The organism is Streptomyces brevispora, from assembly GCF_007829885.1.
In the GTDB taxonomy this organism is placed as follows: domain Bacteria; phylum Actinomycetota; class Actinomycetes; order Streptomycetales; family Streptomycetaceae; genus Streptomyces; species Streptomyces brevispora.
Genome location: NZ_VIWW01000001.1, coordinates 1,591,830 through 2,053,202 on the forward strand (window position 1 = coordinate 1,591,830; position 461,373 = coordinate 2,053,202).

Below are 461,373 nucleotides of genomic sequence, written 5' to 3' on the forward strand. Positions count from 1 at the left end.
AGCGGCCGAGGAGCTGCGGGATCTCCTTGGCGTCGAAGTTGACGAGCCCGCGGGCCACCGCCCGGCCGCGCGGATCGCGCAGTTCCACCGGGTCGCCCGCGGTGAACTCGCCCTCGACCGCGGCGATCCCGGCCGGCAGCAGCGAGCTGTGGCGCTCGACGACCGCCCGCACGGCACCGTCGTCCAGGGTCAGCGAGCCCTGCGGGGTGGAGGCGTGGGCGAGCCACAGCAGCCGGTCCGTGGTGCGTCGTCCGGTGCGGTGGAAGTAGGTACCGGTGTCGCGGCCCGCCAGCGCGTCCGCCGCGTGGCTCGCCGAGGTCAGCACGACCGGGACACCGGCGGCGGTGGCGATCCGGGCGGCCTCGACCTTGGTGACCATGCCCCCGGTCCCGACGCCCGCCTTGCCCGCGCTGCCGATGCTGACCCCGGCCAGATCGGCGGGGCCGGTGATCTCGGCGATGCGGGTGGTGCCGGGGATGCTCGGGTCGCCGTCGTAGAGGCCGTCCACGTCCGAGAGGAGGACCAGCAGATCGGCACGGACCAGATGGGCGACGAGCGCGGCGAGCCGGTCGTTGTCGCCGAACCGGATCTCGTCGGTGGCGACGGTGTCGTTCTCGTTGACGACCGGCAGCGCGCCCATGTCCAGGAGCTGGTCGAGGGTGCGGTAGGCGTTGCGGTAGTGGGCGCGGCGGCTGGTGTCGTTGCTGGTGAGCAGCACCTGGCCGACGCGTACGCCGTAGCGGGCGAAGGAGGCGGTGTAGCGGGCGACGAGCAGTCCCTGGCCGACGCTGGCGGCGGCCTGCTGCCTGGCCAGGTCCTTGGGCCTGCGGTGCAGTCCGAGCGGGGCCAGTCCGGCCGCGATGGCGCCGCTGGAGACCAGGACGACCTCCCGCTCGCCGCCGCTGCGGACCTTGGCGAGCACATCGACGAGCGCGTCGACGCGGTCCGCGTCGAGTCCGCCGGTGGCTGTGGTGAGGGAGGAGGAACCGACCTTGACGACGATCCTGCGGGCCTCCGTGACGCCCTGCCTTGCCCCTGACACGCGTATCCCCCGTGGTTCGGCCTCGATCCGGAATCCGCAATCTACGCGAGCGCCGGAATCGGCGCGTGTGCGTTCCGCCCCGTGGACCCCGGTTCATCCGGATCCGTGCCGCTCCGTGTCCGGAGCGCTCCGCGTCTCGTTGCAGCAGATGTCGGCAGCCCTGCCGACGGACTCCGGGAACTCCAGGAACAAGGACGTGATCGCATGCGCCAGCTCTCCATCCCAGGGGCCTGGGTGCACGAGCCCGAGGTCATCACGGACGGCCGCGGCAGCTTCCACGAGTGGTTCAGGGCCTCGGATCTCGATGCGGCGGCGGGGCACTCGCTGGGGCTCGCGCAGGCCAACTTCTCCCGTTCCGCCCGGGGCACGCTGCGCGGGATCCACTTCGCCGATGTGCCGCCGGGCCAGGCGAAGTACGTGAAGTGCGTGCGCGGCGCGGTGCTCGACGTGATCGTGGACATCCGGGCCGGTTCGCCCACGTACAAGCGGTGGGAGGGGGTCCGTCTCGACGACACCGGTCACCGGGCTGTCTATCTCGCCGAGGGGCTCGGCCACGCGTTCATGGCGCTGACGGACGACGCGTGCGTCCTGTATCTCTGCTCGGAGGGTTACGCGCCCGCGCGTGAGCACGGCATCGATCCGCTCGACGCGGAGCTGGGCATCGCCTGGCCGCGGGACATCGCGCCGCTGCTGTCGGGGAAGGACGCGGCGGCCCCTTCGCTGGCCGAGGCGCAGGAGCAGGGACTGCTTCCCTCGTACGCGCGGTGCGAGGCGTACTACGCGCGGCTGCGGGCGGGTGAGCCGGCGCCCGTCCGGGCCGGGGAACTGATCCCCTGAGCGGCGCCCGTCCGGGCCTGGGCTGAGATCAGGGGCACCGGTCAGGGGCGTTCCGCGGCTGACCGGCGCCCGTACGGCCGGGGCTCGGATCAGGGGAACCGGTCAGGGGCGTTCCGCGGCGAGCAGCGCCGGGAACGCCTCGCCCAGGGCTGTGCGCCAGTCCCGGATGGGTTCGATCCCGGCCGCGGCGAACCGGTCGTGCGCGAGCACGCTGAACGCCGGCCGGGGGGCGGGCCGTACCGAGGCCCCGCTGGTGGTCGGGCGGACCCGGGCCGGGTCGGCGCCGAGCAGCCGGAAGATCTCCCGGGAGAAGCCGAACCAGGTCGTCTCGCCGCCGCTGGTGCCGTGGTAGACCCCCGCCGGGGCGGTGCCGTCGAGCGCGGCCCGTCCGAGCCGGACCAGCCGGCCGGCCAGGTCGGCGGTCCAGGTGGGCTGGCCGCGCTGGTCGTCCACCACGTCGAGGGTGTCCTTGACGCCCTCCAGCCTGATCATCGTCCGGACGAAGTTGCCGCCGCCGGCCCCGTACAGCCAGGCGGTGCGCACCACGTAGCCGGTGTCGGGGAGGGTCTCCAGGACGGCGCGTTCGCCCGCGAGCTTGGTGCGTCCGTAGGCGCTGCGCGGGCCGGTGGGGGCGTCCTCGCCGTACGGCCGGACGCCGTCCCCGGCGAACACGTAGTCGGTGGAGACGTGGAGCAGGACGGTGCCGTGCTCGCGGCAGGCCTCGGCGAGGACCGCGGGGCCGGTGCCGTTGACCCGCAGCGCGGCGTCCTCCTGGCTCTCGGCGTCGTCGACGGCGGTCCAGGCGGCGCAGTTGACCACGACCGCGGGGCGGTGGGCGGCGAACGTCTCCCGGACGCGGGCCGGATCGGCGATGTCCAGGGCGGTGCGGTCCGCCGCGACGGCGGTGACGTCCTCGTGGGCGAGGGCGGCCAGCAGGTCCTGGCCCAGCATTCCGGCGGCCCCGGTGACCAGCCAGACGGGGCTCACAGTGCGGCCCTCTCCTTGAGCGGCTCCCACCAGGCGCTGTTCGCGCGGTACCACCGCACGGTCTCGGCGAGGCCGGTGCGGAAGTCCTTGCGGGGCTCGTAGCCGAGCTCCTCGCGGATCTTGGTGCAGTCCACGGAGTAGCGGCGGTCGTGGCCCTTGCGGTCCTCGACGTAGGTGACGTCGGTGTCCCAGTCGGCGCCGCAGGCCTCCAGCAGCAGACCGGTGAGTTCCTTGTTGGAGAGTTCGGTGCCGCCGCCGATGTTGTAGACCTCGCCCGCGCGTCCCCGGGTGCGGACGAGTTCGATGCCCTGGACGTGGTCGTCGATGTGCAGCCAGTCGCGGACATGGGCGCCGTCGCCGTACAGCGGGACCGGCCGGCCCTGGAGCAGGTGGGTGACGAACAGCGGGACGACCTTCTCGGGGAAGTGGTGGTGCCCGTAGTTGTTGGAGCAGCGGGTCACCCGTACGTCGAGTCCGTGGGTGCGGTGGTACGAGAGCGCGATCAGGTCGCTCGACGCCTTGGAGGCGGAGTACGGGGAGTTGGGTGCGAGGGGTTCGCTCTCGGTCCAGGAGCCTTCGTCGACCGATCCGTAGACCTCGTCGGTGGAGATGTGCACGAAGGTCTCCACGCCCGCCAGGTGCGCGGCGTGGACGAGGGTGTGGGTTCCCACGACGTTGGTGCGGACGAAGGTGGCGCCGCCGTCGATGGAGCGGTCCACGTGCGATTCGGCGGCGAAGTGCACCACCTGGTCGTGCCCGGCCATGAGACCGCCGACCAGTTCCGCGTCACAGATGTCGCCCTGGACGAACGAGAAACCCGGGTGGTCGCGGACCTCGTCGAGGTTGGCCGGGTTGCCCGCGTAGGTGAGCTTGTCGAGCACGGTGACGGCCACGTCACCGGGTCCGTCCGGGCCCAGCAGCGTACGGACGTAGTGCGAGCCGATGAAGCCGGCACCGCCGGTCACCAGGATGTGGGTCGTCATGAGGAGATCTGCACCTTGCTGTGGTCGCCGAGGACGAGGCGGTGGGCGGAGGGGCTCCTGGGCGCGGGGGTCACCTCGACCTCGTGGCCGATGAGGGAGGCCTCGACGCGGCGGACGCCGTCGATCGAGGCGCCCCGCAGGACGATGGAGTACTCGATCTCGCTGTCCTCGATCCGGCACTCCTGGGCGACCGAGGTGAACGGCCCGACGTAGGCGTCGCTGATCACGGAGCGGGCGCCGATGATGGCGGGGCCGACGATCCGGCTGCGGGTGACCCGGGCGCCCTGTTCGATCCGTACCCGGCCGATGATCTCGCTCTCGTCGTCGACGTGGGCGCCGTCGGTGCACGGTTCGATGGTCTCCAGGACGGTCCGGTTGACCTCCAGCATGTCGGTGACGTTGCCGGTGTCCTTCCAGTACCCGCGGATCATGGTGGAGCGGACGTCGCGCTCCTGGTCGATCAGCCACTGGATGGCGTGGGTGATCTCCAGCTCGCCGCGCCAGGACGGGCGGATGGAGCGGACCGCCTCGTGGATGACCCGGGTGAAGAGGTAGACACCGACGAGTGCCAGGTCGCTCTTGGGTTCCCTGGGCTTCTCCTCCAGGGCCACCACCCTGCCCTCGCCGTCGAGCTCCGCGACGCCGAACGAGGTCGGGTCGGGCACCTGGGTCAGCAGGATCTGGGCGTCGGGCCGGTCCGCCCGGAACCCCTCGACCAGGCCGGCGATCCCGCCGATGATGAAGTTGTCCCCGAGGTACATGACGAAATCCTCGTCGCCCAGGAAGCGCTGGGCGATCAGGACCGCGTGCGCGAGGCCGAGCGGCTCGGACTGCGGGATGTAGGTGACGTCGATGCCGAACCGGGAACCGTCGCCGACCGCCGCGCGGATCTCCTCCTCGGTGTCGCCCACGATGATGCCGACCTCGGTGATGCCCGCTTCCGCGATGGCCTCCAGGCCGTAGAACAGCACCGGTTTGTTCGCCACCGGGACCAGTTGTTTGGCCGAGGTGTGGGTGATCGGACGGAGCCGGGTGCCCGCCCCACCGGAAAGTACGAGAGCCTTCACTTTTGTATCTGCCCCCACGATGAGATGGCGGTCCTGTCGCGGCTGCGACCTGTCGGGCGACCATACTTAGATTCACCGTCCCATCTGTGGCGAAACAGCCCTCACGCCCCTTTACCGACACATCCGGACGAAAAGCGGCAGTGGCCCGTAACCACCTGTCGCTTTTCGCGCCCGCCCGACCCACCGGCGCGGAAACACGCTTTCGTCACGCCGAACTGGTTTACGGGCGCAGCCACCCCGGATGTGGAGCGACACCCCCGTGACCAGTGCGGCACATTTCGTATTTTTGTGGGCACATCGCGCGAATTCGCCAACCGGGAACTCGGTTGCTTCCATTCGCTAAACTCTCACAAACCTTTCACCTTCATCTCATGATCGGACTGGCTGCCGTTCATATGGTGGGGCCTCTGTACCCCCCATGCCCACCGGGCGGCCTGTCAGCTACCGGTCGCCCGGCCGGCCGTGCCGCCACGTCGGCCCCACCGCGCACGTGAGCGCTCGCGCTCTTTGGAGTCCCCCAGTGCAACTGCTCTCCCCGGTCCTGCGGTACGCCGCGAAGGTCCTCCCGATCGCCGTACTGACCGCGTCCTTCGCCGCTCAGGCCGCCGCAGCCGTTGTCCCGCACCTCGCACTGCTCATCGCGGCGACGGCCGCCAACCTCCTGGCCGAGGCCTCCCTGCACCGCTGGTGGCCCGGCCAGGTCTCCCTGCTCGCCAAGGTCCGGGCCGATGTCATGGTCCGGAGGCTGACCTGTGACTTCCTGCTGATCGTGGGGCTGCTCCGGCTGGGCGGGTACCACCGGGAAACGGAATATCTCCCCCTGGTCCTCGGCCTGCTCTTCTTCTACGCGCTCCACTTGGCCGGCCACGCGGCGGCGATCCGGGTGCGCGCCCTGCGGACCATGCCGCTGCTCACCCGCAACATCGACGCCTCCGCGCTGCGGATCGCCCCGGCGCCGCCCTCACTGCTGACGCGCCGCCACGGGCCGCGCCTGCTGCTGTTCGGGCTGCCCGCGACCGCGGGCCTGCTGGTGACGGCGGCGAGCGACGAGCCGGAGTTCGCCTCGGCGGGCATCGCGGTGTCGGCCGCTCTCGCCGCCGTCTCGCTCGGCAGGCTGGTGTGGTGTCTGGTGCGCCGCCGCCCGTCGTCGCCCGAGGAGGTGCTGGACTGGTTCGACGGCTGGCTCGCCGACTACCGGCCGACCGTCGGCATGTACTTCTCCGGCGGCGCCTCGTCCGCGTACCAGGCCAACATGTGGCTCGACGCGCTGGCCGGGCTCGACGGCCGCCCGCTGATCGTGCTGCGCGAGCGCTTCATGATGCAGCGGATCGGTGCGACGGACATCCCCATCGTGTGCATCCCGAAGGTCTCCCAGTTGCTCCGCCTGGAGCAGTCGACCCTGAAGCTGCTGATCCACCCCGCGAACTCCGGCAAGACCTCGCAGATCCTGCGGATACCGTCGATCAAACACGCCTTCGTCAACCACGGCGAGAGCGACAAGCTCTCCAGCTGCAATCCGTACGCGAAGGCCTACGACGAGGTGTGGGTCGCCGGACCGGCCGCGCGCGAACGCTACGCGCTGGCCGACGTCGGCATCGAGGACCGCGACGTGGTGGAGATCGGCCGCCCCCAGCTCGCCCCGATCACCCCGTACACGGGCCCGCCCACCGGTGCGTACACGACCGTGCTCTACGCCCCCACCTGGGAGGGCTGGGACGGCAATCCGGGGAACACCTCGGTCATCCTGGCCGGCGAGAACATCGTCCGGGCACTGCTCGCCGACCCCGGCGTCCGGCTGCTCTACAAGCCGCACCCGATGACGGGCTCGGTCGATCCCCTGGCCGGCGCCGCCAACGACCGTATCCAGGCCCTGATCCAGGAGGCCAACCGCGGCCGCACCGGCCCGCGCCCCGGTCCGCAGGCCGCTGCCGAACTGGCCCGGCGGACCTCGGAGCTGCACAGGCTGACCGACGCCTCGTTCCGGGACGACGCGGACGACGCGGAGCGCATGCTGGTACAGAGCACGCCGGAACCCGGCCGGGCCGAGGCCGTCACCGCGGCGACCGCGGCCTGGGAGGCGGCCCACTGGGCGTCGCTCCCCGCGGCGGAACACCAGATCATCACCACCCCGCAGCCCGCGCTGTACGCCTGCTTCAACGAGGCGGACCTGTTGATCAGCGATGTGTCGAGCGTGGTCACGGACTATCTGGCGGCCGAGAAGCCGTACGCCGTGGCGAACACCAGCGACATGCCCGAGGACCTCTTCCGCGACGCGTTCCCGACGGTCGGCGCGGCGACGATCCTGACCCCGGACGCGGCGGGTGTCGCCGCGCTTCTCGACGCGGTGCGCCACCCCGGCAACGACGGGCTGGGCGCGGCCCGCGCCGCTCTGAAGCTCCAGCTCCTCGGCCCCTCGGACCCGCCGTCCCAGGCACGCTTCGCCGAGGCGGCGATCGGGCTGTGCGAGGTGGCTGACGAACACCGCGCACGGATGTCGAACCGGCTGCTCGCGGCTATCCCGACACAGCGGGGAGCGCTGGAGGAGGCGGAGGCGGCCGACGAGGAACAGCTGGAGCCGACACCCGAGGGATAGGCCCCGGCCGACGCACGGCAGAGGCCCGGCGCCGCCCCCGAAAAGGGTGGTGCCGGGCCTCTGCCGTGCGTCCGCGCGCTCGCTACGGGTGACGGTGGCGCCAGCCCTGCCAGGCGGAGTCGATCATCTCGTCCACGCCGTACCGGGCCGACCAGCCCAGTTCCGCGCGGATCCGGTCGGCGCCGGCGACCACGCGTGCCGGGTCACCGGCCCGGCGGGCGGTCACCTCGGGGGCCATGTGCCCGTTGTCCGTCACCTTGAGGATCCGGTCCACCATCTCCCGTACGGAACTGCCCTCACCGCGGCCGATGTTGAGGGTGAGATCCGTACCCCGCTCGGCCGCGTCGAGCCGGATCGCGGCGGCGAGGTGGGCGGAGGCGATGTCCTTGACGTGGATGTAGTCGCGGACGCAGGTGCCGTCCGGCGTCGCGTAGTCGTCACCGAAGATCCGCGGGCCCTCGCCGGCCTCGAGGCGCTCGAAGACCATCGGGATGAGGTTGAACACCCCGGCGTCGGCGAGTTCGGGCGACGCCGCACCGGCGACGTTGAAGTAGCGGAGCGAGGCGCAGCGCAGTCCGTGGGCGCGGGCGGCGGCGTGGATCAGCCACTCGCCGACGAGCTTGGTCTCGCCGTACGGGCTCATCGGCGCGCAGGGGGTCTCCTCGGTGACGAGGTCGACATCGGGCATGCCGTAGACGGCGGCGGAGGAGGAGAACACCAGCCGGTCGACACCCGCGTCGACCATGCTCTCGAGCAGCACCTCCAGACCCGTCACGTTCTCCCGGTAGTAGTGGAGGGGACGCTCGACGGACTCGCCGACCTGCTTCTTGCCCGCGATGTGCACCACGCCGGTCACGCCGTGTTCACGGATCGCCGCGTCCAGTGCCTGACGGTCGAGAACACTGCCGGTCACCAGGGGCACCCCGGAGGGCACGCTCTCGGCGTTCCCGGTCGACAGGTCGTCGTACACGACGACCTGCTGACCGCCCGCGAGCATCGCGCGCACGACATGCGCACCGATGTATCCCGCCCCACCCGTAACCATCCAGGTCATGTCGTGCGTCTCCCTGTCCGAGGTCATACCCGTCCGCTTCACCCTACGTGCAGACCACGTCGGACCGGCGGACCGGACCTCGCCGTTCAAAGGCGGCTGACAGCAATCAATTACGCTGTCCGGGTGCCGGATGCCGTCTCACTGTCCAACGGTGTGCACCGCACTCCTCGCACAGACCCTCGGACAGCTCTCTGGACTGGTGGACGATGCCTCGACTGACACTCATCGTGCCTGCGTACAACGTGCAGGGGTACATCGGGGAGTGTCTCGACTCCGTGCTCCAGCAGGACTTCACCGACTTCGAGATCATCGGCATCGACGACTGCTCACCGGACGGCTCCGGCGCGATCCTCGACACGTACGCGGAACGCGACGCCCGCATCCGTGTGCTCCACCTCACCGAGAACGTGGGTCTGGGACGCGCGCGCAACGCGGGAATCGACGAGGCGACCGGTGACTATCTGCTCTTCCTCGACAGCGACGACACCCTGGCCCCGGGCTCGCTGGCGGCCATCGCGGCGCGCCTCGACGCGACGGACGACCCCGACGTCCTGATCTACGACTACACCCGCACCTACTGGGACGGACGGCTGCTGCGCAACAAGCGCGCGGAGCTGCTGGACGAGAGCGGTCCCGCCGTCTTCTCCCTGGCGGACCGGCCGCAGTTGCTGGACCTGCTGCAGATCGTGTGGAACAAGGCGTACCACCGCGACTTCGTCGCCCGGCACGGATTCCGCTTCCCGCCCGGGTATTACGAGGACGCGCCGTGGACGTACTCCTCGCTGATCTCGGCGCGGAGCATCGCCGTCCTCGACCGCTCCTGTGTGCTGTACCGGCAGCGGCGTGAGGGCGGGAACATCCTCCGCACGGTCAGCCGCAAGCATTTCGATGTCTTCGATCAGTACGACCGGGTTTTCGCCTATCTGGACTCGCGGCCGGATCTCGATGTCTGGCGTCCGGCGCTCTTCAGGAAAATGGTCGACCACTTCCTGACCGTCCTGGAGAAGCCCGGCCGGCTTCCGAAGAACACACGGGCCGAGTTCTTCCACCGCGCGGCCAAGGAGTACCGGAGCCGCCTTCCGGAGGGCTTCGAGCGGCCGCTGGGCGGCCGGGGCTACAAGTACGCGCTGCTGGGCCTCGACTCCTACCCGGCGCTGGTCGGCGTCACCCGGGTCAACAACGTGCGCAACCGGGCCCAGCTGGGCGGCCGGGCCCGTGCCGGCCGGGCCAAGCGCGCCGCTCTGGGAATGTTCTACAAGTCCCAGCTGCACATGCCGCTGGACGAGAACCTCGCGGTGTTCTCCGCGTACTGGGGCCGCGGCTACTCCTGCAACCCCGCGGCCATCGAGGCGGAGCTGGGCCGGCTGGCCCCGGACGTGCGCCGGGTCTGGGCGGTCAGGTCCGAGCACCGCGACCGGGTCCCCAAGGGCGTCGACACCGTGGTCGTCGGGTCCCGCGAGTACTGGTCGGTGATGGCCCGCGCGAAGTACCTGACGAACAACGTGAACTTCGGCGACACCGTGATCAAGCGCGAGGGCCAGATCCATCTGCAGACCCATCACGGCACCCCGCTGAAGACGATGGGGCTGGACCAGGCCCAGTTCCCCGCGTCCACCAGCATGGACATGGAGAAGCTGCTCAGCCGGTGCGACCGCTGGGACTACAGCCTGTCCGCCAACCGGTTCTCCACCACCGTGTGGGAGCGGGTCTACCCCTGTCGGTACACCTCGCTGGAGACCGGCTACCCGCGCAACGACGTACTGCTCAACTCCACCGCGGCGGACGTCTCACGGGCCCGGCACGAACTCGGCCTGGCGGACGGCTCGACGGCCTTCCTCTACGCGCCGACCCACCGCGAGTACCAGAAGTCCTTCACCCCGCGGCTCGACCTGCCGAGGCTGGCGGAGGAGCTGGGTCCGGACGTCACCCTGCTGGTGCGCGGTCACTACTTCTACAAGCCGACCGGGCGCCTCGCCGACCTCCAGGCCAGCGGCCGGATCATCGACGTCTCCGCGCACGGGAACGTCGAGCAGCTCTACCTCGCGGCGGACGCCCTCGTCACGGACTACTCATCGGCGATGTTCGACTACGCCAACCTGGACCGGCCGATCGTGATCTACGCCGACGACTGGGACACGTACCGGGTCGTGCGCGGCACCTACTTCGACCTGATGGCCGAGCCGCCGGGAGCCGTGGCGACCAGCCAGGAGGAGCTCACCTCGGTCCTCGGTTCGCAGGACTGGCGGAGCCAGCGGTCGGCCGGGCTGCGCAAGGCGTTCCGGGAGCGCTACTGCGACTTCGACGACGGCCGCGCCGCGGAGCGCGTCGTGCGCCGGGTGTTCCTGGGCGAGCAGACGCTGCTTCCGGTCGTCCCGCTCGCCGAGCGCACCCCGGCCCCCTCCCCCGCCGAGGCGCTCTCAGCGGCCGGCCGCTCCTGACCGATCCGGGGCATCCGGCGAACCGGGCGCCCCGGAAAACACGCCGGTCCCGGCTCCCCGAGGGGAACCGGGACCGGCGGAGTCTCCCGTGTCACGCGAACGGGTCGAACTCCTGGTACTCCTTGCTGACGTCGTCGCGCTCTTCCTCGCGGTCGCGACGGCGCTGCGCGGCCGGACGCGGCTCCTCCAGCCGGTGGTCCTCGCCACGGCGGCCGAGCATCTCCGCACCGGCCGTCACCGTCGGCTCCCAGTCGAAGACGACGGAGTTGTCCTCGGCCCCGATGGCCACCCCGTCGCCCGCACGGGCGCCCGCCTTGCGCAGCGCGTCCTCGACACCGAGCCGGTTCAGCCGGTCCGCCAGGTAGCCGACGGCCTCGTCGTTGTTGAAGTCGGTCTGGCGCACCCAGCGTTCCGGCTTCTCGCCACGTACCCGGTAGATGCCGTCGTCCTCCAGCACCACGGTGAAACCGGCGTCGTCCACGGCCTTGGGCCGGATGACGATGCGGGTCGCCTCCTCCACCGGCTTGGCGGCGCGTGCCTCGGCGATGACGCCCGCCAGCGCGAAGGAGAGCTCCTTGAGCCCGGTACGGGCCACGGCGGAGACCTCGAAGACGCGGTAGCCGCGGGCCTCCAGGTCCGGACGGATCATCTCCGCGAGGTCCTGGCCGTCCGGGATGTCGATCTTGTTGAGGACGACGACGCGGGGGCGGTCGTCCAGACCGCCGTACAGCTTCAGCTCCTCCTCGATCATGTCGAGGTCGGAGACCGGGTCGCGGTCCGACTCCAGCGTCGCGGTGTCCAGTACGTGCACGAGCACCGAGCAGCGCTCGACGTGCCGCAGGAACTCCAGGCCGAGGCCCTTGCCCTGGCTGGCGCCCGGGATCAGGCCCGGGACGTCGGCGATGGTGTAGACGGTGGAGCCCGCGGTGACGACGCCCAGGTTCGGGACCAGCGTCGTGAACGGGTAGTCGGCGATCTTCGGCTTGGCCGCCGACAGGACCGAGATCAGCGAGGACTTGCCGGCGCTCGGGTAGCCCACGAGGGCGACGTCGGCGACGGTCTTCAGCTCCAGGACGATGTCCCGGCTCTCACCGGGCTCGCCGAGCAGCGCGAAGCCCGGGGCCTTGCGCCGGGCGGAGGCCAGCGCGCCGTTGCCGAGGCCGCCGCGGCCGCCCTGGCCGGCGACGAACATGGTGCCCTGGCCGACCATGTCGGCGAGCACGTTGCCGTTCGTGTCGAGCACGACGGTGCCGTCCGGCACGGGCAGGATCAGGTCCTGGCCCTCCTTGCCGGTGCGGTTGTCACCGGCGCCGGGCTGGCCGTTGGTGGCCTTGCGGTGGGGGTGGTGGTGATAGTCGAGGAGCGTGGTGACGGCCTGGTCGACGATCAGGGTCACATCGCCGCCACGGCCGCCGTTGCCGCCGTCCGGGCCGCCGAGCGGCTTGAACTTCTCACGGTGAACGGAGGCGCAGCCGTGGCCCCCGTTACCCGCGGCGGCATGCAGCTCGACGCGGTCCACGAAGGTGGTCATGGTTGGAACCTCCAGTTACATACGTGCAGAAATATCTCGCTCGTGCCCCTGTAGGAGCAACACGCGAAAGGCGGACCCACTTCCCGTACAAGGAAGTGAGGTCCGCCTCCACGTCAAACCGCTCTACGAGCGCCGAGAATCAGCCGGCGATCGGAACGATGTTCACGACCTTACGGCCACGGTGCGTGCCGAACTCGACCGCACCGGCGGCGAGGGCGAACAGCGTGTCGTCGCCGCCACGGCCGACGCCCGTGCCCGGGTGGAAGTGGGTGCCGCGCTGGCGGACCAGGATCTCACCGGCGTTGACGGCCTGACCGCCGAAGCGCTTCACGCCGAGCCGCTGAGCATTGGAATCGCGCCCGTTCCGAGTGGACGATGCGCCCTTCTTATGTGCCATGTCTCCTCAGTCCCTTACTTCGCAGCCGCGGGGATACCGGTGACCTTGATCGCCGTGTACTGCTGGCGGTGACCCTGGCGACGGCGGTAGCCGGTCTTGTTCTTGTAGCGAAGGATGTCGATCTTCGCGCCCTTGTGGTGGTCCACAATCTCGGCCTGGACCTTGATGCCGTCAAGCACCCACGGGTCGCTGGTCACGGCGTCGCCGTCGACAACGAGCAGGGTAGAGAGCTCTACCGTGTCGCCAACATTGGCGGTGGGAATCTTGTCAACCTCAACGATGTCGCCGACAGCAACCTTGTGCTGGCGACCACCGCTGCGCACGATGGCGTACACGCGGATCTCACTCTCACTCGAAGCGGAAACCTCTGATGCCAGCCGCTCACACGGGTCCGGGGACCCGTGATGATCCGGATTGGACGAGCGGCCTCTCCCGTACGAGCGGGAGGTCAGTGCTCAGAGGTGTGGCGAAACAAACGCCGACGGTCAAGATTACGGGGCCTCGGACAGCCCGGTCAAACCGGGCCCCGGTTTCAGGCCCCGACCGCGCTGACGTAGTCGGCGTAGGCGTCCCTGATCCCGTCCGCGGACAGGTTCAGATGTTCCAGAACGGTGAACCGGCCCGGCCTGGTCCGGGGTGCGAACTCGACCACCGAGACGAACTCCTCCACGCTGAATCCGATGTCCTGCGCGGTGACCGGCAGACCGTGGCGCCGCAGCGTCCCGGCCATCCGTACGGACTCCTGGCGGGCGCCGCGCAGATGCATCGCGAACGCCGCACCCAGACCGCACTGCTCCCCGTGGCTGGCCGCCCGCTTGGGGAACAGCAGGTCGAACGCGTGGTTGATCTCGTGACAGGCGCCGGAGGCGGGCCGGCTGTCGCCCGCGACCGACATCGAGATACCGGTGAGCACCAGCCCCTCCGCCAGCACCTGGAGGAAACTGTCGTCGCCGATGGCCCCGGGATGGCGCAGCACGGCCTCGCCGGCCTGCCGGGCCATCGCCGCGGCCAGTCCGTCGATGTCCTCGCCGTTGACCCGGTGGGCCAGCTCCCAGTCCGCCACCGCGGAGATGTTCGAGAGCGCGTCCCCGATCCCGGACCGCACGAAGCGGACCGGGGCCTCACGGATGATGTCGAGGTCGATGACGACGGCGATCGGGTTCGGGACACCGTACGAGCCGCGGCCCGAGTCGTTGTCCAGGGTGGCCACCGGTGAGCACAGACCGTCGTGGGACAGGTTCGTCGCCACGGCGACCAGCGGCAGCCCGATGCGCGCGGCGGCGAACTTGGCACAGTCGATGATCTTGCCGCCGCCGAGGCCGACCACCGCGTCGTACCGCCCGGACTTCATGTCCTCGGCCAGCTTGACGGCGTCGTTCAGCGTGCCGCCGCCGACCTCGAACCAGGAGGCACCGGGCAGGCTGTCCGACAGCCGCTCCCGCAGCGCCCGGCCGGAGCCCCCGCTGATCGCGACCGCCAGCTTCCCGGAGCCGGAGATGCGCTGATCCGCGAGGACCCCCGCCAGGTCCGCCAGCGCACCCGCACGGATGTCGACGACGACCGGTGCGGGTATCAGCCGGGTCAGTACTGGCACGCGATCTTCCTGCCCTTGGCCAGGTCCTCGTGGTTGTCGATCTCGACCCACTTGATGTCGCCGATCGGCTCCACGTCGACCTTGAAGCCGCGGTTGACGAGCTCCTGGTAGCCGTCCTCGTAGTACAGGTCGGGGTCGCGCTCGAACGTGGTCTTCAGGGCGTCGGCAAGCTCCTCGGCCGCGTCGCCCTCGATGAGGGTGACCCCGATGTACTCGCCGGTGGCGTCGGCAGGGTCCATCAGCTTGGTGATGCGCTGAACGCCCTTCGCGGGGTCGGCAACGACCTTCATCTCCTCGTCGGCGAGCTGCTTCACCGTGTCGAGGGCGAGGATGATCTTCTTGCCGTCGCCGCGGGCGGCCAGCAGCGTCTTCTCGACGGAGACGGGGTGCACGGTGTCGCCGTTGGCGAGGATCACGCCGTCCTTGAGGGCGTCACGGCCGCACCAGAGGGAGTAGGCGTTGTTCCACTCCTCGGCCTTGTCGTTGTCGATCAGCGTGAGGGTGACGCCGTACTTCGCCTCAAGGGCCGCCTTGCGCTCGTACAGGGCCTCCTTGCGGTAGCCCACGATGATCGCGACCTCGGTCAGCCCGACCTCGGCGAAGTTGCCCAGGGTCAGGTCGACGACAGTCAGGCTCTCCTCGTTCCCCTCGGGGCCGACCGGCACCAGGGCCTTGGGAAGCGTGTCGGTGTAGGGGCGCAGACGGCGGCCGGCGCCGGCCGCCAGAATCATGCCGATCATGAGGGTTCTCCTTGGTCCTTGGTGCGTGTGTTTCGGGTGGGTCCGGGGGCCGTACGGGCGCTGCGGCTCAGAGCTCGGTCGCCACGTAGCCGCGCAGCCAGTCACGGAAGTCGGGGCCCAGGTCCTCGCGCTCGCAGGCGAGTCTGACGATGGCCCGCAGGTAGTCGCCGCGGTCACCGGTGTCGTAGCGGCGGCCGCGGAAGACGACACCGTGCACCGGGCCGCCGAGCTTCTCGTCGACGGCGAGCTGCTGGAGCGCGTCCGTCAGCTGGATCTCGCCGCCCAGGCCCGGTTCCGTCTCGCGCAGCACGGCGAAGACCGCGGGGTCCAGGACGTAGCGTCCGATGACGGCGAGACTGCTGGGCGCGTCGCCGGGCTCCGGCTTCTCGACCAGCCCGGTGACCCGGACGACATCGCTCTGGGAGGTGGCTTCCACCGCGGCGCATCCGTACTGGTGGATCAGCTCGGGCGCGACCTCCATCAGCGCGACGACGCTGCCGCCCTCGCGCTCCTGGATCTCGGTCATCCGCGCCAGCAGCGGGTCGCGCGGGTCGATCAGGTCGTCGCCGAGGAGCACCGCGAACGGCTCGTCGCCCACATGCGGTTCCGCGCACAGGACGGCATGACCGAGGCCTCGCGGGTCGCCCTGGCGGACGTAGTGCATGGTCGCCAGGTCGCTGGACTCCTGGACCCGCACCAAGCGCTCGTCGTCGCCCTTGCGGGTCAGCGCCGACTCCAGCTCGTAGTTCCGGTCGAAGTGGTCCTCAAGGGCGCGCTTGTTGCGCCCGGTGATCATCAGCACATCGTTCAGCCCCGCGGCGGCGGCCTCCTCCACGACGTACTGGATCGCCGGCTTGTCGACCACCGGCAGCATCTCCTTGGGAGTTGCCTTCGTCGCGGGCAGGAACCGGGTACCGAGCCCGGCGGCCGGTATGACTGCCTTCTGGATCTTGCGCATGTGCTCAGACTTCCGTGTCACGGGGAAGGATGCGGGTCGGCGGGGGCGGCAGTACGCAGCCGGCCCGGTCCCTGTGACGGAACCGGTCCGGCTGCGTACTGGCGCACGGTACGAGGTGGGTCAGACCTCGTCGGCCGATGCCTTGACGGAGGACGGCGCCTGCTGCTCCGCCGCCACCGTCTTCTTCGCTGCCGCCTTCTTGGCCGTCGTCTTCTTCGCGACGGTCTTCTTGGCGGCCGTCTTCGTGGTGGCCGCCTTCTTCGCGGTGGCCTTCTTGGCGGTCTTGCGGGCCGCCTTCTTGGCCGGTGCCGACGCGGCCTCGGGCTCGGGCTCGGCGTCGGACGCGGCCTCGGCCGGAGCCGTCACCACGACGACCTCGGCCTCTTCGGCGCCGGCCGGGGAACCCGCGGGCGCGGTGGCCTTGCGGGTCGCCCGGCGCCGGGCACGCGGCGGCGCGGCCGGCTCCTCGGCCGGGGCCTGAACGTGCGGAGCCTCGACGACCGGGTCCTCCGCGGCGACCGGGCCGGCAGTGGACACCGGCTCCTCGGCCGGCTCGGCGGCCGGTGCCGGTTCGGCCTGGGCCGGAGAACCGGCCGGGGCGGTCGCCTTGCGGGTCGCCCGACGGCGCGTACGGCCCTGGGGCGCCTCGGCGGCCGGGGCCTCGACGACTGCGGTCTCGGCAACCGGGGCCTCGACGACCGGCTCCGGCTCCACCACGGGCTCGGGCTCCACGACCGGCTCCGGCTCCACGACCGGCTCGGCCACCGGAGCCGGCGCGGACGCCGACTTCGGGGAACCGGCCGGAGCCGACGCCTTACGGGTCGCCCGGCGACGGCCACGGCCGCGCGAGGCGGCCGCCTCGGCCTCGGCCGGGCTGCTGTACAGCTCCTCGTCCGCGACGAACTCCGGCTCGGGCAGCGCCAGCGGGGCGGCTACCTCGGCCTCGACCTCGGCCTCGCTCTCGACCTCGTTGTCGTGGTCCAGCTCGTGCTCGTGACCGTGGTCGTGCTCCTGGTCCTGACCCGAACCGCCGCGGCCGCGCTTCTTGGCACGCTTGCTGCCGCCACCGCCACCGCCGATCGAGCTGGGCTGCTCCATGTGCACGATCACGCCGCGCCCGTTGCAGTGGACACAGGTCTCGGAGAAGGACTCCAGCAGACCCTGACCGACCCGCTTACGGGTCATCTGGACCAGGCCGAGCGAGGTGACCTCGGCGACCTGGTGCTTCGTACGGTCGCGTCCCAGGCACTCCAGCAGACGCCGCAGCACCAGGTCCCGGTTGGACTCCAGCACCATGTCGATGAAGTCGACGACGACGATGCCACCGAGGTCGCGCAGCCGCAGCTGGCGCACGATCTCCTCGGCCGCCTCCAGGTTGTTCTTGGTGACGGTCTCCTCGAGGTTGCCGCCCTGACCGGTGAACTTGCCGGTGTTGACGTCGACGACGACCATCGCCTCGGTCTTGTCGATCACCAGCGAGCCGCCGCTCGGCAGATAGACCTTGCGGTCCAGCGCCTTCATCAGCTGCTCGTCGATCCGGTAGGTCGCGAAGATGTCGACCTCGGAGGTCCACCGCGACAGCCGGTCCGTCAGGTCGGGCGCCACGTGCGAGACGTAACCGTGGATGGTGTCCCACGCGTCGTTGCCGCTGACGATGACCTTGGAGAAGTCCTCGTTGAAGATGTCGCGGACGACCCGGACGGTCATGTCCGGCTCGCCGTAGAGCAGCGTCGGCGCGTTGGAGCTGCCGCTGCTCTTCGACTTCTTCTGGATGTCCTCCCACTGCTGCTGGAGCCGCTCGACGTCGCGGCGCAGCTCGTCCTCGCTCGCGCCCTCCGCGGCGGTACGGACGATGACGCCCGCGTCCTCGGGGACGATCTTCTTGAGGATGGTCTTGAGCCGGGCGCGCTCGGTGTCGGGCAGCTTGCGGCTGATCCCGGTCATGGAGCCCTCGGGCACGTAGACCAGGTAGCGGCCGGGCAGCGAGACCTGGCTGGTCAGGCGGGCACCCTTGTGGCCGATCGGGTCCTTCGTCACCTGGACGAGGACGGACTGGCCGGACTTGAGCGCGGTCTCGATACGGCGCGGCCCGTGGGCCATGCCGAGCGCCTCGAAGTTGACCTCACCGGCGTACAGGACGGCGTTGCGGCCCTTGCCGATGTCGACGAAGGCGGCCTCCATGGACGGCAGGACGTTCTGGACCTTGCCCAGGTAGACGTTGCCGACGTAGCTGGTTGCCTGCTCCTTGTTGACGTAGTGCTCGACGAGCACGTTGTCCTCGAGGACGCCGATCTGGGTGCGCTCGCCGCTCTGGCGGACGACCATGACGCGCTCGACGGCCTCGCGGCGGGCCAGGAACTCCGCCTCGGTGATGATCGGAACCCGGCGGCGGCCCTGCTCGCGGCCCTCGCGGCGGCGCTGCTTCTTGGCCTCCATACGGGTCGAGCCCTTGATCGACTGGACCTCGTCGAAGCCGGTGCCGGGCTCGCGCTCGGCTTCCTTCTTACGGGGCTCGCGGACCTTGACGACCGTGCGCTCCGGGTCGTCCGTGCCGTTCTCGGCGTCGGACGCGGAGTCACCGCTGCGACGGCGACGGCGACGACGGCGCCGGCTGCTGCTCGATCCGGAGGCACCGGAGTCGTTGTCGTCGTGCTCGTCGTCGCCCTCGTCCTCGGACTCGTGGGCACGCTCGTGCTCGTCGTCGGAGGTGTCGTCGTCGGTGTGCTGCTCGGTGGTCTCGTCCTCGGCGGACTCACCACGGCGGCGGCGACGGCCACCGCGACGGCGGCGGCGCGAGGGCCGGTCACCGTACTCGTCGGTGTCCTCGCCCTCGTGCTCGGCGTCGCTCTCGTTCTCCGGCTCGTGCTCGTCCTCGGCCTGCTCCTCCACCGGGGCGGCGGCCGGAGCGGGTGCGGCGGCGGGCTCGGCCTCGGCGGCCTCACCGCGACGGCGGCGACGGCGACGCGAACCACCCTGCGGAGCGGCCTCGGCGGGCGCCTCGGCGACCGGGGTCGGCTCCTCGACCGTCCCGATCTCGTCCTCGGGCTCCTCGTCGAGCTCGGCGGGAACCTCGGCGGCGGCCGCGGCAGCGGCGGTCTCCGGGGTCTGGAACATCGGCTCGGCGAAGACCGGGGCCTGGAACACGGCGACGGCGGGGCGCGCCGCGCCACGGCTCCTGCGCGCGGGCTCCTCGACCTTGCCGGTGAACTCGGGGCGGCCCGCCGCGGCGGTGGCCCGGCGACGCCGGCTGCCGCGCGGAGTGGCCTCCTCGACCTCGGCGGCCTCGGCGGCCAGTTCCTCCACCGCCGCCTCGGGCAGGCTCTCGCCGATCTGGCCCTCGGTGCGCTCCTCGGCGACCGGCGGGGCACCTGCGGGGGCGGTCGCCTTGCGAACCGCACGACGGCGGCCGCGGGCGGGCGGGGCTGCCTCGGCCTCGGCCGGCTCTGCCGCCCGGGTGACCTCGGCGGGCTCGGCGGCCGGGGCGGACTCGGCCGGCTCGGTCCGGGTGGACTGCGGCGCACCGGCCGGGGCGGAGGCCCTGCGCCTGGTCCGACCGCGCGGCGCCTCGGCGACGACGGGCTCGGGGCTCTCCGTGGCTGCGGTCTCCTCGACGATCTCCACGGCCTCGGCGGCCTGCGGGGCACCCGCCGGGGCGGTGGCCTTGCGGGACGCCCGACGACGCGCACGCGGCGCCTCGACGACCGGCTCAACCGCGACAGCCTCTTCCTCGACCGGCTCAGCGGCCACAACGGGCTCCACGACCTCAGCCGCCTGCGGCGCACCCGCCGGGGCGGTGGCCTTGCGGGACGCCCGACGACGCGCACGCGGCGCCTCGACGACCGGCTCAACCGCGACAGCCTCTTCCTCGACCGGCTCAGCGGCCACAACGGGCTCCACGACCTCAGCCGCCTGCGGCGCACCCGCCGGAGCGGTCGCCTTGCGGACCGCGCGGCGACGCGCACGGACGGGCGGGGCTGCCTCGGGGGTGCTCTCGGTGCTGCTGTCCGACTCTCCGGCGTCAACGGCCGGTATGGCCGGCGCGTCGGCAGCGCCCGGTGCGCCGCCCGACGGCGGGCCGGCCGGGCGGGACGCCGCACGGCGCCTGCGGCGCGGCGGCAGCTTGTCCCCGGGGGTGTTGTTGTCTTCTGCGTTCCCGGTCGTGCCGGGTTCGGTGGGCTCGAGCATGCGGGCGGTTCTCCCGTCGCGCTCCCGGGCGCCGCGCCTGATTCCGGTCCGGCACGGTCCGCATGATGTACGCGGTACCGCTCGTCCGGGGCGCGGGCGCCGCACGGGGGCTGAATGTCTGGCTCGCCGGTTCCGTACGCGGTGTGCGCACGGCCTGGCGAAAGTCTTATGGGTCAGCGCGCGGCCCGGACCAGGTGGCTCCCGAGTCCGAGGGCTGCGCTACAACGACCGCCTTACGCGGTTCCCGCACCTTCCGGCGCCGTCGCGACGGCGGTCCCGGTGGCCGCGGGTAGAGCGGCCGGGGCTGCCTCGCGGTCAGGCGCGAGCGGGTCGGTCACCGTGCCGGACTCCTCGTCGAAGAGCCCCTGCGCCAGCCTGGTCACCGCTGCGGGGACCGGCGGCGCCAGGTCGGCCACAACGCGGAGACCGGACAGGACGTCGTCAGGTCGAACGGCAGGTGTCACGTGCCGAACAACCAGCCGCAGTATCGCACAGGCCTTGACCTCGGGCCTATCAGACTGTTGATCAAGGGCCTGCAGCTCCACCACGGCGGACCGGGCGTCGAAGCTGCGCATGCCGTTCTTCGTACGGCGCTGGACCTCGACGGTCTCGGCCGCGTTGAAGGCCGCCACGGCCTTCTCGGCGTCCTCCGCGGACACCCCGTCCAGCCGCATCTCCCAGATAGAGGCGGTCAGCCGGTCCGCGAGACCCGAGGTGCGGGCCTCCACGGCATCGGTGATGTCGAGGCCGTCCGGCAGCGAGTCGTTGAGCAGTTCCCGCAGGGTTTCGGGGTCCCGCGCCTCGGTGAGGGCGATCTCCAGGAACTCGGCCTCGCTGCCCGTACCGGTGGGGGCGGCATTGGCGTAGGACACCTTGGGGTGCGGGGTGAAGCCCGCCGAGTAGGCCATGGGCACCTGCGAGCGGCGCAGCGCCCGCTCGAAGGCACGCTGGAAGTCACGGTGGCTGGTGAACCGGAGGCGGCCGCGCTTGGTGTAGCGCAGACGAATGCGCTGCACTGCCGGTGCGGGCGGCGGGCCTTCGGGCTGTCGCTTGCCCAGTGGTTCTTCTCCTCGGTGCGGGGCGGACGCGGGTGGCACGCCGCCCTCGAAGTACAGGTGGGCCCGGGGTGTCCGCTCCGGCTCACCCCTGCTGGGCGGTTTTCTCGCCGTGCAGGGAGATCTCTGGTTCGGGCGCCGCGCTGGGCACAGTCGTTCCTTGTTGCGTATCACCCAGCCTACGCGCAAGGGGGCTCGCCGGTTCCCGGGGCTCGGTCACACGTGGCCCGCCGACCAGTGCCCGCCATGCGTCGTGGCGGGCCCGCCGGACGGTTTCGCGGGCCGTGCGCACGGTGTCCCGGGCCGTCCGGCCCGCGGCGACGGCCGCCCGCCGGGCCGGGGCCCATACGGCGTCGCGCACGAAATGTCCGACGGGGGTGCACATCGTGCGGTAGGCCCAGGCCAGCGGCGCCCCGACCAGATGCCACGCCAGCCGGGCAAGGGCCCGGCCGACGGCCCGTGAGACGAATCCGGCGACGCGCCAGGCGACGCCGAACGCGGCGGCGATCTCCCGGCCCACGGGGGTCAGCACCCGCCGGCAGAACCAGACCAGCGGAGTGACGAGAACCACCGCGACGAGCAGGTCGAGACCGGCCCACAGCCACCGGGAACCGGCGACGACGCCGCGGGCCAGCAGGTCGAGCAGCCGGGCGACGCCGTGGCCGAGCGGGGTGAGCAGTTGCCGGTACACCCATTCCAGCGGCAGCACGATCAGCTGCTCCACCACCCAGGCGGCGGCCGGCCCCAGCGGCACCAGGACGTACCGCCACACGCCCACGACCGGCAGGACGAGGACGACCGTGAGCAGCCGTCCGACGCCCGTGCGGATTCCGCGCCCGGCGGGGACGAGCAGTGCCCGGTACACCCACCGCAGCCCGTGTCCGAGCGGGGTGAGGACCGCCGTGGCCAGCCACCGCAGCCCGTGTCCCACCGGGGTCAGCACCCACTCCCACAGCAGGCGGGCCGGGACCACGACGAGGACCTGGAACAGCCAGGAGAGCGCCCGCCCGAGCGGTCGGAGCAGGGTGCGGTCGGCGGCACGGGCGCAGACGGCGAGGGCGTCCCACACCATCCGGACCGGCAGGACGAGTACGAGGACCACGATCCGCACCGGAATCCTGATGAGGACGGTCAGACAGCCGTCCCCGCTCTCGTACCGCGCGGGCGCCTGGCGCTTGTCGGGGTCCATGCCGTCAATGACGCGAAGGTCCGGCCCGGGGTTTCCTGGACCGGACCTTCGTCATCGAGATGTCACCCGGCCGGAACCGGGTGGTGTCACTTCACGACCGCGACTTCACGGCCGCGACTTCACAACCGTCACTTCACGACCGTCAGCGGGAGGAGCTTCTTGCCCGTCGGGCCGATCTGGATGTCGAGGTCGAGCTGCGGGCACACCCCACAGTCGAAGCACGGCGTCCAGCGGCAGTCCTCGACCTCGGTCTCGTCGAGCGAGTCCTGCCAGTCCTGCCAGAGCCATTCCTTGTCGAGGCCGGAGTCCAGGTGGTCCCAGGGCAGGACCTCCTCGTACGTCCGCTCCCGGGTGGTGTACCAGTCGACGTCCACGCCGAAGGCGGGCAGCGTCTTCTCGGCGCTCTTCATCCACAGGTCGTAGCTGAAGTACTCGCGCCAGCCGTCGAAGCGGCCGCCGGCCTCGTAGACGGCGCGGATGACGGAGCCGACCCGGCGGTCGCCGCGGGAGAGCAGGCCCTCGACGATGCCGGGCTTGCCGTCGTGGTAGCGGAAGCCGATCGAGCGGCCGTACTTCTTGTCGCCGCGGATCTTGTCCCGGAGCTTGGCCAGCCGGGCGTCCGTCTCCTCGACGCCGAGCTGCGGGGCCCACTGGAACGGGGTGTGCGGCTTGGGCACGAAGCCGCCGATGGAGACGGTGCAGCGGATGTCGTTCTGCCCGGAGACCTCGCGGCCCTTGGCGATGACGTTGACCGCCATGTCGCCGATCTGCAGGACGTCCTCGTCGGTCTCGGTGGGCAGACCGCACATGAAGTACAGCTTCACCTGCCGCCAGCCGTTGCCGTACGCGGTGGAGACGGTCCGGATCAGGTCCTCCTCCGAGACCATCTTGTTGATGACCTTGCGCATGCGCTCGGAGCCGCCCTCGGGGGCGAAGGTGAGACCGGAGCGACGGCCGTTGCGGGTCAGCTCGTTGGCCAGGTCCACGTTGAACGCGTCGACGCGGGTGGAGGGCAGCGAGAGCCCGACCTTGTCGTCGGTGTAGCGGTCGGCGAGGCCCTTGGCGATGTCGCCGATCTCGGAGTGGTCCGCGGAGGAGAGCGAGAGCAGGCCGACCTCCTCGAAGCCGGTCGCCTTGAGGCCCTTCTCCACCATTTCGCCGATGCCGGTGATGCTTCGCTCCCGCACGGGGCGCGTGATCATGCCGGCCTGGCAGAAGCGGCAGCCGCGGGTGCAGCCGCGGAAGATCTCCACGGACATCCGCTCGTGGACCGTCTCGGCGAGCGGGACGAGCGGCTGCTTCGGGTACGGCCACTCGTCGAGGTCCATGACGGTGTGCTTGGACACCCGCCACGGAACGCCGGACCTGTTCGGCACCATCCGGCCGATGCGGCCGTCCGGGAGGTACTCGACGTCGTAGAAGCCGGGGACGTACACGCCGCCGGTCCTGGCGAGCCGGAAGAGCACCTCCTCGCGGCCGCCGGGACGGCCCTCGGCCTTCCAGGCGCGGATGATCTCGGTGATCTCCAGAACGGCCTGCTCGCCGTCGCCGATGACCGCGCAGTCGATGAACTCCGCGATCGGCTCGGGATTGAACGCGGCGTGGCCGCCCGCGAGGACGATCGGGTCGTCGAGGCCGCGGTCCCTGGCGGCCAGCGGAATGCCGGCCAGGTCCAGGGCGGTGAGCATGTTGGTGTAGCCGAGCTCGGTGGAGAAGCTCAGCCCGAAGACGTCGAACGCCTTGACCGGGCGGTGTCCGTCCACCGTGAACTGCGGCACCTTGTGCTCACGCATCAGTGCTTCCAGGTCCGGCCAGACGCTGTAGGTGCGCTCGGCGAGGACGCCCCGGCGCTCGTTGAGCACCTCATAGAGGATCATGACGCCCTGGTTGGGGAGTCCGACCTCGTACGCGTCCGGGTACATGAGTGCCCAGCGGACGTCGCACTCGTCCCACGGCTTGACGGTGGAGTTCAGCTCACCGCCGACGTACTGGATGGGCTTCTGCACATGCGGGAGCAGAGCTTCGAGCTGTGGGAAGACCGAATCGACAGACATCGCGAACTTTCGAGAGCCGGCAAGGATGACCATCCAGCCTACCGCGACGCTCAGCCTTCCCGAGCCGCCCGGATCTCCGCCCGTGACGCCTTCGCCCACACCCCGGGCAGTTCCCGTTCGCGTGCCGCCGCCGTCTCCTTCTCCTGCCCGTACAGCACTCCCCAGGTGAACGACGGCTCGCCGGCCAGGTATGCCTGTACGGCGAGGGCGCGCAGGGCCTCGCGGGCCACCACGCTGTCGTGGTGGTCGCCCAGGGCGCCCTGTACGGCCTTCAGTCGCCTGACGGACTTCCGGGCCGGCTTCCCGAGTGCGGGGCGGGCGGCCTCCGCCGCGTACCGTGCGCGTTTCGCCGCCTTGCGCGCCGCGTGCAGGGCGAGGTCGCGTTCCGGTCCCGGTGGCAGTTCCAGGGCGTGGGCGAGTCGGTGTGCCAGCCGCCGGTGTTCCTTGCGCGCGGCGCGCGGCAGCGCCTTGCCGGGTGGCGAGGCGGCGGCGGGCAGCAGGGGCGGGGCGGCGAGGAGTGCGTCGAGGGTCCCGAGCAGCGTCAGGTAGCGGCTGCCGTCGAGCAGGGCGACGATGCGGCGGTGGGAGCCGCTGCGGCGGGCCACCGACCAGATCCGCAGCCGGCCGCGGACCGGGCCGAGGACCAGGGTGCGGGGCAGCCCGTCGAGCCGGGTGCGCAGCCGTTCGTCGAGGACCTCCTGGTCACGGTCGACACCGAGCTCCGCCGCGAGCCACCGCAGCTCCTCGGCCACGGGGCCGGTGACGGTCGGGGCGAGAATCCCGCGGTACGTCCTGAAGGCGCTGCGCAGTCTGCGAGTGGCGATCCGCATCCGGTGCACGGAGTCGGGGAGGCCGCGGCGCACGGCCGGGTCGAGGGCGACGATCGTCTCGATCTGGTCGCGCACGTAGGCCAGGAGGTGGTCGCCCGCGGTGTGCGGTGCGGTCCGTTTGCCGCCAGGTTTCCCGTTCGGGGCGGTCTCGGCCAGTGCCCGCGCCAGTTTGGACGGTGCCGCGGAGGGCCGGATCCCGGCCTTGCGCAGCCGCCGTTCGACGGCGTCGAGGAACGAGGGGTCGCCGTCGTCGGCGAGTTCGACCTCGATCTCGGTCCAGGCGGTGCTCCCGCTGCCGCCGTGCAGCAACTCGGCCCGGACCTCGTCCACGCTGAGTTCGGCGAGCAGCGCGCCGTCGGGGCCGTTCAGGTGGTGGACGTCGCGGGCGGAGCGGAGCCGGACCACGGGGACGACGGCGGCGTCCCGGACCCGGGAGCGGATCAGTCCGGCGAGCGCGGGCGGCAGGGTGTCGGAGAGGGGGGCCCTGATCTCGTCGCGGACGCCGGTGGCGACCGGGAGCTTGAGGTGCCAGCCGGCGTCGTCCCCGCCGGTGCGGCGGCGCAGGGTGAGGTGGCCGGCGGCGAGCCGGAGGTCCTGGGTGTCGTAGTAGACGGCGTCGAGTTCGCTGACGCCCCGGTGGTCGACGGCGGCGACCCCGGCCACCCGGCTCAGGTCGGGCAGCCGGGTGGCGTCGGTGGCTTCGTACTTCCGCTCGATCTCACGTTTCGAGTCCGCCATGAGTCGAATCTAGACGTGATGTGCGCGGATCGGCAGGGTATGCGCAACGGCTCAGGCCGTTATCGGCCGTTGCACCCTGATCGACTGGAGCAGTCCGATGGCCACCCAGACGGCGAACATCGAGGATCCTCCGTAGGAGACGAACGGCAGCGGCAGTCCGGCGACGGGCATGATGCCGAGCGTCATGCCGATGTTCTCGAAGGCCTGGAAGGCGAACCAGGCGATGATTCCGGCCGCGACGATCGTGCCGTACAGCTCGGTGGTCTCCCGTGCGATGCGGCAGGCGCGCCACAGGACGATGCCGAGCAGGACGAGGATCAGTCCGGCGCCGAGGAAGCCGAGCTCCTCGCCCGCGACGGTGAAGACGAAGTCGGTCTGCTGCTCGGGGACGAACTGGCCGGTGGTCTGGGTGCCCTGGAAGAGGCCGGTGCCGGAGAGGCCGCCGGAGCCGATCGCGATGCGGGCCTGGTTGGTGTTGTAGCCGACGCCGGCCGGGTCGAGCGCCGGGTTGGCGAAGGCCGCGAACCGGGCGATCTGGTAGTCGTCGAGCAGTCCGAGCTGCCAGATGGCGACGGCGCCGGCGGTGCCCGCGCCGAGGAGTCCGAAGATCCAGCGGTTCGAGGCCCCGGAGGCCAGCAGCACGCCGAGCACGATGACGGCCATGACCATCACCGAACCGAGGTCCGGCATCCCCATGACGACCGCCATCGGGATCGCCGCCACGCCCAGGGCCTTGGCGACGGACCGGTGGTCGGGGTACAGCTGGTCGCCCGCGTCGACGCGGGCGGCGAGCAGCATCGCCATGCCGAGAATGATCGTGATCTTGGTGAACTCGGAGGGCTGGAGGGAGAAGCCGCCGCCGATGATGATCCAGGCGTGGGCGCCGTTGACGGTGGCGCCGAGCGGGGTGAGGACCGCCAGGACGAGGATCACCGACAGGCCGTACAGGATCGGCACCGCGCCGCGCAGGGTGCGGTGGCCGAGCCAGATCGTGCCGATCATCAGGCCGAAGCCGATGCCGGTGTTGAGGGCGTGCCGGAAGAAGAAGTAGTACGGGTCGCCGTGGGTGAGCGAGTCCCGTCCCCGGGTCGCCGAGTAGACCAGCAGCGAGCCGATGAAGGAGAGCGCGATCGCGGAGCCGAGCAGCGGCCAGTCGAGTCGGCGCACCACGGAGTCCCGGGCGGTGAGCCTGCCCCAGGCCGAGCGCTCGGGGGCGTACCGCTGGACGGAGAATCCGGCCATCAGTCGCGCCTCCCCAGGATCGCGGCGAGCGTCTGCCCGTCCTGCGGCTTCTGCGAGTTCGGGTCGTACGGCTTGATCGTCGGGCTCTCGATGGATCCGTCCCGCTCGATCTTCGGCAGGGACTTCTGGGGCGTCGGCAGCAGGGCCTTCTTGAGGTCCTGCTTGCCCTCGGCGTCGAGGCCGTAGAGCGCGTTGTAGATGTTGCGCACGGCGGGCCCGGACGCGCCGGAGCCCGTACCGCCCTGGGAGATCGTCATGACGATCGAGTAGTCCTTGGTGTACGTGGCGAACCAGGAGGTCGTCTGCTTGCCGTAGACCTCGGCCGTGCCCGTCTTGGCGTGCATCGGGATCTTGTCCTGCGGCCAGCCGCCGAACCGCCAGGCGGCGGAGCCGCGGGTCGCGACGCCCGCGAGGGCCTGGTCGATTTCGTTGCGGGTCTTGGCGGTGAAGGGCAGCTTGCCGTGCGACTTGGGCTTGATCTGCTGGACGGTCTTGCCGTCGCCGCTGACGATCGCCTTGCCGACGGTGGGGTCGTAGAGCGTGCCGCCGTTGGAGATGGCCGCGTAGATGGTCGCCATCTGGATCGGGGTGACGAGGGTGTCGCCCTGGCCGATCGAGTAGTTGACGGAGTCACCGGCGCGCATCTTGTCGCCTTCGAGGCAGTTCTCGTAGGCGATCTTCTCGACGTACGTGCCGTTCTTCTTGCCCTGCTTGCACCAGGCGTCGTGGTTGGCCTTGGCGAAGTTCTTCTTCCACTCGCGGTCGGGGACGCGGCCGCTGACCTCGTTGGGGAGGTCGATGCCGGTCTCCTTGCCGAGGCCGAACTGGTGGGCGGTCTTGTAGAACCAGTCGTTGGGGTGCTTCTTGGGGTTGTTGCCGCCGTCCCTCTGCCACTCCTTGTGCGCGATGCCGTAGTACACGGTGTCGCAGGAGACTTCGAGGGCACGGCCGATGGTGATGTCGCCGTATCCCTGGGACTCGAAGTTCTTGAAGGTCTGGCCGCCGACGGAGTACGAGCTGGGGCAGGGGTAGTTGCCGTTGAAGGGGTATCCGGCGTTGACCGCGGCGGTCGAGGAGATGACCTTGAAGATGGAGCCGGGTGCGGCCTGGCCCTGGATGGCCCGGTTCAGCAGCGGGAAGTTGGAGTTCTTGCCGGTGAGCTTGGCGTAGTCCTTGCCGGAGATGCCGCCGACCCAGGCGTTGGGGTCGTAATTGGGCAGCGAGGCCATCGAGACGACCCGTCCGGTCTTCGCCTCCATGACGACGACGGCGCCGGAGTCGGCCTTGTAGTTCTCGCCCGTGTTGGTGTCGAACTCGGTGCGGGCCGTCTTCATGGCCTGGTTGAGCTCGTACTCGGCGACGGCCTGGACCCGGGCGTCGATGGAGGTGACGACGCTGGCACCGGGCTCCGCCTCGTCGTTCTTCGCCTCCCCTATGACCCGGCCGAGGTTGTCGACCTCGTAGCGGGTGACGCCCGCCTTGCCGCGCAGTTGCTTGTCGTACGTGCGCTCCAGGCCGGACCGGCCGACCTGGTCGGAGCGGAGGTAGGGCGAGTCGCTGTTCTGGGCCTTGGTGATCTCGTCGTCGGTGACGGGCGAGAGGTAGCCGAGGACCTGGGCGCTGTTGGCCTTGCCGGGTGCGGCGTAGCGGCGTACGGCGGTGGGTTCGGCGGTGATGCCGGGGAAGTCCTCGGTGCGTTCGCGGATCTGGAGGGCCTGTTGGGTGGTGGCCTCGTCGGTGACCGGGATCGGCTGGTAGGGCGAACCGTTCCAGCAGGGCTGCGGGGTCTTCGCGTCGCAGAGCCGGACCTTGTCGAGGACGTCCTTGGGCTTCATGCCGAGCACGTCGGCGAGCCGGGTCAGCACGCCCTTGCCGTCGTCGTCCATCTTCAGCAGCTCGGTGCGGCTGGCGGAGACGACGAGGCGGGTCTCGTTGTCGGCGAGGGGCACGCCGCGTGCGTCGAGGATGGAACCGCGGGCGGCCGGCTGGACGACCTGCTGGACGTGGTTGTTCTTCGCCTCGTCGGAGTACTCCTGGCCGTTGCGGATCTGGAGGTACCAGAGGCGGCCGCCGAGGGTGAGCAGCAGGGAGAAGACGAGGACCTGGATGACGACGAGGCGGATCTGGACCCGCTGGGTCCGGCCCGTCTCGGGGATGTTGGTCACGGGGTGCCCCCGGTGGTGGTCGGGCAGGGGGCGGGGTGGGCGGCCCCCGGGAAATGCAGCCTCACAGTCGCTTGACTCCCTTGATCCGTCCGGCGCGTGCTGCCCGGTTGCGGGCGGCCCTGACGCGCAGTCCGCCGCGCTGGTTGCCGATCCGCAGCCCGGTGCCGGCCGCGAGCCAGCCCGACGTGGCGTCGCTGCCGCCGGAGGAGGACTCGGTGAGCGGGTCGTTCACCGTGCGTCTGGCCATCGCCATGATCAGGGGCACGGTGAACGGGGCGAGGAGCAGGTCGTAGACGGCCGCGGTGAACAGCAGGCTGCCCAGGCCCACATGGCGGGCCGCCGTGTCGCCGACGAGGGCGCCGACTCCCGCGTAGAGCAGGGTCGATCCGATCGCCGCCGCGACGACCACGGCCATCGGCACGAAGGCCGATTTGAGCTGGCCGTTCTCCGGCTTGGCCAGCCCGGCGAGGTAGCCGATGATGCAGAGGACCAGGGCGTACCGTCCGGCCGCGTGGTCCGCCGGCGGTGCCAGGTCGGCGAGCAGCCCCGCGCCGAAGCCGATGAGGGCACCGCTGACGTGTCCGTAGACGAAGGCCAGCCCGACGACGACCATGAGGAGCAGATCGGGTACGGCGCCGGGCAGTTGGAGCCTGGCGAGTACGGAGACCTGGATCACGAGGGCGATCACGACCAGGGCGATGGAGAGCAGAGTCCGGTTGACGCGCATGGGGATCAGCTCTACCTCTGTTCGTTTACCGCGTTGTCGGCGTTCGGCGTGGCGTTCCCGCTGGGGTCGGGGCTCGGGCCGTCGCTGGGGTTCGCGCTCTCGTGGATGTTCCCGACGACGTTGCCACCGGTGTCCACGATGTCGCCGTTGGGCGAGATGGTGACGGTGACGGTCGGGGTGGGCTTCGGTTTGGCGGGCTTGGCCGGCTTCTTCGGCAGGACCATGTCGCGGGGGTCCTCGCGCGGGGCCTGGACAACGATGCCGACGATGTCGAGCTTGGTGAAGCCGACGTACGGGCGGACGTAGACGGTACGGGTCAGGTCGCCGCCGGACGGGTCGACGCGGACGACCTCGCCGACCGGGACGCCGGGTACGAACGGCTTGTTCTTGCTGGAGCCGAACGTGACGAGCCGGTCGCCCTTCTTGACCTTGGCCTTGCCGTTCAGGAACTGGACGGCCAGTGGGCGTGAGCCCTGGCCGGTGGCGAAGCCGAGTTCGTCGGTGGACTCCATCCGGGTGCCGACGGTGAAGTCGGGGTCGTTGGCGAGGAGCACCGTCGCGGTGTCCGGGCCGACGGTGGTGACCCTGCCGACGAGTCCGTCGCCGTTGAGGACGGTCATGTCGCGCTTGAGGCCGTCCTTGGAGCCCGCGTCGATGGTGACCGTCCAGGAGAAGCCCTGGGCCGCTCCTATGGCGATGACCTCGGCGGCCTTGATGCCGTACTGTCCGGCGGCCGACTTCTTCAGCATCTTGTCGAGCTCGCGGACCCGGTTGCGGTTCTGGTCGTCGCTGCCGAGCTTCGCCTTCAGCGCGGCGTTCTGCTGCTCCAGTGCGGCGATCTTGTCGTGCCGGTCGCCGGATGCGCGTACCGCCCCTATGGCGTTGCCCACCGGGTCGACGGCTGCCGCGACACCGTTCTCGACTGGTCCGAAGACCGTGGAGGCGGCCTGCCGGGCGCCGTCCACCGGCGACGCCTCACCACCGCGGATATCCACCGTGATCAGTGCGAATGCGATGGCGATCAGCAGCACCAGGAGCAGCCGGCTCTCTCGTGTGTCCCTCACGTGCGACGGCCGTGCCTTCCTCGTAGGAATGTTCGTGCCTGTATATCAACGTTCCTCCGCGCGGAGCGGCAGCGTCCGCGCGGAGGGCCGTGGAGTTCCTACCGTCGGGGCTGGGCGTCCAGCACCTGCTGGAGCGCCTCGAACTCCTCGACGCACTTGCCGGATCCGAGCGCGACGGAGTCCAGCGGGTCCTCGGCGATGTGGATCGGCATGCCCGTCTCGTGACGGAGCCGCTCGTCCAGTCCGCGCAGCAGCGCGCCGCCGCCGGTGAGGACGATGCCCCGGTCCATGACATCGCCGGAGAGCTCCGGCGGGCACTTGTCGAGCGTCGTCTTGACCGCGTCGACGATCGCGTTGACCGGCTCCTCGATCGCCTTGCGGACCTCGGTCGCGGAGATGACCACGGTCTTGGGCAGACCCGAGACGAGGTCGCGGCCCCGGATCTCGGTGTGCTCGTCCTTCTCCAGCTCGAACGCCGACCCGATGGTGATCTTGATCTGTTCGGCGCTGCGCTCACCGAGGAGCAGCGAGTACTCCTTCTTGATGTGCTGGATGATCGCGTTGTCCAGCTCGTCACCGGCGACCCGGATCGACTGGGCGGTGACGATTCCGCCGAGCGAGATGACCGCGACCTCGGTGGTGCCGCCACCGATGTCGACGACCATGTTGCCGGTGGCCTCGTGGACGGGCAGACCGGAGCCGATGGCCGCCGCCATGGGCTCCTCGATGATGTGCACCTGGCGCGCGCCCGCCTGCGTCGATGCCTCGATGACGGCGCGCCGCTCGACCCCTGTGATGCCGGAGGGCACACAGACGACGACCCTCGGGCGAGCCAGGTAGCGGCGCTTGTGGATCTTCAGGATGAAGTAGCGGAGCATCCGCTCCGTGATCTCGAAGTCGGCGATCACGCCGTCCTTCAGCGGCCGTACGGCAACGATGTTGCCCGGTGTACGGCCGATCATCTTCTTGGCCTCGGCGCCGACCGCCAGGATGCCACCGGTGTTGGTGTTGATGGCCACGACGGACGGCTCGTTCAGAACGATGCCGCGCCCCCTGACGTACACCAGCGTGTTGGCAGTCCCGAGGTCGATAGCCATGTCACGGCCGATGAACGACATTGAGTTCCCCTTGTTCCCCATGAGGATGCGTCGGGCCTTCCCAAGCGAAAGCGTTGATGGCTTGTTTTGGTAGGCGAGATGAGCGCTGCGGGCGTGGAAGCTTCCATCGTAGTGCCGGACACACCGACACAGCGCGAGGGTCCTTCGCCATGCTGAGCAGAACGGGTGGCCGTCCCACTCATGGTGACGTTGCGTCGGAGGAATGCGTTCCCGCGATCGGTGCCCCTATACCGAAGGGCGACCGAATTACTTCGGTCGCCCCAGGTCATGAGCGCTGTTTGGCGGAGCGGAAGTCAGGAAAGTCCCGGAAAGAACAGCTTCAGTTCTCGCTCTGCGGACTCCTCGGAGTCCGAGGCGTGGATGAGGTTCTCCCGGGTAATCGTGCCGAGGTCGCCACGGATCGATCCGGGCGCGGCGGCGATCGGGTCGGTGGGGCCGGCCAGGGCGCGGACACCCTCGATGACCCGCTCGCCCTCGGCCACCAGGGCGACGATCGGACCGGACTGCATGAACTCGACGAGCGGCTCGTAGAACGGGCGGCCGACGTGCTCGGCGTAGTGCTGCTCCAGCGTGCCCCGGTCGAGGGTACGCAGCTCCAGCGCGGTGATCTTCCAGCCGGCCTTGCGCTCGATGCGGCCGACGATCTCGCCGACCAGACCGCGACGGACGGCGTCGGGCTTCAGAAGAACGAGGGTGCGCTGGGTCATGTGCGGCTCCTTGCAGGCATACGGGTGCGGTGAAGCGAGATTACAGGGGCACGGTGACGGCCCGGCGGCCGGGTTTGACCGCCGGTCCGGGGGCGTGCGCCGGTCGCGCGCCGGGTCAGCCGCCGACCGGGGCCTGGGCCGCTTCCTGCGCGGCCCAGCGGGCCTTCACCTCGTCGATCTTGCGGCCGTAGTGCACCGAGGCCCACCACAGGCCGCCGAAGACCAGGCCGAGGATGAACATCATCGGCACCACGAAGCCGCTGACGACCAGGGCGACCTGGAGCGCCCAGCCGAGCTGTATGCCACCGGGGCGGGTGATCATCCCGCAGAGCAGTACGGAGAGCAGCATGCCGATGCCGCAGACCGTCCACACGGTGGCGGACGACAGGTCGTCGGACTTCATCGCGACGAGCCCGGCGAAACCGATGACGAAGAACTCGCCGATCAGTGTCGATGCACAGAGCGTACGCACGTGGGTCAGCGCCTTCCCAGAAGCAGCCGGGCCTCGCCGACCGTGATCACGGATCCGGTCACCAGCACCCCGGCGCCCGCGTACTCGTCCTCTTCCTCGGCGAGGGTGATCGCCGCCTCCAGCGCGTCGTCGAGACGGGGTTCGACCTGGACCCGTTCGTTGCCGAAGACCTCGACGGCGACGGCGGCCAGGGCGTCGGCGTCCATCGCGCGGCCGCTGGAGTTCTGCGTGACGACGACCTCGGCGAAGAGCGGCTCGAAGGCCTCCAGGAGCCCCCGGACGTCCTTGTCGCCGCTGGCACCGACCACGCCGATCAGCCGGGAGAAGCCGAACGCCTCGGAGATCCCCTCGGCCGCGGCGCGGGCGCCGGCCGGGTTGTGGGCGGCGTCCAGGACGACGGTCGGGCTGGAGCGGACGACTTCGAGGCGGCCGGGCGAGATCACCGCGGCAAACGCCTTGCGGACGATGTCGGCGTCGAGCGATCCGCTCTGTTCGGCGCCGATACCGAAGAACGCCTCGACGGCGCAGAGCGCCACCACGGCGTTGTGCGCCTGGTGGGCGCCGTACAGCGGAAGGAAGATGTTGTCGTACTCGCCGCCGAGACCGCGCAGCGTCAGCAGCTGCCCGCCGACCGCGACCTCCCGGGAGACGACACCGAACTCCATGCCCTCGCGGGCCACCGTCGCATCGGCCGCGACGGCCTTCTTCAGCATCACCTGTGCGGCGTCGACCGGCTGCTGGGCCAGGATGACCGTCGCACCCTGCTTGATGATCCCGGCCTTCTCCGCCGCGATCTCGCCCGGCGTGGAGCCCAGCCGGTCGGTGTGGTCCAGGGAGATCGGGGTGACGACCGCGACCGTGGCGTCGATGACGTTGGTCGCGTCCCAGCTGCCGCCCATGCCGACCTCGACGACGGCGACATCGACCGGCGCGTCGGCGAACGCCGCGTACGCCATGCCGGTGAGCACCTCGAAGAAGGAGAGCCGGTAGGGCTGCTGCGCGTCGACCATCTCGACGTACGGCTTGATGTCCTGGTACGTCTCGACGAACCGCTCCGGGTCCATCGGGGCGCCGTCCAGGCTGATCCGCTCGGTGATCGACTGGACGTGCGGCGAGGTGTAGCGGCCGGTACGCAGGTCGAAGGCGCCGAGCAGGCCCTCGATCATGCGGGCCGTGCTCGTCTTGCCGTTGGTACCGGTGATGTGGATGGAGGGGTACGCGCGCTGCGGGTCACCGAGCACGTCCATCAGCGCGGCGATGCGCGCCACGGACGGCTCCAGCTTCGTCTCGCCCCAGCGTCCGGCGAGCTCCTGCTCCACCGCGCGCAGCGCCTTGTCCACCTCCGGATCGGCGGGGCGGGCGGGGACCTCGTCACTCTGCGGCGGCCCGGAGGCGGCGCGCAGCGTCCGGCTCCCGGCCTCGATCACCGCCAGGTCGGGGTCGCGCTGGGTCGCTTCGTCGACGATCTCCGCGAAGGTCTCATCGGAGTCGGACGCGTCGTGCCGGTCGGAAGGGCGGGGCTCACTCACGGGGCCAGTCTACGGATGGGCACGGACATCGTGCGCAGCACCCGGACCGAAACACCCGCAATGCCCTGGTGTCGGCACAACACCCGCAGCGGGCGCATGGTGGGAGATGTGCGCCCCGTACCCCTGATCCTGATCGCCGCCCCGGACGGCCCGCACCCGGCCCTGGCCGGATCGCCCGGCACGCGCACTACCGGACACTGGTTGTCCACAGCGGTGAGAGCGTGCTGCGCGCCCTGAACGAATACCGCCCCGACAGCCTGATCCTCAGCCTGCGGCTGCCCGGTCTCGACCCGTGGGAAGTGCTCAGCCGGGTCCGCAACATAAGCGATCTGCCGATCGCGGTCAGGACGTGGAGCACCGGGTGCCGGAAGCGGTCCGCGCCCTGAACGCCGGGGCGGACGACTACCTGACGCCAGAGCTTCCGCAACGGCTGTACGAGCCGCTGATACGGGCGCGGCTGCGGCGCAGCACCACGGGAGCGGTGGAAGTGGTGTCGGTCATCGAGGACGGGCGGATCAGTCTGGACCTGGGCACCCATCTCGGCGCGGGCGTTCGTCCGTACCCTGCGCGGCCGCAACGGCTGGGCCAAGACCCGGCGCGACGCGGAGCCGCCGACCGCGGGTCCGGTGGCGCTGGAGAGGTGAGGCCCGCGTGCACGACGAAGCCCCCGTATCCCTCCTGAGAGGGGTACGGGGGCTTCCTGCGGTCTCAGCCCTGCGGCAGGCCGGCCAGTTGGTTGGTGATCCGCTCGATGTCGGCCTCGGCCTTGGCGAGCCGGCCACGGATCTTGTCGACCACGTTGTCCGGGGCCTTGGCCAGGAACGCCTCGTTGCCGAGCTTCCCGGTGGCCTGCGCCTTCTCCTTCTGCGCCGCCTCCAGGTCCTTCGTCAGGCGCTTGCGCTCGGCGGCGACGTCGATGGTGCCGGACAGGTCGAGCGCGACCGTGGCGCCCGCGACCGGCAGCGACGCGGTGGCGTGGAAGCCGTCCCCGGCGGGCTGGAGGCGCAGCAGCTGACGGATGGCCGCCTCGTGCGCGGCGAGCTGCGTACCGGTCAGGGTCAGCTCGGCCGGGACCTTCTGGCCGGGCTGGAGGCCCTGGTCGGAGCGGAAGCGGCGGACCTCGGTGACGACCTGCTGGACCAGCTCGATCTCCTTCTCGGCGGCGTCGTCACGGAAGCCGCTGTCCGTGGGCCAGTCTGCGATGACGACGGACTCGCGGCCGGTGAGCGCGGTCCACAGCGTCTCCGTGACGAACGGGACGACCGGGTGCAGGAGTCGCAGCATCACGTCGAGGACCTCGCCCAGGACCCGGCCCGAGACCTCGGCCGGCCTGCCGCCGCCGAAGAACGTGGTCTTGGACAGTTCGACGTACCAGTCGAAGACCTCGTCCCAGGCGAAGTGCCGCAGCGCCTCGCTGAGCTTGGAGAACTGGAAGTCGTCGTAGTACGCGTCGACTTCGGCGACGGTCTTGTTGAGCCGGGACAGGATCCAGCGGTCGGTCACCGACATCTCGTCGGCGGCCGGCAGCTCGCCCTCGATGGTGGCGCCGTTCATCAGGGCGAAGCGGGTGGCGTTCCAGATCTTGTTGGAGAACTTGGCGGAACCCTGGACCCACTCCTCGCCGATCGGGACGTCGACGCCGGGGTTGGCGCCGCGCGCCAGGGTGAAACGGAGCGCGTCGGAGCCGTACTTGTCCATCCAGTCCAGCGGGTTGACCACGTTGCCGAAGGACTTCGACATCTTCTTGCCGTGCTCGTCGCGGACCATCCCGTGCAGCACGATCGTCTCGAACGGCGGGACGCCGTCGTTGACGTACAGGCCGAACATCATCATCCGGGCGACCCAGAAGAAGAGGATGTCGTAGCCGGTGACCAGGACGGAGTTCGGGTAGAACTTCGCGAGGCTGTCGGTCTGTTCGGGCCAGCCGAGCGTGGAGAAGGGCCACAGGCCGGAGGAGAACCAGGTGTCCAGGACATCGCTGTCCTGCGTCCAGCCCTCGCCGGTGGGTGCCTCGTCGTCCGGTCCGACGCAGACGACCTCTCCGTTCGGGCCGTACCAGACGGGGATGCGGTGGCCCCACCAGAGCTGGCGCGAGATCGTCCAGTCGTGGAGGTTGTCGACCCAGTCGAAGTAGCGCTTCTCCATCTCCTGCGGATGGATCTTGACCTTGCCGTCGCGGACGGCGTCACCGGCCGCCTTGGCGAGCGGCTCGACCTTGACCCACCACTGGAGGGAGAGGCGCGGCTCGATGGTCGTCTTGCAGCGCGAGCAGTGCCCGACGGAGTGGACGTACGGACGCTTCTCGGCGACGATCCGGCCCTCGGCGCGCAGGGCGGCGACGATGGCGGAGCGGGCCTCCAGCCGGTCCAGTCCCTGGAAGGGGCCGGGGACGGTGATGACGGCGCGCTCGTCCAGGACGGTGAGGAACGGCAGGTCGTGGCGCTTGCCGATCTCGAAGTCGTTCGGGTCGTGCGCCGGGGTCACCTTGACGGCGCCGGTGCCGAACTCGGGGTCGACGTGGTGGTCGGCGACGACCGGGATCGTACGGTCGGTCAGCGGCAGTCTGATCTGCTTGCCGACCAGGTGCTTGTAGCGCTCGTCGTCGGGGTGGACGGCGACGGCGGTGTCTCCGAGCATCGTCTCGGCGCGGGTGGTGGCCACGACGATGGTCTCGTCGCCGTCGCCGTACTTCATGGAGACGAGCTCGCCGTCGTCCTCCTGGTACTCGACCTCGATGTCCGAGATCGCGGTGAGGCAGCGCGGGCACCAGTTGATGATGCGCTCGGCGCGGTAGACAAGCCCGTCGTCGTACATCCGCTTGAAGACGGTCTGGACGGCCTTGGACAGGCCCTCGTCCATGGTGAACCGCTCACGGGACCAGGCGACGCCCTCGCCGAGGCGGCGCATCTGGCCGGAGATCTGGCCGCCGGACTCGTCCTTCCACTGCCAGACGCGCTCGACGAAGGCCTCGCGGCCCAGGTCGTGGCGGGACTTGCCCTCCTTGCCGAGTTCGCGCTCGACGACGTTCTGGGTGGCGATGCCGGCGTGGTCCATACCGGGCTGGTAGAGCGCCTCGAAGCCCTGCATCCGCTTGCGGCGGACGAGCGCGTCGATCAGCGTGTGCTCGAAGGCGTGTCCCAGGTGCAGGGAGCCGGTGACGTTGGGCGGCGGGATGACGATGGAGTACGGCGGTTTGTCGCTGTGCTCGTCGGCCTCGAAGTAGCCGCGCTCCACCCAGCGCTCATACAGCTCCCCCTCTACCTCGGCCGGCGTGTACTGGGTCGGCAGTTCGGGGTTGCTGGCTGGCTGCTGCGCTGCGTTCTCGGTCACGCCCCACAGTTTAGGGCCGTCACAGTCGTGCACTGAAACCGGTTTGTTCAGTAACGGTGTCCCTCCCGGTGCCCCACCCCCGCGGGCCTTCCGTCAGGATGTTCGGAACGCAGAGAAACACATGAGCATGACGAACAGGGGAATCCGCAGATGAGCTTCAACCAGCCGGGCCCGTACGACGGTCAGCCGCCCCAGGGCCGGCCCGGACCGTACGGCCAGCAGCCGGGCCCGTACGGCGGCCCGCCGCCGCAGGGCCAGCCGCAGGGGCAGCCCGGTTACGGGTACCCGCAGCAGGCCCCCCAGGGTGTCCCGCCGCAGCAGCAGCCCCCGCAGCCGGGCTACGGCTACCCGCAGGCCCAGCAGCCCGGCCCGTACGGCCAGCAGCCCCCCACTCCCCCGTACGGCGGCCAGCCGGTCTACGGCCAGCAGCCCGGGTTCCCCCCGGCCCAGCCGCCGAAGAAGAAGACCGGCCTGATCATCGGCGGCGTGATCGTGGCGCTGGCGGTCATCGGCGGCGGCGTGTACCTCCTTACGTCGGGCGGGGGCGCGAGCAACAGCGATGTCGCGGACTCCACGAAGGGGTACAAGCTGACACCGGCGGCGACGCTGGACGGCTACAAGAAGGCCCCCTCCGCCGCGGCGGCTTCAGGGCCGGCCACCGGCGAGGCCAAGACCCGGTACGAGAACCTGGGGATCAAGGACCCCCAGCAGGCAGGCGCCACCTATCAGTCGGGCGCCGCGGACAATCCCGCCTCGGTCAAGTCCGTCACGCTCATGGGCATCTGGGGCGACGTCACCGATCCCGCGAAGGTCATCGACACCGCCTTCAACGGCGCGGAGGAGAACTTCAAGAAGGGCGCCGAAGGGATGGAAGTCCAGCGCATCGGCAGCCCCAAGGCCCTCACACCGGACGGTTTCAAGGGCGCCCTCATGAAGTGCCAGGACCTGAAGGTGCTGAACAAGGAGAGCGACGGCACCGTCGCCAAGGGACCGAAGGAATTCGTCATCCCCGTCTGCGTCTGGGCCGACTACAGCACGGTCGGCACCGTGCTCGGAGTCGACGTGGCCCTGTCCATGACCGGCAAGGGGATGCCGCAGGAGGAGGCGGCGGCCATCACCGCCAAGCTCTACAACACCTCCCGCACCAAGATCTGATCCGGGCAACGCGAAGGGGCGCCCAGCCGGTTCATCCGGGCGGGCGCCCCTTCGCGTACGTACCTACATCACCGCTACGCCGACTTCTCGTGCCGCCCGTCGTCGCCCTTGCCGATCGTCCGCGGCTCGCGCGGGACCAGGGTCGGGTTGACGTTGTTGCGGACCACGTCCGAGGTGATGACGACCCGGGCGACGTCCTTGCGGGACGGCACCTCGTACATCACGGACTGGAGGACTTCCTCCATGATGGCGCGCAGACCGCGCGCGCCGGTCTGGCGCAGGATCGCCTGGTCGGCGATGGCCTCCAGCGCCTCGCGCTCGAAGTCCAGCTCCACACCGTCGAGTTCGAACAGCCGCTGGTACTGCTTCACCAGGGCGTTGCGCGGCTCGATGAGGATCTGGAGCAGGGCCTCGCGGTCCAGGTTGTGGACCGAGGTCAGGACCGGGAGACGGCCGATGAACTCGGGGATCATCCCGAACTTCACCAGGTCCTCCGGCATGACCTCCTGGAACTGGTCGCTCGCCTGGATCTCCAGCTTGGAGCGGATCGTGGCGCCGAAGCCGATGCCCTTCGCGCCCGCCCGCGACTCGATGATCTTCTCGAGACCGGAGAACGCGCCGCCCACGATGAACAGCACGTTCGTCGTGTCGATCTGGATGAACTCCTGGTGCGGGTGCTTCCGGCCGCCCTGCGGCGGCACGGAGGCGGTGGTGCCCTCCAGGATCTTCAGCAGGGCCTGCTGGACGCCCTCGCCGGAGACATCGCGGGTGATCGACGGGTTCTCGCTCTTGCGGGCGACCTTGTCGATCTCGTCGATGTAGATGATCCCGGTCTCGGCCTTCTTGACGTCGTAGTCAGCGGCCTGGATCAGCTTCAGCAGGATGTTCTCGACGTCCTCGCCGACATAGCCGGCCTCCGTCAGCGCCGTCGCGTCGGCGATGGCGAACGGGACGTTGAGCATGCGGGCCAGTGTCTGCGCGAGGAGCGTCTTGCCGGAGCCCGTGGGGCCCAGCAGCAGGATGTTGGACTTGGCGAGCTCGATCGCGTCGTCGCGACCCGTCCCGCCGCCGTTCTCCCCGGCCTGGACCCGCTTGTAGTGGTTGTACACAGCGACCGAGAGGGCCTTCTTCGCGGGCTCCTGCCCTACGACGTACCCCTCGAGGAACTCGTAGATCTCGCGCGGCTTGGGAAGTTCCTCCCACCGCACCTCTGAGGTCTCCGCGAGCTCCTCCTCGATGATCTCGTTGCAGAGATCAATGCACTCGTCGCAGATGTACACACCGGGTCCCGCGATGAGCTTCTTCACCTGCTTCTGGCTCTTTCCGCAGAACGAGCACTTGAGCAGGTCGCCGCCATCACCGATGCGTGCCACGAGGTGCTTCCCCTTCGCCTGGGAGACGCCTGGTTCAGCGGCTCCTGGTGCCTCTATCCGACGGTACCTTGCCTGGCCCCCCGTTCGGGCCCCCCTTGGCACGGTTCACACGGCCGAGGCCGGGTGACCCTGCCGTACCAAGGGGTAAAGGCCGACGTCAGACGGCCGCTCCGGCCGCGGTCTTGCGCGTCGCGACGATCTGGTCGACCAGACCGTATGCCAGGGCGTCGTCGGCGGTCAGGATCTTGTCCCGCTCGATGTCGTCGCGGATCTTCTCGATCGGCGTGGTGGAGTGCTTCGCCAGCAGTTCCTCGAGCTGGCTCCGCATCCGCAGGATCTCGTTGGCCGCGATCTCCAGGTCGGAGAGCTGCTCGCGGCCGGTCTGCGACGACGGCTGGTGGATCAGGATACGCGCGTTCGGCAGCGCCAGACGCTTGCCCGGCGCGCCCGCGGCGAGCAGCACGGCCGCGGCGGAGGCCGCCTGGCCCATGCAGACCGTCTGGATGTCCGGCTTCACGAACTGCATCGTGTCGTAGATCGCGGTGAGCGCGGTGAACGAGCCGCCGGGGCTGTTGATGTAGATCGAGATGTCCCGGTCCGGGTCCATCGACTCCAGGCACAGCAGCTGCGCCATGACGTCGTTGGCGGAGGCGTCGTCGATCTGCACCCCGAGGAAGATCACGCGCTCCTCGAAGAGCTTCGCGTACGGGTCGTACTCACGCACGCCCTGCGAGGTGCGCTCCACGAAGCGCGGCACGATGTAGCGGTTGTCCACCTGCGGGCCGTTGTAGAGGCCGCTCGCGGAGGCGCCGGGGAAGTTGTTCATGTGGGTGTTCACCATCCTGGTGGCGTTCTGTGGCTGGGTGTCTCGGCGTACGAGAGATGCGCGGCGCGGGTGCGGCGCGGTCCGGTGCGAAGCCGGATCAGGCGCCGGTGCCGCCGCCGCCCGGAACGCCCGACGCGATCGTGATGATCTCGTCGATGAGGCCGTAGTCCTTGGCCTCCTCCGCGGTGTACCAGCGGTCGCGGTCGCCGTCGCGGATGATCGTCTCCACGGTCTGGCCGGAGTGGCGGGCGGTGATCTCCGCCATCCGCTGCTTGGTGCGCAGCAGGTACTGGGCCTGGATCTTGATGTCCGAGGCCGTACCGCCGATACCGGCCGAACCCTGGTGCATGAGGATGTCGGTGTTCGGGAGCGCGAAGCGCTTGCCCGCGGTGCCGCCGGTGAGCAGGAACTGGCCCATCGAGGCCGCCATGCCCATACCGATGGTGACCACGTCGTTCGGGATGTACTGCATGGTGTCGTAGACCGCCATGCCGGCCGTCACCGAACCGCCGGGGCTGTTGATGTAGAGGTAGATGTCCTTGTCCGGGTCGGCGGCAAGGAGAAGCAGCTGTGCGGTGATCTTGTTGGCGATGTCATCGTCGACCTGCTGGCCGAGGAAGATGATGCGCTCGCCGAGCAGTCGGCTGTAGACCTGGTCACCGAGGCCTCCACCGAGGGACGGCTCTCCGGCGGCGTAGGGCATCAGATTCGTCACGTATCCACCTGCTCGTCTCTGACGGCTCCGGCCGTCTCAGCGTCTTCGTACCGGGTGGGCCGGGACTCCCCGACCCTTCCTATTCATGGACCCTAACGCGCAGGTGGGACAACGCCATCCCGCTTCCGCAACTGTTCGCTGGGAGCGCAAGCTCCGCAGTCCGCACGCGGGTTGTGGGGATGTCCACCGATACGACGACGGGCCCCGGACGCATGTGCGTCCGGAGCCCGTCGTACGGGTTCAGCGCGAGGCTCAGGCCTCGGTCTTCTCCTCGGCCGGGGCGTCGGAGGCGCCCTCTGCGGCCTCGACCACCTCGGTGGCCTCCTCCGCCACGTCCTCGTCGTCCTCCAGCTCGACGACCTCACCGTTGGTGTCGACGACCTTGGCGGCCTCGACGACCACGGCCAGCGCCTTGCCGCGGGCGACCTCGCCGACGAGCATCGGCACCTGGCCACCCTCGACGACGGCCTGGGCGAACTGGTCGGGGCTCATGCCGGAGGACTGCGCGCGCCGCATGAGGTGCTCGGTGAGCTCCTCCTGGTTGACGTTCAGCTTCTCCTTGTTGACGAGCTCGTCAAGGATGAACTGGGTCTTGATGCCCTTGATGGCCTGCTCGGACGTCTCCGCCTCGAACTCCTCAAGGGTCTTGCCCTGGATCTCCAGGTACTTCTCCAGGTCGAGACCCATCTGGCCGAGCTGGTGGTGCTCCAGGTTGTGCTTGCGGGTCTGGACCTCGTCCGCGAGCAGCTTCTCGGGGATCGGGACCTCGGCGAGCTTCAGCAGCTCCTCCAGGACGCGCTCCTGGGCCTGCGTGGCCTGGTCGTACTGCTTGCTGTTCTCAAGGCGCTTGCGGCTGTCGGCCTTGAGCTCGTCGAGCGTGTCGAACTCGCTCGCCATCTGGGCGAACTCGTCGTCCAGCTCGGGAAGCTCACGGGCGGCGACGGCGGTGACCTTGACGGTGACCTCGGCCTCCTTGCCCTCGGCGGAGCCGCCCTTCAGCTCGGAGGTGAAGGTGGCCTCGCCACCCGCCTCCAGGCCGGTGACGGCGTCGTCGATGCCTTCGAGGAGCTCGCCGGAACCGATGGTGTACGAAACACCCTCGGCTACGCCGTCCTCCAGGACCTCGCCTTCGACCTTGGCGGTCAGGTCGATCGTGACGACGTCGCCGTCGGCGGCGGCGCGCTCGACCGGGTTGGTCGAGGCGAAGCGCTCACGGAGCTGCTCCACGGCCTTCTCGACGTCCTCGTCGCTGACCTCAAGGGCGTCGACGGTGACCTCGATGCCGGAGTAGTCCGGAATCTCGATCTCGGGGCGTACGTCAACCTCGGCGGTGAAGGCCAGCAGTTCGCCGTCCTTCAGTTCCGTGATGTCGACCTCCGGCTGGCCGAGGACGTTGAGCTCTCCCTCGTTGACGGCCTCGGTGTAGAACTTCGGGAGCGCGTCGTTGACGGCCTCCTCCAGCACAGCACCACGGCCGAACCGCTGGTCGATGACCCGGTTGGGGATCTTGCCCTTGCGGAACCCCTTCACCGTGACCTGCTGGTTGATCTTCTTGTACGCCGCGTCGAGGCTGTCCTTGAGCTCCTCGAAGGGCACCTCAATGCTGAGCCGAACCCGAGTCGGGTTCAGGGTCTCCACGGCGCTCTTCACGGTTCGGTCTCCTTGTGGCTGACTTCTAGGGGTTCTGCTCCACCGCACAGGTGGCGGCTTCGCGGACCGAGCCCGGTACATCAGACACACGGGCACGCATTTTGCATAGTAACGGCAAGGGGGAGAACTCCCACAATGCGATCTTGCCGATGGTCGGGGTGGCCGGATTCGAACCGACGACCTTCCGCTCCCAAAGCGGACGCGCTACCAAGCTGCGCCACACCCCGTCGGTGCGACACGTAGGGTACATGCAGACCGAGGGTGCGTCGGCCGCTTTTGCGCGGCGGCGCGCAACTCGGCACCTGGTGTCGCGATCGAGTGTGCGGGCAACGCCCGTGACCCGCTACGATGCTTCTCGTGCCGCGGTCCTCGTGACCTGCGGTGCGTTGCATGCGGGCGTAGCTCAATGGTAGAGCCCTAGTCTTCCAAACTAGCTACGCGGGTTCGATTCCCGTCGCCCGCTCCATGCCTCGGGCCCGGCCCGGCGACATCCTTCTCGGATGGTTGCCGGACCGGGCCTTTCGCGTTTCTGCGCACGGAGCGGCCGCGGATCAGCTTCTGATCCGCGGCCCCGGATCAGAAGCTGATCTGGTTGATGCTCTGCGCTATCGAGTCCATGAACTTCTGGATCGACGGCGCCATGCCGGTCGATGCCAGGAAGAAGCCGAAGAGCACCGCGACGACCGCGGGTCCGGCCTTGATGGAGCCACCTCGGATCAGGACCACCAGGATGATCGCCAAAAGAAGCACCACAGACAGTGAAATGGCCACGACTGATCACACCCTCGGTCGGTCCGCCTTGCCGGCCCGGAGGCGTGCGGCCGCGCACTCCTCCGTTGACGTCCATCGTGCCACCAACTCCCCTGTGGTCGCTGCCAGGTGACGAATGGACCGGTCGGTATCGCGCCATCTTGCGCAGCGTGCGCGCCGGCGCGCGACGTCCGGGCGCGGCCCGTCGGCCCGGTGGCCGCACGGCGGGTGCGGGAAGACGCCCGGGGCAATGCCCGATGAACGGGAATGATCCACAACGGTGATCGTTTCCTTATCCACACACTTTATTCACATGCAATTCCCAGGGTCGAATGCGACGTAACTCTCCTCCCTCAATCGCCTGGCGATATGCACCATTTAAGGAGGATCAACATGCCCATACCGGGCAAAAGTTGAGGGTTTGACTTTCGTTCAGCCGGGCACACGCGATATTCGATGGCGGTTTTACGAAATGCAATCGAGACGTCTAGGGTGCTTGAGATGTTCCACGCTCCGAACGTATTTCAGAGGGACCCGCTCCCACCGGCGACCCGGGAGTCGGAGCCCGAACGCCAGGCGCCCGCAGGGGTGGCGGTAGCGGAACGACCTGCGCAGAACGCGCCTGCGAACGCGCCTGCGAAGAACGAGCCTGCGAAGAACGAGCCTGCGAAGAAGCGTGACGCCTACTTCGACAACGCCAAGTACCTGGCCATCGTGCTGGTCGCGGTGGCGCACTCATGGGTACCGGTCATGGAGGGAAGCCGGGCGGCCCGCGCGCTGTACATGGTGACGTACACCTTCCACATGCCGGCCTTCATCATCATTTCCGGCTATTTCTCACGCTCGTTCAGCCCGACCCCCGCCAAGGTGAAGCGCCTGGTCACCGGGGTCGCTGTGCCGTATGTGGTGTTCGAGACGGCGTACTCGCTGTTCCGGCGGTACGCGAACGACTCGCCCGACGCGGCGATCAGCCTGCTGGAGCCCTGGTACCTGACCTGGTTCCTGGCCGCGCTGTTCATCTGGCGGATCACCACGCCGATCTGGCAGAACCTGCGTCACCCGCTGGCGGTCTCGCTCGTCATCGCCGTCCTCGCCTCGCTCACCCCCGGCATCGGCGACGATCTCGACCTGCCGCGCGTTCTGCAGTTCCTGCCGTTCTTCGTGCTCGGACTCCAGCTCAGGCCCGAGCACTTCCGGCTGGTCCAGCGGCGCGAGGTACGGCTGCTCGCCCTGCCGCTGTTCGCCGGCGCGGCGGTCTTCGCCTACTGGGCGGCGCCCCGGATGCAACTGGGCTGGTTCCTGCGCGACTCCAGCGCCCAGGACATGAACGCCCCATGGTGGTCCGGCGCGGTGATGACGCTCGCGCTGTTCGGCTGCGCGACGCTGCTGACCATCGGGTTCCTGGCGTGGGTGCCGCGCCGCCCCATGTGGTTCACGGTGCTGGGCGCCGGGACGATCTGCGGCTATCTGCTGCACGGCTTCCTGGTGAAGGGCGCCGACTACGCCGGGATCTTCGACCGGAACGAGTGGCTGGTCTCGCCGACCGGTCTGGTGCTCGTCACCCTGGTCGCCACGGCCGGCGTGACGCTGCTGTGCACGCCGCCGGTGCGGCGGGCCCTGCGGTGCGTGACCGAGCCGGACATGAACTGGGCGTTCCGGCGGGACTCCGCAAGGATCTGAGATGCGGCGAGGCCCCGTCCGGATGGGCGGGGCCTCGCCGTGTTGGCTCAATCCCGCTGTTCGGTGGGCGATTTCGGTGCGGTGAGCCCGAGCAGGCTCCGTACCTGCGCATACTTCTCGGCCAGCCGGGTACGGGTCGCCGGGTCCAGCGCCGCGAGGCGGGCCGGGTCGGCGTTGTGCGCGAGATCGGACTCCTTGATCAGCAGCGCGCCCGGGGTCGCAAGGATGCGGCGTGTGTACGTCGGCAGGTCCTCACCGTCCCGCTTGGTGACCGCGAGGACCATGTCCTTGACCTGCTGCGGCAGCGCGGCCCCGGCCAGCCATCGCGCCGACAGCGCGTCGTCCTCGACCGCGTCGTGCAGCCAGGCGGCGGCGATCTGCTCGTCGCTGCCGCCCCGGGCGCGCACGCCCTCGGCGACGGCCGCGAGATGTTCGGTGTACGGCCGGCCCGCCTTGTCCCGCTGACCGGCGTGGGCCTCGCGGGCGATGCGCTCGACTTCGGCCAGGGTCAGCTGTGCGCGGGGTGCTGTCATGGCCCGACTCTACGGACGGACCGGCACAGTTGGGGATCTCGGCGGTGGTGGCGAGGGCGCCCGGCGCAGGCGAAATGCTTGCAACGTCAATCATTCGGTAAACTAATTACTGACTAATTCTTGACGCGTTCTTGACCTAAAGAAGGACCGGGCTCATCGGACACGCAGACACGCTCATCGCCATGGGCGGCGCATTCCTCGCCGCCGCCGTTCTCGCCCGCGTCGGCAGCCGCATCGGACTGCCGACCATCCCCCTGTTCATCCTGGCCGGAATCCTGCTCGGCCCGCACACCCCCGGCATCGTCCTCGTCGCCGACCCGCACGACCTGGAGATGCTCTCCGCGCTCGGCCTGGTGCTGCTGCTCTTTTACCTCGGCCTGGAGTTCCACCTCGACGACCTCAAGGCGGGCGGGCGCAAGATGGCGCTCGCCGTGGGCGCCTATCTCGCTCTGAACGTCGGCGCCGGACTCGGCTTCGGTTTCGCGCTGGGCTGGGGCACGTCGGAGGCACTGGTGCTCGCCGGGGTGCTCGGCATCTCGTCGTCGGCCATCGTCACCAAGGTCCTGGTCGACCTGGGCCGGATCGGCAATCCGGAGACCAAGCCGATCCTCGGCATCATCGTCGTCGAGGACGTGTTCCTCGCGCTGTACCTGGCAGCCCTCCAGCCCATCCTCTCGGGCGCCGACAGCCTCGCCGCGGCGGCGGTCGACGGCGGCAAGGCCTTCGGATTCCTGCTGGTGCTCGCCCTGGTCGCCCGGTTCGGCACCAAACTCATCAGCAAGCTGATCAACACCCGGGACGACGAACTGCTCGTCATCTCCTTCCTCGGTGCCGCGGTCCTGGTGGCCGGCATCTCGGAGTGGTTCGGGGTCGCGGACGCCATCGGCGCCTTCATGGTGGGCCTGATGCTCGGCAGCACCACCTCGGGGACACGCATCCTGAAGCTGGTCCATCCGCTGCGCGACGCCTTCGGCGCGATCTTCTTCTTCGCCTTCGGCCTCTCCATCGACCCCGGCGATCTGCCGATCGTGCTGTGGGCGGTACTGGCCGCCGTCGCGCTGACCCTCGCCATGAACGTCCTCGCGGGAGTCGCCACGGCCAAGCTGTACGGGTTCGGCCCGCAGGCCACGGCGAACATCTCCACCACCCTGGTGGCACGCGGCGAGTTCGCGCTCATCCTCGCCACGATGGCGGCGGGCGCGGGACTGGACGAGCGGCTGGCACCGTTCATCGCCGGATACGTCCTCGTCCTCGCGGTCCTGGCACCGCTGGTGGCCGGACGCTCGCACTGGCTGGCCCAAATCCTTCCGGGCGGACGCGATGCCGCACTCACCCCGATCCGGTGACGGACCGAACCCCGTTGACGCACGCCCGATTCGAACCGGTTGCGTACGGTTCAGGATTTGCGTGACAACAGCAGCAGTGCCCGGTCGTCGTTGACGTCCTTGGCGCACGCCTCGATGAGGTGCCAGGCCGCGCCCTCGAAGCCCGTCGAGACATAGCGGTCGGCCTCGCCGGTCAGCCGGTCGATGCCCTCCGCCATGTCCCGGTCGGACGTCTCCACCAGTCCGTCGGTGAACAGCATCAGCACGTCCCCGGGGGCCAGCGAGCCCTTCACGGCGTCGAACTGCGCCCCGTCGTACACCCCGAGCAGGGGACCCCCCGCGGCCTTCTCCTCCCACCGGCCGCTGCCGGCGTGGAGCTGGAGGGCGGGGGGATGGCCTGCCGAGAGGATTTCGTAGTCGCCCGATTCGAGGTCCAGGACCAGATGGATCGAGGTGGCGAAGCCCTCGTCCCAGTCCTGCCGCAGCAGATAGCCGTTGGCGGCGGGCAGGAAGCCGTGCGGCGGCAGCGATCCGAGGAGCCCGCCGAAGGCGCCGGACAGCAGCAGGGCACGGGAGCCCGCGTCCATGCCCTTGCCCGACACATCGGTGAGCACGGCCTCCAGGGTGCGGCCGCCGTTGGTGCGGGCCGCGACGACGAAGTCGCCGGAGAAGGACTGCCCGCCCGCCGGGCGCAGCGACATCTCCCGGTGCCAGCCCTGCGGGAGCCGGGGCAGCGCACTCTGGACCCGGATGCGTTCGCGCAGGTCGAAGAGCATCGTGCCGCCGCGTCGCCACGGCACGCCGACCCTGGCCCGGAACTGGGCGAGCACCAGCCCGAAGAAGCCGCAGGCCGCGACCGTCAGCACGGTTCCGGGGGTGACCCCGACCGTGCCGTCCTTGAACGGGCCGAGCCAGATGGACTCGACGATCAGGGCCGTGGCGGCGGCCGCGTACAGGCCGAGCAGGCTGGCGGGCCGCAGCAGCAGGCCGCCCGCGACGATCGGCAGGACGAGTGCGGCCGGTGAGCACCACACGGGGTTGAGGAGAGTGCCGCAGGTGATGGCCGGGATGACCATCAGCAGGGCGGCCAGGGCGATCCAGTCGGAGCCGTCACCGCGGAAGTAGTCGACTCCGGATCTGCGCAGCGTGCTGCGTACCCGGTGTGCCGATTTCCTCAATCGGGCCGGGTATGTCTCTGCTCCTGCGCGTCGGGCCATTGCGGGGACCTTATCCACCCGACGGCCTTCGGTGCAGGGGGACCCCTGTGACAATGCGTTCGAAAACGGGTCGCTCGGCCGCCGTCGCCCCTGGTAGGAATGGCATATGACTACAGAGCTCCGCGTATTGCAGCCGTCCGAATGGAACGAATGGTTCGAGTGCCTGGAGCTCGCCTTCGGAGGGGTGGCCGAGGCTCCCGAGGAGCGCGAGCTGGTGGAGTCGCTGACCGAGCACGAGCGGTCGTTGGGGGTTTGGGACGGCACGGATGTGGTGGCCACGTCAGGGGCTTTCAGCTTCCGGCTGGCCGTGCCGGGCGGGGCCCTGGTGCCGGCCGCGGGTGTGACGATGGTGAGTGTCGCCGCCACGCACCGCAGGCGTGGGCTGCTGACCTCGATGATGCGCCGCCAGCTCGACGACGTTCGGGCGCTGGGTGAGCCGATCGCCGTGCTCACGGCGTCGGAGCCGGCGATCTACGGCCGCTACGGGTACGGGGCGGCGAGCCGCCAGATGTCCCTGACGATCGACACGGACCGGGTGCGGCTGAACGTTCCGGAGGGTACGGACGAGGTCCGGCTGCGGTACGCGAAGAAGGACGAGGCGGTCGCGGCGTGCGAGAGCGTGTACGCGCGTCTGGTGCCGGGCCGGCCCGGCACTCCGGCCCACGGTCCGGGCTGGGAGCGCAAGTCGCTCGTCGATCCGGTGAGTTCACGGCAGGGCGGTTCGGCGTTGCAGTGCCTGCTGGCCGAGCGGGACGGGGAGGTGGTGGGCTACACGACGTACCACATCAAACCGGAATGGGAGGCGTCGGGCCCCAAGGGCCGGATCGTGGTGGGCGATCTGGCGGCGCTGGATCCCGCGGGGTACGCGGCGCTGTGGCGGTTCCTCTTCGCGATCGACCTGACGTCGACGGTCGAGGCACGCAACCGGCCGGCGGACGACGCGGTGCTGCATCTGGTATCGGACGTACGGCGCTGCGAGATCCGGATCCGGGACTCGCTCCATGTGCGGCTGGTTGACGTGGGCGCGGCACTGGAGGCGCGGAGCTACCGGGCGCCGATGGATGTGGTGTTCGAGATCGAGGACGCGTTCTGCCCCTGGAACGAGGGGCGTTGGCGGCTGACGGCCGACGCGAAGGGCGGTGCGTCGTGCAAGCGCACCGAGGAGGCGGCAGATCTGGCGCTGTCGGTGCGGGAGCTGGGGTCCGCGTATCTGGGCGGCGAGTCGATGGGCGCGCTGGCCCTGGCCGGGCGGGTGCGGGAGCTTCGGGCGGGGGCGGTGGCGGAGGTGTCGTCGGCGTTCCTGTCGGACGTGGCGCCGTGGCTGCCGCGGGGGTTCTGAGGTTCCGGGGCTTCCCGCGGTCGGTTTCGTCCTCAGCGCCGGACTGGCTGGAAATCAAGCCCGTCCGGCGCCTTGAGGACGTCAGCGGCCCGTCCGGCGCTTGAGGACACAGAGAGCCCTGTCCGGCGCTCGAGGACACCGGGAGCCCGTCCGGCGCATGAGGACGCGGGTGCGGTCAGTGGGACTGGCATCCCGGGCACCAGAACAGGTTGCGGGAGGCCAGGTCCGCCGTGCGGATCTCCGTGCCGCAGATGTGGCACGCCTGCCGGGCGCGCCGGTAGACGTACACCTCGCCGCCGTGGTCGTCCACCCGCGGCGGGCGGCCCATCGCCTCGGGCAGGTGCGCGGGGCGGACCGTGTCGATGCGGTTGTTGCGTACGCCCTCGCGCATCAGCTCGCCCAGGTCCGCCCAGATCGCGTCCCACTCGCGGCGTGTGAGGTCCCTGCCGGGCCGGTACGGGTCGATGCCGTGCCGGAACAGCACCTCCGCGCGGTACACGTTGCCCACGCCCGCGACGACCCTCTGGTCCATCAGCAGGGCGGCGACGGTGATCCGGCTCCGGGAGATCCGCAGCCACGCGCGCTCGCCGTCCTCGTCGGAGCGCAGCGGGTCGGGGCCCAGCCGGTCGTGTATCGCCTGCTTCTCGGCGTCGGTGATCAGTGCGCAGGTGGTGGGGCCGCGCAGATCCGCGTGGTGCTCGTCGGTCAGCAGGCGCAGCCGGACCGTGTCGGTGGGCGGCGGGGCCGGGGCCGTACCGAATCCCAGCTTGCCGAACAGGCCGAGGTGGACATGGACCCAGCCGGTCCCCTCGAAGCCGAGGAAGAGGTGCTTGCCGTGCGCGTCCACCGCGTCGAGCACCCGGCCGTCGAGCAGGACGGCACTGTCGGAGAACTTGCCCTGCGGGCTGCTCACCCGCACCGGCCGGCCGGCGAACCTGTCCCGGTGGTCCGCCGCGAGGCGGTGGATCGTGTGTCCCTCGGGCACGGCGGCGGCTCTCCTGGGTAAGGCGGTGGCGCGGACATGGCTGTGCCGCCGGGGGCGCCGGCGGCACAGCGGGAAGTGAGGCGGTCAGCCCTGCTGCGGGTGGTGGGCCGGGACCGGGGGGAGCTCGCCGGTGTTCTCGTACGCCGTGAGCATCGCGATGCGGCGGGAGTGCCGCTCCTCGCCGGAGTACGGGGTGGTGAGGAAGATCTCGACGAACTTCGTGCACTCCTCCTCCGTGTGCATCCGGCCGCCGATGGAGATCACGTTGGCGTCGTTGTGCTCGCGGCCCAGCGCGGCGGTCTGCTCGCTCCAGGCGAGTGCGGCGCGGACGCCCTTGACCTTGTTCGCGGCCATCTGCTCGCCGTTGCCGGAGCCGCCGATGACGATGCCGAGGCTGTCCGGGTCGGCGGCCGTCTTCTCGGCGGCGCGCAGGCAGAACGGCGGATAGTCGTCCTGGGCGTCATAGATGTGGGGACCACAGTCGACGGCCTCGTGGCCTTGGGCCTTGAGCCACTCGACGAGGTGGTTCTTGAGTTCGTAACCGGCATGGTCGGAGCCGAGGTACACGCGCATGGGAGGAGTGTGGCACGAGCTTCGCCGGGTAGCCGACGACGGGGTGCGGTGTGGCCCTGGTGTGCGGAGTCTGTGTGCGCGAAGCCGCTGAGGCGATGATCTTGTCAACGATGCGGAGGTAGGGGTTCCGCTTTCAGGGCCGGCCGGGCTTCAATACAACGCTCGCCGCTCACCACCGTGCGGCGGCGGGACACGCAACCGAGTGACCGACAACGTGAGGATTCAGTCCATGACGTCGCAGACGACTCTGGCCGGACCGGGCCGGCCGCCCGAGGGACCGGACCGTTCGGACCGGACAGGGCCCGAGGAGGGGCTCCAGGCCGGTCTCAAGAACCGTCACCTCTCGATGATCGCGATCGGCGGCGTGATCGGAGCGGGCCTCTTCGTGGGTTCGAGCGCGGGCATCGCGGCCGCCGGACCCGCCATCCTGCTGTCGTACGCGCTGGTCGGCCTGATGGTCGTCTTCGTGATGCGGATGCTCGGTGAGATGGCGGCCGCGCGTCCGGCGTCGGGTTCCTTCTCCGCCTACGCCGACCAGGCGCTGGGCCGCTGGGCCGGATTCTCGATCGGCTGGCTCTACTGGTTCTTCTGGGTCGTGGTGCTCGCCGTCGAGGCCACGGCGGGTGCCAAGATCCTGGAGAACTGGGTGCCGGGCGTCCCGCAGTGGGCTTGGGCGCTGATCGTGATGCTGGTGCTGACCGCGACGAACCTGGTCTCTGTCGGCTCGTACGGCGAGTTCGAGTTCTGGTTCGCCGGGATCAAGGTGGTCGCGATCGGCGCCTTCGTGCTCATCGGTCTGCTCGCCGTCTTCGGCGTGCTGCCCGGTTCGGACAACGCCGGTTCGGGGCTGGCCCATCTCACCGACACCGGCGGCTTCTTCCCCAAGGGGCCGGGCGCCATCCTCACCGGGGTGCTGATGGTGGTCTTCTCCTTCATGGGCAGCGAGATCGTGACGCTGGCGGCCGGCGAGTCGGAGAATCCGCAGCGCGCCGTCCAGAAGGCCACCAACAGCGTGATCTGGCGGATCGCCGTCTTCTACCTGGGCTCGATCCTCGTCGTGCTGACCCTGCTCCCGTGGAACGACCCGTCGATCCTCGAAAAGGGCAGCTACGTCGCCGCGCTCGACTCGATCGGCATCCCGCACGCCGGTCAGGTGATGGACGTCATCGTGCTGACGGCCGTCCTGTCCTGCCTCAACTCCGGCCTCTACACGGCCTCCCGGATGGCCTTCTCGCTCGGCCACCGCGGTGACGCCCCGAAGGCGTTCGCCCGGACCAACAAGCGGGGCGTGCCGCAGGCGGCCATCCTCTCCTCGGTCGTCTTCGGCTTCGTCGCCGTCTTCTTCAACTACCAGTGGCCGGACACCGTCTTCGCGTTCCTGCTGAACTCCTCCGGCGCGGTCGCCCTGTTCGTCTGGCTGGTCATCTGCTTCACCCAGCTGCGGATGCGCGCCATCATCCTGCGCGAGTCGCCCGAGAAGCTGGTCGTTCGGATGTGGCTCTTCCCGTATCTGACCTGGGCGACCATCGCGATGATCTCGTTCGTACTGGTCTACATGCTGACCGACGACGCGGGACGCGAGCAGGTGCTGCTCTCGCTGCTGGTCGCGGTCCTGGTGGTGGCCGTCTCGCTGGTGCGCGAGGCGCGCCGGCGCCGCGGCGACGTCCCGGCCGGGACCGTCGACAGTTGATGTCCCCCGCCTGACCGGGGCCGTCGTACCGCTCGCGTGCGGATCGCTCGCCGTGCACCGTTCACCGGACTTCTCCTCAGGCGGCGGGACCGCACCGAGGGCTTCCCCGACGCGCGGACACACGAAGAGGCTCGCCGGTCTGGTGTCGCACTGCGACCCGGCGAGCCTCTTCGAAGGGCGTTACGGCATCAGCCGCGACGGCCGACGAGCCTCCAGGACGCGGGCAGCGCGCCCATGGCGAGCGCAGCCTTGAGCGCGTCGCCGAGCAGGAACGGCGTCAGGCCGGCCGCGATCGCGGCGCTCGCCGACATGCCGGTGGACAGCGCCAGGTAGGGCACGCCGACCGCGTAGATGATCGCCGAGCCGAGCACCATGGTGCCCGCCGTACGCAGCACGGAGCGGTCGCCGCCGCGGCGGGCGAGGCCGCCGACCACGGTGGCGGCGAGCAGCATGCCGAGCACATAGCCGAACGAGGCACCGCCCGCGCCGGAGCTGCCGGCCGAGAACCACGGCATGCCCGCCATGCCGACGAGCGCGTACACGGCGAGGGCGAGGAAGCCGCGGCGGGCGCCGAGCGCGGTGCCGACGAGGAGCGCGGCGAAGGTCTGGCCGGTGACCGGGACCGGGGAGCCGGGGACCGGCACGGCGATCTGGGCGGCTATGCCGGTGAGCGCGGCGCCGCCGAGCACCAGGGCGGTGTCCACCGCGTAGCGGTGCCGGGCGGCGGGCAGCAGGTCGGCGAGGACCGCTCCGGTACGGACGGGGGCGGCGGCAGCAGTGCTCATCGGGACTCCGCGAGGTGAGGGCAGGGTGGGGACAGGGCTGAGCCTGACGTTAGCCGACGGAGCAATGCTCGATCACCGTCAGCGGCCCACAAAGCGGCGGTTGAGGGATTGGTGGGATTCATACAAGGAACGGCACGCAATCATCCTCGGGCGTGACACTCGTCACTGAGGTGAGAGGGGATCAGCCACCCGCGGACCGAGTAGGGCGCCGGGATTCGACTGTCGATTCCCTCTAAAAGGCCGATCCGCGCGAGAGACCCGCTCCACGCGGTGGTGTGTGCGCCTCGTGTGAGCATGGTGACCGTATAACGGACATCCGTTCCGTCTGAGCGATGTGCGTGTTCAGACTGGTACACATCCCCCAGTCACCGAACGAACAGAGCTCGTCCATGCCTCGGACCTCCGTGCCTCCCCCCACCGGCACCCCGGCCGCCACCTCCGACAACGGGACCGATTCGGCCCTCACCCACGGACTCAAACAGCGCCATCTGTCGATGATCGCCCTCGGCGGTGTCATCGGCGCCGGACTGTTCGTCGGCTCCGGCGCGGGTATCGCCGCGGCCGGCCCCTCGGTCGTCATCGCGTACGCCGTCTCCGGGCTGCTGGTCATGCTCGTGATGCGGATGCTCGGCGAGATGTCGGCGGCCAATCCGGCATCCGGTTCCTTCTCCGTGCACGCCGAGCGGGCGATAGGCCCATGGGCGGGGTTCACGGCGGGCTGGGCGTTCTGGGTGCTGCTCTGCGTCGCCGTCGGCCTCGAGGGGATCGGTGCGGCGAAGATCGTCACCGGCTGGCTGCCCGGGACTCCGGAGTGGGCCTGGGTGGCGCTGTTCATGGTGGTGTTCCTGGGGACGAACCTGGCCTCGGTGACGAAGTTCGGCGAGTTCGAGTTCTGGTTCGCCGCGCTCAAGGTCGTCGCGATCACACTGTTCCTGGTGCTGGGCGTGCTGGCGATCCTGGGAGTGCTCCCGGACACGGACGCCCCCGGCACCGCCAACCTCGACGGCGGGGGCGGCTTCATGCCGAACGGCTCCGAGGGGCTGGTCATCGGACTGCTCGCCTCCGTCTTCGCGTACGGCGGCCTGGAGACCGTCACCATCGCCGCGGCCGAGTCCGAGGACCCGGTGCGGGGTGTCGCGAAGGCCGTGCGGACGGCGATGTGGCGGATCGCGCTCTTCTACGTGGGCTCGATGGCGGTCATCGTCACGCTCGTCCCGTGGGACGACCCGAAGGTCGTGGAGGTCGGTCCCTTCTACGCGGCCCTGGACCACCTAGGCATCAGCGGCGCCGCCGAGATCATGAACGTGGTCATCCTGGTGGCCCTGCTCTCGGCGATGAACGCCAACGTCTACGGCGCCTCGCGCATGGCCTGCTCCCTGGTCGCCCGCGGCCAGGGCCCGAAGCGGCTCGGCAGGGTCTCGTCCGGCGTGCCGCGCGGCGCGGTCCTGGCCTCGTCCGCGTTCGGCTTCCTGTGCGTGCTGCTGAGCTACTGGCGCCCGGACGACGTGTTCCCCTGGCTGCTCAACATGACCGGCGCGGTGATCCTGGTCGTCTGGATCTTCATCGCCGTCTCCCAGCTGATCCTGCGCGGCCGGCTGGAGCGCGAGGAGCCGCAGAAGCTGGTGGTCCGGATGTGGCTGTTCCCGGCCCTGACGGTGGCGGCCCTCCTCGCCATGGCCGCCATCTTCTTCCTGATGCTCCGCCAGCCCGACACCCGCGACCAGCTGCTGGCGACGGGCGCGCTCACGGCGGTCCTGATCGCCATCGGCGTCGTACGGCAGCGGCGCTCCGGAGAAACAGGGACGACGGACGCGGGGAGCGCCCGGGCGCCCTCCTAGCCACCCGCTCCCGGTACGCCGGGCGGGCCGGACCACTCCGGCCCGCCCGGCGTTCTCGTGCGCCCGGAAAGCCGGAAGGGCGGTCGCGAGGCTCCCCCGTGACCGCCTGCCCGGCCGGAGTCCTACGCCGAAGGGCTGATCCCCCCTCAGCGCTTACTGCTGTTAGCCTGCTCTTGCATATAGATTGCAATAACAACAGGACGGCAGTTGGAGGGTTCGAACCATGGCCACGTACACGCTCCCGGAACTCCCGTACGACTACGCGGCGCTCGAACCGGTCATCAATCCGCAGATCGTCGAGCTCCACCACGACAAGCACCACGCCGCGTACGTCAAGGGCGCGAACGACACCCTGGAGCAGTTGGAGGAGGCCCGCGACAAGGAGGCCTGGGGAGCGATCAACGGGCTCCAGAAGAACCTCGCGTTCCACCTCTCCGGCCACATCCTGCACTCGATCTACTGGCACAACATGACCGGCGACGGCGGCGGCGAGCCCCTCGCCGCGGACGGCGTCGGCGACCTCGCGGACGCGATCACCGACTCCTTCGGCTCCTTCGCGGGCTTCAAGTCCCAGCTGACGAAGGCCGCGGCCACCACACAGGGCTCCGGCTGGGGCGTCCTCGCGTACGAGCCGGTCAGCGGCAAGCTGATCGTCGAGCAGGTCTACGACCACCAGGGCAACGTGGGCCAGGGCTCGGTCCCGGTCCTCGTCTTCGACGCCTGGGAGCACGCCTTCTACCTGCAGTACAAGAACCAGAAGGTCGACTTCATCGAGGCGATGTGGCGCGTCGTCAACTGGCAGGACGTGGCGAAGCGGTACGCGGCCGCCAAGGAGCGCGCGGACGTACTGCTGCTCGCCCCCTGAGCGAGGGGCACCCTGATCGTCCTGCCTCGTGATCGTCTTCTCAACCTTCACCGGGCAGGCGGATGAACGAGGGGTCCTCGCCCGGACATGACGGGCGAGGACCCCTCTTCAGGTCCGGCGTGACATGGCCGGCGCGACAGGGCCGGTGTGCCGGGGCCAGTATGCCGGGGCCAGTGCGACAGGGCCGGCGCGACAGGGCCGGGCAGGTTTCGGCGACCGCCGCGGTTTTGGCGACCGCCGCGGCCTCGGCGGCTAGCCGGTGACGAGGATCGCCATCAGCCCGTCGTACCCCTTGCTGCCGACCGTCTGCAGAGCGGTCGCGGTCAAGGTCGGCTCGGCCGCGACGAGTTCGGTGAACCGGCGCACTCCCCGCACCTTCGGGTCCTCGCTCGTGGCGTCGACCACCTCTCCGTCGCGCACGACGTTGTCGGCGACGATCAGGCTCCCGGGCCGGGTCAGCTTCAGCGACCAGGCCAGGTAGTCGGGGTTGCTCGGCTTGTCGGCGTCGATGAACACGACGTCGAACGGCCCGTATCCCTGCTCCGCGAGCTCCGGCAGCGTGTCGAGGGCCAGGCCGACCCGGATCTCCACGACATCCGCCAGGCCGGCGCGTTCGATGTTCCGGCGCGCCACCTCGGCGCACTCCGGATCGGCTTCGAGCGTGACGAGCCTGCCGCCCTCGGGCAGCGCGCGGGCCAGCCAGATGGTGCTGTACCCGCCCAGGGTCCCGATCTCCAGGACGGTCCGCGCCCCCTGGAGCCGGGCCAGCAGGTTCAGCAGCTTCCCCTGGTTGGCTGCGACCTGGATCGCCGGCAGCCCGGCCTTCTCGCTGGCCTCCACGGCCGCGTCCAGGGCCTCGTCCGAGCCCACCAGCAGAGCGTTGAAGTAGTCGTCGACCTCGGCCCACCGCGCCTGCGTCATGGCATGATCCCCTCTCGGCACCGATTAAGTTCCTAAAAGGAACTTACCCCATGTGAGGCGAATGGGATGATGGCGGCATCAGCATTTCCCCCGGAGAGGACATCATGACGATCACCGTGCGAGAGCTGGTGTACTACCCGGTCAAGGGCTGCGCGGGAACTTCGGTCGGCTCGGCGCAGGTCATCGGTACCGGCCTTGAGCACGACCGGACGTTCATGGTGGTGGACGCGGCGGACGGCGCCTTCCGCAGTCAGCGCACGCACCCCGCGATGGCCGCGATCAGGGTCGACGTCCTGCGCTCAGGCGCGGTGCTGGCACTCTCCGCAGAGGGCGTGGAGCCCCTGCGTCTGGACGTCGACCGGGACGGCCCGCGCCGCGAAGTCAGCATGTTCGACCGCCCACTCGGCGCGGCCGTCGACCAGGGGGAAACGGTCGCGGAATGGTTCTCCGACGTACTCGGGGCCAAGTCCCGCCTGGTGCGGGCGGCCCCCGGCTTCGACCGGGACGGCTGGGGCGACACCCCCGGCAAGGTCAACTTCGCCGACGCGCACGCGGTGCTGGTCACCTCGACGGCCTCCCTGGACGACCTCAACGCCCGGATCGCGGCACGAGGCGACTCCGACGCCGTCCCGATGGACCGCTTCCGCCCCAACATCGTCCTGACCGGCAAGGACGAACCGCACTTCGAGGACCGGGTGCGGCGGATGACCATGGGCTCCGTCGAACTCGCCCACTCGGTACGGGCGACGCGGTGCAGCGTCCCGCTCGTCGACCAGAGCACCGGCCGCCGCAAGGGCCCGGAACCGGTCAGGACCCTGGCGACGTACCGGCGCGAGGCGGAGTACGGGAACCGGGTCAGCTTCGGCGTGAAGAACGCGGTGGTCTGCGACGGCGTGGTGAACGTCGGCGACCCGGTCACGGTCCACAGCCTGGTCGGCCCGTAGAAGCCCCTGCCGCTCCCCCGCCCCCGCCCCTCTCCGTCAACGCACCGAAACCCACCTGACCGCAGCGCGCAAGTCGCCTATCGTCGAAGCCATTTGCCGGTACGGGACCTCGGCCCCGGCCGGTCCGGTAACGATGACGTGGAGGATGGTTGTGCGCTATCGCGAGCTGGGACGCAGTGGGCTGTCGGTGTCCGAGATCGGTTACGGCGCGTGGGGCATCGGTGAGTCCAGCTGGGTGGGTGCGAGGGAGGACGAATCCGTTCGCGCGCTCAACCGGGCCGTCGACCTCGGCGTGAACTTCATCGACACGGCGCGCGGCTACGGCGAGAGCGAGCGCATCGTCGGGCAGGTCGTGCGGGAGCGGACCGGTGACGACGTACTGGTCGCGACCAAGGTGCCGCCGAAGAACGGGGTGTGGCCGCCGGCGGACGGCACCGACCCGGCGGAGGTGTTCCCGGGCGAGCACATCCGTACCAGCCTGGAGACCAGTCTGTCCGCGTCCGGGCTGGACCACTTCGACGTGTTGCAGTTCCACGTCTGGCACGACGAGTGGGTGGGGCGGGGGGACTGGCTGGAGACGGTCGCCGAGCTGAAGCGGGAGGGCAAGATCCGTCTGTTCGGGGTCTCCGTCAACGACCACCGGCCCGAGAGCGCGCTCGCACTGGTCCGCAGCGGTGCGGTGGACAGCGTCCAGGTCATCTACAACGTGTTCGACCAGTCACCGGCCGACGAACTGCTGCCGGCCTGCGAGGAGCACGGTGTCGGGGTCATCGTCCGGGTCGCCCTGGACGAGGGCGGGCTGACCGGCCGGATCACCGCCGGCACGACGTTCCCGGAGGGCGACTGGCGCAACCGCTACTTCCGCGACGACCGTCCGGCCCAGGTCGAACAGCGGGTGGCGGCGATCGTCGCGGACCTGGGCATCGAGCAGGACGCCGTCGCGGAGCACGCGCTGCGGTTCGTGCTGAGTTCGCCCGCGGTCTCCACCGTCATCCCCGGCATGCGCAGCGTGCGCAACGTGGAGCGCAACACCGCGCTGAGCGACGGGCGTCCGCTCACCGCGGACCAGCTCGGCGTGCTGGCCAAGCACCGGTGGCAGCGGGACTTCTACGCCTGAGCCGTACAGGAGCGAAGGTCCGGGAGCGAAGGTCCGGGAGCGAAGGTCCGGGACCGCGGGTCCGGGAGCGTGAGAAAGCTCCCGGACCGGCGGTCCGCGGCCCGTTGAACGGGTCCCGGCAGCCGGACAGAACAACTGCAGGACAGCCCAGCAGGGCGTCAGTCAGACCCTGAGCCACGACCACCGGAACCCGCTACGAGTATCAATGTCAGACCTTTGCTGCATGCTGCACCGTATGGACACCAAGGACTTCTGGAAGCTGATCGACGACGCCCGGGCCCTGGTCACGGACCCGGCGGACGTGGAGGACGTGGCCGACCGGATCTCGGACCTGCTCACCGAGCGGCCGGCCCACGACATCGTCGTGGCGCAGCAGTTGCTGTGGGACCTGATGGCGGCTTCCTACCGGGCGCCGCTCTGGGCCGCCGCGTACACGATAAACGGCGGCTGCTCGGACGACGGGTTCGACTACTTCCGGGGCTGGCTCATCGGACAGGGCCGTGACGTGTTCGAGCGGGTGATCGGGGACCCGGACACGCTGGCGGAGCTGCCGTCGGTCAAGGAGGTCGCGGCCGACTACGAGGAGCTGGAGTGCGAGCGGATGCTCGGGGTGGTGTGGGCCGCGTACCGCCGGGTGACGGGCGAGCAGTTGCCCCGAGGCTCGTTCACGGTCGACTTCCCCGCTCTGGACCCCGCGTGGGACTTCGACTTCGACGACGAGGAGGAAATGGCGCGGCGGCTGCCGAAGCTGGACGCGCTGTACGCGTGAGACAGCCGGGTGCGGGCCCCGTGACGCACGGGGCCCGCACCCTCGCGGTCAGGAGAAGTCGGGCCCGGCCGTCCGGGTCCGCTTGATCTCGTAGAAGCCGGGGACCGACGCGACCAGCAGCGTGCCGTCCCACAGCTTCGCCGCCTCCTCGCCCTTCGGGGCGGGGGTGACGACCGGGCCGAAGAAGGCGATCTGCTCGCCGTCCGCGCCGGGCACGGCGATGACCGGGGTACCGACGTCCTGGCCGACCTTGTCGATGCCGTCCTTGTGGGAGGCGCGCAGCTCGGTGTCGTACGCGTCGGAGTCCGCGTACTCCACGAGCTCGGCCGGCAGGCCGACGTCCTTCAGCGCGCCCACGATCGCCTCACGGGTGGGGCCCTCGCCCTCGTTGTGGAAGCGGGTGCCGAGCGCCGTGTAAAGGGGGCCGACGATGTCGTCGCCGTGCTTCTGCTGGGCGGCGATCACCACGCGGACCGGGCCCCAGGCCTGGTTCTCCAGCATGTCGCGGTACTCCTCGGGCAGCTCGTCCAGCCGGTCCTCGTTGAGTACGGCCAGGCTCATCACGTGCCAGCGGATCTCGACATCGCGGACCTTCTCGACCTCCAGCATCCAGCGGGAGGTCATCCAGGCCCAGGGACAGAGCGGGTCGAACCAGAAATCGGCGGGGATCTTGCGGGCTGCCGTGCTGTTGTCAGACATGTCTCTCCTCAACCGGACCGATCTCCATCTGTGCGCGAGATCTCTGCGCGAGAACACCGACGGACGCTCCGGCCATTCCCGCATGCCCGGCCGGGAGGCGGCATGGGAGGATCAAAGTATTCGAACGTGACACAAAGGAGTGTGCTCGTGCCCGGTGAAAACCTGTCCCGCGACGAGGCCCGCGAGCGGGCCGAGCTGCTGACCGTCGACGGTTACGACGTCGAGCTGGACGTCCGGTCCGCCATCGGCGAGCCCGACGGGGACGGCGAGCGGGGCTCCGGTCCGCGGACGTTCCGCTCGGTGACCACGATCCGGTTCCGCACGGCACGCGCCGGTGCGTCGACCTTCGCCGATCTGATCGCACCTGCCGTGAACGCGGTGACGCTGAACGGCACGGCGCTGGACCCGGCGGCCGTCTTCGACGGGACCCGGGTGGCGCTGTCGGACCTGCCGGAGGGCAGCCACGTCCTGGTGGTCGACGCGCAGTGCGCGTACAGCCGGACCGGCGAGGGAATGCACCGGTTCGTCGACCCCGAGGACGGCGAGGTCTACCTCTACACGCAGTACGAGCCGGCGGACTCCAGGCGCGTCTTCGCCAACTTCGAGCAGCCCGATCTGAAGGCCCCCTTCCGCTTCCGGGTGACGGCGCCCGAGGCGTGGACGGTCTGGAGCAACGGGGCCGAGGAGTCCCGTGACGGCGGGGTGTGGCGGTTCGCCGAGACGAAGCCGATCTCCACGTACATCACGGCGGTCGTGGCCGGTCCGTACCACTACGTGACCGACTCCTACACCCGTACCTTCGACGACGGCACGGAGCTGGAGATCCCGCTCGGCGCGCTGTGCCGCAAGGGGCTCGCCCGGCATTTCGACGCCGACGACGTCTTCCTGATCACCAAGCAGGGCCTGGACTTCTTCCACGACAACTTCGACTACCCGTACCCGTTCGGGAAGTACGACCAGGCGTTCGTGCCCGAGTACAACCTCGGCGCGATGGAGAACCCGGGCTGTGTCACGTTCCGTGAGGAGTACATCTTCCGCGGGAAGGTGACGCAGGCGGCGTACGAGAGCCGGGCCAACGTCATCCTGCACGAGATGGCGCACATGTGGTTCGGCGACCTCGTCACCATGCAGTGGTGGGACGACCTGTGGCTCAAGGAGTCGTTCGCCGACTTCATGGGCGTCTTCGCCATGGTGGAGTCGACCCGTTTCGAGGACGGCTGGATCACCTTCGCCAACAACCGCAAGTCCTGGGCCTACCGCGCCGACCAGCTGCCGTCCACGCACCCGATCACGGCCGACATCCGTGACCTGGAGGACGCCAAGCTCAACTTCGACGGCATCACCTACGCCAAGGGCGCCTCGGTGCTCAAGCAGCTGGTGGCGTACGTGGGACGGGACGCGTTCCTGGAGGGCGCCCGGCGCTACTTCAAGAAGCACGCGTACGGCAACACCCAGCTGGGCGATCTGCTGTCGGTGCTGGCCGAGACGTCCGGTCGGGACATGACCGGCTGGTCGCGCTCCTGGCTGCAGACCGCGGGCGTCAACTCGCTGACGCCGCTCGTGACATACGACGCCGCGGACCGGATCACCGAGCTGGCGGTCCTCCAGGAGGCCGCGCAGTCGCACCCGGAGCTGCGCCCGCACCGGGTCGCGGTCGGCCTGTACCGGCGCACCTCCGGCGGCGACCTGGTGCGTTACGCACGGGCCGAGGTCGACGTGGCGGGGCCGCGCACGGTGATCGGGGAGCTGGCCGGGGCCGAGCGGCCCGAGCTGATCCTCGTCAACGACGACGACCTGACGTACTGCAAGGTCCGGTTCGACGAGGTGTCGCTGACCACGCTGCGCGCGCACCTCGGTGACATCACGGATCCGCTCGCGCGGGCGCTGTGCTGGTCCGCGCTGTGGAACCTGACCCGGGACGGGCTGATGCCGACCCGCGACTTCGTCTCGCTGGTCCTGGACTTCTCCGGCCGGGAGACGGACATCGGCGTCCTGCAGATGCTGCACGCCTGGGCCCGGACCGCGCTGGTGCATTACGCGGCGCCCGCGTGGCGCGAGGAGGGCGGCCGGGCGCTGGCCGAGGGCGCGCTGCGTGAGCTGCGGCTCGCGGCGCCGGGCAGTGAGCACCAGCTGGCCTGGGCCCGGTTCTTCGCGGCGGTCGCCGCGTCGGACACGGACTTCCAGCTGCTGTCCGGGCTGCTCGGCGGAACGGCCCGGATCGACGGGCTCGACGTCGACCAGGAGCTCCGGTGGGCGTTCCTGTCCCCGCTGGCCTCGCACGGGCTCGCCGACGAGTCGGTGATCGATGCCGAGCTGGCCCGCGACGACACCGCGTCCGGCAAGCGCCACCAGGTGCGCTGCCTGGCCTCGCGGCCGTCGGCCGCCGTCAAGGCGCAGGCGTGGGCGGGTGTCGTGGAGTCGGACGCGCTGTCCAACGCGCTGGTGGAGGCCACCATCCTGGGCTTCGCGCAGTCGTCGCAGCGGGAGCTGCTCGCGCCGTACTCGGGCACGTACTTCGAGGTGATCGAGCGGGTGTGGGCAGAGCGGTCGATCCAGATCGGGATGGCCGTGGTGAAGGGCCTGTTCCCGGCCCTGCAGGACGACCCGTCGACGCTTGCGGCGACGGACGCGTGGCTGGCGGCGCACGCGGACTCGGCACCGGCGCTGCGGCGGCTGGTGCTGGAGGCCCGGGACGACCTCGCGCGCGGGCTGCGGGCGCAGGAGTGCGACGCGACGGCGGCAGCCGTCTGACGGCCCGGTCCGGGGTCGGCAGCGGTGCGGTGGGCCGGTCCCGGCCCGTCCGGCGAGGGGTTCGGTCCCTGAACGCCGGACGGGCCGGGGGTGTGGGCGGGAGGCGCGCGACGGGGGTGGGCGCGCCCCCTGCGGCCGGTTCGCAATCCCGGCGGGCCGGGCCTTTTCGGCTGTCGAACGTCTGTACTTTAGGACGGCGTTGTCCTGGAATGTCGACGGGCCTGTAACAGGGGTTACGCCCCCTGTCGCGAGCGGGATATCCCGGAGCATGACCCAGAACGCCCCGCTCCCTCCCTGCCACTTCCGCGTCACCTCCGATGTGCGGCAACGCGTACTGTCCGCAGCCCAGTTGAAGGCCCGCGGCATCTCCGCCGCGCAGGCCGCCGGGCAGTGCGGGACCGGTGGTCCGTGGCAGCGGCCGCTGCCCGGTGTCTACGTGCTGCATCCGGGGCCGCTCAGCGACCGGGAGCGGCTGCGGTCCGCCCTGCTGCACGCGGGACGGCCACCGGCCTCCGGACGGCGGGCCGGGCCCGCGCGGACCGGTGGCACCGACCCCGCGTACGGCGAGGCGATGGTCACCGGACTGGCCGCGCTCTCGCTGTACGGGTTCGCCGCCGCGCCGCCCGCGATCTCCCTGGACCGCATCGACGTGCTGGTGCCCCGGGTCCGCCGGCCGCGGTCGGCCGGGTACGTCCGGCTGGTGCGGACGCCCGAGCTGCCGGAGCCCGAGCTGCTGGACGGGCTGCCGGTGGCCCCGGTGGCCCGTGCGCTGGCGGATGCCGTCGCCGGACTCGCCGACGCCTTCGCCGTACGCCGGCTGCTCACCGAGGCGGTCCGCGCCGGTCACTGCGAACCGGCCGTCGTGGTCGGCGAACTGAACCGGGTCAAGGCCCTGGGCCGCCCCCAGGTGGCGAACGCGGTGGACTCGCTGCTCGCCGAGGGCCGGGCACTGGCGGAGGACCGGCTGTACGACCTGGTGCGGGGGCACGGCCTCCCGGAACCGCTGTGGAACGTGGACCTGCGGCTCCCGGGCGGCACGCCTCTGGGCGGGGCCGACGCCTACTGGCCCGGGGAGGCGGTCGCCCTGGAGCTGGACACCAGGGCGCCGCGGTACAGCCGGCTCGGCGACGACCGCCCGCAGAAGGAGCACGAGGCGGAGTGGTCCGCGTACGCCGCCCGGCGCGAGCACCTGGAACGGCTCGGGATCACCGTCGTCCACCTCTCCCCCAAGAAACTGCGCGTCTCACTGGAGGAGCAGGCGGCCGTGGTGCGGACGGCGCTGATGGCGGCTGCCGCCCGTGAACCGGCCGCGTACGTGATGATCCTGCCCCGGTGAGGCTCCCGGTGGCTGCTTATCGACCGTTTCATCCCGCGTGACGCTTCGGTACCGGTGGCGAAAGTCCGCCATGTTCACAACTCTCACACCACAACTCTCCACAAACCCCTGTCCTTTACGAAAGGGTGAGCGGTCATCCGGTACCGATTTCCGGACTCTCACTTTCACATACAGGGATGCTGATGACCTCCGAATCCCCCGGTTACATACCCGGAGCGAGACGCGTGGCCCGAGTCGCCGCCGCAGCCGGTCTGGTGGCCGCGCTGGCCGCCACGGGTGTCGCCCCCGTCTTCGCCGCCGACGACCCGGCCACCGCCCCGGTCAAGGCCGCCGCCGGCAACGCCACGGCGGACAAGCTCGGCACGGCCGACGCCGATCTGCTCGCCAAGGCGCGGGCCAAGGGCGAGAAGAACATCACGATGATGGTCGCCACCGCACCCGGTGCGACCGCGCAGGTCACCAAGCAACTGGACGCCGTCAAGGGCTCCGTGCTGGGGCGTGCGTACGACAAGCTCGGGTACGTACGGGCGACCGTGCCGACCGCGACCGCCGAGGCCACCATCAAGGCGGCGTCGAAGCTGACCTCCGTCCACGGCATCGATCTCAAGCAGGAGATCATGCTGGACGACCCGACTCCCGCGGCCGACCGGGCGACCGGCGCCAAGACCACGGCGAAGTCGACCGGCACCTACCCGGCACCGGACAAGAAGACTCCGGCGAAGAACCCGTACAACCCGTCGTTCGAGACGGGTGCGGTCGACTTCGTGAAGCAGCACCCGAAGGCCGACGGCCGGGGCGTGACCATCGGCATTCTGGACGCGGGCGTCGACATCGCTCACCCGGCCCTCCAGAAGACCACCACCGGCGAGCGCAAGATCACCGACTGGGTGACGGCCACCGACCCGGTCAGTGACGGCGACGGCACCTGGCTGCGGATGACGGACGCCGTGTCCGGTCCGACGTTCACCTACAAGGGCCGCACCTACTCCGCGCCCAAGGGCTCGTACAGGATCAGCCTGTTCGCCGAGGCCGCCACCAAGGGCGGCGACATGGCGGGCGACCTGAACCGCGACGGCGACACCACCGACGTGTGGGCCGTGCTGTACGACCCGGTCACCGGCACCACCCGGGTGGACCTGAACAACAACGCGGACTTCTCCGACGACGACGTCCTGAATCCGTACAAGGAGAAGCACCAGGTCTCCTACTTCGGCACGGACGACCCGCGCACCGATGTCGTCGAGCGCATCCCGTTCGTCGTCGAGACCCGCAAGAACGTGGTGTACAACGCGGCCGGGAACACCTCCGACTACGTCAGCATCGGTGTCATCGAGTCCGAGCACGGCACACACGTCGCGGGCATCACCGCCGCGAACGGCCTGTTCGGCGGCAAGATGAACGGTGCCGCGCCCGGCGCGAAGATCGTCTCCTCGCGCGCCTGCACCTGGTCCGGCGGCTGCACCAACATCGCGCTCACCGAGGGCATGATCGACCTCGTCGTGAACCGCGGTGTCGATGTCGTCAACATGTCGATCGGCGGCCTGCCGGCCCTCAACGACGGCAACAACGCGCGTGCCGAGCTCTACAAGCGCCTCATCGACATCTACGGCGTCCAGCTGATCATCTCGGCCGGCAACAACGGTCCGGGCGTCAACACCATCGGTGACCCCGGCCTGGCCGACCACGTCATCTCGGTCGGCGCGTCCGTCTCCAAGGAGACCTGGGCCGCCAACTACGGCTCCGGCGTCACCAAGAAGTACGACATGATGCCGTTCTCCTCGCGCGGTCCGCGTGAGGACGGCGGCTTCACGCCGACGCTGTCGGCGCCCGGTGCGTCGATCAACTCGACGCAGACCTGGTTGCCCGGTTCGCCGGTCAAGGAGGCGGGCTACTCGCTTCCGGCCGGTTACTCCATGCTCCAGGGCACGTCGATGGCCTCGCCGCAGGCCGCCGGTGCGACGGCGCTGCTGCTGTCCGCCGCGAAGCAGAAGCACATCGAGCTGCCCCCGGCCGATCTGCGCACCGCGCTGACCAGCACCGCCACCGAGATCAAGGGGGTGCCCGCGCACGCCCAGGGTGCCGGTCTGATCGACATCATCGGCGCCTGGAAGCAGATCCAGAAGCAGGGCGCCCCGGCGCACGAGTACACGGTCAAGGCCCCGGTCGACACCGCGATCGACTTCGCGCTGAAGACCCCGGGCTTCGGCACCGGTCTGTACGACCGTGAGGGCGGCCTCCGGGCCGGCCAGACGAAGTCGTACGACGTCACGGTCACCCGCACCACGGGCGCGGACAAGAACGTCACGCACAAGCTGTCGTGGAAGTACAACGACGGCACCTTCAAGCTGACCGGTCCGTCGACCGTCTCGCTGCCGCTCGGCAAGCCGGTGACGGTCAAGGTCCAGGCGAAGCCGGGCAGCGCGGGCGTGCACAGCGCGATCCTCCAGCTCGACGACGCGAAGACCTCCGGGGTGGACCAGCAGATCCTCGCCACGGTCGTCGTCGCCAAGGACCTGCTGAAGCCCACCTACGCCTTCACGGCGTCCGGTTCGGTGCAGCGCAACAGCACCACGTCGTACTTCGTGAACGTGCCGGAGGGCGCCAGGACCCTTGAGGTCGCGATGAGCGCCCTGCGCTCGGGCAGCCAGACCCGCTTCATCTCCATCCACCCGTACGGCGTGCAGGTGGAGAACGGCGGGACGCCGTACTGCTACCCGAACTACGAGAACCCGGCCAACACCTGCCGCCCCGACGCGCGCTCGTACGCCAAGCCGCAGGCCGGTGTCTGGGAGATCGAGGTCGAGGCCCGGCGTACGTCGCCGCTGCTGGACAACCCGTACAAGCTGGATGTCTCGTTGCTCGGAGCGACCTTCGACCCGGCGGTGCAGACCATCGCCGAGGCGAAGATCGGCACCCCGGCCGCGGTGAACTGGACCGTCACCAACAACGCGGGTGACCTGGCGGGCAAGCTCAAGGGCGGCTCGCTGGGCTCGGCCGAGGTCGAGCGTCCGTCGATCTCCACCGGTGGCCAGTACGCCAAGGAGGTCACCATCGGCGCGGGCGTCGAGAAGCTGGACATCGCCATCGGCGGTACTTCGGACACCAACGCCGACCTCGACCTGTACGTCTTCCGGGGAGCGACCCAGGTGGGCGCCTCCACCACGGCGGGCTCCGAGGAGGCCGTCAGTCTGCTGAAGCCGGCCGCCGGTACGTACACGATCGTCATCGACGGGTACGACGTACCGGCCGGGACGACCGAGTACGACTTCCGCGACGTGTACTACGCGCCGTCGCTCGGCACGATCGCCGTCGACGAGTCGAAGGCCGTCAACCTGGCCCCCGGCGCGTCGGCCCAGGTCGGCGCCCAGGTCGTGGTCGCCGGGGCGGCCCCCGAGGGCCGGCAGTTCTTCGGCGAGATCCAGCTGGTGAACGCACGCGGCACCGCGGCGGGCACCGGCAGCGTCGTGATCCAGAAGGTCGCGCCGTAGCGGCGTCGCACTGATCATGTGATCTGCACAACAGCGGGGCGGGAGCTCGATGAGCTCCCGCCCCGCCGTGCTGAGCGCACCCGGTCCGGTCCCTCTCGCGCGCCCTGTCCGCTCCCCGGACAATGGATTGGACAAGAAAGCCGTGGACATACGCATCATGGAGTGGCAACCGTGCCAGTTCGTACGTTGAAGGAGTCCCTGTGAAGGTCGGAATCGTCGGCGCCACCGGTCAGGTCGGCACAGTCATGCGCGGGATCCTGGCCGAGCGGAAGTTCCCCGTCGCCGAGCTGCGGCTCTTCGCCTCCGCACGCTCCGCGGGCTCCACCATCGCTTACGAGGGCACCGACATCACCGTCGAGGACGCCTCCACGGCCGACTACACCGGCCTTGACATCGTGCTCTTCTCGGCCGGCGGCTCGACGTCGAAGGCGCTCGCCGAGAAGGTCGCCGCCCAGGGCGCCGTCGTGATCGACAACTCCTCCGCCTGGCGCAAGGACCCCGAGGTCCCGCTGGTCGTCTCCGAGGTCAACGCGCACGCGATCGCGAACCGCCCCAAGGGCATCATCGCCAACCCGAACTGCACCACGATGGCCGCCATGCCGGTGCTGCGCCCGCTGCACGACGAGGCCGGCCTGGAGGCGCTGACCGTCGCCACGTACCAGGCGGTGTCCGGCTCCGGTCTGTCCGGCGTCGCCGAGCTGCACGGCCAGGTCTCCAAGGTCGTCGCCGAGGCCGACAAGCTCACCCACGACGGCGGGGCCGTCGACTTCCCCGAGCCCGGCGTCTACAGGCGTCCGATCGCGTTCAACGTGCTGCCGCTGGCCGGCGCCATCGTCGACGACGGCTCCTTCGAGACGGACGAAGAGCAGAAGCTCCGCAACGAGTCCCGCAAGATCCTGGAGATCCCGGAGCTGAAGGTGTCCGGTACCTGTGTCCGGGTCCCGGTCTTCTCCGGCCACTCGCTCCAGATCAACGCCCGGTTCGCCCGTCCGATCAGCGTGCAGCGCGCGTACGAGCTGCTGCGGGACGCCCCGGGCGTCGAGATCTCGGAGATCCCCACCCCGCTCCAGGCCGCCGGGCAGGACGCGTCGTTCGTCGGGCGGATCCGGGCCGACGAGACCGTGGAGCACGGTCTCGCGCTCTTCGTCTCCAACGACAACCTGCGCAAGGGCGCCGCGCTGAACGCGGTGCAGATCGCGGAGCTGGTGGCGGCCGAGCTCAAGGGCTGACGGGCTGACGCGACGGGAACAGGGGGAAGGGCGGCTGCCGCGCGGGACGCGGCAGCCGCCCTTCGCCTGTCCGCCGGAGAGCGAGGTGCCGTCGCGGAGCAGCGTCGATTTCGGCCATGCGCCGGCGCGGGACCATCGACGCTCCCGCCGGTGGCACGTCACAGCCACTTCACTTGGGTGTCCGGCATGGAAGGATGGCCGGAAACGTCACATAGCAAGGAGATGACCGCGTGCCTGGCACGAACCTGACCCGCGAAGAGGCACAAGAGCGGGCGCGCCTGCTGACCGTGGACGCGTACGAGATCGATCTCGACCTCTCCGGAGCGCAGGACGGTGGAACCTACCGGTCCGTCACCACCGTGCGCTTCGACTCCGCCGAAGCCGGTGCGGAGACCTTCATCGACCTCATCGCCCCGGCCGTGCACGAGGTCGAGCTGAACGGCAAGGCCCTGGACGTCGCGGCCGTGTTCCGCGACTCGAGGATCGCCCTGCCGCACCTGGTGGCCGGATCCAACGAGCTGAAGGTCGTCGCCGACTGCTCGTACACCAACACGGGCGAGGGCCTGCACCGCTTCGTCGACCCGGTCGACCAGCAGGCCTACCTCTACACCCAGTTCGAGGTCCCGGACGCGCGCCGGGTCTTCGCGAGCTTCGAGCAGCCCGACCTGAAGGCGACCTTCCGGTTCACCGTGAAGGCCCCGTCCGGCTGGACGGTGATCTCCAACTCGCCGACGCCGGAGCCCAGTGACGACGTCTGGTCGTTCGAGCCGACGCCGCGCATCTCCACCTACATCACCGCGCTGATCGTCGGCCCGTACCACTCGGTGCACAGCAGCTACGAGAAGGACGGCCAGTCCGTCCCGCTCGGCATCTACTGCCGTCCCTCGCTCGCCGAGTACCTCGACGCGGACGCGATCTTCGACGTGACCCGTCAGGGCTTCGACTGGTTCCAGGAGAAGTTCGACTACGCGTACCCGTTCGCCAAGTACGACCAGCTGTTCGTACCGGAGTTCAACGCGGGCGCGATGGAGAACGCGGGTGCGGTCACCATCCGTGACCAGTACGTCTTCCGCTCCAAGGTGACGGACGCGGCGTACGAGACGCGGGCCGAGACGATCCTGCACGAGCTGGCCCACATGTGGTTCGGCGACCTCGTCACCATGCAGTGGTGGAACGACCTGTGGCTGAACGAGTCGTTCGCCACCTACACCTCGATCGCCTGCCTGGCGTACGCCGACGGCTCGCGGTGGCCGCACTCCTGGACCACGTTCGCCAACTCCATGAAGACCTGGGCGTACCGGCAGGACCAGCTGCCGTCGACGCACCCGATCATGGCCGACATCCGTGACCTGGACGACGTCCTGGTCAACTTCGACGGCATCACGTACGCCAAGGGCGCCTCGGTCCTGAAGCAGTTGGTGGCGTATGTCGGCATGGACGAGTTCTTCAAGGGCGTCCAGGCCTACTTCAAGGCGCACGCCTTCGGCAACACCCAGCTGTCGGACCTGCTGGGCGCGCTGGAGGAGACCTCCGGGCGTGATCTGAAGACCTGGTCGAAGGCTTGGCTCGAAACGGCCGGCATCAACATCCTGCGCCCGGAGATCGAGACGGACGGCGACGGCCGTGTCACCTCGTTCACCGTGCTCCAGGAGGCGCCCGCGCTGCCCGCCGGGGCGAAGGGCGAGCCGACGCTGCGGCCGCACCGCATCGCCATCGGCTGCTACGACCTCGACGCGTCCGGGAAGCTGGTCCGTACGGACCGGATCGAGCTGGACGTCGACGGCGAGCGCACCACCGTGCCGTTCCCGGCCGGCACCGCGCGTCCCGCCGTCGTGCTGCTCAACGACGACGACCTGTCGTACGCGAAGGTCCGGCTCGACGAGGACTCGCTGCGGGTCGTCACCGAGCACCTGGGTGACTTCACGGAGTCCCTCCCGCGCGCCCTGTGCTGGGCCTCCGCCTGGGACATGACCCGGGACGGCGAACTGGCCACGCGGGACTACCTGTCGCTCGTCCTGTCCGGCATCGGCAAGGAGTCGGACATCGGCGTCGTCCAGTCGCTGCACCGTCAGGTGAAGATGGCGCTGGAACTGTACGCGGCGCCCCAGTGGCGCGAGGCGGGGCTGACCCAGTGGACCGAGGCGACGCTCGCGCACCTGCGCGCGGCGGAGCCGGGCAGCGACCACCAGCTGGCCTGGGCCCGTGCCTTCGCGGCGACGGCCCGCAACCCCCATCAGCTCGATCTGCTCCAGTCGCTGCTCGACGGCACCCAGGTGGTCGAGGGCCTGGCCGTCGACACCGAGCTGCGCTGGGCCTTCGTCCAGCGGCTGGCCGCGACGGGGCTGCTGGACGACGACGAGATCGCCGCCGAGTACGAGCGCGACCGGACGGCGGCGGGCGAGCGCCACGCGGCCTCCGCCCGTGCGGCACGTCCCTCCGAGGAGGCGAAGGCGGCGGCCTGGGCCTCGGTCGTCGAGTCCGACAAGCTGCCGAACTCCCTCCAGGAGGCGGTCATCGACGGGTTCGTCCAGACCGACCAGCGCGAGCTGCTGGCTCCGTACACGGAGAAGTTCTTCGCCTCGGTGAAGGACGTCTGGGACTCGCGCAGCCACGAGATGGCCCAGCAGGTCGCCGTCGGTCTCTACCCGGCGCTCCAGGTCTCGCAGGAGACCCTGGACGCCACGGACGCCTGGCTGGCCGCGGCCGAGCCGAGCGCCGGTCTGCGCCGGCTGATGTCGGAGTCCCGTTCGGGTGTGGAGCGGGCGCTGAGGGCCCGTGCGGCGGACGCGGCGGCGACCGCGTAACCCTGTTCGGAAGCCGCCCGGCGGGCAGGCGCGTTCGCGCAGCCGTCCGCCGGGCGGGAACAGGGGCGCCGAACGGTTCTACGCGCCCGACTCCTCGTAGCGGGCGGCCAGTTCGGCCGCTCCGGACTCGGTCAGCGAGCCGTGCAGGCGCATCCTGGCCACCCCGCCGTCGGGGAAGGCGTCCAGCCGGACGTGGGTGACCACGGCCTGGGCGCGGAGCGGGAAGCGGTGGGGGGTGTCGGGCCGGAGCCGGGTGCGGGGGATGATCTCGAACCATTCGCCCGTCTCGCCGTCGCGGCCCTGGAGGGCGATCCAGCCGGCCGCGTTCCCCAGGAGGTAGGCCGTGTCGATCTCGACCGCGCGGACCGCGCCCTGGGCGGGCAGCCGGAAGCGCACCCAGTCGTTGGTGTCGCGGACCCGGCGGCGGCGGTTCTCCCAGCCGTCGTCCATCTTGCGGGAGGTGCCGGGCAGGATGATCTGGGTCGGCGAGGAGTAGAAGCGGTCGGACGCGTCCTCGTAGCTGCCGCCGTTCAGGACCGAGATCAGGTCGAACGTGCCGAGCGCCGCGAGCCAGGACGGGTCGGGGACCACCTCGCCGTGCACCCGGAGGCGGGCGACGCCGCCGTCGGGGTGCTGGCAGAGGCGCAGATGGGTGTAGCGGCGGCCGCCGGTGATCTCGAAGCCGTTGGCGGCGTGGCCGCGTACGGGGGTCGGCGGGACGATCTCGTCCCACTTGACGTCGTCGGCGAGGAGCTCCTCGGGACCGGGCGAGCCCTGCACCGATGTCGCCAGGACCGAGACGCGCTGCGGGTAGTTGCCGCGGAAGTGGGCGGTGTCGACGACGATGCCGCGGATGATTCCGGGGGCGCCGAGGCGGATCAGGGCCCAGTCGTGCTCGTCGGGGGCCGGGAACGGACGGGCGGCGTCCGCGCCGCGGCGGCGGCGGGTCTCCCAGCCGTCCATGATCTTGCCCTTGTGGCCGAAGCGCTCGGGGTCGAAGACCGCGCGCTCCCTGACGAGGAGGTTCTCGCGCTGCGCGAAGAACTCGTCGTTGGCGGCGATCACGCCCGCCCCGAGGCGCCGGTCGGCGAGGTCCACCAGCTCGGTGAAGGTTCCGGTGAAGGTGCGGTAGTCGGCGTACGGGTCACCGCCGCCGTACGGGGCCGCGTCGTTGGCGTGGGGGTCGTCGTCCAGGGCGGGGGCATCGCTCGCGTCGAAGGTCATGTGCCCACTGTCGTACGGGCCCATCCATCAGGTCCATCGAAAGTTTTCGCACGTTTCATTCAGTTCAACTGAACGATTCTCCCAACCGGACGACCGGACGTCCCCCTCAAGTGGACGTCCTCCCTCAACTGGATGCCCGCTCCTGGCCGAACGCCCTCCCTCAGCTGAACGACGCCTCGCGTGCGGCGCCGACCTCCTTGAGCGCGGCGAGCACCCGGGCCACCGCCGGACCGGCCTCGGCCCCCTGCCGTACCGCCGCCACCACATGGCGCCGGGGCAGGTCGGCACCGAGAACGCGCAGGGCCACGCCCTTGCGGCGTTCCGCCGACGCCATCCTCGGGATCAGTGCGACGCCCATGCCGGCCTCCACCATGGCCAGGATCGCGGTCCATCCGGAGGCGCTGTGGGCCTGCTCGGGGACGAACCCGGCGGCCTCGCAGGCGGCGGTGGTGATCTCCGACCACGGGCCCGAGCCGCCGAAGATCCAGGGCTCGGCGGCGAGGTCGGCCAGCCGGAGCCCGGGGGCGGCGGCCAGCGGGTGCCCGACCGGGAGGGCGACGTCGAGGGGGTCGGCGAGCAGCGGCAGCAGGGCGAACCGGGTGTCGCGCGCCGTCGGCGCGTGCGCGGCGAGCGAGAGCGCGAGGTCGACGTCACCGCCGGAGAGGAGTTCGTACGCCTCAGCGGCCTCGGCCTCCCGCACCCGCACGTCGGGGCCCGGCCGTCCGTCGGCGCGCAGCAGTTGGACCGCCGGTACAACGAGGGCGGGCACGGCGGTCGAGAACGCCCCGACCCGCACCTCCCCCGCCTCGCCCCGCAGATACCCGGCCAACTCGGCTTCGGCGCGCTCCAGTTGGGCGAACACCGCTTCGGCGTGGCGGAGTACGAGGTGCGCGGCGTCGGTGAGCCGGACCCGTCTGCCCTGCGCCTCCAGCAGTGGCACACCGAGCTGTCTGCCCAGGTTCGACAGCTGCTGGGACACCGCGGAGGGGGTCATCAGCAGCGCATCGGCCGTCGCCGTGACGGTCCCGCGCTCGCTCAGCACCCGCAGGATCCGGAGCTTCTTGATGTCCCACTCGGTCATGTCCGCACACTAGACCGACCCGCGACCGGGGCGGGTCCTCGGGGCAACGCGAACAGGGCGTCCCGATGTGTGCTTGCGCACATCAAGACGCCCGGGGTGCGGAGCCGGTGGAGCCGCGCGGCGCCTGGTGCCGCGCGGCTCGGATCAGACCTGCTTCTTGGACTTGTCGAGGACCATGACCAGGCCGGCGATGACCCCGAACAGCACAATGGGGGCCACGACGAACAGGCCGATCGTGTCGATCGCGCTCAGGCCGGTGCCCGGGTCGTCGCCGTCGTCGCGGGTGAGCGCGAGCGCGGGGGACGTCATGAGCAGCATCATCAGCGTCGTTCCGGCAGCGACGGCGCCGGCGCGCATAGCGTTCTTCTTGTCCACGGTGCAAACGTAGCGAACGGCTACGAGGGCCGCGCGCCCGGGGGTGCCGTACGGGTCCTCGGAGGCTCCTGGCGAGGCCTGAAGACCTCCATCAGCCTGTGCAGCCGGGGGGAGGCGGCCAGCTCCTCCAGGGTGACCGGGTGGCCCTCGGCGTCGGCGATGGGCAGCCGCCAGTTGGGGTACTCGTCCCAGGTGCCCGGCAGGTTCTGCGGGCGGCGGTCGCCGATCGTGTCGGGCAGCCAGACCCCGGTCATCCGGGCGGGGGTGCGCAGCAGGAAGCGGTGGACGGCGCGGACGGCCGCCTCCTCGTCACCGCCGCCCTCCGGGAGCACGCCGAGCCGTAAGAGCACGCGGAGCCACTCCACGGTGTCGGCGCGGGCCTCCATGCGCTCCTGGTCCAGCGGGCGGGCGAGCAGGCCGAGGCGGTGGCGCAGCGTCACGTGGTCGCCGGTCAGCCGGGCCGCGGTGGAGGGCAGATCGTGGGTGGTGGCGGTGGCCAGGCAGCCCTCGCGCCAGTCCTCGGGGGCCAGCGGGCGGCCGGTGCCCGACCAGTCCCGCTCGAACCAGAGCACGGAGGTGCCGAGGACGCCGCGGCGGGCGAGCGCCTCGCGGACGCCGGGTTCGACGGTGCCGAGGTCCTCCCCCATGACGACGGCGCCCGCCCGGTGGGCCTCCAGGACGAGGACGGCGAGCATCGCCTCGGCGTCGTGGCTGACATAGGTGCCCTCGGCGGGCGGGCGCCCCTCGGGCACCCACCAGAGCCGGAACAGGCCCATGACGTGGTCGATGCGCAGGGCGCCGGCCCGGCCGAGGATCCCGCGCAGCAGTCCGCGGTACGGGGCGTAGCCGGACGCGGCGAGGACGTCGGGGCGCCAGGGCGGCAGCCCCCAGTCCTGGCCCCGTGCGTTGAAGGCGTCCGGGGGTGCGCCGACGGACATGCCGTGCGCGAAGGCGTCCTGCTGGGCCCAGCTGTCGGCGCCGCCGGGGTGCACGCCGACGGCGAGGTCGTGGACGATCCCGACGGCCATCCCGGCGTCCCGGGCGGCGCGCTGGGCGTCGGCGAGCTGAGTGTCGGTCAGCCAGGCGAGCCGGCAGTGGAAGTCGATCCGGTCGAGCAGTGCGGCACGGGCGCGGGCGGTCTCCCTGGAGCGGGGATCGCGCAGTGCGGGCGGCCAGTTGTGCCAGTCGGAGCCGTGCACCTCGGCAAGGGCGCACCACAGGGCGTGGTCCTCCAGGGCCTGTCCCTGTTCGGCGAGGAAGTCGCAGTAGGCGGCGCGGCGACCGGGTGTGAGCGGGACCTCGACGAGGATGGCGAGGGCCTGCCGCTTGAGCTCCCAGACGGCGTCGCGGTTGATCAGGGCGCCCTTGTCGAGGACGGCGTCGCTCAGCTCTCCGGCTCTGCGGCGCAGATCGTCCAGTGCGGCCCGGTCGGGCGCGTGCCCGTACTCCGGGACGGACTCGATGCGCAGGTGCACGGGGTCGGGGAAGCGCCGCGAGGACGGGCGGTAGGGCGACGGGTCGGTGGGGCTGCCCAGGACCGCGGCGTGCAGCGGATTGACCTGGACGAAGCCGGCGCCGAGGCTGCGCCCGGACCAGGAGGCGAGGTCGGCGAGGTCACCGAGGTCGCCCATGCCCCAGGAGCGGGCGGAGAGCAGCGAGTAGAGCTGCACGAGGAAGCCGTGGCTGCGGGAGGGCGGCTGCGGGACGCCGGCCGGGGCGACGACGAGCGTGCAGGACTCGACGGGCCGCTCCGGCGCCCGGACGGTCAGCCGGTGCACCCCAAGCGGTGGTTCGGCCCACCAGCCGGGCACGGGCGCACCGCCCACCGGGCCGTCCGCCGGACCTGGTGCACCGTTCGCCAAGCCGTTCGCCGGGCCGGGCGCGCCGTTCGCCAAGCCGTTCGCCGGGCCGGGCGCGCCGTTCGCCAAGCCGTTCGCCGGGCCGGGCGCGCCGTTCGCCAAGCCGTTCGCCGGGCCGGGCGCGCCGGAAACGGCCGGATCCGTATCCCCGGCCGGGGTCCGCATCCGGGCCGGCGGAGCCGATCCGGCCTCCTCGGGCCGGACGGTCAGCTCCGTGCCGGGCGGCAGCGCGGTCAGGGCCCGGGGCAGCGGCTCCCCCGTCCACACCACCAGGGTGGGCGGGAGCAGCCGGGAGCCGGCCGCGGACTCGGCGGCGGCGAGCGCCTTCCGTAGCGCCTCGGGTGTGGCGGCGTCGACACCGAGCGCGGCGAGCACCGCGACGACCGTGCCGTCGGGGACGGGCACCGTGACGTCGGCGGACGGGGAGTAGGAGGTGGCGACGCCGTGCAGCGCGGCAAGCCGGGACAAGCCCATTCAGACTCCTGGGGACTCCATGCCCCAAGCGCTGCCGGAAGAAGCCGGCTCGCTGGTCAGCGGGGCGGGAACGGCGAGCGGGGGCTCACTGGTCAGGGGTGTGGCGTCGGCGAGCGGGGGCTCACTGGTCAGAGGTATGCCGTCGGCCGACGGCGCTTCGCTGGTGAGCGGGCCGGGGACGGTGGCCGGGCATGCGCTGATCAGCGGGGCGGGAACCGGCACCTGTTCGGTCAGGGCGGAGAGCAGGAGCTGCGCGGCAGCGGGCATGGTGGCCTCCTGGCCGTGGAGAGCAGGACACAGCAGACCTACCCAGCGGACGCATCCGCAGACGTAGGCGTTACGACAACGAGTTCAACGTGCTCTGGGTCACAATCCGTTCCCTGGAGGCCGGTTCCCCGTAAGACATCCGTCAATTTCGGCCATTCGGCGTCATCTTTCGCGTGCCGCGACGACCACCGAGCGCGCCCGACCCCATCCGCCACATCGGGCATTTGCACCACAACGACCACCCGCATTGACACCCTCGCGCGCGGGTGGTGGGCTCTGGGCTCACTGGTGGGAGCGAAGGGAGAACGGGCATGCAGCTCAGGCGCAGGAAGCACGCGGCAGCGGTCGCCGTGGCCGTGCTGGGCGGACTGCTCTCCGCGGGAGCCCCGGCCGCCTTCGCCGCCCCTCCGGTGCCCGGTACGCCCGCCGCGAGCTCCCCCGACCGCACGGACGACGCCTCGCTGCCCTCCGTGTGGCCCCGGCCGCAGAGCATCAAGGCGTCCGGGTCCGCGGTCCACCTCTCCGGCGAGGTCACGCTCGTCGCCGACGCGCAGGCCGACCCGTACGCCGTCGCCGCGCTCCGTCAGGTCCTGCGCGACGCGGGCGTGCTGACCGTCCACGAAGCCCTGCCGGGCCGCGGCCCGGTCATCCGGCTCGGCGGCGACGGGGCCATGGACGCGCTGCGCACGCTGCGCACGCCCGACCGTGCCGATCTGCCCCTCGGCGGATACCGGATCGCGGCCGGCCCGGTCGCGGGCCGGGACACCGTCGCCGTGGACGGCCTCGGGGACGACGGGCTCTTCCACGCGGTGCAGACCCTGCGTCAGCTGATCCGGGGCGGCAGTGTCGCCGGGGTCACCGTCCGGGACTGGCCCTCCAGCGCCGTGCGCGGGATGACCGAGGGGTTCTACGGGCAGCCCTGGACCCAGGAGGAGCGGCTCTCCCAGCTCGGCTTCATGGGGCGCACGAAGCAGAACAGGTATCTGTACGCGGCGGGCGACGACCCCTACCGGCAGGCCCGCTGGCGCGAGCCGTACCCCGCCGAGCGGCGTGCCGACTTCCGCGCGCTGGCCGAGCGGGCCGCCGCCGAACACGTGACGCTCGGCTGGGCCGTGGCACCCGGTCAGTCGATGTGCCTGTCCTCGGACCGCGACGTGAAGGCGCTGACGAAGAAGATCGACGCGATGTGGGCCCTGGGGGTGCGCGTCTTCCAGGTGCAGTTCCAGGACGTCAGCTACAGCGAGTGGCACTGCTCGGCCGACGCCGAAGCCTTCGGCGACGGCCCGCAGGCGGCCGCCAGGGCGCAGGCCCGCGTCGTGAGCGCGGTGGCCCAGCACCTCGCGGACCGCCACCCGGGTTCGCAGCCGCTGTCGATGATGCCGACGGAGTTCTACCAGGACGGGGCGACCGACTACCGCACGGCGCTCGCCAAGGAGCTGGACGACCGGGTACAGGTCGCCTGGACCGGTGTCGGGGTCGTACCGAGGACCATCACCGGCGGCGAACTGGCCGGTGCGCGATCCGCGTTCCGCCATCCGCTGGTCACGATGGACAACTACCCGGTCAACGACTACGCGCAGGACCGGATCTTCCTCGGCCCGTACACCGGACGCGAACCGGCGGTCGCCATCGGTTCGGCGGCGCTGCTGGCCAATGCGATGGAGCAGCCGTCCGCCTCCCGGATCCCGCTGTTCACCGCCGCCGACTTCGCCTGGAACCCGCGGGGGTACCAGCCGCAGGAGTCCTGGCAGGCGGCCATCGACGACCTCGCGGGCGAGGACACCGGCAGCCGGGACGCGCTGCGCGCACTGGCCGGGAACAGCGCGGCCTCCGTGCTGGGCGGTGACGAGTCGGCGTATCTGCGACCGCTGCTCGTCGCCTTCTGGAAGTCCCGTGAGGGGACGGACACCGCCGCACGCGACGAGGCGGCGCGCCGGCTGCGGGCCGCCTTCACCGTGATGCGGGAGGCCCCGCAGCGGCTGGCCGGACTCGCCGACGGGCGCCTCGACGACGAAGTGCGGCCGTGGACCGAGCAGTTGTCCCGGTACGGCAGGGCGGGCGAACTGGCCGTCGACCTGCTCCAGTCCCAGGCGCGCGGCGACGGGGCGGCCGCCTGGCAGACGTCGCTGGCCCTGGAGCCGGTGCGCAAGGCCGTGAAGGCGAGCGGTGCGACGGTCGGCAAGGGGGTGCTCGGCCCGTTCCTGGACCGGGCGCGCGAGGAGGCCGACTCCTGGACCGGGACGGACCGCGACAACGGCACGGTGACCGAGGCCCAGGGCAGCTATACGGTGCGGCTGAGCCGGGCCCGTCCGCTGGAGGCCGTCACCGCGACGGCCGTGCCGGGCAGCGGCGCCGCGGAGGCGACGGTTCAGGCCCATGTGCCCGGTGAGGGCTGGCACAGCCTCGGCCCACTGTCGGCGAGCGGCTGGACCCAGACGCGGGGGCGGGGCCTGTGGGCCGACGCGGTCCGGATCAGCTGGCCGACCACCACCCCGTCGGTCACCGGTGCGCCGCCCCTGATCATCCCTCCGCTCGCGGGCGCGGCCCCGTCCGCCGGAACGGCGCCCCGGGTGCGCTCGCTCGTGCCGTGGTTCGGCGACGAGCCCGCCGCCCGGCTCGACCTCGTGCGCGGGGAGACGGACGCCGAGATCGGCGGCAAGCCGCAGCGGGTCGCGGCCCGGCTGTCGGCGGGCCGGCCGGCCGAGGTGCGCGGCGCACTCACCGCGAAGGCCCCCAAGGGCATCGAGGTGCGGGTCCCCAAGCAGACGACCGTCCCGCGCGGTTCCCGTACCGACGTGCCCGTGGAGATCACCGTCCCCGCGGACACCCCTGCGGGCGAGTACGAGGTGCCGTTCTCCTTCGGTGCCGAGGAGACCACCCTGACCGTCCGGGCCTACCCGCGCACCGCGGGCCCCGACCTGCTGCGCACGGCCACCGCCTCCTCGTCGGGCGACGAGACCGCGGACTTCCCGGCGGACGCCGCGTCGGACGGCGACCCGGGGACCCGCTGGTCCTCACCGGCCGAGGACGGCGCCTGGTGGCAGGCGGAACTGCCCGCCCCGGTCCGGGTGGGCCAGGTGGTGCTGGACTGGCAGGACGCGTACGCCTCCAGCTACCGCATACAGGTCTCCTCGGACGGCCGCAGCTGGCGCACGGCGGCCACCGTCCGGGACGGCCGGGGCGGGCACGAGTCGGTCCGGATGGACGCGAAGGACACCCGGTTCATCAGGGTTCAGGGCGACAGGCGGGCCACCGAGTACGGCTACTCGCTCTGGTCGGTACAGGCATACGCCGTGGCCGCGCAGGACGAGTAACCGCGCGCCGGCCCCGGGGACGGAAGAGGCCCGGGCGTTCAGGCGGAGATGCCATCGATCCGGGCCATCGCGTCGTCCGCTCCGAACGGTTGCAAGTAGGGCAGCCAGCGCGGGTCGCGGTGGCCCGTGCCGATGATCCGCCAGGCCAGTCCGGTCGGCGGTGCGGGCTGCTGGTGCAGCCGCCAGCCGAGCTCGGGCAGATGGCGGTCGGCCTTGACGTGGTTGCAGCGGCGGCAGGCCGCCACCACGTTCTCCCAGGCGTGCAGTCCGCCGCGGCTGCGCGGAATGACGTGGTCGACGCTGGTCGCGGCGGCGCCGCAGTACATGCAGCGCCCGCCGTCCCTGGCGAAGAGCGCCCGGCGGGTCAGCGGGACGGGCCCCCGGTAGGGGACGCGCACGAACCGCTTCAGGCGGACGACGCTGGGGGCCGGGACGGCACGGGTGGCACTGTGCATGAAGGCGCCGGACTCCTCGAGGCAAATGGCCTTGTTCTCGAGGACGAGGACGAGCGCGCGGCGGAGCGGTACGACGCCGAGCGGCTCGTACGACGCGTTGAGAACCAGGACATGCGGCACGGTTGATGCCTCCTTGTACGCCGGCGGCGCGTGGCTCGCGCCGGGACGATCCGATGTCAGTCTCCCCTCTGGCCTGGCAGAAGCGCCACCACGTGCGGGTAACGGGCTGGAAGGATTTTCCTCCGCCCGAGCCGTTCGTACGCCGGGAAACGCACCGGAACAGGCGCTTCAGGGGCCCTGCCGCGCACCGCCGCGCCCTGTGTGCGATCGGCCACACGCACTGCCGCCGGCCGGGTCCCTTACCTGCTCCATATCCCCGGGTGAGCCGTGTCTCTCCCCTCGATCACGGCAACGGAGGACGTCCGATGCCCCGTTAGTGTGGTTGTTCAGCGCTCGCCCAACTGGAGGTTTCACCGTGTCCCCGTCCGCCCTGTTGGCCGCAGTTCAGTCACCCGAGCCGGGTGGCTCGCTGGACGAAGCCGCGAAGCAGGCAGGCAACGCCGCGGGCTGGGTCGAGGAGAACTGGTCCATCTGGCTGAACACCGGTCTGCGGATCGTGCTCATCGCCGCCATCGCGATCGCGTTGCGCATCGCGGTCCGCCGTGCCCTGACCAAGCTCATCGACCGCATGAACCGCAGCGCCCAGGCGGTGGAGGGCACCGCGCTGGGCGGTCTGCTGGTCAACGCGGAGCGGCGCCGCCAGCGCTCGGAGGCGATCGGTTCGGTACTCCGCTCGGTGGCCTCGTTCCTGATCCTCGGTACCGCCGCCCTGATGATCCTGGGCGCGTTCCAGATCAACCTGGCGCCGCTGCTGGCCTCGGCCGGGGTCGCCGGGGTGGCGCTCGGTTTCGGCGCCCGCAACCTGGTCACCGACTTCCTCTCCGGTGTCTTCATGATCCTGGAGGACCAGTACGGCGTCGGCGACACCGTCGACGCGGGCGTCGCCTGCGGCGAGGTCATCGAGGTCGGCCTGCGGGTCACGAAGCTGCGCGGCGACCACGGCGAGATCTGGTATGTCCGCAACGGCGAGGTGAAGCGGATCGGCAACCTCAGCCAGGGCTGGTCCACCGCGGGCGTCGATGTGCAGGTACGCCCCACGGAAGACCTCGAACAGGTCGGTACGGTCATCACCGAGGCCGCCCAGCAGATGGCCAAGGAGGACCCGTGGACCGAGCGCCTGTGGGGTCCGGTGGAGATCCTGGGCCTGGACGCGGTGCTGCTGGACTCGATGACGGTCCGGGTGACCGCGAAGACGATGCCGGGCAAGGCCCTGGGCGTGGAGCGCGAGCTGCGCTGGCGCATCAAGCGCGCCTTCGACGAGGCGGGCATCCGCATGATCGGCGGTGTCCCGGCCCAGCCGGACGAACCCTCGACAGCCGACCCGACGGCCGCGATGTCCGCCCCCTCGGCCTACGCCTCGGCCACCTCGCCCCAGTCCATGGCGGCGACCCCGATAGCGCCGCCGAGCATCTCCAAGTAGCACCCGTCCGTACGTCCCACGAGTGAGGGGAGCCCCGCGAGATCCGCGGGGCGCCCCTCACTTGCGTGTCATCACTCCCCCGGAGCCGCTTGCCGCAGCAGCCGGTGGATGAATCAATGTCAGGCAACTCGGTTCGTCCGTGGCCACGTTGGGAACAGAAACCCACAGAGCGCCACCCCGAAGCAGGCCCGAGCCGCATGGGTCCGACCCCCGCCCAGGTAACGCTTTGGTTGCCACCGCGATGCAGACCATTGACGGCCAGGTGACGCGCGCCCTACGGTCCTCTCACCGAATAGGAAACTTTCCTAACAGAGGGCAGGTGCAGTGATCATGGCCGGAACCACGCCGGGCACCCCTCGCGTCCTGCGGGCCATGAACGACCGGGCCGCCCTCGACCTGCTGCTGGAACACGGACCCCTCTCGCGGACCAGGATCGGGAAGCTGACGGGCCTGTCGAAGCCCACCGCCTCCCAGCTGCTGGCCCGGCTGGAGGCGGCCGGTCTGGTCGTCGCCACCGGGACCGTGGCCGGGCGGCCGGGGCCCAATGCGCAGCTGTACGCCGTCAACGCCTCGGCCGCCCATGTGGCCGGGCTCGACGTGAACGCCCAGCGAATCGTCGCAGCCGTCGCCGATGTGACGGGTGAGACGGTCGGGGAGTTCGAGCTGCGGACCCCGGGGCGGCGCGCCGACAGCGTGGTGCGGCAGGTGGCGGACGCGCTCGACGGGGCGGTGAAGGACGCCGGGCTGACCCGTTCCGACGTGCACCGGCTCGTCATCGGCACGCCGGGCGCCTTCGACCCGGGCACGGGCCGGCTGCGGTACGCCTCGCACCTGCCCGGCTGGCACTCCTCGACCCTGCTGGACGAGCTGGCCGCCTTCCTTCCCATGCCGGTCGAGTACGAGAACGACGTGAACCTCGTCGCGGTGGCCGAACAACGGCTCGGCGCGGCCCGCGGGCACGACGACTTCGTACTGCTGTGGAACGAGGAGGGCCTCGGCGCCGCCCTCGTCATCAACGGCCGGCTGCACCGGGGCTTCACCGGTGGCGCCGGTGAGGTCGGGTTCCTGCCGGTGCCGGGCGCGCCGTTGGTCCGGCAGGTCACCAAGGCCAACTCGGGCGGCTTCCAGGAGCTGGCCGGCGCCCAGGTGCTCGCCCGGCTGGCCCGCGAACTCGGGATCGACGACGAAGCGGTACGCGGTCCGGGCACCCACCACGAGATCGCCGCCGGTCTGCTGGGCCGGGCCGCCGAGGCCGTGGAGCGGGGCGAGGGCGGACCGTACGGCCGGCTGCTCGATCTGTTCGCCACCGGTCTGGCGACCGGCCTTGCCTCGATGCTCGCCGTTCTCGACCCCGAGGTCGTCGTGCTGTCGGGAGAGCTGATCTCGTGCGGCGGGGAACCGCTGCGCAGCCGGGTTGCGGCCGAGCTCGCCGAGCTCGCCGCGTCCCGGCCCCGGCTGATCGCCGCAGAGGTGACCCACCGGCCCGTACTGCGCGGCGCGCTGGAGAGCGCGCTCGCCACCACCCGCGACGAAGTGTTCGACACCTCGCGCTGAACCCCTTCCACCACCCCCCGCACCTGCACCGCCTTCCCTTCCTGTCCCAACCCTTCATCGGGAGACACCACCATGTCCGGAAACCGCCGGAAGCCTGCCGTCGCACTCGCCGCGACCGCCGCGATAGCCCTGTTCGCCTCCGCCTGTACCGGGCAGAGCAGCTCCGGCGCCAAGGATGACGCGTCCAAGGAGACGACCATCAACTTCTGGCACGGCTGGAGTGCCCCGGGTGAGGTCAAGGGAATTCAGGACACCATCGACGCCTTCGAGAAGGCGCACCCCAACATCCATGTGAAGGTCGTCGGCAACATGACCGACGACAAGATCAACCAGGCGCTCCGCGCGGGCGGTTCCAAGGCCCCGGACGTCGTGTCGTCGTTCACCACGAACAACGTGGGCAAGTTCTGCAAGTCGAAGGCCTTCGTCGACCTCAACCCGTTCCTGAAGAAGGACGGGATCGACCCGGACACGACCTTCCCGAAGGCGATGAACGAGTACACCCAGTTCGAGGGCGTGCGCTGCACGGTCCCTCTGCTCGGTGACGCGTACGGCCTCTACTACAACAAGGACGCGTTCAAGGCGGCCGGCATCACCAGCCCGCCCAAGACGTGGTCCGAGCTGGCCGTCGACGCGAAGAAGCTGACGAAGTCCAAGGGCGACTCGTACGAGCAGCTCGGCTTCATGCCGAACTACCACGGCTACGAGTCGACCACCGAGCACTACCTCGGTGGCTGGGACCCGTCGTACTTCGACGCGGACGGCAAGTCCGACATCGCCAAGGACCCGTCCTTCGCCACCATGCTCACCAACCAGAAGAAGCTGGTCGACTCGCTGGGCGGCTATCAGAAGCTGGAGAAGTTCCGCACCGGCTTCGGTGACGAGTGGGGCGCCAAGCACCCGTTCCACACCGGCCAGGTGGCCATGCAGCTGGACGGCGAATGGCGTCTGGGCATGGCCGAGGAGACCAAGCCGAAGTTCGAGATCGGTGTGGCCCCGATGCCCGTCGCCGACGACCAGGCCGACACCTACGGCAAGGGCTATCTGACCGGCACCATCGCCGGTATCGCCGCCACCTCGTCCAAGCAGAACGCCGCTTGGGAGCTGGTCAAGTTCATGACGACCGACACCGACGCGGTGGTGAACTTCGCCAACGCCATTCACAACGTGCCGTCCACGCTGGCCGCGCTGAAGTCGCCGAAGCTGAAGTACGACCCGCGCTTCAAGACCTTCCTGGACATCGCCGCCAACCCGAAGAGCACCACCACCCCGCCCTCGGTGAACGGCGGCGCGTACCTGGTGTCCCTGCAGAACCTCGGCTTCGACGTCGAGAAGGGCAACCAGACGGACATCAAGGCGGGTCTGGAAAAGACCGCCAAGGAAATCGACGCCGCGATCGCACAGGCGAAGTAGCACCACGATGAGCACGTACACACTCCGCTCGAAGCGCCGCCGTTCGGCGCTTCGGACGGCGGCCTTCATGTCGCCGTGGCTGATCGGGTTCTGCGTCTTCTTCGCCTACCCGCTGATCTCCACGCTCTATTTCTCCTTCACCAGCTACGACGGCTTCTCGGCCCCGGAGTTCAGCGGGCTGAAGAACTGGTCGTTCGTCTTCAACGACTACCCGCTGTTCTGGCCCGCCCTGCGCAACACGCTGTGGCTGGTCCTGGTCATGGTGACCTGCCGGGTGGTGTTCGGACTCGGCATCGGCATGCTGATCACCAAGATCAAGACGGGCACCGGAGTCTTCCGGACGCTCTTCTACCTGCCGTACCTCGCGCCGCCGGTCGCCGCCACGCTGGGCTTCGTCTTCCTGCTCAACCCGGGTACCGGACCGGTCAACTCGATCCTCGGCGAGCTCGGACTGCCGACCCCGGGCTGGTTCACCGACGCCACCTGGTCCAAGCCCGCGCTGACCGCGCTCGCGGTCTGGGGGGTGGGCGACCTGATGGTGATCTTCATGGCCGCGCTCCTGGACGTACCGAAGGAGCAGTACGAGGCGGCGGAGCTGGACGGGGCGTCCTCGTACCAGCGGTTCCGCTTCGTCACACTGCCGAACATCTCGCCGATCATCATGTTCGCCGTGGTCACCGGCATCATCCAGACGATGCAGTACTACACCCAGCCACTCGTGGCGGGGAAAGTCGCCTCGGGTGTCATGGGCGGCTCCGGGCAGCAGTTCGAACCGGGGTATCCCGACAAGTCGACACTGACGCTTCCGCAGCTCGTCTACAACCTCGGTTTCCAGCGCTTCGACTACGGCTCCGCCTGCGTGGTCGCGCTCGTTCTCTTCGTCCTCGCCATGGCGTTCACCGCACTGCTGATGCGGCGCCGCAGCGGACTGATCCAGGCAGGTGAGTGACGTGGCGCAGGTTCTCGAAACCCCGAAGGCCGGCGGACCGGTGAGCGACCCCGTCACCCCGGCCCAGCGCGTCGCGCGCCGCAAGGCGCTGCTGCACTGGATCGGTGTGCACTCGCTCGGCGTCGCGGCCGCACTCTTCTTCGTGCTGCCGTTCGTCTTCCTCTTCCTCACCTCGCTGATGAGCGACCAGCAGGCACTGACCCGTGACCTGTGGCCGCACCCCTTCGAGTGGAGCAACTACAAAGAGGTGTTCAACACCCCGGGCTTTCTGACCTGGTGGAAGAACACCCTGCTGTACGCGGGCCTGGGCACCGTCCTCACGGTCGTTTCCTCGCTGCCCGTGGCGTACGCGCTCGCCAAGTTCCGCTTCCGCGGCCGGCATCTGTCGCTGATGCTCGTCATCTCGATGATGATGCTTCCGCCGCAGGTCGTCGTCATCCCGATGTACCTGTTCTGGGCCAAGCAGCTGGACATGTCCGGCACGCTCTGGCCGCTGATCATCCCGATGGCCTTCGGCGACGCGTTCTCCATCTTCCTGCTGCGGCAGTTCCTGCTGACCATTCCGAACGAGTACCTCGACGCGGCGAAGGTCGACGGCTGCGGTGAATTCCGCACCCTGCTGCGCGTCGTGATACCGATGGCCAAGCCGGGCATCGCCGCGGTCGCCCTCTTCCAGTTCTTCTACGCCTGGAACGACTACTTCGGACCGCAGATCTACGCCTCGGAGAACCCGGCGGCCTGGACCCTGAGTTATGGACTGGAGTCCTTCAAGGGCGCACACCACACCGACTGGAACCTGACCATGGCCGCGACCGTTCTGGTCATGGCCCCTGTGATCGTCGTCTTCTTCTTCGCACAGAAGGCCTTTGTCGAAGGCGTCACACTGACCGGAGTAAAGGGCTGATTCATGAAGCTCGCAGTAGTGGGTGGCGGGTCCACCTACACACCTGAACTGATCGACGGTTTCGCACGCCTGCGGGACACCCTGCCGATCGAGGAGCTGGTGCTCGTCGACCCGGCGGCCGACCGGCTCGAACTCGTCGGCGGCCTCGCGCGGCGGATCTTCGCCAAGCAGGGCCACCCGGGGCGGATCGTCACCACCACGGACATCGACGCGGGCGTGGCCGACGCCGACGCGGTGCTGCTCCAGCTCCGCGTGGGCGGCCAGGCCGCCCGCGGCAAGGACGAGACGTGGCCGCTGGAGTGCGGCTGCATCGGCCAGGAGACCACCGGCGCCGGCGGCCTCGCCAAGGCCCTGCGCACCGTCCCGGTCGTCCTGGACATCGCGGAGCGCGTCCGGCGCACCAACCCCAACGCCTGGATCATCGACTTCACCAACCCCGTCGGCATCGTGACCCGGGCGCTGCTCCAGGCCGGTCACAAGGCCGTCGGCCTGTGCAACGTGGCGATCGGCTTCCAGCGCAAGTTCGCCCGGCTGCTCGACGTGACCCCCGGCGAGGTGCATCTCGACCACGTCGGGCTGAACCACCTGACCTGGGAGCTCGGGGTGCGCCTCGGCGGTCCCGAGGGCGAGAACGTACTGCCGCGGCTGATCGCCGAGCACGGCGACGCGATCGCGGACGACCTGCACATGCCGCGGGCGATCGTGGACCGCCTCGGTGTCGTGCCCTCGTACTACCTGCGCTACTTCTACGCGCACGACGAGGTCGTGCGGGAGCTCGGCACCAAGCCCTCGCGGGCGGCCGAGGTCGCCGCGATGGAGAAGGAACTGCTCGCCATGTACGGCGACCCTGCGCTGGACGAGAAGCCCGCGCTGCTCGCCAAGCGCGGCGGGGCCTTCTACTCGGAGGCGGCCGTGGACCTGGCGGCCTCGCTGCTGGGCGGCGGCGGCTCCACGCACCAGGTGGTCAACACGTACAACAACGGCACGCTGCCGTTCCTGCCGGACGACGCGGTGATCGAGGTCCAGGCGAAGGTCGACGGGACCGGCGCTACGCCGCTCGCGGTGCCTGAGCTCGACCCGCTCTACGCCGGACTGATCGGCAACGTGACGGCGTACGAGGACCTCGCGCTGGAGGCCGCGCTGCGCGGTGGCCGCGACCGGGTGTTCAAGGCCCTGCTCGCGCACCCCCTGATCGGCCAGTTCGAGTACGCGGAGGCGCTCACCGACAAGCTGATCGCCCACAACCGGGAGCACCTGCCGTGGGCGTGAACGGTTCGGTCCTCGCGATCGATGCGGGGAACAGCAAGACCGATGTGGCGTTGATCGGTGCGGACGGCACCGTGCTGTCCACGGCCCGCGGCGGCGGCTTCCAGCCTCCGGTGGTCGGTATCGGCACGGCCGTCGACGCGCTGGGCGCGGCGGTGGAGCGGGCCCTGGCCACGGCCGGCGTGGGCGCGGAGACCGTCGCACATGTGTCGGCCTGTCTCGCCAACGCCGATCTGCCCGTCGAGGAGGCGCAGCTGGCCGAGGCGCTGGAAGCCCGTGGCTGGGGCCGCACGGTGGAGGTGCGCAACGACACCTTCGCGATCCTGCGGGCCGGGGTCGACGAGCCTCGCGGGGTGGCCGTGGTGTGCGGCGCGGGGATCAACTGCGTCGGTATGGTGCCGGACGGGCGCACCGCGCGCTTCCCTGCCATAGGCCGGATATCGGGTGACTGGGGCGGTGGCTCGGGGCTGGCCGAGGAGGCGATGTGGTTCGCCTCGCGGGCGGAGGACGGCCGCGGTGAGCCGACCGAACTGGCCCGAACGCTGCCCGGTCACTTCGGGCTCGACTCGATGTACGCGCTGATAGAGGCGCTGCACCTGGGCCGGATCGAGTTCGAGCGGCGGCACGAGCTGGCGCCGGTGCTCTTCGCGACCGGCGCGGCCGGCGACAAGGTGGCGCGCGGCCTCGTGGACCGGCTGGCGGAGGAGGTCGTGGCCATGGCCTCGGTCGCGCTGTCCCGCCTCGGTCTGCTCGGCGAGCAGGCTCCGGTGGTGCTGGGCGGCAGTGTGCTGGCGGCGCGGCATCCGCAGCTGGACGACCGGATCGCCGAACTCCTCGCGGCACGGGCCCCGAAGGCGGTGGTCCGGGTGGTGAAGGAGTCCCCGGTGCTGGGCGCCGGGCTGCTGGGCCTGGACCACACGGGTGCGGCGCCCGAGGTGCACGGCAGGCTGCGGGCGCAGTACGCCTGACATTCTGTGACATCGGTCGGTATCAGGGGCGTCCCGTAGCATGCGTGCTGCGGGACGCCCCTTGCGTAAGGGAACCGATCAGCCGCCCCGGACGTGTTCATGGATGGGGAGATCGGTTCGCTTCGGGGGAATTGTGCCTTCGATCGTCTTGATCGACGGCGTCGGCCTTGATCGAATGCTGTTGACTGCGGTTGATCGCAGTTGATCGCGTTCATGGACCGGTGCAGGATCCAGGCGTTCCTTGTGTGGATGCCGGTCCCTGCGGCCATACTTCTGGCCGGGTACCAGTCCCCCGATCGGCCGGGGGGCGGGCCATCGTCCGTGACCGAGGGGGAGGTCAAGTGACATACCCGCCGAATGTGCGCCCGGCGCCGCCGCAACGCGCGCCGGAGCAACCGTCCGCGCCGACGGCCGCATCCGTGCCGCCGCAGCGCAGTGGCCGCGCGGTGGTGACCGAACGGCTGCGTGCCGCGGCGACCACCGAACCGGGCCGGCTCCAGATCATCGGGGCCGTACTGGCGCTGCTCGTCGTCGCGTTCGGGGCCGTGACGGCGTATCAGATCTCCGACCGGGCGACGTCCGCCGACGACGTGGTGAAGCGCAGTCAGCCGCTGAGCGCGGACGCGGCGAACATCTACCGCTCACTGGCCGATGCCGACGCCGCGGCGGCGAGCGGCTTCCTGGCCGGGCCGCAGGAACCGCGCGCCGTGCACGACCAGTACCTGGCGGACATCGAGGAGGCCTCCCGGCTGCTGGTGAAGGCCGCGGCCAACACGGACTCGTCGACGAAGTCCGGCCACGAGATCACCACGCTCAACCAGGAACTCCCGCGCTACACCGGGCTGATCGAGCGCGCCCGCGCCAACAACCGGCAGGGGCTGCCGCTGGGCGGCGCCTATCTCCGGTACGCGAACCAGAAGATGGCCGGCGAACTGCTGCCCGCCGCCGAGCGGTTGTACGCGGCGGAGACCGGCCGGCTCGGCCAGGACTACGACTCCGCACGGACCTGGCCGTTCTTCTCGCTCGGCATCGGTGTGGTCGCGCTCGCCGTGCTGTTCTGGGCCCAGCGGCGCAACTTCCACCGGACGAACCGGGTCCTCAACCACGGCCTGCTGGCCGCGACCGCGGCGTCGGTCGTGGTCCTGCTGTGGCTGGCCGTGGGGCATTCGGTGGCCCGCTCCGATCTGGCGGACGCCAACACCCGCGGGCAGCAGTCCCTGGACGTGCTCAACCGGGCGCGCATCGATTCGCTGAAGGCGCGCGCCAACGAGAACCTCACGGTGGTCGCCCGGGGTGCGGTGCTCACCGCGGACGGCAAGAGTGACAAGTACGAGACCGACTACGGCACGGGCATGAAGGCACTCGTCGAAGAGCTGGACACGGCCGCGAAGCTCGCGAAGGACACCCACGACACCGCGGGAAGCGAGCCGGTGGCGAGAGCCGTCAAGGGCGTCACCGAGTGGCAGAGCCGCCACCGGACCGCCCGCAAGACCGACGACAGCGGCGACTACGACACCGCGCTGACGCAGATCATCGGGTCCGGTGACTCGACCAAGGGCTCGACCGGTGAGTCCTTCAACCGGGTGGACAAGGCGCTGCGACAGGCACTCGCCCACGAGCAGGACGAATTCACCCGGGCCGCCGAGAGCGGGCGCGGCGCGCTGGGCGGGCTGCCGATCGGCGCGGCGGCCCTCGCCGTACTGGGCGCGGTCGCCGCGATCGTCGGGGTCAACCGCAGGCTCTCGGAGTTCCGGTGACAGGGGGAGCGATGACAGGAAAGGACGAGCCCAGGACGGGCCCCACGGGCCCGTTCAGCAGGCTGCGCGGCTGGGGCGGTGTGACCGCCATGGCCGCGGCCTGCGCGGTGACGGCCTCGCTGACCCTGCTGCCGCTCTCGCACAGCGGCAAGGACGCCTTCGGCGGGGAGATCTCCGGGCCGGGCACGACACGGGGCGTACAGACACGGGCCGACAACTGCACCGATCCGGACGCCAGCCTGCGGCCCTCCACCGCGGACGGCAGGACCATCGACCGGATCAAGGCGCGCGGAAAGCTGATCGCGGGCGTCGACCAGAACAGTTTCCAGTGGGGTTACCGCAATCCGGAAACCCGGGATCTCGAAGGCTTCGACATCGATCTGGTGCGGGCCATCGCCGAGGACATCCTGGGCGACCGGAACGATGTGATCTTCCGGGCGATCCCCACCAACCAGCGCATCGCCGCTCTGGAGAACGACAAGGTCGACGTCGTCGTCCGGACGATGACGATCAACTGCGCCCGGCTCGACCAGGTCTCCTTCTCCACGGCCTACTTCCAGGCCGGGCAGCAGGTACTCGCGCCGAAGGAATCCACGATCACCGGGTACAACTCCTCGCTGGCCGGCAAACGGGTCTGCACCGCGGAGGGGTCCACGGCGTACGAGGCGCTGGAGAAGCAGTCGTTCGGCTCGGTGTTCAAGGACAAGCACGACGGCACCGACGCCGACGAGGACCTGCTCACCGTCCCCAACCAGCTGGACTGCCTGGTGCGGCTCCAGATGGGCGAGGTCGACGCGATCGTCACGGACAACGCCCTCGCGGCCGGCCAGGCCGCCCAGGACCCGGCCGTGGAGCTCAAGGGCGACAAGCCCTTCACCACCGAGTACTACGGCGTGGCCACGAAGAAGGGTGCCGACGACCTGGTGGCGCGGGTCAACCAGGTGCTGGTCGGCTACCGCGCCGGAGGCAAGGACAGCCCCTGGATGCGGTCGTACCGCAAGTGGCTGCAGGACGGTCTGCCCGGAATCACGGCGCCGCCGGTGCCCAAGTACCGCAGCAACTAGGGCCTGTCCTTCGGATCAGGCGGATCCTGCCGGGCCCCGCCCGGCAGGGAGAGCGGAGAGGTGATCGATGGGCGTCGCGGGCCCCTTCCCCAGCTACGCGGCCCGGCCCCCCGGTCCGGTCATGGACCGGGACGAGGCGGACCGTGCGCTGTCCCGGCTCGGTGCGGAGCACGAGGCGATCGAGACCTCGCTCCTCGCCCTCCAGGACCACGCCGGGCGCCGGCTCCTGGAGGGCGCCGACCTCACCGGTGTCACCAAGGAGCGCTGGAGCGCGACCGAGCAGTCGATCACGCTGCTGTGGGGCTACTTCGACGCGTACGCGGGGGTGCTGAACGAGGCCCGTGAGGTGCGGGCCCGGCGGCGCCACCCCAACCGGGACGACCTGGCGGCCCTCACCGAACTGCTGCGCGGCGAGGGGGTCACGGTGGCGCATGCCGCCGCCGGGCCCCATCCGTCGATCACCGGCCCGGCCAGGCTCTCCGAGCGGTTCACGCTGGCGGAGCTGGTCGGCCGGATGAACGAGCTGTACGCGCGCTCGCTGGACATGGTCGTCGCCTCCGACTCCGTGTGGTCGGCGATGCCCGCCCGGATAGACCTGCTCGCCGCGGAGCTGCGCCGCACCCGCTCACTCGCGCACTCGGTCGGGGTGCGGCCCGGGGAGCACCCGGCGGGGGACGATCTGGAGTCGATCACCCAGGAGCTGGCCACGCTGCGGGTGCAGGTGATCTCCGATCCGCTGGCGTTCTGGCTGCCGGGGCCCGGGAGTTCGGCGCCCGGCGGCGGACGTCCGGACACGACGCGCTACGACCGGGCGGCCCGCGCGCTGGACGAGGTGCGGCGCGAGATCGAGGCGGTGCTCGCGGTCCGGCAGGACGCCGAGCAGCGGCTGGTCCAGCTGCGCGACGTGCTGTCCCGGGCGGACCGCACGCTGGCCGAGGCCCGGTCGGCGCGCGGCGAGGTGCTGGCCAAGATCGCCGCCTCCGAGGTGCCGGCGGTCAACGGTCCGCCCACCGCGCTTCAGGAGCGGCTCGCCGCGGCCTCGGAGTACCGCAGGCAAGCGCAGTGGCACCGGCTCTCACCGCTCCTGGAGACCCTGGAGCGGCAGGCCGAGGAGGAGTTGCTGCGGGCCAGGGAGCAGCTGACGGCGGTCACCGCCCCGTTGGCCGTCCGGGCGGAGCTGCGCGGCCGGCTGGACGCGTACAAGGCGAAGGTGGCCCGGCACGGCCTGGCGGAGGACCCGGTCCTCATCGAGCGCTACGACGCGGCGCGCCGGATGCTGTGGAGCGCGCCCTGCGATCTGAGGGTCGCCGCGCAGGCGGTGCGGCGCTATCAGGACGCGGCGCTGGAACTGCTGGGGCAGCGGCGGACGTCCGGTCCGGAAGACGGGCGGGGACGGCCGTGAGGCGCCCGGTGCCATCGGGGCACCCGCCGTGCGGGACGGGCAGTGACGGACAGACGTGGCCGCTGCGGCGGCGGGGCGAACAGGGGGAATGACCATGAGTACGCAGTGCCAGCGCCCCGGGTGCGAGGGCAGTTACGAGGACATGGGCGGCGGTGAGCTGTACTGCGACACCTGCGGTCTGGCTCCGGTCGTGTCGCCGACGGGGATGGTGGGCTCGCCGCCCACCGGCATCGCGGGCGGCGGCAGGGGCAGCAACAGCTCCTCGGCGCGCAGCAGTTCACGGGCTTCGTCGAGGGCGTCCTCGCGGTCCTCGTCGCGCTCGTCGACCTCGCGGCGGTCGGTGTCGGGGCGGCTCTCCCGCGCGCTGTCCGGAAGTGCGACGTCGCGTTCGGTCTCGGTGCGCTCCTCCGGTTCGTCGACCGGCGTCTCCGGCCGGAACCGGCTCGGTGCCGGGCTGGTGCTGGTGCCGGATGTGCCGCGTCCCGATCCTCGCACCGCGGTGATGGAGAACCCGGAGGTGCCCGAGCGGAAGCGGTTCTGTTCGCGTTCGGACTGCGGGGCGCCGGTGGGCCGGGCCAGGGGCGAACGGCCGGGGCGCACGGAGGGGTTCTGCACCAAGTGCGGCCACCCGTACTCCTTCATGCCCAAGCTCCAGGGCGGTGACGTCGTGCACGGCCAGTACGAGGTCGCGGGCTGTCTGGCGCACGGCGGGCTCGGCTGGGTCTATCTCGCGGTGGACCGCGCGGTCTCGGACCGGTGGGTGGTGCTCAAGGGGCTGCTCGACACCGGTGACCAGGACGCCATGGCGGCCGCCATCTCCGAGCGCCGGTTCCTCGCCGAGATCGAGCACTCCAACATCGTCCGTATCTACAACTTCGTGGAGCACCTCGACCAGCGGACCGGTTCGCTGGACGGCTACATAGTCATGGAGTACGTCGGCGGCAAGGCGCTCAAGGAGATCGCCAACGAGCGTCGCACGGCGGCCGGGAAGCGGGACCCGCTGCCGGTCGAGCAGGCGTGCGCGTTCGGCATCGAGGCGCTGGAGGCGCTGGGCCATCTGCACAGCCGCAACCTGCTCTACTGCGACTTCAAGGTCGACAACGCGATCCAGACCGAGGACCAGCTGAAGCTGATCGACATGGGCGCGGTCCGCAGGATGGACGACGAGGAGTCGGCCATCTACGGCACGGTGGGGTACCAGGCGCCCGAGGTCGCCGAGGTGGGCCCGTCGGTGGCCTCCGACCTGTACACGGTCGCGCGGACGCTCGCGGTGCTCACCTTCGACTTCCAGGGCTACACGAACGTCTTCGTGGACTCGCTGCCGGACCCGGGGAACATCGAGGTGTTCCGGACGTACGAGTCGTTCTACCGGCTGCTGGTACGGGCCACCGACCCCGATCCGGCACGGCGGTTCTCCTCCGCCTCGGAGATGGCGGAGCAGCTGATGGGCGTGTTGCGGGAGGTGGTGTCGCTCCAGACGGGACGCCCGCGTCCGGCGTTGTCGACGCTGTTCGGCGCGGAGATGCGGGTCACCGACACGGAGCTGTTCAGCACTCCGACCGGCGAGGTGTCCCGCCTCGGGGCACGGAATCCGGCGCCCGGCGGGTCCGGGCTCTTCGGGCGGCGCAAGGGTGCCCGAGCGGTCGCGGTGGCACCGGCCGCACCGCCGCCCGCCGCGGTGGCCCCGCCGGGCGGGGTCCCGGGCGCGCTGCCCGCCGGCCCGCCTCCCGGGTACGCCGCCGGTGCCGGGCCGGTGGCCTCGCCCGCCACGCACGTCAGCAGATCGAACAGCGGCAACGGGAACGGCGCCGCGCCCGCGTACCCGCAGACGCAGACGCAAGCCCAGGCTCAAGCGCAGACGCAGGCGGTCGTTCCGGCCCCCCGGTCCCCTGCCGCGCCCACGGGCCCTGCGGGCGGGCCCCGGCTGGCCGGGCTCGACGTGCGGGGGACGTCGCTCGCGCTGCCGGTCCCCCGGGTCGACGCGAACGACCCCAACGCGGGTTTCCTGGCCGGGTTGATGGCGTCTGCACCCGCCGAACTGATCGCCGCGCTGCAGACCGTACCGGCCGCCTCGCTGGAGACCAGGCTGCGCGAGCTGCGGGCCTCCCTGGAGATGAACGACCTCCGTGCCGCGACGGAGACCCTGACGACCCTTGAACTGAAGCATCCGGACGACTGGCGGGTGGTCTGGTACCGCGGCATCACCTCCCTGGTGACCGGTGACAACGAGAACGCGGCGCTGTCCTTCGACGCGGTGTACGACGCGTTTCCCGGGGAGCCCGCGCCGAAGCTGGCGCTGGGTATCTGCGCGGAGGTGCTGGGCCAGCTGGACAACGCCGCCGAGTACTACCGGCTGGTGTGGGCGACCGACCCGAGTTTCGTGAGTGCCGCGTTCGGCCTGGCCCGGGTACAGATCGCGGCCGGGGACCGGGGCGGGGCCGTCAGCTCGCTGGAGTCGGTGCCGGAGGCGTCGATCCACTACACGGCGGCCCGGGTCGCCGCGGTGCGCGCACGGCTGCGCGAACGGGCCCCGGACGAGCCGCTGATCGTCGATCTGATGGCGGCCTCGGACCAGGTCTCGGGGCTGGCCGGACTCGGTCTGGACGCGGTGCGCCGGGAGCAGTTGTCGACCGAGGTACTGGGGACCGCGCTCGACTGGGTACTCTCCGGGAGTCCCACGGCTCGGCCCCCGGCCCCGCAGCCGCCCGCACCGGGCGGGGCGCAGGGGCCGAAGACGCTGCTCGGCAGTGAGTTGGACGAGCGTGGCCTGCGTTTCGGGCTCGAGCGCTCGTACCGGATGCTCGCCCGGCTTGCTGAGCCCGGCGACGAGAGGATCGAACTGGTGGAGCGGGCCAACCGTTTCCGCCCCCGAACGTGGGTGTGAAGATGTCGCAGAACAAACAGGAGACTGCCCTGTCGAGGTGTCCCGGCTGCGAGGAGCCGCTGGAGCCGGGGGATCTGTTCTGCGGTGCGTGCGGGTACGACCTGTCGGCCGTGCCCGAGCCGCCGCGGGACCGCCCGACGATCGCCATCGCCACCGGTGCGGGCGCCCCGGCCGGGGCCGGTCCCGAACGGCCCCGCGCGTCCGGTGACTTCGAGCTGGCCGCGCCGGCGACGACCGCCGCCGCCGACGGCACGACGCCCGATCCCCGTACCTCTCCGGACCCGGTCCCGGTCCCGCCGGCCGGCACCAAGGTGTGTGTGGCCTGCCGGGCCGGCCATGTCGACGACGACGGCTACTGCGAGAACTGCGGCCATGCCCAGCCGCGTGAGCGCGACCACATGGAGCAGGAGCTCGGCTCGGTCGCGGCGGTCAGCGACCGCGGTCTGCGCCACCACCGCAACGAGGACTCGTTCGCGATCTCGACGACCGCGCTGCCGGACGGCACCCCGGCCGTCCTGGCGATCGTCTGTGACGGGGTGTCGTCGGCCAGCCGTCCGGACGAGGCATCGGCCGCCGCCTCGACCGCCGCCAACGAGTACCTGCTGGAGTCGCTGCCGCGCGGCACGCATCCGCAGCAGGCGATGCACGAGGCGATCGTGGCAGCCGCCGACGCGGTCAACCGGCTTGTCCAGGAGCCCGGTCAGGCCGAGGATCACGATCCGAACCGCCATCAGAACGCCCCGGCGTGCACCCTGGTCGGCGCGATCATGGCCAACGGACTGCTGGTCGTCGGCTGGGTCGGTGACAGCCGCGTGTACTGGGTGCCCGAGGACCGGAGCGGCCCGCCCGCCCGGCTCACCGAGGACGACTCCTGGGCCGCGCAGATGGTCGCGGCGGGCCTGATGAACGAGGCGGAGGCGTACGCGGACGAGCGGGCCCACGCCATCACGGGCTGGCTGGGCGCCGACGCGTACGAACTGGAGCCGCACACCGCCTCGTTCAAACCGGACCGGCCCGGCCTCGTGGTGGTCTGCACGGACGGCCTGTGGAACTACGCGGAGTCCGCGGCCGAGATGTCCGCCGCGGTGCCGGCCGAGGCGTACGAACGGCCTTTGCGCGGCGCCCAGGTGCTGGTGGGTCACGCACTCGACGGCGGGGGCCACGACAACGTAACAGTGGCGCTGCTGCCGTTCGCCGTACCGCCGCAGGGGGCAGGATCCGCCTGCGGCAGCGGCTGACCTCCGTGCCGCCCGCCCTTTTCACTTCCGATGCCTTTGTCCGTAAATCTGTCTTCATCTGACACGTGGAGCCTCAAGGAGCCGATCAGATGGCCAACTTCTCCAAGTCGAACGTGCCGCAGTTCTCCGTCGAGGTGTACCAGAACGAATATCTGCCCGAGGGCGGCCGTGAGGTCAACGGCATCATCACCGTCACCTCGACCGGCGGGGGCACCACCGGTGGCGTTCCGCTGACGAGCGCCGTTCCTTCGCCCTCGCACGTACCCGGACGGGCACCGAGCGCCGCCGTAGTGATCATGGTGGACTGCTCGGGTTCGATGGACTACCCGCCCACGAAGATGCGCAACGCCCGCGATGCGACGGCGGCGGCCATCGACACCCTGCGCGACGGCACCTCCTTCGCCGTGGTCGGCGGTACGCATATCGCCAAGGAGGTCTACCCGGGCAACGGGCGGCTCGCCACCGCCGATCGGCAGACCAGGGCCCAGGCGAAAGAGGCCCTGCGCCGGCTCGGCGCGGGCGGCGGTACGGCGATCGGGACCTGGCTGCGGCTGGCCGACCGGCTGCTGGGCGCCGCCGAGGTGGGCATCCGGCACGGCATCCTGCTGACCGACGGGCGCAACGAGCACGAGGCGCCGGAGGATCTGCGGGCCGCGCTCGACGCCTGCGCGGGCCGGTTCACCTGTGACGCCCGCGGTGTCGGCACCGACTGGGAAGTGAAAGAGGTCACAGCGATCGCCTCCGCGCTGCTCGGCACCGCCGACATCGTCGCCGATCCGGCCGGGCTGGCCGCCGACTTCACGCAGATGATGGAGAACGCGATGGGCAAGGAGGTCGCGGACGTCGCGCTGCGGCTCTGGACCCCGGTCGGCGTGGAGATCAAGTTCGTGAAGCAGGTAGCGCCGACGGTCGCCGAGCTGACCGACCGCCGCACCGAGGCCGGCCCCCGCGCCGGGGACTACCCCACCGGCTCCTGGGGCGACGAGTCACGGGACTACCACGTGTGCGTGCAGGTGCCGGAGGCCGGGATCGGACAGGAGATGCTGGCGGCCCGGGTCTCGCTGATCCTCCCCGACCCGTCGGGCGGGGCGCCCCAGACCCTTTCGCAGGGCCTGGTCCGGGCGGTGTGGACGGACGACATGGTGGCGTCGACCTCGATCAATCCGCAGGTCGCGCACTACACAGGCCAGGCGGAACTGGCACAAGTCATCCAGCAGGGGCTCGATGCCCGCAAGTCGGGAGACTTCGACGGCGCGACGGCGAAACTCGGGCGTGCGGTGCAGTTGGCATCGGCGTCGGGGAACGAGGACACTGCGAAACTGCTTTCGAAGGTGGTAGACGTCGTCGACGCGGCGACCGGTACTGTGCGACTGAAGGCGAAGGTCGCGGAAGCGGACGAGATGACACTCGAAACGCGCTCCACGAAGACCGTCCGCGTGAAGAAGTAACCACATATCCGCACTGATGAGCCGCCCGACCGGACAGGTCCGCCGGGCGGCGAAGCAAGAAAAAAAACGACGGCCCCCGGGGCCGGACGAGGAGAGGGGGAAGCGCCGACATGCCGACCTGCCCGAACGGACACCAGTCGGGTTCCGAGGACTGGTGCGAGGTCTGCGGCCACCGCATGGCCGGGCCCGGCGCGCCTGCGGGCGCGGTTCCCCCGCCGCCTCCCCCGCCGCCCGCGCCCGGCTACGGGTACCCGCAGGGCCTCGGCCCGGACGCGACCGCCCACGCCGAGATCTGCCCGCAGTGCCGCACCCCGCGGGAGGCGATGGCGCCGTTCTGCGAGGAGTGCCGCTGGAACTTCCTCACGAACACCGCTACCTCGTACACACCGCTGGCCCCGCAGCACGGCATCCCGGGCGGCCCCGGCGGCCCCGGCCCCGTTCCCGGGCTCAATCTGCCGCCGGGCTTCCAGGCCCAGCAGCCGCCGGGACCGCCGCAGCCCCGCGATCCGTTCGAGTACCAGGGTTCGCGCCCCTCACAGGTGAACCGGCCCGCCGAGCCACTCTCCTCGGGCCCCGGCCAGCCCGGCCCGCCCGGACCTGGTCAGTCGCCGTTCCAGCAAGGCCGGCAGGGCCCGCCGCCTCCGCCGCCGTACCAGCAGGGCCAGGGCCCGCACGCACAGCCGGGGCCGCAGGGCTTCCCCGGGCAGCAGCACGCCCAGCAGCAGGGTTCGTCGCAGGGCTCGCCCCCGCCGCCGTCGTTCCAGCAGCAGAGTGCCGCGCCCCCGTTCCAGCAGACGGCGCCCCCGGTCTTCGAGCAGTCCGGTCCGCCGGCCCCGCCGCAGGCGGCGCAGCCCGGCGACGACTGGCTGCTGTCGCCGCCGTCGCAGGCCCAGGGCCCGCAGACGCCGATGCAGCAGCGGCCGTACCCGGGCCGGAACCAGGGCCCCGGCGCGGGGCAGGACCAGAGTCAGGGTCCGGACCAGGGACAGGGGCACGTTCCGGGGTCCGCAAGCTGGACGGCCGTGGTCGCCCCGGACCGTGAGTACTTTCTGGCGATGATGCAGCGCAGCGGCCCCGAGGCCACCGGGCTCAACCTGCCCGCGTACTCCCCGGAGCAGCACCTTCCGCTGACCGGCAACCAGATCACCGTCGGTCGCCGCCGCCACAGCACGGGCGAGTCCCCCGACATCGACCTGTCCGTGCCCCCGGAGGACCCGGGCGTCTCGCACCAGCACGCGGTGCTGGTGCAGCAGCCTGACGGCAGCTGGGCCGTGGTCGATCAGAACTCCACCAACGGCACCACGCTCAACGGCGCCGAGGACCCGATCCAGCCCTACGTCCCCGTTCCCCTCCAGGACGGCGATCAGGTGCATGTCGGGGCGTGGACGACGATCACGATCCGCCGGGGCTGACGGGTGGCGGGCCGGGACCGCATGATCAACGCACCCGGGCCCCCGGTCCCCGCCGGAGCGTCTGCGACGATGGACAGGTGACTGAGAACCCGCGCGACACAGTGCAGGAGCTGACCTTCTACGAGCTGGTCGGCGGCGAGGAGACCTTCCGGCGCCTGGTCCACCGCTTCTACGAGGGTGTGGCCGGGGACCCGTTGCTGCGGCCGATGTACCCGGAGGAGGATCTGGGCCCGGCCGAGGAGCGGTTCACGCTGTTCCTGATCCAGTACTGGGGCGGCCCGCGCACCTACGGCGAGCAGCGCGGACACCCCCGGCTGCGGATGCGGCACGTGCCGTTCCGGGTGGACCGGGCCGCGCACGACGCCTGGCTGAGCCATATGCGGGTGGCGCTCGACGAGCTCGCGCTGGCCCCGGAGCACGAGCGGCAGCTGTGGGACTACCTCACCTACGCGGCCGCCTCGATGGTGAACACCGAGGGCTGATTCCCGGCCCGGAGGTGTGCGGAATCCGGTACTCCGTCGCCGGATAACGGTCACGATCCCATCAAGGTGTGCCCCCAAGCGGTATCCCGCCACGGGTGCACTCTGAAAGCATCCATACAGCGTCGGGGGCGTGTGTGTGAGATGAAGGCGGGGGCAGGGTGACGGGGTTCGTATTCCTGCGGGTGAGGGCGCATCGGCTCCTCCTCGCGGCGGCCGTGCTGGCCGTGCTGCTCACCACCTCGGTCCTGGCGGCGCTCACCGCCTTCTCCGGCTCCATCGGCGACGCCGCACTGCGCCACAGCCTCACCCACCGGTCCGCCGCCGCCGCGACCCTCGTCATATCCGCGCAGGTCGCGCCGGCGCAGCGGGAGGCGGCCGACGCCTCGGCTCGCAGGGCCGCCCGCACCACGTTCGACGGACTTCCGGTGACCGTGCGGAAGCTGGAGGCGTCGGGGCCGTACGCGCTGCCGCGCAGTCTGCAGGCCCCCGCCGCCCGTCGCGGTGACCCCGACCTCACCCACTTCGCCTCGCTCGACCTCAGCCGCGTCCGGCTCACCGCGGGGCGGATGCCCGCCGCCGGGGCGGGAAAGAGTGGCGACCCGGTCCAGGTCGCGCTGCCGGGCACCGCCGCGGAGGCCCTCGCGCTGAAGCCCGGCGCCCGGCTGACGCTCACCGACCGGCTCGGCGGCAAGCCCCTGAAGATCCTGGTCACCGGTCTCTACGAGGCGGCGGACCAGGCCGATCCGTACTGGCAGCTGGACGCGGCCGGCGGGCGCGGCGTCCGCCGCGTCGTCTTCACGACGTACGGGCCGCTGCTCACCGACCCCGCGGTGCTCGGCTCCGGCCGGACCAGTTCCGGTGAGCTCTCCTATCTGGCGTCGGCCGACTTCCGCGGCCTCACCACGGACCGGATGGCCGCGCTGCGCCACGCGGCGACCGAGGGCCCGAAACAGCTGCTCGCCGCCCCCGAGTTCAAGAACGGGGCCAACGCGCAGACCCAGCTGCCCACCGTTCTCGACCAGATCGACCGGGGGCTGCTCGTCTCCCGCTCGACGATGATGATCGTGGCCGTCCAGCTGGTGCTGCTGGCCGGGTACACCCTGCTCCTGGTGGCCCGGCTGCTGAGCAGTGAGCGAGGCGGGGAGACCGAACTGCTGCGTGCGCGCGGCGGATCGCGCGGCCGGATCACCTCGTTCGCCGCGATCGAGGCGCTGCTGCTCGCGCTGCCCGCCGCCGTCCTCGCCCCGCTGCTGGCCGGACCGCTGACCCGGCTCCTGGCGGACCGCAGCGAGCTGTCCCGGATCGGGCTGCGGCTCGGCGGGACCGCCACCGGCACGGTGTGGCTGGTGGCCGCCGTCACCGCACTGGCCTGCGCCCTCGCCGTGGTCGCGCCCGCGCTCGCCGCGAGCGCCGGCGGGCGCCGCTCCACCCGCGCCGCCACGCTGCCCGCGCCGGTGCGCGCGGGGGCGGACATCGGGCTACTGGCGGTCGCCGGGGTGGCGTACTGGCAGCTCGACCGGCAGACCGGGGGCGCGGGCAGCGGTGCGCTCAGCGACGACCGCGCGGGCGGCCTCGGCATCGATCCGCTACTCGTCGTCGCGCCCGCCCTGGCCCTGCTCGCGGGCACCGTACTGACGCTGCGGCTGCTGCCGCCCGCGGCCAGGCTCGCGGAGCGCCGGGCGGCCGGCGGCCGGGGGCTGGCCACGGCGCTGGCAGGCTGGCAGTTCAGCCGCCGGCCGCTGCGCGGCGCGGGTCCGGTGCTGCTGCTGGTGCTGTCGGTCGCGATGGGCATGCTGGCCATCGGCCAGAGCGCGTCGTGGGACCGTTCGCAGAGGGACCAGGCGGACTTCAGGTCCGGCGCCCCGATCCGGATGCTGGGCGGCGTCAACGCCGATCCGGCCCGGTCGGGCACGTACGCGCGACTGCCGGGGGTACGGGAGGCGGCGCCCGCGTTCCGTACGACGCTGGAGCTCTCCGGCGGCCGCACCGCCGAGGTGCTGGCCCTGGACACCGCGCACGCCGACGAGCGGATGCTGATGCGCGGCGACCTCGCCGACGGGGCGCAGGGCCGGCTGTTCGACTCCCTCGCACCGCCCCACTCCGCACGGGCGGGACTGCTGCTGCCGCGCGACAGCACGGAACTCCGCCTCGATCTGCGCATATCGTCCGGGCCGAAGGCCGGGACGCCCTCGCGTTCCGGTATGAGCCCGCTGGTCACCGTGTTGCTGGAGGACCGTTCCGGCATTCCGTACCGGGTGGTCGCCGGTTCCGTACCGGTGGACGGGAAGGCGCATCCGCTCTCGCTGAAGGTCGCCGCGGCCGGTGAGCTGTCGGTGACCGGGTTCGAGCTGGACAGCAGCCAGCCGGTCGGGCGGGACGAGTCGCACCGCCTCACCGTGAGCAAACTGCGGACCATGACCGCCGGCGGCACCGAACGGCCGGTCCCGGTGCCCGGCGGATTCCGCTGGCAAGCGGCCCTGACCACCGACGAGTTCGGGCAGGTCCAGCCGGGCGACCCGCTGCACCCGGCCGGCTCGGCCGCGCAGCCGCTGACCCTCGACTACCGGACCGGATTCGTCACGGAGGAGGACGCGGCCGCCGTACCGGCCCTCAATGTGCGGGTCACCGCGGCGCGGACCACGGCGGCCGGCCTGAACGGCGTGGCCACGGACGCCTATCTGAAGGCGTCCGGTGCGCGGACCGGCCAGAGCGTGGACGTGACGCTGGCCGGTGGGACGGTCCGGGTGAAGATCGTGCGGTCCGTCCACGCCCTCCCGACGACCGGGCCCGGCTCCACCGCCTCCCTGTCCTCCGGGCAGACACGGGCGGCCCGGGACGGCGGCGCCCTGCTCCTCGACCTCAGGGCCGTCGGCGGGATCTTCGCGCAACGCCCGAACGCCGTGCTCACCGCGACCGAGTGGTGGCTGAGCACCGCTCCCGGCCGGACCGCGGAGGTCGCGGCCGCGCTCCGGGCCCGGCCCGACACCGATCCCGCGCAGGTACAGGTCCGGGACGAGGTCGCCGACGAACTGGTGAGCGATCCGCTGGGTGCGGGTCCGCAGTCCGCGCTGCTCGCGGTGGCGGTCGTGGCGGCGGCGCTGGCCGGGGTCGGCTTCGCCGTGGCGGCCGTCGGCTCGCGGCGTGAACGGTCCGCGGAATTCGCCGTACTGCGGGCGCTGGGGGCGCCGCGCCGCCGGCTGGCCCGCATGATCGCCGCCGAGCAGGGGGTGCTGATCGCCATCGGGCTGCTGGTGGGGGCGGTCCTCGGGGCCGTACTGACCCGGGCGGTGGTGCCGCTCATCGTGCTGACCGGACAGGCCGCCCGGCCCGTACCGGCCGTGCTGGTGGAACTGCCCGCCGGACAGGTCGCGGTGCTCCTCGCCTGCTTCGCCGCACTGCCGCTGGTGATCGTCGCGGTCCTCGCCCTGCGCCGCACCGACCCCGCGATCTCGCTGCGCCACCAGGGGGACAACTGACATGAGCCCGCGTCCGATGTTCTCCCGCGGAACGGCCGCCTGCGCGCCCTGGGTACGGACCCGGCTGCGCACCGCCCCGGGCGCGGCCTGCGCGCTCGGACTGCTGGTGCTGCTGACGGCGTTCCTGGCCGCCGCCTTCCCGCGGGCCGTCGACCGTTACGAGGACGAGGGTCTGCGCCACGATCTCGCTGCCGCCGCCCCCCGGCGCAGCATGCTGGAGGTCAGCAGCCCGGCGCCGGGTCTGGAGGTGCCGCAGGCAGCACGCGAGAAAGCGGTGCGGGAGCCGTCGGTGGCCTCCGTGCACCGGAGGCTGCTGGCCGGGCTGCCCGATCCGCTGCGGGCGGACACCGGCCAGTCCGCGTACGGACTCCGGACGACGAACCCGATCCCTGCCGGGGAGCCCTGGTTCCCCCGCCCCTACGGCATCGACCCCGAACTGACGTACACGACGCAGTCGGCGCTGCCGGATCACTCCACCCTGCGCGAGGGCAGGTGGCCGGCCGCCCGGGGCGAGGTCACCGCCGCCACCGAGGAGGTGGAGGCCGCGGTCACCGAGGAGACCGCGAAGGCGCTGCGGATCAAGACCGGTGCGACCGTCTCCGTCCCGGCCATCAGGGGCGGGCAGTTCACGGTACGGATCACCGGCATCGTCGCCCCGCTGCGCCCCGAGGCCGCCTACTGGTCGGCCGAACCGCTGCTGCGCACCCCCTCCCTGGTCGCCAAACCGACGAAGACCGAGCCGCGTTACTACTGGACCGCCGCTCTGCTGCTGCCCCCGGACGCCGCACCGGTGCTGCTCGCCACCACCGGCCAGCCCGAGGTGTACTGGCGGATCATGCCGGACGTCGCGCGGCTGACCGCGCCGGACGTGCCCCTGCTCCGCTCGTCCGTGGCCTCCCTGGAGGGCGGCCCCGGGCTGCTGAACGTACGCACGGCCGTCGGCGAGACCGCGACGGTGACGACCGACCTGGACGAGATCGTGAGCGCGTACGACGGGATGCGGCAGGCGATCCGCCCGGTCGTCACCGTCGCCGCCGTCGGCATCGGGGCCGTCGCCGTCATCGTCCTGCTGATGACGGGCGGGCTGATCGCCGGCCGGCGCCACACCGAACTCGCCCTGCTCCGGGCCCGCGGCGGGTCCCTGCGTTCCCTCGGGGGCAGGCTGCTCGCCGAGACCGCGGTGACCGCCGTGCCCGCCGCGGCGCTGGGCCTGCTGCTCGCGGTCCTGGTGATCGACGGGCCCCGGCTGTGGCCCTCGGCCGTCGGCGCCGCCGCCGTCGGTGCGCTGGTCTGTGCCGCACTCCCGGTCCGTACCGTGCTGCCGCACCGCAGACCGCGGCTCCACGGCGGCCGCGAGGACCTGGTGAGCGTCCGGCCGTCCCGGCGGCGCACCGTCGCCGAACTCACCGTGCTGGTGCTGGCCGTCGGCGCGGTCGTCGCCCTGCGCAGGCGCGGTACGGGCGGCGAAGGGGGCACCGACCTCCTGGTCAGCGCGGCCCCCGTGCTGGTCGCGCTGATCGCGTCCCTGGTCCTCGTGCGGCTCTACCCGCTGCCGCTGCGGCTCGCGCTGCGCTCCGTGGCGCGGCTGCGCGGCGCGGTCGGATTCCTGGCGCTGGCCCGTGCCGGACGCTCCTCGGCCTCCGGCACGCTGCCGCTGCTCGCGCTGCTGGTCGCGCTGACGACGGCGGCGTTCGGGGGCTCGGTGCTCGCGGGAGTCGCGGACGCCCGGGACACCGCGGCGGTGCTCGCGACCGGCGCGGATGCCCGGATCAGCGGCCAGGCCGACTCCGCACCCCTGCCGGACGGCCTGGTCCGGACGGTGTCCGGGACGGACGGCGTACAGGAGGTGGCGCGCGTCCAGATCGAGTACGGCGTCTCGCTGCCGTCGCCCGAGCACGGCTTCGAGGACGCCCGGGGCGCCACCCTGATCGGCGTCGACCCGGTCACCTATGCCCGGCTGGCGCGCTCCACCGGCATCGGCACCTTCACCGCCGACCGGCTGAAGTACAGCGGCCCGCCGACGCCGAAGGGCACGATGCCGTCGCAGGACCGGGTGCTGCCGGTCCTCGCCTCGCCGTCCGTCGCCGAGCGGCTCGGGGACCGGCCGCGCGATCTCCAGTCGATGGCCGGGGACTTCAAGGTCCGGGTGACGGGCACGGTGGCACACACGCCCGCCGTCAGCGACACCTCTTTCATGATCGTCGACGCCGCCTCCCTCACCCACCGGCAGACCACCGCTCTGCTGCTCACCGGCGACCGGCTGGACGCGAAGGCGCTGCGCGCGGCGGCCCACCACGCCGGCAAGGACTTCACCGTGCAGCTGCGCTCCGAAGCGCGCGCGGCCTACGTGGACACCCCCATGCAGGTGGGTGCCGAGCGGATCTACACGGCGGCGATCGCGGCCGGCGCGGGCTACGCCCTGCTCGCCGTCCTGCTCTCCCTGCTCCGGACCGCTCCGGAGCGCACCACTTTGCTGGCGCGGCTGCGCACCATGGGCATCGGCACCCGGCAGGGCGGACGCCTCCTCGGCTTCGAGGCCATGCCCCAGGCGCTGCTCGCCGCCGCGGGCGGGCTGCTCGTCGGCCGGGCGACCATCGCGCTGCTGGCACCGGGCGTCGATCTGGTGCACCTCGCGCTCTCGACCGGCCCCGGCGCCGGTCTGCTGTACAACGCACCGCTGCGGGCGGATCCGTGGTCGATGGTCCTGCCGGCGCTGGGCGTGATCGTCCTCACCGCCGCGGTGGCCGGCGTACAGGCCTGGTGGACCGGCCGCCGCGGATCGGTCACCGAACTCAGGGCAGGAGACTCCCGATGACGACGCCGTCGACCGATTCCACGCTGGCGGAGCTCGAACAGCGGGCCGCCGCACACCGCGACCGGCCCTCCTACGGGCACGACGCGCTGATCTCCTGCGACCGCCTGGTGCGCATCTTCACCACGGACGGAGTGGAGGTGCAGGCCCTCCAGGGTCTCGATCTACTGGTCACCGAGGGCGAGTTGCTGGCGCTGGTCGGCGCGTCCGGAAGCGGCAAGTCGACACTGATGAACATTCTGGCGGGCCTCGACGTGCCCACGGCGGGCGCGGCGAAGGTGGCGGGCTGCGATCTGCTGTCCATGGGGCAGAAGGAGCGGCTCCGTTACCGCCGGGACGTCGTCGGGTTCGTCTGGCAGCAGACGGCCCGCAACCTCCTGCCCTATCTGACCGCGATCCAGAACATCACGCTGCCGATGCAGCTGCGCGGCGGCGGACGCAACCGCGAACGGGCGGCGCGCGCCGAGTCGTTGCTCGCGATGCTGGACGTGGCGGACTGCCGCGACCGGCGCCCGCAGCAGATGTCGGGCGGTCAGCAGCAGCGGGTGGCGATCGCGGTCTCGCTGGCCAACTCCCCCTCGGTGCTGCTCGCCGACGAGCCGACCGGGGAGCTGGACTCGGCCACCGGCGAACAGGTCTTCGGCGCCTTCCGCCGCGCCAACGAGGAGCTCGGCACCACGATCGTGATCGTCACGCACGACCAGGCGGTCGCGAACGAGGTCCGCCGTACGGTCGCCATCCGCGACGGCCGCACCTCGTTCGAGGTGCTGCGCCGCACCGAGGTCGACGCGGCGACGGGCCAGGAGTCGCAGGTGGCACGCGAGTACGCGATGCTCGACCGGGCGGGGCGACTGCAACTGCCCGCGGACTACACGGAGTCGCTGGGCATGGAGCACCGCGTGATGCTGGAACTGGAACAGGATCACATCGGCGTGTGGCCGGACGCTCCGCGCACGGACAGGAACGCCGAGCCGGATTCAGGCCCGTCCGGTGACTGAGGACACAACCGGCACCCGGACACCCCGGACACCTGGCTCCCGGCTCCCCGGCTCCTCCGCAACGGCGGCCGGGCCTGACCCCGGACCCGTGACCGTCTAACCGCCCACCGAGACACCGAGCGCACCCAGCCCGGCACCGGCACCGGCCCGCCGCAGGGCGATCGCGCCGAACGGGGTGCGCAGCCGCAGCCACGCCCCCGCCGCGAGCAACGCGACGGGAAAGTCCGGTGCGGCCCGGAGGAAGCCCAGGGACTGCGCCGCGTGCACGGCCCGCAACGGCAGCTCCGTGCCACCGACGGTCCGCGACCAGATGTCGCGCCCGATGAGATCCCGCTCCGCCCGCGTACGCCGGTCCTCGGGCAGGCTCTCGTCGCGCGCCCGGAACTCCGCCACGGCAGCGGTCAAGGACGTGCGCAGGGCGACGGGGTCCGGCAGCCCCTGGCACTCCTGCCAGCCGCCGCGCGGGGGCAGCACACCCGTCCACGGCGGCCCGGTCACCGGCGAGGGCAGTGACCCCGCACCGGCGTCCGGTCCGTCGACGTCCAGCGACTCGAGGAGTTCACCGGCCGACACCGTGACATCGAGGTCATGCGTACCCGCGAGCCGCACCGCGCGGATCGCCAGGACCTCGAACGACGGTGGCCGGCCGAACACGGCGAGCGCCCCGCCGCCCGCCTGAAGCCGGACGGCGGCGGCCCGGTCGTAGTGCAGCAGCCGACCGAGGAAGCCCGCGAGATCCGCGGCCTCCCTCGCGTCGGCGAACCGCAGCGACTGCACGGGCACGGTCATACCGCCGCGGGCTCCTCGGCCAGGTACTCCTGGAGGAAGAGCTTCTCCTCGGCGGAGATCCGCCGAGGGCGTTCCGCCGCCAGGTCGTACGGGACGACGACGGTCGACGCCCGTACGTACACCTGCTCGGGATCCTTGATCTCGTAGGCGATCGTCAGCGACGCGGCGCCGATCTTCGTGACCCAGGACTCGACGGTCACCGGCGAGTGCCGGTGGACCAGCGGACGGACGTAGTCGATCTCGTGCCGGGCCACGACGGAGCCGCCCGCGAACGACGGCGAGCCGTCACCCGGCGCCAGCCGGAACATGAAGTCGATGCGCGCCTCCTCCAGATAGCGGAGGAAGACCACGTTGTTGACGTGGCCGAAGGCATCCATGTCCGACCAGCGCAGCGGGCAGCTGTAGATGTGACGAGCCAAGACGATCAGCCTCGCGTGAGCTTCTTGTACGTGGCACGGTGCGGACGGGCCGCGTCCGCACCGAGGCGCTCGACCTTGTTCTTCTCGTACGACTCGAAGTTGCCCTCGAACCAGTACCACTTGGAGTCGCCCTCGTACGCCAGGATGTGCGTGGCGACGCGGTCCAGGAACCAACGGTCGTGGGAGATGACCACGGCCGCACCCGGGAACTCGAGAAGAGCGTTCTCCAGCGAGGAGAGGGTCTCGACGTCGAGGTCGTTGGTGGGCTCGTCGAGGAGCAGCAGGTTGCCGCCCTCCTTGAGCGTCAGGGCCAGGTTGAGGCGGTTGCGCTCACCGCCGGAGAGCACACCGGCCGGCTTCTGCTGGTCCGGGCCCTTGAAGCCGAACGCGGAGACGTACGCCCGCGACGGCATCTCGACCTGGCCGACGTTGATGTAGTCCAGTTCGTCCGACACGACGGCCCAGAGGGTCTTCTTCGGGTCGATGTTGGAGCGGGACTGGTCGACGTAGGAGATCTTGACCGTGTCGCCGACCTTGATGGCGCCGGAGTCCGGCGTCTCCAGGCCCTGGATCATCTTGAACAGCGTGGTCTTGCCGGCGCCGTTCGGACCGATGATGCCGACGATGCCGTTGCGCGGCAGCGTGAACGACAGGTCGTCGATGAGGACCTTGTCACCGAAGGCCTTCGAGAGGTGCTCGACCTCGACGACGATGGAACCGAGTCGCGGGCCCGGCGGGATCTGGATCTCCTCGAAGTCCAGCTTCCGCATCTTGTCCGCCTCGGCCGCCATCTCCTCGTACCGGGCGAGACGCGCCTTGGACTTGGTCTGCCGGCCCTTGGCGTTGGAGCGGACCCACTCCAGCTCTTCCTTGAGCCGCTTCTGGCGCTTCTCGTCCTTGCGGCCCTCGACCTTGAGCCGGGTGGACTTCTTCTCCAGGTACGTGGAGTAGTTGCCCTCGTACGGGATGGCCCGGCCGCGGTCGAGCTCGAGGATCCACTCGGCGACGTTGTTCAGGAAGTACCGGTCGTGGGTGACGGCGACCACGGCGCCCGCGTACTTCGAGAGGTGCTGCTCCAGCCAGTTCACCGACTCGGCGTCGAGGTGGTTGGTGGGCTCGTCGAGCAGGAGCAGGTCCGGGGCCTCGATGAGCAGCTTGCAGAGCGCGACGCGGCGCTTCTCGCCACCGGAGAGGTTGACGACGGGCCAGTCGCCGGGCGGGCAGCCCAGCGCGTCCATGGCCTGCTCCAGCTGGGCGTCCAGGTCCCACGCGTTGGCGTGGTCCAGGTCCTCCTGGAGCTTGCCCATCTCGTCCATGAGCGCGTCGGAGTAGTCGGTCGCCATGAGCTCGGCGACCTCGTTGAAGCGCTGGAGCTTGCCCATGATCTCGGCGGCGCCGTCCTGCACGTTCTGCAGCACGGTCTTCGACTCGTCGAGCTTGGGCTCCTGCATGAGGATGCCGACACTGAACCCGGGCGACAGGAAGGCGTCACCGTTGGACGGCTGCTCCAGGCCCGCCATGATCTTCAGCACCGTGGACTTACCGGCACCGTTGGGACCCACCACACCGATCTTCGCGCCGGGCAGGAAGCTCAGCGTCACGTCGTCAAGGATGACCTTGTCGCCGTGCGCCTTGCGTGTCTTGCGCATCGTGTAGATGTACTCAGCCAAGAGAAACCGTCCGGCAATCGATGAGTGGGCAGATACACCCCATCTTGCCTGACCGCCACCCCTGGATGGAAACCCGTATCGCTGGGTGGGCCTGAGCTGCGGGTTCTGGGCTGGACCTCGGTAGGTGGGCTGTCACTGTCGGTCGCTGATTGTCGGCCTCGGGCGACGTCGCACGGCCCACAGACGGCCCAGGATTGCCGGAGGTGTCCCATCGGATCCAGCATGAGTCGCCTTACGAGGGCTCGCCCCGTGCGTGCACGACCGGTGCGCCTTCGAGCGGGAGACGGTCACGGTAGTACTCCGAGTCGAACCACTCCTCGATCATGAAGAGCGGTCGCGACAAGAGCACGTCGCCGACCCGCTGGGCCCGTAGAAGCAACCCGAGATCAGTCAAGGCAAGGGACTCGTCGGACGTGTAGAGCAAGCAGTTTCCATGCTCTTCAGCATGGTCCAGGAGGAACTGGTGCGCCTGCTCGGGATCACGGCCGGCCAGCGCCCAACCTGCGAGGAAGGCCTGAGGGCCCACGACCGCGTCCAAGGACACGCACGCCAGCCTGCCCTCGTCGTAAAAGACCTTCACCCCGTCGGCGAAGTTCTCCTGCCCGTACGGTCCGCCAACCTTTTCCTGCGGGGCGACGACCTGGAGCGCGACTGCGACGTCGGTCGGACTCATCCCGAACCGCAAGGGCCCCGCACCGACCTCGGGCATCCACTCCCAGCGCTCCCGCTCACTGCTCGCCGTCACGGTCTCCGCCCTCCCTCGAACAGCTCGCAGCCATCCCCCGTTCCGCTCGGACCTTGAAGCCCGCTCAGCGTTCGAACGTCAACTGAGGCACACAGCCAAGTTGGCACCCCTCCAAAAGCTAGTGCCGATCGACCGGGATCTCGTAAACGATCTCGCACAAGGCAGCAGGCACGACGATGTCAGCCGTCTCTACCGGCCGCCCCTGGTCGCTGTAGTACGTCCGCCTGATGTGGGTGACAAGAGCGGCCTTCTGAATACCGAGGAGGGACGCCTCCTCCGAAGTCGCCTGCCGCGGTTCAGGCTGTTCGACGGCATGGCTGACCGTGATGCCGATCGCAGCCATACGGTTCACGACGCCTGCCCCGGCGTGCGGCCCTCCCTCGGGAAGGACGACGAGCGTGCCGGCGGTGAGGTCGTACGGCTCCCAGCTCGTCGACAGTTGCACCGGCTTCCCGTCAGCCAGGAACTCGTACACGGTCCGGACGCACAGATCACCTTCGCCGAAACCGAGCCGCGCCGCGATCTCGGTCGGCGCCGGGACTTTGGCCTCGGTCCGGCTCTCCCAGTCTCCGCGTCTGCCCACAGCCTGCATGTCTGCCCGGAACGGGGAATCGTCACGCTGCTCGCGGGCTGAGGAACGAACCACCCGGACACGCCGACGGGGCTCCGCGACATAGGTGCCGGACCCCGCACGGCCTTCCAGGACTCCCTGCGAGATCAGCAGCTCCTGCGCGCGACGAACGACGTTCTCGCCGACGCCGCACTCCTGTCCGATCTGGGCACGCGAGGGCAGCCGGTCCCCCGGCGTCCACTCGCGCTCCGCGATCCGTCGTCGGAGAACGTCGGCGATGCGGAGGTAAGGCGGCTGCTCAGGCATATGGAAAATCTAGTCCACTAGCTCTAATCTAGTTAACTAGCTTTACGTAACGTGATCACACGGCGACGGAGATACCTGTGCCCGCTTCCGAACTGAGCGCCGAGGACATCACCGCCCGGTTGTCCGCCGCCGGACTGACCACGCACGTGGTGCAGCACGCGCACCGCACATCGATCAGAGCGGAGGTGCCGGACGACTTCCCCGCCGACTCATGGCGGGAGGTCCTGGACGCAGTGGCGACCGCCGATCGATTCGGCCTCGTCGCGAGCAACGTGGACGGCCTCGTCTTATGGGCCGCCGTACGCAAAGAGGTCCCCGCGACGGGAGATGTCCGGGGACCTGGCCGTCAGCGTTAGGAGCTGATCAGCGTGTTCAACCGTATCCGCGGTGCCGTCTCATGCACCAGTGAGCGGTGCGTCCCGAGGGGCCGGCACCGCCGGTCCTTAGCCCCGCTCTGCCCGCGGGCCGTCCCGCTCGACCTCGCCGACGCCCCCACGCTGCACATGGGGCAGCTTCGGCACGGAATGGACGTCCTCGCCGACGAGGTAACGCAGCTCGTCCGCCCGTACGTCCTAGCCCGCCGCGAAGGCACGACGCAGCACCCAACACCCGTAGCTCGGACACCGATCGCGCGGGCCCGGCTCGCACCGAGGGGGACGAACTGATGCCAACTCATAAGCGGCCAGGTGTGACGAACGCGAAAGCCACGCCCTACAGGTCGAGCTCGTGCCTCATTGGCACGCACCGCCAGTGCGCGCATTCCTCCCCCGCCGTGGCACCGATCGGCATCCCCGTGGTCTACGAAGCCTGCGACTGCCCCTGCCACCCTTCCACTTCAGGAGAGGTTCCCCAGTGAGCAGATGGACGCCCAGTGGCGCACTTGCCGCAACCGTCGAGATCACCTCGACCAGCGTGCAGCGAGGCGATGTGATCCAGATCGGAGGTCAGCCGTGCCGCGTGGCAGACCTCCTTCAGCTCGCCGGTGCGGCAAAACGGCTTCGCTTCGAGTCGGGAGAGCTGCTGACCATGCACGCCCAGAGTCGATTCGTGGCCCTTCGGATCCTGAGGCGGAGGTGATTCAACCCGTGGCCTCACGCCGCCATGTCATCGCCGACGACCTCCGGACGCAGATCTCATCCGGCCGCATCAAGGCCGGCGAGCGCCTACCGTCTGAGGCACAACTCGCCGCCCGCTACGCGGTCAGCACCCCGACGCTACGGAACGCCCTCGCCGTACTCCAGGGCGAAGGGCTCATCGAGAAGATTCACGGCAGAGGGAACTTCGTCCGCCATCCCGTCCGAAGGATCACGTACGTAGGCGGTGGCCGCAGGCCCGACGCTGATACCGCGACCGATGCGGCGCTACGCGTGAGCGTCCGCACCACGCACCTCCGGGCGCGAGGGGATCTGACCGCTCTTCTGAGGGTGTCCGCGAGCAGCCCACTGACCGAATTCCTCTGCATCAGCCACGCGGAGAAGTCACCGCACAGCCTGGCCAGGATCTACGTGCCCCGCGATTTGGCGCCGGCCGACGGTCCAAGCGAGTCAGCCCTGCGCAACGGGGTGTGGGCAAGGCTGTCGGAACAGCGCCCGCCGCTGGCCGAGGTACAGGAGCGGGTCAGTGCACGGTTCCCAACCCCGAGAGAAGCGACAACCCTGCGCATCAGCACAGCCCTGCCCGTACTGGCGATCACCCGCGTGGCGACCGACACCGCTGGACGTGTCGTCGAGGTAGCGCGCCTGGTGCTTCCCGGCGATCGAGCCGACGCGCTCTTCACGCACCACACGATGAGCGGAGACAGGAGGACAGAAGGATGACACCCCACAACGAACTGCGGCTCCTCCCATGGCCAGGCCCCGAGGGCAAGCCCTGTTTCCTGAGCACCGACGACAACAACGGCCATCTGTCCCGCCTGGCAGACAACATCGAAGCGACACAACTCGGCATGGCAACCGAGCTCTTGGAGGGCGCAGCCGAAGTGCTCGGACACGAAGACGCCGAGCCGGACGAGCTGCGCTACCTGGCTACGGCCCTGGCTGAAGCCCTCCACGAGGTGCTCCGCGTGGCAACAAGCCGCGGCCACCGCCTACCAATACCGGATCTCACCGCTCGCGGCGGGGGCAACGAGGGCCCGAGCCTGCAGGCAGCGGCCTTCGGGTAGCAGCAATTCAGTTCCAAACAGAGGAGCCCCAGATTCAGCCTGGGGCTCCTCTGCCAGGATCGCCTGGCGAGAGTTCCCCGGCCGTGAAACGATGCCGGCCAGAGAGTGGGGGGACATGATTCAGTCAGTGCTCACAAACATCGCGATCGGGCTGGTGACCAGCTTCCTCGGCGGTGGGTTCGTCTGGTCGTGGGAGCGAGCCAAGCGTGCTCGGACGGTAGCCAGAAGGGCTGCGTTCTTTGGCGTGCGGCCTGGGCAGACCTGTCTGTTCGTGCTGGGCAGTAAATATAACTCGCCTGGTACCGCCCATTACCGCGACGTAAGGGCGGTTGTGGAACTGGGCCTACTCGCAGGCGAGTTGCAATGCCACGTCTCTTTGGAATCGGGTGCATTCCGTGGGGGCAACGACGATCGCACCGAATTCTGTGTCGGTGGGCCCACTGGAGGAGCCAACCTCCGCACTGGCGGTCACCTCGCCGCCCACCTCCCAGGAGTTGTCATTCATCCATACGACGACACCCGACCAGACTCGGTGGCTATTGAAGTTGATGGAGAGAAATTCCTGTTCGATCGGGGAAACCAGGAATACGCGCTCGTTGCAAAGTTCACACCGGCGGAGTCCGTTCGTCCAGTCTTCCTGGTAGCCGGGCAATCATCGGTGGCCAACCTGGCCGCGATCCACTTCCTCCGGCGCGAGTACGCGCAAGTGAGCAGACATCTGTCGTCGGTGGAGCGCTTCTGCGTGCTTATAAAGGTCTCCGGAATCAGGACGTATGAGTTCCACCGCGCGGAAATGGAACGGGAAGTCACCGCGGCCGCGTTCGCACAGTGAGCGCGCTCACCGGTCCAAGATCTCACCGAGGACCACTGCGGCAGCACGGCTCCATGTCACCCGTTGGGTCATCTCGTCGCGAAGCTCGGCTGCCTGACGGAAGGCGCCCTCACAGTCCCGCAGCTTCCTGTCGATGGCCCGAGCCCACTTTTCAACGTCAACTTCGTCGTCTCTGGACAGTTCGACGACGAACCGGCTCGCTCGCTCGTGTCCCAAGGTCTCTCGGAGCAAATCAGCCAGTCCGCTCTCTGAGCTGATCAGGACCGGGATGCCCTGAGTGATTGCCTCAAGTCCAACCAGACCAAACCCCTCCCTACGCGAAGGCATGATCACCAGGCTGGCGGTCTTCAGATCTTCGTCAATGCGGGGCTGTGACGACGTGTAGGCACGGACTACGACATCCAGCCCGGGACTCGCCGCCCATGTCACGATCCTCCTCCGCTCCTCATCCACCGCAGATGCTGGGGCACCACGCACCACCAGTCGGACGCTTCTCAGGCCATCCTCGCGTAGCCAAATCGCGACTCGACCGCATGCTGCGGCGGCCAAGTCCACGCCTTTGAGTTCTGCATCCTCTACACGGCCCAAGAGCATGACTCGACACGGGGAACCCTGAGGCGGACCAAGATCCGCACCTTGACCAGCGCCGTCGAACCCTGGATCGAGCCGCAGTGGAGAAAGGCCCTCGGGCTTCCTGAACTCGTCGACGTATTGCTCGTGCAACCGAGGTCCGACCGTGACGACACGGTGCGCGGTCCCGCCGAGGGCCCGCTCAACACTGGTTCGTTCCTCGGCCCGCAGGCCAAGGTCATTGCCGCGATCAGGCTTATACCATTCAATCTCGTCCGGAGCCATGTGTACGAAATGCAGGCGACGGGCGGTGGGGAAGAAGTCGTCAGCTAGTTTCTGCGCTGCGGGCCCCGTGATCCGGCCGTGCCCCAAGACCAAGTGCGGCACAGTTCCACCGAGTTGCTTGGGACGGCTGGTGAGCCGCATGTCGTCGGAGGCCCCGGGCATGTCGGGAGCTGGAAGAAGCGTGACGCCTACCTTGTCCGCAGCGGCGAATTCCGCTGCAGTTGCCTCCAGTACCACACAGAACACCTGCGCGCCCGCGGCGGCCAGCGCCTGGCACAGATCCCGGTTGAACGTACTGAGACCGCCATGGGTGGAATTCCATTCGGTAGCCACGGACACAACTACCGGCCTCTGTGAGGAATATGCAGTGAAGGGGGTAGCTGTCTGCGCGTGCACATTGACCGCCCCTTCGTCCGGTGCTTCATCGGACGGCCCTGTCGGGACGTCGCCAGGAGGCATACCGAGGGCGGCGCGGGCGCGCTGTACCGCCTCCGCAATGTCTACTTGAGACTCCTGGTTCAAACGCGTGCTGTCGTCCGGGTCCGGGAGTAGCAGGAAGGCCATCTTATTGATCAGCGCCGTACCCCTTAGTTCTGCCGCGGCCCCCAAGAGGTGCTTGGCGGCGCCGTCCCGGTCTCCGGTCAGGAAATGAGCCATGGCCGCGTTGTAGCGGCTCAAGGCGCGCTGGGAGGCGTCGGAAGAAAGTTCGAGAGCGCGCTGAGACCAGGCGAGAGCGTCGCCCTTGAGCCCGTAGGCCAAGCTGAGATATGTCAGGCTGTTGGCCTGCTTCCAGCCCGGGTGCAATGCAAACGACGACTGAAAGTTACTACGGGCAGCGGACACGTTTCCAGTCCCGTATGCATTGAAAGCGGCGTTGTAATGATTGTCCGCCAACTCGGTGCGCAACTCCCCACTGGCCTTTCGGAACCAATCATGAGCCGGCCACGTCCGCAGTGGCACGCGAACCCGATCAGCGGTGAGGTGTCCGCCGAGTCCCGCGACCCGGTCAGCTACCACCTTGAAGGCGGCAGTGTCGGCCAGCGAGATATCGTCATTGTCGGCAGAGTACAACCAGCGTTCAACTGTGTGATTGCGGTAAGTGCAAGTAACGGTGGTGAGGTCGAGGGCCGATGGCTCACCCGTGCGCAAGATTGCGGAATGGAGGAAGGCGACCCGCGGGAAGATGTCCGGGCCTGCGTCAGGCATGCTCTCCAAGGCGCTGAGCATTTTCTGCACGTGCCGCGCGCCCATCTGGGAACAGCATGTCTCGAAGATATGCAGAGAGTCTTGGGCAAACTCATGCAGTACGGAGAAGAGCCGATTAATAAGCATGGCTCGAACGTCACCTCGGCTGGTGACCTGGGCGTGGGGCTGCAATCGGATGGTGCGGGCCGTCCAGAGCCGGGCGTAGACCTCGTCGAAGAGCTCCGTCTGCACTGCGAATCGGACGATGTCCTCGGCGGCGAGGATACCTTGCGCAGCTAGTTTCTCCCTAAATTCGTCGTACTGCTCGCGTGTGATTTCCGGCTGTCCAGCCAAGCAGTAGGCAAACCATGCCTCGTCCGGTGTCGCATGCCCCAAACCCGAGGTTAGAACGTTGAAGGCAACGAGCTCCTGTCGTTTCATCCCGCGCACGGCATGAACTAGTGGTCGTTCCAAGACATCACGGCCCGATTCCATTCGAGATCGGATGCCTTCGACTACCTCAGGAGTGAGCTTCATTCGATCAGTGACGCCACTCTGCCAGCGGGTGAACATCTCGTGACAATAGAGCTGCACTTCATAAGGGTTGCCATCAGTGAGCTGCCGCAAGGAGGAGGCCAAGCCTTGCGGGATCCCGCCATAAATTCCCGCACTGCGGAGTGGTCGCACTATACAGCTCGCGACATCCCCGTGTTCTACGAATGCCCGGACTTCAATTTCCTTGAATTGCCTCAAAATGGGCGAGTGCACGTCCATGATCCGGTCGATCAGTCCGGACGTACCCGATAGCACCAGGACCAGGCCGTCGACACGGGTGGTGAGAAAGCGCATAACCGACAGGGCCCTGGCGTCACCGGCGATCAGTTGGGCCTCGTCCACGAGGAGAACTACTGGATGCCCAAGAAGGCGCACAATATGGGACAGATCGGCACGCAACGCCGCCTCCGGCACCCTACCCTCGGGCCCAGCGAGGGCCGCCGCCTCTGGGAACTGGAGCGGGGCTACGGACGCCGCTTCATTGACCCCGGCCATCACCCGACGCACGGCTGAGACATCGAAGGGGACGCTCGCCCCGGCTTGTACGGCCTCGTCCGCAATCGTCGAGATCAACTCGTCGTACAACTTACGGAAGAAGGCAATGGGCTCGCCGTCACCCTCGACCAGCTCCACGCGCACGGTTGTAAGGCCGCGAGCCGCAGCTATCCGTTCTGTGGCGTAGAGCAAGCTCGTCTTCCCGACAGCCCGCGGGCCGTGCAGGACGATACAGACGGACGCTCGATCGACAGCTGTCTGATCGATCTCATATGCGATGGTGGCGACTTCCCAGTCTCGTCCAGCAAAGGCTGCGGCCTCACGCACCGGGTTCCGGTAGTCGTACGGATTACGAAATTTAGAGATGTTCATGAGCCCCCTCGTTCATGCAGATCGTACGATCCGAGGGCCATCGGCGTCAGTGTTCTGCCGCGAACCCAAAAGTGCTGAGCGTGAGGGCCGCTACCTACGGCGGCAGCGGGGTTACGCGAAGGCCGGCGGAGCGGCTTTGGGCTGGAGCTGCTTTGGGGCGAGTGATCATGGCCCCTTAAGCTTCCGGCGAGTCGGGCAGTCTGTGGACCTGCCCGTTAAGGCACGACGTTGGGGCCATGATCTTAGAGGCTCGCCCCAAAGTGGCTGCCTAAAGCCGTGGAGCCGGCCGCCCCAGCCACAGAGCGTGTCTCCCGCTTCATGCCCGCAGCTCGCTAGCGCGCCGCCGGGCGCGGCCAGCCGGGGCGGAGACAGAGGCAGGCCGCGCCGCTGAGGCGGCGCGCGCCCGCGCCGTGCGCGGGTCTTGATGAAGTAGAGAAACTCTTACCGCGCTGCCTGAGTCAGAGTGCGATCGGCTTGTAGGCCAAAGCCCGTTCGACAACCTTGTCCGCGCTCAGGTCGGGACCGGCATCCCAGTAGATGTAGTCGCTGATGTGGGGGCACCCGAGCCCGCGATACAAAGCGTCCAGGATCTCGGCGCCTTCAGCCTCGCTGGCAACGTCGCCGTCCAGGAGGCGCTGGACCAGTGGCAGAGCTTGGCCACGACTCATCCGCTGGTAGGGGCCTGGAGTCGTCACGGTGTCTTGTTCAGTCGCCGGCCGTCGTGGCTTCGCACGTGGGGGCCGGCTCCGTCGACGGCGTCCAGCAGGCGGATCGCGTAGACCTCGGACATGCGCTCGGTGATCTGCTCCTGGGTGAGCCACTCGACCGCCACGGACTCCGCGGACGTGCGCTCAGTGCCTCCAGAAGGCTTGCACCGGAAGACCAGGGCGACGATGCCCCGGGTCGTGTTCTTGTAGACCCCGGTGAGTTCGTCCACCTCGACGTGGATCCCCGTCTCCTCCAGGACCTCGCGCACGACGCCGGCCTCCGGGGTCTCGTCGAGTTCGAGGACGCCGCCGGGTAGCTCCCAAGTGCCGTTGTCGGCGCGTCGGATCGACAGAAGACGCCCGTCCTCGCGCACCACTACCCCGGCGACAGATACGGAGTGCAGCGGCGTCGAGGTCGCCCCCTGTGATTGACTCATATACAGGAGCATAGGAGGCAGAGAGGGACTATGGGAACCGCGGTAGGTGGAGAGCGGTCTGTGCCGCGGTACGTACAGATCGCCGATGAGATCGTGCAGCAGATCCGGGCCGGTGTCCTCGGTCCCGGGGACATGGTGCCCAGCGAGTCAGAGCTCGTCGAGCGGTACGGCGTCGCCGGCGGGACGATCCGCAAGGCCATGGTCGAGGTGCGTGCGAGCGGGCTGGTCGAGACCCGGCACGGCAAGGGTTCGATCGTCAAGGATCGTCCGCCCGTACGCCACCGGTCATCGGACCGCTTCCGGCGCTCGCTTCGCCAGGGTGGCAAGGCCGCCTATCTCGCCGAGTCCGCGCAGTCCGGCGCTGCCGCCAAGGTGAGCGTCCTCTACATCGGCCCCACGGAAGCTCCGGAGGATGCCGCTCAGCGATTGGGGATCGTCGCCGGCACTCAGGTGCTCGCCAGGCGGCGCCTGTACTTTCGCAACGGCACACCCGTCGAGACGGCGACGTCGTATCTCCCGTGGGACGTCGTGAAGGACATTCCCGAGCTGTTCGCCGAGAACCCCGGCGGTGGCGGTATCTACGCCCGACTCGAAGACCATGGGCACGAGTTCGCCGAGTTCGTCGAGACGCTCCAAGGGCGTCCAGCCACCAAGGCGGAGTCCTCGGAACTGGCTCTCAGCCCCGGCGCTCCGGTCATCCACCTGATTCGTGAGGCCCGTACGACGCAGGGCCGCGTGGTCGAGGTCTGCGACACCCTCATGGCCGCTGACCAGTTCGTATTCGAGTATCGGATCCCTGCCGCCGACTGACGCCACCTCAACTCCACTCAACCCGCCGCGAGTTCCTCTCCGCAGCGGGTTGACTCATGTACAGGAGTGAGGCACTCTTCTTCATGTCACTCATGTACATGAGTGACGAAGTCCAACCCCTATAGAGGAGTGATCGTTGTGCGTCAGATTCCCGTCGACACCACCAACGCCACCGTCATGGTCGCCAAGGCCCCCCAGCCCAAGGTCAAGGACCGTCGCACCGGTGAGATCGCCCTCGACAAGGACGGCGTCACACTGATGACGGTGGAGGTGATGTTCTCCACGCCGGACGAGGTGGAGATCCTCAAGCTCACGGTTCCGCAGCCGGGCGTCTCCGAGGACCTCGCCATGGGTGCCCCGGTCGCGCTGACGGGGCTGGTCGCCTCGGCGTGGGAGAACGAGTTCAACGGACAGAAGCGGCACGGGATTGCGTTCCGCGCGGTCGCCGTCACCTCGCTCGCCGGCGCCACTTCGAAGGCGGCCTGATCATGACCGGGTTAACGGTCGCCCTGGTGCTGGTCGTCGCTGCCGCAGTGATCCTGCGGTGGCGGCGCCCCGCCTGGTACTGGCTGGTCTTCGGCGCCGTGGTCGCCACCCTGCGAGTCCTGGTCCGCTACGCCTCCGTGATGGACGCCTGCGGGCTGACTGTCCCGCCCTCCCGCTGGCGCCTGGCCCTCGCCCGAATCGCCAACCGCCCCGTCCCTGAGTCCCGCGCTCCGCGCATCCTGCGCGTTCATCCCACCCGCACCGGTCTGCTGCTCCGTCTCAAACTCCGCCCCGGACAGGACGCCTTCGACGTCTCCGCCGCCTCAGACCGGCTGCGTCACTCCTTCGCGATGTACGGCGTCACTTCGCGGGAACTCCGCTCGGGAGTCGTCGAAGTCCGGATGACCGGATACGACGTGCTCAAGCGGGTCCACATGCCCGTCAAGACCGACCCTGCTCCCATGAGGGTTCCGGTCGCGCTGCGGGAAGACGGGGCGGTCCGCTACCGCGACTACCGTGCCGTGCCCCACGGCCTCACCCTCGGTGCCACGGAGTCAGGGAAGTCCGTCTATCAGCGCAACCTGGTCGCCGGCCTCGCGCCCATGGATGTTGCGCTGGTCGGCATCGACTGCAAGCAAGGGGTCGAGCTCTTCCCACTGGCCCGCCGGTTCTCCGCACTCGCCGACAACCCGGACTCCGCCCTCGACCTCCTCGAAGCCCTCGTCTCCTACATGGCGGACGTCTACCAACTGATCCGCACCGAGCAACAAATGTCGGTCAACGTGCCGGACGCGGAGATCGCTGCCGACATCTGGGACCTGCCTGAGCACCTGCGACCGGTGCCGATCGTCGTCCTGGTGGACGAGGTCGCCGAACTCGCCCTGTTCGCCTCCAAGGACGAGGAGAAGCGGCGCGACAGGATCATCACCGCCCTCGTACGACTGGCCCAGCTCGGCCGTGCCGCGGGCATCTATCTGGAGATCTGCGGGCAGCGCTTCGGCTCCGAACTCGGCAAGGGCATCACGATGCTCCGCGCCCAGCTCACCGGCCGCACCGCCCACCGCGTCAACGACGAGTCGTCCGCCAACATGGCCTTCGGGGACATCGCCCCGGACGCGGTCCTGGCTGCGATCCAGATTCCGACCGACACCCCCGGTATCGCCGTCACCGGCGACTCGTCCGGTGGTTGGGCCCGCATTCGCGCCCCGCACACCTCGCTGCGGCAGGCCGTGAATCTCTGCAACAAGTACGCGGACCGCACCCCGGAACTGCCGGCCCTCGCGCCCTTCCGGTCTGCCACCGCCGCGCTGCCTTCGGAACGTGTGCCGCTGTCCAAGACGGCCCCCGCGACCGTCTGACCCTTTCACTCCCCCGGTTGGCACGACCGTCCTCGTGCCAGGTCCCTACCCGTCCCATGCTTGCTGAAGGGAGAACACGTCATGTGCCCCGACTGCGAGGACGTCGCCCGCACCGTGCTCTTGCTGGGCCACCTCGCCCTCTACGCTGACGGACTCGGCGCAGACCAGAGCTTCGTCGAGGCCGTGGGCCCGTCCCTCGCCGCGTCCCTGCCTGAGCCGCCGTTCGGTACGTTCCCGCCCGGCCACGACCCCGTTGACGAACCCGACCACCCCGGCGGCTCGTGATGGCGCGCCCCGCGTTCCGCGTGGACGCCGTCCTCGTCCAGGCCGTCATCGCTGGGGCTCTGTCCTTCGCCCACCTGCACGACCTCGCTGACGCCGCCGGACAGGACGGCTGGAAAGCCTGGGCCTACCCGATCTCGGTGGACCTGCTTCTGGTCGCTGCCTGGCGACGGTTGCGCAGTGACGGGCCGTCCCGGTTGGCGTGGTGCTGGTTCCTGATCGCCCTGTTCGCCTCGCTCGGCGCCAACGTGGCCACCGCGGGATTCCTCGACCTCACCCATCCCCCGTCCTGGCTGCGCTTCGGCATCGCGGGATGGCCTGCCCTCGCCTTCCTTGGCGGCACGCTCCTCGCCCACTCGCACGTCTCCGAGAGCCAGGAACCGGTTCTGCCAGCGCCAGAAGCCGAGCCGGACATCGCTCCCGAGCCGCAGCCCGTACCGGCTCCGCTGCTCGTAGCCGAGGAGCCCCCGGCCACCGCATCCGCTGCCCCGGCGCCGACCGGTCCGCCGGTTCCCGCCGCGCTCGTCGACCACGCGCGAAAGCTCGCCGCCGACCACCAAGCCCGTACCGGCGCCCGGATTGACACCGACACCCTGCGCGCCCGCCTCGGCGTCCCGCCGCACCTCGCCGACGCCATCGCCGCCCAACTCGCCTGACCTGAAGGGAGGACCACCCTCATGCCTGCTCGCGACCACTTCCACTCCCTGATGCGGATCGGCCCTGTGCAGATCGGCACCCACCGCGACCGTCGCGGCCACACCGAGCACGCGGCCGTGTGCACCAAGGACGGCTGCGGCTGGTCCGCCGGCTACTCCAGCCAGACCGCCGCGCAGCTCGCCGCCCGCACCCACCGCTGCACCGCCCGATAGGAGAAGTCCGTGGACGTCCCGCTCTGGCTCGCCCTGATCATCGTCGGCTGGCTCGGCATCAAGCTCATCCGCCCGCCCCTGTGGCTCGTCGCCGTCCTCCTGCTCGGCGGCTACCTCCTCGCCGACAGCCTGCTCTCCCCCGTCATCGACACCGCCGTCAAGTAGCCACTGCCGAAGGGAGATCCACCATGTTCCGCCCGAAGGTCCCGACCATGCCCCAGCCCACCGGGCACCTCACCCGGCCTACTGCGGTAGTCGAGCCGACCGCAGTCATGCACCACACCCCGGAGCCCCTCGCCCCCGTGACCGCTCCGGCGCGGCCGACCGTGCAGCTCTCCGCAGGCGGTGTCGTCGCGCTCATCGGCGGTGGGACAGCCGTGGTCCTGGTCGTCGGTGCCGTCCTGGTGTCGATGCTGCTCGCGGTCGCCATCACCGGCGCATCCGTTGCCATCTGCGCCCTGGTCATCCGCTCGCTGGTCAACACCGAGCACAAACGCCGCTGACCGGCTCCCGGGCGGCCTCAACCGCCAAGTCTCCGCCGCCCGGGAGCCGTCCCCTGCCCGATCTCGCAACCGGAAGGAAACCCCAGCATGACCCACCGCACCCGCCCGCCGTCCCAGAGCTGCCCGAACTGCGACGGCTTCGCCTCCGCCGCCGTCACTCTTGGCGGTCGCGACCGGCATGGCCACCTCCGCACCATCAGCGCGCACTGCCCGGTCTGCCACGGCACAGGCACTGCTCGCCGCCTCGCTCGTCTGCGGGAGGACGCACGTGCCTGACGCGCTCCTCGACCCGACCACCCTCGGCGACCTGCTGAGGGTGGCTTCGGCCGACGACTTCGACCGCTGGCACGACCAGATCCGCCGCACCGGTGGCTGCGCCGATCCGATCCACCTGACCGGCTGGACCCTCGCCAAGGACAAGACAACCGGCGAGACCCTCCACCACTACTCGACCGCGAACGAGCCGGGTGGACGGCTCCGCGTCGCATGCGGCAACCGACGGGCGTCCCGCTGCCCTTCCTGCGCCTGGACCTACGCGGGCGACACCTACCACCTCATCCGCGCGGGCCTGGCCGGAGACGACCGCCGCGACATCCCTGCCACGGTCCGCCACCACCCCCGGGTCTTCGCCACCCTCACGGCCCCGTCCTTCGGCCCCGTCCATAACCGGCCCGACCGTGGCGTCTGCCGCTGCGGCACTCGCCATGCCTCCGCTGATCCGATCCTCGGAACGGCGCTCGACCCGGCCACCTACGACTACGCGGGCGCCGTCCTCTTCAACAACCATGCGGGCGACCTCTGGCAGCGCTTCACCAACCGGCTCCGTCGCGAGATCGCCGCCCGCGCCGGGCTCAGCCAGCGGGAGCTGAAGGAGACAGCCCGGCTTTCCTACGGCAAGGTCGCCGAGTTCCAGAAGCGCGGCGCTCTGCACTTCCATGCCGTGATCCGCCTCGACGGACCGAACGGGCCCGACACTCCCCCTCCGTCCTGGGCGACTGCCGGCCTGCTCACGGACGCGATCCGCGCCGCGGCCTCGCACTCGTACACCTCGGTCTCCGTACCGGCCGCCGCAGAGCAGCCCGCCCGCACCTTCCGCTGGGGGACACAGCTTGATGTCCGCCCCGTGAAAGCATTCGGGGACGGCTCCGACATCACGGAACAGGCAGTCGCCTCCTACGTCGCCAAATACGCCACCAAGGCCGCCGAGACCACCGGCACCATCGACCGACGTATCGGTGAACTCTCCGAACTCGACCGGCATCAGATCCCCGCGCACACCCGCCGCCTGATCGCGGCCTGCAAGCTGCTCGACCCGCACTACCCCGAACGTCGCCTCTGGGCCTGGGCGCACATGCTCGGCTTCCGCGGTCACTTCTCGTCCAAGTCGCGCCGGTACTCGACCACCCTCGGCGAACTCCGCCAGGCCCGCGCCGATTTCCGCGCCGCACAGGAACGGGACGCCCTCGGCCTGGAGGAGCGCGAGCCGGACACCGTCCTCGTCCTCGCCGACTGGCAATACGCGGGCCACGGCCACACACCGGGCGAGTCCGTGCTCGCCGCCACCATCGCCCGCGACCTCCAGCACAACCGAGAGACCTCGCGCGAGGAACTTCGGTCAGCATCCGACGAGAAGGAGTGGTGACCATGGCCACGCGGCTCCCGGCCCGCTATCTGACGCCTGACGACCTGGTGGAGATGTTCGACCTCCCCAGTGTCGAGACGGTTTACCAGTGGCGGCGCAAGCGGGTCGGTCCTCGCGGATTCCGTGTCGGGCGGCACCTGCGATACGACCCGGATGACGTGCGCGCCTGGGTCGAGTGCCTCCAGGAAGGGGCTGCCGCCTGATGGCCGGACATATCCAGGACCGCTGGTTCAAGGTCGAAATCGGCACGGACGGCAAGTCCCGCAAGGTGCAGAGCGACCGGTACGGCATCGGGCTCCGCTACCGCGCCCGGTACATCGGCCCGGACGGCACCGAGAAGGCCAAGAGCTTCCCGGACAAGCAGAAGCGCCTGGCCGACGTGTGGCTGACCAACATCGAAGCCGATATGGCACGCGGCCAGTACATCGACCCGCGAGCGGCACGGACCACTTTCCGTGCGTACACCGAGCGATGGATCGCGGCACTGACCACCGACCTGGCAAGCCGGGCCGCGGTGGAGGGGCGGCTACGCCTGCATGCCCTTCCCTACCTCGGAACGCGTCCCATCGGCTCGTTCCAGCCGGAGCACATCCGCGACTGGAACCGTCAGCTCGAAAGTGCGGTGACGTCAGCCTCCTACCGGCGCCTGATCTTCGATGCGGTCTCCTCCGTGCTCACCGCGGCCGTGGACGACCGTCTGCTGGCCTCGAATCCCTGCCGAGCCCGTTCGGTCAAGGCGCCCCGCCCTGCGCCCTCTCGCGTCCATCCGTGGACGGCCTCGCAAGTCTTCGCCGTGAAGGCCGGCCTCCCCGAGCGCTACCAGGCGATGGCCGACGTCGGGGGCGGCTGTGGTCTCCGTCAGGGCGAGATCTTCGGTCTCGCGGTCGACAACATCGGGGACCTCGGCTGGCTCTACGTCCGGCAGCAAGTGAAAAAGGTCCGCGGCTCTCTCGTCTTCGCACCGCCGAAGCGAGGCAAGCTCCGGGATGTTCCGCTGGACCTTGAGGTGTCCGTGGCCCTGACTGAGCATCTGAAGCGCTTCCCGCCGGTCGACGTGACCTTGCCCTGGGTGACGCCCACCGGCCCCAAGGTCACCCATCGGCTCGCCTTCACAAGCAGCGTCGGCACGGCTCTATGGAGCAACGGTTTCAACGACGAGCGGTGGAAGCCCGCCCTTGCCTCCGCGGGCATCATCCCGGTTCCGGAGAAGGGGCAGCGATACGCGGCAGCCCGTGAACACGGCATGCACGCCTTGAGGCACTTCTACGCCTCGGTCCTTCTGGACGCCGGCGAGAACGTCAAGGCGCTGAGTCTCTACCTCGGCCACAGCGACCCCGGGTTCACGCTCCGCGTGTACACGCACCTGATGCCGAGCAGCGAGACCCGCACCCGGAAGGCCATCAGCGAGATGTACCGGGCCGCCGGTCACGCTCACGACGGCCCACAGACGGCCCAAGCCGCCTGACACGGCCCCTCATCGGCGAGAAAACTCCTGGTGAGGGGCTGTTTCGTGCCCTCCCCCGGAAAGAAACACCCCATCTTGCCTGACGGCCGCACCCGGATGGAAACCAGTCCGGTACGCGGTACGCGTGATCCCGGTCCTCGGAACGTGCCGGACCGGCCCCGCTGAACGCGGCGGCCCCGGTACGCCGCTGCGTACCGGGGCCGCCATCAGCACATCGTGACCGTGTGCCTACGGCTCATCACTCGCCGGAGGCCTGGTCCTTGCGCCGGCGGAGGAGGAAGACCGCGCCGCCGCCGATGACGACCAGGGCGATCGCGACTCCCGCGATGATCGGGGTGGCGTTGGAGCTGCCGGTCTCGGCGAGGCCGCCCTGGACGCCCGTGGAGCTGCCGCCTGCGGTGGCGGTGGTCGTGCTGGGCTGGTCGGCGGTCTGGACCTGGAGACCGCCGGTGGTGGCGCTGCCGCTGGTCCTGCAGTCCAGCACGCCCTTGAACGTCTTCGCGTACCCGTTGGGCCCGGTGACCGTGACGTCGTACGCCTGGTCCTCGGCGACCGGCACGGTCACGGTCTCGGACCCGCCGGCCTCGACGGTGTGCTGCGCCCCGGCCAGCTCGAAGGTGAACGCCTCGTCGCCCATGTTGCTCGCGGTGACGTCGACGCCGCCCTTGGCGCAGTTCTTCTTCGCGGTGAGCGCCGGCATCGCGCCCTTCTCGGCCCAGGTCGCGGTGGCGCTCGCCGAGACGGTGGACTCGCTGGAGCCGGCCAGGATCTGGGTCTGGCTCCTGGTCGCCCCGGCGAAGGCCCGGCCGACGGGTACCGAGGTGGTGGCCTGGACGGTCAGCGCGGCGGAACCGTCGGCGGAAGCTGCCGGAACGTCGAAGTAGAGCTCGGAGCCGTTGACCGCCGTGGTGACGGCCTTGCCATTCTTGTCGGTGACCCTGACACCGCTGGCGGAGTCGGCGGGCGGGGCCACCGATACCTGACCGGCGTTGGTGCTGACAGTGACCGGCCCCACCCGCTCACCGGAGCGGCCGGACACCGCGGACGGGTTCAGGGCGAGGGACGCCTTGGGCTCCGCCGTGTCGGTGGCGGACTTCTCCAGCCAGTCGGCGAGCTTGTCCGCCTGGCCGTCCAACGCGTCGACGTCGGCGTTGTCCGAGAAGCGCCAGATGGCGACCTGGGTGCCGGCCGCCGCCGTGCTCTCGGTGAGCGGCCCGGTGCCCGCCGCCTCGGCGAGTGCCGCGAGGTCGTCGATCTGCGGGTAGGAGTGGTCCAGGATCCAGCGGATCCGGCCGGCGTTCTTGTTGCTGCCCAGCGAGGTCTGGTCCCAGGGGGTCTCCAGGTACTTCGCCTGGTCCTGGGTGGGGTTGTGAATGTCGATGCAGTACGTCTTGAGCTTGCCGCCGCCGTCGACGGTCATCTCGAAGAGCCCGGCGGGCAGCTTCTGCTTCGTGCCGTCCGCGTGGAGCACCGCGACGTCGTACGTCTTCAACCCGTCCAGGACCGCGCTCGCGCCGCCCTGGTGCTGGGGCGCCTCGTCGGCAGCCGCACCGCCCGCGCCGGCAAGGGTGCCGGCCATGAGCAGCCCGGATGCCACCACCGAGGCCGCCAGCCGGGATATGCCCCGGATCCGTCGGGAACCGACCGTCGTCCTGGATGACGAGGCGGTAGCTGAAGAAGCAAAAAACACAGAATTCCCCTCCGGGCGAGACCCTCGCGCCTGGTGCGCGTGTGGGGAATGTCCCGCCTTCCGACTCAAGTGCCCTGCGAGTACTGGGGAATCCTAAGTACGCAGCGAAGCACAGTCCCCCGTCATACCGTCGGACAACCATTCCGACTCGGAATCGTTATGCCCCGTAACGCATGGCCAGAGGTGCTCGGCGCGGGCGTTCATGGTGCGGACACAAGCTCGGGGCCGCCTTTCTGACGGACCGCCCGCCGCCTTACGACCTGACGCTCCGAGCGATCCGGCCGATCCGCCGGCTCCGCCGTTTCGCGCGTCTCCCCCCGCGTTTTTCCCCGTGCGACCGTTTGCACCTGCGCCGCCGTCCGGGCCCGGTCCTCGTGCTCCACCCGTGCCATCTGCTCCGCCTGCGCCACTGGTTGATCCCGCCCGGCCACCTCGCGCACGGCCCACTGGTCCGGTTCGGCCGCGCCCGGGCCGCCGGAACGGGACGTCAGTCCCGGATCGGCCCTGACCACCCGTCGGAACGCCGACGTCCCCCGGGTCAGATCGTGGCCCACCGCCGTCGCCTCGATGTCCACGAACGTCCTTCGCTGTCCTTCCCGTTCCTCCTCCCGCACCTTCAGCCTGCCGTGCACCACCAAGGGTTCCCCAACGGAAACGGAACCCGTCAGATTCGATGCCAGGGTGCGCCATGCCCACACGGTGTAGAAGCTGGTGTGCCCATCCGCCCAGAGCTGTTTCTCCCGGTCCCAGCGCCGGGGCGTCACCGCGAAACGGAATCGAGCCATTCCCCCGCTCGCGGTCTCCCGGAACTCCACACCGGTGGCCGCATTGCCCACCAGCGTCACCAAGGTCTCGTTCATGACTCCGCCTCCCCTTCGGTCCGGATTCAGTGACCGCGCCCTTGCGCTTGGTCACTGATCCCATGGTGAAGGGGAGGCGGAATTCCTGCTGGGACCTGTGGACTAACCGCGCGTTGTGGAGAACTCCGTCACCGCCACATAGCGCTCCCGCACCTCGCGATAGCGCACCAGTTCCGCCGCCACCGGATCGAGCACCCGGGCCCGTCCGCAGCCGGCGGCGGCCTCGCGCAGCCGGCGTTCGGCCTCCTGGCCGTACCGTCGTGCGGGCCCCCGGGCGGCCGCCGCGCACGACCACTCCACCAGCGGGCCTCCGATGATCCCTGCCAGCATCACCAGGGCGGGCGTCAGCAGTCCCGGTTCGAGCACGCCGATGATCTGGCCGATCAGCCACAGGCCCCCGAAGATCTGCAGCAACGTCATCGCCACCTGAGCCAGTACGGCCGCGGGCCACCAGGCCGGCCGCGGGGGCCTGCCGGCTGCACGTCCCCGGTGCGCCCCGGTCCGCCCACCCGGCTCCGCCGTTTCCGCCGCTTCCGCCGGCTCGCCGTTGTCGCTGTCGGTGTCGGTGTCCCGCCCAGGCTCCGCGCCGGCCCGCGCGGCCAGTTTGTCGAGGGCCTCGGGCAACCCCTGGGCCCCGCGCACCGCGGCCTCGCGCACCGCTTGCGCCCACGGCCCCGGCAGCCCGTCGGCGGCGTCGTCCGCGACCGTGCGTACCGCCTGTTCGACCCGCTGGCGTGCGGTGAGCTGCTCCTCGGGCGGTGCGGCGAAGACCGTCCGGTCCAGGCCTCGCGGCTGCCGGGTCGACTCGTACCAGCGCCACAGCCGCAGCCACGGCGTCCCGCATGCCCGGCCGGCGTTGCGGCGCCATGCGCGCTCCGCGGCCTGGCCTGCCGCGGCGGCGCCGACGGCCTCCGCGAGCCGGTCGGCGAACTCCTCCCGGGCCCGCTCCCCCAGTCCGGGCCACCCCTCGGCGACGTACACCGGGCGGAGCCTGGCCGCGGCGGCGTCCACATCGGCGGAGAGCCGGCGGGTCGCGGCCGTGCGCTCCTGGACGAACCGGCCGAGGAGTTCGCGCAGTTCGCCCACTCCGTCGCCGGTGAGCGCGGACAGGGACAGGACGGTGGCGCCCGGTTCGCCGTGTTCGCCGAGGGCCATGCCGTCCTCGTCGAGCAGCCTGCGCAGGTCGTCCAGGACCTGGTCGGCCGCCTCGCCGGGCAGCCGGTCGATCTGGTTGAGGACGACGAAGGTGACCTCCGCGTGTCCGGCGAGCGGCCGCAGATAGCGCTCGTGCAGTGCGGCGTCCGCGTACTTCTCCGGGTCCACGACCCAGACCACCGCGTCGACCAGCGCCAGTACCCGGTCCACCTGTTCGCGGTGCCCGGCCGCCGCCGAGTCGTGGTCGGGCAGATCGACCAGGACGAGCCCCTGGAGCGCCTCGTCGGCCCCCGTACCGCTCTGCTGCGGCCTGCGCCTGAGCCGCCCCGGGATCGCCAGCCGGTCCAGCAGGCCCGCGGCGCCGTCCGTCCACGAGCAGGCGATGGGCGCGGCGGTGGTCGGCCGGCGCAGCCCTGCTTCGGAGATCTGCGCGCCCGCGAGGGTGTTGAAGAGCGTCGACTTGCCGCTGCCGCTCGCTCCGGCGATGGCGACGACGGTGTGCCGGGAGGAGAGCCGCTGCCGGGCGGCGGCCTCGTCGAGCACCCGGCCCGCCTCGGCGAGATCGGTGCGGTCGAGCCGGGCCCTGGAGAGCCCGACGAGTTCGCGCAGTGCGTCCAGGCGGGGGCTGAGCGGGCTGCCGGAGGGGACGTACGCCTCGACCTGGGGGCGTACGTCGTCGTCCGGGACGGCCGCCGGCGCCTCCTGGGGCGCGGCCCCCGAGACGGCGCGGCGGGCGATGAGCCCGTCGTCCCAGTCCCTGCCCGGCCTGCCCCGGTCCTTCGGCAAACCCTCGCGGGGGGCGGAACCCTCGTCCGGGTTCCGCCCCCGCTCCGGTCCCGGTCCCTGTCCTGCGACCTGTCCTCGGACCTGTCCCGGACCTTCGTCAGTGACGGCAGTCATCGCTGCCACCTCTCCTTCTGCAGTACGGACAGCGCGGCGATCAGTTCGGCTTGCGGCTCGGAGGCCACGTCGAGCGCGTCCAGTGGGGCGAGGCGCCGGTCACGTTCGCCGCCCAGCACCTGGTCGAGATAGGTGGTGAGCAGCGCCCCGCCCTTGTCGCGCAGCCGCAGTGCGCCCTGGGCGCCGATGCGTTCGGCGAGCTGTTCCCCGGCGGTACGGGCCCGGCGGCCGCCGAGCAGGGCGGCCGCCAGCAGGGTGGCGACGGTCTCCGGGTCGGGCGCGGCGTTGCGTTCCATGAGGCGCACCTCTTCCTCGGTCAGCTCCTCCAGGACCCTGCGCCAGCGTCGTACGGTCATGGCGATCCGGCCCCGGATGTCCTCCGCGGGCCCCCATCCCCCCTCTTCGCGGCCCACCGCCTCGAAGCCGAACACCCCGGCCACGGGCTCCCGCTGCCAGGTCGTCCGGATCTGTTCGTCGGCGGCCGCCACCGCGCACTCCAGGAGGGCGGCGAGGCTCTCCACCAGGGCTTCGAGGACTTCCTCGGAGGTGCTGTACATCGGGTATCCGCGCCACCGGGTCCGGGCGTCGCCGGCGAGCACGCCGCCGTTCTGCAGCCGCCGCCGGATGCGGTCGCCCTCCTTCCGGTACGCGTCCTCGACCACACCGGTCAGCCGCACGGCGGCCGCGTACTGAGCCGCGACGGCCCCGGCCAGCGCCGGAATCCGGACGTCGAGCGAGTCGATGACCCCGGCTGCCGTGCGGCCGACGGCCTGCTGCCGGGCCGCCGGGTCCTGCGCGCGGTGGGTGAGCCAGGCGCGCAGCGGGGCGACCGCCGTGGTGGGCAGCAATCCGCTGCCGCCGCCCGCCGATTCGGGCAGTTCGGGGATGGTGAACCGGGGTACGTCGCCGAGACCGGCCTTGGTGAGCAGCGCTCCGTACTGCCGCGACACCTCGGCGATCACCTGGTGCGGCACCCGGTCGAGGACGGTGACGAGCGAGGCGTCGTACTCCTTCGCGGTACGCAGCAGGTGCCACGGCACGGCGTCGGCGTACCGGGCGGCGGTGGTGACCATCACCCAGACGTCCGCCGCGCAGACGAGTTCGGCGGCCAGGACGCGGTTGCGCACGACGAGCGAGTCGATGTCGGGGGCGTCCAGCAGTGCGAGTCCGCGCGGAAGCCCGGCGGCGGTCTCGACGCGCAGCGCGGTCCCTTCCTCGGCCGCGTTCCCGTCGAGTCCGTCGAGGTCGTCGCACTGGCCGGGGTTCGCGGACTCCTCGGGTGACAGCCAGACCCGGGTCAGCTGCGGGAGCACCCTGATGTCCGCGAACCAGTGGTGATCATCCGGATGGCAGACCAGCACCGGGGTGCGTGTGGTGGGCCGCAGCACCCCGGCCTCACTGACCCGGCGCCCCACAAGGGAGTTGACGAGCGTCGACTTGCCCGCCCCCGTGGACCCGCCGATGACGGCGAGCAGGGGTGCCTCGGGGTCCTTGAGACGGGGCAGCAGATAGTCGTCGAGCTGGGCGAGCAGCTCGGTCCTGGTCTGCCTGGCGCGTGGGGCGCCCGGCAGCGGAAGTGGAAGACGCACGGCAGCGACACGGTCGCGCAGGGCGGAAAGTGCGTCGATGAGCTGAGGCCGTACGTCCAAGGTCACCACATGCGAAGAATGCCCAATTTTGGCGCCTTTTTGAAGCGTATACCCCCCTCTGCGCGGCGGTTCCTCGCCCGGACAGAGGGGACGAGTGGGGCGCAGGCATAACGACTGCACAACACCCGAGGCGTGAGGCGCCAAAAGCTATGCATGAATCGCACCTACCTGCGATTATCGTTTCGCTTCACCGAACCTCCACATCGTGCCACGCAGGTGAAGCAACCGGGTCCAGGCGATCGGAGCCCTATCCTTGTCCCGGCAGGTCACGGACCGCCCGGGCCTCAGGGCTCCAGGTCACCGCGGCCACCACCCGGCCCCCGTAGCTCAGTGGATAGAGCAGGCGCCTTCTAAGCGCTTGGCCGCAGGTTCGAGTCCTGCCGGGGGCGCACATCGCACAGCACTCTGAGGCCCTCCTTCGGAGGGCCTTTTTGCTGGCCAGAGGGACGCTAGCGGGGGCGGCGTAGTAGCGGCGTAAAGCCGGACGAACCCCCCGCCGAGGAGAGCGACGGCCCGTCCGGGGGCGGTCTCCGGCCCGGATTTCGTACGCGGGCGTGCGACCGATCCCGTACACCGGCGTGCGTGCACGCCCATCCCGCACACCGGTGGGCCGTCGAGTCCACGCCCGAAGGGACATCTCGCGACATTAGCTCGCGTACAGAGCTAAAATGGACCGGTGATGGCGAGTGATCTACCTGATGAGCTCGCCGGACTTCTGCCCCGTATTCAGCGGCTCGCCCGGCGCAGGCTGTGGAGCGGCCTGTCCGCTCCCCGGCTGCGCGGGGCACAGGCCGAACTGCTGCGGCTGGTGGCCACCGAGCCCGGCGTCCGGGTCTCGACGGCCGCGCGCAGCCTCTGCCTCGCGGCCAACTCGGTCAGCACACTGGTGAACCACCTGGTCGCCGAGGGACTGCTGCGACGGGAGAAGGACCCCGTGGACGGGCGTGCCGCATTGCTGTATCCCACCCCCGCGGGTGCGGAGAAGCTGCGCGAGTGGCACGCCGGCCGTGAGGCGCTCTTCCGTGAGCACCTGGCCGGACTCGACGCCGACGACCGGGCGGCACTGACCGCCGCACTCCCGGCCCTGCACAGACTCGCCGCATCACTGCGCAATGGGGATGAGATCGCGTGACCACAGAAACCGCGCCCGCCGTCCGCTGCACCGCCCTGTCCTACAGCTTCGGCAACTCGAAGGCCGTCGACGGCCTGGACCTGCTGGTCCGCCCCGGGGAGGTGTTCGGGCTCCTCGGCCCCAACGGCGCGGGCAAGACCACCACCATGCGCGCCATCACCACCCTGCTGCCCGTGCCGACCGGGGTGATCGAGGTGTTCGGCCAGGACCCGGCCCGGCAGCAGATGGCGGTACGGCGCCTGATCGGTTACGTACCGCAGCAGTTGTCGGCCGACGCCGGACTCACCGGTCTGGAGAACGTGCAACTCTTCGCCCGCGTGTACGACGTGCCCCGCCGTGAGCGCGCGGCCCGGGTCTCACAGGCGCTGGACGCCGTCGGCCTCGGCGATGTCGCGCGCCGGCTCGCCGCCACGTACTCCGGCGGCATGGTGCGCCGGCTCGAACTGGCCCAGGCCCTGGTCAGCGCCCCCCGCCTGCTGATCCTGGACGAGCCGACGATCGGCCTGGACCCGATCGCCCGGGACAGCGTCTGGGACCGCATCAACGAGATCCGGTCCGGCACCGGGATGACCGTCCTGGTGACCACGCACTCCATGGACGAGGCCGACCGCCGCTGCGACCGGCTCGCCCTGATGCACCTGGGCAGGCTCCGCGCGCTCGGCACCCCCGCCGACCTCAAGGGCGAACTGGTCGCCCACCGCCGGGAATCCGGCGAACCTGCCTCCCCGCCGCCGTCCCTGGAGGACGTCTTCCGGCACCACTCCGGGAGCGGCCTGGACGACCCCGGGTCCGAGGAAGAGAAGGGAGCGTTCAACGATGTCCGCCGCACCCGCCGCACCGCAACCCGCCGCGGCTGAACCTGATCCGCGCTTCGCCCTGCTGCTCACCCCACCACCGCCGCGCACCGGCTGGCAGGTCGTACCGGCGCGGGTCGGCGCGATGTGCGCCGTCGAACTACAGAAGCTGCTGCACGACCGCACCGAGATCTACACCCGCGCCGTCCAGCCGGCCCTCTGGCTGCTGATCTTCGGCACGACGTTCTCCCGCATCCACGCCATTCCCACCGGCGGCGTCCCCTATCTCGACTTTCTCGCACCCGGGATCATCGCCCAGTCGGCCATGTTCATCGCGATCTTCTACGGCATCATGATCATCTGGGAGCGCGACTCCGGCGTCCTCACCAAACTCATGGTCACCCCGACCCCCCGGTCGGCGCTGGTGACGGGGAAGGCGTTCGCCGCCGGAGTGAAGGCCGTGATCCAGGCCGTCGTCGTCATCGTGATCGCCGCCCTGCTGGGCGTCGGCATGAGCTGGAACCCGCTGCACCTGCTCGGCGTGGTCGCGGTGGTCGTGCTCGCCTCGGCGTTCTTCTCGTGCCTGTCGATGTCGATCGCCGGGATCGTCCTGACCCGGGACCGGCTGATGGGCATCGGCCAGGCCATCACCATGCCGTTGTTCTTCGCCTCCAACGCGCTCTACCCGGTCGCCCTGATGCCCGGCTGGCTCCAGGCGGTCAGCAAGGTGAACCCACTGAGCTATCAGGTCGACGCCCTGCGCGGCCTGCTCATCGGCACACCGTCCCATCTCGGCCTGGACTTCGGGGTGCTGGCCTTCGCCGCGGCGGTCGGCATCGTGACGGCCGGATCCCTGCTCGGCCGGCTCGCCCGCTGACTCCGACACCCGGCGCCGTCCCGGCGCCACCCCCGCACAGAACCCCCGTGACGCGCCCCGTCGGAGCGCTTCGGGGGTTTCGTGCTGGGGCGGCAGCCATATATGTGAATCGATTCACCATGCCGAGTCGCAACTGCCCCCTCAAGACGCCGCCGAAGCCCCCCGCGCGCGCAAAACCTCAGCGTCCCTTTTCCCATTGCCCCTCCGTTCAACCGCAGGAGATTCCCGCCGCCCACCCATTGACTGCGCCCGCCACCCCCGTCTAGCTTCCGAGGAGCCCGATTGAAACCTTTCACGACGCGTGGGCCCCCTCGGTCTTCCGCCGGCCCGGTCCACCGCTCAGGAGCCCCTCATGAACAAGTCCGCCAAGGGCCCGGACGCGGCCCCGGAGCCGGCCCCGGTTCTGGCGCTGAAGGGGGTGAGCAAGTCCTTCGGCGCCGTACGGGCCCTGCAGGACGTGTCCCTCGAACTCTTCCCCGGTGAGGCGCACGCACTCGCCGGGGAGAACGGCGCGGGAAAGTCCACCCTCATCAAGGCGCTCGCCGGGGTGCACCGCCCTGACAACGGTGTCGTACTGCTCGACGGGAAGCCCGTCATCTTCCACGGCCCCGCCGCCGCCCGTGATGCCGGTATCGCCGTCATCTACCAGGAGCCGACGCTCTTTCCCGATCTGTCGATCGCCGAGAACATCTTCATGGGCCGCCAGCCCCGGCGTTCCCTCGGCCGGATCGACCGCGGAGCCGTGCACGACACGACCGCGGGGCTGATGCGCCGGCTCGGTGTCGATCTGGCCCCCGACCGGCCGGCCCGCGGGCTCTCCATCGCGGACCAGCAGATCGTCGAGATCGCCAAGGCGCTCTCCTTCGAGGCCCGCGTCCTGATCATGGACGAGCCGACCGCCGCGCTCACCGGCAGCGAGACGGCCCGGCTGTTCTCCGTCGTAAGGGCGTTGCGCGCCGAGGGTGCGGCCGTGCTGTTCATCTCGCACCGGCTCGACGAGATCTTCGAGCTGTGCCAGCGCGTCACCACCCTCCGCGACGGCAGGTGGATCTCCTCCGAGCCGCTGGACGGGCTCACCGAGGACGGTCTCGTGCGGCTCATGGTCGGCCGCGACCTCGACGACCTCTACCCGAAGCAGGACGCCACCGTCGGCGAAGTCGCCCTTTCCGTAAGGCGGCTGACGAGGGAGGGCGTCTTCCGCGATGTGTCGTTCGAGGTGCGCCGGGGCGAGATCGTCGCACTGGCCGGGCTCGTCGGGGCCGGCCGTACCGAGGTGGCCCAGGCCGTCTTCGGCGTCGACCGCGCCGACGCCGGTGAGGTGTACGTCAACGGCGTCGCGCTGCGCGCCGGTTCGCCCACCGCCGCGATGGCCGCCGGGCTCGCCCTCGTACCCGAGGACCGCAGGCAGCGCGGGCTCGTCATGAAGATGTCGATCGAGCGCAACATCGGCCTCACCGGGCTCGGCGAGGTCCGCCGCGGCGGACTGGTCAGCCGGGCTCTGGAGCACGACCGGGCCGCCGACTGGGCGCTGCGCCTCCAGCTCAAGTACAACCGGCTGGCCGACACCGTCGGGGTCCTCTCCGGCGGCAACCAGCAGAAGGTCGTGCTGGCCAAGTGGCTGGCCACCGAACCCTGCGTACTCATCGTCGACGAGCCGACCCGCGGCATCGACGTCGGCACCAAGGCCGAGGTCCACCGGCTGCTCTCCGCGCTGGCCGCGGAAGGGCTCGCCGTGCTGATGATCTCCTCCGACCTGCCCGAGGTGATCGGCATGGCCGACCGGGTGCTCGTCATGCACGAGGGCCGGCTCGTCGCCGAACTCGCGCGCACGGAAGCCACCGAGGAGACGGTCATGGCGGCGGCGACCGGACTCGGCGAAAGGACAGCGGCATGACCACCACCGTCGCAAGCCCGCCGGACAGCGGCCCCGGGGCGCCGGCCCGCAGCGCGGCCTCGCTCGTGGACACGGTCTTCCGGGCCCGCGAGATCTCCATCGCCGGGGCGCTGATCCTGCTGGTCCTCGGCACCTATCTGGCCAATCCGCGCTTCCTGTCCGACCAGGGCATCAAGGACCTGCTGCTCAACTCCTCGATCCTGGTGCTGCTCGCGGTCGGCCAGTCGGCCGTCGTGATCACCCGCAACATCGATCTGTCGGTCGGCTCCGTCGTCGGGCTCTCCGCCTTCGCCTGCGGCAAGTTCGTGGCCGGAACCGATCACGGCGTGCTCACCGTCATGCTGCTGGGCATCGCCATCGGGGTGGTCTGCGGGCTGGTCTCCGGCGCGCTCGTCAGCTTCGGCAAGGTGCCGGCGCTCGTCGTGACGCTCGGCATGCTCTACATCATTCAGGGCGTGGACTACTGGTGGGCGCAGGGCGACCAGATCGGCGCCGCCGAGGTCCCCGACCAGATACTCGGACTCGGCAGCGGGAGCCTCCTGGGGGTGCCGTACCTGCCGCTGATCGCCGTGGTGCTGCTCGCCGCGACCGCGTACTTCCTGCGCAGCTACCGCTCGGGGCGCGAGCTGTACGCGATCGGGTCGAGCCCGGAGGCGGCCGTGCTCGCCGGGGTGCCGATCCGGCGCCGGATCCTGGCCGCCTACGCCTTCTCGGGGGCCGTCGCCGGTTTCGCGGGCACCCTGTGGCTCGCCAGGTTCGGCACGGTCGTCGCGGACAACGCGCACGGCTGGGAGCTGACCGTCGTGAGCGCCGTCGTCGTCGGCGGTGTCGCCATCACCGGCGGCACGGGCACGGTCTGGGGCGCCGCACTCGGCGCCCTGCTGCTCACCACCATCGGCAGTGTGCTGGTGGTCCTGAAGGTCGACTCGTTCTGGCAGGGCGCCATCACCGGCGCCCTGCTGCTCCTGGCCATCAGCATCGACCGAATCGTGAACCTGCGGATGACCGCCGCACTGAGGAAGAGGAGCGCCCGGCATGGCAATGGCGCCTGAGACCGACAAGGCGGCGCCCGCCGCCCCGCGGGGGTCCGTCAGGACGAGGAGTTCGCTGCGCGGCCTGGCGCTGCGCTGGGACACCGCGGTCGGGGCCCTCCTGGTGGCGGTGGTCGTGGTCGGGCTCGGCACCACCGACGGCTTCGGCTCGGGCGACAACCTCGCGTTCGCCTTCAACGACATCGCCGAAGTCGCCCTCATCGCGCTGCCGATGACGCTTCTGGTGGTCGCCGGGCAGGTCGACCTGTCGGTCGCCTCGATGCTGGGCCTGGGCAGTGCGCTGACCGGTGCGCTGTGGGACGCGGGGTGGGCGTTCGAGACGATCGTGCCGGTGGTGCTGCTGGTGGGCGTCGCCGGAGGGCTGCTCAACGGCTGGCTGGTCACCAAGGTCGGGCTGCCGTCGCTGGCCGTGACCATCGGCACCCTCGCGCTCTACCGGGGCCTGGCCTCGGTGGCGCTCGGCAGCGACGCGGTGACCGACTTCCCCCGGACGTACGCGGACTGGGCCGTCGACACGACCACAGTGCCCGGCACCTTCCTCACGTACCCCGTCCTGCTGTTCGTCGTGCTCGCCGTGATCACCGCGATCGTGCTGCACGCGACCGGCCTGGGGCGTTCGCTGTTCGCGATCGGGGCGCAGGAGGAGGCCGCGTACTTCGCGGGCATCCGGGTCAAGCGGATCAAGCTGCTGCTGTTCGTCGCCACCGGGCTGTTCTCCGCCTTCGCGGGGATCGTCTTCACGCTCCGCTACGGAAGTGCCCGCGCCGACAACGGGCTCGGCTTCGAAATGCTCGTCATCGCCTCCGTACTGCTCGGCGGCATCGACTTCGACGGCGGAAAGGGCACGCTCTTCGGCGCGGTCGCCGGGGTGCTGCTCATCGGTGTCCTGAAGAACCTGCTGACCCTCAACGACATCGCCAACGAGGTGCAGGTCATCGTGACCGGTCTGCTGCTCGTGGCATCCGTCCTCACCCCACGCGTCATCGCGGCCGTGGTCGAACGACGGCACCGGCGCGCCGCCGGCGCCCGCCCCTGATCCCTCCTCCTTCGTCCTCGTACGCCCTCCTCGAAAGGCACACCGCCGCCATGATGCTCCGCAATGCCGCTGGGCGCCGCGCCGTCGCCACCGCCGCCACCGCGCTCTCGCTCGCCCTCGCGCTCAGTGCCTGTTCCGGCACCACGAAGGACAGTTCCGACAAGGAGTCGACGAAGGCCGGGGCCACGGCGAAGGCCGATCCGGGCGCGGCGCTGAAGAAGGGGCTGAAGCTCGCCTTCCTGCCCAAGCAGATCAACAACCCGTACGAGAAGATCGTCGACGACGCGGGGATCGAGGCGGCCAAGGAGTACGGCGGTACGGGCAAGGAGGTCGGCCCGTCCGACGCCAGCGCCTCCTCGCAGGTCAGCTACATCAACACGCTGATCCAGCAGCGCCAGGACGCGATCCTGATCGCCGCCAACGACCCGAACGCGGTGTGCGGCCCGCTGAAGCAGGCCATGAAGAAGAACATCAAGGTCGTGGCGTACGACTCCGACACCGCGAAGGAGTGCCGTCAGCTCTTCATCAACCAGGCGAGCTCCGAGGAGATCGGCCGCAGCCTGGTGCAGCACCTCGGTGAGCAGATCGGCTACAAGGGCAAGATCGCGATCCTCTCGGCCACCCAGAACGCGACGAACCAGAACACCTGGATCGAGTTCATGAAGGACGAGCTGAAGCTGCCCAAGTACAAGGACATGAAGCTGGTGAAGGTGGCGTACGGGGACGACGCGGACCAGAAGTCGTTCCAGCAGACCCAGGGCCTGATGCAGGCCTACCCCGATCTGAAGGGCATCATCTCGCCCACCACGGTCGGCATCGCGGCCGCCGCCCGCTACCTGAGCGACTCCTCGTACAAGGGCAAGGTCGTGCTGAACGGTCTGGGCACGCCGAACCAGATGCGCAAGTACGTCAAGGACGACACCGTCGAGCAGTTCTCGCTGTGGAACCCGCAGGAGCTCGGCTACCTCGGTTCGTACGCCGCCGCGTCGCTGGCGTCCGGTCGGATCACCGGCGCGGAGGGCGAGAAGTTCAAGGCGGGCAAGCTCGGCGAGTACACGATCGGCAAGGACGGCGAGGTCATCCTCGGCAAGCCGACCGTGTTCGACAAGAAGAACATCGACACGTTCGACTTCTGAGCGGCCACAGCCGTGGTCGCCGACCGCTCCACCCACCGGGAGACCCCGTCATGCAGCGTGTCTGCTTCCTGCTGAACGTACGCAAGGACCGGATCGACGCGTACCGCGAGCGTCACGCGGCGGTCTGGCCCGACATGCTCGCCGCGCTCTCCGCGGCGGGCTGGCACAACTACTCGCTCTTCCTGCGCGAGGACGGGCTGCTCGTCGGCTATCTGGAGACGGAGGACTTCGACGCGGCACGCGAGGCGATGGCCGCCACCGAGGTGAACGAGCGGTGGCAGCGTGACATGGCGGACTTCTTCGAGCAGCCGGAGGTGGCGGACGACGCGATGGTGCCGCTCGCCGAGGTGTTCCACCTGGCGTGAGGCAGCGCGGGCCGGCCCGGATCCTCCAGGGGACCCGGGCCGGCCGTCTGTCCGGGGCAGGGCAGGGGCAGGGCAGGGGCAGGGGCAAGGCCTTGCCTGGTTCGCGGCGGTGGTCAGTCAGCAGGACGAGGGCGGCGCCCTCGCCCTCGCCCGCGCCCGCTGTCCCCGCTGTCCCCGCTTCTGAATCTGTCGAGCGGGATGTTGCCCGCGATCGTGACCAGGTGGGAGCCGACGCCGCGGAGCAACGCGGCGACCCCGGCCGCACAGCCCGATTCCGTACGGTCGTGCGGCCGAAGGGGTCTCCGCCGGTTCCGCCCTCGGTGCGGACGGCCCGGGTCAGTCCATCTCGCCCTCGCCCGTGCCGGTTCCGGTGTCGTCCTGGCCGCCCCTGAGCCGGTCCGCCCGGCCGATCGCGATGGCCAGTTTCGCCACCGAGTCGTCCTCCGTGCTGGAGGCCAGCTCCTTCGCCCTGGAGGCGAGTTCACCGAGTCCGGGCTCTCCCGGGAGCCCGCCGCCGCGCAGGGCGTCGGCGAAGTACGCGGCAACCGCGGTCACTTGGAGCCGGGTGCTGGGGCCGCCCCAGAGCCTGCCCCTGATCGATCCGGTCTCCACCGAGCCCGTCTCCTCGTGCGCCGCACGGGACTTGGGGTCCAGCCAGCGCACCGTCGCGGTGGCCACGTGTCCCGAGGCGCCGTCCCGCAGCCGCACAGCGTAGAGCGCCGTCACCGTGTGTCCGGGACCGATCTCGCCGCCGTCCACACTGTCGTCGCGGAAGTCCTCGTCGGCGACCTTGCGGTCCTCGTAGCCGATCAGTTTGAACTTCTCGACGGTCTTCGGATCGAAGGCGACCTGCGCCTTGGCGTCGCGCGCCGTCAGTTCGAGGTGGGCGGGCAACTGGTCGATGAAGACCTTGCGGGCCTGTTCCTCGTCGGCGATGTACGTGGTGTGGCCGTCGCCCTTGTTGGTGAGCCGCTCCATCAGCGCGTCGCCGTAGTCGCTGCCGACCCCGACCCCGAAGAGGGTGATGCCGTACTCGCTGCGGGCGGAGTCGATCCGTTCGATGATCGTGTCGGCGTCGGTCTCACCGGTGTTGGCGAGTGCGTCGGAGAGCAGGACGACGCGGTTGTTGGCGCCCTTGCGGTGGCCTTCCACCGCCTCCTCGTAGCCGCGCCGGATGCCTGCCTCCACATTGGTGGAGTCGGCGGGTTCCATGGAGTCGACGGCGTCGTGGATCTTTCCGCGGTGGTCCCGCAGCCGGGTCATCGGCAGCACGGTCCTCGCCTCGTCGCTGAAGGTGACCAGGGAGACCGAGTCGTCGTCGCGGAGCTCGTCGGTGAGGATTCCGAGCGAGGTCTTCACCAGGCCGAGGCGGTCGGAGGAGGCCATCGAGCCGGAGATGTCGACGACGAAGGTGAGGGCGGCGGGCGGCCGTTCGGCGCTGCTCGGTGCGGCTCTGGTCGCCAGGCCGACCCGTACCAGCGACCAGTCGCCGCCCTCGGCTCCGGCCCGTGCCCCGTCGACGGAGACCGTGAAGCCGTTGCCCGCCGGGCGCCGGTAGCCCTGGCGGAAGCTGTTGACGAACTCCTCCGGCCGCACGGTCTCCGGCCCCGGGAGCCTGCCGTCGGCGAGCGTGCGGCGCGCGTATCCGTAGGACGCGGTGTCCACGTCCAGCGCGAAGGTGGACAGGTAGTCGGGCGTTGCGGACTCCCTCAGCCCGTCCGCCTTCTCCGCCCCGTCCGTCTCCTTCGCGCCGCCCTTCGCACCGTTTTCGGCGGCTCCGCCGGTGGCGGCCGGGGCGGGAGCGGGCGCACCCCGGCGGTCCGAAGCGGAACTCTTGGCTCCTGGTCCGTCCCCCGAGCAGCCCGTGAGCAGCACCCCGCCCGCCAGGAGCAGCCCCACCGCCCCTCGGTACGTCCGATTCCCCCGGTACATCCCTGTCCGGCTGCGTGTCCGTGTCCGGCGTTCCATCCCGGTACCCCCCTGCGTCGTCGTGTCCCCACGTGTGAATGTGACGTGCGAGCGGGGGCCCGGGAGCCGACGAAGACGTTGCGGATGGATCTCGATGCGGCAACGGCGGGCGGGAGTTCGGCGGAACATCAAGGTCAGGACACGATGTCCTTACGACTGAACCCGCGGAAGGCGAAAGCGAACAGGATCAGGGCATACGTCACCGAGATCGCCGCGCCCTTCACCATGCCGCCCCACTCCAGGTCGGGCTGGAGGGCGTCCGCCCAGGCGAACTGCCAGTGGGCGGGCAGGAAGTCGCGCCAGGAGCCGAGTGCGGTGACGGCGTCCAGCACGTTGCCGACGATGGTCAGTCCGACCGCGCCGCCGACCGCGCCCAGCGGGGCGTCCGTCCGGGTCGAGAGCCAGAACGCCAGCCCCGCGGTGACGAGTTGGGAGACGAAGATGAACGCGACGACGAGCGCGAGCCGCGGCACGGTGTCGCCCGTCGCGAGCGCCCCGCCGGTGGGCAGTTCGAGCGGCCCCCAGCCGTACGCGGCGGCTCCCGCGGCCAGCGCGACGAGCGGCAGCAGCACCATCGCGGCCAGGCTGAAGCCGAGCGCCACGACGAGCTTGCTCCACAGCAGCCGTGCCCGGGGCACGGGCGCCGCCAGCAGATAGCGCAGCGAGGACCAACTCGCCTCGGAGGCAACGGTGTCGCCGCAGAACAGCGCCACCGGGACCACGAGCAGGAATCCGGCCGAGACGAACAGGCAGGTCGCGGCGAAGTTCGCGGCGGAAGCGGTCGCGGTGTCCATCAGGGTGAGCCGGCCACTGCCGCCGGGCCCGCCGTCCGGGGTGCCGCCGATCGCGAACGCGATGATCAGGATGAACGGCAGCGCGCCGAGCACCCCGCCCATGAGCAGGGTGCGCCGCCTGCGCAGTTGCCGTACGGCCTCCACCCGTAGCGGAAGGGTGCGGCGGGCGCGGTATCCGGGGGCCTCTGGGGCCTCGGTGACTTCGGCTGCGGTACTCATGCGGAGGCTCCGGAGATCAGGGTGAGGAACGCGTCCTCCAGGCGGCGGTGCGGCCCGACACCGGTCAACGGCACGTCCAGACGGACCAGTTCGGCGATCAGCTGCGAGGATGTCGCCCCGTCGAGCCGGACCAGGAGCCCGTGTCCGTCGTCCGTGCGGACGGCGGAGCCGATGCCCGCGAGTGCGGCGACCTTCTCCACGAGGGGTTCGGTGAGCTCGTCCGCCGTGGTGACGAGCAGCATGTCGCCCGAGCCGGTGATCTCGGCGACCGGGCCCGCCTGGACGAGCCGGCCCCGGTCCATGACCACCAGGTGGGTGCAGGACTGTTCGACCTCGGACAGGAGGTGGCTGGAGACGATGACGGTCCGGCCGCCGGCCGCGTACCGGATCATCACGTCCCGCATCTCGCGGATCTGCGGCGGGTCGAGGCCGTTGGTCGGCTCGTCGAGGATGAGGAGGTCCGGCATTCCCAGCATGGCCTGGGCGATGGCGAGGCGTTGCCGCATGCCCTGGGAGTACGTGCGGACCGCTCGGGCCAGTGCGTCGCCGAGCCCGGCGATCTCCAGGGCCTCCTCGATGTACGAGTCCGCGGCGGGCCGCCCGGTGGCCTGCCAGTAGAGCTCCAGGTTGGCGCGGCCGGACAGGTGCGGCAGGAATCCGGCCCCCTCGACGAAGGACCCGACGCGTGACAGCACGGGCGCCCCGGGCCGGATGGCCCGCCCGAAGACCCGGATCTCTCCGTCGTCGGGGGTGATGAGCCCCATCAGCATGCGCAGCGTGGTGGTCTTGCCCGCACCGTTGGGTCCGAGCAGCCCGAGCACCTGGCCCTTCTCGACCCGGAAGGACAGTTCCCGGACCGCGTACCTGTCGGCGGACTTGGTGTACTTCTTCGACAGGCCGGTGATCTGGAGCGGTACGTCGGCGAGTGCGGGGTCAGGGGCGGGGGTGGCGGTCCGGCGCCGCATGGTGAGCAGCAGGGCGGCGGCGATCACCGCGGCGGCGGCCGGGAGCCCCCAGGTCCACCAGGGCAGTCCGGCCGACGCGGTGGTGAGGCCGGGTGCGGTGGGGATGGTCAGCGGGCCTTCGGGGGAGACGGTGTACGTGGTCGGCGCGGCCGGTGACGCGTAGCCGAGGTCGGTGGCGGCCAGTACGAGGCGGAGCCGGTGGCCCGGGTCGAGGGCGTGGTCGACGGCGGGCAGTGTCAGCTTCAGGGGCTTGCCCTGCTGGTCGGGGGTGATCCGGTAGGGGGCGACGAGTTGGGAGGGCAGCACCTGCTGCTTGCCGTCCGGCGACACGTCGTACACCTTGCCGAAGAGCACCGCGTCGCCCTGCCCCGCCTTCACGTTCACCTGCACGGTCGGCGATCCGGTGATGCGCAGCGAGGTCTTCAGCGGGGCGGATTCGAAGCGGGCGTTCTGTCCGGGGAAGTCGATGGCGATCCCGGCGCCGAGGGTGGACAGCTGGGCGAGCCCGCCGCCGATGCCGGGCACGGCGGAGATGGCGGGCGGACTGGCGCCGGCGGGGTTGCCGAACGTCTGGGTCCGCCCCCGCAGCTCGACCGGCTCTCCCCCGCTGCCGAGCCCCGGGTAGGTGTCGCTGCTCGCGCCGCGGGTGAGGACGGCCCCGTCGGTGGAGTCGATGCCGCCGGTCCGGGTGACGCGGAAGGCGGGTCCGGTGTCGGCGCCCGTGTCGTCCTTCAGGTACCGGTCGAACCATCCGCCGACCCGCTTGTGCACGCGGCCGGTCTCCATGTCGCCGCCGTCGTGCCCGCCGGCGATCCAGTCGACGGCGACGGGTGCGCCGTTCGCCCTGATGGACTTCGCCATGGCATCGGCCTGGCCGAGCGGGAACAGGGAGTCGGTCTGTCCCTGCACGATGAGCGCGGGCACCTTGATGTGGTCGGCGACGGCGCTCGGAGACCGTTCGGTGAGCAGGGTGCGCGCGGCGGCGTCCGGCTTCCCGCTGACCGCGACCCGCTCGTACATCTCGCAGAGCCGCTTCTCGAAGTGGTCGCAGCCGCCGCCGGAGTTGACGAAGATGCCGGCCCAGAGCTGCTTGAACACCCCGTCGGGAAACAGTGCGTCGGCGAGGTTCCAGTAGGTGATCTCCGGGGCGATGGCGTCGACGCGTCGGTCGTACCCGGCGGCGAGGAGCGAGACGGCGCCGCCGTAGGAGGCGCCGGTGATCCCGACCCGGGGGTCGCCCTTGGCGTCGAGCCGTACCTCGGGCCGGTCCGCAAGCCAGTCGATCAGCCGGGAGACGTCCCTGACCTCGCGGTCGGGTGCGTTGAGCGAGATCTTCCCGCCGGACCTGCCGAAGCCGCGGGCGGACCAGGTCAGCACGGCGTACCCGTCGCCCGCCAACTGTTCGGCCTGGGCCCGGGTGTCGGCCTTGCTGCCGCCGAACCCGTGGCCGATCAGGACGGCGGGCCGGCGCTTCGTGCCGCCGGTGGTGAAGTACGAGGTGTCGATCGACACCCCGTCGATGCGCATCATCCGGTCCTGGCGGTGCACGGCCGGCGCGCTGTCGTCGGCCACGGCGGTCCAGGTGCCCGCCCCGGCCAGCACGACGAGCGCGGCGATGCCCGCGGTCCACCGGCCGCGGGTGCGGGGCAGCAGGCGCCGCCACCGGGGTGTACGCGCGTTGGGGGTCTCCATACGTCGAGCCTATGCGGGAGGCCTCCGCGTCCACGCTGCCGCCAGGGGGAGGCGTGGGCCTCCTCAGGGCGTACGTCGCGCCGCGGGTGTACTGCGTCTGCGGTATGCCCGGCGCACCGGCCGGTCGGCCGACTTGCCGCTCCCGGTGCGGTCCTGTCAGGGGGCCGCTCGTGTCGGCGCGGGAACGGGCGGTGCCGCGGGAGCGGGGTACGGCGACTCCGCCGGCAGGAGCCGGGCCGCCGCGTCGCTCCGGCCCGCCCGGGCCAGTTCGTGGATCTCCCGGGCCCGCGGGGTGACGTCGCGGACGGACACCGTCCACTCGTCCGCGTACAGGCGCGCCGCCTCACCGGCGAGGCCGAGCTGGAGGGAGCGGTACGGGAGCCGGTTCAGGTGCAGGTCACGCTCGGGGTCCCACTGCACGCGCGCCGGGGCGCGGCGCAGGCTGCGCTGCCATGTCGCACGGTCGGGGTGCACGCCCCGTTCGTAGTGCGAGAGTTCGGCGTTGGAGAGCGCCCAGTCGAAGCCCTCGCGGGTGATCTCGACGGCCAGGACCGTCTCCTGGCCCTCTTTCGTGGCCCAGCCGCAGCGATACATCATCCACAGAAAGCTCGGCTTGATCCACGTCATGCGATCGCGCTTCCAGGCGGGCGGGAAGCGTCCGTCGCGGACGGCGGGGAGACCGCGGGCCGGGGAGTACGCCTGGTAGACGGTCACGGTCGTGTCGGTGTGGAGCGCTCGGATCTCAAGCGTGGGCGGCGGGGTCGGTGCGGTCATGGCCTCATCACAGCACCGCCGGTGTGCGTCCGGCGAGCGGGTTTCCGCCCGTACCGGCCTTCCGGACGGGGTTCCTGGCGCCGGGCCGGATCGGGCGATGCGCCCTCCTGCGGCGCATGTCACCTGCAGACACTGACATTCGTCATACGGAGGTCAGTACACCCGGCTCTGCCGCGCACCGGGGTCCGGCGGCCAGTCTGTACGTATCGGGAGCGGGAGCCGCGAGGGCGCCGCCGGTACGGGAGGAACTCCTCATGCGCAGTCCTGCCGTCGCTGTCTCCGAACCGGTAGTCGTGGCTCAGGTCGCCACCGTCGCGTTCTCGCCGCGCAAGGCGCTGCTGGAGAGCATGACGCCGCTGCTCGTGGATGTGGCGGTGCCGCTCGTCTCGTACTACCTGCTGAAGGCCGCGGGCCTGGGGACGTTCGGCGCGCTGGCCTGGAGCAGTGTGGTGCCGGCGGTGCGGACCGTGTGGGGTGTGGCTCGGGAGCGGCGGCTCAACGCTCTCGCGGCGCTGATGGTGTCGGTCAACGTGATCGGGCTGCTGCTGAGCCTGGTGGCGGGCGACCCGCGGCTGATGCTGCTCAAGGACAGTGGTGTGAGCAGCACCATCGGGCTGGTGATCCTGGTGTCCGCGCTGCGGGGGCGGCCGATGATGTCGGCCGGGCTACGGCCGTGGCTGACCCGGGGCGACGCCGCCAAGTCCGCTGCCTGGCTGCGGCTTTCGGCGGGGTCGGACGCCTTCCGGCGGGCCGAGGTGCGGTTCTCGGCGGTGTGGGGTGCGGCGCTGCTCGGTGAGTGCGTGGTGCGGGCCGTGGGGGCGTACACCGTGCCGGTCGAGACGATGGTGTGGGCCGGGCAAGTGATCCTGGTGGCCGCGATGGTGGCCGCGTTCGCCGTCTCCGGGCGGATCGGGGTCGCTCCGATGGAGCGGCTGATCGAGGACGCGGCCGGCACGCGGCACTGATCGCTCGAAAACCACTGCAGGGCCGCCCCGGGGGAGCGGCCCTGCAGTTCTTTTCCGGGTCCGGGTCAGTGGTTGCGGGGGAAGCCCAGGTCCACGCCGGCGGGGGCGTCGGCCGGGTCCGGCCAGCGGGTGGTGGTGACCTTGCCGCGGGTGTAGAAGTGCACTCCGTCGTTGCCGTAGATGTGGTGGTCGCCGAAGAGCGAGTCCTTCCAGCCACCGAACGAGTGGTAGCCCACCGGCACCGGGATCGGCACGTTGATGCCGACCATGCCGGCCTCGATCTCCATCTGGAAGCGGCGGGCCGCGCCGCCGTCGCGGGTGAAGATCGCGGTGCCGTTGCCGTACGGCGAGGCGTTCATCAGCGCGACGCCCTCCTCGTACGTGTCGACGCGCAGCACGCACAGGACCGGGCCGAAGATCTCGTCCTTGTACGCGTCCGAGTCGGTGGAGACGTTGTCGAGGAGGGAGAGGCCGATCCAGTGGCCGTCCTCGAAGCCCTCGACCGTGTAGCCGGTGCCGTCGAGGACGACGTCGGCGCCCTGGGCCGCGGCGCCGGTGACGTAGGAGGCGACCTTGTCGCGGTGGACGGCGGTGATCAGCGGGCCCATCTCGGACGTCGGGTCGTTGCCGGGGCCGATCTTGATCTTCTCGGCGCGGTCCTTGATCCGGGCGACGAGGTCGTCGGCGACGGAGCCGACGGCGACGACCGCGGAGATCGCCATGCAGCGCTCACCGGCGGAGCCGTACGCGGCCGAGACGGCGGCGTCGGCGGCGGCGTCGAGGTCCGCGTCGGGCAGCACCAGCATGTGGTTCTTCGCACCGCCGAGCGCCTGGACGCGCTTGCCGTTGGCGGAGGCCGTGGCGTGGATGTAGCGGGCGATCGGGGTGGACCCGACGAACGAGACGACGGCGACGTCCGGGTGGTTGAGCAGGCCGTCGACGGCGACCTTGTCACCGTGCAGGACGTTCAGGACGCCGTCCGGCAGACCGGCCTCGGAGGCCAGCTCGGCCAGCAGGTTGGCGGTCGACGGGTCCTTCTCGCTGGGCTTGAGCACGAACGTGTTGCCGCAGGCGATGGCGAGCGGGAACATCCACATCGGCACCATGGCGGGGAAGTTGAACGGCGTGATGCCGGCGACGACACCGATCGACTGGCGGATCGAGGAGACGTCGACCCGGGTGGACACCTGGGTCGACAGCTCGCCCTTGAGCTGGGTGGTGATGCCGCAGGCCAGCTCGACGATCTCCAGACCGCGGGCCACCTCACCGAGCGCGTCGGAGTGCACCTTGCCGTGCTCGGCGGTGATCAGCGCGGCGATCTCGTCCCGGTGGGCGTCCAGCAGCGCGCGGTAGCGGAACAGGATCGCGGTGCGGGCGGACAGCGACGACGTGCCCCACGTCGCGAACGCGTCCTTCGCGGCGGCCACCGCGGCGTCGACCTCGTCCGGGGAGGCCAGCGCGACCTGCGTGGTGACGGCGCCGGTGGCCGGGTCGGTGACCGGGCCGTAGTTGCCCGACGCGCCCTCGACGGTCTTGCCACCGATCCAGTGGTTGACGGTCTTCATGCTGTGACTCCTTCAGAGGTGGGGGCGTCGGTCGGTGACATGGCGTTCGTACTCTTCCCGGGCGCTTACCGCCGACGGGCGAGTGGCCGTTTCGGCCACGGGAACATCCCACCACGCCTGTGCCGGAGGGGGGCCCGACACTGTGTCTGCCGTTTCGGTCTCGACGTAGACACAAGTGGGACGGTCCTCGGCACGGGCCGCGGCAAGGGCTTCTCGCAGCTCACCGACGGTGTGGGCACGCAGGACCCGCATGCCGAGGGAGGCCGCGTTCGCCGCGAGATCGACCGGGAGCGGCGGGCCGGTGAAGCCGCCGTCCGCCGACCGGTGGCGGTAGGCCGTACCGAAGCGTTCGCCGCCGACGGACTCGGAGAGTCCGCCGATCGACGCGTACCCGTGGTTCTGCAGGACGACCAGTTTGACGGGCAGGTTCTCCTGGACCGCGGTGACGATCTCGGTGGGATTCATGAGGTACGTGCCGTCGCCGACGAGCGCCCAGACCGGGCGGCCGCGGGCAGCCAGCTGGACGCCGATCGCGGCGGGGATCTCGTATCCCATGCAGGAGTAGCCGTACTCGACGTGGTACTGCCCGGGTGAGCGGGTCCGCCAGAGTTTGTGCAGGTCACCGGGGAGCGAACCGGCCGCGTTGATCAGGATGTCGTCGTCGGTGACCAGTTCGTCGAGGAGACCGAGGACCTGGGTCTGGGTGGGGCGGGCGTCCGGGTCGGGGGTGGCGTAGGCGGCGTCGACGCGCTGCTCCCAGCGGGCCTTGGTGTCGGTGTACTCCTCCTCGTACGCGGTGTCGGTGTACTCGTCCTCATACGCGGTGTCGGTTCGGTGGTCGTCGCTTCCCGCCAGTGCGGCGGTGAGGGCTTCGAGGGATGCGCGGGCGTCGGCCACGAGCGGGAGCGCGCCGAGCTTGTGGGCGTCGAAGCCGGTGATGTTGAGGTTGAGGAAGCGGACGTCCGGGTTCGCGAAGAGGGTGGCGGACGCGGTGGTGAAGTCGGAGTAGCGGGTGCCGATCCCGATCACCAGGTCGGCGGTGCGCGCCAGGGCGTCGGCGGTCGCGGTACCCGTGTGGCCGATGCCGCCGACGTCGGCGGGGTGGTCGTGGCGCAGGGAGCCCTTGCCCGCCTGGGTGGAGGCGACGGGGATCCGGGTGGCGGTGGCGAACGCGGCCAGGGCCTCCTCGGCCGCGCTGTGACGGACCCCGCCGCCCGCCACGACCAGCGGCCGGCGGGCGGCCCGCACCGCCCGTACCGCCCGGTCGAGCTCGTGCGGATCGGGGGCCGGTCTGCGTACGTGCCAGACGCGTTCGGCGAAGAACCCGGCCGGCCAGTCGTAGGCCTCGGCCTGGACGTCCTGGGGCAGCGCGAGCGTGACCGCACCGGTCTCCGCCGGGTCGGTGAGGACCCGCATGGCGCGGAGCGCGGCCGGGATCAGCGCCTCTGGGCGGTTGATCCGGTCGAAGTAGCGGGAGACGGGACGCAGACAGTCGTTGACCGAGATGCCGCCGTCAAAGGGGACCTCCAACTGCTGGAGTACGGGGTCGGCGGGGCGGGTCGCGAAGGTGTCGCCGGGCAGCAGCAGGACCGGGAGGTGGTTGATCGTGGCGAGGGCGGCGCCGGTGACGAGATTGGTGGCGCCGGGGCCGATGGAGGTGGTGACGGCGTGCGCGGAGAGCCGGCCGGACTGGCGGGCGTAGCCGACGGCGGCGTGCACCATGGCCTGCTCGTTGCGGCCCTGGAAGTAGGGCATGGCGGCCCCGGTCTCCAGGAGCGCCTGGCCGATGCCCGCGACGTTGCCGTGGCCGAAGATCCCCCAGGTGGCGTCGATCAGCCGGTGCCGGCCGCCGTCGCGTTCGGTGTACTGCACGGCGAGGAAGTCCACCAGCGCCTGAGCGGTGGTGAGACGCCGGGTGAGCGGCGGGGTCATGGGGTCGCCTCCGTTCCACGGGGCGGGAGTTGACGGGTTCTCACGCGCGGTCCTCCCGCCCGTGGAACGGGAGCCTGGGGTCCATGGGCTGGGACGGCCAGGTGTCGCGGATCCAGCCGTGGTCGGGGTGGTCGCGGATCAGCCACTGCCGCTCCTCCCCCGGGCCCGCCATCACGTTCAGGTAGTACAGCGTGCGGCCGGGCGCGGCGATGGACGGGCCGTGCCAGCCGTCCGGGATGAGGACCGCGTCGCCGCTGCGGACCTCGGCCAGGACGTCCGTACCACCGGGACGGGACGGGGACACCCGGTGGTAGCCGAGACCGTCGTCCGCCACCTCGAAGTAGTAGATCTCCTCCAGGACCGACTCCTCGCCGGGGTGATGCTCGTCGTGCTTGTGCGGCGGGTAGGAGGACCAGTTGCCCCCGGGGGTGAGGACCTCGACAGCGATCAGCCGGTCGCAGTCGAAGGTGTCGGCTGCGGCGAAGTTGTGCACCTGCCGGGAGCAGTTGCCGGATCCGCGCAGCTCGACGGGTACCTCCGGCGCGGGGCCGTAGCGAGCGGGGAGTCGTCGCTCGCACTTCGCTCCTGCCAGGGCGAAGCGGCCCCCTGCGCCGGAGGCGATCTGTGCATGGGCGTCACGCGGTACGTACGCGAAGTCGGACACCCCGCTGAACACGCTTTCCCGGCCCAGCAGTTCAAAGATCTCATCTGAGGTGTGCACCGTACAGGCACCAGCCAACGGCAGCACGATCCATTCGCACTCTCCGGTGACAAGTGTGTGAACACCTCCCGGTTCGAGCTCGACCACACGCAGCCTCGACCGTTCCCAGCCGGCCTGTTCCGGACCGATGTCGAGGGCGTAGGGGCCGCGCGCCGCACCGCCGGCGGCGACGTGGTACCTCGGTTCCCTCGGTTCTCCGTGCATGGTCATTCTCCTTCCCTACCCATCGCGCCGGGTTCGAGCAGTGATACGGCCGTGTCGACCGCGGCGCCCACGTCCCCGTCGGGCGGGTAGAGCAGCGACCGCCCCACCACCAGCCCCCTGACGGTGGGCAGTCGCAGCGCGGTGCGCCATCTCTCGAACGCGCCGTCCTGGTCGCCGCCCACCTCGCCGCCCAGCAGCACGGCGGGCAGCGTGGAGCTCTCCATGACCTGCGCCATGTCCTCGGGCTTCTCGGTGACGGGGACCTTGAGCCAGGTGTACGCGGAGGTGCCGGCGAGTCCCGAGGCGATGGCGATGGAGGTGCTCACCGCCGCGGCGCTCAGGTCGTTGCGGATCTTGCCGCCGGTGCGGCGGCAGAGGAACGGTTCGACGAAGACCGGCAGCCGGTGCGCGGCCATGGCGTCGATCGCGCGGGCGGTGGTGTGCATCGTGTCGAGGGAACCGGGGTCGTGGTAGTCGATCCGCAGCAGGAGCTTGCCCGCGTCGAAGCCGAGCCGGGCGAGATCCTCGGGACGGTGGCCGGTGAACCGGTCGTCGAGCTCGAAGGCGGCACCGGCCAGTCCGCCACGGTTCATCGAGCCGATGACCACCTTGTCCTCCAGCGCGCCCAGGAGCAGCAGGTCGTCGAGGATGTCGGCGGTGGCGAGGACTCCGTCGACGCCGGGTCTGGAGAGCGCCAGACAGAGCCGGTTCAGCAGCTCGAACCGGTTGGCCATGGCGAGTTCACGCTCGCCGACGGCCAGTGAGCCGCGGGCGGGATGATCGGCGGCGATGATCATCAGCCGCCCGCTGCTGCCGACGAACGGCCGCCTGCGACGCCGGGCGGCGGCCTCGGCGACCGCTTCCGGGTGGTGCATGCGCAGGTGGACGAGGTCGGAGACGGAAGAGGCCGGGGCCGTCATGAGGCCGCTCCGGATTCGGTGGGGGTGGGAGGGGGGTTGGCCTTGGCGGGGGCGGGTGGGGGTTGGGGCGCCGCGGCGGGTGGGGGCTCGGCGGGGGCGGGTGGGGGCGATGCGGCGGGTGGGGCGTTGGTCGGGGCGGCTGGGGATGCTGCGGCGGGTGTGCCTTCGGCGGGGGCGTCGGGGCGGGGGGTCGTGGCGGTGACGGAGCCTGCGGTGAGGGCGGCCTCGACCTCGTGCGGGAACGGCATCGCGGAGGAGCAGGCGAGCCTGGAGGCGACGATGGCGCCCGCGGCGTTGGCGTACCGCATGATGCGGGCGGTGTCCCAGCCGGCGAGCAGGCCGTGACAGAGCGCGCCGCCGAACGCGTCGCCGGCGCCGAGTCCGTTGACCACCTCGACCGGAAGCGGCGGGACATCGGCGACCGTGCCGTCGCGGTGGACCGCGAGGACGCCTCCGGGGCCCTGTTTGACGACGGCGAGCTCGACCCCGGCGGCGAGGAGGGCGCGGGCCGCGGCGTACGGTTCGCGCTCGCCGGTCGCGATCTCGCACTCGTCGAGGTTGCCCACGGCGACGGTGGCGTGGGCGAGTGCCTCGCGGTAGCGCGCGGAGGCGGCGGGGTGGGGCGGGGCGTCCGCCGCGGGGCGGGGCCGATTGTTCGCCGCGGTGTCCGGTGGGCCGTCCGCCGCGGAGTTGGGCCGATTGTCCAGTGGGCCGTCCGCCGCGGCCCCCGGTGGCGATTCCCAGAACATCGGGCGCCAGTCGAGGTCGAAGACGGTGATCCCCGAACGGTTCCTGGCCCGCAGCGCGGCGAGCGTCGCCGAGCAACTGGGTTCGGCACAGAGTCCGGTGCCGGTCATCCAGAAGACCCGGGCGGATCGGACGGCCTCCAGGTCCAGCTCCGACGCGTGGATGTCCAGGTCCGGGGCCTTGGGCTGCCGGTAGAAGTAGAGCGGGAAGTCGTCGGGCGGGAAGATCTCGCAGAAGGTGACAGGGGTCGGGTACTCGCCGACGGCCGTCACCCATCGGTCGTCCACGCCGAACTCCCGGAGCTGCTGGTGGAGGTACTCCCCGAACGCGTCCTGCCCCGTCCGGGTCACCACCGCGACGCGTCGGCCCAGGCGGGCTGCCGCGACGGCGACATTGGTGGGCGAACCTCCGAGGAACTTCCCGAAGGCCTCCACCCGGGCGAGCGGCAGGCCCGTCTGCAGAGGGTAGAGATCCACTCCGATCCGGCCCATGGTGATCACGTCGTACGGCTCAGGCATCCGTGTCCCTTCGACGACCGGTACGGCGGTCGGCTGACGCAACCGCCGGCCCCCGGTCTAACTCCTCCCCCGAATACTGTCAATGATTAGTCCGGACATACGGACTAATGCTTGACACTCGTCTCCCCGGGCAGTGAGGCTTGATCCCATGACCACCTCCGCATCCGCTCCGGCCCGCATCCGCATCGGCTCCGCGCCCGACTCCTGGGGGGTGTGGTTCCCCGACGATCCAGGACAGGTGCCCTGGCGCCGCTTCCTCGACGAGGTCTCCACCGCGGGTTACGAGTGGATCGAACTCGGCCCGTACGGCTACCTCCCGACCGACCCGGCCCGCCTCGCCGACGAGACCCGCAGCCGCGGGCTCACCGTTTCGGCGGGCACCGTTTTCACCGGATTGCACCACGGTCCGGGCATCTGGGAACGGACCTGGGCGCATGTCGCCGACATCGCGGCGCTCACCACGGCAATGGGCGCCGACCATCTCGTGGTCATCCCGTCGTTCTGGCGCGATGACAAGACAGGTGAGGTGCTGGAGGACCGCACCCTCACGGTGGAGCAGTGGAGTGACCTCACCACGCAGACGGAGCGGCTGGGGCGCGAGGTGCAGGACCGCTACGGCCTGCGCATCGTCGTCCACCCGCACGCCGACACCCATATCGACAGCGAGGAGAACGTCAGCCGCTTCCTCGACGCCACCGATCCCGACCTGGTCTCGCTCTGCCTCGACACCGGGCACTACGCCTACTGCGGCGGCGACAGCGTCAAGCTGATCGAGACCTACGGCGAACGGATCGGCTATCTGCACCTCAAGCAGGTCGACCCGGAGATCCTGGCCGAAGTGGCCGCGAACGAGGTGCCGTTCGGGCCCGCCGTGGCACGCGGGGTGATGTGCGAACCTCCGGGCGGGGTCCCCGCCCTGGCGCCCGTGCTGGACGCCGCCCGCCGGCTGGACGTCGATCTGTTCGCGATCGTCGAGCAGGACATGTACCCGTGCCCGCCCGACAAGCCGTTCCCGATCGCCCGCCGTACCCGGGAGTTCCTGCGCTCCTGCGGCAGCCCGCAGCAGTCCTCCTGACACGCCGAACAACCCCCGGACGTGACGTGACGGCGGTGCGCGGTGTTGTCCTCGATGAGAAAGCCCGAGCGCGGCCATCACCGCGCCCCGGCGCCGCCCCCACACCCCCCACGAGGAGCAACTCACCGTGATCCGCAAAACGCCGCCGTTCCGCCGGACTGCCGGGGCCTCGGCCCTCGCCGCGCTCGCCCTGGCCACCGCCCTCGCCGCTGCCCCCGCCGTCGCGGCCGACGACAGCAACGCACCGCCGCCCGGCTCCAGCCCGGTCTGCGCCTTCTACGACGGTGACGGGCTGACCGCCTTCGGCGAACAGGGCGACCGGGTCTCCCAGGTGCAGTGCATCCTGGCCAACCGGCGCTACCTGCCGTGGGAGGCGGTGAACGGCACGTTCGATACGCAGACCCTCGCCGCCGTCCAGCGCTTCCAGGCCGATCACCCGCCGCTCGTACCGGACGGCCTCGTCGGCCCGAACACCTGGTCAGCGCTCTGGCACGCATAACAACTGAGGGCGGCGGCCGGGTGCCGGTCAGCCAGGCGGTCAGGCGGGCCGGCGGTCAGACGGGCCGGCGGTGAGAAGACCTGATCCAGGACTGGCCGCCGCCCTGCACCACCCGCATCGCCCCGCACCATCCCGCATCACATCTCATCGCACAAACGGCTGCGAGGCGGGGCGCCGAAACGGGCCAGGCAGTGCCAGACCCTCTTCAGCGACTGCGTCGCGTAACGGCCGGTGCGGGCGGCGTCCCCGATGATCCGGGGATCCAGCATGCCATCCCGGGAAATCTCCGCACCGAGGTCGACGAACTCCTGCCCGCGATAGTCCGCGTGCCGACGCAGCTCCGCCAGGGTCAGGCGGAATCCACTGTGCCATTCCGTGCGGCAGGGCAGTCTTCGTGCGGCCTCCTCCACCGCGGTGCCGCGGAAGCTCGGGTCGAGGACCAGCGCCTCCAGATGCCGGTCGAGCAGGACCGGGCCGTGCACCTGCGCCTCGATGTAGTCGTCGAGCGCGTCCCGGCTGTCGGACTCCGCCAGTTCGATGAGCGACATCCGGTCGGCGACACCGAAGTCCGCGGGCTCTGTCGCACTGTCCGGGTAGCAGAAGGTGGCGCGCTCCAGCGCCTGCGCGGTCAGCCTGAAGTGCGCCGAGCCGAAACGTGGTGCCGCCCCGGTCTCCTGACGCCGGAAGTTCAACGCCCCGTACACCGGTCGCTGCTCGCCGGGCACGCTGTCGTACGCACCACCGAAGATCCGGCTCTCCCAGCGCCACCGGTCACCGCCCGGGTGTGCCGTCAGCCCGCCGTTGCCGGTGCCGGTGACGAACTGCGAACGGTAGACACCGTCCTGGGCGAGCCCGACCAGGATCGGACGACCGCCCGCCATCCGGTCCGGATGGAAGTTGAGCGTCACCGGTACGGAACGGTCGAGCGGCTGCCCGCAGGAGCGGGAGGCCACGTGCCTCAGGGCGCGCGTCTGCGCCGAATCCGGCGCGTGCGAGTGACGGCGCGGTGGTGGTGGAGGCGGTGGTGGCGGTGGTGGAGGCGGCGGTGGCGGTGGCGGTAAGAGTGGTGGGGTGGGCAGGGGCTTGGGGGTCATTGGAGGCGGCGAGTCAGCGGTCACGGGCGCAGTCTGGCGCAGCGCGGCCGGCCGTTGCCTCCGGTTTACGGGGCGCTCGGCCCCGCTGCGGGGGCATCGGACCCCATAGCCCGGACGGCCTCCGCGTCCTTCGACAGGTTCACCGCCTGGAGCAGGCTCAGCCCCCGCTCGGCCGTGCGCAGCGCCTTGATCGCCGCCACGGTGCCGGGCGGCCCGTCGTACCCGGTCGACGCCATCCTTCGCAGGGCCCAGCGGCCGCGCAGTTCCGCGTCCGGAACCGCACCGGCCTCGGCGGTGAGAGCCACGGCCCTTTCCAGGCCGGGGCGTTCCTCCGCGGACGCGGTGTCCAGGGCCCGCCGGAGCACGGTGTCGATGTCGTCCGCCTCGCGCAGTACGAGGACAGCCATGTTCTGCTTCCCGAAACCAGTCATGAAGCGATCATGCCCGGAATCGGCGACGGCCTCACCGGAGTTGAGGCACATCTGAGGTGTGGAAGACGGAACACTTGTCCCGGCAGTACGCAGCCCCTTTACCCCAGTGCACCCCATCCGTCACAGAGATCACTCTCTCGTCACACATATCTCCGTTACGCGATATTTCCGTCACAGTCGCTCAACAGCCCCTCCCCGCCCCCCACCGTCCTCGTTCACCGGACACAGGCTGAGTGATCGTCAGCGTCCTTTCCGCAGCTCCCCCGACGGCCCCCAGGCTGCCGCTGCGGTGCAGAGAGGTGTCACTTATGACGGACAGAAGGCTTTGGTCCTACAAGGAAATTGCCGCGCACATCCGGGTACAGCCGGACACCGTCCGCTCCTACCGCAAACAAGGCCTCCTTCCGTCACCGGATCATGCGGAGGGCAGCAAGCCCTACTGGTACGCGGACACCATCCGTGCCTGGGTCGCCACCCGCCCCGGCAACCGGGGCCGCCAGGGCTGACCCGTCCCCTCTCCCCTCTCCCTGGCCCCGCACGGCGAGCCGCCCTCACCCGGTGCCGTGCGGAGCCTCCCGTTTCGGCAGCGCCCTGGAGTGGTCAGCGCGTGGGCTCGATGACCGTCACTCCGGCTCCCGGTACCGCGCCCATCGCTGCGAGCGCCGCCGGGGCCGCGTCCAGCCCGATGGTGGAGGTCACCAGCAGGTCGGGGCGCAGGCTGCCGGACCGGACCATGTCCATCATCGGCGGGTAGGCGTGCGCGGCCATGCCATGGCTGCCGAGGAGCTCCAACTCCAGACCGATCACCCTCGCCATGGGCACGACGGGGTCGCCGGCCGCCGACGGGAGCAGCCCGACCTGCACATGGCGCCCCTGGCGGCGCAGGCTCCTGACCGAGGCGGCGCAGGTGACCGGCGACCCCAGGGCGTCGAGAGACAACTGAGCCCCGCCGGAAGTGAGTTCACGCACCGCTTCATCAGCGCCTTCCGGGTAGGCGGAGGCGTCCACGCATTCCACCGCACCGAACATCCGGGCCAGCCGAAGGGCGTCGGGCGAGACGTCGACCGCGACCACCCGGGCGCCGCAGGCCACCGCGATCATCACGGCCGAGAGCCCGACCCCGCCACAGCCGTGCACTGCGACCCATTCGCCCGGCGCCACCCGGCCCCGGGCCACCACTGCACGGAACGCCGTGGCGAACCGGCATCCCAGGCCGGCGGCCGTACCGAACGACATCCCGTCGGGGATGGGGACCAGATTGACGTCGGCCTGTTCCAGCGCGACGTACTCGGCGAACGAGCCCCAGTGGGTGAATCCCGGCTGGGTCTGCCGCTCACAGACCTGCTGGGCTCCGGAGGCGCAGGCGGAGCAGCGGCCGCAGGCGACGACGAAGGGCACGGTGACCCGGTCGCCCGGACGCCGGTTGGCCACGTCCTTCCCCACTGCTTCGACCACACCGGCCAGTTCATGACCGGGCACGTGCGGAAGGGCGATGTCCGGATCGTGACCCATCCAGCCGTGCCAGTCGCTGCGGCACAGTCCGGTCGCCTCCACCCGGACCACCACCCCCTGACGGGAGGGGCTGGGGTCCGCCACGTCCTGGACCCTGGCTTCCTTCCCGAACTCCTCGAACACCACTGCCCTCATATGCCCCACCCTTCGCCCGAGCCCCGTCTTCCGGACGGCCGAATCTACGCTCTGCCTACCCGCGCCCCACCAAGCGTCTCCCCGCCGGCGCCCACACCGAGCCGGGGCCTACACCCCGCTGGTGATTCTGTCCCGCTCGTCGGCGGGCTCCGGTATCTCCGTGGCCGCAGGCTGCCCGGGCTCCCCTTCGCTCAGGCCGAATCGCCGGTGGAACGCCCGCAGCGGTGCCGGGGCCCACCATGTCGCCCGGCCCATCAGCTTCATCACGGACGGGACCAACAGGCTGCGCACCACCATGGCGTCCATCAGCACGGCCAGCGCGATGCCCAGGCCCAGCATTTTGGTGTTGGTCACCCGGGAGGTACCGATCGCGACCATCACCACGGCCAGGATCACGGCTGCGGCGGTGATCAGCCCACCGGTGTGACGCAACCCGAAGGTGACCGAATGCTCGTGATCGCCCGTCCGGTCGTACTCCTCCTTGATCCGGGAGAGCAGGAACACCCCGTAGTCCATGGAGAGCCCGAAGGCGACGCAGAACATCAGCACCGGCAGCGTCGTCTCTATGTCACCCGTGCTGGTGAAGGCGAGCAGTCCGGAAAGGTGCCCGTCCTGGAAGACCCAGACGACCGCTCCGAACATCGCCGTGAGGCTCAGTGCGTTGAGCACGACCGCTTGAAGGGGGATCAGCACGCTGCCGGTGAGGAGAAAGACCAAAAGTAGCGTCACCACGCCGATGATGCCGACCGCCCAGGGCAGCCTGTCCGCTATGGCGGTCTTCGAATCGACCAGTACGGCGGCGGTGCCGGTCACCGAGGTGTCGAAGGGGGCGGGCGCGGCCCGGAGATCCTTCACGAGTCTCTGTGAGCGCTCCCCCGCCGGTTCTCCCTCCGGCAGCACACTGAAGTAGGCCGAACTTCCCTCGACGACCGGGCCGTCGACCCGCAGGGCGCCGGGAAGCGCCGCGATCCGGCTGCGGTACTCGGCGTACTGGGCCGGTGTGGCCGCTCCTTCCGCGAGGACTTCGAGTGCGCCACCGGGGCTGCCGGGGAACCCGTCCCTGATGTGTTGCTGGACCACGCGCGACTCGGCGGAGGCCGGCAGCTGGCGGTCGTCCGCGGTGCCGAACTTCACTCCGAGGAAAGGCAGTCCGAGCAGCACGAGCCCCACACTCGTGACGACGGCGAAGAGCGGCGCCCTGCGCATCACCAGTGCGGCGAACCGGCTCCAGCCCTTGCCGGACTCGGTTGCGGCGGACGGCTCCGCACGCCCCCGACGCAGCAGCCTGCGCAGGTCCAGGGAGTTGACTCTCGGGCCGAGCAGCATCAGCGCGGCCGGCAGGAGGATGAGCGCGGCAGCGGCGGCGAGCAGCACCACGGCGATCCCGGCGTAGGCGAAAGAGCGCAGGAAATACTGCGGGAAGACCAGCATCGCGGCGAGCGACACCGCGACGGTCAGCGCGGAGAACAGCACCGTCCGCCCCGCGGTACGCAGGGTCGTGCCCACCGCCGCCCGGACCTCTGCTCCGGCCGCGAGCTCCTCGCGGAACCGGCGCACGATGAAGAGTGCGTAGTCGATGGCGAGTCCGAGGCCGAGTGCGGTGGTGAGGTTCTGGGCGAAGACCGAGACATCGGTGAATTCGGTGATCCCGCGCAGCACGGCGTTGGTGCCCAGGATCGCGACGATGCCGACACCCAGCGGCAGCAGAGCCGCGATCGCGCTGCCGAAGACCATGACGAGCAGCACGAGGGTGACCGGCAGGGCGATCATCTCGGCCCGCAGCAGGTCGTCCTGGATGATCGTCTGCATCTCGTGCCGTACGGCGACGGGGCCGCCGACGGTGACGTCCACCGGCCCGTGCGCACCGCGGTACGTCGGAGCTATCCGGTCCAGGACCTCCCCCACCGCCTTCTCGTCGCCCTCGATCCGGGCTGCGATCAGCGCCTCCCGCCCGTCCTCGGCGCGCAGCGCGGGTGCCTTGCTCTGCCAGTACGAGCCGACGCCCGTGATGTCCTTCTCGCCGGCCAGCCGCTCGGTGAGGCGGGCCGCCTCGGCGGCCACGGCGGGGTCGTCGACCGAGGCGTCACCGCTGTCGAGGAGCAGCAGCAGATTCGGCTGGGACGCCGGGAACTCGCGTTCCAGCACGTTGGTCGTATAGGTCGATTCGGCGTTCGGGGACTCCCAGCCACCGCTGCCCATCCGGTCGGCGACCCCGCTGCCCGCGAGGACCGCGAGCGCCGTGATCACCAAGGCCGCCAGCAGCGCGAGCCGCGGCCGCGCGGTGACGAAGCGGGTCCAGCCCCCGATGCGCTCCGGGCTGTTGACTTGAGGCATGGTGCGGTGTCCCCTTTTCCCCCGGATCCAGGCCCACTGGCGGCAGCGCGAGGCAGCCGCACAGGGCAGCATGGATCAGTCGTTGCCACATACACTGGCAAACACGAGTCATCGCTCGCGTTCCACTAGAATGCGAGCGGCCACTCGCGTTTGTCAACCGCGCACGAAAGCTGGGGATTCACCGTGTCGGAGGCCAGAACCGAGCACACCGGAGGCACAGAGGCCACGGGAGACGCAAGGACCACGGGAGCCGCGGGGGGCGCGAGAGCCACAGGGGTCACGGGAGACGCAAGGGCCACAGGGCCCACGGGGGCGGCAGAAGACACAGCGGCCACCACAGACTCGGCGGCCGCTCCTACCCGCCCGCGCCGCCGCCAGGCCCGCGGCGAGGCGCGCATCGCCCAGCTCCTCAAGGCCGCCTCCCGCGTCTTCTGCACGAGCGGCTACACCGCCGCGAGCACCAACGCCATCGCCAGGGAGGCCGGGGTCTCGCCAGGCACGCTCTACCAGTTCTTCCCCAACAAGGAAGCCATCGCGGTCGAGCTCGGCGACCAGCTCCTGAGCCGCTGGCGGGAGACGTACGGAGCCGCGTTCCTGCCGGGCCACCTCGAACTGCCGCTGGACCGGATGCTCGACGCCACACTCGACCCGCTCATCGAGTTCAACTGCGAGAACCCGGCCTTCACGGTCCTGATGCACGGCTCCGAGATCCCCGGCCTGATCACGCAGGAGCACGACGCCGTCCATACGACGATGCTCACCCGGGTCGAGACGATCCTCACCGACTACCTCCCGAGCACCCCTCCCGCGGAGATCACCCGCGTGGCCATGATGATCTTCATCCTCTTCAAGGCGGGGCTGGACGTGATCATGGCGCACGAGGGTGACGAGCGGGAGGCGTACATCAAGGAACTCAAGACGGTCCTTTTCCGCTATCTCGAACCGATGGTCTGCGACGCCACCGCCCTCGCCGCGCGGCCCGCTCCCCCGATCGGCCGATAGCGAATCGGATCACTCGCGTTCATACCCCCTGGGGGTATAGTGTGATGAGTGTGGAGGCGCACCGGCCTTCCCGGAACCCTCCTGGGTCTCTGCTTCCACACCCATGTGCGTTCGTCGAAGAGGAGAAAACAATGACCGCCGAGACCCAGCTCCCCCAGGCGACAGGCTCCTGCTGCTCGCCCAGCGGCTCCTGCCACGACAGTGCGAGCGCAGACGCCAAGCAGGGCGACGTGACCACGGTCTACCAGGTGACCGGCATGACCTGCGGTCACTGCGAGGGCAGCGTCTCCCAGGAGATCTCCGAGATCGAGGGCGTCACCTCGGTGAAGGCCGTGGCGTCCACCGGCCAGGTGACGGTGACCTCCAAGGCGCCGCTGGACGAGGAAGCCGTACGCGCCGCCGTCGACGAGGCCGGTTACGAGCTCGCCGGCCAGGCCTGAACGCCCCGGGATCCACTCCAACCGCGTCATCCCTTCGCCGCCGGGCCGGACCGACCAGCAGATACTGGTGGGGTACGGCCCGGTCGGCGTTTCAGGAGTACGGACATGCACAGCGCGACAGAGACCGAAGCCCCGGCAGCGGAGAGCTCGGCGGCAGAGCTCGCGATCGGCGGGATGACCTGCGCCTCCTGCGCGGCCCGCGTCGAGAAGAAGCTCAACCGGATGGACGGGGTCACCGCCACCGTCAACTTCGCCACCGAAAGGGCCCGGGTCGCCTTCGGCTCGGAGACCGGTGTCGCGGATCTGATCGCCACCGTCCAGAAGACCGGCTACACGGCAGAGCCGGTGCACCGCACCGCACCGACCCCCACTTCGGCACCGCCCGTAGCGACGCGGGCCACAGAGACCCCGGACGCCACCACCAGTCCCGACGTTCCCGATGACCCCGACATCGCCGACGACCCCGACAGCCCGGACGGCCCCACCGCCGCCCTCACCTCGCTGCGTCAGCGGCTCATCGTCTCGGCCGTCCTCGCCACCCCCGTCGTCCTGCTCGCGATGATCCCGGCCTTCCAGTTCGACAACTGGCAGTGGCTCTCCCTCACCCTGGCCGCCCCCGTCGTCGTCTGGGGCGGGCTGCCCTTCCACCGGGCCACCTGGACCAACCTCCGGCACGGCACGGCCACCATGGACACCCTGGTGTCGGTGGGCACCATCGCCGCCTTCGGCTGGTCGCTCTGGGCGTTGTTCCTCGGCAACGCCGGGATGCCCGGCATGCGGCACGGCTTCGACTTCACGGTCTCCCGCACGGAAGGCTCCTCCACGATCTATCTGGAGGTCGCCGCCGGAGTCATCGCGTTCATCCTGCTGGGCCGCTACCTGGAGGCGAAGTCCAAGCGGAAGGCCGGTTCCGCCCTGCGGGCACTGATGCATCTGGGCGCCAAGGACGTCGCGGTGCTGCGGAACGGTGCCGAAGTACGCATCCCGGTCGCCCGGCTCACCGTCGGCGACCGCTTCGTGGTCCGGCCCGGCGAGAAGGTCGCCACCGACGGCACCGTCGTCGAGGGCTCATCGGCTGTGGACGCGTCCATGCTCACCGGCGAGTCCGCCCCGGTCGACGTGGGTGTCGGCGACTCCGTCACCGGCGCCACCGTGAACGTCTCCGGCCGGCTCGTCGTCGAGGCCACCCGTGTCGGCGCCGACACCCAGCTGGCCCGGATGGCCCGGCTCGTCGAGGACGCGCAGAACGGCAAGGCCGAGGTACAGCGCCTCGCCGACCGGATCTCCGCGGTCTTCGTCCCCGTGGTCCTGCTGATCGCCGTGGTCACCCTCGTTTCCTGGCTGCTGGCCACGGACGACGTCACGGCCGCGTTCACCGCTGCCGTCGCCGTACTGATCATCGCCTGCCCGTGCGCCCTCGGCCTCGCCACGCCCACCGCCCTCATGGTCGGCACCGGACGCGGCGCCCAGCTCGGCATCCTCATCAAGGGCCCCGAAGTCCTGGAGACCACCCGCCGCGTCGACACGATCGTCCTCGACAAGACCGGCACCGTCACCACCGGCAAGATGACCCTCCGGACCGTCCACACCGCCCCCGGCACCACGGAAACCGACGTACTGCGCCTCGCCGGCGCCCTGGAACACGCCTCCGAACACCCCATCGCACAGGCCGTCGCCACCGGAGCCACCGAACGCATCGACACCCCCCTCCCCACCCCCGAGGACTTCGCCAACATCCCCGGCCTCGGCGTCCAGGGCGTCATCGAGGGCCACACGGTCCTCGTGGGCCGCCCCCGACTGCTCACCGACGCCGGAATCGACGTACCGGGGACGCTCTCCGCGGCCCTGACGGAAGCGGCCGCCCAGGGACGTACGGCGATCGCGGTCGCCTGGGACGGCGAGGCGCGGGGCGTCCTCGAAGTCGCCGACGCGGTCAAGGAGTCCAGCGCGGCGGCCGTCGCGGAACTCCGCGCACTCGGCCTGACGCCGATCCTGCTGACCGGCGACAACCGGGCGGTGGCGGAATCCGTGGCCCGCGAGGTCGGGATCGACGAGGTCCGGGCGGAGGTGCTCCCCGAGGAGAAAGCGCACGTCATCGAGCGGTTGCAGGCCGAAGGGCACGCGGTCGCGATGGTCGGCGACGGGGTCAATGACGCCGCCGCACTGGCCACCGCCGATCTTGGTCTGGCCATGGGCACGGGCACGGACGCGGCCATCGAGGCGAGCGATCTGACCCTCGTTCGTGGAGATCTCAAGGTGGCCGCCGATGCCATCCGACTCTCCCGGCGCACCCTGGCCATCATCAGGGGCAACCTTTTCTGGGCATTCGGTTACAACGTTGCTGCTCTACCCCTTGCGGCATTTGGCCTGCTCAACCCTATGATTGCGGGAGCGGCGATGGCCTTCTCCTCGGTCTTCGTCGTAACGAACAGCCTGCGCTTGAGGTCCTTCACGTAACTTCCACAAAGAGATCCAGATCACACCGGTTCAGGGGTAACCATTCGGTGGGTTCGCGAGTCTAAGAGTGCGATGCCAAGGGATGTCTTGGGGGACATCCGACGGAGGGTCTTGGGGGACGCTCCGGGCAAGCGTTGGCCGGGGCACGTGCACCGGGGAGCTTTGAGCGGCCCTCCCGTCGGTACGTACCCCGGCAGACCGCAGGCAGGCAGGCTGTACAAGAGGTAAGCGCAGGACAGCAGTACCCGAGGTACCCAGGAGCTTCGGCTCCCACTGAACGCCCGGCCGGATCCCGTGGGGGGAATCCGCTCCGGGATATGGGAAGCGCCTCGTTGTCGGCCCGTGGGGGGATCGATGACGAGGCGCTTCTCGCATGTCCGGACCCGTACCCGTCCGGACGGGACCGCGCGGGACGCGTCAGCGCGGACGCGTCCGGGCAAGCAAATCGCCCCGGACACCGCGCTCTGTGCGGAAGCGCGGCAGTCGGGGCGAAGGCAACCGGCCGAGAAGGCCGGGGTGATGCAGGGGTGATGCAGGGGTGACGCGGGGTGGTCCGGGGCTCAGCGACCCTCGACCGGGACGAAGTCGCGCAGGACCTCGCCGGTGTAGATCTGGCGCGGGCGGCCGATGCGGGAACCCGGCTCCTTGATCATCTCGTGCCACTGGGCGATCCAGCCCGGGAGCCGGCCGATGGCGAAGAGCACCGTGAACATCTCGCTCGGGAAGCCCATGGCCCGGTAGATCAGACCGGTGTAGAAGTCCACGTTGGGGTAGAGGTTGCGCGAGACGAAGTACTCGTCGGAGAGCGCGTGCTCCTCCAGCTTGAGCGCGATGTCGAGCAGCTCGTCGGACTTGCCGAGCGAGGACAGCACATCGTGGGCCGCTGCCTTGATGATCTTGGCACGCGGGTCGAAGGACTTGTACACCCGGTGGCCGAAGCCCATCAGGCGGACGCCGTCCTCCTTGTTCTTCACCTTGCGGATGAAGGAGTCGACGTCGCCACCGTTGGCCTGGATGCCCTCGAGCATCTCCAGCACCGACTGGTTGGCGCCACCGTGCAGGGGGCCCCACAGCGCCGAGATGCCGGCGGAGATCGAGGCGAACATGTTCGCCTGCGAGGAGCCGACCAGACGCACGGTGGAGGTCGAACAGTTCTGCTCGTGGTCCGCGTGCAGGATGAGCAGCTTCTCCAGCGCCGAAACGACGACCGGGTCCGGCACGTACTCCTGGGCGGGGACCGAGAACGTCATGCGCAGGAAGTTCTCGACGTAACCGAGATCGTTGCGCGGGTACACGAACGGGTGACCGATCGACTTCTTGTACGCGTACGCCGCGATGGTCGGCAGCTTGGCCAGCAGCCGGATCGTCGAGAGGTGACGCTGCTCCTCGTCGAACGGGTTGTGGCTGTCCTGGTAGAACGTGGACAGCGCGCTGACGACCGAGGACAGCATGGCCATCGGGTGGGCGTCGCGCGGGAAGCCGTCGAAGAACCGCTTGACGTCCTCGTGCAGCAGCGTGTGCTGAGTGATCTCATTCTTGAAGTCCGACAGTTCGTCGACCTTCGGAAGCTCACCGTTGATGAGCGTGTACGCGACTTCGAGGAACGTCGACTGCTCGGCGAGCTGCTCGATCGGGTAGCCGCGGTACCGCAGGATGCCCTGCTCACCGTCGAGGTAGGTGATGGCCGATTTATAGGCAGCGGTGTTGCCGTATCCGCTGTCCAGCGTCACCAGGCCGGTGTTCGCCCGGAGCTTCCCGATGTCGAAGCCCTTGTCGCCGACGGTGCTGTCGATCACCGGGTAGGTGTACTCGCCATCGCCGTACCGCAGTACTACAGAGTTGTCGCTCACGTCATCCCTCACCGACGTAGTGCCTCTTCTTCGAGGTTCCCTGACTGTTTCTACCCTCCCCCATTTGGCTCAGGAGAGTGCACTCGGGGTCGTCCATTGGACCTACTCGCGGCACTGAGTGCCGCGAACTTATTCATCCTGCCCCCTTGGCTGCGGTTCCGGAAGACCTCCGTGATGTTTCCCACCGATTTGATCGATCATTATTTCGGCGAATCCTCCTTCCGCACCTCCTCCCAGCCGATAATCCAGCGCCGTGCAGCGTCTGCCCGCGGAAACCGTGCGGACCGCCTGCCCGATCGCCTGCCGGGAGCCGACCAGCACGACAAGCTTCTTGGCCCTCGTCACCGCCGTGTACAGCAGGTTCCGCTGGAGCATCATCCAGGCGCTCTTGGTGACCGGGATGACGACGGCCGGGTACTCGCTGCCCTGGGAGCGATGGATCGTCATGGCGTACGCGTGGGACAGCTCGTCGAGCTCGTCGAAGTCGTAACTGATCTCCTCGTCCTCGTCCGTGAGCACGGTCAGCTGCTGCTCGTCCACGTCGAGGGCGGTGACCACGCCGACCGTGCCGTTGAAGACGCCGTTCTCGCCCTTGTCGTAGTTGTTGCGGATCTGGGTGACCTTGTCGCCGACCCGGAACACCCGGCCGCCGAAACGCTTCTCGGGCAGATCGGGGCGGGCGGGTGTGATGGCCTGCTGGAGCAGACCGTTGAGGTGCCCGGCGCCGGCCGGACCGCGGTGCATCGGAGCGAGTACCTGCACGTCACGGCGGGGGTTCAGGCCGAACTTCGCGGGGATACGGCGGGCCGCGACATCGACGGCGAGGACGCCCGCGTCCTCCGTCTCGTCCTCGACGAAGAGGAAGAAGTCGCTGAGCCCCTGGGTGAGCGGCGGTACGCCGGAGTTGATCCGGTGGGCGTTGGTGACGACGCCGGACTGCTGGGCCTGGCGGAAGATGGTGGTCAGCCGGACCGCCGGGACGGGTCCGCCGTCGGCGAGCAGATCCCTCAGCACCTCCCCCGCGCCGACCGACGGCAGCTGGTCCACATCCCCGACGAGCAGTAGGTGGGCACCGGGTGCCACGGCCTTGACCAACTTGTTGGCGAGCAGCAGATCGAGCATCGACGCCTCGTCGACGACGACCAGATCGGCGTCCAGCGGACGGTCCCGGTCGTACGCCGCGTCGCCGCCCGGCTTCAGTTCGAGCAGCCGGTGCACGGTGGAGGCCTCGGCCCCGGTCAGCTCCGAGAGCCGCTTCGCCGCCCGGCCGGTGGGCGCGGCCAGCACCACCTTGGCCTTCTTGGCGCGCGCCAGCTCCACGATGGACCGGACGGTGAACGACTTGCCGCAGCCGGGCCCACCGGTCAGCACGGCGACCTTCCGGCTGAGCGCCAGCCGCACGGCGGCCTCCTGTTCGGGCGCCAGCTTCGCGCCGGTACGGCCCGCGAGCCACTTCAGGGCCTTGTCCCAGTCCACGTCCGCGAAGGCCGGCATCCGCTCCTCCGGCGTCCGCAGCAGCCGCCGCACCTGGGCGGCGAGCGCGATCTCGGCGCGGTGGAAGGGCACCAGATAGACGGCGGTGACCGGCTCACCGCCCTCGGGCGACGGCACCTTCTCCCGTACGACACCCTCCGGGTCCTCGGCCAGTTCGGCGAGGCACTCGATGACCAGCCCGGTGTCCACCTGGAGCAGCTTGACCGCGTCGGCGATCAGCCGCTCCTCGGGGAGGAAGCAGTGGCCCTGGTCGGTGGACTGCGAAAGCGCGTACTGGAGCCCTGCCTTGACCCGCTCCGGGCTGTCGTGCGGGATACCGACCGCCTGGGCGATCTTGTCGGCGGTGAGGAAGCCGATGCCCCAGACGTCGGCGGCCAGCCGGTAGGGCTGGTTCTTCACTATGGAGATCGACGCGTCGTCGTACTTCTTGTAGATACGGACGGCGATGGAGGTCGAGACGCCGACGCCCTGGAGGAAGACCATGACCTCCTTGATCGCCTTCTGCTCCTCCCAGGCGGCGGCGATCATCTTCGTCCGCTTCGGGCCGAGCCCGGGGACCTCGACGAGGCGCTTCGGCTGCTGCTCGATGATGTCGAGGGTGTCGACGCCGAAGTGGGTGGTGATCCGGTCGGCCATCACCGGGCCGATGCCCTTGATCAGACCGGAGCCGAGGTAGCGGCGGATGCCCTGGATGGTGGCGGGCAGGATCGTCGTGTAGTTCTCGACGGTGAACTGCTTGCCGTACTGCGAGTGCGAGCCCCAACGCCCCTCCATGCGGAGCGACTCACCGGGCTGCGCGCCCAGCAGCGAGCCGACCACGGTGAGCAGATCATTGGCGCCGCGCCCGGTGTCGACGCGCGCGACGGTGTACCCGTTCTCCTCGTTGGCGTAGGTGATCCGCTCGAGGACCCCTTCGAGGACGGCCATGTTGGACATGTTCCGACGCTACCGGTTCCCTCCGACAAGCAGTCCGGGCCGGCGCCCCTCCCCCGTGAGGGCGCCGCCCCTTCCCAGCATTCCCGCCCCCTCCCCCTGTTCGCTACGCGGCGGCCGGGCGGGACCACCGGACATCCCCTCTGGGTGATTTCAAGACGAAGTCATACGGAATGACTTTTTATTTCCTTACATGCCTGTTCGCCACTGCGGGAATGCCTTGATCACGGGACACGTCGCATCGAGGCGACGGTCCGGGGAGGGGAAGCCCATGCGCGACTCACGTAAGTTCATTGCCGCCGCGCCGTCCGTACTTCTCGCCGGCGCCGGCACCGGCGCGGCGGCCCCACACGCCGCGTCGGTGCTGGCATCGAGTCGTTTCGACGACGGCAGTTTCGAGTACCCCGTCTCGACGCCGGCCGGGTTCATCGAAATCGTGGCGGGGCGGTCCATCGACCCGTGGCAGGTCACCGTAGGCTCCGTGGACCTGATGGGTGCGCGGGGTCCTGGCGAGCGGCCGAGGGCCACCAGTCCGTGGACCTCAGCGGTGTCGCCGCGGGGGCGGTATCCCATACCCTCACCACGGTTCCCGGAACGAAGTACACGATGACGTACGCCTTGGCTGATCTGCGGCGCACCTGCCGGAGTTGCTGGACGCACGCGATGCGCGCGATGCCGTCGGCTCACCGGCTGTCGGCGCCCGGGCCGTACCCCGCCGCGCCCAGCCGTGAGCCCCGGCTCTCCGCGACCCGTTTCACATCCCGTAGCGACTCGGTCAACCTGCTTGCGAGGAAGTGAAGTTCAGCACCGGTGACCTTCCGGTCCGCCAGGAGGTCGGCGGCATGGCCGAGCAGGTCGTCCGCCATGCCGAGCTGGACGCCCTCGATGCCGAGCTGGACGCCCTCGATGCCGAGCTGGACGCCCTCGATGCCGTCCGCCATCCGCGACACGTACCCGGTTCCGTCACCGAAGACGTAACACGGCTTGCCCTCCGACCCCGTCCAGGGCAGCAGCCTGACCCCGTCGGCCTCGTACCCGCCCCCGCTCACGCCGCGGCCTCCGCTCCGCGGACGAACCGAGGTCCGGCCGTCTCGCGCACGGCGATCCACAGCGTCCTGCGGCGCGCACGCTGCCGCCGCTCCTCGGCCATGCGCAGCTCGTGCGCGATGAGGTACGGGCGTACGAGCGGGCTGTCCTCGCCGCGCGGGGGGGCGCTCGCCGGTGCGGTACGCGGTCGGACCACTCACGTAGTAGCAGGAGTACGGGTACAGGTAGAGGTCCCTCTTGCGCTTCCGCCGGTATCGGCACCGCACCAGCGACTCACGGAGCCGGGCGACAGCGTGCTTCATGTCAGCCTGCTTTCTCAGGGTGGCCATGCCCCCGGACCGTTCGCATCGGTCGCGGGGGTCTTCGTCTCTCGATGGCTTCACTCGATGGCGAGTTCGCCGCGTTCTGTAGTCAACTCATCACAGAGTGGGGTCGGAAGTCGCTACGCTTCCAGGGGTTGGGGGATGACAGTGTGCAGGTCAGGTCCGGGAGTTGAGGCCGCATGGAGATGAGCCGAAAGCCGCGTACGCCGCGGGAGAAGTACGGGGAGGAGCTGAGGTTACGGCGGATTGCCGCCGGGCTGACCCAGGAGGCACTGAGCGAGCAGGTGGTCTGTTCTCCCACCCTGATCAGCCATTGGGAGGCGGGGCGGCGACTGCCGAAGCCGGATGACGCTCGACGCATCGACATCGCGCTCAACACCGACGGCTTCTTCGTCCGCTGGCTGGCCGACCTGGACTCGAAGTTCGCCCGGTACTTCGCAGCGGTGGCCGAGTTGGAGCGTGAGACCACGGAGATTCGTCAGTACGGCGCGTCGCTCATCCCCGGCATTCTCCAGACGGCTGCATACGCTCGTGCGGTGTTCCAGGCGTATCGCCCCAATTACCGCACGGAGGAGCTTGACGAATTCATCGTCAACCGCATGGAACGCGGCCGGTTGCTCCGGGCGTCGGCGACTCCCGTCACTTGGACTCTTCTCGACGAGGCCGCACTCCGGCGGTGTATCGGCGGCCCGCAGGCCATGGCGCAGCAGTTGCGCAAGGTAGCGGACATGGCGGAGTCGGGTCGTCTGCGTCTGCACGTGCTGACCTTCGCCTCGGGGGCACACGCACTCCTGGAGAGCTCGCTCTATCTGCTGAACTTCGCGGACGCCGCTCCGCTCGCGTACGTTGAGGCTCTCCGTACCGGAAATCTGATGGATGATCCGGCGCTGGTAGAGGCCTGTCACGCGTCCTACACTCTCGCCCTGAGCGAGGCGGCCTCCCAAGAGAGTTCTGTGGCCCTCGTCAGAGCCATCGCAGAGGAGCACGAACATGCACCGCATCAACCACACCGTCGCTGATGCCACGACGTTGGTCGGTTGGTTCAAGTCCAGTTACAGCGGTGGCGGCAACGGCGATTGCCTGGAGGTCGCGGGCGGTCACGCCGCCGTCCCCGTACGCGACAGCAAGGCACCGGACGGGCCGGCCGTCGTCTTCTCCGTAGCGGGCTGGATGTCCTTCGTCACCGCGGTCAAGGGTGACTGCTTCACGGTCTGACCCGTGTCTGCCTCGGGGCAGACCGACGGGCCCGCACCCGGAAGGCGAACGGGGCCCGGCCGCAAGGCCGGACCCCTCTCGCTTTCCCCCTCCGCCGGGTCTTCCCGTTCCCCCCGGAACCCCCCCGGAAGCAACCCGACACCGCATACGACAGAGGCGGGCATCGAATGGTTGCGCGTCTTTGTCCATCCTTTACCCAACGGCCGTTCCTGCCTTTCCGGACCAAACCGGCCGGAGGCCGGAACGCTCCGCTAGCATCCGGCTCATGGGAAGATCGGAGCACGTCATATCGGCGCTCACGACCACCGCGCTCGGAGCCGCACTTCTTACGGGATGCTCGTCCGACGACGCGGACGCGGACGCCAAGGAGCCTGCGGCGTCGTCCCCCTCCGCATCCGCCTCCTCCCCTGCGGCGGAGCCGAGTTCGGCCTCCGAGTACACCACTCCGGCCGAGTGCGCGGACGTACCGCTGGAGTCGGAAGCGACGATTCCCGGCAAGGATCTGGCAGCCTGTGTGACCGCCGCGATGAAGGCCTACGGCACCGGCACCGAGTACGTGCTCTCCGCCGGCCAGGAGAGCACCACACGGTTCAGGTTCGGGGACGATCCGGCGATGGCGGGGGACGTCGACGGGGAGGACGGGGAGAAGGCCAAGAACTCGTTCGTCTTCCTCGGCGACGAGGAGTGGGTCAAAAGCGACGGGAAATGGGTCAAGGGCGACCCGGCCGGAGACTCCCAGGAGATGTTGGTCGCCTCACTCGGGAAGGCCTACCGGGCGCTCGCGGATCCGCAGGTCACCGCGGATGTCATCGCCTCGTCCCCGGTCTGGAAGGTCGACACCGAGAAGGCCCTGATCTCCCTGGAGAACGGCAAGGACACCTACGCGTGGCGCATCACCAACGCGAAGCCGTTCAGCTGGCACGGCGCGGAGATGACCGAGTACATCGTGTGGCTTGAGGACGACGCGACCCCGGTGGGCGCACAGGGCACTTCCAACATGGGCGGGAAGCCCGGCACCACGGTCCAGCACTTCTACGGCCTCGGGAAGCCCGTCAGCATCGAACCGCCCGCTTAGGACGGCCGCCCGCTCAGCGGGGCCTCGGTCACGATCCGCCGGACACACCCGGGACCCGGCCCGTACAACCGGGCCCCGGGGTGCGGGTTCAGCAGGCGTGTTCCAGGTAGCGGGCGGCGACCTCGGCCAGGACCTCGGAGCCGTCGCGCGCCCAGAGGTCCTCGTTGAAGATCTCCACCTCGATCGGGCCGTCGAAGCCCGCGGCCTCGACCGCCGCACGGAAGGTGCGGAAGTCCACGCAGCCGGAGCCGAGTTGGCCCCGCCCGACCAGGACGCCCGCCGGGAGAGGGGTGATCCAGTCGGCGAGCTGGAACGAGTGGATGCGGCCGGCCGCGCCCGCGCGGGCGATCTGGGCGGGCGCCTGGTCGTCCCACCAGAGGTGGTACGTGTCGACGACGACCCCGACCTGGTCGGCGGGGAAGCGTTCCGCGAGGTCCAGGGCCTGGGACAGCGTGGAGACCACGCAGCGGTCGGAGGCGAACATCGGGTGCAGCGGTTCGATGGCCAGGCGTACGCCGCGCTCCGCCGCGTACGGGGCCAGTTCGCCCAGGGCGTCGGCGATGCGTTCGCGGGCGCCGTACAGGTCCTTGTCCCCGGCCGGGAGGCCGCCCGAGACCAGGACCAGGGTGTCCGTGGACAGGCCCGCCGCCTCGTCGAGCGCCGCGCGGTTGTCGTCCAGGGCACGGGACCGGCCGGCCGGGTCGAGGTCGGTGAGGAAGCCGCCCCGGCAGAGGCTGGTGACGGACAGGCCCGAATCGGCGAGGAGTTGGGCGGTGCGCTCGACGCCGTACTCCTGGACGGGGGCCCGCCACAGGCCGACCTTGTCGATGCCCGCCTTCACGCAGCCCTCGGCCAGCTCGGGCAGCGACCACTGCTTGATGGTCTCCTGGTTGATGGAGAGCCGGGAGAGGTCGTTGGTCATCGGGAGCCTCCGTGGACCGTGAGCAGGGCGCGCATCCGGGATTCGGCCAGCTCCGGGTCGGGGAACAGGCCGAGCCGGTCGGCGAGTTCGTAGGCCTTCGCCAGGTGTGGCAGCGAGCGGGCCGACTGGAGGCCGCCCACCATCGTGAAGTGGTCCTGGTGACCGGCCAGCCAGGCGAGGAAGACGACGCCCGTCTTGTAGTAGCGGGTCGGGGTCTGGAAGAGATGGCGGGACAACTCGACGGTGGGGTCGAGGAGTTCGCGGAATCCCTTGGTGTCGCCCGTGTCCAGGACCCGGACCGCGTGCGCGGCGAGGGGGCCCAGCGGGTCGAAGATGCCGAGCAGGGCGTGGCTGAAGCCGCGGTCGTCGCCGGCGATCAGCTCGGGGTAGTTGAAGTCGTCGCCGGTGTAGCAGCGCACCCCGCCGGGGAGACGGCGGCGGACGTCGATCTCGCGCTCCGCGTCGAGGAGGGAGATCTTGATGCCGTCGACCTTGTCGGGGTGTTCCGCGATGACCTGGAGGAAGGTGTCGGTCGCCGCGTCGAGGTCGGCGGAGCCCCAGTAGCCGTCCAGCGCCGGGTCGAACATCGGGCCGAGCCAGTGCAGCACGACCGGCTCGGTGGCCTGGCGCAGGAGATGGGCATACGTCTCCAGGTAGTCCTGGGGGCTCTTCGCCGCGGCGGCGAGTGCGCGGGAGGCCATCAGGATGGCCTGGGCGCCGCTGCCCTCGACGAGGGCCAGCTGTTCCTCGTACGCGGACCGCACCTCGGCGAGTGAGGCGGGGCCGGGCGGGAGCTGGTCGGTGCCGACGCCGCAGGCGATGGCACCGCCGACGGACGTGGCCTCGGCGGCCGAACGGCGGATCAGCTCGGCGGCGCCCGCCCAGTCCAGGCCCATGCCGCGCTGGGCGGTGTCCATGGCCTCGGCGACACCGAGGCCGTGCGACCAGAGGTGGCGGCGGAAGGCGAGGGTGGCGTCCCAGTCGACGGCGGCCGGGGAGTCGGGGCTGACGTCCGCGTACGGATCGGCGACGACGTGGGCGGCGGAGAAGACCGTACGGGAGGCCAGGGGCGCCCCACCGGGGGCGAGGTCGAGCGGGGTGGCGCGGGGCTCGTACGGTCCGTGCGGGAGGTGGATCGTCATGGTGTCTGCTCCTCCGGGACGGCGGGGGTCGGGCACGGCGTCACAGGGTCAGCTCCGGGACGTCGAAGCGGCGGCCCTCGGCGGAGGACTTGAGGCCGAGCTCGGCGAGCTGGACGCCGCGGGCGCCGGCCATCAGGTCCCAGGCGTAGGGCTCGTCGAGGACGATGTGGCGCAGGAAGAGCTCCCACTGGGCCTTGAAGCCGTTGTCGAAGACCGCGTTGTCGGGGACTTCCTGCCACTGGTCGCGGAAGGACTCGGTGACGGGGAGGTCGGGGTTCCAGACCGGCTTGGGGGTGGCCGAGCGGTGCTGGACGCGGCAGTTGCGCAGGCCCGCGACGGCGGAGCCGTGGGTGCCGTCGACCTGGAACTCGACGAGCTCGTCGCGGTTGACGCGGACCGTCCAGGAGGAGTTGATCTGCGCGACGGCGCCGCTCTCCAGCTGGAAGATGCCGTACGCGGAGTCGTCGGCGGTCGCGGCATACGGCTTGCCGTGCTCGTCCCAGCGCTGCGGGATGTGCGTCTGGACGTGCGCCTGGACGGTGGTGACCCGGCCGAACAGCTCGTGGAGCACATACTCCCAGTGCGGGAACATGTCGACGACGATGCCGCCGCCGTCCTCCGAGCGGTAGTTCCAGGAGGGGCGCTGGGCCTCCTGCCAGTCGCCCTCGAAGACCCAGTAGCCGAACTCGCCGCGCACGGACAGGATCTCGCCGAAGAAGCCGCCGTCGATGAGGCGCTTCAGCTTCAGCAGGCCCGGCAGGAAGATCTTGTCCTGGACGACGCCGTGCTTGATCCCGGCGCTCCGGGCGAGCCGGGCCAGCTCCAGGGCGCCCTCGACATCCGTGGCGGTGGGCTTCTCGGTGTAGATGTGCTTGCCCGCGGCGATGGCCTTCTTGATCGCGTCGACGCGCGCCGAGGTGACCTGGGCGTCGAAGTAGATGTCGATGGTCTCGTCCGCGAGCACCGCGTCGAGGTCGGTCGACCACTCGGTCAGGCCGTGCTGCTCGGCAAGCGCCTCCAGCGCATGGGCCCGGCGGCCGACGAGGACCGGCTCGGGCCAGAGCACGTCACCGTTGCCGAGGTCGAGGCCGCCCTGCTCCCGGATCGCGAGGACCGAGCGCACCAGGTGCTGCCGGTATCCCATGCGACCCGTGACGCCGTTCATGGCGATGCGCACTGTCCTGCGTGTCACGAAAGTTCCTCCATACAGCCGTAGCAAGCGCTTTCTATCCGGGATGACGCTAGCCTGCCGACAGCGGCCTGGACAAGAGGGGGCGCGCTGATCGAGTCCTCTCCCCTCATCACTCCTCGGAGGAATGCGATGACAGTCACCCTGGCGGACGTGGCGGCTCGCGCCCGGGTGTCCCCGGCCACCGTGTCCCGTGTGCTGAACGGCAATTACCCGGTGGCCACGTCGACCCGGGAGCGGGTGCTGCGTGCGGTGGACGACCTGGACTACGTGCTCAACGGGCCCGCCAGCTCGCTCGCGGCGGCCACGTCCGATCTGATCGGCATCCTGGTCAACGACATCGCCGACCCGTTCTTCGGGATCATGGCGGGCGCGGTGCAGACGGAGATCGGCGGTCCGGGCGACGGTTCGGGCCGGGCGGGCGGCGAGAAGCTCGCGGTCGTCTGCAACACCGGCGGCTCCCCGGCCCGTGAGCTCACCTACCTCACCCTGCTCCAGCGTCAGCGCGCCGCCGCCGTCGTCCTCACCGGAGGTGCGGTGGAGGACCCGGCGCACCGGGCCGCGATGTCCGCGAAGCTGGCGAAGCTCGCCGACGCGGGAACGCGCGTGGTGCTGTGCGGGCGGCCCCCGCTGCCGGACGGCGAATCGGTCCTGGCCGCGCTCGCCTTCGACAACCGGGGCGGCGGCCGGCGCCTGACCGAGCACCTGCTCTCGCTGGGCCACCGCCGCATCGGCTACGTCGCGGGACCGCTGGAGCGGACCACGACCCGCCACCGGCTGGAGGGCCACCGGGACGCGATGAGGGCGGCCGGCCTGTACGGGGATGCGGGCACGGCCGGGGGCGCGGGCACGGCCGGGGACACGGGCACGGTCGGGAAGAGGGGCACGGCTGGGGAAGGGAGCACGGCTGGGGGCGGGCGCCCCGCGCACGCCGATGACGAGGAGCGGCTCACCGTGCACGGCTCCTACGACCGCAGCTCCGGCTACGACGCCACCGTCGAACTCCTGCGCCGCGAACCGGAGATCACGGCGGTACTCGCCGCCAACGACACGGTGGCCCTGGGCGCCGCCGCGGCGATCCGCGACCGCGGCCTGCGCATCCCCGAGGACATCTCGGTGGCGGGCTTCGACGACCTGCCGTTCTCGGTGGACGTGGTGCCGGCCCTGACGACCGTGAGGCTGCCGCTCTTCGAGGCGGGGGCGCGGGCGGGCCGGCTGGCGATGGGCAAGGAGACCCCGCCGCCGGGCGGCATCGCGACGATCCCGGCGGAGCTGATGGTGCGGGGGTCAACGGCGGTGCCGCGCGTGGGGTGAGGGCCCGGGGCAGAGAGACGGGGCTCTGCCCCCATGTCCGCCGGGTGTCCCGCCGGGAGTACGGGTCGCAGCGGACCGGTGGTGCCGGCGCCGGACCGAGGCGGTGCGATGGCGGAGAACGATCCGGGGAGCCGCGAACGGGTGCGAGCCTCCTCCGCGACACGCCCGACCTTTGCCCGCCCCACCCCTACACGCCCGTCCACCGCGAGCCCGGCCGCGGCGCTACCGTCCACCGCGAGCCCGGCCGCGGCGCTACCGTCCACTGCGAGCCCGGCCGCGGCGCTACCGTCCGTGGCCGCCGACTCGCCCACGGGCGAGAAGCACATGGCGAACCTGCCGAACAGGACGGGCCGTCAGGACCGGGCGGGGTTGTACGAGTTCTCCGCCGAGTACGCGATGGAGCCCGGCTGACGCGGGTACGGGATACGGAGTACGGGTGCCCGGCATACGGCCGGGACCGCGGCAGCGGGCGGACGCGCCGGGACTGCTGGGTAGCCTGGAGCAGCTGCTCCGGGAGCCCTGCTGAACCCGGCTCCACGGGCCGCGGCCGGTGCAGACGACGGAAGGAACACGCACGTGAAGCTCGCTTTCTCCACCCTCGGGGTGCCGGGGCTGCCGCTATCCGAGGTCGTCCGGCTGGCGGTCGAGCACGGCTACCAGGGGGTGGAGCTGCGCGCCCACCCCGAGGAGCCGGTGCACCCGGGGCTCTCGATGCTCGAACGGGCCGAGGTGGTCGAGGAGTTCAAGCGGGGCGGGATCGAGATCCTGACCGTGGCGGGTTATGTCCGGGCCGCGTCCGAGGGGGACGACCAGCCGGTGCTGGACGAGCTCGCGGGCCTGGTGGAGCTGGCCCGGGACCTGGGTGCGCGGAACGTCCGGGTCTTCCCCGGCGGCGGCGACCAGGACCCCGCCACGGCCGACGTGACCGCCGCCCGCAGGCTGGCCGCCGCCGCCCCGTACGCCGCTGACATGGGCGTACGCATCCTGCTGGAGACCCACGACTCGCACCGCGAGGGGGCCGCCGTGGCCCGTGTGGTGGGCACGGTGGGGCACGGGAGCATCGGTGCGCTGTGGGACATCATGCACACCTGGCTGGCCGGTGAGGACCCTGCCGCGAGCCACGCCGTGCTGGCCCCGCACCTGGGATACGTACAGGTGAAGGACATCGCGTCGGCCGAGGTCACCGAGCCCCTCGCGCTGGGCGCCGGGGTGCTGCCGCTGAGGGCGTGCCTGGACACCCTGGACGCGGACAGCTGGGTCTGCTGGGAGTACGAGAAGCGCTGGCACCCGGGGGCGGCGGAGCTGCCGGGGCTGCTGAGCGCCGGGCGTGAGCACCTGCTGCGGCTGGGCGCGCCGAAGCAGTAGGGCGGTCAGCCGACCCCCGCGGCCTGCGGCTCCGGACGCTCCGGGGTGGCGGGGCGGGGGCGCCGCGTCCCGGCGAGCGAGGTCAGTGCCACCCCGCCGACCAGCAGCGCCGCCGCGCACCACCGCAGCGGGCTCACCGACTCGTCGAGCAGCAGGGCGGCCGACGACATCCCGAAGACGGGGACGAGCAGGGTGAACGGGGCCACCGACGACGCCGGGTACCGGCTCAGCAGGAAGCCCCACGCCCCGAAGCCGAACACCGTGGTGATCCAGGCGACATAGACGATGATTCCGGCGCCGCTCCAGTCGAGTGCGGCGAGCGCCCGCGCGTCGCGGTCCCAGCCCTCGAAGAGGAGGGAGAGCCCGAGCAGCGGCAGCACCGGGACGGTGGAGACCCAGACCATGAAGTTGAGGGCGTGGGCCGGGGCGGCCTTCCGGGTCAGCACGTTGGACACGCCCCAGCAGGCCGCCGCCGCGATCACCAGAACGAAGGCCAGTACGGGCCCGCCCGCCCCTTCGTCGACGGCGGCGACCCCGATCCCGGCGAGAGCCACCGCCATCCCCAAAACCCTTACCCTGCCCGGTCGTTCACCGAGCGCGAGCGCGGCGAAGAGCGCGGTGAAGACCGCCTGCACCTGAAGCACCAGGGAGGAGAGCCCGGCTCCCATCCCCCGGTCCATGCCGATGAACAGCAGGCCGAACTTCGCCATCCCCAGGACCAGCCCCACCCCCACGATCCACTTCCAGGCGACCGTCGGCCGGCCGACGAGGAAGACCGCGGGCAGGGCCGCGACGAGGAAGCGCAGGGCGGAGAAGAGCAGCGGCGGGAAGTGATCGAGCCCGAGCTCGATGACGACGAAGTTGACACCCCAGACGGCGGCCACCAGGGCGGCCAGGGCGATATGAAGGGGACGCATTCCCCGAGGATCACCCGCACCGACCATGTAGCACCAGCGCGGATTTCTTCATGGTGGAATTGAGCAACGCTAACGAATGCCCCAGGCCAGGGCCCGGACCCGAACCCGGACCAATCCCCGCCCAGCCAGGCCCAGGTCTGGCCTGACCAGCCCAGGTCCGGCCAGATCAGATCAGGTCAGACCGGATCGCCCAGCTGAATCACTCACCGCCCCCGGAGGCCCTGGTGCTCGACCTTTCCCGGCTGCGCGCCCTGCACGCCATCTCCGTCCACGGCTCCGTCGCGGGCGCCGCCGCCGCGCTCGGCTACACCCCGTCGGCGGTCTCGCAGCAGATCACCAAGCTGGAGCGGGAGACCCGTACGACGCTGCTGGAGCGTCGCGGCCGGGGCGTGGCCCTCACCGAGGAGGCGGTCCATCTGGCCGCCACCGCCCAGCAGTTGCTGGCGATCGTGGAGCGCGCCGAGACAGCGCTGGAGGAGCGCAGAGGGCTGCCGACGGGGCGGCTTTCGATCGGCGCGTTCGCCTCGGCGGCGCGCGGGCTGCTGCCGGGGGTCCTGGCCGGGCTGGACCGCGAACACCCGGCCCTGGACATCCGGATGACCGAGGTCGATCCGCACCTCTCGGTCGACCTGGTGGCCAAGGGCGTGATCGACCTGGCCGTCGCGCACGACTGGGACATCGCCCCGCTGCCCGCCCCGGAGGGCGTGGCGCAGGCGGTGATCGGGGACGACCGCTGCGATCTGCTGGTGCCCGCGGGCCACCGGCTGGCGGGCCGGGACGGGGTGCGGCGCGAGGAGCTGGCGCAGGAGCGGTGGATCTGCCAGCCGCCGGGGACGGTCTGCCACGACTGGCTCGTACGGACGCTGCGCGCGGCGGGCTACGAACCGGACATCCGGCACCAGGCCGAGGAGAACCACACCCAGCTGGCGCTGCTCGCCGCCGGTCTCGGCGTCGCGATGATCCCGCGGCTGGGCCGCGGGCCCCTGCCGGAGGGGGTGGTGGCGGTGCGGATCGAGCCCGTACCCGTACGCCGGCTGTACGCGCTGTGGCGTACCGAGGCGGCGCGGCGGCCCGCGATCACGGCGGCGGTCGCGGCACTCCAGGCGCACGGGGCGGGCGTGGGACTGCGTGAGCCGGGGCCGGGCGGGGCGGGCTGACGCGGGTGGGGCGAGGTGGGCTGAGGTGCGGCGAGGTGGGCTGAGGTGCGGCGAGGTGGGGGATTCGTCCCCCTCCGTCATCGGTGCGGGACGCGCTCAAACAGCCCGAGCCCTTGACTGGAAGTTATTTTCTGGATATCCGTGCTTCTTGGAAGTTTCTTTCACCACCCCTCTCCACAGAGCACGGCCGAAGGAGCTCACGTGCACCACCGCACCTCCAGACGCACCCTCCTCACCGCTACCGCCGCCACCGCAGTCATCGCCGCGACGGGCGCGGCAGTCGCCCCCGGCGCCGTCGCCGCCCAGAAGTCCTCGGGCGGCAGCCACAACTCCGCCGCCACCACCCGGCGGCTGAAACGGCTCATCTCCCGAATGAGCCTGGAGGAGAAGATCGGCCAGCTGTTCGTCATGCGGGTCTACGGGCACTCCGCCACCGACCCCGACCAGGCCGACATCGACGCCAACCTCGCCGAGATCGGCGTGCGCACCGCAGCGGAGATGATCGCCAAGTACCACGTCGGCGGCATCATCTACTTCACCTGGGCGCACAACACCCGTGACCCGCACCAGATCGCCGATCTCTCCAACGGCATCCAGCGGGCCGGTCTCGCGGGTCCCACTCCGCTGCCGCTCCTCGTCTCGACGGACCAGGAGCACGGCATCGTCTGCCGGGTCGGCGAGCCCGCCACGCTGATGCCGGGCGCGATGGCGCTGGGCGCGGGCCGTTCGCGCTCCGACGCCCGCAAGGCGGGGCAGATCGCGGGCGCCGAGCTGGCCGCGATCGGCATCTGCCAGAACTACGCCCCGGACGCGGACGTCAACGTCAACCCGGCCAACCCGGTGATCGGGGTGCGCTCCTTCGGCTCCGACCCACAGGCGGTGGCCGGGATGGTCGCCGCCCAGGTGAAGGGGTACCAGAGCGCCGGCATCGCGTCCACGGCCAAGCACTTCCCCGGCCACGGCGACACCAGCACCGACAGCCACACCGGCCTCCCCGTCATCGGCCACACCCGCGAGCAGTGGGCCGAGCTGGACGCGCCGCCGTTCCGGGCCGCGATCGCCGCGGGCATCGACTCGATCATGACGGCGCACATCGTGGTGCCCGCGCTCGACCCCTCCGAGGACCCGGCGACCCTGTCCCGGCCCATCCTCACCGGCATCCTGCGCGAGGAGCTCGGCTACGACGGCGTCGTGGTCACCGACTCGCTCGGCATGGAGGGCGTACGGACGAAGTACGGCGACAAGCGGGTGCCGGTGCTCGCCGTGCAGGCGGGCGTCGACCAGCTGCTCAACCCGCCCAGCCTCGACGTCTCCTGGAACGCCCTGCTGGCGGCCGTCAAGAGCGGCGAGATCAGCGAGGCCAGGATCGAGGAATCGATCCTGCGCATCCTGCGGCTGAAGACGAAGCTGGGGTTGTTCGACGACCCGTTCGTCAGTCACCGGGGCGTGGACCGTACCGTCGGCACCCGGTCGCACCTGGCCGCCGCCGACCGGATCGCGGAGCACACGACCACGTTGCTGGCCAACGAGGGTTCGCTGCTGCCGCTGTCGCGCCGCTCCCACCGGAACCTGCTGGTGGTGGGGGCCGACCCGGCCTCCCCGTCCGGCACGACGGGCCCGCCGACGACCACCATGGCCGAGGAGTTCAAGCAGCTGGGGTACGCGGCCACCGCCCTGTCCACCGGCACCGCGCCGACCCGGGCGGGCATCGACGCGGCGGTGGCTGCCGCGCAGGGCAAGGACGCGGTGATCGTGGGGACGTACAACGTCACGGCGACCAGTTCGCAGCGCACCCTGGTGAGCGCGCTGGCCGCGACCGGCGTCCCGGTGATCACGGTCGCGATCCGCAACCCGTACGACATCGCCCAGTTGACCGGGACGGGACAGGCGGCGAGCCTGGCCGCGTACTCCTGGACCGATGTCGAACTGCGGGCGGCGGCCCGGGTGATCGCGGGCCGCGCCGAGCCGGAGGGCGCACTGCCGGTGCCGGTCCAGCGCGCGGACGACCCGGCGAAGGTGCTGCACCCGGTGGGTTACGGCCTCTCGTACTAGGACCGACCGCGCAACCCCGCGGCGACGGCCTGACCGACATCACGGCCGCCGCCGCGGGGTTTCCGTCAAGGGCCCGTCACGGACACTCCGTCACGGGCCCTCCGATACGGGCCTTCTGCTACCGGCCTATCTGCTACCGGTCTTCCGTTACGGGCGCCGGACGCCGAGCCGGCGCTCGGTCGTCAGGTCCCGCTTGTCGAGGACCGCGTCGAACTTCGCGAGCGGCTTCGCCTTCGACGGGTCCGCCTGGACGACGGCCGGGGCGACGCCCGCCCAGCGCAGGATGGCCGCGGTGGCCGTGGCGTTCTCCGCCGGGGGCAGACCCGCGACGGAGGAGCCGTGGTTGCCACCCGGCACCGTGAAGACGTGGCTGTCACGGGCGCCGGCCCCGAGCCGGAAGCGCTCCGCGCCCCACGGGTCGTTCTGCCCGTACACGTACAGCATCCGACTGGCGTGGTGCCGCACCCAGTTGTCGATGTCACGCATCACCGAGGGCTGGGCCTTCATCGGGATGGAGCGCGGCACGTAGGTGCGCGGCGGCTGGTAGCCGTACCGGCTCAGATTGCCGAGCCAGGGCTGCTTGATGTCGGGCGCGCCGAGCTGGGTGCCCGCCTGGTAGTAGTACGGCGTGTACGTCTCCAGGCCCTGGTCGGCATAGGCGGAGAAGCCGGAGATCGAGTCGATCGAGTCCCAGATCGCCTGGTCGGTGGCGGTCTTGGCATCGGCCGGGATGGAGTCGCAGTCGGCCAGCAGGCTGTACTGCCAGAACGCCCAGACGTAGTCCAGGACGACGGCCTCGTACGCCTTGTCGAGGGAGCCGACGGTGGTGAAGGTGTAGCCCCTGTCGGCGGCGTACTGCTGGTACTTCTCCTCCAGCGGCTCCCGGCGGACGAGCGCCTCGCGCTGCACGCCGTTCAGCTTGTCGCGGCACTCCTTGGTACCGACGTTGGCCAGGAACCGGTCGTACGCCGAATCCTCCTTGTCGACCACGTCGTTGGGCGCGACATACGCGACGACGCCGTCCATGTCCTTCGGGTAGTAGCGCTCGAAGTACGTGGCCGTCATACCGCCCTTGGAGCCGCCGGTGGTCAGCCAGTTCTTCGAGTAGATCTTCTTCAGCGCGGTGAACACCCGGTGCTGGTCACTGGCGGCCTGCCAGATGTCGAGCTTGGACCAGTCGGCGGGCGACGGGCGGGACGGGGTGAAGAAACGGTACTCCAGCGAGACCTGGTTGCCGTCGACGATCCGGGTCGGCTCGGAGCGGCTGGGGTTGGTGGAGACGTTGTATCCGCTGGTGAAGAACACCGTCGGACGGGACGTGTCCTTGTGCAGCAGGGTGATCCGCTGCTGGAACGTTCCCTTGGACGGGTGCCGGTGGTCGACCGGCTGGGTGTAGTTGAGGACGAAGTAGCGGTAGCCCGTGTAGGGCTTCTCCTGGATGAGGCTCATTCCCGGGATGGCCAGGATGCGGTCCTCGATATCCGTGCTCGTACCGCTGTCACTGACGGCGGAACGGAAAGCGGCCGGTTCAGCGGCGGTGGCCGCCCCGGCGGAGGCACCCGTCGCACTCACTGTGCCGATGAGCACCGCCAGCGACAGGAACCCTCTGAGCGCCTTGCGCATACACCCTCCCCTTGGTTCACAACAGACGACGTGAACCTAGCGGGGCAACACCCGTGCCGCCAGACCCCATTGCCACCCGGACCGGCCGAATCACCCGGTCAGCACAGGATCCAGCCCGTGGATCCCCTCCGTCCGGCGATCATGCCCGAGACCCGGACGCACCGGTTCAGCGCATGGACCGTCACCGGTCCGGCCTGCCGCGAGAAGGTGCCGCTGTCGACGACGGGGCGGCCGCCGCGCGGCTGGATCTGTACGGACATCCGGCGGTACGCACCGGGCCTGGCCGCGACCGCGAGGACGCAGGCGTAGGAACGGGTCTTGTAGACGCGCAGCTCGCCCGTGCCGATCCTCAGCGTCTTCGCCGGCCGTCCGGCGCAGACCGACACGGCGGAGGCGCCGGTCGCCCCGACCCCGCCGAGGAGCAGTCCGAGGGCAACCGTCAGGGCCGGGACGAGCAGCCGGACGGAACGCCCGCACCCCGTGCGCCCACCCGCCGCTTCCGTCCCTCTGATCGTCGCTCTGTTCACCAGCAGCCCCATCGCCTCGTCGAACACTCGCGCCCCTACCCGACACGTGAGCGCACATACGTGTATCTGCGTACGACGCGATAGGCCATCCGGAGGTTGCGCCCGGCGTGCTCCGCGTCCCGTGCAACCAAAGCGGCGCACATCGGCTCCAACAGGACAAGCCATACGAAAGGCAGGCACTGTCATGACTCAACTCCGCACCGCCCAGCGCCCCCGCAGCCGTCGCGTCATCGGTCGTACGCTACTCGCGGCCGCTCTCCTGACCGCGGTCGCCGCCGTCCCGGCCGCCGCCGCTGCCGCCCCGCAGGGCGCACCGGCCACCGCACCGGCGCACCGCGATCGCGACGCCCCGCGGGACCAGTTGGTCGCCCACTTCTACGGCTCCTACCTCGACGCCATCGCAGCCGAGGGCGGTGGCCGCCTCGCCACCGCGCTCCGGAGCTTCTACCTGACGCCCGCCCTGCGCGCGGAGCTGAAGCGCTGGGAGGCGCGGAACCACGCCGACGGGGTGCTGCGCTCCCAGGACGTCCCGGCCGGCTTCCGGGTCACCGCGAGCGACAGCGGTGCCGGTCACACCTGGTCGACGGTCCGCCTCACCTGGGGCACGACCGCCCACCGGACGTACACGTATCTGAGCGTGCGGCAGGATCTGGGGACCGGGAAGATCTCCGCGATCCAGGACTGACGGTCCGCGCCCCGGGCGGTGTCCGTGCGGTGTGCGGTCGCACGTGCGTCGACACCGCCCGGGGCGTGTGCGTCGTTCACACCCCGGCCGGCTCGTCCTCCCCTATGAAGGTGCGCCACAGCACGGCGTACTTCCCGTCCAGGGCGAGGAGTTCCTCGTGTGTGCCGTCCTCGACGACCCTGCCGTGGTCCATCACCACGACCCGGTCGGCGCGGGCGGCGGTGGTCAGCCGGTGGGCGACGACCAGCGTGGTGCGCCGGCCGGCGAGGCGGTCGGTCGCCTGGTTGACCAGCGCCTCGCTGGCGAGGTCCAGGGACGCGGTGGCCTCGTCGAGCAGCAGGATGTCCGGGTCGACGAGTTCGGCGCGGGCGAGTGCGATCAACTGCCGCTGTCCGGCGGAGAGATTGCGGCCCCGCTCGGCGACCTCGTGCAGATAGCCGCCGTCCAGGGTGGCGATCATGTCGTGCGCGCCGACGGCCCTGGCCGCCGCCTCCACCTCCGCGTCACCGGCCTCCGGCCGCCCGTACGCGATGGCGTCGCGCACCGTACCCGCGAAGAGGTACGCCTCCTGCGGTACGACTCCGAGGCGGTGCCGGTAGGCGGTGAGACCGAGGCTGCGCAGATCGGTGCCGTCCGCCGTGACGCGGCCGGCCGTCGGGTCGTAGAACCGGGCGACGAGCTTGACGAGGGTGGACTTGCCCGCACCGGTCTCGCCGACGAACGCGACCGTCTGACCGGCCGGGATACGCAGATCGACATTGGTGAGCGCGGCCTCCTCGCCGCCGTACGCGAAGGACACGTCCTCGAACGCGATCTCGCCGCGCAGCGACGGCACGTCCAGCGGTTCGTCCCGGTCGGCGGTGGACGTCGGCTCCTGGAGGAGCTCCTGGATGCGGCCGAGCGAGACGGTGGCCTGCTGGTAGCCGTCGAAGACCTGGGAGAGCTGCTGCACGGGCGCGAAGAACAGGTCGATGTACAGGAGATAGGCGACGAGCGCGCCCGTGGTGAGCGTGCCGTTGTCGACCCGGCCCGCACCGATGATCAGCACGGCCGCCGCGGCCACCGACGACAGCAGCTGGACGAACGGGAAGTAGACCGAGATCAGCCACTGGCCGCGGACCCGGGCCTCGCGGTAGTAGTCGCTGCGTCCGGCGAACCGGTCTGCACCGTCCCGCTCGCGGCGGAAGGCCTGCACGATCCGGAGCCCGGAGACGGACTCCTGGAGGTCGGCGTTGACGGCGCTGATGCGCTCACGGGCCAGCTCGTACGCCTGGACGCTCTTGCGGCGGAAGAAGTACGTGCCGACGACCAGCACCGGCAGGGTCGCGAAGACCACCAGGGCCAGCTCGACGTCCAGGACCAGCAGCGCGATCATGATCCCGAAGAAGGTGACGACGGAGACGAAGGCCGTGACCAGTCCGGTCTGCAGGAACGTGGACAGCGCGTCCACGTCCGTCGTCATCCGGGTCATGATCCGGCCGGTCAGCTCGCGCTCGTAGTAGTCGAGGCCGAGGCGCTGGAGCTGCGCGAAGATCTTCAGCCGCAGCGAGTAGAGCACCCGCTCGCCGGTGCGTCCCGTCATCCGGGTCTCGCCGATCTGGGCGGCCCACTGCACCAGCACGACGACGAGGCCGAGGGCGGAGGCAGCCCAGACCGCGCCGAGCGCCAGCTGGGTGACGCCCTCGTCGATGCCGTTCCTGATCAGCACCGGGAGGAGCAGTCCCGCTCCGGCGTCCACGGCGACCAGCGCGAGGCTCACCAGCAGCGGCAGCCCGAAGCCGCGCAGCAGCCGGCGCAGTCCGTAGGACTCCTCGGCGTGCACGGCGCGGGCCTCGTCGATGTCCGGGGTGTCGGTGGCCGGGGGCAGTGCGTCGACCTGGGCGAGGAGCTCGGGGGTGGCGGGTGTGCCGGCCGCGTCGGTCTCGCGGGCCCCCTCCTTGCGGACCCACAGCTCGGGGGTGATCCCGCGCTCGGCGTCGAACTCGGCGTCCAGCTCCTCCTGGAGCGCACGGTCGTCCGCGGGGTCGGCGGCGGGGGCGGCCGGCAGGTGGCCGGGCGAGGTGCCGCCGAGCTCGTCCGGGTCGGTGAGCAGGCGCCGGTAGAGCGCGGAGCGGCGCTCCAGCTCCTCGTGCGTACCGACGTCGGCGAGCCGGCCGTTCTCCAGGACGGCGATCCGGTCGGCGAGGTTGAGGGTGGAGCGGCGGTGGGCGATCAGCAGCGTCGTCCGGCCCGCCATCACCTGCCGCAGCGCCTCGTGGATCTCGTGCTCGACACGGGCGTCGACGGCGGAGGTGGCGTCGTCGAGGAGGAGCAGCCGGGGGTCGGTGAGGATGGCGCGGGCGAGGGCGACGCGCTGGCGCTGGCCGCCGGAGAGGGTGAGCCCGTGCTCGCCGACCTCGGCGCCGTACCCCTTGGGCAGGTCGGCGATGAACCGGTGGGCCTGGGCGGCGCGGGCGGCCTGCTCGATCTGTTCGTCGGTGGCGTCCGGGAGCCCGTAGGCGATGTTGGCGCGGATGGAGTCGGAGAACAGGAAGCTGTCCTCCGGTACGAGGCCGATGGCGGCCCGCAGCGAGCCCAGGGTCAGCTCGCGGACGTCGTGGCCGCCGACCAGGACGGCACCGTGCGACACGTCGTAGAACCGCGGGAGCAGCATCGAGACGGTGGACTTGCCGCTGCCGGACGCGCCGACGACGGCGACGGTCTCGCCGGGCTCGATGGTCAGCGAGAACCCGTCGAGGACCGGGCGGTCCTCGTCGTACCCGAACCGCACGTCGTCGAATTCGACACTGGCGGGGGCGTCGGCGGGGAGGTCCTTGGTGCCGTCCCGCATCGTCGGCTCGGTGTCGATCAGTTCCAGTACGCGTTCCACACCGGCGCGGGCCTGCTGTCCCACGGTGAGGACCATGGCGAGCATCCGGACCGGGCCGACGAGCTGGGCGAGGTAGGTGGAGAACGCGACGAACGTGCCGAGGGTGATCTCGCCGCGGGTGGCGAGCCAGCCGCCGAGGGCCAGCATGGCGACCTGGCCGAGCGCGGGGACGGCCTGGAGGGCGGGGGTGTACCGGGAGTTCAGCCGGATGGTGCGCAGCCGCCCGGCGAAGAGCCTGCGTCCGACCTCGCGCAGCTTGCCGGTCTCCTGGTCCTCCTGCCCGAAACCCTTGACGACGCGGACGCCGGAGACGGCCCCGTCGACGACTCCGGCGACGGCGGCGGCCTGCGACTGGGCGTACCAGGTGGCGGGGAAGAGCCGGGTGCGGGAGCGGCGGGCGATGAACCAGAGGGCGGGGGCGACGGCGACGGCGACGAGCGTCAGCAGCGGCGAGAGCCACGCCATGATCACCAGGGAGAGCAGGAAGAGCAGGACGTTCCCGATGGTCATCGGGAGCATGAACAGCAGCCCCTGGATCAGCTGGAGGTCGCTGGTGGCACGCCCGACGACCTGTCCGGTGGACAGCTCGTCCTGCCGCTTCCCGTCGAGGCGGGTGATCGTGTCGTAGATCTCGGTCCGCAGATCGTGCTGTACGTCCAGGGCGAGCCGGCCGCCGTAGTAGCGGCGGATGTACGTCGAGACGTACACGAGGGCGGCGGCCCCTATCAGCAGCCCGGTCCAGACGGCCAGGGAGCGGGTGTGGCTGGTGACCACGTCGTCGATGATCACCTTGGTGATCAGCGGGACGAGGGCCATCACCGCCATTCCGGCGAGCGACGAGCCGAGCGCCAGCAGCACATTGCGCCGGTAGCGCCAGGCGTAACCGCTCAGCCTGCGTGCCCAGCCGCGCGGCTGTCGCCCGTCCTCTGCCCGCCCTGCGTCCGACACCCGGTGCCTCCCGTTCGACCTGCTCTGCCGCAAGGCACCAACGCGGCCGGTCGCGGATTTCATCCCTCCGTTACAAAGACGGGTCCTGCGGCGTAGGACCGTCGTACGACTTCGGGCGGAGCGGGAGTGCGTTCCGGACGGCGGGCGCGCCGTGACGGAGCCGCGCGGGGTGAGCATCAAAACCGTACGTCGCGGTCGGGCATCCGGCCGGCCGTGGATGCCCGGGTAGCGGCGGGACCGCCTCCTACGGGGCGGCGGGCCTCGCGTGGATGACGCGCGGGTTCAGGTCCTTGTGCACGGCCCGCGCGACGGCCTGGATGGTGTTGATGCCGTCGTTCATCGTCTTGTTGTCCTGGGTGAGCACCGTGAGCACGTAGTCGTGGCCGTTGCCCGTGAAGGCGCCGATGCTGTGCACCCGCCAGCCGTGGGTGGCCCGCTGCAGCCAGCCGTTCTTGAGCTGGACGGTGGCGGTGACCGGGGCCCCGGCGGGCGTTCCCCAGCGCTGCGAGGGGACGACCTTGCGCATCAGCCCGAGCTCGTAGGAGCGTGCGCTGTCGCTGAGCACGGAGTTCTTCGCGGTGAGCAGTGTCAGCAGCCGCTGCTCGTCCTGCGCGGTGATCTGGGTCAGCCCCCAGTAGCCGCCGGACCCGGGTGTGGTGTGCGTCATCCCGGCCGCCGTGAGGAACGCCTTGACCTTGGTGGCGCCGAGCTGCTTCCACAGGCTGGTGGTCGCGTTGTTGTCGGACTTGGTGATCATGGCGGTGCTGAGGCCGACCTCGCGCTGCGTGAGGTTGCGGTTGTGCTTGGCGTTGTCCCAGAGCAGCGTGGCCAGCACGGTCGCCTTCACGACACTGGCGGAGTCGTACGTCGACGTGGACCGCAGCGTGCACGTCGTCCTGGTGGTCCGGTCGTGGAGCGCCACCGCGGTGGTCGACTTGCGGCCCTTGAGCGCTGCGGTGATGTCGTTCGACAGCTGGGCCGCGAGCCCGGCCTTGCCGGAGGTGCAGCTCGTCGTCGGCGTCGCGGCGGCCGCGGGAGCCGCGCCGAGCACCACGGGTACGAACACACCGGCGGCCAGCACGGTGCAGAGCGCGCCGCGGGCGCGGCGGGATATGTGGGATGTAGTCATGAGGTGTTCCCGTCCCCCTGTGTGATTACTGCGGGTGCGCCCCCCGGCACACCTGTCAGAGATGACTCGCGGACAGCCGGAAAGTTGTATGCGGCAGAAGTCTGCCTCTCGACGGAAGTCCGGCTCGATGGAGGTCCGGCCCGGCGGAAGCCGTTCCGATCCGCCGCGACCGCCGCATGACGGGATCAACGTGAGGCCCCCGGAGCCGTTACGGCTCCGGGGGCGGCTCGACCCGTCGGTCTAAAGGTGCGTCGGCTCGAACATCCTGAGCAGCGCCGGGAGTACGACGACCGAGGGGCCCGGCCGCGCGAAGGACTCGGCCAGGTCGTCGGCGAGCGTCTCGGGGCTCGTACGGACCGCCGGGACGCCGAAGGACTCGGCGAGTGCGACGAAGTCCGGGCGGGACAGTTCCGTCCCGGTGGTCTCGCCGAAGGCGCCGGTCATGTACTCGCGCAGGATGCCGTAGCCGCCGTCGTCCACGATCAGCCAGGTGACCGGGAGGTCGTACTGGCGGGCGGTGGCGAGTTCCGCGATGGAGTACATCGCGCCGCCGTCGCCGGAGACCGCCAGGACCGGCTTCGTACGGTCGGCGGCCGCGGCGCCGATGGCCGCCGGGAATCCGTAGCCGAGGCCGCCCGATCCCTGGGCCGAGTGCATGGTGTTGGGGTGGCGTGCGTCGAAGGCGCACCAGGCCCAGTAGGCGAGGATCGTCATGTCCCAGAAGCTGGGGGACGTGTCGGGCAGGGCCGACCGGATCTCGGCGAGGAGGTGCTGTTCCAGGGCGAGTCCCTGGGCGTCGATCCTGTCCCGTACCCGGTCGAGCACCGCTGCGACGCGCTCGGCGGCGGCCGGGTCCGCGCGGGGGGTGACCGCTTCGAGGAGGTCGGACAGGGCGTCCCGGGCGTCGGCGTGGATGCCGAGCGCCGGGTGGTTGGCCTCCAGCTTCCCGGCGTCCGCCTCGATCTGGACGACCCTGCCGCGCGGGGCGAACGTGTGGTAGTTGGAGGAGAGCTCACCGAGTCCGGAGCCGACGACCAGCAGGACGTCGGCGTCCTCCAGGAAGTCCGTCGTGTGCCGGTCCTCCAGCCAGGACCGGAGCGAGAGCGGGTGCTCCCACGGGAAAGCGCCCTTCCCGCCGTACGTGGTGACGACGGGGGCGCCGATCTTCTCCGCGAGCGCCCGCAGCTTGCCGGCCGCGTCGGAGCGTACGACCCCGCCGCCCGCGATGATCGCGGGACGTGCGGCGTTCGACAGCAAGTGGGCTGCCACGGCGATGAGTTCGGGGCGTGCGTGCAGTTCGCGCGGGGTGGCGTCCATCGCGGTGACGACGGGCAGCGTCGTCTCGGCCGTGAGGACGTCCTGCGGGATCTCGATCCAGACCGGGCCGTGCGGGGCCGTCAGCGCGGACTCCCAGGCGGCGGCGATCGCGGACGGGATCTGGGACGCGGTACGGACCGGGTGGACGGACTTCACGATGTCGCGGAACGACGCCTGCTGGTCGCGCAGTTCGTGCAGGTAGCCGTGACGCCCGCCGCCGAGTCCCGCGGTCGGGACCTGGCTGGAGATGGCCAATACCGGGGCGGAGGCGGCGGCCGCCTCCTGGAGCGCGGCGAGCGAGGTGAGCGCGCCCGGACCGGTGGACAGCAGGAGCGGGGCGACCTCGCCGGTGATCCGCCCGTAGGCGTCGGCGGCGAAGCCCGCGTTGTTCTCGACGCGCAGGCCGACGTAGCCGAGGGACGAGCGGCGGAGCGCGTCGAACATGCCCAGCGCGTGCTGTCCGGGCAGCCCGAACACGGTGGTCGCGCCGAGGCCCTGGAGCGTCTCCACGACGAGGTCGCCGCCGTTGCGCCCGGGCGGGGGGTTCAGTGCGGCGGCGATCTGCCCGGGGGTGAGCTCGGGGCGCTCGTCGTGATGGTCGTGACTCACTTCTGCGCGGCCTCCGCGATTTGGCGGGTCATGATCGTCGTCAGCTCGTACGCGGTGTGCGAGGCGGCGACGGACGTGATCTCGGCGTGGTCGTACGCGGGGGCGACCTCGACCAGGTCGGCGGAGACCAGGTTGCAGGAGGACAGCCCGCGCACGATTTCGAGGAGCTCGCGGGAGGTGAGACCGCCGGCCTCCGGGGTGCCGGTGCCGGGGGCGTGCGCCGGGTCCAGCACGTCGATGTCGATGGAGATGTAGAGCGGCCGGCCGCCGATGCGCTGACGCAGCTGGTCGGCGATCTCGTCGACGCCGCGCCGCATGACGTCGGCGGAGGTCACGATCCCGAAGCCCATCTTGGCGTCGTCGGTGAGGTCCTGCTTGCCGTACAGCGGGCCGCGGGTGCCGACGTGGGAGAGCGCGGAGGTGTCGAGGATGCCCTCCTCGACGGCCCGGCGGAACGGGGTGCCGTGGGTGTACTCGGCGCCGAAGTAGGTGTCCCAGGTGTCGAGGTGCGCGTCGAAGTGGAGCAGCGCGACGGGGCCGTGCTTCTTGGCGACGGAGCGCAGCAGCGGCAGCGCGATGGTGTGGTCGCCACCGAGCGTCATCAGCCGGGCGCCGGTGCCGAGCAGATCGTCGGCCGCGGCCTCGATCGTCTCGACGGCCTCGTTGATGTTGAACGGGTTGGCCGCGATGTCGCCGGCGTCGGCGACCTGCGCGAGGGCGAACGGCGAGGCGTCCTGTGCCGGGTTGTACGGGCGCAGGAGCCGCGAGGCCTCCCGGATCGCGTTGCCGCCGAACCGGGCGCCGGGCCGGTAGGAGACCCCGCTGTCGAAGGGCACGCCGACCACGGCGACGTCGGCACTGCCGACCTCGTCGAGCCGGGGCAGCCGGGCGAACGTCGCCGGCCCCGCGTACCGCGGGACACGGGAGGAGTCGACGGGTCCGCGCGGCGTGTCGGTGCTGCTCATGGGGTGGTGGCCTTTCCTTCGATTACGCGCTGCTCCGAGTGTGCCGGATCGCCCGGGACGGCACGGAAACACTCGCACGGGTCCACTGACGACGCTAAGGGGCGGGGCAGCCGGTCTGAAGTGTATGTTTCATCCATTCTCGCCGCACTGAACGGATGAACCATCCATGCCGGACCTCCCCGCCGGTCCACCGGCCCCGCCCATCCCGCTGACCGAGCTGCTCGCCCGGGAGGAGCTCGGGCTGCGCAGCATCGCGGGGCCCGCCGAGGCGGAGCTGCTGTGGGTGCACACCTCGGAGATGGCCGACCCGTACCCGTATCTGCTCGGCGGCGAGCTGCTGCTGAGCGCCGGGGTGCTGCTCACGGACCCGGACACCTATGTGTCCCGGCTGGTCGAGGCGGGGGCGGCCGCGCTCGGTTTCGGGGTGCGGCCGGTGCACGAGACGGTTCCGGCGGAGCTGATCGCGGCGTGCGACCGGTACGGGCTGCCGCTGATCGAGGTGCCGCCCGAGACCCCGTTCACGGCGATCGCCCGCGCGGTGTGGCGGCTGATGGCGGAGGCCCGGATGCGCGAGCTGCGCCGGGTGACGCGCGCCCAGCAGGCCCTGGCGACGGCGGCGGCCAGGACCGATCCGGTGCCGGCGGTGCTGCACCAGCTGGCGGCCCAGCTGGACGGGCGGGCGGCCCTGCTCACGGCCGACGGCGAGGAGTTGCACGCGGCGGGCCGGGCACCGGCCCCCGATGTGCGGGCCGCGCTCACCCGGCTCGCCCGGGTGGTCGCGCCCGTCGTGCGCCCCGCGCCCGCCTCGGCGACCGACACCCTGGGTACCACCCATCTCGCCGCGTACGCGCTCGGCGGCGGACAGGGGCTCGTCCTGACGCTGGCGACGAAGCGGCGGGAGGCGGGCGACCACACGATCGCCGGGGTCGCGGTGGTCCTGCTCTCCCTGCTGGCCGCCCCGCACCAGGGCGTCGACGCCGCGGGCCGCTCGGCGGCGCTGGTCCGGCTGCTGCTGGGCGCGGACCCGGCGGGCGTCGCCCCGCTGCTGGGCGGCGCGGAGCTGTGGACGGTGGTGCACGCGCGCCGCGACGGCGGCCCGGTGGACCCGCTCACCGCCGGGGCCCTCGGAGCGGCCCTGGGCTCGGCGCTGGTCGACGCGGGCCGGGGCCGCGACGCGGTACGGGTGCTGGTGCCCGGCGGCGACCGGATCACCCCGCAGCCGGGGTGGACGCTCGGCGCGTCCGCCCCCGCCGCGATCACCGCGCTGGACGTGGCCGACGCCCAGGCCGGGCGCGCCCTCGGCCACGCGGAGGCGACCCGCACCCCGCTGGCCCACCACCGCACGGACACCGGTTGCGGCCTGGCCGCCCTGATCCCGCAGGAGGCCGCCGAGGCGCACGCCCGCGCCCTGCTGGCCCCGCTCACCGAGACGCTCGCCGAGACCCTGCGCTGCTGGCTGAGCCTGCACGGCAGCTGGGACCGCACGGCGACCGCCCTCCAGGTCCACCGCAATACGGTCCGCCAGCGCATCGGCCGGTGCTCGGTGTTGCTCGGGGCGGACCTGGACGACATGGACGTACGCACGGAGTTGTGGTTCGCGCTCCGGCAGGGGTGACCTCGCACGCGCCCTGACGATCCGATTCCGGCGACCTGATGTGCCCCGCTCATCCACCCATGGATTATGTTGCAGTGGCAAAGGGGGACCCACGGCACGGGATTACGACAGTCAGCTGCTGGAATCGGTGGGAGTGCGCCGGCGCAGGATGAGGGACGCTCTCCTGTTCGGCGCCCAGCGCACGCGGCGCACGGCGGACGAACGGCTCGGGAAGGTGTTCGCGGGAATCGCCATCACAGCCGTGCTGTGCGCGGGATGCGTGGGATGGTCCTTCCTCCAGCACACCCTGGACAAGCAGAAGGCCGAGCAGCAGAAACAGCAGCGTCAGGCCCAGCAGTACGAGAACCCCACGTCCTCGCCCTCGACTTCGCCCTCACCCGGCCCGGCGAAATAGACACAGCCGCGGGGCACCGGCACCGCCGCCCCGCAACACACCGGGAAGTTCGCGAAGTACCGGCGCGAGGGAAAGGCCACCGAAGGGGTCTCGCCAAAATTGGGGACCACGGAAGAACACACAGCGCACTTTGCCCAATTGGCCCGAAATTTCGGAAATTTGCGATGATAGGTTTGCGTAAGTGGTGAGCACAGCAATGACTTCCCGGGCGGAAATGAGCCGGGTGACCCTGGTCGGTGAGCGGCGCCGGGCCGACATCGTGCTGCCCTCCGACACCCCGGTCGGACAACTCCTCCCGGACATCCTTCAGTTGCTGGACGACCGGGCCGCATCGCGGCCGCTGACCCGGCAGTTGATCACCTCCGACGGATCGGCCCTTCCGCACGACAGCACCCTGGCGTCGGCGGGCATCGGCGACGGTGCCGTGCTCCGGCTCGTCCGGACCCATGCCGCGCCGCCCGCCCCGGTGGTCCACGACGTCACGGACCAGGTGGCCGACAGCCTCGACCTGCAGGCCTGGCGCTGGTAGTCCGCGCGCGCTGCGGGCCGGCGCGGGGGTGACGACCGTGGCCTTCGCGGTGATCGCCGCGCTGTTCGCCCGCCGCGAGTTCCCGCTCGCCGCCCTGGCCGGGGCCCTGGCGGCGGTCACCGCCGTACTCCTGGTGGCCGGTGCGCTCGTCGCACGGCTCGGACGGGGCCACCGCGGCCTGGCGACCGCGCTGCTGTCCGTGTCCGCCGGACTCGCCGTCCTCACCGCCTGGACCGCCGCCGACGCGTACGACTGGTCCGGGGCGCTCCGGCTGGCCGCCGTGGCGGGCGCGGTCGTCCTGTCGCTGGCGCTGCTCGGCTTCTTCTCGCCGTTGGGCCGAGGCGGCCTCATCGGTGCCATGGCCACGGCCGCCGTTTCCGAGCCAGTAGGTCTGGAGAGCATCGATCCAGGCGTACTCGGCCATGACGGCACCGAGCCGGGCCGGATCCGACTCGGCGGCGGCAACACACTCCCAGAGCACGGTGAAGGCGACGGCTTCGGCTCGAAGCTGGTGGCCGCCGTCGACGGCGCGAACTCGGACACAGTCGCCGACCAGGAGACGGTGGACAAGCTCCTTTACCCGCCGATGGAGATACTCCACCGGGTCGTCCGCACCGACCACACCGGCTTCAACCGCGCCCTCGCCGCCGCCCTCCAGTGGCACCGGGAATACTGGATCGATGAGACCCGGGCCGGCCTGATCTCGGTCCTCGTCGCCCTCGCGCCGCTCGCCATCGCCTGCTTCGCCCACGACGCGGGCTTCCCCATCGAAGTGGAGTCCGACTACCTCCCTGTCGCCCTTCTCGAGCGTTCCTGGGCGGGCGAATTCCCCACGTAGGACGAGACGGACCAATTCCCCACCTGACGGTTCCTGGCTCTTCGGACCGCTCGACTACCGCCATTCAGAAGTGCCGCTCAGCGATCAGCGGAAAGCGGCTTCTCGGAGTCCGAGGCCGCGTGGACCGGCCGAGTCGGTGCGGATCAGTGTGGACCGCCCGCGCCGGTGGCGCTTGGGGAGCCGACTCAGGGCGAGTTGGGTGGCGGTGATGTGGTCGGTCCTGAGCTCTTCGACGAGCCGGCGAACGTGTGCTGTGTCCTTCGCCGAGGCCCCTGCGCGCGTCGGCCGGCGCTTGTCCCGTCAGGTTCGCCGGTGTCCGGAACGCCAGCCGGCATCCACCCGTCATGGGCGCAGCTGAGGCTGCTTTCGGCCGCTGCGGCCATTCCGCCGCTTGTCGCGGTGGCTCGCCAGCAGGAAGAACCCGCCGACGTTGAGCACTCCGAAACACAGGGCGAGAATCAGGCCGAGCGGCTGGCGGCTCCCGGCCAGGATTCCGGCCGCACGAATGATCAGCCCCAGCCCGAGCGCCATGGCACCCCAACCCGCACGGGTGCCCGTGTTCCGGCGGCGCAGCCGCCCGATGAACCACACGCCGAAAGCAAGGCAGCCGAGACCGCCCGCGCCCAGAAGCACTACATCGAACACACTCGCCTCCCGTGGGGAGCGTACAGATCGGCGGCCGAGTCACGCGCGTGGATTGCGAGGCGCCTCCCGTGCGGCGGCCGGTGTCCGTTTCCGGTCGCCGCAGGGCCTGTCGCCTGTGCCCGAGCAGACCGCGGCGACAGCCCGCACGGCGTTCGGACGGCGTTCGGACGGCGGATGGACCAGAAGCGGGGTGCCGACGACGAGGGCGGTTCCCGTGGACCTCGCCCCCGCAGGCGTGCTCAGCATCACCCTGGACAGCTCCATGACTGACGGGTAACTTTTGACCATGGCTGAGCAAGCGCTTAGCCATGCTGTCGAAGTCGAGACACCCGAGGCAGCCGAGACAACCGACACCGCTGACAGCCGACCAGGGAGGCACCCCGTGCGCCGTACGGTATTCAACGAGGACCACGAGGCGTTCCGGGAGACCATCCGCGCCTTCATCGCGGCCGAGGTCGTGCCGGTGTACGACGAGTGGTTCGCCGCCGGCGTGGTGCCGCGCGAGTTCTACGGCAAGCTCGGCGAACTGGGTGTCTTCGGCATCAACGTGGACGAGGAGTACGACGGCGCGGGCATCGACTCGCACAAGTACGAGGCCGTCATCTACGAGGAGACCGCCCGCGCGGGCGTCTCCTTCGGCGGTTCCGGGGTGCACACGCTGCTCGGCCTTCCCTACATCAAGATGCTCGCCACCGACGAGCAGAAGAAGCGCTGGCTGCCGAAGTTCACCACCGGCGAGGAGATGTGGGCCCTGGCGATGACCGAGCCGGGCACCGGCTCCGACGTCGCGGGCATGAAGACCAGCGCCAAGCTCTCCGAGGACGGCACGCACTACGTCCTCAACGGCGCCAAGACCTTCATCACCGGTGGTGTGCACGCCGACCGGGTCATCGTCTGCGCCCGCACCTCCGCCCCGCGCGAGGACGACCGCCGCTTCGGTATCTCGCTCTTCGCCGTCGACACCAAGTCCGCGGGCTACTCCGTCGGCCGCAAGCTCGACAAGCTCGGTCTGCGCACCTCCGACACCGCCGAGCTGGCGTTCGTCGACGTCAAGGTCCCGGCCGAGGATCTGCTCGGCGAGGAGAACAAGGGCTTCGGCTACCTCGGCACCAACCTGGCCTCCGAGCGCTGGGGCATCGCCTTCGGGGCGTACGCACAGGCCGCCGCCGCCGTCCGGTTCGCCAAGGAGTACGTCCAGGACCGCACCGTCTTCGGCAAGACCGTCGCCTCGTTCCAGAACACCAAGTTCGAGCTGGCCGCCTGCCAGGCCGAGGTGGACGCGGCCCAGGCCGTCGCCGACCGCGCGCTGGAGGCGCTGGACCAGGGCGAGCTGACCGCCGCCGAGGCCGCCTCCGCGAAGCTGTTCTGCACCGAGGTCGCGCACCGCGTCATCGACCGCTGCCTCCAGCTGCACGGCGGCTACGGCTTCATGAACGAGTACCCGATCGCCCGCCTGTACGCGGACAACCGGGTCAACCGCATCTACGGCGGCACCAGCGAGGTCATGAAGTCGATCATCGCCAAGTCCATGGGCCTGTAGAGCGGCTACGTTCTCTCCATGAGCACAGCACCTGACTCCCTGCTCGATCTGCTCCAGCTGCTCGACCTGGAGCAGATCGAGCGGGACATCTTCCGGGGCACGAGCCGTTCGGCACTCGTGCCCCGTGTCTTCGGCGGACAGGTCGCGGCCCAGGCGCTCGTCGCCGCGGGGCGCACCGTCCCCGCCGACCGGACCGCCCACTCCCTGCACTCGTACTTCCTGCGGATGGGCGACCCGGGCGCGCCGATCGTCTACAGCGTCGACCGCATCCGGGACGGGCGTTCCTTCACCACCCGGCGGGTCGTCGCCGTCCAGCACGGGCAGCCGATCTTCCACCTCTCCGCGTCCTTCCAGACGTACGAGGAGGGCCTGGAGCACCAGGCGGACATGCCACCCGCTCCCGACCCGGAGACCCTTCCCACCGCCGCCGAGATGCTGCCTCGCTACGCGGACCGGTTCAGCGATCCGGGTGTCGTGGACCGGCTGATCGAGGCGCGGGCCGCGGTCGATCTGCGGTACGTGGACGCCCCGCCGTTCGGCACCGTCGGCGAACCGCGCGAGCCCCGCTCGCAGGTGTGGTTCCGTACCAACGGCAAGCTGGCGGACGACCCGCTGCTGCACGTCTGCATGGCGACGTACGTCTCCGACATGACGCTGCTCGACTCGGTGCTCCTCGCCCACGGGCGCGGCGGCTGGGCGGTCGGCGACGTCGTCGGCGCGAGCCTGGACCACGCGATGTGGTTCCACCGGCCGTTCCGGGCCGACGAGTGGCTGCTGTACGACCAGGAGTCGCCGTCCGCGTCCGGCGGGCGCGGGCTGGGCCAGGCCCGTATCTACACGCAGGACGGCCGGCTGGCGATCACCGTCATCCAGGAGGGCGTCATCCGGGTCCCCCGCGGCCACTGAACAGGACGCCGCGCATCAACTCCGACATACTCCCCAGCATGAGCGAGGCGCGTGCTGATGGCGGGGAGTCCGGTACGGGGAACGGCGCGGCGAGCGGTGGCGAGTCCACGTTCACCGTCCTCGTCGCCGCGGCCGCCAACCTCGGCATCGCCGTGGCGAAGGCCGTGGCGGGGGTGATCAGCGGATCGAGCGCGATGCTCTCCGAGGCGGCCCACTCGGTCGCCGACACCGTCACCGAGGTGCTGCTGCTCACCGCGCTCAAGCGCAGCGAGAAGCCCGCCGACGAGGAACACCCGCTGGGGTACGGCCCCGAGCGGTACATCTGGGCGATGCTCGCCTCCGTCGCCACCTTCGTCGGCGGCGCGGTCTTCTCGGTCTACGACGGAGTGCACACCCTGATCGCGGGCGAGGATCTCGGCGACCCGCTCGTCTCGTACATCGTGCTGGGCGTGGCGTTCCTGCTGGAGGGCTACTCGCTGCGCACCGGGCTGCGGCAGGTGCGCGGGGAAGCCGTCCGGCTGGGGACTCCCGCCACTCGCTACTTCCGGCTCACCCCGGACACCGCCGTCAAGGCCGTCGTGATGGAGGACTCGGCGGCTCTGGTGGGTCTGCTGCTGGCCGCGGGCGGGCTGCTCGGGGGTCAGGTGTCGGGCTCCGGGGTCTGGGACGGTGTCGCGTCGATCCTGATCGGCGCGCTGCTCGTGTACGTGGCCTGGGTGCTCGGCCGGTCCAACGCCCAGTTGCTGATCGGCCGGCCGGTGTCGCACTCGATGCGGGCGGGGGTGCGGGAGGAACTGCTGACGGTGCCGCACATCATCGACGTACTGGAGCTGACGACGCTCATCCAGGGCCCGGCCGAGATCCTGATCGCCGCGAAGATCGACTTCCGGGACGTTGCCAGCGCCGAGGAGGTCGAGTGGGCCTGCGAGGAGGCCGAGCAGCAGTTGCGGGAGCGGTATCCGTCGATCCGGCGGGTCTATCTGGACCCGACGCCGGGGCTCGAACAGCGGCGCCGGGCCCGCGCCGCCGGGGGAAACCCGATGGCCGGGCCCGGTGAGGGTGAAGGAGCGGGCTGAACCGGGGCCGGACCGGTCGGGTCACCAGGCCGGGGCGAGCACCGCGGCCGCTGCCGCCAGCACGACGAGCGCGGCGTTCAGACCGGTCTGCCTGGCCTCGCCCCGGGACAGGTGCAGGCCCGCCGCCATCACCTGGAGCACCACCAGGCCGATCGCGGCCGCGATCCCGAGGCCGGGCACGATGCCCGTGAGCGGCGGCAGTACGAGGCCGGCGGCACCAAGGATCTCGACGACGCCGATGGCCCGTACCGCTCAGAGCAGTCCGGCCGCCTCCAGCAGGTAGTCCGTCATCGGGTCGTAGAAGCGCGGGTCCAGCACGTGGTCGTCCAGCGGGACGGCCACCTGGAGGGTCCCCTCGGACTCCCCCAGGAACAGCGCCGGGTCGTTGCAGTCCGCGTATCCGATGGCGTCCAGCCCGCGCTGCGCCGCGCACCCGGCCCAGCCGTGGTCGGCGACGACCAGGTCGGGCATGGGGCGCCCCTCCCGCTCCATGCCGTCCAGGATCGCCGCCATCGGGGCCGGGGAGTGGGTGTGCCAGAGGGTCGCGCCGCGCTCCTGCACGGCGACGTCCGCGAACTGGAAGACCATGCCCTCGTCCGCCATCAGCCCGGACGGGATCCGGACGATCTCGCAGCCGGCGGTCCGCAGGGCGGCCGCCGTCTGCCGGTGGACGTCCAGCAGACCGCCCGGGTGGCCGGTGGCGAACAGCACCCGCTCGTTCCCGTCGGCCGCCTTGCGCAGCCGGGCCGCCGCGCGCTCCAGGGCGTCGACGGTCAGCTCGGGGTCGATGGTGTCCTGGCCGAACCGGTGCTCCGGGTCGTCGCTGACCCCGCACCGCTCGGCCATCACGGCCAGCACGTCCTGCTCGTCGCGCCACCGGTCGCCGAGTTCCAGGCCCAGCCAGAAGTGGCGGTCGCCGTTGGCGAGCTTGCGGTAGTGGGAGAGGTTGTTGTCACGCGGGGTCGCGACGTCTCCGGCTATACGCGTGCGGACGAGATGTTCGACGAGGGCGGCGCGGCTGGGTATCGGCATGCACCCATTGTGCCGTCAGGGATGCGCTGCGTGTCGTTCGTATGAGGTGGTTGGCGTTCGCGGGTCCGGAAACGAGGGAGGGAGGCGGTGGAGCCGGGCCGGTTGCGTCAGCGTGTCGGCCCGGGAGCCGGCCGGGTCGCGTAGGTGATCCGCTTCAGGTGGTAGTACTGGGCCGTGCAGGCGGCCGGCCACACGCTGCGGCCGTGGTTGCCGAACGGGTCGCGCATCTGCCCGACCGAGGCCGGTACGTACGGCAGGACCTCGGCGCCCCCGGCCACCTCCTCGCGCAGCAGCCGGTCCTGGCGGTCCCAGTGCCGGGCCCGGACGTCCATGTCGTGTGCCAGGCCGGCCAGTGGCACGGCCAGCCCCACACAGACCGCCGCACAGAGCACCGCCGCCGTTCCCGTCGCGGCGGCGGTTCCCCGCCCCCGGGCGCGCAGCGCGGCGCCGAGCAGGGCGCCGATCCCGGCGAGCAGCAGCACGTACCCGAAGAGGTAGTCGTTCCAGGTGCGGGTGCCGTACGACATCATGCTGTGCGGGAAGGCGGGAAGGGTGATGAGGGTGCAGAGGTACCCGGACACCAGGAACGCCGCCACACCGGCCAGCGCCGGGACCAGCGGCCGGGTGCGCGTCGGGCTCCCGTCCCCGGCCGGGTCGCTCTCGCGCATCAGCAGGCCCAGCAGGATGCCGACGGCCAGCGCGCCGAGGTAGGTCCAGGTGGTGAGCACGGCCCCCAGGATGTCGCCGAACGCCCGCAGCGCGCCGGCCAGCGACCCGGGGTCGAAGACGGACGTGGCGCCGGTGTCGAACCGGTCGCGGCGGGCACGGGACCCCGGCGACGTGTAGAGGATGATCATCCCCGTGACCACGGCGGCCAGCGCGACGCCGCACCAGAGCCGGGTGTACCCGCGGGCAGGGCCGGGCCGCGACCGGAGGCTGAGCAGCAGAGCGGTGCAGAGCAGGACGACCGCGACGATCGAGGTCCCCTCCGAGAGGGTCCCGACGAAGAGCCCGGCCACGACGGCGACACCCAGCGCGAAGATCCGCCCCCGGCGCGACCGGGCCCGGAGCAGCGGGATCACCGCCGCGGCGGCCAGTGCCGGGGCGACGGTGTGCGAGACGGAGGAGGCGGGCCAGTAGAACGTCTTGTACGTGTTGGGGGTGGCGAAGAGGAACACCACCGCGGTCATCGCCGCGACGAGCAGCGGCACCCCGCGCGGCGCGGTCCGCCCGGCGCTGCGCAGGGCGGACGCGGTCACGGCCCACACCACGGCCAGGATCAGCAGCCCGCTGGCCGTGGCGTACCACTGCTGGCCGGCCACGCCGCCCGCCCCGTAGAGCGCGACCATCAGCGCGTTGGCGATGCGCCCGTTGTCGTGCAGGTAGAACTTCCCGATCATGCCGGAGACGCCGTCGTCGCGCAGCACCGGCAGGAAGCACCAGTCGTCGCCGCCCGGCCGCACCAGCCTGCCGATCCAGAAGGACCCGGCCAGCAGGGCCAGCGGGAAGACGGTGAGTGCGGCGGCCAGGAGCGGCGTGCGGGGCTTCGGGGCCTGTTCGTCGTGCTGCCGGTGGGGCGCATCGTCCGTCGTCGGCGGGGTGTCCGATGTTCCCGATGCTTCCGCGGTCATGGATGTGCCGGTGCCCTTCGTGCGGTGCCGCTGCGTACGTGATCCGTGCCGGTGCCGTGGGGGGTCAGTCGCCGGAGCGGCCGGCCCGGGCGCCGGCCAGCGGTTCCGGTTGCCGGGACACGGCCGCGCCGGAGGTGATCGCCCAGCGGGCGAGCAGGAAGGAGAACGGGGTGGCGAGAATTCCGGCGATCAGGGCGGCGATGTTCTTTCCCATGCCCAGATGGCTCACTCCGACATAGAGCAGCACCCCGGACAGGACGAGATTGACGAGGCTCGACAGCGGAAAGCGGACGAAGGCCCGCCAGGTCGGACTGGTCCGGCAGGTGATGTAGGAGTTGAGTAGGAAAGAACCGATAATACTGACGCAATAGCCGATGACATGGGCGGTCAGATACGGAATCCAGCGGTTGAGCGTCGCGTACACGCCCAGATAGACCGCCGTATTGACGACGCCGATCATGGCGAAGGTGAGGAATTGGCGCACGGTCCGGCCCCGGCCCGATCCATAGGCACTCGAGCCGCCGCCCCTCACCCGTAACGGCCGGTCGGGTGCGGCGGGAGCCGGCTGTTCGCTGGATTCCCGGATCAGGTAGTGCGGACGGTTCTTCGTCTCGCCGTAGATCCGGCCGACGTACTCACCGACGATGCCGAGCGTGGCCAGCTGGATCCCGCCGAGCGCGACGACGGCGGTGAGCAGGGTGGTGTAGCCGGGCACCCCCACCCCGTTGCGCGCCACCTCCACGATGATCCACACGGCGTACCCCATGGCCGCCAGGGCCATCAGGAGGCCGGCGTAGATGGCCAGCCGCAGGGGGCGGTTGTTGAAGGAGATCAGCCCGTCGATGCCGTAGTTGAGCAGCCGTCTGCCGCCCCACTTCGAGCGCCCCGCCACCCGCTGGGCGTTGTGGTAGGTGAAGCTGGTGGTGTCGAAGCCGATCCAGGAGAAGATCCCCTTGGAGAACCGGTTGGACTCGGGGAGCGCGAGGACGCTGTCCACCGCGCGGCGGGACAGCAGCCGGAAGTCCCCCTCGCCGTCGACCACCGACACGTCCATGAAGTGCCCCATGGCGCGGTAGTAGGAACGGCTGACGAACGAACGCAGGGCCCCCTCGCCCTCGCGGTCGCGCCGGGCGATCACCTGGTCGTATCCGTGCCGGCTCAACTCCAGCATGCGGGGCAGCAGTTCGGGCGGGTGCTGAAGGTCGGCGTCCATGAGCACCACGGACTCCCCGCGGGCCATCCGGAGTCCGGCGAGCATGGCGGCCTCCTTGCCGAAATTGCGGCTGAAGGCGGTGTAGCGGACCCGTTCGTCGACGGCGGCCAGATGGATCAGCTGGGCCCGGGTGAGATCTTCGCTGCCGTCGTCGACATAGCAGACCTCGAAGCTCTTCCCGGTCGGTTCGAGGACGGCGACCAGCGCGCAGTGAAACGCCTTGACGGCCTCGTCCTCGTTATAGCAAGGGACGACGATCGATACCTGGCAGTTTTTCATTCAATTCCCCATGAGGCGCGGACGCGACCGTGCCGAAGCCTATGTCCGTATCCTCCCGAAACGACTCAGGCTAAAGGGGTTCGCGGGGAAATGTTGGCGCGGACATCCGCGACCGGTGGCCCGCGGCGCGTTTTCCGGCCGGCCTATTCCGGAACACCGTCCAGCGGCGGCCGCGCGCCGCCCGCCGCCGCGAACGCGCCCCGGGCCAGCCGGTGCAGCAGCGCCGCCGTGTCCGCGCGGTCGGGCAGGGCGCCGGGGCGGCCCAGGTGCGGGGTGGAGTTCAGCAGGCCGAAGACCGCGTGCACCGTGGCGCGCGCCTCGTGCTCGGGGAGGTCCGGGTAGAGGTCGCGGACCACGCCGACCCACACCTCGACGTACTGCCGCTGGAGCCGGCGCACCCGCTTGCGGTCGGTGTCCCGCAGGCGGTCCAGCTCACGGTCGTGCAGGGTGATCAGGGGGCGGTCGTCGAGGGCGAAGTCGATGTGGCCCTCGATGAGCGCGTCCAGGAGCGCCTCGCGCGACCCGTCGCGGGAGGCGGCGTCCTCGGACACCCGCAGCTCCCCGCCGGCCAGTAGCCGCTCGCTGATGCCGACCAGCAGCTCGGCGAGCATCGCGTCCTTGCCGGGGAAGTGACGGTAGAGGCCGGGGCCGCTGATGCCGACGGCGGCGCCTATCTCATCGACGCCGACGCCGTGGAAGCCGCGCTCGGCGAAGAGGCGCGCGGCCTCCTTGAGGATCTGCTCACGGCGGGTGGGAGCCGCGACGCGGGCGGCGGCATGAGTGCTCATGACCAGTCATTCTAGACAGGGGGGTTAGCGGTCGTTAACCTGAAGAGGCGTTAACGCTCATTAACGGCCGCGGGCAGGGCCGTCACCACAGCGGTACGGGCAAGGGGGCTCGACAGGATGCAGCAGGCACCGGTGCTGACGAGCGCGGCCGATCCCGCCTCCGAGGCCTGGCAGGCCAACGAGGCGGCGCATCACGCGCTCGCCGACGAGCTGCGCAAGCGGCTCGCCATGGCCAGACTCGGCGGGGGTGAGAAGGCCCGCGCCCGGCATGTGGCGCGCGGCAAGCTGCTGCCCCGGGAGCGGGTGGACACCCTGCTCGATCCGGGCTCACCCTTCCTGGAGCTGGCCCCGCTGGCGGCCGAGGGGCTGTACGGGGGCGCTGCCCCGGCGGCCGGGGTGATCGCCGGAATCGGGCGGGTCAGCGGCCGGGAGTGCGTGATCGTCGCCAATGACGCGACCGTCAAGGGCGGCACGTACTACCCGATGACCGTGAAGAAGCACCTGCGGGCCCAGGAGGTGGCGCTGGAGAACCGGCTGCCCTGTCTGTACCTGGTGGACTCGGGCGGCGCGTTCCTGCCGATGCAGGACGAGGTGTTCCCGGACCGGGAGCACTTCGGGCGGATCTTCTACAACCAGGCCCGGATGTCCGGGGCCGGCATCCCGCAGATCGCCGCTGTGCTGGGGTCCTGCACGGCCGGCGGGGCGTACGTCCCCGCGATGAGCGACGAGGCCGTGATCGTCCGGAACCAGGGGACGATCTTCCTGGGCGGGCCGCCGCTGGTGAAGGCCGCGACGGGCGAGGTCGTGACGGCCGAGGAGCTGGGCGGCGGCGAGGTCCACTCCCGTACGTCCGGCGTCACCGATCACCTCGCCGAGGACGACGCGCACGCCCTGCGGATCGTGCGGAACATCGTGGCGACCCTGCCGGACCGGGGCGCGCTGCCCTGGTCCGTGCAGCCGGCCGACGAGCCGGAGGTCGATCCCGCCGGTCTGTACGGGGCCGTGCCCGTCGATTCGCGCACCCCGTACGACGTACGGGAGGTGATCGCCCGGGTCGTCGACGGATCGCGCTTCGCCGAGTTCAAGGCCGAGTACGGGACGACGCTGATCACCGGCTTCGCGCACATCCACGGCCATCCGGTGGGGATCGTCGCCAACAACGGCATCCTGTTCTCCGAGTCCGCCCAGAAGGGTGCGCACTTCATCGAGCTGTGCGACCAGCGCGGCATCCCGCTGGTCTTCCTCCAGAACATCTCCGGGTTCATGGTGGGCCGTGACTACGAGGCGGGCGGCATCGCCAAGCACGGCGCGAAGATGGTCACCGCCGTCGCCTGCACCCGGGTGCCGAAGCTGACCGTGGTGGTCGGCGGGTCCTACGGCGCGGGCAACTACTCGATGTGCGGCCGGGCCTACAGCCCCCGCTTCCTGTGGATGTGGCCGAACGCGAAGATCTCGGTCATGGGCGGCGAGCAGGCCGCGTCCGTCCTCGCCACGGTCAAGCGCGACCAGCTGGGCGACGACTGGAGCACCGAGGACGAGGAGTCGTTCAAGGCCCCGATCCGCGAGCAGTACGAGACCCAGGGCAACGCGTACTACGCCACCGCCCGGCTCTGGGACGACGGCGTGATCGACCCGATGGAGACCCGGCAGGTGCTGGGGCTCGCCCTGACCGCCTGCGGCAACGCCCCGCTGGGCGACGCCGGTTTCGGCGTCTTCCGGATGTGAGGAAGAGATGACGATGTTCGACACTGTCCTCGTCGCCAACCGCGGCGAGATCGCGGTCCGGGTCATCCGGACGCTGCGCGAGCTGGGGGTGCGCTCGGTCGCCGTCTTCAGCGACGCGGACGCGGACGCCCGGCACGTGCGGGAGGCCGACACGGCGGTACGGATCGGCCCCGCACCCGCCGCCGAGAGCTATCTGAGCGTGGACCGGCTGCTGGAGGCCGCCCGCCGCACGGGCGCGCAGGCCGTCCACCCCGGCTACGGCTTCCTCGCGGAGAACGCGGGCTTCGCCCAGGCCTGCGCGGACGCGGGGCTGGTCTTCATCGGGCCGCCCGCCGCCGCCATCTCGCTGATGGGCGACAAGATCCGGGCCAAGGAGACGGTCGCCGCGGCCGGTGTCCCGGTCGTGCCCGGTTCCACCGGGAGCGATCTGACCGATGGTCAACTGGCCGACGCGGCCCATGAGATCGGCATGCCGGTGCTGCTGAAGCCCTCGGCGGGCGGCGGCGGCAAGGGCATGCGGCTGGTCCGCGACGCGGCGCTGCTCGCGGACGAGATCGCCGCGGCCCGGCGCGAGGCACGCGCCTCCTTCGGCGACGACACCCTGCTCGTGGAGCGGTGGATCGACCGGCCGCGCCACATCGAGATCCAGGTACTGGCGGACGGGCACGGCAACGTGGTGCACCTCGGCGAGCGCGAGTGCTCGCTCCAGCGCCGCCACCAGAAGATCATCGAGGAGGCGCCCTCGGTCCTGCTCGACAAGGAGACCCGGGCGGCGATGGGCGAGGCGGCCGTCCGGGCGGCCCGTTCCTGCGGCTACGCCGGCGCGGGCACGGTGGAGTTCATCGTCCCGGGCAACGACCCGGCCGCGTACTGCTTCATGGAGATGAACACCCGCCTCCAGGTGGAGCACCCGGTGACCGAGCTGATCACCGGCCTCGATCTGGTGGAGTGGCAGCTGCGGGTCGCGGCCGGTGAGCGGCTCCCGTACGGCCAGGGCGACATCACGCTCACCGGGCACGCCGTCGAGGCCCGGGTCTGCGCCGAGGACCCGGCCCGCGGCTTCCTGCCCTCCGGCGGCACCGTGCTGGCGCTGCGCGAGCCGCAGGGCGGCGGGGTGCGGACGGACTCGGGGCTCGGCGAGGGCGGCGAGGTCGGCAGCCTGTACGACCCGATGCTGTCGAAGGTGATCGCGTACGGCCCCGACCGGGCGACGGCCCTGCGCAGGCTGCGGGCTGCGCTCGCGGACACGGTGGTCCTGGGCGTCCCGACCAACGCGGGCTTTCTGCGCCGGCTGCTCGGCCACCCGGCCGTGGTGGCGGGCGATCTCGACACCGGTCTGGTGGAGCGCGAGGCGGACGCGCTGGTGCCGGACGGGGTGCCGGAGGAGGTGTACGCGGCGGCCGCGCTGCTGCGGCAGCACTCCCCCGCCGCCGCCGGCCCGCACACCTGGGCCGACCCGTTCTCGGCCGGTGACGGCTGGCGCCTCGGCGGCACCCCGGCCCGGACGGTGCGGCACTTCCGGATTCCCGGTCACGACCCGGTCCAGGTGGGTCTGCGGCCGTGCGGCGCGGGCACCGAGCTGACCTTCGGCCATGTCGGCGAGGGCGCGCAGCCGCCGGCCCCCGACTCGGGCACCTGCGGACCGCTGGGCCCGCTGCCCGGCGGCGCCGAGACGGCCCGGCTGCTCACTGCGGACGGGCAGCGCGTCACCCTCGAACTGGCCGGTGTCACGCACTCGTTCGCCCATGCCGCGTCCCCGCAGGGCCGCTGGCTCGGCCGGGACGGCGACACCTGGCACGTCCGGGACCACGACCCGGTGGAGGCGTCACTGACCGGCGCCGCCCGCTCCGGGGCGGACACCCTCGCCGCGCCCATGCCCGGCACCGTCACGGTGGTGAAGGTGGCCGTCGGCGACGAGGTCGTGGCCGGGCAGAGCCTGCTGGTGGTGGAGGCGATGAAGATGGAGCACGTCATCTCCGCCCCGCACGCCGGAACCGTCACCGAACTCGACGTCATGGCCGGGACCACGGTCGCCATGGATCAGGTACTGGCCGTGGTCACCCCGGCGACCGTCACCGGGGAGGAAGTATGAGCGCCGACCGCACCCTGCCGATGACGGTGGCCGCACCGGAGCTGCCCGCCCGGATCCGGATCCACGAGGTCGGCGCCCGCGACGGGCTCCAGAACGAGAAGACGGTCGTGCCGACCGCGATCAAGGCGGAGTTCATCCGCCGGCTCGCGGTCGCCGGGCTCTCCACGATCGAGGCGACGAGCTTCGTCCACCCCAAGTGGGTGCCCCAACTGGCCGACGCCGAGCAGCTGTTCCCGCTGCTCGGCGAGATCGCGGACGTGGGTGACGTGGCGCTCCCGGTCCTGGTGCCGAACGAGCGGGGGCTGGACCGGGCGCTGGTCCTCGGCGCCCGCCGGATCGCCGTCTTCGGGTCCGCGACGGAGACGTTCGCCGCCCGCAACCTCAACCGCACCGTCGATGAGTCGCTCGCCATGTTCGAGCCCGTCGTGGCCCGCGCCAAGGCGGACAGGGTGCATGTGCGCGGCTATCTGTCGATGTGTTTCGGCGACCCGTGGGAGGGGGCCGTCCCGGTCGCCCAGGTCGTCCGGGTGGCGAGGGCGCTGATGGACCTCGGGTGCGACGAGCTCTCGCTCGGCGACACCATCGGCGTCGCCACACCGGGCCACGTCCGGGCGCTGCTCTCCGCACTGAACGAGGCGGGGGTGCCCACCGGAACGATCGGGGTGCACTTCCACGACACGTACGGGCAGGCCCTGTCCAACACCCTGGCCGCCCTCCAGCACGGCGTCACCACCGTGGACGCCTCCGCGGGCGGCCTCGGCGGCTGTCCGTACGCGAAGAGCGCGACCGGAAATCTGGCCACCGAGGATCTCGTGTGGATGCTCCAAGGCCTCGGCATCGAAACCGGGGTCGATCTCGACGCGCTCACCGCCACCAGCGTGTGGCTCGCCGAACAACTGGGCCGACCCAGCCCGTCCCGAACCGTCCGAGCACTCTCGGCGCAGTGAACCCAGTCCCACAAGGAGTGACAGCCCCCATGTCCCTGGACCACCGGCTGACCGCCGAGCACGAGGAACTGCGACGCACCGTCGAGGAGTTCGCGCACGACGTGGTCGCACCGAAGATCGGCGACTTCTACGAGCGCCATGAGTTCCCGTACGAGATCGTGCGGGAGATGGGGCGGATGGGCCTGTTCGGGCTGCCGTTCCCGGAGGAGTACGGCGGGATGGGCGGCGACTACCTCGCCCTCGGCATCGCGCTGGAGGAGCTGGCCCGAGTCGACTCGTCGGTGGCGATCACCCTGGAGGCCGGGGTCTCGCTCGGCGCGATGCCGGTGTTCCGCTTCGGCACCGAGGAGCAGAAGCAGCAGTGGCTGCCGAGGCTCTGCTCGGGCGAGGCGCTCGGCGCGTTCGGCCTGACCGAGCCGGACGCCGGTTCGGACGCGGGCGGCACCCGGACGACGGCCGTGCGCGACGAGGCGGCGGGCGAGTGGGTGATCAACGGCTCCAAGTGCTTCATCACCAACTCCGGCACGGACATCACGGAGTTGGTGACGGTCACCGCGGTGACCGGCCGCAAGGAGAACGGCGCCCCGCGCATCTCCTCGATCATCGTCCCGTCCGGCACCCCCGGTTTCACGGTCGCCGCCCCGTACTCCAAGGTCGGCTGGAACGCCTCGGACACCCGCGAGCTGTCCTTCAGCGACGTACGGGTGCCGCTGGGGAACCTGCTGGGCGAGGAGGGCCGCGGCTACGCGCAGTTCCTGCGGATCCTGGACGAGGGCCGGATCGCCATCTCGGCGCTGTCGACGGGCCTCGCGCAGGGCTGTGTGGACGAGTCGGTGAAGTACGCGGCCGAGCGGCACGCCTTCGGGAAGCCGATCGGTGCCAACCAGGCGATCCAGTTCAAGATCGCCGACATGGAGATGCGGGCCCACATGGCCCGGATCGGCTGGCGGGACGCGGCCTCGCGGCTGCTGGCGGGCGAGCCGTTCAAGAAGGAGGCGGCGATCGCCAAGCTGTACTCCTCGACCGTGGCGGTGGACAACGCCCGGGACGCGACCCAGATCCACGGCGGCTACGGCTTCATGAACGAGTACCCGGTGGCCCGGATGTGGCGCGACTCCAAGATCCTGGAGATCGGCGAGGGCACCAGCGAGGTGCAGCGGATGCTGATCGCCCGGGAGCTCGGCCTGCCGGCCTGAGCCCGGGGACGGAGCGCCGGACGGGGCGGGCCCAGGCGCCGGGCCCGCCCCGTCCGCGCTTCCTTCCTCTCCAGACCGGTCAGCGGTTCAGACCCTTGTTCCGCTGCCTGTGCAGCGCGGCGATCGCCTGCGACTGTCGGCACTCGTACGCCGTGCCGGGTCGCACGGACGCCGAACGGCTCTGCCAGGTGAGACCGGTGGGGGGATCGACCACATGCGGAAGGAACTGTTCGCGCGCGCCTCGACTCCCGAGGAGACGAAACTGCTCATGCTGCCCAGCGGCGAACCGGTGGTCGAACTGCACAGGACCGCGTACACGGCCGACGGAACCGTCGTCGAGTTGGCGATAGGCGTGCACGCGGCCTCACGATTCAGATGGTCGTACGACTTCGACGTTCCGGACTCCGCGCACGGCGAAGGCGGCTCGCGATGATCTCCCACCGGTCCCGGTCCGACGCCCGGCTCCCGTGGGACCACCACCTGGATCAGCAAGCCGTACGAGTAACGGCGCGCCCACGCCACTGCGCGCAAGCTGTGGCCGGGGGTCTCGTTCGTGAGCGCGTCGGAACCGATCACGTTCGAGGAGTACCTGGCCTCCGTCCAGGACGACCGCATGGTCATCGACATGCTGGTCGGTACGTTGCAGCGGCTGCTGATCTACCCGGCCCAGGGCTTCATGGCCGCCGATCCGGTTCCCGGCGAGGTGACCGCCGCCTATGAGCGACTGCGCCGGGCGGGCTTCACGAGCCGGCTCGTCACGGGTGGAGCCGACACCGACCGTTGAGGCATCGCTACGCCCCCTCTCGACACCGGCAGGCCGATCGCAGGCCACGCGCCGAACGAACCGGCCCTCGATGACGCGCTCGGCACCACCGATGCCGTAAGGGCGCACCCCGTCCACGGCTCCGCCGGCCGGCTCGCGGTGGTCAATCCGGGCCCGGGGACGGAAAAGGCCACCCACGTACTGCTCCTCGGCGCGTGCGACCTCGCGCGGGCGCCTTACGTATGAGCGACGTACAGGGTGACGGCCAGGCTCTTTCACCCAATCGACGGCGGACATCCAGGAGCCTTGATGACAGTAGAGATCGTCTACGAGACCCACTCCACCACGACTGACAACGAGGCCGGTGTCGCTACCGGCTGGCTCCCGGGGGAGCTCTCCGACTTGGGCCGCCGCCAGGCCCGTGAACTGGGCGAGCGCCGGCCGGGCGACGGCTTCGCGGCCGTGTTCACCTCCGACCTGCGGCGGGCCGTCCAGACAGCCCGGACCGCTTACCCCGGCGGCCGGCTCCCGATCCATCAGGACATCCGGCTGCGTGAGTGCGATTACGGCGACCTCAACGGAACCCCTCGCCCCCACATCGCCGCCCGCCGCCTCCAGCACATCGACGTCCCGTTTCCCGGCGGCCAGAGCTACCGCCAAGTCGTCACGGCCACCCACGCCTTCCTCCACGACCTGGCCACCGGCTGGGACGGCGGCCGAATCCTGGTGATCGCCCACTCGGCCAACCAATGGGCACTGGAACACCTGCTCACGGGTACGCCCTTGGAGGCCCTGCTCCAAGCACCGCCGGCCTGGCGTCCGGGCCGGCGATACGAGCTGCCCGGAGACTGGCCGCCTACCGCAGCCGGGTGACCTCGCCCGCGCGTCCGCGGCGGGGGGCCCGCCGGGGGCGGACGGCGGAAGCGGATGCCCACCCGGCTCCCATCCCTCCGCCCGCCGCACCCGCTGCGCGGGCAATTCGTTCGACACCGGCCGCCTCGCCCCGGCAGTGTTCGTCCATGAAGCAGCGGCACTGGCCCCTGTACGGGCTCCGCATCCGCACCCCGCGTCTGGAGTTGCGCCTCCCGGACCTGGAGTTGCTGGACGAACTGGCCTCGGTCGCCGCCGACGGGGTGCACGCCCCGGACACCATGCCGTTCACCGTCCCCTGGACCGACGGCTCACCCGCCGATTCCGGCCGGGCGGTGTTCCAGCACGTGCTGGCCACCGTCGCCAACTGGTCACCCGAGAAATGGGCGTTGAGCCTCGCGGTGCTGCACGAGGGCCGGGTGGTCGGGCGGCAGGACGTGATGGCGAAGGACTTCGCGGTGACCGGCGAGGTGAGCACCGGGTCCTGGCTGGGGCTCAGGTACCAGGGGCGGGGCATCGGCACCGAGATGCGGGCCGCCGCGCTCCATCTCGCCTTCGCCGGTCTCGGGGCCCGTACGGCGGTCTCGTCCGCGATGACGGACAACCCGCGCTCGCTCGGCGTCTCGCGGCGGCTCGGCTACCTCCCGGACGGGCTGGAGGCCGCCGCGCTGCGGGGTGCGCCCGTCACGCTGCAACGGCTGCGGCTGGAGCGGGCACGCTGGGAGGAGCACCGCACGGTCGACGTCACGCTGGAGGGGCTCGACGCGTGCCGTGCGGAGTTCGGCGGGTGAGTGAGCCGGCCGGGCCCCGACCGGGGTGGGCGCCCGGCCGGGCCGGACGCACGTAAGGTTAGGCTAACCTTCCTCCGAACCGGCTCAAGGTCGGTCTCCGGCCCGTACGAAAGTGGACTCTGTCATGCGCACTGCCCGAGCGATCCGCCCCACCCGCCGTGGCCTGCTGGCCATGGGCGGCGCCGTAGGACTCGGTGCCGTCCTCGCCGCCTGCGGCGACAGCGACGGGAAGGACGCGGGTTCCGGCGGCTCCAAGAGCGCCGACGCCGGGCCGTGGAGCTTCAAGGACGACCGGGGGAAGACCGCCGAGGCCAAGTCCGTCCCGAAGAACATCGTCGCCTTCACCGGTGTCGCCGCCGCACTCCACGACTACGGCATCGAGGTCAAGGCCGTCTTCGGCCCGACGAAGACCAAGGACGGCAAAGCCGATGTGCAGGCCGGCGACCTGGACGTCAGCAAGGTCGAGATCCTCGGCAACGTCTGGGGCGAGTTCAACGTCGAGAAGTACGCGGCGCTCGGCCCGGAGCTGCTGGTCACGGCGATGTGGGAGAAGGACGCCCTCTGGTACGTGCCGGACCAGTCCAAGGACAAGATCCTGAAGCCGGCCCCGAGCGTCGCCCTGTGGGCGGCCCGGACCACGATCCCCAAGGCCATCCAGCGCCACGAGGACCTCGCCGAATCGCTCGGCGCCGACGTGAGGGCCAAGGCGGTCACGGACGCCAAGGCCCGCTTCGAGAAGGCCGCGGCCCGGCTGCGCGCCGCCGCGAAGTCCAAGCCGGACCTCAAGGTCCTGATCGGCTCGGCCAGCCAGGACCTCTTCTACGTCACCCTCGCGAAGACGGCCGCGGACACCCTGTACTTCCAGGAGCTGGGCGTGAAGTTCGTCGAGCCGAAGGTGAACTCGGCGGGCTTCTTCGAGGAGCTGAGCTGGGAGAACGTCGACAAGTACCAGGCCGACATCATCATGATGGACAACCGGTCATCGGCACTCCAGCCCGAGGCCCTGACCTCCAGGCCGACCTGGACGCGGCTGCCCGCCGTCAAGGCCGGCCAGGTCATCCCCCGTACCACCGAGCCGATCTTCAGCTACGACAAGTGCGCACCGATCCTCGAAGACCTCGCGAAGGCCATCGAGGACGCCAAGAAGGCCGCCTGACCAGGACGGCCGCCGCTGCCACGACCCGGGGGGCAGTCGGAACCAGTCGTTCCGGTCGATGACCAGGGCAACTGGTTCGCCGCCTGCGGACACTTCCGGCCGACGTACCGGCCGTGCTGCGCTCGTACACGGTCCGCGGCCGTGCTCCCACACACCGAGGACCGCCGAGCCCGGCCACCTCAAGCCCGTCCGGCGATCGAGGACAGCGCCCCGAGCCCGTCCGGCGATCGAGGACAGCGCCCCGAGCCCGTCCGGCGATCGAGGACAAGCCCCCGACCGCCGGACGGACCCGTCATCCGAACCTCAGCCCGCCGCAGCCGGCTCCGCCGGCCACGGCACCTGCGGCGACCGGTAGTAGTCGATCCCCATCGCCGTGAACCGCGGCCCGAGCGCCGCCAGCCGCAGCTTGTACGTGTCCCAGTCGTGCGTCGCCGCCGGGGACCAGCCCAGCTCCGCCGCCCCGGGCAGCCGCGGGAACGCCATCGCGTCGATGTCGTCGCTGTCCGTCAGCGTCTCCGCCCAGATCGGTGCCTCGACACCCAGGACCGCGTCCGCCGGGGCGCCGGAGAGATACGTCCCCGGGTCCCAGTCGTACGAGCGCTGGACCTCGACCAGACCGGCCCACTTCAGACCCAGTTCGGTCTTGGCCGTGTACTTCATGTCCAGGTACACCCGGTCGGCCGGCGACAGCACCAGCTTGGTGCCGTTCTTCGCGGCGTCCACCACCTGCTGCCGGTCCGCGGCGCTCGTCTTGTCGTAGCCCCAGTACTGGGCGACCGCGCCCTTGACCGGCTCGGCCCCGGTGAGCTGGTGCCAGCCCATCACGGTCTTGCCGTACTTGCCGACGACGGCCTGCGCCCGCTTCATGATCCTGGCGTAGTCGTCGTGGCTGGTGGAGTGCGCCTCGTCACCGCCGATGTGGATGTACTTTCCGGGGGTCAGCGCGGCCAGTTCGCGGATGACGTCGTCGATGAAGGTGTACGTGACGTCCTTGCCCGCGCACAGCGAGCTGAACCCGACCTCGATGCCGGTGTAGAGCGGCGGCGCGACGCCGTCGCAGTTCAGCTCGGCGTACGAGGCGAGGGCGGCGTTGGTGTGGCTGGGCATGTCGATCTCCGGCACCACCTCCAGGTAGCGGGAGGCCGCGTACTTCACGATCTCCTTGTACTGGCTCTTGGTGTAGTACCCGCCGGCCCCGCCGCCCACCTCCGTCGAGCCGCCGTACGTGGCCAGCTTCGGCCAGGAGTCGATGGCGATCCGCCAGCCCTGGTCGTCGGAGAGGTGCAGATGGAACGTGTTGATCTTGTAGAGCGCGATCTGATCGATGTAGCGCTTGACCTCGGCGACCGAGAAGAAGTGCCGCGAGACATCGAGCATCGCGCCCCGGTAGCCGTAGCGCGGCGCGTCGGTCAGGCTGCCGCCCGCGACCTTCCACGGCCCCTTCTGGCGGCTGTCCGCCTCGACCTGGGCCGGCAGCAGCTGACGCAGCGTCTGAACGCCGTGGAAGAGCCCTGCCGGCTTGCGGGCGGTGATGGTGACGGCACCGTGCCCGGACGTCAGGGTGTACCCCTCCGCGCCCAGCGCGCTGTCGCGGGAGCCGAGCCGGAGCCGGATGCCGTCGGCGCCGTCCTTGCCGGTGACCCGCAGGGAGTACCCGGTGGAGGGGCGCAGCACGCCCGCCAGGTACTCGCCGACCTTGCGGGCCTCGCCGGACGAGCCGTCGACCCGGATTCTGGTGGCACCGGTGATGGAGTACGGGGAGCCACCCGGTCTCACCGAGACGGGGGCCGGCACGACCTGGCCGAGCGGCCGGGTCGCCCGGACTGCGGAGGCGCTGCCCTCCGCGGAGGCCGTGGCCGCGCACGCGGTGGAGATGCCGGCCGCCGTGACGAGAAGCAGCGAGCCGAGAAGGCGGGGTAGAGCACGGGGAAGAGCACTGCGCTGCGCCGTATGCAGTCTCACAAGCCGGGTCCCTTTCTACGGGTTCACATCTGCGGATCTCCTGCACCAACCGGACCGTCGCCATGCGTACCGCTTACCCAATGGATGGTCAAGGTGTAGACCACTTCCCCGTATTGACCGTGCGGGAACGTGGCCGACGGTCCGGGGTCCTTGGCCGAATTCATCCCGGCGGCCCCGTCGGGCTCGCGGCCCGGCGGACGTCATGACGAACCGCCTCGGAGGAGCCTCGAAGCACCCGCGGACCACAGAGACAGGGCCACTCGGCGCTACTCCTGCCCGATATCGGGCAGAATTGTTGCGCTGGAGCCTCTTCCGCCGCAGTATCGACGAGTGCTCGAACGTCGCTCGTCGTACGACGACCTCATTGATCACCTGGTCCGCAGCACCGCGCTCCAGCGCGGCGAGGCCTCCCGGGTGATCCTCGATGTGCTGGCGTACTTCGACGAGACGGCCGAGGAGTTCGTCCGCCGCCGCCACCGCGAACTGCAGTCCGGCGGCCTGGTCAACGCGGAGATCTTCGAGCGGATCGCGGCGGAACTGCCGCACCGGGCGGTCGCACCGCCGGAGCTCTCGCTCCGGCAGCTGCGCCGCATCGTCTACGGCTGAGACCGGTCGACGGCCGGGCACCCACTTACTTGTACGTCGATGGATTGACGGAGGGGCAGAGACTCTATGTGCGGAATCGTCGGCTATATCGGCAAGCGTGACGTGGCTCCGCTGCTGCTGGAAGGGCTGCAGCGGCTGGAGTACCGGGGTTACGACTCCGCGGGCATCGTGATCACCGGAAAGCCGGCGGCCGGCAAGCCCGCCGCGCTGAAGATGGTCAAGGCCAAGGGCCGGGTCCGCGAGCTGGAGGCCCGGGTCCCCAAGCGGTTCACCGGCACCACCGGCATCGCCCACACCCGCTGGGCCACCCACGGTGCCCCGAGCGACGAGAACGCCCACCCGCACCTGGATGCCGGCAACAAGGTCGCCGTCGTCCACAACGGGATCATCGACAACGCCTCCGAGCTGCGCGCCAGGCTCGTCGCCGACGGCGTCGTCTTCCTCTCCGAGACCGACACCGAGGTGCTGGTCCACCTGATCGCCCGCTCGGATGCGGACACCCTGGAGGAGAAGGTCCGCGAGGCGCTGCGCTCGATCGAGGGCACGTACGGCATCGCCGTGATGCACGCCGACTTCAACGACCGCATCGTCGTGGCCCGCAACGGCTCCCCGGTCGTCCTCGGCATCGGCGAGAAGGAGATGTTCGTCGCCTCGGACGTCGCGGCCCTGGTCGCCCACACCCGTCAGGTCGTCACCCTCGACGACGGCGAGATGGCCACCCTCAAGGCCGACGACTTCCGTACGTACACGACGGAGGGCTCGACCACGACGGCCACGCCGACCACCGTGGAGTGGGAGGCCGAGTCGTACGACATGGGCGGCCACGACACGTACATGCACAAGGAGATCTCGGAGCAGGCCGAAGCCGTCGACCGGGTGCTGCGCGGCCGGATCGACGACCGGTTCGCCACCGTCCACCTGGGCGGCCTCAACCTGGACGCCCGCGAGGCGCGCGGGGTCCGCCGGATCAAGATCCTGGGCTGCGGCACCTCGTACCACGCGGGTCAGATCGGCGCCCAGCTGATCGAGGAGCTCGCCCGCATCCCCGCGGACGCCGAGCCCGCGTCCGAGTTCCGCTACCGCAACCCGGTGGTGGACCCCGACACGCTGTATGTCGCGGTCTCCCAGTCCGGTGAGACGTACGACGTGCTGGCCGCCGTCCAGGAGCTGAAGCGCAAGGGCGCGCGGGTGCTCGGTGTGGTCAACGTGGTCGGTTCCGCGATCGCCCGGGAGGCCGACGGCGGTACGTATGTGCACGCCGGGCCCGAGGTGTGTGTCGTCTCCACCAAGTGCTTCACCAACACCGTCGTCGCGTTCGCGCTGCTCGCCCTGCACCTGGGCCGGATCCGGGACCTGTCGGTCGCCGACGGCAAGCGGATCATCGCGGGGCTGCGCAGGCTGCCCGCCCAGATCAGCGAGATCCTCGACAACGAGGACGAGATCAAGAAGCTGGCCGCGGAGTACGCGGACGCCAAGTCGATGATGTTCATCGGCCGGGTGCGCGGCTACCCCGTCGCCCGGGAGGCCTCGCTGAAGCTCAAGGAGGTCTCGTACATCCACGCCGAGGCCTACCCGGCCTCCGAGCTGAAGCACGGGCCGCTCGCGCTGATCGAGCCCGCGATGCCGACCGTCGCGATCGTGCCGGACGACGACCTGCTGGAGAAGAACCGCGCCGCGATGGAGGAGATCAAGGCCCGCAGCGGCCGCATCCTCGCCGTCGCGCACCAGGTGCAGGAGAAGGCCGACCACACCATCGTCGTACCGAAGAACGAGAACGAGCTGGACCCGATCCTGCTGGGCATCCCGCTCCAGCTCTTCGCGTACCACACGGCGCTGGCGATGGGCCGGGACATCGACAAGCCGCGCAACCTGGCGAAGTCCGTCACCGTCGAGTAGCCACGCCCGTAACCGGCGGAAGGCGGCCCCGCACCCACGTGACGTGGGTGCGGGGCCGCCTTCCTGTGTGGCCACCTTCCCGTGCGGGCCGCCTTCCCGTGCGGGCCGGTGTCGCCGGGAGCGGCCCGTCCGCTGCTTCTGAGGCGGTCAGCCTCTCAGCCGGTGGCCGTCGCTCCTCGGCCGGCAGCGCGCCTCGGCACCGTTGTCGGCCAGTGGGCCAGCGCCGCCGTCGCGCCGTACCAGGCCGCCAGCCCGGCCAGGGCGGCCAGCCAGCCGCCCGCCTTGGTCAGGAAGCCGCTGTCCGCGAACTGCCCGATGCCCAGGAGCAGAAGCGCCACGAACAGCAGCCCGTACGTCCCCTGGCCCAGCAGACCGCGGCCGGCCGCGCCGAGTGTCAGCGTGAGTGCGAACAGGGCCCAGAGCAGCAGGAACAGCCCTGCCGCGTGGTCGGAGACCCTGGCGTCGGCTCCGGCGCCCCAGGTGAACCAGAAGGCGCCGAGTCCGGCGAAGGCCGTGCCGGTGAATCCGTTGCCCGCGCGGAACTCCAGAAGTCCGGCGACGAACAGGGCGATACCGCCGACATACAGCGCGAGCGAGACGGCGTCGGCCGCCGTCACCCCGCCCACGGCCCCGGTATGACCGATCCCGAATGCCAACAGCGTGAGCCCCAGGGCGAGATGGCCGAGGGTGGAGGTACTGGTGTTTCCCGCAGAGACGTCGTTGTCCACGGCGGGCTCCCTTCACATGCAGTCGTGCCGTTTCCGAGTGACTCTTATGTACCCTTCACAAGCGCACAATCCACCTCTACGGATCGGTAGCTTCTTTCATCCCGCTGTTTCTGTAGTCGAGTTGACGCCACCGGGATCCGGGCGGCCGAAACGAAACCGCCCGCCCCCGGAAGGTCCGGAAGACGGGCGGAAACGACTCGAACGAGTACGGAGGAACGGGCTACGGGATGACGACGACCGGACGTTGGGCGCGCCGGGCCAGCCGACCCGCAACCGAGCCGAAGATCCGGCCGACGATCCCCTGCGTGGAGCCCACCACGATCGCGTCGGCCGAGTACTCCCGGCCGACCTCCTCCAGCTCGTGGCAGATGTCCCCGCCGCGCTCGACGAGCACCCATGGCACCTCGGTGAGGTAGTCCGCGCAGGCGAGCTCCAGGCCGAGGACCTCGGTGCGGTGATCGGGCACATCGACGAAGACGGGCGGTTCGCAGCCTGCCCAGACGGTGGTCGGCAACCGATTGGCGACATGCACGATGATCAGGCCGGAACCCGATCTTCGGGCCATGCCGATGGCGTAGGCGAGGGCTCGCTCACTGGAGGTCGAGCCGTCGAAGCCGACGACGACCCCGTGCCGGAACGCGGGATCGCAGGAATGACGTGTTTCTTCGGCCGCCTGGGGGCCCGACTCGGGGTCGGCTACCTGCCTGCGGTCCGCGGGTTCGGGGATTTCGTGACCGGCCATCGGTGTCTCGGCGAAGAGAGTCCTCGTGAGGAGAGCGGCTTGGAGGAGCTGCGTCAGTGGGCGGTGTGGCGGTGTCCTGGAATCATCTTCCCAACCCCATACCCCCAAGGGTACGGCGCCACTCCTCCACGACCCAGACCCGCGCAAAGCGCGCGCGACGTTTCACGGAGCATGCCCGAGACCGCCCCCGTATGGCAATGCCGGTTGCCTTGTACACCGACGTCACGGAAGCCGGACCGCCGCGATCGGCGACCGCCCCGGAGGCCGCCCCCAGCCGGATGATCTCACCGCCGCACACCGTTCACGGGTCCCGTTCACCGGGTGCCGTTCACCGGCCGCGTCCGGGCCCCGTCCGCGGGTCCCCAGACCGTGCGGTACCGACCGCGGTGCCGCCGTTCGACTCCCGGGGCGGCTCCTCGCCCGCCCCCGTTCCACCCGCCCATCCGGAACCCGCCGCACGGCCGGCCGCCGACATGACCCGCGGCCGGTGGCCGGTCACCGGCCGGCCCCGGTCCCCCTCCTCGCCCACGGCGGCTCCGCCGGCGCAGTCGCGGCCGCCGCAACCGGCCCGCCCACGCCCGCCGTGACCTGCCGGATGCCGCCGCACCGGTCCGCGCGCACCGCCGCCCCAGCGGCCGAAGGGGCGCGTGGAAGCGGCGGATCCTTCCGAGGCGTGCGCCGGTTGAACGAATGATTTCCGCACACGCGACCGTATGTTTTCAGCCAACTTCACTCCTCGGTCAATTCCTTGTCGAATTGGCCGATCAACCCCCTTGCCAGCAGGCAGGAAGAGACCGAGCGGTACGCTTCCACCCAACAGGGACGGGCCATGAACGCGAGGCGCACTTCCCTGCGCGACTCACGAGTGAAACGCTTCGTGATCGAATGCTTCCCGCCAGGTTGCCTTGTCGACATAAAGCCGGTTGGTGAACTTGTCACGACGGCACCACGGGACGCAGTAGATTCGATCTTGGGTGTCGAAGGCTGGGGACTCGTGCACGACCGAGGGGACATGTGCAGGTGCGACAGGCCCGTAAGGACCAGGAAGACGCGAACACCGAGGGGGGCTTAGCGTCATGAGCCAGGACTCCGCCATCGCAACGGAGGCTGTACGGAAGCTGAGCGGGCGCCGGCGCCGGGAGGTCGTGGCCGTACTGCTGTTCAGCGGTGGCCCCATCTTCGAGAGCTCCATTCCGCTCTCCGTGTTCGGTATCGACCGCCAGGACGCGGGAGTTCCGCGCTACCGGCTTCTCGTGTGCAGCGGCGAAGAGGGACCGCTGCGCACCACCGGGGGGCTCGAACTCACCGCGCCCTACGGGCTGGAGGCGATCAGCAGGGCCGGCACCGTCGTGGTGCCCGCCTGGCGCTCGATCACCTCGCCACCGCCCGTGGAGGCACTGGACGCGCTGCGCCGCGCCCACGAGGAGGGGGCCAGAATCGTCGGGCTCTGCACGGGGGCCTTCGTCCTCGCCGCAGCCGGCCTGCTCGACGGCCGCCCGGCGACCACACACTGGATGTACGCGCCGACGCTGGCCAAGCGCTATCCGTCGGTCCACGTCGATCCGCGCGAGCTGTTCGTCGACGACGGTGACGTGCTCACCTCCGCGGGCACAGCGGCCGGCATCGACCTCTGTCTGCACATAGTGCGCTCGGACCACGGCACGGAGGCCGCCGGGGCACTCGCCCGCCGGCTCGTCGTGCCGCCGCGGCGCAGCGGCGGCCAGGAGCGCTACCTCGACAGGTCTTTACCTGAGGAGATCGGCTCCGACCCGCTCGCCGAGGTCGTGGCCTGGGCACTGGAGCATCTGCACGAGCAGTTCGACGTGGAGACGCTCGCCGCGCGCGCCTACATGAGCCGGCGGACCTTCGACCGGAGGTTCCGTTCGCTCACCGGCAGCGCACCGCTCCAGTGGCTGATCACTCAGCGGGTGCTGCAGGCGCAGCGGCTGCTGGAGACGTCCGACTACTCGGTCGACGAGGTCGCGGGCCGTTGCGGCTTCCGCTCGCCGGTCGCGCTGCGCGGACACTTCCGGCGTCAGCTGGGCTCCTCCCCCGCCGCGTACCGGGCCGCCTACCGGGCGCGTCGTCCGCAGGGCGGTCCTCCCGAGCCGGTCACCACGGTCACCGAGCCGGTGGTGCCCGCACAGGCCACCTCAGCGAGCCGTCGTCCCGCTCCGGCGGGGGCTCCCGCGGGTCCGTCCACCGCTGCCCCGGCAGCACCGGACGCGGCACGCGGCGAACACGGCAGAGCGGGCTCCGACGCGTACGCCGCGGGGCGCCCGGCCCTGCCGGGGCAGCGGAGCGCCCCGTAGGGTGGGGCGCATGAACGACCGCATGGTGTGGATCGACTGCGAGATGACCGGGCTCTCGTTGACGGAAGACGCACTCATCGAGGTGGCCGCACTGGTCACCGACTCGGAGTTGAACGTGCTCGGCGACGGGGTGGACATCGTGATCCGCCCGCCGGACGCGGCCCTGGAGACCATGCCCGAGGTGGTGCGGCAGATGCACACCGCCTCGGGCCTGCTCGACGAGCTGGCCGGGGGCACCACCCTGGCCGACGCCGAGGAGAGGGTCCTGGCCTATGTGCGCGAGCACGTGAAGGAGCCCGGCAAGGCCCCGCTCTGCGGGAACACGGTCGGTACCGACCGCGGGTTCCTGCTGCGGGACATGCCGTCGCTGGAGGGTTACCTCCACTACCGGATCGTCGATGTCTCCTCGGTGAAGGAGCTGGCCCGCCGCTGGTTCCCGAGGGCGTATTTCAACAGTCCCGAAAAGAATGGCAACCACCGGGCACTCGCGGACATCCGTGACTCCATCACGGAGCTGCGTTACTACCGCGAGGCGGTCTTCGTCCCCCAGCCGGGACCGGACTCGGAACGCGCGAAGTCGATCGCGGCGCGGCTGACCCCGCCCTCGGTCTAGTACTCCGGGAAGCCGCTGGTCACGGCCCTCCCGGGGGCCGGGACCCGCGGTTGAACAATGGAGGCGCGAGCACCCTCCAAGACCCTGTACACTTTTTCTCGGCCGGTCAGAAAAAAGACCGGGCGTGGTGGGTATAGCTCAGACGGTAGAGCACCTGGTTGTGGTCCAGGATGTCGCGGGTTCGAGTCCCGTTACTCACCCTCTTCTGGGAAGCCCCTGACCTGCGGAAACGCAGGTCAGGGGCTTCTTCGTTCTCGGGCTGGCCAAACCACGGCCAAACGCGGCCGGATTTTCGACCTAACGTGCGCCCATGGCAACGATCAGGAAGCGAGTCCGCAAGGACGAACGGCGAGTTACCAGGTCCGCTGGCTCCAGGGAGGGCGCGGCGGCACATGGGAAGCCGAAAGGTTTGAGGACGTGGAGCAGGCCGACGCGTTCAAGAAGCTCGTCGACGCCCACAAGCAGCAGTGGCCCTTTGGGTGGGTTCCAGGCCAGGGCTTCGTCGAGCCCGAACGGGATCCTGACGACGCGCCCCTGACCGACTGGGCTCGGCGCTACGTCGACCGCCTCACCGGTATCGACCCGCGGACCCGGGATGATTACCGGCGCGAGGTTGATCGCCACATCTCCCTCATGGTGCACACCACCCGATCGGGACAGGTGATGCCGGCCACCATCGCTAATATCACCGCCGACGATGTTCAGGACTGGGTTCGACTTCAGGAAGCGGGCGAGCACGACCCGAAAGTAGGGCGGTGGGTCCGTCGACCGGCCTCGCCGAAGTCCACAGCCAACCGACACGGGTTGCTGTGGTGCATCGTGCAGGCGGCGATCGACGCCGATCCCCCACTGCGCACCAAGAACTGCTGCGCGAACACCCGCCTTCCACGTGTCGATGACGGGACGTCCGAGGAGATGGTCTTCCTGGAACAGGAGGAGTACCAGCTCCTCCGCAGGCACATCCCCGACGCTGCAGCGCGAGACCTCGCCGACTAGTTGATCGGTACCGGCATGCGGTGGGGAGAGGCTACGGCCCTTCAATCTGCTCGGTGAGCTCGACGTCCCGACGACGCCGCTCACAGGGCTCCTTCCCGGCCCGGCGCCGGCGGTAGTAGGTGGAGGAGGCGATGGAGAGTTCCCGAAGTACGCACTCGACTCCCAGGTGCGGATGCTCGTCGAGGAGCGCGGTTACCTGGGCCGGGTCGGGTCGAGTTGCGCCGCGAAAAACGCCGAGGCCGTCCGCAGCACGTCGTTCGCCCGCTTGAGCTGGGCGTTCTCCTTGCGCAGGGCCACCAGCTCGGCGTGTTCGTCTCCGGTTCGTTGTGGCCGCCGTTAGGAACAGTTCGCATATCTCAGTCCTCCTCCTGTCCCACTGGAACCCAGGTGGAAGCGCCTGAACGATCTACTGCGGACCACGCGGCAACTGTCTCAGAAGAAGACACATGCGCACGGAGCTGCCGCTGGACGCGCTGGAGATGGCCCTGCGGCGGCAGAGGATCAAGAAGGACGCCGATCTTATTCACCACAGCGACCGCGGGTCGCAAGGTGGATTCAACCGGTCGTCGCAACACCTGATCATGGAGGTGTGGCCGAGCGGTCCTCGGGCCGCCCTACTCGGCCCCGAGGATGTCCTGGTTGATCGCACCCTTGCCGCCGTCGACCACGAGGTCGACGCCGTTGATGTAGCTGGCCTTGTCGGAGGCGAGGAAGACGACGGCCTCGGAGACCTCGCTCGAGTCCGCGAACCGCTTCGCCGGGATGTGCTTCGACACGGACGCGATCGCCTCTTCGGACAGCGACGCCCGGGTCAGGGGCGTCATGATGGCGCCCGGCATGACGGCGTTGACCCGGATGTCGTGCTTGCCGAACTCGAAGGCCGCCTGCTTGGTGAAGCCTCGGATGGCGAACTTGGACGCGGAGTACGCAGGGTTCACCGTCGTGTCGTAGCGCATGCCGGCCAGGGACGAGATGTTGACGATGGAGCCCTTGCCGTTCTCGACCATGGTGGGCAGCACCGCCTGCATGCCGAAGAAGGTCCCGGCCAGGTTGACGTCCATGATGCTGCGGTAGAGGTCCTCGCCGACCTCCAGGAGGCCGACGATCGGGCCGGCGATCCCGGCGTTGTTGACCAGGACGTCGACGGTGCCGAACGCCGCCTTCGTCTGCTGGACCGCCGCCTCCCAGCTGCTCGTGTCGGTGACGTCGAGCTCGACGAAGAGGGCGTCACCGCCCAGCTCGTCCGCGAGCTTGTTGCCGCTCGCGACGTCCAGGTCGGCGACGACGACCTTCGCGCCCTCCTCGACGAACTTCCTGACGTGGGCCTCGCCCATTCCCTTCGCACCGCCGGTGATGATGGCGACCTTGCCGTCCAGGATGCCCATGGCTCTCCTCCTTCTGTCTGCCGTGCGCCGTCGCACGGTCGTCGGGGCGTGCTGACGGGACGTGCTTGCCGGTCCCGCTCCGTACCGTCAGGGCGGGGGCGTCACGACGCCTGCTCGTGCGCGACGAGTTCGCGGAACCGCGCGCCGTGCCACACCAGGGGCTCGTTCTCGCCGACCCCGAGCTTGTTGACCTCGAGCAGCGCCATCCAGTGGTCACCGGCCTCGGTGACGTGGTGGATCGAGCACTCGAGCCACAGCGCCGCGTCCTCGAGGAAGACGGCACCTCCGGCCCCGACCTCGACCGGGACCTCGTCGAAGCGTGCCGCACGGTCCTTGCCGGCCAGCTTGCGGGTCAGGTCGCCCTGCCCCTTGCCGAAGACGGAGACGCCGAGCGTGCCCGCCTCCTTGATCCGGTCCCAGGTCTCGGACGACTTCTGCACCGCGACCGCGCCGAGGCACGGCTCCAGGGAGACGCCGACCATGAACGAGGACGCCACGAGCGCGTGCTTCTCGCCGTCGACGTCGGCCGCGAGCACGGCCACGCCCGACGGGAACTGTGCGAACGCGTCGCGCACGGCTCGAGGGTCCCCGACGATCTCGCGCACCTTGCTCACCGACCCGATCTCCTGCTCTATGACAGTCACCGGGCTCACACCCTTTCCACGTTCGCGGCGTCCTCGGGCAGTACCGAGTCCAGCTCGGGAGCGAGGTGCACCATCTGGTCGCGGAACGACTCGCTCGCGTTGTGGAACACGCGCATCTCGCCGTCCTTCGTCAGGGCCTCGGCCTGCTCGACCCACGCCTCGGGCGTGGCCGCCGCAGCATCGACGCGCTCCATGCCCGCGATGGCCACACGGCCCGCCGCGACACCCGCGATCTCGAACGTGTCGGCGTACGTCGTGGAGTCCTGGTGGGCGAGGTAGGTCACGAAGGCCGACACTGCCTCCGGCGGGACGTTCTCCTTCATGGCCTCCTGCACGACGGGGTTCGGGAACGCGTCCTGCGTCATCGGCGTCCAGGCCACGGGCATGAGCGTCGTGACCTGCACGCCGACCTCGCGCGCCTCGGCCGCGAGACCGATGCTCAGGCCCCACACCGCGGCCTTGGCGGCGGAGTAGGCCGAGTCGAGCGGCACACCCATGAGGCCGTTCGAGGAGATGTTGATCAGGCGACCCGTGCCCGAGGCGATGAGGTGCGGCATCGCGGCGCGTGACACCTCGACAACGCCCTTGACCGTGACGTCGAAGACGCGCCACCACGTGTCGCGGTCCATCTCCCAGAACGTGCCGAACGCGTTGATGCCGGCGTTGTTCACGACGACGTCGAGCTGGCCGTACGCGTCGATCGCGGTCTGCACGATGGCCTCCGCGCCGGTGACGACGTTGTTGATGTCGACCACGGCGGTACCGCCGTCAGCGATGATCTCGGCAACGACCGAGGCGGCGTTGTCCGCGTTGAGGTCATTCACGACGACGCGCGCGCCGCGCGAGGCGAGCATCTTGGCGTGCGCGCGACCCATGCCCTGGCCTGCGCCGGTGACGATCGCGACGCGGCCGCCGAAGTCGAGGTTCTGTGCAGTCATGTCCGTGCTTCTCCTGAGAAGTTCTGCTGTGTCTGTGCGGGGCCGCTCCGGCGGCCCCGGGGCGGGCCGTCTACTTGCCCGCGAGGTAGCCGCCGTCGACCGGCAGCGTCACGCCCGTGACCATCCGCGCATGGTCGGAGCAGAGCCACACGACGGCGTCCGCCTGGTCCTCCGGCTCGGCCAGCACTCCCATCGGGATGCCCGCCAGGATGCTGTTCCTGAACTCATCGCCGGGGTTCTGCTCGAAGGCGTTCATCATCATCGGGGTGGCCGTGGAGCCGGGGGCGAGTGCGTTGACCCGGATGCCCTTGGGCGCGTAGTCCATGGCGACGTTCCGGGTCATGCCGACCACGCCGAACTTGGCTGCGGTGTAGGGCGCGTTGTAGGCGATGCCGATCAACCCGGCGCCGGAGGCGGTGTTGACGATCGACCCGCCCCCGTTCTCCTCCATCGCGCGCACCTCGTGCTTCAGGCAGTAGAAGACGCTGTAGAGGCTGACCTTCATCACGCGGTCCCAGACCGCGCTGTCCATGTCGCCGATCGGCGCGAAGACCCCGTTGGTGCCCGCGTTGTTGAAGGCGAAGTCCAGCTTCCCGAAGGCGGACACCGTCGCGTCGACGAGCGCCTCGACCTGCGCCTCGTCGCTGACGTCGCAGCGCAGGAACGCCGCGGTGCCGCCCTCCTCCTCGATCTTCGCGACCGTCTCGGTACCGGCCGTCTCGTCGATGTCCGAGACCATCACAGAGGCTCCGGCCCGGGCCAGGGCGATCGCGGCCGCCTGCCCGATGCCAGACCCTGCGCCGGTCACCAGGCCGGCCTTGTCACTCATCGAGCTCGTCACGAATCAGACTCCCTTGTCAGATCGGCTGCGGCGACGCGAGGGCGCCGCCAGGGTCCGCCCGGCCGGGGGGTAGGGGTCCCGGCCGAGCGATCCGTGAGCTGCCGGAGCCGGTGCGGCCCCGGCAGCCCACGGGGTGGGTCGTCAGTACGTCTCTCCTGCGTGTGCGCTGCTCTCGTAGTCGCGCTGCGCGTCCTCCGGGAGGTACTTCTCCTCAATGCGACGCACCTCCTCGGAGGAGGGGCGGCCGAACATGGCGCCCCAGCCGATGTCGTACTTCGTCCCGGCGTCGCCGTTCACCTTCTGGAGGTACTCGGGGAAGCCCGTCGCCTCGCCGCTCTCGATGGCGTCGACCATGAAGTGGTAGACCTCGCGGACCCCGGGCAGGAAGACGGGCAGCGACTGCACCGCCTGCCTCATCGCCGTCATCTCGGCGACCGTCCTGGTCCCGATCATCGGGACGCCGACGACGTACGCGGGGCCAGGCGTCTCCTTGAGGGCGATCTCGGCCTGCTCCCACGTGTGGAAGCCCTCGTAGAAGATGACGTCCGCGCCGGTCTCGGCCTTGTAGAGCTGCGCGCGGCGGATCGCCTCCTCGAGGCCGCCGCCGGCCGCCCCGTACCCGTCGGTGCGCGCGACGATGACGAAGTCCTCGTCGAGCTTGTCACGCGCGTCGCACGCGGCGTTCAGTCGACCGATCGCCTCGACGTCGGAGACGAGCTCGACGCCAGCGACACCGCCCGACTTCTTCGGCTCGCGCTGGTCCTCGATGTGGATGCCCGCGACACCGGCGTCGATGAACTCGAGCACCGTGCGCTGCACGTTGAGGGGCGCACCGTAGCCGGTGTCGCCGTCGCAGTAGATCGGGATGTCGGCAGCGCGCGCCGTGCGGCGCGCGAGGTCGACGACCTCGGTCATGGTGAGCCAGCCGACGTCGGAGATGCCCTGCCACCAGGCCGACACCCCGCCGGAGAGCTGGAACGCGCCGAAGCCCGCGTGCTGCGCCATCTGGGCGTGGATCGGGACCGAGCCGAGCGGCAGCAGCTCGGTCTTCTCGCTCTCGAAGACCCCACGCAGCGCCTTGCCAGGAGAGCTCAGGCTCATGCTGCGGCCCCCTCGGCGGTGTTGAAGCCGACGGTGACGACGATGTAGACGCAGTCCTCGTCGTAGGGGTTCTTCCAGGCGTGGGGCACGCCGGCCATGACGAGCAGGTCGCCGGGCACGAGGGTGCGCTTCTTGCCGCCCGGGAGCACCAGGTCGACCTTGCCGGAGATGACGACCTCGTAGTCGATGGTGTCGCTGGCGTGCATCCCGGCGTCGCCGTCGTCCTCGGTCGCGGACATGCTCTCGTCGAGGGTCGAGGCGTCGACCTCGCCCGACGAGTGCGCCGGGAAGCTGCTGACGCCGAAGGTGGACCCGTTCGGCCCGGCCAGGGAGACCTTGGTGGGCGGCGCCCCGAAGGAGGTCTTGCTGTGGCCGCCCTCGACGGCCCAGTAGAAGGCGCCGGCGGACACGCCGGGGAAGTCGAACTCGGCGGCAGGGCCCGGGTCGAGGAAGTCTGCCTCGCCCGCCTCGTTCCGGCCGGCGACGACCAGGCGGAACCTCTTGGGGTCGGGGAACGTGCTCATGCCTCTGCGCTCCTTTGCGAAGGACGGGGAAGGGGGACCGGCCGGGCGCCTCGGCGCCCGGCCGGGGTGGGGTGTCAGGCGCGCAGGCCGATCTCCTGCATCAGGGGGAAGATCTGCTGGTCCATGCGGTCCAGGCCCTCGTCGTAATCGACCATCCCGGTGCAGATGCCCGTGATGCCGGCGTCGTAGAGCTTCTGCAGGCCCTCGGCGATCATCTCGGGGGTGCCGACCAGCGGGGTCAGGCCGGCGCGCAGGAAGATGCGGACGGACTCGTCCTGGCGGGGGTCGTTGCTCTGCTTGTAGACATCCCAGTCCATGCTGCGGGCGTCGCCCGTCATGCAGATCTGCTGGTAGCGCACGGCGCTCTCCCAGTCGCCCTTGTCCTCGACGTAACGGACGTAGTCCCAGGCTTCCTTCTCGGTGTCCTTGCACACGATGTGGACGCCCGCCCACAGGGCCAGGTCCTCGCGGCCGGCCGCGTCGGCGTTGGCGCGCAGCTTGCTCACGATCGGCTTCGCGGCGCCCACGTTCGGGATCTGCGCGAAGAGGATGTTGGCGTGGTTGAACGCGAACTGCTGGCCGGCCGGGCTGGCGCCCGCGCTCATCACCAGGGGGCCGGGGGTCTGGACCGGCTGGGGGTAGGACTGCGCGCCCTCCAGGTTGTAGTACTTGCCCTGGAAGTCGAACTCGTAGTCGTCGCCCTCGGTCTTCCACAGGCGCTCGACGACGGTCATCCACTCCTCGGCGACCTCGTAGCGCTCGTCGTGCGGGGGCAGGTCCACGCCGAACATCCGGAACTCCGGCTCGAAGTACCCGGCGGTCGCGTTCAGGCCGAAGCGGCCACCGCTGATGTGGTCGACCGTGGCGGCCATCTTGGCGGCCATCAGCGGGTGGAAGAACGGCACGTGACAGGTGGTGAAGATGCCGATGTTCTCCGTGGCCTCGGCCAGGCCGGCCGCCCAGGTGAACGTCTCGAACTGGCGGCCCCAGGGGCGGTCCGGGCCGGACAGGCCCTGCCAGCGGGCGATCGGGACGAACGCGTCGACGCCGTAGCGGTCGGCCTTCTGCGCGAGGCCCTTGATCTCATCCCAGTCGCCGAGCTTGATCATGTCGTCGGCGAAGCTCAGGCCGCCCTGACCGGTGGAGACGTTCGCGCCGAAGATCGCGACCTTGAACTTGTTCGGGCCGTCGAGGATCGGGCGCTTGTCGCGCTCGACGGTGTGGTCGAGCTTCGTCTCCGGGGGTGCGACAGCGGTCATCGTTCTCTCCACTTCGTCGTGGTGCGTCCTGGCAGGGAAGATGGGGCCGGCGGCCACGCCTGGCCCCTCTCAAAGCAGGAATGTAGGTGTTGTCCGGGGTCACAACGTCACGGTCAGGGACGCCATCAGGGCGGGAAAACGCGCCACTTGTCCGCGTACCCGTCTCTGAGTGGCTCTGGCAAGGGTTTGGTAGCTGAAGACCATCTCGGTGTCATGGTCGGCAGGTCCGCGCGGCAGGTCGCCAGGCCGTGCCACTGCGTCGTAGGGCGGTAACGACGTTCACAGGAAGAACAACCTCGCCGACTACTTGACGCCGACCGACTCCGCGTCGACGAGCTCCCGGAACTTCGCGCCGTGCCAAACGAGTGGCTCGTTCTCGCCGACGCCGAGCTGTTTCACCTCGAGCAGAGCCAACCAGTGGTCGCCCGCCTCGGAAACCTCGTGGATCGAGCACTCGAGCCACAGCGCTGCGTCGTCGATGTAGACGGCGCCCTCGTCGCGGACCTCGATCACAACCTGCTCAAAACGAGCGGCGCGGTCCTTGCTTGCGAGTTTACGGAGCAGATCGCCCTGGTCCTTACCGAATATCGATACGCCGAGTGAGTCGGCGTCCTTGATCGCCCCCCAGGTCTCGGACGACTTCTGCACCGCGACCGCGACGAGACACGGTTCGAGTGAAACGCCCACCATGAAAGACGACGCGACGAGCGCGTGCTTCTCGCCGCCGATGTCGACCGCGAGCACCGCCACACCGGACGGGAACTGCGCGAACGTGTGTCGCACGACCATCGGGTCGTCGCCGAATGCACACACCTTGGACTGGGTCATCAATTTTCCTCCTTTCGCGGGGCGCAAGCACGGATCCCACGGTCCGCCCCGTCGTCTGCCCGATCACGTCCATGTGACCGAGATGGGAACACTGCAAGGCTCTGGTCTGCCAGAGGTAAAAGAATTGCCGTTCCGGCTACCTGAATTCCGGACACGTTTGCCTTGTCTGCGGAATCTCGCTCTCCAACGCTGCCGCAAGAAAGACTATCTGTGCGCGGAGCGAATCACTTGCGCTGAATAGAGGGGCGAGGTCGCCAGCCTGCATGACGCTCGCAGCGTTGCCTGCGCACACTTCAGGCTGACTTCGGCGAGACCCGCTCCGGTGAAGACTGCAACCCGGCTACCAAAGCCGAGTTTTTCTGTCCAGCCATCGCGTGCACTTTTTCACGTTATGAACTATCGGTGTATTCGTTTATCGGTGAGATGTCCGCCATCAATTGACAGGGGCGCATCTCGCTTGCGCGGAAAACAGCCACATGACTGCATTCGCCCGATCTCCTGATTCAGGCAACACGCTAATTCCCGATCCCCGCCTGCTCGATCACGCCGCCGAACTCCTTCACCGTCACCCGCCTGTCGACCGTTCCCGGTCCTTGCACCCGACCCGAAAAACGTCGTCAGCTCGGCTTCGGCACGCCGACCGCACGATGCGGGGACGTCGGCGCGGAGCCCTCTGAATCTGCCGCGAAGAGGCAAGCGGACGTCATGCTTCGGCTGAGTCCGACTCGCCGTGCGAGCAGGCCGACGTCGATCCGTGCGCGCCCGGCGCGACGCTGCGCCTCCACAGCGGCCACAACGCGCAGAATCGCCCACCGAGGCGGCCGACGCCGGGTCATCGCGTGCCCGCTTCGAGCGAGATTGACGTCGCCCAGTTGCGGACATCCTCAACGTCTCTCGCCAACTGCCCCACAAGGTCCTCGACGTCACGAAACCGGCGTTGCGAGCGGAGCCGGTTCACGAGATGGACCGATATTTCCCGGTCGTACAGCTCGATCTCCACGTCGAGAAGATGGGCTTCGAGGAGTCGCTGGCCGTGGCGGCCGTAAAAGGTGGTTCTCCGTCCGATGGAGACCGCAGCAGGCCAGTGCCGGCCGTCATCCTCCGTGACAACTACGGCGGACCAGACACCGTCGAGGCGAGCGCTCATCGCCATGGTGAGGTTGGCGGTGGGAAAACCCAGCAGTCGTCCGCGGGCATCGCCATGTTGGACGACGCCGGTGACAACCTGGTCCTGTGACTGAACGCTTTCGATCGCGAACGGCCGGCTCGCTGTCAGGCGCCTGGTCGAGCTCTGCCGCGTTATCTGCCGCAATGGGATTCTCCTCGGTGCGGTCAAGGTCCACATCAGTTCACGAGCCGCGTCATCAGTAGTGCTCTTCGACGTGGGCGTGGTTGTCGTAGTCGCGCTGGGCGCTCTGCGGGAGGTACTTCTCCTCCGTCTCGCGCACGTAGTCGGTCGACGGGCGCCCGAACATGGCGCCCCAGCCGACGTCGTAATGCGTGCCGGCATCGGCACCCATGCGGTCGAGGTACGCGGCGAAAGGCGTGGCCTCGCCCGACTCCTTGACGTCGGCCAGCAGTCGCCACACCTCGTGGATGCCCGGCAGAACGAACGGAACAGGCTGGATCGCCTGCCCCAGCGCGGTCATCTCGGCGACGGTCCTACGGCCGATCATCCCCACGCTGACGGCGTATGCCGGTCCGGGCGTCTCCTTCAGCGCGAGCTCGGCCTGTTCCCACGTGTGCATGCCTTCGAAGAAGATGACGTCGGCGCCGGTCTCGGCCTTGTAGAGCTGCGCGCGGCGGATCGCCTCGTCGACGCCGCCGCCGGCGGCACCGTAGCCGTCGGTGCGGGCGACGATCACGAAATCCTCGTCGAGCTTGTCACGCGCGTCGCCCGCGGCGTTCAGCCGCCCGATCGCCTCGGCGTCGGACACGAGTTCGATGCCGGCGACACCACCCGACTTCTTCGGTTCGCGCTGGTCCTCGATGTGGATGCCGCCGACACCGGCGTTGATGAACTCGGCCACCGTGCGCTGCACATTGATCGGCGCGCCGAAACCGGTGTCGGCATCGCAGTAGATCGGGATGTCTGCAGCGCGCGCCGTGCGCTTCGCGTGATCGACCACCTCGGTCAGGGTGAGCCACCCCACATCCGAGATGCCCTGCCACCATGCCGACATCCCGCCCGAGAGCTGGAAGGCCCCGAAGCCCGCGTGCTGCGCCATCGCCGAGTGGATCGGCAGCGAACCGAACGGCACCAGCGCCGTCTCCTCGCTCTCGAAGACCGCGCGCAGCGCCTTGCCGGGGGCAGTGAGGGTCACGATGCCACCGCCGGGGAGTTGAAGCCGACGGTCACGACGATGTACACGCAGTCCTCGTCGTAAGGGTTCTTCCAGGCGTGGGGAACGCCCGCCATCACGAGCAGGTCACCCGGAACGAGCGTGCGCTTCTTGCCGCCGGGGAGCACGAGGTCGACCTTGCCCGAGATCACGACCTCGTAGTCGATGGTGTCGCTCGCATGCATTCCGGCGTCGCCGTCGTCATCGGTGACGGTCATGCTGTCGCCGAGATCGTTGGCCCCCACCTCACCCGACGAGTGCGCCGGGAAGCTGCTCACGCCGAAGGTGGATCCATTGGGTCCTGCCAGAGCGACCCTGGTCGGCGGGGCACCGAAGCTCTCCTTGCTGTGGCCGCCTTCGACGGCCCAGTAGAACGCACCTGCGGACACGCCGGGGAAGTCGAACTCGGCGGCAGGGCCCGCGTCGAGGAAGTCGGCGCCGCCGGACTCGGTCGGGCCCGCGACGACGAGCCGAAACTGCTTGGGGTCAGGGAATGTCATCTGCCTTCACTCCTCCGTGAATGGCCGGACGTCAGGCGCGCAGGCCCGCGTCGCGCATGAGCGGGAAGATCTGCTCGTTCATCCGGTCGAGGCCCTCGTCGTAGTCGACGAGTCCGGTGCAGATGCCCGTGATGCCCGAGTCCTGCAGCTTCTGGAGCCCGTCGACGATCATCTCGGGCGTGCCCACGAGCGGAACGAGACCAGCCCGGAAGAACGTCTTGATGGTCTCGTCCTGCTTCGGGTCCTCGGACTTCTTGTAGTGATCCCAGCTCCACCCGCGGGAGTCGCCGTTCTGGATGATGTGCTTGTAGCGGAGGGCGCTCTCGTAGTCGCCCTTCTCCTCGACGTACTCGAGGTACTCCCGCGCTTCCTTCTCCGTGTCCTTGCAGATGATGTGCACACCGGCCCACAGGCCGAGGTCCTCACGCCCGGCCGCGTCGGCGTTCTCGCGCAGCTTCGGCGTCACCGACTGACTGTGCTCGACGCTGCCGATCGCCGCGAACAAGATGTTTGCGTGCTTGAACGCGAACTGCTGACCGGCGGGGCTGGAGCCCGCGCTCATCACCATCGGCCCGGGCGTCTGAACGGGCTTGGGCCACGACTGCGCACCCTGGAGGTGGAAGAAGTCCCCGTCGAAGTCGAACTGGTAGTCGTCTTCGACTGCCCAGAGCCGCTCGACGATGGTCATCCACTCGTCGGCGAGCTCATAGCGCGTGTCGTGCTCGGGCACCTCGACGCCGAACATGCGGTATTCGGGCTTGAAGTAGCCGGCTGTGGCGTTCAGGCCCATGCGGCCGCCGCTGATGTGGTCGACGGTGGCCATCATCTTCGCCGCCATCACTGGGTGGATGAAAGGGACGAGGCAGGTGGCGAAGATCTGTATGTTCTGCGTCGCTGCTGCCAGACCTGCGGCCCACGTGAACGTCTCGAACTGCCGGCCCCACGGGCGGTCGGGGCCCGAGAGACCCTGCCAGCGGGCGATGGGGATGAACCCGTCGACACCGTAGCGGTCGGCCTTCTGCGCGAGACCTTGGATCTCGCCCCAGTTGCCGAGCTTGATCGTGTTCTCGGCGAGGTTGAGACCGCCCTGGCCGGTCGTCACATTCGCGCCGAAAATCGCGACTTTGAACTTGTTCGGGCCACCTATCATGGGCCGCTGAGAACGTTCGACTGTGTGATCAGCGACGAAATCACGCGGTGCGACATTCTGCGTCATTGGTTTTCTCCATATCGTTATGGCTCTGGGATGCCGAAGAGCACCTGGGGCAGATCGGGTCGCGCGAACAAGGGTTCGACTGTCGCGATCGCGGGCAGCGTGCCGACCGGACGCGCCCGATTGTGATTGCGCTCTCCACTGGGTGTATGGCGAGTCGCATTCTTGGCCTACTGGTTGCAGCCAATTGTGATGGCGGCGTATACGCGATCCGCGTCGTCGTGGTTTTTCCAGACGTGCGCGAGGTCGCCTATGACGAGCAACGATGATGACCCTGCCACTGAGGGCGATCTCGTAGGTTGGGGGTACTCCCCGGATCTCCTTTGATGTCGGTGCGTCGGCTTCTGCGCCGACCCCCGTTGCCGCATGACGCTAAGAGCGGGCAGCACCGGACCGTCATGGCAGGAGACGCCATCAACGCAGGAAAACGCGCCAAAGCGCCTCCTCTTGCCGGTTGGTGGCGCAAGATGTAAAGCTGCTGGCGTTACTTCAGGTGCCTGGCGGTGCTCCAGCCACCGCAGCGCTTCCGGAGCGGCACCCCATCGCCTCGACGAAGAGGAGAGAGATGCGTTCTGCAACCGTTCCTCCCGACACCCGGGCGAACATGCCTTGCGGTGGAACGACATCCGTGCTGGCTTCGCCGGGACCCCTTGGCCGGCCGGCTCCCCACCGTGGCAGGTGGGCGCGGCTTTCTCAGAGGGTTCCTGAGCACGCTGGACCGCTTCCATACGTCGGCGGGAAAAGAGCGCAGCGATGAATCTAAGCTCGTATCAGAACTTGCGCGTGCCGAACTTCAGTGTTCACAATCTGCGCCAGATACTCGAGGAAGCGGATCTCGACTGGCGAACTGCGCTCGCGAATGCGGAGATCGACCCCAACGCGCTGAACCGACCGGGAAGCACTATTCCTGCAAGGAAGGAGCTGGCCTTCCAGCTTCAGTTCGTCGCTCTCACCAGAGATCGCGTCGATCTTTGGGTGCGAGCCGCGCGCGCCTACACGACGAGCACCTACGGTGCTCGCGGAATGGCCCTCGCAACCGCGCCGACCGTTGCGGCATGGGCAGAAGTTACCAGCGCAACTGATAACGCCCCTGGGCTCCTCGAGATCACGCCTCTCCGGGCACCAGATGGGAGGGTGGCGGGAATCGAATTCACCTACCCAGACGCCCCGGAAGAGTTGATCCCGTTCAGCGTCTACCGCGATCTCTGTGTCACCACCCCATCTCTCGCGTGGCTGTACGGCGGCACTTTCCCCTTCACCCGCGTCGAAGTCCCTCTCGCGGAAGTCTCGCCCGAGGCCTTGACGTACGTCTCCTGCAACATCGACTGCTGTGCCGAGGCGTTGCGGCTGTGGTGGGACCCTGCGATATCAACAGACGAGCTCCCCTTCGGTAACGCCTTCCAGCACGAGGCATGGGTTAAAGCGGATGCCCAGATTATCGACTCATTCAGGGCGACTGGCGACTGGCCCCACACTGTCGCGAAAGCCATAAGGGCCGCACCCAATCTCAATCGCACATTGGCAAATGTGGCCGCGACGCTGCGAGTCTCCCCACGCACCCTGCAACGCAAGCTTGAACTCACGGGCAACGACTTCGCCCGGGTGCGAGACGAGACTTTGAGTGACCTGGCCTGCGATCTGCTCTCGCATACAGATCACTCTGTATCGGAAATATCCCGCAAGCTGGGCTACGCAGATCCGGCCAGCTTCACGATGGCCTTCAAGCGGTGGAGGGGGATGCCTCCGACGGCGTTCAGGGAGGCTTCTCGCTACGGAGACAAGAACCCTGGACATCAGCACTGAACCGCCCCGGGTCAGGTAGAGACTCGATTCCGTGAAATGATTGAGTCATGGCACGACCTTCCCGTTACCCGCTTGAGCTGCGCCGTCGCGCGGTGCGCATGTTCGCCGAGGTCCGCGGCGACTACCCGACCGAGACGGCAGCACTGCAGTCCGTTGCCGAAAAGTTGGACATCGGTTCCCGAGAGACGCTGCGGAACTGGGTGAAGCAGCACGAGATCGACGCCGGACAGCGGCCGGGGACGACGACGGAGGAGTCCGCCCAGCTCAAGGCACTGAAGAAGGAGAACGCCGAGCTGAAGCGGCCGAACGACATCTTGAAGGCGGCGGCGTCTTTCCTCACTGCGGCACTTCACGTCATACATCTGCACCCATTCGTCCGCTTTCCCAGCAAAGCCGCAGGTCACAATCGGAACACAGAACAGGTTCGTGTGCCGTTACTCACCCTGATTGATCAAGGGCTGGCCTGTGAAAACGGGTCAGCCCTTCTTCATGTCCCGCTTCTTGGGAAATCGCGGGAACACGGGAAAGGCCCCGGTCCGAGACCGGGGCCTTTCCCGTTCGTCGTGACCCCGCCGGCGGGGTCGCGGCGTGACGCTCGTCACGACGAGTCGCGGACGATCAGTTCCGTCGGGAGCACGATCTGCGACCGCTCGGCGTTCTCGCCCGCGATCAGGTCGAGGAGCACCCGGGTCATCGCGCGCCCCATCTCCTCGATCGGCTGCCGCACACTCGTCAGCGCGGGGTCCATGTGGCGGGCCACGGCCGAGTCGTCGAAGCCGATGAGGGCCACGTCGTCCGGGATGCGCCGGCCGGCCTCGCGCAGCACCTGGCGGGCGCCTGCGGCCATCAGGTCGGACGCGGCGAAGACCGCGTCCACGTCCGGGCGGCGGGCGAGCAGCTCGCGCATGGCCCGTACGCCGCCCTCCTCGGAGAAGTCGGCGGGGGCGATCAGCCGCTCGTCCGGTTCGAGTCCGGCCTCGGAGACCGCCTTGCGATACCCGTCCAGGCGCCGCTGGGAGGCGTAGACGTCCAGCCGGCCGGTAATGGTGGCGATGGAGCGGCGGCCCCGGGAGACCAGGTGCTCCACGGCGCCGCGGGCGCCCTCGAAGTTGTCGGAGTCGACCGAGGGCAGCGGCTCGGTGGCGGACCTGCGGCCGTTCATGACGGCGGGCATGCCCAGCTGCTCCAGCAGGTCCGGCAGCGGGTCGTCCGCGTGCACCGAGACCAGCAGGACGCCGTCCACGCGGTGCGCGGTCAGGTACTGGGCCAGCCTGCGCCGTTCGCGGTCGCTGCCGACGAGGGTGAGCAGCAGCTGCATCTCGGTGTCGGCCAGGGCCGCGCCGACCCCGCGGACGATGTCGGAGAAGTACGGCTCCGCGAAGAAGCGGCTCTCCGGCTCCGGCACCACGAGCGCGATGGCGTCCGTACGGTTCCCGGCCAGGGCGCGGGCCGCGCGGTTGGGTACGTAGCCGAGTTCGGCGACGGCCGCCTCCACCGCCTCCCGGGTGTGCGCGCTGACCCGCGGCGATCCGTTGATGACCCGTGAGGCCGTGCCGCGACCCACCCCCGCCCGCGCCGCGACCTCCTCCAGCGTGGGCCGGCCCCCGCTCCGTACTCGCGCTGCCGTCATGGCTGCCTCCCGTTCGCGGTCAATTTCTCACAGTCGGATAACCAAACCAAGTCCTGGCGTTGGATCCCTTGACACTCGACGGGACCGGTCGGCCGCTCCCCCGCCCCCATCATGGGAGCGCTCCCACTCTACGCGCGTGGTCAAGCGGCTCGCCCGGGCCGGGGTGCGGCCCCGCGCCACCGGCGTCCGGACATGCCTGAGACCCGGCGCGGGGCCGGGTCTCAGGAGGTGGTGCCGGGTCAGGTGCGTCCGGTCAACCCCAGCCGGTCCGGCTGGGGTTGACCGGCCTCACGTCAGGACGGGCCGGTCTCCGGCAGGCCGTGCCGGCGGATCACGTCCGCGTACCAGTGGGCGCTCGCCTTGGGAATGCGGCGCTGGGAGGCGTAGTCGACGTACACGGCACCGAAGCGCTTCGAATAGCCGTACCCCCACTCGAAGTTGTCCATCAGCGACCACAGGAAGTAGCCCCGGACGTCGGCGCCGTCGGCCATCGCTCGCTGTACGGCGTCGAGGTGCCCGTGCAGGTAGGCGATCCGCTCGGGGTCCTCCACCCGGCCCTCGGGCGAGACGTAGTCGTCGAAGGCCGCACCGTTCTCGGTGACCATCAGCGGCACCTGCGGGTGGTCCCGACTGGTGTCCATGAGCAGGTTGTACAGCCCGTCCGGGTCGATCGACCAGTTCATCGCGGTGCGCTGCTTGCCCTCCGCGAGGTGGAAGGCGACATGCTCGGAGCCGGGCCACGGGGAGTAGTCGCTGGCGCCGTGACCGTCGTCGCGGCTGCTGCCCGCGCCCTTCTCCGGGGTGGAGACCAGCGTCGGCGTGTAGTAGTTGACCCCGAGGACGTCGATCGGGCGGGAGATGGCGGCCAGGTCGCCGTCCTGTACCAGCTTCGACCAGTCCACCAGGTGCCCGGTGTCGGCGATCAGGTCCTCCGGGTACTCGCCGCGCAGCATCGGGCCGGTGAAGATCCGGTTGCCCACCCCGTCGATCCGGCGGGCGGCGTCGGCGTCGGCCGCGCTCGTGGTGAGCGGGCGGACCTGGTGGAGGTTGAGGGTGACCGAGGTCTGCGCGGTAGCGGGGAGTTGACCGCGCAGGACCTCGATCGCCCGGCCATGGGCGAGGTTGAGGTGATGGGCCGCCCGAAGGGCGGAGCCGGGCTCGGTACGGCCGGGGGCGTGCACTCCGGAGCCGTATCCGAGGAAGGCCGAGCACCACGGCTCGTTGAGGGTGGTCCACGTCCCGACGCGGTCGCCGAGGGCGCCTGCCATGATCGCGGCGTAGTCGGCGAACCGGTCCGCGGTCACCCGCTGCGGCCAGCCGCCGGCGTCCTCCAGTTCCTGGGGCAGGTCCCAGTGGTAGAGGGTGGCGACCGGGGTGATGCCGGCTTCGAGCAGCTCGTCGACGAGCTTGCGGTAGAAGTCCAGACCGCGTTCGACCGCGGGGCCGCGCCCGGTGGGCTGCACCCGGGACCAGGAGATGGAGAAACGGTACGCCTTCAGCCCCAGCCGCTTCATCAGCGCTACGTCGTCGCGGTACAGGTGGTAGTGATCGGCGGCGACGTCTCCGGTGTCACCGTTGCGGACCTTGCCCGGCGTGCGGCTGAAGGTGTCCCAGATGGAGGGTGTGCGGCCGTCCTCGGCTGCGGCACCCTCGACCTGGTAGGCGGCGGTCGCCGCCCCCCAGACGAAGCCTGTCGGAAATCTCGTTGCCTCGGGCGCCTGCTTCGGGGCGATGTCGGGTCGTACAGCAGTCATGCGGGAGCGCTCCCAGGAGTGGACGGACAGGGGCAGGGACGGATGGAACTCCGGAACCCGCACGGCCCGCGGTCAGGTACGGGCCGTACGGGGGTCCGGACAGCGGTGGTTGACGAGAGGTGTCAGCCCTTGACGGCGCCGGACATGATCCCGCCGACGATCCGCTTACCGAAGATCACGAACACCACGAGCAGCGGCAGCGTGCTGATCAGCGCGCCGGCCATCACGATGCTCTGGTCGGGGGTGTAGGAGGCGCTCAACTGGCCGAGGGCCACCTGGAGCGTGGGGTTCTGCTGGTTCAGTGCGAGGTAGGGCCAGAAGAAGTCGTTCCACGCCTGGACGAAGGTCAGCATGCCGAGCACCATCATCGCGGGGCGGGCCACCGGGAGCACGATGCTCAGCACGACGCGGAAGTTGTTCGCGCCGTCGATCTTGGCGGCCTCGATCAGCTCGTACGGGAGCGCCTCGCTCAGGTACTGCCGCATGAAGAACACGCCGAACGCGCTCACCAGGGTCGGGAAGATCACCGACTCCAGGCTTCCGCTCCAGCCGAGGTCGGACATCAGCATGAACAGCGGGACCACGCTGAGCTGCGGCGGAATGGTCAGGGTCGCGATGACTCCGGTCATCAGCGCACCGCGGCCGCGGAACCGCATCTTGGCGAAGGCGTAGCCGGCCAGGGTGCAGAAGAAGAGCGTCGCCACCGTGATGCAGGAGGACACGATGAAGCTGTTGACGATCGCCTTGCCCAGATGGGCCTGGGTCCAGGCGGCGTCGAGGTTGTGCATCAGCCGTCCGCCGGGCAGGAACGGCGGGGTGCTGGCCAGCACTTCGTCCTGGGTGTGGGACGCGGCCACCAGGGTCCAGTACAGCGGCAACAGTGAGCCGATGCCTACGACGGCCAGCGCGATGTAGGCGAACGGACCGCCCTGCAGCTGCTTGCCCGCACCGGGCTTGAAGCGGCTCGCGCGCTTCGGCGCGCGGTGTGGGGTACGTGCCGGGAGGGCGAGCTCCGGAACTTTGGCGGGACTGGTCATGGTCATGGAATTCGCTCCCGGTCAGACCGCGGATTTGCGTACGAAGCGGCCGAAGAGCCAGTTGACCGCGGCGATGATCAGCAGGAGGGCGAGCATCGCCCAGGCCACTGCGGCGGCCGGACCGAGATGCCCCAGGTTCCAGCCGTAGTTGTAGAGGTAGACGCTGAGGGTCTCGTACTGATGCTCGTTTCCGCCGATCGCTCCGAGGGTGCCGCCCTCCAGGAGCAGGGGTTCACCGAACAGCTGCATGGAGCCGATGGTCGAGATGACGATCGTGAAGAGGATCGTGGGCCGCAGCGAGGGGATGGTCACCTTGCGGAACTGCTGCCAGCGCGAGGCTCCGTCGAGCGAGGCGGCCTCGTACAGATCGGTCGGCACGGCCTGCATGGCCGCCAGGTAGATCAGGGTGTTGTAGCCGGTCCAGCGCCAGATCACGATGACCGAGATGGCGATCTTGGACGTCCAGTGCCCGTTGGCCCAGTTGGTGTCACCGAGGCCGACGAAGTGCAGCACCCAGTTCAGCAGACCGCCGTCGGCCCGGAAGACCAGGGCGAAGACGAGGGCCGCGGAGGCCACCGAGGTGGCGTACGGCGTGAGGATGATCGTCCGCCAGAAGGTGCTGGCACGCAGCTTGTAGTTCAGCAGATGGGCCAGGCCGAGCGCGACCAGCAGCTGCGGGACCGTCGACATGACACCGATCAGGAAGGTGTTGCTGACGGCGGTCCAGAACTCCGCGTCGTGCAGGATCCTGTCGAAGTTGGCCCAGCCGACCCACTCCATCCGGTCCAGGCCGGTCATCTCCACCCGGTGCAGGGCGATCCAGCCGGTGTAGATCAGCGGATAGAGCCCGAAGGCGCCGAAGACGAGGAAGAACGGGGCTATGTAGGCGTACGGCGACGCCTTGTCGTCGAAGCGCCAGATACGGCTCCGCCACATCTGCCGATGGGCGTTCACCGGTTTCCGCTGGGAGCCGCGGGGCGGCGGGGTGTGTGCATCCCGGGTGGGAGTCGAGGTGGCCACGGGCGGGAGTCCTTCCCTGGATTGCTTGGATACCCGGGTACGGGCGGCGCTGTCCGCGGTGGGCTTCCGCGGGGCGGCCGGGTAACTGCCCGGTCGCCCCGTGCAAGCCCGCCGGGAGACGGGCCGCGCCGACGCGGGATGGGGACAACGCAGGTGCGGGCGGCCCGGGGGCCGCCCGCTGCTGCGAACGTCAGCCGATCGCCTTGTCGATCGCCTCCGTCGCCGCCTTCCACGCCTTGTCGGGGCTGGTGCCGCGCTGCTCCATGTTGTTGATCTGGGTGGAGATGGTGTCCTTGATGACAGCGTCCTTCGGGCCGAGAACGGTCTCGGGGATGGACTTGGCCTCGTCGGCGTAGATCTGGCCGATCGGGGCGTCGTTGAAGTACGCGAGCTTCGCGTTCTTCACGTCGGGCAGCTCGTACGCGCCCTTGTTGGACGGGAAGCTGCCGATCGCCTTGAAGACGGCGGCCTGCTGCTCGGGGGCGGTCAGCCACTTGACGAGCTTGCTGGCCTCGGCGACGTGCTTGCCGGCCGTCGGCACACCGAGGAAGGAGCCGCCCCAGTTGGCCGCGGTCGCGCCGGGGGCGGTGGTGATGTCCCACTTGCCCTTGTTGGCGTCACCGGCGGCGATCGAGATCTGGCCGGCCATCCAGGCGGGGCAGGCCACGGTGGCCATGGTGCTCTTGCGCAGCGCGGCCTTCCACGGGTCGCCGAACTGGGCGAGGCCCTGGGTCAGCTTCTTGTCCGCGGCCTCGGCCGACAGGTCCCAGCCCTGCTTGACGCTGGGGCTGTCCTTGTAGATCGGCTGGCCGCTCTCGTCGTAGTACTGCTTCGCGTTCGAGCTGACCACGGCGTTGTACATGGCGCTCGCGGAGTCCATGAAGTACGTGCCCGCGGGCGCCTTCTTCTTGTACTCCTCACCGAGCTTGAGGTAGTCCTCCCAGCCCCCGGCGATCTTGGCGGCGACCTCCTTGCGGTCGGTCGGCAGGCCGGCCTTCTTGAACAGCTCGGTGTTGTAGCAGAGCGACATCGGGCCGATGTCGGTACCCGCGCCGATGACCTTGCCGTCCTTGGTGGTGGCCTGCTTCTCCTTCCAGGACACCCACTCGTTGACGTCGATCACCTTGCTGAGGTCGGCGAACTGGTCCGCCTTGGTGTCGGCGAGCTCCTTGATGCGGCCGACCTCGAGGCCCTGGACGTCCGCCAGTCCGCTGCCCGCGCTCAGCTGCTGGAGCAGCTTCGGGTAGTAGTTCTTCTCTTCGGCGGTGGTGTCTTCCTTGACCGTGATGTTGGGGTTCAGCTCGTGGTACTTGGCGAAGAGGCCGGCTTCCTTGTAGCCGAACTGCCCGAAGTCGGCGACGGTCAGCGTGATCTTCCCGTTCGCATCGGAGCTCGTGTCCGATGAGTCCGAGTCGCTGCTGCAGCCGGTCAGCAGCAGGGCCGAGGCTGTCAGGCCCGTGGTGACCAGAACCGCGGCTCTGCGGCTTCGGCCGGCGACGGTGCGGGTGATACGCATTCCACTACTCCTTGTTCCAGGGTGGGACTGGCGTTCTGACTGCGTGGCATTCGCGCTGGTGGGTGCGGGTGCCGGGTGGTTCAGGGGGGAGGACACGGGCAGTGCCGTTCGCACGAGAAATCCTCCTGCGATGTGGGAGCGCTCCCATGCGTCGATGTCGGAAGGTTCCTGCCTGGAAGGGGTGGGTGTCAAGAGTTGAAGACGCTTCCGTTGCGCGAGCGTGTCCTGCAAGTCACGAGACCGTGTCCGGCCAAAGGCTTGCCAAAGCGCGCGGGCAGGGGATGCGGAATCTTTCGTTCCCGAATATCCGCAGGTGAAAGGCTTGTTGGGTCGGGATTCCGGCGTCGGCGCACGCGTGCCACGATGATCTCGCCGGATTTCCGCCGACCCCCCGAAACACACCCTGTCAGGCCCGATTCGCTCGGGCCGGCCCGCCGGAAGGTGAACGGGAGATCGCGCTACAGGGGTGTCGGGGAGCGCTCCCGCGTTCTTTCCCCGAAGCCGAGGGTGTGGATCTTGCCGCCGGAAGGTGCGGGCAGCACTTGTAGCGCCGCTGGAACGTGCGGCGGGCACGTACCACCGTTGGAACATGCGGCGAGCACTCGTAGCACCGCCGGAACGTGCGGCGGCAGCACCTGCGTTGCCGCCAGGTCGCGCGCGGCCGGAGCCGGCCGGTACGCGGACGGGTCGGACCGCACGCCTCCCGGCCCCGCCCGACCCGTCCCGCCCGACCCGTCCCGCCCGGCCCGTCCGGCCATGCCCGGATGGGCTCAGGCCGCGCGCAGCCGGGTCAGCGTCTGTTCGAGCTCCGACTGGGCGGCCCGGCCCGCCGACTCCACGTCGCCCGCGACGACCGCCGTGACCAGTGCCCGGTGTGCCGCTTCGCCGTGGTGCGGGTCGTCGCGGCGCAGGCCGGTCAGCTCCACCAGGTCGATGAGCGCCTGCCGCAGCGCGGGGGCGAACTCGCCGAAGGTCAGCAAGGGCTTCGCGCACCACACGAGCAGCGGTTCCGACCGGTGGTCGGTGCCGTATCTGCCGATCGATCCGGCGGATGTGGGGGGGACGAGGTGCGCTGGGGGGCGGGCCAGGACGCGTCCGCCCTCGCGGCGTCGGTGGCGGCGGTGCTGTCCGCGGTGAACCGGGCGCGTGAGGGCTGCTGGACGAAGGGCCCGGCCACAGGGCTGCTGCCGGGGGTTCGGCCGCGCCCCTCGTCCTCGACCGTCGGAGAAAAAGGGGGGCGCATCCCGGCCGGTGGTGGGGGGGTGGGGACCGGCCGGGATGCGGCGGGGGTGGTGGCTACTTGTAGGCGCCGAACGCCTTGGTGAAGGCGAGCGGCTCCTGGGCGATCGAGCTGCACGACGCGTCCGCGCTCGGCTTCGCGCCGCCCGCGCACTCCTTGTCCCGCGTGCCCGACCACATCGCGAGCCACCCGAGACCCTTCGTCCGGGCGAACTCGACCAGTTGCGTGGCGTCCTCGACCTTGAAGATCTCGGTGCTGACGTCGTTCACGCCGATCATCGGAGTGACCGCGACGGCCTTCCACGCGGCCGCCTCGGAGAGCCCGAGCACGCCCTTGATCTGGGCCTGCGTGGCGGTGGCCGCCTGGATCGCGTACGTGCCCATGTCGCCGCCGTACGAGGCGCCGTAGTCCATCGCCATGATGTTGACCGCCCCGACGTCCACGCCGTTCTTCCTGGCGTCGGCGATCAGGTCGACGCCGGGCTGGGTCAGCCCCTCGGGCATCACCGGCAGGGTGAAGGAGACGTCCAGGCCGGGGTGGGACTTCTGAAGCTGGGCGATGGCCTGGGAGCGGCGGGAGTTGGCCGCGGTGTCGGGCAGCGCGCCGCCCTCGATGTCGAAGTCGACCTTGGTCAGCTTGTACGTGTCCACGACCTTGCCGTAGGCCGCGGCCAGGTCGGCGGCCGAGGCGCAGTTCAGTGCCAGTTCGGAGCCGGACGCGCCGCCGAAGGAGACCCGGACGTCGCCGCCCGCCGCGCGCAGTCCGCCGATCTGGGAGGCGACGTGGTCGTCACCGAGGCCGGTGACACCGCCCCAGAGCGGGGCGCAGCTGCCGCCGGAGGTGATGAAGGCGAGGTTGAACTGCTTGACGCCGGTCCTGGTGGCGGTGCCGGCCAGGTCGAAGGCGGGGTAGAGCGAGGTGTCGACGTACGGGGCGAAGCCCGCCCCGCTCGCGCTGCCGCCGCCGGTCTTGGTGGGGGCCGGCGTGGGGGTCGGTGTCGCGGTCCCGGACGGCGGGGCCGTGGGGGTGGCCGAGGCGGTGGGGGGCGCGGTCTCGGTGGGGCGGCCGCTGGGCTCCGGGGTGGCGCCCGTGTCGACGGAGCACTTGGCGTCGTCGATGAGGCAGCCGGTGGGGTCGGCGGCCTGGCCGTCCGAGGCGGTGACGAAGCCGATGGTGACGGACTTGCCGGGGGCCAGTTCCCTGTCCCAGCTCGCCGGCCTGACGGTGACGTGGCTGCCGCTGACCGTGTGCTCGCCGTTCCACAGGGAGCTCAGCCTCGTGCCCGCCGGCAGGTCGAACTCCAGTGTCCAGCCGGACTTCGCCCGGTCGGTGTCGTTGGTGACGACGTACTGCCCGGTGTAGCCGCTCGTCCAGCCGCTGGTCCTGGTGTAGGCGGCGCCGACCGCCGACGCCTGGGCCGTTCCGGTGAGGGCGAAGACCGTACCGCCGATCACGGCGGCGGCCACGACCGCGCCGATCGCCTTGGTCCTGGTGCTCGCCCTGCGCCGGTGCGTGCTGATGCCCATCGCGTTCCTGCCTCGTCATACGGAAGTGGGGATACGAGAGCACGCTAGCGACACCGAACCCGGCAAATACCGCAGTTGGGGCGTTCGTCGGTGTTCTTAGGGTGGGCTTAAGGAGCGCATCGGTCGGCCTAAAGGTTCGGGCCCGCTCCGGAGCGGAATCGGAGCCTCGCGCTTCGGCGGGCCACCCCGCGTCGCTGCCGCCCGACCCGGTGCCCGCGCCTCTGCGGCCGCTGCCCGTCGAGCCCGATCCAGATGCGCACCTCCGTGCCGCCGAGCACCGAGCGCCCGATCCGCACATCGCCGCCGGTGGACTCCGCGACCCGGCGGACGATGTCGAGGCCCAGTCCGGTCGAGCCCACCGCGCCCTTCGCGGCGCCGCGACCGCTGCCGCCGCGCGCCAGCGCGGCCCTGGGGTCCGCGATGCCGCCGCCCGCGTCCGAGACCAGCACGATCACCGCGTCGCCGCTGTGGTGCACGTCCACGGCGAAGGCGGTGCCCTCGGGGGTGTGCCGGAAGACGTTGCCGAGCAACGCGTCGAGTGCCGCGGCCAGTTCGGGGCGGGCCACCGGGATGCGTACCGTACGGTCCACTCCGGCGAGGCGCACCTCGCGGCCCTCGTCCTCGGCCAGCGCCGACCAGAAGTCCATGCGTTCGCGGATCACCTCGGAGGCGTCGCAGCCGGCTCCCGGCCCGCTGCCCTGCCCCTGGGTCTGCGGGCGCTGCTCCCGGGCGGTCCTGATGATCGTGTCGACCTCGCGCTCCAACTGCTCGACGGCTGCCCGGGTCTGCTCGGCCGCCGGGCCCTCGCCGAGCGAGGCGGCGTTCAGCCGGAGCACGGTGAGCGGGGTGCGCAGCCGGTGCGAGAGGTCGGCGGCCAGCTCCCGTTCGTTGGCGAGGAGTTGGACGACCTGGTCGGCCATGGAGTTGAACGCGACGGCCGCGGAGCGCAGTTCGGTCGGCCCCTCCTCCGGCACCCGGGTGCCGAGCCGCCCCTCCCCCAGGTCGTGCGCGGCCCCTGCGAGACGCCGGGCCGGCTCCACCATGCGTACGCCGAGCCGGTCGGCCACGGCGACCGAACCCACGATCAGCGCGATGCCGACTCCGGCCAGCACCAGCCAGGCGGTGGCGACGCCGTTGGAGACCTCGTCCTCGGGCACGAACACCTCGACGACGGCGATGCCCCCGGAGCCGAGCGCGGTGGGCTGGAGCAGCGCGGAGCCGCCGGTCACCTCGGTGATGGAGGCGCGCCCCGACTCCCGTACGGTCTCCAGGTCCTTGCGGGTGGCACGGCGGCTGCCGATCTCCACCGCCTGGCTGTCGGCCTCGCCGGAGGCGGGTACGTGGACGGCCATCCAGCCGGCGGCCCCGGGTTCGGTGGTGAGCACGGCCGTCTCGAGTTCGGCGCGGTCGGTGGTGATGGAGAGGGTGGGGCCGATCATCGCGGCCTGCCGTTCGGCGTCGGAGAAGGCCCGGTCGCGGGCCATCTCCTTGATGACGAGACCGAGGGGTACGGCGAAGGCGACCACGACCATCGCTGTGACGGCCAGGCAGACCTTGACCAGCGCCCATCTCACGCGGGCTGCTCCGGGGGCGCGGCGGGCGGCTGCAGTTTCACGCCGACGCCGCGCAGGGTGTGCAGATAGCGGGGCCGGGCGGCCGTTTCGCCGAGTTTCCGCCGGAGCCAGGAGAGATGGACGTCGATGGTCTGGTCGTCCCCGTACGACTGCTGCCAGACCTCGGCGAGGAGTTCCTTGCGCGGGACGACGACGCCCGGCCGGCCGGCCAGGAAGGTCAGCAGGTCGAACTCCCGCCGGGTCAGATCGAGTTCCGTGCCGTCGAGTTCGGCCTGGCGCCGCAGCGGGTCTATGGAGAGCCCGCCGACCTGGATGACGCTCGGGGACTTCGCCCGGCCCTCCGCGGCGCATGAGCGGCGCAGTACGGCGGCCATCCGCGCGGCGAGGTGTTCCACGGAGAACGGCTTGGTCAGGTAGTCGTCCGCGCCGTCGTTGAGCAGCCGGACGATCTCGCTCTCGTCGTCGCGGGCGGTCGCGATGATGACGGGCACGTCGGTGATGCCGCGCAGCATCTTCAGCGCCTCCGACCCGTCGAGATCGGGCAGTCCGAGATCGAGGATGACCACGTCGAACCGGAAGTGGGCGACCTCGCGCAGCGCTTCGAGGGCGGTGCCGACACTCCGTACCGTGTGGGAGGCCTCGGTCAGGTGCCGGATGAGGGCGGAACGTACGAACTGGTCGTCCTCGACCACGAGCACACTTGGCATGGGCGGCACCGTACGCCATCCGGCATGCCGCGGTCCGCCCGGTGGCGGTAGTGGGACGTGGTGGGGGCAGGTGGTGCAGGATGTGCCGGATGCAACGAGGGCTCGTACACGCGCTCGCGTGGTCGCTCGCCACCGGCGCCGCGGTCACGCTGTCGTGGTGGGGTGTGCGCGCCGTGATGGCGGGGACGGCGTACGACCCGCCGCGCGCGGTGCCGATCTCCGCGAGCGCCCGGGGCGACCGGGCGACCACGGAGGCGCTGTCGTCCTCGACGCACCGCCCCGAACCGTCCTCGTCCTCGTCGCCTCCCGGCAGCCCGCCGCGTACCGGTCCGAAGCCGTCCGTGAGCACGTCCCCCGCGCGGCCGCGCGGCGCGGCGAGTGCTCCGCGGCCCGTGCCCGTGGCCACTCCCGCGGGCACGGCGAAGAGCTACTCGACAGACGGCGGCCGGGTCGTCTTCGAACTGGGCGCGGACAGCGCGAAGCTGGTGTCGGCGACCCCGGAGCCGGGCTGGTCGATGCGGGTCTGGACGAACACGACCTGGATCCGGGTCAACTTCGCCCAGGACGACGGCACCACGGTCTCGGTGTTCTGCACCTGGAACGACCATCCGCCGCAGGTCGAGATCGTGAAGTGAGCGTGCGACGGGTGCCCTTCAGCCGAAGGCGGGGGGCGCTTCAGTCGAAGGCGGAGGCGGGCGGCGGTGGTGACGGCCGGGCGTCGGAGTCGTGCACCGCGGCCGCGCCGCCGGTGAAGTCGGCGAGCGCCCGCCCGTGTTCGACGCGCCCCGGGTGCGGATCGGTCGCCACCCGGCGGGTCAGCTCCGCGATCTTCGGCGTCACGTCCGAGGCGAGCAGCACGGCGTTGCCGAAGCGGCGGCCGCGGAACACGGTCGGGTCGGCGGCGAGCGCGAGTTCGGGGAAGACGGTGGCGGCGGTGGCGATCTGACCGCGCAGATGGGCCAGCGGGGGCCCGTCGGCCAGGTTGGCCACGTAACTCCCGCCGGGTTTCAGGACCCGGCGCACCTCGGCGAGGAACTCGGTGCTGGTGAGGTGGGCGGGGGTGCGGGCGCCGCTGAAGACGTCGGCGATGATCAGGTCCGCCCAGCCGTCCTGGATCTTCCCGAGTCCGGCGCGGGCGTCGGTGGCGCGCACCCTGATCCTGGCCTGCGGGTCCAGCGGCAGTTCCCGGCGCACCAGTTGGACGAGGGCCGCGTCCACCTCGACGATCTGCTGGGTGGAGCGGGGGCGGGTCGCGGCGATGTAGCGGGCGAGTGTGAAGGCCCCGCCGCCCAGGTGCACGACGTGCAGCGGCTGCCCGGCGGGCGCGGCCAGGTCCGCGATGTGGCCGATCCGACGCTGGTACTCGAAGGAGAGGTAGGCCGGGTCGTCGAGGTCCACATGGGACTGCGGTGCGCCGTCGATGGTCAGCGTCCAGGCGCGGCGGCGCTCCCGGTCGGGCACCAGCTCGGCCTGGCCGCCGTCCACCGGCTCGCAGACGTTGCCGCCGGGGCCCTCGGAGCCGCGTGCCGCCTTGCGGTCGGTCCTGCGGTCCGCGCGCTGCTTGCGGTCGCCCGCTCCGCCGGCCGCTCCTCGACGTGCCACTGCTGCTCGTACCTGCTCACTGCTCATCGGGGCCGGGACCGGTCGGGGACCGGCCGTGACGGGCGGGTCCGCTCGCCCGCCCTTTGGCCATTATGGGCTCAGCAGCAGTTGTCGGCCGCCTCGATCAGCCGGGCGGCCTGGTCGAGCGCGGCCCGCAGCACGGCCGGGTCGGTGACCGAGGTGTCGTCGCCGGGCGGCAGCAGCCAGCCGCTGCCGGAGACGGGCGGCTCGGCGGGGATGCGCAGTCCGCGGCCGTCGGTCCGCGTACAGGCGCTGCCCGGTACGTCCCAGGCCTCGGCGGTGCCGGGCGGCACCAGGAAGCCGAGGGTGGCGCAGGCGCCGTCGTGGAGGACCCGGCCGACGGCTTCCTGGTCGGCGCCGCGGCGCAGGATGTCCACCGCCTCCAGTCCCTGACGGGCGGGGACGGTCACCAGGTCGCAGGGCTCGGCGCCGGGGGGCGGGCCCGGCACCCGGGACCCCTCGGTGGTTGCCATGGGACCGGCCGTCGCCGCGGTCGTCGCCGCCGTCTTCGCGGTCGCCGTGGTCTTCGCGGTCGTCTTCGCGGTCGTCCGCGAGCCGGTCGCCATGTCGAGATGCAACAAGGGACCCCTCCTCTCATCGCCGGGCGGAGCCGGACTCCGTCTCCGCATGGACCAACGCGCCGACCGCGTCAAGGGCTACGGCCCCACACCGCCGCAAAGGGTGGCAGTTCATGGCGGATCGTGGGAGAGATATCCGATTTGTCAGTAATCGCAGCGTGTGCGACTTGTCACAGCGGGTACGTTCTTGCTCCGCCGGGACACGGGAAACAGGCGTCCGGCTCGCACCGGAGAGGGTCCCGCAATGGTGTCGACACGGACAGTTCCCAACCTTGCCTTCCGACGGCTGCGCGGACAGCGCTCCGCCGGGGAGTTCGCTGCCGCGGTACGCAGGTCCGCCCGCGAGATCGGCGAGCAGGTCGCGTGCGACGCCCGGTACATCGGACGCGTGGAGTCGGGCGAGATCCGCTGCCCGAACTACGCGTACGAGCGGGTCTTCCTGCACATGTTCCCCGGGGCGGGCCTGGCGGATCTGGGCTTCTCGCCGCGCGAATCGGTACGCGGCCGGGGGGCCCGGTCCGCGGCGGACTCCTCTTCACCCGTGACGACCTCTTCGACCGTTTCAGCCCCTTCAGCCCCTTCGGAATCTTCAGCCCCTTCGCCCCCGACTTCCCCGCTGCTCGGCAGCGACACCGACGAGGAGTGCGACGTGCTGCGTCGCGTATTCATGACGAGCGGCTCCACCACGATGGCGGCCGCGTCCCTTGGCCTGAGCCTCGGTGGCATGGCCGCCGCCGTCTCCCTGCCCGCGCAGCGCCGGGTCGGCGAGGCGGAGGTGAGCGCCGTCGAGAAGGCGGTGCGGCAGATCCGTCTGCTGGACGACCGGCACGGCGGCGACGGCCTGTACCGGCGGGCCTCGCAGCCGCTGCGGGCGGCGTACGCGCTGCTCGACTCCGGGACCTCCACCCGGCACGCCACGGCGGACCGGCTGCACGCCGGGGCCGGTGAGCTGGCCATCTCGGTGGGCTGGCTGGCCCACGACTCGGGCCGGCTGGAGGACGCCCGCTCGCACTACGCGGAGGCGCTGGCCACGGCGCGGGTGACCGGGGACCGGGCGCTGGAGGCGCACGCGTTCTGCAACGCGTCGTTCCTGGCCCGGGACACCGGACGCTCCCGCGAGTCCGTGCGCGCCGCGGAGGCGGGGCAGCGGGCCGCGCAGCCGCTGGGCTCACCGCGGCTGATGGCGCTGCTCGCCCTGCGGGAGGCGGGGGGCCGGGCGGGGCTCGGCGACCGTACCGGCTGTGAGCGGGCGCTCGGCCGGGCGCACACCGCGTTCGGGCGGGGGCCGTCCGCGGCGGACCCGGAGTGGATGAGCTTCTTCCGGGAGGCGGAGCTGGAAATACTGGAGGCGCAGTGCTGGTCGGCCCTGGGCGAGTGGTCGCGGGCGGCACGGCACGCACGGCACGCGACGCGGCTGCAGGACCCGCACTTCACCCGGAACCTGGCGCTGTACCGCGCCGAGCTGACCACGGACCTGGCATGGGCGGGCCTCGCGGAGGAGGCGGCGGCCACCGGCCACCAGGTGCTGGACCTGCTGGACCAGGTCCGGTCCTCGCGGATCAGGACGATGCTGGCGGGGGCGGTGGCGGTGCTGAGGCCGCTGGGCCGGGGGTCGGTCGAGATCACGGACTTCCTCGACCGGCACGCGTCGGCCGGTACGAAGGCGTAGGGGCCACGCCCGGGAGCCGGGCACGCTTACCGGTCCGTCCGGCCTGACGTGACCCGCACCGGGGCGCGGGGTTCCGTCCTCAAACGCCGGACGGCCTGAAGTGCCCGGGACCGGACCAGGGTGGGCGTCCCGGACGGTTGGGGGGCGCCCCGCCCCCCGGCGGCTACTGCTCCAGGTGCCCCGTGTCGTTCCAGCGTTCCAGGGCCGGCGCCCCGTACGCCCACCCCAGCACCGACAGCGACGTCGGGTCCAGCCGGATGCGCGCAGCGAACGACACGTCCTCGCCCAGCCACCGCGCCCCCAGTGCCCGCAGGATGTGGCCGTGGGCGAAGACCAGGACGTCGCGGTCGGCCGAGCGGGCCCACTCGACGATCTCGTCGGCGCGGGCCGACAGCTCGGCCGGGGTCTCCCCGTCCGGCACCCCGTCGCGCCAGATGAACCAGTCCGGGCGGATCGCCTTGATCTCGGCCGGAGTCATCCCCTCGTACGCCCCGTAGTCCCACTCCATCAGCGCGTCCCACCGCTCGGCCCGGTCGCCGAACCCCGCGAGCTCGCACGTCTCGGCGGCCCGTACGAGCGGGCTGGTGCGGACCTCCAGGCCGGGCAGGTCCGCCCACGGCCCCCGGTGCAGCCGCTCGCCCAGCAGCTTGGCCCCCGCGCGCCCGGTGTCGAGCAGCGGGATGTCCGTCCTGCCGGTGTGATTGCCGTTGACGGACCACTCCGTCTGGCCGTGCCGGGCAAGCAGGATTCGCGGTGCCATGTGACGGCTCTCCCTGAAACTGAGACCTCTGACCTTGGACCTGAGATCTTGGACATCGACGGGGACGGCACCGTCCGCCGCACCAGGGGGAACGGTGGGAACGGATCGTCCGGATTTCCATCATCGCGCACACAGCGGTGAGGCAACCTGGGGGGCCGCACGGGCGTCCCCTTCATCGCAGACAAATCAGAGCAGCTGAGGGGTGCCGAAAGGGCACCCCCGGGGGAATCGCGGCCGACCCGCACCGTACGGTTGAACGCCCGCCGTCGGCCGCATGAACACATGATGGAGAACTTCCGGATGCCGCATGCCACCACCGCGCCCGCGCCGCGCCCCCGGCCCCGCTGGTGGACCGAGCTGCCGCTGCTCGCCCTGGTATACGCGGCGTACTCGGGCGGCAGACTGCTGGTACGCGGCGACGTGTCGACGGCCGTCGACCACGGACTGAGCATCCTGCACCTGGAACAGGCTCTCTTCATCAACTTCGAGCACCCGCTCAACCGGCTGCTGACCGCGCACTCCTCCATAGGGATACCCGCCGACTTCGCGTACGCGTCGCTGCACTACCTGGTCACCCCGGCCGTCCTCATATGGATGTTCCGAAGGCACTCGGAGGCCTACCGCAGGGCCCGCACCTGGCTGATGACCTCCACGATGCTCGGCCTGATCGGCTTCACGCTGATGCCGACCTGCCCGCCGCGGCTGCTGGCCGCCGGACACGGTTTCGTCGACACGATGGCGCAGTACAGCTCGTACGGCTGGTGGGGCACCGAGGCGAGCGCCCCGCGCGGGATGGGCGGGATGACCAACCAGTACGCGGCGATGCCGAGTCTGCACGTCGGCTGGGCGCTGTGGTGCGGGATCCTCATATGGCGCCACGGGCGGCACCCCCTCATACGCGCGGCCGGTATCGCGTACCCGCTGATCACCCTCTTCGTGGTGATGGGCACGGCCAACCACTACTTCCTCGACGCGGTCGCCGGCGCCGCGGTCATGGGGGTCGGCGCCCTGCTGGCCCGGCCCGTGACGCGGCTCGCCAACCAGGTTTGGGCCGCGGTCCTGCCCCGCTTCGTACAGGTGACCGGGGCCATGGAGTCCCCGGATGTCAGTGCCGGATGCAAGACTTCCGCGGGTGAGCGAATCCCCGGCCAGCGGACCTCCTCCGCAGATCCCACCGATGCCGCAGCACCGGCCGGTCCACCTGCCCCGGCCGACGTCACCACCGCCTCCGCGGGAAGAGCCGTCGGCGGTGACGCTGCGGCAGCGGCTCGCTGAGCTGAGGGGCCCGGCCGTCACACCGCTCCCGCTGGACGCCCGCGCACTGGCCGCCCTCGCCGCCAACCCCGGCTGCAAGCGACGCGCCCTGCTCGACGGGGCCGGCGTCGACAAGGCCGCCCTCGCCACCGCACTCGGTTCACCGGCCGCTTTCGGCCAGTCCCAGTTCGCCTTCATGCGGGGCAACGCCTTCGAGGCCAAGGTCAAGGCCGACGGCGGTACGGAACTGATGCGCCTGCTGCACGAGCGGCTCGGCGGGCCCGGCGAGCCGCCCCGCGATGTCGCGGTGCCCGATCTGACGGCAGCAGGCCCCCAGGGCCGCGCCGCGCGCACCGCACTGGCCCTGCGGGAGGCGACCGGGGCGGGCGGCTGGGCGCTGCTGGACCACCCGATGCTGGCCCTGGAGGTGGCGGGCTCACCCGCCTATCTGGAGCCGGACGCGGTGGTGGTGCACCCCGACGGCACCTGGACCGTCGTCGAGATCAAGTCCTTCCCCATGATCGACGGTTCCGCCGACGCGGCGAAGGTCGGCGGGGCCGCCCGCCAGTCCGCGGTCTACGTACTGGCGCTGGAGCGGGTCGCCGAGGCCACCGACGGGGCGCAGGTCGGCCACCGGGTGCTGCTGGTCTGCCCCAAGGACTTCTCCAACCTGCCGACCGCGTCCGTCGTCGACGTACGCAAGCAGCGCGCGGTCACCCGGCGCCAGCTGACCAGACTGACCCGGATCGAGGACATCGCGGCGGCCCTGCCCGAGGGCACCACGTTCGACCCGGAGCGCTCCCCCGAGGAGCTGGACACAGCCGTCGAGTCGGTCGCCGCGGCGTACGCACCGGAGTGCCTGGCCGCCTGCGAGCTCGCGTTCCACTGCCGGGGCAGGGCACGTGCGGCCGGTGCGGTGGAGGCGCTGGGGCGCAGCGTGCGGGGCGAGCTCGGCGGGCTGACCACGGTCGGCGCGGTGCTGGCCGCGGCCGCGGGCAAGGAGGGCGACCCGGCGGATCCGACGGTCGCCGCGCTGCGCCGAGCGGCGGCCCTGCGCGCCGAGGCGCTGGACGGAGGCTCCGTATGTCGCTGATCAGCACCCTGGCCAGGCTGGAGGCCGTGGAGAGCGGCCGCGCGCAGCCGATGACCACGGTCCGCCACCGCCATCTCACCGACCGGCCGCTCGTCCTCGTGCCGCTCACCACCGCGGGCGAGGCGGGCGCCCCGCTCGGCGCCCTCGTCGGCACCGACCGGGACGCGCCCCGGCTGCTGGTCGTGGCGCAGCCGCGCGACCGGGATCTGCGGTTCGCGTTCCTCGCGGAGCTGGCCGAGGCGGTCCTGCCGCACATCGAGTCGTACGCGGATGTGATCGAGCCCGCCGAGCGCAGCGAGACCGACCCGGCGACCGGCAAGAAGATCAAGGTCGAGACCGAGCTGTGCACGGACGCCGCGCAGCTGATCGTGCCGAGCCGGGCGGGCATCGAGTTCGTCCGGCTGCTCGGCCGCTCCATGCGGTTCCGGCGCACCGCCGAGGACGACCCCGACACCCCGTATCCGGCGCCGGCCCGGGTGCCGCTGCTGGGCCGCTGGCTCACGCACTACGGCGAGCGCGCCCGGGTGCCGGGCTCCTCGCTGCTGCTGGCCGGCACCGATCTGCTCAACCGGCACTGGGCGACCGGCCAGTCCACCCTGGAGGACCAGCATCTGGGCGCCCTCCTCGCCTGGATCGACCCGCCGGCCGGGGAGTCCGGGGCCGAGGCCGCGCTCCGCGCCGAGCTGGCCCGGGACCGCGAGGGTCAGCTGCTGTGTCCGCCCGCCGGACCGGCCACCGACCCGGACTTCGACAACCGGCTGCTGGCCCCCGCGATCGAGAAGTTCGACCGTGCGCGCACCTCGTTCGCCGCCGCCGAGGACGGTCTGGCGGCCGATGCCCGGCTCGCCGAACTGTCCGCGGCCGAGCGGGAGATCAGGGCCCTGCTGGCGGGTGTGCTGCGGCCTACCTGGGACGCGGTGTGGCGGGGCCTGGACCTGCTGCGGGAGCTGCCCGAGGGGTCCAGGACCGAGGACCGCTGGACGCGCGACCGCTGGTCGTTCACCGGTCACCGCGACCGGGTACGGTCCGGCGAGCCGCCGCAGCCCCGCCGGGACGACGCGGTGACGGCGGCCCGCAAGCTCGCCTCGCGGGAGACCGCGCAGGCGCAGCTGGAGGCCCAGGAGGCGCTGGACGATCCGCTGGTGCTGGCGGGCCGCCGGCTGGCGGGCGAAGCGTTCCTCGGGGAGGTGACGGGGGTGGAGATGGCGTACAGCGAGTCGAAGCGCCCCTCGCCGCGCCCGCTGGTCTCCGTCCGCACCGACGAGCGGCCGCAGCTGGCCGACCGCGTCAAGGTGTACCGCTCGCTGGACGGCAAGCCGCAGACCGCCGAGTTCGCCGGATACGGGCCGGTGGAGGACGGTGCCGTGCCCGCTCTGGTGCTGCGGATCACCGACCGGATGGGCCGCGGCAGGGAACCGGCCCCGGGTTCGGTGCCGGAGCCCGGTGACCGGATCGCCTGGACCCTCTTCGAGCACGACCAGCGCGGCGGCCCGAAGCTGCCGGAACCGGAGGAGACGCCCTGGACGCACGGCGGTCCGCCGGGCTCCGGTGCGGCTGTCGAGAGCCCTGACCCCGTGACCCCGGAGGACCTGCTGTGACCGACGGATTCGACCCGGGGGCGGCGGCGGGCCGGGCCACCGCCCAGATCCTGGACGACACGCTGAACGGCACGGCCCGCGGCATCGTGGTGGACTCCCCGCCCGGTGCCGGAAAGTCGACGCTGGTGGTCCGCGCCGCGCTCGAACTGGCGGCGGCCGGGCGCCCGCTGATGGTCGTCGCGCAGACGAACGCCCAGGTCGACGACCTGGTGGTCCGGCTGGCCGAGAAGGACCCCGGGCTGCCGGTCGGCCGGTTGCACAGCAGTGACTCCGACCCGTACGACAAGGTGCTGGACGGGCTGGCCAACGTACGGAAGTCGGCGAAGGCGGCGGATCTGGCCGGGCTCGACATCGTCATCTCGACGGCGGCCAAGTGGGCCCATGTGAAGAACGTCGAGCCGTGGGGGCACGCGATCGTCGACGAGGCGTACCAGATGCGCTCGGACGCGCTGCTGGCCGTCGCCGGACTCTTCGAACGGGCCCTGTTCGTGGGCGATCCGGGCCAGCTGGACCCGTTCTCGATCGTGGGCGCGGACCAGTGGGCGGGGCTGAGCTACGACCCGTCGGCGAGCGCGGTCACCACCCTGCTGGCGCACAATCCGGAGCTGCCGCAGCGCCGGCTGCCGGTCTCCTGGCGGCTGCCCGCGTCGGCCGCGCGGCTGGTCTCGGACGCGTTCTACCCGTACACCCCGTTCCGCAGCGGTACGGACCACGGGGACCGGCTGCTGTCGTTCGGTGTCGGGTCCGACGGCTCGGCGGCGGACCGGGTGCTGGACGAGGCCGCGGAGTCCGGCTGGGGTCTGCTGGAGCTGCCCGCCCGGCACACCCCGCGCACGGACCCCGAGGCGGTCCGGGCGGTGGCCACGGTGGTGCGCCGGCTGCTGGACCGGGGCGGCGCGGCCACCAGTGAGCGTTCCCCGGATCCGGCTCCGGTGACGGCGGACCGGGTCGCGGTCGGCACGGCCCACCGCGACCAGGCGGCGGCGGTGCGGGCGGCGCTCGCGGAGCTGGGGGTGACGGGCGTGGCGGTGGACACCGCGAACCGGCTCCAGGGCCGCGAGTTCGATGTGACGGTGGTCCTGCACCCGCTGTCCGGGCGGCCCGACGCCACCGCGTTCCACCTGGAGACGGGCCGGCTGTGCGTGCTGGCTTCCCGCCACCGGCACGCCTGCATCGTGGTCTGCCGCGCGGGCGTCGCGGAGCTGCTGGACGAGCACCCGTCGACGGAGCCGGTCCAGCTGGGCGTCACGGTGAAGTTCCCGGACGGCTGGGAGGCGAACCACCGGGTGCTGGCGCACCTGGCGGAACACCGCGTGCGATGGGGGCGTTGAGGACGGGAGCGTGTCGGAGCGCTTCGGGGCGCTTCGGGGCGCTTCGGGGCGCGGCAGCCGGTCGGCGCACGCGGCCGTAGGCGCCCTTGCGGCGGGCTGGACAATGGAGGGTGGCCGTCGGGCCCACCGAAGGAGGAACAACCACATGGCACAACCCGAGCGGAACGAGCGGCAGCGGCTGCGCCCCGCGCCCCTGCTCTTCGAGCCGTCGGCGTCGGTCGCCGATCCTGAGCACTTCTTCGACCTGGAGTCGATGGACGATCCGAAGGAGTTGCTGAGCCGCTCCACCGAGCTGGCCCTGGCGTTCCGCGCGGCGGCCGACCGGGCCGTCGAGTTCCAGGCGGTCGCGGCCGCTCAGCTGGCCGATCCGCGCCGGTTCGACCGGCTCACCACCGCGGACATCGCCCAGCGGGCGGAGTGGACCGAGGACTACACGCAGAAGATGGTCGAGTTCGGCCGGAGCCTGCTGAACGACCCCAGGCCCTGACCGGTTCACCCGCTGCCCGGTTTACCGGCTGACCGCTCGGCCCACCCCGTGCCGGGTCTCTTGCGGTCTCCCCGCCGAGTCGGGCGCTGACTGTGGGTATAACCACTGGCATATGCCCGAGGGCAAGATACTCCTCGCCACCCCAACCTGTCCCGATTTCCGGCAACTCCCGGCATCGGAGCCATCACTCCCGGTAGACCTGTGTGCATGACCGCATGGCTGCCAGACGAAACGACCCTGCATCACGGCGACGGCCCCTACCGGGAGGCCGACGTCTTCGCCGTCCTGCGCGAGCACGCCGGGAGCCAGACGGCTCAGGTGACCGCCGCCGGCGCCGCCTGGCTGGCCAGCGCCACGGCGTATCCGCGCAGCGCCCTGTCCCAGTGGGAGTCGCACCCGTCCGCTCCCGGGGTCCTGCCGTGCGGTTCGGCCTTCGACGTGGTGAACGTGCCCACGCTCTTCGGGCGCCGGATGCTCGAACACCTCTGGGCGGACGGTCCGGGCTCGGGCCCGGTCGCCACGCACCGCGGCCGGATGCTGCTGTTCGCCTCCCCCGGGACCGCCCAGCGACTGCCCTCGCTGCTGGACTGGGAGGAGTGGGGCAGCGGTCCGGCGTCCCGGCCGGAACGGGACCCGTTGCGGCAGGACGGCAGCGGCCGGAAGGTGCCCCCGCTGCTCTGTCACGGCACCGGGGACGCGGTGACCGTGCCGCCCCTGACCTGCGGACCGAGCGCTTCCGGCCCCCGCTGGCTGGTCGCCCCCGACACCCGCAGCCCCTGGCTGCCGGGGCCCGACGTACTGCTGTGGGCATGTGTGCGAGTGGCCCGGTCGGTGCCCTCGTCGGGGCCCCGGATTTCGATTTTTCCTCCCGCCGATCAGGGTGCTAAGGTCTACGACGTCAGCAGGCGCCGCTAGCTCAGTTGGTTAGAGCAGCTGACTCTTAATCAGCGGGTCCGGGGTTCGAGTCCCTGGCGGCGCACAGACGGAAGAAGCCCCCTCGCGAGAGCGAGGGGGCTTCTTCGTCATGGTCGGCCGCCGCTACTTTCCGGTGGTGATCCGGACCGTCCAGGCGCCCGAGGGAGTCCGGTCGGCGACCTCGATCGCGGCGTGTCCGCCGGGCACGGTGAAGGTCTCGCCGACCCGCAGCGGGGCGTCCGCGAGCGGCGGGTAGACCGACCGGTCCCAGCAGGCGGCCGTGCTGGGGTGGGTGTCGATGACATCGACCGGTCCACCGCCCGACGGGGTCTCGTTACGAATCCGGTAGAGCAGCACGCCCTCGCCGCACGTCGTCCGGTCGTTGCCGGTGGCGCTGCGGGCCTCGATCGCCACGGCGCTGCCCTCGCCCGTCCTGATCACCGCGAGCCGGGTCCCGATGGACGCCCCGGGCACGGGGACGGCCGCCATCGGCTCCAGGGTGACGACCCGGCTGCTCTGGACGCAGGTCACCTGCCGGTCGTCCAGCCAGCCCAGCTTCCACTTGTGCCAGCCGAAGAGATCCGGCGCGAGTCCGAACTGACTGCCCATCACGTCCCAGTCACCCACAAAGGTGTCCCAGTCGCCCTTGCCGTCCGAGGGCCGGTGGTAGAGGTCGGGCAGGTCGAATACATGTCCGGTCTCATGGGCCAGCACGTTGTGGTCCGGCGGGTGCTGTTCGAAAACGGTGACGACGCGCCCGATGTCCGTACCGTCGGCGTGCAGCGGCCGGTCGAAGTTGACGACCTTGGTGGCGTCCGAGTCGATGCCGGGGGCGTCGGGGTCGGCGAGGAGGTAGACGATGTCGTACTTCGAGAAGTCCACCTCGGGGTCGGCCACTTTGATCGCGTCGCGCAGGTAGGCGCTGCGCCGTTCGTTGGACCAGTCACGCTTTATGCCGTACCAGACGGACGGCTTGGGCATCCGGATCCACCGCCGCAGCGGATGCGGGCGCAGGGTGAACTTTCCGTACGAGGCGCGCTGGAAGAACCGGGTGGTGGCGGGGAAATAGTCCGAGGTGAGCTCGGCGGGGGTGGTGACGGGCTTGGCGTCCGGGAACGAGAGGAAGATCATGACCGCGTCGAGCGGATGGTCGGGGCGCGGGTAGGCGCTGTTCCACTCGTCCAGGCCGAGCGAGTGGTGCACGTGGGTCCGGGGCAGCGCACAGGCGTCGGCCGCACCGGTGGCGGCCACGGCAGGTCCCGCGACGAGGGACGTGGCGACGACCGCCAGCAGGGAGACCAGGCCGGCCGTCACGGCGCGCGGACTCGGCTTCACCACCCCTCCGGGTCCGTGCTGACGCGGCACATCTACCTCCGGGTGCGGGGTACGGACGCCTGGGATCTTCAGCACCCTCCCGACCACCCTGTGGCGATTCAGGCGTTACGTCCTGTTCAGCTGCCCCAGTCGGGTCAGCGGACAATCCACACACTCTCCTTCACGGAAAGTCACAATCGATCACCGACACAAAGGGATGGAACAGAGCCGCGCAGAAACGATCAGTCGTGGGCAAACCGGATCTACGCGCGAATGGCCCATGCTGATCGGGCGCGAGGCGCGGAACAGTCGGGGCGCTGGAACGGCCGAGCTCCCAGCCTCTATGCTTCACCTCGCTTTCCTCCGCGGTTTCCGCCCCTGACAACGGCGCTCCACGCGGCGGGCCAGTCCGACCAGACCTGTCCGGGACAGAACTGCATGGCGGGAGCGAACGGTGAGCGCAACCTCCGAAGGGCCGAGGCCCCCGGCGGGCACAGCACCCTCTTCCCCACGACCATCGGTCACGGAGCGTCATGGACCATGGCTTGGGGAGGGCAACCCTGAGGACGTCACCGAGGGAGCGGCCGTCTCCGGGACGCACGACTACCGGGCGGCCTTCCGGGCCGCCACGCTCCCGATGGCCGTCGTCGATCACGAGGGCCTGATCGTCACCGCGAACGAGGCCCTGTCCGCCCTGGTCGGCATCGCCGCCGCGGCGCTCACCGCACAGTCCGCCTCCGATCTGGTCGACCTCGCGGCGGACGGCCGCACCTGGCACGCGTACCGCGAGGTGCTGCACGGCCGGCGCTCCCGCTTCCGCTGCACCCGCAGGCTCAAGCACCCCGACGGGCGCTCCATGTGGGCCGAGATCACCGTCGTACCGATGCCCGCGACGGAGGCGGACGGCGGCAGCGACGGCGACAGTCGTATCGGCGACGGTGACAGCGACGACGGCACGCGGGGCGCGGCCGACGGGAACCGCCCGCCCGGTCAGGTGCTGCTCTCCGTCGCGGACGTCAGTGACCGGCGCGAGCTGCAGAAACAGCTGCGGCATCTCCAGATGCACGACCCGGTGACCCGGCTGCCCAACCGGACGCTGTTCTTCGAGCGGCTTTCGGCCGTCCTGGAGACCCCTCCGTACCAGGACGACTCCTTTCCCGGACGCGGCCGGATCGGGCTCTGCTACCTCGACCTGGACGGCTTCAAGGCCGTCAACGACACCCTGGGCCACCGGATCGGCGACCGGCTGCTCGCCGCCGTCGCCGCCCGGCTCACCGACTGCGCCGAACAGGAGGGCCCGCACCCCACCGGCGCCCCGCTGGTGGCGCGCCTGGGCGGGGACGAGTTCGCGATCCTGGTGGAGGAGTCCACGGGTACGCAGCAGCTGACCGACCTCGCCCGCACCGTGCTCGCCGCACTCCAGAAGCCCTTCGACCTGGCCGGGCAGCGGCTCTCCGTCTCGGCCTCGATCGGCGTGGTGGAACGGCCCGTGGCGGGCACCTCCGCCACGGGTCTCATGCAGGCCGCCGATACGACGCTGTACTGGGCGAAGGCCGACGGCAAGGCCCGCTGGACCGTCTTCGACCCGGAGCGCAACGCCCACCGGATGACCCGCCAGGCCCTCTCGTCCAACCTCCGGCCGGCCGTCGAGCGCGGCGAGTTCACCATCGAGTACCAGCCGCTGGTCGGCATGGCCGACGGGGTCGTACGCGGGGTGGAGGCGCTGGTCCGCTGGAACCACCCGCAGTTCGGCATGCTCTCGCCGAATCGGTTCGTCGCGATCGCCGAGGAGGACGGCTCGATCGTGCAGCTGGGCCGCTGGGTGCTCCGGGCGGCCTGTCGTCAGGCCCGGCGCTGGCAGCTCGACCACCCGGCCGAGCCGCCGCTGTTCATCAGCGTCAACGTCGCGGTCCGCCAGGTCTGGGACTCCGACCTGGTCACCGATGTGGCGGAGATCCTCGCGGAGACCGGCCTGGACCCGGCGCTGTTGCAACTGGAGCTGACCGAGTCCGCGGTGATGGGTTCGGCGGGCCGCCCGCTCCAGGCCCTCCAGTCGCTCAGCGACATGGGCGTCCGGATCGCCATCGACGACTTCGGGACCGGCTACTCCAACCTCGCCTACCTGAGCCGCCTGCCGGTCTCCGTACTGAAGCTGGACGGCGCCTTCGTGCACGGCTTCCGCTACGAGGACGGCACGCATCCCAGCCCCGCCGACGAGACGATCGTCGAGGCCATGGTCCAGCTGGCGCACCGGCTGGGCCTGACCGTCACCGCGGAGTGCGTGGAGACGGCCGGCCAGGCGGAACGGCTGCGCCGGATCGGCTGCGACACCGGGCAGGGCTGGCTCTACTCCCGCGCGGTCGCCCCGGAGCGCATCGCCGAACTGCTCGGCGCCCGCGCGCTGGAGGCCTGAGGCGGCGGCTCCACCGCCACCGCGACCGCGAGCGGGTCAGGCCCCCGGCAGCCCGTACGCGTCCGCGATGAGTCCGTAGCTGTGCAGGCGGGCATCGCCGCCGTGGGCGTTGGCGGTGATCATCAGTTCGTCGGCGCCGGTGCGCTTGGCCAGGTCGTCGAGGCCGGTGCGGACCTCGTCCGCGGTGCCGTGGACGATGTTGACGAGCCAGTTGTCGATGAACTCGCGCTCCATCGAGGTGAAGGCGTACGTCTCCGCCTCCTCGGGCGTCGGGACCAGTCCGGGGCGCCCGGAGCGCAGGCGCAGCATGGACAGGGCGCCGGTCAGGACCTGGCGGCGGGCCTCGCGCTCGTCGTCGGCGGCCAGGGCCGCGACGCCGATCAGGGCGTACGGGGCGTCCAGGACCGCGGACGGCTTGAAGGACTCCCGGTACAGCTCCAGGGCCGGGATGGTGTTCTGGGCCGAGAAGTGGTGGGCGAAGGCGAAGGGCAGGCCGAGCATTCCGGCCAGCCGGGCGCTGAAGCCGGAGGAGCCGAGCAGCCACAGGGGCGGGCGGGCCGGGGACTGGACGCCGCCCTCGGAGGTGGCCTGGACGGGTCCCGGGACCGCGTGGATGCGGGCGTAGGGGTGGCCGTCGGGGAAGTCGTCGTCCAGGAACCGGGTCAGCTCGGCGAGCTGCTGCGGGAAGTCTTCGGCGCCCTCGTTCAGCCGGTCGGAGCGGCGCAGGGCTGCGGCGGTGGCGCCGTCGGTGCCGGGGGCGCGGCCGAGGCCGAGGTCGATGCGGCCGGGGGCCATGGCCTCCAGGGTGCCGAACTGTTCGGCGATGACGAGCGGGGCGTGGTTGGGCAGCATGACGCCACCGGAGCCGAGCCGGATGCGTTCGGTGTGGGCGGCGGTGTGGGCCAGGATCACGGCTGGTGAGGAGGAGGCGACACCGGGCATGGAGTGGTGCTCGGCGACCCAGTAGCGGTGGAAGCCGCGCCGCTCGGCGAGCTGTGCGATCTCGACCCCGGTCCGCAGCGCCTGGCTCGCGGTGCGGCCCTGGCCCACGGTCACCAGATCGAGCACGGAGAGCGGAACGGGTGCTGCTCCCTCCGCCTTGCCACGGATCTCGTCGCCTCGAATGTCGTCCACGTCCTGACCTCTCCGGTGGTGCTCGTATGTCCCTCGTGCGTCCGGAGGAAACAAACAGGAGGTTGACTCCGTTTATTCCCGGGGACGCTTGGGGACCGGCTGGGGGACCCGCCCGGGGACCGGCTGGGGGACCCGCCCGGGGACCGGCTGCCGGGAGCTACTTCTCGGGGGTTCCGCGGGTGTACGCGTTCCTGCCGTGCGCGTACTTCCGGCCGCGCCCCCAGAGTCCCCGGGCCGACGGCGCCGCCGGGGCCGGAGGCGCTTCGCGGGCCGCGAAGAGCGTGCCCAGCCTCGCGGCCCAGGCGTGGCGGTCGGCCAGCCGCAGGGCCTCCCGGACGGTCACCTGGTTCGCGGTGAGGACCGGCTTGCCGAGCAGCTCCTCCAGTTCCGTGAGGTGGCCGACCGTGTGCAGGGCCGTGTCGGGCAGCAGTACCGCCTCCGCGTCCGGGCGGTCGGCCGCGGTGGCCAGCTCCTCGATCCGGTCCGGGCCCCACGACGCGGCCTCGGCGGCCGTGGCGACACCGGCCGCGTGGGTGGCGAGCACCTCGATGCCCTCGTCCGCCAGGAACGCGGTGAAGCGCGCGGCGATCTCCTCGGGGTACGTCGCGGCGACCGCGACCCGGGTGGCGCCCAGCTTCCGTACCGCGTGGACGAAGCCGATGGAGGTGCTGGAGACGGGCACGCCCAGCTCGCGGGCCACGGCCGCGGCCTGGGCGCGGGCGCCCTGCGGGCCGTACAGGAAGCTGCCGCCGTCGCAGGCCCAGACGACGGACTCGACCCCGATCCGTCGCAGTTCCTCGGCGCCGGCCGCGAGCCGGCCGGGTGCGCCCAGGGCCCGCAGGGCGTCCTCGCGGTAGGCGTCGTCGGGGCACTCGGTGTGGTTGACGACGAGTCTGATGGTGCTGTCGAGCAGGATCTCCATCCGCGGATAGTCGTCCTCCGCGAAATGGCCCGGGTAGAGGAAACCGACGGTCGTCATGTCCACCCTTCCTGTGGTCCGGCTGTGGTCCGGCCGCGGCCCGGTCGCGATCCCGCCGCGATCCGGCCGTGGCCGAGAGTCCCCCGCTCCAGTTCAAGTATTCCCCCATCCGCCCCGGTCATCGCCCTGACCTGTTGACGGGGCCGGGAGCGGCTGCGAGCGTGGTGCCTGTGCCCACCTCGGCCGACGAGGGAGGAACCGTCCGCCATGCGGGAGCCCGTCCTGCTCGTCCTGGACGCCGATCCGTCGCCCCGGCTCGGCCGGCTGGCCGGCCGGGTCCTGGTGCGTCACGTGGACAGGGCCGGTCTGGCCGCGCAGCTCCCCCGTGCCGATGTCCTGCTCGTCTGGGACCTCGCCTCCGACGCGGTGCGGGAGGCCTGGCCCGGCGACGGGCCGCGCCCGGCCTGGGTACACACGGCGAGCGTGGGCGTGGACCGGCTGCTCTGCCCGGAGCTGGTGGGGTGCGACACGGTGGTGACCAATGCCCGGGGGGTCTTCGAGCAGCCGATCGCCGAGTACGTGGCGGGGCTGGTGCTGGCGTTCGCGAAGGATCTCCCCGGCACGCTGGAGCTCCAGCAGCGGCGGCGGTGGCGCCACCGCGAGAGCGTCCCGGTCGCGGGCTCCCGTGCCGTGGTCGTCGGCGCCGGGCCGGTCGGCCGTGCCATCACCCGGCTGCTGATGGGGCTGGGCGTCGAGGTGGCGCTGGTGGGACGCACGGCCCGGCGCACGATCCGCGGGGCGGGCGATCTGGACCGGCTGGCGGCGCGGGCCGACTGGGTGATCTGCGCGGCGCCGCTGACCCCGCGGACGCACGGGATGTTCGACACCAGGTTCTTCGGGCTGATGCAGCCGTCGGCCCGGTTCATCAACGTGGGACGCGGCCCGATGGTCGTCGAGGGCGACCTCGTCGACGCGCTGCGCAAGCGGTGGATCGCGGGTGCGGCGCTCGACGCGTTCGAGCGGGAACCGCTCGGCCCGCAGAGCCCGCTGTGGGACGTGCCCGGCCTGATCGTGTCGCCGCACATGAGCGGTGACGCGGTGGGGTGGCGGGACCGGCTGGGTGAGCAGTTCGTCGCGATGTACGAACTGTGGCTGACCGGGCGGCCGTTGCCGAACGTGGTGGACAAACGGCTCGGCTACATCCCGGGGACGGATCTGGACGAGTGACCCCAACCCGGTCCGTCCGATGCCGACTTCACCGCCCCATTGCGGACATCCGGCGATAACGCCCCGTCATCCACCGCATCCCGTACGGGAATACGCCCCGCGCACATCTCGTCACACTCCGCCCATCCCCGGACACGGGAAGGTCACCCTCCGGCCACCGTTCGGTTACATGCGGCCTCCTCCTGCATAGACGTACGGGATCGGGCAGGCGCTCACCCTGTCCGGACTGTTCGACCCCTCCAGGAGACCGCGAACCATGGCTGACTTCCCGAACCTGTCCCGCCGGGGCTTTCTCAACCGATCGGCGGCCGTGGGCGGTCTGCTCGTCGTCCCCGGCCTGCTCTCCGCCTGCAGCAAGACCGGCGCCGACTCCGCGGACGGCCAGGGAGCCCTCGCCAAGCTCCGCAAGCAGGGGTTCGTCCGGGTCGCGTACGCCGACGAGGCCCCGTACGGCTACATGGAGGGCAAGCAGCTCAAGGGCGAGGCGCCCACCCTGCACCGGGAGATCTTCAAGGCACTGGGTGTCGACGAGCTGAGGCCCACGCTCTCCGAGTGGGACGGGCTGATCCCGGGGCTGCAGGCCAGTAAGTACGACGTGGTCAGCGCCGGTATGGCGATCACCCCCGAGCGCTGTGCCAACGCCCTCTTCTCGGAGCCCGAGTTCATCTCGCCGACCGCGATGATGGTGAAGAAGGGCAACCCGGGGAACATCACCGATCTGGCGTCGGCGAAGGCGGCCGGGATCACCGTCGGTGTGATGGCGGGCGCGGTCGAGGGCTCGTACGCCGAGGGCGCGGGCATCCCCAAGGACAGGATCAAGACGCTGCAGAAGCCGCAGGACGGCGCGGACGCGGTCAAGGGCGGCCGGGTCGACGCGTTCCTGCTGACCGGCATCTCGCTGCGCTGGCTCGCCAGGACCAACGCGGGCACCGAGGTCACCGACGCCTTCCTGCCGGAGCTGGACGGGAAGAAGCAGTACAGCCCCGGCGGCGCCGTCTTCCGCAAGGGCAACGAGGAACTGCGGGACGCCTTCAACCGTGAGCTGAAGAAGATCGTCTCCGACAGGTCCCGCTATGTGAGCCTGCTCCAGGACTTCGGTTTCGGGGCCACCGAGCTCCCGCCGGCCACCCTGAAGACGGCCGATCTGTGCAAGGGCTGACAGGGACGGAACCCACCGCATGAGTGATTTCTTCTCCGCCTTCATGGACGATCTCCCACAGTTGCGCTCGGGCCTGTGGGTGACGCTGGAGGCCACGGTCCTGGGCGCCCTGCTGGCCCTGGCGCTGTCGTTCGTCCTCGGGCTGATGTCGATCAGCCGGCTGCTGCTGTCGCGCGGTGTCTCCCGGGTGGTCGTGGAGTTCTTCCGCGGCACTTCGCTGTACGTCCAGCTGTTCTGGTTCTACTACGCGATGCCGCCGCTGACGGGGTACGAGCTGTCGCCGCTGCTCTGCGGCGTCCTCGCCTTCGGCCTCAACTACGGGGCCTACGGCGCCGAGGTGGTGCGCGGGGCGATCAACTCCGTGCCGCGCGCCCAGTACGAGGCGGCGGTCGCGCTGAACATGACGCCGCTGCACCGGATGCGCAGGGTGATCCTTCCGCAGGCGTGGGTGCAGATGCTCCCCTCCCTCACCAACCTGCTGATCCAGCTGCTGAAGTGCACTCCGCTGCTGTGGCTCATCTCGGCGGCCGACCTGATGACCGCGGTCGAGAAGCTGCGCAGCCGCACCGGTGAGACGCTCACCGCGTATGTGACCCTGCTGGTCTGCTACTTCGTGCTGGCGTACGCGCTGACCCTGCTGATGAACCTGCTGGAGCGGTCCGCCAAACGGCGGCTCGGCCTGGAGACCGGCGGGCGCAGCCTGCTGAGGTCCCGCAGCGGTGTGACCGCCGCGGCCGCCGGAGGTGCCCGGTGAACGAGGGATTCGACTGGAACGCCGTCGGCGAGGCCCTGCCCCTGCTCCTTCAGGGGTTCAAGGTCACCTTGCTGGCCACCCTGCTGGGCACGGTGGTCGCCGCGGTGCTCGGACTGGCCATCGCGGTCGCCGGACGGGCCCCGAGCCGGTTCGTGACCGTGCCGGTGCGGGTCGTGATGGAGTTCATCCGCTCCACCCCGCTGCTGATCCAACTCGTCGGCGCGGCTGCCGTGTTCAGTTCGGTGGAGCCGCTGACCATCGGCGTCGTGGTGCTGGGCATCCACTACGCCACGTACACCTCCGAGGTGTACCGCGCCGGGATCGACGGTGTGCCGAAGGGGCAGTGGGAGGCCTGCCGGGCGCTGTCGATGTCGCCCCGGCGCACCTGGCAGGCCGTGATCCTGCCGCAGGCGGTGCGCAACGTACTGCCCGCCCTCGGGAACTACGCGATCCTGATGTTCAAGGAGACCCCGTTCCTCGCCGTGATCACGGTGCAGGAGATGGTCTTCGAAGCCCGCGCGTACGGGGCCGATCACTTCGTGTACACCGAGGTGTTCACGCTCGCCGGAGTGCTCTTCCTGGTCGCGAGCTACCCGACGTCGCTCTTGATGAGAAAGCTGGAGAAGCGCCTTGGCCACTGATTCTCTCCCTCCGCAGAAGAACGCGGCCACGGCGCCCGAGGACGTCGTGGCGGTCCCCGCCTCCAGGGACAGCGCCCATCCGCTGGTCCGCTTCGACAAGGTGGTCAAGCGGTACGGCGACCATGTCGTCCTCGACCAGCTGGACTTCTCGGTCGAGCGCGGCGAGCACGTCACGCTGATCGGGCCCAGCGGCTCGGGCAAGACCACGATCCTGCGGCTGCTGATGACGCTGGAGAAGGTCAGCGACGGCGTGATCCGGATCAACGGCGACCCGCTGACGCACATGCTGGCGACGGACGGCTCGCTGAAGCCGGCGTCCGAGAAGCATCTGCGCGAGGCACGCAAGAAGATCGGGATGGTCTTCCAGCAGTTCAACCTCTTCCCGAACATGAAGGTGCTCCAGAACATCACCGAGGCGCCGGTCAACGTCCTGGGCATGGACCGCGACAAGGCGGAGGCCCGGGCCCGGGAGCTCCTCGACCTGGTCGGGCTGTCCGCGAAGACCGACGCCCACCCCTCGCAGCTCTCCGGCGGCCAGCAGCAGCGGGTCGCGATCGCGCGGGCGCTGGCGATGGAGCCGGAGATCCTGCTCCTGGACGAGGTGACGTCCGCGCTCGACCCGGAGCTGGTGGCGGGCGTACTGGAGCTGCTGGGTGACATCGCCAGGAACACCGACATCACCATGCTCTGTGTGACCCACGAGATGAACTTCGCCCGGGACGTCTCGGAGAAGGTACTGATGTTCGACGCCGGGCGGGTCGTCGAGTCCGGTTCGCCGGAAAAAATCTTCTCCGATCCCGAACACGAACGTACACGCGAATTCCTCAACGCGGTGCTGTGACCTCGGTATCCGTCGATTGGTCATGCCTCTGGCATATGCCAGGGGAGTGCGCCCCTGCTCGTGGAGCCGGGGCGCACCGCCGGGTCGCCAACACCCGCCCCCGAAACGCCTCTTGGCGGCTATCGTGGTGGCAGAGCTTGCGGTCACAACCTGGTAGGGGGAAACCGTGGCGTTGAAGCCCGAACCGACCACGCCATTCCATTCGGTGCAGTACGCCCTTCGTGTTCTCGAAACGGTCTCCAAGCACGGCAACGGCGTGACGAACACCCAGATCGCCCGGGAGACGGGACTGCCCGTGGGGCATCTCGCCTCCCTCCTGCTGATGCTGCGCCGCGAGGGGTACGTCGAGCAGATCACCGACGGCGCGTATGTGATCGGCGCGTCGCTGCTGCTGCTCGGCTCCGGTGCGGCGCGCCGGCAGGCGGTGGAGGCCCGGCTCCAGCAGGCGCTGGTGCAGCTCCGGGACTCGGTCGGCGCGGCGATCTACATCAGCCGGTACGTGGACGGTGAGATCCGGGTCACCCAGTTCGCCGACGGTCCGAGCAACCCGGCGGTCAACGAGTGGGTGGACTTCCGGTCCTCGGCGCATGCGTCGGCGATCGGGAAGTGCCTGCTGACCCAGCTGGATCAGAACGGGCGGCGCGACCACATCTCGCGGCACAAGACCGCGCGGCTGACGTCGCGGACCATCACGAGCGAGCAGGTCCTCTTCTCCAAGCTGGACAGCCAGCCGGCGACGGTCCCGGTGCTCGACCTCCAGGAGTACGCGGTCGGCACGGTGTGCGCGGCGGTGCCGCTGACCGCGGGGGCCTCGGCGGGATGCCTGGCACTCTCGCTGCCGATCGAGGACGCGCATCGCTTGCGCGAGGCGGCGGACACCCTGAACCGGCGGGCGGCGCCGGTGCTGCTGTCCCTGACGCTCTAGGCCCCGCGGGGCTTCACCAGGGGGCGCCGGACGGGCCGGATCCCCCGGCCCCGGACACGTGTCATCAGCACCCCTGAGGACCAGGTATTATTTTCGAGTCAGCAGGCGCCGCTAGCTCAGTTGGTTAGAGCAGCTGACTCTTAATCAGCGGGTCCGGGGTTCGAGTCCCTGGCGGCGCACAGACAACACACGAGGTGGCCTCCGTTCAACGGAGACCACCTCGTGTGTTTTGTGCTGCCCTCGACGATGTACAAATGTTTTACACATACGTACTAGACACCCGTTTTATACGTCCGTATATTCCTTGGCATGACAACGTCTACGAGCACCGCCACCACACCCGGCGAGCGCGCCGGCCGCAGGGAGTGGACCGCGTTCGTGGTCCTGCTGCTCCCCCTCCTCCTCGTCTCGATGGACGTGTCCGTCCTCTTCTTCGCGATCCCGTCCATCGACCGGGACCTCGCCCCCAGCGCCACCCAGCAGCTCTGGATCTTCGATGTGTACGCCTTCGCGCTGGCCGGTCTGCTCATCACGATGGGCTCGCTCGGCGACCGGATCGGCCGCCGCAGGCTGCTGATGGCCGGCGCCTTCGCCTTCAGCGCGGCCTCGGTCGGTGCCGCCTACGCCTCCAGCCCCGAGATGCTCATCGCGGCCCGCGCCCTGCTGGGGATCGGCGGTGCGACGCTGATGCCGTCGACGATGGGACTCGTACGCAACATGTTCCGCGACGAGCGCCAGCGCAGCCAGGCCGTCGGCATCTGGTCCGGTGCCATGGCGGGCGGGATCGCGCTCGGCTCGGTGCTCAGCGGTTTCATGCTGGGGCACTTCTGGTGGGGTTCGGTCTTCCTGATCAATGTGCCGGCGATGGTGCTGCTGCTGGTCCTGGTGCCGGTGCTGGTCCCGGAGTTCAAGGACCCGGCCCCGGGGCGGTTCGACTTCCTCAGCGTTCCGCTGTCGATGGGTTCGGTGCTGCCGGTCGTCTACGGGGTCAAGGAGAGTGCCGCCCACGGCATGGACACGCGCAACGGGCTGATCATCCTCGCCGGGCTCGCCGTCGGCCTGGTCTTCGTCCGCCGTCAGCGCGGCCGCGACGACGCGATGATCAGCCGGGAGCTGTTCCGTGGCCGCGGCTTCGCCGCCGGGATCGGTCTGAACGCGCTGGCCTCCTTCGCTATGATGGGCTCCGCCTTCTTCACCACCCAGTACCTGCAGTCGGTGCTCGGCATGAGCACGATGGAGGCCGCGCTGTGGAGCCTGGCACCGTCGCTGGCGGTCGGTGCCGCCGCGCCCGCGGCCACGGCGATCGCCCAGCGGACCGAGCGCAGCCATGTCATCTGCGCCGGGTTCGTCATCGCGGCGGCCGGATTCGGGATCCTGGCCCTGTCCGGCACCGACTCCCTGTGGGTGCTGCTCGTCGGTTCGGCCGTGATGAGCAGCGGCATCGTGACCGTGATGGCGCTCGTCTCGGACCTGGCGCTTTCCACCAGCCCGCCGGAGAAGGCGAGTTCGGCCGCCTCGCTGCTGGAGACCGGGCAGGAGTTCGGCGGCGCGATGGGAATGGCGCTGCTGGGTGCGGTGGCGACCGCCGTCTACACCGCGGACATGCCGGACTCGGCACCGGAGGTGGCCCGCAAGACGCTGCCGGGGGCGCTGTCCACCGGCGACGGTTCGCTGATCTCGGTCGGGCGGGAGGCCTTCGTGCACAGCATGCAGTACGCGTCGGTGGCGGGGGCGCTGCTCCTGCTGGCGGGGGCGGTACTGGCCGTGACGCGTCTGCGGCGGGCGGTCCTCTCACGCCCGTCCGGCGTCTGAGGACAGCAGCTCGGTGCGCCCGTGCGCCTCGAACTCGCCCGCGAGCAAGGCCAGTCGCTCTTCCCCGAACGGGACGTACGCGCCCTCCGGGTCCCGCCACCACACAGTGGACCCGGACCAGAATCCCTCCCTCCGCAGCCCGACCCGATGCACCTTGTTCGTCGCCGTCACCGGCATCGAGTGCACGATCCGTACGAACCTGGGCGCCATCTTCGTACCCAGGTCGGTCTGGTCCCGGAGGAACGCGGCGAACGCGGCCGGGTCGAACCGGGTCCCGTCGCGCAGCGCCAGCGCCGCCATCACCTGGTCCCCGGCGACGGGGTCGGGCACCGCGTAGACGGCGACGGCCGCCGCGTCCGCCCAGCGGGCGAGGATGTTCTCGATCATCGCGGCGGCCAGGTTCTCGCTGTCGACCCGCAGCCGGTCCTCGGTACGGCCCGCGAAGTAGAGGAAGCCGTCGGGGTCGCGGAAGAAGAGGTCACCGGTCCAGTACCAGCCGCCGCGCACCCGGGCGGCGTCCGCCTCCTCGTTGCGCCAGTAGCCTTCGAACGGGGTCCGGCCACGGTTGACCAGCTCCCCTATCGCAGCGGCACCGTTGAGCAGCTTTCCGCCCTCGTCGAAGACCGCGGCGACGCGCTCGTGGCCCGTCTCCGGGTCGACGACGGCGAGGTCGTCGCGGTCCGAGGCCCGGCCGATCGCGCCCTGCGGGGTGTCCGGGGTCCGCTGGATCGCCGCGCCGCCCTCCGAGGAGCCGTAGCCCTCGACCAGCCGCACCCCGAACCGCTCCCGGAAGCGCGCCGCGTCCACGGCGCCCGCCTCGGTGCCGAAGCCGATGCGGAGCGGGTGCTCCCGGTCGTCGGGGCGCTCGGGGGTGGCCAGCAGGTACTGCACGGCACGGCCGACGTAGGTGAAGTAGGTGGCCCCGTGTGCGCGTACGTCGGCGAGGAAGCCGGATGCCGAGAAACGGCGGCGCAGGGCGACGGCGGCGCCGCCGGCCAGTGCGGGTGCCCAGTCGGCGATCACCGCGTTGCCGTGGAACATCGGCATGCAGATGTAGTGGACGTCCTCGCGCCCGATCCCGAAGTGGCCGACGAGCGACTGACCGGCCGCGGCGAGCCGCCCCTGGGTGCAGACGGCGGCCTTGGGCGCGCCGGTGGAGCCCGAGGTGAAGTAGAGCAGCATCCGGGTTCCGGGCCCGGGGCGGGCGAGGACCGTGTCCCCCGGCTCCGCCCCGGCGTACGGGGCGAGCAGTGCGGCGTACGCCTCGGTTTCGGTGACCAGTACCCGGACGCCCGGCAACTCCAGGCCGTCGAGCAGTGGCAGATGGGCGCGCTCGGTGATCAGCACCCGGCATTCGGTGTGCGTGATGTCGCGGGCCAGTTCGGCGCCGCGACGGGTCGGGTTGATGCCGGCGACGGCGGCCCCGGCCAGGGCCGCCGCGCTCAGCCACAGTGGAAACTCAGGGGTGTTGTCGAGCAACACCCCGACGTGCGGCTCGCTGCCCGTCGGCAGCAGATCCGCCAGGAGCGCGGCCCTTGCGGCAGCGCACGAGGCGACCTGGTGGTGGCTGAGGACGATGTCCTCGTGCCTCAATCCGGGCCGGTGGTCGCCCCATTGGCGCTGTACGAGCTCCGCGACGGTGCCTGCGCTCCTCATGGCGCCGCACGGTAACTGGCTACACGTCAGAACTGAACATCGGAGCACGAGTAGAACGCGTTGGCCGTGTCCGCGATGTTCCAGACGCTCAGGATGATGTGCTTCCCGGTCTTCTGGGTGGGGATGGCGCCCTGCTGGGTCAGCGTGGCCGGCGGCTGCATACCGCCGTACGGCACCGTCATGAAGGGCTGCGACTCCAGGTCGGACCGCTTGAGCGGCTTGGTGGGGTCCCAGCCGTTCTTGGTGATGTAGTAGCGGAAGTCCGTCGTGGCGTGGCGGGCGGTGAACTGCCAGCGGAAGCTGAAGCCCTGACCCGCGGTGACGTGGGTGGCGGGCCAGTTGCCGCCGCGCGGGTCGTCGAGCTGCGCGAACTCGCCGTGGCCGCCGGAACAGATCGCGCCGTCGGCCGGACCGGCCGCCGGGAAGCCCTTGGGGCCCTCGACGCTCTGCGGCTCCCACTGGATGTTGCCGCAGCCGGTCACCGTGCCGTTGGCACAGAGCTTCTGACGGCTGATGGGGTTGTCCGTGTAGCCATGGCTGCTGGCACTGCTGGTCGCGAACATCGAGACGCCCGCTACCGCGAGACCCACCAGGGCCGCACCTGTCTTCTTACGCATTGCTGTCGCTCCTCGGATTCGTGGGGGAGGCTCCATGAGCACTGCTGCGCGCGCCGTGCGGTCTAGACCAAGGCCTAGATTATTGACGGATCATGAACATGTCCAGACCAATGGGAGTTGGATTCCGGTTCGCCGCCGAAGGGACCTCCGCGAAGCCTCAGACACTGTCCCCACCACTGCGTCCGGTGTAGAAGGCGACGGTCAAGTCCTTCACCAGGGACTTCCGTTCGTAGTCGTCGAGCTCCACGAGGCCCCGGGCGGTCAGCCGGTTGACGGTGTCGTCCACGGCGTCCACCACCGAAGTCAGCACGCTGTCGCGGTGTTTGGCGTCGATGGCCGCGATCCGGCGCAGTTGCATGGCCGCGGCCACCTCCGGCGCGTACTCGATTCCGGTCGGCTGCGCGGAGTACACCTCGATGCCGACCGGCTCGCAGTCCGCCTTGAGCATCCGGGTCAGCGCGTCGCCGACGGCTTCCGCGTTGCGCAGGGTGTGAGCGTCCTCGTGGAAGGCGTCGGCGGGCAGCTGGGACAGGACCCGCGCCATCGCCGCCTCGACCTGTTCCCGCAGGTACTCCTCGTGGTCGGCGATTCCCAGCGTCGCCCGCACGGTGTCCGTGACCCGCCACACGACGAGGACGACGACCCGCAACGCCGTACCGTTCGCGTCCACCGCGGGCAGCGGTTCGCTGCGCCAGTGCCGCAGCCGTACGTCGACCCGGCGGCGCAGCAGCAGCGGGCTGACCCACATCAGCCCGGTCCGCCGCACGCTGCCGCGGTACCGGCCGAAGAGGGTGAGCACCCAGGCGTGCCCGACCTGGCCGCGGGTCAGGCCGCCGAACGCGAAGAACACCGTGGTCAGCAGTGCCGTGAGCGCCGCCCAGGCGCCGAGGCCGATGCCGTCGTACGGTCGCGGGCCGAGCCCGAGCCGGGACACCGCCCCGCCCGGCAGCGCGCCGATCCACCACAGGACCCCGCCCGAGGCGGCGAGCCCGACGAGACCGGCGAGCAGTACGGCCCAGCCGGGCAGCGAGGGGCCGGACCGTTCGCGGAGTTGCGGGTCGGCGACGGGTGCGGGCCGGGTGGAGGGCAGCACCTGCGGTGCCCGCGGCACCGGCGGCCGCCGGACACCGGCAGCGCACTCGCTCCCGGCCGTCCTCTGCACGACGGTGGCGGGCAGCGCGGCGGCGTCCGCGGCGGCCTCGGGACCTTCGCGGAAGAGCAGGTGTACGGGGATGGAGACGGCGCGCTCATCGTCGATGTCCGAGTGGCGCCGGCCGGTGTCCACCCGCACCGCGGTGTGGAGCTCGCCGGCCCCGGCGCCGCCGGAGGGCAGCGAGAGGGAGGGGCCGGCGTCCTGGCGGACCGGGGTGAGCCCCGGCCCGGGGACGAATCCGGCACCGGGCCCCGGTGCGTCGTCCGGGCCGGGAAGGAACGGGTCGTGCTCCAGGACCGGTTGCCCCGGAACGGTGCCCGACACCGCGCCACGCGCGCCGATCACGGATCCCGTACCGGGGAGCGCGCCGGACTCGGCGGCCGGCACCCGGCCGCCCTTCTCCGCCGCGGCGGCGGGCAGCAGATCCGAGGCGCCGGGCGGCCCGTCCCCGGAGCCGGAGCCCGAGACCGAGCCGGACCCGCCGCCATCCTCCGCGCCGGAGCCCTCACCCGAGCCCGAGCCCGAGCCGTCGCCCGGAACCGACACCGACGCCGAGGTCGCGCCGAAGGCGGAGCCCCCGCGTTCGCCCTCGCCCGGCATCAGGTCGAGGACCAGGTCGACCACGGAGTCCGTCGCGGACCGCGCCACGGAGTCCGGGCCGCCCCTCGTCACGGAGCCGCCCCCGTACACCGAACCGAAACCCGAACCGGACGCCGAACCCGAACTCGAACCCGGAGCCGACGCCGACGCCGACGCCGACCAGTCGTACGCCCCGGTCGTCGCACCCGAGCCCTTCGGCCCGTCCTGGCCCGGCACCCCGTCCGCACGGGCCGACGCGTCCGCGCCGCGTCCCGGCCTGTCCAGTACCGCCCACTCCCGTACCGGGAGCGCCCCGTACCTCTCCTCGCCGTACTCCGGGTTCTCCGGGTTCTCGGAGTTCTCGGGGTTGTCCCCGTTCTCCGGGTTCCCCGAGCTGTCCGACACTGTGGATCGCATTACCGCCTCCGTCATGTGCGTCGTGTCACGCGAAGAGTCGCCGCCAGGTCTCCGGACCCGGATAGCCGTCGGCCTCCGCGCCCCGCCAGCCCTGGGCCTTCTGGAAGGCCTCGACATTGCGCCGGTCCGCCTCGCCCCATCGGGGCCCGGGGCCCGACAGGTAGTACTTGCCGTATCCCTTCTTCACCAACTGTTTCCCGAGCCTGTCGACATGGCTGTTGGACTGACCCGTCCGGAAATTGCCCCGCCCGGGGTAAGCGGGCGTCGCGGTCGAGCCGCCCGTGCCGGTTCCGCCCGCGGCAGGGATGTCGTTGCCGGTGCCGGTGGTCAGCAGGCGCCAGGTGTCGGGCCCGGGGATGCCGTCGGCCTCCTTGCCCTTCCAGCCCTGGGCCTTCTGGAACGCCGCGGTCGCCTGCTGGTCGGCGCTGCCCCAGGCGGGGCCGGGGCCGACCTTGTAGAAGCGCTTGCCACCCCGCTCGACGAGCAGCTTGCCGAGTTCGGTGACGTGGGCGTTGTTCGCGCCCGGGCCGAACTGACCGGCCCCCGGGAACGCTCTCGTCGAGCTGCTGCCGCCGGTTTCGGTGGTCAGCCCCGTGTAGCGGTACGCGACGTAGCTGCTCGAGTGGGTCCAGTACGCCATGGGCGTCGTCTGCTTGCGGGTGTGCGGCATGGTCTGCTCGTACGCCGTGTAGTGGGTGTGCGTGTAGTCCGTCCAGCCCCCGAAGATCGTGACGTGCGAGCCCTTGGAGGGGTCGGCCGGGTTGTGGAAGAGCAGCATGTCGCCGGGCTGGAGATCCGCACGGGCGATCCGCGTGCCGTATGAGGCGAGGCTGCCGGTCCACTCGTTGCCCGGCAGGTCCCAGGCCATCGACAGATAACCGGAGCAGTCCTGGCGGTACCCGTCCAGCCAGTACTTGCTCATGCTGTACGGGACCTGCGCGGCGACCCACTTCTTCGCCCGGTTGATGATGTCGGCCCTGGTCGTCTTGCGCAGCGTGGGCGTACCCGCCGGCGGACCGGAGGCCCCCGCACCCTGCAACGGACCCGGCCCGCCCTGCGGGCTGTCCGGTCCCGGATCGGCCGGGTCGGCGGCGTCCTCCGGGTCGTCCGGCATGACCGGGTCCGCCGTCACCGCGTCGGGGGCCGACGCGGGATCGGCCGCCGGGTCGGCCCCCGGGGCGGGGTCGGTGACGCGACCGGGGCCGGCCGCCCCGGTCGCCGCCTCCGCCAGGCCGCCGCTCAGCACCACTCCGGCAGCGGTGACCAGCACCAGCGCGCGCCGCGCGCCGTGTGCGGCCGGATGTCCTCCCTGCCGCGTCGGCAGTACCGCGGCTGCGGTGCGCCGTTGTACGGCGCACCCCGCACAGGTGCAGTCGCTGGCGGGTACGTACTCCTCGAAGGCCGGCACAGTCATGCGATTCCCTCCGCAGTCGTCAAGATCTTTGGGCGCATCTGTACGGGCGTCAGTGTCTCAACTATCCGGACATATCTCATTTTGACGGATAGATGAGTAAAACGAACATCCGACAGGCCGCAGCGAAGGGTTAATGGTCAGGAGCACCGCCTGGGGTCGGGTAGAGTTCTCCAGGTCAGCAGGCGCCGCTAGCTCAGTTGGTTAGAGCAGCTGACTCTTAATCAGCGGGTCCGGGGTTCGAGTCCCTGGCGGCGCACGCGAAGACAAGGCCTCCTCACCACGCGTGAGGGGGCCTTGTCCGTTCCCCGGCGTCTCGCGCAGGTTCCGCACAGTGAATAGTTTGCTCACGCACAGCTCACCCACACCCGACAGACAGTCACCGATCGGTCGTCCGGAGGCGCGAGAGTCCTCCGCGAGCACCCCAGTTGCCCCCTCATACGCCTCCACACCCCTCCCCACAAGGGTTCCTCAAATCGTGCATATGATCGGCTAACGGTCCGTTTCACCCTTGCGATCACGGCTGGGTTCGGCCAACCTGTCTGGAGGTCATCGGCGTCAACCAGCCCGATGGCCTGAGCAGTTGGGGGCAGTTGAGGGGGATGTTCCGGTTGTGTGCGTTGTGGGGTGGGGGCCTCGTGCAGGAGCAAATGCCGAGCAGGCATCATGCAACCGGAAGGGCGCCGTTCCGTATCTGCGGAAGGGTGGCCTGCCACTGAGCCGTCGGTCGCGTTCCAGGGGGGCACGCGGCGGGCGAAAGGACCGACCGACCCACGCAGTCTGCCTGCGTGCAGGGGGATGACCCATGACGTCGACGCCGCCAGGCGCCCGGCAGAACAACGACCCTTCCGAGACCACGCAGCTTCGGATACCCCCGCAGCTTCGGGCCGGGGGCCAGCGGCGACGCCCGAAGAAGGCGCTGCCCCGTTACGACTACGAGCACTACAGCCGGCTCGCCGGGCCACTGACCCAGCCGGATCCGGCCAAGCCGTACACCGTGCGGTACCGTTCGCTCCTCTCCCAGGAGCCGCACCGGATACGCGCGGCACTCCTGCTGGGCGCCGCGCCGCTGGTCTCGCTCGGCCTGTTCGCCTGGCTGATGCAGCCCGAGCACTGGACGCAGCGCGACCCGAACCTCAAGAACGACACGCTGCTGATCCTCGACATCGTGATGCTGGTCTCGATCGGGCTGATCGAGCTCTTCCGCACCCTGAACGTCCTCTCCAACGCGCACGCCACACTGGTCGCCCGCGACCCGGTCCCGGTCGTGCCGGAGAACGGCACCCGGGTCGCGTTCCTCACCTCCTTCGTCCCGGGCAAGGAGCCCCTGGAGATGGTGACGAAGACCCTGGAGGCCGCCGTCCGCATCCGCCACCGCGGGCTGATGCACGTCTGGCTGCTCGACGAGGGCGACGACCCGGCGGTCAAGGAGGTCTGCCAACGGCTGGGGGTGCACCACTTCTCCCGCAAGGGCGTGGCGCACTGGAACCAGGCCAAGGGCCCGCACCGCGCGAAGACCAAGCACGGCAACTACAACGCCTGGCTCGACGCGCACGGCGACGCGTACGACTTCTTCGCCTCGGTCGACACCGACCACGTGCCGATGCCCAACTATCTGGAGCGGATGCTCGGCTACTTCCGTGACCCGGACGTCGGCTTCGTCATCGGCCCGCAGGTCTACGGCAACTACGACACCTTCGTCACCAAGGCCGCCGAGTCGCAGCAGTTCCTCTTCCACGCACTGATCCAGCGCGCGGGCAACCGCTACGGCGCCCCGATGTTCGTCGGCACCAGCAACGCGGTGCGGATCTCGGCCCTCAAGCAGATCGGCGGTCTGTACGACTCGATCACCGAGGACATGGCGACCGGCTTCGAGATGCACCGCGCCCGCAACCCGCACACCGGCCGCAAGTGGCGCTCGGTGTACACGCCGGACGTACTGGCCGTGGGCGAGGGCCCGACCGCCTGGACCGACTTCTTCACCCAGCAGCTGCGCTGGTCGCGCGGGACGTACGAGACGATCCTCAAGCAGTACTGGAAGGGCGTCTACTCACTGCCCGTGGGCAAGCTCTTCAACTACACCATGATGATCATCTTCTACCCGATGTCCGCCATGAACTGGATTCTCGCGGCGCTGAGTTGCGCGCTGTTCCTGGGAATGGGCGCCTCCGGTGTGCAGATCGACCCGGTCGTCTGGATGATGCTGTACGGCAACGCGTCCGCGCTCCAGATCGGCCTGTACATCTGGAACCGCCGCCACAACGTCTCGCCGCACGAGCCCGAGGGCTCCGGCGGTCTGGCCGGCATGATGATGTCCGCGCTCTCCGCGCCGATCTACGCGCGCTCGCTGATGGACGCCGTGCTGCGCCGCAAGAGCTCGTTCGTGGTCACGCCCAAGGGCGACTCCTCCAGCCCGGACACCCTCTTCGGGACCTTCCGCATCCACCTCTTCTTCATTCTGGTGTTCGGCGGCTCGATCGCGGCCTCGTTCGTCCTCGGCCACAGCCACCCGGCGATGCTCACCTGGGCCGCACTGGCGCTGCTGATCACCGCGGCACCGATCTTCGGCTGGCAGTACACCGTGCGGGCGGAGAAGAAGCGGAAGAAGAAGCACCACGCGGGACCACCGCCGACGAGCGGCCCGCCCGCCCGTGCCCAGCAGGAGAAGCCCCACTGGGACGGCAACGAACAGACCATGCAGATCGCCCTTGGGGGACGTAAACAATGAAGTACCGTCCGAGCCGCCGTACCCGCCGCATGGCGATCAGTACGGCGGTGGTTCTCGCGCTCGCGGGGGCGAACGGGCCGTGGCTGTACCGTTTCAGCACCGAGCGCTACCACGAGTACAAGATCAACAAGCCCGACTACAAGGCCGCCAACGGCCACTGGGACTTCCTCGACATCCCGTCCGAGTACAAGATCAACACGATTCACGCGGCGCTGCTGCACACCGGCAAGGTGCTGCTCGTCGCGGGCTCGGGCAACAACCAGAAGAACTTCGACGCGAAGAGCTTCCGGTCGGTGCTGTGGGACCCGAAGACCGGCGGGTTCACGAACATACCCACGCCCAAGGACATGTTCTGCGCCGGTCACACCCAGCTGCCCGACGGCAAACTCCTCATAGCCGGCGGCACGAAGCGGTACGAGAAGCTCAAGGGCGACGTCACCAGGGCGGGCGGCCTGATGATCGTCCACAACGAGGACCCGGACAAGCCGGTCACGCTTCCGGCGGGCACCAGGTTCACCGGTAAGACCAACGGCAGGACCTTCGTCACCAAGGACCCCGTGCTGGTGGAGAAGGCCACCAAGGTCTTCGACAAGAACACCGGCGCGTTCCTGCGCAACGACCCCGGACTCGGCCGGATCTACGTCGAGGCGCAGAAGTCCGGCACGAAGTACGAGACGGGCACCGAGGACAACTACCGCATAGCGGGCCTGTCCGGCTCCGACACCCGCAACGTGTACGGGATCGCCCAGAAGCTCGCCCTCGACAAGAAGGACTTCCAGGGCATCCGGGAGGCTTTCGAGTTCGATCCGGTGGCGGAGAAGTACATCACCGTCGACCCGATGAACGAGGCCCGCTGGTATCCGACGCTGACCACGCTCAAGGACGGCAAGGTCCTCGCCCTCTCCGGCCTGGACGAGATCGGGCAGATCGTGCCCGGCAAGGACGAGGTCTACGACCCGAAGACCAAGAAGTGGGAGTACACCGGCATCATCCGGAAGTTCCCCACCTACCCGGCGGTCTTCCTCCTCAACGACGGCAAGCTCTTCTACTCCGGCTCGAACGCGGGCTACGGCCCCGCCACCGTCGGCCGCGCGCCCGGCGTCTGGGACCTGGCGACGAACAAGTTCACCAAGATCCCCGGCCTGAGCGACCCGGACCGGATGGAGACGTCGGCGACGGTACGGCTGCCTCCGGCCCAGGACGAGAAGTTCATGGTGATCGGCGGGGGCGGCGTCGGCGAGTCCGACAAGTCCAGCAAGAAGTCCCGGCTGGTCGACCTGTTGGACGCCGACCCGAAGTTCAAGGACGGCGCCTCACTGGAGGAGGGCACCCGCTACCCGAGCGCGTCGCTGCTCCCCGACGACTCCCTGCTGGTCACCGGCGGCTCCGACGACTACCGGGGCCGCGGCGGCTCCGACATCCTCCAGGCCCGGCTGTACGACGCCGGGTCGGACACCTACAAGCGGGTCGCCGACCCGGCGGTGGGCCGCAACTACCACTCGGGGTCCGTGCTCCTCCCCGACGGCCGGGTCATGATCTTCGGCTCCGACTCGCTCTACTCCGACAAGGCGAACACCCGGCCGGGCGTCTTCGAGCAGCGGATCGAGATCTACACCCCGCCGTACCTGTACCGCGACTCGCGGCCCGAACTGACCGCCGGTCCGAAGAAGGTGAAGCGCGGCGCCACCGCGATGTTCACGACCAACAGCGCCGCGACGATCAAGTCGGCGAAGCTGATGCGGCCGAGCGCGGTCACCCATGTCACGGACACGGACCAGCGGTCGGTGGCGCTGGACCTGAAGAAGACCGACGGCGGGATCTCGGTGACGGTGCCGAAGAACCGGGCGCTGGTGCCGTCGGGCTGGTACATGCTCTTCGTCACCGACGACAAGGGCACCCCGTCCGAGGGAACGTGGGTGGAGGTGCCGTAGGCCCGGCGGACGGTGCGGCCCGCCTTACTGCCGCACCGTCCGCCCGCCGCCCGGCTACTTCGCCTTCGTGCCGCGGGCCAGGCCCAGGGCGTAATCGGGCCACCAGTCGCCGGCCTTCGGGCCGCCCCGGCAGTCGCCGTCGGACTCCCCCGGGCGCTTGATCCAGAGGTAGGCGTCGACCAGTTCGTCGCCCGTGGAGGCCGTCGGTGTCTCGCCGAGGGCCCGCCCCGGCGGATTGCACCAGGTCTGCCGGGGGTCGCCGCCGGTGTACGGGCCGTTGCCGTTGCGGCTGGTGTCGATGACGAACGGCTTGTCGCCGACCTTCGCCGACAGCCGCTTGCCGAAGTCCTCGCTGACCGCGGTGGTCTGGAAGTTGGAGACGTTCACCGCGAAGCCGTCGGCCGCGTCGATGCCCGCCTGCCGGAGCGGCTGGAACAGCGCGTCCGGGGTGTGCCAGCCCGCGTTGCCCGCGTCCAGGTAGACCCGGGTGCCCGGCAGTCGCTTCAGCCGCTCCACCGCCCCCTTGAGCAGGTCGTAGCGCTCCTCGTGGAACTCCTGCGGGGTGCATCCGTCGACCAGGTGCAGCACCGCGTCCGGCTCCAGGACCACCGTGGCGCCGCGGTCGCCGATGCCCTTGGCGACCCCGTCCAGCCAGGTGCGGTACGCGTCGCCGTCGGCGGCGCCGCCCTTGGAGAACTGTCCGCAGTCGCGGTGCGGGATGTTGTAGAGGACGAGCAGCGCCTCCCGGTCGGCCTTCGCGGCGGCCTCCGTGAAGCCCCTCGCCTCGGCCTCCGGATTGTCCGGGCCGATCCACTCGCCGACCGGCTGCTCCGCGATCCTGCGGATCAGGCCGGCGTTCTTCCCGTTGCCGTCCGCGGTGTACCGGGCGACCTGCCGGGCCGCGTTGCCGTCGGGGTTGACCCAGTACGGATCGGTGCCCTTGGGCTGCTGGCCGATGGACGCGGGATTCTTTCCCCCGCCGCCGTCGCCCTCACCGTCACCGGAGGAACATCCCGCGAGCAGCAGTACGGCGCCGATCACGGCCACGCCCGCTCCCCGTATGCCGAACCGGCCGTTGTGGCTGCCGTACATCCACTCCCCCTCGGGTGCGACGGCGGTGCACTGTCGCATCGCCGCCCATCCTGACACAGGGCCCGTGAGCGGCCCGGCCGCTCACGACTTCACCGAAGAGCCGTTACGGCGGGTTCACCACGCTCTGCCCGACTTGACCGCGTGCGGAGCGTGACTGGTTATCGACGTATCGTCAGAATAGTTTTGGGCGGGGGGAGTTCGGCGCCCTACAGTGGGCGAGCGGCGGACCCGGCCGCCCACCGACCTCCCGTGTCGGCGCCGGGCCACTCCCGCGGCCCGCGCCCCGCGGTCGAGGACCGGCCCGGCCGGCGCCCGGAGGACCGGGCGGCCGGCCGGGCCGTGTACCACCGGGCTCAGAGCCTGTCGGGTGACCTTCGATCGGATAGCGGACGCGGTCTGGTGCGTGCGATTCCAAGGCGGCGGGATGTCCTCGTAGCGGAGCTACTAGGACATTTCGGCAACGCGGGAAGCGTGCGTGCCAGGGCGTGGCCGCCCGATCAGAGGTCACCCGACAGGCTCTCAGGTGCCGCTCCCGGCGCCCGCCCTCCCGCTCGTCCTCTCCGCCACCTTCCGGGCCGTCTCCCGGGCCGCGTCCCGGGCCGCCTTCTGTGCCGTCTTCTCGCCGGTCAGGTAGGCCGAGACGACCACGTTCGCGGTGTACGCGTGCGAGGCACGGTCGTACGTACCGCCGCAGGTGATCAGCCGGAGCTCCGCACGGCCGTCCTTGCGGGGGCCGTACGCCTTCCGGGCGTTGAAGCGGGCGCGGGTGAAGACCTGGATGTCGTCGATGGTGAATTCGGCGACCGTGCCGTCGGTCCGGGTCACTTCGACCTTGGCGCCGGGGCGGGCCGCGCTGAGCCCGTAGAAGACGGCCGGTCTGGTCTCGGTGTCGACATGGCCGACGAACAGCGCCGGCCCGGTCGCACCGGGTTCGGTGCCGTCGCCGTACCAGCCGACCGTCTGGGGGGTGTCGAACGACGGCGGCTCGATCGCCCCGTCCGCGTCCAGGCCCCGGGGGACGACAGGGGCCTTGATACCGATCGACGGGATGTCGACGCTCCGCGGCTTCACGCCCTTGATCGGGTCGTGCGCCGGGGGCAGCGGTACGCCGAGCGGGCGCCCGACCGCGGCGACGTCCCCGGTGGTCGGGGCGGAGCCGATGCCGGAGCCGTCGGTGATGCCGCGGCCCCAGAGCCACAGGCTCAGCAGCAGTACGGCCCAGGCCACTCCGGTGAGCAGCCTGCCGTGTCCCGTCGAGTGGTCCGAGGAGGGCATGTCAGTCGCCGGCCGGGCGGCGCCGGCGCATGCCGCGGAAGACGACCGCGACGACGGAGACGGCGACCAGGACGAGGCCGATCACGGCGTGGACGGTGCCGGGGCCCTCCTGATGGGCGGCATGGCCGGCGAGTACGGCGGTTCCGCCGCCGCCCGCACTGACCGGGGCGACGGGCGCGGGCCCGTCGCGCTGGACGACGGTGACGACGGCGGACGCCCTGGTGCCCTTGCCGTCCTTGCCGTCCTTGCACACCACCTGGACCTCGTAGTCGCGGGCTTCGGCATCGGAACGGATCCGGGCCCCGGCGAAGAGCGCATCGCCGTCACCGGGCGAGAAACGCGCCTCGGAGACGAAGGCGTCGGAGTTCCCCCTGGCCTCCTTGCCCTTGCAGCCGTCGACCTTCAGATCGACCTTGCCGCCCGGGCCGACCGAGGACGGGGAGACCGAGAGGGTGGCCCGGGACGGCGAGACCCGCTGGTGGTCCGAACCGGAACTGGCCAGTGCGACGGAAGCCGGCGTCAGGGTCGCCGCTACCACTGCGGCGGCACAGAACGTCAGGGGTATTGAACGCATCGTGAACCTCCTTATGGAAGGTTCACGTGTATGACGGCTTTCCGCATCCGCAGGGGCTCGGGCACTGGGCCGGTGGAGTGCGCGGGAGACGGCCCCGGAGGACCGCCCCCACCACCCCCTCGCCTGTCGGGAGGCGGTACCGGCCGCGATCAGCCCAGGTCGACGAGGCCCACGAGGTCGGCGATGGAGTCGACGACCGTGGACGGCCGGAACGGGTAGCTGTCGATGTCCGCCACCGTGGTGAGCCCGGTGAGCACCAGGAACGTCTGCATGCCCGCCTCCAGGCCGGCCAGCACATCGGTGTCCATCCGGTCACCGATCATGGCGCTGGACTCGGAGTGGGCACCGATCGCGTTGAGCCCGGTGCGCATCATCAGCGGGTTGGGCTTGCCCGCGAAGTACGGGGCCTTGCCGGTGGCCTTCGTGATGAGGGCGGCGACGGACCCGGTCGCGGGCAGCGGGCCCTCGGCGGACGGGCCGGTCTCGTCCGGGTTGGTGCAGATGAAGCGGGCGCCGCCGTTGATCAGCCGGATCGCCTTGGTGAGCGCCTCGAAGGAGTACGTACGGGTCTCCCCGAGCACGACGTAGTCGGGATCGTGGTCGGTGAGGACGTAGCCGATGTCGTGCAGTGCGGTGGTCAGCCCGGCCTCGCCGATGACGTACGCCGTGCCGCCGGGCCGCTGGTCGTCCAGGAACTGTGCGGTGGCCAGCGCGGAGGTCCAGATGTTCTCGACGGGCACGTCGAGGCCCATCCGGCTGAGCCGGGCGTGCAGGTCGCGCGCGGTGTAGATCGAGTTGTTCGTGAGGACGAGGAAGGGCAGCCCGGAGTCCCGCAACCGCTTGATGAAGGCATCGGCACCGGGGATCGGGGTCCCCTCGTGGATGAGGACTCCGTCCATGTCGGTGAGCCAGGACGAGATCGGCTTGCGCTCTGCCATGCGGGACTCCTGATGTGCCGTACGCCGGTTTCGGGGACGCCGGCGGCACCGCGTTGTGCAGCGCCGACGTACTCGATTTTAGGCTGTTTGTTCGTCCGGTCGGTACTGCCCGATCTTGGGCACCGGGGACCACCTGCCGGTGGCCGGTTTCCAGGCATCGGCGGAGCCGGGCGTCCGGCGGTGCCACGGGTTCGGCCGGACGCCCCGGAACGGCTCCAACTCAGCGGCGGGCGCGACGCATCCGGCGGGACCGGAGCACCAGGGCCCCGCCACCGATCAGGAAGCCGGAGACGGTGAGAACGGGCTGCGGCACCGGTACGGAGATGCCGGTCCTGGCCAGCTCCGGGACCCCGGCGGGGTCGCGGCCCGGTGCGACGGGGCGCGGGGTGCCGGTGGCTGCGCCGCTGGGACGGGGACTGAGCCGGGCCCCGCCGGGGAGGAGGCCGTCGAGGGGGCGGCCGGGCTCCTTCCCCGTGCCGTCGCTCTCCCTGCCGGTGCCGTCGGTCTCGCGGCCCGCGCCGACCTCGCCGGTGCCGTCGGTCCTGCTGCCGGTGCCCTCGGTGTCGTTGCCGTTGCCGGTGCCGTCGTTTCCGGTGCCGGTGCCGGTGCCGTCGGTCCCCTTGCCGGTGCCGTCGCTTCCGGTGCCGGTGCCATCAGTCCTTTTGCCGGTGCCGTCCTCGCCAGTGCCGGTGCCGTCAGTCCTTTTGCCGGTGCCGTCGGTCTCGCGGCCCGCGCCGACCTCGCCCGTGCCGTCGGGCCTGTTGCGGGTCCCGTCGGTCTCGTTGCCGGTCTCGTCGGTCCTGTTGCGGGTTCCGTCGGTCTCGTTGCCGGTCCCGTCGCTGTCCCTGTCCTCTCCTGTGCCGTCCTCGACCACGGTGAACGGATAGCTGTCGGACTCGCCGACCCACTCACCGTCGCCGCCCTCCGGTGATGCGCCGCCGTCGCTCGTGCCGTTCGCCGGGAGCTTCCGCTGGACGATCGCGGCGTTGGCGGTGATCCGGCCGGGGCTGGTGTCGGAGGTGAACCCGAGCCGGACCTGGACGGTGACCGTCTGACCGGCGGGCACGGTGAAGCCCGCGAAGGAGTCGTCACCGACTCCGCCGAAGACACCGATGTGTTCGTCCCGGTCGGTCCTCTCCCAGGTGACGCGGTGCTCCACGTCCGGATGCGCGCGCTCGGAGAACTTCAGCTGGATCTGGTCCGAGGTCAGCTTGCGGTCGTCGTCCGTGAGGACCAGGACCGGGTGGATGGACCGGCAGGTCTGTGACGTGGTGTTGGTGAGGTCGAGGAACCAGGTGCCGTAGCCGCCGCCGGAGGCGTAGGTGTCGGGGCCGCCGTGGATCCGGGTGCCGATCGGGAATTCGGCCGCCTCCGGGTCACCGCAGGCGGGCTGCTGGTCGGCGGTGACGGCGAGCCGCGCGGACGCCGCCGACGCCGAGGTGGGCGGGGCGGCCGGTGCCGAGGCCGATGCGCCGGTCGGTTCGGCGGCCGGTGCGGCCGCCGGATTGCGCTGTGGCCCGGCGGACGCGCTCGCCGGGCCGCCGAGCACGACGGCGGGAACGACACTCGCCGCGGCCAGCCCGAGCACGAGTCCGTGCCGGGGCCGGCCGGTGACCGGGGCCGACGGCGCGGGGGCTTCCGGGGGTGCGGGAGGCACGGGGGGCGGTGTGGGGGGCACGGAGGGCTGTGCGGGGGGCATCGGGGCGGCCTTCGCTGCTCGCGGAATCGGTCGGCTCGCCCCGGACCCGGAGTTCACCGGTATGAAACCGCGACGCTGCCACGCACCCGGGGCGCCCCCGCGCAGACATGCCGCAGGGCCGCCCGGCCGGCCGCCGGTATCCCCTCGATCAGTCGAGCCGGGACGGGGGCGGGACGGCCGGGCCGGGCTCCCGGCCCGGGTCCGGGTCCGGGGCGCTCTCGCCGTCCCGTCCGGGGGCCACACCGTCAAGGCCGCCGACGCGGCCGAACAGCGGGGCGAGGACCAGTTGCGCAGCCCCTTCGGCGACCGGCCGGTCGCCTCCCCCGGCGGCGACGTCCGGTACCGGCACCCCGCCGATGCCCTCGCGCCTGGCCCGCTCGTCGAGCACGGCGCGTACCCCTCGGACGTACGCGTCGGGGTCGGCGGCGACGGTACGTCCGCCCAGCACCACCCGGTCGATGCCCAGCAGCCCGACCAGATTGGCGGCGCCGGTACCGAGCACCCGCGCGGCCTCGGCGACATCGCCGCGGGCGACGGCCGCCAGGCAGAGCGCCTCGATGCAGCCACGTCCGCCGCAGCCGCACCGCACCCCGTCCAACTGGACGGTCTGATGGCCGAACTCACCGGCTCCGGTACGGGCACCGCGGTGCAGCACCCCACCGAGCACCAGCCCCGCGCCGAGCCCGGTCCCGAGGTGGAGATACGCGAAGTCGCCCGGAACCGCCGCCTGGAGGGCGAACCCGAGGGCCGCGGCGTTGGTGTCCTTGTCGATGACGACGGGCAGCCCGGTCCGCGCGGCGAGGGCGTCCCCGAGCCGGTACCCGTCCCACTGCGGGAACCCGGTGACGCGGTGCAGCACCCCGCCCCGGTGGTCGAGCGGCCCCGGCACCGCGGCCCCCACGCCGAGCACCGGCCGCGAGCCGTCGCCGCGCACGGCGGCGACCGCCCCGGCCGCCGCCGTGACCACCTCGTCGGCCGGGGCGCCGAAGTCCAGCGGAGCCGTGCGGCTCGCGACCACGGCGCCCGCGAGGTCGACGAGCACCACGGTCAGCCCGTCGCGGTCCAGGTGCAGCCCCACCGCGTGCCCGGCGTCCGGCACCAGCCGGAGCACGGTCCGGGGCTTGCCGCCCGTGGAGGCGCGGTGACCGGCCTCGGCCGCCAGGCCCTCGGCCCGCAGCCGGGCGGTGATCTTGCTGACGGCCTGCGGGGTGAGCCCCGTCCGCTCGGCGAGTTCGAGCCGGCTGATCCCGCGCTGGCCCGCGACCCGCAGCAGATCCAGCACGAGCGCCGCGTTGTGGCTGCGCAGCGTCGGCAGGTTGGCTCCGCTGTTACTTCTGTTCACAGAACCATTGTCGCTGCCGCTTGCACTTTGGCAACAGCGTTGCCAAAGTGGAACGCATGACTGCCCACGCGACTCACGAGCCCTCCGGAACGTCCGGGACCCCGCTGCGCGTCGGACTCGTCGGCTACGGCCTGGCGGGTTCCGTCTTCCACGCCCCGCTGATCGCCGCGACCGACGGCCTCGTCCTGGACACGGTCGTCACGTCGAACGAGGAACGGCGGGAGCAGGCCCGTGCCGAATTCCCCGGCGTACGGTTCGCCGCCTCGCCGGAGGAGCTGTGGCAGCGCGCGGACGAACTCAACCTGATCGTGATCGCTTCGCCGAACAGGACCCATGTCCCGATCGCCGCCGCCGCGATCAAGGCCGGTCTGTCGGTGGTCGTGGACAAGCCGATCGCCGGTACGGCGGCCGAGGCGCGGGAGCTGGCGGCGCTGGCCGAGGAGCACGGGGTGCTGCTCTCGGTCTTCCAGAACCGCCGCTGGGACAACGACTTCCTCACTCTGCGCTCGCTGGTCGCGGACGGCGGGCTGGGCGAGGTGCAGCGCTTCGAGTCCCGCTTCGAGCGGTGGCGCCCGCTGCCGAAGGGCGGCTGGCGCGAGTCGGGCGATCCGCAGGAGATCGGCGGGCTGCTGTTCGACCTGGGCAGCCACGTCGTCGACCAGGCGCTGGTCCTGTTCGGTCCGGCGGTGCGGGTGTACGCGGAGTCGGACGTGCGCCGGCCGGGTGTGGCGGTCGACGACGACACGTTCCTGGCGATCACGCACGGAGGCGGGGTCCGCTCGCACCTGTACATGAGCGCGACGACGGCCCAGCTCGGCCCGCGTTTCCGGGTGCTCGGCTCGACCGCCGGCTATGTGAAGTACGGCCTCGATCCCCAGGAGGCCGCCCTGCGCGAGGGCGTACGCCCGTCGGCGGACGAGCCGTGGGGCGAGGAGGCCGAGGAGCTGTGGGGCCGGCTCGGCGCGGGCGAGTCCCCGCTGACGGGCGGCGGCACCCCGGTCCGTACGCTGCCGGGCGACTACCCCGCGTACTACGCGGCGGTCACCGACGCGCTGCGCGGAAAGGGTGAGAATCCGGTGACCGCTCTCCAGGCCGCCGCGACCCTGGACGTCCTGGAGGCCGCCCGCCGCTCGGCCCGCGAGGGCGTCACCGTAACCCTGCCCACGACCCCCGGACACCCCACCGAGGAGCAGCCCGAATGAACCCCACCGCTCCGACCATCTCCGAGCTGATCGCGCAGGAGCGCAGGCTGACGCTGCCGCATTTCAGTTACGACGACGCGTACGCGCTCGGCGGCCTGCTCGTCTCCCTGGCCCGGGAGCGACACGCACCGGTCGCGATCGACATCCGGCGCGGGGCGCAGCAGTTGTTCCATGCCGCGCTGCCGGGTTCGAGCGCGGACAACGACGCCTGGATCGACCGCAAGCGCAGAGTCGTCGAACGGTACGGCGAGAGCTCGTACCTCGTCGGAACCCGGTTCCGGGCCAAGGGGACGACGTTCGACGACGCCTCGCGGCTGAGCCCGGGCACGTATGCCGCGCACGGCGGCTCGTTCCCGATCTCGGTCGAGGGTGCGGGCGTCATCGGCTCGGTGACGGTCTCGGGCCTGCCCCAGGCGGAGGACCACGCGCTGGTGGTCGAGGCGCTGGAACAGTTCGCGACGACGATCAGCGCCTGACGTCCCGGAGGGGTGGGCCGACTGCCACGAACAGCACCCACCCCTCCGATCTTTTGCCTTAAGCCCGTCCGGCGCTTGAGGGCAAAGCGGCCCCGGGGCGCACCCGGTCCGACCGCCCGGCCCGCGCCGCTACGCCCCCTTCAGCTCCTGCCGCTGCCGCCCCAGCCCGGCGATCTCCAGCTCCACGACGTCCCCGGCCCGGAGGTACGGCTTGGGCTCGGGCTGTCCCAGCGCGACGCCCGCCGGCGTCCCGGTGTTGATCACGTCGCCCGGGTACAGCGTCATGAAGTGGCTCAGGTAGCGCACCACCTCACCGACCGGGAAGATCTGGTCGGCCGTCGTGCCGTCCTGCTTCAGCTCGCCGTTGACCCAGAGCTTCATCGGCAGTGCCTGCGGGTCGGCCACCTCGTCGGCCGTCACCAGCCACGGCCCCAGCGGGTTGAACGTCTCGCAGTTCTTGCCCTTGTCCCAGGTGCCGCCGCGCTCGATCTGGAACTCCCGCTCGGAGACGTCGTGCGCGACCGCGTATCCGGCGACGTGCGCGAGCCCCTCCTCTGCGGAGTCCAGGTACCGGGCGGTGCGCCCGATGACGACCGCGAGTTCGACCTCCCAGTCGGTCTTCTCGCTGCCGCGCGGCACGAGCACCGTGTCCTGGGGCCCGACGACGGTGTCCGGCGCCTTGAAGAACAGGATCGGCTCACCCGGGATCCGGGCGCCGGTCTCCGCGGCGTGGTCGTGGTAGTTCAGCCCGATGCACACGATCTTGCCGATCCGGGCGAGCGGCGGACCCACCCGCAGTCCCTCGGCGTCGAGCACCGGCAGTTCGCCGGGTGCGGCCGCGGCGGCCCGGACCCGGGCCAGCGCGTCCTCGTCGGCGAGCAGCGCGCTGTCGATGTCGGTGACGACTCCCGACAGGTCGCGCAGGGTTCCGTCCTCGTCCAGCAGCGCCGGTCGTTCCGCGCCTGCCGTACCCACACGAAGCAGCTTCAACGGTCTGTCTCCCCTTGGTCGAGATCGGGCCCGTCGGATGGGTTGCGGCCATCGCAGGCTTGTCCGATCCTCCAAGACATCCGATCACTCTGCAAGGCCCTGTTCACGCACTGGACCGGCGCACCCGTGTCCGCGGTCACGCCGCGGTGGCCACGGCAGCGCCCGCGGCCGGCAGGTCGCGGTACAGGTAGGCCCGCTCGACCGCGGTCCAGGTGGTGCTGGTGACGACGTACAGCGCGGCGGCCAGCGGCACGAAGGCGACGGTGAAGAGGGTGAAGAAGGACATCAGCGGCATCACCTTCGTCATGGCCCCCATGCCCGGGACCGGCTGTCCGTCGGGGCCGGTGGCCGGGGTGACGGGGTGGGCGGCCATCTGCCGCTTCGTCCGCCCGTAGTTGAACGTGGCGACCGCGGCGACGATCACGAACAGTCCCAGGTACACGATGCCCTGCGCCCCGAACATCCCGCCGTGCGCGATCGCGTCGTGCCAGCGCTCCCCGAGCGGGGCGCCGAAGAGCTGGTGGCCGAGGAGTTCGTTGGGGTCGTTGCCGATCTTCTGGCTGGAGAAGACGTGGTAGAGCAGGAAGAAGGCGGGCATCTGGAGCAGGCTGGGCAGGCAGCCGGAGAGCGGCGAGACCTTCTCCTCCTTGTGCAGCTCCATGAGCGCCTTCTGCATCCGCTCGGGGTTCTTGCCGTGCTTCCTGCGCAGTTCGGCGATCTGCGGCTGGAGTCGGCGCTGCGCCTTCTGCCCGCGTGCGGCGGCCCGCGACAGGGGGTGCACGGCGAGCCGTACGAGCGCGGTGAACAGCACGATCGCGGCGGCGGTGGACGCGGTCTGGAAGAACGGGTGGAGCAGGTCGGCCAAGGCGCCGACCAGGCTGGCGAAAGCGGACATGAAGGCGGACATGGATGAGCCCTCCGGGGTCTCGTCGTGCCGGGAAGTGGATCAGCTTCGGCATGACGATCCGCGCGGGGCGCCCGCGTACGCACACACGGTGTGCGCACCTGGACGAAGGAGGAAGAAGGGGAGCCCTACGCGGCCGTCAGGAGAGCACGGCCGGGGGCTCGGGGGCGGCTTCGCCCCTTGGCGTCGGGGTCGCGTTGCGGCAGGAACGCGGTGCGTTTCTCCCGGTCGCGCATGGCGGTACGGACCCGGGTGCGGGGCACCGGGGCGGCGCAGCGGGCGCTGATGACCGAGCAGGCGACGAGTGCGGTACCGGCTGCCGCGGTGGCGGCGAGCGCGACCGCGGCGGAGAGGCTGCCGCCCTCGGCGAGCAGGACCTCGGTGAGGAAGAAGAGCAGCAGCCCGGCGGGACGGAGCAGCCGGGTGAGGCAGCCGCGCAAGCGGTTCATGGCACCTGCGCCCATGGATCCTCCCCCTCTCACACTCCTGCGGCCGCTCACACTCCTGCGGCCGCGCCGCGAAGCGGCACTTCAACCTTTAACCGTTATACACGATCGGTCTCGGCCGGCCCCCGGCACGACCGAAGCCGATGGACCACCTACGCGACCGGCATCGACGGACCACGTACGCGATTCGTCCTCGTCGGACCGGCCTCACCCCGCCACCGCCGCACACGCTTCCTCGTCGTCGATCTCGTCCCGGGCGAGCACGTCCTCGTCCGGCCGCTCGTCGCGTTCGGGCGGCCCCGCGTACGTCACCGCCAGCGCGACGGCCAGGTTCGCGCCGAGCGCGACGATGCCCGCGTTCACGCCCCACACCGGATCGTTCTCCGTGAAGACGAACCCGCACACCACCCCCACCCCGACGACCAGCCCGCTCATCACCCCGCGCAGCGTCAACCGCCGCCACATCAGTCCGAGCAGCACCATGGGGAGCAGCTGCGCCATCCCCTCGTACGAGATCAGCGAGAGCCGTACGAGGGTGTTCGGCGCGGTGTACGTGAGCAGCAGGGCCACGCTCCCCGCGATCACGACGACCACCTGGGCCGCGCCCTTCTGCCGTTGCTCCCAGCGCGGCACGAGCGCGAGCACGCTGCGTCCCCACATCGTGCCGATGACCAGCATGAAGACGGCCATCGGCACGATCGACGAGAGGGCGGCGGCGACGCCGATGACCCCGACCGACCAGGCCGGCAGCGAGTCCACGACCAGTTTGAAGAGCGCCAGGTTCGACTCGGCCCCGACGAGCCCGGGCACGACGAACAGGGCCGCCATGCCGAGCAGCATCGGCACGAACAGCAGCACGTTGTAGGCGGGGAGCCACATCGCGTTGCGCCGCAGCACGTCGGCGCTCGATGCGCCGAGATAGCCGGCGACGGTCGTGGGGAAGATGACGACGGTGAGGGAGTTCAGGAACGAGGTGGTGATGAACCAGGCCTGTCCGAGCCCGCTGTCCCCGTGCCCGGGGAAGGTCAGCCACTCGCTCTTCTCCGTGACGAGCCGGTCGAGGAAGGGCCCGTAGCCGCCGAAGTAGTGCATCGGTACGTAGATGGCGAGGAAGCCCAGGGTGGCGATCACCATCACGTCCTTGAGCACGGACACCCACGCGCTGCCGCGCAGCCCGCTCACGACGACGAAGCCGGTGGTGACGGCGAAGGCGATGAAGTAGGCCCAGTTCAGGCTGATGGCGCCGTAGGAGATGGTCGAGACGACGACGCCCATGCCGGTGATCTGGAGCTGGATGTACGGGAGCAGGAAGACCGTCGCGAGGACGGCGACGAGCGCCCCGAGCCAGGGCCGCGCGAAGCGGTGCGCGACCATGTCGGTGATCCCGACGAGGCCGTGCCTGCGCGCGTACGCCCAGAGCATGGGCCCGACGACATAGCCGACGGCGTAACCGCAGGACATGTACGCCACCACGTAGAGCACCGGTGCCCCGTAGTTGTAGCCCCAGCCCGCGGCGCCGAGATAGCTGAAGCTCGTGTAGCCCTCGCCGGCCATCAGCACCCAGATGAAGACGGTCCCCAGGCTGCGCCCGCCCACCGACCACTCGGCGAGCCAGCCGCCCCGGCTCCCGCGCCGCCCGCGTACGGCGAACAGTCCGAGGGCCACGGTGGCGACCATGAAGACCGCGAAGACGGAGGTCGCGACGGCGGCGTTCACCGGCGGTCCCCCCGCCGGGTCAGCCAGACGGCGACGGGGGTCAGCACCGTCGCCCCGAGCAGCCAGAAGAAGAGGAACGGCAGCCCGAGAACCACAGGACGCACCCGGTTCACCAGCGGCAGCGCCCCCAGGTACAGCACGTAGGGAACCAGCAACCACAACAACTGCGGACGTCGTCTGAGCACGTCAGCGACCCTAGTGAAACCGCCCCCGCCGGACACCATCGCCCCGGCGGCACTCCCGTGTCCCTCTCACCTCCCCCGCACGTCCGTCAGCTTTCCCCACACCACCAGCCGGTACCGGGAGGTGAACTCGGGCGTGCACGTCGTCAACGTCACATAGGTCCCGGCCGCCCGGTACCCGACGTACGGCTTGACGTTGCTGCGCGGCACGGCGGCCACGACCCCACTGTCCCCCGCACCGGTCCGGGCGAGGGTCTTGTCGACGGTGTACGTGTAGACGGCGTCCCGGGTCTCGACGGTGATCCGGTCGCCGCGGCGCAGCCGGTTGATGTAGCGGAACGGTTCGCCGTGCGTGTTGCGGTGGGCGGCGAGCGCGAAGTTCCCGGAGCCGCCGGGCTGCGCGGTGCCGGGGTAGTGGCCGACGTACCCCTTGTCGAGTACGCCGCTCCTGCTGATGCCCTGGGCGACGGGTGCGGTGAGCCCGATGCGCGGAATCCGGATGACGGCGTACGTCTGGGACCGGCGGGGCGCGGCGGCGGCCGATGCCGCGCCCCGGCCCTTGTGGCCCTTGCCCTTCCCGTCCCCCGTTCCCACGGCGGGGCTGTCGTCCGCCGGCCGGTCCGGCTCCGCGACCGCCCCCGACGGCTCGGGTGCCCGCTCCCCCCAGTCCCGCTGGAGGGCCCGCACGGTGTGCGCGGCGCCGGCCCGGGCCTGCCGGTTGGTCCACCACAGCTGATGGACGACGAGCAGCAGCAGAACGACCCCGAGCGTCACCACCAGCTCGGCGCTCGTCCACAGCCCGCGAGCGGCCAGCCGCCTGCCGCGCGGGTTGTGCTGCACCACCACCGGTATCCGCTCACGCACGGCCCGCACGATAGGGCCAAGCCCCGTAACTCTCCAGAGCCGGAACAAGCCTCCGTCACGTGGACGTACAGCAGTACGGTGTGGTTCATGCGCCCCGACACGCCTGCCGCCCACACCACCGAAGCCGAGCGCCTGCTGCGCACCGCGGCGCGGTACCCCGAGGACCACGAGCCGCTGCTCCTCCAGGCCGCTGCCCACCTGGAACTCGCCGGCGACCGCGTCCGTGCCACCACGCTCTACGACGAACTGCTCAGTGCTCCCGGCACCGAACACCCGCACCTGGTCAAGGCCCTCAACGCCGCCAACCTGTGGGAGTACGGCCATGAGGCCGAGGCCCGCGCGATCATCGACGGCATCCGCGCGGCGGGCCCGCTGGAGGCGAGGCCCTGGGAGATCGCGGCGGAGACCCTGGAGGCCCACGACGAGCTGGAGTCGGCCCACGACTACTTCTCCACGGCCCTCACCCTGCTCATCGCACCCGGCGAGGAAGTCCCTTACGCCACACAGTCGTTGCTGACCGGCCGCCACCGGGTGCGCCGTCTGATGGGCGTCCGGCACGACGCCTGGGACGAGCTGGCCGACGCCCTGCACACGGCGGCCGTCCCGCTGGACGAGCTCCACGACCCGAAGCGGCTGTGGGCGCTGGGCTCCTCGGACCCGGGCGAGCTGCGCGCCGAGATCACCCGCCTCCGCGCCGAACTCGGCACCTACCGCACGGCCCTGTCCCGCCCCTTCCCGGTGGCGGTGCTGCACTGGCCGGAGGCCGAGCTGAACGAGCTCCTCACCGCGTACCCGGGCCTCGGCAGCGAGTACGACTCCCACCCGGACCACCTGGCCCGCCTGGAGACGGCCCTGCGCGACCTCCATGCGGCGGGCACCCCGAACCTCGGCATCGTGACGGGCACGGTCCCGTCGTACGAGGCGTTCGCCGCCTCCGAGGCCGCCTCCCCGGCCGACCCGAACCTGCTTCCCCAGTACGCCACCACCCTCGCGGCCCGGGGTCGCGCGGTCCCGTGGCCGCCGGCGAGGAGCGCGGCGTGCTGGTGCGGCACGGGGCGTTCGTACCGGGACTGCCACGGGGGCGCGCTGTAGGAGGGCGCCGGGGAGATCCGGCGGCCCCGATTACCGGATGCCGGGGCGGGAGCCGGTTGGATACGGTCCCACCATGCCCACCACGTCCGCCGTACCCTCCATGCCCGCCGTGCCCGAACTCCAGCGGCTGCGCGCCGACCACGCCCCGGCCATCCTCTGCTTCGAGCAGGAGAACCGCGCCTTCTTCGCGGCCTCGGTACCCGACCGCGGCGACGACTACTTCAACCGCTTCGCCGCCCGCCACGAGGCCCTGCTCACCGAACAGGCTTCAGGCGCCTGCCACTTCCACCTCCTGGTGGCCGGGGACGGCGAGGTGCTGGGCCGCTTCAACCTGGTCGACGCGGCGAACGGCACGGCCGAACTCGGCTTCCGCCTGGCCGAGAAGGCGACGGGCCGCGGCCTGGCCACGGTGGCGGTCCGCCAGATCTTCACCCTCTGTACGACGACGTACGCCCTGACGACGCTGCGTGCGTCGGCCACCCTCACCAACACCGCGTCACGATCAGTCCTGACCCGGACGGGGTTCGTCGCGACGGGCGAGGAGGTGCTGCTGGGCGGGGAGCGGGGGGTGGGGTACGTGCGGGAGCTGGGCGGCGGGGAGGGTGTCGGCGTCTGACCTGCGTACCTCGTCGAACGGCCGGACAGATGGCCGGCTCGTGCCCGGCCGAGCGCCCTGCTGGAGCGTCTGCGCCATCGATTTCGATGGGGGCGATTTCGCGATCATTGATCCGGAACCGGCCGGAGCGTAGGAAACTGGTCTGTGATGAGCACTACCAAGCCTTCGTCCCCCGGGGTATCCGCCCGGATGAGTCGCCAAGCGAGACGCGACACGGCGCCCGAGGTTGCCGTCCGGAAGCTGTTGCACGCGTCCGGGTACCGATACCGCCTCAACGAGCGAGTACCTCATATGTCCCGGCGGACAATCGACATCGCCTTCACGCGGGCCAAGGTCGCCGTGTTCCTGGACGGATGCTTCTGGCACGGATGCCCCGAACACGCTACGCAACCGAAATCGAACGCCGAGTGGTGGCGGCAGAAGCTCGATCGCAACATGGCTCGGGATGCGGAGACCACGGCGCATCTGGTCACCGAAGGATGGACGGTCTTGCGTTTCTGGGAGCATCAGCCCCCGGTGCAGGTCGCCGACCAGGTGGCGGAAGCCGTCGATCGCGAGAGGCCCGCGAAGCGGACGGGGCCGGAAGGTGGAGGCTTGTGAGCGGATTGCGGTTCGTGGACGTGTGCTCGGGGGCCGGCGGATTGGCCCTGGGACTTGAGCAGGCAGGGTTCGATCCGGTGCTGCTGTTGGACAACAAACCCGTGGCCTGCGAGACGTTGCACATGAACCGACCGCAGTGGAACGTCATGCAGATGGACCTTCTGGACTTCGTTCCGGATGAGCACCCTCACACGTACGACGTCGATCTTCTGTCGGCCGGGCTGCCCCGCGTGAAGTCGAGCGCGACGGCGGCAAGGGTCGAGACCGACGAGGAGGAACAGCTGCTGAGAGCGGCGGTCCTGCTCGCACACTCGATCCAGCCACGCGCCATGATCCTCGAGAACGTACCGGGCCTGGTCGACGCCGCGGCGTTCGAGCCCTTGCGCGAGTTCGTCCGCAAGGAACTGGAACACCTCGGATATCGGCTGCACTGGTTCGTACTGAACGCGGCGGATTTCGGTGTGCCGCAGGATCGGAAACAGGGCGTCGCCGTCGCCCTCAAGGAGCGCTACTCCGATTTCTTCCGACCGCCACTGCGAACGGTCGACGAGCACCTCTCCGTGGGCCGGGCCCTGCGGCACTCCATGGCGGCCCGCGGGTGGAGCGGCGCTGGGGCCTGGGCGGCGCAGGCGACCGCCGTGGCGCCGACATTGGTCGGCGGCTCCGACAATCGAGGGGGCGCCGACCTCGGTCCGACGGGCACGAAGAACGCCTGGGCACGCATGGGGGTCAACGGAGGAGCTCTGGCTGACGAAGCTCCGGGCCCCGAGGCCGACGGTTGCCCGGGTCTGATCAAGATCACGGACGCGCAGGCCGCGCTGCTGCAGAGCTTTCCGGCCGATTGGCTGTTCGCGGGCAGGAAGACGGCTCGGTACCGCCAGATCGGGCATGCGTCGCCGCCGCCGGTGGGAAAGGCTCTGGGCGCTGCTGTCGCGGAGGCGTTGCGCGTCTGACCGCACCGGAAGCGGTCCGGACATAGAGGAAAGCCGGCTACACTTCAAACCCATGACCCACAGGCCTCACCCACCTCTCCTACCTGCAAGTTTCCGCATCGTGGACTTGTTCGCGGGCCCTGGTGGCCTCGATATCGCGGCCACGGTCATGGGAGTGGAGAGCATTGGGGTCGAGTGGGACGACCCGACCCGCGCGACGCGCGACGCGGCCGGACTTCGGACCACGGTGGCAAAGGACGTCGCCACAGTGAGCGCGTGCGACCCCCAGGTGACGGACGCCAACGTCCTCACTGGCGGGCCGCCGTGCCAGTCGTTCTCCGTGGCCGGCAAGCGGGAGGGTCACAAAGCACTGGAGGACGTGAAACGCCTGGCCGGCTGCTTGGTCGGCCATGAGGACTTTGCATCCTTCAATGCCGCTTGGAAAGCGGTCAAGGCCGAGACCGACTCGATGTCCGACGCGCGCACGGGGTTCGTTCTCCAGCCGCTACGTTGGATCATGGAGGCGAAGCTCAGGCGCCGCAGGCCCTACGACGTGGTGGTTCTGGAGCAGGTGCCCACCGTACTGCCGGTATGGAAGCACTACGCCGAGCTCCTCAGGCGAACCGGCTATGCGGCCGACGCCCATGTGCTGCATGCCGAGGACTTCGGAGTTCCGCAGACGCGCCGGCGCGCCGTGTTGATCGCCCAGTGGGACCCGGAGAACGTGGAGAGGCCCGTCCAGTTTCCCGGCGCAACGCACCAGCGCTATCGCAAGGGAACCACTCGCCTCCCTGGGCAACCCGCTCCGGCACACGAACAAGCGGGTTTGCTGTTCCCCGCGCCCAGAAATGGTAAGGCGCCGCTCAAGCCCTGGGTCGCCATGCAGGACGTACTTACTGATCGCCCCCGCGACTTCGAAGTGGTTTCCAATTACGGATCCGGCGGCGACCCCAAGAACCGGGGCCGCCGCACTTCCGACCAACCCGCAGCAACAATCACCGGGAAGTTCCGGCGTAACAAGGTCTTCCTCCTCAAGGAGACCGAGTCCGGCAGTAAGGACGTCGGTGAGGAGCTGGAGCGGCTCACATTCGAGGAAGCTGGTCTGCTCCAGTCGTTCCCGAGGCAGTACCCCTGGCGATCCACCGATGTGGCCCAACAAATCGGGAACGCCATTCCACCGCTTCTCTCGCTGCACATCCTCAGCAGTGCGCTCCGACTTGACCCGCCGGAAGCGGAGTTGATCGAAAAGCTGGTGTCATGGGAGCCGAAGGGCCGCGATAGTCCAGCGGATGAGGTTCATCCCGCGGACGCGTGAGCCGGTCGGGCCTGCTGTGACGGGCCCCGACCGGATTCACTCGGCCTTCAGTCCTGCGCAGCCCCCGAGCGAGTCCTGTCACGCAACGGCGCCTCTGCGGCGAACTGCGCGAACATGCGCGACAGGAGATCGAGGGAGGAGCGCCGGGCGGTGCCGTCGTCCGGCCCTTCGGGGAACCTCTCCCACGGCACGACCGACCCCGCATCCGCGATCCACTCCGTGAGCGCGTCGTGACGAGGTGGATCGTCAGGTGCGATCACCTCGTACATGAGTGTGCTCCCGGCCACGTTGACCGCCGTGCACAGGGCATTGACCCGATCTCCGAGGCGCGTCGCTCCGTCGTCGGCGAGTCCCTTGAGAACCAATACCAGGGCCAGAGCGGTGGGCTTGTGATCGATGGCTGCGAGCCGGAGAGCCGTATTGATCATGTCCTGGTTGGCGCAAGCGATCTCCGCGGGCGCGTAATCGGGACCGTCACGGAACATCTCGGCCGACCACCAGAGTCGAGCGAAGGCCTGGCTGTAGTGCGGACCAACGAACCTGGCGCTATTGATCTTCCTGGGAGCACCCTCGTCCGCCGTGACGAGCGGTAGGTGTCGCCACAGAACGAAGTCGGGTGCCACGGCCAGGGCGAGAAAGTTCCAGAGCCCGGCATCCGCCGCCTCCGCGCGTGTCAGACGCAGGGTCGCGTGCAGCCGGGGCGCCAGCCAGGCGTCGGCGTCGGTCCTGGCCGCGTCGAACCTGTGCATCGCCTCCTCGACGATCTCACGCACCGGGTCGACACTCCACCGGACGGAATCGTCCTGGATCGGCTTGCTCGCACGGAGAACCGCCACATGGGGCAACACTTCCTGGCCGGCGCGCACCCCGTGGGTGAGGAAGCCTGTGGCACGATCCCCGGAAAGGTGAGCGAGACGGGCGGGGATCTCCGTGTGTGTGCGGTTCATCAGCGCGCACCTTCCTGGGAACGGGAAACGGCACGGATGGTCGCCAGGAGGTTCCTCGGCAGCTGACTGCGTTTTCCGGCCGCGAACTCGATCCGCGACTGGACCTCCGCCCATCCTCGACCGTCTGCCCGACGGTCGTGAGCCTCTCTCAACGCGTCGGGGAGCGGCAGTCGAGGAAACACCTCCGGCAACATGGAGCGCAGCACCGCGCCCCGCCAACCGGAAGGGAGATGAGGGGTACCGTCCTCGTCGAATTCGAGATTGCTCAGAGCGGACTGGAACATGGTCGCCCACGCCTCTCCCGCGACCTGGGCAGCGACGAGTCCTGCGGTCGCCTTCTCCAACGGGCTGCGCGCACCGGACAGCAGCGCGGAGAGCCCCTCGAAGGAGGTATTGAGCAGGATGGTCGGCAGGTCCCCCGACGTGTCGACCAGCCAGGGCGCGTCCACGAACGGGCGCAACCACTGCTGCGGACCGTCCCGGAAATCCTCCTCCGCGATCTCCAGGTCTCGTTGCCTGGCCGGTGTACGGGCCAGCAAGTCCACGACCCACGGGGCGTCAGTCTTGCCGAGGATGCGCCCATCGACGCCACCATGGCTACCGACGACGCTCACGTCGAGCAGTGCGCGCGTGGCGTGGGTGGAACGACGTACCCGGACCTCGCCCCGCCATCGCGTGTCGTCCCGGCGCCGTTCCAGACGAGTCACCACACGGGTGTTCGTTGCCCCCTCGGTCAAAACCGCGACGCAACTGACCCCGGACCACGGACCATCGGCCAACTCGTCCACAGGCAGCGAAACTTCGAGCTCAAGTACACCTTCGGTCCAGTCGTCCCGCTCTACCTGATGGAGGGCGACGACCTGATCACGTTGCGAGATCAGCGATAGCTGCAGAGGCTTCCCGTCTATGCTCGCACCTCGGACAGTGGCCTCGATCTTCCCCACCAGGGTCGGGTACGCGTACACAGCGCTCACGCCGAGGCCTCCCCCACCTGCTGGATGTCCACGATCACGCCGGCCATGGCCGCGGCCACCGGATGGCTGCCCACAGCGGTGACCCCGCCGAAGCGTGCGGACCGCACATCCGGATCGATGATCAGCCTGCCGTCGACGACCCGACAATTCTCCTTCGGGGACAACTCCGCCCACTCGAGCGAGGGTCGTCCGCCCGATCGCACGTCGAACTTGACCACCGGCAGCAGTTGCCAGCCGACATCTCGTTGTGGAACGTCCAGCGTCACATCCAAGGTCCAGGCCCCGGCCGCGTCCACCTTTCCGACCACCCGGTCCACGAGCGGGTGCCGCCGTCGACCGCTTGTCGTCACCGGCAGGTCGAGACGTAGCAATTTCCGGAGGACCTCGTGACCGACCGAACCCTGGCCGACGATCCGCCGACCGATCACGGCCCTCAGGGCCGTGTCCATGGCCGTGTTGAACTCGGACAGACGGCGTGGGGCGTTGGCATAGGCCGCCGTGAGTTCCTCGGTCACTCCCCACCTGTCGTGCTCCGGCGGCTCGGCGGCCCGCAGGAATTCTTCAGCGGCACGCGTCGCCGAACTGTCGTCCCCCGTGGCGAACCCGGCGAGCAGAACGGCTTGGAACGGATCCACACCGACCCCCAGGTTGCGAGGAGGGCGCGCCGTGACGGTCATCCGGTTACCTCGCATACACACGATGCGGCTGTGCTCTTCGTCCCGGTCGGCAGCTTGAGTAACCAGAAGTACGGCACGGTGGCTGCCCCCCACGCCCCTTCGTCCCGCCGTTCGCAACGGTGGGACGGCGAGTGCGACCTCCGTGGCAGCGACCTGCCCGGCGGCCGTGAGTTCATCAACCGTCTCGCCGTCGATGTACGCGCGCAGCGCGTGCACGAGCGCGGGATGCCGGTCGAGCGGATCGACCCGGCGCTCCGCGACCACCGCATCGCCGTTGCGAAAGGCACGTACCGACGCTTCGAGCAGGGGCGGCGCCGAGCGACCGGAGGTCATGGCAGCCCAGAAGCTGTCGGAGAGTGCCCGCCCGAGGGCCGTGTGCAAGTCCTCCAACGTGTCACTGCCACCGGCCGCGTCGTGGGCACCGACAACGAGGAAGGAAGTCCCCGGATCGTCACTGTCCCGGTCGAGTCGCAGGTCCGCGACCACGCGTTCGTCTGCCCACCATGAGCGGGAGACCCCCTCGTGCGCCTTCTCGGTGTCCGGCTCGCCGAGCCACGCGGGCCCGGCATAGGCGACACCCTCGACCTCACGCCAGGGAAGGTCGAGCCGCCCGACCACCCGACGTGCCGTGCGCCCTTCATGCGCTTGGGACAAGGTGCTGTTGATCAGGACCAGGCCGAGCCGACTGGCTGCCCACAGCGTGGCTTTACCCAACCCGTACGAGCCGCCCGCCCGATCGTTGCTCTTGTGACTGTCCAGCTGGCGGCGGACCACCGCCGCGTAGCGGCCGTCCCCGTACTCGGGCCCGGTCAGGCCCGACGCGTTGTAGTCGTCGATCCGGAGAAGCAGTAGAGACGCGTCCTCACGCAGCGCCCGAAGGCCCTCGGCCAGGACCCGGCCCGCCTTCTGCCCGGACCGCGCCGCCGCCGCGTAGTGGGGTTCCAGCTCGCCCCACTTCAGCGCGGAGAGGAAGGAGTGGAGGTGCTCACCGGTCAGCTCGTGCAGGGTGAAGCGCACGCGCACCGGGCGACGCGGGTCGAGCCGCTCGTCCAGCGCGTTCTGCGTGACTTCCCGAGCCAGCACGGACAGGTTGGCGTCGAAGGCGAAGGCAGCGGCATTGCCGTACTCTCGACCGCCGTCGTGGTGGGCGAGTCGGTGGTACCAAGTGATCGGCCGGTCCGATCCGGCGTCGGCGTCCCTGGTGATCAGAGTGGCGACATCCGTTTCCAGGATCTCGGCGATCCTGGTCATCACCTCGGGCCTCGGCCGGGCTCTGCCTGTCACCCACGCCGACACGGCCGCACGCGTCAGACCCAGCTGCTGGCCGAGTCCCTGCTGCGACAGACCCTTGCGACGGAGCTGCCGCCCGAGCCACACACCGAAGTCCTCACTGTCCTCCATTGACCCCACTCCCTCTTCATGTCGAGCGGGGACACACGGTAGCACCGCACTTGACGTTAGCGCTTCGTCAAATGTTGCTTGACATACACAGCCCGCCCGAGCGCCAGCAGAGGTTGTTTTTATTCTTCCTTCTTCTGATCGGCGGGCCGATCAGCGAGTGGTATGTTCACCCTGGCAACTCCCAGCAACTCCCAACCTGGTCAAGGCCGTTGAGGGACGTGCCTACTGAAGGCACAAGAGAGCTCTGCCCTCATGTTCGATCACAAAGCGGTCTTTACGTGCGCCAACCAGTCGAGAGCACTGGTTGGCGCCCCCATAGGGAGGAGAACCCAACATGATCGATGACGACGATGCCTGGATGTCCTGGTTCATTCGGGAGTACGACGACCTGGACGACCCGGAGCTCCAGGCCGAGCTCCTGACCTGTCACGGCATCCACCCCCAGGTCCTCGCGGCTGAGCGGCGGCGCCTCGCCCGCCTCACGCACACCACCGCGCGCACGGAACAGGTCGCCACCCCCTCCGACCCTCCCGTGCGTCGCGCCTCTCGAGCCACCCGGCGCCCCACCACCCCTCGGCGCGCCGGTCACCCTCTCACGTACCAGGTCACCCGCAGTACCCGTCGGGTCCGCACGAATGGGCGGACGGTGACCGTCGTGACGACGACCGTCACGGTCACGACCGTCACCACGGTCACGACCACCGACAGCTGAGCCCCCTCCAACCTCCGCTCAGCAGCGCAGCGTTGTTCCACGGGGTGCCGGCATGCACGCCGGCACCCCGCTCCCCCCGCGCGTCCTCGGTTCGTTCTCTCCTTCGAGACAGGTGCCTCATGACCGACCGGCAGCTCGCCGACTCCTCGCTCCCGCCCGTGATCGAGACCGTGATCCGGCAGTCCGCCACCGTCCTGAAGACCTACCAGGTCGATCCGGGGCTGATACAGGAGCACGCCAACGGCGAGCGTCGGATCACCCAAGGCGGCTACGGCGAGCGTCAGTTGTACGAGCTCGTACAGAACGCGGCGGACGAGATCGCGGCCTCGCCCGGCGGCAGGCTGCATGTGGTCCTCACCGATGACCACCTCTACTGCGCGAACGTGGGCAGTCCGGTCACGCCGGAGGGAGCGGAGACGATCCTGCGGATGGGCGTCTCCCGGAAGCGCGGCGGGCAGATCGGCCGGTTCGGCGTCGGCGTCAAGTCCGTGCTCTCGGTGAGCGACTCACCCCAGTTCTTCAGCGGGAACGGCGCCTTCGGCTTCGGCTTCGACAAGGAGTGGTCGGCTGCCGAGATCGCGCAGGCTCTCGGCCGGCAGGTTGATCCCTACATGGACACCCCGGTGCTCCGCATGGCTCGCCCCCTCGACGTCGAGCAGGAACGCGCCGATGACGACAACCTGGACAAGCTACTGAAATGGGCCACCACCGTCGTGCGCCTGCCCCTGGTAAAGGCCGCCGCTGGACGCCTCGCCCGCGACATCGTCGGCCATAAGAGTCGCAACGGACGCGAGACCGACGCCTTCCCTGCCCACTTCCAGTTGTTCTCCCCCCATGTCGGCGAACTGTTCCTGCACGACCTTCGCTCGATGCCGCAGGTCCGCCGGGAGATCTCGATCGAGCACAAGGGCAACTACCGGACGCTCAAGGAGGTGGCCAGCGGCACCAAACAGACAACGGAACAGTGGAAGGTTTTCTCGGCCTCCTACTCCCCTGCTGGCGAGGCCGAGAAGAGTGCGGGCGAACTTCACGGCCGACCCGTGCTGGAGGTCTCCTGGGCGATGCCCGAGTACACAGTGCGCAACGACCTGTACACCGTGCCCGGCGGCAAAGGCTCCTTCTGGGCGTTCTTCCCCACCAAGTACGAGGTGTCGTTGACCGGCATCCTCAACGCCCCGTGGAAGACGAACGAGGACCGTCAGCATCTTCTCGACGGAAGCCCCTTCAACCGTGAACTCCTGGGGGTCGCAGCGCAGTTGGTGATCGACACCCTGCCCGCGCTCGTGCCCGCCGAAGATCCCGCCGCCTACCTCCCGCTGCTGCCGGGACGTGTCAAGGAGAAGCTCAACTGGGCCGACGAGTACTTCCTGCGCCGCCTGTGGGAAATCGCCGCCGAAAGCCCCTCCCTGCCCGACCAGAACGGTGTGCTCCAGCGACCTCGCGAGCTCTTCATCACACCACCGAACCTCGACAGGGAATGGGTCCGTATCTGGGCCGAGTACAGCGGCCGCCCCGCAGGCTGGCTCCACCCGTCCGTCGACGCGTCCGACACCGCTCTCCGGCGCGGCAAGATGAACCACATCCTGGAGCAGGCGGGAAAGACTCCCGAGAGCGTCAAGGACTGGCTCGAGGCTCTCGTCTCCGACGGCTCCGCAGAGGCATCGACCCACGCCATCGAGATCCTCTCCCTGATGGTGCTCAAGGACCAGGCCGGACGGCTGCGCGACGATTCGCCGATCACTGCCGCGGCTCGCCGGGCGAAGATCGTCCTGACCGAGAACCATGGGATGGTCGCGCCCGTCGCCGGTGAGATCTTCCACCGCACCTCCGCCGACGCCCTCCGTGACGACATGGTCTACGTACACCCGTCGATCTCCGAGCGTCCCGAGATGTCCAGGCACCTGCACAACATCGGCATCAGGGTCGCCGACGCACAGGGACGGTTCGAGGGCGTCCTCGACCAGGGCTTCGCCAACTACGACACCGCCTCCTGGTCCAATTTCTGGGTCCTGCTCCGGAGCGCCGGGGGCAGCGCGCAGACCGAACGCATCCGCGCGAAAGTGCCGAAACCCCTGGAGACGCTGCGCGTCCGTACCCTGGACGGCCGTTACCGACCGATGCGCGACTGTCTCCTGCCTGGGCCGGTGGTACCCGCCGACGGAAGTCGGGACAAGAGCGTCACCGTCGACATGGGCTTCCACGACAGCGACCGTCCGGTGTTCCGCGACCTGGGTCTGTTCGACCGGCCCACCGGCGGCCACCGGCCACAGGGCGAGAACTGGTTCGAGGAGTATCGGCAGGCTGTACACGAGCAGTACCTCCGCAGTCTGCCGAGCACGTCACCGCGACCCAACATCTCCCGCCTGGCGGTGGAGGGTGCCGCGACCCTGGGCCCCCTGCACCTGCTGCCGGCTCTGTCCGACGAGGGCCGCGCCGCCTTCGTGTCGGCCCTGCCGCCGTCCGACATCTCGCAGCACTGGCAGATGCGGTACGGAACCAACGGCAACACGCACAAGTCCGTGGTTTCTCCGCTGCGCTGGATGATCTCCAAGCACGGCCTCGTACGCACTTCCATGGGTCTGACCCGCGTGTTCGAGGCAGTCGGTCCCCAGCTCAAGACCTTCCACTCCGTGCTGCCCGTCGCCGAGGTCTCGGACGAGGCGGCGCGTCGGCTGGGCATGCCCACGACCACCGATGAAGTTCCCGCCCATCGCTGGGGCAAGCTGCTGGCCCTCCTCCTGGAGAGCGAGGACGACGCGTTCATCGGACATGCCTATGCCCTCCTCCACCGCGTCGAGTTCGAGTTCCCCGAGGATGTACTCACCCGGTGCCGCGTGGGGAACGCCTGGGAAGGACGCCCGGACAACGAGATCGCCGTGGCGACGAGCGCCCCCGAGTTCAACGAACTCGTCCGCGAGAGGCTCCCCGCGATCCTGGTCGCCGACAAGGCCGACGCCGCCTCCGCCAAGGCGATGATCGAGGACTGGGGCATGCTCAAGGTCTCCGACGTCATCAGCCGGGAGATCGACGCGGTCAAGATCGGGCGGGCCTCCTCCCTCCTCGAGGAATTCCCCACAGTCAAGGCCCGTCTCGGCCAGGCGGGAAGCAACTACAAGATCCAGCGTTGCTCCGAGCTCGCGCATGTCATGCGTACACCCATGGGAAGCAGGAGGAAAGCCCTCACGTTCGCCAGGAAGGGGCAGACCCTCTACGTGCTGGACTCTCTCGACCGCCTCCAGGTGCTCCGGGCCGCCGACGAGGAGTTCAAATGGGGCTTCGGCCTGGCGGGTTGCAGCCAGGCACTCGCTCTCCAGGACAGGCAGGAGCACGACCAGGCTCTCCTGAAGCGGCTGCGCGCGGTCCGGGAGGCCGAGAGCGTCATCGACAAGATCGCTCTACTCATCGGCGAGGAATCGCTGCGCGGCGGGCTTCCGCCCGGGCTGATGGAGAGCGAGATCCACGAGCACGGCAGCGAACCCAGCCCTCGGCGCGTCGCCGAGATGGCGTTCAACGCCCACGGCGAGGCGATCCTGCGGGTCCACTCCCACGATCTCACGCTGAACTTCCCCACCCGGGCGCCCGCGTCCTTCAGCGGTGGCCAGAAGGCCTTGCTCTTCGTCACCGACCTCGGCTTCCCGGACTCCTTCGCCGGCGCCCAGGTGCCCTCCCTGGATGCACGCCTGGAGGTCGAAGGCCCGACCGAATTCCCCGCCCTCCACCCGTATCAGGAGGATCTCGCCCAGGCATTGCTGGGTCTGCTGGAGAACCCCACGCCCCAGCGCGGCATGCTCAGCCTGCCGACGGGGGCCGGGAAGACGCGTGTCACTGCGGAAGGCGTGATCCGCTGGATCCGCGACCGCAAGGATCTTCCTGGCCCGGTCCTGTGGATCGCCCAGACGGAAGAGCTGTGCGAGCAGGCCGTGCAGAGTTGGAGTTTCGTCTGGTCGAAGGTGGGCCCCGAGCACCCCCTCGTCATCAGCCGCCTGTGGGCGTCGAACGAGGCCACCCCTGTCGACGGGCGACCGCATCTGGTCGTCGCGACCGACGCCAAGCTGGACCGCTGCCTGACGGACGAGAAGTACACCTGGCTGCGGGAGTCCGCCTCGCTCATCATCGTCGATGAAGCACACACCGCGATGTCCAGCCGCTACACACGTCTTCTCGAACAGCTCGGCCTCACACATCACCGGACCGGCCGTCACCTGGTCGGCCTGACCGCGACCCCGTACAAGAACAACACGGAGCTGACCCGACTCCTGGTCCAGCGGTTCGGCAACCGCCTGGACACCGGGGTCTTCGACGGCGACCTGTCAGTCGCCATCAAGTCCTTGCAGCACATCGGTGTCCTGGCCCAGGTGAAGCACCGCGAGTTGCAGGGCGCCGCGATCTCCCTGACAGCTGATGAGCGCGCCCAGTCCGAGACGTTCGCCACCTTGCCCAAGGGGGTGGAGCAACGGCTTGCCGAGGACCACGACCGTAGTCAGCGCATCGTCGACGAGATCGCCGCCATGCCCTCCGAATGGCCGGTACTGGTGTTCGCCACCTCCGTGGCCCACGCCAAGCTGCTCGCGGCCAAGCTGGGTGACAAAGACATCAAGGCCGCGGCCATCGACTCGAGCACCCCCACCAACGAACGCCGCCAGCGGATCAACGACTTCCGCAAGGGCAGGACCCAAGTGCTCACGAACTACGGTGTGCTGACCCAGGGCTTCGACGCGCCGGCCACTCGAGCGGTGGTCGTCGCCCGTCCGACCTACAGCCCCAACGTCTACCAACAGATGATCGGACGCGGCCTGCGTGGCCCGAAGAACGGCGGCAAGGAGAGCTGCCTGATCCTGAACGTACGGGACAACATCACCAACTACGGTGAAGAGCTCGCGTTCACCGAGTTCGAGTACCTGTGGGACGAGGCCCAGTGAGTTACGTGCCCCCCGCCGACCACCGGCTCACAGCCCCGCAGCAGGCCGTGGTGGACCAGCCCTGGGACGCTCGAGTCCTGGTCACGGCCGGCGCCGGCGCCGGGAAAACGTACACCCTGGTGCGACGGCTCGACGTGTTGGTCGAACGCGAAGAGCTGGAGGCCGGGGAGATCCTGGTGCTCAGTTTCTCCCGCGCTGCCGTGCGTGAGCTCACCGATCGGATCGAGCGGCACGCCGCCGCCGCACAGCGCATCCGTGTCCAGACCTTCGACGGCTGGGCCTCTGCCCTGCTCCACCGCGCCTACCCGGATGTGGACTGGGGGACGTACACCTTCGACGGACGCATCGAAGCCGCCACCGAGGCGATCGACAAAGGGGCGGTCGAAGGCGGTGAGTACGTGCTGGCACATGTGGTGATCGATGAGGTCCAGGACCTCGTGGGCGTTCGTCGGGAGATGGTAGAGGCACTGCTCGACCGCTTCCAGGAGAACAGCGGGTTCACCGTGGTGGGTGACTCGGCTCAGGCCGTGTACGGGTTCCAGGTGTCCGATCCGGAACAGCGGGCCGAGGAGACCGACCGTTTCCTGGAGTGGGTGCGTGCCACGTTCGGCGAGGACCTCGTGGAGCTCCACCTCGGCGACAACTTCCGGGCCCGTAGTGAGGTGGCGCGGATGGCTCTGCCCTACGGCGCTCAGTTGCAGGGGCTGCCTCGCGATCGGGCCGCGGCCGCCGACGAGGCGGAGCGCATTCACGGTGACCTGCGCACGTTGCTGCTGTCGACGCCGAATTTCGGAAGCCTGGACGACGAGTTCGTGCTGGCTGCTCTGCGCGACTACCCCGACACCACTTCCGTGCTGTGTCGCGACAACGGTCAGGCCTTGACCCTGTCCGGCATCCTGGCCGCCGCCGACGTCCCTCATACACTGCAGCGTTCTGCCCGCGAGCGGTCCGCGCCTGTATGGATCGCCGAACTTCTTGCCTCGACAGGTTCGACCAATCTCACTCGGGAGCGCTTCGAGGAACTATTGGTCGACCTGGAAATACCGATCGGCTCCATGCCGGAAGCGCTGTGGCGGTCGGTACGCAAAGTGGCACGGGGGCGCGGCAGAGGAACCGTCGATGTCGTCGCGCTGCACCGAGCACTCGCCGAAGGCAGACTGCCCGACGAGCTCACTGCGGCCCAGCCGTCCTCTCTCGTGATATCGACCATGCACCGGGCCAAGGGCTTGGAGTTCGATCGGGTCCTCATCGTCGAACCACGCGTACTGAAGGAACCGACTCCGGTCCGGAAAAAGAAGCACGACTACGACCCGGCGGCGGAGGCCCGGCTGCTCTACGTGGCCATGACTCGGACCCGGGACGACCTCTACGTCCTGGACGCGCCCAACTCGTGGCTCGTCCGGAAGGACAAGAGGATCGACCGCTGGTACTTGGGCGGTCGCAGCACCTGGGCCCGTAACGGGATCGAACTGATCGGTTCGGACGTGTCCCACGAGCAGCCTCCGGGCACGGAGGGATTCCAACAGAACGCCGCGGAGCTCTGGCGTCACCTGCTGACCGATGTCGCCATCGGTACCGAGGCGGAGCTCGTCCTGCTGCACGGCATCCCTGTCGGCTCCGACCAGTCTCCCCCGTACGCGGTGGTGGTCGGAGGACGACAGGTGGCAGTGGTGTCCGAGCGCTTTCGGACCGACCTGCACAGATTGCTGCGCCGCACCTCCTACTCCGACGTCGACCGATGGCCACCGCTCATCACCGGCCTCAGGGTCGACTGTGTGGAGAGTGTGGCAGGCAGCCCCGCTGCCACCGAAGCCGCAGGACTGGGCACGCACGGCGTATGGGTCGCACCTCGGTTGTGCGGACTGGGACGCTTCCACTGGTACGCGGACGACGCCGAGGGGAACGAAGGATGAGCGAGTCGACTCACCAAGCGCATTACGAGGTGCGTGACTCGCTCCTCGAAGCCCTTCGCAAGGACCTGCTCGGCCCGGTGGGTGATGTGGACGAGGTGCTTACGGATGACGCGCCGATCACCATGTACCCGGTCGGTGTGCTCTTCCCGCGCTCACGCCCGGAACAGACCGACAACTTGTCCCGGCCCGAACAGGGCGAGCTGGAGTCGGAGCGGGACGGGCTCGACGCGGTACCGCTCAGCGTCCGTCGGGACGTGGAGGACGGGCCCGGCGATCTGGGCGTCTCCCTGGCGAACGTCCGTATGCCGTCGTCCATCGGTCTGACTTTTGCCGTGGACCCGACCGTGTCCAACCGGATTCAGCTGGCCGTTAGCGCCGCGGTCTACCTCCCCGAGGACTCCGAAGGGAAGACGCTGCCCCCAAAGCGGACCGAGGCACGGAGCACGAAGGTCCAACGGGAGCATTGGCGGCGCTCCGCCCTGCCGATCCAGCCTGTCTACGTGGACGTGACCCAGCCCGGTCTGCTCAATCCCTTCGTTCTTCACCCGGGTCTGGAACTGCGTGTGCTGGTCCGTCCCCGGTCCACGTCGCACGGGACGGTGACCGTGACGGCCACCGTCGTCAACAGCCTTGAAGTCGGCCGATTCGACCTACGCGACGCGCACTGCTTCTACCAGCCGGTGCTGACCGTCACGGCGGGAGATGGCACCAGCCCAATGTTCGTGGTGCGGCCGGCCACGCTGGGCGCGGTCGACTCGGAGCAGGCACTGAGCAGGCTCCTGCACCGCCACGTGCCGGGCTTCGCCATTGGCCACGGCTGCGCGGCGCATTGGGACTGGACGCCACCCCCAGTGGGTTCCGTTCCGATCGAACCTCCCAGGGTCACCGCCCTGCGGACTGAGTTCGTCCCCTCCCACGAGGTGTTGCTGACCGACTCCAACCCTGCGATCGACGACGAGCCACTGACCATGTATCGGTTGGGAACCGCCCCCATCCACGAGGTCGTGTCGGCGCTGCGCGCCCTGCTGGAAGGGTACGAGCGGTGGATCGAAACTCAGGAGGACCAAGCCCGTCTGCTGCGCGGCACCGAGGACAGCCAGGCTGCGACCGATCAGGTCCTGTTGTGCCGGCAAGCTCTGCGCCGGATGCGTGACGGCGTGGATCTACTGGAGGACGCCGAGCGACCGGACATCATGCGCGCGTTCCGGCTGGCGAACCTCGCGATGGCCGACCAGCGGGCACGTACCGTGTGGATCAAGGGAGGCAGGTCCGGCCGACCGGACGAGCATGCCGGGCGGTGGCGACCCTTCCAGCTTTCCTTCATCCTTCTCTGCCTGGCCGGAATCGTCGACCCGGACCACGAAGACCGAGAGGTCTCCGATCTGCTGTGGTTCCCCACAGGTGGTGGCAAGACGGAGGCGTACCTCGGACTGATCGCCTTCACCACCTTCTTCCGGCGGATGCGGGACGGGGTGGCCGGGGCGGGCGTCACTGTGCTCATGCGGTACACGCTCCGGCTGCTCACGCTCCAGCAGTTCGAGCGAGCTGCGGCACTGATCTGTGCCATGGACCTGCTCCGGGCCGCCGACCCGGCGAGGCTGGGACACGAGGAGATCTCCATCGGCATGTGGGTGGGCCGCTCGGCGACGCCCAACACGCTGGCGGTCGCCGAAGGCAAACTGGCTGATCTCGCGCGGAACGAGACTTTGCAGTTGCAGACGGAGAACCCGGTTCAACTACGCAACTGCCCATGGTGTGGTGAGCCGATGCGTCCCCGTGACTACGCGGTCGACAAGGATGCCGTACGCATGACGGTGAACTGCCCGTCAGATGTCTGCGACTTCCGCAGAGGGCTCCCGGTACACCTCGTCGACGAGGCCGTCTACGCCCATCGTCCGACCTTGGTCATCGCGACGGTCGACAAGTTCGCCTCGATGCCGTGGCGGCCCGCGTCGGCGGCTCTGTTCAACCGGGACCTCGACGGGGTCCGGCCGCCCGAACTCATCGTCCAGGACGAGCTCCACCTCATCTCGGGCCCGCTCGGCACGCTCACCGGCCTGTACGAGACGGCCGTGGATACCTTGGCCGAACGCCCCAAGGTCATCGCCTCGACCGCGACCATCCGACGTGCCGACGAGCAGGGCACCCGGCTGTTCGACCGTAAGGTGGAGCAATTCCCACCCGGCGGCCTCGACGCGAGGGATTCCTGGTTCGCCGTCGAGACGCCGCGCGAGCGCAAGGCAGCACGTTGCTACGTCGGCCTGCTGACCTCCAGCACCAGCCAGGCAACCTTGCTGATCCGGGTGTACGCGGCTCTACTGCATCGGGCGCAGACTGTTGACGCTCCGCCCGAGGTGAAGGACGCGTACTGGACCCTGGTCGGCTACTTCAACAGCTTGCGACTGCTATCGGCAGCAGAGCTCCAAGTCCTCGACGACGTCCAGGAACGGCTGGGCCACCTCGCGGCACGTGACGGCCTCAAGGCGCGCCGGGCGGATGCCCTCACCGAACTGAGCAGCCGAGCGAACGCCAGTGACATCTCCCGCCGGCTCAAGGACATCGAGCGGCGACTCCCGAGCCCCGAGGCGCTGGACGTGCTGCTCGCCACCAACATGATCTCCGTAGGGGTCGACGTCGACCGACTCGGGTTGATGGCCGTGATGGGGCAGCCGCAGACCACCGCCGAGTACATCCAGGCGACGAGCCGGGTCGGCCGGCAACACCCGGGCCTCGTCGCGGTTATGCTCAACTCCACCAGGTCGAGGGACCGTTCGCACTACGAGGACTTCCAGAACTTCCACTCCGCCCTGTACCGCGAGGTGGAGTCCACGAGCGTCACCCCGTTCTCCGCCCGGGCCCGTGATCGAGGTCTGCACTCTGTGGTGGTGGCCCTGGCCCGCTTGATGTTGCCTGCCGCACGGGCCAACGAAGCGGCAGCACATGTGGAGGACTTCCTTCCCGACCTCCGCAAGCAGGTCGGGAAGGCGCTGCTCGACCGGGTCTCGGCCGTCGAACCGGCCGAGCTCGAAGCCACCACCGCAGCCTTCGAGCAGTTCGTCGAGTGGTGGCGGAGCGAGGCGTACGAGCGCCCGAACCTTGTGTACGAGGCTCGACGCGGCTCTCACGGCGCCGCCCTGTTGGCCAACTACGACGACGAGTCGACCGACGCGTCGCCGTGGAAGACCCTGTGGAGTCTGCGAGACGTAGACGCCTCGTCCACCTTCTTCGAGGAGCGCTGAACCATGGCCCCCGTCCCGCCCCGCAGCCGTCGCCGCGGCCTCCCCGCGACGGCTGCACGTACCGCCCGCAAGCTCGGAGAGATCCGTCGCGCCCAGCTCATCACGACGTACGGGGTCGGAGCCATGATCGCGGTGGAGAACGAGTCCTTCCTCGTCCGCGGTATCGACTCGTGGGACATCTCCGAGGCGCCCTTCATCTCGGAGCCTCGCCTGGCCTGGCAGTTGGGTGTCGCCGGGTTCCGGATGCCTCCCGCTCCCGATACCGACTCGGCTCGGGACGGCGTACGGGCGGTGCGCTTCCCGGAGATGTACTCATGCCCGACCTGCCATCAGTTGCAGCCCTTCCGCAAGTTCAACTCCCCGCCAAAACGGGCCGAGTGCTCTACGTGCCAGGAGAGCTTGGTCCCGTCCCGCTTCGTGATGGCGTGCGCGCACGGCCATCTGGAGGACTTCCCTTACTGGAAGTGGGTCCACCGGGGCAACCGGACGGGTTCCGGGAGCTGTGGGGGCCAACTGACCTTCCAGGCCGACGGCTCGACCGCGTCCCTGCGTGCCGTGCACATCAGTTGCAGTTGCGGGGTGGAGAAAGTGTCCATGGAGGGGTCGTTCCGACGCCAGGCCCTCCGGGAGCTCGGCATCCGCTGCAGCGGTCGCCGCCCGTGGCTCAGGGACGCTCCGGTCGAGACCTGCCAGGAACCGCCACGCACGCTCCAACGCGGTTCCTCTTCCGTCTGGTTCCCGGTCATGTACTCGGCCCTCTCCATCCCGCCATGGAGCCAAGGCATAGCCAAGCTCGTAGCGCCGCTCTATGACCGGCTGAGGAAGGAGGATGCCGCCGCGATCAAGGCGTACGTACGCATCGAGAAACTGCTCCTCCACCACCCGAGATACACCGACGAAGACGTGGTGGCGGAAGTCGAACGAAGACGTGCGGCCGAGACTGCCGCTGCGGAACAGCTCGATGACGCGGAGGCCGCCAAGCGTGCAGGCGACTACCGGCTGAAGCTCTACGAGGGTGAGTATCAAAGCCTGTCCAAGCCTCACCCCGAGGATGCCTCGGAGGAACAGGAGTTCGTCTGCGAGCCCCCCATCACTCCGATCGACGACCTGCACTCGTCACACGGGCTGACCCAGGTCATGCTGGTCAAACGGCTGCGTGAGGTGCGGGTACTGCAGTCGTTCCGGCGTGTGGAGGAACCGAGTCCGGCGGACTCCCAACTGCGCCAGGCGGCGCTCTCGCTGAAGAAGCCGAGCTGGCTACCGGCCTTCGAAGTGAGCGGTGAGGGCGTATTCCTTCGCCTCGACCCAAAGCGGCTTCGGACCTGGGAGGAGCAACCGGACCAGGTTGCTCGCGCCACCCGGATACGCGAGAACCACGAGAGGCTGCTGTCAGCACGTGCGGGCGACTTGGACAAGCCGGTTCCTTCTTCTCCTGCCACCCCCCGCTTCCTCCTTCTGCATGCCTTGGCCCACATACTGATCAACGAGTGGAGCCTGGACGGCGGCTACCCAGCCGCGTCCCTGCGCGAGCGGCTCTACAGCGATGAAGACATGGCGGGCGTGCTGATCTACACGGCCACCAGCGACTCCGCCGGCAGCCTTGGCGGCGTTGTCGCGCAGGGTGAACCGGACCGTCTCGCAACCTCCCTCCGGGCTGCCCTACACAGGGCGAGTTGGTGCTCGAACGACCCCCTGTGCATGGAGTCGGAGGCGAGCGGCGCGGACAGCCTGAACGCGGCCGCCTGCCACGCCTGCCTGCTTCTCCCCGAGACGAGCTGCGAGAACAACAACATCCTGCTCGACCGCGCAGCCCTGGTCGGGACTCCGGAGACCCCGTCGATCGGGTTCTTCCACGAGGCGCTGAAGTAGCCTCGCCTTCATCGGACTCAGCCGCCCGCTACCTCGAAGCGCGTCTGGGCCCGGTCCAGCGCCTCGTCCACATCGCGGCCGTGGACGCTCAGCCAGTGGAGGAGGTCGGTGATCAAATCGATCGCCGCCTCCTCCAGGACCGCCACCCCCGCCGGCTCGCCCCCCGTGCCCGCGTAGAGCGTGAGGCATGCCTCGCCCTTGGCGATCCGCGGGCCGCCGATATGCCCGCCGGGCGTGACGAGCGAAGTGGCGAGATCGCACCAGACGAGCTTCGAGGACGCACCGAGGATCACGCCCCATCGGTCCGACACCGCGTCCAACAACGCCATCCCACGCCCCGACTCATCACCCGAGTCCGCGTGCACAAGCGTCGGAAGCGCACTCGCGTCCGGATCACGGAGTGCGACCCGGAGGTGAGTGCCGTTCATTCCGACCTCCAGGGTGCTCGGTGTGCCCTCGCCGACGTGCCTGATCACATTCGCCACGAGCTCGCTGACACAGAGCTCGGCAGCTTCCACCACGTCCGGTAGCCCCCACAACCGTAGATGCAGCCGCATGACGCGCCTCAGACCGGCGACTTCGGCCGGTTCTGCCAGGAATGGCAGCTCCCAGGATTTCCGCGTCATGCAGCCGTCGTTGCCGTTCACCACGGGCACCGCCTCTCTCCTCGGCGAGCCCCATCCTCTTCACCTGACGTGAACGGAGGTGACTCACAGTCGCTTCGCTTCCGAGAATGCCAACATCACGTCCCGATATGCAATGTGCACGGAGAGAATCCCTCCTTAGGGTGATTGGCGAAAGCGGCCGTTTCCGATGGGATGTAACTCCCGTTCCTGGAGAAGGTGTTGAAGTGGCCGGTTCCCCCACCGCACGTCGGCGACGTCTGGCGATCGAGCTGAAGAAGCTGCGAGAAGAAGGCGGCTTCACCTGCAATCAAGTCGGCAAGGAGCTCGATTGGAGCGGGTCCAAGGTCAACCGACTGGAGACGGGCCTCGGGCGCGTGCAACCGTCGGACATCGATGCGCTCTGCCGCTTCTACGGAACGTCCACCGAACTGCGTGACCTACTCAAGGCGTTCGCCAAGGAGTCGAAGACCAAGGGCTGGTGGCACGGCCATGGTGACGCGATTCCCGGTTGGTTCTCGGTCTACGTGGGCCTTGAGCAAGCAGCATCCGACCTGCGCAGTTACCAGGGCGAGTTCGTCCCCGGCCTGCTCCAGACATCGGAGTACGCGACCGCCCTGAGCAGGGCGTCCGCCGACCGGTCCGAAGACGAGATCCGGAGTCTCGTCGAGGTACGCATGCGCAGGCAGCAACTGCTTTCCACGGCACCCTCGCCAGACCTTTGGACGGTGGTCCACGAGAGCGCCCTCAGGCACGTCGTCGGCAGCCGGCCGATCATGGCCGCGCAGATCGAACGCATTCTGGACACGGCGGCGTTGCGAAACGTGACCGTTCAGGTCCTACCCTTCGACGCCGGCGCCTACCCTGCGACAGGCCCGTTCACCATCCTGGGATTCCCCGAGCAGGAGGACCCGGACGTCGTCTACCGGGAAGGGCTGACCGATTCGGTCTACCTGGAGAGTGCTGCGGATGTCAGCCTGTACACAAAGGCGTTCGACCACCTGAGGGCCTTGGCGCTCAGCCCTGACCGGTCGGCCTCGTTCATGCACGCGATCCTGAAGGAGCACTCCCGATGAACCGACCCTCCACCCTCCCCCGGTGGCGCAAGAGCAGCTACAGCAACGGGACGGGGGGCGAGTGCGTTGAGGTGGCCGATCTGGGGAGCGCCGTTGGCGTGCGGGACTCCAAGCGACTCGGCGGGACCCACATAGCTGTACGCTCCGCCGCTTGGACGCAGTTCGTGGCGTCCCTGCGACGTGCGTAGGGGCTCACCCTGCGCACGCACGCTCGCTCGCTCGTTCCGCTCTGGGCGACTCCGCGTTGGAAGAGGTTTGGGACGTTTCCCATGTCAGTGACCTGGTGATGCCGAGCCGGTAAGCGCCCAAACCTCTCCCCACTCGGCTGCGCAGCGATCTGCGTGGACTCCTTGAGTCTTGGTACGAGCGGAACCGCGCACCGGTGGGGTCGGGATCGCTCCGGGGCTGCGGCCGGAGCAGGTCCAGTGCGGGCGGCGTTGTCACCGCACGTCCGCGGCCGGTGAGGCCCAGCCGGCTTTCCAGCAGTCCGTCTTGAGCGAACGGTTACCCTCGCCGTCCGAGCCGGCCTCGGCCATGTCGTCGAACAAGCCGTCGGCAAGGGATCCCGCCAGGCCCCGGTCACACCCGCGTTCGGCGCGGCTCGCGTTCCTCGCGGCCTGCGGCACCCCACACACCGCACGCACCGCACGCCCCGCACGCACCGCCGAACGGCCCGTGGGCGGGGCCATTCACATCACGGGTTCGTTCCTGGCGGCGGGCTTCCCGACGGCGGCCGGCACGCGGGGGGGGATCGACAGCATGCACGCGGACCACATGACGCGTGACCCCTGTCGCCGTACGACCGCTCCCAGACAGCCCCGTTGTCGCGCCCGCCCTGCACGACACTGTTCGCCCCCAGAGCGCCGAAGCGTCAGAGCGCCGGAGAGACCGAAGCGTCATCACGAAATATCGAGAACAGTTACACAGGATCCCCACAATCATCTTAGGATCACACCCGTCCGGACCTCCGAGCGACTCACACCTCAGAGGCCGGCGTGCATCCACGGCGCCGCACGCGGACGCAAGGCGGCAGCAGTGATCGAGAACAAAAACCAGGAGGTGGCATGTCTCTTCGGGATGCGCCGAGGTACTCGATATCCAACGGCGCCCGGGGCGTGAAGGGCAGAGGCACGGCACGCCGGGCCGACGGAGCCCTGGTGGTTGGGCTCGTGGCCCTCTCCGTCAGCATCTCAGGGTGCTCCGGCGGGGACGAGGACACGGCTTCGGTTTCGGTCTCGGCGAGCGCATCGGCTTCGCCGTCCGTCACGGCTTCGGCCTCCCCCTCCGCCACAGTGTCGACATCCCCTCCCGCCACCGTCTCGTCGTCACCGACCGCGGCTCCCTCGAAGAAGCCCGTCGTCATGGCGACGGTGAGTACCTACGCCGGGTGGAACCTCCAGAAGGCCGTGGCAGACGCCCACAGTCACCACGTCAAGTCCGTTTCGTACGCCGACGCGAGCGAGCTGAAGCGTTCCGTGGTGCACACCTCCAACTGGAAGGTGTGCTCGCAGAACCTGTCCGCCGGTACCCACCGGACGACGGCCGCGCTCGCGTTCAAGATCGTGGAGGCGAACGAGTCGTGTGCGAACCCGCCGCGCTCCTCGTCCGGCGGTACGTCCACCAGCGGCGGGTCGTCCTCGTCCGGCGGCAGCAGCTCCAGCTCGGGTGGGAGTACGGCGACGGGCGGCAACTCCACCACGACGCAGGTCTGCAGCATCCGTTCCAACGCCGGGAATTGTTACCACGCCGGGCAGTTCTGCAGGAACGCCGATGTCGGGGCGCAAACCACTGACGCGGCCGGACGGAAGATCACGTGCAGCTATCAGGCCAGTGCGAACCGGTGGCATTACTGAGGTACCCGCGCGGTACGCCGGGGGATCTGCGTGATCAGCAGCGCACCCCGCTCCGAGCTGACCGCGGTCAGCATGCCATGTGGGGCTGACAGTTCCGGCTGGTCACCGCAGGCTCTGTTCATGAGAACGGGTTCTGGCTCACTTTCCGTGCGGCATGCACTCTGAGTGACGATTGTCAGTGGCAGGGGAGAGAGTGCCGGTATGACACTGCTGCCGATCACCGCGCCCGCGTCCCTGCTGGACGTCCACCATCTCGACCCCGAAGCCGGCGGATGGGGGTTCAGGGTCGATCACGCGGTGGCGACGGCGGCCGGCGACACATACGTGCTGACCGGCCTGCACCGCTACCGAGCGCATGCGGCCGGCTCGGCCGACCCCGCCGAGCAGGATTTCGGCTACCAGCTGATCACCCGCCACGGCTCGGACGGAAAGCCCACCGCCACCGCCGTGTTCGGACAGGCGGTGCCGGGCGGTGGCCCGTCGGCCATACCGGAGGGCGACGTGACGACTCTGGCCGTCCTCCCAGACGGCACGGTCGCCGTCAGCTCCAAGCCCGGCAGCACCCACCTCCTGTCCCCGGACCTGGACGAGGTCCTCGCCTCCTGGCCGATGTCATGGGGCTGGGAAAAGCAGCAAGGCCCCGGAGACGACCCGTTCGCCGCGTCGATCGCCGTCACCCCCGCGGGTCGGCTGCTGTGCATGACCTCCGAGTACGGACTCAGCAACTGGGCCGGCGCCCACCCCAACATCGTCGCCGTCTCCGAACCCGGCACAACCCTCGGCCCGGGCCGCAAGCCCGTGCTGCGCGCCATCACGACCTTGGACGCGCGCACCGACTGCCAGAGCGACGCCGACTCGTACGCCCACGTGCGGTATGGCGACGAGCCGGTGGGACGCGTCAACCGGCCATCGCCTTCGTTGACCGAGGCCCTGTCTGAGCTCACCGGGACCAGCGGCAGCCTCTACGGCTACGTCGACTCCAAGATGACCCGCCCGGCAGCGCTTGGCGATGACCTGTTCGTCGTCCCGGTCTTCGGGAAGACCTACCGTTCGACCAACCGGGGGCAGGAGTTCAGCTTCGCCCTCGTCGACGACGGCGGGGTGTTGCAGGGCCGACTGGGAGGCTTGCACCTGCGCGAGGACAGCCCGTTCACCGGCTTCGACTTCACTGTGGTTGCCGACCCGTACCGCGCCCGTGCCTTCCATCTCAACCGCTACGGCCTGTACGCGTGGAGCGCCGACGGGGTGCTGCGCGCCCGGATGCCCACTGCGGAGAAGTCCTTCAAGCCCCTTGTCCACTTCGCCTTGCTGGAGTGCACACCCGCAGGGGAGCTGCTCCTCGCACACCGCAAGCAGCACCTTCTGCTGCGGGTGCCGGTGCCGCAGGACCTGGACGACCTGGCGGTGGCGGTGGAGGCCGCGCTGAAGGGCTACGGGCGTGAGCGCGCCGCGCTGAAGAAGCAGTACGCGCCCGTGAACTGGCTCTGGTCGGACAGCGCGGCCACCGTGAACCATCTCTGACGATGCACCATCTCGATTGCCGTGCGTGCGTGCGCGTCGTACCGGGTGCGGTGAGGCTGGTAGTGCCGCACGTGGAAGCCAAGTCCGTCCAGCGAACCCTTCGCTCCCAGGGCCGGCAACCGGTCCAAGGGCTCGACTACAACCGTCACTCAGCGTGCAGGCTTCACGGAATGTGAGCCAGAACCTGAGAACGGGTTCTGGCTCAGTTTCTGTTTGCACCGTGAGTCGCAAACAGAAACTGAGCCAGAACCGAGAGCGGACAGCAGATGTGCGCCGCTTCGGGAGGCGGAATGGTCTGCGACTGTTCGGTTCGGGGAGCATTGGGCGAGCGGATCAGGCTCGGAAAGAACGGCGGCCCGTTGGTGGTGCGCCTCCAGGTGATCTCGCCGTGGACGTCATCGGCGATGATCTCGCCCCTGCGGCCCCTCCCGGGGAGGTACCAGGCGCTCTGCCCCGGGTCCTGGGGCTGAGCTCTCTGGGTCGACTGCGTCGGGCGGTATCGGGCGGGGCGGGATACGGATCGCGATAACTGCCGGACCCACCGGCCGGCAGACAGGCAAGCAGGCCCCGGCCGCCCGGTGGACCACGAGGGCAGGGACCCTCAGCCCAGTCCGTTCCCGCAGCCGCAACAGAACCTGGACGCAGCCGGGTTGACGGTGGAGCAGGAGCCGCACGTCTTCTCCTGCCGCAGCGAGGAACCGCACTCGCCGCAGAAGCTCCCGCCGAGCGCCTGTGCCCCGCAGGACGGGCACCGAGGCTGCGCCTGCTGACCGACGTTGAGGCCCTGCGTGAGGTTCGTGGACTGGAGCTGGTCAGCGATCTGACGCCGCCGGGCCTCGGCCTGGAGCTGGGCGATCTCCTCCGTGGCGATGGGGGAGCAGCGGGCGCACTGGCCGACCTGACCGTTCCAGCAGATCTCTCCGCAGACCCAGTCGCCGCACCCTCGGCACTGGTTGAAGCGGTTGGCTATCTCGTTGACGGCGGTGCGCATCGCCTTGTCCTTGGCGGCGGAGTTCGTACCGCGGTCCAGCAACCGGTCGGCGGCGTTGCTGATGTTGGAGAGCGACCCACCGAAGAGACTGCTCACACCACGCACGAGGTTCTGGCCGGTTTCGCGGAGGTCACGCTCGAAGGCGGAGCGGTAGCCGTTGCCGCAGCGCTCGCAGTGGAACTCGAACTGGTAGCCCTGCGTGTTGGAGAGGTCGCGGATGTTGTCGGTGAACGGAACGGCTTCAGACACGTCTTGTTCCCATTTCTACTTCTACTCTCTGTCTCGATCATCGGGTCGATCCGGCGTCGGCCTCGACGTCGAGCCGGCGTCGGCGTCGTAACGGGCCGCTGGTCAGGAGCCGAGAACCAGCCCCGTGAGCGGTTCGAAGCCGTGGCGGGCGGCGTAGTGGGGACCTTCCATGAGCAGCAGCGTGTTGATCAGCATCCCGCGGCCCATGAATCCGGCGATCTCCGGTTCCGTCGCACCCGAGGAAGCCAGGAGCCGGTGGATCTCGCCGAACAGGCGTCGCGATTCCTCCCCGATCACCGGCTCGCCGGCGGCCGCGGAGAACGCGTGCGCGAAGACGAGCACGGCGGGCCGCTGTCGCAGGACGAGTTCACGGTAGGCCGATCCGATGCGGGACGGGTCGAACCCCCCGTCCGCGAGGCAGGTGCTGAAGGCACGCAGGACCTTCTCGCCCGAGAACTGGTGGGTCAGTACGAAGAGATTCCGCTTCGAACGGAACGCCTGCATCACGTAAGGCTGCGACACCCCCATCTCAGCAGCCACTTCGGCCGTCGAGGTCCCGAAGTAACCACGCCTCGCGAACGCGCGCTCCGCTGCCGCGAGGAGCTCGTCCGAGCGCGCCGGCAACCGCGTCGCGCCTCTCACGCCGTCACCTACCCTGCGTCTTCAATTCGTCGAAATATTATCAGCCAATAAGCGCGAGTGTCCTGTCCCATAAGTCACCGGATCGGACTTCGCGATCCCCGCCCGGCCGCCCCCGACGGCGCGACACCGCAGAAGCCGCCGACCGGTTGACGGCCACCGCAAACCCTGCCCGCTCTCTTGACGCGCCCCTGACTCGATGGCTTCATGGGAGCGCGCAAATATGGGAGCGCTCCCATGAAGCCATGAACCGTCTGTCGATGCTCAGCTCTTGATCCGTCCACCCCCTGGAGCCGCAGTGAGAACAGCAATAGGCACGGCAAAGAACCCAGCGCTCAAGACTCCCTTCACCGTCCTTCTGACCGTCCTGGCCACCCTCCTCGGGTTACTCGCCCTCGGCACCCTCACCCCGGCGCGGGCCGCCACCGCCACACCCGCCACCTCCGCCTCCGCCTCCGCCTCCGCCGCCACCGGCCTCCACATCAGCAACGGCCGGCTGCTCGAAGGCAACGGGAACGACTTCGTCATGCGCGGGGTCAACCACGCCCACACCTGGTACCCGAGCCAGACGAAGTCGCTCGCCGACATCAAGGCGACCGGCGCCAACACCGTCCGCGTCGTCCTCTCCGACGGCTACCGCTGGAGCAAGAACAGCCCGGAGGACGTCGCCGCCGTCATCGCCCAGTGCAAGGCCAACCGGCTCATCTGCGTACTGGAGGTGCACGACACCACCGGGTACGGAGAGGACTCCGCCGCCGGCACGCTCGATCACGCCGCCGACTACTGGATCAGCCTGAAGAGCGTCCTCGCCGGCCAGGAGAACTACGTCGTCATCAACATCGGCAACGAGCCCTGGGGCAACACCAATCCGGCCGGCTGGACCGCGCCCACCACCGCCGCGATCAAGAAGCTGCGCGCCGCCGGGTTCGCGCACACGATCATGGTGGACGCGCCCAACTGGGGTCAGGACTGGCAGGGCGTCATGCGGGACAACGCGCAGGCCGTCTACAACGCCGACTCCACGGGCAACCTGATCTTCTCGATCCACATGTACAGCGTCTTCAACACCGCCGCGAAGGTCACCGACTACCTGAACGCCTTCGTGAGCGCCCGACTGCCCCTGGTCATCGGTGAGTTCGGCGGTCCCGCCGATCAGTACGGCGATCCGGACGAGGACACCATGATGGCCAGCGCCGAGCGGCTCAAGCTCGGGTACATCGCCTGGTCCTGGAGCGGCAACACCGACCCGATCCTCGACCTGACGATCGGCTTCGACCCCACCCACCTCAGCTCCTGGGGTGAGCGCATCTTCCACGGCGCCAACGGCATCGCCCAGACCTCCCGCGAGGCCACCGTCTACGGCGGCACCGCGGCCGACACCCAGGCCCCGACCACCCCCGGCACCCCCACCGCCTCCGCCGTGACGGGCACCTCCGTCACCCTCCGCTGGACCGCCTCCACCGACAACGTCGCCGTCACCGGCTACGACGTCGTGCGCCTCAGTGCCGGCACCGAGACCGCTGTCGCCTCCTCCACCACCAACACCGTCTCCGTCACCGGTCTCAGCGCCAGTACCGCGTACACCTTCGCCGTCTACGCGCGCGACGCGGCCGGGAACCGTTCGGCGCGCTCGGCCACGGTGAGCGTCACCACGGCCAAGGGCGGCACGACACCCGGTGTCGGCTGCTCCGTCGGGTACCACGTCGTCGGCGAGTGGCCGGGCGGCTTCCAGGGCGAGATCACCATCCGCAACACCGGCACCACGGCCATCAACGGCTGGACGCTGGGCTTCGCCTTCGCCAACGGCCAGACCGTCACCAACATGTGGGGCGGAACCCCCACCCAGACCGGCGGTTCGGTGAGCGTCGTCCCCGCCTCGTACACCTCCACGATCGCCGCCAACGGCTCGGTCACCGTCGGGTTCACCGGCAACCAGAGCGGTACGAACGCCGCGCCGACCGCGTTCACGCTCAGCGGCGCCGGCTGCACCGTCGCCTGACGCGGCCGCCCCACGCCGCACCGCAGCGCCGACCGGCAGGGCCGCCGCCCAGCCAGCGCCCCTCGCCGGTCGGCGTTCGTACTCGCACCTGCATGCGCCCGTGCGTATATCCCGGTGTCTTCCCGGCGCTCGTGCGGCATGACGGTCCGACGCCGACGGGGGCGTTTGTCACGCCGCGCCTCCGGCTCGGACCTGCGGACCGGACGGGCAGTTCCGTCAGTCGTTGACGGTAAGGGTGACGGTTGTGGTGGCGCAGTCGTACGTCAGGAACAGCGCGCCGCTGTCCAGGACCTTGCGGTCGGTGAGCGTCCAGCTCAGCGGGGCGAACGTGGCCTTGTCGGAGAAGAGCGGGATGCCGGCGCCGAGGGTCACCGGGCTCAGCTTGACGATCAACCTGTCGATCTCGGAGTAGAGCGAGCTCGCCAGTTCCCCGCCCCCGACCAGCCAGATGTCCTTGCCCTCCTCCCGCTTCAACTCCTTGACGCGCGCCACCGGATCACCGGCCACGACCTCCACCGCGGGGTCCGGGCTCTCGCCCAGCGTCCGGGAGAACACGATGTGCCGCAGATGCGGGTAGGCGTCGGTCACTCCGGCCTTGAGGCCGATCTCGTAGGACCGGCGTCCCTCGACGACGGTGTCGAAGTGCGTACCCTCCGCCGAAATGGCGAGCGCGGTACGGGCGGGGCCGGGCAGGGTCTCCGGATACTCGGCGATCATGTGCCCGATGTAGTCCTCCGGGATCGGCCAGAACCCGTCCGGACCGGTGGGATCGGCGCCGTCCGGACCGGCTATGAAGCCGTCCAGGGTGGAGGCGACGTAGTACACGAGCTTGCGCACGCAGGGCCTTTCGTCCACGGTCGGCCGCCGCGGGGCGGGCGGCCCTCGCCAGCCATGGTCAAACAGGCTCACCCGCGGCGCAACGGGAATCGCGGCTTCCGTGTAGGGGTGCCGGTAAGAACACTGTCACCAGCCGCAAACGGCACTGATCAGTCCTCAGACCTGGTGGGTTGGGGCAGTTCCGGCGTGCTCGTCGCCTCAGCGAGTGCGAGGCGACCGCCCTTCAGCTCGGGCACGTAGTTGTAGATCGTGTTCCTGGAGACGCCGAGGAGCTTTGCGATCGAGGTGACGGTGTTCTCCGGGCGGGCGAGCAGGTCGCGGGCGTGACGTACCTGTTCCTCCGTCATCGCCGGCGGGCGGCCGAGTCGGGCGCCGCGGGCGCGGGCGGCGTCCAGGCCCTCGTTGGTGCCCTGCACGATGAGTTCGCGGATGAACTCCGCCAGGGCCGCGAAGACGTGGAAGACCAGGCGCCCGCCGGGCGTGGTCGTGTCGAGCGCCTCATGCAGCGAGGTGAAGCCGACGCCACGCTTGCGCAGGCCGGACACGATCGCGATGAGGTCCTGGATGGAACGGCCGAGCCGGTCCAGTGACGGGACGACGAGGGTGTCGCCCTCGCGCAGGTAGTCGAGGGCCTTCCACAGTTCCTCGCGTTCGGCGTTCTTGCCGGACTTCTTGTCGGAGAAGATCCGGATGCAGCCCGCTGTGTTGAGTGCGTGCATCTGCCGGTCGAGCAACTGCCCCTTGGTGGACACGCGTGCGTATCCCACGAGGCTGCCGGTCCGTACGGCCGGAACGGGGGCGAGGAGATCGGCGGTGTCGTCGTCCTGGGGTGGCTGCACCTGCCAGATCGTACAGAAAACGGAGCTCCTCAAGTTCTTGAGCACATCGACTTTCTGACACCGTTTTATGGGCATGATCCGGTGCCGATTCGGCCGCTCATCGCAGCTTACCGATCTTGCTCATCAATCGGTCGATAGATGAGCAGTGCCACTTTGCAGGCGAGCTGAACCGCAAAGAGTTCTTCGCGAATATCTCTTTGCGAAGAACTCTTTGCGGTCTATCGTGTGGCGCATGGCTGATGCAGTGGAGAGGCCGGATGGCCTGAACGTTGAAAAGGACTCGGTTGTCCTGGATGCCAAGGGGCTGCGTGCCCTGGCGCATCCGGTGCGCGTGCAGTTGGTCGGGCTACTGCGGAAGTACGGCCCGTCGACGGCCACCCGCCTCGCGGAGCGGCTGGGTGTGAATTCCGGTACGGCCAGCTACCACCTCCGGCAGCTCGGCGCGGCCGGTTTCGTCGAGGAGGACACCGAACGCGGCAACGCGCGAGAGCGCTGGTGGCGTTCGGTGCACCGGACGACCTGGTTCAACGATCCGGAGCTGTCCGAGCGAGAGCCCGAGGCCGCGCTGGCCTACCAGCAGTCCGTCGCCGCCATCTACACCCTGCGCACGCGGCAGACCCTGAACGAGCTTCAGACGATGCCCCGCGCATGGCGGAACACCTTCGACATGAGCGACTGGGCCTTGCGGCTCACGCCCGAGGAAGCCGCCGCTCTGTACCAGGAGCTGGCGGAAGTCGTCGCGCGCTACCGGCGGGACGCGCCGGAGACGGCGGCAAGTGCCCCCGAAGGAGCCGAACGGGTCGCCGTGATCACGCAGATCCTGCCCGAACTGGACGCGCCTGCCGCGTCGTCGCCCCCTTCCGGCCCTCAGGAAGAGGAAGGAAACCCGACGCCATGACCGACGACGCCTCGGAGGCCCCCGGCATACCCGGCAAGAGGTCCTTACGGCCGCTGGGCGGGGTGCTGGCAGCCATGGCCGTGTCGCTGACCGGCACGCGCATCTCCGTTGTGGCACTGCCCTGGTTCGTCCTCGTCACGACCGGCAGCGCCACCCAGACCGGACTCGTCGCCTTCTGCGAGATGACTCCCTACGTGGTGGTCAAGGCGTTCACCGGACCACTGGTGGACCGGATCGGCCCGCGGGCCGTTTCCTGGACCACCGATCTGGCCAGCGCGACCGCCGCCGCTGCGGTGCCCCTGCTCCACACCCTGGACCTGCTCTCCTTTCCCCTTCTTCTGGTTCTGGTTGCACTTATCGGCGCGGCCCGGGGCCCCGGCGACCTAGCCAAGGAGGTGATGGTCCCAGAGGCGGCTGAGCGCGGCCGAGTACCGCTGGAGCGCGCCACCGGTCTGTCCGGCGTGATCGAGCGGCTCGCCTCTACCGTCGGCCTGGCGATCGGCGGATCCCTGGTGGCGCTGCTCGGCCCCCTGACCGCGCTCGCCGTCAACGCAGGCTGCTTCGCCCTCGGATCGGTGATCATCAAACTCGCGCTGCCTCGCGGCATGGGGCACACGGCCGAGGAAGCCCCCTCGGCGGCCGGGAAGACGGAACCGGGCTACTGGCGGCGGTTCGGCGAGGGCTTCACCTTCCTGCGCGGCGAGCCGCTGCTGCTCACCGTCATCGTCATGGTGGGGATCACCAACCTGCTGGACGCGGCGTTCGTCGCGGTGCTCGTGCCCGTCTGGGCCAGGGATTCCGGCAACGGGCCGGCCGCGATCGGCCTGATGGGCAGCGTAATGGGAGCCGCGGGAGTCGGCGGGAGCCTGATCGCCGCGGTGGTCGCGCACCGGCTGCGGCGGCGGATGGTGGTTCTCACCGGGTTCCTGCTGGCCGGGGCACCTAGGTTCCTGATCCTCGCCTTCGATGCACCGCTGGGGGCAGTCCTGGCCGTCTTCGCGGTCACCGGGTTCGGCGCCGGCTTCGTCAACCCAGTGCTGGGGGCCGTCCTCGTCGAACGGGTGCCGCGCCGGATGCTGGGCCGGGTCAACGCGCTCGGCGACTCGCTGGCCTGGGCAGGTATCCCACTCGGTGGGCTGCTCGCCGGGGCGGCGGTGACCACTGCCGGACTCGTGCCGGTGCTGCTCACCTGCGGGGCCGCGTACTTCCTCACCACGAATCTGGCTGGACTGCGGCCGGAATGGCGCGAGATAGACCGAACGCGTGGGCGGGCCGTCATGAAGCAGCATGGCAAGGAAGACGCCTCACCAGACAGCGCGAACGCAGCGACCTGACGCTTACGCGAGGGGAGGCGGACCAGGCTGGCACTCGGGACTGGTGAGCTCGCGTATTCAACTGTCGTGTGTTGGCCTGTCCGGCCCTGGGATTGCTACTGATCGTGACGTCTGCCAGCGGGCTACGAATGTCAGAGGCATCCGGTTGGATGAGCACGTGACTGTCTATGACGTAGCCCGCCAGCTCCCCACCATCGCCGACCTGCGAGACCTGTGCCGCTCGCTTGCGATGCTCGATGCGATCCTGAGCCCGGACTGGGAAAGCCGGTACTACTCGTTCAATGCCACTTGGGCTGAAGGCGAGGAGATGGCTTCGATGCGCAACGGGTCGGGAGACGAGTACTCCATCGTGTTCTCGGCGGCTGGGGTCTATGTTCGCGGCTTTGGTCACGAAGCACCAATGAGCCCGTATGGACACGATGGCGAGCCCTGGCCGGGAGTGATCGACGATGTTCCCGAGGTCTTTAAGTCCTTCGTCGAGGAGCCGGCGTTCACCGACGAGGGCGGCGTGCCCGTCGTGACCGCCTGCTTGTGGCGGGAGGCGACGGACGATCAGTGGCACCACGGCACGATCGACTTCCCCTCGGACCGTGCCGACCCTGACGGGGCCACGGGGCTGTTCGAGCTTCTGGTCGACCGCTCTCCCGAGGCGTTCCAGCGCTTCGCAGAGGACTATTACGAGGTCCCTGTGGACTTGAGGACGGTGAGTGACGTGTATGCCTTGCGGCCGCTGAACCAGGAACTCGTGTCGTCGTTGAACGTAGAGGTCACCCTGGCGGACCTGGCCCAAGACATCTCCGAAATCGGCTATCCGCAGGCTCACTGAGAGCCGATCCGTCTGCCCACCGGCACGTTTTTGCTGGTGGGCCTTCGTATTCAGAGGTCGCCGGTTCCCCGAGGAGCCCAGCCCGCTGGCGATCTTGCGTGATCCCCAGGGGCGTATCGGCTCCATGTCCCGCCGGTCTCGTTGCGGAGCCGGGTGGTGGTCTTGTCGTGGTAGCCGAGAGCGTCCGCGACGACGGGTGCGGGGAGTTCGAGGAGTTGCTGCCGGATGGCGGCGCCGCGGGCGGCGGCGATCGGGATTCCGACCTTGTTCAGGAGCGCGGACAGGTGGTTGGGGCCGAGCGGCTGGCCGGTCCGGCGGCCAGGAAAGAGCCAGCGGGATGCCGGGTTGGTGGCGGTGTTCATGTTGCCGCGGTTCGCGATGTGCTCCAGCAGCAGGGTGGCGACCGGTGCGGGAACGGGCGAGGGCGGCTCGCCGAGCCGCAGCAGCACAGCGTCGCCGTCGCAGATGACGTCGTCGATGGTGACCCGGACGACGCGGCTCAGCGGCTGCGCGTAGAGGAGAACGATGACTCCGGCGACGCGGAGTCGCATCGGTATCTCCGTGTCGGTCAGCAGTCGCCCAAGGGCGGCGAGGCGTTCGTCTTCGCTCAGTGCGGCCCGGCGGGAGACTTTCATCGCGGGGATGGCCAGGGAACGCCGGCAGTGCCGGCCCTGCACGGCCCAGTTGAGGAAGGCTCTCAGGCAGGTGCGGGCGTGCTCGGTGTTCTCGGCGAACCAGGCGTCGATGTCGATCTGGCCGCATGACGCGAGGGTGCTGTTGCGCTCGCTGAGCCATTGCAGGAAGGCGGTCGCGTACTTGGTCTGTTCGCCGGCGAAGCGACGGATGCTGGGTGTGATGTGGTTCCGCTCGGCGCGGGCCCGCAGCCGGGGGAGGACGTGCCAGGTCGCGAAGAGCCTGATCGTCTTGGCGTGCTCGGGATCGGCGATGTCGGACAGGTGGCCGGGAAGCCAGCGCTGGAAGGAACAGAGGTGCTTGTCGACCGGGCAGGACTCCGCAGGCCATGAGAAGTTCTTCCAGGTGAGAGGCGGCCCGCCAGGGCTGGAGCTCGTGGAAGGCGTCGTGGGTCAGCGGGATCTCGCCGAGGCCGAGTCGTTGAAGCAGCTGCGAGGCGTTTCCCAGCTGCCCGCGGCGCATGTCCAGCCAGGCCAGTCCGCTCCTGGGCTTGTCCATCGTCACCAGCAGGTCGAACAGCGGGACCAGCGCGGGACGGACGCGACCCGTGCCGTCGTCGAGGAGCGCGGTGAGGCGGTCGGTGAACGTGCAGCGTTCACACAGCCGTCCGCCCAGGAGCTTGCCCTCGAAGCCGCAGCGTGAGCAGTCGAAGGTCTGGGAGAAGCCAGCGCAGGTGGTGCAGATCGCGGCCCCATCCTCCGGGCAGAGCCCAGGAAGGGCTCGTTCCTGGCCGCATCCCGGGCAGGTGCCCCGCATCCTGACAGCTCGGTCCGAACAGGTCCGGCAGACGTATCCGTCCGGCCAGGTGCCGGCCTTGTGCCTGCGGCGGCCGCAGCGGCAGCAGTCCGCCATGAACCAGCGTTCGTACTGTTCGTCGGTGGCGTAGGGGCGGGTCATGCGTCGGGCAGGATGCGGGCGGCGCGGGGGCGGAGCTTGGCGACGTTCGCGGGCGGGGTGGGCAGGTCACCGGTGGCGGCTTTGCGGACGCCGACGTTCTCGGCGGTGGTGGCCACCAGGTCGGCCGGGGTGCAGGAGAGGATGTCGCAGAGCGCGGCCATGACCTGCAACGACAGGCGTTCGGGGGTGCCGGAGACCAGGCGGTGGACCTGGGAGGTGGACAGGTCGATGCCGCGTTCGCGCAGCAGCGGCACCAGTTCGGTGGCCGTGAAGATCTGGTGCTGGGCCATGACCTCGCGCAGCCGCCAGGTGTATCCGACCTTGCGTTTCATGCTTGCCTCCCGGTCTGGGTCTGGAGGGCGGCGGCGATGGTGGAGTCCAGATGCCGCCGCAGGGTGCGGGTGCGGAAGTCCGAGGACACGCAGGTGTAGAGCGAGGTGGTGCTGGCGTGCTCGTGACCGACCTGCTCTTGAACGAAGCGCGGGTCCCAGCCGTCCTCGATCAGGTGGGTGACGTAGGACCTGCGAAAGGAGTGAAAGTCAAGTCCGTCGTCCAGGCCGAGGGCCTTGCGGTAAGCGATGAAGCGGGAGTTGAGCCGCTGGCAGCCGATCCGCAGCCCCCGCTCGGAGGGCCAGGCCGCCGGGTTGTTGTCGGTGCCGAACAGCGGGCGGACCTCGGTGAACCACTCGTCCAGGACGTCCGGGGTCCAGTCGAAGACGGTCAGCACCCCGCGGCGTTTGGGCGGCGATCCCTTCTTGGCTTTGCCGAATCGGACCTGGCACCGGCCGTACTCGCCGAACTCGCCGCCGTGCGGGTTGCGGCCGAAGTCGGCGGCGTCGAGCATCCGCGTCTCGTTGCGGCGCGTCCCGAAGGCGTAGGCGGTCTTGAACAGCGTCGCGTCGCGGAAGGCGGGCAGCCAGCCCTTGCGGCCGAAGGCCCGGATGCGAGCGACCTCGTCGTCGCAGTGCGCGAAGAAGGCGTGCAGCTCGGCCTTGGTGAACGCGCGCTTCTTGGCGTCCGCTTCGTTGTCCTGGACGTGCACCGCGGTGTTCCACTCGTGCACCACCTGCACCGGGTGGGTCCCGAACCGCTCTTCGCAGGTGGCCGTCCACTCGTAGAGCGGATCCGTGATGAAGTGGCAGAACGCCCGCACGGCCTCCGAGTACGAGCGGATCGTGGAGCGCTTCAGGTCCCGCAGCGAACGCAGATCACCGAGCCACTCGTCGACCATCGCCGGCGTCCAGAGCCAGGGGTAGGTGTTCACGTAGGCAGCAAACGCCTTGACCGTGTTCTCCCGACCCTCGACGGTCGTTCGGGCCAGATTCCGGGCGAGCTGCTGGTTGGCGAACCCTGTCAACATCGCCGCGAAGACCTGTTCCTCCGGCCGCAGCAAAGCGACCCCGTCGACCAGGTGCAGTCTCGCCACCCCCGGTACCGAACCGTTAAACCCCACCGATTCACCACTCTCCGTGACTCGCACCAGATGCGAGAAAACCGCATCCGATGCAATTGGCGGCGGTCGGAGTATCCGAACGGAAATTAGCGGTAGCGGGACGATCTTGATTCCGGTTCGGTGACGTGCCCGTTTTGCCTGGCCAGCGAGCTCTACGTTCCTCGGCATGCCTGTTGAGTACCTGTCTGCTGAGCGAGAGGCCCGCTACGGGCGGTTCACCACAGAGCCGTCGCCCGGCGAGCTGGAACAGTTCTTCCGCCTGGACACCAGAGCCCTGGAGTTGGCGCGGGCGAAGCGTCGTCCAGCCACAAGGTTGGGGTGGGCGGTGCAGTGGGGCACCGTGCGGATGCTCGGCACCTTTCTGACCGAAGACCCCACGGCGGCCCCGGCCTCCGTAGTGCGGTTCGTCGCCGAGCAGCTCGCCCTCGATGACAAGCACTTCGCCGGGTACGGAGCGCGCTCGCAGACGGCCTACGAGCACGCGTGGGAGATCCGGGACGCCCGGCTACCGGGACTTCACCGAAGGCGAAGAGGAGCTGCGGGAGTTCCTGGCGGCGCGGGTGTGGTCGTCACTGGAGGGACCGAGGGCTCTGTTCGACCGGGCGGTGGTGTGGCTGGTGAACAACCGAGTGCTGCTGCCCGGGGTCACGACGCTGGCCCGCATGGTGGCCGCAGTCCGCCAGGAGGAGAACGACCGCCTGCACGCCGCGCTGTACGAGGCGGTCCCGTACGACCTGCGCACCGAGATGGTCCGGCTGCTGGAAGTGCCTGAGAAGAAGCGGGTGTCGGAGCTGGAACGGCTGCGGCTGGGACCGATGCGGGTGTCTGGCAGGGCCATGGAACTCGCCCTGGACCGCGCCCGGGAGGTGCGGGGCCTGGGCGCCGGCGCGGTGGACGCCGGACGGGTCCCGGCCGCGCGGATGACCGGGCTGGCCCGGTACGGGCTGACCTCGAAGGCGCCGACGCTCAAGCGGCTGGAGGTGACCCGGCAGACCGCGACGCTGCTGGCGACCGTGCGGCATCTGGAGACCGCGACGGTGGACGACGCGCTCGATCTGCTGCACACCCTGATGGCCACGAAACTGCTGGCGAAGGCCGAGCGTCGGCGGGACGTGTTCGCCAGGGACGGCGACCGCTGGGGCGACCCCCGGGTGAAGCTGCTGGCCGGGGAGAAGTGGACGGCCGCCGAGCCGAAGGTGCTCACCGCACTAGGCCTGGAGAGCGAGCCGGCCGGACACCTCGCCGAACTCGCCTCCGCCCTGCATGCCGCGTACGTCCAGGCCGCCGCCGGGTTGCCGGGCAACACGGCGCTGGAGGTGGTGGCCGGGAGGCTGAAGCTGGCCAAGCTCGGCAAGGCGGAGGAGCCTGAACTCATGCCGCCGTTCCGCCAGCTGGTCAACGGCATGCTGCCGAAGGTCGACTTCCCCGCCCGTTGCGTGACCCCCACGCCCACGACGAGTCAGACGACGGCGAGGCCGAGTAACGGAGGTGCCTTACGAGGCCTGATCACTTCCACGAGTGTCAGGGTGGTGGCCGTGGTCATCCGCATTCGCTGCACGGGTCCTGGCCGGGCTTTCCTCGAACTTGTACAGCGCCAGTAGGTGGCGGGCCAGGGCGAGTGCGGCAAGCAGCGCAACGAGCACGCACACGCCCCACCAGCCAGCTTGGCTCCAGACGCGTACGCCGAGCCAGGAACCTGCGCTGCCGCCCAGGTAGGCGCAGGTCATGTAGGCGGTGTTGAGCCTGCTGCGGGCGTCGACGCGCAGGGCGTAGACGCGGACTTGATTGGCGACCATGCCGGACTGCATCGCGGCGTCGAGGAGCAGCGTGCCGAGTGTCAGGGCGGCCAGGCCCAGCGCGCCGCCCCGGGCACCAATGGTGAGGATCGCGGCAGAAACGAGGACACCAAGCATGCAGGCCAGGTTCACTGGATCTGGGCCGTAGCGGTCCACTAGACGGCCGGCGAGCGGGGTACAGACCATGGTCGCTGCGCCGACCAGGGCGATCATTCCTACCGCCTGGGCACCCAGCCCGTAGGCCGGTCCGGCGAGCAGGAGCGCCAGGCAGGTCCAGACCGCAGAGAACCCCGCGAAGACGGTTGCCTGGTAGAAGCACGAGCGGCGCAGGTCTGGCTCGGTGCGCAGCAGGCGCAGCGGCTCGGCCAGGAGCGCTGTGTACGGCTGGCGGGAGGACGGGGTTGTGGTCGGCACCGCGAACACCAAGACGGTGGCGAGAAGCAGAGCCAGGACCGCGGCGACCAGGTAGGGGGCCCGCCAGCCCAGCCACTCACCGAGCGTGCCGCTGAAGGTCCGGGCCAGCAGCATGCCGCCGGTCGATCCGCTCAGCAGGGTGCCGATCGCCGCTCCCTGGCGGTCGGCGGCCACGAGACCAGCCGCCAGGGGGCCGACGATCTGCGCGCCCACGGTGGTCAGGCCGACAAGCGTGCTGGCGGCAATGAGGGCTGGCAGAGCCGGTGCGCAACCTGCTGCGAGCAGTGCCAGACCGGTCAGGGCGAAGAGGACGACGAGGAACGAGCGGTGCGGGAGCCGGTCGCCAAGCGGCACCAGCAAGACCATCCCGGCCGTGTAGCCAATCTGTGTGGCAGTCACCACCGCAGCGGCCGAATCGGGCGACACATGTAGCCCGGCGGCGACCAGCGGACCGATGGCCTGCGGAAAGTAGATGTTGCCCACTGCCACGGCGCACGTGACAGCCAGGATCAGGACCATCCGGCGGCTCATCCTTCAGTCCACCGGCCCGCCCGCGACGTAGATGACCTGGCCGGAGACGAACCCCGCCCCGGGACTTACGAGGAAGGAGGCGGTATGTGCGATGTCGTCAGGCAGACCCACCCTGCCGACCGGGATGGACTGCTCCGCCCCGTGCCGGAACTCCTCGAAGCTCAGGCCGAGCCGCCGGGCGGAGGCCCTGGTCATGTCGCTCACGACGAATCCCGGCGCGATGGCGTTCGCGGTCACGCCATGCGGGCCGAGCTGGAGAGCGAGGGATTTGGTGAATCCGATCAAACCCGCCTTCGCGCTGGCGTAATCCACACGGCCGGCATCACCAACCGCGGAGATGCTCGACATGTTGACGATGCGTCCCCAACCGGCCGCCACCATATGCGGGCAGACGGCCCGGGTGACGAAGAACGGGCCGCTGAGGTTGATCCCCAAGACCGTGTCCCACTGCTGCGTGGTCATGTCCACAAGGCCGGCACGGGGTCCGATGCCGGCGTTGTTGACCAGCACCGTCGGCGGTCCGAAAGCGGCGGCGATCCGGGCGATGGCCGCAGTGACCGCGGCCTCGTCGGCGACATCAGCGGCGACGGCCAGCGCTGCGCCGCCGACACTTGTGATGGCCTCCACGGTATCGGCGCATTCCGCCTCGTCCAGATCGATCACGCCGACCGCCAAGCCGTCGCCCGCCAGACGCCTGGCAACAGCGGCGCCAATACCGCGGGCAGCACCGGTGACAACCGCCGTCCGCTGCACATGAGTTGTAGGTGTCATGGGAGGAAGTCCACGGCATCGACGTTGCGCCGCCAATCGATGTAGCGTATGGCTTAATGATCAGCTTTGTTCTCGGCGTCGAGGACCTCGCGGACACCCGCTTCGCCCTCTCACCCCTGCACGAAACCCTGTTCAGCCTGCGGGTGCTGCAGGACCCGGGCCTGTCCGCGCTGCATCTGCCCTGGCGCAGGTCCGTACTCGGCAGACTCGGTACGCTCGACACCGGCCTACTGATGTCCCTGGTCGCCCAGAGGCGTACCCTCCCCGACTTCCTGACCCCGAATCCCGCGAGCTTCGCGCCGGCCTTCGAAGAAGAACTCTCCGTCGTCCGCCAGGCGTCCTGCGCTCGGGTCCGCCACGACCTGCTGCTCGCGCACGCACCCGACCCTGTTCCCGAAGCGCTCCGCGACGCCACCGCCGCCGAAGACGCACCTGTCGCCAGGCTCCGCGACGCCATCTGCGATCTCCTGCGGCAGTACTGGGAGGTGGCCATCGAGCCGGTGTGGCCGCAGATGCGGCTGGTGCTGGAAGCCGACATGACCTACCGCGCCCGCCAGCTCGCCCTGGGAGGCGCCCGAATGCTGTTCGCCGACATGCACCCGAACCTGCGCTGGCAAGGCGGAGAGCTGTACATCCACAAGATGATCAGCAGGCACCGGGTTGCGGCATCTGGCCGGGGGCTACTGCTCCTGCCGTCCGTGTTCGCACACAAGCCCGCGCCCCCCGTGAGCCCGGACGAGCCGCCGAGCCTCGTCTATCCCAGCCGGGGAGTAGCCACGCTGTGGGGCTCGGAGATGCCGACCGTCGACACAACCGCCCTGGTGTCTCTGCTCGGTTCATCCCGAGCGAGACTGCTCAGCCTCCTGGAAGAGCCACTGGCCACCGTAGAGCTCGCCCGCCGTCTCAGGGTCACCCCAAGCGCTGTCTCCCAACACCTGCGTGTCCTGCACTCCACAGGACTGGTCACCCGGACACGTGACGGACGGCATGTTCTGTACCGGAGAAGCGCACTCGGCGACGGACTCACGACCACCGCAACCAGACCACGAACTCACGACAGCTGAGGTTCAGCACTCCGCCTCCGCCCAACCCCGCCTGGCCAGGCGACTACCCACTCATGTCCATGTCGAGGTTGACCTCCCCGTACGGACGCACGTGCGACCAGAACAGCGGGGTCAGGCCGCGCCGGTCGGCGGGCGTGAGAAGCTCCGGTTCGCCGAGGATGTCCTGAAGCATCAAAGTGTTCACGTAGACCAGGGCCGATTGCAGAATCCGCAGGCACAGCACGAACATCTCCTGCTCGTCGCGCCGGTTCGAGGCGATCTCCCCGCCCTTGCCGTAGGCGATCACAGAGTTGGCGCCGTTGGAGGACTCCATGACGTTCAGGCCCTCCTCGATCTCCCGCTGGAGGTCCCGTAGCCGCAGGTACCGGGCCACAAAGATGGTCTTCCGCGCGCGGCCGACCTCCAGCATCGCCGCATAGGTGGGGTGGGAGGCGTTGCGGGTGAAGCGCCGCAGGATCGCCTCGGTGGACGCGGTGCGGGTCCGGATCGCGGTGGCGTACTTGAATCATCTGGTCGTACTGCTGGGCGATGAGTTCCCAGCGGATCGGGCGGGTCAGCGCCGGGGTCAGCTGCGGGTAGGCGTCCGGCTCGAACAGATCCCGTGGCAGACCGATCGCCCGCACCGCCAGGAGCTTGTCGATCTCGGTGAGCATCGTCTCCAGGCTCACGTTGCCCGGCGCTTCCTTGACCTTCGCCAGCACCGGCGGCGCGTCCTCGCCCTCCGTACCACCGCCCTCGGGTCCGGCGTCGTCCTGGTCGGCGCCGGCCACCAGAGCCGCGATCCGCTCGATGCTCTCCACGGTCAGCCGGGAGGAGATCAGGGCCGTCAGCGACTCCTCGGCCGCCCGCAGGGCAGCCGCCACGATCCGATCGCACCGGCCCGGCGTGGGCGGCTCGATGCTCTCCTCGCGACAGCGGGCCAACAGTTCCACCCGGACCTGCTCGGGCCTGCGTTCCTTGCGCGCGACGTGCTCGGCCAGATACGTCGTCAGCTTCTCCGCGTCCGCGACGCTGCACTCACGGAAGCCGAGGTGCTCCCGGATCTGCGCGCGGTGGTACTCGACCGTGCGGCCCGTCCAGTCGTAGGACTCCAGCTCCGAGGCAGGAACCCGCACCTGACGGGCGACGAACTCCACGGCCTCACCGGGAGGCTCTGTCCGGTTCCGGGGAAACCGGCCGTACTGCGTATAGAACTTCAGCAGCACGGCGAAGCCCAGTCGCGTCGCACCGCGCTTGCCGGACACGAGCACTTGCTCGTCCTTCAACAGCGTCCAGTGCTCGACGAGTTCATCCAGGTCCAACGGAGTGCGGGCCACGATCGCCGGTCGTCCTCGCAGAGCTTCACCCACCGCAGCCGTACGGCCCCGGACTCACCCACACGGGCGACGCCCCGCAAGATCACTGCTGTTTGCGGCTGGTGACAGCGTTCTTACCGGCACCCCGTGTACGTCCGCGTACGTCCGCGTGCTTCCGCCTGAGAGCCCCGGATCTCGAACCCCGAACCTCGGATCTCGGGGCTCGGGGCTCGGGGCTCGGGGCTCGGGAGTCGAGCCCCCGGAGTCGAGAACCGGGAACGGCGGTCCGGTCACTCGTTCGTGGGTACGCGGACGGGGCCCGGCCCGGCGCTCGAACCTCGGGATTCAAGGGTCGGGCTTCGAGAGCCGAGATTCGAGCGGTCTCTTTAACCCGGCCACAGACAAGGGGGGTTGGGGAAACCCCACCCCCCTCCCCTACCCGTCACGGCCAGCAAGTATGACTAATCGTGATCGACTTGCGGCGCCCCGTGACGGCTGCTTACGGTGCCCACAATGAATCGACCCCGACGCGGTGTAAGAAGCACCAGGCCGGGGTCTCACCCCAAGATCGAAAGATGAAGGCGATCTCGTGGCTATCGAGCACCCTAGTCCCGCCCTCCGCGCCCCCGCATCCCCGCGCCCGCACCCCACGGCCAAGCCCGGATACGGCAAGCGGTCCACCCCGGATCAACGCCCACCCTCGAACGGCGACTTCGCCCTCCTCCCCGAGCGGGAGCGGTACGTCGCCGGGTACGTCGACCGGCTCGCCGACGGTGCCGCGATGGACATCAAGTCGCTGGCCAAGAACCTTCCACTGTTCGGGCAGATGGCCGTCGGCAGCGCGCTCAGGGCCCTCGGCGTGGCCGGTCACCTGCGGCACGTACGGTGCCGGGTCGGCGAAGACGGCACGTCGCGCTGGGTCACGTACACCTTCTGGTCCCGTTCCGCCCGCGACAACGAGTGGTGGGGCGCGTTCCTCGGCGCCCACGAGGTGGCGGTGGTAGCGGCCGAGGTGGCCGTGGGGGTGGTACCGGTGCCGGTGCCGGTGCCGGTGCCGGTATCAGTAGCCGTGGAGGTGGCGCCTGTCGCCGCTGCCACTCCTGGGGCGGCAGCCCCGGGGCCGGACCCGGCGCCCGAGCCCACTCCCGCGCCCGCTCCCGCTCCCGCTCCCGCTCCCGTCGTACCGGAGCAGCGGAACCCGGACCCCGCCCCGGCCCCGGACCCGGACCCCGCCCCTCGCGGTCACTCCCCCGCGTACCTCGTCCTGGCCCGACTCGGCCGCAGCGAACCCCGGTTGGCCCTCTCCGCCGCCGACTGCACCGCGCTCGAAGACCTGGCCGGTGCCTGGTTCGCGCGTGGCGTGAACGCCGAATACCTCACCCACGCCCTCACCTCGGGGCTCCCCGAGCAGGTCGGCTCCCCCGTAGGGCTCGTCCGGCGGCGGCTGCGCGACAAGATCCCGCCCCAGGTGCCCGCCGCCCCCACTCCGGGCGCACCTGGCGCACCGTCCGCACCGGACGCCACTCGCCGCCTCATGGTGGAGTGCACCGAATGCCGTTCGCCCGGCCGCCCCGAAGCGCTCACCGACGGTCTCTGCCGCCCCTGCCGCGCCCCGGCAGCAGCCGCCGCCCCCGCCGAGCCGCCCATCGAGCGCGACATTCAGGCGCACGTCGGCCGTCTGCGCGAACTGCTCAAGGCGCCCTGACATCCGGAGGCAGCACATGCCGTCCACGTGCCGTCCCTGTACGGGCCCTACAGTCTGCGCGCTGCGATCTTCTCCCCGTGGGATCCACGGACTACGAGGTTCTGGGCCTTGCCGTCGCCGTCGTCCCCGTCCCACCACTCGACGAACTCGGCCGACATCTCTTCGGCATCGAACCTGTCGGCGGCGCTGGGTCGATAATCCGTCGTCAGCTCGACGTCGAAGTCGGAGTCGGACGTCCCGAGCTCCACAACGGTGATCGCGCTGACGTGTCTCACGAGTGCCGGGTTGTCCACTCCGAGCCATTCCCGGAATTCGGGAAGGAGACCCTTCTCCTTCGTCCTCACGGTCACCCGGCCGGCGGGCGGGTGCCTGGGGCGCTCGCTCACACCGTCCAGGCACCCCACCACCCAGGCCCCGCGATCCGTCTCGGCCACCCGCCCCGCGTCGAGCGCCCGGCGCGTACAACCACCCCATACGACCTCGGCGATCGACGCCCCCTTTCCGACCGACTTCCTTACCGCGCGGCCCTTTTCGTACCCGTCCGCGTAGGCGTCCCGCGCTGTCTGCCTCTCGTCCCTGACCGGTGCCCACTCGGTGCAGGACGACACGGTCGCGGCCCCGAGCACGACGCAGAGCAGGGCGAGACACCACAAGCGATGCGCTGGATTCACAGTCCTCAGTCCTCTCCCCATCCCTGATACAGATGGCCGGAAGAGCGGATCGGTGCCAGAACGCCCAGGTGACGAGGACGACCCGGCCTGTCTGCCGCGCCCGCACGCACGTCAATCCCGTCGGTCACCCTGCACGCCGTCGGTCGCCGTCCCCGTCGTCAGTCCACCGTCTGACACCCCAACGTCACGCGCTCCTTGTCGACCGCGCAGGCGTCCACTGCGGGGTCGGAATATTCATCGGCGCCGTCAAAGCGGAAGCGGAAGTGGACCTGGTCACCTTCGAAGGGCACCTGCGGGTGGGGCTCAAGGCTCCAGTCAACGACCGCGGCGGTGACACCGAGAGGCTGCCCATCCGTGTCCACGACCTGCACCCTGACACCAGCCATACCGCGCTCCGCCGTAGTGTCGGTGCAGCCCCAGGAAGAGCAGCCGGACAGGGCGAGAATCACCAGAGGCAGCGGGGCAACGGCGAGTACCCGTGCGGGGAACACTGAGATGACCTCCGGTCGGGGTGGGGCGGGTCAGCGTATCCCGGGGCCTGGGAGCTGCGGGTGATGGCGGCGAGTGCCTGCGGCGGCGAAGCCGAAGCGCAGAGGAGCCCCGTGAAGTGGGCGGGTGCTTAAAGCACCCCGTGAAGTGGGCGGGTGCTCAAAGCAACTGCATTGGGCGGGCGCCCCCCTCGACCATCACCCGCACCACCCGCACGTCTCCCCGGGACTACGCCCGCGGCGGCCCGTTCAGCAGCGAGCGCTCCACATGGGCCGAGACCACCCAGTTCGGCGCGTCCGCGATCTCGGAGATCTTCAGGTCCGCCGCCACGCTCGCCAGCAGGTACGCGTCCTGCGGAAGGAGCCCCGTACGGGCCGCGATCTCGTCGATCAGGGCGCGGACGGCGTCCTTCGCCGCCTCCATCAGGTCCGGTCCGATGCCCGTCGTGGCGAGGGCCGCGCCGGTCCGGGCGCTGACCGGGTCCGTCTCGATGACCGGGGTGCGGGGCGCCGCTCCCTTGCGGACGTCCACCCGCGGCCGCACCGTCGCCCGCGTCTCGATACCCGTACCGCAGACCTCGCCGTCGCCCCACCTGGGGCTGCGCCCGCACCGGTAGGGCTTGCGCGGCGCATGCGCCCCGGGCGGGTCGGGGCGCAACGCACGCCCGACCCCGCCCGGCCCCGGTCAGGTGATGCTGCGGATGCGGCGAAACGGCCAGGGACACCGGCACCGCGGCCAGGGCGAGGAAGATGCCGGTCTCGATCGACTGGAAGAGCCAGAAGCGGTCGGCGGGCCGGTACTCGATCCAGTGCCTCGTTGGCAGAGAAGCTGGGCAAGTGACCTTGCGGCCGGGCCCGGTTCGGGACACCGGGGTCAGCGGTAGTCCTCCGGGTGGTCCTGCATCCAGGTGTTGACGCGGTCGCGTGTGTCGAGCAGTTCCGTCCGGTGCTTGTCCAGGCCCGTGGTGCCGGTGTCACCGTCCACGGCGGCGCGCATCGTGCCCATCCATGCCAGCGGCTCCTTGTAGTGGGCCGGGCCCTGCGGGGCCGCCCTCATGGCCTTGTCCATGCGGGCGAGTTCTTCGTTGACCCTGCCCAGGAGGTAGGCGCAGTTGCCCGGCGTGCAGTCCTCTTCCAGGGTCGCCTGGAGACCGGCGAAGGCGTCGCGCACCTTCTCGGACCCGATCGCCGTCGCATCCTTCTCCGGCACCTCGTCGGCCGCCGTCGACGCGTTCGCCGACGCCGCGGCCTTCGGTGCGCCGTCTGCGGGCCCCTGCGACGTGGTGTCACCCGAACAGCCCGTCAGGACCGCCACCAGCACGGACACCGCGGCCAGGGCGGCGACGTGCTCGCGGACACGGACAGAGCGAATGCGGACGGACATGGGACCCCCTCGTCGGATGGCCCAGACCATATCCCGCCGCCACCGCCGCCGCCCCACCAGATGATCAAGCCGTGATCAGCCGTTGATCAGCCGTTGATCAGCTTCTGCAGCGCGGGCGCGTAAAGGTCGGCGATGCGTTCCGGGGTGACCCGGGCACCGGCACCCTCGCGGTGGAGGCTGAGGGTCGCGCCCAGCCCGAGGAGGTGTCCGGCCAGGAGTTCGGCGCGCAGCGCACGGTCCCGGCCGGGGAGCCGGGCGGCCAGGGCGTCGGTGACCTGTTCGTGGAACCGGTCGCGCAGCAGCGAGCGTTCGTCCTGGTTGCCGAGGGAGAACACCACCCGCAGGAGCGGGTCCGACTTGAGCTCGCGGCGGCGGGTCACCAGCGTGACGACCATGTGGCGGCCCAGCAGGTCGAGCGGTGCGTCGAACAGTTCCGCGGCGTCCGGGCCGAAGTCGGCCACGGTGTTGAAGAGCTTCTCCTTGCGGCCGAAGTGCTTGACCACGAGGGCCGGGCTCACCCCGGCATCCGCGGCGATCCGGCGGATCGTCACCTCGGCGTACGGGCGCTGGGTGAACGCCCGCCGCGCCGCGCGCAGGATCGCGCCCCGGCCGGTACCCGCGTCCGCGGACCCGGTGGCCGGTGCGATGGCCTGGCCGCCGGTCATGCGCCCTCCTGGATCCGTGCTGTCCGTACACCGCCCTTGCGGATGCCCGGTGCCTCGCGGCTCTCCTTGACCGTACCCGCCCCGGCCTGCTCGCGGCCCGGCAGGAACAGCGCGACGGCCAGCGCCGCGAGCGCCGCACCCCCCGCGATCACGAAGACCAACTGGTACGCGTGGAGGGTCGGGGCCGTCCGGCCACCGGCCTGGAACGTGATGTTGGCCAGGACCGCGGCCACCGTCGCGCTGCAGAAGGCCTGCCCGATCGACCGCATGAGGGTGTTCAGACCGTTGGCCGCCCCGGTCTCGCTGACCGGGACCCCGCGCATCACCAGCGCCGGAAGGGCCGAGTAGGCGATCGCCGTGCCCGAGGCGACGACCGTGGCACCGGCGATGATCATCCAGAGGCTGTGGCTGGTGAAGTACCGCACCCCGTAGCCGACGGCGATGATGCCGGCGGCCAGCGCCAGGCTGACCTTCGGGCCGCGCTTCGCGGAGATCCGCGCCGAGACGGGCGAGAGCGCCACCATCGACACCCCGCCCGGCAGCAGGCACAGTCCGCTGACGACGAGCGAGGCCCCGAGCCCGTAGCCCGTGGCCTTCGGCTCCTGGACCATCTGGGCGGTGACCAGCGAGTTCGCGTAGAACGCGAAGCCGATCAGCAGGGCGGCGATGTTGGTGAGCAGTACGGCCGGGCGCGCCGAGACCCGCAGGTCGACCATGGGCGACGCGACGCGGAGCTCGTACACGCCCCAGAACAGCGCCACCACGACGGCGGTCACGAGCAGGCCGACCGTCCGGACCGATCCCCAGCCCCACTCGGCGCCCTGGGTGACCGCGAGCAGCAGGCAGACCAGTGCGGCGGACAGGCCCAGCGCGCCGACGGCGTCGAAGCGGCCGCGGCTGCGCAGCGGGGACTCCGGCACACAGCGCAGGACCAGCGCGATGTCGATGAGGCCGATCACGCCGGAGACCCAGAACATGGTGTGCCACTCGAAGTTCTCGATGACCAGAGCGGCGACCGGCAGGCCGATGGCCGCGCCGATCCCGAGCGTGGAGCTCATCAGCGCGACGGCGGACAGGACGCGCTCGGGCGGGAGCTCGTCGCGCAGGATGCTGATGCCCAGCGGTACGACGGCGATCGCCGCGCCCTGCAGGGCGCGGCCGGTGATCAGTACCCCGATGTGCGAGCTGACCGCACAGAGCACCGAGCCCACCACCAGCACCGCGAGCGAGGCGACGAGCACCCGCCGCTTGCCGTACATGTCGCCGACCCGGCCCAGGACCGGGGTGAAGACCGCGCCGGTGAGGAGCGTGACGGTGACCAGCCAGCTCGCGGCTGCGGGGGTGGCGCCGGTCAGCTCGGGGATGTGCGGCAGCAGCGGGACGACGATCGTCTGCATGACCGCGACCACGACACCGCAGAACGCCAGCACGCCGACGGCGAAGCGGGGGTGTGGGGCCTGGACGACGGGGGTCGTGGGATCGGCTGGGACCGGTATCTCCGCGGGCATGGCTCTCCGTACGGTGCTCGGCGTCAAGAGGGGGTGTACGCGTGTTCACCCACAGGGTAAACGCACGTACACCCCCTCGGCGACGGATTGTCCGAAGACCGCGTTAGCCTCGGATCCGAGAAGTGGTAACGGATGACGGACGAGAACAGGTGGAGGTGGCTGCGATGGCGAGGATTCCGGCAGCGGCAGTGGCGGCGGGCGGACTGGTCGGCGGCTACGCCGTCGCACGGTGGACCAGGAAGCGTCCGCTGGGCGGGGTGGCCCTCGCCGCCGCGGGCACCGCCGCGGCGTACGAGTGGAACCGGCAGGCCGGGCCGCGCGCCGCCGTCGGGCTGACCACCGCCTATGTCGCCGCCTTCGCGGGATCGCACCCGCTCGCCAAGAGGATCGGCGCCTGGCCTTCGGTCTTCACCGTGGCGGGCACGATGGCCGCCGCGTCCTGGGCCGTCACCCGCCGCGCGGCCTGAACGCGAAGCCCTCCTTCAAGACCACGCCGCCCGCTGGGCCCGCCGGAGCAGGGCGAGCCGGGGCTCGCCCAGGCCGTCGCGGTGCAGCGGCGGCGCGTCCTTGCCGTGCCGGGCCGGCCGGAAGGCGCCGCTCAGCAGCTCCGCGACCTTCGCCAGGCCCAGGGGCTGCGGAATTCACCGATTCACGCGCCCAGGGCCCACGACACCGTATAGATCAACAGCCCCGCCAGCGCACCCACCACGGTGCCGTTGATGCGAATGAACTGCAGGTCGCGGCCGATGTGCGCCTCGATCTTCTTCGATGTCTGGTCCGCGTCCCAGCCGGCCACCGTTTCGCTGATCAACGACGTGATCTCCGCCCGGTACGTCGTCACGACGTACACCGCCGCGTCCTCCAGCCAGCCCTCCAGTTTCGCCTGGAGACGGCCGTCCGTCGCCAGGCGGGCGCCCAGGGACATCAGGGAGGCACGGGCGCGCAGGCGCAGTTCGCTCTGCTCGTCCTCGGCCGCCGCGATGACCATCGTGCGGACCGACGACCAGGCCGACGCGATGACGTCCTGCACCTCGCCGCGCCCCAGGACCTCCGACTTCAGCCGTTCCACCCGGGCGCGGGTCTCCGAGTCCGTCTGGAGGTCGGCCGCGAAGTCCGTCAGGAACGTGTCGATCGAGCCGCGCGCGGGGTGCCCCGGCATGTCGCGCATCTCCGTGATGAAGCGCAGCAACTCCTTGTAGACCCGCTCCCCCACCCGCTTGTCGACGAACCGCGGGGTCCAGCCCGGCGCACCCCCCTGCACCGCGTCCATCACCGAATCGCCGTGCAGCACCAGCCAGTCGTGCGCCCGGACACAGACCAGGTCCACCACCTTGCGGTGACCGCCGTCGGCGACGACCCTCTCCAGCATCTTGCCGAGGCCCGGACCGATCTCCGCGGCGTTCGCCCGCCGGGTGATCGCCTCACCCACCACGGCCTGCACATCCGAATCCCGCAGCACCGTCAACGCACCGCGCAGCGCGGTCGCCAGCTCGGCCGTGACCCGGTCCGCGTGATCCGGCTCGGCGAGCCACGCACCGAGCCGGCCACCGATGCCGAGGGAGTGGATCCGGTCCCTCACGACACCGCCCGACAAAAAGTTCTCACCCACGAAGGAACCGAGTGAGGCCCCGAGCTGGTCCTTCTTGGTGGGAATGATGGCGGTGTGCGGAATCGGCAGGCCGAGCGGACGCTTGAAGAGCGCCGTGACGGCGAACCAGTCGGCCAGCGCACCCACCATGCCCGCCTCGGCGGCCGCGGCGACGAAGCCCGGCCAGCCGCCCACCCCCTCGCTCTTCGCCCAGGTGGCGAGGACGTACACGAGCGCGACCAGCAGAAGGAGGCCGGTGGCCGTGGTCTTCATACGACGCACGCCGCGACGCTTCTCCTCGTCGGCGGCGGTGTACGCGAACGACGCCAGGGAGGCGGCACGACGGGTGCCCGAGCCCTCGCCCGCACCCACCCGCTCGCCCCTGCCCGCACCCGCGCCTGCGCTCACGTCCGCGCCCTCGCCTTCGTCCGCGCCCGCGCCGTCGCCTGAACCCACGTCGTCACCCTCGCCCGAGCTCGCGTCCGTACCGGCACCCCGCTCGCCGGGTCCGGTGCCTTCGATCCGTTCCATCCGCTCCACCCGTCCGCGTACGCGTCGCCCCCCGACGCCCCGTACGCATTGTCCTTGCCTGACCTACTCCCGGGCCGCACGTTGAGTTCCCCGCGCCCTGCCGCATCATGGAACAGGCCCACGAACAGAGGAGACACACCGCCCATGCCCAGGCGCCAGGGGTACGCCCTGCTCATCGCCCTCGTGGCCGGCACCGCCGCGCTCGCCGCCGCCGTGGCGTTCACCGGCTCACTGCTGTTCTCCGGGCCCCGGGCAAAGGCCTCCGCCACCACCGGGCCGCAGAACACGGCCAGGACCCCCGCCGCACCGGCCCACTCCTCCGGCCGCTGGCTCACCACCTGGGCAACCGCGCCCGTCCTCGGAGCGGCCGACCCGAACCACGGCCAGGACCTCGCCCACCGCACCATCCGTAACGTCGTGCACACCAGCATCGGCGGCAACGCGGCCCGCATCACGCTCTCCAACCTCTTCGGTACGCGGCCGCTGCTGATCGACAACGTCACCGTGAACACCCGCCCCGTGACGTTCCGCGGCGCACCGGCCACCACCGTCGGCGCGGGCCGGCAGATCATCAGCGACCCCGTCGTCGTCCCGGTCGCCGCCGACGCCGACCTCGTCGTCACCCTGCGCACACCCACTGCCCGCGGCCCTGTCACCGTCCACCCCAACAGCCACCAGAGCTCCTACGTGGAGACCCGGCAGGGCACCTGGCGCACCACCGCCTGGCGCTACCTCACCGCGGTGGACGTGCACAGCCCGGCCGCCGCCGGGGCCGTCGTCGTGATCGGCGACTCGCTCACCGCAGGCACCGGCTCCACCACCGACGCGAACAGCCGCTGGCCCGACGTCCTCTCCGACCGGCTGAACGGCCGGTACGCGGTGGTGAACCAGGGCATCGGCGGCAACCGCCTCCTGCGCGACGGCATCGGGCAGCGCGCCCTCGACCGCTTCGACCGTGACGCGCTGGGCGTCACCGGCGCGAAGACCGTCATCATCGCCCTCGGGATCAACGACGTGCAGGGCTTCCCCCAGGAGAAGGACCCACAGCGGATCACGGACGCCCTGCGCACCATGACGCAGCGGGCCCACGCCCGCGGGTTGCGGGTCATCGGCGTGACCCTGATGCCGTACGACGGCTACCGCAGCTGGACCCCCGCCCAGAACACCGTACGCACCCGGGTCAACGAGCTGATCCGGGCCGGCGGAATCTTCGACCAGGTCCTCGACTTCGACCGCGACATGCGCGACCCGGCCCAGCCGGACCGGCTGCTCCCCGCCTACGACTCCGGTGACCACCTGCACCTGAACGACGCGGGCTACCAGCGCCTGGGCTCCCTGGTGAACCTGGCCGACCTGGTACGCGCCCGGCCGTCGTCCGACGCGCTCTGAGCGCGGCGGGGCCGGGCACGGCAGGCGACAGCACGGGGAGACGCGGGGCAGGACCGGGCGAGGCAACGAAACAGGAGCGCCGGGCCCGGGCGGCCTGGGGCGACGCGAGGCGGCCCTGGGCGGCCCCGAGCGGCGCGGACTCGCCCGGACGCGCGGCTACTTGCCCCCGTCGCCCTTCTCCAGCCGGCCGCGCGAAGGCTCCGCCTCCCGCAGCCGCTGCTTCTCCGCCTTGCTCCGCTTGCGCTCCACACCGACACCGCCCATCAGCGCGAAACCGGTGACCCGCACCCGCGGGGAGTCCGGTGCGGGGATGCCCTCGTCCTTCGTGCTCTCCCCGAAGCCGCCCATGATGCCGATGCCCCGGACCTCCACATTCAGATCCGGCGGAACCGTCACCTGCATGCCGCCCATGATCGTGAAGCAGCGGATGACCACCTCGCGGTCCTCGAAGTCCGCCTCACGCAGATCGATCTCACCACCGCCCCATATCGCGAACGCGGTGAACTTCCGGCCGACCGTCCAGTTGCCCCGGCGCCGGAACCCGCCCCAGAACGCGAAGGCACCGGCCGACGTCGCGGGCTTCCCCACCCGGTCCGACCAACGCGCCATCGAACCCGTCAGATGCTGCCCCGCCGCGACCGGCGCCACCGCGGCCCCGATATCCGGCAGATCACGGACGAGCGGCTCCAACTCCCCATGCGTGCGGGCCTTGTAGGTGGCATCGAGGCGCTGGTCGAACTCCTCCATCCCCAGCCGCCCCTCGGCCACCGCCTCGCGCAGGATCTCGGCAATACGTTCACGCTCGGCGTCGGAGGCACGCATGTCCGGAAGTTCACTAGTCATACCGCGCAGCTTATTGAACGCTAGCGCTTCCGTCACCGATCACATGCCCGCAGCCGACGCGTACATCTTCGCGATCACGGCCTCGATGTCCGGCTCCCGCACCGAAAGATCCACCAACGGATACTCCGCGGCGATCCGCGCCACCAACGGCGCCGCCGACGCGGACGCCGGGAACGCCAGCCACTGCCGCGGCCCCTCCACCTTCACCGTACGCACCGCCAGATCCGACTCCAGCCGGATCGGCGGGAGTTCACGCTCCAGATCCACCACCAGCATCCGCTCACTCTCCCCCACCTCATGCAGACCCGACAGCGCCCCGTCATACATCAGACGGCCGTGATCGATCACCATCACCCGCGAGCACAGCTGCTCGATGTCCGTCAGATCATGGGTCGTGAGCAGCACCGTCGTACCACGCTCCGCGTTCAAGTCCCGCAAAAAACCACGCACCTTGGCCTTCGACACCACATCGAGGCCGATCGTCGGCTCATCCAGGTACAGCACCTCCGGATCGTGCAGCAACGCCGCCGCGATATCACCGCGCATCCGCTGCCCCAACGACAGCTGCCGAACCGGAACATCCAACAACTCACCCAGGTCCAGGAGTTCGACACAACGGTCCATGTTGGCCCGGAAGCGGGCGTCGGGAACCCGGTACATCCGGTGAACCAGACGGTACGAGTCACGCAGCGGCAGGTCCCACCAGAGCGTGGTGCGCTGCCCGAAGACCACACCGATCCGGTGCGCCAGCCTCGTACGCTCCCGCGAGGGATCGATGCCCGCCACCCGCAGCGAACCACCGCTCGGGGTGAGAATGCCCGTCAGCATCTTGATCGTCGTCGACTTCCCCGCCCCGTTCGGGCCGATGTAGCCGACCATCTCGCCACGCGCCACCCGGAAACTGATGCCGTCCACCGCCCGCACCTCACGGCGCTCGCTGCGCATGAAGCCCGTCCGGCGACGCACGTCGAAGACCTTCTCCAGCCCGTCCAGTTCGATGAAGCCGGCATCAACGCCGCCGCCGGCGCCCGGACCGGCTCCGGATTCCGCACCGGTCCCGACGCCCGGACCGGCTCCGGTCTCCGCACCGGTCCCGACGCCCGCCTCAACACCCGTTTCCGCGCCCATGTCCCACGCCTCGCCTCGCTCGGTATCCGTATCCGTATCCGTATCCGTATCCGTCAACTTCCCGTACTCCGGTACGCCCGCAGGCCCGCACGCCAGGCCAGACCGGCGGCCACCCAGCACAGGCCCGCCACCACCGGCGGCAGGAACGCCACCCAGTCCGGCAGACCCAGCGGATAGTCCCGGCCCAGCACGTACAGCGCCGGCAACCAGTTCACGAAGGCCAGCGGCACGACGAACGTCACCCCACGCACCAGATCCTTCGCGAAGATCGTCGGCGGGTACTGAAGCAGCGTGTTGCCCCCGTACGTGAAGGAGTTCTGCACCTCCGAGGCGTCCTGCGCGAAGAACTGGAACGCCGCCCCGGCCACGAACACCGCCGCGAAGATCGCCGCCCCGCTCAACAGCATCAGCGGCACCATCACCACCTTCAGCGCCGTCCACCCGATGTCCAGGGTCACCAACGCATACCCGAGCACCAGCAACCCCTGCGAGATCCGCCCCAGCCTCCGCAACGCGAACCGGTCCGCCGCCACCTGCGCGAGCACCGGAACCGGCCGCACCAGCAACGTGTCCAACGTCCCGTCCCGCACCCGCCGCCCCAGCCGGTCCATCGAACCCATCGCCAGATCGGCCAGCCCGAACGCCGTGCCCGACACCCCGTACAACAACGCGATCTCCGGCAGCGTGTAACCACCCAGCACGTCCACGTGCGAGAACATCAGCATGATCGCGACGAAATCGAACGCCGTCGCCGCGAAGTTACCCACCGCCGTCATCACGAACGACGCCCGGTACGCCATCGTCGAGCGCAGCCACATCGCCGCGATCAGCCCATACGCCCGGACCCCCTCGACCAGCCGCGACCGGGACGCGAACACCACCGCGGACCCCTCCGCCACAGCCACGTCCACCACCTCAGCCACCCTGGACCACCACCCTCCGCGTCGCCGCCGACTGCAGCAGCCGTCCCACGGACAACAGCGCCAGCGCCCAGCCCGCCTGGAACCCGTACGCCCGCACCAGACCCCACCCCGTGTGCCTGCCCAGGAACACATCCGCCGGCACCTGGAGCAGCGCCGACCACGGCAACGCCCGCGCCACCTCGCCCAGCAGCCCCGGGAACAGATTCAGCGGCAACAACAGCCCCGAGAAGAACATCCCCGCCAGGAACGCGATCTGCGCCGCACCCGCCCCGTCCATCAGCCAGAACGCGGACAGCGCGACCAGATAACGGATCGCGAAGCTCACCACGACCCCGAGCGCCACCGAGACCAGGAACGCCGGCCAGATGCCCGGCGACGTGGGCAGTGCCAGATCGAAGGCGAACGAACCCAGCAGCATCGGCATGATCCCGCGCCCCAGCAGATGAAACGCCGCCCGGCCCAAGTCACCCGCCAGCCACCACAGTTGAAGATCGATCGGCCGGTAGAGGTCGACCGCGACATCACCGGTACGGATCCGCTCCATCAGCTCGTCCTCGAAACCGCCGCCCATCATGGCGCACGTCATCAGCAGCGCCTGCCCCAGCCACACATACGTGAGCGCCTGCGACATGTCGTAACCACCGAGTCGCGGACGCTCGTCCCACAGCGCCGTGTACGTGTACGCCATGATGAAACCGAAGACGGTGTTGGTGAACACCCCCGCCACCGTCGCGATCCGGTACGTGGCATAGCGCCGGAACCCGCCCGCCGCCACCACCGCATAGAGCCGCACAGCACCCCACCCCCGGCACTCGGGTGCCACCACGTGTGGGCACCAAAGCGCAGGAGCCTAGCCCAGCCGGGCAACCGCCGCGACCGCTTTTCGGAGGTCGATCCGGTAGTTATTCGGGAGAAAAGTGCACTATGGGAGAACTGACCGCGGCCGAGGAGTCTGCACCGACATGAGCGACGAGCCACAGCAGCAGAGCGGGGACCCCGAGCCCCGGGGCCGGCGCCCCAGAGACCTGCCTGCCGGCGCTGCCGCCCCCGGACCACAAGGCGCCCCGGCCACGGACACCACCGGGAAGAAACAGAAGAAACCCAGACGCCCCAAGCGCACCGGCTGGCGCCGCGCCGTCCCCACCTGGCGGATGGTCCTCGGCGGCATCATCCTCATCGCCCTGGTCCTGATCGGCGGCTTCATCGCCGGCTACCAACTGGTCGACATCCCCCCCGCCAACGCCAGCGCCACCGCCCAGTCCAACGTCTACCTCTACAAGGACGGCAGCGTCATCGCCCGCGACGGCGAGATCAACCGGGAGAACATCAAACTCGCCCAGGTCCCCCTCACCGTCCAGCACGCCGTCCTCGCCGCCGAGGACCGCGACTTCTACTCCGAACGCGCCGTCGACATCAAGGCAATGTTCCGGGCCGGCTGGAACACCGCCACCGGTAAGGGCAAACAGGGCGGCTCGACCATCACCCAGCAGTACGTCAAGAACTACTACCTCGGCCAGGAACAGACCGTCGCCCGCAAGATCAAGGAATTCTTCATCGCGATCAAGCTCAACCGCGAGGAATCCAAGAGCCACATCTTCGAGGGCTACCTCAACACCAGCTACTTCGGCCGCAACGCCTACGGCATCCAGGCCGCCGCCCAGGCCTACTACAGCAAGGACATCGGCAACATCACCACCGCCGAAGGCGCCTACCTCGCCTCCCTGCTCAAAGCACCCAGCGCCTACGACGTCGTCACCCACCCCGAGAACAAGGGCACGGCCGTCGCCCGCTGGAACTACGTACTCAACGGCATGGTCAAGGAGAAGTGGCTCAGCAACACCCGCCGCGCCGCCATGACCTTCCCCGTCCCCGGCCCGGTCAAGCCCGCCAACAGCCTCTCCGGCCAACGCGGCTACATCGTCCAGGCCGTCGAGGACTACCTCGTCCAGAACGACATCCTCGACGAGAAGACCCTCGCCACCCGCGGCTACCGGATCACCACCACGCTGGAGAAGAAGAACCAGGACGCCCTCGTCAAAGCCGTCAACGACAACGTCATGGCCAAGACCACCACCGAGCGCGACGCCGACCGCAACGTCCGCGTCGGCGGCGCCTCCATCAACCCCGCGACCGGCCACGTCGTCGCCATGTACGGCGGCATCGACTACACGATGCAGTACGTCAACAACGCGACCCGCACCGACTACCAGGTCGGCTCCACCTTCAAACCCTTCGTCTTCACCTCCGCCGTCGCCAACGACTCCACCACCCAGGACGGCCGACGCATCACTCCCAACACCTTCTACGACGGCACCAACAAACGCATGGTCCAGGGCCCCGACGGACCCACCGGATACGCCCCGTCCAACGAGGACGACGTCAACTACGGACCCATCACCGTCCGCACCGCCACCGACAAGTCCGTCAACGCCGTCTACGCCCAGATGGCCGAGGACGTCGGCCCCGGAAAGGTCCGGCAGACCGCCGTCAACCTCGGCATCCCCAAGGACACCCCCGACCTCACCGCATCCCCGTCGATCGCCCTCGGCCCCGCCACCGCCAGCGTCCTCGACATGACCGAGGCCTACGCCACCCTCGCCAACCACGGCAGACACGGCGCCCACATCCTCGTCGACAAGGTCACCAAGGACGGCACGACCGTCGACCTCCCCGACCGCAGCACCAAACAGGCCGTCAGCCGCCAAGCAGCCGACACCACCACCTCGATCCTCCAGAGCGTCGTCGACGGCGGCACCGGCACCGCCGCCCAGGGCGCGGGCCGCCCCGCCGCCGGAAAGACCGGCACCGCCGAGGAGGACAAGGCCGCCTGGTTCGCCGGCTACACCCCCGACCTCGCCACCGTCATCGCCGTCATGGGCCAGGACCCCACCACCGGCGTACAGAAACCGCTCTACGGCGCACTCGGACTGGACCGCGTCAACGGCGGCGGCACCCCCGCCGAGACCTGGGCCCAGTACACCGGCGCCGCCCTGCGCGGCACCCCCGTCAAAGACTTCACGCTCGACCTGGAGAGCGACACCGACGACACCGGGCTGCCCAGCGAGGCGAGCACCGCACCCGGCAACACCGGACAGCCGTCCCGGACCCCGTCCCGGACCCCGTCCAGCACCGCCCCCAGCGCCCCGCCCAGCACCCCGCCCACCAACCCCTCCGCCCCGGACAACTCGACCGCCACCACCGGCGGCGGCACCGACACCGGCGCAGGCACGAACAGCGGCACCGACACCGGGGGCGGCGACAGCGGAGGCGGCAACAGCAGGGGCAGCGACACAGGGGGCGGCGAGACCGGCGGAGTCAACACCGGCGGAGAGGACAACAGGGGAGGCGACAGCAGAGGAGGCGACAGCGGCGCAGCCACCCCAGGCGGCCTCCTCGAAGGCGCCCGCGGCACCCACGCCCCCGGCCGCCCGTAGAACGCGCCCCGAAAGCCCCGGGCCCAGGACCGAGAACGGGACCGGAACCGGGACCGAGAACGGGACCGGAACCAGGACCGGAACCGGGACGCCGGGAGCGGGAGCGGGACCGGAACCGGGGCTGCGACCAGGCCGGACACGACCGGCCCGACCCGTCAGTGACCCGAAGTCGCCTTCAGCCCCACCACAGCCACCAGCAACAGACACACGAAGAAGATCCGGGCCGCCGTCACCGGCTCATGCAGCACAACCATGCCCAGCACCGCCGCACCCGCCGCACCGATACCCACCCACACGCCGTACGCCGTACCGATCGGCAGCGTCCGCGCCGCATGGGACAACAACACCATGCTCGCCACGATCCCGAGACCCGTGAACACACTCGGCCACAACCGGGTGAACCCCTCGGTGTACTTCATCCCGATCGACCAGGCCACTTCCAGCAGACCAGCGATCAACAACAAAAACCACGCCATGACAGCACCTCCGACGACACTGAACACACGAACAATTCAGGTGCGTCGTCTTTGCGAAAACCCGGTACGGCGCGTCTCGTCGGGGCCCCACCACACTAGCAAAGAACAGGCAAAAGGCCTGGTGACAACAGTCACCAGGCCCCACCCACCCCAACCAGCACCACAAACCACAGGCACCGGAACAAGCCCACGAACTACAGATACAAGCCCATCGAATCCAGCGAACCCTCGAACCGGTCCGCAGCCACCGCATGCAGATCCCGCTCCCGCATCAACACATACGCAACCCCCCGCACCTCAACCTCCGCACGATCCTCGGGGTCGTACAACACCCGGTCCCCCGGCTCCACCGACCGCACGTTCTGCCCCACCGCAACCACCACGGCCCACGCCAGACGACGCCCCACCGCAGCCGTCGCCGGAATCAGAATGCCACCACCGGAACGCCGCTCCCCCTCAGGCGAATCGGACCGGACCAGCACACGGTCATGCAGCATCCGGATGGGCAGCTTGTCGTCCGCGTTCTCACTCACGCCCCGCAACCTACCTGGCCGGCCCACCACCACACGCCCGAGGGGGCACCACGCGACACCGAAGCCCTACTTCCTGCGCCGCCGAGCCGACACCACGAACAGACCGACCACACCCACCGCGACCAACGCAGCCGGAACCACCCGCTCCAACCGCGGCGCACCGTCCTCCGTCACAAACTGGGCCCGCACGTCCGACACCGACCGATTCACCGCGACGAACGCCCGCCCCGCCGTCCGATCCACAGCCTCCGCGGCCTTCGCCTTCGCATCACCAATGATCGTCTTCGGGTGCACCCGCACCCCGATCTCATCGAGCACCACCGCGAGCTGCTCACGCCTCGTGATGATGTCCGCCTCGATCTGCGCAGGGCTCCTGGCATCCGACACTGCGCCGCCTCCGTGATCCTCGTCCGGTAAACCTTCATCGACAGTCTGTCAGCTCGGCCGCCCCCGCACCCGGCGGCACCCCTATTACGCTCGGTCCCGTACACCCCACGTGCCAACGAGGAGAACCATGAGCGAGCGACTCCAGCCCGGCGACACCGCCCCCGCCTTCACCCTCCCCGACGCCGACGGCAACGACATCGCGCTCGCCGACCACAAGGGCCGCAAAGTCATCGTCTACTTCTACCCCGCCGCCCTCACCCCCGGCTGCACCAAGCAGGCCTGCGACTTCACCGACAACCTCGACCTCCTGGCCACTGCCGGATACGACGTCATCGGCGTCTCCCCCGACAAGCCCGAGAAACTCGCCAAGTTCCGCGAGAAGGAAAACCTCAAGGTCACCCTCGTCGGCGACCCCGCCAAGGAAACCCTCGAGGCCTACGGCGCCTACGGCGAGAAGAAGCTCTACGGCAAAACAGTGACAGGCGTCATCCGCTCCACGATCGTCGTCGACGAAGAGGGCAAGGTCGAGCACGCCTTCTACAACGTCAAGGCCACCGGCCACGTCGCCAAGATCATCAAGGACCTCGGCATCTGACGACCAAACCCGAAAAACACCCGGAACCACCCAAAAACAACAACCAGCAACAACAACCGGGACCAACAACCAAGAACAACAGCCGGGGATGGGGCCGAACGGCCGAAAAGATGTGATGGACATCCCAATCCCCCGCCGAATCGGTTTGCGACCGCCATGACCGCGCAGAAGCCTCCCCTGGAACACCCACCGAGGAAAGGACCCGGCCATGGCGGCCTCCGACCCCCATCAGGCGGCCGATCCCGAAGCACTCAAACGCCACCCCACCCTCTTCCGAGCCATCCGCAAACGGAAGAACCCGAGGCTGCGCCGCACGGACATCACCGTCACGGACGACCAGGCCGTCAAGCGAGCCGTGAAAGCGGCCTCACTCGGCAACGCCATGGAGTGGTTCGACTTCGGCATCTACTCCTACCTGGCCGCCACCCTGGGCCATGTCTTCTTCCCGTCAGGGAACGACACCACCCAGCTCCTCTCCTCCTTCGCCACCTTCGCCGTCGCCTTCCTCGTACGACCCCTCGGCGGCATGTTCTTCGGCCCCATGGGCGACAAGCTCGGCCGCAAGAAGATCCTCGCCCTCACCATGATCCTCATGGCGATCGGCACCTTCGCGATCGGCATCATCCCCTCCCACGACGCCATCGGCGTCTGGGCCCCCGTCCTGCTCATCTTCTTCCGGATGCTCCAGGGCTTCTCCACCGGCGGCGAGTACGGCGGCGCCTCCACCTTCATCGCCGAATACGCCCCCGACAAGCGACGCGGCTACTTCGGCAGCTTCCTCGAATTCGGCACACTCGCCGGATACGTCGGAGCGGCAGGCCTCGTCACCGCGCTCTACGCCCTCCTCGACACCGGCCAGATGGAGTCCTGGGGCTGGCGCGTCCCCTTCCTCGTCGCCGGCCCGCTCGGCCTCGTCGGCCTCTACCTGCGACTGCGCCTCGACGAAACCCCGGCCTTCCAGAAACTGGAGGGCGGCTCGGCACACGCCTCCGAGGCGGCGGACGGCGTCGAGACGAGCGCCAAGGGCGACCTCGCCAAGATCTTCCGCAACTACTGGCCGACGCTGATCCTCTGCATCGCCCTGGTCGGCGCGTACAACATCACCGACTACATGCTGCTGTCCTACATGCCGACGTACCTCTCGGACGAGCTCGGCTACAGCGAGACGCACGGCCTGCTCATCCTGCTCGTCGTCATGGCCTTCCTGATGCTGATCATCAGCCAGGTCGGCAAGCTCTCCGACCGCTTCGGCCGCAAACCGCTGCTGATGACGGGCATGCTCGGCTTCCTGGTCTTCTCGCTGCCCGCCTTCCTGCTCATCGGGCAGGGCGGCATCCCGGCCATCACGATCGGCATGCTGATGCTGGGCCTCTCCCTGGTCTGCATGCTCGGCACCATGTCCGCCGCCCTCCCGGCCCTGTTCCCCACCCAGGTCCGCTACGGCTCCCTGTCGGTGGGCTACAACCTGTCGGCGTCCCTCTTCGGCGGTACGACCCCGCTCGTCATCACGGCCCTGATCAGCGTGACGGGCAACAACCTGATGCCGGCGTACTACGCGATGGGCGCGGCGGTGATCGGCGTGATCGCCGTGGCCTGCATGAAGGAAACGGCCAACAAGCCCCTGGACGGCTCCCCGCCCTCGGTGGAGACGGCGGAAGAGGCGGCGGACCTGTGCGCGGCCCAGACACCGGACCCGAAGTTCTGAACCCCTGCCCCTTTCAACGGCCCGTATCGCTCCAACGGAAGCGGTACGGGCCGTTCCGTATCTTGTCGGATATCGGACGTGACTCTCCGATAAACGGTTCGTTGATCCGTACGAGGCCGCGAACGCGCGGCCGGATACGGAGGGGAACCTGGCCGACCCGTACGAGCGGGAGAGTCTCACCGTTGCCGTCGCCGACTCCAGGAACTGGACGACCTGATGCGTCGGCTCGGGCTCAAGAAGAGCGGCGGCCAGCGGCGCGTGTTGCAGGAGAAGGTAGCCGGGCACGGATTGGACACCTCGCACTTCAGGCAGCGAAGCCCATGGCGGAAATACCCCGACGCAGACATTGCCGACGCCGTCGCATCCTCGTCGTCACCGCGCGAGCTCAGATAAGTCCTGGGACCCATCAACCCGCAACCCCTCCTTGTAGACTGCCGGAGCGCGCGAGTGCTGGAATTGGTGAGACAGGCTGGTTTTAGGTACCAGTGCCCTAGCGGCGTGAGGGTTCGAGTCCCTCCTCGCGCACCCCGGGACAGGCCCGGCCCCCGTCAGCGGGCCGGGCCTGTCCCGTTCGTACGCGGACCGTTACCCCACCAGTTCCCGCACCACCGGCACCAGCGCCCGGAACGCCAAGCCGCGGTGGCTGATCGCGTTCTTCTCCGCCGGGGTCAGTTCCGCGCAGGTCCGGGTCTCGCCCTCCGGCTGGAGGATCGGGTCGTAGCCGAAGCCGTGGGTGCCGGACGGGGTGTGGCGCAGGGTGCCCAGGAGGCGGCCCTCGACCACGCGTTCCGTGCCGTCGGGGAGCGCGAGTGCGGCGGCGCAGGCGAAGTGGGCGGCGCGGTGCGGGGTGTCGATGTCGGAGAGCTGGGCCAGGAGCAGGGCGAGGTTGGCCGGGTCGTCGCCGTGGGTGCCGGACCAGCGGGCCGAGAAGATGCCGGGGGCGCCGCCGAGTACCTCGACGCAGAGGCCGGAGTCGTCGGCGATGGCGGGGTGGCCGGTCGCCCGGGCGAGGGCGTGGGCCTTGAGGAGGGCGTTCTCGGCGAAGGTGACGCCGGTTTCCTTGACGTCGGGGATCTCGGGGTACGCGTCCGCGCCGACGAGTTCGTGGGTGAGGCCGGCGTCGGCGAGGATCGCGTGAAGTTCGGTGATCTTCCCGGCGTTGCGGGTGGCGAGGATGAGGCGGGTCATGGGTCGATTATCGCCGGGTGTGCGGGTGTGGTTTACGGGGTGCAGACCTTGCCGATTTCCTTGGCCGCGTCGGTGACCGGGGTGATGTCGGGGGTGGTGTCGCCCTTGTCGATGGAGTCGCGGACGTTGCCGACGCCGGACCGGAGGTGGTCGACGGCCTTGCTGAGGTCGGCGTTGTCGGTCTTGTCGCCGAGCTTGGCGAGTTCTCTTTCGATGTCGTCGAGGGCTTCGGAGGCTTGGCTGGGGTCGTCGGAGGCTTTGGAGACGGTCCGCTGGAGGTTGTTCACGCTGGTGGCGATGGCGTCGGCGGTCTGTACGCAGTCCATCGCCTTGTCGATGGCGCCGCAGCCGGCTGCGGTGGTGATGGCGAGCAGTGTGGTGGTGATGGCCAGTGCTGTGCGGTGGCGTCGGTGGCGTGTGGCCATGGTGTGGTCTCTCCCCGGGTGCGGATACGCGGACGGGCGCACGGTTCGATCCGTGCGCCCGTATTCGTATCGACGTCGTGGGGTGGGTACTTGGTTGCTTCTTTACCTGGCCCTACTCGCCGAGGGTGCGGGTGAGTGCGTCGTTCTGGAAGGCGGTGAGGTCGACGCAGCCTGCGGTGGCGAGGTCGAGGAGGGCGTTGAGTTCCTTGCGGTCGAAGGGTTCGGCTTCGGCGGTGCCCTGGACTTCGACGAAGCGGCCGTCGCCGGTGCAGACGACGTTCATGTCGGTCTCGGCGCGGACGTCTTCCTCGTAGCAGAGGTCGAGGAGGGGGGTGCCGTCGACGATGCCGACGCTGATGGCGGAGACGGTGCCGGTGAGGGGCTTGCGGCCGGGCTTGATGATTTTCTTGCGCTGGGCCCAGGTGATGGCGTCGGCGAGGGCGACGTAGGCGCCGGTGATGGCGGCGGTGCGGGTGCCGCCGTCGGCCTGGAGGACGTCGCAGTCCAGGACGATGGTGTTTTCGCCGAGGGCTTTGTAGTCGATGACGGCGCGGAGTGAGCGGCCGATGAGGCGGCTGATCTCGTGGGTGCGGCCGCCGATCTTGCCGCGTACGGATTCGCGGTCGCCGCGGGTGTTGGTGGAGCGGGGCAGCATGGAGTATTCGGCGGTGACCCAGCCTTCGCCGCTGCCCTTGCGCCAGCGCGGTACGCCTTCGGTGACGGAGGCGGTGCAGAAGACTTTGGTGTCGCCGAAGGAGATGAGTACGGATCCTTCGGCGTGCTTGCTCCATCCCCGTTCGATGGTGACGGGGCGGAGCTGGTCGGGGGTGCGGCCGTCGATACGAGACATGGTGTCGACTTTATCGGGTGCGGGGAGTGGGCTGTTGCGGTGTGCGGGGGGTGCTTGCTGCCGGGTGTGCCGCAGGCCCCGTCCTGGTGGGGCGGGGCCTGTCGGGTGTCGGGCCGGTGGGGCCCGTGTGGGTTCAGCGGTGGGTCACATCATGTCTTCGATGTCGGCGGCGATGGGGTCGGCGTCGGTGCCGATGACGACCTGGATCGCGGTGCCCATCTTGACGACGCCGTGGGCGCCGGCGGCCTTGAGCGCGGCTTCGTCGACCTTGCTCGGGTCGATGACCTCGGTACGGAGGCGGGTGATGCAGCCTTCGATCTCTTCGATGTTCTCGATCCCGCCGAGCCCGGCGACGATCTTCTCAGCCTTGCTGGCCATGGCCTTCTCCCTGGTTCTTCGCGTACATGTGACGGCCCACCATGGGTCCGTTTCGTCACGGTAACGCACGGTTGGCCCAACTTCGCGGGCAGGCAGCCGAGCCATCACCAATGATGACGATCACCGGCGCCCTGCCTTCCGGGCGGGCTCCGCACCGTACCGCAACTGGTCTACACCAGTCTGCAACGACCCCGAATTGTGGCTTGTTCCGGGAGGACGCCGATGAGCTCCAGCAGCGCAGCGATCCCACAGAAGCAGTGGTGGCACGGTCTCTTCCAGGGTCTCCAGAAGATGGGGCGCAGTCTTCAGCTGCCGATTGCCGTGCTGCCGGCGGCGGGCATTCTCAATCGGCTCGGTCAGCCGGATGTCTTCGGTGACGAGGGTCTGGGGTGGACGAACATCGCCAAGGTGTTCGCGGCGGCCGGTGGTGCGCTGTTGGATTCGGGGCTGGGTCTTCCGTTGTTGTTCTGTGTCGGTGTCGCGATCGGGATGGCGAAGAAGTCGGACGGTTCGACGGCGCTGGCGGCTGTGACGGGTTTCCTTGTCTATTACGCGGTGCTGCACGCCTTCCCGGTGGACTGTGGAACTGGTTCGACGTTCGTGTCAGGTGGTACGTGGTTCGGTACGTGTGTCTCGGGTGATGCGCAGGTGACGGCGGCGGCGTATCAGAATCCGGGTGTGTTCGGCGGCATTGTGATGGGCCTGATGTCGGCCTGGTTCTGGCAGCGGTTCCACCGGGTCAAGCTGGTGGACTGGCTGGGGTTCTTCAATGGCCGGCGGCTGGTGCCGATCATCATGGCGTTCGTGGGTCTGCTGTTCGCGGCGTTGTGTGCGTGGCTGTGGCAGCCGATCGGTGACGGGTTGACGAGCTTCTCCAAGTGGCTGGTCGATCTGAACTGGCTGGGTTCGGGCATTTTCGGTGTGGCCAACCGGGCCTTGTTGGTGATCGGTCTGCATCAGTTCCTGAACACGTTCGTCTGGTTCCAGTTCGGTGATTTCACGAAGCCGGACGGGACGGTCGTGCACGGTGACATCAACCGGTTCCTGGCGGGTGACCCGACGGCGGGGCAGTTCACTTCGGGGTTCTTCCCGATCATGATGTTCGCGTTGCCGGCTGCGGCGCTGGCGATCTACCACTGCGCGAAGCCGTATCGCCGGAAGGCGGTGGGCGGGATGATGCTCTCGGTCGGTCTGACGTCGTTCGTGACGGGCATCACGGAGCCGATCGAGTACTCGTTCCTGTTCGTGGCGCCTGTGCTGTACGGGATTCACGCGGTGCTGACGGGTGTGTCGATGGCTCTCACGTGGGCGGTCGGGGTGAAGGACGGTTTCAGCTTCTCGGCGGGCTTGATCGACTACGTCATCAACTGGAGTCTGGCCACCGAGCCATGGCTGATCATCCCGATCGGTCTGGGGTTCGCTGTGGTGTATTACGTGATCTTCCGGTTCGCGATCACCAGGTTCAACCTCCAGACCCCGGGCCGGGAGCCCGATGAGGTGGAGGCGGAGATCGAGGCGAATCTCACGAAGTAGCCGTTGGGCGTGGGGTGGGGACCCCGTACGTCGAAGGCCCTCGGACCGTCCGGTCCGGGGGCCTTTGGCGTGTCACCGTGCGTGGGTGATGGCTACTGCGAAGTAGTCGGAAATTGCAGGTTTCTTATCTAACCCTCACCGTGCTACAACTGGTCTACACCACTCAGTGGTCCAGACCACGCGCCGCGCTGCGGCGCGTCTCTTGAGTCGTCGCCCACCCAGAACCCCTGTCCCCGGCGCGGCGCCTTGTCCAATGGAGGAAGTTGATGTCCACGGCTGGCACCGCTCCCGCGGTTACCAAGAAGAAGGGCGCAGGCGCGATGGCTGTCATGCAGCGCATCGGCCGCAGCCTCATGCTGCCGGTCGCGGTGCTGCCCGCAGCCGCGCTGCTGGTCCGCTTCGGGCAGGGCGACATGCTCGGCAAGGAGTCCTTCCCGGACTTCATCAACAAGATCGCCGGCTACATGGCGGCGGGCGGCGGCGCGCTGCTCGACAACATGCCGCTGCTGTTCTGCGTCGGTATCGCGATCGGCTTCGCCAAGAAGTCGGACGGTTCGACCGCGCTCGCGGCCGTCACCGGCTACCTGGTCTTCCAGAAGGTGCTCGCCACCTTCACCGACAGCAACCTTCCCAAGGTCGCGGCCGTGGCCGACGGCAAGGTCGTCATGAACGAGGCCCCGGTCAACGCCGGTGTGCTCGGTGGCGTCGTCATGGGCATAGTCGTGGCCCTGCTGTACCAGAAGTTCTACCGGACCAAGCTGCCGGACTGGGCGGGCTTCTTCGGCGGCCGCCGTCTGGTCCCGATCCTCTCGGCCTTCGCGGGCCTGGTCATCGGTATCGTCTTCGGTCTGATCTGGCCGGTCCTCGGTGCCGGGCTGCACAACCTCAGTGAGTGGCTCGTCGGATCCGGCGCCGTCGGCGCGGGCATCTTCGGTGTCGCCAACCGCGCGCTGATCCCGATCGGCATGCACCACCTCCTGAACTCCTTCCCGTGGTTCCAGGCCGGTTCGTACAACGACGGCGGCGTCGACTACCACGGCGACATCGCCCGCTTCCTGCACGGCGACCCGACCGCGGGTCAGTTCATGACCGGCTTCTTCCCGATCATGATGTTCGCCCTCCCGGCGGCTTGCCTCGCCATCACGCACTGCGCGCGCCCCGAGCGCCGCAAGGTCGTCGGCGGCATGATGTTCTCGCTCGCCGCCACCGCGTTCGTCACCGGTGTGACCGAGCCGATCGAGTTCACGTTCATGTTCATCGCCCCGGTGCTGTACGCGATCCACGCGGTGCTGACCGGTGTCTCGATGGCGCTCACCTGGGCCCTCGGCATGAAGGACGGCTTCGGCTTCTCCGCCGGTGCGGTCGACTACTTCCTGAACCTCGGTATCGCGGAGAAGCCATGGCTGCTCGCGCTGGTCGGTCTCTGCTTCGCGGTGATCTACTACGTGATCTTCCGCTTCGCGATCACCAAGTTCAACCTGCCGACGCCGGGCCGTGAGTCCGACGAGGAGCTGGCCGAGCTCGTCAAGGCCGAGGCCAAGTAGCCCGTACCGGGTACGACGAAGCCCTCTCCTTCCCTGCGGAAGGTGAGGGCTTCGTCGTGTGTGCGGGGCGTCGTCAGATCTCGTAGACCGCGCCCGGGACCGCCAGCTCCGCCGGTCCCGAGAAGACCTCGCGGGCGTCCAGCAGATTGCGTTCGGCGTCGGTCCATGGCGGGATGTGGGTGAGGACCAGCCGTCCCACCTCGGCGCGGGCGGCGAGCTCGCCTGCCTCGCGGCCGTTGAGGTGGAGGTCCGGGATGTCCTCCTTGCCGTGGACGAACGACGCCTCGCAGAGGAAGATGTCGGCGCCCTCGGCCAGGTCGTCCAGGGCCTCGCAGGTGCCGGTGTCGCCCGAGTACGTGAGTGAGCGGCCGCCGTGCTCTATGCGGATGCCGAACGTGTCGACGGGGTGGCAGAGCTTCTCCGTACGCACCGTGAAGGGGCCGATGTCGAACCAGCCGGGCTTCAGCGTGTGGAAGTCGAAGACCTCGCTCATCGCGTGGTCGGACGGGGTGTCGCCGTGGGCGGTGGTGAGCCGCTGCTCCGTGCCGTCGGGGCCGTAGACCGGGATGCGGTCCGGGCGTCCGCCGTCGTGCGGGTAGTACCGGACGACGAAGTACGCGCACATGTCGATGCAGTGGTCGGCGTGGAGGTGGCTGAGGAAAATCGCGTCGAGGTCGTAGAGACCGACGTGGCGCTGCAGCTCGCCGAGGGCTCCGTTACCCATGTCGAGGAGCAGCCTGAAGCCGTCGGCCTCTACGAGGTAGCTCGAGCATGCCGATCCCGCGGACGGGAACGAGCCGGAGCATCCGACGACGGTGAGCTTCATGGAGCGTGAACCTCCGAGACGTGGGACGGGGAGGGTTCGTGCGGTTCGTGGAGCGGTTTGTTGAGCGTAAGGCGCGACAGAGCCGGTCGCTCCTCTGGGGCGTGCCGTTGTGGGGGAACTCACCTGTGGTGTCACCGGTTCGATGGAAAGGGTGAGTGGTGAGCCTCTTCGGCGGCGGAGGTGCGGGCGGTGTCCCCGGGAATGGCGGACGCCGGGTGGGCGGACCGGTGGGTCCGCCCACCCGGCGTCCGGGGTGGGGAAGTGCGATGGGGGGCTATGCCCAGAGCTGGCCCTGCACGGTTTCGATGGCCGCTTCGGTCGTGGGGGCCGTGTAGACGCCCGTCGACAGGTACTTCCAGCCGCCGTCGGCGACGACGAAGACGATGTCGGCCGGTTCGCCGGCCTTGAGGGCCTTGTTGCCGACGCCGATCGCGGCGTGCAGTGCGGCGCCGGTGGAGATGCCCGCGAAGATGCCCTCCTGCTGGAGGAGTTCGCGGGTACGGGTGACGGCGTCGGCCGATCCGACGGAGAAGCGGGTGGTGAGGACCGAGGCGTCGTAGAGCTCGGGGACGAAGCCTTCGTCGAGGTTGCGCAGGCCGTAGACGAGGTCGTCGTAGCGCGGCTCGGCTGCGACGATCTTGATGCCGTCGACGTGTTCGCGCAGGTAGCGGCCCACTCCCATGAGGGTGCCCGTCGTGCCGAGGCCCGCCACGAAGTGGGTGATCGACGGGAGGTCGGTGAGGATCTCCGGGCCGGTGGTGGCGTAGTGGGCGCCGGCGTTGTCGGGGTTGCCGTACTGGTAGAGCATCACCCAGTCGGGGTGCTGCGCCGACAGTTCCTTGGCGACGCGGACGGCGGTGTTGGAGCCGCCCGCGGCCGGGGAGGGGATGATCTCGGCGCCCCACATGGTGAGCAGGTCGCGTCGTTCCTGCGAGGTGTTCTCGGGCATGACGCAGACGATGCGGTAGCCCTTGAGCTTGGCCGCCATGGCGAGCGAGATGCCGGTGTTGCCGCTGGTGGGTTCGAGGATGGTGCAGCCGGGGGTGAGCCGGCCGTCCTTCTCCGCCTGCTCGACCATGTGGAGTGCGGGGCGGTCCTTGATCGAGCCGGTGGGGTTGCGGTCCTCCAGCTTGGCCCAGATGCGGACGTCGTCCGACGGTGACAGCCGCGGCAGGCGGACGAGCGGGGTGTTGCCCACTGCGGCGAGCGGGCTGTCGTAGCGCATCAGTTCATGCCGCCGGCGACGGCCGGGAGGATGGTGATGCTGTCGCCGTCGCTGAGCTTGGTGGAGATGCCGTCGAGGAAGCGGACGTCCTCGTCGTTGAGGTACACGTTCACGAAGCGGCGGAGCTCGCCGCCGTCGACGATGCGCTCACGGATGCCGGTGTGGCGGGTCTCCAGGTCCGTGAAGAGGTCGGCGAGGGTCTCTCCGTTGCCCTCGACGGCCTTGGCGCCGTCGGTGTAGGTGCGGAGGATGGTCGGGATGCGGACCTCGATGGCCATGGCGTGGGCTCCTGTCGAAGCGGAGTGGTGGCGGTGGGCGTGGGACGCGCGGCTCTGCCCCCGCGCGGGGGTGGTGTGTGGGTGGTGCGGGTGGCTTCCGGCCGGGCGGCGCCGGGCATCGGCCCGGCTCAGGCCTCGCGGCCGGCGGTCCGGTGGTTCGTACAGATCGCGCTGGAGAGCCGGCACAGGTCGACGTGCAGGCGCGCCACGAGCAGCATGCCCGGCGTCTTGTCGCTCACGTCATGGAGAACCATGGGCTCATCGTATCGATTCCCGGTCCGGGATCCGGAATGTGATCTCACCTGGTGGATGGTTGGCGTTCGGCAGGTGGACAGGGCCGGGTTCTGCGGCCCTGTCCGGGGGTGGGGCGGGTGCCGGTGGCCGGGTTCAGGCGGCGTTGTACGCGTCGACGATCTCGACGTCCTCCTCGGTGATCTCGCCGTCCACGATGCGGTAGGAGCGGAATGGGAAGGGTCCCGCCTCGTCGGCTTCGGCGTCGGCGGTCGATACGAGGACGTAGTGGGCTCCGGGTTCGTTGGCGTAGGTGACGTCGGTGCGGGAGGGGTAGGCCTCGGTCGCGGTGTGCGAGTGGTAGATGATCACGGGTTCCTCGTCGCGGTCGTCCATGTCGCGGTAGAGCTTGAGGAGGTCGGCCGAGTCGAATTCGTAGAACGTGGGCGAGCGGGCCGCGTTGAGCATCGGGATGAAGCGTTCGGCGCGGTCCGTTCCGGCCGGCCCGGCGACCACGCCGCACGCCTCGTCGGGGTGGTCGGCGCGGGAGTGCGCGACGATCTGGTCGTACAGCTCCTGGGTGATGGTCAGCATGGCGCCCAGCATAGGACGACGGGTCGCCGAGTACCGAGGGGTGGTACGCAGGGGACCGTATCGTGGACGCACCCCTTGGGGCGGCTGGTTCGACGGCGGCCCGTCCGGGGTGGTGCCGGTGGATTCAGCGGCCCGCGAAGGCCTTGTCCCCGGGGTTGCGGGCCTTGCGGACCAGGTAGGAGACGCCGAGGATCAGGGCCCACAGGGGCGCGCAGTACAGCGAGATCCTGGCGTCTTTGTCGATGCCCATCATCACGATGACCATGCCGATGAAGGCGAGGGCGAAGACGCTGGTGTACGGGGCGCCGGGGGCCCGGAAGCTCGATCGCGGGAGGACTCCGCGGTCGGCCAGACGGCGGTAGCGGATCTGGCTGACCAGGATCATGATCCAGGCCCACATGCCGGAGATGGTGGCGAAGGAGACGACGTAGGTGAAGGCGTCGCCGGGCCACCGGTAGTTGATCCAGACGCCGACGAGCATGAGGGCGGCCGAGACGGTGGTGCCGACGAGCGGGGTGCCGCTCCTGGTCAGCCGGGTGAAGACCTTCGGGCCCTGTCCGTTGAGTGCGAGGTCGCGGAGCATGCGGCCGGTGGAGTACATGCCGGAGTTGCAGGACGAGAGCGCCGCGGTGAGGACGACGAAGTTGACGATGCCCGCGCCGACGCCGAGGCCCATCTTCTGGAACGCGGCGACGAAGGGCGAGATGCCCGGCTGGAACTCGGTCCAGGGGACCACCGAGAGGATCATGACGAGGGCGCCGACGTAGAAGATGGCGATGCGCCACGGCACGGCGTTGATCGCCTTGGGCAGGACGCTCTTCGGGTCCTTGGACTCGCCCGCGGTGACGCCGACGAGTTCGACGGCGAGGAAGGCGAACATCACGATCTGCAGGGTCATCAGGGTGCCCGATATGCCGTGCGGGAAGAAGCCGCCGTCGGCCCAGAGGTGGGTGACGGACGCGGAGTCGCCGGCGTCGGAGAAGCCGAGGGTGAGGATTCCGGCGCAGATGAGGATCATGCCGACGATGGCGGTGACCTTGACCATCGAGAACCAGAATTCGAGTTCTCCGAAGAGCTTCACGGATATCAGGTTCACGCCGTACAGGATGACCGTGAAGATCAGCGCGGAGACCCATTGCGGAAGTTCGAACCAGAACGTCATGTACTGGGCCGCCGCGGTGACTTCGGTTATTCCGGTGACGACCCAGAACAGCCAGTAGGTCCAGCCGGTGACAAAGCCGGCGAAGGGCCCGACGAATTCGCGGGCGTACTCCGAGAAGGACCCCGTGACCGGTCGGTACATGAGGAGTTCGCCCAGGGCCCGCATGATGAAGAAGATCACCACACCCGCTGTGGCGTAGGCCAGGACGAGGCTGGGCCCGGCCTTGGCTATGGCCTTTCCGGCGCCGAGGAAGAGGCCGGTGCCGATGGCCCCGCCGATCGCGATCATCTGGATCTGGCGTGCTCCGAGGGCGCGCTGGTAGCCCTCGCCCGAGGTGGTGTCCGCGGCGGTGGCCTGCGGTTCTTCCTGTCCCTTGTCGACCTTCGGCGATGTCATGCGGTGCGCCTTTCTCCACGCCGGTCCGTGCCGTGCGGCTGCGGATCGGGTCCTGGCCCTCCGGATATGGCTGGAGTGCCGCCGGTGGTTGCCGGCCGGTAGCGCCCTCGGGGACAGGGATGGCGTCCTCCGGGCGGCCGTGAGGGTTCCTCACGGCCACAACGGCGAACCATCGAAAACATATGGCGCATACCACAGGAGAATGCGGGCACCGGTGTCCGGTCAACACAAAGAAGGCCGTTCAGGTGACGTGCTCGTCCTTGGGATCCGAGCGTCTTTCGAACGGCCTTCGGGTGAATGCGGAACGATCCGGCCCCTGTGTCGTATTACGGCAGTCGCGTTACGGCATAAGGGTCTCGATGAGCGTTTCCTGGAGTCCGCCCAGCCAGAGGTAGGCCATGACCATGGGCTTGCGCGGGTCGCTGTCGGGCAGCCGGTAGAGCGAGCCGTCCTCGCCGCCGTCCTCGTCGGAGACCTCCAGCCGGGTGCCGATGGTCAGCCGCAGGTCGTTGAGGGAGCCCAGCCAGCTGCGGCACTCGTCGGCGGTGAGCCTGAGCACGGCGCCGCCGTCCCCGGTGGGCGAGAGCCGGTCGAGGGTGCGTACGACGGCGAGGGCGTCGTCGCGCTTGCGGGTGCGCAGGTCGTTCTCGGTGAAGCGGCGGAACTCGGCGGACGCGGCGCGCAGTTCGCTGTCGTCGTTGCTGTAGGCCTCGGGGAAGAGCCGGGCCAGGGCGGGGTCGCTGGGCGGTTCGCTGGGGCCCTCGGCGAAGAGCGCGGCGAGCGGGTCCTCGCCCTCGGCGGGTTCGTCACCGGGGCCGATGAGCTCCAGCAGCTGGACGGCGAGGGAGCGCAGGATCGCGATCTCCACCTCGTCGAGCGCGACGGCCGCGCCGCCGCCGGGGGTGGCCTCGAAGTGGCCGGCCATGGGTTCTCTCCGATGGTGGTCGGGCGGGTCGGTGCGGGGGCGGGTCGGTGCGCAGGGGCAGGGACGGGGGCGAGTGCGGGTGCGGCGAGCCGCTAGTTGCGGTCCTGGGTGAGTGTGGCCCACAGCCCGTAGCCGTGCATCGCCTGGACGTCGCGTTCCATCTCCTCGCGGCTTCCGCTGGAGACGACGGCGCGGCCCTTCTGATGGACGTCGAGCATCAGCTTGTGGGCCTTGTCCTTGGAGTAGCCGAAGTAGGCCTGGAACACATAGGTCACATAGCTCATGAGGTTGACCGGGTCGTTGTGGACCAGCGTCACCCAGGGGACGTCGGGCTCGGGGACAACGAGGTTCTCCTCGGCCGATTCGGGACGTTCGATCTCTACGGGGGCGACGCTCACCTACCCCATGCTGCCACCAGGGAGGGGGCATCGCACAAACGGCCCCGGCACCGCGTCGGCTCCGACACCCCCATCTCGTCACTTTGACGAAATAGGGGTAGCATCCCCGGCATGAACTCCGCGGACCTCGGGCGGCGCGTCGGCGTGCCGTCGACAGCGCTCTTCACCGACCAGTACGAGCTCACGATGGTGCAGGCCGCACTGAAGGCCGGCACCGCCGGCAGGCGCTCGGTCTTCGAGGCATTCACCCGCCGGCTGCCCGAGGGGCGGCGCTACGGCGTCGTCGCGGGCATCGGGCGGGTTCTGGACGCGGTCGAGAACTATCACTTCGACGACGCGATGCTCGCCTTCCTGCGGGACCAGAACGTCGTCGACGGGCCGACGCTCGACTATCTGGCCGATTACCGGTTCAGCGGGGACATCTGGGGCTACCCGGAGGGCGAGGTGTACTTCCCCGGCTCGCCGATCCTGCGGGTCGAGGGCTCCTTCGCCGAGTGCGTGCTGCTGGAGACGGTGGTCCTGTCGATCCTCAACCACGACTCGGCGATCGCCGCGGCGGCCTCGCGGATGTCGGTGGCGGCGGGCGGGCGCGGGCTGATCGAGATGGGTGCACGGCGCACCCATGAGCTGTCGGCGGTGGCCTCGGCCCGCGCCGCGTACATCGGCGGTTTCGACACCACCTCGGACCTGGCCGCGGGCTTCCGCTACAACATCCCGACCGTCGGGACGAGCGCCCACGCCTTCACCCTGCTGCACGACACCGAGCGGGACGCGTTCCGGGCCCAGGTGGAGTCGTTGGGGCGCGACACGACGCTGCTGGTCGACACGTACGACGTCACGGCGGCGGTCCGTACGGCGGTCGAGGTCGCCGGGACCGAGCTGGGGGCGGTACGGATCGACTCCGGGGACCTGCTGCTGGTCGCGCACCGAGTGCGCCAGCAGCTGGACGAGCTGGGCGCCACCGGGACGAAGATCGTGGTGACCTCGGACCTGGACGAGTACGCCATCGCCTCGCTGGCCGCGGCGCCGGTGGACTCGTACGGGGTGGGCACTCAGCTGGTGACCGGCAGCGGGCAGCCCACCTGCTCGATGGTCTACAAGCTGGTCGCCCGCGCCGCCTCCGCCGATCCGGCGGACCCGCTGCGGCCGGTGGCGAAGAAGTCGCTGGGCGCGAAGACCTCCCTCGGCGGTCGCAAGTGGGCGGCGCGCCGGACGGACGAGGACGGGGTGGCCGAGGCCGAGGTGATCGGGACCGGCCCGGTGCCGCCGGACCTGGCCGGCCGGCAGTTGCTCGTGGAGCTGGTCAGGGCCGGTGAGGTGGTCGCGCGGGAGCCGCTGGACGCGGCTCGGGAGCGGCATATCGCTTCGCGGGCGGGGCTGCCGATGTCCGCGATGCAGTTGTCGCGGGGCGAGCCGGTGATTCCTACGGAGTACGTGTGAGGGGGCGGGAGCCTTCCGGGCCGGGCTCGGTTTCGCCGGGCCGGGCTCGGTTTCGCCGGGCCGGGCTCGGTTTCGCCGGGCCGGGCTCGGTTTCGCCGGGCCGGGCTCGGTTTCGCCGGGCCGGGCTCGGTTTCGCCGGGCCGGGCTCGGTTTCGCCGGGTTCTCCCTAAGTGCGGTTCGAGTCTCTAGGCTCGTTGTCACCCCGGTAACCGCTGTTCCTCTGTTCCCTCCCCCACCGAAGGACACCCGCCATGCACCGCGCCTTGATCGTCGTGGACGTTCAGAACGACTTCTGTGAAGGCGGAAGCCTCGCGGTGGCGGGTGGTGCCGATGTCGCCGCCGCCATCACCGACCTGATCGGCGAGGCCCAGCCCGGCTACCGGCACCTGGTGGCCACCCGCGATCACCACATCGACCCCGGCAGCCACTTCTCGCCCACGCCGGACTTCGAGCACTCCTGGCCGGCGCACTGCGTGGCCGGTACGGAAGGGGTGGGCTTCCACCCCAATTTCGCGCCCGCGGTCGCCTCCGGCGCGATCGACGCGGTCTTCGACAAGGGTGCGTACGCCGCGGCGTACAGCGGCTTCGAGGGCCTGGACGAGAACGGTGTCGGGCTGGCCGAGTGGCTGCGCGACCGCGGGGTGAGCGCGGTCGACGTGGTCGGCATCGCGACCGACCACTGCGTCCGGGCCACCGCGCTGGACGCCGTCCGTGAGGGCTTCACCACGCACGTACTGCTCGATCTGACCGCGGGCGTCGCCGAGGCGACCACGGTCCGTGCGCTGGCGGAGCTCCGGGAGGCGGGCGTGGTGCTCTCCGGCAGGCCCGTGGTGTGAGCGGTCAGCTCTGCCGGGCCGGCAGGGCGGGTCTCAGGAGCGCCCGGATCGGGTGCCAGAGCTCCTGGGCCCGCTCGGGTCTCGCGCGCCAGAGCAGGCCGTCGGGGTGGTGCAGGACGGCGGTGATCTCGTCCGGGGTGGGCGGCTCGGCGTTGCCGCGGAGGTAGACGGCGCGCAGTCCCAGATTGCGCAGCCGGGTCAGTGCGCGGGCCCGGTTGGCCGCGTGCACCAGGACGCGGACCGGGGTGTCCGGCCCCACGCTCTGTGCCGGACTGGGCAGCGTGATCGCGACGACCACGCTGCCGTTCGGCAACTTGCTGAATCCTCCGCCTGCCATACTCCGCGCTCCCCCGTGAGACGTCGTGTCAATAAGAATCGGAACAAGAGGCACCTAAACACGATCGGCCGCCGCCCGCTAGGGGGCGACGGCCGATCATGATCTGACCTGCGGTGATACCGGACTACTTGTGCGAGGGTCCAACCTGGACGGTCATCGTGGAGCCGCTGAGCGGCTCGCTGATGATCGAGATCCGGGTGTTGGTGTCAGCGACCTGCACGCTTCCGGTCTTGTTCTCCTTGTACCAGTAGGTGCCCTTGTGGTCGTCGAAGATCGGCACGCCGAGCTGCGGCTTGATCTTCGTGGCCACGTCACCGTTGTGCAGCGTGAAGCCGTCGGTGGGGTACCAGCTGAACGGAGCGTCGAAAGGCTGGATCTTGTTGCGGATGACCGTGCCGTTCGACCACTTCAGCGGCTTCGCGTGCGCGTCGATCGGCAGGATCAGGCCCTGGCCCGGGTGGACCGAGACGTTGTTGTCCTTCTGCGAGCTGTCCCACAGCCAGATCAGCAGGCCGTTCTGGTACGGGTAGTGCTCGACCCAGTCCGGACGGGTGTTGGAGAAGCCGAAGTTGTACGGGCCGACCTTGAGGGTCTGGTCGTACGAGACGTACTGGCGGTTCTCCGCGATGTAGCGCTGCGGGTATTCCTTGCTGAACGTGGCACCGACCCGGGAGAAGCCCTTGGCGGTCCAGCCGTTGTCGCCGCCCTCGGCGTTGTCCGAGAAGAGCACGGCACCGTCGGCGTTGACCGCGATGGTGTCGGCCGCGAAGCCGATGCCGCCCGCGCCACCGTCGGTGGTGTAGCGGAAGCGGATGTCGATCTTCTTGCCCGCGTAGGCGTCCAGCGAGTACGAGAGCTTCTGGTACTTGCCGGAGACGTCGGTCAGGGCCGGCTTGTCACTGGCGTCGCGCGGGATCGCCTTGCCGTCGGCGGTGCCGTCGAGCGCGGTCCAGCTGGTGCCGCCGTTGTCCGACGCCTCGGTGTAGAGGTAGTCGTAGTCCTTCTCGATGTCCCACCAGCCGGCGAGGTCGAGGGAGGCCTTGGACTTACCGGTCAGGTCGACCGGACGGGACAGGGTGTTGTTGAGGTTGTCCCCCATGTCGCTCCACCACTGCTTGGCGCCCTCGGCGGGCGTCGTGACGGCGGTGGTGACTGCCTTGGCGGGCAGTTCGACGACGAGCGCCTGCTTGTTCTTGGTGTTGTACTCGGAGACGCCCAGCTTGTGGGTCGACTTCGTCGCGGCCTTGGCCGTGGCGTAGTCGAGCCAGCCCAGCTGGAACTTGTCCCAGGCGGTCATGTCGCCGGGCAGGTCACCGATGCTGTTCTTACCGGTGCCGAGCCAGGAACCGGCCGACATCAGGGACCAGAAACCGACCGAGTTCTCGGCGGTGTTGGTCGTGTCGTACAGGTCCGGCAGGCCGAGGTCGTGGCCGAACTCGTGGGCGAAGACGCCCAGGCCGCCGTTCTCGGGCTGTGCGGTGTAGTCGCCGACCCAGATGCCGGTGTCACCGATCTGGGTGCCGCCGGCCTTGTTGCCGGCCGGGCCGGTCGCGCCGACGTTGGTGCCGTAGGCGTACCAGCGGTGCGCCCAGATGGCGTTGGTGCCCTCGGTGCCGCCGCCCGCGGACTCGTCCTCGCCGGCGTGCACGATCTGGAAGTGATCGATGTAGCCGTCGGGCTCGTTGAAGATGCCGTTGCCGTTGTAGTCGTAACGGTCCCACTGGTCGTACTGGGCGAGATCCGTCTTGATCTGCTCGGGCGTACGGCCCTTGGCCTTCTGGTCGGCGGCCCAGGCGTTCACGCCGTCCCTGACCATGTCCCAGGCGTTGGCGCAGTTGGACGAACCGCAGTAGTTCGAGCCGTAGCGGGCCTCGTTGTACGGGACCTTGACCCAGTCGGAGACCGCGCCGTCGACCGAGTAGCGCCCGGAGGACGTCTTCTCGTAGTACGTCTTGAGCGAGTCCTTGCCGGCACTCTTGCCGAAGTACAGGTCCTGGAAGTGGGCCTGGTTGTAATCGGCCTGCCAGGCGGTGCTGTTGTCCTTCTTGGGGTCCGGCTTGGCTATCTTGTTGTGCGCCGGTCCCGGCTTGCCGCCGTACTTCGGAACGGGAGGCTTGGGGCCCTCGCCGTCCGGGTCGAACATGGTCGTGTTGTCGACCTGGTCGCCGAACTCCACCAGGATGGTGAAGATCTTGTCGGTCTTCTCGCGGCCCAGCTCGACGTACTTGTTGTCGTCGAGCTTGACGACCTTGGAACCGTTGCGGTTCGACACCTTCTTGTCGCCCGACATGACCTGTTCCAGGGCGGCCTGACGCTGAGCGTCCTGCTGCTTGCTGAACGGGCCCTTGAGGTTGTGCGCGCCGCCCTTGGCCGACCCCGGGTCCCGGCGGTCGACGACGGAGGCGGTGGTGCCTGACGCCTTGTCATCAGCCTGAGCGGTGGCGAAGGCGGATGCGGTGGCGGCGGTCGCGGCCAGAGCCACGACAACCGCTCCGGTGCGAAGCGCCCGTCTCTTAATGATCACGTGATGCAGTCCTCCCCGGCGCTCGCGGCAGCGGCCTGGGGTGTAAAGCGGGCCGCGCGCGGAAACGCGTCACAAGTGACGACATTCGACCGGAGTTACGTGAGAAAAGACAGACCTTGACTTGAACAGACCAACTGCACTATGCAGGAGCACATTTCCGGTATCCGGACGACCACCGTCGACCCAACCGGCGCGCCGAAGACAGTAATTGGCGTGGGAATGACTCCGTGCGCCCCCCGTGCACCGGCACTGTGGGTTAGGCCAGGCTTACTACCTGTTCCGTCAGGGCATCCACCGTCGTAGAGTCGCTTGACAGTGCGACCGTGTTGAGAGACCGCCCATCCGACGCCCCGAGGACGGATAACGCCATGCCACGTCCTACTGCCGCACAGCTCTCCTACGGTTCGGTCACCGTTGTCTTCTCGACCCTCGCCATGCTGCTGTTGTCCGGTACCGGTTCGGAACTCGGCATCGCCGTGATCTGCACGGCCGCGCTCGCGCTCGGCCTGCTGGTGGCTGTGACCGTGCCCGCTCCGGCGCGCCGGAGGACGGGGACGACGGGGGCCGCGGTGGCCGCACTCCAAGACGCCGGCCCCGCCGCCGAACCCGGGGGCCGCACCCCCGGTCAGGTACAGCGCACGATCCCGGCCGCACGCGCCTCCGAGCGGGTGGGCGAGCACTCGCTGCGGCGCTGACGACCCGGAGGTCCGGCAGCGCCGACCGGGCCGGGACGACGGGAAGGCCGGAAAAGCCGGGAAGGCCGGGGAGTGCCGACACGCTCTCCGGCCCGATCCGAACGAACGGATCTAGTTGTTGGTGGTCACCACCACCGTCTTGGCCGCCTTGTCCTGCAGGCCCTGCTTGTACGGCTTGTCCGTGAACATCAGCACGATGTTGATGAGCCACCACAGGCACGGGCAGCACAGCAGCGCCGGCAGCCACAGCACCACGGCCCGCAGGAACGAACTGCCGGTGTCCGGCACGCTGCCGTCGTTGAGCATCGCGACCCGCAGCTTCAGCAGCCGCTTGCCCAGGGTGCGGCCGTCCTTGTGCGTGAAGTACGTGTCGTACCCGACGTAGACGACCAGTCCGATCAGCGACCAGATCAGCTGGTGACCGTTGTACGTCTGGGCGAAGAGGTCGCCGACGTTGTCGCTGCCGCTGCTGTTGCTGTTGCTCGACATCTCCACCGCACCGCCCCAGGGCAGCGAGATCAGATACAGCGGGATCGAGATGATCAGGAAGTCGATCAGCCGGGCCAGGATGCGCTTGCCGGGCTCGGCCAGCGGGGGCATGCCCGCCAACGGGTCCGCGCCACCGAACTGGCCACCGCCGTAGGGGCCGGGGTCGTACGGCGGCGGAGGCGGCGCGCTGTCGTAGGGCGAGCCGGATGGCGGCGGCTGGGGTTCGTGCGGCTTCTTGAGGAACGGGTCGTCCTCGGGTGGCTGACCGGACGTCGGCTGATCGTTGCTCATGGGGGCAGTGCATCCCGCCGCACGGGCGCCCGCAACGGCTCAGGTGCGTTCGGGGTAACGGAAGCCGCCCGACGGCCCCTCACCCGTTGAGCCGTCAGCCGTGCGGGTCGGCGCGGGGCGGGGCGCATCGGACCTCTTCGGACTCCTTCGGACTGCTTTGGACCTTTTCGGATCTCTTCGGGTCCCTTCGGGTCCCTTCGGGTCCCTTCCGATCTCTTCGGGTCTCTTCTTGGTACGGGCCCCGCTCCGGCGGCCTCTCAGCCGGCCACGAAGGTGTGGGCCGCCTTGTCGTGCCAGCACTGGCGCCACGGCCGGTCGATCAGGCACCACAGCACGTTGACCACCCCGATCGCCAGGACGCCCAGCACGCCGTAGACCAGCCAGCGGCGCAGCGCGGCGCCGAAGGTGGGCGCCACACCGGACTCGATGTCCCGTACGTCGATTCCGCAGAGTTTCTTGCCGAGCGTGCGGCCCCACTTCGCGGTCGGCAGCGCCTCCAGGAGGACACCCAGCACCAGGAACGCGCCGAGGACCGCACCGGCCAGGCCGGCCGTGGTGGAGTCCAGCAGCCAGACGGTGACGGTCTCGCCGGACAGCTTGGCCGCGTCGATCTTCTCGTTGATGTGGTCCGTGGCCTGTGTCGCGAGGGGGAGGGCGATGACGCCGACGAGCGCGGACAGCACCACGGAGTCGATGAGCCGGGCGGCGAACCGCTTGCCGAGCGCGGCCGGACGGGCGGCCGCCCGGGCCGCCGCGAGCTGTTGGAAGTGGTCGTTGACCGGGGGCTTCCAGGGCACGACGGGCTGGTCGGGCTGGGGCGCCTGGGGTGCCTGGGGTGCCTGGGACTGCTGCGGGAACGCGGGCCGTTGCTGCTGCGCGGGCGCCTGTGGCAGGGCGGCCTGTTCCGGCCGGGCCTGCTGCTGCGGTGCCTGCTGGGCCCAGGAGCCACCGCCGCCGGGGCCGGGCGCGAGCGGGCCGTTGAGCCGGGCCGATGCCTGGGCGGCCGGGTCCTGCCACGTGGGGCCCGAGGGGGGCGCGGAGGCCCGGGGGGAGGCCGGGGTGGCGGGAGCGGGAACGGGGGCCTGCGCGGCGGGCGGCGCGGCCGAAGCGGGGGCCTGCGCGGCGGCGGGGCCGAGCGCGCGGATCGACATCGTCCCCTCGGCGGGCGGCTGTTCCGCGTTGCTCGGGGCCGACGGCGTGCGGCCGGAACCCGCGGCGCGGAGGGCGACCGTGCCGCCGCCGGGCGGACGCCCCGCGTCACGGTTGCCGCCACCGGGGCCGCCCGAGCTGCCGGGGCCGCCGGAGCGGTCGGGGCGGGTGGCCCGGATGGAGACGGTGTTCTCGGCTGCGACGCCGCCGCCACCGTCCCGCATGCCCGGCAGCGCACCGCCGGTGGGTTCCGGCCGCACGGGCCGTCGCGGGTCGACGGGGGTCAGGTCGGCGCCGGGACGCACGGCCGGAGAACGGTCGCCGGAGGAACGTACGGCCGGCGAACGGTCGCCGGAGGAACGTACGGCCGGGGAACGGTCGGCAGACGCACCGGCCACAGGGGTACCAGCTGCGGACGCACCGGCCGCAGACGTACCGGCCACAGGCGAACCGGCTGCCGGCGAACTGCCCGCGGGCGTCCGAGGATCGGGGCCCGGCTCCGGCTGTTCGCCCTGGTGTGCGGGCTGTCCGCCGCCACCCCAGGAGACCCGGCGGTCGCGCTCGCCGCCGAAGCCGTTCTGCCGGGAGGCGTCGGCCTGCCAGGCGGTCGACGGTTCGGGCCGGTTCTCGTCGTACGGCTCCTGGTCGAAGAAGACCGGGCCCGTTTCGTCCATCGGCGCGGGGCCGGGCGGTGGTGGCCCGGCCTCCTCCGCGGCGGGTGCCGAGGGCATCGCCTCGCCCCTCTGCGGGGCGGGCCTGCTCGTGCCGGGAACCCACGAACCACCGTTCCAGTACCGGACATAGCCGGGAATGGAAGGGTCGGGGTAGAACCCCTCGCGGGGGCTTTCGTCACCGGGTGCCGGGGTTGGGGCGCTCATCACCGTGGTCCCGTATCTCTTCGAGGCCTAAGACCGACCGGCCGTTGGGGAACGGCGTCGCTGGGCTGGGCACGCGCCCGCCACATTCCGGTCGGTCTAAATACAAGGGTCCACATCTATCAGACACCCGCGCACCCCCGGGCCGGTCCAGGGGTTTGGGCCACTTTTCGGTCACCCGAACTTTTTTCCCGAAGTCGCGTAATGGATGGCGGGGAGGGCGCTCTCTCCCTGTGAAGGCCGGTCGTGGAACCGGCCCACAGGTCTCGAAAGGACGCCTCATGCACTCCGTCGTGGAACGCGAACTGGAACTCAAGCTGGTCCTGTCGCCCGAGCGCAGCATCCCCGTGCCCGCCCGGCTGACGTATCGCACCCAGGACCCGTACGCCGTGCACATCACCTTCCACATCGGCTCGGACGCGCCCGTGCACTGGACGTTCGCCCGCGATCTGCTGGTGGAGGGCGTGTTCCGGCCGTGCGGGCACGGGGACGTACGGATCTGGCCCACCAGGATCAACGAGTGCAACATCATTTGTGTGGCGCTGACCTCGCCCGACGGCAACGCCCTGCTGGAGGTGCCGTCCGCCGCGGTGTCCGCGTGGGTGGAGCGGACGCTGCGGGTGGTCCCGCCGGGCACGGAGACCGAGCGGCTCGGCATGGACGAGGGCATCGCCGAACTGCTGGCGCCGCTGCCGGCCGACGACCTGTGGATGAGCGACCCCTGGCCGTCGGACGAGGCGCAGGACGGGGAGCAGTGACGAGGTGTCCGCGCAGGCCGCCCGTGCGGCGGTGGCGGAAGGCTGAGCGGGCCCGGTGCGGCGGGAGACCGCGGTCGCCGCACCGGCAGGCGCGCCCGCCACCGCACCGTGCGCCCTGTCCCGCGTCAGAACACCTTGCCCGGGTTGAGCAGCCCCAGCGGGTCGAAGGCCTGCTTGATCCCCCGGTGCAGTTCCACGCTCACCTCGCCGAGTTCCCGGGCGAGCCACTCCTTCTTGAGGACGCCCACGCCGTGTTCGCCGGTGATCGTGCCGCCGAGTTCGAGGCCGAGCGCCATGATCTCGTCGAAGGACTCGCGGGCCCGTCGGGACTCGTCGGCGTCGGTGTGGTCGAAGCAGACGACGGGGTGGGTGTTGCCGTCGCCCGCGTGGGCGCAGACGCCGATGGTGAGGTCGTACTTCTCGGCGATGGCCGCGGTGCCCTCCAGCATGGCGCCGAGCTTGGAGCGCGGTACGCACACGTCGTCGATCATCGTGGCGGACTTGACGGTCTCCAGGGCGGTGAGCGACATCCGCCGGGCCTGGAGCAGCATCTCGGACTCGGCCGCGTCGTCCGCCGGGACGACCTCGGTGGCGCCCGCGGCCGTGCACAGTTCCGCGACGGCGGCCAGGTCCGCTGTGGGGTCCGGGGTGTCGAAGGCGGCGAGCAGGAGGGCTTCGGTGGAGTCGGGGAGGCCCATGTTCGCCATCTTGTTGACGGCACGGACCGTCGTACGGTCCATCAGTTCGAGGAGTGACGGAGTGTGGCCCCGCTCCATGATCCGGCAGATCGCGTCGCAGGCGGCTGCCGCGCTGGGGAACTCGGCGGCCAGGACGAGCTGCTGGGGCGGCTTCGGCTTGAGCGCGAGCACGGCCTTGACGACGATGCCGAGGCTGCCCTCGGAGCCGACGACGAGCCGGGTGAGGTCGTATCCGGCGACGCCCTTCGCGGTGCGGCGGCCGGTGGAGAGGAGGCGTCCGTCCGCGAGGACGATGTCGAGGCCGAGGACGTATTCGGCGGTGACCCCGTACTTGACGCAGCACAGGCCGCCGGAGGCGGTTCCGATGTTGCCGCCGATGGTGCACATCTCCCAGCTGGAGGGGTCCGGCGGGTAGTACAGCCCGTGCTCGTTGACCGCGCGGGACAGCACCGCGTTGATGACGCCCGGTTCCACCACGGCGATCCGGTCGACGGGGCTGATCTCCAGGATCCGGTCCATCCTGATCAGGGAGAGCACGATGCAGCCGTCGGAGGCGTTGGCGGCGCCCGACAGGCCCGTGCGGGCGCCCTGTGGGACGACCGGGACGCGCAGGGTCGTGGCGGTGCGCATGATGTGCTGGACCTGCTCGACGGTGCGTGGGAGTGCGACGACGGCCGGTGCGCCCGCTTCGCAGAAGCTCGCCATGTCGTTGGCGTAGGAGGCGGTGATGCCCGGATCGGTGATCAGGGCCTCGGCCGGGAGACCGGCACGCAGTAGTTCGAGAAGATCGTCCATGATCCAAGACTGGCACTCGGGCCCATTGGTGTGAACCCGTATGCGGCAGCCTTCCCAAGGCGCGGTGCGATCTTCATACTGACGCAGAGTGATCGGCATGGACGTCACTACGCAGCAGCCCCCGGCGGCCCCCGGGCCGGACCACTCCCCCGGCACGGCCTACGCCCCGCCCTGTGAATCGCCTCCGTCCCTGCCGCCGGACCCCGCGTATCCGGCGGAGCCGCCGCCCGTCTCGCTGCGCACGACGCTGCGCAGGGCCGCGTTCGGCGCGGTGGCGGGTGCGGTGCTGGTGACGGGTGCGGTGGTCTCCGTGCCCGACGAGGGCAAGGACGCGGCGCCGCCCGTGCCCGGTCCGGTGTCGCGGGCGATGACCGCGACGGCGGCCGGCTCCCCCGCCTCGCTCTCCGACCTGACGGCGCTCATCGGGGACCGGCAGGCGTGGGTGGGCACGCATCCGTCGGACGCGCGGTCGTGGGCGGTGCTGGGGTCGGCGTACGTGGAGTGGGGGCGGTGGGCCGTGGACCCGGCGTACTACACCCGGGCCGAGCAGGCGCTGAAGCGGTCGCTGAACGTGCAGCCGGGCGAGCGGGGGAACGCGGCGGCCTGGGTGGGGCTCGCGTCGCTCGCCAACGCCCGGCACGACTTCGTCACGGCGAAGAAGTGGGGCGAGGCGGTACGGGCCCGGCTGCCGCAGCAGTGGACGGTGTACCCGGAACTGATCGACGCGTACCGCGGCCTGGGCGACCTCAAGTCGGAGACCACGGCGGCGGCGAAGTACGCGGCGCTGCGGGCGGGCGTCCCGTCGCTGGGCCGCACGGCGGAGGTGTACCGCGACCGGGGCATGCGCGAGGACGCGCTCGCGACCGCGCAGGACGCGGCGAACCGGGCGAGGACGCCCGCGGAGAAGACCCTCTGCCTGTCCAGGCTCGGCGAACTGGCCTGGGACCGGGGCGAACCCCAGGAGGCGTTGGCCCAGTACGGGGCCGCGCTGCGCATCGACCGCGCCCACCACACCTCCCTCGCCGGCCGGGCGCGTGCGCTGGCGGCCCTCGGCCGCACCGACGAGGCCCAGCGGGACTACCGGGCGGCGCTGGCCAGGTCACCCCGCCCCGAATACATGCTGGAACTGGGCGAGTTGTACGAGTCGCTCGACCTGGACGACAAGGCCGCCGACCAGTACGCGCAGCTGCGCAGGGCGCTGACCCTTGCCGACAGCCAGGGCGTGGACAACGCCCTGCTCCTGGGCCGCTTCGAGGCCTCCCACGGCGATGCTGACGCGGCTGCGGAGCGGCTGCGGGCGGAGTGGGACCGCGGGCACCACAGTGCGGCGGTGGCCGACGCGCTGGGCTGGGCGCTGCACCGCTCGGGCGACTCGGCCTCGGCTCTGGAGTACGCGCGGAAGGCGGTCGACTCGGGCGGCCGGTCCGCGGCGTACGCCTACCACCTGGGCATGATCCAGCGTGCGTTGAACGACTTCGGTACGGCCCACCGCCATCTGGAGGAGGCGCTGCGCACCAACCCGCAGTTCTCGCCGCTGGACGCCCAGAGGGCGCGGGAGGCCCTGGACGCCTTGGGGCGGCCGTCCATGGATGATCCGCGGGACCTGCGGCCGGGACCGCCGCCGGCGCCGCCGCGGGCACCGGAACCGGTGCGGGCCGCCGCGCCGCAGGCACCGAAGCGGTCTCAGGAACCGGAACCGTCGCGGGCCGCCCCGTCGCAGGCGCCGGTTCCGCCCCTCTCGCCCGCGATGCCGGGCGCGGCGGGCCCGCAGCCGGCGTCCGCGGCCAAGCCGTCCGCGGCGGGGCCGTCGTCGGACCACTGACGGCCGGGGAAACCGCCCGGCCGAGGGCGGCACGGACGGCCGGGGGCGGCACGGACGGCCCACCCCTCGCGCCCGTCCGTCGGGGCCCCGGCCGCTCAGCCCCGGGCGCGGCGACGGCGCAGCGCGGCGAAGCCCAGCGCGCCCGCTCCGGCCGCGACGAGGGCCGCCGCGGCAACGGCGATCGCCGAGACGCCGCTGCTCCCGGTCGAGGCCAGCTGCGTGTCCGTCCCCGTGTGCGTCCGGGTGTCGGCCGGAGCCGTGGTCGTCGTCGACGGTGTGGCCGACGCGGTCGGGGTGTGCGTGCCGGTGCCGGCCGGAGCCGAGGCCGTCGCCGAGGGCTTGGCCGAGGGCTTGGCCGAGGGCTTGGCCGAGGGCTTGGCCGACGCGGTCGGGGTGGGCCTGCCGGAGGCGGCTGCCGTCAGCTTGATCGACGCCGATTCGCCGCAGAAGGTGCTGCCCCTGAACGGGATCGATCCCTCGTTGACGATCGCGCAGGGTGCCACGTCGGTCTTCCCGAGCGCGGCGCCCTTGCGGTAGGCCACGCGGACCTTGACGCTCGTGCTGCTGTGCGCCGCCATGGAGGCGTCCTTGCCGATGACGTCGAAGCCGTACAGGTCCGGCTCGGCGTTGGACGTGATCGGCTTGAGCGTCTTCCAGGCCCCGGAGCGCAGCACGTGCACGGTGGTGTGGCGGTTGGTGTACAGCACGTCCGTCACGTTCTCGTACGCCGAGGGCGTGGGGTTGGACACCGTGGCCCGGAAGGTCACGCCGGGCCCGCCCACGACGGCGGTGGCGGGCACCCCGGACAGGCTGGTACTGAGCGCGCCGACCTTGACGGTGTCCTCGTCGACGTCGTTGGCCGCGCCCGCGGCACCGTAGGAGATCATGGTGGTCAGCTTCAGGTGGTCGGTGCCGCCGTTGCTGTCGCCGTTGTGGGGGGTGCCCATGGGCAGGCCGATGCGCAGTTGCACGGTCCGCGACTGGCCGGCGGCCAGCGGGAAGGTCTCGGGCAGTTCGCCGAAGAACTTCAGGTCGGACATTTTCAGCGGCACCGTCTTCCACGCCGTCCCGCTGAGCCGGTACTGGAGGCTGAGGGCGTTCGGCGGCAGGCCGCCGCCCCCGTCGATGTGGTAGATGAGCCGCGTCGAAGAGGTGTCGTTCTTCCCCACGTTGGACGCCGTGGTGGTGAAGCCGACCGGCTGGCCGGCCAGCCCGATCTCCGCCGGCGCCGCGGTGGAGACGGCCAGCGCCGGCAGACCCGAGTCGGCCGTGGCCGCCGGCGCCAGGGCTACTCCGGTGGCTGCCAGTAACAGGCCGGCCCCCGCGACGGAGACGGACGAACGCAGTGTGCGTGCGGTGGTGTTCAACGGTTCCCCCGAAGTACGTGTGTGGCGCGGCCGGTTGCCGCGCCCGACGGCGGCGGACGAATCCGCTTGCCGTCTCACACAGTTGGACATGCCGACCCGGTCTCCGGTTGTGACGCCCTTTGTCCCGGTTCTGTCACCGAAGATAGTGGATTCGCACGACTGCAACCGGCCTGTCGTCAACGAGCCGTATGCGCAGGCAGTCGAGCACGGCCATCGAGCGCGACCCCGTAGGACTCCCGCGCGACGGACCGGCCACCGCGGCTGGCACGACCGCGGAACACCCGGGAGCTCCACGTCGGTCCGCCCGACCGAGCCCTCCGACGGCCCCGCAGCCACCCCCGTCACCGTTTCGGCCGGGGCGCGGCTGAGGGTTGGGCGGAGCCGTGCAAGCGTCCACCTGCGCCGGGACGACGGACCTCATCCACCGGGACCGCGCGCAGCAGCCCGACGCGCAGGGCCAGGAAGCCGGTGTGCCCCGTCCTGGCGGGATGCTCGGCGCACCACAGGTGCCGTACGGCGACGTCGTCCGGCACGGAGGGCTCCGGGCCCTCGCCGCAGGTGGTGCACTCCGTCTCGTGTATCGCGGGACTGCCGGACGTGTCCTCGACGAACACCCAGCCCGACGGCCTCGACGGCTCCGGTGGATCGGCGACCAGGCCTGGGCCGCCTGCGTCACCGAGGCCGAGCGGCTTCCCTGAGCGCGCACCGCACGCCACAGCCGCGACGGGCGGGCCGGAAGATCCGGCCCGCCCGTCGCGGTCACTCCGTCGTCGTCACTCCGTCACCGCTCAGAGATTGCCGCGGCGCTCCTGCTCACGCTCGATCGCCTGGAACAGGGCCTTGAAGTTGCCCTTGCCGAAGCCCATCGAGCCATGGCGCTCGATCATCTCGAAGAACACCGTCGGCCGGTCCTGGACCGGCTTGGTGAAGATCTGGAGCAGGTAGCCGTCCTCGTCCCGGTCCACGAGGATCTTCTCCTCGCGCAGGGTCTCCACCGGCACCCGGGTCTCGCCCGCCCACTCGCCCAGCGTGTCGTAGTAAGAGTCCGGGGTGTCCAGGAACTGGACGCCCGCCGCGCGCATCGCGCGCACGGAGGCGACGATGTCGTTCGTGGCGAGCGCGATGTGCTGGACGCCCGCGCTGCCGTAGAACTCCAGGTACTCGTCGATCTGGGACTTCTTCTTGGCGACGGCCGGCTCGTTGATCGGGAACTTGACCTTCAGTGTGCCGTCGGCGACGACCTTGGACATGAGCGCGGAGTACTCGGTGGCGATGTCGTCGCCCACGAACTCCTTCATGTTGGTGAAGCCCATGACCTTGTTGTAGAAGCCGACCCACTCGTCCATCCGGCCGAGCTCGACGTTGCCGACGCAGTGGTCGATGGCCTGGAAGGTCCGCTTGGCCGGCGGCTCGACGATCGGCGCGGCCTCGGCGTAGCCGGGGAGGTAGGGGCCGTCGTAGTCGGTGCGCTCGACGAGGGTGTGGCGGGTCTTGCCGTACGTGGCGATGGCGGCCAGGACGACCGTGCCGTGCTCGTCCTTCACCTCGTGCGGCTCCAGGAGGCCGAGGGCGCCGTGCTCGACCGCGTAGGCGTACGCGGCACGGGCGTCCGGGACCTCGATGGCCAGGTCGACGACACCGTCGCCGTGCTCGGCCACGTGGTCGGCGAGGAAGCGGCCGTGGTCCGTGGCCGCCTTGATGACCGAGGTGAAGACGAAGCGGGCGGATCCGCTGGTCAGGACGTAACTGGCGGTCTCGCGGCTGCCGTTCTCCGGTCCGGAGTAGGCGACCAGCTTCATGCCGAACGCGGTCGAGTAGTAGTGCGCCGCCTGCTTGGCGTTGCCGACGGCGAAGACGACCGCGTCCATTCCCTTGACCGGGAAGGGATCGGCCTGCCGGGCGGTTCCAGGGGTGCTGTGCATCGTCTCAGTCATGTCCGAAGGTTCTCCCCGCTTCGCAAGGTGCGCAACAGTTCGCGAAATCACTGGGCAGCCTGTGCAGTGGATGGCCATGATGGGCGGGCTATCTGTACATGATGACCATCACAGCGACCACCGGAGGCGGACCGTGGCGATCGATCATCTGGACGGGCGGCTCATCGTCCTGCTGGCGCGCGAGCCCCGGATCGGCGTACTGGAGGCATCGCGACGGCTCGGCGTGGCGCGCGGGACGGTGCAGGCGCGGCTGGACCGCCTTCAGTCGAATGGCGTCATCCGCGGATTCGGTCCCGACGTGGACCCGGCGGCGCTCGGCTACCCGGTCACCGCCTTCGCGACGCTGGAGATCAAGCAGGGCCAAGGAGCCGACGTACGGGCGCACTTGGGCGGCGTACCGGAGGTGCTCGAACTGCACACCACCACCGGGCACGGCGACATGCTCTGCCGGCTCGTGGCCCGTTCCAACGCCGATCTTCAACGGGTGATCGATCTGGTTGTCGGATTTGATGGCATTGTCCGGGCCTCCACGGCGATCGTCATGGAGAACCCCGTACCCCTGCGCATCATCCCGCTCGTCGAGCAGGCCGCACAGGACACCGACTGAGCCGAGGAGTGCCGTGTGAGCTTCTGGGAGTACCTGGGCAATCGGCACCAGCAGCTGCTCACCGACGCGTTCCAGCACGCCAGCGCCGTCTTCCAGTGCATGGTCATCGCGACGGTGCTGGGCGTCCTGATCGGTGTCGTCAGCTATCGCAGCGGCTGGGGCGGCTCGCTGGCGATCACCTCGACGGCGACCGTCCTGACCATTCCGTCCCTCGCCGCGATCGGTCTGCTGATCCCGCTGGTCGGACTCGGTGTGGCACCGACCGTGATCACCCTGACGCTGTACGGGCTGCTGCCCATCGTCCGTAACTCCATCGTGGGGCTGCGCGGTGTCGACCCGGCGCTCGTGGACGCGGCGAAGGGCATCGGGATGTCGCGGATCGCCCGGCTCTGCAAGGTGGAGCTGCCGCTCGCCTGGCCGCCGATCCTCACCGGTATCCGGGTCGCCACCCAGATGCTGATGGGTATCGCCGCCATTGCCGCGTACGCCTCCGGGCCGGGTCTCGGCAACGAGATCTTCCGCGGGATCGCCTCGCTGGGCAGCGCCAACGCGATCAACCAGGTACTCGCGGGCACGCTCGGCATCGTTGTCCTCGCCCTGCTCTTCGACGCCGCGTACGTACTGCTGGGGCGGCTCACCATTCCGAGGGGGATCCGTGTCTGAGACCGCCGCCGGGACCGAACCGGCGCCGAAGGCCAACGCCACCTCCGGTGCCACCATCCACCTGGAGAACCTGACCAAGCTCTATCCGGGCAACCCCAGCCCGGCCGTGGACAACGTCTCGATGGACATCAAGGCCGGCGAGACCGTGATCTTCGTCGGCCCGTCCGGCTGCGGGAAGTCGACGACCCTGAAGATGATCAACCGGCTGATCGAGCCGACCTCCGGCCGGATCAGGATCGACGACGAGGACGTCACCGACATGGACCCGGTGAAGCTGCGCCGCAAGATCGGTTACGCGATCCAGTCGTCCGGGCTCTTCCCGCACATGACGGTCGCGGAGAACATCGCCCTGGTGCCGAAGATGGTCGGCTGGTCGAAGTCCCGGGTGAAGGACCGGGTCGAGGAGATGCTCGATCTGGTCGGGCTCGACCCGCGCGAGTTCCACGGCCGCTATCCGCGCGGGCTCTCCGGCGGTCAGCAGCAGCGGGTGGGCGTGGCGCGGGCGCTGGCCGCCGATCCGCCGGTGCTGCTGATGGACGAGCCGTTCGGCGCGGTCGACCCGATCACCCGCGACCACCTCCAGGACGAGCTGATCCGGCTCCAGCACGAACTGCACAAGACGATCGTCTTCGTCACCCACGACTTCGACGAGGCGATCAAGCTCGGCGACCGGATCGCCGTGCTGCGCGAGCACTCGCACATCGCGCAGTTCGACACCCCGGAGGCCATCCTCACCAACCCGACGGACGACTTCGTCTCCGGCTTCGTCGGGGCCGGTGCCGCGCTGAAGCGGCTCAACCTCACCCGGGTACGGGACGTGGAGATCGCCGAGTTCCCGACGGTGACGGTCGAGGACCCGCTCCAGTCGATCTTCAACAAGCTGGGCAGCGGCCCGTACAACGAGCTGCTCATGCTGGACCGCAGGAACCGCCCGTACAAGTGGCTGCGGCGCGGTGACCTGATGCGGGCCCGCGGTTCGCTGGCGCGGGCCGGGCAGCTGGTGCACGACACGGTGACCAGGGACGCGACGCTGCACGACGCGCTGGAGGCGGTGCTGACCGACAGCGGCGGGCGGGTCGCGGTGACCGGGCGGCGCGGCGAGTTCATCGGGGTCGTGGACATGCACACGCTGATGAACTCCGTGCACGAACTCCTGGAGGCCGACCGGCTCACCGCCATCGAGCACCAGCACGAACTCGAGGAGCTGCGCACCCACCAGACCGCCGAGGAGCTGGAGGGCGGTGCGAACGTATGACGCCCAGTTCTCCGTCCGGCCCCGGTTCCACCGGTCCGGCCCCCGCGTCCGGCCGGGACCGTCCGCCGGGCGAGCACGACGTCAAAGGCCATGCCTTCCGCGACGAGGAGGAGGAACCAGCGCCTCCGCCGGCCCGGCCGGGGCGCCGGATCACCTGGCGCAAGCTGGTGGTGATGCCGGCGGTGCTCGCGGTGGTCCTGGTCATCACCTATGTGTGGATCACCAATGTCCACCTCGACTCGATCGCGAGGAACTCGCTGGCGGGCGACACGGTTCGGCTGCGCTGGTGGCAGCACGTCAGGCTGACCGCCATCTCGACGTTCTGGGTGCTGATCATCGCCATTCCGCTGGGTATCGCGCTGACCCGGCGGCGGCTGCGCAAGGGCGCCCCGGTCGTCACGGCGATCGCCAACATCGGGCAGGCGACCCCGGCGATCGGTCTGCTGGCGCTGCTGGTGATCTGGCTGGGCATCGGCCCGTCGACGGCGATCACGGGCATGGTGATCTACGCGGTGCTGCCGGTGCTCTCCAACACGGTCGCCGGTCTGAAGGCGATCGAGCCGACCCTGGTGGAGGCGTCGCGCGGCATCGGGATGTCGGCGATGGGGACGCTCACCAAGGTCGAACTGCCGCTCGCGGTGCCGCTGATCCTGGCCGGGGTACGGACCGCGCTGGTGCTCAACGTGGGCACGGCGACCCTGGCGACGTTCGGGGGCGGCGGCGGGCTCGGGGACCTGATCACCTCGGGCATCCAGACGCAGCGGATGCCGGTGCTGGTGCTCGGTTCCGTACTGACGGTGGTGCTGGCGCTGCTGGTGGACTGGCTGGCCTCGCTGGTCGAGGTGACGCTGACGCCGCGCGGACTGGAGGTGGGGTGATGGGCCCGGCGCGCAGGTTTACGAGGTGCGGGGTGCGCACGGGGCATGGGGTGCGGATCTGGCTGGTGGGCGCGGCGGCACTGGCGCTGGCACTCTCCGGATGCGGCCTGAAGAGCGGGTCGCCGATGGTCGACGACGTGAAGCCGGGGTCCGTGGGCAAGGGCGAGCCGCTGCACGGCGCCTCGCTGACCGTCACCTCGAAGAACTTCAGCGAGAACATCATCCTGGGCCAGATGATCGGCCTGATCTTCAAGGCCGCCGGGGCCGAGGTGCTCGACCGGACGAACCTGCCCGGGTCGATCAGCGCGCGCGAGGCGATCCGCCAGGGCCAGGCCGATGCGATGTACGAGTACACGGGCACCGCCTGGATCACGTATCTGGGCCATTCGAAGCCGATCACCAACCCGCTGAAGCAGTGGGAGGCGGTGCGCGACGCGGACCGGAAGAACGGGGTGACGTGGCTGCCGCAGTCCACCCTGAACAACACGTACGCGCTCGCCATCAGCAGGAAGAACAACGCGAAGTACCACCTGAAGACGCTCTCCGACGTCGCCGCGCTGTCGAAGAAGAACCCATCGGCGGTGACGATCTGCGTGGAGAACGAGTTCGCCTCCCGTGACGACGGGCTGCCGGGCATGGAGAAGGCGTACGGGATGCCGATCCCGGCCGCCAACATCAAGAAGATGGACGCCGGGATCGTCTACACCCAGGTGTCGAAGTCCGACTCCTGTTTGCTGGGTGAGGTGTTCACCACCGACGGCCGGATCAAGGCGATGGACCTCGACGTACTGGAGGACAACAAGCACTTCTTCCCCAACTACAACGCGGCGCCCGTCATTCACACCCCGACCTTCGAGAAGTACCCGGTGATCGCCTCCCTGTTGGACCCGCTCAGCGCTCGGCTGACCACGGAGGTCGCGCAGACGCTGAACGCCAAGGTGGACGTCGACGGGGACGACCCGCACGAGGTGGCGAAGGACTGGCTGGTCGCGGAGGGATTCATCAAGACGGGGTGAGGGGCGGCGGACCGCCGGCCCCGAGTTCCAAAGGAAATGTTGCAAAGAATCTGTTGCAAAGATTTCTTTGGAACTCTATGGTCGAGGCATGGCAGAGAACGAGGCCACCGGGGACGACACCCCGGCAGGCACCCCGAACATCCACATGGTGAACGCCCGCACCCTGCGCGGGCTGGCCCACCCCCTGCGGCTGCGGCTGCTGAACACCCTCCGGGAGTTCGGCCCGGCCACCGCGTCCGGCCTCGCGGACCGGCTCGGCGAGTCGAGCGGCGCCACCAGCTACCACCTGCGACAGCTCGCCTCGTTCGGCTTCGTGGAGGACGACCCGGAGCGCGGCAAGGGCCGCGAGCGGTGGTGGAAGGCCGTCCACCTGGGCACCGCCTTCGACAGCACCGCGGACTTCCTCCGCGACCCGGACCCGGAGATCCGCGGCGCCATGGGCGTCGTGATGCACGAGATCGCCGGTCTGCACACCCAGGAGCTGAACACCTGGCTCGGCACCCTTCACGACTGGCCCGAGGCGTGGCTGCGCTCCTCCGACCTCAGCGACTTCAAGATCCGCCTCACGCCCGAACTCTCCCTGGAAATGGCGGAGAAGATCCACGACCTCATCGAGAGCTACCGGGACCGGGTCCCGGAGGGCACCGAGGGCTCCGCCGTGGTCCGCACCCACCTGCACGTCTTCCCCCGCCCCACGACTGACCAACCGGCCGACTGAAGGGACCACCACGCCATGCATCCCGAGACGCACCTTCAGCTGCACGACATCCGCTCCGCCGAACTGCGGCGCCGAGCAACCGACTTCCGCCTCGCCCACCCCCGCACCGACACCCGCGCCCCGCACACGGACCTGCGGACCCGCCTGGGCTGGACCATGGTCGAGTTGGGCCTGCGACTGCTACCGGAGCGACCCTGCACACCGTCCGGCGCCCCTCGAACGGCGTAGTCCGTGGACGGGGGGAAGAGCACGCCGGACCGGGTACCACTCGTCGCCGTACTGGCCGCCAACTCCATATCGACAGCCGGTACTTCACTCACCCTGATCGGCGTTCCGTGGTTCGTCCTGGAGACCACGGGAAGCGCCGGCCGGGCCGGGGTCGTCGCCTTCTGCGCGACCCTTCCGATCGTCGTCTCCGCACTGATCGGCGGGCCCGTCATCGACCGGATCGGCCGGCGCCGGGTCTCCGTCGCCTCCGACACGGTGTGCGGACTCGCCGTCGCCGCAGTGCCGTTGCTCCACTACGCCGACGCGCTCTCCTTCTGGCTGCTCTGCGTCCTGATGGCCGTCAACGGACTGTTCCACACCCCCGGCAACACCGCGCGCTACGTCCTGGTGCCCGACCTCGCCGAACACGCCGGCACCACACTCCCCCGCGCCGCCAGCCTCTTCGACGCGGTCTCGCGCGGGGCCAGGATGGTCGGGGCGGCGCTGGCCGGGGTACTGATCGCGCTGGTCGGCGCGGAGACCGTGCTGCTGCTGGACGCCGCGACCTTCCTGACCTCGGCCGCGCTGATCGCGGCAGGGGTACGGGGAGTGCGGGCGGCGGAGCCCTTCAAGGCTGCGGCGCCGGTCTCCCTGCGCACCTACAAGCGCGAACTGCGCGAGGGGTACGCCTACTTGTTCGGCAACCGGCTGCTACTGGGCATCGTGGTGATGGTCCTGTTCATGAACGGCACCGACCAGGGCTGGAACGCGGTCCTGCTGCCGGTGCACGCGTCGGCGGAGCTGGGCGGGGCACGGGACCTCGGGCTGCTCACCGCACTGTTCGGGGCGGGCGGCCTGACCGGGGCGCTGCTGTACGGGGCGGTGGGGCACCGCTACTCGCGGCGGGCCGTGTTCAGCGTGTGCGTGGTGCTGTGCGGGGCGCCCAGGTTCCTCGTCGCCGCGCTGACCGACACGACACTGCCGCTGGCCGTGACGATGGCGCTGAGCGGGGTCGCGGGCGGCGTCCTGAACCCGATCCTGACGACGGTGACCTACGGAAGCGTTCCCGACGCGCTGCGCAGCCGGGTGGCCGGGGCGATCACCGCGGGGTGCGAGCTGGCCATGCCGGTGGGCGGGCTCGCGGCCGGCCTGCTGGTGGAGAGCGCGGGCGCCTCGGGGGCGCTGCTGACGATGGGCGGGGTGTACCTGCTCGCGACGCTGAGCCCGCTGGTCTTCCCGGCCTGGCGGACGATGGACGGCGAACCGGGTGCGGCCGTGGGCAAGGAGCCCGCAGCGGAACCGGGCGGGCCCGTCGGCCGCGCGGGGGCGCCGGTCAGCAGCCGGGAACCTTGCCCCCGTGATCCAGCGCCCGCAGCGAGGCGACCGCGTCCTTCAGGGTCGTGACCGGGATCAGCCGGAGCCCGTCGGGAAGCTCGGCGTGCGCCTCCTTGCACTCGGCCTTCGGTACGAGGAAGACGGTCGCCCCGTCCCGGTGGGCCGCCTGCGTCTTGAGCGAGACACCGCCGACCGCGCCGACCGCGCCGTCCGCCTGGATGGTGCCGGTGCCGGCGACGGTGCGGCCGCCGGTGAGATCGCCTCCCGAGCCGTCGCCGTCGAGCTTGTCGACGATGCCGAGCGCGAAGAACAGACCGGCGCTGGGGCCGCCCACGTCGGCGAGGTGCAGGGTCACATCGACCGATCCGGACTTCTTGCCGAGATAGTTCAGGGCGGCGTCCACCGCCGAGTCCTGCGACTTCACCATGTCGTCGAGGTTGTGCTGCTCGATCTCCTTCTCGGAGCCGCCGGTCGGGTAGACGGAGTCACGGGGCAGGACCGCCCGGTCCGTACGGAACCAGCCGTCGATCACGTCACCGATCCCGACATCGGCGGTGGGTCCGGTCGCCACGATCGTCGTCATCCGCAGCTGGCCCTTGGTGGGCCGAGTGGGGGTGCCCTTGATGCTGATCACGGGGGTGCCGTGGTCGTCCCCGAGCACATTCGCCGTGATGCCGGGCTGTGCCAGCGTGAACGGCAGCGGCGCGAAGGCGGCCACGCCGAAGAGGGCGAGGACGGGGAGGGCGCAGAGGGTGAGGGTGCGGGGGCGCGAGAGACGTGTGAGCACCCGCCCAATCTAACCGGCCCCGCCCCTGCATCGTGCGCGTCCGCACGCCGACGGTACGACTGCCGCGGACGCGGGACGGCCGGGTCCGGGGCCGTGCAGGGGAGTCCCCGCAGGACGACGAACAGATACCCGGGTTCCCTCGCGTACCCGCCGAACGTTCGTCGTCCGAGGAGACGCCCCGGAGGGGCACCGGACCCCCACCCACCGGGCATCGCACCCCTCGGAGCGAGCCGCACTATTCAAGCCTGTCCGGCGATTGAGGACGGAACCCTCCGCCCCGGACCGGGCGAGGCGCAGCGGGGCCAGGCCCAAGCCCCGCCCCGCCGCCCGCCAAGGGCCCCGCTAGCGAAGCGCGTCCGCGACCTCGCGCGCGGCGTCGACGACCCGGGGCCCGACCCGTTCCGGGACCGCGTCCGCGAGCATCACCACGCCCACGCTGCCCTCGACCCCCGTCACCCCCATCAGTGCGGCCGCCGCCCCGCTCGCCCCGGCTTCGAGCTCGCCGTGGGTGAGGGTGAACGCGGTCTCGCCCACCGGCTTCAGACGGGCGGCAAGGATCGCCCGGCCCGCGGCACCCCGGTCGAGCGGGTGACGGAAGCCGGCCCGGTAGGCGACGTGGTAGTCCGTCCAGGTCGGTTCGACGACCGCGACCGCCAGCGCGTCCGTGCCGTCGACGAGCGTGAGGTGGGCCGTGGCCCCGATGTCCTCGGCCAGGGAGCGCAGCGCGGGCAGCGCGGCCTCCCGGACGAGCGGATGCACCTGTCGGCCCAGGCGCAGAACGCCCAGGCCGACTCTGGCCCGTCCGCCCAAGTCACGCCGGATCAGGGTGTGTTGTTCCAGGGTGGCGAGCAGACGGTAGACCACGGTGCGGTTGACGCCGAGTTTGTTGGACAACTCGGTGACCGTCAGGCCGTGGTCGGTGTCGGCAAGCAGCTTGAGGACACGCAGTCCTCGGTCGAGCGTCTGGGAAGTCTCCGCGGTCACGACGCCCTCTCCTCTTTGGTGAGCGGCAGCGGCTGGTTCCCATGGATTGTGCGCCACCGGTCCCAGCGGCGACGCACGGAGAGGCCGCCGGCCTGGCCAAGGCACCGGCTGCGCTCCGCGGCGGCTTGCCACGGGGCGTTCACATTTTTGGGACAGTAGCGAGCCAGTCCGCTCAGCGGAAGACCTCGTCCAGAATCCGGGCGCCTCCGGAAATGCCGTTGTACCGAAAGAGCATAAGTGCCGGTCAGCGGGGCGTCGGCCGAATGTCGCGCATCTACGCGCGTCCATGTCGGCCGACTCCCTCGCGACGCTCCGTACATCAGATGCGAACCGGCGTTAACTCACTGTGAACAATTGCTGCACAGTTTTTCCGTTCACCAGCACCTCGCAGGCGCGGATCGACTTCGTCGCCGGGTCCCGGACGGTGAAGTTGAGGGCGAAGGTGCCGTCGAGACCGATGACCCGGGTGACGTAGGAGTCGGCGGTCTGCTTCCCGTCCGCGGTACGTCCGGTCACGGAGACCGTGGCGACGGGCGCGAAGCCCCGGCCGGTCACCTGGACGACCGTGCCGACCGGCCCCTCGGGCGGCGAGAGCGCGAAGGACGGTCCGGCCGGGACCGTGCCGCCCTGGACGGTGAACGCGGCGGTCTCGGTACGCGGGTTGACGAGGACCTCGCGGACCCGGATCGCGACGGTGTCGGCCGCGTTGACGGTGAAGGTCTGCGAGAACGCCCCGTCGAGGCCGACCACCTTGGTCCGCACCGCGTCGGAGGTCTGCGAGCCGTCCGCCCGCAGCCCGACGATCGACACGGTCGCGACCTTCGCGAAGCCCTGGCCGAGGACGGTGACCGCGGTGCCCTTCGGCCCGGCCGCCGGGGTGAGGACGACGAACGTCGGGGCGACCGTCAGCTGGGTGAGGGCCTGTGACGCGCCCGCGGTGACGCGGAGCGCGTACACGGCGCGCGGGGTGGAGCCGGCGACGGTGACCGTACCGGTGAGGGTGCCGTCGGCGGCGACCCGGAGCGTGGAGCCGCTGATCCGGGCGGCGTCGCAGCCGCTGCCGTCGGCGGCGCACAGCGCGGCGGACGGAGTGACACCGGACGGCCAGCCGGCACCGGAGACGCCGATGGCGCCGCCCGGTTTGACCTTGGCCGTGCCCGCCGAGAGTGTCGCGGTGGCCTCGGTCACGGTGAACGGCATGGTCAGCACGGTCGCCGGGTCATTGCCCTCGTCGACCTGGATCGCGGCGATCGCCGGGTCCGAGACGGCGAAGTCGACGCTGAACTTCCCGTCGGAACCGCTCTTCACGTAGACGGCGGTGTCGTCGAGGGTCGCCCCGCTCGCGTCGAGGCCGACCGTGTTGATCCACCGGTCCTGGAGGTAGTTGCTCCCGGTGACGGCGATGACGCTGCCGACCGGCCCGCTGCCGCGGGACAGCGCGATCGCGCGGGGGCCGTCGGGTACGAAGGCCCGGACCGTGAGGGGCGCGGTCGCCTCCTTCGTGCCGTCGCCGACCTTCACGAGGTACGAGCCGTCCGGCACCGTGCCCGCACTGGCGAGCACCGCCTTGCCGGTGAGTTGCCCGGAGCCGTCGATCGCGAGGGTGGAGCCGGCGAACTTGCCCGGATCGCAGCCGCCGCCGTCCACCGCGCAGAGCGACGGCACGGGGGTGGCGGACGGCGTCCACCGGCTGCCCGCCAGGGTGATGGAGGTGGACGGCCGCACCGGGGTGGTGGGGGCGATGAGCGTGGGCGGCTGTCCCGCGCTGCCCTCCGCGGTCACGGTGCCGATGGACCCGCCGCCGGCGGTCACGACGCACGGTGTCTCGTAGTTGGCGCCGAGCACCTTCGTACGTGTCAGATTGCGCAGCGGGGTGAAGGTGATCGGCCCGCTCGCGTTGGCGGGAATGATGAAGTCCCCCTCGTACGGCGGGATCTCGATCGGCTGACCGGACGGGACGTTGAGGGAGACCTCGGGTCCGGTGACGGTCACCGTGCCGGTGGCGCCGCCGGACATGGCCAGGTCCAGGCTCGGGGTGGTGGGCACGTTGTTGAGGCTGATCCCGCTGGTGGCGGGGGACGGGCCGAGGGTCACCTTCGCGTGGACCTTGCCGCCCGGGTCGACGACGTCGGGCGTGAGGACGACGTCCATCTTCTGCGGCCCGGTCGCCTCGCCCTGGCCCGCGGGCAGGGTGCAGTGGACGGTCGGGGTGACCGTACCGGCGTGCGCGAGGGGCGCCAGGGCTGCGGAACCACCGGTCCAGACGAGCAGGGTCGTGGCACCGAGGGCGACGGCGCGACGTAATGCCGAACGTCCTGGCCCTCTCGTGCCGACTGGTCTGTGATGCGCGAACATACGGCTCCTCCAAAGGAAGCGGAATGTGACTGATCCGAATACGGAATGGGAAACGCCCGTCCACTCCATTGCGGTATGGAGCAGACGGGCGCCGGGAAGGGCTTTCCCCAGGGACCCCGTTACAGCAGGGTCAGGGTCAGGGTGGCGCTGTAATCTCCGGGCCGGGTGAATTCGGGGACCGTGAGTGTGAGTCCCGCGTCGGCGTCGAACCGGCCGCCGGTGAACGGACGTGATCCGTCCGGATTCATCCGGCAGAGGCTCGCCGCCTCGCTCCCGAGCGCGGTGGGCGATCCGGCGACCGGCACCCCCACGCTCCCGGACTGCGCGGTGCAGGCCGGTGTCCATCGCACGGCGTCGGCCGGGACGGTGTTGCCGTCGGCGCTCTTGAAGCCGGTGAGGGTGGCGGTGAGTGACCATCCGCTGTTGACGCCGCGGGCGTCCTCCACCTCGACCCGGTTGAGCCGGGCCTTCTGCACACCGGTGTCCGTGCCCAGGACCGTGGTGCCGAAGTCGACGGTGTCACCGGCCTGGGTCATGGACAGCGTGCCGGCCCTGACCTCGGTGGTCAGCCGCTGCTCGCTCTCACCACCGCCGCCTCCGCCGCCGCCCTCGGTGGTGACGGTGAACGGCACCGTGCGTACGGTCGCCGGGTCGTTGCCCTCGTCGGCCTGGACGGCGACGACGGCATCGGAGATGACGGTGAACTCGACGGCGAAGGTGCCGTCCGAACCGCTCTTGACGTAGACGGCGCTGTCGTCGAGCGCGGTGCCCGCCGCGTCGAGGCCGATGACGTTGATCCAGCGGTCCGGGTTGTAGTTCCGGCCGCTGACGGTGACCACGCTGCCGACCGGCCCGCTGTCCGACGACAACGAGATCTCCCGGTTGCCGGCCGCGACGGCCTTGATGGTGAGGGGTGCGGTGGCCTCCTTCGTACCGTCGTTGACCTTCACCTCGTAGCTGCCGTCGGGCACCGCCCCGGCCTGACCGAGGGTCGCGGTGCCGGAGAGCGTGCCGTAGGAGTCGATCCGCAGGGTGTGCGAGGCGAACTTCAGCGGATCGCAGCCGCCGCCGCCCACCGCGCAGAGCGACGGTACGGGCTTGCCGCCCGGCGTCCACTGCGAACCTCGCAGCTTGACCGCGGTGTTCGGACGCACGGGATCGGCGGGGGCGGTCAGGGTGGCGGGCTCGGACGCGGAACCCTCCGCCGTGACGGTGCCGACGCTGCCCACGTCACCGACGACGTCACACGGCGTCTCGAAGACCGATCCGAGCACCTTGGTCTGCGTCAGGGTGCGGACCGGGGTGAGCGAGATCTCGCCGGAGGCATCCACCGGAACCAGGAAGTCGCCTTCGTACAAAGGGATTTCGATGGGCTCCCCGGCCGGGATGTCCATCGTGAACTCGGCGCCCCGCACGGTGACGGTGCCGGTGGCCCCGCCGGACATCGCGAGGTCGAGGCTGGGGATGGTCGGCACGTTGTCCAGCGGGATGGCACTGGTGGCCGGGGACGCCCCGAGCGTCACCACGGCGTGCACCTTGCCGCCCGGGGCGACGACGGCGGGCGTCAGCTCGACGTTCATCTCCTGCGGTCCGGTCGCCTCACCCTGGCCCGCGGGCAGGGTGCAGTGGACGGTCGGGGTGACCGTGCCGGCCGCGGCCGCCGTGGCGTGGTACGGGGGAAGCGGCGCGGCAGCCCCGACACAGCCCAGCGACATTACGAAGCAGGCAGCGAGCAGACCGGTCACCCCGGATCTTCGTCGTCGGATCACCTGACACCCTTTCATGGCCCATTGATTGCGCACATTGAGGAGGTCGGGCGCAGAGAAGTCAAGAGAGACCGAATTGATCCTTTCGGAAATGCCCGAAAAGCATTTCAGCAAGCGTTTCCTGCACATCTGTTGACATCTTCGAAGATCACCGTTTCACTGCACCCGACATGCCGGGCCCGGCACGCAGATCCGCACGTACGGCAAATCGAGCAAGTACGGCGAGTACGGCTGGTACAGCGAATCTGCGGAATTCGAACCGGAAGGAGTTCCACCCGTCATGTCGATCTCTCCGAGCCACACCTCCAACCGAAAACGCCTGCCACTGGTGCTGGGCGCGGCATGTTCCGTCGGCGCGCTGCTCGCGCTGTCGTCCCCGACGGCCTCGGCCGTGGCCCCGCTGTCCGCGACGGCGAACTACGACTGCGGCTCCTGGGGCAGCGGTGTCGCCAAGCTGACCGCCGCCGACTCGGGCACGAGCAAGACCATCAAGATCACCTCCTCGGACATCAAGATGCCGGCCGGCACGAGCGCCGACCCGAACAGCATCACGACGACGCTCAAACTCACCAAGGTCTCGGGCGGCGTCACCAGTCAGGTCCAGTTCTCCGCGAAGGCCAACCCCGGCATGACCGGCGGCAATCCGATCACCCTCGGCCCACTGAAGCTCACCTCCGGCACGCTCGCGGCCGGGGACAGCACCAACTCCGTGGTGCTGGCCACTCCCCCGAGCACCACCAACTGGTCGCTGCAGATCGTGGCCTCGTCACCGACGTCGGCCACCGTGCCGTGCGTGGCGACGGGCACCCAGTCCGCACCGTTCGTCTGGTAGCGGCGGCCCTCCCCTGAGGCCGGCCTCATCACGCCGGCCCGCTCACAGCACCGGCCCGGGGCAAGGACCGCTGTCCTTGTGCCCCGGGCCGGTGCCCACGCGTTCCCGCGGGACTCACGTCATGCGGGTGGCCCACTCCTGGACCTTCTTGATCCGCTGCTCGATCTGCCCGGCCGTGGCCTCCGCGCTCGGCGGCCCGCCGCACACCCGCCGCAGCTCGGTGTGGATGACCCCGTGCGGCTTGCCGCTCTGGTGCGTGTAGGCCGACACCATGGTGTTCAGCTGCTTGCGCAGCCCCAGCAGCTGCTTGTGCGTGACCACCGGCCGGTCACCGGCCGGCTTCTCCAGCAGATCGGCCTCGGAGGCCGGCTTCTGGCGGCTGTGCGCGATCTGCCGGGTCTGCCGCTTCTGGAGCAGCAGCTGCACCTGGTCGGGTTCCAGCAGCCCCGGGATCCCGAGGTAGTCCTGCTCCTCCTCGCTGCCCGGGTGCGCCTGCATGCCGAATTCGGCACCGTCGTACAGCACCCGGTCGAAGACCGCGTCGGACTCCAGGGCCTCGAAGGGCAGTTGCTCCTCGGTCTCCTCGTCCTCCAGCTTCTCCGCGTCGGCAAGGAGCTTGTCCTCCTCGGCGAACGGGTTCTCCTCGTCACTGCCCTTCTTGGGCTTGTCGAGGACGTGGTCCCGTTCGACCTCCATCTCGTTGGCGAAGTCCAGGAGCATCGGGATCGTCGGTACGAACACCGAGGCGGTCTCGCCGCGCCTGCGGGAGCGCACGAAGCGGCCGACCGCCTGGGCGAAGAAGAGCGGCGTCGAGATGGTGGTGGCGTACACACCGACCGCGAGGCGCGGCACGTCGACGCCCTCCGACACCATGCGGACGGCGACCATCCAGCGTGATCCGTCGTCGGTGAACTGATCGATCTTCTTCGACGCGGCCTTCTCGTCGGACAGGACGACGGTGGCCTTCTCGCCGGTGACCTTCTTGAGGATCTTGGCGTACTCGCGCGCGGACTCCTGGTCCGTCGCGATGACCAGCCCGCCGGCATCCGGAATGCCCTTGCGGACCTCGGTCAGCCGCTTGTCGGCGGCGCTGAGCACATTGGGGATCCAGTCACCGGTGGGCGACAGCGCGGTGCGCCAGGCCTGCCCGATGGCGTCCCTGGTCATCGGCTCGCCGAGCCGGGCGGCGATCTCGTCACCGGCCTTGGTGCGCCAGCGCATGTTGCCGCTGTAGCTGAGGAAGATCACCGGGCGGACGACACCGTCGGCGAGCGCGTTGCCGTAGCCGTAGGTGTAGTCGGCCGAGGACCGCCGGATGCCGTCGTTGCCCTCCTCGTACGCGACGAAGGGGATCGGGTTGGTGTCGGAGCGGAACGGCGTACCGGTGAGCGCCAGCCGGCGGGTCGCCGGGTCGAACGCCTCCTGGCACGCCTCGCCCCAGGACTTCGAGTCACCGGCGTGGTGGATCTCGTCGAGGATCACCAGGGTCTTGCGCTGCTCGCACCGGTTGCGGTGCAGCATCGGGCGGACCCCGACACCCGCGTACGTGACGGCGACCCCGTGGTACTCCTTGCTCACGGGGCCCGCGCTGTACTCGGGGTCGAGCTTGATCCCTATCCGGGCGGCCGCTTCCGCCCACTGCTTCTTGAGGTGCTCGGTCGGCGCCACGACGGTGACCTGCTGCACGACGTGGTGGTGCAGCAGCCATGACGCGAGGGTCAGCGCGAAGGTGGTCTTGCCCGCGCCGGGGGTCGCGACCGCCAGGAAGTCGCGCGGCTGCTCCTGGATGTACCTCTCCATGGCGCCCTGCTGCCAGGCTCGCAGCTTCCCGGCCGTACCCCAGGGGGCGCGGCCGGGAAAGGCGGGTGAGAGGTGGTGGGAGGCGGTAGTAGTCACGGTCTCCGGTTCGGGTCTCTCGGGTACGTGTGGTGCTGTCCGCACGGGCCGGGACGGGCCCGTACGCGATACGACAACCGGGCCACCCTACCGGGGGGCAGGGTGCGATCCGCCCTGGACTCCGCCTCCCCGGGGGGAATTGCGACACCTCTCACACGTGGTCGACGACCAGGTCGCGCAGCCCCTGGGAGATGACCTTCACCTCGTCCGTCTCCCCCGTGGCAACGGCGATGACCAGGCGTTCCGCCGCGTCGATGTCCGGGCGGAGATCGACCCCGTTCATCGCGAGGAAGGTCATGCACGACAGCCAGGCGGTGCGTTTGCTGCCGTCGAAGAGCGGACGGTTGATCGCCAGGGACTGGAGCAGTGCGGCCGCCTTGTCCACGACGTCCGGATACGCCTCCTCGCCGAACATGGCCGCGGACGGCCGGTGGGCCGCCGATTCGAGGAGTCCGGCGTCGCGGACCACGATCCGCATGTCCGGGCAGGCGTGCTCGGCGATGACGAGGATGTCTTCGGAGGACAGGTAGACGCAGCTCACTTGAGCCGCTCCATGAGCTCGCTCCACTTGGCTGCCTGCTCCTTCGCCGTCTTGCGGACGATGGCCTGCTGGGCGGTCCTGGCCAGGTAGTCGTCCACGGCCTGGAGCAGTATGGCGTGCATACTCGTCCCCTCCTGCTCGGCGCGGCGCTTGAGGGCTTCGGTCTGGTCGTCACGAAGACGCAGGTTCATGGCCATACCAAAACGGTTCCACCAGATGGGGCCAGATCAGTGCCACAGCGTGGGGCCAGATCGATACCACCAGGTGGGGCCGGGTCGGTACCAGTCACCACTCCCGCACTCGTGTGGCCACCCACGCCCCCACCATCGCGACCCCCGCCATCGGCAGGAACACCACCGCGAACGCCCCCGGGTGCGAGCCGGAGGCCCCCGCCTCGACAGCCTCGTGCACGGCACCCACCGCTCCCCCGCCGAGCGCGCCGAACGCCGCGCCGCCCGCGGCCAGCAGCAGGGCGTTGGAGAGCCCGTCGGAGATCTGCAGGGCCGCGGAGTTCGCCCCCGCCTCCTGGGGCGCGGACAGCTTCAGCAGCAGCACACTGGTCGATGCGATCACCATGCCCATGCCGAAGCAGCCGACGGCCCAGGCCGCGGCGACCGTCCAGACCGGCACCCCGTCGATCAGCACGGCGGGCGCCGTCGCGATCGACGCGGCGACCAGCACCATGCCGCCCACCATCAGCCGCTCGCGGTGCGGCTCCAGGCGCGGCCGGGACTGGACGTACGAACCCAGCGCCCAGGTCCCGCCACCGGCCGCGAGCGACAGTCCGGCCATCGTCGGGGACAGGCCGCGCTGGGTGACCAGCATCAGGGGCACGAACGACTCGGCGGCGATGAACGACCCGGCCGCCAGCCCGCGCAGCAGCACCACGGAGGGCAGCCCCCGCGCCGCCCGGCCGGTGCCCGGGGGCAGCAGGCCCCGGACCGCGGGAACGAGCAGGGCGATCCCGGCGGCGACCGGCAGCAGCGAGAACCAGTTCCGCTCCTGCCCGGCGTACTGGAGCAGCCCCGCACCCAGCGAGATGCCCAGCGCGAGCACGATGCGCCGGCGGTTCAATGGCTCGACGGGCGCCGCCGCGTCGGCGGGCCCGGACGCCATGCGCCGGATCGCGGGCAGCGCGAGCGCCAGCGGGAAGACCACCAGGAGCGGGATGCCGATGAAGACCCAGCGCCAGCCCAGGTGCTCGGTCACGCTCCCGGAGGCCAGCGGCCCGACGACGGACGGGATCACCCAGCTCGCGGCGAACGCGGCCATGATCGCCGGCCGCAGATGCTCCGGGTAGGCCCGGCTGATCACCACGTAGAGCGCGACGATCACCAGCCCGCCACCGAGCCCCTGCACGGCCCGCCCCACGATGAACATCCACATGGTGCTCGCGGTCCCGGACAGCAGCAGGCCCACCCCGAAGGCGCTGATCCCGGCGGTGAGCGGCCCCAGCGGCCCGCGCCGGTCGGCCCACTGCCCGGCCAGCACCATGGCGAAGAGGCTGGTGGTGAAGTACGCGGAGAACGCGAACGCGTACAGCGGGATGCCGTGCAGCTCACGGGCGGCGACCGGCATCGCGGTCCCCACGGCGGTCGCCTCGAAGGCGATCAGGAACACGACGGAGACGATGCCGATGCTCAGCGACCGGTAGGTCCGCCCGAGCACCCCCTCCGGTACTGCGGCGACGACGGTCTCGTTCACTTCATCGGCTTCTCCGGTGCGGGCCGAGACCTCGGCGTCACGCGGTTCCAGGACGGTCATGAGCCCAAGAGTAAGGGGCGAAACTCGCCATGAACCCTGTCGCGGGTCGCTCCCGCTCTCGTCCCTTGGTCGTAGGACCGGCCGGGCGATCGTGAACGCCGTGTGGCAGTCGCGTTGCGGGACGGTCCGGACTCTTGGCGCCGGGGTTCCCGGGGCCTACGGTCGGGACGAGAACAACGCACGGCCGTGTGCCCGAGAGGCTCAGGGGCTCGACTGCAACTCGAGTTACACCGGTTCGATTCCGGTCACGGCCTCGGTACACGGAACCGCCCGCCCCTCGTACGAAGGGGCGGGCGGTTCCGTGTGTACGGAGGGGACCCGCGGTCAGGACTTCGGGGCCGCGACGGCCGCCTGGGGCCTGATCGGAAGGCGGTTGACCGGGCGGCCGGTGGCCGAGCGCACCGCGGCGGCCACGGCTGCCGGGGAGGTCACCACGGGGACCGCGGAAGCCGGCTTGGCGCCGAAGGGGGCCACCACGTCACGCTCCTCGACGAGTCTGACGATGCGGATGTCCGGCGCGTCGAGGGCGGTCGGCAGGGCGTAACCCGTCAGGTCGGGGTGCCGGATCTGACCGCGCGCGGTGCGGAGGTTCTCCGTCAGCGCGGCACCGATGCCCTGGGTGACGCCCGCCTCGATACGGGTCGCCAGCTGGGACGGGTTGAGGACCCGGCCGACATCCTGTGCGACGGCCATCTCCACGACACGGACCGAGCCGAGTTCGATGTCGACGTCCACCACCGCGCGGATCGCGCAGAACGCGAGGCCGACGAAGGCGTCGCCCTGACCGGACTCGTCGAGCGGCTCCGTGGGGTGGGGGCGGCACTGGGCGGTGGCCCACAGTTCCTTGCCGTCCATCGCCTCGGTGACGGTCGTGGACAGCACCCCGTCGTACGAGGTGATCTTGCCGTCGGCGATCTGGAGCAGCTCGGTGGACATGCCGAACTTGTGGGCCAGCGGCTGGAGCAGCTGGGTGCGGACCATCTTCGCGGCGCGTTCGACCGCTCCGGCGGAGACCCAGGTGTGGCGGCCGTGCGTCGTCGGTCCGGCCGGGGGCTGGTCGGTGTCGACGGAGGCCACATGGACCTCCTCGATGCCCAGGGTCTCCTGGACGACCTGGCGGGCCAGCGTCGAGAAGCCCTGGCCCGTCTCGACCGCGGCGCAGATGACGGTGGCGACCCCGTCGTGGACCCGCACCGTGGCCGTGGAGACCTCGTCGGCGCCCTCGGCGCCGAGCATGTGGACCATGCCCAGCGCGTATCCGACCCCGCGCCGCACCGCGCCCGGTTCGCCCGCGCCCTCCGGGCCGCCCGGGAGCAGCCAGTCGTCCTCCGGGGAGTCCTTGGGGAGCGAGGGGAGCGGGAAGTCCCGTACCGCGCCGAGGAGTTCGGCGACGGGGGCGGGGCAGGTCACCGTCTGGCCGGTGGGCAGGATGTCGCCGGTGGACAGGGTGTTGCGCAGCCGCAGCTCGGCCGGGTCGATGGAGAGCTTGGCGGCAAGCTTGTCCATCTGGCCCTCGTACGCGGCACAGACCTGCATCGCGCCCTCGCCCCGGACATGACCGGACGGCGGGTTGTTCGTCCGGACCGCCCAGCCCTCGATGAAGGCGTGCGGGACGACGTAGGGGCCGCAGGCGAACGCGACGGCGGCGGCCAGGGATTCGGACGAGGCGTCGGCGTACGCGCCCGCGTCGAGGAGGATCTGGGCCTCGACCTTCACCAGACGGCCCTCGGCGTCCGCGTGGTGGCGGTAGCGGAGCAGGGTCGGGTGGCGGTGCGCGTGGCCGAGGAAGGACTCCTCGCGGGTCGCGGCCAGTTTGACCGGGCAGCCGGTGCGCAGGGCGAGCAGGCCGAGCGGGAGCTGGAATCCGGGGTCCTCGCGGTCGCCGGTCGCGCCGGGGACGCCGGTGACGACGAGCTTCACCCGGTCCGGTTCGAGGCCGAAGCAGGCGGCGGCGAGGTCGCGGTCGGTGTGCGGGTCGGTGGAGGCGGTGTAGATCTCGACGCCCCCGTCGGGGCGGGGCACGGCGAGCCCGGCCTCGGCACCGATCGGCGCCGGGTCCTGACGGCCGATGCGGTACAGGCCCTCGACGATGACCTCGCCCACGATCTCCGGGTCGCCGTAGCGCAGCGGGATGTGGCGGATCAGATTGCCGTCGGGGTGCAGAGGTTCGGCGGCGAAGGCCTTCTCCGGGTCGGTGACCGGCTCCAGCAGCTCGTACTCGACGGCGATGGCGGCTGCGGCCAGCCGGGCCGTGTCGGGGTGGTCGGCGGCGACCGCGGCGATCGGCTCGCCGTGGTGGCGGACCAGGTCGGAGGCGAAGACGGGACGGTCGACGACGCGGCGTCCGTAGGAACGCTCGCCGGGGACGTCCTCGTGGGTGACGACCGCTCGTACGCCCGGCATCTCGACCGCGGCGGAGGTGTCGATCGACAGGATGCGGGCATGCGGGTGCGGGGAGCGGAGCACGGCCGCCCAGAGCAGTCCCTCGGCCCACAGGTCGGCGGCGTACGGGAAGATGCCCTCGGTCTTGGCGCGGGCGTCGGCCGGCCGCAGCGAGGCGCCCAGGCCGAGCAGCGGCTGCTCGCCCCCGGAGCTGTCGGGGCCCTCCAGTGAAGGGATGCTGATCGCCGTGTGGGTCGCGCCGGCCGCGGTGGCTGCGTCGTTGCTCACGCCAGGCCTCCGTCCTGCAGATGGACCTGCACACTACCCGCGCCGGGGGCCGCCTGGTGCGGGATGCGGGCCCCGTCCGGTTCCGCGGATTCCGGTGCGGGTACCGAGGCCGCCTCGCGGCCCTCGATGACCTCGTTCACGGCGTCGAGCACACCGCGGTATCCGGAACAGCGGCAGAGGTTGCCGCACAGTGCCTGACGGGTCTCCAGCTCGCTGGGGGCGTGGTTGCCCTCCAGCAGGTCGTGGACGGTCATCGCCATCCCGGGGATGCAGAAGCCGCACTGGACGGCACCGCAGTTCGCCAGCGCCCGCTGCACGTCGGACGGTTCCCCGTCGACGGCCAGACCTTCGACGGTACGGACCTCGCTGCCCGCCGCGGTGGCCGCGGGGACCAGGCAGGAGGCGACGAGACGGCCGTCCACCTGCACGTTGCAGGCACCGCATTCGCCCTGCGAGCAGCCGTCCTTGGCCCCGGCGAGGCCGAGGCGCTCGCGCAGCACGTAGAGCAGCGACTCGCCGATCCAGGCGTCGGCGACGGGCCGGTCGACGCCGTTCACATGCAGCATGTACGAGGCGGAGGGGTGCTCGCTGGGCAGGTCGAGAGCGGGGACGGGGGCAGGGGCTGCGTCCGTGGACTCGGGGTCCGTCGCGTCGGGGTCCATGGCATCGGGGTCCGTGACCTCGGTGTCCGTGACTTCGACGGCCGCCGCCTCGACGTCCGTGGCCTCGGTGTCCGGTGCCGACTCGGCGACCGGTGTCGCTCCCGCGGCCGGTTCGGCCGTGCCGGGCTGCTCCGTGCCGAGCTGCGGTGCGTCCTGAAGGGCTGCCTCCGGCGGAACTTCGTACACGGCTTCGGGTGCGTCGTGCACGTCGTGCACGTCGTGTGCATCTGGTGCGTCCGCGGAAGGCTCCGGGGGCGGCGCGTCGGCGTCACCGTCCACGGCGTCGGCCGGCGCGTCCGGCGTGCGGCCGAGGTCCGTCCCCCGCGGCGGGGTGCTGTCCACGGCCGCGGGCGCCGGCTCCTGCGTCGCCCAGGGCGCGGGCGCACCGCCGGGCAGGGTGGCCGGCGGGGTCCGGTCCGCGTACCAGCCGGCGGCCAGCGCGGAGGCCGAGAACTCGCCGGACTCCTCCGGGAGATCGCCGTCGGCGACCGGGATCTGCCACTGACCGGTGTGCCCGGCGGGCTCGGTGGGTTCGGCGTGCCCGGTGGGTTCGGCGAAGTTCCACTGGCCGGTGGCGGCCGGGCTCTCGCGGTACCGGTCCGGGTAGTGCTCCCCGGACGTCTGCGGGTGGTGCGGGGCCTGCGGGTATCCGTACGGCGTCTGCTGCTGGTTCGGGTCCGGCCAGTGCACCGCCTCGGGCACCGGCTGCTCCGCCGCCGTGCCGCGGTCCGGCTGGGCGTGCGGGTCCGGTGTCCGGGCGCCCCAGCCGCCGGCGGCCGCGGGGTCGAGCCCGGCGGCCGGGGTCAGCGGAAGGATCATCGGCGGCACGTAGCCCTGGCCGGGTGCGGCCAGCGGTACGTTCGCCAGGTCCTCCGGCGGCAGGTGGACGAAGGCGGTCGCCTCGGCGTCGTACTCGCCGCTCTGGGGGGTCGGCTCCCAGCCCCCGTGCTGTCCGGCGTGGTCCTCGTTGCTCACGACAGTGCCCTCCCCAGCGCGCGTCGGGCCAGCGCGGCGACGGTGCGCCGCAGGTGCAGTACCGCGGGGGGCAACGGTGGTGCCTCTCCCCCGTCGGCGGGCGGTGGCTCGTCCGGGATGCACGCCGCGGCGACGTACTCGCCGAAGGCGGCCAGCGCGTCGGGCGCCAGACCCCGTTCACCGTCCCAGTCGATCAGCGAGGCGATCCAGCGTTCGGCCTCCAGCGGCCGCAGCGGCATCGGCGCTATGGCGCCGACCGCGCAGCGCACTCCGCGCCGGGCCGGGTCGAGGACGATCGCGACGGAGGCGGTGGCACGGCCGGGGCCGGTACGCCCGGTCGCCTTGAGGAACACCTGAGGGGCGTGCAGCAGCGGTACCCGGACGAAGCCGATGAGTTCGGCGGGCTCCAGCATCTCGCGGCCGGCCAGCAGGTGCGAGACCGGGATCTCGCGGCGGGCGCCACCGGGGCCCGCGATGACGAGTTCGGCCTCCAGCGCGGCGAGCACCGGCAGGGCGTCACCGGTCGGGGCGGCGGTGGCGATGTTGCCGCCGAGCGTTCCGGCGTTGCGGATCTGCGGCGGGCCCGCGGCGCGCGCGGACGCGGCCAGGGCGGGGATGAGGGCGGCGAAGTCCGGGCGCCCCATGCGGGCATGGGTGAGACCGGTGCCCAACAGGGCGTGGCCGTCCTGGTAGTGCCAGCCGCGGAGTTCGCTGATCCGGCCGAGGCCGACCAGCCCGGAGGGGCGCAGGAGCCCCGTGTTGACTGCCGACATCAGGTCCGTGCCGCCCGCCACGGGGACGGCGGCCGGCATGGCGCCGAGTGCCGCCACGGCCTCGTCCAGCGAGGCCGGCAGTGTGACGGACTGCGTCGCCTGCGGTGCTTGCGTGGTCAACCCAGCTGCCCCTTCCCGGTGTCCCGGCTGTCCCGCCTGTTTCGCCGTACGGTACGTGCTCAAAGCCTGGACGTGGCAACTCTGGCACATCTTCGGACGGGCCCGACGCGAGGGTCCGCGAAGGGAGTATCCGTCCCTGACCAGGGGGATGATCCCGATTCGCACCTCTTCGGCGCAGAGCGCGAATTGCCCCTATTCAGCGAGCTTGTACGACATATTCCGCTCGGCGGAGCGACGGGAGAGCAGGAGGACCGGGAAGGCGCCGCGCCGGAGGGCTCGGCAGGGAGCTCGGCAGGGAGCTCGGCAGGGAGCTCGGCAGGGAGCGGTGCCCGCTGTCGCGGGAACCGCTCCCTGCGCGCGGGCTCAGACGCGCGGAGGCGCTCCCTCGATCGGGCGTCCCAGGATGCCGGGCCGCTGCTGCCACGGCAGCGGACCGCCCGGCGGCCGGTACTCGACACCGAGCGCGTCGAGCCGCGCGTAGTGCGTGGCCATGCGCCGCTCGAAACCGGCGAAGTCCCGGTCCTCGGAGTCGGGCAGGGCCGACCACGCGACCTCGGCGAAGGCCGCGAGGCGCGGGAAGACCTGGTAGTCGACGCGGGCGCGGTTCTGCATCACCTCGGTCCAGACGTTGGCCTGGGTGCCGAGGATGTGACGGGCGGCCTCCTCGGAGAGGCCCGGCGGCACGGGTTCGAAGCGGTAGACGTCCTCCAGGGTGCGGACGTATCCGATCGGCATCGGCTCGTCGGGGCCGCCGTCCTGACGGTGGTCCAGGTAGACCTGCTGCTCCGGGCACATCACGACGTCGTGCCCGGCCTCGGCGGCAGCGACGCCGCCCGCGTAACCGCGCCACGAGGAGACGGCCGCGCCCTCGGCGAGGCCGCCCTCCAGGATCTCGTCCCAGCCTATGAGGCGGCGGCCGCGTGCGGTGAGCCAGCTGTCGAAGTGGCGGATGAACCAGGACTGCAGCTCGTCCTCGTCGGCCAGGCCGAGTTCCTTGATGCGGGCCTGGGCGGTCGGCGACTGCTTCCACTGGTCCTTGGGGCACTCGTCGCCGCCGACGTGGATGAACGGCGAGGTGTCGGCCGGGAAGAGTTCGAGGAGCTCCTCGAAGACGCCCTCGAAGAAGCGCAGAACGCCGTCGGTGGGGGCCAGGACGTTCGGGGTGACGCCCCAGTCGTCCCACACGGACAGGGCGGCGGTGTCGACGACGTCGGTGTTGCCCAGCTCCGGGTAGGCGGTGATGGTCGCCTGCGAGTGACCCGGGATGTCGATCTCGGGGACGACACGGATGTGCCGGGCGGCGGCGTAGGCCACGATCTCGCGGATGTCGTCCTGCGTGTAGTACCCGCCGTACGGGGTCTCGTCCCAGAGCTCGGAGGCCCGGTGGCCGTACTTCGTACGCGACCGCCAGGAACCCGTCTCGGTCAGGCGGGGGTAGCGCTTTATCTCGATGCGCCAGCCCTGGTCGTCGGTGAGGTGGAAGTGGAAGACGTTCAGCTTGTGCGCGGCGAGGAGGTCGAGGTAGCGCAGCACGTCGGTCTTGGGCATGAAGTGCCGCGACACGTCGAGCATCAGGCCCCGCCAGCCGAAGCGCGGGCGGTCCTCGACGGTGCAGCTCGGCACGGTCCAGACCCGGTCCGGGTTCACGGGCGCACACCGGTGGGCCTCCGGGCCGAGCAGCTGTCGCAGCGTCTGGACGCCCCAGTGGAGCCCCGCCGGGGCCGCGGCCCGCAGGGTGACGGCGTCGGCGTCCACGGCGAGCCGGTAGCCCTCGGGACCCAACTCGTCCGCCGTGCCGGGGTCGATCCGCAGCCGGATCGCCGGTCCGCGGTCGCCCCGTCCGGGTGCGAGCGGCAGCCCGGTCGCGGCGCCCACGGTGGCGCGCAGCAGTCGCGCCATGCCCTCGGTGCCGGACGGCGCGTCGACCACGGTGTCCTGATCCAGCACAAAGCCGGGCATGTCGGTGAAGTATTCGGCGCGCAGGGGCGCCGGGATCAGATTGACCACGTCAGTCCTTAACCGCTCCGCCCAGTCCCGAGACCAGGCGTCGCTGTACGAGTACGAAGAAGACCAGCACGGGCACGGTCATCACCGCCGAGGCTGCCATGACCCCTCCCCAGTCGTTTTCATCGGGTTTGAGAAAGACCAGCAGAGCCATCGGGAGCGTCGACTGGGAGGTGTCGCTGATGATGAAGGACTTCGCGAACAGGAAGTCGTTCCAGGTCGAGATGAACGAGAAGACGCTGGTCGCCACCAGCCCCGGGAAGACCAGCGGGAAGAGGATCTGCCACAGGAAGCGGGTGCGGCTCGCCCCGTCGATGTACGCCGCCTCCTCCAGCGCGTCCGGGACGGCCTTGACGAAGCCGCGCAGCATCCAGATCGCGAACGGCAGCGAGAAGGCGAGGTGCGGCAGGATCAGCGAACCGAGCGTGTTCAGCTGGCCGAAGTCCCGCATCAGGAAGAACAGCGGGATCGTCAGCGCCTCGACCGGCACCATCTGCGCCACCAGGAACATGATCAGCAGTGTGGTGCGGAAACGGAATCGGAACCGGGTCACCGCCGTCGCCGCCAGGAAGGCGATCAGCGCGGAGACGATGACGACCGTGCCGGCGACGAGCAGGCTGTTGAGGAAGTAGCGCCCGAAGTCCTGCTGCTGGAAGACCCGGCGGAAGGAGTCCAGGGACGGCGACAGCGTCCACGGCCTGGGGTGCGTGGACTGGATCTCGCCGGCCGGTTTGAAGGCCGAGAGCACCATCCAGTACAGCGGGAAGGCCACGGCGGCGGCGATCAGCAGGGCCGCCGCCTCGGCGGCGAGCCGGCCGGGCCGGCGGACGCGCAACAGGGACGGCAGGCTCACAGTTCCTCCCCCTGGCGCCTCACCAGGCGCAGATAGACCAGCGTGACCGCCAGCAGGATCACCAGCATCACGACGCCGATCGCCGAGCCGAGGCTGTACTGCGAGGACGCGAACGCCTTCTGGTACGCGTACACGTTGAGCACCAGGTTCTGGCCGGCGATGCCGCCGCCGTTGGTCATGACGTAGATCTGGGTGAAGACCTTGAAGTCCCAGATGATCGACTGGATGGTGACGACGATCAGGATCGGCCGCAGCATCGGTGCCGTGACCGACCGCCAGATCCGCCACTGCGAGGCGCCGTCCAGCGCCGCCGCCTCCAGCACCTCGGTGGGGATCGCCCGGATGCCCGCGTACACGGTCACCATCACGAACGGGAACGAGCACCAAAGGACTTCGAGGAGCACCAGCGCGAAGGCGCTGTAGCGCCCGTACGTCCAGGAGTGGTCGCCGAGCCCCAGTACCCGGTTGACCGGCCCGAAGTCGGCATCGAAGAGGAAGACCCAGACGGTCGAGCCGGTGATCGCCGGGGTCGCCCAGGCGCCGAGCGCGGCCATCATCAGCGCGAGCCGCGGCACGGCCCGTACCCGGGTCAGCAGGACGGCCAGTGCGCAGCCGACCAGCAGGGTGGCCAGCACACAGACCGCCGCGAAGACCACGGTGGCCAGCAGCACCTGCCAGAACTGGCTGTCGCGGAAGAGCGTCGCGTAGTTGCCGAAACCCTGGAAGGTGGTCGGCTCGCCGCCGCTCACCTGGGCCTGGGTGTACTCCAGGAAGGAGATCAGGCCGAGTTGGTAGATCGGGTAGACCAGCAGCCCGCCGAGGAGGACGAGCGCGGGCAGGAGGTAGAGCCAGGGGGTCCAGCCGGACCGCCGGACGGGCGAGGCCGGGTGGCGGCTCCGGAGCGGGCGGGGGGAGGGTCCGCCCGCTCCGGACGTGCCGGGCGCCTTGTACGCCGTGCTGTTCGCCGTCATCGTCAGCCCACGTCGGCGAACGCGGCGTCCATCTTCTTCGCGGCGTCGTCCGAGGCGTCGGCCACGTTCTTACGGCCGCTGACGATCTCCTGGAACATCGTCGGCAGGATCAGCGAGGAGTCGATCTGGCCCCAGGCAGGCGAGGCGGGGACGAACTTGGCGCCCGCGCCGAGTGTCCTGACGAACGGTTCGACGAACGGCTCCCGCTTCGCGGCCGCGGCCCGCACATCGGTGTACGTCGGCAGGAAGCCCATCGCGTCGAACATCTTCGCCTGGGTCCGCTTGCCGGTCAGGGACTTCATCAGGTCGACGGCGAGGGTGCGGTGCCCGCTGCTCTTCAGCACGCCGATGTTGTTGCCGCCCGCGAACGCCGGGGCGACGGAGTTCGCGGCCACGCCCGGGAGCGGTACGACCGCGTACCTGCCCTTCACCGTGCCGGCCTCGACGGCCGCGTGGCTGAAGTCGCCGCCGATGGCCATGGCGGCCTTTCCGGAGGCGAAGGCGGTGACGGTCGCGTTGCCGCCCATGGCGGCGCACTTGGCGGCCGGGCAGTTGTCGTCGCCGAAGAGCGAGGTGTAGGCGGCGATGCCCTTGCGGGCCTTCTCGCTGTTGATGGCCGCCCGGTACGAACCGCCGCCGGCGTCGGCCAGTTCGCCGCCGTTGGCCCAGATGAACGGCATCGCGCCGTAGGTGTACGCGCCGCCCACCGCGAGTCCGTACAGGCCGGGCTTCTCGCGGTGGATCTTCTTCGCGGTGGAGATCAGTTCCGCCTGGGACTTGGGCGCCGCGATGCCCAGGTCCGCGAAGATGTCGGTGCGGTAGTACAGCGCCCTGACGCCGACGAAGAGCGGGGCCCCGTAGATCCTGCCGTCGACCGTCACGGACTGCTTGGCGGTCGGGTCGGTGTCCTTGGCGTCCGCCCAGGCGCCGAACTCGGCGCTGACATCGGCCAGTCCGCGGTCCTTCACGTAGCCGGCGGTGTCCGTGTTGCCGTACTCGATCAGGTCGGGGGCGCTCCTGGGGTCGTTGAACGCGGCCTTGACGCGCTGGGCGCGGGTCTCGACGGGGATGTACTCGATCTCGACCTTCGTGCCCTTGTGGGCCTTCCCGAAGTCCGCGACAGCGGCGTCGACGACCTTCTCCTTGGGCTTGTTGCCCACCTCCTGGAACAGCCAGACGCGCAGTGTGCCGGTCTTCTCGTCCCCCTTGGCGCCGGTGTCGGAGGTCTGTGGCGCGCAGGCGGTGGCGGTGAGACCCGCCAGCACAAGCGCCGCAGCCGGGGCGGCAATTCGGGCAGAAAGCTTCATCCGGGACCCCTACCGGTAGGCGTTGCAACATACGCAACGCGCGTTTCGTTCTGCACAACTTGCAGGAGGGTAGGTCCAGACGAAGTCGCCGACAAGTGGTCTCAACCACTCTGTGACCCCCGGACGCAGCCCGTGCAACGCCGGACGGGCCCGAACGACGAAGAACCCCCGGGGCACGCTGTCGCGTGCCCCGGGGGTTCTCCCGGACGGGTCGGTTCTACCGCTCGCGGACTACTTCTTGTCCTTGCCGCCCTTGCCCTTGTCCTTGTCGCCACCGGCACCCATGGACTCGTAGATCTCCTTGCACATGGGACACACCGGGTACTTCTTGGGATCGCGGCCCGGTACCCAGACCTTGCCGCACAGCGCGACCACGGGGGTGCCCTCCAGGGCACTCGCCATGATCTTGTCCTTCTGGACGTAATGCGCGTAGCGCTCGTGGTCGCCGTCGCCGTTCGACACCTGTGGCGTCGGCTCCACGAGGGTTCCCGTACCTGCCCCGCGCTCGGGCTCAAGAGTGCTCATAAATGCCAAGCGTACTGAAGGTCCGCGACATCAGTTCAGCGAAGGGTCGTCCGGATAGGTGGCGATCATGGCCAGTTCGCTGCGCTGACGGCGCAGGACCGCCCTCCAGAGGCTCTCCGGGCGCGGTGACGAGACGTCCCCCGGCTCCGACTCGACGACGTACCAGGCGCCCTCGGAGAGTTCCGTCTCCAGCTGTCCGGGCCCCCAGCCGGCGTATCCGGCGAAGATCCGCAGCGAGCCGAGGGCCGCGGCCAGCAGCTCGGGGGGCGCCTCCAGGTCCACCAGGCCGATCGCCCCGTACACCCGGCGCCAGCCGAGCGGGCCCTCGTCCCCCGGGATCACCGCCACGCCGAGCGCCGAGTCGAGGGAGACCGGGCCGCCCTGGAAGACGACTTCGGGCTCACCGGTCAGACCGGCCCAGGACGCGAGGATGTCACCGACGCCGACCGGGGTCGGGCGGTTCAGGACCACGCCGAGCGAGCCCTCCTCGTCGTGGTCGAGGAGCAGCACCACCGCGCGGTCGAAATTCGGGTCCGCCAGGGCGGGTGCGGCCACGAGCAGCCGCCCTGTGAGCGAGGACACCTCGGTCATGGGAGAAATGATCCCGCATCTTCGGCTTTCGCGGGGGCCAAGTGCCCCGGACGTCGCCCTGGGTGCCCGAGCGCAGCTCAGGGCGCACGGGTGCACAAGGAGCGCACAGCCGGCCAGCCATCCGGACCGTAACCCTCCGCAAGATCCAGGATGCGGAGCGTGTCGCGGCGGATTCATGACGTTCGTACACCCGCCGCCTTCTTACGGATGCGGGGTGCGCGGCCATTACTCTTTCGATTGGCCCCCTGCCCGACCACTCCGGAACGCGAGATTCATGACCGGCACAGACGATGTCCTGCTTGTCCACGGCGGAACCCCGCTGGAGGGCGAGATCCGCGTCCGAGGCGCCAAGAACCTGGTGCCGAAGGCAATGGTCGCCGCGCTGCTCGGCAGCGGGCCCAGCCGACTGCGCAACGTGCCCGACATCCGCGATGTGCGGGTCGTCCGCGGGCTCCTCCAGCTGCACGGTGTGACGGTCCGCCCGGGCGACGAACCGGGCGAGCTGATCCTCGACCCCACGCACGTCGAGAGCGCGAACGTCGCCGACATCGACGCCCACGCGGGCTCGTCGCGCATCCCGATCCTCTTCTGCGGCCCGCTGCTGCACCGGCTGGGCCACGCGTTCATCCCGGGGCTCGGCGGCTGCGACATCGGCGGCCGGCCGATCGACTTCCACTTCGACGTGCTGCGCCAGTTCGGCGCGACGATCGAGAAGCGGGCGGACGGCCAGTACCTGGAGGCCCCGCAGCGGCTGCGCGGCACCAAGATCCGGCTGCCGTACCCGTCGGTGGGCTCCACCGAGCAGGTGCTGCTGACGGCGGTGCTCGCCGAGGGTGTCACCGAACTGTCCAACGCGGCCGTGGAGCCGGAGATCGAGGACCTCATCTGCGTACTGCAGAAGATGGGCGCGATCATCTCCATGGACACCGACCGGACCATCCGGATCACCGGTGTCGACCGTCTCGACGGCTATACCCACAAGGCCCTCCCGGACCGCCTGGAGGCCGCCTCCTGGGCGTCCGCGGCGCTGGCGACCGAGGGCAACATCTACGTCCACGGGGCGCAGCAGCGCTCGATGATGACGTTCCTGAACACGTTCCGCCGGGTCGGCGGCGCCTTCGAGATCGACGACGAGGGCATCCGCTTCTGGCATCCGGGCGGCGCGCTGAACGCCATCGCGCTGGAGACGGACGTGCACCCCGGTTTCCAGACCGACTGGCAGCAGCCGCTGGTCGTGGCGCTGACACAGGCCGCGGGTCTGTCGATCGTCCACGAGACGGTGTACGAGTCCCGGCTCGGGTTCACCTCGGCGCTCAACCAGATGGGTGCTCACATCCAGCTGTACCGCGAGTGCCTGGGGGGCTCCGACTGCCGCTTCGGCCAGCGCAACTTCCTGCACTCCGCGGTCGTCTCCGGGCCGACGAAGCTGCAGGGCGCGGATCTGGTCATCCCGGACCTGCGCGGCGGTTTCTCGTACCTGATCGCCGCTCTGGCGGCGCAGGGGACGTCCCGGGTGCACGGGATCGACCTGATCAACCGCGGCTACGAGAACTTCATGGACAAGCTGGAGAAGCTCGGCGCGAAGGTGGAGCTGCCGGGCGGTTCGCTCGTCTGACGCGCACGCGCCGACGGCCGGCGGGGGTTCGGGGCGCTGCCCCGGGCCCCCGCTCCGCTGTTCAGGGGGCGGTGGCCGGCCACAAAAGGGCCGCAGAGGCCCACAACGGCGTTCTGCGGCCCGTACGCCGAAGGACGGCCACCCTGGTCGGGGTGACCGCCCTTCGTCGTGCCCAGGGGGTGTTACTTACCCTTGGCGGCTTCCTTGAGCTTCGAGCCCGCGGAGACCTTCACGCTGTAGCCGGCCGGGATGTCGATCGGGTCGCCGGTCTGCGGGTTACGAGCGGTGCGAGCGGCACGGTGGGTGCGCTCGAAGGTCAGGAAACCGGGGATGGTGACCTTCTCGTCGCCCTTGGCGACGATCTCACCGACGGTCTCGGCGAGCGCGGCCAGCACGGCGTCGGCGTCCTTGCGAGTCACCTCGGCGCGGTCGGCCAGGGCGGCCACCAGCTCACTGCGGTTCATGTTGTTACTCCCGTGTTCTTCTTGCCTGTGAGGCGTGAGATCGAAGCCGATGCTGCCAGGGCCCTCGGACAGTCCCCGGACTCGGGTCCGTGTGAGAACCCTCGCGCCCCGTGGGGTCTCCCCCGGACGAAGTCCTTGGGAAAGCATCCTGCCCCCACCTGCGGCGGGAAAGCCAATCCGGCACCCTCCGGAGTCACACGAAAAGCGCCACTGCCTCGTCGTGGTGACGTTCCGTCGACTCCCCGAAAGCGGTCCGCAGCGGGTGCGGACTCCGCGGGACGCGTCGCCCGCCCACCCTAAAGGGGCGTTTGGGGCGCCGCGACCCGCGACGCGCCGTTCGTCAGACGGAGGTGGGGCCCGTCACAGCCGCCCCGGCCGACTTGGCGGCGTCCCGGACCGCTCCGGCGACCGCTCCGGCGACCTTGTCGTTGAAGACCGACGGGATGATGTAGTTCGCGTTCACCTCGTCCTCGGCGACGACGTCGGCGAGGGCGCGCGCGGCGGCGAGCATCATCTCCGTGTTCACGGTGCGGGACTGGGCGTCCAGGAGTCCACGGAAGACGCCGGGGAAGACCAGGACGTTGTTGATCTGGTTGGGGAAGTCCGAACGGCCGGTGGCCACGACCGCCGCCGTCTCACGGGCGACCGCCGGGTCGACCTCGGGGTCCGGGTTCGCGAGCGCGAACACGATCGCGCCCTCCGCCATGGCCGCGACATCGGTCCCGTCCAGCACGTTCGGGGCCGAGACGCCGATGAAGACGTCGGCACCCACGACCGCCTGCTTGAGGGTGCCGGTGACGGACTCCGGGTTGGTGTTGTCGGCGATCCAGCGCAGCGGCGAATCGGCGGCGGCGGAGACCAGGTCCTCGCGGCCGGCGTGCACCACGCCGTGGATGTCGGCGACGACCGCGTGCTTGACACCCGCGTCGATGAGGAGCTTCAGGATGGCCGTACCGGCCGCTCCGGCGCCGGACATGACGACCCGTACGTCCCCGATGGCCTTGCCCACCACGCGCAGCGCGTTGGTCAGCGAGGCCAGTACGACGATGGCGGTGCCGTGCTGGTCGTCGTGGAAGACGGGGATGTCCAGGGCCTCGCGCAGCCGGGCCTCGATCTCGAAGCAGCGCGGCGCGGAGATGTCCTCCAGGTTGATGCCCGCGAAGCCGGGGGCGATCGCCTTGACGATCTCGACGATCGCGTCGGTGTCCTGGGTGTCCAGGCAGATCGGCCAGGCGTCGATGCCGGCGAACCGCTTGAAGAGGGCCGCCTTGCCCTCCATCACCGGAAGGGCGGCCATCGGGCCGATGTTGCCGAGGCCGAGCACCGCGGAGCCGTCCGTCACGACTGCGACGGAGTTGCGCTTGATGGTGAGGCGGCGGGCGTCCTCGGGGTTCTCGGCGATCGCCATGCAGACCCGGGCCACACCGGGGGTGTAGATCATCGAGAGGTCGTCACGGTTGCGGATGGGGTGCTTCGACTGCATCTCGATCTTGCCGCCGAGGTGCATCAGGAACGTACGGTCGGACACCTTGCCGAGGACGACGCCCTCGATGTCGCGCAGGCCTTCGACGATCTCGTCGGCGTGGGACGTGGAGGAGGCCGCGATCGTGACGTCGATCCGAAGCTTGTCGTGGCCGGAAGCGGTCACGTCGAGGCCGGTGACCGAACCACCGGAGGACTCCACGGCTGTGGTGAGCTGGGAGACCGCTGTGCCGCTCGCGGGCACCTCCAGCCTGACCGTCATCGAGTACGAGACGCTGGGCGCCGTTGCCATGGCCGAGTCCTTCGCTTTCCTTAGCTTCATTGCTAGCGGCTGGAGCTGGCAAACAAGAACAGCCCCGCACGCGCCTTCAGATATTCGCACCTACCGGCGAGTAGCCGGTAATGACTGCCACACTTCGGAAAACATCTTCCACCATGCGGGATGCGAAGGCTCCAGTGGTACCCCCGGCGGACGCCGTGCGTGCCCACGAACAAAAACAGACCCGCGTCACCGGAAGGTGACGCGGGTCTGTCTTCTTCAGTCAAGCGGCACCGACCCGCCATGCTCGCCTCGCGGCAAGTGGTCGCTCGAAGCGACGAAGGTTGGGCCCGGGGGCTTGGATCGAGCCGGTGCCGACACCAGGCTAACAAACACCCTGGAGAAGTGATTCCCGTGGCGCAGGTTGACCGGGAAAAGGCTCCCCGGCCCGCCGCCGCCCCGGTCGGCGTCAGTCCCTCAGCAGGTCCGGCACCCCGTCCTCGTCGGGCAGGTCCCGCTCCCCCGAGACGACCGTGAGCTGCTGGGTCGCCCGCGTCAACGCGACGTACAGCACCCGCAGCCCCGCCGGGGACTCGTCCGCGATCTCCGCGGGCGAGACGACCACCGTGGCGTCGTACTCGAGGCCCTTCGCCTCCAGGCTGCCGAGCGCGACCACCCGTTCGCCGAGCTCCGCGAGCCACTTGCGGGCCTGCGCACGCCGGTGCATCGCGACGACGACACCGACCGTGCCGTCCACCTCGCCGAGCAGCCGCCGCGCCTCCTCGCGCACCGTCCCGGCCAGATCCCCGTCCCGCACGGTCTCGAAGCGCGGCCGGACGCCCGTGGAGCGGACGGCGGCCGGTGACTCCATGCCGGGCATCGCGAGCGCGAGGACCTTGGTGGCGAGTTCGGCGATCTCCGCCGGGTTGCGGTAGTTGACGGTCAGGGTGAACCGGCGGCGCGGACGGTTGCCGAGCGCCTCGTCACGCGCCGCGGCGGCCTCGTCCGGGTCGGACCAGGAGGACTGCGCCGGGTCCCCGACGATCGTCCAGGTGGCGTGCCGGCCGCGGCGGCCGACCATGCGCCACTGCATGGGCGTGAGGTCCTGCGCCTCGTCGACGATGACGTGCGCGTACTCCGTGCGCTCCGCCGCGAGCCGCTCGGCCCGCTCCCACTGGGTCTCCTCCCGCTGCGGCATCAGCTCCTCCAGACCGGTGAGGTGGTCCAGCGGATCGAACTCGCGCTTGCGCTTCGGCCGGTTCGGGGTGCCGATCAGATTCTGCAACTCGTCCAGCATCGCCACGTCGTGGACGGACAACGGCCCCTGCCCCGCACTGTCGAGGCGCTTCAGGGAGCGCGCCAGCCTGCGCACCTCGCCCTGGTTGAGGGTGCGGCGCGCCCATCGGGCGAGCCGCTTCTCGTCGGACATCGCGGCGAGCACCCCGCGCGGGGTGAGCTCGGGCCACCAGGCGTTCAGGAACTGGATGAACGGCGTCTCGGTGGAGACGTCCTCGTCGAACGACGAGCGCAGTTCGGCGGCCAGCTCCTGATCGGTGTAACGGCCCCGGCCGGACGACCTGCTCCACAGCGCGTCCAGCAGCAGCTTGCGGGCGCGCGGGCGCAGCAGGTTGACCGGTGCGGTGCCGCTGAGGACGTTGTTCCGGATGCGCCGGAGCTCGTCCTCGTTCAGCTCGACGCGGGCGCCGAAGGCCACCACCCGCAGCCGGGTGGGCGTGACGGCCTCCTGCGGAGCCTGCTCCGCCTCCCCGAACGCCAGCTGGCCCTCGGCCTCGGGGGCCGGCCGGACCACGGGCTGCTCCAGCGCCCCGCGGGCCGCCTTGCGCAGCACATGGAGGATCCGGGAGGAGCCCTTGATGCGGGCGACGGCCGGTTCGTCGTAGGTGGTGGCGCCCGCCGTGCCCGCCGCATCGTCCGACAGCGAGCCGACCGCACGGATCGCGACCTGGCCCTCCTCGCCGAGCGAGGGCAGCACCCCTTCGGTGTACGCGACCAGCAGCGGCGTCGGCGAGACGACGAGGATGCCGCCCGCGTACCGCCGCCGGTCCTGGTAGAGCAGGTACGCGGCACGGTGCAGGGCGACCGCCGTCTTGCCGGTGCCGGGACCGCCCGAGACCTCGGTGACCGAGGCGGCGGGCGCCCGGATCACCAGGTCCTGCTCCGCCTGGATGGAGGAGACGATGTCCCGCATGGTGTGGCTGCGGGCCTGCCCGAGCGCCGCCATCAGCGCACCGTCCCCGATGACGGGGAGCTTGTCGCCCCCCAGGTACGCGGTCAGCTCGGGACGCATCAGGTCGTCCTCGACCCCCAGGACCCTGCGGCCCTTGGAGCGGATGACCCGGCGGCGTACCACCCTGCCCGGTTCCTTGGGCGTCGACCGGTAGAAGGGCGCGGCGGCCGGCGCCCGCCAGTCGATGACCAGCGGCGCGTAGTCGGAGTCGAGGACCCCGATCCGGCCGATGTGCAGTGTCTCCGCGATGTCGGCGGTGCTGTCCTCCCGTACTGCGTCGTCGGCCGGATCCACGGAGGTGAACGCGCCGTCGGGGCCGCGCTCGCCGTCCTTGCCGAGCAGCAGGTCGATCCTCCCGAAGAGGAAGTCCTCGAACTCGCTGTTCAGCCGGTTGAGGTGGATTCCGGCCCGGAACACCTGGGCGTCTCGCTCGGCGAGCGCTCCCGGTGTCCCGACCTGGCCGCGTTTGACGGCATCACTCATGAGAAATTCCGCCTCGTGGATCTTCTCCTCGAGGCGGTGGTAAACACGGTCGAGATGTTCCTGCTCGACACCGATTTCCCGGTCCCGCAACGAATCGACAGCGGCATCCTGCGCGGCCACCGAGGCCCCCTTCTGACGTGCATTGGGCAGCCGTCAACCCTATGCGACGCGAGGCCCGTCGCGCACCTGCCACGAGCATGTGATCTCGCCGGCCGGGGACACCCGTCGGGGACACCCGTCGGGGACACCCGTCGGGGACACCCGTCGGGAACGTGCCGGCCGTGGCCGACGACCGGGACGCCGGTGGGGGCGCTCAGCGGCTCCCAGGGGTCACGGCGCCCCGGACCCGTCGGCCCGGTCCGCGTTCCGCCGCCGGTGCCGGGCCACCCGTTCGCGGTTCCCGCACACCTCGCTCGAACACCAGCGCCGGCGCCGGCCGCGTGAGGTGTCCAGATAGATCCGGTGGCAGGTGTCGCCCTCGCAGCGGCGCAGCCCGCCCAGCGCCACCGGGTCGGTGAGGAGCTCCACGGCGTCGCGCGCCACGGTGGCGAGCAGCGCCCGGCAGTCGGGTTCGGCGGTGAGCCCGCGCACCAGGGCGCCGTTCCCGGCGCGCACGGCGCGCACTCCGGGCGGCGCTCCGGCGGCGAGTGCGTTGACCCGCTCCAGGGCGCCCTCGGCCCCACGGCCGCCGAGCTGCGCGGTCAGCAGCCGGTCGACGGCGGTCCTCAACTGCCGGAAGAGTACGAGCCAGTCGTGGTCCACGGCGGCGAGCCGGGTGCCCCGCGGTACGGACCCGGAGGCCACCAGCCAGTCGGCGAGCAGCTCGGGCCGGTCCAGCGGATCGGGGGCGCCGGGGCCGCCGGCCGCCGTCGCCACCAGGTCGAGACAGAGCCGCCCGGCGTCGAACCGCCAGTCGCACGAGCCCTTGCGCGTCGCCATGCGCATGTCACCACCTCGGGTCCGGCGGGCGTCCACACCAGAGTGCCCCTCCCGAACCCCGCCCGTAACCCCTGCCGCCGCGCGGACCACGGCAGCCGGGGCCGCTCGGCGTCCGCCCGAGCGGCGCCGGCCCGTTCAGACCCCGGGCCGTTCAGACCCCGGGCCGTTCAGGCCCCGGGCGCGGCCGGTTCCCCGGTCAGCGGGCCGTCGTGCAGGATGCGCTGGAAGAGCCGGTGGTCGCGCCATTCGCCGTCGATGTGGAGGTAGCGCGGGGCGAGGCCGAACTGCTCGAAGCCGCACTTGGTGAGCACCCGTTGCGACGCCGTGTTGGCCGTCACCGTCCCGGCCTCGACCCGGTGCAGCCGCAGCTCGTCCCGGGCCAGGTCGCAGATCTTGCGCACCGCGGCGGTGGCCAGCCCGCGGCCCGTGTACTCGACGTCCACCCAGTAGCCGAGCGTGGCGCTGCGGAACGGCCCGAGTGCGATGGCGTTGAGGTTGAACCCGCCGATCGCCCGGTCCTCCTCGTCCGCCAGCACCCAGGCCATCGCGCGCCCCGCCTCGCGGTCGGCCAGCAGCCCGGCCAGCCGCTGCCGCTGCCCCTCCTCGGTGTAGAAGGCGTCGGGCCGCCGGGGCTCCCAGGGCCTCATGTACGCACGGCTGCGGGTCATCGATTCGGCGAGGGAAGCGGCGTCGGCCGCGGTGACGGGACGCAGTCGTACCTCCGCGTCGAGCCGGTGGGTCTCGTTGATCATCCCCGCACGGTATCCCGGCCCGATCAGGCCGCTCCGGCCGATCCGGAGGCATGGGCCGCCCGGAACGCGGCACGGGCGCTCATGCGCACCGCCGCGTCCGCCCTCCCCCTGCGGTCCCCGCGCCCGATGACGCGACAGCCCCCTCAGGAGTCCACGCAGTTGCGGCAAGGCGGTTCCTCAGCAGCCCGCGTACTTGCGGCAAGGCGGTTCCTCAGCAGCCCCGCGCGTTATGGCAAGGCAGTTCCCTCACGAGTCCGCGTACTTGGCGTCCGACGCCGGGTCCAGGGCCAGCCGGTAGCCGCGCTTGACGACCGTCTGGACGATCCGGGGCACGCCGAGTGCGGTACGCAGCCGGGCCATCGCCGTCTCCACCGCGTGCTCGTCCGTACCGCTGCCGGGCAGGGCGCGCAGCAGATCGGCGCGGGGCACCACCCAGCCCGGCCTGCGGGCCAGGGTGTGCAGCAGGGCCATCCCGGCCGGCGGTACCGGGCGCAGCTCGTCGTCGACCAGGACGGCGTGGCCGCGGATCTCGACCCGGTGTCCCGCGACGGGCAACGCACGTGCCCGGGTGGGCAGTTCACGGCAGAGCGTCTGGACGAGCGGGCCGAGCCGGAAGCGCTCCGGCTGGACCGTGCCGATCCCGCGGTCCTGCAACGGCAGTGCGGTGACCGGTCCGACGCAGGCCGACACGACGTCGTCCCGCAGGGCGCTCAGCAGTTCGGGAAGCAGCCCGCGCACCTCGGCACGGCCCAGCAGCGAGGCGGCGGCCGGGGCGCTGGTGAAGGTGAGCGCGTCCAGGTCGCGGGCGACGGTGAGGTCGAGGAGCCGGTCGAGCGGGGTGATGTCCTCGGGCGGCATCCAGCGGTAGACCGGGACGCCGATGACCTCGGCTCCGGCCGCCCGCAGTGACTCCACGAAGCCGGGGAGCGGTTCGCCGTGCAGCTGGAGGGCGATGCGGCGGCCCTCGACGCCCTCCGCCAGCAGCCGTTCCAGCACCTCCGCCATGGACTCGGAGGCGGGTGACCACGCCTCGGTCAGCCCGGCGGCCCGGACCGCGCCCTTGACCTTGGGGCCGCGGGCCAGCAGCTCGACGCCGCGCAGCCGGTCCAGCAACTGGGCCCCGATACCCCAGCCCTCGGCGGCCTCGATCCAGCCCCGGAAGCCGATCGCGGTGGTGGCGAGGACCACGTCGGGGGCGCTGTCGATGAGTTCCTCGGTGGCGGCGAGGAGTTCACCGTCGTCGGCGAGCGGCACGATCCGCAGGGCCGGCGCGTGCACCACGGCGGCGCCGCGTCGCCGCAGCAGCGTGGCGAGTTCGTCCGCCCGGCGCGCGGCGGTGACGCCGACCGTGAAGCCCGCGAGGGGCCCGTGCTGTTCGTCGTCGCGCATATGGTCTACCCGGCTCTCGTCCCGCTGCTGCTCGATGGTGCGGAGGACCGACCCTGTCAACGATGCGTGACAGGCTCGGTTCACCGGTATTTCCCGCCCGTTACGTCACCCGACACCGTGCGGTCATCATCACACCTCGGCGTGGCGGAGCCGGGGCTTCGCCGGGACGGCCGCGGTGCGGCGAAGGTATACCGCCCAGGTGAGCACGGAACACACTCCGTACAGGACGAGGAAGGACCAGAAGGCCGCCGTTCCCGTGCCCGAAGTCCGGAAGGACTGCCGGAACGCGAGGTCGATGCCGAGCCCGCCGAGTGCGCCGACCGCACCGATGAGCCCCATGGCCGCCCCGGACAGCCGCCGTCCGTGGGCCGCCGCCTCCTCGCCGCGCAGGCCCCGGGCGAGCGCCTTGGCGAGGAAGACGCCGGGCGACGGTCGGCAGCAGGAGGGTGAGCGCGCTGAACACGGTCCGGTTCCGCCCGCCGAACCGGGCCACGGCGAAGGTGTACGGCACCCGCACGATCGCGCCGACCAGCGTCGCGGTCGAGATCAGGAAGAACTTTCCGGCCGGGTCCACCCCGTACTCCGGCCCCATGAACAGGACCATCACCGACCACAGGGTCCAGACGGAGAAACCGATGTGCTCGGAGAGGACGGAGAACCAGAGATTCCGGCGGGCGATCCGCTCACCCTTCTCCCGCCAGAAAGTCTCGTCCTCCGGCTCCCACTGCTCGATCCAACGGCCAGCCATCACGCGCCTCCACGGTGGACGGGGTGTTGTTCCCGACGCCAGCGAGCACGCGTTTCGGCGTGGTGCCGTGAGGTGACCGGTGCGCAACCTTGCTCTCACCGGGCCGGGGGCGGCCCGGTGAGGGCGGTCACCGCCGGCGCGGTCCCGAGGTCCCGGCCCCTTCCGGTGTGCCCCGTCCGGCGGCCCGCTTCCCGGCCCGCCCCGGCTCGCCGTTGGGCCAGAGCCGCGGCCGCCGTTTGGCCGCCACGTCCTCGACCCAGCCGACCGCGACGATCATCACCCCTATCAGGGGCCAGATCAGGATCAGCATGAGCACGTTGTACGAGGCGTCGATGTACGTACCGAGGTGGTCACCGACCCACGGGACGTTCCACAGCTGGTCGATGATCGGCATCGTCGCCATGATCAGCATGTTGTGCCAGAGGTAGATCGTCACGGCCCGGTTGTTGGCAAGGGTGATCGGGCTGTCCCAGTCGGCCAGCCGGCCGGGCAGCTCCTTCCACGAGGGCGCGTACTGGAGCAGGATCGCGCAGAAGCCGAGCGACCAGGTGGCCTGGGCGAGCGGGATCTCGTCCAGGTTCCAGCCCTCGTCGGTGAGGTGTCCGGACGCCCACCAGAGGCCGAAGGCCATGATGATCGCGGCCGATGAGACCGAGATGTAGCGCGGGATCCTGCGCAGCAGCCCGTCGTTGTGGGCGAAGCCCAGGATCCAGCAGGAGCCGAACGTCGCGAAGTCGACGAGCGCCTCGCCCGTCGCCCCGGGAACGGTCACCACACCGGTGCCGATGACGGCGGTGAGGCCGATCGGCGCGAGCAGCGTCGCCCAGGGCAGTTTGCGGAACGCCTTCAGCAGCAGCGGGGAGGCCAGTACGAACCACAGGTAGGCGCGGATGTACCAGAGCGGGCCCACCGCCTGTTCGGCCCAGGACTGCTCCAGGAGCCCGCTTTCGGAACCGCTCACCCACGGGTACGGCGGCGAGCCGACCGGCAGGATGTAGCAGCCCAGCTTGAGGAACCACCAGATGCCCTCCTCCCGCACCGGCTTCAGGCCCATCACGAACATCATCGGCACGACGAGGGCGGCGAACGCCCACATCGGCGGCAGCAGCCTGCGCAGCCGGCTGCGCAGGACGCTCCAGGCGGGCCGGGCCAGCGACCGGGCCATCAGTGAGCCGGCCAGCGCGAACATCACGCCCATGGACGGGAACAGGATGGTCAGCCAGGCCCAGCCGAACAGGTGGTAGACGACGACGCGGACCAGCGCGACGGCACGGAGCAGGTCGAGATAGCGGTCGCGGCCGCCCGCCTTCGCCTTGGTGTCCACCGGCGCCTTCGCGGGGGCGGGCACCGCCGCCGGGGCCGCGGCCTCGGGGGGCGGCGCGTACCCCGCGTCGCCGGACCAGCGCTGCTCCGGGACGGGGAGCTGGGCGGGGAACGGGGCGGGGAACGGCACCGTGTGCGGCTCCCCTGGCGGCTGCTGCGGGTACGCCGAGGGGTGGTTCGGGTGGGTCATGCGACGGGCCTCCGGTCATTGCTGCTGCCGCGCCGCTGGCTGGGCATCGAGCCGGGCGCCTCCACGACACCGGTACGGCGCAGCTTCTGCCAGCGCAGCCGGCCGCCGGTGAGAGCGGTGATCCAGGACTGGAGCAGCACCACGTACATGAGCTGCCGGTAGAGGATCTGCTGGAGGGGCAGCGAGATCAGATGCGTCATGCGTTCCCGGTCGAGCCGGAAGGCGTACGCGGCGCAGACCGCCTGCACCGCGAGGACGCCGAGCCAGGCGACGACGGTCTGCTGGGTGGGGCCGAAGGCGAGTCCGTACAGCAGGAAGACGTCGATGAGGGGCGCGAGCAGCGGGGCGACGACCATGAACAGGGCGACGAACGGCAGCCCGACGCGTCCGAACCGGCCGGAAGGACCGCGCTCGATGACCGCCCGGCGGTGCTTCCAGATGGCCTGCATCGTGCCGTACGACCACCGGTAGCGCTGCGACCACAGCTGCTGCACGGACTCCGGCGCCTCGGTCCAGGCACGGGCGTTCTCCGCGTACACGACGTGCCAGCCGTCCCGGTGCAGGGCCATCGTGACGTCGGTGTCCTCGGCGAGGGTGTCCTCGCTCATGCCGCCGATCCGGTCCAGCGCGTCGCGGCGGAACGCCCCGACCGCGCCGGGGATGGTGGGCATGCAGCGCAGCATGTCGTACATCCTGCGGTCGAGGTTGAAGCCCATCACGTACTCGATGTGCTGCCAGGCGCCGATCATCGAGTCGCGGTTGCCGACCTTGGCGTTGCCCGCGACGGCCCCGACCCGTGGGTCGGCGAAGGGCTGCACGAGCTCGCGGACGGTGGCCGGTTCGAAGACCGTGTCGCCGTCCATCATCACGATGATGTCGTGGCGGGCGTGCGCGATGCCGTTGTTGAGGGCGGCGGGCTTCCCCGCGTTGCGCTGGCGCACCACTCGTACGTTCGGCAGCCGCATCGCCTCGACGATGTCGGCGGTGCCGTCCGTGGAACCGTCGTCGATGACGATGACTTCGACCGGATAGTCGCTTGCCACCAGGGAGTGCACGGTGTTGGCGATGCACTCGCGTTCGTTGTAGGCGGGCACCAGGACGGTCACCGGGCGGGTGACCGGCTCACCCCAGCTGAAGCCCCGTTTCCGGACCCGGCGCGCGTGCATGAAGGAGAGCAGCAGCATCAGGCCGAAGCGGGCCATGACCAGCACCCCGATGATGGCGAGACCGACCACCATCACATCGGTGATGTGCTCCGAGACGCCGACGGCGTAGACGAACGCCTTGCCCTTCCAGAGCGCGAGTCCGGTGACCGGGGTGTGAGCGCTGGGGCCGCCGAGAGCGACGGTGAGATTGGTGAACTCGTACCCCTTGTCCTGCATTTTGGGCAGGAAGTGGCCGAGCGCGGCCACGGTCTGGGACCGGTCGCCGCCCGAGTCGTGCATCAGGACGATGGCGCCCTTGCCGTGCTTCGGGGTCGCGTTCTTGCTGATCACGGCGACACCGGGACGCTTCCAGTCCTCGCTGTCGGTGTTGTTGACGACGGTGAGGTAGCCACGGCTGCCGATGTACTCGGTGACCGGCCAGGACTTGTCGTCCATGGCGTCGGAGAACGAGGAGTACGGCGGCCGGAACAGCGACGTACGAATTCCGGCCGCGCCCGCCAGTACCAGCTGGTTCTGCGAGAGCTCCCAGTCGATGCGGGCGTCGGACTGGTAGGAGAGGTCGGGGTGGTTGAAGGTGTGCAGCCCGACCTCGTGCCCCTCCTTGACCATGCGCTCCACCAGACCGGGATAGCGCGAGGCCATGGTGCCGGTGACGAAGAACACCGCGTGTGCGTCGTACTCCTTGAGCTTGTCGAGCACGCGCGGGGTCCACACCGGGTCCGGGCCGTCGTCGAAGGTCAGCACGATGCGGTGATCGGGGATGCGCAGGGTCTTGGCGGGCTCGGTCGCGCTGCGCGCGTCGATGACCGGCCCGCCTTCGAGGATCTGCTCGGGCACCTGGTCGGTGGCCGCCGGCGGCTGGATCCGGTGGTCGGCGAGGATTTCGCTGTGCACGTAGCCGCGCAGCATCAACATGGCGAGCAGGGCAACGAGGAGCAGGAACGGCAGCAGGTAGCGCATGGGGAGCCTGCGCCGCCGGGTCCGCTTCTTTTTGTTGTGCCTGCCCCGCGGGACGGGGATGGTCATTTACTTGGCGCCTTCTTGGTCTTGCACAGGAGGTTCCGGGGACTCGACGGGCGGTGTGGTGGTGTCCGGCGGCGGCGTCTCCGGGGTGACAGGAGGCGTATCGGGGCCGGCGGGCGGGGCGGAGACCGAGGCGTTGGCGGACGGAGCGGTGACACCGCCGGTGCCGCCACCACCACCGCTCTCGGTCCCGCCCTTGGGCGGCAGGACCGGGGCCGACACCGAGGAACCGGCGCCGGACGCCGGGGGGCCGGTGGCGGCGGAGCTGTCCGGCAGCGCGGCGCTGCTTGCGTCCACCGGGGCGGACGGCGAGGAACTGGCCGTCGCGCCGGGTGCCACCGGGGCGTCCGTGCTCTCGCCGGGTGAGGGCGACACCTGCACCTCGTCCGCCTTCTTGTGCTCCTCCTGGCCGGAGAGCGGCAGGAACGGAGCGCTGGAGTTGCCGCCCAGGACGGCGCCGACGAGCGTCACCGCGAAGCAGACGCAGACGGCGGCGATCACCCAGCCGAACCGCCGGAGCGTCCGGCTCCGCCGCCCGCTCTCGTCGACGAAGACCGGGCCGTCGGAGCCTTCCGGAGCGCCGGGTTCCGGGCGCAGCTCGGAGAGCTGCCGTCCCAGTCCGTCGAGTTGGATGGTGACTTCGTTCGGCTCGTGCGTATGGCCCGCACGGGCACCTTCACGCCAAGTTTCCACTGTTGTACGCACTTCCCCCACTCAGATCGGGTGCGCGCACATGACCGGTTATGTGTCGCCGGACCGGGCCCCCACCCTGTCCACGCGCCCCCTACCACAGTGCACCCGGACGATGAATGTAGCGCACGCGGGAGGCACTCCGGCCCCCCGGTCAGGTGCTGTTCATGATGAGGGATACATCTGTTTCGCCTCGTGGCGGGGCCACCGCACGGGCGGTTCCGGAGTTGAAGCACTTTGCCGGACCGCACGCCGGGGCGCACGCTCCCGCACACGACCATGATCCGCCGCCCTGCGAGGCCGGCAGAAGAGGCCGTCGAGAAGCCAGAAGAGGGCAGACAAAAACGAGGACCCCGTTGCCGGTGGCAACGGGGTCCTCGTTCACATGGGAATTGTGGAGATGGCGGGAATCGAACCCGCGTCCAACGGTGCGGAATCAGGGCTTCTCCGAGTGCAGTTCGCTGCGCTTTTCTCGGCCCCGGAGGTCACACGAACAAGCCTCCGACAGGCCCAGCCACTGTTTGATTTCCTTCTGAGCCCCGTGACCGGGCTCAGAAGTTTAGATCCCTTAATGATGCCAGGATCCGGGTCGGGATCACCCCCGGGCTGACACTCCGCAGAGTCTTCGCTTAGCTGCTAATTAGGCAGCGAGGGCGAAGGCGGAGGAATCGCGCTTGGAATTGGCGATTATTGGTTGCGACATATGGTTAACGAGATCATTGCCGCTTCCTCGACTCGCTTCCCCTGCTTCGACATCCGCTGTCGAAACCGATCATCCCCATGTTGATTTTTCAAAGGTGGTACACACCCCGTGGGGTGCAGTGCCATCGTACGTGACCAACGTACGACGATGCCAGCGTATTCCTGGTGGACCGGCGGGCTGCCGGTCATCAGGGCCGGTCAGGCGCTTCGCTGGCGCCGGCGGACCGCCGAGATCGCCCGGTTCGTCTCCCTGGTGTCCTGCTTCTCACGCAGCGTCTGCCGCTTGTCGTACTCCTTCTTGCCCTTCGCCAGCGCGATCTCGACCTTGACCCTGCCGTTCAGGAAGTACAGGGCGAGCGGCACGATCGTGTGGCCGGTCTCCTGCGACTTCGACTCCAGCTTGTCGATCTCGGCCCGGTGCATCAGCAGCTTGCGCTTGCGCTTGGCCGAGTGGTTGGTCCAGGTGCCCTGGACGTACTCCGGGACGTGGATGTTGTGCAGCCACGCCTCGCCGCCGTCGATCTGCACGAAGCCGTCCACCAGCGAGGCCCGGCCCATGCGCAGCGATTTGACCTCGGTGCCCATCAGTACGAGGCCGCACTCATAGGTGTCGAGGATGGTGTAGTCGTGTCGCGCCTTCTTGTTCTGCGCGATGATCTTGCGCCCGGTGTCCTTTTCCTTAGCCATAGTGCGGCCATTTTCGCACTACGACCCACCCCCGAGGCCACTCAATACTGTCTCGGCCCGCTGCTGGGCCCGTGAGCTCACCGCGAGGTCCGGCGTGATGCCCCGGTCGTCGACGCTCCGGCCGGCCGGAGTCCGGTAGTGGCCCACGGTCAGCTCGGCCACCGCTCCGCCCGCGAGCTTGCTCGGCATCTGGACGGAGCCCTTGCCGAAGGTCCGCGAACCGACCGTGACCGCGCGCCCCCGGTCCTGCAGTGCGCCGGTCAGCAGCTCGGCCGCACTCATCGTGCCGCCGTCGACGAGGACGACGACGGGGCGCTCGGTGTCGCCCCCCGCGTCCGCGTACAGGACGCGCTGCTCGCCGTGCACGTCATAGGTGGCGACCAGGCCGCCGTCCAGGAAGGCGGAGGCGGCGGTGACGGCCTCGGTGACCAGCCCGCCCGAGTTGCCGCGCAGGTCCAGCAGCACTCCGGCGCCCGCCGGTGCCTCCCGGACGGCGTCACGGACCTCGGCACCCGAACCCTTGGTGAACGAGCCGACCTCGATCAGGACGGCCGCGGGGGAACCGGAACGGTCCGGTCCGAGCCGCCGCACGGTGACGGCCTCGGTGGCGAGACGGGCCCGGTGCAGCGTCGCGGTCCGGCCGGTGGAACCCCGCTGCACGCCCAGCACGACGGCGCTCCCCACGGCCGCGCCCGTACGGTCGCCGCGCAGCAGGGCCACCACGTCGGAGACGGGGCGCCGGTCGACCCGGCGGCCGTCGATGGTGCGGATCAGGTCGCCCGCGCGGATACCGGCCCGGTCGGCGGGGCTGCCCGGCTGGACCCGGGCTATCGCGACCAGCCCGTCGGCGGAGCGCCTGGCGGCGATCCCGACGCCCGTGTACGAGCCGTCGAGGGCCTGCTCGAACTCCTGGTACTCCCGCTCGTCGTACACCGCGCCCCACCGGTCCCCGCTGCGGCTGACGACCTCCTCGGCCGCCTCCGTACCGGACTTGCCGTCCGCGACCGCGTCGGCGGCCGCGTCGGCCACCGCGTCGCGGTCGGCGAAGGAGGCGACGGACCGGGTCTTCAGCGCCGGGCTCCGCTCGTCGCCGCGAGGCAGCGAACCGGTGGCGGCGGCCGTGGCGAGAACGCTCGCGAAGACCAAGGTCAGGGCCGCCCCGCGGCAGAGCCCGCGGGGCCCGACACGGTGAGGGGGGCCAGACATGGCGCCGAGTCTAGGACAACGCCTCCCCGGCGCACGGCCCGTTGGCCGCACGCCGGGGAGGCGCTTGTCATACCTTGAGGTACTTGCGCAGCGCGAAGAGAGCGGCAACCGCGGGCATCAGCAGGCCGATCGCCAGGACCAGCGGAAGCTTGGTGAGGACCGCGTCCCAGCCGATGAAGTCGATCAGATTCAGCTTGTCCTGGAGCGCCAGACCACCGTCGATCAGGAAGTAGCGCCCGGCCAGCAGCATGACGCAGGCCAGCACACCGCCGATCAGACCGGCGAACGCGGCCTCCATGATGAACGGCATCTGGATGTAGAAGCCGGAGGCGCCGACGAGCCGCATGATGCCCGTCTCACGCCGTCGGCTGAACGCGGACACCCGGACCGTGTTCACGATCAGCATCAGCGCGATGACCAGCATCAGCGCCATCACGAAGAGCGCGGCGACGTTCATGCCGTTCATCAGCCCGAAGAGGTTGTCCAGAATGCTTCTCTGGTCCTGGACCGACTGCACCCCGTTGCGCCCGGCGAAGGCCGTGGCGACGACCTTGTACTTCGTCGGGTCGTGCAGCTTGACGCGGAACGACTCCGGCATCTGGTCCGGCGTGATGTTGCCGGCCATCGGGGAGTCGCCGAACTCCTCCTGGTAGTGCTTGTACGCCTGGTCCGACGACTCGTACGTCACCGTGTCGACGACGTCCATCTTCTTGAGATCGCCCTCGATCTCCTTCTTCTGCTCCTCGGTGACCGCACCCTTGGCGCACTGGACCACCGTCTCCGAATCCCCCTTGCCGCAGAGGTAGATGGAGACGTTGACCTTGTCGTACCAGTAGTCCTTCATCGTGCTGACCTGCTCGCGCATGAGCAGCGCGCCGCCGAACAGGGCAAGCGAGAGGGCGACGGAGACGACGACGGCGAAGGTCATCGTGAGGTTGCGACGGAGGCCGACGCCGATCTCCGACAGGACGAACTGGGCGCGCATGGCGTCCTTTCAGTGCTCGGTGCTCAGTGCTGGTAGCCGTAGACGCCGCGCGCCTGGTCGCGTACGAGACGGCCCTGCTCGAGCTCGATGACGCGTTTGCGCATCTGGTCGACGATGTTCTGGTCGTGGGTCGCCATGATCACGGTGGTCCCGGTCCGGTTGATCCGGTCCAGCAGCTTCATGATGCCGACCGAGGTCTGCGGGTCGAGGTTTCCGGTCGGCTCGTCCGCGATCAGCAGCATGGGCCGGTTCACGAAGGCCCGCGCGATCGCCACGCGTTGCTGCTCACCGCCGGAGAGCTCACCGGGCATGCGGTCCTCCTTGCCGCCGAGACCGACGAGGTCGAGGACCTGCGGAACCGCCTTGCGGATCTCGCCGCGCGGTTTGCCGATCACTTCCTGGGCGAACGCCACGTTCTCCGCGACGGTCTTGTTGGGAAGCAGCCGGAAGTCCTGGAAGACCGTGCCCAGCTGGCGGCGCATGTGCGGCACTTTCCAGTTGGACATGCGTGCGAGGTCCTTGCCGAGGACATGGACCATGCCCTGACTGGCGCGCTCTTCACGGAGGATGAGCCGCATGAAGGTGGACTTGCCGGAGCCGGAGGAGCCCACCAGGAAGACGAACTCACCCTTCTCGATATCGAGAGACACATCCCGTAGAGCGGGACGGCTCTGCTTCGGGTAGGTCTTGGAGACGTTGTCGAATCGGATCACGGATGCACCACGGTCGGCCGGGAGTAGGTGAGCGTGACCATACGCGAACCGGACTGACGCGTGCAGGCGCGCGTACCGGGATGGGTGATTTATGCCGGAACGCAGGCGGACGCGAACCGGGAGCTTCCCTGACCTGTCCGGCGGGCCGCGCCGAAATCCGTGCGAGCTGGCACAGTGGTAGGGGAACGGTCGCGTTTCCGTGAGCGTTGTGCGGAGTGAAGGCTTGTGCGGCTCCGCCGCGCGGGAGGAGGAAAGCGCATGACCTATGACCGATTGGTGTGCGCGAACTGTGCGGCGCCCGTGGCCGAGGGGCGCTGCCCCGTATGCCGGGCCAGCCGCGCACGGCTGGAGCAGCAGGGGCAGGGCCAAGGCCCCCTCGGTGGCATGAACCCGATGATGCTGATCGCCCTGCTGGTGGTGCTGCTGTGCGCGCTGGCGCTGCTCGCCCACCAGGCGGCGTGACCGAAAGCACCCGTCCGATTACCTGAACCGTCCGGCTGGGCGCTCTCCGGGGCGACCCGACGCCGGTCGGTCCGGTGGCGTGCCCCGGAGATCGGTGCCGCCCTCCAGCCGCCGCGAGAGACGCCGGTGCGCGCCGCAGGCCCTTCCAGGCCGTTCTCCCGCTCCAGGACCCCGGGAGGCGGCCAGGAGCGTGGTTCGACACACCGACTCCCAGGCGCGAACAGAGGGACCCGGTCCACGGCATCCGTGGACCGGGTCCCTCTGTTCGTACTTATCGACGGCCCTCAGGCGACCGTGCGGCCGTTCATCAGGCGCGGGAGGATCCGGAAGCCGATGCCCCCGGCGATCATCGTCGCGGCGCCGACCAGCAGGAACGTGGTCTCGGCGGCACCGGTCTCGGCGAGCTCGTCCTTGCCCTTGCCCTGCTCGGCCGGCTGGTTGCCGACCGAGTCGGTGTCGGTGTTGTCGGCGCACTCGGCGCCGTCGAGGTCGACGGTGCAGGTGCCCGCGCCATCGGTGGATCCGGTGGTCTCGCCCGAGGTCGATGTGCCACCCGAGGTCGAGGTCTCGCCCGAGGTCGAGGTGCCACCCGTGGTCGATGTCTCGCCGGTCGTGCCGGTGTCACCCGAGGTGCTGGTCCCGCCGGTGGTGCTGGTCCCGCCCGTGGTCGAGGTCTCACCGGTGGTGCTGGTCCCGCCCGTGGTCGGGGTCTCGCCCGTGGTGCTGGTCTCACCGGTCGTGCTGGTCTCACCAGTGGTGCTGGTCTCGCCCGTGGTCGAGGTCTCACCGGTGGTGCTGGTCTCGCCCGTGGTCGAGGTCTCGCCCGTGGTGCTGGTCTCACCCGTGGTGCTGGTGTCGCCCGTGGTCGAGGTCTCACCGGTCGTGCTGGTCTCACCGGTGGTCTGCCCCTGGTCGACAGCACCGCCGGCGTCGCTGCCCTCGGTCTCGCCCTGCGGGATGTCGAGCCCGGCATCGACGCCGAGGCCGCTATCGCCGGACGGGGCCTTGGCGGAAAGACCGACATTGATGCCGACGGCCTGCGCCGCACCGGCGGCGGTGAGCGAGGCGCCTGCGGCGATGACCGCACCCGCGGCGATCCGCGCGACACGGACTCGCGTCTTCTTCGTCATGTGCTGCTACCCCCAGTAGCCGTTCTCGTCAGTGGAGCAGCCATATGCGGGGCCACGGCCCTGCGGGGTTTGCTCCGAACGCCGGCCCACGTTGTGCCGTGGCCGTACCGCCCGCCCCCGATCACACCCGTCCCAGACATACGTACGCTGCTCCAGCAGCCTGTCCAGAGTTAAGGACTACGTCAAGGCCGTTCCGTGCAATGTGCCCCGCTTTGGCGACGGTTGACCCTCATTCGGAACCACGACTGTGACGCATTCACCACGCCATCCCCTCAACTCGCCGTTCCGGAACGAGAAGAAGCCCGGGCAGTGGTGACTGCCCGGGCTCAACTGCTGTGCGGATGAGGCTACTTCTCGCGCTGCTTGCGCCAGCGGATGCCCGCCTCGATGAAGCCGTCGATCTCGCCGTTGAAGACCGCTTCCGGGTTGCCCATCTCGAACTCCGTACGCAGGTCCTTGACCATCTGGTACGGGTGCAGGACGTAGGAGCGCATCTGGTTGCCCCAGGAGTTTCCGCCGTCGCCCTTGAGCGCGTTCATCTTCGCCTGCTCCTCCTGGCGGCGGCGCTCGAGGAGCTTCGCCTGGAGGACGTTCATCGCGGACGCCTTGTTCTGGATCTGCGAGCGCTCGTTCTGGCAGGAGACGACGATGCCGGTCGCCAGGTGGGTCAGCCGGACCGCGGAGTCCGTGGTGTTGACGCCCTGACCGCCGGGGCCCGAGGAGCGGTACACGTCGACGCGGAGCTCGGACTCGTCGATCTCGATGTGGTCCGTCTGCTCGACCACGGGCAGCACCTCGACGCCCGCGAAGGACGTCTGGCGGCGGCCCTGGTTGTCGAACGGGGAGATCCGGACGAGCCGGTGGGTGCCCTGCTCGACGGAGAGCGTGCCATAGGCGTACGGCACCTCCACCGCGAAGGTGGTCGACTTGATGCCGGCCTCTTCGGCGTACGCCGTCTCGTAGACCTCGGTCTTGTAGTTGTGCCGCTCGGCCCAGCGCAGGTACATGCGCTGGAGCTTCTCGGCGAAGTCCGCGGCGTCGACGCCACCGGCCTCGGCCCGGATGGTGACCAGGGCCTCGCGCGCGTCGTACTCGCCGGAGAGGAGGGTACGGACCTCCATCTCGTCGAGCGCCTTCTTGACGGAGGCCAGCTCGGACTCGGCCTCGGCGAGCGCGTCGGCGTCGCCCTCGTCCTCGGCGAGCTCGAAGAGAACCTCGAGATCGTCGATCCGGCTGCGCAGCGCCTCGGTCTTGCGGACCTCGGCCTGGATGTGCGAAAGCTTGCTGGTGATCTTCTGTGCCGCCTCCGGGTCATCCCAGAGGGACGGCGCTGCCGCCTGCTCCTCGAGCGCGGCGATGTCCGCCCTCAGCGCATCCAGGTCCAGGACGGCCTCGATCGACCCCATGGTCGAGGAGAGGGACTTCAGCTCTTCGGAAATATCGACGACTGCCACGGGTCCAGCGTAACGGCTGTCGGCGCGGACGTTCCTCGGGCCGTGCGATCACCGCTCCGCCACCCCGCCGCGCACGCCCCGGCGCGGGCGGGCGCCAGGGTCCGGGTTCCTCGCGCTCAGGGGGCGCCGGGGGCGGAGTTCCTGGTGTCCTGCGGGGTCGCGCCCGCGTCGTCGCCGCTCATCGCCAGCCAGCCGCCGATGCCGAGTCCGGCGATCAGTACCAGGGCCACCGCGCCCAGGGTGAGGCGGCGCTTGCGGATGGCCGCCGACTTGTTGCGCGCCGAGCCGGGGCGGGGCCGGCCGGGGGCGCGCGGGGCGCGGGCGGTGCCCCGGGGACCGCCGGACAGCTCGTCGGGGGCCGGGACGCGCATGCTCGTGTGGGTGTCGCGGTTGGAGTCGGGGGACGAGCCGGGGACCAGCGGGACCGCGCCGCGGCGGCGGGGCTCCTCGGCCGCCGGGGTGTACTGCTGCTCGTCGTAGGCCTGCCCGTGCGGCTGGGGCTCCGGCTCGCCGTCCGGCTCGTCCACGTCCAGCGGCGGGATGCCGGCCAGCTGCGGGAGCTGCTCACGCAGCCGGGCCGCCAGTTCGGAGGCGCGCAGCCGGGACGCGGGGGCCTTGGCCAGGCACTGGACCAGCAACTGCCAGAGCTCCTCGGGGATGCCGGGGAGCGGGACGACCGTCTCGGTGACATGGCGGCGCAGGACCGCGCCGGGGTGGCCGCCGCCGAAGGGCGTGAAGCCCGCGAGGAGCTCGTACAGCACCGTCGCGAGGGCGTAGATGTCGACGGCCGCGCGCGGCGGGAGGCCCTCGACGATCTCGGGGGCCAGGTAGTCCGGCGTTCCGATGATCTTGGTGGCCTTGGTGCGGCGCGGGGTGTCGATCAGCTTGGCCACACCGAAGTCGGTGAGCAGCGCGGGGTGGGAGTTGCCGGGCCCGAGCGGGCCCTCCATGTCGAGCAGGATGTTCTCCGGCTTGACGTCGCGGTGGACCACCCCGGCGGCGTGCGCCGCGGCGAGTCCGTCCGCGACGTCCGCGACTATCGCGACGGCGGCCTCCGGCGCCAGCCTGCGCTCGCGGTCGAGCCGGGTGCGCAGATCCGTGCCGCGGACCAGGTTCATGACCAGGGCCAGGTCGTTGCCGTCCACCACGAGGTCGCGGACGGCGACGATGTGCGGATGGTCGAGTCCGAGCAGCGCGGTGCGCTCCTGGACGAACCGGCCCACGAGTTCCTGGTCGGACGCGAGGTCCTCGCGGAGCAGTTTGATCGCGACGGGCCCCTCGGGTCCGTCGCCGAGCCACACCGTGCCGGCGCTGCCGCGCCCCAGGATCTGGTGGGCGGTGTACCGGCTGCCGATATTCCGTGCCAAGACTGCTCCCTCAGCGGCTGGCGATTGGGCCTTCGCGCAACAACCCCCGGTCGACAAAGCTACGCGGCGATCGGGGGGTTGCGTGCCCTGGATGGCACCAACCTTCACTTCTGCGTACGAATTGCCGTGGAATTGGCCCGCGGAAGTCGATATAGCTACAGAGTTGACGGGCGTCCGGCTGGACCGGCGGCGCCCGTCCTGTCAGTTGCCGCCGCTGCTGCCCAGTTTCGAGATCCAGTCGGTGACCGTACCGGCGGCGTGGCTGATCGCCTGCCAGTAGCTCTCGCCCTGGCCGATCCAGCCCTTCAGCGGGGTGAGCTCCCAGATCAGCCAGCTCGCGACGACGAGGAGGACCAGCGTGAAGAAGCAGCCCTTCAGGCAGCCGAGGCCGGGGATCTTCATCGGGTTGGCGCTGCGCTGCCGGGGCTCGCGGGGCGGGCGCTGAGCGGGCTGCTGAGGCTGCTGGGGCTGCTGCGGCGGCGCGTACTGCTGGCGCTGCTGCGGCTGGTACTGCTGTTGCTGTTGTTGGTACTGCTGTTGCTGGGGCTGGCCCTGGTACTGCTGCTGAGGCTGGTACTGGTGCTGCTGAGGCTGCTGCTGCCGGTTCTGTGGCGGGTACGGCTGCTGCCGGTGCGGCTGCTGCCGGTGCGGCTGCTGGGGCTGCTGGGGCTGCGGCTGACGCTGGGGGCGACGGCGCAGCGGGTCCTGGCTCGGGTCGAGGTACTGGACCTGTGTCTGGTCGTTGCGGTCGCGGGCGGCCTGGAGCTGGGACTGCCAGGGGTGCGGGCCGTCGGCCTGCGGGGCCCCCTCGGGCTGCGGCGGGACCGGCGGCAGGACCGCGGTCGGGTCGGCGTGACCGCCGCCCTGTCCGGCGCTCTGCTGCATGACGCTGGTGGCCGCGTTGGGGTCATAGGCGTTCGGGTCGTACGAGGCGGCGTTGCTCGGCAGCACCTGCGTCGGGTCCGCCGCTCCGGGCGTCTGGGGGACGGCCGTCGGCGCCGGGTCCGGTGCGAGCAGGGCGGCCACCCCGTCGGCGGCCTCGATCTGCGCGGCGTTCGCGTGCACGCCGATGCCGGCGGCGACGGTACGCAGCGCGCGGGCCAGGTTCTCGGCACTGGGCCGCCGGTCCGGGTCCTTGCTCAGGCAGCGCTCGATGACGGTCCACAGCGGCGCCGGAACGGTGCTGGGGCGGCGGGGCTCCTCGCTGAGGTGCCGGTGCAGGACTTCGAGCGCGGTGCCGCCGGCGAACGGCGGACGGCCGGTGAGCAGCTCGTACAGCAGGATTCCGGCGCCGTAGATGTCGACGGCGGAGGTCTGCGGGCGGCCCTCGGCCGACTCGGGCGCCACATAGGCCGGCGTGCCGACGAACTCGTGTGTCCGGGTCAGCCCCGGGGAGTCCGCGAGCCGGGCGATGCCGAAGTCGGTGAGCATCGGGTGCATCGCGCCGTCGCGCTCGGAGAGCAGCACGTTGGCGGGCTTCAGGTCGCGGTGGACGACGCCGTCGGCGTGACTGGCGGCGAGCGCGTCCGCGATCTGCGCGGTGAGCAGCGAGGCGGCGACCGGGGTGAGCGGGCCGTTGTCGCGGAGGTAGCGGTGCAGATCCGGGCCGTCGACCAGGTCCATCACCAGGGCGAGGAGATCGCCCTCCACGACCAGGTCCCGGGTGCGCACGATGTTCTCGTGGGTCAGCCGCAGCAGCACGGAGCGCTCGCGCAGGAACCGCATCACGACATCCGCGTCGTTGGCGAGCTCCTCCTTGAGCACCTTGATCGCGACGGTCTCGCCGGGCTGGCCGGCGACGGCCGCCTCGGCTCCCGCGGCCTCACGCTGGCGGGCGCGCCAGACGGTGCCCGTGGCGCCGCGTCCCAGCGGCTCCTCGAGCAGGTACTTGCTGCCTACCGGCCGCACGTCATGCGCTCCCTGCTGATCGTGGTGCTTGCGGTCCCCCGGATGACTCCGGAAGTTCCGGCCCACTCTAGAGCCTGTCCGGCGGTGGGCGACCGGGTCCGGCCGGTTGCCGCTTTGTCCGGAATTCCTGGAGGGGCCCGGTCTCCCAGCCCCTGGCGCACCGGTTGCGGAGGAAGACGCTCCCTCCGGTCGGATGGTTGCCGCACAAAGGTGTACGCAACGGCTCCGGGCGCCGGTCCGGACCGCATCCGCCGCTCCGACGAACGGGCCAAGCAGGCACTTTTGGGCGCACAGCAGACCTTTCAAGATCACTTACCGGTGGCCCCCGGGCGTGTTGCCAGTGGCAGGTGCGAGGATGCCTCCAGCACGGAACTGTGGGGTTGGGAGCCCCGTGGTACGTGACGAACCTGTACCGGACGACGCGTCCGTGCCGGGTGGGGGGAATCACAGGGCGTTTCCCCTGCCGGGCACCCGCGCAGAAGGGACCGCTGACGGCGATGCAGATCCGGCTGACCGTCCTCGCGCCGCGCAGCGGCCAGACCCCGGCGCGCGCCTGCGATGTGCTGGTCACCGCCCCGGCGGGGACGGCGCTGGCCACCGTGGCGTCCAATCTGGCCGCGGCCGTCTCCGGGCCCGACGGCTCCCTCGGCAGCGGTGCGGTGGTGCTGTTCGCCGGGCGGGAGCGGCTCGACGCACAGCGCAGCGCGCTCGGTGAGCCTCCTCTGGTCGACGGGGCGGTGCTCTCGCTCCAGGTCCCGGGCGAGGACGAGACGACGGACGACGCCGTTCCGGCGCAGCTGCACGTGATCGCCGGACCGGACGCGGGCGGGGTCCATCTGCTGCACGGCGGCCAGATCCGGATCGGCCGCTCGGCGGACGCCGACGTCCCGCTCGACGACCCGGATGTCTCGCGGCTGCACTGCGCGGTGACGGTCTCCGACGACGGCCGGGTAGCGGTGGCCGACCTGGGCTCCACCAACGGCACCTCGCTGGACGGCACGGAGGTCCGCGACCGTCCGGTCCGGCTCAGGCCCGGTGCGCTGCTGCGGCTCGGCGAGTCGACGCTCCGGCTGACCTCGGGGGCGCGTACGCCGACGCTGGGGACGGCACCGGACGGCGAGGGGCACCTGCGGGTGGCCAGGGCGCAGCCCGAAGCGGCCCCGGAGCACGGTTACCGGGACAGCTCGGCGCACGCGTACGGCGCGGCCGCGCACCCCGGCGCGGGGACCCACGAGGAACCGGACTTCCACGACCACGAGCGCGGGGACGGGGACGACGACTTGGGCGGGCACACCGTGGCCCGGCCCCGGTCCGGCTCCGGGCTCCCCGGCCGCTACCCGGACGAGGAACCGCCCCGCCGGGGCATAGGTGCCTGGGCCCGCCGGCTCGCGGGCGGCAAGGGCGACGCGGTGCATGAGAGCGCTCCTGACGAGACGGCCGCGCCGGTGACGGCCCCCGCCGCCTTCACGGCGCCGCCCACGGCTCCGGAGGGCACCTGGCCCGATCCGGCGTCCGTACTGCTGACCGCGCTCGGACCGGGCCCCCGGCTGTGGGAGCGCGACACCGCGCACCCGGAGGCGCTGGTGGTCCGGCTGGGCACGACCGACCGGGCCGAGCTGCCCGCCGTGCCGGTGACCGTGGGGCTGCGGGAGGCGGGTTCGCTGGGGCTCGCCGGGCCGCGGGACCGGCTGACCGGCCTCGCCCGCTCGGCGGTGGCGCAGCTGGCCGCCCTGCACTCCCCCGCCGATCTGGAGATCGTGCTGATCAGCACGGACCGGGCCCGCGGGATGGACGAGCGCAGGCGCGAGTGGGCCTGGCTCGGCTGGCTGCCGCATCTGCGGCCGATGCACGGCCAGGACTGCCGGCTGCTGCTCGCGTACGACCGCGAGCAGGCCGTCGCCCGGACCACGGAACTGGTGCGCCGGCTGGACGACGGGCCGTTGGGGCCCGGCTGGGCGAGTCTGGACCGCGCCACGGTCGCGGAGGCCGCCCGGCACCACGAGGGCCCGTTCACCGTGGTCGTCGTGGACGGCGATCCCGGCTCCGCGGTGCTGCGCGAGAACACCGCCCGGCTGGCCGCGGCGGGCGCGGCGGCGGGCATCCATCTGATCTGTCTGGCCGAGACCCCGGCCGCCACCCCCACCTCACCGGTCGCCGCGACGTACGAGGCGGCGTGCCATGCCTCGATCGCCTTCCGGGAGTGCGGAGCCGTGGCGATGCTCAGCGGCGATGTGGCGACGGCCCTGCGGCTGCTGCGCACGTCGAACGGCCGGGCGGCCGGCCACGGCACGGTCGCCGCGGTGGACGCGGTGTCGGCGCACTGGGCGGAACGATTCGCAAGGGCGCTGGCCCCGCTGCGCGCGGAGGGCTCGGCCGCGCTGCCGGGCCGCCCGGCGGCGGTGGCGCTCCCGCCCTCGGCCCGCCTCCTGGACGAGCTGGGTCTGGCCCGCGCCACCCCGGCCTCCCTGATGGCCCGCTGGGCCTCGACGGCGGACGACCAGCCGGGCGCGACGGTCCGCGGCTCGGGCACCTGGACGGGCGGCACGGGCGACGGCACCCGCGGCGCGGGCCGCACCAGTGGTGCGGGTCCCCGGGTGGGCGCCCAGCGCACGAGCAGCGAATCCCCCCGCCCGCCCGCCGGCCGGGGCACGGATGCCCCCGGGTCGGGACGCACGCCGCATCCGGGCGCCTTCGGCGGTCGCGGCGGCGCGAACGAGACCCACCCGGGCGTTCCGCGCGGCGCCTCCGGCCGTGGCGAAACGTACGACGGGCCGGGCTCGGGCCGCACGCCTTACCCCGACGCCACGGGTTCCAGCCGCACCCCGTACCCCGACCGCACCGACCCGTACGACCGCGCAGATTCCGGCCGTACCCCGTATCCCGACCGCACAGGCTCGGGCCGCACGCCGTACCCCGACCGCACCGACTCGGGCCGCACCCCGTACCCCGACCGCACCGACACCCCCGCCCCCGCATCCGGCCGCACCCCCTACCCCCGTGTGGGCGGGCAGCGGTACGACGGGGGGCCCGGGGACCGGCCGAGTTCGCGCACCCTGTCCGGCTCCGCCGCCCCCGGCCGGGACGGGTCCGCGGACGTGCGGGACGCCGACAGCCTGCGCCCCGCCGGGTCGGGGCGCTCCTCGAACCGGGTCAGCGGGCCGCGTCAGAGCGACGCTCCCCGGATCGCCGCACGCGGCGCCGGGTCCGGACCGGGCGGCGCGGCCGCGGGCACCGGTCCCCGCGCGGCGGCGGGTGTCCCGGCGGCCTCCGCCGACGGGGGCGCCTTCGCCGGGCGGCCCGTCGTGGTGCTCGGGGCCGGGCCCCGGGGACCGGTGAGCGTGGATCTCGCCGACGAGGGGCCGCACCTGCTCATCGAGGGACCGGGCGGCAGCGGACGTACCGAGCTGCTGAGGGCCGTCGCCGCGTCGTTGGCGGCCGCCGCCAGGCCGGACAGGCTCGGCATCCTGCTGGTCGACGGCGCGGGGGGCGAGCGTGGCGAGAGCTTGCGCCCCTGTACCGAACTCCCGCATGTGTTCACGCACTTGGTGGCCTCCGACCCGGTCAGGATGCGCGAGTTCGCCCAGGCACTGGGCGCCGAGGTGAAGCGGCGGGCCGAACTCCTCGGCGGGCTCGACTTCGCCGAGTGGCACAGCAGGCCCGAGATGGCGCGCCGGGTGGCCGGTCAGCGGCCGCCGAGCGCGTTCGAGCAGCGCGGTGACGTGGAGTCCCAGATGAGCGGCACGCTGCACCTGCGGCCCACCGCGGCCCGGCCGCCGGAGCCGGGACCCACACCGCTGCCCCGGCTCGTCGTGCTCGTGGACGACTTCGACGCGCTGATCGCCCCGGCGCTCGGCAGTCCGGGCCGGCCGGCCGCCGGTTCGGTCGTACGGGCGCTGGAGGCCGTGGCCAGGGAAGGCGGCCGGCTCGGCATCCACCTGGTCGCGACGTCCGCCCGCCCGGACCGCACGGAGGACACCGACCTGGCCCACGGGGCCCGGCTGCGGGTCGTGCTCGATCCGCCCGCCGTCCCGCCCTCACCGGACGCCCCGGCGCCGGGCCGCGGACGGCTGGGGCATCCGGACGGGCGGGTGACACCGTTCCAGGGCGGCCGGGTCACGGGCCGCATTCCGCGTACGGCGACGCTGCGGCCCACCGTCGTACCACTGGAATGGGAGCGGATGGGCGATCCGCCCACCCGCCGCCCGTTGCGCGAGCTGGGCAACGGGCCGACGGATCTGGCCCTGCTGGCCAGTGCGTTGGAGCGCGCGGCGCGTTCGGTGAACGCCGTGCCGCTGGCACCGCTCGCGCCCGCTCACCCCTGAGGACGACGGCCCCGGCCCCAAGTGGGCTCTCGTCCCCCAATCTCCGGATACCGCCGTTGACGTGACGTCACGAGCCCATCACGATCTTGGAGTTGAGCGCAAGGTTGGTATTGCGGCACCAGGATGCCGGGCGTAGGACTGTGCGCACACGACCACGTGGTGACTGACCGGAACCGTCGGGAGTCCGGCCGGCGCCGGTCAGTGCACGCGCACATGAGAGACGGGGCAGGGAATGCGCACAACGCTTCGGATTCGCAGGGCCGCCATGGTGTTCACAGCCATCGGCGCGCTGGCCCTCACCGGCTGCGGCGACGACGGTGACGGCGGGAAGGGCAAGACCGACGGGGGCGGCTCCGAGGGGAGCAAGAACAACGCGTCGAGCGTCGTTCTACCGAAACTGAACGGCGAGAAGATCTCCGTCGCGGCGGTCTGGACCGGCCCGGAACAGGCCAACTTCGTCAAGGTGCTCAAGGAGTTCGAGAAGCGCACGGGGGCGACGGTCACCTTCGTCCCGGCGCAGGACCCGATCGTCAACTTCCTCGGTACGAAGATCGCGGGCGGCCAGCCGCCGGACGTCGCGATGATCCCGCAGGTCGGCGCGATCCAGCAGGCCGTCGCGAAGAAGTGGGCGAAGCCGGTCGGCGCCGAGGCGAAGGCCCAGCTCACCAAGAACTACTCCAAGGTCTGGCAGGACCTGGGCACGGTGGACGGCACCCAGTACGGCGTGTACTTCAAGGCCGCCAACAAGTCTCTGATCTGGTACAACGCCAAGGCGTTCGAGAACGCGGGGGCATCCGAGCCGAAGACCTGGAAGGACTTCCTGGCGACCGCCGAGACGGTGTCCGCCTCGGGCGTCACCCCGGTCTCGGTCGCCGGCGCGGACGGCTGGACGCTCACCGACTGGTTCGAGAACATCTATCTCTCCCAGGCGGGCCCCGAGAAGTACGACCAGCTGGCCCAGCACAAGATCAAGTGGACGGACCCGTCCGTCAAGGACGCGCTGACCACGCTCGCGCAGCTCTTCGGGAAGCCCTCCCTGATCGCGGGCGGCGCCGACGGCGCGCTCCAGACGGAGTTCCCGGCCTCGGTCACCCAGACGTTCACCGGTGGTGACCAGCCCAAGGGCGCGATGGTCTACGAGGGCGACTTCGTCGGCGTCAACATCGCGCAGACCAAGGCCAAGATCGGCACGGACGCCAAGGTCTTCCCGTTCCCCGCGGTCGGCGCCGAGTCGCCCGTGGTGACCGGCGGAGACGCGGCGGTGGCGCTGAAGGACAGCAAGGGCGCCCAGGCCCTGCTGACCTGGCTGGCCTCCACCGACGCCGCGAAGATCTGGGCCGAGCAGGGCGGGTTCATCTCGCCCAACAAGGCCCTGGACGCAGCCGCGTACCCCAACGAGGTGCAGCGCACGATGGCGAAGGCGCTGGTCGCGGCCGGTGACGCCGTCCGGTTCGACATGTCCGACCAGGCCCCGCAGTCGTTCGGCGGGACGCCCGGCAAGGGTGAGTGGAAGAGCCTGCAGGACTTCCTGAAGAACCCGAAGGACATCGCGGGGACCCAGGCCAAACTGGAGTCCGACGCGGCCAAGGCGTACAAGAGCTGACGGAATGACGACAGCCGCAGCGGGGGGCGCCGACGAGGCGCCCCCCGCCGACACCCGACCCCGCGGCGGGACCTCGGTACCCGCCCCCAGGCAGCCCGAGTCCGGGCAGCCGCCCACCCGTAAGGTGCGCAGCCACAAGAGCGTGACCGGCACCCGCAGGGTCATCGCGGCGCTCTTCCTGCTGCCCGCGCTGGTGCTGCTCGGCGCGCTCGTGGTGTATCCGATCGTGTACTCCGTCTACCGGTCGTTCTTCGACCAGGCGGGCACCGGATTCGCCGGATTCGACAACTACAAGGCGCTGTTCACGGACGACACCATCCGTACGGCGGTCAAGAACAACGCGATCTGGGTCGTCTTCGCGCCGACCGTCTCCACCGCCCTCGGCCTGATCTTCGCGGTGCTGACCGAACGGATCCGCTGGGGCACGGCGTTCAAGCTGATCGTCTTCATGCCGATGGCGATCTCGATGCTCGCCGCGGGCATCATCTTCCGGCTGGTGTACGACCAGGCGCCGGAGCGCGGGGTCGCGAACGCCGTATGGGTGGGCGTGCACGACACGTTCGCCGAATCGGCGGGCTTCCCCAAGGCGCATCCGCTGCCCGTCCATCCGCTGAAGGCGGCCGGCGGCGGGTCCTTCGTGACCAAGGTGCCGGTCCGGGCCGGGGCGCCGGTCCAACTGCCCCTGGTCGGAGTGGCGCCCGCGAAGATGCCCGGCGACGCGAAGCCCGCACGGACGCCGGAGACGGTGAACGACGGGAAGATCACCGGCACCGCCTGGCTGGACTTCACCCAGGGCGGCGGCGGCAAGCCCAACGTCATCGACCCCAAGGAGTTCGGGCTCAAGGGCATCAAGGTCGAGGCCGTCAAGGACGGCAAGGTGGTCGCCTCGGCCACCGCGGGCGCCGACGGTACGTTCACCCTGCCCGCCTCGGCGGACGGCGCCGAACTGAGGCTCCCGGCATCCAACTTCAAGGAGCCGTACAACGGGGTCGACTGGCTCGGGCCGACGCTCGTGACACCCGGGATCATCGGCAGCTACGTCTGGATGTGGGCGGGCTTCGCCATGGTGCTGATCGCGGCCGGCCTGGCGGGTCTGCCGCGCGAACTCCTCGAAGCCGCCCGGGTGGACGGGGCCAACGAGTGGCAGGTGTTCCGCCGAATCACGGTGCCGATGCTCGCCCCGGTCCTCGCGGTGGTGCTGGTGACGCTGATGATCAACGTGCTGAAGGTCTTCGACCTGGTCTTCATCATCGCGCCGGGCTCCTCGCAGGACGACGCGAACGTGCTGGCGCTCCAGCTCTACCGGTCCTCGTTCGGCACGGACGCGGACCTGGGGATCGGCAGCGCCATCGCCGTGCTCCTGCTGCTGCTGGTGCTCCCGGTGATGCTCATCAACATCAGGCGGATACGGAAGGAGGGGCGCCGATGACGACACCCTCGACCACGGCCCCGCCCGCCGCGGCGGGCGACGCCCCGGGCACCGGCACGGCGAAGCCCGGGCGGTCGCTCGGCGCCCGGATCGCGGCAGGGGCCGCCGGCGGCGTGATGCGGGTCGTCCTGATCCTGGTGGCCCTGTTCTGGCTGATGCCCACCATCGGGCTCCTGCTGTCCTCGCTGCGCAGCGCGGACCAGATCGCGGCGACCGGCTGGTGGAAGATCTTCACCGTCCCGTCCCAGCTGACCTTCGACAACTACTCGCGGCTGCTGGACAATTCGACGATCACCGATTCGCTGTTCAGCACCATCATGATCACCGTCCCGTCGACGGTCCTGGTCGTGGTGATCGGCTCGCTCGCCGGATACGCCTTCGCCTGGATGGAGTTCCCGGGCCGCGACTGGTGGTTCCTGCTGGTGGTGGGGCTCCTGGTGGTCCCGGTGCAGGTCGCGCTGATCCCGGTCTCGAAGCTCTTCGGGGCGGTCGGCATCTTCGAGACGACCTTCGGCGTGATCATCTTCCACACCGCCTTCGGCCTGCCCTTCGCGATCTTCCTGCTGCGCAACTTCTTCGCGGAGATCCCGCGGGAGTTGCTGGAGGCGGCGCGGCTGGACGGGGCGGGCGAGATCCGGCTCTTCACCCGGGTCGTGATGCCGCTGGGCGGTCCCGCGATCGCCTCGCTGGGGATCTTCCAGTTCCTCTGGGTGTGGAACGACATGCTGGTCGCGCTGATCTTCGCGGACTCCGGATCCCCGCCGATCACGGTCGCGCTCCAGCAGCAGGTACGGCAGTTCGGCAACAACATCGACGTGCTGGCGCCCGGTGCCTTCGTGTCGATGGTGATACCGCTCGCGGTGTTCTTCGCCTTCCAGCGCCAGTTCGTCTCCGGCGTCATGGCGGGCGCGGTCAAGTAGCCACCCGGGCGTGATCCACGCCTCATATTCCGGGTACGTCAACGCGGGGCAGTCCGGCGGGTCACCCATGGACTGCCCCGTCCGCGCGCCCGGCATACCACGGCCCCGCATGTCCTCAGGATGCCCAAGGTTCACTTAAGTGCGTGGGTAGTATGATAAGTGGGGCCCTCATCAGCCGCGCGGTCGCCCCATATCGACGGCAGAGTGTTGCGTCTACCCGGTTCCAACCGGAATCACCGCGTCCACGCCCAGGGACCGGATGGCCTCGGCCGACCGGCCGCCCCACCGGGGCCCGACCCACCTGCCTCCCGACCGTCGCACCCCTGCCAGTCCCGTGCCCGTCCTGCTGAGCGCTCCGCAGTAATCTGTGTGCGCCCCAGTACGCACAGTCCGAGAAAGAGTCTGTATGCCCCGGCTGAGTGTCATCATCCCCGTCCGCCGCGCCCGAGGAAGTCTGCGCGAGTGCCTGGAGTCGGTGCTCTCGCAGTCGTTCACGGACATCGAGGTGATCGGTGTGGATGACGGCGCTCCGGACGGTTCGGGACTGCTGCTGGACGAGTTCGCCGCACGCGACAGCCGGGTCCAGGCCATCCACCTGCCCGAGGGCTCGGGAGCCCACGGCCGGCGCAACGCCGGGGCCGAGCGTGCCACCGGGGACTACCTCCTCTTCCTGGAGGGCCACTACATCCACCTGCCGGGCGCGCTGCAGGACATCGCGGACCGGCTGGACTCCGCCGGTGATCCCGATGTGCTGGTGTTCGGCCACCGCAAGCGCCCGTTCCGCGGCAAGACCCGGGCGACCCGGTCGCTGGAGTTGCTGAGCGGCATGCCCGCGGGCCCGCACACCCTCGCCGGGCGCCCCGGTCTCCTCGACATCGCGCCGGTGTCCTGGAACCGCGCGGTCCGCCGCACCCTCGCCGAGAGCGAGGGCCTGGCCTTCGGCCCCGGCCCGCACGGTGAGCGCATGTACGCGCTCAAGACGCTCGCCGTCGCCGGTGCCGTCGCCACGCTGGGCACCGCCTGTGTCGAGCACCGCCAGCAGCGCTACCTGCCCGGTCTCGCGGACGAGGCGGAGCCGACGACCGGCTCGACCCCGCTGGAGCTGGTCGACGCGTACGCGGACCTGATGACGTTCGTCGAGGCGCGCCCGTCCCTGAGCCCCGTACGCGGGCTGCTCTTCGACCGCGCCGTCCAGGAACTGCTGTCCGCCTACCCCTCGGTGACGAAGCGCCGCAGGCAGTACGTCACCGCCGTCGCCTCGTTCCACAGCGCCCACCGCCCCGACGGCTTCACGTTCCCGGGCGGCGCGAAGGGGCTTCGGCCGCAGCTGATGGGCGGCGGGAAGTACGCCGCGCTCGGCGCCCTCGACACCGCTCTCGCCACCCGTCGGAGCCTGCGCACGGCCCCCGGCACGGCGCGCGCGAAGGCGAAGAAGTCGTTCACCGCGCGCTACTACAAGGCGCAGCGCAAGCTTCCGCTGGACCCCAAGCTCGCCGTCTACGCGGCCTACTGGAACCGCGGCGTGAGCTGCAACCCCGAGGCGATCTACCGCAAGGCCCAGGAGCTGGCCCCCGATGTGCACGGGGTCTGGGTGGTGTCGAAGAACCAGGTGGCCTCGCTGCCCAAGGGCATCGACTACGTGGTGCCCGGCACCCGCCGCTACTGGTCGGTGCTGGCCCGTGCCACGTACTTCTTCAACAACGTCAACTTCGCCGACCACCTGGTCAAGCGCCCCGGTCAGATCCATGTGATGACCCACCACGGCACCCCGCTGAAGATCATGGGCATGGATCAGCAGAGCTATCCGGCCGCCGCGCAGGGGCTCAACTTCGACCGGCTGCTCAAGCGGGTCGACCGGTGGGACTGGAGCGTCTCCGCCAACCCGCACTCCACCGAGGTGTGGTCCCGCGCCTACCCGAGTGCCGCGCGCTCGCTGGAGACGGGCTACCCCCGCAACGACGTCTTCGCGACGGCGACGCAGGAGCAGATCGACAAGATCCGCGAGGGGCTCGGCATCCGTCCCGGTCAGCGCGCCCTGCTGTACGCGCCGACCCACCGCGACTACGAGGCCGGCTTCACCAGCCGCCTCGACCTGGCGCGGTTCTGCGAGACCGTGGGCCCGGACACCGTGGTCATGGTGCGCGCGCACTACTTCTACGGCGGCGCCGGACTCCCCGAGAACCCGTCGATCATCGACGTCAGCGACCACCCGCGGATCGAGGACCTCTGCCTGGCCGCCGACGCGCTGATCACGGACTACTCGTCGGTGATGTTCGACTACGCCCACCTGAACCGCCCGATCGTGGTGCACGCCCCGGACTGGGAGACGTACCGCACGGTCCGCGGCGTCGTCTTCGACCTGCTGTCCGGCAAGCCCGGCGAGACCCCGGGCGCCGTCGCGACGACCACGGACGAGCTGGCGCGGGCGTTCACCGACGGCAGCTGGGACAGCCCCGCGAACGAGGCCCTGCTCAAGGCCTTCCGCGCCAGGTTCTGCCCGTACGACGACGGCCGCGCCGCAGAGCGCGTGGTGCGCCGGGTCCTGCTGGGCGAGGAGCCCCCGGCGGGCGAGACCGTCTGACCCACCCGCGCAGGGCGAAGGGCCCGTCACCGGAACGTTCCGGTGACGGGCCCTTCGGCCTGTACGGGCTCAGCGTTGCTGGCCCGCCATGACCGTGACGAGGCCGACGACCACGAGCAGCGAACCGCCCCAGGTCCACATCGAGGTCCGCTCGTGCAGCACGGTCGCCCCGGCC

General features: G+C 70.3%; 385 protein-coding genes, 9 tRNA genes, 1 other RNA gene, 10 pseudogenes and 1 riboswitch (2 of these 406 running past the window's edge). Of the genes and pseudogenes, 183 read left to right on the forward strand and 222 right to left on the reverse strand.

The window, feature by feature from the left end:
• Positions 1–1,042, reverse strand: partial view of a glutamate 5-kinase gene (gene proB / locus FHX80_RS07460; protein WP_145763473.1) — the 5' portion only. 86 nt of this gene lie to the left of the window's left edge; only the first 1,042 of its 1,128 coding nucleotides appear in the window; its start codon is at positions 1,040–1,042; the stop codon falls past the left edge of the window.
• Between the two features lie 204 nt (positions 1,043–1,246).
• On the opposite strand from proB, the gene FHX80_RS07465 reads away from it, so the two are divergent.
• Positions 1,247–1,879, forward strand: a complete 633-nt coding sequence (locus FHX80_RS07465) for a dTDP-4-dehydrorhamnose 3,5-epimerase family protein (RefSeq protein WP_145763474.1) — start codon at positions 1,247–1,249, stop codon at positions 1,877–1,879.
• Positions 1,880–1,981: 102 nt separating this feature from the next.
• Here FHX80_RS07465 and rfbD read toward each other — a convergent pair whose 3' ends face one another.
• From rfbD to FHX80_RS07480, 3 genes are read right to left on the reverse strand one after another with little or no spacing between them, the layout of a single operon-like run.
• Complete coding sequence (rfbD, locus tag FHX80_RS07470; protein ID WP_145763475.1) at positions 1,982–2,866, reverse strand: dTDP-4-dehydrorhamnose reductase; 885 nt, start codon at positions 2,864–2,866, stop codon at positions 1,982–1,984.
• Positions 2,863–3,849: a dTDP-glucose 4,6-dehydratase gene (gene rfbB / locus FHX80_RS07475; protein ID WP_145763476.1), complete on the reverse strand. Its 987-nt coding sequence runs from the start codon at positions 3,847–3,849 to the stop codon at positions 2,863–2,865. Before rfbB ends, rfbD begins: the two co-directional genes overlap by 4 nt.
• The gene (locus FHX80_RS07480; protein WP_145763477.1) at positions 3,846–4,916 is read right to left on the reverse strand and encodes a glucose-1-phosphate thymidylyltransferase; all 1,071 of its coding nucleotides are present in this window, start codon (positions 4,914–4,916) and stop codon (positions 3,846–3,848) included. Before FHX80_RS07480 ends, rfbB begins: the two co-directional genes overlap by 4 nt.
• A gap of 418 nt (positions 4,917–5,334) precedes the next feature.
• On the opposite strand from FHX80_RS07480, the gene FHX80_RS07485 reads away from it, so the two are divergent.
• Positions 5,335–7,509, forward strand: coding sequence for a hypothetical protein (locus tag FHX80_RS07485; protein WP_425281677.1), 2,175 nt, complete (start codon positions 5,335–5,337; stop codon positions 7,507–7,509).
• An 82-nt stretch (positions 7,510–7,591) separates the two neighbouring features.
• On the opposite strand, the gene galE is transcribed toward FHX80_RS07485, so the two are convergent.
• Positions 7,592–8,563: a UDP-glucose 4-epimerase GalE gene (gene galE, locus FHX80_RS07490; RefSeq protein ID WP_145763478.1), complete on the reverse strand. Its 972-nt coding sequence runs from the start codon at positions 8,561–8,563 to the stop codon at positions 7,592–7,594.
• 206 nt (positions 8,564–8,769) lie between these two features.
• Between galE and FHX80_RS07495 the strand changes: the two genes are divergently transcribed.
• Positions 8,770–11,001: a bifunctional glycosyltransferase/CDP-glycerol:glycerophosphate glycerophosphotransferase gene (locus tag FHX80_RS07495; protein ID WP_145763479.1), complete on the forward strand. Its 2,232-nt coding sequence runs from the start codon at positions 8,770–8,772 to the stop codon at positions 10,999–11,001.
• 91 nt (positions 11,002–11,092) lie between these two features.
• Here FHX80_RS07495 and obgE read toward each other — a convergent pair whose 3' ends face one another.
• The 19 genes from obgE to folC all read right to left on the reverse strand — a co-directional run bounded on the left by obgE (position 11,093) and on the right by folC (position 35,296).
• Entirely contained in the window at positions 11,093–12,532 is a 1,440-nt protein-coding gene (obgE, locus tag FHX80_RS07500) for a GTPase ObgE (RefSeq protein WP_145763480.1), read from the reverse strand.
• Between the two features lie 139 nt (positions 12,533–12,671).
• Positions 12,672–12,929, reverse strand: a complete 258-nt coding sequence (rpmA, locus tag FHX80_RS07505; RefSeq protein WP_018103204.1) for a 50S ribosomal protein L27 — start codon at positions 12,927–12,929, stop codon at positions 12,672–12,674.
• Between the two features lie 14 nt (positions 12,930–12,943).
• Positions 12,944–13,264: a 50S ribosomal protein L21 gene (gene rplU, locus FHX80_RS07510; RefSeq protein ID WP_145763481.1), complete on the reverse strand. Its 321-nt coding sequence runs from the start codon at positions 13,262–13,264 to the stop codon at positions 12,944–12,946.
• A gap of 197 nt (positions 13,265–13,461) precedes the next feature.
• The gene (locus FHX80_RS07515; protein WP_145763482.1) at positions 13,462–14,523 is read right to left on the reverse strand and encodes an iron-containing alcohol dehydrogenase family protein; all 1,062 of its coding nucleotides are present in this window, start codon (positions 14,521–14,523) and stop codon (positions 13,462–13,464) included.
• On the reverse strand, positions 14,511–15,263 hold the full coding sequence (locus tag FHX80_RS07520) for a phosphocholine cytidylyltransferase family protein (RefSeq protein ID WP_145763483.1): 753 nt from the start codon (positions 15,261–15,263) through the stop codon (positions 14,511–14,513). The genes FHX80_RS07515 and FHX80_RS07520 overlap by 13 nt, the downstream gene beginning before the upstream one ends.
• A gap of 67 nt (positions 15,264–15,330) precedes the next feature.
• Positions 15,331–16,221, reverse strand: a complete 891-nt coding sequence (gene galU / locus FHX80_RS07525; RefSeq protein WP_145763484.1) for a UTP--glucose-1-phosphate uridylyltransferase GalU — start codon at positions 16,219–16,221, stop codon at positions 15,331–15,333.
• A 120-nt stretch (positions 16,222–16,341) separates the two neighbouring features.
• Positions 16,342–20,406, reverse strand: a complete 4,065-nt coding sequence (locus FHX80_RS07530) for an Rne/Rng family ribonuclease (protein WP_145763485.1) — start codon at positions 20,404–20,406, stop codon at positions 16,342–16,344.
• Positions 20,407–20,639: 233 nt separating this feature from the next.
• Positions 20,640–21,422, reverse strand: coding sequence for a TIGR03936 family radical SAM-associated protein (locus tag FHX80_RS07535; protein ID WP_145763486.1), 783 nt, complete (start codon positions 21,420–21,422; stop codon positions 20,640–20,642).
• Positions 21,423–21,546: 124 nt separating this feature from the next.
• Entirely contained in the window at positions 21,547–22,650 is a 1,104-nt protein-coding gene (locus FHX80_RS07540) for a hypothetical protein (RefSeq protein ID WP_145763487.1), read from the reverse strand.
• A 128-nt stretch (positions 22,651–22,778) separates the two neighbouring features.
• A complete protein-coding gene (locus tag FHX80_RS07545) occupies positions 22,779–24,704 on the reverse strand; it encodes a TIGR03960 family B12-binding radical SAM protein (RefSeq protein WP_145763488.1) in 1,926 nt (641 codons plus the stop codon).
• A gap of 50 nt (positions 24,705–24,754) precedes the next feature.
• Positions 24,755–26,272, reverse strand: coding sequence for a CYTH and CHAD domain-containing protein (locus FHX80_RS07550; RefSeq protein ID WP_145763489.1), 1,518 nt, complete (start codon positions 26,270–26,272; stop codon positions 24,755–24,757).
• A gap of 51 nt (positions 26,273–26,323) precedes the next feature.
• Positions 26,324–27,514 carry a rod shape-determining protein RodA gene (gene rodA, locus FHX80_RS07555; protein ID WP_145763490.1) on the reverse strand — a complete coding sequence of 397 codons (1,191 nt, stop codon included), beginning with the start codon at positions 27,512–27,514 and terminating at the stop codon, positions 26,324–26,326.
• Positions 27,514–29,679, reverse strand: coding sequence for a penicillin-binding protein 2 (gene mrdA / locus FHX80_RS07560; protein WP_145763491.1), 2,166 nt, complete (start codon positions 29,677–29,679; stop codon positions 27,514–27,516). The genes rodA and mrdA overlap by 1 nt, the downstream gene beginning before the upstream one ends.
• 61 nt (positions 29,680–29,740) lie before the next feature.
• Positions 29,741–30,406, reverse strand: a complete 666-nt coding sequence (mreD, locus tag FHX80_RS07565; RefSeq protein ID WP_145763492.1) for a rod shape-determining protein MreD — start codon at positions 30,404–30,406, stop codon at positions 29,741–29,743.
• A gap of 11 nt (positions 30,407–30,417) precedes the next feature.
• Entirely contained in the window at positions 30,418–31,470 is a 1,053-nt protein-coding gene (mreC, locus tag FHX80_RS07570; protein WP_145763493.1) for a rod shape-determining protein MreC, read from the reverse strand.
• Positions 31,471–31,568: 98 nt separating this feature from the next.
• Positions 31,569–32,588, reverse strand: a complete 1,020-nt coding sequence (locus FHX80_RS07575; RefSeq protein ID WP_136319828.1) for a rod shape-determining protein — start codon at positions 32,586–32,588, stop codon at positions 31,569–31,571.
• A gap of 293 nt (positions 32,589–32,881) precedes the next feature.
• The gene (gene ndk, locus FHX80_RS07580) at positions 32,882–33,295 is read right to left on the reverse strand and encodes a nucleoside-diphosphate kinase (RefSeq protein WP_145763494.1); all 414 of its coding nucleotides are present in this window, start codon (positions 33,293–33,295) and stop codon (positions 32,882–32,884) included.
• Between the two features lie 115 nt (positions 33,296–33,410).
• Positions 33,411–33,767, reverse strand: coding sequence for a DUF4233 domain-containing protein (locus FHX80_RS07585; RefSeq protein ID WP_145763495.1), 357 nt, complete (start codon positions 33,765–33,767; stop codon positions 33,411–33,413).
• 5 nt (positions 33,768–33,772) lie between these two features.
• The gene (gene folC / locus FHX80_RS07590) at positions 33,773–35,296 is read right to left on the reverse strand and encodes a bifunctional tetrahydrofolate synthase/dihydrofolate synthase (RefSeq protein WP_145763496.1); all 1,524 of its coding nucleotides are present in this window, start codon (positions 35,294–35,296) and stop codon (positions 33,773–33,775) included.
• Positions 35,297–35,517: 221 nt separating this feature from the next.
• Between folC and FHX80_RS34635 the strand changes: the two genes are divergently transcribed.
• Both FHX80_RS34635 and FHX80_RS07595 read left to right on the forward strand, forming a co-directional pair.
• Positions 35,518–35,682: a response regulator gene (locus FHX80_RS34635; protein ID WP_167523381.1), complete on the forward strand. Its 165-nt coding sequence runs from the start codon at positions 35,518–35,520 to the stop codon at positions 35,680–35,682.
• Complete coding sequence (locus FHX80_RS07595) at positions 35,658–35,978, forward strand: response regulator transcription factor (protein ID WP_145763497.1); 321 nt, start codon at positions 35,658–35,660, stop codon at positions 35,976–35,978. Before FHX80_RS34635 ends, FHX80_RS07595 begins: the two co-directional genes overlap by 25 nt.
• Before the next feature lie 26 nt (positions 35,979–36,004).
• Here the strand turns inward: FHX80_RS07595 and FHX80_RS07600 are convergent, their stop codons facing one another.
• Complete coding sequence (locus FHX80_RS07600) at positions 36,005–38,626, reverse strand: valine--tRNA ligase (RefSeq protein WP_145763498.1); 2,622 nt, start codon at positions 38,624–38,626, stop codon at positions 36,005–36,007.
• A 150-nt stretch (positions 38,627–38,776) separates the two neighbouring features.
• On the opposite strand from FHX80_RS07600, the gene FHX80_RS07605 reads away from it, so the two are divergent.
• Positions 38,777–39,781, forward strand: a complete 1,005-nt coding sequence (locus FHX80_RS07605; protein WP_145763499.1) for a hypothetical protein — start codon at positions 38,777–38,779, stop codon at positions 39,779–39,781.
• A 74-nt stretch (positions 39,782–39,855) separates the two neighbouring features.
• Here the strand turns inward: FHX80_RS07605 and clpX are convergent, their stop codons facing one another.
• The 5 genes from clpX to FHX80_RS07630 all read right to left on the reverse strand — a co-directional run bounded on the left by clpX (position 39,856) and on the right by FHX80_RS07630 (position 44,572).
• Entirely contained in the window at positions 39,856–41,154 is a 1,299-nt protein-coding gene (gene clpX / locus FHX80_RS07610) for an ATP-dependent Clp protease ATP-binding subunit ClpX (RefSeq protein WP_145763500.1), read from the reverse strand.
• Between the two features lie 157 nt (positions 41,155–41,311).
• A complete protein-coding gene (locus FHX80_RS07615; RefSeq protein ID WP_145763501.1) occupies positions 41,312–41,995 on the reverse strand; it encodes an ATP-dependent Clp protease proteolytic subunit in 684 nt (227 codons plus the stop codon).
• Between the two features lie 82 nt (positions 41,996–42,077).
• Entirely contained in the window at positions 42,078–42,683 is a 606-nt protein-coding gene (locus FHX80_RS07620) for an ATP-dependent Clp protease proteolytic subunit (protein WP_164494417.1), read from the reverse strand.
• Between the two features lie 264 nt (positions 42,684–42,947).
• On the reverse strand, positions 42,948–44,345 hold the full coding sequence (gene tig, locus FHX80_RS07625) for a trigger factor (RefSeq protein WP_145763502.1): 1,398 nt from the start codon (positions 44,343–44,345) through the stop codon (positions 42,948–42,950).
• A gap of 150 nt (positions 44,346–44,495) precedes the next feature.
• Positions 44,496–44,572 (reverse strand) — tRNA-Pro (locus FHX80_RS07630).
• A 165-nt stretch (positions 44,573–44,737) separates the two neighbouring features.
• Here FHX80_RS07630 and FHX80_RS07635 point away from each other — a divergent pair.
• Positions 44,738–44,811: transfer RNA gene (locus tag FHX80_RS07635), tRNA-Gly, on the forward strand.
• Positions 44,812–44,921: 110 nt separating this feature from the next.
• On the opposite strand, the gene FHX80_RS07640 is transcribed toward FHX80_RS07635, so the two are convergent.
• Positions 44,922–45,116, reverse strand: coding sequence for a hypothetical protein (locus tag FHX80_RS07640; RefSeq protein WP_145763503.1), 195 nt, complete (start codon positions 45,114–45,116; stop codon positions 44,922–44,924).
• Between the two features lie 480 nt (positions 45,117–45,596).
• Here FHX80_RS07640 and FHX80_RS07645 point away from each other — a divergent pair, with 480 nt between their 5' ends.
• Complete coding sequence (locus FHX80_RS07645; protein WP_145763504.1) at positions 45,597–46,775, forward strand: acyltransferase family protein; 1,179 nt, start codon at positions 45,597–45,599, stop codon at positions 46,773–46,775.
• A 47-nt stretch (positions 46,776–46,822) separates the two neighbouring features.
• Here FHX80_RS07645 and FHX80_RS07650 read toward each other — a convergent pair whose 3' ends face one another.
• Entirely contained in the window at positions 46,823–47,308 is a 486-nt protein-coding gene (locus FHX80_RS07650; protein ID WP_145763505.1) for an HD domain-containing protein, read from the reverse strand.
• A gap of 182 nt (positions 47,309–47,490) precedes the next feature.
• Between FHX80_RS07650 and FHX80_RS07655 the strand changes: the two genes are divergently transcribed.
• A complete protein-coding gene (locus tag FHX80_RS07655; protein WP_145763506.1) occupies positions 47,491–48,654 on the forward strand; it encodes a cation:proton antiporter in 1,164 nt (387 codons plus the stop codon).
• A 50-nt stretch (positions 48,655–48,704) separates the two neighbouring features.
• On the opposite strand, the gene FHX80_RS07660 is transcribed toward FHX80_RS07655, so the two are convergent.
• Positions 48,705–49,850: a PP2C family protein-serine/threonine phosphatase gene (locus tag FHX80_RS07660; RefSeq protein WP_145763507.1), complete on the reverse strand. Its 1,146-nt coding sequence runs from the start codon at positions 49,848–49,850 to the stop codon at positions 48,705–48,707.
• Positions 49,851–49,956: 106 nt separating this feature from the next.
• On the opposite strand from FHX80_RS07660, the gene FHX80_RS07665 reads away from it, so the two are divergent.
• Positions 49,957–51,189: a GNAT family N-acetyltransferase gene (locus tag FHX80_RS07665; protein WP_145763508.1), complete on the forward strand. Its 1,233-nt coding sequence runs from the start codon at positions 49,957–49,959 to the stop codon at positions 51,187–51,189.
• Positions 51,190–51,364: 175 nt separating this feature from the next.
• Here the strand turns inward: FHX80_RS07665 and FHX80_RS07670 are convergent, their stop codons facing one another.
• Together FHX80_RS07670 and FHX80_RS07675 are read right to left on the reverse strand one after the other, a co-directional pair.
• Positions 51,365–52,174, reverse strand: a complete 810-nt coding sequence (locus FHX80_RS07670) for an Fpg/Nei family DNA glycosylase (RefSeq protein ID WP_145763509.1) — start codon at positions 52,172–52,174, stop codon at positions 51,365–51,367.
• 84 nt (positions 52,175–52,258) lie between these two features.
• Positions 52,259–52,747 (reverse strand): ribose-5-phosphate isomerase, encoded by a 489-nt coding sequence (locus FHX80_RS07675; protein ID WP_145763510.1) that lies wholly within the window; start codon positions 52,745–52,747, stop codon positions 52,259–52,261.
• A 229-nt stretch (positions 52,748–52,976) separates the two neighbouring features.
• On the opposite strand from FHX80_RS07675, the gene FHX80_RS07680 reads away from it, so the two are divergent.
• Positions 52,977–54,437 carry an amino acid permease gene (locus tag FHX80_RS07680; protein WP_145763511.1) on the forward strand — a complete coding sequence of 487 codons (1,461 nt, stop codon included), beginning with the start codon at positions 52,977–52,979 and terminating at the stop codon, positions 54,435–54,437.
• Positions 54,438–54,625: 188 nt separating this feature from the next.
• On the opposite strand, the gene FHX80_RS07690 is transcribed toward FHX80_RS07680, so the two are convergent.
• Positions 54,626–55,222: a biotin transporter BioY gene (locus FHX80_RS07690; protein WP_145763513.1), complete on the reverse strand. Its 597-nt coding sequence runs from the start codon at positions 55,220–55,222 to the stop codon at positions 54,626–54,628.
• A gap of 389 nt (positions 55,223–55,611) precedes the next feature.
• Between FHX80_RS07690 and FHX80_RS07695 the strand changes: the two genes are divergently transcribed.
• Together FHX80_RS07695 and FHX80_RS07700 are read left to right on the forward strand one after the other, a co-directional pair.
• Positions 55,612–57,060, forward strand: a complete 1,449-nt coding sequence (locus tag FHX80_RS07695) for an amino acid permease (RefSeq protein WP_145763514.1) — start codon at positions 55,612–55,614, stop codon at positions 57,058–57,060.
• A gap of 223 nt (positions 57,061–57,283) precedes the next feature.
• Complete coding sequence (locus tag FHX80_RS07700) at positions 57,284–57,925, forward strand: superoxide dismutase (protein ID WP_145763515.1); 642 nt, start codon at positions 57,284–57,286, stop codon at positions 57,923–57,925.
• Between the two features lie 252 nt (positions 57,926–58,177).
• On the opposite strand, the gene FHX80_RS07705 is transcribed toward FHX80_RS07700, so the two are convergent.
• Positions 58,178–58,846, reverse strand: a complete 669-nt coding sequence (locus tag FHX80_RS07705) for an O-methyltransferase (RefSeq protein WP_145763516.1) — start codon at positions 58,844–58,846, stop codon at positions 58,178–58,180.
• Between the two features lie 104 nt (positions 58,847–58,950).
• Between FHX80_RS07705 and FHX80_RS07710 the strand changes: the two genes are divergently transcribed.
• From FHX80_RS07710 to FHX80_RS07720, 3 genes are all read left to right on the forward strand, one after another.
• Entirely contained in the window at positions 58,951–59,790 is an 840-nt protein-coding gene (locus tag FHX80_RS07710; protein ID WP_145763517.1) for an MOSC domain-containing protein, read from the forward strand.
• Positions 59,791–59,941: 151 nt separating this feature from the next.
• Positions 59,942–60,907, forward strand: a complete 966-nt coding sequence (locus FHX80_RS07715; protein ID WP_145767133.1) for an aldo/keto reductase — start codon at positions 59,942–59,944, stop codon at positions 60,905–60,907.
• Between the two features lie 223 nt (positions 60,908–61,130).
• Positions 61,131–61,676 carry a DUF4240 domain-containing protein gene (locus FHX80_RS07720; protein WP_341874008.1) on the forward strand — a complete coding sequence of 182 codons (546 nt, stop codon included), beginning with the start codon at positions 61,131–61,133 and terminating at the stop codon, positions 61,674–61,676.
• 48 nt (positions 61,677–61,724) lie between these two features.
• On the opposite strand, the gene FHX80_RS07725 is transcribed toward FHX80_RS07720, so the two are convergent.
• Positions 61,725–62,375 carry a mycothiol-dependent nitroreductase Rv2466c family protein gene (locus tag FHX80_RS07725; RefSeq protein WP_145763518.1) on the reverse strand — a complete coding sequence of 217 codons (651 nt, stop codon included), beginning with the start codon at positions 62,373–62,375 and terminating at the stop codon, positions 61,725–61,727.
• Between the two features lie 147 nt (positions 62,376–62,522).
• On the opposite strand from FHX80_RS07725, the gene pepN (FHX80_RS07730) reads away from it, so the two are divergent.
• The 5 genes from pepN (FHX80_RS07730) to pepN (FHX80_RS07750) all read left to right on the forward strand — a co-directional run bounded on the left by pepN (FHX80_RS07730) (position 62,523) and on the right by pepN (FHX80_RS07750) (position 73,983).
• A complete protein-coding gene (gene pepN / locus FHX80_RS07730; RefSeq protein ID WP_145763519.1) occupies positions 62,523–65,126 on the forward strand; it encodes an aminopeptidase N in 2,604 nt (867 codons plus the stop codon).
• Between the two features lie 268 nt (positions 65,127–65,394).
• Positions 65,395–66,462, forward strand: coding sequence for a hypothetical protein (locus FHX80_RS07735; protein ID WP_145763520.1), 1,068 nt, complete (start codon positions 65,395–65,397; stop codon positions 66,460–66,462).
• Between the two features lie 176 nt (positions 66,463–66,638).
• Complete coding sequence (locus FHX80_RS07740; protein ID WP_208764600.1) at positions 66,639–69,950, forward strand: S8 family serine peptidase; 3,312 nt, start codon at positions 66,639–66,641, stop codon at positions 69,948–69,950.
• 200 nt (positions 69,951–70,150) lie between these two features.
• Complete coding sequence (locus FHX80_RS07745) at positions 70,151–71,179, forward strand: aspartate-semialdehyde dehydrogenase (protein WP_145763522.1); 1,029 nt, start codon at positions 70,151–70,153, stop codon at positions 71,177–71,179.
• A 230-nt stretch (positions 71,180–71,409) separates the two neighbouring features.
• Positions 71,410–73,983 (forward strand): aminopeptidase N, encoded by a 2,574-nt coding sequence (gene pepN, locus FHX80_RS07750; protein ID WP_145763523.1) that lies wholly within the window; start codon positions 71,410–71,412, stop codon positions 73,981–73,983.
• Positions 73,984–74,061: 78 nt separating this feature from the next.
• Here pepN (FHX80_RS07750) and alc read toward each other — a convergent pair whose 3' ends face one another.
• From alc to FHX80_RS07775, 5 genes are all read right to left on the reverse strand, one after another.
• Complete coding sequence (gene alc, locus FHX80_RS07755; protein WP_145763524.1) at positions 74,062–75,207, reverse strand: allantoicase; 1,146 nt, start codon at positions 75,205–75,207, stop codon at positions 74,062–74,064.
• A gap of 160 nt (positions 75,208–75,367) precedes the next feature.
• Entirely contained in the window at positions 75,368–76,288 is a 921-nt protein-coding gene (locus FHX80_RS07760; RefSeq protein WP_145763525.1) for a LysR substrate-binding domain-containing protein, read from the reverse strand.
• 144 nt (positions 76,289–76,432) lie between these two features.
• Positions 76,433–76,663 (reverse strand): hypothetical protein, encoded by a 231-nt coding sequence (locus tag FHX80_RS07765; RefSeq protein WP_145763526.1) that lies wholly within the window; start codon positions 76,661–76,663, stop codon positions 76,433–76,435.
• 20 nt (positions 76,664–76,683) lie between these two features.
• Positions 76,684–78,996, reverse strand: a complete 2,313-nt coding sequence (malQ, locus tag FHX80_RS07770) for a 4-alpha-glucanotransferase (protein ID WP_145763527.1) — start codon at positions 78,994–78,996, stop codon at positions 76,684–76,686.
• The gene (locus tag FHX80_RS07775) at positions 78,997–79,263 is read right to left on the reverse strand and encodes a hypothetical protein (RefSeq protein WP_145763528.1); all 267 of its coding nucleotides are present in this window, start codon (positions 79,261–79,263) and stop codon (positions 78,997–78,999) included.
• 311 nt (positions 79,264–79,574) lie between these two features.
• On the opposite strand from FHX80_RS07775, the gene FHX80_RS07780 reads away from it, so the two are divergent.
• Complete coding sequence (locus FHX80_RS07780; RefSeq protein ID WP_145763529.1) at positions 79,575–82,577, forward strand: glycoside hydrolase family 84 protein; 3,003 nt, start codon at positions 79,575–79,577, stop codon at positions 82,575–82,577.
• A 38-nt stretch (positions 82,578–82,615) separates the two neighbouring features.
• Here FHX80_RS07780 and FHX80_RS07785 read toward each other — a convergent pair whose 3' ends face one another.
• Positions 82,616–83,152, reverse strand: coding sequence for an HNH endonuclease (locus FHX80_RS07785; protein ID WP_145763530.1), 537 nt, complete (start codon positions 83,150–83,152; stop codon positions 82,616–82,618).
• A 355-nt stretch (positions 83,153–83,507) separates the two neighbouring features.
• Between FHX80_RS07785 and FHX80_RS07790 the strand changes: the two genes are divergently transcribed.
• The 18 genes from FHX80_RS07790 (at position 83,508) to FHX80_RS07875 (ending at position 110,596) form a co-directional block, all read left to right on the forward strand.
• Positions 83,508–84,572 carry a mechanosensitive ion channel family protein gene (locus tag FHX80_RS07790; RefSeq protein WP_145763531.1) on the forward strand — a complete coding sequence of 355 codons (1,065 nt, stop codon included), beginning with the start codon at positions 83,508–83,510 and terminating at the stop codon, positions 84,570–84,572.
• Between the two features lie 330 nt (positions 84,573–84,902).
• Complete coding sequence (locus FHX80_RS07795; RefSeq protein WP_145763532.1) at positions 84,903–86,126, forward strand: ROK family transcriptional regulator; 1,224 nt, start codon at positions 84,903–84,905, stop codon at positions 86,124–86,126.
• A 72-nt stretch (positions 86,127–86,198) separates the two neighbouring features.
• Positions 86,199–87,536 carry an ABC transporter substrate-binding protein gene (locus FHX80_RS07800; protein ID WP_145763533.1) on the forward strand — a complete coding sequence of 446 codons (1,338 nt, stop codon included), beginning with the start codon at positions 86,199–86,201 and terminating at the stop codon, positions 87,534–87,536.
• 7 nt (positions 87,537–87,543) lie between these two features.
• Positions 87,544–88,485, forward strand: a complete 942-nt coding sequence (locus tag FHX80_RS07805; protein WP_024492270.1) for a carbohydrate ABC transporter permease — start codon at positions 87,544–87,546, stop codon at positions 88,483–88,485.
• Position 88,486: 1 nt separating this feature from the next.
• Complete coding sequence (locus FHX80_RS07810) at positions 88,487–89,389, forward strand: carbohydrate ABC transporter permease (RefSeq protein ID WP_145763534.1); 903 nt, start codon at positions 88,487–88,489, stop codon at positions 89,387–89,389.
• A 3-nt stretch (positions 89,390–89,392) separates the two neighbouring features.
• Positions 89,393–90,658 carry a 6-phospho-beta-glucosidase gene (locus FHX80_RS07815; protein WP_145763535.1) on the forward strand — a complete coding sequence of 422 codons (1,266 nt, stop codon included), beginning with the start codon at positions 89,393–89,395 and terminating at the stop codon, positions 90,656–90,658.
• Positions 90,649–91,623, forward strand: coding sequence for an N-acetylglucosamine kinase (locus FHX80_RS07820; RefSeq protein ID WP_145763536.1), 975 nt, complete (start codon positions 90,649–90,651; stop codon positions 91,621–91,623). Before FHX80_RS07815 ends, FHX80_RS07820 begins: the two co-directional genes overlap by 10 nt.
• A gap of 341 nt (positions 91,624–91,964) precedes the next feature.
• Positions 91,965–93,380, forward strand: coding sequence for a hypothetical protein (locus FHX80_RS07825; protein WP_425281678.1), 1,416 nt, complete (start codon positions 91,965–91,967; stop codon positions 93,378–93,380).
• 11 nt (positions 93,381–93,391) lie between these two features.
• A complete protein-coding gene (locus tag FHX80_RS07830) occupies positions 93,392–94,444 on the forward strand; it encodes a glutamate ABC transporter substrate-binding protein (protein ID WP_208764601.1) in 1,053 nt (350 codons plus the stop codon).
• Positions 94,445–94,511: 67 nt separating this feature from the next.
• On the forward strand, positions 94,512–95,846 hold the full coding sequence (locus FHX80_RS07835; protein ID WP_145763537.1) for a hypothetical protein: 1,335 nt from the start codon (positions 94,512–94,514) through the stop codon (positions 95,844–95,846).
• A 94-nt stretch (positions 95,847–95,940) separates the two neighbouring features.
• Positions 95,941–98,730 carry a serine/threonine-protein kinase gene (locus FHX80_RS07840; protein WP_145763538.1) on the forward strand — a complete coding sequence of 930 codons (2,790 nt, stop codon included), beginning with the start codon at positions 95,941–95,943 and terminating at the stop codon, positions 98,728–98,730.
• Positions 98,727–99,968, forward strand: a complete 1,242-nt coding sequence (locus FHX80_RS07845) for a PP2C family protein-serine/threonine phosphatase (RefSeq protein WP_145767137.1) — start codon at positions 98,727–98,729, stop codon at positions 99,966–99,968. Before FHX80_RS07840 ends, FHX80_RS07845 begins: the two co-directional genes overlap by 4 nt.
• Before the next feature lie 89 nt (positions 99,969–100,057).
• Positions 100,058–101,416, forward strand: coding sequence for a vWA domain-containing protein (locus tag FHX80_RS07850; RefSeq protein WP_145763539.1), 1,359 nt, complete (start codon positions 100,058–100,060; stop codon positions 101,414–101,416).
• Between the two features lie 110 nt (positions 101,417–101,526).
• Complete coding sequence (locus tag FHX80_RS07855; RefSeq protein ID WP_145763540.1) at positions 101,527–102,828, forward strand: FHA domain-containing protein; 1,302 nt, start codon at positions 101,527–101,529, stop codon at positions 102,826–102,828.
• Positions 102,829–102,905: 77 nt separating this feature from the next.
• A complete protein-coding gene (locus FHX80_RS07860) occupies positions 102,906–103,310 on the forward strand; it encodes a globin (protein WP_145763541.1) in 405 nt (134 codons plus the stop codon).
• A gap of 158 nt (positions 103,311–103,468) precedes the next feature.
• Positions 103,469–106,786: an ABC transporter permease gene (locus FHX80_RS07865; RefSeq protein ID WP_145763542.1), complete on the forward strand. Its 3,318-nt coding sequence runs from the start codon at positions 103,469–103,471 to the stop codon at positions 106,784–106,786.
• A gap of 1 nt (position 106,787) precedes the next feature.
• Positions 106,788–109,601 carry an ABC transporter permease gene (locus FHX80_RS07870; protein ID WP_244318162.1) on the forward strand — a complete coding sequence of 938 codons (2,814 nt, stop codon included), beginning with the start codon at positions 106,788–106,790 and terminating at the stop codon, positions 109,599–109,601.
• Complete coding sequence (locus tag FHX80_RS07875) at positions 109,598–110,596, forward strand: ABC transporter ATP-binding protein (RefSeq protein WP_145763543.1); 999 nt, start codon at positions 109,598–109,600, stop codon at positions 110,594–110,596. The genes FHX80_RS07870 and FHX80_RS07875 overlap by 4 nt, the downstream gene beginning before the upstream one ends.
• A gap of 96 nt (positions 110,597–110,692) precedes the next feature.
• On the opposite strand, the gene FHX80_RS07880 is transcribed toward FHX80_RS07875, so the two are convergent.
• The 5 genes from FHX80_RS07880 to FHX80_RS07900 all read right to left on the reverse strand — a co-directional run bounded on the left by FHX80_RS07880 (position 110,693) and on the right by FHX80_RS07900 (position 115,096).
• On the reverse strand, positions 110,693–111,385 hold the full coding sequence (locus FHX80_RS07880) for a DUF8010 domain-containing protein (RefSeq protein WP_145763544.1): 693 nt from the start codon (positions 111,383–111,385) through the stop codon (positions 110,693–110,695).
• Positions 111,382–111,804, reverse strand: a complete 423-nt coding sequence (locus FHX80_RS07885; RefSeq protein ID WP_167523382.1) for an acyl-CoA thioesterase — start codon at positions 111,802–111,804, stop codon at positions 111,382–111,384. The genes FHX80_RS07880 and FHX80_RS07885 overlap by 4 nt, the downstream gene beginning before the upstream one ends.
• A gap of 5 nt (positions 111,805–111,809) precedes the next feature.
• Positions 111,810–113,474 carry an energy-dependent translational throttle protein EttA gene (ettA, locus tag FHX80_RS07890; protein WP_145763545.1) on the reverse strand — a complete coding sequence of 555 codons (1,665 nt, stop codon included), beginning with the start codon at positions 113,472–113,474 and terminating at the stop codon, positions 111,810–111,812.
• 232 nt (positions 113,475–113,706) lie between these two features.
• Positions 113,707–114,219: a hypothetical protein gene (locus tag FHX80_RS07895; protein WP_244318163.1), complete on the reverse strand. Its 513-nt coding sequence runs from the start codon at positions 114,217–114,219 to the stop codon at positions 113,707–113,709.
• Between the two features lie 118 nt (positions 114,220–114,337).
• Positions 114,338–115,096: a GntR family transcriptional regulator gene (locus tag FHX80_RS07900; RefSeq protein ID WP_145763546.1), complete on the reverse strand. Its 759-nt coding sequence runs from the start codon at positions 115,094–115,096 to the stop codon at positions 114,338–114,340.
• 77 nt (positions 115,097–115,173) lie between these two features.
• Here FHX80_RS07900 and FHX80_RS07905 point away from each other — a divergent pair, with 77 nt between their 5' ends.
• The 4 genes from FHX80_RS07905 to FHX80_RS07935 all read left to right on the forward strand — a co-directional run bounded on the left by FHX80_RS07905 (position 115,174) and on the right by FHX80_RS07935 (position 118,089).
• Positions 115,174–115,452 (forward strand): hypothetical protein, encoded by a 279-nt coding sequence (locus tag FHX80_RS07905; RefSeq protein WP_145763547.1) that lies wholly within the window; start codon positions 115,174–115,176, stop codon positions 115,450–115,452.
• A gap of 729 nt (positions 115,453–116,181) precedes the next feature.
• Positions 116,182–116,913, forward strand: coding sequence for a GntR family transcriptional regulator (locus tag FHX80_RS07925; protein ID WP_145763550.1), 732 nt, complete (start codon positions 116,182–116,184; stop codon positions 116,911–116,913).
• Positions 116,910–117,257: a hypothetical protein gene (locus FHX80_RS07930; RefSeq protein ID WP_145763551.1), complete on the forward strand. Its 348-nt coding sequence runs from the start codon at positions 116,910–116,912 to the stop codon at positions 117,255–117,257. Before FHX80_RS07925 ends, FHX80_RS07930 begins: the two co-directional genes overlap by 4 nt.
• A gap of 127 nt (positions 117,258–117,384) precedes the next feature.
• Positions 117,385–118,089, forward strand: a complete 705-nt coding sequence (locus FHX80_RS07935; RefSeq protein ID WP_124284014.1) for a hypothetical protein — start codon at positions 117,385–117,387, stop codon at positions 118,087–118,089.
• A 6-nt stretch (positions 118,090–118,095) separates the two neighbouring features.
• Here FHX80_RS07935 and FHX80_RS07940 read toward each other — a convergent pair whose 3' ends face one another.
• From FHX80_RS07940 to FHX80_RS07950, 3 genes are all read right to left on the reverse strand, one after another.
• Positions 118,096–121,551, reverse strand: coding sequence for a glycosyltransferase (locus tag FHX80_RS07940; protein WP_145763552.1), 3,456 nt, complete (start codon positions 121,549–121,551; stop codon positions 118,096–118,098).
• Between the two features lie 458 nt (positions 121,552–122,009).
• A complete protein-coding gene (locus tag FHX80_RS07945) occupies positions 122,010–122,246 on the reverse strand; it encodes an e9imm peptide (protein ID WP_244318164.1) in 237 nt (78 codons plus the stop codon).
• Positions 122,243–122,707, reverse strand: coding sequence for an NUDIX hydrolase (locus tag FHX80_RS07950; protein ID WP_145763553.1), 465 nt, complete (start codon positions 122,705–122,707; stop codon positions 122,243–122,245). The genes FHX80_RS07945 and FHX80_RS07950 overlap by 4 nt, the downstream gene beginning before the upstream one ends.
• Positions 122,708–122,725: 18 nt before the next feature.
• On the opposite strand from FHX80_RS07950, the gene FHX80_RS07955 reads away from it, so the two are divergent.
• The 12 genes from FHX80_RS07955 (at position 122,726) to FHX80_RS08010 (ending at position 130,110) form a co-directional block, all read left to right on the forward strand.
• A complete protein-coding gene (locus FHX80_RS07955; RefSeq protein WP_145763554.1) occupies positions 122,726–123,505 on the forward strand; it encodes a GntR family transcriptional regulator in 780 nt (259 codons plus the stop codon).
• Between the two features lie 138 nt (positions 123,506–123,643).
• Positions 123,644–123,991 carry an SCO3933 family regulatory protein gene (locus FHX80_RS07960; RefSeq protein WP_145763555.1) on the forward strand — a complete coding sequence of 116 codons (348 nt, stop codon included), beginning with the start codon at positions 123,644–123,646 and terminating at the stop codon, positions 123,989–123,991.
• A 2-nt stretch (positions 123,992–123,993) separates the two neighbouring features.
• Positions 123,994–125,349, forward strand: coding sequence for an FtsK/SpoIIIE domain-containing protein (locus FHX80_RS07965; RefSeq protein WP_145763556.1), 1,356 nt, complete (start codon positions 123,994–123,996; stop codon positions 125,347–125,349).
• 81 nt (positions 125,350–125,430) lie between these two features.
• A complete protein-coding gene (locus FHX80_RS07970) occupies positions 125,431–125,634 on the forward strand; it encodes a hypothetical protein (RefSeq protein ID WP_145763557.1) in 204 nt (67 codons plus the stop codon).
• On the forward strand, positions 125,634–126,287 hold the full coding sequence (locus FHX80_RS07975) for a DUF2637 domain-containing protein (protein ID WP_145767142.1): 654 nt from the start codon (positions 125,634–125,636) through the stop codon (positions 126,285–126,287). The genes FHX80_RS07970 and FHX80_RS07975 overlap by 1 nt, the downstream gene beginning before the upstream one ends.
• Before the next feature lie 21 nt (positions 126,288–126,308).
• Complete coding sequence (locus FHX80_RS07980) at positions 126,309–126,500, forward strand: mobile element transfer protein (RefSeq protein ID WP_124284024.1); 192 nt, start codon at positions 126,309–126,311, stop codon at positions 126,498–126,500.
• A gap of 9 nt (positions 126,501–126,509) precedes the next feature.
• Positions 126,510–126,665, forward strand: coding sequence for a hypothetical protein (locus FHX80_RS07985; protein WP_124284025.1), 156 nt, complete (start codon positions 126,510–126,512; stop codon positions 126,663–126,665).
• A 23-nt stretch (positions 126,666–126,688) separates the two neighbouring features.
• Complete coding sequence (locus tag FHX80_RS07990) at positions 126,689–127,003, forward strand: SpdD-like protein (protein WP_145763558.1); 315 nt, start codon at positions 126,689–126,691, stop codon at positions 127,001–127,003.
• Positions 127,004–127,090: 87 nt separating this feature from the next.
• Positions 127,091–127,279 (forward strand): hypothetical protein, encoded by a 189-nt coding sequence (locus FHX80_RS07995; protein ID WP_145763559.1) that lies wholly within the window; start codon positions 127,091–127,093, stop codon positions 127,277–127,279.
• Complete coding sequence (repSA, locus tag FHX80_RS08000; protein WP_145763560.1) at positions 127,272–128,645, forward strand: replication initiator protein RepSA; 1,374 nt, start codon at positions 127,272–127,274, stop codon at positions 128,643–128,645. Before FHX80_RS07995 ends, repSA begins: the two co-directional genes overlap by 8 nt.
• A 2-nt stretch (positions 128,646–128,647) precedes the next feature.
• Positions 128,648–128,848 carry a helix-turn-helix domain-containing protein gene (locus FHX80_RS08005; RefSeq protein WP_093548794.1) on the forward strand — a complete coding sequence of 67 codons (201 nt, stop codon included), beginning with the start codon at positions 128,648–128,650 and terminating at the stop codon, positions 128,846–128,848.
• The gene (locus FHX80_RS08010) at positions 128,848–130,110 is read left to right on the forward strand and encodes a tyrosine-type recombinase/integrase (RefSeq protein ID WP_145763561.1); all 1,263 of its coding nucleotides are present in this window, start codon (positions 128,848–128,850) and stop codon (positions 130,108–130,110) included. The genes FHX80_RS08005 and FHX80_RS08010 overlap by 1 nt, the downstream gene beginning before the upstream one ends.
• Positions 130,111–130,348: 238 nt before the next feature.
• Here the strand turns inward: FHX80_RS08010 and FHX80_RS08015 are convergent, their stop codons facing one another.
• The 4 genes and pseudogenes from FHX80_RS08015 to FHX80_RS08030 form a co-directional block, all read right to left on the reverse strand.
• On the reverse strand, positions 130,349–131,800 hold the full coding sequence (locus FHX80_RS08015; RefSeq protein ID WP_167523383.1) for a Cys-Gln thioester bond-forming surface protein: 1,452 nt from the start codon (positions 131,798–131,800) through the stop codon (positions 130,349–130,351).
• A 446-nt stretch (positions 131,801–132,246) separates the two neighbouring features.
• Positions 132,247–132,660, reverse strand: a pseudogene (locus FHX80_RS36705) (single-stranded DNA-binding protein); the annotation flags it as partial.
• 102 nt (positions 132,661–132,762) lie between these two features.
• Positions 132,763–134,715, reverse strand: coding sequence for a GTPase (locus tag FHX80_RS08025; RefSeq protein ID WP_145763563.1), 1,953 nt, complete (start codon positions 134,713–134,715; stop codon positions 132,763–132,765).
• Positions 134,712–136,364, reverse strand: coding sequence for a dynamin family protein (locus FHX80_RS08030; RefSeq protein WP_145767144.1), 1,653 nt, complete (start codon positions 136,362–136,364; stop codon positions 134,712–134,714). Before FHX80_RS08030 ends, FHX80_RS08025 begins: the two co-directional genes overlap by 4 nt.
• A gap of 316 nt (positions 136,365–136,680) precedes the next feature.
• Between FHX80_RS08030 and FHX80_RS08035 the strand changes: the two genes are divergently transcribed.
• The 9 genes from FHX80_RS08035 to FHX80_RS08075 all read left to right on the forward strand — a co-directional run bounded on the left by FHX80_RS08035 (position 136,681) and on the right by FHX80_RS08075 (position 144,650).
• Positions 136,681–136,753, forward strand: a tRNA-Arg gene (locus FHX80_RS08035).
• A 290-nt stretch (positions 136,754–137,043) separates the two neighbouring features.
• Positions 137,044–137,496 (forward strand): MarR family winged helix-turn-helix transcriptional regulator, encoded by a 453-nt coding sequence (locus FHX80_RS08040; protein WP_375882261.1) that lies wholly within the window; start codon positions 137,044–137,046, stop codon positions 137,494–137,496.
• Complete coding sequence (locus FHX80_RS08045) at positions 137,493–138,353, forward strand: ABC transporter ATP-binding protein (protein WP_145763565.1); 861 nt, start codon at positions 137,493–137,495, stop codon at positions 138,351–138,353. Before FHX80_RS08040 ends, FHX80_RS08045 begins: the two co-directional genes overlap by 4 nt.
• Positions 138,313–139,167, forward strand: a complete 855-nt coding sequence (locus FHX80_RS08050; protein WP_145763566.1) for an ABC transporter permease — start codon at positions 138,313–138,315, stop codon at positions 139,165–139,167. Before FHX80_RS08045 ends, FHX80_RS08050 begins: the two co-directional genes overlap by 41 nt.
• Positions 139,168–139,519: 352 nt before the next feature.
• Positions 139,520–141,061: a sugar ABC transporter ATP-binding protein gene (locus FHX80_RS08055; protein WP_145763567.1), complete on the forward strand. Its 1,542-nt coding sequence runs from the start codon at positions 139,520–139,522 to the stop codon at positions 141,059–141,061.
• Positions 141,058–142,113 (forward strand): ABC transporter permease, encoded by a 1,056-nt coding sequence (locus FHX80_RS08060; RefSeq protein ID WP_145763568.1) that lies wholly within the window; start codon positions 141,058–141,060, stop codon positions 142,111–142,113. Before FHX80_RS08055 ends, FHX80_RS08060 begins: the two co-directional genes overlap by 4 nt.
• Complete coding sequence (locus FHX80_RS08065; RefSeq protein ID WP_145763569.1) at positions 142,097–143,149, forward strand: ABC transporter permease; 1,053 nt, start codon at positions 142,097–142,099, stop codon at positions 143,147–143,149. Before FHX80_RS08060 ends, FHX80_RS08065 begins: the two co-directional genes overlap by 17 nt.
• A 50-nt stretch (positions 143,150–143,199) precedes the next feature.
• Complete coding sequence (gene rhaS, locus FHX80_RS08070; protein ID WP_145763570.1) at positions 143,200–144,285, forward strand: rhamnose ABC transporter substrate-binding protein; 1,086 nt, start codon at positions 143,200–143,202, stop codon at positions 144,283–144,285.
• 50 nt (positions 144,286–144,335) lie between these two features.
• Positions 144,336–144,650: an L-rhamnose mutarotase gene (locus tag FHX80_RS08075; RefSeq protein ID WP_145763571.1), complete on the forward strand. Its 315-nt coding sequence runs from the start codon at positions 144,336–144,338 to the stop codon at positions 144,648–144,650.
• Positions 144,651–144,986: 336 nt separating this feature from the next.
• On the opposite strand, the gene FHX80_RS08080 is transcribed toward FHX80_RS08075, so the two are convergent.
• The 4 genes from FHX80_RS08080 to FHX80_RS08095 all read right to left on the reverse strand — a co-directional run bounded on the left by FHX80_RS08080 (position 144,987) and on the right by FHX80_RS08095 (position 151,062).
• Entirely contained in the window at positions 144,987–146,582 is a 1,596-nt protein-coding gene (locus tag FHX80_RS08080) for a vWA domain-containing protein (protein ID WP_145763572.1), read from the reverse strand.
• Positions 146,583–146,752: 170 nt separating this feature from the next.
• Positions 146,753–147,631: an ABC transporter permease gene (locus tag FHX80_RS08085; RefSeq protein ID WP_145763573.1), complete on the reverse strand. Its 879-nt coding sequence runs from the start codon at positions 147,629–147,631 to the stop codon at positions 146,753–146,755.
• Positions 147,628–150,288: an alpha/beta fold hydrolase gene (locus FHX80_RS08090; RefSeq protein ID WP_145763574.1), complete on the reverse strand. Its 2,661-nt coding sequence runs from the start codon at positions 150,286–150,288 to the stop codon at positions 147,628–147,630. The genes FHX80_RS08085 and FHX80_RS08090 overlap by 4 nt, the downstream gene beginning before the upstream one ends.
• Positions 150,289–150,444: 156 nt before the next feature.
• A complete protein-coding gene (locus tag FHX80_RS08095; RefSeq protein ID WP_145763575.1) occupies positions 150,445–151,062 on the reverse strand; it encodes a DUF4291 domain-containing protein in 618 nt (205 codons plus the stop codon).
• Positions 151,063–151,316: 254 nt separating this feature from the next.
• On the opposite strand from FHX80_RS08095, the gene FHX80_RS08100 reads away from it, so the two are divergent.
• Complete coding sequence (locus FHX80_RS08100) at positions 151,317–152,027, forward strand: VC0807 family protein (protein ID WP_145763576.1); 711 nt, start codon at positions 151,317–151,319, stop codon at positions 152,025–152,027.
• 65 nt (positions 152,028–152,092) lie between these two features.
• Here the strand turns inward: FHX80_RS08100 and FHX80_RS08105 are convergent, their stop codons facing one another.
• Genes FHX80_RS08105 through iolC form a run of 5 tightly spaced genes read right to left on the reverse strand, consistent with a single transcriptional unit; the run spans position 152,093 to position 158,634 of the window.
• Positions 152,093–153,592, reverse strand: a complete 1,500-nt coding sequence (locus FHX80_RS08105; RefSeq protein ID WP_145763577.1) for a CoA-acylating methylmalonate-semialdehyde dehydrogenase — start codon at positions 153,590–153,592, stop codon at positions 152,093–152,095.
• 12 nt (positions 153,593–153,604) lie between these two features.
• On the reverse strand, positions 153,605–155,524 hold the full coding sequence (gene iolD / locus FHX80_RS08110; protein WP_145763578.1) for a 3D-(3,5/4)-trihydroxycyclohexane-1,2-dione acylhydrolase (decyclizing): 1,920 nt from the start codon (positions 155,522–155,524) through the stop codon (positions 153,605–153,607).
• Positions 155,525–155,564: 40 nt separating this feature from the next.
• Positions 155,565–156,455 (reverse strand): 5-deoxy-glucuronate isomerase, encoded by an 891-nt coding sequence (gene iolB / locus FHX80_RS08115; protein WP_145763579.1) that lies wholly within the window; start codon positions 156,453–156,455, stop codon positions 155,565–155,567.
• Positions 156,452–157,369 carry a Cgl0159 family (beta/alpha)8-fold protein gene (locus FHX80_RS08120; RefSeq protein ID WP_145763580.1) on the reverse strand — a complete coding sequence of 306 codons (918 nt, stop codon included), beginning with the start codon at positions 157,367–157,369 and terminating at the stop codon, positions 156,452–156,454. Before FHX80_RS08120 ends, iolB begins: the two co-directional genes overlap by 4 nt.
• Positions 157,366–158,634, reverse strand: a complete 1,269-nt coding sequence (gene iolC, locus FHX80_RS08125) for a 5-dehydro-2-deoxygluconokinase (RefSeq protein ID WP_145763581.1) — start codon at positions 158,632–158,634, stop codon at positions 157,366–157,368. The genes FHX80_RS08120 and iolC overlap by 4 nt, the downstream gene beginning before the upstream one ends.
• Before the next feature lie 148 nt (positions 158,635–158,782).
• Between iolC and FHX80_RS08130 the strand changes: the two genes are divergently transcribed.
• Both FHX80_RS08130 and FHX80_RS08135 read left to right on the forward strand, forming a co-directional pair.
• Entirely contained in the window at positions 158,783–159,709 is a 927-nt protein-coding gene (locus FHX80_RS08130) for a sugar phosphate isomerase/epimerase family protein (RefSeq protein WP_145763582.1), read from the forward strand.
• A gap of 127 nt (positions 159,710–159,836) precedes the next feature.
• The gene (locus FHX80_RS08135) at positions 159,837–160,208 is read left to right on the forward strand and encodes a peptidoglycan-binding domain-containing protein (protein ID WP_244318165.1); all 372 of its coding nucleotides are present in this window, start codon (positions 159,837–159,839) and stop codon (positions 160,206–160,208) included.
• A gap of 137 nt (positions 160,209–160,345) precedes the next feature.
• Here the strand turns inward: FHX80_RS08135 and FHX80_RS08140 are convergent, their stop codons facing one another.
• The gene (locus FHX80_RS08140; RefSeq protein WP_244318166.1) at positions 160,346–161,161 is read right to left on the reverse strand and encodes a DUF3626 domain-containing protein; all 816 of its coding nucleotides are present in this window, start codon (positions 161,159–161,161) and stop codon (positions 160,346–160,348) included.
• A 206-nt stretch (positions 161,162–161,367) separates the two neighbouring features.
• Positions 161,368–161,733, reverse strand: coding sequence for a hypothetical protein (locus FHX80_RS08145; protein WP_145763583.1), 366 nt, complete (start codon positions 161,731–161,733; stop codon positions 161,368–161,370).
• A gap of 308 nt (positions 161,734–162,041) precedes the next feature.
• Here FHX80_RS08145 and FHX80_RS08150 point away from each other — a divergent pair, with 308 nt between their 5' ends.
• Positions 162,042–162,239, forward strand: a complete 198-nt coding sequence (locus tag FHX80_RS08150) for a helix-turn-helix transcriptional regulator (protein ID WP_145763584.1) — start codon at positions 162,042–162,044, stop codon at positions 162,237–162,239.
• Between the two features lie 94 nt (positions 162,240–162,333).
• Here FHX80_RS08150 and FHX80_RS08155 read toward each other — a convergent pair whose 3' ends face one another.
• Both FHX80_RS08155 and FHX80_RS08160 read right to left on the reverse strand, forming a co-directional pair.
• Entirely contained in the window at positions 162,334–163,380 is a 1,047-nt protein-coding gene (locus FHX80_RS08155) for a zinc-dependent alcohol dehydrogenase family protein (protein WP_145763585.1), read from the reverse strand.
• A gap of 108 nt (positions 163,381–163,488) precedes the next feature.
• On the reverse strand, positions 163,489–165,714 hold the full coding sequence (locus FHX80_RS08160; RefSeq protein WP_145763586.1) for an MMPL family transporter: 2,226 nt from the start codon (positions 165,712–165,714) through the stop codon (positions 163,489–163,491).
• A 183-nt stretch (positions 165,715–165,897) separates the two neighbouring features.
• On the opposite strand from FHX80_RS08160, the gene FHX80_RS08165 reads away from it, so the two are divergent.
• The 3 genes from FHX80_RS08165 (at position 165,898) to FHX80_RS08175 (ending at position 169,613) form a co-directional block, all read left to right on the forward strand.
• Complete coding sequence (locus FHX80_RS08165; RefSeq protein WP_145763587.1) at positions 165,898–166,716, forward strand: TetR/AcrR family transcriptional regulator; 819 nt, start codon at positions 165,898–165,900, stop codon at positions 166,714–166,716.
• A 131-nt stretch (positions 166,717–166,847) separates the two neighbouring features.
• Positions 166,848–167,156, forward strand: a complete 309-nt coding sequence (locus tag FHX80_RS08170) for a heavy-metal-associated domain-containing protein (protein ID WP_145763588.1) — start codon at positions 166,848–166,850, stop codon at positions 167,154–167,156.
• A gap of 105 nt (positions 167,157–167,261) precedes the next feature.
• On the forward strand, positions 167,262–169,613 hold the full coding sequence (locus tag FHX80_RS08175) for a heavy metal translocating P-type ATPase (RefSeq protein ID WP_145763589.1): 2,352 nt from the start codon (positions 167,262–167,264) through the stop codon (positions 169,611–169,613).
• Between the two features lie 560 nt (positions 169,614–170,173).
• Here the strand turns inward: FHX80_RS08175 and FHX80_RS08180 are convergent.
• Together FHX80_RS08180 and recD2 are read right to left on the reverse strand one after the other, a co-directional pair.
• Complete coding sequence (locus FHX80_RS08180; RefSeq protein ID WP_145763590.1) at positions 170,174–171,463, reverse strand: citrate synthase; 1,290 nt, start codon at positions 171,461–171,463, stop codon at positions 170,174–170,176.
• A gap of 129 nt (positions 171,464–171,592) precedes the next feature.
• Complete coding sequence (gene recD2 / locus FHX80_RS08185; RefSeq protein WP_145763591.1) at positions 171,593–173,893, reverse strand: SF1B family DNA helicase RecD2; 2,301 nt, start codon at positions 173,891–173,893, stop codon at positions 171,593–171,595.
• A gap of 531 nt (positions 173,894–174,424) precedes the next feature.
• On the opposite strand from recD2, the gene FHX80_RS35550 reads away from it, so the two are divergent.
• Positions 174,425–174,688, forward strand: coding sequence for a hypothetical protein (locus FHX80_RS35550; protein ID WP_244318167.1), 264 nt, complete (start codon positions 174,425–174,427; stop codon positions 174,686–174,688).
• Here FHX80_RS35550 and FHX80_RS08195 read toward each other — a convergent pair.
• Together FHX80_RS08195 and FHX80_RS08200 are read right to left on the reverse strand one after the other, a co-directional pair.
• Positions 174,574–174,939, reverse strand: coding sequence for a hypothetical protein (locus FHX80_RS08195; protein ID WP_145763592.1), 366 nt, complete (start codon positions 174,937–174,939; stop codon positions 174,574–174,576). The two genes, FHX80_RS35550 and FHX80_RS08195, sit on opposite strands and share 115 nt — an antisense overlap.
• The gene (locus FHX80_RS08200; protein ID WP_145763593.1) at positions 174,936–175,133 is read right to left on the reverse strand and encodes a hypothetical protein; all 198 of its coding nucleotides are present in this window, start codon (positions 175,131–175,133) and stop codon (positions 174,936–174,938) included. The genes FHX80_RS08195 and FHX80_RS08200 overlap by 4 nt, the downstream gene beginning before the upstream one ends.
• 306 nt (positions 175,134–175,439) lie before the next feature.
• Between FHX80_RS08200 and FHX80_RS08205 the strand changes: the two genes are divergently transcribed.
• From FHX80_RS08205 to FHX80_RS34640, 3 genes are all read left to right on the forward strand, one after another.
• A complete protein-coding gene (locus tag FHX80_RS08205; protein WP_145763594.1) occupies positions 175,440–176,279 on the forward strand; it encodes a helix-turn-helix domain-containing protein in 840 nt (279 codons plus the stop codon).
• A complete protein-coding gene (locus FHX80_RS08210; protein ID WP_145763595.1) occupies positions 176,251–176,475 on the forward strand; it encodes a DUF397 domain-containing protein in 225 nt (74 codons plus the stop codon). The genes FHX80_RS08205 and FHX80_RS08210 overlap by 29 nt, the downstream gene beginning before the upstream one ends.
• A 265-nt stretch (positions 176,476–176,740) precedes the next feature.
• Entirely contained in the window at positions 176,741–177,550 is an 810-nt protein-coding gene (locus FHX80_RS34640; protein WP_167523384.1) for a hypothetical protein, read from the forward strand.
• 88 nt (positions 177,551–177,638) lie between these two features.
• On the opposite strand, the gene FHX80_RS08220 is transcribed toward FHX80_RS34640, so the two are convergent.
• From FHX80_RS08220 to FHX80_RS08230, 3 genes are read right to left on the reverse strand one after another with little or no spacing between them, the layout of a single operon-like run.
• Positions 177,639–178,472: a sugar phosphate isomerase/epimerase family protein gene (locus tag FHX80_RS08220; RefSeq protein ID WP_145763596.1), complete on the reverse strand. Its 834-nt coding sequence runs from the start codon at positions 178,470–178,472 to the stop codon at positions 177,639–177,641.
• Entirely contained in the window at positions 178,469–179,614 is a 1,146-nt protein-coding gene (locus tag FHX80_RS08225) for a dihydrodipicolinate synthase family protein (RefSeq protein WP_145763597.1), read from the reverse strand. Before FHX80_RS08225 ends, FHX80_RS08220 begins: the two co-directional genes overlap by 4 nt.
• A 40-nt stretch (positions 179,615–179,654) precedes the next feature.
• On the reverse strand, positions 179,655–180,806 hold the full coding sequence (locus tag FHX80_RS08230; RefSeq protein ID WP_145763598.1) for a Gfo/Idh/MocA family protein: 1,152 nt from the start codon (positions 180,804–180,806) through the stop codon (positions 179,655–179,657).
• Positions 180,807–180,935: 129 nt separating this feature from the next.
• Here FHX80_RS08230 and FHX80_RS08235 point away from each other — a divergent pair, with 129 nt between their 5' ends.
• The gene (locus FHX80_RS08235; protein WP_145763599.1) at positions 180,936–182,117 is read left to right on the forward strand and encodes a LacI family DNA-binding transcriptional regulator; all 1,182 of its coding nucleotides are present in this window, start codon (positions 180,936–180,938) and stop codon (positions 182,115–182,117) included.
• Between the two features lie 576 nt (positions 182,118–182,693).
• Positions 182,694–183,482, forward strand: coding sequence for a sugar phosphate isomerase/epimerase family protein (locus tag FHX80_RS08240; RefSeq protein ID WP_145763600.1), 789 nt, complete (start codon positions 182,694–182,696; stop codon positions 183,480–183,482).
• Positions 183,483–183,487: 5 nt separating this feature from the next.
• Here the strand turns inward: FHX80_RS08240 and FHX80_RS08245 are convergent, their stop codons facing one another.
• Positions 183,488–184,399, reverse strand: a complete 912-nt coding sequence (locus FHX80_RS08245; RefSeq protein WP_145763601.1) for an EamA family transporter — start codon at positions 184,397–184,399, stop codon at positions 183,488–183,490.
• Positions 184,400–184,623: 224 nt separating this feature from the next.
• On the opposite strand from FHX80_RS08245, the gene FHX80_RS08250 reads away from it, so the two are divergent.
• Positions 184,624–185,556 carry a LysR family transcriptional regulator gene (locus FHX80_RS08250; protein WP_145763602.1) on the forward strand — a complete coding sequence of 311 codons (933 nt, stop codon included), beginning with the start codon at positions 184,624–184,626 and terminating at the stop codon, positions 185,554–185,556.
• A gap of 201 nt (positions 185,557–185,757) precedes the next feature.
• Entirely contained in the window at positions 185,758–187,608 is a 1,851-nt protein-coding gene (locus FHX80_RS08255; RefSeq protein WP_145763603.1) for a glycoside hydrolase family 3 protein, read from the forward strand.
• A gap of 147 nt (positions 187,609–187,755) precedes the next feature.
• Here FHX80_RS08255 and FHX80_RS08260 read toward each other — a convergent pair whose 3' ends face one another.
• A complete protein-coding gene (locus FHX80_RS08260) occupies positions 187,756–189,231 on the reverse strand; it encodes a S28 family serine protease (RefSeq protein ID WP_145763604.1) in 1,476 nt (491 codons plus the stop codon).
• A gap of 98 nt (positions 189,232–189,329) precedes the next feature.
• The gene (locus tag FHX80_RS08265) at positions 189,330–189,770 is read right to left on the reverse strand and encodes a hypothetical protein (RefSeq protein ID WP_375882258.1); all 441 of its coding nucleotides are present in this window, start codon (positions 189,768–189,770) and stop codon (positions 189,330–189,332) included.
• 172 nt (positions 189,771–189,942) lie between these two features.
• On the opposite strand from FHX80_RS08265, the gene FHX80_RS08270 reads away from it, so the two are divergent.
• Positions 189,943–190,443: a hypothetical protein gene (locus tag FHX80_RS08270; RefSeq protein ID WP_145763605.1), complete on the forward strand. Its 501-nt coding sequence runs from the start codon at positions 189,943–189,945 to the stop codon at positions 190,441–190,443.
• 76 nt (positions 190,444–190,519) lie between these two features.
• Here FHX80_RS08270 and FHX80_RS08275 read toward each other — a convergent pair whose 3' ends face one another.
• The 4 genes from FHX80_RS08275 to speB form a co-directional block, all read right to left on the reverse strand.
• Positions 190,520–194,260, reverse strand: coding sequence for an ABC transporter ATP-binding protein (locus FHX80_RS08275; protein ID WP_145763606.1), 3,741 nt, complete (start codon positions 194,258–194,260; stop codon positions 190,520–190,522).
• Between the two features lie 244 nt (positions 194,261–194,504).
• On the reverse strand, positions 194,505–195,389 hold the full coding sequence (locus FHX80_RS08280; RefSeq protein ID WP_145763607.1) for a serine hydrolase: 885 nt from the start codon (positions 195,387–195,389) through the stop codon (positions 194,505–194,507).
• 240 nt (positions 195,390–195,629) lie between these two features.
• Positions 195,630–197,315, reverse strand: coding sequence for a thiamine pyrophosphate-binding protein (locus FHX80_RS08285; protein ID WP_145763608.1), 1,686 nt, complete (start codon positions 197,313–197,315; stop codon positions 195,630–195,632).
• Positions 197,312–198,280: an agmatinase gene (gene speB, locus FHX80_RS08290; RefSeq protein ID WP_145763609.1), complete on the reverse strand. Its 969-nt coding sequence runs from the start codon at positions 198,278–198,280 to the stop codon at positions 197,312–197,314. Before speB ends, FHX80_RS08285 begins: the two co-directional genes overlap by 4 nt.
• A 166-nt stretch (positions 198,281–198,446) precedes the next feature.
• Between speB and FHX80_RS08295 the strand changes: the two genes are divergently transcribed.
• The 4 genes and pseudogenes from FHX80_RS08295 to FHX80_RS36550 all read left to right on the forward strand — a co-directional run bounded on the left by FHX80_RS08295 (position 198,447) and on the right by FHX80_RS36550 (position 201,656).
• Positions 198,447–199,895 (forward strand): PucR family transcriptional regulator, encoded by a 1,449-nt coding sequence (locus FHX80_RS08295; protein ID WP_145763610.1) that lies wholly within the window; start codon positions 198,447–198,449, stop codon positions 199,893–199,895.
• A gap of 148 nt (positions 199,896–200,043) precedes the next feature.
• Positions 200,044–200,289 (forward strand): hypothetical protein, encoded by a 246-nt coding sequence (locus FHX80_RS08300; protein ID WP_145763611.1) that lies wholly within the window; start codon positions 200,044–200,046, stop codon positions 200,287–200,289.
• Between the two features lie 196 nt (positions 200,290–200,485).
• A pseudogene (locus FHX80_RS36545) lies at positions 200,486–201,239 on the forward strand (EsaB/YukD family protein); the annotation flags it as partial.
• Between the two features lie 90 nt (positions 201,240–201,329).
• Positions 201,330–201,656, forward strand: a complete 327-nt coding sequence (locus FHX80_RS36550; protein WP_483025190.1) for an immunity 49 family protein — start codon at positions 201,330–201,332, stop codon at positions 201,654–201,656.
• A gap of 342 nt (positions 201,657–201,998) precedes the next feature.
• On the opposite strand, the gene FHX80_RS08310 is transcribed toward FHX80_RS36550, so the two are convergent.
• Entirely contained in the window at positions 201,999–202,301 is a 303-nt protein-coding gene (locus tag FHX80_RS08310) for a hypothetical protein (RefSeq protein ID WP_145763612.1), read from the reverse strand.
• A gap of 382 nt (positions 202,302–202,683) precedes the next feature.
• Between FHX80_RS08310 and FHX80_RS08315 the strand changes: the two genes are divergently transcribed.
• Genes FHX80_RS08315 through FHX80_RS08325 form a run of 3 tightly spaced genes read left to right on the forward strand, consistent with a single transcriptional unit; the run spans position 202,684 to position 205,823 of the window.
• Complete coding sequence (locus FHX80_RS08315) at positions 202,684–203,841, forward strand: acyl-CoA dehydrogenase family protein (protein ID WP_145763613.1); 1,158 nt, start codon at positions 202,684–202,686, stop codon at positions 203,839–203,841.
• An 18-nt stretch (positions 203,842–203,859) separates the two neighbouring features.
• Positions 203,860–204,747, forward strand: a complete 888-nt coding sequence (locus FHX80_RS08320; protein ID WP_145763614.1) for an acyl-CoA thioesterase — start codon at positions 203,860–203,862, stop codon at positions 204,745–204,747.
• 38 nt (positions 204,748–204,785) lie between these two features.
• Positions 204,786–205,823 (forward strand): cation diffusion facilitator family transporter, encoded by a 1,038-nt coding sequence (locus FHX80_RS08325; RefSeq protein ID WP_145763615.1) that lies wholly within the window; start codon positions 204,786–204,788, stop codon positions 205,821–205,823.
• A 21-nt stretch (positions 205,824–205,844) separates the two neighbouring features.
• Here the strand turns inward: FHX80_RS08325 and FHX80_RS08330 are convergent, their stop codons facing one another.
• The 5 genes from FHX80_RS08330 to FHX80_RS08350 all read right to left on the reverse strand — a co-directional run bounded on the left by FHX80_RS08330 (position 205,845) and on the right by FHX80_RS08350 (position 210,766).
• A complete protein-coding gene (locus tag FHX80_RS08330) occupies positions 205,845–206,063 on the reverse strand; it encodes a DoxX family protein (protein ID WP_145763616.1) in 219 nt (72 codons plus the stop codon).
• Between the two features lie 12 nt (positions 206,064–206,075).
• The gene (locus FHX80_RS08335; RefSeq protein ID WP_123471248.1) at positions 206,076–206,855 is read right to left on the reverse strand and encodes a phosphatase; all 780 of its coding nucleotides are present in this window, start codon (positions 206,853–206,855) and stop codon (positions 206,076–206,078) included.
• A 107-nt stretch (positions 206,856–206,962) separates the two neighbouring features.
• On the reverse strand, positions 206,963–208,486 hold the full coding sequence (locus FHX80_RS08340) for a DUF6056 family protein (protein WP_145763617.1): 1,524 nt from the start codon (positions 208,484–208,486) through the stop codon (positions 206,963–206,965).
• Positions 208,487–208,550: 64 nt separating this feature from the next.
• Positions 208,551–209,978 carry a glycosyltransferase gene (locus tag FHX80_RS08345; RefSeq protein WP_145763618.1) on the reverse strand — a complete coding sequence of 476 codons (1,428 nt, stop codon included), beginning with the start codon at positions 209,976–209,978 and terminating at the stop codon, positions 208,551–208,553.
• Between the two features lie 143 nt (positions 209,979–210,121).
• Entirely contained in the window at positions 210,122–210,766 is a 645-nt protein-coding gene (locus FHX80_RS08350) for an SACE_7040 family transcriptional regulator (RefSeq protein ID WP_145763619.1), read from the reverse strand.
• 117 nt (positions 210,767–210,883) lie between these two features.
• Here FHX80_RS08350 and FHX80_RS08355 point away from each other — a divergent pair, with 117 nt between their 5' ends.
• From FHX80_RS08355 to FHX80_RS08395, 10 genes and pseudogenes are all read left to right on the forward strand, one after another.
• On the forward strand, positions 210,884–212,491 hold the full coding sequence (locus tag FHX80_RS08355; protein WP_145763620.1) for a carboxyl transferase domain-containing protein: 1,608 nt from the start codon (positions 210,884–210,886) through the stop codon (positions 212,489–212,491).
• Positions 212,492–212,504: 13 nt separating this feature from the next.
• Positions 212,505–214,583 (forward strand): ATP-binding protein, encoded by a 2,079-nt coding sequence (locus FHX80_RS08360; protein WP_145763621.1) that lies wholly within the window; start codon positions 212,505–212,507, stop codon positions 214,581–214,583.
• Positions 214,580–215,530, forward strand: a complete 951-nt coding sequence (locus FHX80_RS08365) for a hydroxymethylglutaryl-CoA lyase (RefSeq protein ID WP_145763622.1) — start codon at positions 214,580–214,582, stop codon at positions 215,528–215,530. Before FHX80_RS08360 ends, FHX80_RS08365 begins: the two co-directional genes overlap by 4 nt.
• A 29-nt stretch (positions 215,531–215,559) precedes the next feature.
• A complete protein-coding gene (locus FHX80_RS08370; protein WP_145763623.1) occupies positions 215,560–216,726 on the forward strand; it encodes an acyl-CoA dehydrogenase family protein in 1,167 nt (388 codons plus the stop codon).
• 190 nt (positions 216,727–216,916) lie between these two features.
• Positions 216,917–217,159 (forward strand): annotated as a pseudogene (locus FHX80_RS08375) (UTRA domain-containing protein); the annotation flags it as partial.
• A 51-nt stretch (positions 217,160–217,210) separates the two neighbouring features.
• Positions 217,211–217,510 (forward strand): annotated as a pseudogene (locus FHX80_RS08380) (YdcF family protein); the annotation flags it as partial.
• 36 nt (positions 217,511–217,546) lie between these two features.
• Positions 217,547–217,735, forward strand: coding sequence for a DUF6194 family protein (locus FHX80_RS36555; protein ID WP_341874040.1), 189 nt, complete (start codon positions 217,547–217,549; stop codon positions 217,733–217,735).
• A 63-nt stretch (positions 217,736–217,798) separates the two neighbouring features.
• Positions 217,799–218,362: a histidine phosphatase family protein gene (locus tag FHX80_RS08385; protein WP_145763624.1), complete on the forward strand. Its 564-nt coding sequence runs from the start codon at positions 217,799–217,801 to the stop codon at positions 218,360–218,362.
• Positions 218,363–218,508: 146 nt separating this feature from the next.
• On the forward strand, positions 218,509–219,150 hold the full coding sequence (locus FHX80_RS08390) for a GNAT family N-acetyltransferase (RefSeq protein WP_208764602.1): 642 nt from the start codon (positions 218,509–218,511) through the stop codon (positions 219,148–219,150).
• A gap of 172 nt (positions 219,151–219,322) precedes the next feature.
• The gene (locus FHX80_RS08395) at positions 219,323–220,306 is read left to right on the forward strand and encodes an ABC transporter substrate-binding protein (RefSeq protein ID WP_145767150.1); all 984 of its coding nucleotides are present in this window, start codon (positions 219,323–219,325) and stop codon (positions 220,304–220,306) included.
• A gap of 303 nt (positions 220,307–220,609) precedes the next feature.
• On the opposite strand, the gene FHX80_RS08400 is transcribed toward FHX80_RS08395, so the two are convergent.
• Positions 220,610–222,268, reverse strand: coding sequence for a beta-N-acetylhexosaminidase (locus FHX80_RS08400; RefSeq protein WP_145763625.1), 1,659 nt, complete (start codon positions 222,266–222,268; stop codon positions 220,610–220,612).
• Between the two features lie 330 nt (positions 222,269–222,598).
• Here FHX80_RS08400 and FHX80_RS08405 point away from each other — a divergent pair, with 330 nt between their 5' ends.
• Both FHX80_RS08405 and glmS read left to right on the forward strand, forming a co-directional pair.
• Positions 222,599–222,874 carry a hypothetical protein gene (locus FHX80_RS08405; protein ID WP_145763626.1) on the forward strand — a complete coding sequence of 92 codons (276 nt, stop codon included), beginning with the start codon at positions 222,599–222,601 and terminating at the stop codon, positions 222,872–222,874.
• Between the two features lie 66 nt (positions 222,875–222,940).
• The gene (glmS, locus tag FHX80_RS08410) at positions 222,941–224,770 is read left to right on the forward strand and encodes a glutamine--fructose-6-phosphate transaminase (isomerizing) (RefSeq protein ID WP_145763627.1); all 1,830 of its coding nucleotides are present in this window, start codon (positions 222,941–222,943) and stop codon (positions 224,768–224,770) included.
• Positions 224,771–224,925: 155 nt separating this feature from the next.
• Here glmS and FHX80_RS08415 read toward each other — a convergent pair whose 3' ends face one another.
• Together FHX80_RS08415 and FHX80_RS08420 are read right to left on the reverse strand one after the other, a co-directional pair.
• A complete protein-coding gene (locus FHX80_RS08415; protein ID WP_145763628.1) occupies positions 224,926–225,498 on the reverse strand; it encodes an acetate uptake transporter in 573 nt (190 codons plus the stop codon).
• Positions 225,499–225,718: 220 nt separating this feature from the next.
• Positions 225,719–226,240, reverse strand: coding sequence for a universal stress protein (locus FHX80_RS08420; RefSeq protein ID WP_145763629.1), 522 nt, complete (start codon positions 226,238–226,240; stop codon positions 225,719–225,721).
• 1,076 nt (positions 226,241–227,316) lie between these two features.
• Between FHX80_RS08420 and FHX80_RS08425 the strand changes: the two genes are divergently transcribed.
• The 4 genes from FHX80_RS08425 to FHX80_RS08440 all read left to right on the forward strand — a co-directional run bounded on the left by FHX80_RS08425 (position 227,317) and on the right by FHX80_RS08440 (position 230,161).
• Positions 227,317–228,552, forward strand: a complete 1,236-nt coding sequence (locus FHX80_RS08425; RefSeq protein ID WP_145763630.1) for a helix-turn-helix domain-containing protein — start codon at positions 227,317–227,319, stop codon at positions 228,550–228,552.
• Positions 228,553–228,562: 10 nt separating this feature from the next.
• Positions 228,563–229,165: an oligoribonuclease gene (gene orn, locus FHX80_RS08430; protein ID WP_123471525.1), complete on the forward strand. Its 603-nt coding sequence runs from the start codon at positions 228,563–228,565 to the stop codon at positions 229,163–229,165.
• A 127-nt stretch (positions 229,166–229,292) separates the two neighbouring features.
• A tRNA-His gene (locus tag FHX80_RS08435) sits at positions 229,293–229,365 on the forward strand.
• 217 nt (positions 229,366–229,582) lie between these two features.
• Positions 229,583–230,161 (forward strand): hypothetical protein, encoded by a 579-nt coding sequence (locus FHX80_RS08440; protein WP_145763631.1) that lies wholly within the window; start codon positions 229,583–229,585, stop codon positions 230,159–230,161.
• Between the two features lie 614 nt (positions 230,162–230,775).
• Here FHX80_RS08440 and FHX80_RS08445 read toward each other — a convergent pair.
• From FHX80_RS08445 to FHX80_RS08500, 12 genes are all read right to left on the reverse strand, one after another.
• On the reverse strand, positions 230,776–231,546 hold the full coding sequence (locus FHX80_RS08445; RefSeq protein ID WP_145763632.1) for an SDR family NAD(P)-dependent oxidoreductase: 771 nt from the start codon (positions 231,544–231,546) through the stop codon (positions 230,776–230,778).
• A 101-nt stretch (positions 231,547–231,647) separates the two neighbouring features.
• Positions 231,648–232,190: a flavin reductase family protein gene (locus FHX80_RS08450; RefSeq protein ID WP_208764603.1), complete on the reverse strand. Its 543-nt coding sequence runs from the start codon at positions 232,188–232,190 to the stop codon at positions 231,648–231,650.
• A gap of 5 nt (positions 232,191–232,195) precedes the next feature.
• Entirely contained in the window at positions 232,196–233,128 is a 933-nt protein-coding gene (locus FHX80_RS08455; RefSeq protein ID WP_145763633.1) for an SDR family NAD(P)-dependent oxidoreductase, read from the reverse strand.
• A gap of 70 nt (positions 233,129–233,198) precedes the next feature.
• Positions 233,199–233,969 (reverse strand): SDR family NAD(P)-dependent oxidoreductase, encoded by a 771-nt coding sequence (locus FHX80_RS08460; RefSeq protein WP_244318170.1) that lies wholly within the window; start codon positions 233,967–233,969, stop codon positions 233,199–233,201.
• Between the two features lie 141 nt (positions 233,970–234,110).
• A complete protein-coding gene (locus FHX80_RS08465; RefSeq protein ID WP_145763634.1) occupies positions 234,111–235,070 on the reverse strand; it encodes an isocitrate lyase/PEP mutase family protein in 960 nt (319 codons plus the stop codon).
• Positions 235,067–235,594 carry a cupin domain-containing protein gene (locus tag FHX80_RS08470; RefSeq protein ID WP_145763635.1) on the reverse strand — a complete coding sequence of 176 codons (528 nt, stop codon included), beginning with the start codon at positions 235,592–235,594 and terminating at the stop codon, positions 235,067–235,069. Before FHX80_RS08470 ends, FHX80_RS08465 begins: the two co-directional genes overlap by 4 nt.
• Before the next feature lie 74 nt (positions 235,595–235,668).
• Entirely contained in the window at positions 235,669–236,853 is a 1,185-nt protein-coding gene (locus FHX80_RS08475) for an LLM class flavin-dependent oxidoreductase (RefSeq protein WP_145763636.1), read from the reverse strand.
• A 303-nt stretch (positions 236,854–237,156) separates the two neighbouring features.
• The gene (locus tag FHX80_RS08480) at positions 237,157–237,681 is read right to left on the reverse strand and encodes a flavin reductase family protein (protein WP_145763637.1); all 525 of its coding nucleotides are present in this window, start codon (positions 237,679–237,681) and stop codon (positions 237,157–237,159) included.
• A gap of 832 nt (positions 237,682–238,513) precedes the next feature.
• Positions 238,514–238,993 carry a riboflavin kinase gene (locus tag FHX80_RS08485; RefSeq protein WP_208764604.1) on the reverse strand — a complete coding sequence of 160 codons (480 nt, stop codon included), beginning with the start codon at positions 238,991–238,993 and terminating at the stop codon, positions 238,514–238,516.
• Positions 238,994–239,045: 52 nt separating this feature from the next.
• Positions 239,046–239,942 (reverse strand): isocitrate lyase/PEP mutase family protein, encoded by an 897-nt coding sequence (locus FHX80_RS35110; RefSeq protein WP_145763639.1) that lies wholly within the window; start codon positions 239,940–239,942, stop codon positions 239,046–239,048.
• 59 nt (positions 239,943–240,001) lie between these two features.
• On the reverse strand, positions 240,002–240,523 hold the full coding sequence (locus FHX80_RS08495) for a cupin domain-containing protein (protein WP_145763640.1): 522 nt from the start codon (positions 240,521–240,523) through the stop codon (positions 240,002–240,004).
• A gap of 31 nt (positions 240,524–240,554) precedes the next feature.
• Positions 240,555–241,739, reverse strand: a complete 1,185-nt coding sequence (locus FHX80_RS08500) for an LLM class flavin-dependent oxidoreductase (RefSeq protein WP_145763641.1) — start codon at positions 241,737–241,739, stop codon at positions 240,555–240,557.
• On the opposite strand from FHX80_RS08500, the gene FHX80_RS08505 reads away from it, so the two are divergent.
• The 3 genes and pseudogenes from FHX80_RS08505 to FHX80_RS36710 all read left to right on the forward strand — a co-directional run.
• Positions 241,739–242,005 (forward strand): hypothetical protein, encoded by a 267-nt coding sequence (locus FHX80_RS08505; protein ID WP_145763642.1) that lies wholly within the window; start codon positions 241,739–241,741, stop codon positions 242,003–242,005. The genes FHX80_RS08500 and FHX80_RS08505 overlap by 1 nt on opposite strands.
• 484 nt (positions 242,006–242,489) lie before the next feature.
• Positions 242,490–243,539 (forward strand): AraC family transcriptional regulator, encoded by a 1,050-nt coding sequence (locus tag FHX80_RS08510; protein ID WP_145763643.1) that lies wholly within the window; start codon positions 242,490–242,492, stop codon positions 243,537–243,539.
• A gap of 47 nt (positions 243,540–243,586) precedes the next feature.
• A pseudogene (locus FHX80_RS36710) lies at positions 243,587–243,829 on the forward strand (transposase); the annotation flags it as partial.
• A gap of 308 nt (positions 243,830–244,137) precedes the next feature.
• On the opposite strand, the gene FHX80_RS08520 reads toward FHX80_RS36710, so the two are convergent.
• The 6 genes and pseudogenes from FHX80_RS08520 to FHX80_RS08545 form a co-directional block, all read right to left on the reverse strand.
• Positions 244,138–245,169: a LacI family DNA-binding transcriptional regulator gene (locus tag FHX80_RS08520; protein ID WP_145763644.1), complete on the reverse strand. Its 1,032-nt coding sequence runs from the start codon at positions 245,167–245,169 to the stop codon at positions 244,138–244,140.
• A gap of 293 nt (positions 245,170–245,462) precedes the next feature.
• A complete protein-coding gene (locus FHX80_RS08525) occupies positions 245,463–246,923 on the reverse strand; it encodes a GH1 family beta-glucosidase (RefSeq protein ID WP_145763645.1) in 1,461 nt (486 codons plus the stop codon).
• Positions 246,924–247,045: 122 nt separating this feature from the next.
• A complete protein-coding gene (locus FHX80_RS08530; protein ID WP_145763646.1) occupies positions 247,046–247,966 on the reverse strand; it encodes a carbohydrate ABC transporter permease in 921 nt (306 codons plus the stop codon).
• Between the two features lie 15 nt (positions 247,967–247,981).
• Positions 247,982–248,980, reverse strand: coding sequence for a carbohydrate ABC transporter permease (locus FHX80_RS08535; RefSeq protein WP_145763647.1), 999 nt, complete (start codon positions 248,978–248,980; stop codon positions 247,982–247,984).
• A 190-nt stretch (positions 248,981–249,170) separates the two neighbouring features.
• Positions 249,171–250,496: an ABC transporter substrate-binding protein gene (locus FHX80_RS08540; RefSeq protein ID WP_145763648.1), complete on the reverse strand. Its 1,326-nt coding sequence runs from the start codon at positions 250,494–250,496 to the stop codon at positions 249,171–249,173.
• A gap of 770 nt (positions 250,497–251,266) precedes the next feature.
• Positions 251,267–251,479: pseudogene (locus FHX80_RS08545) on the reverse strand (GntR family transcriptional regulator); the annotation flags it as partial.
• Between FHX80_RS08545 and FHX80_RS36715 the strand changes: the two are divergent.
• Positions 251,430–251,633 carry a hypothetical protein gene (locus FHX80_RS36715; RefSeq protein WP_411977535.1) on the forward strand — a complete coding sequence of 68 codons (204 nt, stop codon included), beginning with the start codon at positions 251,430–251,432 and terminating at the stop codon, positions 251,631–251,633. The pseudogene FHX80_RS08545 and the gene FHX80_RS36715 sit on opposite strands and share 50 nt — an antisense overlap.
• Positions 251,634–251,792: 159 nt before the next feature.
• Here FHX80_RS36715 and FHX80_RS08555 read toward each other — a convergent pair whose 3' ends face one another.
• From FHX80_RS08555 to FHX80_RS08565, 3 genes are all read right to left on the reverse strand, one after another.
• Entirely contained in the window at positions 251,793–253,262 is a 1,470-nt protein-coding gene (locus tag FHX80_RS08555; RefSeq protein ID WP_145763650.1) for a glycoside hydrolase family 18 protein, read from the reverse strand.
• 128 nt (positions 253,263–253,390) lie between these two features.
• Positions 253,391–254,836 (reverse strand): sensor histidine kinase, encoded by a 1,446-nt coding sequence (locus tag FHX80_RS08560; RefSeq protein WP_145763651.1) that lies wholly within the window; start codon positions 254,834–254,836, stop codon positions 253,391–253,393.
• Positions 254,833–255,543 (reverse strand): response regulator transcription factor, encoded by a 711-nt coding sequence (locus tag FHX80_RS08565; protein ID WP_145763652.1) that lies wholly within the window; start codon positions 255,541–255,543, stop codon positions 254,833–254,835. The genes FHX80_RS08560 and FHX80_RS08565 overlap by 4 nt, the downstream gene beginning before the upstream one ends.
• 89 nt (positions 255,544–255,632) lie before the next feature.
• Between FHX80_RS08565 and FHX80_RS08570 the strand changes: the two genes are divergently transcribed.
• Positions 255,633–256,178 carry a hypothetical protein gene (locus FHX80_RS08570; protein WP_145763653.1) on the forward strand — a complete coding sequence of 182 codons (546 nt, stop codon included), beginning with the start codon at positions 255,633–255,635 and terminating at the stop codon, positions 256,176–256,178.
• Positions 256,179–256,218: 40 nt separating this feature from the next.
• Here FHX80_RS08570 and FHX80_RS08575 read toward each other — a convergent pair whose 3' ends face one another.
• Both FHX80_RS08575 and FHX80_RS08580 read right to left on the reverse strand, forming a co-directional pair.
• Positions 256,219–257,145: a spermidine synthase gene (locus FHX80_RS08575; RefSeq protein ID WP_244318171.1), complete on the reverse strand. Its 927-nt coding sequence runs from the start codon at positions 257,143–257,145 to the stop codon at positions 256,219–256,221.
• A 98-nt stretch (positions 257,146–257,243) separates the two neighbouring features.
• Positions 257,244–257,744, reverse strand: coding sequence for a hypothetical protein (locus FHX80_RS08580; protein WP_375886799.1), 501 nt, complete (start codon positions 257,742–257,744; stop codon positions 257,244–257,246).
• Between the two features lie 244 nt (positions 257,745–257,988).
• On the opposite strand from FHX80_RS08580, the gene FHX80_RS08585 reads away from it, so the two are divergent.
• Positions 257,989–259,413, forward strand: coding sequence for an NsdA family TPR-like regulatory protein (locus FHX80_RS08585; RefSeq protein ID WP_145763654.1), 1,425 nt, complete (start codon positions 257,989–257,991; stop codon positions 259,411–259,413).
• 163 nt (positions 259,414–259,576) lie between these two features.
• Here FHX80_RS08585 and FHX80_RS08590 read toward each other — a convergent pair whose 3' ends face one another.
• Entirely contained in the window at positions 259,577–260,173 is a 597-nt protein-coding gene (locus FHX80_RS08590) for a histidine phosphatase family protein (RefSeq protein ID WP_145763655.1), read from the reverse strand.
• Between the two features lie 300 nt (positions 260,174–260,473).
• Here FHX80_RS08590 and FHX80_RS08595 point away from each other — a divergent pair, with 300 nt between their 5' ends.
• The 7 genes from FHX80_RS08595 (at position 260,474) to FHX80_RS08625 (ending at position 266,915) form a co-directional block, all read left to right on the forward strand.
• Positions 260,474–261,448: a phosphatase PAP2 family protein gene (locus tag FHX80_RS08595; RefSeq protein ID WP_208764773.1), complete on the forward strand. Its 975-nt coding sequence runs from the start codon at positions 260,474–260,476 to the stop codon at positions 261,446–261,448.
• Complete coding sequence (locus FHX80_RS08600; RefSeq protein WP_145763656.1) at positions 261,351–262,520, forward strand: hypothetical protein; 1,170 nt, start codon at positions 261,351–261,353, stop codon at positions 262,518–262,520. The genes FHX80_RS08595 and FHX80_RS08600 overlap by 98 nt, the downstream gene beginning before the upstream one ends.
• Positions 262,511–264,118: a hypothetical protein gene (locus FHX80_RS08605; protein ID WP_145763657.1), complete on the forward strand. Its 1,608-nt coding sequence runs from the start codon at positions 262,511–262,513 to the stop codon at positions 264,116–264,118. Before FHX80_RS08600 ends, FHX80_RS08605 begins: the two co-directional genes overlap by 10 nt.
• Positions 264,115–265,449 carry an AAA domain-containing protein gene (locus tag FHX80_RS08610; protein WP_145763658.1) on the forward strand — a complete coding sequence of 445 codons (1,335 nt, stop codon included), beginning with the start codon at positions 264,115–264,117 and terminating at the stop codon, positions 265,447–265,449. Before FHX80_RS08605 ends, FHX80_RS08610 begins: the two co-directional genes overlap by 4 nt.
• A gap of 145 nt (positions 265,450–265,594) precedes the next feature.
• Positions 265,595–265,936 carry a hypothetical protein gene (locus FHX80_RS08615; protein WP_145763659.1) on the forward strand — a complete coding sequence of 114 codons (342 nt, stop codon included), beginning with the start codon at positions 265,595–265,597 and terminating at the stop codon, positions 265,934–265,936.
• Positions 265,937–266,143: 207 nt separating this feature from the next.
• On the forward strand, positions 266,144–266,851 hold the full coding sequence (locus FHX80_RS08620) for a bifunctional DNA primase/polymerase (RefSeq protein ID WP_145763660.1): 708 nt from the start codon (positions 266,144–266,146) through the stop codon (positions 266,849–266,851).
• Positions 266,842–266,915, forward strand: a tRNA-Lys gene (locus tag FHX80_RS08625). The genes FHX80_RS08620 and FHX80_RS08625 overlap by 10 nt, the downstream gene beginning before the upstream one ends.
• A gap of 59 nt (positions 266,916–266,974) precedes the next feature.
• Here the strand turns inward: FHX80_RS08625 and FHX80_RS08630 are convergent.
• Positions 266,975–268,216, reverse strand: coding sequence for a M6 family metalloprotease domain-containing protein (locus FHX80_RS08630; protein WP_167523385.1), 1,242 nt, complete (start codon positions 268,214–268,216; stop codon positions 266,975–266,977).
• A 403-nt stretch (positions 268,217–268,619) separates the two neighbouring features.
• On the opposite strand from FHX80_RS08630, the gene FHX80_RS08635 reads away from it, so the two are divergent.
• Positions 268,620–270,578: a putative bifunctional diguanylate cyclase/phosphodiesterase gene (locus FHX80_RS08635; protein ID WP_145763662.1), complete on the forward strand. Its 1,959-nt coding sequence runs from the start codon at positions 268,620–268,622 to the stop codon at positions 270,576–270,578.
• Between the two features lie 36 nt (positions 270,579–270,614).
• Here the strand turns inward: FHX80_RS08635 and FHX80_RS08640 are convergent, their stop codons facing one another.
• Both FHX80_RS08640 and FHX80_RS08645 read right to left on the reverse strand, forming a co-directional pair.
• On the reverse strand, positions 270,615–271,712 hold the full coding sequence (locus FHX80_RS08640) for an LLM class flavin-dependent oxidoreductase (RefSeq protein WP_145763663.1): 1,098 nt from the start codon (positions 271,710–271,712) through the stop codon (positions 270,615–270,617).
• 157 nt (positions 271,713–271,869) lie between these two features.
• On the reverse strand, positions 271,870–272,691 hold the full coding sequence (locus FHX80_RS08645) for a maleate cis-trans isomerase family protein (RefSeq protein ID WP_145763664.1): 822 nt from the start codon (positions 272,689–272,691) through the stop codon (positions 271,870–271,872).
• 207 nt (positions 272,692–272,898) lie between these two features.
• Between FHX80_RS08645 and FHX80_RS08650 the strand changes: the two genes are divergently transcribed.
• The 8 genes from FHX80_RS08650 (at position 272,899) to FHX80_RS08685 (ending at position 279,990) form a co-directional block, all read left to right on the forward strand.
• On the forward strand, positions 272,899–273,858 hold the full coding sequence (locus FHX80_RS08650) for a D-2-hydroxyacid dehydrogenase (RefSeq protein ID WP_145763665.1): 960 nt from the start codon (positions 272,899–272,901) through the stop codon (positions 273,856–273,858).
• Between the two features lie 256 nt (positions 273,859–274,114).
• The gene (ehuB, locus tag FHX80_RS08655) at positions 274,115–275,017 is read left to right on the forward strand and encodes an ectoine/hydroxyectoine ABC transporter substrate-binding protein EhuB (RefSeq protein WP_145763666.1); all 903 of its coding nucleotides are present in this window, start codon (positions 274,115–274,117) and stop codon (positions 275,015–275,017) included.
• Between the two features lie 19 nt (positions 275,018–275,036).
• Positions 275,037–275,771 (forward strand): ectoine/hydroxyectoine ABC transporter permease subunit EhuC, encoded by a 735-nt coding sequence (ehuC, locus tag FHX80_RS08660; RefSeq protein ID WP_145763667.1) that lies wholly within the window; start codon positions 275,037–275,039, stop codon positions 275,769–275,771.
• On the forward strand, positions 275,768–276,412 hold the full coding sequence (ehuD, locus tag FHX80_RS08665; protein WP_145763668.1) for an ectoine/hydroxyectoine ABC transporter permease subunit EhuD: 645 nt from the start codon (positions 275,768–275,770) through the stop codon (positions 276,410–276,412). The genes ehuC and ehuD overlap by 4 nt, the downstream gene beginning before the upstream one ends.
• The gene (gene ehuA / locus FHX80_RS08670) at positions 276,402–277,253 is read left to right on the forward strand and encodes an ectoine/hydroxyectoine ABC transporter ATP-binding protein EhuA (RefSeq protein ID WP_145763669.1); all 852 of its coding nucleotides are present in this window, start codon (positions 276,402–276,404) and stop codon (positions 277,251–277,253) included. Before ehuD ends, ehuA begins: the two co-directional genes overlap by 11 nt.
• 166 nt (positions 277,254–277,419) lie before the next feature.
• Positions 277,420–278,178 (forward strand): IclR family transcriptional regulator, encoded by a 759-nt coding sequence (locus FHX80_RS08675; RefSeq protein ID WP_145763670.1) that lies wholly within the window; start codon positions 277,420–277,422, stop codon positions 278,176–278,178.
• Positions 278,179–278,283: 105 nt separating this feature from the next.
• Positions 278,284–278,357: transfer RNA gene (locus tag FHX80_RS08680), tRNA-Lys, on the forward strand.
• A gap of 130 nt (positions 278,358–278,487) precedes the next feature.
• Entirely contained in the window at positions 278,488–279,990 is a 1,503-nt protein-coding gene (locus FHX80_RS08685) for an MFS transporter (RefSeq protein ID WP_145763671.1), read from the forward strand.
• Here the strand turns inward: FHX80_RS08685 and FHX80_RS08690 are convergent.
• The 4 genes from FHX80_RS08690 to FHX80_RS08705 form a co-directional block, all read right to left on the reverse strand.
• On the reverse strand, positions 279,970–281,646 hold the full coding sequence (locus FHX80_RS08690) for an AMP-binding protein (RefSeq protein WP_145763672.1): 1,677 nt from the start codon (positions 281,644–281,646) through the stop codon (positions 279,970–279,972). The two genes, FHX80_RS08685 and FHX80_RS08690, sit on opposite strands and share 21 nt — an antisense overlap.
• A 26-nt stretch (positions 281,647–281,672) precedes the next feature.
• Positions 281,673–282,263 carry a lytic polysaccharide monooxygenase auxiliary activity family 9 protein gene (locus FHX80_RS08695; protein WP_145763673.1) on the reverse strand — a complete coding sequence of 197 codons (591 nt, stop codon included), beginning with the start codon at positions 282,261–282,263 and terminating at the stop codon, positions 281,673–281,675.
• Between the two features lie 157 nt (positions 282,264–282,420).
• Positions 282,421–284,412, reverse strand: a complete 1,992-nt coding sequence (locus FHX80_RS08700) for an SPFH domain-containing protein (RefSeq protein ID WP_145763674.1) — start codon at positions 284,410–284,412, stop codon at positions 282,421–282,423.
• Between the two features lie 25 nt (positions 284,413–284,437).
• The gene (locus tag FHX80_RS08705) at positions 284,438–285,826 is read right to left on the reverse strand and encodes a peptidoglycan-binding protein (RefSeq protein WP_145763675.1); all 1,389 of its coding nucleotides are present in this window, start codon (positions 285,824–285,826) and stop codon (positions 284,438–284,440) included.
• A 182-nt stretch (positions 285,827–286,008) separates the two neighbouring features.
• Here FHX80_RS08705 and FHX80_RS08710 point away from each other — a divergent pair.
• From FHX80_RS08710 to glxA, 3 genes are all read left to right on the forward strand, one after another.
• Positions 286,009–286,082, forward strand: a tRNA-Lys gene (locus FHX80_RS08710).
• Between the two features lie 546 nt (positions 286,083–286,628).
• Positions 286,629–288,551 (forward strand): glycosyltransferase family 2 protein, encoded by a 1,923-nt coding sequence (locus FHX80_RS08715; protein ID WP_145763676.1) that lies wholly within the window; start codon positions 286,629–286,631, stop codon positions 288,549–288,551.
• A complete protein-coding gene (gene glxA, locus FHX80_RS08720; RefSeq protein WP_145763677.1) occupies positions 288,548–290,482 on the forward strand; it encodes a radical copper oxidase GlxA in 1,935 nt (644 codons plus the stop codon). The genes FHX80_RS08715 and glxA overlap by 4 nt, the downstream gene beginning before the upstream one ends.
• Positions 290,483–290,536: 54 nt before the next feature.
• On the opposite strand, the gene FHX80_RS08725 is transcribed toward glxA, so the two are convergent.
• From FHX80_RS08725 to FHX80_RS08750, 6 genes are all read right to left on the reverse strand, one after another.
• The gene (locus FHX80_RS08725) at positions 290,537–291,574 is read right to left on the reverse strand and encodes a glycoside hydrolase family 6 protein (RefSeq protein ID WP_145767156.1); all 1,038 of its coding nucleotides are present in this window, start codon (positions 291,572–291,574) and stop codon (positions 290,537–290,539) included.
• A gap of 519 nt (positions 291,575–292,093) precedes the next feature.
• On the reverse strand, positions 292,094–292,849 hold the full coding sequence (locus tag FHX80_RS08730) for a class F sortase (RefSeq protein ID WP_145763678.1): 756 nt from the start codon (positions 292,847–292,849) through the stop codon (positions 292,094–292,096).
• Between the two features lies 1 nt (position 292,850).
• Positions 292,851–293,423, reverse strand: coding sequence for a hypothetical protein (locus FHX80_RS08735; protein ID WP_145763679.1), 573 nt, complete (start codon positions 293,421–293,423; stop codon positions 292,851–292,853).
• A gap of 149 nt (positions 293,424–293,572) precedes the next feature.
• Positions 293,573–294,361: an HAD-IIA family hydrolase gene (locus FHX80_RS08740; protein ID WP_145763680.1), complete on the reverse strand. Its 789-nt coding sequence runs from the start codon at positions 294,359–294,361 to the stop codon at positions 293,573–293,575.
• A gap of 220 nt (positions 294,362–294,581) precedes the next feature.
• Positions 294,582–296,018, reverse strand: a complete 1,437-nt coding sequence (locus FHX80_RS36720) for a peptidase (RefSeq protein WP_425281679.1) — start codon at positions 296,016–296,018, stop codon at positions 294,582–294,584.
• A 190-nt stretch (positions 296,019–296,208) separates the two neighbouring features.
• Entirely contained in the window at positions 296,209–297,402 is a 1,194-nt protein-coding gene (locus tag FHX80_RS08750) for an ROK family transcriptional regulator (protein WP_145763681.1), read from the reverse strand.
• 56 nt (positions 297,403–297,458) lie between these two features.
• On the opposite strand from FHX80_RS08750, the gene FHX80_RS08755 reads away from it, so the two are divergent.
• Positions 297,459–298,604 (forward strand): Gfo/Idh/MocA family protein, encoded by a 1,146-nt coding sequence (locus FHX80_RS08755; RefSeq protein ID WP_145763682.1) that lies wholly within the window; start codon positions 297,459–297,461, stop codon positions 298,602–298,604.
• Complete coding sequence (locus tag FHX80_RS08760) at positions 298,601–299,080, forward strand: heme-degrading domain-containing protein (RefSeq protein ID WP_145763683.1); 480 nt, start codon at positions 298,601–298,603, stop codon at positions 299,078–299,080. The genes FHX80_RS08755 and FHX80_RS08760 overlap by 4 nt, the downstream gene beginning before the upstream one ends.
• Positions 299,081–299,209: 129 nt before the next feature.
• Here the strand turns inward: FHX80_RS08760 and FHX80_RS08765 are convergent, their stop codons facing one another.
• The 6 genes from FHX80_RS08765 to FHX80_RS08790 all read right to left on the reverse strand — a co-directional run bounded on the left by FHX80_RS08765 (position 299,210) and on the right by FHX80_RS08790 (position 304,191).
• Complete coding sequence (locus FHX80_RS08765) at positions 299,210–300,070, reverse strand: fumarylacetoacetate hydrolase family protein (RefSeq protein ID WP_145763684.1); 861 nt, start codon at positions 300,068–300,070, stop codon at positions 299,210–299,212.
• 136 nt (positions 300,071–300,206) lie between these two features.
• Positions 300,207–300,977, reverse strand: coding sequence for a YidC/Oxa1 family membrane protein insertase (locus FHX80_RS08770; RefSeq protein ID WP_145763685.1), 771 nt, complete (start codon positions 300,975–300,977; stop codon positions 300,207–300,209).
• Positions 300,978–301,102: 125 nt separating this feature from the next.
• Entirely contained in the window at positions 301,103–301,438 is a 336-nt protein-coding gene (locus FHX80_RS08775) for a DUF6412 domain-containing protein (RefSeq protein WP_145763686.1), read from the reverse strand.
• Between the two features lie 189 nt (positions 301,439–301,627).
• Positions 301,628–303,136, reverse strand: a complete 1,509-nt coding sequence (locus FHX80_RS08780) for a sodium:solute symporter family protein (RefSeq protein WP_145763687.1) — start codon at positions 303,134–303,136, stop codon at positions 301,628–301,630.
• Positions 303,133–303,291 carry a DUF3311 domain-containing protein gene (locus tag FHX80_RS08785; protein WP_167523716.1) on the reverse strand — a complete coding sequence of 53 codons (159 nt, stop codon included), beginning with the start codon at positions 303,289–303,291 and terminating at the stop codon, positions 303,133–303,135. The genes FHX80_RS08780 and FHX80_RS08785 overlap by 4 nt, the downstream gene beginning before the upstream one ends.
• 96 nt (positions 303,292–303,387) lie before the next feature.
• Positions 303,388–304,191, reverse strand: coding sequence for a class E sortase (locus FHX80_RS08790; RefSeq protein ID WP_145763688.1), 804 nt, complete (start codon positions 304,189–304,191; stop codon positions 303,388–303,390).
• A 78-nt stretch (positions 304,192–304,269) separates the two neighbouring features.
• On the opposite strand from FHX80_RS08790, the gene FHX80_RS08795 reads away from it, so the two are divergent.
• From FHX80_RS08795 to FHX80_RS08815, 5 genes are all read left to right on the forward strand, one after another.
• Complete coding sequence (locus tag FHX80_RS08795) at positions 304,270–305,274, forward strand: SEC-C domain-containing protein (RefSeq protein WP_145763689.1); 1,005 nt, start codon at positions 304,270–304,272, stop codon at positions 305,272–305,274.
• Positions 305,275–305,383: 109 nt separating this feature from the next.
• A complete protein-coding gene (locus FHX80_RS08800) occupies positions 305,384–305,890 on the forward strand; it encodes a GNAT family N-acetyltransferase (protein WP_145767158.1) in 507 nt (168 codons plus the stop codon).
• Positions 305,891–306,037: 147 nt separating this feature from the next.
• Positions 306,038–306,490 (forward strand): very short patch repair endonuclease, encoded by a 453-nt coding sequence (locus FHX80_RS08805; protein WP_208764606.1) that lies wholly within the window; start codon positions 306,038–306,040, stop codon positions 306,488–306,490.
• Positions 306,487–307,443: a DNA cytosine methyltransferase gene (locus tag FHX80_RS08810; RefSeq protein ID WP_167523334.1), complete on the forward strand. Its 957-nt coding sequence runs from the start codon at positions 306,487–306,489 to the stop codon at positions 307,441–307,443. The genes FHX80_RS08805 and FHX80_RS08810 overlap by 4 nt, the downstream gene beginning before the upstream one ends.
• 100 nt (positions 307,444–307,543) lie before the next feature.
• Entirely contained in the window at positions 307,544–308,737 is a 1,194-nt protein-coding gene (locus FHX80_RS08815) for a DNA cytosine methyltransferase (RefSeq protein WP_244318174.1), read from the forward strand.
• 47 nt (positions 308,738–308,784) lie between these two features.
• Here FHX80_RS08815 and FHX80_RS08820 read toward each other — a convergent pair whose 3' ends face one another.
• From FHX80_RS08820 to FHX80_RS08830, 3 genes are all read right to left on the reverse strand, one after another.
• Positions 308,785–309,603: a DUF6339 family protein gene (locus FHX80_RS08820; protein ID WP_244318175.1), complete on the reverse strand. Its 819-nt coding sequence runs from the start codon at positions 309,601–309,603 to the stop codon at positions 308,785–308,787.
• Positions 309,604–309,683: 80 nt separating this feature from the next.
• Positions 309,684–310,658 carry a hypothetical protein gene (locus FHX80_RS08825; protein ID WP_145763694.1) on the reverse strand — a complete coding sequence of 325 codons (975 nt, stop codon included), beginning with the start codon at positions 310,656–310,658 and terminating at the stop codon, positions 309,684–309,686.
• Complete coding sequence (locus FHX80_RS08830) at positions 310,655–312,736, reverse strand: helix-turn-helix domain-containing protein (RefSeq protein ID WP_208764607.1); 2,082 nt, start codon at positions 312,734–312,736, stop codon at positions 310,655–310,657. The genes FHX80_RS08825 and FHX80_RS08830 overlap by 4 nt, the downstream gene beginning before the upstream one ends.
• A 334-nt stretch (positions 312,737–313,070) precedes the next feature.
• Between FHX80_RS08830 and FHX80_RS08835 the strand changes: the two genes are divergently transcribed.
• The 5 genes from FHX80_RS08835 (at position 313,071) to drmB (ending at position 325,388) form a co-directional block, all read left to right on the forward strand.
• Positions 313,071–313,448: a hypothetical protein gene (locus tag FHX80_RS08835; protein WP_145763696.1), complete on the forward strand. Its 378-nt coding sequence runs from the start codon at positions 313,071–313,073 to the stop codon at positions 313,446–313,448.
• A 119-nt stretch (positions 313,449–313,567) separates the two neighbouring features.
• Positions 313,568–318,367 (forward strand): DEAD/DEAH box helicase, encoded by a 4,800-nt coding sequence (locus FHX80_RS08840; RefSeq protein ID WP_145763697.1) that lies wholly within the window; start codon positions 313,568–313,570, stop codon positions 318,365–318,367.
• Between the two features lie 5 nt (positions 318,368–318,372).
• A complete protein-coding gene (locus tag FHX80_RS08845) occupies positions 318,373–320,280 on the forward strand; it encodes a UvrD-helicase domain-containing protein (protein WP_425281701.1) in 1,908 nt (635 codons plus the stop codon).
• Entirely contained in the window at positions 320,277–323,519 is a 3,243-nt protein-coding gene (locus FHX80_RS08850) for a helicase-related protein (protein WP_145763699.1), read from the forward strand. Before FHX80_RS08845 ends, FHX80_RS08850 begins: the two co-directional genes overlap by 4 nt.
• Positions 323,520–323,522: 3 nt before the next feature.
• Complete coding sequence (gene drmB / locus FHX80_RS08855) at positions 323,523–325,388, forward strand: DUF1998 domain-containing protein (RefSeq protein ID WP_145763700.1); 1,866 nt, start codon at positions 323,523–323,525, stop codon at positions 325,386–325,388.
• A 17-nt stretch (positions 325,389–325,405) separates the two neighbouring features.
• Here the strand turns inward: drmB and FHX80_RS08860 are convergent, their stop codons facing one another.
• Complete coding sequence (locus tag FHX80_RS08860) at positions 325,406–326,044, reverse strand: ATP-binding protein (protein ID WP_341874010.1); 639 nt, start codon at positions 326,042–326,044, stop codon at positions 325,406–325,408.
• A gap of 194 nt (positions 326,045–326,238) precedes the next feature.
• Between FHX80_RS08860 and FHX80_RS08865 the strand changes: the two genes are divergently transcribed.
• On the forward strand, positions 326,239–327,087 hold the full coding sequence (locus tag FHX80_RS08865; protein ID WP_244318176.1) for a helix-turn-helix domain-containing protein: 849 nt from the start codon (positions 326,239–326,241) through the stop codon (positions 327,085–327,087).
• On the forward strand, positions 327,084–327,275 hold the full coding sequence (locus tag FHX80_RS08870) for a DUF397 domain-containing protein (RefSeq protein ID WP_145763701.1): 192 nt from the start codon (positions 327,084–327,086) through the stop codon (positions 327,273–327,275). Before FHX80_RS08865 ends, FHX80_RS08870 begins: the two co-directional genes overlap by 4 nt.
• 1,235 nt (positions 327,276–328,510) lie before the next feature.
• On the opposite strand, the gene FHX80_RS08875 is transcribed toward FHX80_RS08870, so the two are convergent.
• A complete protein-coding gene (locus FHX80_RS08875) occupies positions 328,511–328,813 on the reverse strand; it encodes a hypothetical protein (RefSeq protein ID WP_145763702.1) in 303 nt (100 codons plus the stop codon).
• Between the two features lie 328 nt (positions 328,814–329,141).
• Between FHX80_RS08875 and FHX80_RS08880 the strand changes: the two genes are divergently transcribed.
• On the forward strand, positions 329,142–330,461 hold the full coding sequence (locus tag FHX80_RS08880; RefSeq protein WP_145763703.1) for a hypothetical protein: 1,320 nt from the start codon (positions 329,142–329,144) through the stop codon (positions 330,459–330,461).
• Positions 330,462–331,062: 601 nt separating this feature from the next.
• Here FHX80_RS08880 and FHX80_RS08885 read toward each other — a convergent pair.
• Together FHX80_RS08885 and FHX80_RS08890 are read right to left on the reverse strand one after the other, a co-directional pair.
• Positions 331,063–331,701: a zinc ribbon domain-containing protein gene (locus tag FHX80_RS08885; RefSeq protein WP_145763704.1), complete on the reverse strand. Its 639-nt coding sequence runs from the start codon at positions 331,699–331,701 to the stop codon at positions 331,063–331,065.
• A gap of 102 nt (positions 331,702–331,803) precedes the next feature.
• Positions 331,804–332,343 carry a TetR/AcrR family transcriptional regulator gene (locus tag FHX80_RS08890; RefSeq protein WP_145763705.1) on the reverse strand — a complete coding sequence of 180 codons (540 nt, stop codon included), beginning with the start codon at positions 332,341–332,343 and terminating at the stop codon, positions 331,804–331,806.
• A gap of 295 nt (positions 332,344–332,638) precedes the next feature.
• Between FHX80_RS08890 and FHX80_RS08895 the strand changes: the two genes are divergently transcribed.
• A complete protein-coding gene (locus FHX80_RS08895) occupies positions 332,639–334,339 on the forward strand; it encodes a cellulase family glycosylhydrolase (RefSeq protein ID WP_244318177.1) in 1,701 nt (566 codons plus the stop codon).
• A gap of 216 nt (positions 334,340–334,555) precedes the next feature.
• On the opposite strand, the gene FHX80_RS08900 is transcribed toward FHX80_RS08895, so the two are convergent.
• Complete coding sequence (locus tag FHX80_RS08900) at positions 334,556–335,176, reverse strand: dihydrofolate reductase family protein (protein ID WP_145763706.1); 621 nt, start codon at positions 335,174–335,176, stop codon at positions 334,556–334,558.
• Between the two features lie 149 nt (positions 335,177–335,325).
• Entirely contained in the window at positions 335,326–336,015 is a 690-nt protein-coding gene (locus FHX80_RS08905; RefSeq protein WP_145763707.1) for a recombinase family protein, read from the reverse strand.
• Between the two features lie 232 nt (positions 336,016–336,247).
• On the opposite strand from FHX80_RS08905, the gene FHX80_RS08910 reads away from it, so the two are divergent.
• The 3 genes from FHX80_RS08910 (at position 336,248) to FHX80_RS08920 (ending at position 339,073) form a co-directional block, all read left to right on the forward strand.
• A complete protein-coding gene (locus FHX80_RS08910; RefSeq protein WP_145763708.1) occupies positions 336,248–336,913 on the forward strand; it encodes an ArsR/SmtB family transcription factor in 666 nt (221 codons plus the stop codon).
• Positions 336,910–338,247: an MFS transporter gene (locus tag FHX80_RS08915; protein WP_145763709.1), complete on the forward strand. Its 1,338-nt coding sequence runs from the start codon at positions 336,910–336,912 to the stop codon at positions 338,245–338,247. Before FHX80_RS08910 ends, FHX80_RS08915 begins: the two co-directional genes overlap by 4 nt.
• Positions 338,248–338,404: 157 nt before the next feature.
• Positions 338,405–339,073 carry a hypothetical protein gene (locus FHX80_RS08920; RefSeq protein WP_145763710.1) on the forward strand — a complete coding sequence of 223 codons (669 nt, stop codon included), beginning with the start codon at positions 338,405–338,407 and terminating at the stop codon, positions 339,071–339,073.
• A 50-nt stretch (positions 339,074–339,123) separates the two neighbouring features.
• Here the strand turns inward: FHX80_RS08920 and FHX80_RS35560 are convergent, their stop codons facing one another.
• The gene (locus FHX80_RS35560) at positions 339,124–339,708 is read right to left on the reverse strand and encodes a hypothetical protein (RefSeq protein WP_244318178.1); all 585 of its coding nucleotides are present in this window, start codon (positions 339,706–339,708) and stop codon (positions 339,124–339,126) included.
• A 358-nt stretch (positions 339,709–340,066) separates the two neighbouring features.
• Here FHX80_RS35560 and FHX80_RS35565 point away from each other — a divergent pair, with 358 nt between their 5' ends.
• Positions 340,067–340,408, forward strand: a complete 342-nt coding sequence (locus FHX80_RS35565) for a hypothetical protein (RefSeq protein WP_244318179.1) — start codon at positions 340,067–340,069, stop codon at positions 340,406–340,408.
• Between the two features lie 251 nt (positions 340,409–340,659).
• On the opposite strand, the gene FHX80_RS08930 is transcribed toward FHX80_RS35565, so the two are convergent.
• The gene (locus tag FHX80_RS08930; RefSeq protein ID WP_145763711.1) at positions 340,660–340,995 is read right to left on the reverse strand and encodes a helix-turn-helix domain-containing protein; all 336 of its coding nucleotides are present in this window, start codon (positions 340,993–340,995) and stop codon (positions 340,660–340,662) included.
• Positions 340,992–342,089 carry a tyrosine-type recombinase/integrase gene (locus FHX80_RS08935; RefSeq protein ID WP_244318180.1) on the reverse strand — a complete coding sequence of 366 codons (1,098 nt, stop codon included), beginning with the start codon at positions 342,087–342,089 and terminating at the stop codon, positions 340,992–340,994. Before FHX80_RS08935 ends, FHX80_RS08930 begins: the two co-directional genes overlap by 4 nt.
• Positions 342,090–342,282: 193 nt before the next feature.
• Here FHX80_RS08935 and FHX80_RS36725 point away from each other — a divergent pair.
• Together FHX80_RS36725 and FHX80_RS08945 are read left to right on the forward strand one after the other, a co-directional pair.
• Positions 342,283–342,555 (forward strand): annotated as a pseudogene (locus FHX80_RS36725) (DUF4158 domain-containing protein); the annotation flags it as partial.
• Positions 342,545–343,717 (forward strand): DUF4158 domain-containing protein, encoded by a 1,173-nt coding sequence (locus FHX80_RS08945; protein ID WP_145763714.1) that lies wholly within the window; start codon positions 342,545–342,547, stop codon positions 343,715–343,717. The pseudogene FHX80_RS36725 and the gene FHX80_RS08945, both read left to right, overlap by 11 nt.
• Here FHX80_RS08945 and FHX80_RS08950 read toward each other — a convergent pair.
• Both FHX80_RS08950 and fabG read right to left on the reverse strand, forming a co-directional pair.
• Positions 343,610–344,845, reverse strand: coding sequence for an MFS transporter (locus FHX80_RS08950; protein WP_244318181.1), 1,236 nt, complete (start codon positions 344,843–344,845; stop codon positions 343,610–343,612). The two genes, FHX80_RS08945 and FHX80_RS08950, sit on opposite strands and share 108 nt — an antisense overlap.
• A gap of 15 nt (positions 344,846–344,860) precedes the next feature.
• The gene (fabG, locus tag FHX80_RS08955) at positions 344,861–345,628 is read right to left on the reverse strand and encodes a 3-oxoacyl-ACP reductase FabG (protein WP_145767162.1); all 768 of its coding nucleotides are present in this window, start codon (positions 345,626–345,628) and stop codon (positions 344,861–344,863) included.
• 56 nt (positions 345,629–345,684) lie between these two features.
• Between fabG and FHX80_RS08960 the strand changes: the two genes are divergently transcribed.
• Complete coding sequence (locus tag FHX80_RS08960) at positions 345,685–346,692, forward strand: ArsR/SmtB family transcription factor (RefSeq protein ID WP_145763716.1); 1,008 nt, start codon at positions 345,685–345,687, stop codon at positions 346,690–346,692.
• Between the two features lie 43 nt (positions 346,693–346,735).
• On the opposite strand, the gene FHX80_RS35115 is transcribed toward FHX80_RS08960, so the two are convergent.
• Complete coding sequence (locus tag FHX80_RS35115; protein ID WP_208764775.1) at positions 346,736–347,179, reverse strand: Tn3 family transposase; 444 nt, start codon at positions 347,177–347,179, stop codon at positions 346,736–346,738.
• A 424-nt stretch (positions 347,180–347,603) separates the two neighbouring features.
• Positions 347,604–348,041 (reverse strand): annotated as a pseudogene (locus tag FHX80_RS36730) (DUF4158 domain-containing protein); the annotation flags it as partial.
• Between the two features lie 535 nt (positions 348,042–348,576).
• Between FHX80_RS36730 and FHX80_RS08975 the strand changes: the two are divergent.
• Entirely contained in the window at positions 348,577–349,692 is a 1,116-nt protein-coding gene (locus FHX80_RS08975; protein ID WP_145763717.1) for a MarR family transcriptional regulator, read from the forward strand.
• 47 nt (positions 349,693–349,739) lie between these two features.
• On the opposite strand, the gene FHX80_RS08980 is transcribed toward FHX80_RS08975, so the two are convergent.
• From FHX80_RS08980 to FHX80_RS09005, 6 genes and pseudogenes are all read right to left on the reverse strand, one after another.
• A complete protein-coding gene (locus FHX80_RS08980; protein WP_145763718.1) occupies positions 349,740–350,363 on the reverse strand; it encodes a hypothetical protein in 624 nt (207 codons plus the stop codon).
• Between the two features lie 164 nt (positions 350,364–350,527).
• Positions 350,528–350,854 (reverse strand): annotated as a pseudogene (locus tag FHX80_RS08985) (hypothetical protein); the annotation flags it as partial.
• A 226-nt stretch (positions 350,855–351,080) separates the two neighbouring features.
• Positions 351,081–351,509 carry an acetamidase/formamidase family protein gene (locus tag FHX80_RS08990; RefSeq protein ID WP_145763719.1) on the reverse strand — a complete coding sequence of 143 codons (429 nt, stop codon included), beginning with the start codon at positions 351,507–351,509 and terminating at the stop codon, positions 351,081–351,083.
• 216 nt (positions 351,510–351,725) lie between these two features.
• Positions 351,726–352,235 carry a hypothetical protein gene (locus FHX80_RS08995; RefSeq protein ID WP_145763720.1) on the reverse strand — a complete coding sequence of 170 codons (510 nt, stop codon included), beginning with the start codon at positions 352,233–352,235 and terminating at the stop codon, positions 351,726–351,728.
• Positions 352,236–352,321: 86 nt separating this feature from the next.
• On the reverse strand, positions 352,322–352,900 hold the full coding sequence (locus FHX80_RS09000) for a TetR/AcrR family transcriptional regulator (RefSeq protein ID WP_145763721.1): 579 nt from the start codon (positions 352,898–352,900) through the stop codon (positions 352,322–352,324).
• Positions 352,897–354,408: an MFS transporter gene (locus tag FHX80_RS09005; protein WP_145763722.1), complete on the reverse strand. Its 1,512-nt coding sequence runs from the start codon at positions 354,406–354,408 to the stop codon at positions 352,897–352,899. The genes FHX80_RS09000 and FHX80_RS09005 overlap by 4 nt, the downstream gene beginning before the upstream one ends.
• Before the next feature lie 164 nt (positions 354,409–354,572).
• Between FHX80_RS09005 and FHX80_RS09010 the strand changes: the two genes are divergently transcribed.
• Entirely contained in the window at positions 354,573–354,875 is a 303-nt protein-coding gene (locus FHX80_RS09010) for a hypothetical protein (RefSeq protein ID WP_145763723.1), read from the forward strand.
• Positions 354,876–355,057: 182 nt separating this feature from the next.
• Here the strand turns inward: FHX80_RS09010 and FHX80_RS09015 are convergent, their stop codons facing one another.
• Positions 355,058–356,527 carry a DUF445 domain-containing protein gene (locus FHX80_RS09015; protein ID WP_145763724.1) on the reverse strand — a complete coding sequence of 490 codons (1,470 nt, stop codon included), beginning with the start codon at positions 356,525–356,527 and terminating at the stop codon, positions 355,058–355,060.
• 144 nt (positions 356,528–356,671) lie between these two features.
• Between FHX80_RS09015 and FHX80_RS09020 the strand changes: the two genes are divergently transcribed.
• On the forward strand, positions 356,672–357,916 hold the full coding sequence (locus tag FHX80_RS09020; RefSeq protein ID WP_145763725.1) for an SGNH/GDSL hydrolase family protein: 1,245 nt from the start codon (positions 356,672–356,674) through the stop codon (positions 357,914–357,916).
• Between the two features lie 156 nt (positions 357,917–358,072).
• On the opposite strand, the gene FHX80_RS09025 is transcribed toward FHX80_RS09020, so the two are convergent.
• The 4 genes from FHX80_RS09025 to FHX80_RS09040 are packed head-to-tail and all read right to left on the reverse strand — an operon-like array spanning position 358,073 to position 361,603.
• The gene (locus FHX80_RS09025) at positions 358,073–358,738 is read right to left on the reverse strand and encodes a DUF1707 SHOCT-like domain-containing protein (protein WP_208764776.1); all 666 of its coding nucleotides are present in this window, start codon (positions 358,736–358,738) and stop codon (positions 358,073–358,075) included.
• Between the two features lie 60 nt (positions 358,739–358,798).
• The gene (locus FHX80_RS09030) at positions 358,799–359,887 is read right to left on the reverse strand and encodes an ABC transporter ATP-binding protein (RefSeq protein ID WP_244318183.1); all 1,089 of its coding nucleotides are present in this window, start codon (positions 359,885–359,887) and stop codon (positions 358,799–358,801) included.
• A gap of 53 nt (positions 359,888–359,940) precedes the next feature.
• Positions 359,941–360,810, reverse strand: coding sequence for an ABC transporter permease (locus FHX80_RS09035; RefSeq protein WP_145763727.1), 870 nt, complete (start codon positions 360,808–360,810; stop codon positions 359,941–359,943).
• Positions 360,803–361,603: an ABC transporter permease gene (locus FHX80_RS09040; protein WP_145763728.1), complete on the reverse strand. Its 801-nt coding sequence runs from the start codon at positions 361,601–361,603 to the stop codon at positions 360,803–360,805. The genes FHX80_RS09035 and FHX80_RS09040 overlap by 8 nt, the downstream gene beginning before the upstream one ends.
• A 169-nt stretch (positions 361,604–361,772) precedes the next feature.
• Between FHX80_RS09040 and FHX80_RS09045 the strand changes: the two genes are divergently transcribed.
• On the forward strand, positions 361,773–364,244 hold the full coding sequence (locus tag FHX80_RS09045; protein ID WP_145763729.1) for a transglycosylase domain-containing protein: 2,472 nt from the start codon (positions 361,773–361,775) through the stop codon (positions 364,242–364,244).
• Between the two features lie 155 nt (positions 364,245–364,399).
• On the opposite strand, the gene FHX80_RS09050 is transcribed toward FHX80_RS09045, so the two are convergent.
• From FHX80_RS09050 to FHX80_RS09060, 3 genes are all read right to left on the reverse strand, one after another.
• Positions 364,400–364,720: a DMT family transporter gene (locus FHX80_RS09050; protein ID WP_145767165.1), complete on the reverse strand. Its 321-nt coding sequence runs from the start codon at positions 364,718–364,720 to the stop codon at positions 364,400–364,402.
• Between the two features lie 39 nt (positions 364,721–364,759).
• Positions 364,760–364,826: riboswitch (guanidine-III (ykkC-III) riboswitch) on the reverse strand.
• Positions 364,827–364,914: 88 nt separating this feature from the next.
• Positions 364,915–365,253 (reverse strand): GroES family chaperonin, encoded by a 339-nt coding sequence (locus FHX80_RS09055; protein ID WP_145763730.1) that lies wholly within the window; start codon positions 365,251–365,253, stop codon positions 364,915–364,917.
• Between the two features lie 66 nt (positions 365,254–365,319).
• Entirely contained in the window at positions 365,320–365,640 is a 321-nt protein-coding gene (locus FHX80_RS09060) for a DUF3618 domain-containing protein (RefSeq protein ID WP_145763731.1), read from the reverse strand.
• 127 nt (positions 365,641–365,767) lie between these two features.
• Between FHX80_RS09060 and bcp the strand changes: the two genes are divergently transcribed.
• The 3 genes from bcp (at position 365,768) to FHX80_RS09080 (ending at position 368,465) form a co-directional block, all read left to right on the forward strand.
• Entirely contained in the window at positions 365,768–366,235 is a 468-nt protein-coding gene (gene bcp, locus FHX80_RS09065; protein ID WP_145763732.1) for a thioredoxin-dependent thiol peroxidase, read from the forward strand.
• A 208-nt stretch (positions 366,236–366,443) separates the two neighbouring features.
• Positions 366,444–367,940: a glycine betaine/L-proline transporter ProP gene (gene proP, locus FHX80_RS09070; RefSeq protein ID WP_145763733.1), complete on the forward strand. Its 1,497-nt coding sequence runs from the start codon at positions 366,444–366,446 to the stop codon at positions 367,938–367,940.
• A 441-nt stretch (positions 367,941–368,381) separates the two neighbouring features.
• A tRNA-Leu gene (locus FHX80_RS09080) sits at positions 368,382–368,465 on the forward strand.
• Between the two features lie 60 nt (positions 368,466–368,525).
• Here the strand turns inward: FHX80_RS09080 and rdgB are convergent.
• The 4 genes from rdgB to FHX80_RS09100 all read right to left on the reverse strand — a co-directional run bounded on the left by rdgB (position 368,526) and on the right by FHX80_RS09100 (position 370,886).
• Positions 368,526–369,128, reverse strand: a complete 603-nt coding sequence (gene rdgB, locus FHX80_RS09085) for an RdgB/HAM1 family non-canonical purine NTP pyrophosphatase (protein WP_145763734.1) — start codon at positions 369,126–369,128, stop codon at positions 368,526–368,528.
• Positions 369,129–369,160: 32 nt separating this feature from the next.
• Positions 369,161–369,553: a hypothetical protein gene (locus FHX80_RS09090; protein ID WP_145763735.1), complete on the reverse strand. Its 393-nt coding sequence runs from the start codon at positions 369,551–369,553 to the stop codon at positions 369,161–369,163.
• 112 nt (positions 369,554–369,665) lie between these two features.
• Entirely contained in the window at positions 369,666–370,403 is a 738-nt protein-coding gene (gene rph / locus FHX80_RS09095) for a ribonuclease PH (RefSeq protein ID WP_145763736.1), read from the reverse strand.
• A gap of 144 nt (positions 370,404–370,547) precedes the next feature.
• Positions 370,548–370,886, reverse strand: coding sequence for a PTS sugar transporter subunit IIB (locus FHX80_RS09100; protein ID WP_280118773.1), 339 nt, complete (start codon positions 370,884–370,886; stop codon positions 370,548–370,550).
• A 117-nt stretch (positions 370,887–371,003) separates the two neighbouring features.
• On the opposite strand from FHX80_RS09100, the gene FHX80_RS09105 reads away from it, so the two are divergent.
• Both FHX80_RS09105 and FHX80_RS09110 read left to right on the forward strand, forming a co-directional pair.
• The gene (locus FHX80_RS09105; RefSeq protein ID WP_145763738.1) at positions 371,004–372,314 is read left to right on the forward strand and encodes a PTS transporter subunit EIIC; all 1,311 of its coding nucleotides are present in this window, start codon (positions 371,004–371,006) and stop codon (positions 372,312–372,314) included.
• Positions 372,315–372,580: 266 nt separating this feature from the next.
• Positions 372,581–373,858, forward strand: coding sequence for a PTS transporter subunit EIIC (locus FHX80_RS09110; RefSeq protein WP_145763739.1), 1,278 nt, complete (start codon positions 372,581–372,583; stop codon positions 373,856–373,858).
• Between the two features lie 73 nt (positions 373,859–373,931).
• On the opposite strand, the gene FHX80_RS09115 is transcribed toward FHX80_RS09110, so the two are convergent.
• From FHX80_RS09115 to clpS, 8 genes are all read right to left on the reverse strand, one after another.
• Positions 373,932–374,684, reverse strand: a complete 753-nt coding sequence (locus FHX80_RS09115) for an MBL fold metallo-hydrolase (protein ID WP_145763740.1) — start codon at positions 374,682–374,684, stop codon at positions 373,932–373,934.
• Positions 374,685–374,958: 274 nt separating this feature from the next.
• On the reverse strand, positions 374,959–375,909 hold the full coding sequence (locus FHX80_RS09120; protein WP_145763741.1) for a PLP-dependent cysteine synthase family protein: 951 nt from the start codon (positions 375,907–375,909) through the stop codon (positions 374,959–374,961).
• Entirely contained in the window at positions 375,909–376,187 is a 279-nt protein-coding gene (locus FHX80_RS09125) for a MoaD/ThiS family protein (RefSeq protein ID WP_145763742.1), read from the reverse strand. The genes FHX80_RS09120 and FHX80_RS09125 overlap by 1 nt, the downstream gene beginning before the upstream one ends.
• Positions 376,188–376,315: 128 nt before the next feature.
• Positions 376,316–376,441, reverse strand: a complete 126-nt coding sequence (locus FHX80_RS36350; protein ID WP_260147624.1) for a putative leader peptide — start codon at positions 376,439–376,441, stop codon at positions 376,316–376,318.
• Between the two features lie 133 nt (positions 376,442–376,574).
• Complete coding sequence (locus FHX80_RS09135; RefSeq protein ID WP_145763744.1) at positions 376,575–377,012, reverse strand: M67 family metallopeptidase; 438 nt, start codon at positions 377,010–377,012, stop codon at positions 376,575–376,577.
• 124 nt (positions 377,013–377,136) lie between these two features.
• Positions 377,137–378,570, reverse strand: a complete 1,434-nt coding sequence (locus FHX80_RS09140) for an amino acid permease (protein WP_145763745.1) — start codon at positions 378,568–378,570, stop codon at positions 377,137–377,139.
• A gap of 340 nt (positions 378,571–378,910) precedes the next feature.
• Positions 378,911–379,495 carry a DUF2017 domain-containing protein gene (locus FHX80_RS09145; protein ID WP_145763746.1) on the reverse strand — a complete coding sequence of 195 codons (585 nt, stop codon included), beginning with the start codon at positions 379,493–379,495 and terminating at the stop codon, positions 378,911–378,913.
• Positions 379,496–379,587: 92 nt separating this feature from the next.
• Positions 379,588–379,893 carry an ATP-dependent Clp protease adapter ClpS gene (clpS, locus tag FHX80_RS09150; protein WP_018555894.1) on the reverse strand — a complete coding sequence of 102 codons (306 nt, stop codon included), beginning with the start codon at positions 379,891–379,893 and terminating at the stop codon, positions 379,588–379,590.
• A gap of 111 nt (positions 379,894–380,004) precedes the next feature.
• Between clpS and FHX80_RS09155 the strand changes: the two genes are divergently transcribed.
• The gene (locus tag FHX80_RS09155; RefSeq protein WP_145763747.1) at positions 380,005–381,333 is read left to right on the forward strand and encodes a nicotinate phosphoribosyltransferase; all 1,329 of its coding nucleotides are present in this window, start codon (positions 380,005–380,007) and stop codon (positions 381,331–381,333) included.
• 251 nt (positions 381,334–381,584) lie between these two features.
• Positions 381,585–382,169: an isochorismatase family protein gene (locus tag FHX80_RS09160; protein ID WP_145763748.1), complete on the forward strand. Its 585-nt coding sequence runs from the start codon at positions 381,585–381,587 to the stop codon at positions 382,167–382,169.
• A 4-nt stretch (positions 382,170–382,173) separates the two neighbouring features.
• Here the strand turns inward: FHX80_RS09160 and FHX80_RS09165 are convergent, their stop codons facing one another.
• Positions 382,174–382,506, reverse strand: coding sequence for a hypothetical protein (locus tag FHX80_RS09165; RefSeq protein ID WP_208764608.1), 333 nt, complete (start codon positions 382,504–382,506; stop codon positions 382,174–382,176).
• Between the two features lie 124 nt (positions 382,507–382,630).
• Entirely contained in the window at positions 382,631–385,030 is a 2,400-nt protein-coding gene (locus tag FHX80_RS09170; protein WP_208764609.1) for an immune inhibitor A domain-containing protein, read from the reverse strand.
• A 368-nt stretch (positions 385,031–385,398) separates the two neighbouring features.
• On the opposite strand from FHX80_RS09170, the gene FHX80_RS09175 reads away from it, so the two are divergent.
• A complete protein-coding gene (locus tag FHX80_RS09175) occupies positions 385,399–385,725 on the forward strand; it encodes a hypothetical protein (protein ID WP_145763749.1) in 327 nt (108 codons plus the stop codon).
• A 111-nt stretch (positions 385,726–385,836) separates the two neighbouring features.
• Here FHX80_RS09175 and FHX80_RS09180 read toward each other — a convergent pair whose 3' ends face one another.
• Positions 385,837–386,505, reverse strand: coding sequence for an RDD family protein (locus FHX80_RS09180; RefSeq protein ID WP_145763750.1), 669 nt, complete (start codon positions 386,503–386,505; stop codon positions 385,837–385,839).
• 257 nt (positions 386,506–386,762) lie between these two features.
• Positions 386,763–388,532 carry an RDD family protein gene (locus FHX80_RS09185; protein WP_145763751.1) on the reverse strand — a complete coding sequence of 590 codons (1,770 nt, stop codon included), beginning with the start codon at positions 388,530–388,532 and terminating at the stop codon, positions 386,763–386,765.
• Between the two features lie 278 nt (positions 388,533–388,810).
• Here FHX80_RS09185 and FHX80_RS09190 point away from each other — a divergent pair, with 278 nt between their 5' ends.
• Positions 388,811–389,287, forward strand: coding sequence for an SsgA family sporulation/cell division regulator (locus FHX80_RS09190; RefSeq protein WP_145763752.1), 477 nt, complete (start codon positions 388,811–388,813; stop codon positions 389,285–389,287).
• A 125-nt stretch (positions 389,288–389,412) separates the two neighbouring features.
• Here the strand turns inward: FHX80_RS09190 and FHX80_RS09195 are convergent, their stop codons facing one another.
• Positions 389,413–390,780, reverse strand: a complete 1,368-nt coding sequence (locus FHX80_RS09195; protein ID WP_145763753.1) for an FAD-binding oxidoreductase — start codon at positions 390,778–390,780, stop codon at positions 389,413–389,415.
• Between the two features lie 97 nt (positions 390,781–390,877).
• Here FHX80_RS09195 and FHX80_RS09200 point away from each other — a divergent pair, with 97 nt between their 5' ends.
• Positions 390,878–392,602 carry a tetratricopeptide repeat protein gene (locus FHX80_RS09200; RefSeq protein WP_145763754.1) on the forward strand — a complete coding sequence of 575 codons (1,725 nt, stop codon included), beginning with the start codon at positions 390,878–390,880 and terminating at the stop codon, positions 392,600–392,602.
• A gap of 95 nt (positions 392,603–392,697) precedes the next feature.
• Here the strand turns inward: FHX80_RS09200 and FHX80_RS09205 are convergent, their stop codons facing one another.
• From FHX80_RS09205 to hppD, 3 genes are all read right to left on the reverse strand, one after another.
• On the reverse strand, positions 392,698–393,969 hold the full coding sequence (locus FHX80_RS09205; RefSeq protein ID WP_145763755.1) for a hypothetical protein: 1,272 nt from the start codon (positions 393,967–393,969) through the stop codon (positions 392,698–392,700).
• Between the two features lie 341 nt (positions 393,970–394,310).
• Positions 394,311–394,685, reverse strand: a complete 375-nt coding sequence (locus FHX80_RS36975) for a DUF7848 domain-containing protein (protein WP_483025188.1) — start codon at positions 394,683–394,685, stop codon at positions 394,311–394,313.
• A 72-nt stretch (positions 394,686–394,757) separates the two neighbouring features.
• Positions 394,758–395,903, reverse strand: coding sequence for a 4-hydroxyphenylpyruvate dioxygenase (hppD, locus tag FHX80_RS09210; protein WP_145763756.1), 1,146 nt, complete (start codon positions 395,901–395,903; stop codon positions 394,758–394,760).
• A 133-nt stretch (positions 395,904–396,036) separates the two neighbouring features.
• Here hppD and FHX80_RS09215 point away from each other — a divergent pair, with 133 nt between their 5' ends.
• From FHX80_RS09215 to FHX80_RS09250, 8 genes are all read left to right on the forward strand, one after another.
• The gene (locus FHX80_RS09215) at positions 396,037–396,510 is read left to right on the forward strand and encodes an Lrp/AsnC family transcriptional regulator (RefSeq protein WP_145763757.1); all 474 of its coding nucleotides are present in this window, start codon (positions 396,037–396,039) and stop codon (positions 396,508–396,510) included.
• 15 nt (positions 396,511–396,525) lie between these two features.
• The gene (locus tag FHX80_RS09220; RefSeq protein WP_145763758.1) at positions 396,526–397,173 is read left to right on the forward strand and encodes an ABC transporter permease; all 648 of its coding nucleotides are present in this window, start codon (positions 396,526–396,528) and stop codon (positions 397,171–397,173) included.
• Positions 397,166–398,428, forward strand: coding sequence for an ABC transporter ATP-binding protein (locus FHX80_RS09225; protein ID WP_145763759.1), 1,263 nt, complete (start codon positions 397,166–397,168; stop codon positions 398,426–398,428). Before FHX80_RS09220 ends, FHX80_RS09225 begins: the two co-directional genes overlap by 8 nt.
• Entirely contained in the window at positions 398,425–399,306 is an 882-nt protein-coding gene (locus FHX80_RS09230; protein ID WP_145763760.1) for an ABC transporter permease, read from the forward strand. Before FHX80_RS09225 ends, FHX80_RS09230 begins: the two co-directional genes overlap by 4 nt.
• Positions 399,306–400,322, forward strand: a complete 1,017-nt coding sequence (locus tag FHX80_RS09235; RefSeq protein ID WP_145763761.1) for a glycine betaine ABC transporter substrate-binding protein — start codon at positions 399,306–399,308, stop codon at positions 400,320–400,322. The genes FHX80_RS09230 and FHX80_RS09235 overlap by 1 nt, the downstream gene beginning before the upstream one ends.
• 88 nt (positions 400,323–400,410) lie before the next feature.
• Positions 400,411–401,040, forward strand: coding sequence for a winged helix-turn-helix domain-containing protein (locus FHX80_RS09240; RefSeq protein ID WP_145763762.1), 630 nt, complete (start codon positions 400,411–400,413; stop codon positions 401,038–401,040).
• 15 nt (positions 401,041–401,055) lie between these two features.
• Positions 401,056–401,268, forward strand: coding sequence for a hypothetical protein (locus tag FHX80_RS09245; RefSeq protein WP_145763763.1), 213 nt, complete (start codon positions 401,056–401,058; stop codon positions 401,266–401,268).
• Between the two features lie 3 nt (positions 401,269–401,271).
• Entirely contained in the window at positions 401,272–402,651 is a 1,380-nt protein-coding gene (locus FHX80_RS09250) for an MFS transporter (RefSeq protein ID WP_145763764.1), read from the forward strand.
• On the opposite strand, the gene FHX80_RS09255 is transcribed toward FHX80_RS09250, so the two are convergent.
• The 4 genes from FHX80_RS09255 to FHX80_RS09270 form a co-directional block, all read right to left on the reverse strand.
• Positions 402,581–403,369, reverse strand: a complete 789-nt coding sequence (locus FHX80_RS09255; protein ID WP_145763765.1) for a S16 family serine protease — start codon at positions 403,367–403,369, stop codon at positions 402,581–402,583. The two genes, FHX80_RS09250 and FHX80_RS09255, sit on opposite strands and share 71 nt — an antisense overlap.
• Before the next feature lie 342 nt (positions 403,370–403,711).
• Entirely contained in the window at positions 403,712–404,353 is a 642-nt protein-coding gene (locus tag FHX80_RS09260; RefSeq protein ID WP_145763766.1) for an IclR family transcriptional regulator, read from the reverse strand.
• A 336-nt stretch (positions 404,354–404,689) separates the two neighbouring features.
• Positions 404,690–406,708, reverse strand: coding sequence for a hypothetical protein (locus FHX80_RS09265; RefSeq protein WP_145763767.1), 2,019 nt, complete (start codon positions 406,706–406,708; stop codon positions 404,690–404,692).
• A gap of 119 nt (positions 406,709–406,827) precedes the next feature.
• Entirely contained in the window at positions 406,828–408,453 is a 1,626-nt protein-coding gene (locus FHX80_RS09270) for a WxL domain-containing protein (protein ID WP_145763768.1), read from the reverse strand.
• A gap of 301 nt (positions 408,454–408,754) precedes the next feature.
• Between FHX80_RS09270 and FHX80_RS09275 the strand changes: the two genes are divergently transcribed.
• The gene (locus FHX80_RS09275; RefSeq protein ID WP_145763769.1) at positions 408,755–409,306 is read left to right on the forward strand and encodes a hypothetical protein; all 552 of its coding nucleotides are present in this window, start codon (positions 408,755–408,757) and stop codon (positions 409,304–409,306) included.
• A 114-nt stretch (positions 409,307–409,420) separates the two neighbouring features.
• Here FHX80_RS09275 and FHX80_RS09280 read toward each other — a convergent pair whose 3' ends face one another.
• From FHX80_RS09280 to FHX80_RS09295, 4 genes are all read right to left on the reverse strand, one after another.
• Positions 409,421–411,202: a DEAD/DEAH box helicase gene (locus FHX80_RS09280; protein ID WP_145763770.1), complete on the reverse strand. Its 1,782-nt coding sequence runs from the start codon at positions 411,200–411,202 to the stop codon at positions 409,421–409,423.
• A gap of 151 nt (positions 411,203–411,353) precedes the next feature.
• Entirely contained in the window at positions 411,354–411,743 is a 390-nt protein-coding gene (locus FHX80_RS09285) for a type II toxin-antitoxin system death-on-curing family toxin (RefSeq protein ID WP_145763771.1), read from the reverse strand.
• Positions 411,740–411,940 carry a ribbon-helix-helix protein, CopG family gene (locus FHX80_RS09290; protein ID WP_145763772.1) on the reverse strand — a complete coding sequence of 67 codons (201 nt, stop codon included), beginning with the start codon at positions 411,938–411,940 and terminating at the stop codon, positions 411,740–411,742. Before FHX80_RS09290 ends, FHX80_RS09285 begins: the two co-directional genes overlap by 4 nt.
• Before the next feature lie 88 nt (positions 411,941–412,028).
• Positions 412,029–413,507, reverse strand: coding sequence for an MFS transporter (locus FHX80_RS09295; RefSeq protein WP_145763773.1), 1,479 nt, complete (start codon positions 413,505–413,507; stop codon positions 412,029–412,031).
• 182 nt (positions 413,508–413,689) lie between these two features.
• Here FHX80_RS09295 and FHX80_RS09300 point away from each other — a divergent pair.
• Positions 413,690–413,761 (forward strand) — tRNA-Cys (locus tag FHX80_RS09300).
• A gap of 70 nt (positions 413,762–413,831) precedes the next feature.
• Here the strand turns inward: FHX80_RS09300 and FHX80_RS09305 are convergent.
• The 9 genes from FHX80_RS09305 to FHX80_RS09345 form a co-directional block, all read right to left on the reverse strand.
• Positions 413,832–416,177, reverse strand: a complete 2,346-nt coding sequence (locus FHX80_RS09305; RefSeq protein ID WP_145763774.1) for a xanthine dehydrogenase family protein molybdopterin-binding subunit — start codon at positions 416,175–416,177, stop codon at positions 413,832–413,834.
• Positions 416,174–417,814 carry a (2Fe-2S)-binding protein gene (locus tag FHX80_RS09310; RefSeq protein ID WP_145763775.1) on the reverse strand — a complete coding sequence of 547 codons (1,641 nt, stop codon included), beginning with the start codon at positions 417,812–417,814 and terminating at the stop codon, positions 416,174–416,176. The genes FHX80_RS09305 and FHX80_RS09310 overlap by 4 nt, the downstream gene beginning before the upstream one ends.
• Positions 417,811–418,707: an FAD binding domain-containing protein gene (locus FHX80_RS09315; RefSeq protein ID WP_145763776.1), complete on the reverse strand. Its 897-nt coding sequence runs from the start codon at positions 418,705–418,707 to the stop codon at positions 417,811–417,813. Before FHX80_RS09315 ends, FHX80_RS09310 begins: the two co-directional genes overlap by 4 nt.
• 363 nt (positions 418,708–419,070) lie before the next feature.
• Complete coding sequence (locus FHX80_RS09320; protein WP_145763777.1) at positions 419,071–420,714, reverse strand: beta-N-acetylhexosaminidase; 1,644 nt, start codon at positions 420,712–420,714, stop codon at positions 419,071–419,073.
• Position 420,715: 1 nt separating this feature from the next.
• Entirely contained in the window at positions 420,716–421,564 is an 849-nt protein-coding gene (locus FHX80_RS09325) for a carbohydrate ABC transporter permease (protein WP_145763778.1), read from the reverse strand.
• Entirely contained in the window at positions 421,561–422,535 is a 975-nt protein-coding gene (locus tag FHX80_RS09330) for a carbohydrate ABC transporter permease (protein ID WP_145763779.1), read from the reverse strand. Before FHX80_RS09330 ends, FHX80_RS09325 begins: the two co-directional genes overlap by 4 nt.
• A gap of 2 nt (positions 422,536–422,537) precedes the next feature.
• Entirely contained in the window at positions 422,538–423,842 is a 1,305-nt protein-coding gene (locus FHX80_RS09335; RefSeq protein ID WP_145763780.1) for an extracellular solute-binding protein, read from the reverse strand.
• A 231-nt stretch (positions 423,843–424,073) separates the two neighbouring features.
• Positions 424,074–424,367 (reverse strand): DUF3039 domain-containing protein, encoded by a 294-nt coding sequence (locus FHX80_RS09340; protein WP_072484142.1) that lies wholly within the window; start codon positions 424,365–424,367, stop codon positions 424,074–424,076.
• A gap of 30 nt (positions 424,368–424,397) precedes the next feature.
• Positions 424,398–424,958, reverse strand: coding sequence for a YqgE/AlgH family protein (locus FHX80_RS09345; RefSeq protein ID WP_145763781.1), 561 nt, complete (start codon positions 424,956–424,958; stop codon positions 424,398–424,400).
• 274 nt (positions 424,959–425,232) lie between these two features.
• Here FHX80_RS09345 and murA point away from each other — a divergent pair, with 274 nt between their 5' ends.
• The gene (murA, locus tag FHX80_RS09350; RefSeq protein ID WP_145763782.1) at positions 425,233–426,573 is read left to right on the forward strand and encodes a UDP-N-acetylglucosamine 1-carboxyvinyltransferase; all 1,341 of its coding nucleotides are present in this window, start codon (positions 425,233–425,235) and stop codon (positions 426,571–426,573) included.
• Between the two features lie 182 nt (positions 426,574–426,755).
• On the opposite strand, the gene FHX80_RS09355 is transcribed toward murA, so the two are convergent.
• The 15 genes and pseudogenes from FHX80_RS09355 to ftsE form a co-directional block, all read right to left on the reverse strand.
• Complete coding sequence (locus tag FHX80_RS09355; RefSeq protein ID WP_037692421.1) at positions 426,756–427,037, reverse strand: HU family DNA-binding protein; 282 nt, start codon at positions 427,035–427,037, stop codon at positions 426,756–426,758.
• A 340-nt stretch (positions 427,038–427,377) separates the two neighbouring features.
• Complete coding sequence (locus FHX80_RS09365; protein WP_145763783.1) at positions 427,378–428,811, reverse strand: NAD-dependent malic enzyme; 1,434 nt, start codon at positions 428,809–428,811, stop codon at positions 427,378–427,380.
• 436 nt (positions 428,812–429,247) lie between these two features.
• Positions 429,248–431,629 (reverse strand): HelD family protein, encoded by a 2,382-nt coding sequence (locus tag FHX80_RS09370; RefSeq protein ID WP_145763784.1) that lies wholly within the window; start codon positions 431,627–431,629, stop codon positions 429,248–429,250.
• A gap of 210 nt (positions 431,630–431,839) precedes the next feature.
• The gene (locus FHX80_RS09375) at positions 431,840–432,448 is read right to left on the reverse strand and encodes a CGNR zinc finger domain-containing protein (protein WP_145767168.1); all 609 of its coding nucleotides are present in this window, start codon (positions 432,446–432,448) and stop codon (positions 431,840–431,842) included.
• A 167-nt stretch (positions 432,449–432,615) separates the two neighbouring features.
• Entirely contained in the window at positions 432,616–433,200 is a 585-nt protein-coding gene (locus FHX80_RS09380) for a GNAT family N-acetyltransferase (RefSeq protein WP_145763785.1), read from the reverse strand.
• A gap of 246 nt (positions 433,201–433,446) precedes the next feature.
• Positions 433,447–434,589: a uroporphyrinogen-III synthase gene (locus tag FHX80_RS09385; protein WP_145763786.1), complete on the reverse strand. Its 1,143-nt coding sequence runs from the start codon at positions 434,587–434,589 to the stop codon at positions 433,447–433,449.
• Between the two features lie 129 nt (positions 434,590–434,718).
• A pseudogene (locus tag FHX80_RS09390) lies at positions 434,719–435,337 on the reverse strand (hypothetical protein).
• A 127-nt stretch (positions 435,338–435,464) separates the two neighbouring features.
• Positions 435,465–436,850, reverse strand: coding sequence for an acyltransferase family protein (locus FHX80_RS09395; RefSeq protein ID WP_145763787.1), 1,386 nt, complete (start codon positions 436,848–436,850; stop codon positions 435,465–435,467).
• On the reverse strand, positions 436,847–439,042 hold the full coding sequence (locus FHX80_RS09400) for a bifunctional polysaccharide deacetylase/glycosyltransferase family 2 protein (RefSeq protein ID WP_208764610.1): 2,196 nt from the start codon (positions 439,040–439,042) through the stop codon (positions 436,847–436,849). The genes FHX80_RS09395 and FHX80_RS09400 overlap by 4 nt, the downstream gene beginning before the upstream one ends.
• Positions 439,043–439,732 carry a RodZ family helix-turn-helix domain-containing protein gene (locus FHX80_RS09405; protein ID WP_145763788.1) on the reverse strand — a complete coding sequence of 230 codons (690 nt, stop codon included), beginning with the start codon at positions 439,730–439,732 and terminating at the stop codon, positions 439,043–439,045. It lies immediately after the preceding gene.
• 389 nt (positions 439,733–440,121) lie between these two features.
• Positions 440,122–440,509, reverse strand: a transfer-messenger RNA (tmRNA) gene (gene ssrA / locus FHX80_RS09410).
• A 120-nt stretch (positions 440,510–440,629) separates the two neighbouring features.
• The gene (gene smpB / locus FHX80_RS09415; protein ID WP_145763789.1) at positions 440,630–441,118 is read right to left on the reverse strand and encodes an SsrA-binding protein SmpB; all 489 of its coding nucleotides are present in this window, start codon (positions 441,116–441,118) and stop codon (positions 440,630–440,632) included.
• A gap of 18 nt (positions 441,119–441,136) precedes the next feature.
• Positions 441,137–442,324 carry a S41 family peptidase gene (locus tag FHX80_RS09420; RefSeq protein WP_145763790.1) on the reverse strand — a complete coding sequence of 396 codons (1,188 nt, stop codon included), beginning with the start codon at positions 442,322–442,324 and terminating at the stop codon, positions 441,137–441,139.
• Between the two features lie 67 nt (positions 442,325–442,391).
• Positions 442,392–443,309 (reverse strand): permease-like cell division protein FtsX, encoded by a 918-nt coding sequence (ftsX, locus tag FHX80_RS09425; RefSeq protein WP_145763791.1) that lies wholly within the window; start codon positions 443,307–443,309, stop codon positions 442,392–442,394.
• A gap of 23 nt (positions 443,310–443,332) precedes the next feature.
• On the reverse strand, positions 443,333–444,022 hold the full coding sequence (gene ftsE, locus FHX80_RS09430) for a cell division ATP-binding protein FtsE (protein WP_024489199.1): 690 nt from the start codon (positions 444,020–444,022) through the stop codon (positions 443,333–443,335).
• Between the two features lie 258 nt (positions 444,023–444,280).
• Between ftsE and FHX80_RS09435 the strand changes: the two genes are divergently transcribed.
• Complete coding sequence (locus FHX80_RS09435; protein WP_145763792.1) at positions 444,281–444,484, forward strand: hypothetical protein; 204 nt, start codon at positions 444,281–444,283, stop codon at positions 444,482–444,484.
• 284 nt (positions 444,485–444,768) lie between these two features.
• On the opposite strand, the gene FHX80_RS09440 is transcribed toward FHX80_RS09435, so the two are convergent.
• From FHX80_RS09440 to FHX80_RS09455, 4 genes are all read right to left on the reverse strand, one after another.
• Complete coding sequence (locus FHX80_RS09440; protein ID WP_145763793.1) at positions 444,769–445,614, reverse strand: LPXTG cell wall anchor domain-containing protein; 846 nt, start codon at positions 445,612–445,614, stop codon at positions 444,769–444,771.
• 347 nt (positions 445,615–445,961) lie between these two features.
• On the reverse strand, positions 445,962–447,068 hold the full coding sequence (gene prfB / locus FHX80_RS09445; protein ID WP_145763794.1) for a peptide chain release factor 2: 1,107 nt from the start codon (positions 447,066–447,068) through the stop codon (positions 445,962–445,964).
• Positions 447,069–447,184: 116 nt separating this feature from the next.
• Positions 447,185–448,435, reverse strand: coding sequence for a serine/threonine-protein kinase (locus FHX80_RS09450; protein ID WP_145763795.1), 1,251 nt, complete (start codon positions 448,433–448,435; stop codon positions 447,185–447,187).
• 201 nt (positions 448,436–448,636) lie between these two features.
• The gene (locus FHX80_RS09455; RefSeq protein WP_145763796.1) at positions 448,637–450,343 is read right to left on the reverse strand and encodes a serine/threonine-protein kinase; all 1,707 of its coding nucleotides are present in this window, start codon (positions 450,341–450,343) and stop codon (positions 448,637–448,639) included.
• 497 nt (positions 450,344–450,840) lie between these two features.
• Between FHX80_RS09455 and FHX80_RS09460 the strand changes: the two genes are divergently transcribed.
• From FHX80_RS09460 to FHX80_RS09480, 5 genes are all read left to right on the forward strand, one after another.
• On the forward strand, positions 450,841–454,665 hold the full coding sequence (locus FHX80_RS09460; RefSeq protein WP_145763797.1) for an FHA domain-containing protein: 3,825 nt from the start codon (positions 450,841–450,843) through the stop codon (positions 454,663–454,665).
• Positions 454,666–454,897: 232 nt separating this feature from the next.
• Positions 454,898–456,268: an ABC transporter substrate-binding protein gene (locus FHX80_RS09465; RefSeq protein WP_208764611.1), complete on the forward strand. Its 1,371-nt coding sequence runs from the start codon at positions 454,898–454,900 to the stop codon at positions 456,266–456,268.
• 142 nt (positions 456,269–456,410) lie between these two features.
• Positions 456,411–457,697, forward strand: a complete 1,287-nt coding sequence (locus FHX80_RS09470; protein ID WP_145767171.1) for an ABC transporter permease subunit — start codon at positions 456,411–456,413, stop codon at positions 457,695–457,697.
• The gene (locus tag FHX80_RS09475) at positions 457,694–458,617 is read left to right on the forward strand and encodes a carbohydrate ABC transporter permease (RefSeq protein ID WP_145763798.1); all 924 of its coding nucleotides are present in this window, start codon (positions 457,694–457,696) and stop codon (positions 458,615–458,617) included. The genes FHX80_RS09470 and FHX80_RS09475 overlap by 4 nt, the downstream gene beginning before the upstream one ends.
• A 406-nt stretch (positions 458,618–459,023) precedes the next feature.
• Positions 459,024–461,198, forward strand: a complete 2,175-nt coding sequence (locus tag FHX80_RS09480) for a bifunctional glycosyltransferase/CDP-glycerol:glycerophosphate glycerophosphotransferase (RefSeq protein WP_145763799.1) — start codon at positions 459,024–459,026, stop codon at positions 461,196–461,198.
• 69 nt (positions 461,199–461,267) lie between these two features.
• Here the strand turns inward: FHX80_RS09480 and FHX80_RS09485 are convergent, their stop codons facing one another.
• Positions 461,268–461,373: the 3' portion of a DMT family transporter gene (locus FHX80_RS09485; protein WP_244318187.1), read on the reverse strand. It continues 269 nt past the right edge of the window; the window shows 106 of its 375 coding nt (coding positions 270–375); the start codon falls outside the window, past its right edge — the gene reads right to left on this strand; its stop codon occupies positions 461,268–461,270.

Excerpts from the sequence above, each read along its gene's own strand:
- FHX80_RS08615 (WP_145763659.1), top strand. The coding sequence starts at position 265,595 with ATGGCACAACCCGAGCGGAACGAGCGGCAGCGGCTGCGCCCCGCGCCC.
- FHX80_RS36350 (WP_260147624.1), bottom strand. The coding sequence starts at position 376,441 with ATGGTTCTCCATGACGTGAGCGACAAGACGCCGGGCATGCTGCTCGTG.
- FHX80_RS08775 (WP_145763686.1), bottom strand. The coding sequence starts at position 301,438 with ATGGGCGCAGGTGCCATGAACCGCTTGCGCGGCTGCCTCACCCGGCTG.
- FHX80_RS08055 (WP_145763567.1), top strand. The coding sequence starts at position 139,520 with ATGAACAAGTCCGCCAAGGGCCCGGACGCGGCCCCGGAGCCGGCCCCG.
- FHX80_RS09290 (WP_145763772.1), bottom strand. The coding sequence starts at position 411,940 with ATGGCCATGAACCTGCGTCTTCGTGACGACCAGACCGAAGCCCTCAAG.
- speB (WP_145763609.1), bottom strand. The coding sequence starts at position 198,280 with ATGAGCAGCACCGACACGCCGCGCGGACCCGTCGACTCCTCCCGTGTC.
- FHX80_RS07780 (WP_145763529.1), top strand. The coding sequence starts at position 79,575 with ATGCAGCTCAGGCGCAGGAAGCACGCGGCAGCGGTCGCCGTGGCCGTG.
- FHX80_RS08695 (WP_145763673.1), bottom strand. The coding sequence starts at position 282,263 with ATGCGTAAGAAGACAGGTGCGGCCCTGGTGGGTCTCGCGGTAGCGGGC.
- FHX80_RS08325 (WP_145763615.1), top strand. The coding sequence starts at position 204,786 with ATGAGCGAGGCGCGTGCTGATGGCGGGGAGTCCGGTACGGGGAACGGC.
- FHX80_RS08365 (WP_145763622.1), top strand. The coding sequence starts at position 214,580 with ATGAGCGCCGACCGCACCCTGCCGATGACGGTGGCCGCACCGGAGCTG.
- FHX80_RS07545 (WP_145763488.1), bottom strand. The coding sequence starts at position 24,704 with ATGTCTGTCGATTCGGTCTTCCCACAGCTCGAAGCTCTGCTCCCGCAT.
- FHX80_RS08760 (WP_145763683.1), top strand. The coding sequence starts at position 298,601 with ATGAACCCCACCGCTCCGACCATCTCCGAGCTGATCGCGCAGGAGCGC.
- ftsX (WP_145763791.1), bottom strand. The coding sequence starts at position 443,309 with ATGCGCGCCCAGTTCGTCCTGTCGGAGATCGGCGTCGGCCTCCGTCGC.
- FHX80_RS07690 (WP_145763513.1), bottom strand. The coding sequence starts at position 55,222 with ATGAGCACTGCTGCCGCCGCCCCCGTCCGTACCGGAGCGGTCCTCGCC.
- FHX80_RS08100 (WP_145763576.1), top strand. The coding sequence starts at position 151,317 with ATGCGCAGTCCTGCCGTCGCTGTCTCCGAACCGGTAGTCGTGGCTCAG.
- FHX80_RS07705 (WP_145763516.1), bottom strand. The coding sequence starts at position 58,846 with ATGACGCAGGCGCGGTGGGCCGAGGTCGACGACTACTTCAACGCTCTG.
- FHX80_RS07645 (WP_145763504.1), top strand. The coding sequence starts at position 45,597 with ATGTTCCACGCTCCGAACGTATTTCAGAGGGACCCGCTCCCACCGGCG.
- FHX80_RS07720 (WP_341874008.1), top strand. The coding sequence starts at position 61,131 with ATGCTGCACCGTATGGACACCAAGGACTTCTGGAAGCTGATCGACGAC.
- FHX80_RS08520 (WP_145763644.1), bottom strand. The coding sequence starts at position 245,169 with ATGACGGCAGCGCGAGTACGGAGCGGGGGCCGGCCCACGCTGGAGGAG.
- FHX80_RS07975 (WP_145767142.1), top strand. The coding sequence starts at position 125,634 with ATGGCGCGCCCCGCGTTCCGCGTGGACGCCGTCCTCGTCCAGGCCGTC.
- alc (WP_145763524.1), bottom strand. The coding sequence starts at position 75,207 with ATGACCTTCGACGCGAGCGATGCCCCCGCCCTGGACGACGACCCCCAC.
- FHX80_RS09010 (WP_145763723.1), top strand. The coding sequence starts at position 354,573 with ATGGCGAGGATTCCGGCAGCGGCAGTGGCGGCGGGCGGACTGGTCGGC.
- FHX80_RS07930 (WP_145763551.1), top strand. The coding sequence starts at position 116,910 with ATGACACCCCACAACGAACTGCGGCTCCTCCCATGGCCAGGCCCCGAG.
- FHX80_RS09050 (WP_145767165.1), bottom strand. The coding sequence starts at position 364,720 with ATGGCGTGGTTTTTGTTGTTGATCGCTGGTCTGCTGGAAGTGGCCTGG.
- FHX80_RS07955 (WP_145763554.1), top strand. The coding sequence starts at position 122,726 with ATGGGAACCGCGGTAGGTGGAGAGCGGTCTGTGCCGCGGTACGTACAG.
- FHX80_RS08570 (WP_145763653.1), top strand. The coding sequence starts at position 255,633 with ATGCAACGAGGGCTCGTACACGCGCTCGCGTGGTCGCTCGCCACCGGC.
- FHX80_RS09240 (WP_145763762.1), top strand. The coding sequence starts at position 400,411 with ATGGCAGAGAACGAGGCCACCGGGGACGACACCCCGGCAGGCACCCCG.
- FHX80_RS08735 (WP_145763679.1), bottom strand. The coding sequence starts at position 293,423 with ATGCGTTCAATACCCCTGACGTTCTGTGCCGCCGCAGTGGTAGCGGCG.
- FHX80_RS08590 (WP_145763655.1), bottom strand. The coding sequence starts at position 260,173 with ATGGCACCGCGAATCCTGCTTGCCCGGCACGGCCAGACGGAGTGGTCC.
- FHX80_RS08645 (WP_145763664.1), bottom strand. The coding sequence starts at position 272,691 with ATGACGACCGTCGGTTTCCTCTACCCGGGCCATTTCGCGGAGGACGAC.
- FHX80_RS07900 (WP_145763546.1), bottom strand. The coding sequence starts at position 115,096 with ATGCCTGAGCAGCCGCCTTACCTCCGCATCGCCGACGTTCTCCGACGA.
- FHX80_RS09345 (WP_145763781.1), bottom strand. The coding sequence starts at position 424,958 with ATGACCGAGGTGTCCTCGCTCACAGGGCGGCTGCTCGTGGCCGCACCC.
- FHX80_RS08455 (WP_145763633.1), bottom strand. The coding sequence starts at position 233,128 with ATGACTGCACAGAACCTCGACTTCGGCGGCCGCGTCGCGATCGTCACC.
- FHX80_RS09235 (WP_145763761.1), top strand. The coding sequence starts at position 399,306 with ATGGGCCCGGCGCGCAGGTTTACGAGGTGCGGGGTGCGCACGGGGCAT.
- FHX80_RS09275 (WP_145763769.1), top strand. The coding sequence starts at position 408,755 with ATGTCGATCTCTCCGAGCCACACCTCCAACCGAAAACGCCTGCCACTG.
- rodA (WP_145763490.1), bottom strand. The coding sequence starts at position 27,514 with ATGGCCGGATTCTCCGTCCAGCGGTACGCCCCCGAGCGCTCGGCCTGG.
- FHX80_RS07665 (WP_145763508.1), top strand. The coding sequence starts at position 49,957 with ATGACTACAGAGCTCCGCGTATTGCAGCCGTCCGAATGGAACGAATGG.
- FHX80_RS08090 (WP_145763574.1), bottom strand. The coding sequence starts at position 150,288 with ATGGAGACCCCCAACGCGCGTACACCCCGGTGGCGGCGCCTGCTGCCC.
- FHX80_RS08470 (WP_145763635.1), bottom strand. The coding sequence starts at position 235,594 with ATGAGCACGTTCCCCGACCCCAAGAGGTTCCGCCTGGTCGTCGCCGGC.
- FHX80_RS08260 (WP_145763604.1), bottom strand. The coding sequence starts at position 189,231 with ATGCGCAAGGCGCTCAGAGGGTTCCTGTCGCTGGCGGTGCTCATCGGC.
- FHX80_RS08805 (WP_208764606.1), top strand. The coding sequence starts at position 306,038 with ATGAGCACTACCAAGCCTTCGTCCCCCGGGGTATCCGCCCGGATGAGT.
- FHX80_RS09400 (WP_208764610.1), bottom strand. The coding sequence starts at position 439,042 with ATGACCATCCCCGTCCCGCGGGGCAGGCACAACAAAAAGAAGCGGACC.
- FHX80_RS09190 (WP_145763752.1), top strand. The coding sequence starts at position 388,811 with ATGCACTCCGTCGTGGAACGCGAACTGGAACTCAAGCTGGTCCTGTCG.
- FHX80_RS08075 (WP_145763571.1), top strand. The coding sequence starts at position 144,336 with ATGCAGCGTGTCTGCTTCCTGCTGAACGTACGCAAGGACCGGATCGAC.
- FHX80_RS08160 (WP_145763586.1), bottom strand. The coding sequence starts at position 165,714 with ATGCCTCAAGTCAACAGCCCGGAGCGCATCGGGGGCTGGACCCGCTTC.
- FHX80_RS09265 (WP_145763767.1), bottom strand. The coding sequence starts at position 406,708 with ATGTTCGCGCATCACAGACCAGTCGGCACGAGAGGGCCAGGACGTTCG.
- FHX80_RS09160 (WP_145763748.1), top strand. The coding sequence starts at position 381,585 with ATGCACCGCGCCTTGATCGTCGTGGACGTTCAGAACGACTTCTGTGAA.
- FHX80_RS09375 (WP_145767168.1), bottom strand. The coding sequence starts at position 432,448 with ATGGCGACGCGCAAGGGCTCGTGCGACTGGCGGTTCGACGCCGGGCGG.
- FHX80_RS07995 (WP_145763559.1), top strand. The coding sequence starts at position 127,091 with ATGACCCACCGCACCCGCCCGCCGTCCCAGAGCTGCCCGAACTGCGAC.
- FHX80_RS09100 (WP_280118773.1), bottom strand. The coding sequence starts at position 370,886 with ATGGCTCGGCTGCCTGCCCGCGAAGTTGGGCCAACCGTGCGTTACCGT.
- FHX80_RS08445 (WP_145763632.1), bottom strand. The coding sequence starts at position 231,546 with ATGGGCATCCTGGACGGCAAGGTCGCCATCATCACCGGCGGTGCGAAG.
- FHX80_RS08145 (WP_145763583.1), bottom strand. The coding sequence starts at position 161,733 with ATGACTGGTTTCGGGAAGCAGAACATGGCTGTCCTCGTACTGCGCGAG.
- FHX80_RS08835 (WP_145763696.1), top strand. The coding sequence starts at position 313,071 with ATGATCGATGACGACGATGCCTGGATGTCCTGGTTCATTCGGGAGTAC.
- FHX80_RS07695 (WP_145763514.1), top strand. The coding sequence starts at position 55,612 with ATGCCTCGGACCTCCGTGCCTCCCCCCACCGGCACCCCGGCCGCCACC.
- FHX80_RS09420 (WP_145763790.1), bottom strand. The coding sequence starts at position 442,324 with ATGTCTGGCCCCCCTCACCGTGTCGGGCCCCGCGGGCTCTGCCGCGGG.
- FHX80_RS07660 (WP_145763507.1), bottom strand. The coding sequence starts at position 49,850 with ATGGCCCGACGCGCAGGAGCAGAGACATACCCGGCCCGATTGAGGAAA.
- FHX80_RS08155 (WP_145763585.1), bottom strand. The coding sequence starts at position 163,380 with ATGAGGGCAGTGGTGTTCGAGGAGTTCGGGAAGGAAGCCAGGGTCCAG.
- FHX80_RS08065 (WP_145763569.1), top strand. The coding sequence starts at position 142,097 with ATGGCAATGGCGCCTGAGACCGACAAGGCGGCGCCCGCCGCCCCGCGG.
- FHX80_RS09045 (WP_145763729.1), top strand. The coding sequence starts at position 361,773 with ATGAGCGACGAGCCACAGCAGCAGAGCGGGGACCCCGAGCCCCGGGGC.
- FHX80_RS09175 (WP_145763749.1), top strand. The coding sequence starts at position 385,399 with ATGCCACGTCCTACTGCCGCACAGCTCTCCTACGGTTCGGTCACCGTT.
- FHX80_RS07520 (WP_145763483.1), bottom strand. The coding sequence starts at position 15,263 with ATGATCGGCATGATTCTGGCGGCCGGCGCCGGCCGCCGTCTGCGCCCC.
- FHX80_RS09295 (WP_145763773.1), bottom strand. The coding sequence starts at position 413,507 with ATGACCGTCCTGGAACCGCGTGACGCCGAGGTCTCGGCCCGCACCGGA.
- FHX80_RS09465 (WP_208764611.1), top strand. The coding sequence starts at position 454,898 with ATGCGCACAACGCTTCGGATTCGCAGGGCCGCCATGGTGTTCACAGCC.
- FHX80_RS08730 (WP_145763678.1), bottom strand. The coding sequence starts at position 292,849 with ATGCCCTCCTCGGACCACTCGACGGGACACGGCAGGCTGCTCACCGGA.
- FHX80_RS07870 (WP_244318162.1), top strand. The coding sequence starts at position 106,788 with ATGAGCCCGCGTCCGATGTTCTCCCGCGGAACGGCCGCCTGCGCGCCC.
- FHX80_RS07795 (WP_145763532.1), top strand. The coding sequence starts at position 84,903 with ATGGCCGGAACCACGCCGGGCACCCCTCGCGTCCTGCGGGCCATGAAC.
- FHX80_RS09330 (WP_145763779.1), bottom strand. The coding sequence starts at position 422,535 with ATGACGGCGAACAGCACGGCGTACAAGGCGCCCGGCACGTCCGGAGCG.
- glmS (WP_145763627.1), top strand. The coding sequence starts at position 222,941 with ATGTGCGGAATCGTCGGCTATATCGGCAAGCGTGACGTGGCTCCGCTG.
- FHX80_RS08335 (WP_123471248.1), bottom strand. The coding sequence starts at position 206,855 with ATGCCGATACCCAGCCGCGCCGCCCTCGTCGAACATCTCGTCCGCACG.
- FHX80_RS08130 (WP_145763582.1), top strand. The coding sequence starts at position 158,783 with ATGACCACCTCCGCATCCGCTCCGGCCCGCATCCGCATCGGCTCCGCG.
- FHX80_RS07650 (WP_145763505.1), bottom strand. The coding sequence starts at position 47,308 with ATGACAGCACCCCGCGCACAGCTGACCCTGGCCGAAGTCGAGCGCATC.
- FHX80_RS09435 (WP_145763792.1), top strand. The coding sequence starts at position 444,281 with ATGACCTATGACCGATTGGTGTGCGCGAACTGTGCGGCGCCCGTGGCC.
- FHX80_RS08320 (WP_145763614.1), top strand. The coding sequence starts at position 203,860 with ATGAGCACAGCACCTGACTCCCTGCTCGATCTGCTCCAGCTGCTCGAC.
- FHX80_RS09385 (WP_145763786.1), bottom strand. The coding sequence starts at position 434,589 with ATGCGCGACGACGAACAGCACGGGCCCCTCGCGGGCTTCACGGTCGGC.
- FHX80_RS08010 (WP_145763561.1), top strand. The coding sequence starts at position 128,848 with ATGGCCGGACATATCCAGGACCGCTGGTTCAAGGTCGAAATCGGCACG.
- FHX80_RS07800 (WP_145763533.1), top strand. The coding sequence starts at position 86,199 with ATGTCCGGAAACCGCCGGAAGCCTGCCGTCGCACTCGCCGCGACCGCC.
- FHX80_RS07710 (WP_145763517.1), top strand. The coding sequence starts at position 58,951 with ATGACGATCACCGTGCGAGAGCTGGTGTACTACCCGGTCAAGGGCTGC.
- FHX80_RS08475 (WP_145763636.1), bottom strand. The coding sequence starts at position 236,853 with ATGACCGCTGTCGCACCCCCGGAGACGAAGCTCGACCACACCGTCGAG.
- FHX80_RS08175 (WP_145763589.1), top strand. The coding sequence starts at position 167,262 with ATGCACAGCGCGACAGAGACCGAAGCCCCGGCAGCGGAGAGCTCGGCG.
- FHX80_RS09025 (WP_208764776.1), bottom strand. The coding sequence starts at position 358,738 with ATGCGTGCCTCCGACGCCGAGCGTGAACGTATTGCCGAGATCCTGCGC.
- galE (WP_145763478.1), bottom strand. The coding sequence starts at position 8,563 with ATGACCTGGATGGTTACGGGTGGGGCGGGATACATCGGTGCGCATGTC.
- FHX80_RS09185 (WP_145763751.1), bottom strand. The coding sequence starts at position 388,532 with ATGAGCGCCCCAACCCCGGCACCCGGTGACGAAAGCCCCCGCGAGGGG.
- FHX80_RS08235 (WP_145763599.1), top strand. The coding sequence starts at position 180,936 with ATGACAGTCACCCTGGCGGACGTGGCGGCTCGCGCCCGGGTGTCCCCG.
- FHX80_RS09090 (WP_145763735.1), bottom strand. The coding sequence starts at position 369,553 with ATGGCCACACGCCACCGACGCCACCGCACAGCACTGGCCATCACCACC.
- galU (WP_145763484.1), bottom strand. The coding sequence starts at position 16,221 with ATGCGCAAGATCCAGAAGGCAGTCATACCGGCCGCCGGGCTCGGTACC.
- FHX80_RS07990 (WP_145763558.1), top strand. The coding sequence starts at position 126,689 with ATGTTCCGCCCGAAGGTCCCGACCATGCCCCAGCCCACCGGGCACCTC.
- FHX80_RS34640 (WP_167523384.1), top strand. The coding sequence starts at position 176,741 with ATGGGAAGATCGGAGCACGTCATATCGGCGCTCACGACCACCGCGCTC.
- FHX80_RS08540 (WP_145763648.1), bottom strand. The coding sequence starts at position 250,496 with ATGCGTATCACCCGCACCGTCGCCGGCCGAAGCCGCAGAGCCGCGGTT.
- FHX80_RS08025 (WP_145763563.1), bottom strand. The coding sequence starts at position 134,715 with ATGACTGCCGTCACTGACGAAGGTCCGGGACAGGTCCGAGGACAGGTC.
- FHX80_RS09145 (WP_145763746.1), bottom strand. The coding sequence starts at position 379,495 with ATGGCCGGCCACTTCGAGGCCACCCCCGGCGGCGGCGCGGCCGTCGCG.
- FHX80_RS09380 (WP_145763785.1), bottom strand. The coding sequence starts at position 433,200 with ATGATCAACGAGACCCACCGGCTCGACGCGGAGGTACGACTGCGTCCC.
- FHX80_RS07575 (WP_136319828.1), bottom strand. The coding sequence starts at position 32,588 with ATGTCGTTCATCGGCCGTGACATGGCTATCGACCTCGGGACTGCCAAC.
- FHX80_RS08850 (WP_145763699.1), top strand. The coding sequence starts at position 320,277 with ATGAGCGAGTCGACTCACCAAGCGCATTACGAGGTGCGTGACTCGCTC.
- FHX80_RS07840 (WP_145763538.1), top strand. The coding sequence starts at position 95,941 with ATGAGTACGCAGTGCCAGCGCCCCGGGTGCGAGGGCAGTTACGAGGAC.
- FHX80_RS08530 (WP_145763646.1), bottom strand. The coding sequence starts at position 247,966 with ATGACCATGACCAGTCCCGCCAAAGTTCCGGAGCTCGCCCTCCCGGCA.
- FHX80_RS08265 (WP_375882258.1), bottom strand. The coding sequence starts at position 189,770 with ATGGGGCTGCTGGTGAACAGAGCGACGATCAGAGGGACGGAAGCGGCG.
- FHX80_RS08270 (WP_145763605.1), top strand. The coding sequence starts at position 189,943 with ATGACTCAACTCCGCACCGCCCAGCGCCCCCGCAGCCGTCGCGTCATC.
- FHX80_RS08700 (WP_145763674.1), bottom strand. The coding sequence starts at position 284,412 with ATGCGATCCACAGTGTCGGACAGCTCGGGGAACCCGGAGAACGGGGAC.
- FHX80_RS08595 (WP_208764773.1), top strand. The coding sequence starts at position 260,474 with ATGCCGCATGCCACCACCGCGCCCGCGCCGCGCCCCCGGCCCCGCTGG.
- obgE (WP_145763480.1), bottom strand. The coding sequence starts at position 12,532 with ATGACCACCTTCGTGGACCGCGTCGAGCTGCATGCCGCCGCGGGTAAC.
- FHX80_RS08390 (WP_208764602.1), top strand. The coding sequence starts at position 218,509 with ATGAAGCAGCGGCACTGGCCCCTGTACGGGCTCCGCATCCGCACCCCG.
- FHX80_RS08170 (WP_145763588.1), top strand. The coding sequence starts at position 166,848 with ATGACCGCCGAGACCCAGCTCCCCCAGGCGACAGGCTCCTGCTGCTCG.
- FHX80_RS09475 (WP_145763798.1), top strand. The coding sequence starts at position 457,694 with ATGACGACACCCTCGACCACGGCCCCGCCCGCCGCGGCGGGCGACGCC.
- FHX80_RS08350 (WP_145763619.1), bottom strand. The coding sequence starts at position 210,766 with ATGAGCACTCATGCCGCCGCCCGCGTCGCGGCTCCCACCCGCCGTGAG.
- FHX80_RS08830 (WP_208764607.1), bottom strand. The coding sequence starts at position 312,736 with ATGGAGGACAGTGAGGACTTCGGTGTGTGGCTCGGGCGGCAGCTCCGT.
- FHX80_RS07875 (WP_145763543.1), top strand. The coding sequence starts at position 109,598 with ATGACGACGCCGTCGACCGATTCCACGCTGGCGGAGCTCGAACAGCGG.
- FHX80_RS07980 (WP_124284024.1), top strand. The coding sequence starts at position 126,309 with ATGCCTGCTCGCGACCACTTCCACTCCCTGATGCGGATCGGCCCTGTG.
- smpB (WP_145763789.1), bottom strand. The coding sequence starts at position 441,118 with ATGGCTAAGGAAAAGGACACCGGGCGCAAGATCATCGCGCAGAACAAG.
- hppD (WP_145763756.1), bottom strand. The coding sequence starts at position 395,903 with ATGACTGAGACGATGCACAGCACCCCTGGAACCGCCCGGCAGGCCGAT.
- FHX80_RS09365 (WP_145763783.1), bottom strand. The coding sequence starts at position 428,811 with ATGGCAACGGCGCCCAGCGTCTCGTACTCGATGACGGTCAGGCTGGAG.
- FHX80_RS07675 (WP_145763510.1), bottom strand. The coding sequence starts at position 52,747 with ATGCGCGTGTACCTCGGCTCCGACCATGCCGGTTACGAACTCAAGAAC.
- FHX80_RS09115 (WP_145763740.1), bottom strand. The coding sequence starts at position 374,684 with ATGAAGCTCACCGTCGTCGGATGCTCCGGCTCGTTCCCGTCCGCGGGA.
- FHX80_RS09165 (WP_208764608.1), bottom strand. The coding sequence starts at position 382,506 with ATGGCAGGCGGAGGATTCAGCAAGTTGCCGAACGGCAGCGTGGTCGTC.
- FHX80_RS08600 (WP_145763656.1), top strand. The coding sequence starts at position 261,351 with ATGCCGCAGCACCGGCCGGTCCACCTGCCCCGGCCGACGTCACCACCG.
- FHX80_RS07760 (WP_145763525.1), bottom strand. The coding sequence starts at position 76,288 with ATGACCGAGTGGGACATCAAGAAGCTCCGGATCCTGCGGGTGCTGAGC.
- FHX80_RS08360 (WP_145763621.1), top strand. The coding sequence starts at position 212,505 with ATGTTCGACACTGTCCTCGTCGCCAACCGCGGCGAGATCGCGGTCCGG.
- FHX80_RS08585 (WP_145763654.1), top strand. The coding sequence starts at position 257,989 with ATGGTGTCGACACGGACAGTTCCCAACCTTGCCTTCCGACGGCTGCGC.
- FHX80_RS07965 (WP_145763556.1), top strand. The coding sequence starts at position 123,994 with ATGACCGGGTTAACGGTCGCCCTGGTGCTGGTCGTCGCTGCCGCAGTG.
- FHX80_RS08620 (WP_145763660.1), top strand. The coding sequence starts at position 266,144 with ATGACCGCATGGCTGCCAGACGAAACGACCCTGCATCACGGCGACGGC.
- FHX80_RS07970 (WP_145763557.1), top strand. The coding sequence starts at position 125,431 with ATGTGCCCCGACTGCGAGGACGTCGCCCGCACCGTGCTCTTGCTGGGC.
- FHX80_RS08225 (WP_145763597.1), bottom strand. The coding sequence starts at position 179,614 with ATGACGATCCACCTCCCGCACGGACCGTACGAGCCCCGCGCCACCCCG.
- FHX80_RS07530 (WP_145763485.1), bottom strand. The coding sequence starts at position 20,406 with ATGCTCGAGCCCACCGAACCCGGCACGACCGGGAACGCAGAAGACAAC.
- FHX80_RS09030 (WP_244318183.1), bottom strand. The coding sequence starts at position 359,887 with ATGGGCGCGGAAACGGGTGTTGAGGCGGGCGTCGGGACCGGTGCGGAG.
- FHX80_RS08085 (WP_145763573.1), bottom strand. The coding sequence starts at position 147,631 with ATGAGTACCGCAGCCGAAGTCACCGAGGCCCCAGAGGCCCCCGGATAC.
- FHX80_RS08650 (WP_145763665.1), top strand. The coding sequence starts at position 272,899 with ATGCGGGAGCCCGTCCTGCTCGTCCTGGACGCCGATCCGTCGCCCCGG.
- FHX80_RS08605 (WP_145763657.1), top strand. The coding sequence starts at position 262,511 with ATGTCGCTGATCAGCACCCTGGCCAGGCTGGAGGCCGTGGAGAGCGGC.
- FHX80_RS35560 (WP_244318178.1), bottom strand. The coding sequence starts at position 339,708 with ATGAAAGTCTCCCGCCGGGCCGCACTGAGCGAAGACGAACGCCTCGCC.
- orn (WP_123471525.1), top strand. The coding sequence starts at position 228,563 with ATGAACGACCGCATGGTGTGGATCGACTGCGAGATGACCGGGCTCTCG.
- FHX80_RS09340 (WP_072484142.1), bottom strand. The coding sequence starts at position 424,367 with ATGAGCACTCTTGAGCCCGAGCGCGGGGCAGGTACGGGAACCCTCGTG.
- FHX80_RS07740 (WP_208764600.1), top strand. The coding sequence starts at position 66,639 with ATGCTGATGACCTCCGAATCCCCCGGTTACATACCCGGAGCGAGACGC.
- FHX80_RS07495 (WP_145763479.1), top strand. The coding sequence starts at position 8,770 with ATGCCTCGACTGACACTCATCGTGCCTGCGTACAACGTGCAGGGGTAC.
- mreD (WP_145763492.1), bottom strand. The coding sequence starts at position 30,406 with ATGCGCGTCAACCGGACTCTGCTCTCCATCGCCCTGGTCGTGATCGCC.
- bcp (WP_145763732.1), top strand. The coding sequence starts at position 365,768 with ATGAGCGAGCGACTCCAGCCCGGCGACACCGCCCCCGCCTTCACCCTC.
- FHX80_RS07725 (WP_145763518.1), bottom strand. The coding sequence starts at position 62,375 with ATGTCTGACAACAGCACGGCAGCCCGCAAGATCCCCGCCGATTTCTGG.
- FHX80_RS08840 (WP_145763697.1), top strand. The coding sequence starts at position 313,568 with ATGACCGACCGGCAGCTCGCCGACTCCTCGCTCCCGCCCGTGATCGAG.
- FHX80_RS07855 (WP_145763540.1), top strand. The coding sequence starts at position 101,527 with ATGCCGACCTGCCCGAACGGACACCAGTCGGGTTCCGAGGACTGGTGC.
- FHX80_RS08080 (WP_145763572.1), bottom strand. The coding sequence starts at position 146,582 with ATGTACCGGGGGAATCGGACGTACCGAGGGGCGGTGGGGCTGCTCCTG.
- FHX80_RS07815 (WP_145763535.1), top strand. The coding sequence starts at position 89,393 with ATGAAGCTCGCAGTAGTGGGTGGCGGGTCCACCTACACACCTGAACTG.
- FHX80_RS09105 (WP_145763738.1), top strand. The coding sequence starts at position 371,004 with ATGAGCTCCAGCAGCGCAGCGATCCCACAGAAGCAGTGGTGGCACGGT.
- FHX80_RS08690 (WP_145763672.1), bottom strand. The coding sequence starts at position 281,646 with ATGAGGAGCGCAGGCACCGTCGCGGAGCTCGTACAGCGCCAATGGGGC.
- iolB (WP_145763579.1), bottom strand. The coding sequence starts at position 156,455 with ATGACCATGCACGGAGAACCGAGGGAACCGAGGTACCACGTCGCCGCC.
- FHX80_RS09000 (WP_145763721.1), bottom strand. The coding sequence starts at position 352,900 with ATGACCGGCGGCCAGGCCATCGCACCGGCCACCGGGTCCGCGGACGCG.
- rpmA (WP_018103204.1), bottom strand. The coding sequence starts at position 12,929 with ATGGCACATAAGAAGGGCGCATCGTCCACTCGGAACGGGCGCGATTCC.
- FHX80_RS07850 (WP_145763539.1), top strand. The coding sequence starts at position 100,058 with ATGGCCAACTTCTCCAAGTCGAACGTGCCGCAGTTCTCCGTCGAGGTG.
- proP (WP_145763733.1), top strand. The coding sequence starts at position 366,444 with ATGGCGGCCTCCGACCCCCATCAGGCGGCCGATCCCGAAGCACTCAAA.
- FHX80_RS09195 (WP_145763753.1), bottom strand. The coding sequence starts at position 390,780 with ATGGACGATCTTCTCGAACTACTGCGTGCCGGTCTCCCGGCCGAGGCC.
- FHX80_RS08060 (WP_145763568.1), top strand. The coding sequence starts at position 141,058 with ATGACCACCACCGTCGCAAGCCCGCCGGACAGCGGCCCCGGGGCGCCG.
- FHX80_RS08465 (WP_145763634.1), bottom strand. The coding sequence starts at position 235,070 with ATGAGCCTGAGCTCTCCTGGCAAGGCGCTGCGTGGGGTCTTCGAGAGC.
- FHX80_RS07605 (WP_145763499.1), top strand. The coding sequence starts at position 38,777 with ATGAGCTTCAACCAGCCGGGCCCGTACGACGGTCAGCCGCCCCAGGGC.
- FHX80_RS09480 (WP_145763799.1), top strand. The coding sequence starts at position 459,024 with ATGCCCCGGCTGAGTGTCATCATCCCCGTCCGCCGCGCCCGAGGAAGT.
- FHX80_RS09020 (WP_145763725.1), top strand. The coding sequence starts at position 356,672 with ATGCCCAGGCGCCAGGGGTACGCCCTGCTCATCGCCCTCGTGGCCGGC.
- FHX80_RS07735 (WP_145763520.1), top strand. The coding sequence starts at position 65,395 with ATGACCCAGAACGCCCCGCTCCCTCCCTGCCACTTCCGCGTCACCTCC.
- FHX80_RS09440 (WP_145763793.1), bottom strand. The coding sequence starts at position 445,614 with ATGACGAAGAAGACGCGAGTCCGTGTCGCGCGGATCGCCGCGGGTGCG.
- FHX80_RS09155 (WP_145763747.1), top strand. The coding sequence starts at position 380,005 with ATGAACTCCGCGGACCTCGGGCGGCGCGTCGGCGTGCCGTCGACAGCG.
- FHX80_RS07615 (WP_145763501.1), bottom strand. The coding sequence starts at position 41,995 with ATGGTGAACACCCACATGAACAACTTCCCCGGCGCCTCCGCGAGCGGC.
- FHX80_RS08685 (WP_145763671.1), top strand. The coding sequence starts at position 278,488 with ATGACAACGTCTACGAGCACCGCCACCACACCCGGCGAGCGCGCCGGC.
- FHX80_RS07680 (WP_145763511.1), top strand. The coding sequence starts at position 52,977 with ATGACGTCGCAGACGACTCTGGCCGGACCGGGCCGGCCGCCCGAGGGA.
- FHX80_RS09140 (WP_145763745.1), bottom strand. The coding sequence starts at position 378,570 with ATGACATCGCCGAAGGTCGACAAGGGACAGGAAGAACCGCAGGCCACC.
- fabG (WP_145767162.1), bottom strand. The coding sequence starts at position 345,628 with ATGACACCTACAACTCATGTGCAGCGGACGGCGGTTGTCACCGGTGCT.
- FHX80_RS09120 (WP_145763741.1), bottom strand. The coding sequence starts at position 375,909 with ATGCGCTACGACAGCCCGCTCGCCGCAGTGGGCAACACCCCGCTCGTC.
- rfbB (WP_145763476.1), bottom strand. The coding sequence starts at position 3,849 with ATGACGACCCACATCCTGGTGACCGGCGGTGCCGGCTTCATCGGCTCG.
- FHX80_RS08280 (WP_145763607.1), bottom strand. The coding sequence starts at position 195,389 with ATGACTACATCCCACATATCCCGCCGCGCCCGCGGCGCGCTCTGCACC.
- FHX80_RS09135 (WP_145763744.1), bottom strand. The coding sequence starts at position 377,012 with ATGCTGACCATCACCCAGGAGCTGTACGACCAGATCGTCGCGCACTCC.
- FHX80_RS07620 (WP_164494417.1), bottom strand. The coding sequence starts at position 42,683 with ATGCCCTACGCCGCCGGAGAGCCGTCCCTCGGTGGAGGCCTCGGTGAC.
- FHX80_RS09005 (WP_145763722.1), bottom strand. The coding sequence starts at position 354,408 with ATGCCCGCGGAGATACCGGTCCCAGCCGATCCCACGACCCCCGTCGTC.
- recD2 (WP_145763591.1), bottom strand. The coding sequence starts at position 173,893 with ATGTCCAACATGGCCGTCCTCGAAGGGGTCCTCGAGCGGATCACCTAC.
- FHX80_RS07700 (WP_145763515.1), top strand. The coding sequence starts at position 57,284 with ATGGCCACGTACACGCTCCCGGAACTCCCGTACGACTACGCGGCGCTC.
- FHX80_RS08555 (WP_145763650.1), bottom strand. The coding sequence starts at position 253,262 with ATGGGCATCAGCACGCACCGGCGCAGGGCGAGCACCAGGACCAAGGCG.
- FHX80_RS08870 (WP_145763701.1), top strand. The coding sequence starts at position 327,084 with ATGAACCGACCCTCCACCCTCCCCCGGTGGCGCAAGAGCAGCTACAGC.
- FHX80_RS09200 (WP_145763754.1), top strand. The coding sequence starts at position 390,878 with ATGGACGTCACTACGCAGCAGCCCCCGGCGGCCCCCGGGCCGGACCAC.
- glxA (WP_145763677.1), top strand. The coding sequence starts at position 288,548 with ATGAAGTACCGTCCGAGCCGCCGTACCCGCCGCATGGCGATCAGTACG.
- FHX80_RS08740 (WP_145763680.1), bottom strand. The coding sequence starts at position 294,361 with ATGGCAGAGCGCAAGCCGATCTCGTCCTGGCTCACCGACATGGACGGA.
- FHX80_RS08755 (WP_145763682.1), top strand. The coding sequence starts at position 297,459 with ATGACTGCCCACGCGACTCACGAGCCCTCCGGAACGTCCGGGACCCCG.
- FHX80_RS08220 (WP_145763596.1), bottom strand. The coding sequence starts at position 178,472 with ATGACCAACGACCTCTCCCGGCTCTCCATCAACCAGGAGACCATCAAG.
- FHX80_RS07550 (WP_145763489.1), bottom strand. The coding sequence starts at position 26,272 with ATGGCGGACTCGAAACGTGAGATCGAGCGGAAGTACGAAGCCACCGAC.
- FHX80_RS36715 (WP_411977535.1), top strand. The coding sequence starts at position 251,430 with ATGAGCGCCTGCCGCAGCGCGGGGGCGAACTCGCCGAAGGTCAGCAAG.
- FHX80_RS08105 (WP_145763577.1), bottom strand. The coding sequence starts at position 153,592 with ATGAAGACCGTCAACCACTGGATCGGTGGCAAGACCGTCGAGGGCGCG.
- FHX80_RS08960 (WP_145763716.1), top strand. The coding sequence starts at position 345,685 with ATGATCAGCTTTGTTCTCGGCGTCGAGGACCTCGCGGACACCCGCTTC.
- FHX80_RS07805 (WP_024492270.1), top strand. The coding sequence starts at position 87,544 with ATGAGCACGTACACACTCCGCTCGAAGCGCCGCCGTTCGGCGCTTCGG.
- FHX80_RS07655 (WP_145763506.1), top strand. The coding sequence starts at position 47,491 with ATGGGCGGCGCATTCCTCGCCGCCGCCGTTCTCGCCCGCGTCGGCAGC.
- FHX80_RS08705 (WP_145763675.1), bottom strand. The coding sequence starts at position 285,826 with ATGACTGTGCCGGCCTTCGAGGAGTACGTACCCGCCAGCGACTGCACC.
- FHX80_RS08150 (WP_145763584.1), top strand. The coding sequence starts at position 162,042 with ATGACGGACAGAAGGCTTTGGTCCTACAAGGAAATTGCCGCGCACATC.
- drmB (WP_145763700.1), top strand. The coding sequence starts at position 323,523 with ATGGCCCCCGTCCCGCCCCGCAGCCGTCGCCGCGGCCTCCCCGCGACG.
- FHX80_RS08120 (WP_145763580.1), bottom strand. The coding sequence starts at position 157,369 with ATGACGGCCCCGGCCTCTTCCGTCTCCGACCTCGTCCACCTGCGCATG.
- FHX80_RS07540 (WP_145763487.1), bottom strand. The coding sequence starts at position 22,650 with ATGGACCCCGACAAGCGCCAGGCGCCCGCGCGGTACGAGAGCGGGGAC.
- FHX80_RS07465 (WP_145763474.1), top strand. The coding sequence starts at position 1,247 with ATGCGCCAGCTCTCCATCCCAGGGGCCTGGGTGCACGAGCCCGAGGTC.
- ehuC (WP_145763667.1), top strand. The coding sequence starts at position 275,037 with ATGAGTGATTTCTTCTCCGCCTTCATGGACGATCTCCCACAGTTGCGC.
- FHX80_RS08725 (WP_145767156.1), bottom strand. The coding sequence starts at position 291,574 with ATGTACGGCAGCCACAACGGCCGGTTCGGCATACGGGGAGCGGGCGTG.
- FHX80_RS08425 (WP_145763630.1), top strand. The coding sequence starts at position 227,317 with ATGAGCCAGGACTCCGCCATCGCAACGGAGGCTGTACGGAAGCTGAGC.
- iolD (WP_145763578.1), bottom strand. The coding sequence starts at position 155,524 with ATGACCCCGCCGCTCACCCGGCGTCTCACCACCGCTCAGGCGCTGGTG.
- FHX80_RS09180 (WP_145763750.1), bottom strand. The coding sequence starts at position 386,505 with ATGAGCAACGATCAGCCGACGTCCGGTCAGCCACCCGAGGACGACCCG.
- FHX80_RS08095 (WP_145763575.1), bottom strand. The coding sequence starts at position 151,062 with ATGACCGCACCGACCCCGCCGCCCACGCTTGAGATCCGAGCGCTCCAC.
- murA (WP_145763782.1), top strand. The coding sequence starts at position 425,233 with ATGACCGGCACAGACGATGTCCTGCTTGTCCACGGCGGAACCCCGCTG.
- FHX80_RS08715 (WP_145763676.1), top strand. The coding sequence starts at position 286,629 with ATGACGTCGACGCCGCCAGGCGCCCGGCAGAACAACGACCCTTCCGAG.
- FHX80_RS08495 (WP_145763640.1), bottom strand. The coding sequence starts at position 240,523 with ATGACATTCCCTGACCCCAAGCAGTTTCGGCTCGTCGTCGCGGGCCCG.
- FHX80_RS07880 (WP_145763544.1), bottom strand. The coding sequence starts at position 111,385 with ATGACCGTGCCCGTGCAGTCGCTGCGGTTCGCCGACGCGAGGGAGGCC.
- FHX80_RS08385 (WP_145763624.1), top strand. The coding sequence starts at position 217,799 with ATGACAGTAGAGATCGTCTACGAGACCCACTCCACCACGACTGACAAC.
- rhaS (WP_145763570.1), top strand. The coding sequence starts at position 143,200 with ATGATGCTCCGCAATGCCGCTGGGCGCCGCGCCGTCGCCACCGCCGCC.
- ndk (WP_145763494.1), bottom strand. The coding sequence starts at position 33,295 with ATGACCCAGCGCACCCTCGTTCTTCTGAAGCCCGACGCCGTCCGTCGC.
- FHX80_RS07830 (WP_208764601.1), top strand. The coding sequence starts at position 93,392 with ATGACAGGAAAGGACGAGCCCAGGACGGGCCCCACGGGCCCGTTCAGC.
- FHX80_RS08950 (WP_244318181.1), bottom strand. The coding sequence starts at position 344,845 with ATGGTCCTGATCCTGGCTGTCACGTGCGCCGTGGCAGTGGGCAACATC.
- FHX80_RS08480 (WP_145763637.1), bottom strand. The coding sequence starts at position 237,681 with ATGACCCAGTCCAAGGTGTGTGCATTCGGCGACGACCCGATGGTCGTG.
- FHX80_RS08770 (WP_145763685.1), bottom strand. The coding sequence starts at position 300,977 with ATGTCCGCCTTCATGTCCGCTTTCGCCAGCCTGGTCGGCGCCTTGGCC.
- rdgB (WP_145763734.1), bottom strand. The coding sequence starts at position 369,128 with ATGACCCGCCTCATCCTCGCCACCCGCAACGCCGGGAAGATCACCGAA.
- FHX80_RS08795 (WP_145763689.1), top strand. The coding sequence starts at position 304,270 with ATGCGCCCCGACACGCCTGCCGCCCACACCACCGAAGCCGAGCGCCTG.
- iolC (WP_145763581.1), bottom strand. The coding sequence starts at position 158,634 with ATGCCTGAGCCGTACGACGTGATCACCATGGGCCGGATCGGAGTGGAT.
- FHX80_RS08040 (WP_375882261.1), top strand. The coding sequence starts at position 137,044 with ATGGCGAGTGATCTACCTGATGAGCTCGCCGGACTTCTGCCCCGTATT.
- FHX80_RS08500 (WP_145763641.1), bottom strand. The coding sequence starts at position 241,739 with ATGACGCAGAATGTCGCACCGCGTGATTTCGTCGCTGATCACACAGTC.
- ehuB (WP_145763666.1), top strand. The coding sequence starts at position 274,115 with ATGGCTGACTTCCCGAACCTGTCCCGCCGGGGCTTTCTCAACCGATCG.
- FHX80_RS08345 (WP_145763618.1), bottom strand. The coding sequence starts at position 209,978 with ATGAAAAACTGCCAGGTATCGATCGTCGTCCCTTGCTATAACGAGGAC.
- FHX80_RS08300 (WP_145763611.1), top strand. The coding sequence starts at position 200,044 with ATGAGGGACGCTCTCCTGTTCGGCGCCCAGCGCACGCGGCGCACGGCG.
- FHX80_RS08420 (WP_145763629.1), bottom strand. The coding sequence starts at position 226,240 with ATGGCCGGTCACGAAATCCCCGAACCCGCGGACCGCAGGCAGGTAGCC.
- FHX80_RS08910 (WP_145763708.1), top strand. The coding sequence starts at position 336,248 with ATGGCTGATGCAGTGGAGAGGCCGGATGGCCTGAACGTTGAAAAGGAC.
- FHX80_RS09245 (WP_145763763.1), top strand. The coding sequence starts at position 401,056 with ATGCATCCCGAGACGCACCTTCAGCTGCACGACATCCGCTCCGCCGAA.
- FHX80_RS07835 (WP_145763537.1), top strand. The coding sequence starts at position 94,512 with ATGGGCGTCGCGGGCCCCTTCCCCAGCTACGCGGCCCGGCCCCCCGGT.
- FHX80_RS07485 (WP_425281677.1), top strand. The coding sequence starts at position 5,335 with ATGCCCACCGGGCGGCCTGTCAGCTACCGGTCGCCCGGCCGGCCGTGC.
- FHX80_RS08880 (WP_145763703.1), top strand. The coding sequence starts at position 329,142 with ATGACACTGCTGCCGATCACCGCGCCCGCGTCCCTGCTGGACGTCCAC.
- FHX80_RS08295 (WP_145763610.1), top strand. The coding sequence starts at position 198,447 with ATGCCGGACCTCCCCGCCGGTCCACCGGCCCCGCCCATCCCGCTGACC.
- FHX80_RS09230 (WP_145763760.1), top strand. The coding sequence starts at position 398,425 with ATGACGCCCAGTTCTCCGTCCGGCCCCGGTTCCACCGGTCCGGCCCCC.
- FHX80_RS08395 (WP_145767150.1), top strand. The coding sequence starts at position 219,323 with ATGGGCGGCGCCGTAGGACTCGGTGCCGTCCTCGCCGCCTGCGGCGAC.
- FHX80_RS08945 (WP_145763714.1), top strand. The coding sequence starts at position 342,545 with ATGACAAGCACTTCGCCGGGTACGGAGCGCGCTCGCAGACGGCCTACG.
- FHX80_RS08510 (WP_145763643.1), top strand. The coding sequence starts at position 242,490 with ATGAATCTAAGCTCGTATCAGAACTTGCGCGTGCCGAACTTCAGTGTT.
- FHX80_RS09395 (WP_145763787.1), bottom strand. The coding sequence starts at position 436,850 with ATGACCCACCCGAACCACCCCTCGGCGTACCCGCAGCAGCCGCCAGGG.
- FHX80_RS08915 (WP_145763709.1), top strand. The coding sequence starts at position 336,910 with ATGACCGACGACGCCTCGGAGGCCCCCGGCATACCCGGCAAGAGGTCC.
- FHX80_RS08565 (WP_145763652.1), bottom strand. The coding sequence starts at position 255,543 with ATGCCAAGTGTGCTCGTGGTCGAGGACGACCAGTTCGTACGTTCCGCC.
- FHX80_RS08050 (WP_145763566.1), top strand. The coding sequence starts at position 138,313 with ATGTCCGCCGCACCCGCCGCACCGCAACCCGCCGCGGCTGAACCTGAT.
- FHX80_RS08930 (WP_145763711.1), bottom strand. The coding sequence starts at position 340,995 with ATGAAACGCAAGGTCGGATACACCTGGCGGCTGCGCGAGGTCATGGCC.
- FHX80_RS08210 (WP_145763595.1), top strand. The coding sequence starts at position 176,251 with ATGCACCGCATCAACCACACCGTCGCTGATGCCACGACGTTGGTCGGT.
- FHX80_RS07775 (WP_145763528.1), bottom strand. The coding sequence starts at position 79,263 with ATGCCCGCTGCCGCGCAGCTCCTGCTCTCCGCCCTGACCGAACAGGTG.
- FHX80_RS08340 (WP_145763617.1), bottom strand. The coding sequence starts at position 208,486 with ATGACCGCGGAAGCATCGGGAACATCGGACACCCCGCCGACGACGGAC.
- FHX80_RS08205 (WP_145763594.1), top strand. The coding sequence starts at position 175,440 with ATGGAGATGAGCCGAAAGCCGCGTACGCCGCGGGAGAAGTACGGGGAG.
- FHX80_RS09125 (WP_145763742.1), bottom strand. The coding sequence starts at position 376,187 with ATGGCCATCGAGGTCCGCATCCCGACCATCCTCCGCACCTACACCGAC.
- FHX80_RS07950 (WP_145763553.1), bottom strand. The coding sequence starts at position 122,707 with ATGCTCCTGTATATGAGTCAATCACAGGGGGCGACCTCGACGCCGCTG.
- FHX80_RS09335 (WP_145763780.1), bottom strand. The coding sequence starts at position 423,842 with ATGAAGCTTTCTGCCCGAATTGCCGCCCCGGCTGCGGCGCTTGTGCTG.
- rph (WP_145763736.1), bottom strand. The coding sequence starts at position 370,403 with ATGTCTCGTATCGACGGCCGCACCCCCGACCAGCTCCGCCCCGTCACC.
- malQ (WP_145763527.1), bottom strand. The coding sequence starts at position 78,996 with ATGGGCTTGTCCCGGCTTGCCGCGCTGCACGGCGTCGCCACCTCCTAC.
- FHX80_RS08005 (WP_093548794.1), top strand. The coding sequence starts at position 128,648 with ATGGCCACGCGGCTCCCGGCCCGCTATCTGACGCCTGACGACCTGGTG.
- FHX80_RS07940 (WP_145763552.1), bottom strand. The coding sequence starts at position 121,551 with ATGAACATCTCTAAATTTCGTAATCCGTACGACTACCGGAACCCGGTG.
- FHX80_RS08995 (WP_145763720.1), bottom strand. The coding sequence starts at position 352,235 with ATGTCCGTCCGCATTCGCTCTGTCCGTGTCCGCGAGCACGTCGCCGCC.
- FHX80_RS08370 (WP_145763623.1), top strand. The coding sequence starts at position 215,560 with ATGTCCCTGGACCACCGGCTGACCGCCGAGCACGAGGAACTGCGACGC.
- FHX80_RS09110 (WP_145763739.1), top strand. The coding sequence starts at position 372,581 with ATGTCCACGGCTGGCACCGCTCCCGCGGTTACCAAGAAGAAGGGCGCA.
- FHX80_RS08525 (WP_145763645.1), bottom strand. The coding sequence starts at position 246,923 with ATGACTGCTGTACGACCCGACATCGCCCCGAAGCAGGCGCCCGAGGCA.
- FHX80_RS08355 (WP_145763620.1), top strand. The coding sequence starts at position 210,884 with ATGCAGCAGGCACCGGTGCTGACGAGCGCGGCCGATCCCGCCTCCGAG.
- FHX80_RS08245 (WP_145763601.1), bottom strand. The coding sequence starts at position 184,399 with ATGCGTCCCCTTCATATCGCCCTGGCCGCCCTGGTGGCCGCCGTCTGG.
- FHX80_RS09355 (WP_037692421.1), bottom strand. The coding sequence starts at position 427,037 with ATGAACCGCAGTGAGCTGGTGGCCGCCCTGGCCGACCGCGCCGAGGTG.
- FHX80_RS09015 (WP_145763724.1), bottom strand. The coding sequence starts at position 356,527 with ATGGAACGGATCGAAGGCACCGGACCCGGCGAGCGGGGTGCCGGTACG.
- FHX80_RS09460 (WP_145763797.1), top strand. The coding sequence starts at position 450,841 with ATGCAGATCCGGCTGACCGTCCTCGCGCCGCGCAGCGGCCAGACCCCG.